Source organism: Bacillus sp. TE9106W, assembly GCF_054062215.1.
The window spans coordinates 283,329-615,530 of the sequence record NZ_JBSSFA010000001.1 but is presented as its reverse complement, the minus strand read 5'-3'; the positions used below and the strand labels follow the sequence as shown (position 1 = coordinate 615,530).

Annotated in this window: 349 protein-coding genes, 1 tRNA gene, 8 pseudogenes and 9 other annotated features (1 of these 367 cut by a window edge); of the genes and pseudogenes, 271 read left to right on the top strand and 87 right to left on the bottom strand. The window is 36.5% G+C overall.

Translation table 11 applies throughout. The annotated features are described in order from the left end of the window. The 3 genes from ACVWY7_RS03410 to ACVWY7_RS03400 form a co-directional block, all read left to right on the top strand. The coding region (locus ACVWY7_RS03410) for a BclA C-terminal domain-containing protein (protein ID WP_456523666.1) at positions 1–710 on the top strand (710 nt) is incomplete at its 5' end. 173 nt (positions 711–883) lie between these two features. Next, positions 884–1,897 (top strand): GTP 3',8-cyclase MoaA, encoded by a 1,014-nt coding sequence (gene moaA, locus ACVWY7_RS03405; RefSeq protein ID WP_001157145.1) that lies wholly within the window; start codon positions 884–886, stop codon positions 1,895–1,897. A gap of 16 nt (positions 1,898–1,913) precedes the next feature. Then, positions 1,914–2,927, top strand: a complete 1,014-nt coding sequence (locus ACVWY7_RS03400; protein WP_001158111.1) for a molybdopterin-synthase adenylyltransferase MoeB — start codon at positions 1,914–1,916, stop codon at positions 2,925–2,927. A gap of 38 nt (positions 2,928–2,965) precedes the next feature. Here ACVWY7_RS03400 and moaC read toward each other — a convergent pair whose 3' ends face one another. Then, entirely contained in the window at positions 2,966–3,451 is a 486-nt protein-coding gene (gene moaC / locus ACVWY7_RS03395) for a cyclic pyranopterin monophosphate synthase MoaC (protein ID WP_000094140.1), read from the bottom strand. Positions 3,452–3,534: 83 nt separating this feature from the next. Between moaC and moeA the strand changes: the two genes are divergently transcribed. The 9 genes from moeA (at position 3,535) to ACVWY7_RS03350 (ending at position 9,839) form a co-directional block, all read left to right on the top strand. Further along, positions 3,535–4,824 carry a molybdopterin molybdotransferase MoeA gene (gene moeA, locus ACVWY7_RS03390; protein WP_073522194.1) on the top strand — a complete coding sequence of 430 codons (1,290 nt, stop codon included), beginning with the start codon at positions 3,535–3,537 and terminating at the stop codon, positions 4,822–4,824. After that, entirely contained in the window at positions 4,794–5,312 is a 519-nt protein-coding gene (gene mobB / locus ACVWY7_RS03385; RefSeq protein WP_073522192.1) for a molybdopterin-guanine dinucleotide biosynthesis protein B, read from the top strand. Before moeA ends, mobB begins: the two co-directional genes overlap by 31 nt. Positions 5,313–5,356: 44 nt before the next feature. Then, positions 5,357–5,623 (top strand): MerR family transcriptional regulator, encoded by a 267-nt coding sequence (locus ACVWY7_RS03380; RefSeq protein ID WP_000816197.1) that lies wholly within the window; start codon positions 5,357–5,359, stop codon positions 5,621–5,623. Next, positions 5,620–6,777: an RNA-guided endonuclease InsQ/TnpB family protein gene (locus tag ACVWY7_RS03375; RefSeq protein ID WP_046947158.1), complete on the top strand. Its 1,158-nt coding sequence runs from the start codon at positions 5,620–5,622 to the stop codon at positions 6,775–6,777. The genes ACVWY7_RS03380 and ACVWY7_RS03375 overlap by 4 nt, the downstream gene beginning before the upstream one ends. 155 nt (positions 6,778–6,932) lie before the next feature. Continuing rightward, positions 6,933–7,397 (top strand): molybdopterin synthase catalytic subunit MoaE, encoded by a 465-nt coding sequence (gene moaE, locus ACVWY7_RS03370; RefSeq protein ID WP_000185934.1) that lies wholly within the window; start codon positions 6,933–6,935, stop codon positions 7,395–7,397. Between the two features lie 2 nt (positions 7,398–7,399). After that, positions 7,400–7,633 carry a molybdopterin converting factor subunit 1 gene (moaD, locus tag ACVWY7_RS03365; protein ID WP_000621794.1) on the top strand — a complete coding sequence of 78 codons (234 nt, stop codon included), beginning with the start codon at positions 7,400–7,402 and terminating at the stop codon, positions 7,631–7,633. A gap of 93 nt (positions 7,634–7,726) precedes the next feature. Then, positions 7,727–8,146 (top strand): DUF3888 domain-containing protein, encoded by a 420-nt coding sequence (locus tag ACVWY7_RS03360; protein WP_000732108.1) that lies wholly within the window; start codon positions 7,727–7,729, stop codon positions 8,144–8,146. Positions 8,147–8,182: 36 nt separating this feature from the next. Then, positions 8,183–9,040, top strand: a complete 858-nt coding sequence (gene glcU, locus ACVWY7_RS03355) for a glucose uptake protein GlcU (protein ID WP_000350858.1) — start codon at positions 8,183–8,185, stop codon at positions 9,038–9,040. A 13-nt stretch (positions 9,041–9,053) separates the two neighbouring features. Further along, positions 9,054–9,839, top strand: a complete 786-nt coding sequence (locus ACVWY7_RS03350; protein ID WP_212114050.1) for a glucose 1-dehydrogenase — start codon at positions 9,054–9,056, stop codon at positions 9,837–9,839. A gap of 71 nt (positions 9,840–9,910) precedes the next feature. On the opposite strand, the gene ACVWY7_RS03345 is transcribed toward ACVWY7_RS03350, so the two are convergent. Further along, a complete protein-coding gene (locus ACVWY7_RS03345; RefSeq protein ID WP_001982618.1) occupies positions 9,911–10,405 on the bottom strand; it encodes a CarD family transcriptional regulator in 495 nt (164 codons plus the stop codon). Positions 10,406–10,661: 256 nt separating this feature from the next. Between ACVWY7_RS03345 and ACVWY7_RS03340 the strand changes: the two genes are divergently transcribed. After that, positions 10,662–10,898, top strand: coding sequence for a DUF2553 family protein (locus ACVWY7_RS03340; protein WP_000533800.1), 237 nt, complete (start codon positions 10,662–10,664; stop codon positions 10,896–10,898). A gap of 1 nt (position 10,899) precedes the next feature. Then, positions 10,900–11,082, top strand: a complete 183-nt coding sequence (locus ACVWY7_RS03335; protein ID WP_000621751.1) for a sporulation protein Cse60 — start codon at positions 10,900–10,902, stop codon at positions 11,080–11,082. Positions 11,083–11,116: 34 nt separating this feature from the next. Here ACVWY7_RS03335 and ACVWY7_RS03330 read toward each other — a convergent pair whose 3' ends face one another. Further along, on the bottom strand, positions 11,117–11,344 hold the full coding sequence (locus ACVWY7_RS03330) for a DUF3973 domain-containing protein (protein ID WP_000498995.1): 228 nt from the start codon (positions 11,342–11,344) through the stop codon (positions 11,117–11,119). A 424-nt stretch (positions 11,345–11,768) separates the two neighbouring features. Between ACVWY7_RS03330 and ACVWY7_RS03325 the strand changes: the two genes are divergently transcribed. Then, complete coding sequence (locus ACVWY7_RS03325; RefSeq protein ID WP_000437779.1) at positions 11,769–12,200, top strand: SRPBCC family protein; 432 nt, start codon at positions 11,769–11,771, stop codon at positions 12,198–12,200. Further along, positions 12,201–12,524 carry an ArsR/SmtB family transcription factor gene (locus ACVWY7_RS03320; RefSeq protein WP_000098837.1) on the top strand — a complete coding sequence of 108 codons (324 nt, stop codon included), beginning with the start codon at positions 12,201–12,203 and terminating at the stop codon, positions 12,522–12,524. It begins immediately after the preceding gene. Positions 12,525–12,555: 31 nt separating this feature from the next. On the opposite strand, the gene ACVWY7_RS03315 is transcribed toward ACVWY7_RS03320, so the two are convergent. Further along, positions 12,556–13,992, bottom strand: coding sequence for an MDR family MFS transporter (locus ACVWY7_RS03315; protein WP_456523665.1), 1,437 nt, complete (start codon positions 13,990–13,992; stop codon positions 12,556–12,558). A 203-nt stretch (positions 13,993–14,195) separates the two neighbouring features. Further along, positions 14,196–15,467, bottom strand: coding sequence for a BaiN/RdsA family NAD(P)/FAD-dependent oxidoreductase (locus ACVWY7_RS03310; protein ID WP_000558883.1), 1,272 nt, complete (start codon positions 15,465–15,467; stop codon positions 14,196–14,198). Between the two features lie 253 nt (positions 15,468–15,720). Here ACVWY7_RS03310 and ACVWY7_RS03305 point away from each other — a divergent pair, with 253 nt between their 5' ends. Together ACVWY7_RS03305 and ACVWY7_RS03300 are read left to right on the top strand one after the other, a co-directional pair. Next, a complete protein-coding gene (locus ACVWY7_RS03305) occupies positions 15,721–17,373 on the top strand; it encodes a putative polysaccharide biosynthesis protein (RefSeq protein ID WP_001284045.1) in 1,653 nt (550 codons plus the stop codon). A 41-nt stretch (positions 17,374–17,414) separates the two neighbouring features. Further along, positions 17,415–18,143 carry a pseudouridine synthase gene (locus tag ACVWY7_RS03300; protein WP_001234935.1) on the top strand — a complete coding sequence of 243 codons (729 nt, stop codon included), beginning with the start codon at positions 17,415–17,417 and terminating at the stop codon, positions 18,141–18,143. Positions 18,144–18,224: 81 nt separating this feature from the next. Here the strand turns inward: ACVWY7_RS03300 and ACVWY7_RS03295 are convergent, their stop codons facing one another. Continuing rightward, the gene (locus ACVWY7_RS03295; RefSeq protein ID WP_000805512.1) at positions 18,225–18,446 is read right to left on the bottom strand and encodes a DeoR family transcriptional regulator; all 222 of its coding nucleotides are present in this window, start codon (positions 18,444–18,446) and stop codon (positions 18,225–18,227) included. A gap of 357 nt (positions 18,447–18,803) precedes the next feature. On the opposite strand from ACVWY7_RS03295, the gene pepV reads away from it, so the two are divergent. From pepV to ACVWY7_RS03275, 4 genes are all read left to right on the top strand, one after another. Continuing rightward, positions 18,804–20,210, top strand: coding sequence for a dipeptidase PepV (gene pepV, locus ACVWY7_RS03290; RefSeq protein WP_001274264.1), 1,407 nt, complete (start codon positions 18,804–18,806; stop codon positions 20,208–20,210). Positions 20,211–20,313: 103 nt separating this feature from the next. Next, positions 20,314–20,859 (top strand): RNA 2',3'-cyclic phosphodiesterase, encoded by a 546-nt coding sequence (thpR, locus tag ACVWY7_RS03285; RefSeq protein ID WP_000433234.1) that lies wholly within the window; start codon positions 20,314–20,316, stop codon positions 20,857–20,859. Between the two features lie 137 nt (positions 20,860–20,996). Beyond that, complete coding sequence (gene pulA / locus ACVWY7_RS03280) at positions 20,997–23,138, top strand: type I pullulanase (protein WP_260857883.1); 2,142 nt, start codon at positions 20,997–20,999, stop codon at positions 23,136–23,138. A 229-nt stretch (positions 23,139–23,367) separates the two neighbouring features. Further along, complete coding sequence (locus ACVWY7_RS03275; protein WP_001055736.1) at positions 23,368–24,165, top strand: phosphotransferase family protein; 798 nt, start codon at positions 23,368–23,370, stop codon at positions 24,163–24,165. A 3-nt stretch (positions 24,166–24,168) separates the two neighbouring features. Here the strand turns inward: ACVWY7_RS03275 and ACVWY7_RS03270 are convergent, their stop codons facing one another. Beyond that, positions 24,169–24,447, bottom strand: coding sequence for a YtzH-like family protein (locus ACVWY7_RS03270; RefSeq protein ID WP_001122234.1), 279 nt, complete (start codon positions 24,445–24,447; stop codon positions 24,169–24,171). A gap of 232 nt (positions 24,448–24,679) precedes the next feature. On the opposite strand from ACVWY7_RS03270, the gene trmB reads away from it, so the two are divergent. Together trmB and ACVWY7_RS03260 are read left to right on the top strand one after the other, a co-directional pair. Next, positions 24,680–25,333, top strand: coding sequence for a tRNA (guanosine(46)-N7)-methyltransferase TrmB (gene trmB, locus ACVWY7_RS03265; RefSeq protein WP_001239380.1), 654 nt, complete (start codon positions 24,680–24,682; stop codon positions 25,331–25,333). Between the two features lie 70 nt (positions 25,334–25,403). Then, entirely contained in the window at positions 25,404–26,258 is an 855-nt protein-coding gene (locus tag ACVWY7_RS03260) for a YtnP family quorum-quenching lactonase (RefSeq protein WP_144507873.1), read from the top strand. A 215-nt stretch (positions 26,259–26,473) separates the two neighbouring features. On the opposite strand, the gene ACVWY7_RS03255 is transcribed toward ACVWY7_RS03260, so the two are convergent. Continuing rightward, the gene (locus ACVWY7_RS03255) at positions 26,474–26,785 is read right to left on the bottom strand and encodes a PepSY domain-containing protein (RefSeq protein ID WP_000118537.1); all 312 of its coding nucleotides are present in this window, start codon (positions 26,783–26,785) and stop codon (positions 26,474–26,476) included. 148 nt (positions 26,786–26,933) lie between these two features. On the opposite strand from ACVWY7_RS03255, the gene ACVWY7_RS03250 reads away from it, so the two are divergent. From ACVWY7_RS03250 to murC, 9 genes are all read left to right on the top strand, one after another. Beyond that, positions 26,934–28,007: a M42 family metallopeptidase gene (locus tag ACVWY7_RS03250; RefSeq protein ID WP_033682685.1), complete on the top strand. Its 1,074-nt coding sequence runs from the start codon at positions 26,934–26,936 to the stop codon at positions 28,005–28,007. Between the two features lie 280 nt (positions 28,008–28,287). Beyond that, positions 28,288–28,797, top strand: coding sequence for a DUF84 family protein (locus ACVWY7_RS03245; RefSeq protein WP_105989346.1), 510 nt, complete (start codon positions 28,288–28,290; stop codon positions 28,795–28,797). 83 nt (positions 28,798–28,880) lie between these two features. After that, on the top strand, positions 28,881–29,195 hold the full coding sequence (locus ACVWY7_RS03240; protein ID WP_000838193.1) for a thioredoxin family protein: 315 nt from the start codon (positions 28,881–28,883) through the stop codon (positions 29,193–29,195). 78 nt (positions 29,196–29,273) lie between these two features. Beyond that, entirely contained in the window at positions 29,274–30,086 is an 813-nt protein-coding gene (locus tag ACVWY7_RS03235; RefSeq protein ID WP_000784593.1) for a DUF1444 domain-containing protein, read from the top strand. Then, positions 30,083–30,697, top strand: a complete 615-nt coding sequence (ytpR, locus tag ACVWY7_RS03230) for a YtpR family tRNA-binding protein (RefSeq protein ID WP_017562053.1) — start codon at positions 30,083–30,085, stop codon at positions 30,695–30,697. Before ACVWY7_RS03235 ends, ytpR begins: the two co-directional genes overlap by 4 nt. 195 nt (positions 30,698–30,892) lie before the next feature. After that, positions 30,893–31,237, top strand: coding sequence for a hypothetical protein (locus ACVWY7_RS03225; protein ID WP_000813339.1), 345 nt, complete (start codon positions 30,893–30,895; stop codon positions 31,235–31,237). Between the two features lie 221 nt (positions 31,238–31,458). Continuing rightward, on the top strand, positions 31,459–35,082 hold the full coding sequence (locus tag ACVWY7_RS03220) for a DNA translocase FtsK (RefSeq protein WP_456523664.1): 3,624 nt from the start codon (positions 31,459–31,461) through the stop codon (positions 35,080–35,082). Between the two features lie 61 nt (positions 35,083–35,143). Continuing rightward, the gene (locus ACVWY7_RS03215; RefSeq protein WP_000658375.1) at positions 35,144–36,262 is read left to right on the top strand and encodes a nicotinate phosphoribosyltransferase; all 1,119 of its coding nucleotides are present in this window, start codon (positions 35,144–35,146) and stop codon (positions 36,260–36,262) included. A gap of 252 nt (positions 36,263–36,514) precedes the next feature. Then, complete coding sequence (murC, locus tag ACVWY7_RS03210; RefSeq protein WP_000219465.1) at positions 36,515–37,825, top strand: UDP-N-acetylmuramate--L-alanine ligase; 1,311 nt, start codon at positions 36,515–36,517, stop codon at positions 37,823–37,825. Positions 37,826–37,879: 54 nt separating this feature from the next. On the opposite strand, the gene ACVWY7_RS03205 is transcribed toward murC, so the two are convergent. Next, positions 37,880–38,542 carry an HAAS signaling domain-containing protein gene (locus ACVWY7_RS03205; protein ID WP_105989344.1) on the bottom strand — a complete coding sequence of 221 codons (663 nt, stop codon included), beginning with the start codon at positions 38,540–38,542 and terminating at the stop codon, positions 37,880–37,882. Continuing rightward, positions 38,539–38,883 carry a PadR family transcriptional regulator gene (locus tag ACVWY7_RS03200; RefSeq protein WP_000414133.1) on the bottom strand — a complete coding sequence of 115 codons (345 nt, stop codon included), beginning with the start codon at positions 38,881–38,883 and terminating at the stop codon, positions 38,539–38,541. The genes ACVWY7_RS03205 and ACVWY7_RS03200 overlap by 4 nt, the downstream gene beginning before the upstream one ends. A 136-nt stretch (positions 38,884–39,019) precedes the next feature. Between ACVWY7_RS03200 and ACVWY7_RS03195 the strand changes: the two genes are divergently transcribed. From ACVWY7_RS03195 to ACVWY7_RS03180, 4 genes are all read left to right on the top strand, one after another. Beyond that, a complete protein-coding gene (locus tag ACVWY7_RS03195; RefSeq protein ID WP_456523663.1) occupies positions 39,020–39,574 on the top strand; it encodes a GNAT family N-acetyltransferase in 555 nt (184 codons plus the stop codon). 91 nt (positions 39,575–39,665) lie between these two features. After that, on the top strand, positions 39,666–40,070 hold the full coding sequence (locus tag ACVWY7_RS03190; RefSeq protein ID WP_105989343.1) for a PH domain-containing protein: 405 nt from the start codon (positions 39,666–39,668) through the stop codon (positions 40,068–40,070). Continuing rightward, a complete protein-coding gene (locus ACVWY7_RS03185; protein ID WP_105989342.1) occupies positions 40,067–40,249 on the top strand; it encodes a hypothetical protein in 183 nt (60 codons plus the stop codon). Before ACVWY7_RS03190 ends, ACVWY7_RS03185 begins: the two co-directional genes overlap by 4 nt. Before the next feature lie 15 nt (positions 40,250–40,264). Beyond that, positions 40,265–40,699, top strand: coding sequence for a hypothetical protein (locus ACVWY7_RS03180; RefSeq protein WP_088668406.1), 435 nt, complete (start codon positions 40,265–40,267; stop codon positions 40,697–40,699). Between the two features lie 33 nt (positions 40,700–40,732). Here the strand turns inward: ACVWY7_RS03180 and ACVWY7_RS03175 are convergent, their stop codons facing one another. Continuing rightward, positions 40,733–41,848 carry an aminopeptidase gene (locus tag ACVWY7_RS03175; protein ID WP_000654742.1) on the bottom strand — a complete coding sequence of 372 codons (1,116 nt, stop codon included), beginning with the start codon at positions 41,846–41,848 and terminating at the stop codon, positions 40,733–40,735. A 187-nt stretch (positions 41,849–42,035) separates the two neighbouring features. Here ACVWY7_RS03175 and ACVWY7_RS03170 point away from each other — a divergent pair, with 187 nt between their 5' ends. The 4 genes from ACVWY7_RS03170 (at position 42,036) to ccpA (ending at position 45,616) form a co-directional block, all read left to right on the top strand. After that, entirely contained in the window at positions 42,036–42,548 is a 513-nt protein-coding gene (locus tag ACVWY7_RS03170; protein ID WP_001197726.1) for a DUF948 domain-containing protein, read from the top strand. After that, complete coding sequence (gene ytxJ / locus ACVWY7_RS03165; protein ID WP_001057492.1) at positions 42,548–42,874, top strand: bacillithiol system redox-active protein YtxJ; 327 nt, start codon at positions 42,548–42,550, stop codon at positions 42,872–42,874. The genes ACVWY7_RS03170 and ytxJ overlap by 1 nt, the downstream gene beginning before the upstream one ends. A gap of 117 nt (positions 42,875–42,991) precedes the next feature. Continuing rightward, positions 42,992–44,008 carry a CamS family sex pheromone protein gene (locus ACVWY7_RS03160; protein WP_105989341.1) on the top strand — a complete coding sequence of 339 codons (1,017 nt, stop codon included), beginning with the start codon at positions 42,992–42,994 and terminating at the stop codon, positions 44,006–44,008. Positions 44,009–44,617: 609 nt separating this feature from the next. Next, a complete protein-coding gene (gene ccpA / locus ACVWY7_RS03155; RefSeq protein ID WP_001103292.1) occupies positions 44,618–45,616 on the top strand; it encodes a catabolite control protein A in 999 nt (332 codons plus the stop codon). Positions 45,617–45,650: 34 nt separating this feature from the next. On the opposite strand, the gene ACVWY7_RS03150 is transcribed toward ccpA, so the two are convergent. The 3 genes from ACVWY7_RS03150 to dhp61 form a co-directional block, all read right to left on the bottom strand. After that, a complete protein-coding gene (locus ACVWY7_RS03150; RefSeq protein WP_001991090.1) occupies positions 45,651–46,013 on the bottom strand; it encodes a DUF4288 domain-containing protein in 363 nt (120 codons plus the stop codon). Between the two features lies 1 nt (position 46,014). Then, positions 46,015–46,251, bottom strand: a complete 237-nt coding sequence (locus ACVWY7_RS03145) for a DUF3949 domain-containing protein (protein ID WP_000637894.1) — start codon at positions 46,249–46,251, stop codon at positions 46,015–46,017. Between the two features lie 80 nt (positions 46,252–46,331). Continuing rightward, entirely contained in the window at positions 46,332–46,628 is a 297-nt protein-coding gene (gene dhp61 / locus ACVWY7_RS03140) for a protein Dhp61 (protein WP_000389130.1), read from the bottom strand. A gap of 149 nt (positions 46,629–46,777) precedes the next feature. Here dhp61 and ACVWY7_RS03135 point away from each other — a divergent pair, with 149 nt between their 5' ends. Continuing rightward, positions 46,778–47,050, top strand: coding sequence for a DUF3917 domain-containing protein (locus tag ACVWY7_RS03135; protein WP_000636599.1), 273 nt, complete (start codon positions 46,778–46,780; stop codon positions 47,048–47,050). Positions 47,051–47,099: 49 nt separating this feature from the next. Here ACVWY7_RS03135 and mscL read toward each other — a convergent pair whose 3' ends face one another. The 3 genes from mscL to ACVWY7_RS03120 all read right to left on the bottom strand — a co-directional run bounded on the left by mscL (position 47,100) and on the right by ACVWY7_RS03120 (position 49,314). Beyond that, positions 47,100–47,498: a large-conductance mechanosensitive channel protein MscL gene (mscL, locus tag ACVWY7_RS03130; protein WP_000267001.1), complete on the bottom strand. Its 399-nt coding sequence runs from the start codon at positions 47,496–47,498 to the stop codon at positions 47,100–47,102. Between the two features lie 128 nt (positions 47,499–47,626). Beyond that, on the bottom strand, positions 47,627–48,553 hold the full coding sequence (locus ACVWY7_RS03125) for a Gfo/Idh/MocA family protein (RefSeq protein ID WP_456523662.1): 927 nt from the start codon (positions 48,551–48,553) through the stop codon (positions 47,627–47,629). 80 nt (positions 48,554–48,633) lie between these two features. Next, positions 48,634–49,314 carry an ankyrin repeat domain-containing protein gene (locus tag ACVWY7_RS03120; protein WP_456523661.1) on the bottom strand — a complete coding sequence of 227 codons (681 nt, stop codon included), beginning with the start codon at positions 49,312–49,314 and terminating at the stop codon, positions 48,634–48,636. A gap of 149 nt (positions 49,315–49,463) precedes the next feature. Between ACVWY7_RS03120 and ACVWY7_RS03115 the strand changes: the two genes are divergently transcribed. The 3 genes from ACVWY7_RS03115 to ACVWY7_RS03105 all read left to right on the top strand — a co-directional run bounded on the left by ACVWY7_RS03115 (position 49,464) and on the right by ACVWY7_RS03105 (position 52,001). Next, the gene (locus ACVWY7_RS03115) at positions 49,464–50,918 is read left to right on the top strand and encodes a sensor histidine kinase (RefSeq protein WP_105989338.1); all 1,455 of its coding nucleotides are present in this window, start codon (positions 49,464–49,466) and stop codon (positions 50,916–50,918) included. 1 nt (position 50,919) lies between these two features. Next, on the top strand, positions 50,920–51,609 hold the full coding sequence (locus ACVWY7_RS03110; RefSeq protein ID WP_002080258.1) for a response regulator transcription factor: 690 nt from the start codon (positions 50,920–50,922) through the stop codon (positions 51,607–51,609). Between the two features lie 122 nt (positions 51,610–51,731). Further along, positions 51,732–52,001, top strand: a complete 270-nt coding sequence (locus tag ACVWY7_RS03105; protein WP_456523660.1) for a hypothetical protein — start codon at positions 51,732–51,734, stop codon at positions 51,999–52,001. A 66-nt stretch (positions 52,002–52,067) separates the two neighbouring features. Here the strand turns inward: ACVWY7_RS03105 and ACVWY7_RS03100 are convergent, their stop codons facing one another. The 4 genes from ACVWY7_RS03100 to acuA all read right to left on the bottom strand — a co-directional run bounded on the left by ACVWY7_RS03100 (position 52,068) and on the right by acuA (position 55,591). Then, entirely contained in the window at positions 52,068–52,928 is an 861-nt protein-coding gene (locus ACVWY7_RS03100) for an alpha/beta fold hydrolase (RefSeq protein ID WP_456523671.1), read from the bottom strand. A gap of 205 nt (positions 52,929–53,133) precedes the next feature. Continuing rightward, positions 53,134–54,300, bottom strand: a complete 1,167-nt coding sequence (gene acuC, locus ACVWY7_RS03095) for an acetoin utilization protein AcuC (protein WP_456523670.1) — start codon at positions 54,298–54,300, stop codon at positions 53,134–53,136. Beyond that, on the bottom strand, positions 54,297–54,941 hold the full coding sequence (locus tag ACVWY7_RS03090; RefSeq protein ID WP_000634568.1) for an acetoin utilization AcuB family protein: 645 nt from the start codon (positions 54,939–54,941) through the stop codon (positions 54,297–54,299). Before ACVWY7_RS03090 ends, acuC begins: the two co-directional genes overlap by 4 nt. Before the next feature lie 17 nt (positions 54,942–54,958). Next, positions 54,959–55,591, bottom strand: coding sequence for an acetoin utilization protein acetyltransferase AcuA (gene acuA, locus ACVWY7_RS03085; protein ID WP_000581396.1), 633 nt, complete (start codon positions 55,589–55,591; stop codon positions 54,959–54,961). A gap of 176 nt (positions 55,592–55,767) precedes the next feature. Here acuA and acsA point away from each other — a divergent pair, with 176 nt between their 5' ends. From acsA to tyrS, 6 genes are all read left to right on the top strand, one after another. Further along, positions 55,768–57,486 carry an acetate--CoA ligase gene (acsA, locus tag ACVWY7_RS03080; protein WP_000862052.1) on the top strand — a complete coding sequence of 573 codons (1,719 nt, stop codon included), beginning with the start codon at positions 55,768–55,770 and terminating at the stop codon, positions 57,484–57,486. A gap of 86 nt (positions 57,487–57,572) precedes the next feature. Beyond that, positions 57,573–57,704: a hypothetical protein gene (locus tag ACVWY7_RS03075; protein ID WP_258177228.1), complete on the top strand. Its 132-nt coding sequence runs from the start codon at positions 57,573–57,575 to the stop codon at positions 57,702–57,704. Positions 57,705–57,770: 66 nt separating this feature from the next. Then, positions 57,771–58,226: a hypothetical protein gene (locus tag ACVWY7_RS03070; protein ID WP_073522136.1), complete on the top strand. Its 456-nt coding sequence runs from the start codon at positions 57,771–57,773 to the stop codon at positions 58,224–58,226. Further along, positions 58,207–58,752 carry an RNA polymerase sigma factor gene (locus ACVWY7_RS03065; protein WP_073522128.1) on the top strand — a complete coding sequence of 182 codons (546 nt, stop codon included), beginning with the start codon at positions 58,207–58,209 and terminating at the stop codon, positions 58,750–58,752. The genes ACVWY7_RS03070 and ACVWY7_RS03065 overlap by 20 nt, the downstream gene beginning before the upstream one ends. After that, the gene (locus tag ACVWY7_RS03060) at positions 58,733–58,978 is read left to right on the top strand and encodes a hypothetical protein (RefSeq protein ID WP_001293796.1); all 246 of its coding nucleotides are present in this window, start codon (positions 58,733–58,735) and stop codon (positions 58,976–58,978) included. Before ACVWY7_RS03065 ends, ACVWY7_RS03060 begins: the two co-directional genes overlap by 20 nt. Before the next feature lie 77 nt (positions 58,979–59,055). Then, positions 59,056–59,284: a binding site (T-box leader), on the top strand. Positions 59,285–59,354: 70 nt separating this feature from the next. Further along, complete coding sequence (gene tyrS / locus ACVWY7_RS03055; protein ID WP_000512078.1) at positions 59,355–60,611, top strand: tyrosine--tRNA ligase; 1,257 nt, start codon at positions 59,355–59,357, stop codon at positions 60,609–60,611. A gap of 77 nt (positions 60,612–60,688) precedes the next feature. Here the strand turns inward: tyrS and ACVWY7_RS03050 are convergent, their stop codons facing one another. Beyond that, the gene (locus ACVWY7_RS03050) at positions 60,689–60,991 is read right to left on the bottom strand and encodes a YjdJ family protein (protein WP_033691377.1); all 303 of its coding nucleotides are present in this window, start codon (positions 60,989–60,991) and stop codon (positions 60,689–60,691) included. Between the two features lie 149 nt (positions 60,992–61,140). Here ACVWY7_RS03050 and ACVWY7_RS03045 point away from each other — a divergent pair, with 149 nt between their 5' ends. Continuing rightward, the gene (locus ACVWY7_RS03045) at positions 61,141–61,269 is read left to right on the top strand and encodes a hypothetical protein (RefSeq protein ID WP_000050944.1); all 129 of its coding nucleotides are present in this window, start codon (positions 61,141–61,143) and stop codon (positions 61,267–61,269) included. Between the two features lie 301 nt (positions 61,270–61,570). Further along, a complete protein-coding gene (locus tag ACVWY7_RS03040) occupies positions 61,571–61,993 on the top strand; it encodes a DUF3775 domain-containing protein (RefSeq protein WP_000461363.1) in 423 nt (140 codons plus the stop codon). Positions 61,994–62,329: 336 nt separating this feature from the next. Here ACVWY7_RS03040 and ACVWY7_RS03035 read toward each other — a convergent pair whose 3' ends face one another. The 6 genes from ACVWY7_RS03035 to ACVWY7_RS03010 all read right to left on the bottom strand — a co-directional run bounded on the left by ACVWY7_RS03035 (position 62,330) and on the right by ACVWY7_RS03010 (position 67,202). Continuing rightward, complete coding sequence (locus ACVWY7_RS03035; protein ID WP_105989335.1) at positions 62,330–62,551, bottom strand: hypothetical protein; 222 nt, start codon at positions 62,549–62,551, stop codon at positions 62,330–62,332. Positions 62,552–62,876: 325 nt separating this feature from the next. After that, positions 62,877–63,314 carry an immunity 70 family protein gene (locus tag ACVWY7_RS03030; protein WP_000215744.1) on the bottom strand — a complete coding sequence of 146 codons (438 nt, stop codon included), beginning with the start codon at positions 63,312–63,314 and terminating at the stop codon, positions 62,877–62,879. A gap of 20 nt (positions 63,315–63,334) precedes the next feature. Further along, the gene (locus ACVWY7_RS03025) at positions 63,335–64,474 is read right to left on the bottom strand and encodes a WXG100 family type VII secretion target (RefSeq protein WP_000249929.1); all 1,140 of its coding nucleotides are present in this window, start codon (positions 64,472–64,474) and stop codon (positions 63,335–63,337) included. A 184-nt stretch (positions 64,475–64,658) separates the two neighbouring features. Continuing rightward, positions 64,659–65,099, bottom strand: coding sequence for a GNAT family protein (locus ACVWY7_RS03020; protein ID WP_212114023.1), 441 nt, complete (start codon positions 65,097–65,099; stop codon positions 64,659–64,661). Between the two features lie 286 nt (positions 65,100–65,385). Further along, positions 65,386–66,567, bottom strand: coding sequence for a tyrosine-type recombinase/integrase (locus ACVWY7_RS03015; RefSeq protein ID WP_456523669.1), 1,182 nt, complete (start codon positions 66,565–66,567; stop codon positions 65,386–65,388). 65 nt (positions 66,568–66,632) lie between these two features. Beyond that, positions 66,633–67,202: a helix-turn-helix domain-containing protein gene (locus ACVWY7_RS03010; RefSeq protein ID WP_086719942.1), complete on the bottom strand. Its 570-nt coding sequence runs from the start codon at positions 67,200–67,202 to the stop codon at positions 66,633–66,635. A 90-nt stretch (positions 67,203–67,292) separates the two neighbouring features. Here ACVWY7_RS03010 and ACVWY7_RS03005 point away from each other — a divergent pair, with 90 nt between their 5' ends. From ACVWY7_RS03005 to ACVWY7_RS02960, 10 genes are all read left to right on the top strand, one after another. Next, a complete protein-coding gene (locus tag ACVWY7_RS03005; RefSeq protein ID WP_456523659.1) occupies positions 67,293–67,598 on the top strand; it encodes a helix-turn-helix domain-containing protein in 306 nt (101 codons plus the stop codon). A gap of 30 nt (positions 67,599–67,628) precedes the next feature. Further along, a complete protein-coding gene (locus tag ACVWY7_RS03000) occupies positions 67,629–67,898 on the top strand; it encodes a hypothetical protein (protein WP_456523658.1) in 270 nt (89 codons plus the stop codon). Positions 67,899–68,018: 120 nt separating this feature from the next. Continuing rightward, complete coding sequence (locus tag ACVWY7_RS02995) at positions 68,019–68,150, top strand: hypothetical protein (RefSeq protein ID WP_254912566.1); 132 nt, start codon at positions 68,019–68,021, stop codon at positions 68,148–68,150. Between the two features lie 46 nt (positions 68,151–68,196). Further along, a complete protein-coding gene (locus ACVWY7_RS02990) occupies positions 68,197–70,623 on the top strand; it encodes a DUF927 domain-containing protein (RefSeq protein ID WP_456523657.1) in 2,427 nt (808 codons plus the stop codon). Positions 70,624–70,963: 340 nt separating this feature from the next. Beyond that, positions 70,964–71,182, top strand: coding sequence for a hypothetical protein (locus ACVWY7_RS02985; RefSeq protein ID WP_428888912.1), 219 nt, complete (start codon positions 70,964–70,966; stop codon positions 71,180–71,182). 48 nt (positions 71,183–71,230) lie between these two features. After that, entirely contained in the window at positions 71,231–71,596 is a 366-nt protein-coding gene (locus ACVWY7_RS02980; RefSeq protein ID WP_254912564.1) for a sigma-70 RNA polymerase sigma factor region 4 domain-containing protein, read from the top strand. Between the two features lie 310 nt (positions 71,597–71,906). After that, positions 71,907–72,509, top strand: coding sequence for a hypothetical protein (locus ACVWY7_RS02975; protein WP_142245076.1), 603 nt, complete (start codon positions 71,907–71,909; stop codon positions 72,507–72,509). A gap of 304 nt (positions 72,510–72,813) precedes the next feature. Beyond that, the gene (locus ACVWY7_RS02970) at positions 72,814–73,071 is read left to right on the top strand and encodes a MarR family transcriptional regulator (RefSeq protein WP_078386862.1); all 258 of its coding nucleotides are present in this window, start codon (positions 72,814–72,816) and stop codon (positions 73,069–73,071) included. A gap of 69 nt (positions 73,072–73,140) precedes the next feature. Then, positions 73,141–73,317: a hypothetical protein gene (locus ACVWY7_RS02965; protein WP_172107518.1), complete on the top strand. Its 177-nt coding sequence runs from the start codon at positions 73,141–73,143 to the stop codon at positions 73,315–73,317. 237 nt (positions 73,318–73,554) lie between these two features. After that, positions 73,555–73,794, top strand: a complete 240-nt coding sequence (locus ACVWY7_RS02960) for a hypothetical protein (protein ID WP_078386863.1) — start codon at positions 73,555–73,557, stop codon at positions 73,792–73,794. A 605-nt stretch (positions 73,795–74,399) separates the two neighbouring features. On the opposite strand, the gene ACVWY7_RS02955 is transcribed toward ACVWY7_RS02960, so the two are convergent. Together ACVWY7_RS02955 and ACVWY7_RS02950 are read right to left on the bottom strand one after the other, a co-directional pair. Next, complete coding sequence (locus tag ACVWY7_RS02955; RefSeq protein ID WP_456523656.1) at positions 74,400–74,801, bottom strand: hypothetical protein; 402 nt, start codon at positions 74,799–74,801, stop codon at positions 74,400–74,402. Between the two features lie 357 nt (positions 74,802–75,158). After that, positions 75,159–75,500: a cytoplasmic protein gene (locus ACVWY7_RS02950; protein ID WP_456523655.1), complete on the bottom strand. Its 342-nt coding sequence runs from the start codon at positions 75,498–75,500 to the stop codon at positions 75,159–75,161. Between the two features lie 190 nt (positions 75,501–75,690). On the opposite strand from ACVWY7_RS02950, the gene ACVWY7_RS02945 reads away from it, so the two are divergent. The 3 genes from ACVWY7_RS02945 to ACVWY7_RS02935 all read left to right on the top strand — a co-directional run bounded on the left by ACVWY7_RS02945 (position 75,691) and on the right by ACVWY7_RS02935 (position 77,072). Then, positions 75,691–76,368, top strand: coding sequence for a hypothetical protein (locus tag ACVWY7_RS02945; RefSeq protein WP_456523654.1), 678 nt, complete (start codon positions 75,691–75,693; stop codon positions 76,366–76,368). Between the two features lie 180 nt (positions 76,369–76,548). After that, positions 76,549–76,902, top strand: a complete 354-nt coding sequence (locus ACVWY7_RS02940) for an HNH endonuclease (protein ID WP_456523668.1) — start codon at positions 76,549–76,551, stop codon at positions 76,900–76,902. A gap of 11 nt (positions 76,903–76,913) precedes the next feature. Then, a complete protein-coding gene (locus tag ACVWY7_RS02935; protein WP_456523653.1) occupies positions 76,914–77,072 on the top strand; it encodes a hypothetical protein in 159 nt (52 codons plus the stop codon). A 416-nt stretch (positions 77,073–77,488) separates the two neighbouring features. Here ACVWY7_RS02935 and ACVWY7_RS02930 read toward each other — a convergent pair whose 3' ends face one another. Both ACVWY7_RS02930 and ACVWY7_RS02925 read right to left on the bottom strand, forming a co-directional pair. Continuing rightward, on the bottom strand, positions 77,489–78,313 hold the full coding sequence (locus tag ACVWY7_RS02930) for a DUF3037 domain-containing protein (protein WP_456523652.1): 825 nt from the start codon (positions 78,311–78,313) through the stop codon (positions 77,489–77,491). Then, entirely contained in the window at positions 78,303–79,127 is an 825-nt protein-coding gene (locus tag ACVWY7_RS02925) for a HipA family kinase (RefSeq protein ID WP_456523651.1), read from the bottom strand. Before ACVWY7_RS02925 ends, ACVWY7_RS02930 begins: the two co-directional genes overlap by 11 nt. 319 nt (positions 79,128–79,446) lie before the next feature. Here ACVWY7_RS02925 and ACVWY7_RS02920 point away from each other — a divergent pair, with 319 nt between their 5' ends. Then, positions 79,447–79,920 carry a hypothetical protein gene (locus ACVWY7_RS02920; protein ID WP_456523650.1) on the top strand — a complete coding sequence of 158 codons (474 nt, stop codon included), beginning with the start codon at positions 79,447–79,449 and terminating at the stop codon, positions 79,918–79,920. Between the two features lie 116 nt (positions 79,921–80,036). On the opposite strand, the gene ACVWY7_RS02915 is transcribed toward ACVWY7_RS02920, so the two are convergent. Both ACVWY7_RS02915 and rpsD read right to left on the bottom strand, forming a co-directional pair. Continuing rightward, a complete protein-coding gene (locus tag ACVWY7_RS02915) occupies positions 80,037–80,468 on the bottom strand; it encodes a GNAT family N-acetyltransferase (RefSeq protein ID WP_456523649.1) in 432 nt (143 codons plus the stop codon). A 210-nt stretch (positions 80,469–80,678) separates the two neighbouring features. After that, positions 80,679–81,281: a 30S ribosomal protein S4 gene (rpsD, locus tag ACVWY7_RS02910; protein WP_000135311.1), complete on the bottom strand. Its 603-nt coding sequence runs from the start codon at positions 81,279–81,281 to the stop codon at positions 80,679–80,681. Between the two features lie 398 nt (positions 81,282–81,679). Between rpsD and megL the strand changes: the two genes are divergently transcribed. Then, complete coding sequence (gene megL, locus ACVWY7_RS02905; RefSeq protein ID WP_073522123.1) at positions 81,680–82,858, top strand: methionine gamma-lyase; 1,179 nt, start codon at positions 81,680–81,682, stop codon at positions 82,856–82,858. A 61-nt stretch (positions 82,859–82,919) separates the two neighbouring features. Here the strand turns inward: megL and ACVWY7_RS02900 are convergent, their stop codons facing one another. Beyond that, positions 82,920–83,399 carry a GAF domain-containing protein gene (locus ACVWY7_RS02900; RefSeq protein ID WP_000494335.1) on the bottom strand — a complete coding sequence of 160 codons (480 nt, stop codon included), beginning with the start codon at positions 83,397–83,399 and terminating at the stop codon, positions 82,920–82,922. 147 nt (positions 83,400–83,546) lie between these two features. Between ACVWY7_RS02900 and refZ the strand changes: the two genes are divergently transcribed. Continuing rightward, the gene (refZ, locus tag ACVWY7_RS02895) at positions 83,547–84,185 is read left to right on the top strand and encodes a forespore capture DNA-binding protein RefZ (protein ID WP_000814927.1); all 639 of its coding nucleotides are present in this window, start codon (positions 83,547–83,549) and stop codon (positions 84,183–84,185) included. An 11-nt stretch (positions 84,186–84,196) separates the two neighbouring features. Here refZ and ACVWY7_RS02890 read toward each other — a convergent pair whose 3' ends face one another. Beyond that, entirely contained in the window at positions 84,197–85,141 is a 945-nt protein-coding gene (locus tag ACVWY7_RS02890; RefSeq protein ID WP_073522121.1) for a DMT family transporter, read from the bottom strand. Between the two features lie 124 nt (positions 85,142–85,265). On the opposite strand from ACVWY7_RS02890, the gene ACVWY7_RS02885 reads away from it, so the two are divergent. From ACVWY7_RS02885 to ACVWY7_RS02850, 8 genes are all read left to right on the top strand, one after another. After that, positions 85,266–86,108: a LysR family transcriptional regulator gene (locus tag ACVWY7_RS02885; RefSeq protein ID WP_456523667.1), complete on the top strand. Its 843-nt coding sequence runs from the start codon at positions 85,266–85,268 to the stop codon at positions 86,106–86,108. Between the two features lie 207 nt (positions 86,109–86,315). Then, positions 86,316–88,028: a septation ring formation regulator EzrA gene (gene ezrA, locus ACVWY7_RS02880; RefSeq protein WP_000377289.1), complete on the top strand. Its 1,713-nt coding sequence runs from the start codon at positions 86,316–86,318 to the stop codon at positions 88,026–88,028. 168 nt (positions 88,029–88,196) lie between these two features. Further along, on the top strand, positions 88,197–89,339 hold the full coding sequence (locus tag ACVWY7_RS02875) for a cysteine desulfurase family protein (protein WP_000638967.1): 1,143 nt from the start codon (positions 88,197–88,199) through the stop codon (positions 89,337–89,339). A gap of 6 nt (positions 89,340–89,345) precedes the next feature. Then, positions 89,346–90,560 (top strand): tRNA uracil 4-sulfurtransferase ThiI, encoded by a 1,215-nt coding sequence (gene thiI / locus ACVWY7_RS02870; protein WP_000989285.1) that lies wholly within the window; start codon positions 89,346–89,348, stop codon positions 90,558–90,560. Positions 90,561–90,640: 80 nt separating this feature from the next. Further along, positions 90,641–90,838, top strand: coding sequence for an alpha/beta-type small acid-soluble spore protein (locus ACVWY7_RS02865; RefSeq protein WP_000124488.1), 198 nt, complete (start codon positions 90,641–90,643; stop codon positions 90,836–90,838). Between the two features lie 222 nt (positions 90,839–91,060). Beyond that, positions 91,061–92,647, top strand: coding sequence for an acyl-CoA synthetase MbcS (gene mbcS / locus ACVWY7_RS02860; protein WP_000817748.1), 1,587 nt, complete (start codon positions 91,061–91,063; stop codon positions 92,645–92,647). A gap of 102 nt (positions 92,648–92,749) precedes the next feature. After that, positions 92,750–93,181 (top strand): VOC family protein, encoded by a 432-nt coding sequence (locus tag ACVWY7_RS02855; protein ID WP_000600363.1) that lies wholly within the window; start codon positions 92,750–92,752, stop codon positions 93,179–93,181. A 69-nt stretch (positions 93,182–93,250) separates the two neighbouring features. Further along, on the top strand, positions 93,251–94,819 hold the full coding sequence (locus ACVWY7_RS02850) for an amidohydrolase (RefSeq protein WP_456523648.1): 1,569 nt from the start codon (positions 93,251–93,253) through the stop codon (positions 94,817–94,819). Positions 94,820–95,002: 183 nt separating this feature from the next. Here ACVWY7_RS02850 and ACVWY7_RS02845 read toward each other — a convergent pair whose 3' ends face one another. Next, on the bottom strand, positions 95,003–95,806 hold the full coding sequence (locus tag ACVWY7_RS02845; protein WP_000785171.1) for an NAD kinase: 804 nt from the start codon (positions 95,804–95,806) through the stop codon (positions 95,003–95,005). A 205-nt stretch (positions 95,807–96,011) separates the two neighbouring features. On the opposite strand from ACVWY7_RS02845, the gene ACVWY7_RS02840 reads away from it, so the two are divergent. The 5 genes from ACVWY7_RS02840 (at position 96,012) to ackA (ending at position 100,372) form a co-directional block, all read left to right on the top strand. Further along, positions 96,012–96,650: a DUF2953 domain-containing protein gene (locus ACVWY7_RS02840; RefSeq protein ID WP_000620649.1), complete on the top strand. Its 639-nt coding sequence runs from the start codon at positions 96,012–96,014 to the stop codon at positions 96,648–96,650. Between the two features lie 12 nt (positions 96,651–96,662). Next, the gene (ytfJ, locus tag ACVWY7_RS02835) at positions 96,663–97,058 is read left to right on the top strand and encodes a GerW family sporulation protein (RefSeq protein ID WP_000350005.1); all 396 of its coding nucleotides are present in this window, start codon (positions 96,663–96,665) and stop codon (positions 97,056–97,058) included. A gap of 134 nt (positions 97,059–97,192) precedes the next feature. Next, positions 97,193–97,693, top strand: coding sequence for a thiol peroxidase (gene tpx / locus ACVWY7_RS02830; protein WP_000024529.1), 501 nt, complete (start codon positions 97,193–97,195; stop codon positions 97,691–97,693). A gap of 199 nt (positions 97,694–97,892) precedes the next feature. Next, entirely contained in the window at positions 97,893–98,879 is a 987-nt protein-coding gene (locus ACVWY7_RS02825; protein ID WP_000084347.1) for a class I SAM-dependent methyltransferase, read from the top strand. Between the two features lie 299 nt (positions 98,880–99,178). Further along, entirely contained in the window at positions 99,179–100,372 is a 1,194-nt protein-coding gene (gene ackA, locus ACVWY7_RS02820) for an acetate kinase (RefSeq protein WP_000034579.1), read from the top strand. A gap of 23 nt (positions 100,373–100,395) precedes the next feature. On the opposite strand, the gene ACVWY7_RS02815 is transcribed toward ackA, so the two are convergent. Beyond that, complete coding sequence (locus ACVWY7_RS02815; protein ID WP_326969436.1) at positions 100,396–100,830, bottom strand: NUDIX hydrolase; 435 nt, start codon at positions 100,828–100,830, stop codon at positions 100,396–100,398. A 167-nt stretch (positions 100,831–100,997) separates the two neighbouring features. On the opposite strand from ACVWY7_RS02815, the gene ACVWY7_RS02810 reads away from it, so the two are divergent. Then, entirely contained in the window at positions 100,998–101,831 is an 834-nt protein-coding gene (locus ACVWY7_RS02810; RefSeq protein WP_001256873.1) for an EcsC family protein, read from the top strand. 31 nt (positions 101,832–101,862) lie between these two features. Here ACVWY7_RS02810 and ACVWY7_RS02805 read toward each other — a convergent pair whose 3' ends face one another. Further along, positions 101,863–102,525 carry a YitT family protein gene (locus ACVWY7_RS02805; protein WP_001244510.1) on the bottom strand — a complete coding sequence of 221 codons (663 nt, stop codon included), beginning with the start codon at positions 102,523–102,525 and terminating at the stop codon, positions 101,863–101,865. Between the two features lie 855 nt (positions 102,526–103,380). Here ACVWY7_RS02805 and ACVWY7_RS02800 point away from each other — a divergent pair. After that, complete coding sequence (locus ACVWY7_RS02800) at positions 103,381–103,590, top strand: hypothetical protein (RefSeq protein WP_000910286.1); 210 nt, start codon at positions 103,381–103,383, stop codon at positions 103,588–103,590. A gap of 14 nt (positions 103,591–103,604) precedes the next feature. Here the strand turns inward: ACVWY7_RS02800 and ACVWY7_RS02795 are convergent, their stop codons facing one another. After that, positions 103,605–103,922, bottom strand: coding sequence for a hypothetical protein (locus ACVWY7_RS02795; protein ID WP_000759812.1), 318 nt, complete (start codon positions 103,920–103,922; stop codon positions 103,605–103,607). Positions 103,923–104,088: 166 nt separating this feature from the next. Here ACVWY7_RS02795 and ACVWY7_RS02790 point away from each other — a divergent pair, with 166 nt between their 5' ends. The 3 genes from ACVWY7_RS02790 to ACVWY7_RS02780 all read left to right on the top strand — a co-directional run bounded on the left by ACVWY7_RS02790 (position 104,089) and on the right by ACVWY7_RS02780 (position 107,131). Beyond that, complete coding sequence (locus ACVWY7_RS02790) at positions 104,089–105,294, top strand: argininosuccinate synthase (protein ID WP_456523647.1); 1,206 nt, start codon at positions 104,089–104,091, stop codon at positions 105,292–105,294. After that, positions 105,291–106,679 (top strand): argininosuccinate lyase, encoded by a 1,389-nt coding sequence (gene argH / locus ACVWY7_RS02785; protein WP_073522117.1) that lies wholly within the window; start codon positions 105,291–105,293, stop codon positions 106,677–106,679. Before ACVWY7_RS02790 ends, argH begins: the two co-directional genes overlap by 4 nt. 98 nt (positions 106,680–106,777) lie before the next feature. Next, the gene (locus tag ACVWY7_RS02780) at positions 106,778–107,131 is read left to right on the top strand and encodes a DUF3139 domain-containing protein (protein WP_000755598.1); all 354 of its coding nucleotides are present in this window, start codon (positions 106,778–106,780) and stop codon (positions 107,129–107,131) included. A gap of 45 nt (positions 107,132–107,176) precedes the next feature. Here the strand turns inward: ACVWY7_RS02780 and ACVWY7_RS02775 are convergent, their stop codons facing one another. Then, positions 107,177–107,356, bottom strand: a complete 180-nt coding sequence (locus ACVWY7_RS02775) for a hypothetical protein (RefSeq protein ID WP_000342755.1) — start codon at positions 107,354–107,356, stop codon at positions 107,177–107,179. 95 nt (positions 107,357–107,451) lie between these two features. Between ACVWY7_RS02775 and ACVWY7_RS02770 the strand changes: the two genes are divergently transcribed. Continuing rightward, on the top strand, positions 107,452–108,147 hold the full coding sequence (locus ACVWY7_RS02770; RefSeq protein WP_001252875.1) for a hypothetical protein: 696 nt from the start codon (positions 107,452–107,454) through the stop codon (positions 108,145–108,147). Positions 108,148–108,187: 40 nt separating this feature from the next. On the opposite strand, the gene ACVWY7_RS02765 is transcribed toward ACVWY7_RS02770, so the two are convergent. Next, a complete protein-coding gene (locus ACVWY7_RS02765; RefSeq protein WP_001066673.1) occupies positions 108,188–108,646 on the bottom strand; it encodes a universal stress protein in 459 nt (152 codons plus the stop codon). Between the two features lie 147 nt (positions 108,647–108,793). On the opposite strand from ACVWY7_RS02765, the gene ACVWY7_RS02760 reads away from it, so the two are divergent. The 12 genes and pseudogenes from ACVWY7_RS02760 (at position 108,794) to ACVWY7_RS02705 (ending at position 115,789) form a co-directional block, all read left to right on the top strand. Then, the gene (locus tag ACVWY7_RS02760; protein WP_456523646.1) at positions 108,794–109,585 is read left to right on the top strand and encodes an SDR family oxidoreductase; all 792 of its coding nucleotides are present in this window, start codon (positions 108,794–108,796) and stop codon (positions 109,583–109,585) included. Positions 109,586–109,798: 213 nt separating this feature from the next. Beyond that, on the top strand, positions 109,799–110,932 hold the full coding sequence (ald, locus tag ACVWY7_RS02755) for an alanine dehydrogenase (protein ID WP_001219405.1): 1,134 nt from the start codon (positions 109,799–109,801) through the stop codon (positions 110,930–110,932). 105 nt (positions 110,933–111,037) lie between these two features. After that, positions 111,038–111,247: a hypothetical protein gene (locus ACVWY7_RS02750; protein WP_000540687.1), complete on the top strand. Its 210-nt coding sequence runs from the start codon at positions 111,038–111,040 to the stop codon at positions 111,245–111,247. 147 nt (positions 111,248–111,394) lie between these two features. Then, complete coding sequence (locus tag ACVWY7_RS02745) at positions 111,395–111,727, top strand: cupin domain-containing protein (protein WP_456523645.1); 333 nt, start codon at positions 111,395–111,397, stop codon at positions 111,725–111,727. Next, a pseudogene (locus ACVWY7_RS02740) lies at positions 111,724–112,170 on the top strand (GNAT family N-acetyltransferase); the annotation flags it as partial. The gene ACVWY7_RS02745 and the pseudogene ACVWY7_RS02740, both read left to right, overlap by 4 nt. 162 nt (positions 112,171–112,332) lie before the next feature. Then, positions 112,333–112,734 carry an IS200/IS605 family transposase gene (gene tnpA / locus ACVWY7_RS02735; RefSeq protein ID WP_033682100.1) on the top strand — a complete coding sequence of 134 codons (402 nt, stop codon included), beginning with the start codon at positions 112,333–112,335 and terminating at the stop codon, positions 112,732–112,734. Between the two features lie 5 nt (positions 112,735–112,739). Beyond that, positions 112,740–113,819, top strand: coding sequence for an RNA-guided endonuclease TnpB family protein (locus ACVWY7_RS02730; RefSeq protein ID WP_033682102.1), 1,080 nt, complete (start codon positions 112,740–112,742; stop codon positions 113,817–113,819). 147 nt (positions 113,820–113,966) lie between these two features. Further along, positions 113,967–114,317: pseudogene (locus ACVWY7_RS02725) on the top strand (GNAT family N-acetyltransferase); the annotation flags it as partial. A 2-nt stretch (positions 114,318–114,319) separates the two neighbouring features. Then, a complete protein-coding gene (locus tag ACVWY7_RS02720; RefSeq protein WP_456523644.1) occupies positions 114,320–114,664 on the top strand; it encodes a DUF6176 family protein in 345 nt (114 codons plus the stop codon). A gap of 71 nt (positions 114,665–114,735) precedes the next feature. Continuing rightward, a complete protein-coding gene (locus ACVWY7_RS02715; protein ID WP_456523643.1) occupies positions 114,736–115,191 on the top strand; it encodes a GNAT family N-acetyltransferase in 456 nt (151 codons plus the stop codon). Between the two features lie 135 nt (positions 115,192–115,326). Continuing rightward, a pseudogene (locus ACVWY7_RS02710) lies at positions 115,327–115,519 on the top strand (hypothetical protein); the annotation flags it as partial. Positions 115,520–115,582: 63 nt separating this feature from the next. Continuing rightward, positions 115,583–115,789, top strand: coding sequence for a hypothetical protein (locus tag ACVWY7_RS02705; RefSeq protein WP_001248905.1), 207 nt, complete (start codon positions 115,583–115,585; stop codon positions 115,787–115,789). Between the two features lie 14 nt (positions 115,790–115,803). Here ACVWY7_RS02705 and ACVWY7_RS02700 read toward each other — a convergent pair whose 3' ends face one another. Then, the gene (locus ACVWY7_RS02700; RefSeq protein ID WP_456523642.1) at positions 115,804–116,631 is read right to left on the bottom strand and encodes a DUF2785 domain-containing protein; all 828 of its coding nucleotides are present in this window, start codon (positions 116,629–116,631) and stop codon (positions 115,804–115,806) included. 93 nt (positions 116,632–116,724) lie between these two features. On the opposite strand from ACVWY7_RS02700, the gene ACVWY7_RS02695 reads away from it, so the two are divergent. Both ACVWY7_RS02695 and ACVWY7_RS02690 read left to right on the top strand, forming a co-directional pair. Further along, positions 116,725–117,117: a hypothetical protein gene (locus ACVWY7_RS02695; protein WP_456523641.1), complete on the top strand. Its 393-nt coding sequence runs from the start codon at positions 116,725–116,727 to the stop codon at positions 117,115–117,117. Positions 117,118–117,119: 2 nt separating this feature from the next. Beyond that, positions 117,120–117,494: a DUF3221 domain-containing protein gene (locus ACVWY7_RS02690; protein ID WP_144508154.1), complete on the top strand. Its 375-nt coding sequence runs from the start codon at positions 117,120–117,122 to the stop codon at positions 117,492–117,494. A gap of 27 nt (positions 117,495–117,521) precedes the next feature. Here the strand turns inward: ACVWY7_RS02690 and pepQ are convergent, their stop codons facing one another. Beyond that, positions 117,522–118,619, bottom strand: a complete 1,098-nt coding sequence (gene pepQ / locus ACVWY7_RS02685; protein WP_456523640.1) for a Xaa-Pro dipeptidase — start codon at positions 118,617–118,619, stop codon at positions 117,522–117,524. Positions 118,620–118,768: 149 nt separating this feature from the next. Between pepQ and ACVWY7_RS02680 the strand changes: the two genes are divergently transcribed. Next, a complete protein-coding gene (locus ACVWY7_RS02680; RefSeq protein WP_000868940.1) occupies positions 118,769–119,452 on the top strand; it encodes a metal-dependent hydrolase in 684 nt (227 codons plus the stop codon). Positions 119,453–119,492: 40 nt separating this feature from the next. On the opposite strand, the gene ACVWY7_RS02675 is transcribed toward ACVWY7_RS02680, so the two are convergent. Next, positions 119,493–119,654: a hypothetical protein gene (locus ACVWY7_RS02675; RefSeq protein WP_073522097.1), complete on the bottom strand. Its 162-nt coding sequence runs from the start codon at positions 119,652–119,654 to the stop codon at positions 119,493–119,495. A gap of 244 nt (positions 119,655–119,898) precedes the next feature. On the opposite strand from ACVWY7_RS02675, the gene ACVWY7_RS02670 reads away from it, so the two are divergent. The 4 genes and pseudogenes from ACVWY7_RS02670 to ACVWY7_RS02655 all read left to right on the top strand — a co-directional run bounded on the left by ACVWY7_RS02670 (position 119,899) and on the right by ACVWY7_RS02655 (position 122,104). Continuing rightward, the gene (locus ACVWY7_RS02670) at positions 119,899–121,212 is read left to right on the top strand and encodes a CBS domain-containing protein (protein WP_000201568.1); all 1,314 of its coding nucleotides are present in this window, start codon (positions 119,899–119,901) and stop codon (positions 121,210–121,212) included. A 145-nt stretch (positions 121,213–121,357) separates the two neighbouring features. After that, a complete protein-coding gene (locus tag ACVWY7_RS02665; protein ID WP_000508804.1) occupies positions 121,358–121,660 on the top strand; it encodes a hypothetical protein in 303 nt (100 codons plus the stop codon). Then, positions 121,650–121,751: pseudogene (locus ACVWY7_RS02660) on the top strand (phosphotransferase enzyme family protein); the annotation flags it as partial. The gene ACVWY7_RS02665 and the pseudogene ACVWY7_RS02660, both read left to right, overlap by 11 nt. Positions 121,752–121,840: 89 nt before the next feature. Next, positions 121,841–122,104: pseudogene (locus ACVWY7_RS02655) on the top strand (DUF3949 domain-containing protein). A 7-nt stretch (positions 122,105–122,111) separates the two neighbouring features. Here the strand turns inward: ACVWY7_RS02655 and ACVWY7_RS02650 are convergent. After that, positions 122,112–122,417: a YtpI family protein gene (locus ACVWY7_RS02650; protein ID WP_001144777.1), complete on the bottom strand. Its 306-nt coding sequence runs from the start codon at positions 122,415–122,417 to the stop codon at positions 122,112–122,114. Between the two features lie 239 nt (positions 122,418–122,656). Here ACVWY7_RS02650 and ACVWY7_RS02645 point away from each other — a divergent pair, with 239 nt between their 5' ends. After that, positions 122,657–123,589 (top strand): DHH family phosphoesterase, encoded by a 933-nt coding sequence (locus ACVWY7_RS02645; protein ID WP_000545142.1) that lies wholly within the window; start codon positions 122,657–122,659, stop codon positions 123,587–123,589. A gap of 51 nt (positions 123,590–123,640) precedes the next feature. Here the strand turns inward: ACVWY7_RS02645 and ytrI are convergent, their stop codons facing one another. Together ytrI and ACVWY7_RS02635 are read right to left on the bottom strand one after the other, a co-directional pair. Beyond that, entirely contained in the window at positions 123,641–124,144 is a 504-nt protein-coding gene (gene ytrI / locus ACVWY7_RS02640) for a sporulation membrane protein YtrI (protein WP_001265737.1), read from the bottom strand. Then, the gene (locus ACVWY7_RS02635) at positions 124,141–124,554 is read right to left on the bottom strand and encodes a YtrH family sporulation protein (protein ID WP_002003648.1); all 414 of its coding nucleotides are present in this window, start codon (positions 124,552–124,554) and stop codon (positions 124,141–124,143) included. The genes ytrI and ACVWY7_RS02635 overlap by 4 nt, the downstream gene beginning before the upstream one ends. 42 nt (positions 124,555–124,596) lie before the next feature. Here ACVWY7_RS02635 and dnaE point away from each other — a divergent pair, with 42 nt between their 5' ends. The 8 genes from dnaE to ACVWY7_RS02595 all read left to right on the top strand — a co-directional run bounded on the left by dnaE (position 124,597) and on the right by ACVWY7_RS02595 (position 135,430). Then, positions 124,597–127,923: a DNA polymerase III subunit alpha gene (gene dnaE, locus ACVWY7_RS02630; RefSeq protein ID WP_073522094.1), complete on the top strand. Its 3,327-nt coding sequence runs from the start codon at positions 124,597–124,599 to the stop codon at positions 127,921–127,923. Positions 127,924–128,056: 133 nt separating this feature from the next. Further along, on the top strand, positions 128,057–129,265 hold the full coding sequence (locus ACVWY7_RS02625; protein ID WP_011199012.1) for an NAD(P)-dependent malic enzyme: 1,209 nt from the start codon (positions 128,057–128,059) through the stop codon (positions 129,263–129,265). A gap of 14 nt (positions 129,266–129,279) precedes the next feature. Continuing rightward, positions 129,280–129,924, top strand: a complete 645-nt coding sequence (locus ACVWY7_RS02620) for a FadR/GntR family transcriptional regulator (RefSeq protein ID WP_000204437.1) — start codon at positions 129,280–129,282, stop codon at positions 129,922–129,924. Positions 129,925–130,109: 185 nt separating this feature from the next. Beyond that, the gene (gene accD, locus ACVWY7_RS02615; RefSeq protein WP_000942869.1) at positions 130,110–130,979 is read left to right on the top strand and encodes an acetyl-CoA carboxylase, carboxyltransferase subunit beta; all 870 of its coding nucleotides are present in this window, start codon (positions 130,110–130,112) and stop codon (positions 130,977–130,979) included. Beyond that, on the top strand, positions 130,967–131,941 hold the full coding sequence (gene accA / locus ACVWY7_RS02610) for an acetyl-CoA carboxylase carboxyl transferase subunit alpha (RefSeq protein WP_000818798.1): 975 nt from the start codon (positions 130,967–130,969) through the stop codon (positions 131,939–131,941). The genes accD and accA overlap by 13 nt, the downstream gene beginning before the upstream one ends. A 128-nt stretch (positions 131,942–132,069) precedes the next feature. Continuing rightward, positions 132,070–133,029 (top strand): 6-phosphofructokinase, encoded by a 960-nt coding sequence (gene pfkA, locus ACVWY7_RS02605; RefSeq protein WP_000821163.1) that lies wholly within the window; start codon positions 132,070–132,072, stop codon positions 133,027–133,029. Positions 133,030–133,082: 53 nt separating this feature from the next. Next, a complete protein-coding gene (gene pyk, locus ACVWY7_RS02600) occupies positions 133,083–134,840 on the top strand; it encodes a pyruvate kinase (protein WP_001232664.1) in 1,758 nt (585 codons plus the stop codon). 200 nt (positions 134,841–135,040) lie between these two features. After that, positions 135,041–135,430, top strand: a complete 390-nt coding sequence (locus tag ACVWY7_RS02595; RefSeq protein WP_000871644.1) for an FxsA family protein — start codon at positions 135,041–135,043, stop codon at positions 135,428–135,430. 583 nt (positions 135,431–136,013) lie between these two features. Here ACVWY7_RS02595 and ytvI read toward each other — a convergent pair. After that, positions 136,014–137,132: a sporulation integral membrane protein YtvI gene (ytvI, locus tag ACVWY7_RS02590; protein WP_001081398.1), complete on the bottom strand. Its 1,119-nt coding sequence runs from the start codon at positions 137,130–137,132 to the stop codon at positions 136,014–136,016. Between the two features lie 565 nt (positions 137,133–137,697). Here ytvI and ACVWY7_RS02585 point away from each other — a divergent pair. The 5 genes from ACVWY7_RS02585 to ACVWY7_RS02565 all read left to right on the top strand — a co-directional run bounded on the left by ACVWY7_RS02585 (position 137,698) and on the right by ACVWY7_RS02565 (position 142,796). Continuing rightward, on the top strand, positions 137,698–138,159 hold the full coding sequence (locus tag ACVWY7_RS02585; RefSeq protein WP_000625507.1) for a DUF441 domain-containing protein: 462 nt from the start codon (positions 137,698–137,700) through the stop codon (positions 138,157–138,159). Between the two features lie 387 nt (positions 138,160–138,546). Continuing rightward, entirely contained in the window at positions 138,547–139,695 is a 1,149-nt protein-coding gene (gene citZ / locus ACVWY7_RS02580; RefSeq protein WP_000503658.1) for a citrate synthase, read from the top strand. 160 nt (positions 139,696–139,855) lie between these two features. Next, entirely contained in the window at positions 139,856–141,148 is a 1,293-nt protein-coding gene (gene icd, locus ACVWY7_RS02575; RefSeq protein WP_000206898.1) for an NADP-dependent isocitrate dehydrogenase, read from the top strand. Positions 141,149–141,167: 19 nt separating this feature from the next. Then, positions 141,168–142,106, top strand: coding sequence for a malate dehydrogenase (gene mdh, locus ACVWY7_RS02570; protein WP_000153240.1), 939 nt, complete (start codon positions 141,168–141,170; stop codon positions 142,104–142,106). A gap of 216 nt (positions 142,107–142,322) precedes the next feature. After that, positions 142,323–142,796, top strand: a complete 474-nt coding sequence (locus ACVWY7_RS02565; RefSeq protein WP_000914178.1) for a MaoC family dehydratase — start codon at positions 142,323–142,325, stop codon at positions 142,794–142,796. A gap of 56 nt (positions 142,797–142,852) precedes the next feature. Here ACVWY7_RS02565 and ACVWY7_RS02560 read toward each other — a convergent pair whose 3' ends face one another. After that, positions 142,853–142,984 (bottom strand): hypothetical protein, encoded by a 132-nt coding sequence (locus ACVWY7_RS02560; protein WP_001238015.1) that lies wholly within the window; start codon positions 142,982–142,984, stop codon positions 142,853–142,855. A 90-nt stretch (positions 142,985–143,074) separates the two neighbouring features. On the opposite strand from ACVWY7_RS02560, the gene ACVWY7_RS02555 reads away from it, so the two are divergent. From ACVWY7_RS02555 to ACVWY7_RS02465, 19 genes are all read left to right on the top strand, one after another. Beyond that, entirely contained in the window at positions 143,075–143,311 is a 237-nt protein-coding gene (locus tag ACVWY7_RS02555) for a hypothetical protein (protein ID WP_001267379.1), read from the top strand. A gap of 148 nt (positions 143,312–143,459) precedes the next feature. After that, entirely contained in the window at positions 143,460–144,179 is a 720-nt protein-coding gene (gene phoP, locus ACVWY7_RS02550) for a two-component system response regulator PhoP (protein ID WP_001065226.1), read from the top strand. Continuing rightward, positions 144,172–145,935 carry a sensory box histidine kinase PhoR gene (gene phoR / locus ACVWY7_RS02545; RefSeq protein WP_001032117.1) on the top strand — a complete coding sequence of 588 codons (1,764 nt, stop codon included), beginning with the start codon at positions 144,172–144,174 and terminating at the stop codon, positions 145,933–145,935. The genes phoP and phoR overlap by 8 nt, the downstream gene beginning before the upstream one ends. Before the next feature lie 285 nt (positions 145,936–146,220). After that, positions 146,221–148,854, top strand: coding sequence for a DNA polymerase I (gene polA, locus ACVWY7_RS02540; RefSeq protein ID WP_000412818.1), 2,634 nt, complete (start codon positions 146,221–146,223; stop codon positions 148,852–148,854). A 12-nt stretch (positions 148,855–148,866) separates the two neighbouring features. Continuing rightward, positions 148,867–149,697 (top strand): DNA-formamidopyrimidine glycosylase, encoded by an 831-nt coding sequence (gene mutM, locus ACVWY7_RS02535; protein WP_001114480.1) that lies wholly within the window; start codon positions 148,867–148,869, stop codon positions 149,695–149,697. A gap of 72 nt (positions 149,698–149,769) precedes the next feature. Then, positions 149,770–150,402 (top strand): sporulation membrane protein YtaF, encoded by a 633-nt coding sequence (gene ytaF / locus ACVWY7_RS02530; RefSeq protein ID WP_000281749.1) that lies wholly within the window; start codon positions 149,770–149,772, stop codon positions 150,400–150,402. A 51-nt stretch (positions 150,403–150,453) separates the two neighbouring features. Further along, positions 150,454–151,056, top strand: a complete 603-nt coding sequence (gene coaE / locus ACVWY7_RS02525) for a dephospho-CoA kinase (RefSeq protein WP_000219300.1) — start codon at positions 150,454–150,456, stop codon at positions 151,054–151,056. 109 nt (positions 151,057–151,165) lie between these two features. Further along, complete coding sequence (locus tag ACVWY7_RS02520; protein WP_000198972.1) at positions 151,166–152,194, top strand: glyceraldehyde-3-phosphate dehydrogenase; 1,029 nt, start codon at positions 151,166–151,168, stop codon at positions 152,192–152,194. Positions 152,195–152,583: 389 nt separating this feature from the next. Continuing rightward, positions 152,584–152,967 carry an adenosylmethionine decarboxylase gene (speD, locus tag ACVWY7_RS02515; RefSeq protein ID WP_002003660.1) on the top strand — a complete coding sequence of 128 codons (384 nt, stop codon included), beginning with the start codon at positions 152,584–152,586 and terminating at the stop codon, positions 152,965–152,967. Positions 152,968–153,244: 277 nt separating this feature from the next. Beyond that, the gene (gene nrdR, locus ACVWY7_RS02510; protein ID WP_001203687.1) at positions 153,245–153,706 is read left to right on the top strand and encodes a transcriptional regulator NrdR; all 462 of its coding nucleotides are present in this window, start codon (positions 153,245–153,247) and stop codon (positions 153,704–153,706) included. Between the two features lie 127 nt (positions 153,707–153,833). Beyond that, positions 153,834–155,240, top strand: a complete 1,407-nt coding sequence (locus ACVWY7_RS02505) for a replication initiation and membrane attachment family protein (RefSeq protein ID WP_000415046.1) — start codon at positions 153,834–153,836, stop codon at positions 155,238–155,240. Between the two features lie 33 nt (positions 155,241–155,273). Continuing rightward, positions 155,274–156,212, top strand: a complete 939-nt coding sequence (gene dnaI, locus ACVWY7_RS02500) for a primosomal protein DnaI (RefSeq protein ID WP_000400112.1) — start codon at positions 155,274–155,276, stop codon at positions 156,210–156,212. Positions 156,213–156,492: 280 nt separating this feature from the next. Next, the gene (gene ytxC / locus ACVWY7_RS02495) at positions 156,493–157,374 is read left to right on the top strand and encodes a putative sporulation protein YtxC (RefSeq protein WP_000569611.1); all 882 of its coding nucleotides are present in this window, start codon (positions 156,493–156,495) and stop codon (positions 157,372–157,374) included. A 31-nt stretch (positions 157,375–157,405) separates the two neighbouring features. Beyond that, positions 157,406–157,634: a binding site (T-box leader), on the top strand. Between the two features lie 47 nt (positions 157,635–157,681). Continuing rightward, complete coding sequence (thrS, locus tag ACVWY7_RS02490) at positions 157,682–159,619, top strand: threonine--tRNA ligase (RefSeq protein ID WP_000786086.1); 1,938 nt, start codon at positions 157,682–157,684, stop codon at positions 159,617–159,619. A 210-nt stretch (positions 159,620–159,829) separates the two neighbouring features. Further along, positions 159,830–159,950, top strand: a sequence feature (ribosomal protein L20 leader region). Between the two features lie 62 nt (positions 159,951–160,012). Next, positions 160,013–160,516, top strand: coding sequence for a translation initiation factor IF-3 (gene infC / locus ACVWY7_RS02485; RefSeq protein WP_000973214.1), 504 nt, complete (start codon positions 160,013–160,015; stop codon positions 160,514–160,516). 21 nt (positions 160,517–160,537) lie between these two features. Then, a complete protein-coding gene (gene rpmI / locus ACVWY7_RS02480; RefSeq protein WP_001125945.1) occupies positions 160,538–160,738 on the top strand; it encodes a 50S ribosomal protein L35 in 201 nt (66 codons plus the stop codon). A gap of 37 nt (positions 160,739–160,775) precedes the next feature. Then, a complete protein-coding gene (gene rplT / locus ACVWY7_RS02475; protein ID WP_001138362.1) occupies positions 160,776–161,132 on the top strand; it encodes a 50S ribosomal protein L20 in 357 nt (118 codons plus the stop codon). A gap of 470 nt (positions 161,133–161,602) precedes the next feature. Further along, positions 161,603–162,094 (top strand): dUTP diphosphatase, encoded by a 492-nt coding sequence (locus tag ACVWY7_RS02470; protein WP_073522084.1) that lies wholly within the window; start codon positions 161,603–161,605, stop codon positions 162,092–162,094. Positions 162,095–162,163: 69 nt separating this feature from the next. Further along, positions 162,164–163,249 carry a M42 family metallopeptidase gene (locus ACVWY7_RS02465; protein ID WP_000163566.1) on the top strand — a complete coding sequence of 362 codons (1,086 nt, stop codon included), beginning with the start codon at positions 162,164–162,166 and terminating at the stop codon, positions 163,247–163,249. Positions 163,250–163,289: 40 nt separating this feature from the next. Here the strand turns inward: ACVWY7_RS02465 and ACVWY7_RS02460 are convergent, their stop codons facing one another. Continuing rightward, a complete protein-coding gene (locus ACVWY7_RS02460) occupies positions 163,290–163,907 on the bottom strand; it encodes a TetR/AcrR family transcriptional regulator (RefSeq protein WP_000023665.1) in 618 nt (205 codons plus the stop codon). 297 nt (positions 163,908–164,204) lie between these two features. On the opposite strand from ACVWY7_RS02460, the gene ACVWY7_RS02455 reads away from it, so the two are divergent. Together ACVWY7_RS02455 and ACVWY7_RS02450 are read left to right on the top strand one after the other, a co-directional pair. Further along, on the top strand, positions 164,205–164,858 hold the full coding sequence (locus ACVWY7_RS02455) for an HlyD family secretion protein (protein WP_001071416.1): 654 nt from the start codon (positions 164,205–164,207) through the stop codon (positions 164,856–164,858). 12 nt (positions 164,859–164,870) lie between these two features. Then, a complete protein-coding gene (locus tag ACVWY7_RS02450) occupies positions 164,871–166,670 on the top strand; it encodes a DHA2 family efflux MFS transporter permease subunit (RefSeq protein WP_073522082.1) in 1,800 nt (599 codons plus the stop codon). Between the two features lie 96 nt (positions 166,671–166,766). Here the strand turns inward: ACVWY7_RS02450 and ACVWY7_RS02445 are convergent, their stop codons facing one another. The 5 genes from ACVWY7_RS02445 to sspI form a co-directional block, all read right to left on the bottom strand. Further along, complete coding sequence (locus ACVWY7_RS02445; protein WP_000479518.1) at positions 166,767–167,129, bottom strand: hypothetical protein; 363 nt, start codon at positions 167,127–167,129, stop codon at positions 166,767–166,769. A 187-nt stretch (positions 167,130–167,316) separates the two neighbouring features. Next, positions 167,317–168,024: a CPBP family intramembrane glutamic endopeptidase gene (locus tag ACVWY7_RS02440; RefSeq protein WP_001175961.1), complete on the bottom strand. Its 708-nt coding sequence runs from the start codon at positions 168,022–168,024 to the stop codon at positions 167,317–167,319. Between the two features lie 39 nt (positions 168,025–168,063). Beyond that, on the bottom strand, positions 168,064–168,774 hold the full coding sequence (locus tag ACVWY7_RS02435) for a CPBP family intramembrane glutamic endopeptidase (RefSeq protein WP_001190243.1): 711 nt from the start codon (positions 168,772–168,774) through the stop codon (positions 168,064–168,066). A 139-nt stretch (positions 168,775–168,913) separates the two neighbouring features. After that, a complete protein-coding gene (locus ACVWY7_RS02430) occupies positions 168,914–169,471 on the bottom strand; it encodes an HD domain-containing protein (RefSeq protein ID WP_000554799.1) in 558 nt (185 codons plus the stop codon). A 161-nt stretch (positions 169,472–169,632) separates the two neighbouring features. Further along, the gene (gene sspI, locus ACVWY7_RS02425) at positions 169,633–169,842 is read right to left on the bottom strand and encodes a small acid-soluble spore protein SspI (protein WP_000009513.1); all 210 of its coding nucleotides are present in this window, start codon (positions 169,840–169,842) and stop codon (positions 169,633–169,635) included. An 82-nt stretch (positions 169,843–169,924) separates the two neighbouring features. Here sspI and ACVWY7_RS02420 point away from each other — a divergent pair, with 82 nt between their 5' ends. The 5 genes from ACVWY7_RS02420 (at position 169,925) to ACVWY7_RS02400 (ending at position 176,632) form a co-directional block, all read left to right on the top strand. Next, a complete protein-coding gene (locus ACVWY7_RS02420) occupies positions 169,925–170,722 on the top strand; it encodes a TrmH family RNA methyltransferase (protein WP_033682110.1) in 798 nt (265 codons plus the stop codon). A gap of 48 nt (positions 170,723–170,770) precedes the next feature. Then, positions 170,771–170,999, top strand: a binding site (T-box leader). A gap of 43 nt (positions 171,000–171,042) precedes the next feature. Continuing rightward, the gene (gene pheS, locus ACVWY7_RS02415; protein ID WP_000388219.1) at positions 171,043–172,077 is read left to right on the top strand and encodes a phenylalanine--tRNA ligase subunit alpha; all 1,035 of its coding nucleotides are present in this window, start codon (positions 171,043–171,045) and stop codon (positions 172,075–172,077) included. An 18-nt stretch (positions 172,078–172,095) separates the two neighbouring features. Continuing rightward, positions 172,096–174,516 carry a phenylalanine--tRNA ligase subunit beta gene (gene pheT / locus ACVWY7_RS02410; protein WP_000498204.1) on the top strand — a complete coding sequence of 807 codons (2,421 nt, stop codon included), beginning with the start codon at positions 172,096–172,098 and terminating at the stop codon, positions 174,514–174,516. A gap of 194 nt (positions 174,517–174,710) precedes the next feature. Then, positions 174,711–174,962 (top strand) — a binding site (T-box leader). Between the two features lie 52 nt (positions 174,963–175,014). After that, positions 175,015–176,406, top strand: a complete 1,392-nt coding sequence (gene asnS / locus ACVWY7_RS02405) for an asparagine--tRNA ligase (RefSeq protein ID WP_000432163.1) — start codon at positions 175,015–175,017, stop codon at positions 176,404–176,406. Between the two features lie 91 nt (positions 176,407–176,497). Further along, positions 176,498–176,632 (top strand): YuzL family protein, encoded by a 135-nt coding sequence (locus ACVWY7_RS02400; protein WP_000039588.1) that lies wholly within the window; start codon positions 176,498–176,500, stop codon positions 176,630–176,632. Between the two features lie 40 nt (positions 176,633–176,672). On the opposite strand, the gene ACVWY7_RS02395 is transcribed toward ACVWY7_RS02400, so the two are convergent. The 3 genes from ACVWY7_RS02395 to rnhC form a co-directional block, all read right to left on the bottom strand. Next, the gene (locus tag ACVWY7_RS02395; protein ID WP_456523639.1) at positions 176,673–176,924 is read right to left on the bottom strand and encodes a hypothetical protein; all 252 of its coding nucleotides are present in this window, start codon (positions 176,922–176,924) and stop codon (positions 176,673–176,675) included. Next, entirely contained in the window at positions 176,921–177,190 is a 270-nt protein-coding gene (locus ACVWY7_RS02390) for a hypothetical protein (protein WP_456523638.1), read from the bottom strand. Before ACVWY7_RS02390 ends, ACVWY7_RS02395 begins: the two co-directional genes overlap by 4 nt. Before the next feature lie 116 nt (positions 177,191–177,306). Further along, on the bottom strand, positions 177,307–178,242 hold the full coding sequence (rnhC, locus tag ACVWY7_RS02385) for a ribonuclease HIII (RefSeq protein ID WP_073522077.1): 936 nt from the start codon (positions 178,240–178,242) through the stop codon (positions 177,307–177,309). 124 nt (positions 178,243–178,366) lie between these two features. Between rnhC and zapA the strand changes: the two genes are divergently transcribed. The 12 genes from zapA (at position 178,367) to srtB (ending at position 193,118) form a co-directional block, all read left to right on the top strand. Beyond that, entirely contained in the window at positions 178,367–178,636 is a 270-nt protein-coding gene (gene zapA, locus ACVWY7_RS02380) for a cell division protein ZapA (protein ID WP_000082701.1), read from the top strand. 1 nt (position 178,637) lies between these two features. After that, entirely contained in the window at positions 178,638–179,177 is a 540-nt protein-coding gene (locus ACVWY7_RS02375; protein ID WP_000565407.1) for a CvpA family protein, read from the top strand. A 55-nt stretch (positions 179,178–179,232) separates the two neighbouring features. Then, the gene (polX, locus tag ACVWY7_RS02370) at positions 179,233–180,951 is read left to right on the top strand and encodes a DNA polymerase/3'-5' exonuclease PolX (protein ID WP_456523637.1); all 1,719 of its coding nucleotides are present in this window, start codon (positions 179,233–179,235) and stop codon (positions 180,949–180,951) included. 19 nt (positions 180,952–180,970) lie between these two features. After that, positions 180,971–183,331, top strand: coding sequence for an endonuclease MutS2 (locus ACVWY7_RS02365; protein ID WP_105989306.1), 2,361 nt, complete (start codon positions 180,971–180,973; stop codon positions 183,329–183,331). Between the two features lie 195 nt (positions 183,332–183,526). Continuing rightward, positions 183,527–184,216 (top strand): 23S rRNA pseudouridine(2604) synthase RluF, encoded by a 690-nt coding sequence (locus tag ACVWY7_RS02360; RefSeq protein WP_000700723.1) that lies wholly within the window; start codon positions 183,527–183,529, stop codon positions 184,214–184,216. A 108-nt stretch (positions 184,217–184,324) separates the two neighbouring features. Next, positions 184,325–184,580: a binding site (T-box leader), on the top strand. A gap of 113 nt (positions 184,581–184,693) precedes the next feature. Further along, positions 184,694–186,019 carry a branched-chain amino acid transport system II carrier protein BrnQ6 gene (gene brnQ6, locus ACVWY7_RS02355; RefSeq protein ID WP_456523636.1) on the top strand — a complete coding sequence of 442 codons (1,326 nt, stop codon included), beginning with the start codon at positions 184,694–184,696 and terminating at the stop codon, positions 186,017–186,019. A gap of 497 nt (positions 186,020–186,516) precedes the next feature. After that, positions 186,517–187,242 carry a heme uptake protein IsdC gene (gene isdC, locus ACVWY7_RS02350; RefSeq protein WP_001226904.1) on the top strand — a complete coding sequence of 242 codons (726 nt, stop codon included), beginning with the start codon at positions 186,517–186,519 and terminating at the stop codon, positions 187,240–187,242. 21 nt (positions 187,243–187,263) lie between these two features. Beyond that, positions 187,264–189,600, top strand: coding sequence for an NEAT domain-containing protein (locus ACVWY7_RS02345; RefSeq protein WP_105989304.1), 2,337 nt, complete (start codon positions 187,264–187,266; stop codon positions 189,598–189,600). A gap of 69 nt (positions 189,601–189,669) precedes the next feature. After that, positions 189,670–190,551, top strand: a complete 882-nt coding sequence (gene isdE / locus ACVWY7_RS02340; RefSeq protein ID WP_142395528.1) for a heme ABC transporter substrate-binding protein IsdE — start codon at positions 189,670–189,672, stop codon at positions 190,549–190,551. Positions 190,552–190,578: 27 nt separating this feature from the next. Further along, complete coding sequence (locus tag ACVWY7_RS02335) at positions 190,579–191,562, top strand: FecCD family ABC transporter permease (RefSeq protein WP_001036821.1); 984 nt, start codon at positions 190,579–190,581, stop codon at positions 191,560–191,562. Continuing rightward, entirely contained in the window at positions 191,552–192,322 is a 771-nt protein-coding gene (locus tag ACVWY7_RS02330; protein ID WP_000403746.1) for an ABC transporter ATP-binding protein, read from the top strand. Before ACVWY7_RS02335 ends, ACVWY7_RS02330 begins: the two co-directional genes overlap by 11 nt. Before the next feature lie 31 nt (positions 192,323–192,353). Next, the gene (gene srtB / locus ACVWY7_RS02325) at positions 192,354–193,118 is read left to right on the top strand and encodes a class B sortase (protein ID WP_105989300.1); all 765 of its coding nucleotides are present in this window, start codon (positions 192,354–192,356) and stop codon (positions 193,116–193,118) included. Between the two features lie 65 nt (positions 193,119–193,183). On the opposite strand, the gene isdG is transcribed toward srtB, so the two are convergent. Then, complete coding sequence (gene isdG, locus ACVWY7_RS02320; protein WP_000587815.1) at positions 193,184–193,507, bottom strand: heme oxygenase; 324 nt, start codon at positions 193,505–193,507, stop codon at positions 193,184–193,186. Between the two features lie 370 nt (positions 193,508–193,877). On the opposite strand from isdG, the gene ACVWY7_RS02315 reads away from it, so the two are divergent. Both ACVWY7_RS02315 and ACVWY7_RS02310 read left to right on the top strand, forming a co-directional pair. After that, positions 193,878–195,668, top strand: coding sequence for a cation:proton antiporter (locus ACVWY7_RS02315; protein ID WP_000230338.1), 1,791 nt, complete (start codon positions 193,878–193,880; stop codon positions 195,666–195,668). An 89-nt stretch (positions 195,669–195,757) separates the two neighbouring features. Further along, entirely contained in the window at positions 195,758–196,957 is a 1,200-nt protein-coding gene (locus ACVWY7_RS02310) for a class I SAM-dependent rRNA methyltransferase (protein WP_001255954.1), read from the top strand. Between the two features lie 39 nt (positions 196,958–196,996). Here ACVWY7_RS02310 and ACVWY7_RS02305 read toward each other — a convergent pair whose 3' ends face one another. Further along, positions 196,997–197,191, bottom strand: a complete 195-nt coding sequence (locus ACVWY7_RS02305; RefSeq protein ID WP_001014310.1) for a YwbE family protein — start codon at positions 197,189–197,191, stop codon at positions 196,997–196,999. Beyond that, entirely contained in the window at positions 197,192–197,365 is a 174-nt protein-coding gene (locus ACVWY7_RS02300) for a hypothetical protein (RefSeq protein WP_001293575.1), read from the bottom strand. A gap of 168 nt (positions 197,366–197,533) precedes the next feature. Here ACVWY7_RS02300 and ACVWY7_RS02295 point away from each other — a divergent pair, with 168 nt between their 5' ends. From ACVWY7_RS02295 to ACVWY7_RS02265, 7 genes are all read left to right on the top strand, one after another. Further along, positions 197,534–198,226: a response regulator transcription factor gene (locus tag ACVWY7_RS02295; protein ID WP_000018056.1), complete on the top strand. Its 693-nt coding sequence runs from the start codon at positions 197,534–197,536 to the stop codon at positions 198,224–198,226. Between the two features lies 1 nt (position 198,227). After that, positions 198,228–199,163, top strand: a complete 936-nt coding sequence (locus tag ACVWY7_RS02290; protein WP_000247666.1) for a HAMP domain-containing histidine kinase — start codon at positions 198,228–198,230, stop codon at positions 199,161–199,163. Between the two features lie 125 nt (positions 199,164–199,288). Continuing rightward, a complete protein-coding gene (locus ACVWY7_RS02285) occupies positions 199,289–200,212 on the top strand; it encodes an ABC transporter ATP-binding protein (RefSeq protein ID WP_000221099.1) in 924 nt (307 codons plus the stop codon). A 4-nt stretch (positions 200,213–200,216) separates the two neighbouring features. After that, the gene (locus tag ACVWY7_RS02280) at positions 200,217–200,366 is read left to right on the top strand and encodes a hypothetical protein (protein WP_212114074.1); all 150 of its coding nucleotides are present in this window, start codon (positions 200,217–200,219) and stop codon (positions 200,364–200,366) included. A 34-nt stretch (positions 200,367–200,400) separates the two neighbouring features. After that, complete coding sequence (locus tag ACVWY7_RS02275) at positions 200,401–201,105, top strand: ABC transporter permease (RefSeq protein ID WP_000945213.1); 705 nt, start codon at positions 200,401–200,403, stop codon at positions 201,103–201,105. A gap of 34 nt (positions 201,106–201,139) precedes the next feature. Then, positions 201,140–202,012, top strand: coding sequence for a DUF4097 family beta strand repeat-containing protein (locus ACVWY7_RS02270; RefSeq protein ID WP_142395527.1), 873 nt, complete (start codon positions 201,140–201,142; stop codon positions 202,010–202,012). 24 nt (positions 202,013–202,036) lie between these two features. Next, positions 202,037–202,729: an ABC transporter permease gene (locus ACVWY7_RS02265; protein ID WP_000945177.1), complete on the top strand. Its 693-nt coding sequence runs from the start codon at positions 202,037–202,039 to the stop codon at positions 202,727–202,729. Positions 202,730–202,792: 63 nt separating this feature from the next. Here ACVWY7_RS02265 and ACVWY7_RS02260 read toward each other — a convergent pair whose 3' ends face one another. From ACVWY7_RS02260 to ACVWY7_RS02250, 3 genes are all read right to left on the bottom strand, one after another. Further along, on the bottom strand, positions 202,793–203,296 hold the full coding sequence (locus tag ACVWY7_RS02260; protein WP_000285027.1) for a DinB family protein: 504 nt from the start codon (positions 203,294–203,296) through the stop codon (positions 202,793–202,795). A gap of 113 nt (positions 203,297–203,409) precedes the next feature. Then, entirely contained in the window at positions 203,410–205,446 is a 2,037-nt protein-coding gene (gene fhuB, locus ACVWY7_RS02255; protein ID WP_105989296.1) for a Fe(3+)-hydroxamate ABC transporter permease FhuB, read from the bottom strand. 7 nt (positions 205,447–205,453) lie between these two features. Further along, complete coding sequence (locus tag ACVWY7_RS02250; protein WP_105989294.1) at positions 205,454–206,428, bottom strand: ABC transporter substrate-binding protein; 975 nt, start codon at positions 206,426–206,428, stop codon at positions 205,454–205,456. 378 nt (positions 206,429–206,806) lie between these two features. Here ACVWY7_RS02250 and ACVWY7_RS02245 point away from each other — a divergent pair, with 378 nt between their 5' ends. The 8 genes from ACVWY7_RS02245 (at position 206,807) to uvrC (ending at position 215,847) form a co-directional block, all read left to right on the top strand. Beyond that, positions 206,807–208,015, top strand: coding sequence for a BclA C-terminal domain-containing protein (locus ACVWY7_RS02245; protein WP_456523635.1), 1,209 nt, complete (start codon positions 206,807–206,809; stop codon positions 208,013–208,015). A 338-nt stretch (positions 208,016–208,353) separates the two neighbouring features. Next, positions 208,354–210,039: a long-chain-fatty-acid--CoA ligase gene (locus ACVWY7_RS02240; RefSeq protein WP_000414720.1), complete on the top strand. Its 1,686-nt coding sequence runs from the start codon at positions 208,354–208,356 to the stop codon at positions 210,037–210,039. Between the two features lie 106 nt (positions 210,040–210,145). After that, positions 210,146–210,733 carry a TetR/AcrR family transcriptional regulator gene (locus tag ACVWY7_RS02235; RefSeq protein WP_000742222.1) on the top strand — a complete coding sequence of 196 codons (588 nt, stop codon included), beginning with the start codon at positions 210,146–210,148 and terminating at the stop codon, positions 210,731–210,733. Between the two features lie 11 nt (positions 210,734–210,744). Next, the gene (locus ACVWY7_RS02230; protein WP_105989290.1) at positions 210,745–211,521 is read left to right on the top strand and encodes an enoyl-CoA hydratase; all 777 of its coding nucleotides are present in this window, start codon (positions 210,745–210,747) and stop codon (positions 211,519–211,521) included. Between the two features lie 79 nt (positions 211,522–211,600). Next, positions 211,601–212,374 (top strand): electron transfer flavoprotein subunit beta, encoded by a 774-nt coding sequence (gene etfB, locus ACVWY7_RS02225; protein ID WP_001029030.1) that lies wholly within the window; start codon positions 211,601–211,603, stop codon positions 212,372–212,374. 36 nt (positions 212,375–212,410) lie between these two features. After that, positions 212,411–213,388, top strand: coding sequence for an electron transfer flavoprotein subunit alpha (etfA, locus tag ACVWY7_RS02220; protein WP_000101963.1), 978 nt, complete (start codon positions 212,411–212,413; stop codon positions 213,386–213,388). Between the two features lie 211 nt (positions 213,389–213,599). After that, positions 213,600–213,914 carry a thioredoxin gene (gene trxA, locus ACVWY7_RS02215; RefSeq protein ID WP_001018943.1) on the top strand — a complete coding sequence of 105 codons (315 nt, stop codon included), beginning with the start codon at positions 213,600–213,602 and terminating at the stop codon, positions 213,912–213,914. Between the two features lie 148 nt (positions 213,915–214,062). Then, a complete protein-coding gene (gene uvrC, locus ACVWY7_RS02210) occupies positions 214,063–215,847 on the top strand; it encodes an excinuclease ABC subunit C (protein ID WP_000544275.1) in 1,785 nt (594 codons plus the stop codon). A 114-nt stretch (positions 215,848–215,961) separates the two neighbouring features. Here uvrC and ACVWY7_RS02205 read toward each other — a convergent pair whose 3' ends face one another. Further along, on the bottom strand, positions 215,962–216,411 hold the full coding sequence (locus ACVWY7_RS02205; protein WP_000042224.1) for a YslB family protein: 450 nt from the start codon (positions 216,409–216,411) through the stop codon (positions 215,962–215,964). 300 nt (positions 216,412–216,711) lie between these two features. On the opposite strand from ACVWY7_RS02205, the gene sdhC reads away from it, so the two are divergent. The 4 genes from sdhC to ACVWY7_RS02185 all read left to right on the top strand — a co-directional run bounded on the left by sdhC (position 216,712) and on the right by ACVWY7_RS02185 (position 220,438). Then, positions 216,712–217,338 (top strand): succinate dehydrogenase cytochrome B558, encoded by a 627-nt coding sequence (sdhC, locus tag ACVWY7_RS02200; RefSeq protein ID WP_000678351.1) that lies wholly within the window; start codon positions 216,712–216,714, stop codon positions 217,336–217,338. A gap of 13 nt (positions 217,339–217,351) precedes the next feature. Beyond that, entirely contained in the window at positions 217,352–219,145 is a 1,794-nt protein-coding gene (sdhA, locus tag ACVWY7_RS02195) for a succinate dehydrogenase flavoprotein subunit (protein WP_456523634.1), read from the top strand. Further along, the gene (gene sdhB, locus ACVWY7_RS02190) at positions 219,138–219,899 is read left to right on the top strand and encodes a succinate dehydrogenase iron-sulfur subunit (RefSeq protein ID WP_001291826.1); all 762 of its coding nucleotides are present in this window, start codon (positions 219,138–219,140) and stop codon (positions 219,897–219,899) included. Before sdhA ends, sdhB begins: the two co-directional genes overlap by 8 nt. Before the next feature lie 92 nt (positions 219,900–219,991). Next, positions 219,992–220,438 carry an acyl-CoA thioesterase gene (locus tag ACVWY7_RS02185; RefSeq protein WP_000822740.1) on the top strand — a complete coding sequence of 149 codons (447 nt, stop codon included), beginning with the start codon at positions 219,992–219,994 and terminating at the stop codon, positions 220,436–220,438. Positions 220,439–220,474: 36 nt separating this feature from the next. Here the strand turns inward: ACVWY7_RS02185 and ACVWY7_RS02180 are convergent, their stop codons facing one another. Next, positions 220,475–221,254, bottom strand: a complete 780-nt coding sequence (locus ACVWY7_RS02180; RefSeq protein WP_000720180.1) for a M15 family metallopeptidase — start codon at positions 221,252–221,254, stop codon at positions 220,475–220,477. A 264-nt stretch (positions 221,255–221,518) separates the two neighbouring features. Between ACVWY7_RS02180 and motA the strand changes: the two genes are divergently transcribed. Next, complete coding sequence (gene motA / locus ACVWY7_RS02175; protein ID WP_000344861.1) at positions 221,519–222,313, top strand: flagellar motor stator protein MotA; 795 nt, start codon at positions 221,519–221,521, stop codon at positions 222,311–222,313. After that, positions 222,303–223,091 (top strand): flagellar motor protein MotB, encoded by a 789-nt coding sequence (gene motB, locus ACVWY7_RS02170; RefSeq protein WP_001256750.1) that lies wholly within the window; start codon positions 222,303–222,305, stop codon positions 223,089–223,091. Before motA ends, motB begins: the two co-directional genes overlap by 11 nt. A gap of 24 nt (positions 223,092–223,115) precedes the next feature. Here motB and ACVWY7_RS02165 read toward each other — a convergent pair whose 3' ends face one another. Then, positions 223,116–223,943 carry a 5'-nucleotidase, lipoprotein e(P4) family gene (locus ACVWY7_RS02165; RefSeq protein WP_144507691.1) on the bottom strand — a complete coding sequence of 276 codons (828 nt, stop codon included), beginning with the start codon at positions 223,941–223,943 and terminating at the stop codon, positions 223,116–223,118. Positions 223,944–224,287: 344 nt separating this feature from the next. Between ACVWY7_RS02165 and ACVWY7_RS02160 the strand changes: the two genes are divergently transcribed. The 3 genes from ACVWY7_RS02160 (at position 224,288) to ACVWY7_RS02150 (ending at position 226,945) form a co-directional block, all read left to right on the top strand. After that, positions 224,288–225,172, top strand: coding sequence for an ABC transporter ATP-binding protein (locus ACVWY7_RS02160; RefSeq protein WP_000058137.1), 885 nt, complete (start codon positions 224,288–224,290; stop codon positions 225,170–225,172). Between the two features lie 2 nt (positions 225,173–225,174). Then, on the top strand, positions 225,175–226,395 hold the full coding sequence (locus tag ACVWY7_RS02155; RefSeq protein WP_001225000.1) for an ABC transporter permease: 1,221 nt from the start codon (positions 225,175–225,177) through the stop codon (positions 226,393–226,395). Between the two features lie 118 nt (positions 226,396–226,513). Next, complete coding sequence (locus ACVWY7_RS02150) at positions 226,514–226,945, top strand: Rrf2 family transcriptional regulator (RefSeq protein WP_000512998.1); 432 nt, start codon at positions 226,514–226,516, stop codon at positions 226,943–226,945. Positions 226,946–227,004: 59 nt separating this feature from the next. On the opposite strand, the gene ACVWY7_RS02145 is transcribed toward ACVWY7_RS02150, so the two are convergent. Further along, positions 227,005–227,670 (bottom strand): aquaporin, encoded by a 666-nt coding sequence (locus ACVWY7_RS02145; RefSeq protein WP_000913202.1) that lies wholly within the window; start codon positions 227,668–227,670, stop codon positions 227,005–227,007. A 143-nt stretch (positions 227,671–227,813) separates the two neighbouring features. After that, on the bottom strand, positions 227,814–228,779 hold the full coding sequence (locus ACVWY7_RS02140) for a DMT family transporter (protein ID WP_001201652.1): 966 nt from the start codon (positions 228,777–228,779) through the stop codon (positions 227,814–227,816). A 100-nt stretch (positions 228,780–228,879) separates the two neighbouring features. On the opposite strand from ACVWY7_RS02140, the gene ACVWY7_RS02135 reads away from it, so the two are divergent. Continuing rightward, the gene (locus ACVWY7_RS02135; RefSeq protein WP_000658049.1) at positions 228,880–229,452 is read left to right on the top strand and encodes a helix-turn-helix domain-containing protein; all 573 of its coding nucleotides are present in this window, start codon (positions 228,880–228,882) and stop codon (positions 229,450–229,452) included. Positions 229,453–229,500: 48 nt separating this feature from the next. Here the strand turns inward: ACVWY7_RS02135 and ACVWY7_RS02130 are convergent, their stop codons facing one another. Then, positions 229,501–229,686 carry a PspC domain-containing protein gene (locus ACVWY7_RS02130; RefSeq protein ID WP_000038792.1) on the bottom strand — a complete coding sequence of 62 codons (186 nt, stop codon included), beginning with the start codon at positions 229,684–229,686 and terminating at the stop codon, positions 229,501–229,503. A 181-nt stretch (positions 229,687–229,867) separates the two neighbouring features. Here ACVWY7_RS02130 and ACVWY7_RS02125 point away from each other — a divergent pair, with 181 nt between their 5' ends. From ACVWY7_RS02125 to ACVWY7_RS02105, 5 genes are all read left to right on the top strand, one after another. After that, on the top strand, positions 229,868–231,109 hold the full coding sequence (locus tag ACVWY7_RS02125; protein WP_000312230.1) for an amidohydrolase family protein: 1,242 nt from the start codon (positions 229,868–229,870) through the stop codon (positions 231,107–231,109). A gap of 97 nt (positions 231,110–231,206) precedes the next feature. After that, positions 231,207–232,502 carry a purine/pyrimidine permease gene (locus ACVWY7_RS02120; protein WP_073522061.1) on the top strand — a complete coding sequence of 432 codons (1,296 nt, stop codon included), beginning with the start codon at positions 231,207–231,209 and terminating at the stop codon, positions 232,500–232,502. A gap of 165 nt (positions 232,503–232,667) precedes the next feature. After that, the gene (gene gerE, locus ACVWY7_RS02115; protein WP_000659484.1) at positions 232,668–232,892 is read left to right on the top strand and encodes a spore germination transcription factor GerE; all 225 of its coding nucleotides are present in this window, start codon (positions 232,668–232,670) and stop codon (positions 232,890–232,892) included. 106 nt (positions 232,893–232,998) lie between these two features. Next, positions 232,999–233,661, top strand: coding sequence for a type 1 glutamine amidotransferase domain-containing protein (locus ACVWY7_RS02110; protein WP_105989284.1), 663 nt, complete (start codon positions 232,999–233,001; stop codon positions 233,659–233,661). A 155-nt stretch (positions 233,662–233,816) separates the two neighbouring features. Next, positions 233,817–234,455: a TetR/AcrR family transcriptional regulator gene (locus tag ACVWY7_RS02105; RefSeq protein ID WP_001233031.1), complete on the top strand. Its 639-nt coding sequence runs from the start codon at positions 233,817–233,819 to the stop codon at positions 234,453–234,455. 42 nt (positions 234,456–234,497) lie between these two features. Here ACVWY7_RS02105 and ACVWY7_RS02100 read toward each other — a convergent pair whose 3' ends face one another. Further along, positions 234,498–235,187 (bottom strand): type 1 glutamine amidotransferase domain-containing protein, encoded by a 690-nt coding sequence (locus tag ACVWY7_RS02100; RefSeq protein ID WP_000728527.1) that lies wholly within the window; start codon positions 235,185–235,187, stop codon positions 234,498–234,500. Positions 235,188–235,547: 360 nt separating this feature from the next. On the opposite strand from ACVWY7_RS02100, the gene ACVWY7_RS02095 reads away from it, so the two are divergent. The 7 genes from ACVWY7_RS02095 to ACVWY7_RS02065 all read left to right on the top strand — a co-directional run bounded on the left by ACVWY7_RS02095 (position 235,548) and on the right by ACVWY7_RS02065 (position 241,259). Continuing rightward, complete coding sequence (locus ACVWY7_RS02095; RefSeq protein ID WP_000513903.1) at positions 235,548–236,873, top strand: MFS transporter; 1,326 nt, start codon at positions 235,548–235,550, stop codon at positions 236,871–236,873. Positions 236,874–237,083: 210 nt separating this feature from the next. Next, positions 237,084–237,893, top strand: a complete 810-nt coding sequence (gene racE, locus ACVWY7_RS02090) for a glutamate racemase (RefSeq protein WP_000774002.1) — start codon at positions 237,084–237,086, stop codon at positions 237,891–237,893. A gap of 130 nt (positions 237,894–238,023) precedes the next feature. Beyond that, complete coding sequence (gene gerM / locus ACVWY7_RS02085) at positions 238,024–239,073, top strand: spore germination protein GerM (protein WP_001126758.1); 1,050 nt, start codon at positions 238,024–238,026, stop codon at positions 239,071–239,073. Between the two features lie 128 nt (positions 239,074–239,201). Continuing rightward, positions 239,202–239,939 (top strand): ribonuclease PH, encoded by a 738-nt coding sequence (gene rph / locus ACVWY7_RS02080; protein ID WP_088120984.1) that lies wholly within the window; start codon positions 239,202–239,204, stop codon positions 239,937–239,939. 11 nt (positions 239,940–239,950) lie between these two features. Continuing rightward, on the top strand, positions 239,951–240,559 hold the full coding sequence (locus ACVWY7_RS02075) for an XTP/dITP diphosphatase (protein WP_000815943.1): 609 nt from the start codon (positions 239,951–239,953) through the stop codon (positions 240,557–240,559). Positions 240,560–240,572: 13 nt separating this feature from the next. Then, on the top strand, positions 240,573–241,076 hold the full coding sequence (locus tag ACVWY7_RS02070) for a metallophosphoesterase (protein WP_000645497.1): 504 nt from the start codon (positions 240,573–240,575) through the stop codon (positions 241,074–241,076). Between the two features lie 109 nt (positions 241,077–241,185). Continuing rightward, a tRNA-Gly gene (locus ACVWY7_RS02065) sits at positions 241,186–241,259 on the top strand. 535 nt (positions 241,260–241,794) lie between these two features. On the opposite strand, the pseudogene ACVWY7_RS02060 reads toward ACVWY7_RS02065, so the two are convergent. After that, positions 241,795–241,881 (bottom strand): annotated as a pseudogene (locus tag ACVWY7_RS02060) (DUF6572 domain-containing protein); the annotation flags it as partial. 151 nt (positions 241,882–242,032) lie between these two features. On the opposite strand from ACVWY7_RS02060, the gene ACVWY7_RS02055 reads away from it, so the two are divergent. Next, positions 242,033–242,233, top strand: coding sequence for a hypothetical protein (locus tag ACVWY7_RS02055; protein ID WP_000124461.1), 201 nt, complete (start codon positions 242,033–242,035; stop codon positions 242,231–242,233). Between the two features lie 85 nt (positions 242,234–242,318). On the opposite strand, the gene ACVWY7_RS02050 is transcribed toward ACVWY7_RS02055, so the two are convergent. Next, positions 242,319–242,933 carry a PH domain-containing protein gene (locus ACVWY7_RS02050; protein ID WP_000475209.1) on the bottom strand — a complete coding sequence of 205 codons (615 nt, stop codon included), beginning with the start codon at positions 242,931–242,933 and terminating at the stop codon, positions 242,319–242,321. Positions 242,934–243,413: 480 nt separating this feature from the next. On the opposite strand from ACVWY7_RS02050, the gene ACVWY7_RS02045 reads away from it, so the two are divergent. From ACVWY7_RS02045 to ysxC, 7 genes are all read left to right on the top strand, one after another. After that, positions 243,414–243,662, top strand: coding sequence for a hypothetical protein (locus tag ACVWY7_RS02045; RefSeq protein WP_001983650.1), 249 nt, complete (start codon positions 243,414–243,416; stop codon positions 243,660–243,662). 197 nt (positions 243,663–243,859) lie between these two features. Then, positions 243,860–244,858: a hypothetical protein gene (locus ACVWY7_RS02040; RefSeq protein ID WP_000358264.1), complete on the top strand. Its 999-nt coding sequence runs from the start codon at positions 243,860–243,862 to the stop codon at positions 244,856–244,858. A 309-nt stretch (positions 244,859–245,167) separates the two neighbouring features. After that, on the top strand, positions 245,168–246,445 hold the full coding sequence (gene tig / locus ACVWY7_RS02035; RefSeq protein WP_000729253.1) for a trigger factor: 1,278 nt from the start codon (positions 245,168–245,170) through the stop codon (positions 246,443–246,445). A gap of 264 nt (positions 246,446–246,709) precedes the next feature. Continuing rightward, positions 246,710–247,969, top strand: a complete 1,260-nt coding sequence (clpX, locus tag ACVWY7_RS02030; protein WP_000472279.1) for an ATP-dependent protease ATP-binding subunit ClpX — start codon at positions 246,710–246,712, stop codon at positions 247,967–247,969. Positions 247,970–248,075: 106 nt separating this feature from the next. Continuing rightward, entirely contained in the window at positions 248,076–249,746 is a 1,671-nt protein-coding gene (gene lonB, locus ACVWY7_RS02025; RefSeq protein WP_033682138.1) for an ATP-dependent protease LonB, read from the top strand. A 183-nt stretch (positions 249,747–249,929) separates the two neighbouring features. Then, positions 249,930–252,260, top strand: coding sequence for an endopeptidase La (gene lon / locus ACVWY7_RS02020; RefSeq protein WP_000097306.1), 2,331 nt, complete (start codon positions 249,930–249,932; stop codon positions 252,258–252,260). Continuing rightward, positions 252,257–252,853 (top strand): ribosome biogenesis GTP-binding protein YsxC, encoded by a 597-nt coding sequence (ysxC, locus tag ACVWY7_RS02015; protein WP_000869113.1) that lies wholly within the window; start codon positions 252,257–252,259, stop codon positions 252,851–252,853. The genes lon and ysxC overlap by 4 nt, the downstream gene beginning before the upstream one ends. A 32-nt stretch (positions 252,854–252,885) precedes the next feature. On the opposite strand, the gene ACVWY7_RS02010 is transcribed toward ysxC, so the two are convergent. Beyond that, on the bottom strand, positions 252,886–253,302 hold the full coding sequence (locus ACVWY7_RS02010; protein ID WP_000359781.1) for an organic hydroperoxide resistance protein: 417 nt from the start codon (positions 253,300–253,302) through the stop codon (positions 252,886–252,888). A gap of 2 nt (positions 253,303–253,304) precedes the next feature. Beyond that, positions 253,305–253,757 carry a MarR family winged helix-turn-helix transcriptional regulator gene (locus ACVWY7_RS02005; protein ID WP_000133920.1) on the bottom strand — a complete coding sequence of 151 codons (453 nt, stop codon included), beginning with the start codon at positions 253,755–253,757 and terminating at the stop codon, positions 253,305–253,307. 415 nt (positions 253,758–254,172) lie between these two features. On the opposite strand from ACVWY7_RS02005, the gene hemA reads away from it, so the two are divergent. The 32 genes from hemA to pheA all read left to right on the top strand — a co-directional run bounded on the left by hemA (position 254,173) and on the right by pheA (position 287,591). Then, positions 254,173–255,507 carry a glutamyl-tRNA reductase gene (gene hemA, locus ACVWY7_RS02000; RefSeq protein ID WP_000547860.1) on the top strand — a complete coding sequence of 445 codons (1,335 nt, stop codon included), beginning with the start codon at positions 254,173–254,175 and terminating at the stop codon, positions 255,505–255,507. A 17-nt stretch (positions 255,508–255,524) separates the two neighbouring features. After that, positions 255,525–256,358 (top strand): cytochrome C assembly family protein, encoded by an 834-nt coding sequence (locus ACVWY7_RS01995; RefSeq protein WP_000008996.1) that lies wholly within the window; start codon positions 255,525–255,527, stop codon positions 256,356–256,358. A 15-nt stretch (positions 256,359–256,373) separates the two neighbouring features. Further along, positions 256,374–257,303: a hydroxymethylbilane synthase gene (gene hemC / locus ACVWY7_RS01990; RefSeq protein WP_001226401.1), complete on the top strand. Its 930-nt coding sequence runs from the start codon at positions 256,374–256,376 to the stop codon at positions 257,301–257,303. Between the two features lies 1 nt (position 257,304). Next, on the top strand, positions 257,305–258,057 hold the full coding sequence (hemD, locus tag ACVWY7_RS01985) for a uroporphyrinogen-III synthase (RefSeq protein WP_000992339.1): 753 nt from the start codon (positions 257,305–257,307) through the stop codon (positions 258,055–258,057). A 20-nt stretch (positions 258,058–258,077) separates the two neighbouring features. Next, positions 258,078–259,067, top strand: a complete 990-nt coding sequence (hemB, locus tag ACVWY7_RS01980; RefSeq protein ID WP_001087068.1) for a porphobilinogen synthase — start codon at positions 258,078–258,080, stop codon at positions 259,065–259,067. After that, positions 259,067–260,356, top strand: a complete 1,290-nt coding sequence (gene hemL, locus ACVWY7_RS01975; protein WP_000712929.1) for a glutamate-1-semialdehyde 2,1-aminomutase — start codon at positions 259,067–259,069, stop codon at positions 260,354–260,356. The genes hemB and hemL overlap by 1 nt, the downstream gene beginning before the upstream one ends. An 80-nt stretch (positions 260,357–260,436) precedes the next feature. Continuing rightward, positions 260,437–261,450 (top strand): stage VI sporulation protein D, encoded by a 1,014-nt coding sequence (gene spoVID, locus ACVWY7_RS01970; protein WP_139242350.1) that lies wholly within the window; start codon positions 260,437–260,439, stop codon positions 261,448–261,450. A gap of 62 nt (positions 261,451–261,512) precedes the next feature. Continuing rightward, positions 261,513–262,538 carry a spore coat protein YsxE gene (gene ysxE / locus ACVWY7_RS01965; protein WP_000367002.1) on the top strand — a complete coding sequence of 342 codons (1,026 nt, stop codon included), beginning with the start codon at positions 261,513–261,515 and terminating at the stop codon, positions 262,536–262,538. A gap of 124 nt (positions 262,539–262,662) precedes the next feature. Continuing rightward, positions 262,663–262,895: a binding site (T-box leader), on the top strand. A gap of 38 nt (positions 262,896–262,933) precedes the next feature. Next, positions 262,934–265,579, top strand: a complete 2,646-nt coding sequence (locus tag ACVWY7_RS01960; RefSeq protein WP_000072239.1) for a valine--tRNA ligase — start codon at positions 262,934–262,936, stop codon at positions 265,577–265,579. A gap of 93 nt (positions 265,580–265,672) precedes the next feature. Next, positions 265,673–266,974 carry a bifunctional folylpolyglutamate synthase/dihydrofolate synthase gene (locus tag ACVWY7_RS01955; protein WP_144507721.1) on the top strand — a complete coding sequence of 434 codons (1,302 nt, stop codon included), beginning with the start codon at positions 265,673–265,675 and terminating at the stop codon, positions 266,972–266,974. A 165-nt stretch (positions 266,975–267,139) separates the two neighbouring features. Next, positions 267,140–268,102 carry a stage II sporulation protein B gene (locus ACVWY7_RS01950; protein ID WP_073525598.1) on the top strand — a complete coding sequence of 321 codons (963 nt, stop codon included), beginning with the start codon at positions 267,140–267,142 and terminating at the stop codon, positions 268,100–268,102. A 221-nt stretch (positions 268,103–268,323) separates the two neighbouring features. Beyond that, entirely contained in the window at positions 268,324–268,899 is a 576-nt protein-coding gene (locus tag ACVWY7_RS01945; RefSeq protein ID WP_456523633.1) for a Maf family protein, read from the top strand. Between the two features lie 46 nt (positions 268,900–268,945). After that, on the top strand, positions 268,946–269,623 hold the full coding sequence (gene radC, locus ACVWY7_RS01940) for a DNA repair protein RadC (protein ID WP_456523632.1): 678 nt from the start codon (positions 268,946–268,948) through the stop codon (positions 269,621–269,623). A gap of 158 nt (positions 269,624–269,781) precedes the next feature. Beyond that, positions 269,782–270,801, top strand: coding sequence for a cell shape-determining protein MreB (gene mreB, locus ACVWY7_RS01935; protein ID WP_000466737.1), 1,020 nt, complete (start codon positions 269,782–269,784; stop codon positions 270,799–270,801). Positions 270,802–270,842: 41 nt separating this feature from the next. Continuing rightward, positions 270,843–271,694: a rod shape-determining protein MreC gene (gene mreC, locus ACVWY7_RS01930; RefSeq protein ID WP_001135493.1), complete on the top strand. Its 852-nt coding sequence runs from the start codon at positions 270,843–270,845 to the stop codon at positions 271,692–271,694. A 14-nt stretch (positions 271,695–271,708) separates the two neighbouring features. Further along, complete coding sequence (gene mreD, locus ACVWY7_RS01925) at positions 271,709–272,254, top strand: rod shape-determining protein MreD (protein WP_456523631.1); 546 nt, start codon at positions 271,709–271,711, stop codon at positions 272,252–272,254. 35 nt (positions 272,255–272,289) lie between these two features. Beyond that, a complete protein-coding gene (minC, locus tag ACVWY7_RS01920) occupies positions 272,290–272,976 on the top strand; it encodes a septum site-determining protein MinC (protein WP_000391517.1) in 687 nt (228 codons plus the stop codon). Between the two features lie 2 nt (positions 272,977–272,978). Then, entirely contained in the window at positions 272,979–273,776 is a 798-nt protein-coding gene (gene minD / locus ACVWY7_RS01915) for a septum site-determining protein MinD (protein WP_000503310.1), read from the top strand. A gap of 133 nt (positions 273,777–273,909) precedes the next feature. Further along, the gene (gene spoIVFA, locus ACVWY7_RS01910; protein WP_456523630.1) at positions 273,910–274,656 is read left to right on the top strand and encodes a stage IV sporulation protein SpoIVFA; all 747 of its coding nucleotides are present in this window, start codon (positions 273,910–273,912) and stop codon (positions 274,654–274,656) included. Continuing rightward, the gene (gene spoIVFB / locus ACVWY7_RS01905) at positions 274,649–275,509 is read left to right on the top strand and encodes a stage IV sporulation intramembrane metalloprotease SpoIVFB (RefSeq protein ID WP_000599079.1); all 861 of its coding nucleotides are present in this window, start codon (positions 274,649–274,651) and stop codon (positions 275,507–275,509) included. The genes spoIVFA and spoIVFB overlap by 8 nt, the downstream gene beginning before the upstream one ends. Before the next feature lie 67 nt (positions 275,510–275,576). After that, positions 275,577–276,965, top strand: coding sequence for an Rne/Rng family ribonuclease (locus ACVWY7_RS01900; protein ID WP_072192110.1), 1,389 nt, complete (start codon positions 275,577–275,579; stop codon positions 276,963–276,965). A gap of 77 nt (positions 276,966–277,042) precedes the next feature. Next, positions 277,043–277,120, top strand: a sequence feature (ribosomal protein L21 leader region). A 14-nt stretch (positions 277,121–277,134) separates the two neighbouring features. Continuing rightward, complete coding sequence (rplU, locus tag ACVWY7_RS01895) at positions 277,135–277,443, top strand: 50S ribosomal protein L21 (protein ID WP_000270907.1); 309 nt, start codon at positions 277,135–277,137, stop codon at positions 277,441–277,443. Between the two features lie 11 nt (positions 277,444–277,454). Continuing rightward, positions 277,455–277,799: a ribosomal-processing cysteine protease Prp gene (locus ACVWY7_RS01890; RefSeq protein WP_001973720.1), complete on the top strand. Its 345-nt coding sequence runs from the start codon at positions 277,455–277,457 to the stop codon at positions 277,797–277,799. A gap of 3 nt (positions 277,800–277,802) precedes the next feature. Continuing rightward, a complete protein-coding gene (gene rpmA, locus ACVWY7_RS01885; protein WP_000944957.1) occupies positions 277,803–278,093 on the top strand; it encodes a 50S ribosomal protein L27 in 291 nt (96 codons plus the stop codon). 63 nt (positions 278,094–278,156) lie between these two features. Further along, a complete protein-coding gene (locus ACVWY7_RS01880; RefSeq protein ID WP_001037006.1) occupies positions 278,157–278,705 on the top strand; it encodes a sporulation initiation phosphotransferase B in 549 nt (182 codons plus the stop codon). After that, positions 278,705–279,991 (top strand): GTPase ObgE, encoded by a 1,287-nt coding sequence (gene obgE / locus ACVWY7_RS01875; RefSeq protein WP_000496111.1) that lies wholly within the window; start codon positions 278,705–278,707, stop codon positions 279,989–279,991. The genes ACVWY7_RS01880 and obgE overlap by 1 nt, the downstream gene beginning before the upstream one ends. A 139-nt stretch (positions 279,992–280,130) precedes the next feature. Further along, entirely contained in the window at positions 280,131–280,838 is a 708-nt protein-coding gene (locus ACVWY7_RS01870) for a response regulator transcription factor (protein ID WP_000276720.1), read from the top strand. After that, positions 280,828–281,910, top strand: coding sequence for a HAMP domain-containing histidine kinase (locus ACVWY7_RS01865; protein ID WP_142395525.1), 1,083 nt, complete (start codon positions 280,828–280,830; stop codon positions 281,908–281,910). The genes ACVWY7_RS01870 and ACVWY7_RS01865 overlap by 11 nt, the downstream gene beginning before the upstream one ends. A gap of 93 nt (positions 281,911–282,003) precedes the next feature. After that, a complete protein-coding gene (locus ACVWY7_RS01860; protein WP_000114530.1) occupies positions 282,004–282,780 on the top strand; it encodes an ABC transporter ATP-binding protein in 777 nt (258 codons plus the stop codon). Continuing rightward, a complete protein-coding gene (locus ACVWY7_RS01855; RefSeq protein WP_105989275.1) occupies positions 282,755–284,677 on the top strand; it encodes an ABC transporter permease in 1,923 nt (640 codons plus the stop codon). Before ACVWY7_RS01860 ends, ACVWY7_RS01855 begins: the two co-directional genes overlap by 26 nt. Before the next feature lie 49 nt (positions 284,678–284,726). After that, entirely contained in the window at positions 284,727–286,643 is a 1,917-nt protein-coding gene (locus ACVWY7_RS01850; RefSeq protein ID WP_001989927.1) for an ABC transporter permease, read from the top strand. A 96-nt stretch (positions 286,644–286,739) separates the two neighbouring features. Beyond that, a complete protein-coding gene (gene pheA / locus ACVWY7_RS01845) occupies positions 286,740–287,591 on the top strand; it encodes a prephenate dehydratase (RefSeq protein ID WP_000621721.1) in 852 nt (283 codons plus the stop codon). An 81-nt stretch (positions 287,592–287,672) separates the two neighbouring features. Here pheA and ACVWY7_RS01840 read toward each other — a convergent pair whose 3' ends face one another. From ACVWY7_RS01840 to ACVWY7_RS01830, 3 genes are all read right to left on the bottom strand, one after another. Continuing rightward, the gene (locus ACVWY7_RS01840) at positions 287,673–288,320 is read right to left on the bottom strand and encodes an MOSC domain-containing protein (RefSeq protein ID WP_000510701.1); all 648 of its coding nucleotides are present in this window, start codon (positions 288,318–288,320) and stop codon (positions 287,673–287,675) included. An 81-nt stretch (positions 288,321–288,401) separates the two neighbouring features. Further along, positions 288,402–288,944 (bottom strand): transcription repressor NadR, encoded by a 543-nt coding sequence (locus ACVWY7_RS01835; RefSeq protein WP_000812272.1) that lies wholly within the window; start codon positions 288,942–288,944, stop codon positions 288,402–288,404. 2 nt (positions 288,945–288,946) lie between these two features. Beyond that, the gene (locus ACVWY7_RS01830) at positions 288,947–290,086 is read right to left on the bottom strand and encodes an IscS subfamily cysteine desulfurase (RefSeq protein WP_000973801.1); all 1,140 of its coding nucleotides are present in this window, start codon (positions 290,084–290,086) and stop codon (positions 288,947–288,949) included. A gap of 152 nt (positions 290,087–290,238) precedes the next feature. Between ACVWY7_RS01830 and nadB the strand changes: the two are divergent. The 5 genes and pseudogenes from nadB to ACVWY7_RS01805 all read left to right on the top strand — a co-directional run bounded on the left by nadB (position 290,239) and on the right by ACVWY7_RS01805 (position 296,665). Continuing rightward, positions 290,239–291,769: pseudogene (gene nadB, locus ACVWY7_RS01825) on the top strand (L-aspartate oxidase). Between the two features lie 19 nt (positions 291,770–291,788). Continuing rightward, positions 291,789–292,622, top strand: coding sequence for a carboxylating nicotinate-nucleotide diphosphorylase (gene nadC, locus ACVWY7_RS01820; RefSeq protein WP_001092237.1), 834 nt, complete (start codon positions 291,789–291,791; stop codon positions 292,620–292,622). A 30-nt stretch (positions 292,623–292,652) separates the two neighbouring features. Further along, the gene (gene nadA, locus ACVWY7_RS01815; RefSeq protein WP_000025285.1) at positions 292,653–293,759 is read left to right on the top strand and encodes a quinolinate synthase NadA; all 1,107 of its coding nucleotides are present in this window, start codon (positions 292,653–292,655) and stop codon (positions 293,757–293,759) included. Positions 293,760–293,985: 226 nt separating this feature from the next. Next, positions 293,986–294,148, top strand: a pseudogene (safA, locus tag ACVWY7_RS01810) (SafA/ExsA family spore coat assembly protein); the annotation flags it as partial. A 1,872-nt stretch (positions 294,149–296,020) separates the two neighbouring features. After that, the gene (locus ACVWY7_RS01805) at positions 296,021–296,665 is read left to right on the top strand and encodes a YhcN/YlaJ family sporulation lipoprotein (RefSeq protein ID WP_001093538.1); all 645 of its coding nucleotides are present in this window, start codon (positions 296,021–296,023) and stop codon (positions 296,663–296,665) included. Positions 296,666–296,698: 33 nt separating this feature from the next. On the opposite strand, the gene ACVWY7_RS01800 is transcribed toward ACVWY7_RS01805, so the two are convergent. After that, the gene (locus ACVWY7_RS01800) at positions 296,699–297,142 is read right to left on the bottom strand and encodes a branched-chain amino acid ABC transporter substrate-binding protein (RefSeq protein WP_105989272.1); all 444 of its coding nucleotides are present in this window, start codon (positions 297,140–297,142) and stop codon (positions 296,699–296,701) included. A gap of 432 nt (positions 297,143–297,574) precedes the next feature. On the opposite strand from ACVWY7_RS01800, the gene ACVWY7_RS01795 reads away from it, so the two are divergent. Beyond that, the gene (locus tag ACVWY7_RS01795; protein ID WP_000871171.1) at positions 297,575–298,105 is read left to right on the top strand and encodes a BofC C-terminal domain-containing protein; all 531 of its coding nucleotides are present in this window, start codon (positions 297,575–297,577) and stop codon (positions 298,103–298,105) included. Positions 298,106–298,117: 12 nt separating this feature from the next. Here ACVWY7_RS01795 and ACVWY7_RS01790 read toward each other — a convergent pair whose 3' ends face one another. Next, positions 298,118–299,062: an iron-hydroxamate ABC transporter substrate-binding protein gene (locus ACVWY7_RS01790; protein ID WP_105989270.1), complete on the bottom strand. Its 945-nt coding sequence runs from the start codon at positions 299,060–299,062 to the stop codon at positions 298,118–298,120. A 188-nt stretch (positions 299,063–299,250) separates the two neighbouring features. Here ACVWY7_RS01790 and ruvA point away from each other — a divergent pair, with 188 nt between their 5' ends. Genes ruvA through yajC form a run of 6 tightly spaced genes read left to right on the top strand, consistent with a single transcriptional unit; the run spans position 299,251 to position 303,584 of the window. After that, the gene (gene ruvA, locus ACVWY7_RS01785; RefSeq protein ID WP_000464508.1) at positions 299,251–299,868 is read left to right on the top strand and encodes a Holliday junction DNA helicase RuvA; all 618 of its coding nucleotides are present in this window, start codon (positions 299,251–299,253) and stop codon (positions 299,866–299,868) included. 5 nt (positions 299,869–299,873) lie between these two features. Beyond that, entirely contained in the window at positions 299,874–300,875 is a 1,002-nt protein-coding gene (gene ruvB, locus ACVWY7_RS01780) for a Holliday junction branch migration DNA helicase RuvB (protein WP_000344456.1), read from the top strand. Further along, positions 300,872–301,072, top strand: coding sequence for a DUF2905 domain-containing protein (locus ACVWY7_RS01775; RefSeq protein WP_000138162.1), 201 nt, complete (start codon positions 300,872–300,874; stop codon positions 301,070–301,072). The genes ruvB and ACVWY7_RS01775 overlap by 4 nt, the downstream gene beginning before the upstream one ends. A gap of 19 nt (positions 301,073–301,091) precedes the next feature. Further along, entirely contained in the window at positions 301,092–302,144 is a 1,053-nt protein-coding gene (gene queA, locus ACVWY7_RS01770; protein WP_105989268.1) for a tRNA preQ1(34) S-adenosylmethionine ribosyltransferase-isomerase QueA, read from the top strand. Between the two features lie 12 nt (positions 302,145–302,156). Further along, a complete protein-coding gene (tgt, locus tag ACVWY7_RS01765) occupies positions 302,157–303,296 on the top strand; it encodes a tRNA guanosine(34) transglycosylase Tgt (protein WP_000125362.1) in 1,140 nt (379 codons plus the stop codon). 27 nt (positions 303,297–303,323) lie between these two features. Further along, entirely contained in the window at positions 303,324–303,584 is a 261-nt protein-coding gene (yajC, locus tag ACVWY7_RS01760) for a preprotein translocase subunit YajC (protein WP_001068067.1), read from the top strand. 36 nt (positions 303,585–303,620) lie between these two features. On the opposite strand, the gene ACVWY7_RS01755 is transcribed toward yajC, so the two are convergent. Continuing rightward, positions 303,621–304,004: a TIGR04086 family membrane protein gene (locus ACVWY7_RS01755; RefSeq protein ID WP_000349133.1), complete on the bottom strand. Its 384-nt coding sequence runs from the start codon at positions 304,002–304,004 to the stop codon at positions 303,621–303,623. Positions 304,005–304,107: 103 nt separating this feature from the next. Here ACVWY7_RS01755 and ACVWY7_RS01750 point away from each other — a divergent pair, with 103 nt between their 5' ends. Further along, positions 304,108–304,758, top strand: coding sequence for a DUF421 domain-containing protein (locus ACVWY7_RS01750; protein ID WP_000455388.1), 651 nt, complete (start codon positions 304,108–304,110; stop codon positions 304,756–304,758). Positions 304,759–304,787: 29 nt separating this feature from the next. Here ACVWY7_RS01750 and spoVB read toward each other — a convergent pair whose 3' ends face one another. Beyond that, positions 304,788–306,347, bottom strand: coding sequence for a stage V sporulation protein B (spoVB, locus tag ACVWY7_RS01745; RefSeq protein WP_000198287.1), 1,560 nt, complete (start codon positions 306,345–306,347; stop codon positions 304,788–304,790). 174 nt (positions 306,348–306,521) lie between these two features. Here spoVB and ACVWY7_RS01740 point away from each other — a divergent pair, with 174 nt between their 5' ends. The 12 genes from ACVWY7_RS01740 to ACVWY7_RS01685 all read left to right on the top strand — a co-directional run bounded on the left by ACVWY7_RS01740 (position 306,522) and on the right by ACVWY7_RS01685 (position 321,643). Continuing rightward, the gene (locus ACVWY7_RS01740; RefSeq protein ID WP_000886980.1) at positions 306,522–306,806 is read left to right on the top strand and encodes a post-transcriptional regulator; all 285 of its coding nucleotides are present in this window, start codon (positions 306,522–306,524) and stop codon (positions 306,804–306,806) included. A gap of 270 nt (positions 306,807–307,076) precedes the next feature. Next, positions 307,077–309,341, top strand: a complete 2,265-nt coding sequence (gene secDF, locus ACVWY7_RS01735; protein ID WP_001119073.1) for a protein translocase subunit SecDF — start codon at positions 307,077–307,079, stop codon at positions 309,339–309,341. A gap of 153 nt (positions 309,342–309,494) precedes the next feature. Further along, entirely contained in the window at positions 309,495–310,388 is an 894-nt protein-coding gene (locus tag ACVWY7_RS01730) for a cation diffusion facilitator family transporter (RefSeq protein WP_000409725.1), read from the top strand. A gap of 101 nt (positions 310,389–310,489) precedes the next feature. Further along, entirely contained in the window at positions 310,490–312,829 is a 2,340-nt protein-coding gene (gene recJ, locus ACVWY7_RS01725) for a single-stranded-DNA-specific exonuclease RecJ (RefSeq protein ID WP_105989265.1), read from the top strand. Positions 312,830–312,876: 47 nt separating this feature from the next. Then, positions 312,877–313,389 carry an adenine phosphoribosyltransferase gene (locus ACVWY7_RS01720; RefSeq protein ID WP_000346214.1) on the top strand — a complete coding sequence of 171 codons (513 nt, stop codon included), beginning with the start codon at positions 312,877–312,879 and terminating at the stop codon, positions 313,387–313,389. A 210-nt stretch (positions 313,390–313,599) separates the two neighbouring features. Beyond that, positions 313,600–315,783, top strand: coding sequence for a GTP diphosphokinase (gene relA, locus ACVWY7_RS01715; RefSeq protein WP_001262809.1), 2,184 nt, complete (start codon positions 313,600–313,602; stop codon positions 315,781–315,783). A gap of 17 nt (positions 315,784–315,800) precedes the next feature. Next, positions 315,801–316,241, top strand: coding sequence for a D-tyrosyl-tRNA(Tyr) deacylase (locus ACVWY7_RS01710; protein WP_105989263.1), 441 nt, complete (start codon positions 315,801–315,803; stop codon positions 316,239–316,241). 268 nt (positions 316,242–316,509) lie between these two features. Continuing rightward, positions 316,510–316,701, top strand: coding sequence for a hypothetical protein (locus tag ACVWY7_RS01705; protein WP_001104597.1), 192 nt, complete (start codon positions 316,510–316,512; stop codon positions 316,699–316,701). Positions 316,702–316,786: 85 nt separating this feature from the next. Next, complete coding sequence (locus ACVWY7_RS01700) at positions 316,787–316,963, top strand: hypothetical protein (protein ID WP_001242605.1); 177 nt, start codon at positions 316,787–316,789, stop codon at positions 316,961–316,963. Positions 316,964–317,017: 54 nt separating this feature from the next. Then, positions 317,018–317,248: a binding site (T-box leader), on the top strand. A gap of 69 nt (positions 317,249–317,317) precedes the next feature. Then, positions 317,318–318,589, top strand: a complete 1,272-nt coding sequence (gene hisS / locus ACVWY7_RS01695) for a histidine--tRNA ligase (RefSeq protein ID WP_003161280.1) — start codon at positions 317,318–317,320, stop codon at positions 318,587–318,589. Between the two features lie 12 nt (positions 318,590–318,601). Further along, a complete protein-coding gene (aspS, locus tag ACVWY7_RS01690) occupies positions 318,602–320,377 on the top strand; it encodes an aspartate--tRNA ligase (protein WP_000840895.1) in 1,776 nt (591 codons plus the stop codon). A gap of 498 nt (positions 320,378–320,875) precedes the next feature. Next, a complete protein-coding gene (locus ACVWY7_RS01685; RefSeq protein ID WP_000903177.1) occupies positions 320,876–321,643 on the top strand; it encodes a tRNA threonylcarbamoyladenosine dehydratase in 768 nt (255 codons plus the stop codon). A gap of 47 nt (positions 321,644–321,690) precedes the next feature. Here the strand turns inward: ACVWY7_RS01685 and ACVWY7_RS01680 are convergent, their stop codons facing one another. From ACVWY7_RS01680 to ACVWY7_RS01670, 3 genes are all read right to left on the bottom strand, one after another. Continuing rightward, positions 321,691–321,897 (bottom strand): hypothetical protein, encoded by a 207-nt coding sequence (locus tag ACVWY7_RS01680; protein WP_240691104.1) that lies wholly within the window; start codon positions 321,895–321,897, stop codon positions 321,691–321,693. A gap of 232 nt (positions 321,898–322,129) precedes the next feature. Continuing rightward, the gene (locus tag ACVWY7_RS01675; protein WP_105989262.1) at positions 322,130–322,771 is read right to left on the bottom strand and encodes an RsfA family transcriptional regulator; all 642 of its coding nucleotides are present in this window, start codon (positions 322,769–322,771) and stop codon (positions 322,130–322,132) included. 37 nt (positions 322,772–322,808) lie between these two features. Further along, entirely contained in the window at positions 322,809–324,095 is a 1,287-nt protein-coding gene (locus tag ACVWY7_RS01670; RefSeq protein WP_072190830.1) for a replication-associated recombination protein A, read from the bottom strand. Between the two features lie 292 nt (positions 324,096–324,387). On the opposite strand from ACVWY7_RS01670, the gene cymR reads away from it, so the two are divergent. From cymR to ACVWY7_RS01635, 7 genes are all read left to right on the top strand, one after another. Beyond that, positions 324,388–324,804, top strand: a complete 417-nt coding sequence (gene cymR, locus ACVWY7_RS01665) for a cysteine metabolism transcriptional regulator CymR (RefSeq protein ID WP_000704116.1) — start codon at positions 324,388–324,390, stop codon at positions 324,802–324,804. A 35-nt stretch (positions 324,805–324,839) separates the two neighbouring features. Then, positions 324,840–325,985: a cysteine desulfurase family protein gene (locus ACVWY7_RS01660; RefSeq protein WP_456523629.1), complete on the top strand. Its 1,146-nt coding sequence runs from the start codon at positions 324,840–324,842 to the stop codon at positions 325,983–325,985. 16 nt (positions 325,986–326,001) lie between these two features. Beyond that, positions 326,002–327,117, top strand: a complete 1,116-nt coding sequence (gene mnmA, locus ACVWY7_RS01655; protein ID WP_001038006.1) for a tRNA 2-thiouridine(34) synthase MnmA — start codon at positions 326,002–326,004, stop codon at positions 327,115–327,117. A 110-nt stretch (positions 327,118–327,227) separates the two neighbouring features. Beyond that, complete coding sequence (locus ACVWY7_RS01650) at positions 327,228–327,887, top strand: tetratricopeptide repeat protein (RefSeq protein ID WP_000066395.1); 660 nt, start codon at positions 327,228–327,230, stop codon at positions 327,885–327,887. Between the two features lie 95 nt (positions 327,888–327,982). Then, entirely contained in the window at positions 327,983–330,319 is a 2,337-nt protein-coding gene (gene recD2 / locus ACVWY7_RS01645) for an SF1B family DNA helicase RecD2 (protein WP_073525564.1), read from the top strand. Positions 330,320–330,446: 127 nt separating this feature from the next. Further along, complete coding sequence (locus ACVWY7_RS01640; protein ID WP_000469281.1) at positions 330,447–330,635, top strand: hypothetical protein; 189 nt, start codon at positions 330,447–330,449, stop codon at positions 330,633–330,635. A gap of 18 nt (positions 330,636–330,653) precedes the next feature. After that, positions 330,654–330,782 (top strand): YrzQ family protein, encoded by a 129-nt coding sequence (locus tag ACVWY7_RS01635; RefSeq protein WP_001053553.1) that lies wholly within the window; start codon positions 330,654–330,656, stop codon positions 330,780–330,782. A gap of 35 nt (positions 330,783–330,817) precedes the next feature. Here ACVWY7_RS01635 and ACVWY7_RS01630 read toward each other — a convergent pair whose 3' ends face one another. Then, positions 330,818–331,030, bottom strand: coding sequence for a hypothetical protein (locus tag ACVWY7_RS01630; protein WP_000242545.1), 213 nt, complete (start codon positions 331,028–331,030; stop codon positions 330,818–330,820). A 176-nt stretch (positions 331,031–331,206) separates the two neighbouring features. Between ACVWY7_RS01630 and ACVWY7_RS01625 the strand changes: the two genes are divergently transcribed. Next, on the top strand, positions 331,207–332,202 hold the 5' portion of the coding sequence (locus ACVWY7_RS01625) for an AI-2E family transporter (protein WP_000793106.1). The gene runs 72 nt beyond the window's last position; only the first 996 of its 1,068 coding nucleotides appear in the window; the start codon lies at positions 331,207–331,209; its stop codon lies off the right edge, out of view.

Genomic DNA, 332,202 nt, shown 5'->3' with positions numbered 1-332,202 from the left:
CAACGGGAAATACCGGAGTAACCGGAGTCACAGGCTCGACCGGAAATACAGGAGTAACAGGGGATACAGGTCCAACAGGAAGTACTGGCCCGACCGGAAACACCGGCCCAACAGGAAACACCGGAGCAACAGGAAACACCGGAGCAACAGGAAACACCGGAGCAACAGGAAACACCGGTCCAACCGGAAGTACCGGAGCAACAGGAAATACCGGAGTAACAGGAACCACAGGTCCAACCGGAAATACCGGAGCAACAGGAAGCACCGGAGCAACAGGGGCAACCGGAGCGACCGGGGTTAGTACAACTGCAACGTATGCATTTGCGAATAATACATCAGGAACTGCTATTTCTGTTTTGTTAGGTGGTACTAATGTACCGTTACCGAACAATCAAAATATTGGACCAGGAATTACCGTTAGCGGAGGAAATACTGTATTTACAGTTGCGAATGCAGGGAATTATTATATAGCTTATACAATTAATTTAACGGCAGGATTACTTGTAAGTTCTCGTATAACTGTAAATGGCAGCCCGCTTGCAGGAACAATAAATTCACCAGCAGTAGCTACGGGTTCATTTAATGCGACAATAATTGCTAACTTGCCTGCTGGCGCAACTGTTAGCTTGCAATTATTTGGATTACTTGCGGTGGCTACATTATCGACGACAACACCAGGAGCTACTTTAACGATTATTAGATTGAGTTAATAAGAAGAAAACCTTGGGGCTTTTATGCTTCAAGGTTTTTTATCTCCTTATTTGTATGTAGTCTCATTGATTAGGAAAGTTTTACTTTATTCACTTGAGCAAAAACATCGCAGTTCGAAAATATATTATAATAGAATGAAAAGAGAGAAGTTTGGCAGAAAGGGAGGGTGGCGATGCAGGAGATGGTTACAGATTTTTTTGGACGCCCGCTTCAAGATTTGCGTATATCTGTCATTGATCGTTGCAATTTTAGATGTACATATTGTATGCCAGCGGAAGTGTTTGGGCCAGATTATGCTTTTTTAAAAGATGAGTTTTTACTGACGTTTGATGAAATTGAGCGTTTAGCAAAACTATTTGTTAGCATCGGTGTACGAAAAATTAGACTTACTGGTGGCGAGCCACTACTTCGTAAAGATTTAACAAAACTTATTGCAAGTCTCGTGAAAATTGACGGGCTATTAGATATAGGATTAACGACCAATGCAATTCATTTAACAAAGCAAGCAAAAGCATTAAAAGAAGCTGGATTACATAGAGTAAATGTTAGTTTGGATGCAATAGATGATGATGTATTCAAGGCTATTAATGGCCGAAATATTAATACGAAACCTGTTATAAAGGGAATTATGGCTGCAAAAGAGGCTGGGCTTGATGTAAAGGTAAACATGGTTGTGAAAAAAGGGATGAATGATCATCAAGTACTTCCGATGGCTGCGTATTTTAAAGAGCAAGGAATCCCGCTTAGGTTCATTGAGTTTATGGATGTTGGTAGTACAAATGGATGGAACTTTGATCAAGTCGTTACGAAGCGAGAGTTAATTGAGATGATTCATCGCGTGTATCCGCTTGAGCCAGCTGAAGCGCATTATTTTGGTGAAGTGGCGAAGCGATATCGTTACGTTGGAACAAACGTCGAGGTTGGTTTTATTACTTCTGTTTCTGAGTCATTTTGTTCCTCTTGTACGAGAGCGAGAATTTCGGCAGATGGAAAGTTTTATACTTGTTTGTTTGCGACAGAAGGCCTCGACATAAGGGAACTTCTTAGAGCAAAGCTTTCGGATGATGAGTTATTAAGCGTTATACAAGATGTATGGATGAATAGAAAAGATAGGTATTCGGATGAACGGACAGAAGAAAGTGCGAAAAATCGTCCGAAAATTGAAATGTCTTATATAGGAGGATAAGAAAGGAGGCTATCGTATGCAGGAGCGATATTCAAGGCAAATATTATTTTCCGGTGTTGGAGAAGAAGGACAGAGAAAAATTAGAGAGAAGCATGTGCTTATTATTGGTGCGGGAGCTCTTGGTGCAGCAAATGCAGAAGCGGTTGTTAGAGCAGGTGTTGGAAAAATAACAATTGCGGATCGTGATTATGTAGAGTGGAGTAATTTACAAAGACAACAATTATATACAGAAGAAGACGCAAAGCAGTATAAACCGAAGGCGGTAGCAGCGGCAGAGCATTTAAAAGCGATTAATTCTGAGGTGGAAATAAATCCGGTTGTAACTGATGTAACAGTGCAGGAAATGGAAGAGCTAGTGAAGGGTGTAGATTTAATATTAGATGCGACAGATAATTTTGAAACACGTCTTCTTATTAATGATATTTCACAAAAGTATAATATTCCGTGGATATATGGTGGTTGCGTTGGAAGCTACGGAGTAACGTATACAATTGTACCAGGAAAAACACCATGTTTCCGCTGTTTAATGGAGCATCCGGCGAGCGGAGCAACATGTGATACGGCTGGCATTATACAGCCGGCAGTGCAATTGGTAGTTGCGCATCAAATAACGGAAGCGCTGAAAATATTAGTAGAAGACTATGGGGCGCTTCGCGAAACGATGTTATCGTTTGATCTTTGGAATAATCAACAGATGGCATTTAAAGTGAATAGACAGAAAAAAGACACGTGTTTATCTTGCGGAAGATTACGTACATATCCGAGTTTAACATTTGAAGCGCAAACGAAAACAGAAGTGTTATGCGGACGAAATACAGTACAAATCCGTCCAGGTGTGCGGAATGAATTCAATTTAGAAGAAATTAAAAAGCGCTTACAAAGAAGTGTGGATGTAAAAGCTACTCCGTATTTAGTATCGTTTCTAGTAGAGGAATTTCGTTTTGTTTTATTTACAGATGGTAGGGCGTTTATTCATGGGACGAATGATATAAATGTGGCAAAACGTTTATATGCCAGATATATAGGTTGAACCTAAAGGGAAACCCTTTAGGTTCAACAGGGAGAAGATTAAGACTTTCTCGCATAATCTCCACTTTTTCCACCTGTTTTTTCAAGTAAGTACGTTTCACCAATAATCATACCTTTATCAACAGCTTTACACATATCGTACACGGTAAGAGCGGTAGCGGAAGCAGCTGTTAAAGCTTCCATTTCAACACCGGTGCTACCTTCTGTTTTAACTTTTACTTCAATAAGTAATCGATATTGTTCATCGGATTGTTTCCAATCGAAAGAAACGTCAACACCTTTTAATAATAAAGGATGACACATTGGGATAATATCAGAAGTGCGTTTCGCAGCCATAATACCAGCGATTTGTGCAACTGCTAATACGTCACCTTTCCCGATTTCATTATGAGAGATTTTATCGTAAATTTCTTTCGTAACGACAATGCTAGAGCACGCAATTGCTGTTCGAACGGTTGCTTTTTTGTCGCTTATATCAACCATCTTCGCGCGTCCTTGGTCATTAAAGTGTGTGAATGAAGACATGGAATTCCTCCTTGAAGTAATTTCTATTTAATATATAAAGTTTAATCGAGATAAAAAAAATTGCAAATATGGGGTGAGAAACGATGGTAGAAAAACGAATTCCGATTCAAGTTGCTGAGGCAGTAGAGAGAGTAATGGAATATGCGAAAATTGGTGAAGTAGAAGAGGTTTCTATTACGGAAAGTTACGGGAGAATTCTTGGGGAGGATGTTGTCTCTGATCATGACGTTCCTCATTTTGATCGTTCTCCTTACGATGGTTTCGCAATTCGAGCAGAAGATACGAAAGAAGCAAATCAAGAGAATGCAATTGAGTTTGAAGTAATAGGAGAAATCGGGGCTGGATCTGTTTTTCTAGAGGCAGTAGGATCTTTTCAGGCGGTTCGTATTATGACAGGAGCAGCTATTCCAGCGGATTGTAATGCCGTCGTAATGCTAGAACTGACGGAAGGTTTTGAGAAGAACGGAAAAACATATATGAAGTTAAAGCGTCCTTTTCATAGTGGCGACAATGTGTCATTTAAAGGGGAAGATATAAAACAAAATCAAGTTCTCGTTCAGAAAGGTGTTGCAATTAATCCAGGTGTTGCGGCCTTATTAGCGACGTTTGGATATAGTACTGTGAAAGTAGTAAAACAGCCTGTTATTGGTATTGTGACGACAGGAAGTGAATTATTAGAAGTACATGAGTCATTACAGCCGGGGAAAATTAGAAATAGTAATTCTTATATGATTGCCGCCCAAATTATGAAAGCTGGGGGTAAAGTCCGTTATTATGGCCAACTTGCCGACGAGTTAGATGCATGTTTTACAGCCGTTCAATCAGCAATGGATGAAGTTGATATTTTAATTACGACAGGCGGTGTGTCGGTAGGAGATTATGACTACTTGCCAGCTATTTATGAAAGATTACAAGCGAATGTACTCTTTAATAAAATAGCGATGAGACCAGGAAGTGTAACGACTGTAGCTGAAGTTGATGGAAAGTTACTTTTCGGTTTATCAGGGAATCCGTCAGCTTGTTATGTGGGATTTGAGTTATTTGTGGACCCGGTTATAAAAACTTATTTGTATGCGAAGGAACCACACGTATATAGAGCAGATGCTATTTTACAAAAAGATTTTCCAAAACCAAATCCGTTTACTCGTTTTGTAAGAGCAAAGGTGACAATCGTGGACGGGGCATTACACGCGATGCCGGTCGGTTTAGATAAATCGAGTGCGGTATCTTCACTTGCAGATGCGAATGCTTTTATTGTGTTGCCTGGAGGAACGAGAGGCTTTGAGGCAGGGATGAATGTGTCTGTATTATTGTTAGAGCACGCTGAGGGATGTGATTGGCCATGGGCAAAGCCCCTTCAATCTTACAAATAGTAGGGTATCAAAATAGCGGGAAAACAACACTTGTTGAGAAAATTGTACATGTATTAACTGAAAGCGAAATGAAAGTTGCTACCATTAAACATCACGGGCACGGTGGTTTTCCAGAAGTAGCACAAAAAGATAGTGAAAAGCATCGAAAGGCTGGTGCTGTTGTCAGTAGTGTGGAAGGTGCTGGATTACTTTCCCTTTCGTCATTAAGAGAGAAATGGTCGTTGCAAGAAATTATTCGCTTATATGAGTTTTTTGAAGTAGATACAATTTTAATTGAAGGTTATAAAAAAGAGAGCTATCCGAAAGTGGTGTTACTTCGTTCTGCGGAAGACATTGAACTTTTACATAAAGTAGAGAATATAGTAGCAGTTATTACGTGGTATGATGCTCCTACAAACTTACGAGAAGAATATAAAGTATTTCATATAACAGAAGAAGATTTGTATATAGATTGGTTTGTACAAACGGTAAGGAGAAAGAAACAGTAAACAAAAACATAGACAAAAGTAGGCATATATAATAAAAAGTACTTATGAAACAATATAAACCGAAAGAATTTTCAGAAATGCTTCTTAATGTTTCTGTTAAGACATTACGAAGGTGGGACAATCAAGGTGCTTTAACTGCTTACCGAAACCCAAAAGGAAGAAGATACTATACAGAAGAACAGTATAAGGAATATATGGGTATTCAAGAAGAACTTGTTCAGGATTTAATATCTATCATTCATGTATTTAGCTGTAGAATATATGGATTGAGAAAATACAAAAAGAAAATGTCGGAGGATGAAGACTTATGAAAAGAGCATATTTAATAGAAATCAAACCGACAACTGAACAAATTAGTAAAATCCGTCAAACTATTGGGGTGTGTCGATATGTATATAACCTGTATATCTCTAAAAATAAAGAGGCATATGAGTCGGAGGGGAAATTTCTTAGTGGCTATGACTTTTCTAAATGGCTAAACAACATTTATACAAAAGAGTGTGACCAGTGGATTAAAGAAGTGTCGAGCAAAGCGGTAAAACAAGCGATTATGAATGGAGATAAAGCTTTTAAGCGATTTTTTAAAGGGTTATCCAAATTTCCACGATATAAGAAAAAGAAGAAGCAAGATGTGAAATGTTATTTTCCTAAAAACAATAAAACAGATTGGACAGTAGAAAGACATAGAGTAAAAATCCCCACAATTGGTTGGACAAGGTTAAAAGAATATGGATATATCCCTAAAAATGCAACTGTAAAAAGTGGCACAGTATATCAAAGAGCAGGAAGATACTATGTTTCTATACTCTGTGAAGTGAAAGAGGTAAAACCAAATTCAATTCTCAATGCAGTAGGTATAGGAATTGATTTGGGAATTAAAGACTTCGCTGTACGTAGCGATGGAAAAACTCACAAAAATATAAATAAAACAGTACAAGTAAAAAAGATAGAAAAACGGTTAAAACGTGAACAACGCTCTTTATCACGCAAATTTGAAAATATAAGAAAGAGAGGTGAACAACCTGTTACTAATAAAAGAGCGAATATAAACAAAAATATTCTTAGGGTGCAAAAACTACATGCTAGGCTAGCAAATATTCGATTAGCGTATGTAAAGTCTATTGTAAATGATGTGGTGAAAACCAAGCCAACGTTTATTACAGTAGAAGATTTGAATGTGAAAGGTATGATGAAGAACAAACATCTATCTAAAGCTGTAGCGCAACAATGTTTTTATGCTTTTAAAACATGGTTATCAACGAAATGTAGGGAATATGGAATTGAACTACGGCAAGTGGACAGATTCTATCCATCTTCTAAAATATGTTCATGTTGCGGTCAAAAAAAGTCGGATTTAAAGCTGTCTGACCGAGTATATACATGTGATTGTGGAAATGTAATGGATAGAGATTTGAATGCGTCAATCAACCTTTTACAAGCAAAAAAATATACAATACTAACGTAAATAGATTGTATATATGTACGGTGGGCTACATCGGAATTTACGCCTGTGGAGTGTCACAGCAAACTGTAGTAGCAAGTGATTAGCGAGGCAGGGCACGTAGAAGCAGGAATACTCTAAGAATATACATTTGTCTATATTTTTAGTAGCAGTGCGAAATGACAAATACGTATTACGAAGTAATTGATACAGAAATCTCCATTGAAGAGGTAGCGAAGAGAGTAATTCGCCGCGAATGCGGTGCTGTTACAACATTTATTGGAACGGTTAGAGAGTTTACGAAAGGGCGTCGTACATTATACTTAGAATATGTCGCTTATAAAACGATGGCAGAAAAGATGCTAGAGAAAATCGGATCAGAAGTGAAAGAAAAATGGCCAGATACACACGTTGCAATTACACATCGCATCGGTACACTGCAAATTTCTGATATCGCGGTTGTTGTAGCTGTTTCAACGCCGCATCGTAAAGCGGCCTATGAAGCAAATGAATATATTATGGAACGCATAAAACAAATTGTTCCGATTTGGAAAAAGGAGTTTTGGGAAGATGGAGACTCTTGGATTGGCGATCAATTAGAAAAAACGCCATATCCGGCGGGAGAGCCTGGGAAGGAGCTATAAGTATGATTCGAGTATTGTTATTTGCTAACTTACAAGAAGAAGCAGGAAGAAGTGAATTACAAATAGAGAAAGAAAGTATTACGGTTGCAGAGTTAAAAGATGTTGTTGCAAAAGAATATAATGTACCAGTCACAGAACCAATTATGGTTGCGATTAATGAAGAATATGCAAATGAAGAAGATACGATTCAATCTGGTGATGTTGTTGCACTAATCCCGCCAGTGAGCGGTGGTTAATATTGGATTCATTAAAACGACTTTCCTATGTAGGGAAAGTCGTTTTTTTATGGCGTTTTTGAGAACACTAACGTATAGAACAAGGAGGGCGTTATGAAAAAATTATGTGTAATGCTAACAATGATATGCTCTATCTTTTCCTTTTTTCCAAGTTATTCTTTGGCAAAAGAATCGAATGAACAACTTTTAGAAAGTGCGCTATTAAATCGATATTATTCTGTGATAAGACAAGTGACAGAAGACCAATATGAATGTGCTTCAGTTATAAATATAAAGCGTCTCAGCAAGAATGGTGAGTTCGTTCCTAGATATGAAGTGACGCTACAATTTCTTACATTTCAAGGAGCACATAATCCGCCGAATGATAAAGTTACGCTTACTTTAGAAGATTATTTAGATCACGTAAGGATAAAGAAAGTGGAGCGAGAAAAGAATGTTTCTGGTGCTATTGCAGAAAAGGTTTGTGAAAGGGAAAAAGAAAAAATAAAAGCTCACTCTACTGATTCAGAGTAATAACCTATGACATTTAGTAAAGAAAGGTAATGAGCGATGGATATATTTTTAGCGATTTTACCAGCTATATTTTGGGGAAGTATTGTGCTATTTAACGTAAAACTGGGCGGGGGGCCTTATAGTCAAACGCTCGGTACAACGTTTGGCGCACTTATTTTCTCGATTGTTGTTTATATTTTTATGAAACCAGTGTTGACCCCAACTGTTATCGGAGTTGGAATTGTGTCAGGCTTATTTTGGGCGCTTGGTCAGGCGAATCAATTAAAAAGTATTGATTTAATGGGCGTTTCGAGAACGATGCCGATTTCAACGGGACTTCAATTAGTTTCGACGACTTTATTTGGAGTTATCGTATTTCATGAGTGGTCCACAACAATATCAGTCGTCCTTGGTGTATTGGCGCTTGTGTGTATTATTATCGGTGTTATTTTAACATCGCTTCAAAGTGAAGAAGAAAAGAATGCAGAGCAAGCGGGGAATTTTAAAAGGGGCATTATCATTTTATTAATTTCAACAGTCGGTTATTTAGTTTATGTAGTAGTGATTAGACTATTTAACGTAGATGGTTGGTCAGCTTTGTTACCACAAGCAGTTGGTATGGTGTTAGGAGGGATTTTGCTTACTTTTAAACATCATCCATTTAATAAATATGCAATACGAAATATTATTCCAGGATTAATTTGGGCAGCTGGAAATATGTTTTTATTCATTTCACAGCCGCGTGTTGGAGTGGCAACAAGTTTCTCGCTATCGCAAATGGGAATTATTATTTCGACACTTGGCGGGATTCTTATATTAGGTGAAAGAAAAACGAAACGCCAATTAACGGGTATTGTTGTCGGTATCGTTTTTATTATTGCAGCCGGAATTATGCTAGGTATAGCAAAAAGTTAAAGGAGGTATGGGAATGTATAACGATTTAGCAGGAAAGGTTGTCGTTATTACAGGATCAGCAACTGGTCTTGGGAGAGCGATGGGAATAAGGTTTGCCAAGGAGAAAGCGAAAGTGGTTATTAACTATCGCTCACGGGAGTCAGAAGCGCATGATGTATTAGAAGAAATTAAAAAAGTAGGCGGAGAAGCGATTGCTGTAAAAGGTGATGTGACGGTTGAATCTGATGTTGTGAACCTCATTCAATCTGCTGTGAAAGAGTTTGGTACGCTTGACGTTATGATTAATAATGCAGGGATAGAAAATGCGGTACCGTCGCATGAAATGCCACTTGAAGATTGGAATAAAGTAATTAATACAAATTTAACAGGCGCTTTTTTAGGAAGCCGTGAAGCGATTAAATATTTTGTAGAACACGATATTAAAGGATCTATCATTAACATGTCGAGTGTTCATGAGAAAATTCCGTGGCCGCTATTCGTGCATTATGCAGCCAGTAAGGGTGGTATGAAACTAATGACAGAAACGTTAGCGATGGAATATGCACCAAAAGGTATTCGAGTAAATAATATTGGACCAGGTGCAATTAATACGCCGATCAATGCAGAAAAGTTTGCTGATCCTAAAAAACGTGCTGACGTAGAAAGTATGATACCGATGGGCTACATTGGAAAACCAGAAGAAATTGCAGCAGTAGCAACTTGGCTCGCTTCGTCAGAGGCGAGTTATGTAACTGGAATTACGCTATTTGCAGATGGCGGAATGACATTATATCCATCGTTTCAAGCTGGACGTGGGTAATAGAAAAGGACGAAGAGATAAAACTCTTCGTCCTTTTTTTACCAAAAAAATAGCGGCCAGCTATTTTAAATTTAGTGATTCATTGTATCTTGAAGATATTCTGTTGCTTGATGTTCAGAAACATTTTGTACGAGTGCAACTTCACTAATCATCATTTTTCGGGCGTTATCTAGCATTTGTTTTTCGCTCGCATTTAAAGCTCTCTCTTTATTGCGGCGAAGTAAATCCCGAACAACTTCTGCACTATCTTGCAGATTGCCGTTTTTCATTTTTTCCATATTCATTGTATATCTTTGTTTCCAGGAAAGTGATGTATCTGATTCCCCGTTTTGAAATTCAAGAAGTATATCATCTAACGTACCTTTATCTACGATATAACGAATACCTGATTTTTGTAATTGATCCATCGGAAGCATTACTTGCATATCTTTACTAATGATACGTATTACACAATATTGACGTATTGTTCCTAATATTTCTTTCTCTTCAATGGCTTCGATGACTCCTGCGCCGTTCATTGGATAAACGATTTTATCACCAATTTGAAACAAATCATCCACCTCCATATGTGGTAACCATCTTTAATGATAGCATAAGTGGATGAAAATGTCAAATTTTATATAATACCATAATAATTATATTAGAGTCAATAAGTAGAAGCTCTTTATATATATATTTTTTTTTGCTTTTATTTATGGATGATTTTTTTAGAAAAATAGTACAGGTGGAGAAAGGAGGCATATCCACTTATTTTTAAGCATAAAATGTAAAATCGCTAATACAATATACCTAAATCCGTTCTTTGCAAAGGAGGGAGAGAAGGTGGGGCGCACAATAAAAATTGATATTACAAATAAAGTGGTAGCTAAATTTAGACCAGATTATTTGGAATTGTATACGAGTAAATTTATGATAGGTAAGTTTTATGTCTATACTGAAGGTAAACAATATGTGTTAGAAGACGGATATATATATGAAGACGGAAAATTTTATCGCATCATAGATACGCACCGTGGCAATAATCAAGCGGCGGAGGGCTGCGATCTAGGATGGTGTTAACATGATTCGTGTGAAAGTATTTGATGAAAGTCACGAGAAAGACTTAGAAGATGCTGTAAATGTGTTTTTGAAAAAGATTGATGATAGTAATTTTGTAGATATTAAGTACCAAGTCGGTGTTTCCATTAACGATGACGAAAACCAAATTTATTGTTTTTCAGCAATGATCGTTTATAAAGCATAAAAAAGAGCTGGATGAGCCAGCTCTTTTTTATGCTTTATGTTGGGACAACATGTGTCGGTAATACGTTCATAATGGATTGAGTTGTGCCTAATTTCTTTTTCGCTAAAAGAGGCTCCCCTGTTTCATGGTTTTGGGCATCTGTACACATACCAAGGTGATAGCGATCACCTAAAAATGGATCGATATAAAAACCGTTTTTGAATACTTTATCATTCGGATGTTTTTCATGGTGAATGTCAGAGCAATTAATGCAATAGAACATAGCTTTCATCCCCTTTTTATTTTTGTTTGAAAAAAGTGAGTTGGTAGTCATTTCGCTCCTAAGGAAATGTTGAGGAGAAGAGAAATAACTACCTACTCAAATGGTGGGCATATTCCTTCTGATTTTTCATATCTCGCGTAGTGTCCCTGAGGGAAGGAGGAGAGACGAAATACGCATGATATACGTAAGGCACTTCTTTCAAGATGAATGATGGAGTTTCATGTTGAGAGAAGTTTTTATTTTTTGTTGCCTTTGTGAGTATATTATGAGGGAATGCTCAGAGGGTGTTTGTCCTGTTGAAAAAATGTTGAGAATTTCTCAACAGTAAAAAATAACTAGCGTTGACATGAAACTAAAAGGTGTTATATTATCTAAATGTAACCAAAAGGTGTTGTATTTTATCGCTGAATAAAGGAGAAAGAAAATGGAACAACAAAATACATTAACTGATATTAAACAAACGATCGTTTTTAACGCGTCTATTCAAAAGGTATGGAATGTAGTATCAACTGCAGAAGGGATTGCGTCATGGTTTATGCCGAATGATTTTGTATTAGAGGTAGGACATGAATTTCATGTGCAATCGTCATTTGGGCCATCACCATGTAAAGTGCTAGAAATCGATGAGCCAAACCACCTATCTTTCTCATGGGATACAGATGGCTGGGTCGTTTCATTTCATTTAAAAGACCTAGGAGATAATAAAACAGAATTTACGTTAATTCACGGCGGCTGGAAACATCCTGATGAAATTCTTCCGAAAGCGAATGCGAAGAGCTCTATTATTCGCGATAGAATGAATGGTGGATGGGTAGCGATTGTAAATGAAAAACTGAAAAAGGTTGTCGAAGGATAAGTGTCCTCATCAGCAGCGAAATATGATGTATTTCAAGCAATTGCTGACCCAACCCGCCGAGAAGTAATACGGTTATTAAGTGATAAAGAGTTACCGATTTCCAAAATAACGGATCACTTTCCGATGAGTCGTACTGCTGTTGTAAAGCACCTTCATATTCTTTCAGAAGCGAATTTAGTAAGCGGAAGAAAGAGCGGAAGAGAGAAGATATATCGCTTGCATCCAGAGCCATTAGAGGAATTACAACAGTGGCTCTCATATTATGAACGTTTTTGGGATAATAAATTGTCCATGTTGAAACATATTGTGGAGAATGAAGAGTAAAAAAGGATGACCGAAATGGTCATCCTTTTTATTATTGCTCACTTGTTTGTGTAGCTGGCTTCAATAAAAGCCAAGCGATAATTAATGTACATACTGCTAATACGAAAGTGCTCATATAAATGACGTGTACACTTGCTGCTAGTGCGGATTGTGATTCAGTGGCTACACTTGCTGTAGTTCCGCCGTGTCCGCCAGATACAAGATCGAGGTTTTTAATGCCGCGTGCATGAATCATCGTATTAAAGATGGTTCCAAAGATTGCCGCGCCTAGTGTTTGACTAAATGTATTAATAAATGTGTTTAAACCAACGGCTGTTCCACGTGTATGAGCTGGTACGGCTGCTTGAATTGTTACCATGTAAATCGGTGTCACAAGCCCCATTCCTAAGCCGAATAATCCGACTGCTACATAAATAAGGAACGATGGTGAATTTGTTGATAATGTAAATAATAAGAACGTAGCGACTGATAAAATGCTAGCTCCAAGTAAAATGATTTGTTTCGTTTTTAATTTGCCTACTAAGTTACCGGAGAAAATAGCACCAAATGTCCACATAACAGGAATTGGCATTAAAATAAGTCCAGCTTCAGTCGCATTTTTTCCTAATACACCTTGGCTCCAAATTGGAAGGTACATTGTAATACTAATAATCATTGCGCCAGCGATAAGCGTTAATATATTTATCGTAGATAATGTACGGTTAGAGAAAAGTGCTAGCGGAATTAATGGTTCCGGAGATTTTTTCTCGATGAATAAGAAAATAATGAATGAAACGACGGCGAAAATTAATAGGCCGATAATTGTTACATCTCCCCAGTTTTGCTTACTGCTACCTGTTAATAATGCGTATAGTAGAGCAATCGTACTTAGTGAGAATACTGTTGCACCAAGATAGTCGATATGGTGCTTAGCAGGCTTAATAGATTCTTTGTAATAAATTGCAATCATTAAGCAAGCGATAATTCCAAATGGAACGTTTAAGAAGAAAATATAACGCCAAGAAAGAGAATCAACTAAAAATCCGCCGACTAATGGTCCGATAACACCTGAGACGCCCCAAACGGCACTCATCCAGCCTTGTGCTTTCGCGCGGTCTTTCGCTTCGCTATATAAGTCTCCAATAATCGTCATTGTGATTGGCATAACAGCACCAGCACCGATACCTTGAAGAGCGCGGAAGAAGATCAATTGTTCCATTGATGTAACGACACCGCAAAGTGCAGAACCGACTAAAAAGATTGTAGCTCCAATAAGTAAAACTTTTTTACGGCCAAATAAATCAGCTAGCTTTCCGTATATTGGAGTTGAAACCGCTGTGGCAAGCATGTAAATTGCGTAAACCCAGCTAACAAGTTCAACGCCTGACAAATCACTCGTTATACGAGGGATTGCTGTACTAACAATCGTTCCTTCTACTGCAGAAAGAAACGTCATTAGCATTAAAGACATCATGACTTTTTTTCTCATATGTTTTCCCCTTACCCTTTTTCAAATATTCAACAATATAAAATATAAAGGTACTAAGGTATATAAAGCAACAAAAAAGCAATGGGAAGTTACATGGAGCAGATATTTGTCGCTTCTTGTCGGTAAGTCGATATATTTGAGAAATCGCCGATAATAGTTTCATGTACCTATAAAAAAAGAAACAGGAATCCCTGTTTCTCAGTTTAATATTGCATTTTTGCATTTTCTCCAGCTGTTGTTCCGGCAATTCTACCAGTAACGAGAGCAGATGTAATGTTATAGCCACCAGTATAACCGTGAATATCAAGAACTTCCCCGCAGAAATATAAGCCGTTCGTGAATTTAGAAGACATTTCTTTTGGGTTAATTTCTTTAACAGATACACCGCCGCCAGTAACGAATGCTTTTTCAATTGACTGCGTACCATTTACATTTACAGTAAATTCTTTAAAGTCTTTCACAAGTGCACGAATTTTTTCATGAGAAACTTGTCCAGCTTGTTCGCTACCGTCAATTTCATTTTTTTCTAATAAGAATAGGAAGTAACGTTCAGGTACATAACCTTTTAACACGTTTTTAATTCCTTTTTTCGGATCTTCTTTCATTTGTTTCAGCATGCGCTGGAATAGTTGTTCACTATTTTCTTCTGGCAATGCATCGATGCTCATTTGCACTGTATTCGTTTTGAACTTCTTCAGTGCTTTTACAACGAATTGACTACAGCGAAGGGCAGCAGGACCAGATAAACCGAAGTGAGTGAAGAGCATGTCCATTTTGTGAGAAATGATAGCTTTTCCTTTCGGATTTAATACGCTTAAGTTTACGTCTCGTAAAGCAAGACCTTGCAGTGAACGGTCTTGAATAAATGGTTCGTTTGAAAGGATTGGTACTTCTGTTGGGAATAATTCTGTAATTGTATGTCCAGCTTTTTTAGCCCAAGCATATCCGTCGCCAGTAGAACCAGTTTGAGGAACAGATTTTCCGCCAACAGCGATAACGACGTGATTTGTTTCTAGCACTTCGCCAGTTTTTAGTACGACTGCTTTCGTTTGACCATTTTCATATTCAATCGTTTCAACAGGTGTATTCGTGCGGATCTTTACACCTAAATCTTTTAATCGTGTTAAAAGTGCGTCTACTACCGATTGCGCTTTATTTGAAACAGGGAACATGCGGCCATGATCCTCTTCTTTCAGTTTTACACCAAGATTTTCGAAGAATGTAATAATATCTTCATTATTAAAAATAGAAAAAGCGCTGTATAAGAAGCGGCCATTTCCTGGTATATGTTTAACAATCTCATCAAGTGGTAGACGGTTCGTTACGTTACAGCGACCGCCACCAGAAATTGCAAGTTTACGCCCTAGTTTATTTCCTTTATCAAGAAGTAAGACACTTGCGCCTTCTTCTGCAGCACCGATTGCAGCCATTAGCCCAGAAGGCCCGCCGCCGATGACAATAACATCATAATGCATAATATATCGACCTCATTTTCTACATTTCCTGCCTAAAAGAATAGCATGTTTTCCCTTAAAAGAAAAATAGAGTGAAGTACTGCTTAAGGAGAGAATTGTGGTACAATACAAAAGTTAGAGTTCAGCACTATCCTGCTATTTGTGGGCCATAGGACTAAAACCTTAAGAGTTAAGGGAAGTCTAATAGTTCTCGAATGCTCGAATAGTAAATTAATTATAGTTTCACTTTATGTAGATGTAGGAGGATTTTTGTATGTCCGATTCGAAATTTCTGCGCGGAACGCTCATCGTTACGTTAGGGACATTTTTAGTGAAGTTCTTAGGCATGATTTACGTCTTTCCGTTTCATGCATTAGTAGGGACAGAAGGCGGAACGCTCTATACATATGGATACATTCCATATACGATCTTTTTAAGTATTGCAACGGCAGGGGTGCCGCTTGCTGTTTCAAAATTCGTTTCCAAATATAATGCGCTTGGCGATTATAAAACGAGCCGGAGAATGTTCCGCTCGGGAATGGTTATGATGATAGTAACAGGAGTTCTTTCATTCCTAGTACTGTACATGACGGCGCCGTTGTTTGCAGAAGCAATGCTTGGTAAACAGAGTGTACACAGTAATATAGGAGAAGTTACGACGATTATTCGTCTTGTAAGTTTTGCGCTTATTGTTGTGCCGGCAGCAAGTTTAATTCGTGGTTATTTCCAAGGTCACCAATCGATGGGACCAACTACTGTTTCGCAAATTATTGAACAAATTATTCGTATCGTCTTTTTATTAGCGGGTAGTTTTATCGTTATTAAAGTACTTGGCGGTACAGTTGCAACAGCAGTTGGGGTAGCGACATTTGCTGCATTCGTTTCAGCAGTTGGAGCGCTCGGTGTACTCATTTGGTACTGGCTAAAACGTAAAAAACATTTGGATCAATATTTAATTGAACAAACTGTACCAGAATCGACAGTGAGTACTGTTCAATTATTTAAAGAATTATTTGCATATGCGATTCCTTACGTTGTAATTGGGTTAACAATTCCTTTATATCAACAAATTGATACATTGACATTTAACTCAATTATGCAAGCGATTGGTCAAGGTGATATTGCAGAGCGAGCGCTTGGGATTTTCACAATGTGGACGCATAAATTAATTATGATTCCTGTATCACTTGCGACAGCGTTTAGTTTGACGCTTGTACCAGCGATTACAAAATCATTTACTGAAAAGCAATACCGTTATTTAAAGTTACAAATTACACAAACATTCCAGGCAAATATGTTCTTAACATTGCCAGCGGTTGTCGGTATATCATCACTTGCATATCCGATTTATACTGCATTTTACGATTCAGATCCATTAGGTGGACAAGTATTAATGTGGTATGCACCGGTTGCGTTGTTATTTGCTTTATTTACGGTAACAGCGGCAATTCTGCAAGGTATTAACCAACAAAAGCATGCGATTATCGCACTTATAATGGGGGTTATTTTGAAATTTGTATGTAACGTAATCTTTATTCGTTATTTCGGTACAGTAGGGGCAATTCTAGCAACAGCTGTTGGTTTCTTAGCTTCTGTTTGGTACACAAATCAACAAATTAAAAAATACGCACACTATTCATTCGGTGTTGTATATAAGAGAACATTCCAAATTGCAGTATTAACATTTGTAATGGTTGTGGTCGTAAAACTATCACAATGGATTCTATCCTTCATGATTTCGCCGGATGGCCGAATTGGCGCTCTTATTACAGTTGCGATTTGTGCAGGTCTTGGCGGCCTTGTTTACGGATTGTTAGCGATTCGCACAGGAGTACTTGAAAGAGTATTTGGCGGGGAAGCGTTAGAGAAGATCCAACGTAAACTTGGCAATAGATTCAAAATAAAGTTGAAATCAAAAGGGGCGTAATTACGTCCCCTTTTCTATGATAAATAAAGAAGGTGAAAAACGTGAGATTAGATAAATTATTAGCAAATATGGGATATGGTAGTAGAAAAGAAGTAAAGAAATTATTGAAAGACGGCGTTGTGAAAATTGATGGAATATCGGTGAAAGATGCAAAGGTTCATGTAAATGTAGAAGAACAAGAAGTTATGATTCACGGTGAAGTTGTGGAATATAAAGAGTTTGTTTACTTAATGATGCATAAACCACAAGGCGTTATTTCAGCGACAGAAGATGATAATCATGAAACGGTAATAGATTTATTAGAGTTAGAAGATGCGATTTTTAATCCGTTCCCAGTGGGAAGACTTGATATTGATACAGAAGGTTTCTTATTAATAACAAATGACGGGAAGTTATCACATCAATTGTTATCTCCGAAAAAGCATGTGCCGAAAAAATATTATGCACACGTTGCAGGAGTAGTAACAGAAGAGGATGTAAAAGAGTTTGCTAAAGGTGTTATTTTAGATGATGGCTATGAGACAAAGCCAGGTGCGCTTACAATATTAAAAAGCGATGATATTTCTGAAATCGAGCTTGTCATTACAGAAGGAAAGTTCCATCAAGTGAAGCGTATGTTTGAAGCGGTAGGGAAAAAAGTAGTCTACTTAAAGAGAACAGAGATGGGCCCGTTAGTGTTAGATGAAGAGCTAGAACTTGGACAATACCGAGAGTTAACAGATGAAGAAGTAGAGATGTTAAAAACATATCAAGTAGATACTGAGAAATAGTGCTATTTTTAGGCGCAGAAAAGACCCCTTTCTAATGAGTTAGAAAGGGGTATGTATTTATTTACATACAATTATTTTTCGTTATGAGGTCATTCTCACTTTCTTTCCTGTTGTTGTCCACTTACCGCGGCAAGGGCTATACACGAGTTCATTAAACTGCAACACATTTAGATCACGTTGTATCGTTCGCGGTGTGATCCCGAACTCATCTACAAGGTCTTTCGTCGTTACCGTTCCGTTTTCATTGATGTACATATAAATTGATTTAATGCGTGTTAGCATACGAGTAGTTGTAGGTTTCAAGAGAAAACCACTCCTCTACTAGTTTTTTTGACCCCATTCAGGAAAGAAGGTCGTTACTACCATTGTACTCTACATGATAAAATTCATGCTTTAATCTACTTAAATTTTACAGAAATTTAACAAATATTCATATAGAAAAATATTGGTAGTTGACATTTTATATATGGTCAGTCAACTAACACATAAAATTCTACGTAAAACGCCAAATTCCTGCAAATTTTTTTGAAAAAATAAAAGAAAAACTAATGAGAAATATCTGAAATATTACAATTGTTCGGTATTTAGTTTTCGTGTATGGCATAAGAGATTTTGGTTTGTTATGATGAAAGAAACAATATAGTGAAGGATGGATGCGTGATGTCAGCAATTAATTGGACAGAAGAAGTTGCAAAACGAAAAGATGATTTAATTCGTGATACACAACAATTTTTACAAATTAAAAGTGTATGGGAAGAAGAGTCGGCAAAAGAGGGCGCACCGTTCGGTGAAGGTGTAGAAAAAGCTTTATCTTTCATGTTACATAAAGGAGAAACGGAAGGTTTTACTTCTAAAAATTTAGAAGGGTATGCAGGTCACCTTGAAATGGGACAAGGTGAAGAATTAGTAGGTATTCTTTGTCACGTTGACGTTGTACCAGAAGGAGATGGTTGGACGACTCCTGCATATAGTGCAGACATTCGCGATGGAAAGATTTTTGCACGTGGTGCAATTGACGATAAAGGCCCAACGATGGCAGCTTATTATGCGATGAAAATTGTGAAAGAATTAGGTTTACCTCTTTCAAAACGCGTTCGTATGATTTTAGGAACAGATGAGGAAAGCAATTGGAAATGTGTAGATCACTACTTTAAAAACGAAGAAATGCCAACAATCGGTTTTGCGCCAGACGCGGACTTTCCAATTATTAATGCAGAAAAAGGAATTTCTGATATACAAGTTGTGCAAAATGGTAGTGAAGAGAAGAAAGGTGCATATGAACTTGTTTCATTTGAGTCAGGTCGCCGTTTAAATATGGTTCCTGATTTTGCAGAAGCGGTTGTTACAGGAGAAGATGTAAATGCCCTTACTGTAGCATATGAAGAGTATTTACAAACTGCTAAAAAAATAGGTGAAGCAATTGTAGAAGGTAATACGGTGACATTGCAAATTAAAGGGATTTCAGCTCACGGATCTACTCCTGAAAAAGGAGAAAATGCAGGTTTATTATTGGCAAACTTTTTAACGAAAGTTGCTCTTGATGGAAAAGCAAATGCATTTGCAACGTTTGCAACAGAAACATTTACTGGTGATATTTTTGGAGAAAAGGCTACGATTGCTTATAAAGATGAAGTTAGCGGTCCATTGACAGTGAATGTTGGTCGCCTTTCTTATACGAAAGAGAATGGTGGCAATTTAGGATTAAACGTACGTTATCCAGTTACGACTAACTTTGAAGAAATGATTGCAAAGTTAAAAGAATATGTAGGTACTCATGGATTTGCAGTAGCGGATTATTCGAACTCTCGCCCGCATCACGTTGATAAAGATCACGTATTAATTCGTACGTTGCAGCGTGTATACGAAGAGCAAACAGGTGAAAAAGCAGAACTATTAGCAATCGGCGGCGGTACTTACGCTCGTTCATTAAAAGCTGGTGTTGCATTTGGCCCATTGTTCCCTGGAAAAGAAGAACTTGCACATCAAAAAGACGAGTATATTGAAATTGAGGACTTATTAAAAGCAACAGCAATTTATGCGCAAGCAATTCATGAATTAGCGAAATAATGGATATATAAATAATGACCGCTCTCTATTTTGGAGGGCGGCTTCTTTTTACCTGAATGAGATAAGAAAGAAAAGCAACAATAGAAAGAAGGAGAAGATGTACATGGAGCCACATTATTTTGTCGCGATTACGTTACCAAATCATATAAAAGAAGTGCTGTCTAACTATAGAGAGGAAATGCAGGAGGAATTACCATTTCGTTCGTGGGTACATAAAGAAGACTATCATATTACCCTTTCATTTTTAGGTAGTGCGACAGAGGAACAATTAGAAGGAATAAAGAATGGATTACAAACACTTATAGAAACGAAAGAACTATCGTTCACATTACAAGGGTTTTCAACGTTTGGTATGGAAGACAGACCGCGTATTTTTTGGGCAAAGGTAAGCGAGAATCAAGATTTGTTTCCATTACAAAAGCAAGTACACGCTATTTGTGAAGGGAATGGATTTTCTTTAGAAACGCGCCCGTATCATCCGCATATTACTGTTGCTCGTAAATGGGTAGGAGAAAAAAGGTTTGTTTTAGAACATATAAAGGAAGTGCCTGAAATATCATTTCAAGCGGATACGATTACTTTATACGAATCTCACGTGAAAGAAGCGCCGAAGTATAAAGCGATTGCTGAAATAAAATTACAAAAATAGAATGTATGAAAACGTTTTTTATACAGGTGAATATACTATAAAGAACAATGTGTTACTGTATAGGGCTTCGCTGATAAGAAAAGCCTTATCATTTGCAGCTCGTTTCATTTTAACTTTAAGAATGATGGTGATTTTTTATGTTGAAAGTAAAACGTCCATTTGATGCCTATTTAGATGAAATGAATAAAATTACAATTTTGCTCCCACATGCGTATGGAACAAGTCGGACATTTCGTTTGCAAGAAGGAAGTAACGTGAAAGATTTACCGATTGCTCATACAATTGCGCTTCCGGATGCAACGAAGTATGAGTGCTTTATAGAAGAGCCGCTAGATGTGGGGAAGTATTATACAGTACGAGATGAACGGAATGAAGAAACAGATTTACAAATAGGTGCTGTCATAAGAACAGAGATTTTCGATGAAAAGTATTATTACGAAGGTACAGATTTAGGGGCTGTATATCAAAAAGAAGCAACTACATTTAAAGTATGGGCTCCAACTGCGAGGCTTGCGAAAGTAAGAATTTATAAAAGTGATAAAGAATATACCGATCACGAAATGCACAGAGAAGAAAATGGGGTATGGGCTCATACATTACAAGGCGATTTAGCCGGGAAAAAGTATACATTTCTTGTTTGTATTAATTTAATATGGAATGAAGCTGTGGATCCTTACGCAAAGTCAGTGACTGTAAATGGGAAGTACGGTGTTATTATTGATTTGGAAAAAACAAATGTTACAAAGCGAGGGCAATTACCACTATTACAAGCAATGACAGATGCTATATTGTATGAACTGCATATTCGTGATGCTACTATTCATGAGGGCAGTGGAGTGAGTAAAAAAGGAACATATAAAGGGCTAATGGAAGAAGGAACAAAAGGACAAAATGGGACGTTAACAGGTTTGTCTCATATAAAAGATTTGGGTGTTACACATGTTGAATTATTGCCTTTATATTGTTTCGGTGGTGTAGATGAGGCGAATCCTTCTTCTGCATATAATTGGGGTTACAATCCATTATATTACAACGCGCCAACGGGGTTTTATGCTACAAATCCTTCTGACCCGCATAACAGAATCGTAGAGTGTAAGCAACTGATTGAAACATTTCATGAACACGGCATTAGGGTGATTATAGATGTTGTATATAATCATGTGTATGAAAGAGAGCTATCATCATTTGAAAAGCTCGTCCCAGGATATTATTTTCGTCATGGTGAAAATGGTATGCCTTCTAATGGGACGGGAGTCGGAAATGATATAGCATCTGAACGGAAAATGATGAGGAAATTCATTGTAGAGTCTATTTTATATTGGCTTACGGAATACAATGTTGATGGATTCCGGTTCGACTTAATGGGGATTTTAGATGTCGATACAATAAATATAATAGAAAAAGAAGTGCGAAACATAAAGCGAGATGCATTGCTATTAGGAGAAGGGTGGGATCTGCAAACACCACTTCCTCTAGAGAAAAAAGCAACGTTAAATAATGCAAACAAAATGCCGCATATTGCGCAATTTAATGATCAATTTCGTGATGGGATAAAGGGAAGTACCTTTCATATAAATAAACGTGGTTTTGCATTTGGTGGGCATGTAGACCGTAATCATTTGCAGTATATAGCATCAGGAAGCCTTTTGAGTATGAAAGAAACAGGTTTGTTTCTAGAGCCTGTGCAAAGCATTAACTATGTAGAATGTCATGACAATATGACGATGTGGGATAAACTAATGCGCAGTAATGAAGAGTCGGAAGAGATTTTGAAAAAACGTCACGTGCTAGCAACTGCAATGGTGATTCTGTCGCAAGGCATCCCTTTCTTACATGCTGGGCAAGAGTTTTATCGTACGAAGCAAGGGAATGAAAATAGTTATAATGCAAATGATGAAATTAATCAATTAGATTGGGATCGAAAAGAGAAAGAAATAGAGACTGTTAACTATATAAAAGGTTTAATTGCGATTCGTAAAGAGCACGGAGCATTCCGATTACAAAAAGCAGACTTAATAACAAAGTACATGACCTTTTTGCAAACATCTCCAGAAGTACTTGCATATCACTTAGAGCACGTAGAATCGTTTGGACCGTGGAAAGAGATTGTCGTTTTATTTAATAGCAGTTTAGAAGCGAAAACGGTGCAACTTCCGAAAGAAGAAACGTGGCATGTGTTAGTAAACGAAAAGCAAGCAAAAATAGAGGCAATTTCTTCATTTAGAGGAAAGGAACTTAGGCTCTCTCCAATTAGCACGTATATATTGACGATAATGTGACAAATCGCTACTTGACGGTGAGAATGTAATAAATGTAGAATTGACAAAGGTGACGATTTTGATAAGTTGTCATTCTATGGATGGTTTTGTAAAATAAAATAGAGAGTTTTTGGCTTATGCCAAATTTTCTTTTCATTTACAGTAAAATATATATGAATCCACAACATGTGTAGAAATGTTGCGGTTTTTCTTTTCATAACTATAAAAGATAAGGATTTGTTAACGGGTAATGAATATGGAATGGTTGGAACAATTATTAGGAAAAGAGTGGAGTCTTGTACCGGCTGGTGGAGTAACGGGCGATGCATATATTGCGCAAAACGGACAACAGAAGTTATTTTTAAAGCGGAATACATCGCCCTTTTTAGCGGTATTGTCAGCAGAAGGAATTGTTCCAAAATTACTTTGGACAAGAAGGGTAACGAACGGTGATGTAATTTCTGCTCAAAAATGGCTTCCGGGACAGAAGCTAGAGCCAGAGGATATGAAACTAGAACGTGTTGCGAAACTTTTGAAGAAAATACACTCCTCTAAAGCACTTGTGCAGATGATTCAGAGACTTGGGAAGCAGCCGCTTCACGCACAAGAGTTATTACAACAACTGCAACTTGTTTTAAGAGGAGATATAAGGGATGAGGAAACAATTCAGCAAGGTCTTCAATATTTAATGGATTCATTAAAAGACATTGAATACAACGAATTTGTTGTATGCCATTGTGATGTAAACCATAACAATTGGCTATTGTCGGATGAAGATGAGTTGTTTTTAATTGATTGGGATGGAGCTGTAATTGCTGACCCAGCTTTAGACCTCGGTATGTTATTATATTGGTACATTCCGCGCCAAGAATGGAGTGAGTGGCTCGGTTATTATGATATTGAAATGGATGAATCACTGCTTAAACGTATGAGATGGTATGTGATAGCGCAAACGATTTTATCTATTCAATGGCATACAACAAAAAAGCAGCAAGCAGAAGCTGAATATTGGCATCAATATTTACAGCAACTACTTGCTTCAGAGTAATACTTAAGAAAAATTGTCCATTCCAGCAATCCACTGAGTAAGTTGTTCTTGATTATTGGAAATGTGGTTGTCCAAATTAGAGGAAGATTTACCCGATTGACTATAAGAATATACATCGTTTAGCATTGCTTTAGCGTCACTACTTATATTATCGTTTGCGAGTAACGATTGAATGAGACGCTCTAATTGCTCGCATTCAGAAACTGTCCCGCAACAATCACTTTGGTGATTGACTAAAATATCTTTCAGCACTTCTAATTGATGTTGTTGATTAATTGGCATGAACGGATCATCCTTTCGATTGTTTTTCTCTTCTTAGAAAAGTAAGAGAAAAAGCTGTTTCGTCATGGAATGTTTAATGCTGTATGTAGTTTTTATCAAAATGGTACATCTTATACTTGAAAGAAACGGACCGAGTGCTCGTACGTACTTGGTTTTTTGTTTGGTAGATTGATTAAAACAGAAAGAAGGAATTATTCCTTTAAAATAGCTATGTAAAGAGAGGGAAACATCTATGCGTTTAAGACATAAACCATATGCAATGGATCGAATTAATGAGTATTCACATATCGTAATCGGAAACCCAGAGGAGCGCGCTGGTAACTGGAAAGAAGTATTTGGAAATGAACAACCAATTCACATTGAAGTAGGTACAGGTCGTGGCCGCTTTATGTATGATATGGCAAAAGCAAATCCTCATATTAATTATATTGGAATTGAAAAATTCACAAGTGTTGTTGTAGATGCACTTGATAAATTAATTGAAGAAGAATTACCGAACTTGAAATTAATTAATAAAGATGCTGAAGATTTAACAGTGTTCTTTGCAAAAGGTGAGATTGATCGCGTTTATTTAAACTTCTCAGATCCATGGCCAAAGAAACGTCATACGAAGCGTCGTTTAACGTATAAAACGTTTTTACGAAATTATGAAGAAGTGTTAGTAGAAGGCGGAGAAATTCATTTCAAAACAGATAACCAAGGTTTATTTGAATATTCTCTTATGAGTATGGCTGAGTATGGTATGTTACTAACTTACTTAAGCTTAGATCTTCATAACAGCGACTTTGAAGGTAACATTATGACTGAGTACGAAGAGAAATTCTCTAGTAAAGGTCATCGCATTTACCGAGTAGAAGCAAAATATCGTACAGAGCCTATGCAGTAATGCATAGGTTTTTTTATATCTAAAATAATCAGAATTTTATGTTAGTATTGTAAGGAAAGGGGGATGAAAAATGGAACAGTTACAAATTGGAGATATAAAAGTGACGTGGCTAAAAGGTGGGAACACACATTTAGATGGAGGAGCAATGTTTGGCGTTGTACCGAAAGTACTTTGGTCACGTAAATATAAACATAATGATACAAATCATATTTATTTACGAACAGATCCGTTACTTTTGCAAACGAAAGACGGTAATATGCTCATTGATTCTGGAATAGGAAACGGTAAATTGAATGAGAAGATGAAGCGAAATCAAGGTGTAACAGAAGAATCATCGGTTTATGAATCATTAGAAAAACTAGGATTAAAGCCTGAAGATATCCACTACGTTTTAATGACGCATCTTCATTTTGATCATGCATCTGGTTTAACAAAAGGGGAAAGTGATCACCTTGTACCAGCGTTTCCGAACGCGAAAGTTTACGTAAGTGAAACAGAGTGGAATGAAATGAGGAACCCAAATATTAGATCACGTAATACATATTGGAAGGAAAATTGGGAGCCGATTGTAGATCAAGTTGTTACATTCCAGCAAGAAATAGAAATTACAGATGAAATAAAAATGGCGCATACAGGTGGTCATAGTGATGGACATGCAGTTATTGCTTTAGAAAGCCAAGGGGAAACGATGCTTCATTTAGCAGACCTATTGCCGACGCACGCACATCAAAATGTACTATGGGTAATGGCATACGATGATTATCCAATGACATCGATTGAAAATAAGCAAAAGTGGATGAAGTATGGCGCTGAAAACGATGCTTGGTTTACGTTTTATCATGACGCGTATTACCGTGCAGTAAAGTGGAATGAGGAAGGGCATATTGTAGAAAAGATAGAGAGAAAAACGAGTATAGAAGCATAAAAAGAGCAGGTTGTTCCAGAATATTTGCTGGAGCGACCTCTTTTTTATTGTCGGCTTTTGTCGGTAAGTCGATATAAATGGAGTTGCGCCGATATAAATGAGGAATCGCTGATATAAAAGGAGTTGCGCCGATATATTCGAAAAATCGCCGATATAAATTCAATTACTACCCACAATTAAAAAATAAGAGGTTCACCTAATGGGAACCCTCCTGTTTATGCTGCTATAACCTCTAAAACAGTACCTGTTTTAGCATCAACTAAAAATTCAAATCGTTCTTGTATATCATCTAACATCGTTGTAAGACCGCCGCGATATACTTCATACGCGACATCATATTTTTCAAATGTCTCTGGTACCATATGTACCCAAGAGCCAGTAATTTCACCTTTATGACTTAATGCTTGTTTCACCATTTTCAATGCTTTTTCTGAAGAAATATGGGATTGTTCTTGTACTTTGTTTGCAACGAAATAACCAGCTGCGAACCCAACGCCAAGACCTGCTACTAAACCTTTCCAGCTCATATATTCACCTCAATTCTATAAAATAAAAATAGTGTACCGATAATAATTATAAAGCAAATACAGCTAAAAAAGAAGAAACTAGAAACATTTCGAAAATTTCGTTACAATAAAAGAGGTATTCTACTAAGGTTTGAAAGAAGGGGACTTCGTGAATAAAGAGACATTACAATTATTTCGTACGTTAACAGAATTACAAGGTGCATCAGGTTTTGAACATGATGTGCGCCGTTTTATGAAGCAAGAATTAAGCAAATATGCAGATGAAATTGTACAAGACGGTTTAGGTAGCGTATTTGGTCTGAAAAAAGGGGACGAAACTGGCCCGCGTGTTCTTGTAGCAGGTCATATGGATGAAGTAGGTTTCATGATTACGCAAATTACGAAAAACGGAATGCTTCGTTTTCAACCATTAGGCGGCTGGTGGAGCCAAGTTCTATTAGCGCAACGTGTACAAGTTATGACGAAGAATGGTCCTGTTATCGGGGTTGTTGGTTCTATTCCTCCTCATTTATTAAGTGACGCGCAACGTGCAAAACCGATGGATATAAAAAATATGTTAATTGATATAGGTGCAGATAGCTATGAAGATGCGATTGAGATTGGTGTAAAACCAGGACAACAAATCGTGCCAATCTGCCCGTTTACGCCGATGGCAAACGAAAAGAAAATTATGGCGAAAGCTTGGGACAACCGTTACGGATGTGGCCTTGCAATCGAATTACTAAAAGAATTAAAAGACGAAACATTACCAAACACATTATACTCTGGTGCGACTGTACAAGAAGAAGTTGGTCTTCGCGGTGCGCAAACTGCTGCAAATATGATTCAACCAGACATTTTCTATGCGCTTGATGCAAGTCCAGCCAACGATGCATCTGGTGACAAAACACAGTTCGGTCAATTAGGAAAAGGTGCTCTTCTTCGTATTTATGACCGTACGATGGTAACGCATAGAGGAATGCGTGAATTCATTTTAGATACAGCAGAAACAAACAACATTCCGTACCAATACTTTATTTCACAAGGTGGTACAGATGCGGGCCGTGTACATACAAGTAATTCAGGTATCCCATCAGCAGTAATTGGTGTTTGCGCACGTTACATTCATACACATGCTTCTATTTTACATGTTGATGATTATGCGGCAGCAAAAGAGCTAATTACGAAGCTTGTAAGAGTAACAGATAAAACGACGTTAGAGACAATTAAGAATAACGCGTAAGGAGGAAGGGCGAAAACCCCTTCTTTTTTTAGGTTGAATAGATGCTCGAGCGATGTATGGTAGCGGTTAGTGCCTAATTAGTGTTCGAATGATGTATTAAGATCCCGAGTATGAAGAGAGAGGTAGGCTGTTTTTGTGTAGAGGTCCGCAATGTTACTCGATCACCTCTTCTTTTTAGAGTGAAGAGGTAATCGAGTAATTGGTCATGGTGGCGGTGCTCCCATGTATAAAGAATAACTTGATTAAAGTAAGATGATGAATTTTTATAGAGGTGAACGAAATGAAAGTAGTAGTTGGATCAAAGAATAAAACGAAGGTTGGAGCTGTGGAGAAGGTTTGGAAAGATGCTACAATTACGTCCCTTTCTGTTCCTTCAGGAGTAGCAGCACAACCTTTTTCAGATGAAGAGACGATGCAAGGAGCGATCAATAGAGCGAAGCGAGCGCTAGAGGAAGGAGAAGCTCAAATTGGTATTGGACTAGAAGGCGGCGTGATGAAAACGGAGTACGGTTTATTTATGTGTAATTGGGGCGCGCTAGCAACAAGTGATGGTAAAATATTTGTTGCCGGCGGGGCACGTATTGCGTTACCAGATGATTTCTTAGCACCTCTTGAAGATGGCAAGGAGTTAAGTGAAGTGATGGAAGAATTTGTACAGAGAAAAGATATTCGTAGTCACGAAGGTGCAATCGGTATTTTTACAGATGATTATATCGACCGCACGGAATTATTTGTACACGTTGTTAAGTTACTTGTTGGGCAATATAAGTATGACGAAAAGCAAGCATAAACCTTGCACCGTGCGCGATGTATGGTAGTATAAAAGAAAGATTATAACATGAAAAAATGCACTCGTTAGAGGAGGAAATATAGATGAAATCATTAGAAAGCATGGAGCAATTCCAACAATTAAAAAATGAAGAGAATGTAGTCTTTATGTTCTCAGCAGAATGGTGTCCAGACTGCCGCTTTGTAGATCCATTTATGCCAGAAGTAGAAGAGAAATATAGTGATTTCTCATTTTACTATGTAGATCGTGATGAGTTTATTGATCTATGCGTAAAATTAGACGTATTTGGCATTCCGAGCTTTGTAGCGTACAATAAAGGTGAAGAAACAGGTCGCTATGTAAACAAAGATCGTAAAACACAAGAACAAATCGAAGAGTTCATTGAAGGTTTAAAATAAGGCAATTTGCCAATTGAATTGTAAAACAACCTCTACCTTCGCGGGGGAGGTTATTTTTTTGGAAGGGAGGAAAAAGAGATGAAGATGACAAGTAAAAAGATGAAAGATGAGTTAATGAAGAAATTATCTCGTCCGGAATGGGACTTTCACTATGATAGCGAGAAAGAGGTTCTACGTATAGAACAGAAAGACTCGAAAAAAGGTATTAACGTATCGCTTCCAGGAGTTGTGGCAAAATGGGAAGTGAATAAAGAAAAAGCAATCGAAGAGGTTGCCTATTACGTACAAGAAGCGTTAATTGCGATGCATAAGGAAGAAAATAGCGCGGCGAAAATTTTACCTGTTATTCGCTCTACTTCTTTCCCGAAACAAGCAGAAGAAGGAAATCCGTTCATTATGACGGATCATACGGCGGAAACACGTATTTACTACGCGTTAGATTCTAATAAAACATATCGTCTCATTGATGAGCGTCTATTACAAAAATTAGGGCTTACAGAGCAACAAGTGCGTGAAATGGCATTATTCAACGCTCGCTCATTAAGTTATGAATTTAAACAAGACACAGTAGCAGGTAATACATTCTACTTTTTAAACACAAATGATGGGTATGATGCGACTCGTATTTTAAACGAATCGTTACTACAATCGATGCGTGAAAAGATTTCTGGTGACATGGTTGTTGCTGTTCCTCACCAAGATGTGTTAATTATTGCTGATATCGTCAACGAAATCGGTTATGATATTATTGCACAAATGACAATGAAATTTTTTGCCGAAGGGCATGTTCCGATTACATCACTTTCATTCGTATATGAAGATGGGGACTTTGAACCAATCTTCATTTTAGCGAAGAATCGGAAGAAGACAGATGGAAAAGAGAAAGGATGAACGAAGTGAACGTTTTTTACAACCTTGAAGGAATTGGTGATACTCTAATTGTTGCCTTACAAGATATTACTTTAGAGAACCGTACTTTTGATCGCAAAGGAGATGTTGCTCGCGTATACGATCGTGAAAGCAACGAAACAGCAGGATTCAACATCTTTAATGCATCTTCTTACTTAGAAGTAAAAGAAACAGGTAACCTTACGTTAACGAAAGAACTTGTAGAAAAAATTAACGGAATTTTAGCGAAGAACGGCTTTGAAGAAACAGTAGAAGCAGATCTTTCTCCAAAATTTGTTGTAGGCTATGTAGCTGAAAAAGAGAAACATCCAAATGCTGATAAGTTAAACATCTGTAAAGTAGAAATTGGTACAGAAACATTACAAATCGTATGTGGCGCACCAAACGTTGATGCAGGACAAAAAGTTGTCGTTGCAAAAATCGGCGCTGTAATGCCAAGCGGTATGTTAATCAAGCCAGCTGAGCTTCGCGGAGTTCCTTCTGCTGGAATGATTTGTTCAGCACGTGAATTAGAGCTTCCAGATGCTCCACAAGAAAAAGGTATTCTTGTATTAGAAGATAGCTTTGAAGTTGGACAAGAGTTTAAATTTTAATTGATATAAGAAAAGAGAGGTTGTCCTTTTGGGCAGCCTCTCTTTTCTATTGAATCTTTGATATATTGTGAGTTGTGATAGATATATGTAGAAAATCGTTCATATTCATAAGGATGTCACCTTTTTTCTTAAAATCTATATTGTGTTTTATAAACAAAATAGTTAAAATTTAGAAAAATAGAAGGGGATAGACTTATGAAACAACAACCAAAAATCGCAGAACTTCTGAAACGAATTGAAACTTCAAAACAGCAAGATATCGAGTTAGGTACTTATGAGATATATTTGTTTAGTCAAAATGAATTAGAAAAAGGACAAATTGGTTATCGATATGATAAACATCAAAATTCATTAATAAGTGAAGAACACGGAAAATGGAAAGATGAATGGATTGTTATTGGATATGAAACAGATATGGGAGACCCAGTTTTCGTGAATATCGATGATGATGCGTATCCAGTGTATACGGCAGAGCGTGGTACAGAAGTGTGGCAACCCGTTCATATTGGAAATATAGATGAGATTATAAAACAATTATAAAAAACTTTGAGACCGGTGCAAAGTGGAACGGATAGTGTAGATGAATATCGGAAGAGTAAAGCGTAAACGCAGTCTTACATGTAAGGCTGCGTTTTTCTATATGAAAACAATCGTAAATTAGAATATTATGGATAAATATGACATGCTTAATTTTACCTGCACTTTTTGCCGAATGCTGATACAATAAAGGATGTTACTATTTAGTAGAAAGAGTGGTAAGCATGCTAGATTGGATGAAAAAGCTGTTTAACAAAGAGGAAGAACAAACAGCGATGAATAAAGAAGTACCAAAGCAAGTTGAAAGTCAGCCGAAAATTCCTCGTGTAAACCACTACACTGAAGCAAGAGAAGCACAAATGGCAAGTAGGAATGCAGGTAAATGCCGTTTTCCATTAGTACCGGATAATGGGTTCGACGAAGAGGATGTTATAGAAACAGGGCATTTTGAAGAACAACCTGTTCAAGCTGTAACATATGAAAATGAGCCTATTCAAAGAGGAATCAAAGTGGAAAGAAGCAGACGACAGTATGTGGAGAAGGTAGTTTCTACATATGAAGAACCGGAAATGCAATATGAACCGGAGCGAGAGTCTGTCGTAAAGAAAGCATCTGCACCAGCGCAAGAAAGTAACCGTAGACCATTTCGTCCAACAGAAATGATTTCGCCAATTTACGGATATAATCGTCCTTCAGTAGAGAAAAAGGAAGAGAAGCAGGAGGAAGTAAAGGAAAGAGAAGACCTTGAAATATCTGTAGAGGGCAAATCAGTCGTTGATGCATGGTTAGAGAAAAAAGGATATACATTATCTGATTTCTCAGATGGACAAGCACCGACTTCTTCTAGTCATAGAGCTGCTAACGAGCAAGGAGAGCAACAATATGAAGAGAGTAAAAAGGAAGAAAAGTCAGTTGTTGATCAATGGCTAGAGAAAAACGGTTATGAAATCGAACGCCAAGAGCCTATAGTGGAAGAAAAAGAAGTGGTTCAAGAAATGAGTGCACCGCAGGAAGTTCCAGCGGCTGAATTACTTCATGAAACAATTGCTGAGCGCATGGAAGGTGCGAAGCAAGAAAGTGATGTAGTGGACAAAAACATTCTACAAGAGGAATTAGTAGATTCTAAAGTAGAGCACGAGGATACGATATTATCAGAAGAAATTAAATGTAGTACAGAAATAGAACAACCTACTATTGAAGTAGAAAAACAAGCACCAGAAGAATCAGTGATTGTCAAAGCAGAAGAAAAACTTGCAGAAACAATTGTTGTAGAAATACCAGAAGAAGTGGAAGTAATTGCAGAAGCGGAAGAACCAGAAGAAGTAGAAGTAATTGCGGAAACAGAAGAGTTAGAAGAAGTGGAACCTGTAGCACTTGAGGAAATGCAACAAGAAATGGTGTTAAATGAAGCAATTGAACAAAAGAATGAATTCATACATGTTGCTGAGGCTGATGAACAAACGAAAAAAGATGTTCAAAGCTTTGCGGATGTTTTAATTGCGGAGGAACAATCAGTTGTAGAAGAAACACCGATTGTAGAAGAACAACCAGCTGCAGAAGAAGCACCGGTCGTAGAAGAACAATCAGTTGTAGAGGAAGCACCGGTCGTAGAAGAACAGCCAGTTGTAGAAGAAGCACCGATTGCAGAAGAACAACCAGTTGCAGAGGAAACATCGGTCGTAGAAGAACAACCAGTTGCAGAAGAAGCACCGGTCGTAGAAGAACAATCAGTTGCAGAAGAAGCACCGGTCGTAGAAGAACAATCAGTTGTAGAGGAAACACCGGTCGTAGAAGGACAATCAGTTGTAGAAGAAGCACCGGTCGTAGAAGAACAACGAGTTGTAGAAGAAGCACCGGTGGCAGAAGAACAATCAGTTGTAGAAGAAACACCGGTGGCAGAAGAACAATCAGTTGTAGAAGAAGCACCGATTGTAGAAGAACAACCAGTTGTACAAAAAGAAGAACCAAAACGTGAGAAAAAGCGTCACGTACCATTTAATGTTGTTATGTTGAAACAAGATAGAGCGCGATTAATGGAAAGACATGCGTCTAGAACGAATGCAATGCAACCTTCTATGAGTGAACGAGTAGAGAATAAGCCTGTACATCAAGTAGTGGAGCCACAAGTGGAAGAAAAACCAGTGCAGCAAGTAGTGGAACCACAAGTGGAAGAAAAGCCAATGCAGCAAGTAGTGGTAGAACCGCAAGTGGAAGAAAAGCCAATGCAACAAGTAGTGGTAGAACCGCAAGTGGAAGAAAAACCAGTGCAGCAAGTAGTAGAGCCACAAGTGGAAGAAGTGCAGCCAGTACAACAAGTAGTGGCAGAGCAAGTACAAAAGCCAATTTCAAGTACGGAAGTAGAAGAGAAAGCATATGTTGTAAATCAAAGAGAGAATGATGTGCGCAATGTATTGCAAACGCCACCGACGTATACGATTCCATCATTAACATTACTATCGATTCCGCAGCAAGCAGCGTTAGATAATACGGAATGGTTGGAAGAACAGAAAGAATTATTAGATACAACGTTTAATAATTTCCACGTTGGCGCACATGTTATTAATGTATCGCAAGGTCCAGCAGTAACTCGTTTTGAAGTACAGCCAGATCCAGGTGTGAAAGTAAATAAAATTACAAACTTAAGTGATGATATTAAGCTAAGTTTAGCTGCGAAAGATATTCGTATTGAAGCGCCGATTCCAGGAAAGAGTGCGATTGGAATTGAAGTTCCAAATAAAGAAAGTAAGCCAGTATTTCTTCGTGAAATTTTAAGAAGTCCTGTGTTTACAAAGAGTGAATCACCGCTTACAGTTGCACTTGGACTTGATATTTCAGGTGATCCAATTGTAACGGATATTCGAAAAATGCCACACGGACTTATTGCGGGGGCAACAGGTTCTGGTAAAAGTGTGTGTATTAACGCCATTTTAACGAGCATTTTATATAAAGCGAAACCACATGAAGTGAAGTTAATGTTAATTGATCCGAAGATGGTTGAGCTTGCACCATACAATTCTGTTCCGCATCTTGTAGCACCTGTTATTACGGATGTAAAAGCAGCGACAGCTGCATTAAAATGGGCAGTTGAGGAAATGGAGCGCCGTTATGAATTGTTTGCGCACGCAGGTGCTCGTGATTTAACTCGCTACAATACGATTGTAAGTGAGCGAGAAATTCCGGGAGAGACATTACCTTATATCGTTATCGTCATTGACGAGTTAGCCGACTTAATGATGGTAGCACCTGGTGATGTTGAGGAAGCGATTTGTCGTATTGCACAAAAAGCACGTGCTTGTGGTATTCATTTATTAGTAGCGACGCAGCGTCCATCTGTAGATGTTATTACAGGTTTAATTAAGTCAAACATTCCAACGCGTATTGCGTTTACTGTATCATCTCAAGTTGATTCGCGTACGATTATTGATATTGGGGGCGCGGAGAAATTACTTGGCCGTGGTGATATGTTATTCTTAGGGAACGGTACATCTAAGCCAGTTCGTGTACAAGGTGTATATGTATCGGATGATGAGATTGAAAAGACAGTTGATCATGTGAAAAAGCAAATGAAGCCGAATTATTTATTTAAGCAAGAGGATTTATTAGCGAAAACAGAACAGGCCGAGTCGGAAGACGAATTGTTCTTTGAAGCATGTCAATTTGTTGTAGAACAAGGGGGAGCGTCCACATCTTCTGTACAGCGAAAATTCCGCATCGGTTATAATCGCGCGGCACGTCTCATTGAAGAGATGGAATCGCAAGGGATTATTTCTGAAGCAAGAGGAACGAAGCCAAGAGATGTCCTTATTTCTGAGGATGAATTCGCTGCTATGCAGGAAACGAATGTATAGTAGACGGTTTTGCTGTATACTAAGAGGAAATGTTGGATAGTAAAGTAGGGAGTAAAGCGACATGAAAGAAATTGAATTAAAATTAAAAGGTGAAATAAATAGACTAACAAATAAAACATTTAAATTTGATGAACGTGTTGGAGAAGGTTGGTTTTCAGCCGTTTACTTTTTAAAGACTAGAGAAATCATTCAAGAATTTCGCCCGAAAAGTGTTGTAACGATGCAATTTTTCCAAAAGGAAAATGCAGTTCTTTGCGGAACGGATGAAGTAATTGCATTGCTACAAACATTCGCTAAAAATCCTGAGGAACTTGAAATTAACTCTTTAAAAGATGGCGATAAAATTAGTCCATTTGAAACAGTGTTAACAATTCATGGTCCTTATGAAAATTTCGGATTTTTAGAAGGTGTCATTGATGGGATTTTAGCTCGTCGTACATCGGTTGCGACAAACGTATATAACGTTGTCCAAGCTGCACGTAGTGTAGATAAAGAAAAACCAGTTATTTTCATGGGAGACCGTGATGATCATTATACACAACAAGCTGGTGACGGTTATGCAGCATACATCGGAGGCATGAGCGCACAAGCGACGCATGCGATGAATGAATGGTGGGGCAAAAGTGGTATGGGGACAATGCCTCACGCATTAATTCAAATGTTTAATGGTGATGTTGTGGAAGCAGCAAAAGCATATCATAAAAAATTCCCAGAAGATGAATTAGTTGTATTAATTGATTACAATAATGATGTCATTACAGACGCACTTCGCGTAGCGCGTGAATTTGGATCAACATTAAAAGGTGTACGTGTAGATACGTCTCGTACGATGATTGATCAATACTTCATTCGCCACCCAGAAGTACTTGGAACATTCGATCCACGTGGTGTAAACCCATCGCTCGTATTCGCACTTCGTAAAGCACTTGATGAAGAAGGATTCCAGCATGTAGACATCGTTGTAACTGGTGGATTTGATGAGAAACGTATTCGTGAATTTGAAGCTCAAAACGTACCTGTTGATATATACGGAGTAGGAAGTAGCTTATTAAAAATGAATATTGGCTTTACTGGTGATAACGTAGAATTAAATGGAAAACCAGAGGCGAAAGCTGGTCGCAAATATCGTCCAAACCCACGTCTAGAGCGTGTTCAATTAGAAAAAAGAGAAGATATGTAAAAGAGAGAAAAACTGATAGGTGATTGACCCTATCAGTTTTTCTGTTATCATAGTATAGCGGCTTCTTTTTTGCTATAATGGATTTGTTATGAACATAAAAAAGAAGTACGTACGAGTTTATCCTGATAAGTGAAGGGAAGAATAACTTCACTACATCAAAAATGTATGATGATTACCAAAATAAGAAAAGATTCATATACTGTCTTATAGATAGGCCGTTGTATTAGTTCGAAATGTTGGAGGTTCTTTAAGATGACAGTTTACCATTTTGTAGGAATTAAAGGAACAGGAATGAGTTCATTAGCGCAAATTCTTCATGACATGAAGCATACTGTTCAAGGGTCTGATTATGAAAAGCGTTTCTTTACACAAACAGCGTTGGAAAAGCGTAATATCTCGATTCTTCCTTTTGATAAAAGTAATGTAAAAGAAGGACAAGTGATTATTGCAGGAAATGCATTTCCTGATACGCATGAAGAAATCGTAGCAGCAAAAGAATTAAACATTCCAGTACATCGTTACCATCACTTCTTAGGCGACCTTATGAACCAATACACAAGTGTTGCTGTAACTGGTGCACATGGAAAAACATCAACAACTGGTTTGTTAGCCCATGTAATGCAAGGTGCACACCCTACATCTTACCTTATTGGAGATGGAACAGGGCATGGGGTAGAAAATAGTAAGTATTTTGTATTTGAAGCTTGTGAGTATCGTCGTCATTTCTTGTCTTACAATCCAGACTATGCAATTATGACAAACATTGATTTTGATCATCCAGATTATTTCACAGATATCAATGATGTATTCAGTGCATTCCAAGAGATGGCATTGCAAGTGAAAAAAGGCATTATTGCATGTGGAGATGATGAAGAACTTCAAAAAATTCAAGCGAAAGTACCTGTTATTTTCTATGGATTTGGAGAAGATAATGATTTCCAAGCACGTAACATTCAAAAGAGAACTGACGGTACTATTTTCGATGTATTCGTTCGTAATACGTACTATGACACGTTCAAAATTACAGGCTACGGCAACCACAGCGTATTAAATGCATTAGCAGTAATCGCGCTTTGCCATTATGAAAACGTTGATGTAGAAGCAGTTAAGCATCAGCTAACAACTTTTGAAGGCGTAAAACGTCGCTTTAATGAAAAGCCAATGGGAGAGCAAGTTATCATTGATGACTATGCACACCATCCGACAGAAATTAATGCAACGATTGAAGCAGCTCGTCAAAAACATCCAGAGCGTGAAATTGTCGCTGTATTCCAGCCACACACATTTTCACGTACAGAAAAGTTCTTAGATGAGTTCGCTGAAAGCCTAAGCAAAGCTGATCAAGTATACTTATGTGATATTTTCGGATCAGCGCGCGAAAACAAAGGTGAATTAACAATCGAAGATCTGCAAAAGCGTATTGACGGTGCAGAATTAATTACAGATACAACAACGGATGTATTAAAGAAACATAAAAACGGCGTTCTCATTTTCATGGGCGCAGGAGACATCCAAAAATTCGAAGCAGCTTACGTAAAAGAAGTTCAAGTTGCAGAGAAGTAATAGAAAAGACGCATAGCGGTGGTTGTGCGTCTTTTTTGTTGTGTTTGATATATGTTAAAAAACGTTGATATGTTGGTGCGTATTGTTCTTTTTGTAGTTTTGTTTTAAGAAAACGATATATAGTAAACTAAAAAGTACATATCCAATTAAATAATAGAGTGAAAACATATCGAATTGTTTTGTTATGATGATGCGAATTGCGAAAAATGCAAATGGAAGAGCGATTAAAACGCTAGTACTAAAGGAAATAACTGTTTTTAAAAATTTTAATTGACTTGTATTCCAATGATTTTCTCTACAGATGAACCAAATGTTGCTTGCGATAAAGGCTAATAAAAATGGCAAGCAGGCTGAAATATTGATAAAACCAAGTGCGATTGGTATTGATAGAGCACCAAGTGGAGCAATTGAAAACCCTGTAAAATATTTAATAAATGTATTGGTAGATTGCTGTGCGTCTTCCATAACATCTGTGTATTCTGCTGCAATTTCCTGTGCTAATTCTTTTGGAGGAAGAAATTCTTCAATCACTTGTGAAGGAATGACTCCTGATGGTATCCCTTCACTTTCTTTACGTAATGCATTTTCGTATAAATCGGATTTGATTTCTAGCACATGTTGTTCTCGTGCTGATGCAGGTAAGTTTATTAAACCTTTCTGAAAATCGTGTAAGAAAGAAATAATGAATTCATTTGCAAAGAATTGTTCCTTGTTCATTTTTTATCCTCTCCTTTAGCTAGTAACATTAGAGCTTGATACACTGCCTCATAATCATGTAAGCGACTATGTAAAATTTCTCTCCCCTCGTCTGTAATTCGATAGTATTTTCTTTTTGGTCCATCACCAGACTCTTCCCAATAGGAAACAGCCCAATGGTTTTTCGTGATTCGATTTAATATAGGATAAATCGAACCGTTCGGGATATGAAATACAGGGATAGCTTGTAATGCGCTTGTAATCTCGTATCCGTACATAGGCTGTTTGCTTATTAAAGACAATATAGCGAGATCAAAAACACCTTTACGTAATTGAATTATAAAATTATCATTTTTTTCCATACTTTAACTATATATGATACGTATCTATATATCAATCATATATAGTTATTTTTTATTTAAATGAAAATAAAATATTTAACATTTTTTACCTATAGATGTTAGAATAATAAGAAAAATAAGAAGAGGAGCTAAAAAAATGTTCACACTCCGAGTAGACGACGAAATTGAATTACAGTTATTAGAGAAGCATCATAAAGAGGAACTATATCAATTAATAAATCAAAATCGTAATCATTTAAGAAGATGGCTTCCTTGGGTAGATGGGACGAAATCAGCAGATGCTTATGATGAGATTTGTCCGATGTGGTTAAAGAAATTTGCAGAGGGAGACGGTTTTGAAAGTGGCATACGTTATAAAGGAAAGCTCGTTGGGATGGTAGGCATTCATCCGGTAAGCTGGGGGAAGAAAGCGGCGAGCCTTGGATATTATCTTGCAGAAGATGCTGGCGGGAAAGGCATTATGACGCGTAGCGTGAAGGCTGTACTTCACTATGCATTTGAGAATTTAAAATTAAATAAAATGGAAATTAGATGCGGTGTTGAAAATGTGAAAAGCCGCGCTATTCCAGAGCGTTTAGAGTTTAAGTTAGATGGTATTTTAAGAGATGAAGAATGGCTATATGATCATTTTCATGATATCGCAGTATATAGTTTACTAGCTTCAGAATGGAAAGAGATTCAAGATAAGTAAGGTATATGGTTTAAGGAGGTCATTTAGAAATGACCTTTTTTTATGAAGTAAAATGGAATTAATGGTATAATTTAGGGTGGGAGGTGTATGTATGAATTTTCCGATTCAAAGAAGTAAGTCAGTAATATTTTTCGTTTGTCTCACGTTAGCTTTTATGTTTGTATATCCACTCGTCATGATTATCGCAAATAAAGAACAGTGGATGTCAGCGTTAATTGGAATGGGGTTATGTTTCATTGTAAATGTCCCGCTCGTTTGGGAAGTATTTATTAAAAAGCATAAAGTAGAAAATGGTGTATTAAAGTACGGTATTTTAAATGACGATATCGTATTGAAAGAGATAAGAATCATTCGTCAAGTTGGGAAAAATCTTGAAATTACGACGAATGCATATAAAGTACATATGGTTGCGATGCCGCAACATATGGAGCAGTTTTTATCACTTGTAGAAAAAGAGAATCCACATGTGAAAATAGAAATGGTAGGTAAGAAATGAAATATGTAAAACCTTTATTTTGTTTGGGAATTTTGTTTGTAATTGTTGGCTGCACTAGAGTATATACGAAGTGGGATCTGCCTTTATATGTTCCGATAGTAATTGGTACTATCGCAGTGGCACTTTTATATTATTTTCACTTCCAGCAAACAAAAAGCGAGAAAAGCAGCTCTATGTAGTTAGGAGGATTAGAAATGAAAAAAGTCCTTATGTTATTTGTACTTCTGCTAACCGCATCTGTTCTTTTACTAGGATGTAGTATGAAGAAGGAAAAGGCAGATATGAACTTAGAAAAGGCGCAAAAAGTTGAAATTGAATCACTTACTGATTCAAGTGAGAAGAAAGTAATTACCGATAAGAAAGAAATTGAAAAGTTGTTTGAAGTCATGAAAATGGATAAGTGGGAAATGCAGTCGGCTCCTTTAGATACTCCGCAAGGGAAAACATTTAAAATGTACCAAGAGGATACAACAAAATTATCAGAGTCGAGTAAAGATAAAAAGGAGTTACATGAAATTGGTACGATGACAGTATATAAAGATGTCCCTTATGTTGAAGTTGAAATGAAAAATAAGAAAATGAGTTTTAAAGTGCCAGAAGATGTGGCGAAAGACTTATTAAAATATTAAAAAAACGCTCGGAGAAAACTCCGAGCGTTTTTATTATTTTAAGTTCTCTGGATTTAAAGCTTCTAATTCAGGTACAACGAAGCGTCCGTCTTTACGGATTAGTACGTCGTCGAAGTAAATTTCACCGCCGCCGTATTCAGGGCGTTGGATGCATACTAAATCCCAGTGAATGTTCGAGTTGTTACCGTTCCATGCATCGTCGTAAGCTTGTCCAGGAGTGAAGTGGAAGCTGCCATCGATTTTTTCATCGAATAGGATATCTCCCATTGGATGTAAGATATATGGGTTTACGCCGATTGCGAACTCACCAACGTAGCGTGCGCCTTCGTCTGTATCGAAGATTTTGTTAATGCGTTCTGTATCGTTTGCAGTTGCTTCAACGATTTGGCCGTTCTCGAACTTAAGTTGTACATTTTCAAATGTATAACCGTTGTAAGGAGATGGTGTATTGTAAGAAACTGTACCGTTAACAGAATCACGAACTGGTGCAGAGTATACTTCACCATCTGGAATGTTTAAATGACCAGAGCATTTAATTGCTGGAATGTCTTTAATAGAGAATGTTAAGTCAGTTCTAGGGCCAGTTAGGCGAACTTTATCAGTTTTATTCATTAATGTAACAAGGCTATCCATTGCCTTATCCATTTTACCGTAGTCTAAGTTACAAACTTCGAAGTAGAAGTCTTCGAAAGCTTCTGTGCTCATTTTTGCAAGTTGCGCCATAGAAGCATTTGGGTAGCGAAGAACAACCCAGCGTGTTTTTGGAACGCGAATGTCTCTGTGAACTTTCTTACCAACTGTTTGACCGTGAATTTGCATTCTTTCACTTGGTACGTCAGCTTGTTCGTTAATGTTATCACCAGAGCGAAGACCGATATAAGCGTCCATATCTTTCATTACGCTTGCTTCATACGCTGCGATTTGTTCGAAATGTTCTTCAGTAGCACCCATTAATAAAGAGCGATCTACTTGATGATCTTTTAAAGAAACGAATGGGAAACCGCCAGCTGCATATGCTTCTTTTACAAGTGCAGTTACAAGTTCTTTTTGTAAGCCAAAGTTTTCAATTAATACTTTTTCGCCTTTTTGTAAGCGAATAGAGTAGTTAATTAAATTGTATGCTAACTTTTCAATGCGTGGATCTTTCATATGTAAAGCCTCCCTACTAATTATGTATCCTTTCTTATTGTAACCTACTTAGTGGAATTTGTTGAATGATTTATGTTAAAGTTAACGAATAAGTATGAAAATTCTAATGAAAAGATAGGGATTACAACGAAACGGAAAATGATTGTATAATAGGGGAAAGTATGAAAAAGATAAAGGAAGTGATGAAATGCAAGTTCTTTTATATGTAAGTGCGGCTATTATCGCGGTTGCTTTCGCTGTATTAGTAGTGTATGTATGCAGAACGTTGTTATCGGTTCAGAAGACGTTAGAAAACGTTGCAAGCACGTTAGAAGGTTTAGAAAAGCAAATGCAAGGGATTAGCGTAGAGACGGAGCAATTATTACATAAAACAAATGCGTTAGCTGATGACATTCAACAGAAGTCACAATCATTAAATAAAGTAGTGTCGGGTGTAGATGGAATTGGAACGACAATCCATTCTTTAAACACGAAACTTCGTAATGTATCAGAGTCTGTTACGGACGAAATTGAAAATAATGCAGATAAAGTAGCGCAAGTTGTACAGTGGAGTAGCGCAGCAATTGAAGTATACAATCATTATCGTGCGACAAGACAAGAGAAAAAGGTTGAAAAAGAAGAGCGTAAATTAGAAAGACTTGAGAAAAAAGCTGAAAAGAAAGAGAAGCGCTCTAGACTTCGTATGAGAGGTGAATCGTGATGAATATGACAAAAGTTGAAACAATTGAAGAACTTGAAGTATTAGTAGAAAAAAACGAACCTTATGTTCTTTTTAAACATAGTACGACATGCCCGATTAGTCATGGTGCCTATACAGAATTTCAAGCGTATTGTAGTGAAGAAAGGGCAGTGCCAGCGTATTACTTATACGTACAAGATGCGAGAGATGTTTCGAATCGTGTTGCAGAACAGTACAGCATTAAACATGAATCTCCGCAAGTGTTATACATAAAAGATGGGATGGTAGTATGGAATACATCTCATTGGAATATTAAAAAAGGTGCTTTAGAAGAGAATATTAAATAAAAAGAAGCAAGCGAAAGGTGCTTGCTTCTTTTTTTTGTTTTTGTTGAAATATATTTAATGGTACACTGTTAATAGTTCAAACTAAATAACTAGATTGTTGAAAGTAGGTTTTAAGTAATGAAGAAAATGGCATTATCTTTCGCGGTCGTAAGTTTATTACTAGGAGCGTGTAGTAATGATACGATTAGTAAGAAGGATGAAGTTATACAAAAGGATACGAAAGAAAAAAGTATGATTCCAAGAACTGCGGTTTCTAAAGATTATTATAGAACTGTAATCCCTTTAAAAGAACAAAAGGTTATAAATACAGCTAATATAAAAACAAATTCTAAATTAGATTTAGCAGAGTATGAAAATGGTTTAATGAATATTGCAAAAGAGCAATTTGATACAGAAAATCATGTGCTTCAATTAAATCAGTATATTCCTGAGAAGTTAGTTGATGAACTAGTCGCAAAAGTAGAAGCCCCCGTTTTGACAAATATTATAGAACAAGATTATTTCGGGAAGCAGAATTCAAACGAACTAAGTTTATCTGGTGTTATGATCGGTTTAGCTATGTCTTCAAGTGTATCGAATGAAGAAGCAATGTCTAAGGGGACTGAAGTTGCCAATCAACTGATTGAAGCTATTCATAAAAATGACAAGTATAATAAATCCCCAATTACGTTTGCTATCTTTAAGCAAGAAAGTACAAGTTCTTTAAAAAATGGGACGTATATTGCGAGTGCTACCGTTCAAAAGAATGATACGAACCTTGGAAATTGGAATACAATTGAAGAAAAAGCGTATTCATATCCTTCTGATGAATTTACACAAGCACATGGAGAAGATAATAAAAAAATAGATGACTTTGCTAAGGAAATGAAAGGTTTTTCTCCTGGAGACTTTATCCCAGTAAATGCTAAGGTTTCTTATAAGAAAGATCAAATGGATACATTAAATATGAATATTGTTATTAAATATAACGGTAAAACAGAATTAATGGCTCTTACTCAATTGGCTGCTCAAATTATGTTAGAACAATTACCGAAAGATGCAAAAGTTCAATTACAGATAAAGTCCGAGAATAAAATCGAGGCAATTGTTATAAAAGAGAAAAACAGCGATAAACCGTTTGTTTCCTTCTTATAAAAAAGACAGTGTTTAAACTGTCTTTTTTTATTGTAAATAAAAGTGTAAGATAGGACAGAGCGCTGCGTAATACGCTCCATATTTCCGCTGTACCTTCCTTCCCTTGCATTGGCTATGTAACGCATTGTGATCTTCGCCAATTGCCGAGTACTTCTAGATCCAGCGCATCAAGTGGCCATCATTGTCGATTTTTGTTGGTAAGTCGATATATTAAAAAAATCGCTGATATATTTCGAGTTGTGGTCGATATATTAAAAAAATCGCTGATATATTTCGAGTTGCGGTTGATATATTCAAAAGATCGCCGATATAAATTTCATTTACTAGCTAGCGTACTACTTAAAATAAGGTTTCTACTTATGCAACACCTATATTTTTACAAAAAATGCCCTTTTTTCATAAAAAATACGAAAATACGAGAAAAGAAGCGAATTTTTTCGAAACTTTTGCGGGAAAATATTGTATGACCCTGCGTTTTTATCGTATCATTAGTAAAAGGAAGAACTCGGGACGATTGGTGGCATCTGCAAATAGAGTTGATGTCTTTTTTTCATTCAAGTAACCGATACATAAAAATAGATAGCAAAAATAGAAGGAGTGTGCGATGAGATGAACGTAACAATATATGATGTAGCGCGCGAAGCGAACGTTTCAATGGCTACCGTATCACGCGTTGTGAACGGTAACCCAAATGTAAAGCCTACAACAAGAAAGAAAGTATTAGAAGCAATTGATCGTTTAGGATACCGCCCAAATGCGGTAGCACGTGGATTAGCAAGTAAGAAGACAACTACAGTAGGTGTTATTATTCCTGATATCTCAAATACGTTTTATGCAGAACTTGCTCGTGGAATTGAAGATATCGCAACAATGTACAAATATAACATCATTTTAAGTAACTCTGACCAAAACAAAGAGAAAGAGTTCCATTTATTAAACACGATGCTTGGAAAACAAGTGGACGGAATTGTTTTCATGGGTGAAGATATTACAGACATTCACATTGAAGAATTTAAAAAGTCTCCAGTACCAATCGTATTAGCAGCGTCATTTGATGAGCAAAATGAAACGCCATCAGTAAACATTGATTATACACAAGCAGCTTACGACGCAATGAAGCACTTTATTGAACAAGGACATAAGCGTATCGGTTTCGTCTCTGGTCCTTTCATTGATAAAGCGGGAAGCGCGAAGAAATTACAAGGTTATAAAAAAGCTCTAGAAGAAGCAGGTATTTCATATGATGAAAATCTTGTAATCGATGGAGATTACACATATGATTCAGGTATCGAAGCATTCGAAAAGCTTTGGGGCCTTGATGAGAAGCCGTCAGCAATCTTCGTATCTTCTGACGAAATGGCACTAGGTGTAATCCACGCAGCACAAGACGCTGGATTAAACGTACCAACTGATGTAGAAGTACTTGGATTCGATAATACACGCCTTGCATTAATGGTTCGTCCGCAACTTTCAACAGTTGTACAACCGATGTATGATATCGGTGCAGTAGCAATGCGTCTGTTAACAAAGTATATGAACAAAGAAAAAGTGGAAGATCACACTGTTATCTTACCTCACCGTATCCAATTTAGAGATTCAACGAAGTAAGTATAAAAAAGCTCACAGCGATTGCTGTGAGCTTTTATTTATATTCAGGATAGTATGTTTGAACTATAGTATCCACCGTTTCATTTTTCTTAACGTGTAAAAATCTTGCGTATAATTCTTTTCCGGTTTCAAATGGGGCATTGTCTAATTCAAACACATGCAGCACTTTTCGAAACGTCCATGTTATTTGCTCATCGTACATATTAACGTACGTATGCTCAGATTGTATAGCGATTTGTTCACTTAGTGCATGAGCTTCTTCCAAACTGCTTGCTTTAACAAGAATAATACTTTCTTCAAAAAGTGTATCGTGATTTTCTTCATAACGCTCATCCATTTTCGTAGGATCAGGCTCACCAGAATGAACAGATTCAAACAATAATTTTACAGCGTACATATTATGCTGCATGTTTCACTCTATAAATAATACTTGCGACAAGTGAAGCAGATATTGTAAATACGTTACTTTGGTAATGGTAATGTACTTGCGATTCTTCATAAGACATGTTGTCATATAATTCGTTTTGTGACACATTTAGTTTCTTCTGTTTTTCTTTGAGTAGTTTAATGTAGTTATACTGTATTGGGACGAGAATGATGAAATAGGCTAATACGATTAGTGAAATCCAAATCATTATGAAACACTCCCTTATAAAGAATATTTATATATGGTAATTATATCAATATATATGAAAAATATCCATTTTTCTGGTGGTCAATTTCCGTTCCAAAATGCAAAAAGTTCTTCAGGACTTCGTAAATTATGTGCAAGACATGTTTGTGCAGTGTGTTTAAAACTTTGTATTAGCGGCTCTAACCGAGAAGGATCATATTGTTTTACATTGCCAGCAATAATGGTTTCATCTTTTTCTAAGTTAATGGATATTTTCAGCAAAGTTATATTTGTTTCTAATTGCACAACTTCAATATAAAAAAACTTTTTGTCTAAGTCGATTGTAATATAATCGAATCGCTCTACTTGTTTAAAGTATCCTACAATATCATCTTCCAATTGAAATCCTCCTCAGTATATGGCCTATTGGTGACTTCGCTGTAAAATAATATGATTCCTTGTTATATGTCACATAAGTGTAAAAATAACTATTATAGGGCAATGTCATGTATAATAGAAAGAAAAGGCTTGTGAGGGGGGGAGAAGAGATGATCGTTCTTTGGATAATTACGCTTTGTATGACTGCTATTTTTGCATATATGACGTTAAAACAAAATGGTTTAAAGCGATTTGTTCCAGGAAGTATTCTTGCAGGAATTGCCCTTATCACGTATGTAACTTCTATTTTTATTGAAAGTGTATCAGTGGATATGAGCACAAGTTTAATGTTTATGGGGATTACACTATTTGCAAGTAGTATCATGGTACTTATGGTTGCAGGTATTATTTTATTTATTCATATGAATTCGGAAACGTTATAGCATATAGAAAAGGCATGCCCCGATGGGACATGCCTTTTTATCCGTTCAATTATGCTCTATCTTTAGAAGAGTTTTGTTGTTTTAATAAGTCGCGAATTTCGCCAAGAAGTTCTTCTTCTTTTGTTGGTTCTGGAATTTCTTCCTCTTTTTCTTCTTCTCTTTTAGATGTTAGTTTGTTGAACACTTTAACGAACATAAAGATAGCAGCTGCGATAATTAAGAAATCAAAAATAGTTTGGATGAAGTTACCATACATAATAGATGATTTACCGAATGTAATTTTTAAATCTGTAAAGTCAACGCCACCTAATACCATACCAAGTAATGGTGTAATAATATCTTTTACTAAAGAACTAACGATTTTACCGAATGCAGCACCGATTACAACCCCGACAGCTAAATCGATTACATTCCCTTTGAACGCGAATTTCTTAAACTCGTTCCACATGTGTTAATCCCATCCTTTCCACGATTCATTATGAAATTTATAATTCCTATCAACATATTCTATAGAAATTTGCGTGAGAAATAAAGGGGAAATGGGAATGAAAGTAAATTCTGAAAAATGTATCCGTTTTAATTTTTGTTTACATCATTCAGTAGAGATTGGAGCATTTGCTGCGTTTTTAATCCTTCTAATCCATCTACTAACGGCTTTGTGTCTCCGTGTACACAGTCAATAAAATGATGAACAGCATCTTCAAAACCGCGTTGTTTTAACGTCGTTTCCCATGAGGGGGAACCACTTTGTGAAACAGAGTTTTCCTGTTCAACTTCAAATGTGTTCATGTTTTTTACACGAATGATTTTTCCCGCCGTTACAAGTTCAATTTGTTCTAAATTTGTACCGGCATTGCGGTGCATTGCGGTAGAAAGTAACAGTCCATTTGCAGTTGTATATGTATGATGTCCGTAAAGAAGTTCATTCTTTTCATTGATTTGCATCATATTATGAACGACGTTAAGCTCATCGTTAGCTAACCAACGAGCAGTATCTACAATATGTAAGTAATCATCTAACATCGTAAAGTCGTACGTATAGGGCCCGACTTTATTTGTACGATGCTTTTCAATTCGAATCCATGAAATATGATGAGCTTGCTCTTTTGCTGCAACATACATAGGAACGAAGCGGCGATTAAATCCGACCATTAACTTTCGGTTATACTTTTCGCTCAACTCGACTAGCTTCTCAGCTTGTTCTACTGTAGCAGCTAGCGGCTTATCAACATAAACGTCGATTCCTTTTTTCAGAAGTTCAGAAACGATTTCATAATGAGTAGCAGTTGAACTATGAACGAAGATTGCATCGCATTCTGAAGCTAACGTTTCAATAGAATGAAACTCTTGAATGCGGTATTGCTGGCAAACTTGTTTCCTTTTCTCCGCGTTAGGTGTAAACGCCCCTACAAAATTCCAATCTGTTTCTTTTGTAAGTGTTGGAAGATAGGCCTTTTGCGCAATACTTCCAAGTCCAATCATCCCAATTTTAGGTTTGTTCATGTGTATTCCCACCCTATTAATAGTAATGTAACGGGTTAAATGTAGCATAGGGCGGGGGAGGAAGGCAAAGATTAGCTTTTTTACTTACGCCCTTCTAACAAAATCTTCTCTATCTCTTCAAAGTTATGAGCGCGCGCATGCTCTAACGGGGTAACACCATCGTTGTCAGGAATAGTTACATCTGCACCGTGCTTGATAAGAAGGCGAATGACCTGTTGCTGTGTTTCGTTTCCGTTACTTAGTACGATCGCTTCCATTAAAGCAGTCCATCCGAGATTATTTACATGGTTAACATCAACAGATGTCCGGGTGAGGAGTTCTTTTATAACATCAATATAGCCATGTTCTGAGGCAGGGATAAGAGCTGTTCCACCGTAACGATTCGTAAGTGATGGATTTGCGCCAGCATCAATTGTTAGTTTTAAAATATCTAAGTAACCTTCTGCCCCAGCGTATAGAAAGGGATTGTTTTTCATATCATCTTGAATATTTACGTCAGCTCCAGCTTCGATAAGCGCTTTTGCGGTTTTTACATCATTTTTGTATGTAGCAATCATAAGAGGGGGGCGTCCTTTATTGTCTGTTATATTTATGTCAGCCCCTTTTTTGAGTAACGATATAACAGTATTCGTTTCTTGTTTCTCAGTAGCTGTTAGTAGCGCTGTCTCCATGTTTGTCATCTCCTTTTTAACTTCTTGTTCTTGCGAGCAACCTTGTAAAAAAATTACGCAACATATCATGCTTAATGTTTTTTTGAACATGGAATTTCAACCTCCTCATTTCAACTGTAAAAGAAGAACATTAAATTTTTATAAACTGACGCTAAAATTACTATAAAATCGCTTGAGTATTTGAACATATATTTTTATGCTTATGAGTAATAAGGTTTGATAAAGTGAGGATGTAACATATGTCTATTAAAACAAGGTTTTTATTTTCTTATATCGCTGTCATTCTCGTTTCCATTACGCTTATATTAATCGCGGGATTTTTAATCGTTTTTTCGATAACAGGTGATTTGGAAGCAGTGAAAAATTTCTATAAAAGCTCCTATATTCAAAAGCCGCTTACGTCAGAAGAAGAGAATGCGTATATTGAGTTAAAGACGGCAGCAAAGAAACATCAATCGCAACTATTAGATGAATCGTTCGTTTCATCACTTGAAAAAGAAGGGGTGAAAATTGTTGTAAGAAAGGGAGAAACCATTTCTTATGCTACAAAAGTATTTGAAAGTGTGGCTTTAAAGGAAGCCCTTCCGAAATTTGAATCAGCAAATATTAATAGTCGTGGTACAACGGAATTAGGCGATACATTTTATCGATATGTAAAGTTTGATTTTTATTTTCCTCAGGAAGAAGAGGGGAGTATATTTGTATTAAAGAAGCAAAGTTCATTTGTAGATCTTACACAAAAGTTATTTCCGATTTTGTTCGTATCACTTTTACTGTTAGCTATTTTACTTATTGGATTATTAAGTTACCTCGTCTCAAGAAGTGTTATAAAACCAATCTTTGTATTGAAAGATGCGACTGGAAAAATTAAAGAAGGAAATTTAGATTTTCAAATACCAGTTACATCGCACGATGAAATCGGGCAATTGAATCAAGGATTTGAGGAAATGAGGAAGAAATTAAAAGAATCGATAGAGATGCAAACGCAGTATGAAGAAAATCGAAAAGAGCTCATTTCAAACATCTCTCACGATTTAAAAACACCGATTACATCTATTATTGGATATGTAGAAGGAATAAAAGACGGAGTAGCAAATACACCAGAAAAAATGGATAAGTACTTAACGACTATCCATACGAAAGCAAGACATATGGATACACTCATTGATGAATTATTTTTATTCTCAAAGCTCGATTTGAATCGAGTTCCCTTTCAGTTTGAAACGGTTGAATTAAATATGTTTATGCAAGAATTAATAGAAGAGATGCAGATGGATTTAAGTAAAGAAGGTATAGAAGTTAACTTACAATTACATGCATCCCCACTTTATGTAACGGCTGATTGTGAAAAGATAAATAGAGTGATATCAAATTTAATTCATAATAGTGTGAAATACATGGATAAAGAAGAAAAGAAAATTACTGTAACAGTATCGAGTGATAACAATAAAGTGATTGTGAAAATAATGGACAACGGATCAGGTATAGAATCTGATACACTTCCTTATATTTTTGAACGTTTCTATCGTGCAGAGCAATCGCGAAATTCTAGTACAGGTGGAAGTGGACTTGGCTTAGCGATAGCGAAGCAAATTATTGAAGAACATGGCGGGAATATTTGGGCGGAAAGCGAGCTTGGGGAAGGCACAAGCATTTTCTTCTCATTGGAAAAAGTAGAGAAATGTGGTGAGTAAATTGAAAAGAATTTTACTAATAGAAGATGAAGTAAGCATTGCAGAATTACAGCGAGATTATTTAGAAATTAATGATTTTCAAGTTGATGTAGAACATTCAGGAGAAACAGGTTTACAAATGGCCCTGCAAGAAGACTACGATTTAATTATTTTAGATATTATGCTTCCGAAAATGAATGGATTTGAAATTTGTAAGCAAATTCGAGCTATAAAAGATATTCCGATTCTACTTGTTTCAGCAAAAAAAGAAGATATAGATAAAATTCGCGGGCTCGGATTAGGAGCGGATGATTATATAACGAAACCGTTTAGCCCGAGTGAGCTAGTAGCAAGAGTAAAAGCCCATATTTCTCGTTATGAAAGATTATTAGGAAATGTAAGTAAGCAACGCGATACGCTATATATTCACGGAATCTCTATTGATCAAAGGGCGAGGAAAGTTTTTATAAACAATGAAGAAATCGCCTTTACAACGAAAGAATTTGATTTATTAACATTCTTTGTAACGCATCCAAACCAAGTGTTAAATAAAGAACAGTTATTTGAACGCATTTGGGGATTAGGCTCCGCTGGTGATTTAGCAACTGTTGTCGTTCATATTAGAAAGTTACGTGAAAAAATTGAAAGAGACCCTGCTCATCCGCAATATATTGAAACAGTATGGGGAGCTGGTTATCGTTTTAATGTGTAGGGAACCTGTCAAAGTTTTGACAGGTTTTTTTTGTATGTGATCAAAAGGGAGGAATAGGTAATTTATGTTAAAATATAAAGAGAGATAAAAACATAGGAGAGTGTGAGAGGGCGTGCTACATTTTGGGGGATATATTAAAAGATAATAAATCAAACAAGATTTTAAAGGTTGGAACTAATATCATACTTGTTTTATTACTAATAGGTGCAATACAAATGTTTTATGATGACGATTATACGAATGATCATTTCGGTGGGTTATTTATGATGGGCTTTTTTGGAATTAAAATCATTTCTTCTTTTATAATGAGTATAAAAGAAGGAGATAAAAAGGCAGTATTCCTTGATGTAGGTTTAATGATTGTTTTGTTCTGCTTGCTGTTTTTAGTATGAAATATTTCTTTTGAAAAAAGCTCATAGTCTTATAGAGGCTGTGAGCTTTCTTTAATAATAACGGTACTAGTGTAACGATTTATAAAATTCTTGAGTAGTAGAAATAAATTGAGCAGCTTCTTCTAAAAAAGGATAATGATTACTCTCCTCAAATGTCACAAAGGTAGAATTACGTATACCCTTATGCATCTCGATAGAATACTGAAGCGGGCACTGTACATCGTGTCTTCCGCATATAATAAGTGTCTTTGTTTGGATAGAAGGTAAATGTTCTCGTAAATCAAATGCTGGATATTCATGAGCAAAAGCGTTCATCCGGATAGCGGACATTGTTTTTTTGATTGGTTTATCAAAATAAGAATTGTAGTTTTCGGGTTTATATAAAGATAATTTTGTTCGTTTGGTAGATAGTTCTTTTCGTTCCTCATTTGTAAGGTGAGGGCTTTTTAAATTTTCGATGAGCTGTTGCATATAATGAAACTGAGGATGTTCCGGATGATAAATACAAAATGGTGTTTCAGTATAGTTACTTGCTGCGGCTCCAACGACGACTAGTGATTGTAAGGATTTTGGATATGTGATTGCGTATAGAAGTCTAAGCATACCACCTGTTGAATGACCGGCGAAATGCCATGTTGGAAGTTGTAAAGTTTCTCGTATTGCTTCTAAGTCGTGAATTGTTTCAATCATACTTAATTCGTTTTCTACCTGGGCTTTTGCTGAGTTACCAGCGCCTCGTAAATTAATGAGCAATACACGATGCGTAGCAGTGAAAACATCCGCAAAGTAATCACCAGTCTCATTAAATTGGGAATAGTGATGTGTAATGCAAAGCGGTTCGCCACTGCCTTTAGTAAAAAGCTCGAATGTACCGCGTTTCGTGTTGATCATTTGTTGTTTCCACATAATATCACGACCTTTTCTTATAAAGTCCGTTAGTACATAAAAATATATCAGCGATTATTAGAATATATCGGCGCAACTCGGAATATATCAGCGATTATCAAAATATATCGGCGCAACTTGAAATATATCAGCGATTATTAAAATATATCGACTTACCGACAGAAATCGACAATAATAGCAGGCTTTAAATAAAAGGAGGCTATTCAAAAACGAGCCTCCTTTTCGTTTAGTACAAAAATTTTTTCATATTATTCCGAATAATTTCAAGGGATTTCGCTACAGTTAATGCATTCTTTTCTTCAATTTCTGGTTTGCGGGGGATAGGTTTATACATGTTGTCTGGATCTTCCCATGTGAGAGGAAGTTCTGTTTCAGCTTGTCCTTTCCAAGCGTCAATCCATTCTGGAGGGAGATAACCTGAGATGTTTTGGATGTTGTTCATTTCGAGCCAAATGAGTGCCCAAGCTCTTGGGACGACGCGCCAGTGGTCATAGCCACCGCCGCCGACAGCAATCCAGCGACCTTCGCAATATTCGTTAGCGATTTCGCGAGCGAGCTTCGGTATTTCACGGTAAATATTCATCGTTGCGCAAAGGTGTGTAAGTGGGTCGTAGTAATGTGCGTCAGCACCATTTTGCGTTAAAATAATATCCGGTTTAAAGTATGCGGCCACTTCTTTTACGACAGTTCGATAGGAATCTAAAAACGATTCGTCTTCTGTAAAAGCATCGAGTGGAACGTTAAAAGAATAACTATAGCCATTACCTTGTCCGCGTTCGTTTACAGCACCAGTTCCAGGGAATAAATATCGACCAGTTTCATGTAGTGAAATGGTGCATACGTTAGGATCGTCATAAAAGGACCACTGTACACCATCACCGTGATGAGCATCTGTATCAATATATAAAACGCGTAAACCGTATTTCTTTTGAATATATTTCATTGCGATAGAACTATCGTTATAAATGCAAAAGCCAGACGCTTTGCCGCGGAAGCCATGATGTAAGCCGCCTCCTAAGTTAAGTGCGTGTTTTACTTTCCCAGAAAGAACAGCATCGACAGCTGTTAACGTACCACCAACGAGTAATGCGCTTGCTTCGTGCATATTCGGAAACATCGGTGTATCTTCTGTTCCGAGTCCATATGTCATCGCAATTGATTTTTCTAACTTACCTTCTCCAGCACGTTTTACCGCATTTATGTACTCCTCTGTATGAATGTAGGCAATCTCTTCATCTGTAGCTATCCGTGGTGAGATGATTTGGGAAGGAGAGATGAAACCGCCCTTTTGTAATAAATCATACGTAAGTGTGACGCGCAGTTGGTTAAAGGGATGATCAGGGCTAAATGAATAGCCCCGAAAGTCATCCGAATAAATAAACGCGCTACTCATGCTTGCATCCCCATAATGTTTGGCCATAATACGCGGTAGCCTTCTGCTTCAAGTGCATCAATCACTTTTAGCGGATTCATCGTTTGAATGCGGAAAACGAGTACTTTATCATTCTCATCTTTTGCTGGGTAGACGAGAACGCTCACGATATTTATTTGTAACTCACTAAAAATAGCAACGACTTTTCCGAGAATACCAGGTTCATTTTTTACTTGAATTTCAATTTGTGAACTCGGTTGATGTGCTCCTGTTAATTTCACTAACGTGTGCAGTACAGTAGATTCAGAAATGATTCCAACTAACTTTCCAGCCTTTGTAACAGGGAGACAGCCAATTTTATTTTCAAAAAATAAAGTAGCAATTTCCTCAACGAAATCGAGAGGATGGCAAGTCATAACAGGGTGTTTCATAATAAGTTCAAGTGGTTGCTTCAGCATATCGAGTGAAACTTGTTCATCTAAAATAGACGGACTTGCATCTCTTACATCCCGATCAGAAATAATGCCTACGACATGATTATTTTGATCGACAATTGGAATGTGCCGAATGCCTTTCGTGCGTATCGTTCGGATTGCTGTTTCGATTGTATCGTTTGGATGTAGTGTCACCACATCTTGATTCATAATTTCTTCTACAATCATTCCAGTTGCCCCCTTTATTAATACATAAAACGATTGTGAAAACGTAGACGATCAAATGCTTGAATAGAATCCGTATCAACGCGTTTACCGATGCGGACCATTAAACAGTTAGCAGGATGTGAACAAATTTCAGGATCATCTGTAGCCATCCATTGTAACCCGCCAGCATTCATCATCTTTTCCATTACTTTTCGGTACTCCCAAACATTTAAGCCTGTTTGTTTTAAATCCCAGTGCCAATAATATTCAGTCGTCAATATAATGTAATCTTCCATATAATCGTCCATCATGGAAACTTCTAATAAGTTCTTTCCGACAGCGCAACCACGGAAGGCAGGGACAACTTCAATCGCCCCGAGTTCAATTAAGTTTTCCATCTTTCCTTCTGACCATCGTTCAAGTGGATCAGGATACAAGTATGTAACATATCCAACAATCGTTTGGTCATGTCTAGCAATAATGAGACGAGCTTCTGGCAATTTAGAAATTTCGACAATTGCTTTATATTGCTGCTCGGCAGGACGAAACGCAACTAAATCTGGATGAAATTCATACATTTCTAAGTTATGTGTAGAGACAGGCCCTTCAATAATTAAAGTGCCTTTCGCTGTTTTTAAGTTTCTAGCATTATATATTTTTTTATGAATCAATGTATTGCTCACCACCTTGAGGGTTTGTGAATCTATTCATATCGTACTTTATAATATATGCGATGTGAATCGAAATTTGTCATTAAAAATTTGTCTAAAAATCAACAAATATACTGAAAATTTTAAAAAATGTTATTATAATAGATAATAGAATACATAGGAGGGGGATGTAAAGTATGAAAGTAGAAACGCTTCCTGTCATTAAAGGAGAAAATAATTTGCCGAATTATGATGAGGCATACGCGAATTTTAACTGGGAAGAGGTTAATAAAAACTTTACTTGGAATGAAACGGGCCGAGTGAATATGGCGTATGAAGCAATTGATAAGCATGCGAAATCCGATCGAAAGAATAAAGTAGCCCTTTATTATCAAGATGGATCTCGAAAAGAGAAGTATACATTTAAGGAAATGAAGGATTTTTCTAATAAAGCAGGAAACGTCCTAAAAAACTATGGCGATGTAGAAAAAGGCGATCGCGTTTTTATTTTTATGCCACGTTCTCCAGAGTTATATTTCGCACTTTTAGGTGCAGTGAAATTAGGAGCAATTGTTGGTCCGCTATTTGAAGCATTTATGGAAGGCGCAGTTCGCGATCGTTTAGAAGATAGCGAAGCAAAAGTGTTAATTACAACACCTGAATTGTTAGAGCGCGTACCATTAAATGATTTACCTGCTTTAAAAACAGTCTTCCTTGTTGGAGATAATGTAGAAGAAGGCGGTAAAACGGTAGCATTCAATCCTTTATTTGAACAAGCTTCAAAAGAATTACATATTGAATGGTTAGGCCGTGAAGACGGTTTGATTTTACATTACACGTCTGGTTCTACTGGTAAGCCAAAAGGTGTGCTTCATGCGCAAAACGCAATGGTTCAGCACTATCAAACGGCGAAGTGGGTATTAGATTTAAAAGAAGACGATGTATATTGGTGCACAGCTGACCCGGGCTGGGTAACGGGAACTGCTTACGGTATTTTTGCACCGTGGTTAGTCGGGGCATCAAATGTTATTTTAGGCGGACGCTTTAGTCCAGAAGCGTGGTATGAAGCACTGCAAGATTACGGTGTAACAGTTTGGTACAGCGCACCAACAGCTTTCCGTATGTTAATGGGAGCTGGACAAGACGCAATTAAAAAATATGACTTATCACAAGTGCGTCACGTATTAAGCGTTGGTGAACCGTTAAATCCAGAAGTAATTCGCTGGGGTATGAACGCATTTGGACTTCGTATTCATGATACGTGGTGGATGACAGAAACAGGTGGACAAGTTATTTGTAACTACCCTTGTATGGAAATCCGTCCAGGTTCAATGGGTAAGCCAATTCCAGGTGTAAAAGCAGCGATTGTTGATAATGAAGGAAATGAAGTGCCACCATACACAATGGGTAACTTAGCAATTGGCAAAGGTTGGCCAGCTATGATGCGCGGAATTTGGAATAACAAGCAAAAGTATGAGTCTTACTTCATGCCAGGCGATTGGTACGTATCAGGTGACTCTGCATACATGGATGAAGATGGATACTTCTGGTTCCAAGGGCGTATTGACGATGTAATTATGACGTCAGGTGAGCGCGTTGGTCCGTTTGAAGTGGAAAGCAAATTAATCGAGCATGCTGCTGTTGCAGAAGCTGGTGTAATCGGTATTCCTGATCCGGTGCGCGGCGAAATCATTAAAGCATTTATCGCGCTTCGTGCAGGGTACGAACCATCTGAAGAATTAAAAGAAGAAATTCGTCAATTTGTAAAGAAAGGTCTAGCAGCTCATGCAGCGCCAAGACAAATTGAATTTAGAGATAAATTACCGAAAACGAGAAGCGGTAAAATTATGCGCCGCGTATTAAAAGCGTGGGAGTTAAACTTACCAACAGGTGACTTATCAACGATGGAAGATTAAGAGAGAAAGGTCTGAACAAGTAATATGTTCAGGCCTTTCTTTTTTATTCCCTCTTTATCCTACATAGAAGTTAAAGAGGGAATAAAATGAAAACAGAAAAAGAAAAAATGATACTAGGAGAAATGTATATACCGACTGATCCAGTTGTATCAAAAGGTATGCCAGATCATGTAGTAGTTTACGGGAATACTGCAAAGATTATAAAAAAACTAAAATAATATTTGAACGAAGTACCTTCCTCGTCTGTATACATTTATGAAACAATAGATGAGGGAGGCTTTTATATGTCTAATAAATTACTTCTTACTTTTGCTTTAATTGGAATTATAGCCGTATTTTCTTGTGGTCTGTTATTACCGATGCCGATTGGATTTAAAGTTTCAATGATCACAGCTGGAGTGATGATGATTGTGATGTTTTCCATCATTATTCCGTTTGATAGAAAACATATAGTACGGAAAAATGGATATAAAATTGATTTTACGAAAACAAAAGTGTACTTTCGTTGGAATGTATTTGATACGATCTCGGCTTGTCTTGCAGTGTATGCATGTATATGTGTGCAAGTATTAAATATTTTAGTTTCAACCGGCGAGACAATTCAAAATCCGTACGTTCAATTTTTTACGAATCAATCACAAGTATGGATTATTGTCGCAAGTTGCTATTTAATTTCCCGTATTTCATTAACGTTAAAAGGAATCAAGGAGATCAAAAACCATGGCGCAGATTGGGATTGAGGAGGAGCTTATGCTTGCGTATCAAAGTGGAGATAAGCAGGCTGGGGAAAAACTATATATTTTAATCAAACCAGCGCTATACACATTTTTATATCGATTTAATCGAGATGAACAATTAAGTATCGACCTTGTACAAGATACGTTTTTGACGTTAGAGCGTAAGAAACATATGTATGAACTTGAAAAAGGCAAAATAAAAACGTATTTATTTCAAATCGGTTATCGTCTTATGATTAATAAATTAAATAGGAGAAAAAAGTGGCGTACGCTTTTGCCGTTTTTAGTGCCGATTCCGGAAAAAGAATTTTCTCACGAAGATCGGCTCACAGTAAGGGACGCGATTTTGAAAGTTCCTGAAGAGCAAAGAGCGGTCCTGATCCTTTCTTATTATCATGATATGCAGCAAAAAGAGATTGCAGAGGTATTAGATATTCCAGTCGGAACGGTGAAATCAAGACTTCATAACGGGATAAAGAAATTGAAACAATTGCTGGAGGTGGATGAAATTGAGCGAAAATCCCTTTAAGAGTGAATATAAATTAAAACAACATTTAGATAGTGACCATGTAGAAGTACCGGACTTTCCAAAAACGGTAAGTCGCTTCGACCGATTAATCGGATTTCTTGGTTCTCCGGCGAAAGATCCTGTGGAAGCGACGATTGGGAATGATTTATCAGTTGTGTTTCATGTCTCGTTGCTAGTTGGAGTTCCAATTCTTTCTCTTATTACGATACTCTTTATGACGTTGTAAAGGATTGGCAAGGAGAGAAATCCGACCTCTATTTGACACGCCTATATAAATGATGGTATAAAGAAAAGTATATGAATAATTGAGCGTGGAAAGGGAGAAGTAGTGATCATTTCCCTGTTTTAGAGAGCTGATGGCCGGTGAAAATCAGCACATAGATGATCGCGAATTACGCCCCTAGAGCATCTTTTTTCGATTGAATTGTATTCAAAAGGGAAAAGACGGTGCTAAGCCGTTATGTAAATAAGGTGGTAGGCTTTTTTGGTCTGCAACTAGGGTGGTAACGCGATAATCAAAATCGTCCCTTATTTGAAGGGGCGTTTTTTTTATGTTTTCAACCTTCACGCCAGTAATGAACTTAAAGGAGAGTATGTAGGATATGGGTATTTTACAAGATCTTGAATTTCGCGGTCTAATTAATCAGCAAACAGATGCTGAGGGCCTTGAGCAATTATTAGAAAAAGAAAGCGTTAAATTATACTGTGGTTTCGATCCGACAGCGGATAGCTTACACATTGGTCATATGTTACCAGTATTAATGTTACGTCGTTTCCAATTAGCTGGTCACCAACCAATCGCACTTGTTGGCGGTGGTACTGGTATGATCGGTGATCCAAGTGGTAAAAAAGCAGAGCGTACATTAAATACGAAAGATACAGTTGCTTACTACACAGAAAGCATTAAAAACCAACTTTCAAACTTCTTAGAGTTTGAAAACGTGGACAACCCAGCAACAATGGCTAACAACTATGACTGGCTTGGTAACTTAGATGTCATTTCATTCTTACGCGATATCGGTAAAAACTTCGGTTTAAACTATATGTTAGCAAAAGATACAGTAGCATCTCGTTTAGAGACTGGTATTTCATTCACTGAGTTTAGTTACATGATTTTACAATCATACGACTTCTTAAACTTATACCAACACCATAATTGCCGCCTACAAATCGGTGGTAGTGACCAATGGGGTAACATTACAGCTGGTCTTGAGTTAATCCGTAAATCAGAAGAAGATGCGAAAGCATTCGGTTTAACAATTCCACTTGTTACAAAATCTGATGGTACGAAGTTTGGTAAAACAGAAGGCGGCGCAATTTGGTTAGACCCAGAGAAAACAACTCCTTACGAGTTCTACCAATTCTGGATTAACACAGATGACCGCGATGTTGTTAAATACTTAAAATACTTTACATTCTTATCTCATGAAGAAATTCTTGAACTTGAAAAGCAAGTAGCTGAAGCACCAGAAAAACGTGCAGCACAAAAAGCATTAGGTGCAGAAATGACAAAACTTGTTCATGGCGAAGAAGCATTAGAGCAAGCGATTAAAATTTCAGCTGCATTATTCAGCGGTTCTGTAGCAGAATTGACTGCAAGCGAAATCGAGCAAGGATTCAAAGACGTACCATCTGTAGAACGTACTGCAGAAGATACAGTATTAATCGACTTACTTGTAGAAAGCAAAATCTCTCCATCAAAACGTCAAGCACGTGAAGATGTAACGAACGGCGCAATCTACGTAAACGGTGAGCGTACACAAGCATTAGACTACGTTGTAACAGAAAAAGACCGCATCGAAGGTAAATTCACAATCATTCGCCGCGGTAAAAAGAAATATTTCTTAATTCGTTACTAATTAGAAACGAATATAAACAAATAGTACCCCGAATTGTAGGCTGAAAAGTTTATGATTCGGGGTTTTTATGTAAGGATTTAAATCGCCGGATCTTTTCTTTTAAATAGAATATAAAGAATTAATATGAGCATATAAAGTAAACTAACTAGCATAACGATAAATGCTGTCGGATAAAATTTTGCTGCATATATAAAGAAATCGATTTGATAAATATCTTCGTAATTTGAAACGGTGCCTTTGAAGTAATTCGTAAATTTAGCACTATATTTCCATTCATCAGGATTATCTATTAAATTACTCCCCTGATACCAACTCATCAGTGCTGAAGTAATAAACAACATAAATGAACTTCCGAGTTGAACCATTTGGTTTATTGTCAAAAAAATCCACCTCCTATTTAATGGTTATTATAGCGTGCATTCATATGCTTGTAACCATTTTGTTGTAATCTCCTTTTCGAGTTCATACGGAAATCACATGTAAGCGGTATGATAAATGTATAACAACTAGAAAGGAGTGGTAAAACGAAATGTCACTAGAAGCGCTCATTATTTTTTCTTTGCTAAACGCGGGTCAGCTTGCAGAGAATTCGAAGGTGGATGTACATAAAGAGCAGAAAGATGCTTATGTATATGTTCAGAAAGAGGAAAATAAATAATTTTATTTTATATAAATGAGAAACATATTAAATTTTAAAAAAGATAATTATCAGAAAATGAGGAAGACAAATGTTATATAGATAATATATAACCTAAATCATGACTTTAAATTGGTGGTAATTTACACAAAATGTGTTTAACGGTTTAATCATAGTGTTACTATAAGACTTTGATGAAAGAGCAACTAATGCATAGTTGCTCCTTTTTATGTCGAATATTAGTAAGTGTTTAAAAGAGGGAATTATTAATTTTTATATAATTATATATATATGTATATATTAAAAAACAGGAGATAAGGTAATGTTTGAAGAATTAAAATTTGTATTTAAGGTTGTAATCGATTTAGCAAATGATTATGAAAGTTATCATGATAAGTATGGAATGAAAAGTTTGACTGTATCGCCTAGTGGAATGCAAGAACTTAAAGAGTTTAAGAATTCATCCGAAGGAAAAGAGTTAGAGAAAAGAGAAAATGCATTATATTATTTTTTAAAAGCCCTAGATTATGAGGTAATAAAGGCAATTCAAGTCGTTATGTATCTTGGAAGAGATCAAGATTATGATAAGAATGATACCCCAGAAAAGATTTACTCGGAATATAGACATTACTTTGGATCAAAAGGATGGGATGAGAAAGATATTATTATTAATACGGTAACAGAGAAAATTTCTTTAGGTAAATACTTACAAGACGGTTTGGGAATTTTAGGTGTGAGAGTGTAGAGTAGAAATTATTGAGATAAAAAGCATTTCTTATGAAGTGCTTTTTATTATGTATGCCCGACTAATTTAGGAATGGTTTACTGATGGAATTTAAGTAATAAACAAGTCACTTATTAGTAGCCAAATCCAGTCTTTATTTCCCTATTTTTTATCCATTAATTATCGCCTCAAGAAAACATTATCCGACAATATGGAGAATTTATCTACAAAATATAAATGAAATATGCTGTTTTAGCTTTTGAAGGTTTTAATATGCTTCAAAGCGAATCTATCCATATTCAAAATGAAAAAGAAGAACGTTAATCCTTATGATAGGCGTTCTTCTTTGTATGATTTTTATCTCCATCGCCATGCAATCGTTGTATCTTCAATGTGGATTGCTGGAATGTCGATTCCTAAATATTTCCCTTCGTTCTCATCGAAAACGGACCAATTTTCATCGTCTAGAGATTCAGGATCAATACTTTCAAATTCAAAAGTACTGTCTTTGTCTACCATTTCACGAAAATATTCTTGATAGGGTTTACTATTATCATTTAAGTGTATTGTTCCATACATTCATGGTGTTTCTGCAAAAGCGTCTCTGATTTCACCTATTTCAGTATCTTTAAAGTATAATTTCATATTTGCATCTTCTTATTCATGGATTTTAAAATAGTCTTTTGGCATCTCGCCTTTTATCAAATACTCATTATCTCTTTTTATTCAGCTTCGAAGCATAAGTGATTAAAACTCCCAATGTAAGTTCAGCAATTACAACTTATTTGCAAGCAATGTAAATATTACATTTTTGATGTCTAATTACATAGACCAATAAAAAAGAAGAACAGTTACCCTCACTAACAGACGTTCTTCTTTTTTTGTATTGATTTAATAATAAAAGTTAAGATGTTTTATCCGCTATACTTTTTCGTATTACTACATCAATTTTTACCTCTTGTGCGTCATCTAGTGCATGAAATAATAAATCAAAGTAAGTAACTCCTCTAGGTGTAGCATAATATGTAGCTAAATTTATCACTTGTGGTGGAAGTGGTTGACTATCCCAAGGTGGACGTTTTGTTAAATCTTCAATATCCCAAACTACTTCATCAGGTTTCTTCTTTTGTAATATGTTTTGAATCTCTTTTAAATTTTCTCGTGCTTCTTTCACATCGTCCCAACTTAACTTGTCAAAATACAAATCCTTCATTAACAAGGGATACTTAGTTCCCCAACCTTCAGGTTCTGTATGATAAGACATCGTTGAAAAAAAACTGTGTAATAAATCTGGATGACCAACTTCATAAAAAATACAATCTACTCCAAATCCTACTGTCATTTTTAATCCCTCTCTTTATATTACTGTTTTTTAATTTCTATTGTTACTTGATCATTTGTCTTATCAAGAATTTTTTTCTTCAATTCTAAAGTCTCTGTGGCACTAATTTCTTGTCCTCTAATATCAACAATGATTGACTGTGTAGTTCCTTCAGGTAAGTTTTTTAATCTTGCTTCTACTTGTTTTCCTATAACATATGCCAATCTAGTTCTTTTGGCTGATGTAGATACATCGTAATTTTTTACTTCGATCGCATGTTTAACTGTATCAGAATATAAATCTGGAATAGAAGAACCTTTGGTTTTTTTCTCTAATTCTAGACCATCTTTAAAAATAACTTGTTCTCGATAATTGGGATTATCTTTTAAGGCATCAAGTTCTGACTGTCTCCAAGATGGTCTAGCAAACATAAGATAACCGCTTAAATAATTACTCCAATTTCCTGATGGTGGAAGTGTGCTTACTATTGCTTCACCAGTGAGACCAACACCTGCAAAAGCAGGTTGTAAACGTGGTGGAAAAGCTTCAGTTACTTTGTACATGTTTGCTCCTCTAGCAAGTTTAGAAGCCTTATCAAGACCTTTCCCACCAAGTAACCCTAGACCGACTGATGTTACTAAATAAGAACCCCAGCGGAATCCACTTTCGACATCGCCATGCCAAACGTCATTCATAAAAGAATCTGAGAAAGCGTTCCACATAGCAGGAAGAGTCTCATCATAATTGACAACAGTATCCCACATGTCTGACCATGTTTCACCGTCACCTAACGCTTTAAATCCTTTCCAAGCATCTCCAACACCTTTTCCTGCACCATCATAAAGACCGTCCCAAGCTTTTTCTAAATCAGATTTTTGTTTGCCACACATTGCACCTTCTTCTAGTGTAACATCTTGATTATCCGCATTGCGGAATTTTTCAGCAATCCTTTTCAATTCTTCTTCCACATTTGTGATTGCATTGATAGAGGTAAATGCTTTTGGTCTTGCATCATTGAACATTTGGACGAAATTTTGATTAGAAGCACCTATCCATTGATAACATAAATAATCAATTTGATTACATAAGTCGTTATGTATGGATTCTAACGCGTTTCTAGTGTTATTTGCACGGTTTGCAACTTCTTCTAGCATTTCGGGTGTTACTTTGATTTGAACCATATAGCCCTTATTCCCCTAATATTTACCAATATAATTATACCATATAGGCATTTTGCTGTTACAAAGATTTTGGGGAAAATCTAGTATGGCTCTTTATTATGTATTGGATGTAGAAGGAGCCGACGATATTAGATAATTCACTAAATAAAAAAAGTGAACGAGTATGAAAAATATTCGTTCACTTTTATTTTAACCTGTATAAATGTAATTCATAATTTCCGTCAGTACTATCAGGCTTTCTAAACATTTCCTCGAATGGACCAACCTTTTTTGAGAAACCATTTTTTAATGCAAAGTGGTAACCTTCTTCAGTTATAACTTCTTGTAATATTAATCGTTCAAAGCCTTTTTCTTTAGCGAATGTTTTAAACCATTCAAGAACAATACTGCCCTTACCTTGATTACTTGGGGTAATGTTTATAGCAGTAATTGCCAAGCATGGATCGGGGAAAAATTCGCTTCTAAGGTTAATGGTGACTTTAGATTTTTTAGAAGAAATATCTAAAGAATACTTAGAAAGACCTTCTATGAACATTATTTCATCTTGTACTAATTCGTCTAATAACATTTTTAATTTTTGAAAGTCTTGTACATGAAGAGGAATCTCGGTGAATTTTTCTTTCAAAACAATTAACTCCTTTTATCATTTGTTTTTTTGCACTTATCCATTCCTATACACACGCCAGCCATTATATTTTTTGCCCCAAACTAGCCTCACTTAGCCCCAGGTACATTCTTTTTTATGTGTTATTTTGCATTGTTAATGATAAATAAAAAAAGCCCAGGCCCCTTGATAAACAAGGTTCCTAAGGCTTTTAATAATACTCTTTTCAGAGTACCGAGATTAACGAGAGTAGAACTCGATAGTATTAAAAAGTCTTATTATATCAGTGTTTGAAGCGTGTTTATTATTAAGTGGCCCCAAATTTGGCCCCACTTTCTGATAAGCTTCGACTAAATAACTCTACAGACATGGACTCCATTTCTTTTAATACATGTCCATAAATTTCATAAATCATTTGTGGAGTATTTCCTAAACGTTCGGCAATTACTTTCACATTTAAACCTTGATTTAATAATATGGTGCAGTGTGTATGGCGTAAGCCATGTATTGTTATTGAAGGGAGATTTGTGTTATTTAATACTCTTCTAAATGCATACAGTACACTACTATCTGTTATAGGTTTCCCGGTTTGATATGATGTAAATACAAACGATTCATCTTGTAGTTTGTATCCAAAAGATAGCATTACTTCCATGCACCACTTACGATATGTTTTTAGTTGGCTTACAAGTACATCATCTATTAGAATTGTTCGATAGCTGTTTTTTGTCTTGGGTGATCGTATCCCTTTATTATCTCTGGTACGTTCAATAGTAATTGTTTTATTATCAAAATCGATGTTTTTCCATTGTAAACCACAGGCTTCTCCTCTACGAATTCCTGTGTATGCAACGGTTAATAAAAATGTGTAATTTGTGGTGTTCTCTTCACGTTTAGCTACTTTCAAAAATTCAACTAATTGCCCAGGGGTGAAGTAATTAGTGTTTTCTTCTTTAACAGTTTCTTGGTTTGAAAGTTTAATTTTGGTGAAACGATTACGAGATAGTATTTCATCTTCCACAGCTGCATTTATGGCAATTTTGAAAAGAGTGTGGAATAAATGAACTGTACTTGGTTTGTACTTCTTTTCAAGTACATTCAAAAATTCCCTCTTATATGTGGTTCTATCTAACGTTTGCAACTTGTAATGGCCAAGTAATGGTTTCATTTGTAAGCGAATAGCCATTTCACGTTGAGCCCGAGAGGTTGGTTTCCAACTATTTTTATGAGTGTTATACCAAGTATCCAACCATTCTCCAACGGTCATTTGATCGTGTTCTACTTGTTTAGACTCACCACGTATTGTTGCAACTTTCACTTCTAAAAGGGATTTGAGGGCTTCTTTTTCTGATTTAAATCCCCTTTTCTTTTTCTCTTTCCTTTTACCAGTACTGTCGTAATACTTGTGACGGTACATCCACGTTTTTTCATTACTTGCATTGAAATAATAGTATATTTCCGGATCTTTTGCCGATTTATGCAATTTCACTATTACCATTCCTTTCATTGCTTTGGCTGGCGTATGCATAGGAATGGGGAAGTGTTGAATTGGTGTTATTTATCTTTGTCACGATCAGATGAATCTTGGTTTAAAAATGTAAACTTAAAATTCTTCATATCGTCATATTCTTTTTCAATGTCTTCATCTGAGGGGCAATTTACTTCAAGTTTTTCAAATAAAACTTCTAATATTTTTGTAGCTGTTTGCCTCTGTTCATAATTTAGCGATTTGCCATCAAAAAAAACATTGCCCCCATTTAAAAGCACTTTTAAATCAGGATAGTGTAGTTGACGATAGTCATGTAGGAGAGAATGTTTCATGTCTCTTTCTATATATGCTTCTTCTTCTTCAGGTGTCATGGAATTATAAAATGCTTCCATTTCTCTTTTTTGTTGTATTTCTGCATCTGTATAAAAACCTGCTCTCCATGCTAATTCAGTGAAGTCAACTTCAAGAGCCTCAGACAACTTTCTAACAATATCCAATGATGGATTTCTTTTTCCTAACTCAATTTGTGATAAATAAGGATGTGATAGTTCTACTATTTCTCCTAAATCTGCTAAGGTTAAACCCTTTTCTTTCCTGTATTTTCTAACTAATGTTCCGAATTCTACTTTCTCCATGATATTCATCTCCTTCTTGTTATACATTATCCTATATAATTTTAGCAGATTGCAACAAAAAATATAAAATGTTACTAATGATTACAAAAAATGTTGCAAACAGAAACAAAAAGTGATAACGTTGCAATTAGCAACAAAATATTAGGAGCTATCTGTAATAAAAACTTTTGGAAAGTGTTAGATCACGAAAGGAGAGAAAAGATGCAAAAAATAACATTGACTGTCAAAGAAGTTGCAGAATTATTAGATGTTTCTTTAACTACCGTGTATTCCATGACCCGTATGAATGAAATCCCTTATGCGAGAGTCAGAGGGAAAATACTCTTTCACCGTCCAACAATTGAAACATGGTTAATTAATGGAGCAATGCACGACTATGAAAAATTAGAAGTGTAGTTAATTCATAGATTGAAAGAGGTGATAGTGGTGATTCCTGCAAATGTGCAAGTAAATATTGATGAAAAAGCCATCAAGAAGTACATAGAGCAGCAGATAGATCAACAACTTCATGAAACATTGTTAATGATTGATATTGAAAAATTAGTAACCATTACATCAATGAGCAAAAGATTTTTGGAAGATGAGATTTTATCTGATCCAAGAATGCGCATCATTGAACGACGTCGCAACAGAAAACGTTGGTGGTTCTATAAGCAAGCTCTTAAAGTAATAACAGAAATTGTAGATGAATGGTAAACAAAAACGCTTTGGCTGGCGTATGCAAGAAAACAAAGTTCATAAAAGATTAGGTGGATAATACTTATTAATTCAAATCGCTTGATATTTTGTAGCAACGTTGATTTAGAAGTAATTGAGGTGAATAGGTTAATGAAAACTGCTGAAATACGTGAAGACAAGTTACATATGATTTTAGAAAAAGCCAAGCAAGGTGATTCGAAAGCAATCAAAGTTTTAAAAGAAATTAATCGAATATTAAAGCAAGTGTGATATTTATTTTTGAAAACATTATTAAGAGAAAAGGGGGTGCTCATTTTTGAAAGTTACCATGCCGCACTATATAACAAGAATTGATGAAATGTTACCTGGAGCAAAAATAATCAAGCTAACTGGATATGCAAATGGAAATCAAGAGTATCAAAAAGCGAAAACGCCAGTGTGTAAGTGGAAAGATAGCCAGGGATTAGATAATTTAGAAATAAATAAATGGATAAAACAAGGCGGATGGATTGGAGCGGTTATTCCTCAGGAGCGGATTATCATAGATGTAGATGACCAGGTTCAAGGGGAACTTGTCAAAGATTTGCTTGAAGGAGAAAACAAGCATCACCATTCGATTAAAACACCAAACGGATGGCAGTTTGTTTTTGCAGCTAAAGAGAAAAGGACACAAGACATTAAACAGATTACTAAATTTTTCTCTCAAATAGGTGTGGTTATTGATACCCGTACAGCTGGAGCAGGATATATTGTTTTTCCTACAAACAACACAGAAGGACGCTACATAGCGACTAATAGCATAGATCAGCTGGACGAATTACCACACTATTTAAGGCCTGTTAGAAATACAGATAAATCTAAAGATTATATGTTTCCAGTACCTATAGAAAGTTCAGGGAGCAGAAATGACACACTGTATAAGTTTGCTACACATTTAAAAGCGTGGAATGTTCCTAACGAAGAAATAATGCAGGCAATGGAGCTTATATATGAGTATTTTCTTTTAGATAAAACTGATTTCCCTTATAACGAATTAAAGGCCCTTACACAGTCTGCTATTCAATGGAAACCAGACCAGTCTGAAATACAGCATATATCTGACAAAAATTTTGAAACGCATGCCGAAGGTGAAAATAGGATCATACCTAAGCCTTTTAAAGTAGGAAATAAAGGTACACTTTTTGAGACGAGAGAGGATAAGGATGGAAACGAGATAACAAAACTTGTATCTCGCAAAACACCATATATTACAAAGGAATTCCATAACATAGAGCGTGCACAAGTACTTTATGAAATTGAATGGAAGGAAAACAATAGAACGGTAAGAGAAGTTGTACCAGCTTCTACTATTGCTGTTAGAAAAGAATTACTAGAACTCAGTGATAAGGGTTTTTCTGTTAATGATAATAATGTTAAGAAAATCATTACTTATTTTGATCAATATCTACTGGTTAATAACATAGAACAACATTATGCAGTAGAACGTTTAGGGCATATAAAAGATACTTTTATCCATCCTTTAGTTACTAAAGATGTTGAAATTATGGCGATAGATCATGGTGAGAAACAATTACTTGAAGCCTTTGAAGTAAAAGGAACAAGTGATAATTGGAAAAAAGAAGTGTTTGAACGAATTAAGCCGCATCCCAAGGCAGTATTTTTTGTTCTTTCTAGTTTTGCGAGTGTCATTATAAAGGATTTACGTTTACAGCCTTTCATTGTTGATTTAAGTGGAACAACCTCACAGGGTAAGACTACGACATTAAAAGTGGCGGCAAGTGTTTGGGGTAATGAGAGCTTAATGAGTGAATGGAATGCTACAAAAGTATCTATTGAGAGAAAAGCAGCATATTTAAACAGTTTTCCTTTATTAATGGATGATACAAGAAAAGCTGATGAACGTATTTTAAAAGATGTTATTTATTCTTTTAGTGGAGGACGTTCAAAAGGAAGAGGAAGTTTAAAAGGAAGTCAGAGGGAGTTTACTTGGCACAATATTTTACTAAGTACAGGTGAAGTGACTTTAAACGAATATGCAAAAAATCAAGGTGGAGCTGCTGCTAGGATTATTCCGCTAGTTGACCAGCCTTTAAAGAAAGATCATAGCAATATTATGGCACTACATGAAGCATTGGAAAACAACTACGGAGCTATAGGAATAGATTTCTTAAAAGTTTGGTTGAAACATAAAAAGGAACTTATTACAGAGTATCACAAGTTTAGGCAACATTATGTAGATAAAGCCAAAGGTAATGAAGTGCTAAGCCGATTAGCTGGATATTATGCTGCAGTTCATTTTACAGGAAGTATACTAAAGAGCAAATTGGATTTTGATATTGATCTAAAAGCTATTTCCTCATTATTTGACGATATAGCAGAAGAAAATAAAGCAATAGACAAGCCTATGCAGTTTTTAGAAGAAATACTTTCAGATTTGGATAGTAGTAGACAGGATATATTTTATGATTATATGCCTAAAATTATTAAAGCAATTTATAAGGATAAACAAAGACAATTGTTTTTGACCCCAGCTTATGTAAAGGACTTTTTAGGTTTAGAAGAAAAGCCAACACGTAGAGAATGGCTAAAGCGAGGCATTACTTCTCCAATAGAAGATAAGGATAAAATCGTTGACTATAAACAAGTAAAACACAATGGTAAGAATGTCAGGGTGATATTTTTAAATATGGATATTGTCAATGAATTAGGATTTAACTTTCATGAGGAAACAAATGTGAATTGAAAAATGCAGTAGCAAAAGTAACAAAAATGATGATAAATTTTATCTTTTGTGTTACCGCATTAAACCTTAGAGCCACAAGGAATTGATAGTTAAAGGTAACAAAAGTAACAAAGGTAACAAGTAAATATAAGTTATGTTTTTTTACTAGAAAACTATTAAAGAATGAAAAGCTAATATACAGTACATGTTCAAAAAAAGTGTTACTCTTGTTACCTTTTCAAAAAAACAAAGTAAAACCGTTGGGAGAGTAAGGCCTAATACGGTAACGAAATCTTGGAGAAATACGTTACCGTAGGTGTTACCTTGTTACCAAAACATAAATAAACAAGGATGTGTAGAAATGGTTTCAAAGAAAACTCCAATCGTATTAGCAATTGAACGTGATGAAAAAGGAAATCTTAGTACATGGTGTCAATACTGTAGAAAGTTTCATCATCATGGAACAGGTGAAGGGCACAGAGATGCGCATTGTTTTGAGGAAGAAAGCCCGTATATTCGTACAGGATATATTTTGAAGAAAATGAGACTCTCAGGTAAAGAGATTGGTATAAAAAACTAATTCTAAGTAGGTGATGGATAATTGGTTTGTCTAAAAGATTATCGAAAATTGGAAGAAGAAATTGAGTACTTAGAATACAAATTAAAAAGAACCAACTCTCAATTGCAACGTCAGATCAGTATCGATTCATCTGAAGATAAAATCACTACTGATTCAGACAATGCAGAACTGGAAGAATCTATTAAGCAAGTCGAACAAGAGTTGTTTTTGAAAAAACAATCACAGAAAAAGATAGTAGCGTTAATCGGAAAATTTGAAAGGTTGGAAAATCAAATCCTTACAATGAAACACATTGATGGAATGACATTAGATGCAATAGCTGACGAACTACACTATCATCCGAATCATATCAAAAATAAACATGCTGAAATTATGAGAAGGATTAGGTTTGCCGATGTTGGAATAAGCGTGTAAATAGTATTTCCAAACATAAATTAAGGGTTGAAATTTGGTATTTAAAATCTCATAAAAAGTGTTTTGAGTAAAAAGCATTCAGGAAGTACCATGTGGGAGGAAAGCTTGTTATAGAGCCATTCGTGACGTCTAAGGAAGGTGAGAAAATAGCTTACCCACCCCTCGACGCGCTCACCTCCTATAACTGGTGAAACAGAACTGTAATTTGACCGGTGAAGTTGAGTATCACTTGCTGAAGTGGACAAGTTTTGCGGATAAGTAATAAAAGATGGAGCAAAAGAAATCAAATAAAAAAAGGGGATGTTTATAGATGGGTATTATTAATAATTTCTTCAATACAGGTAATGAGAGCAAGTTAGACAAATTAACAGTAGCACAAGGAGAATTGAACTCTAAAGTATCAGATTTAAACAACAAGCTATCTCAGGTAGCAAAGGTCCTGGAATTAGCAAAAACAGATCTTATGATTGAAGAGAACGCATCTACCAAGAAAGCTGTTGCCAAATATGAAAAGTCTCAAGAAAAATTCCAAGCAGAACTGACTTCAGCTCAAGAAGAACTTAGCAAAGTTTCCAATGAGATCTCGGTTATTATGCAAGAGGAATCACACGCAGAGCTGGTGGGTACTGCTAGACAAGATGCGAAAGCCCAGGAGCGTATTTTAAAACATGCGAAGATTAAAGAGTTCTTTAGAAAAAAAGTAGAAGACACTGGGGATTTCCAAATGGATCGCTATTATCATTTGAAAATATTAGCTGAAAAACGTGGAGACTTAATATTCACGAGCTCACTAGGAGATCTGAACGATAACTACAAAGAAGTATATCGCGAGGAAGAGCAGAAAGTTAAAGTTAAAGTGGATAAGGATTTCGAGGAGTTCATGAAGGCTTTCGATAAATACTTCGGGGAATAAGGTTTCTAAACGTAGGAACTACTGGGTTACCTACTTAATCATCCTATCAAACAGGAAAGTAAGTGGAATACAATAGAAGGCAAGCGTCATTAATATATCAAAAGTTAATAATCAAAATATATAAGTGATCTAAAGCGGCTTGTTTTTAGGAGTGAATGTTTCATGCGAGGATTAAGTTATTTGAAATTATATGTAGGGTTATAGTATTTTCATTTTTTATTTTTATCTTATTACATTTCTCTATACTCATAGTTATACCAGTAGGTATAAACAACATATTGATTTACAGGAGGTTATTAGCTTAATGACCAAATCACTATATCGTATCCTTGAATTAGATAGAGAAGAAGTTTCTGCTTCTGAAAAACTAATCTTGCTAACGATAGCGATCTATTCAGATAACAAATTTATTCCGTTCTCTATTACAGAGTTAGAGTATTATACGAATTTGAGTAGAGCTACAGTTACAAGGCTGGTAAAACAAATAGAAGAAAAAGGGTTCATTGAGGTTCAAAGGAATGGAACAGCAACAAATGCTTACAAAGTTACACTGTGCAAATAAAGAAAGAGCGGGAGATTGCGGCTCCTACTCTTTCAAACACATAATCCCTTATGGAAAGGATGTATTAGTATGTTAACACAAGAAGAGCAGTTAGGAAATCTTGCAGAGAAAACTGAATTAGTTAAGGATTTATCTTGGATTGCACATTATTTACTTTCGGATGAAGGTTACACCAAGGAGAATGCAGCAGAAGCAATAATTAAGGTTATTAATAGAGAGTTATCTTTCGTTTCAAAAATTCGTTAGCATTTGTTCGGATAAGGGTATTGAAGTAAACAAAAGTATCAGTTTTATTAAGTGGATTGGTAACACTTATCGAACAAAAATGATTTAATGGAAATATATATCAAGTGTTAAAGGGTAAAGCAATACTATAAATACAGTGAAAGAATGGATAAAGAATAACTAAGGCGTGGGGATCCACGTCTTTTTTATAATTCATTGGGGAATCCTACAGATATATTTTGAAAGTAGGTGGAATAAATGGCTGAAGAACATAGATATCATGTAACTTTTTATTTTTCTAATGGGAAAGAATATGACGGTAAGATAACAAATAAGCGTAATAAAGAGGAATATTTAAAAGCTCTAGAAGATCTATTCCTTAAAGAAAAAACATTATTAGTTGCGGATATAGGTATGCTAATACAAAGTAAGTATATTACACATGTGAAAGTTATCGAAGTTGAAGCTAAACGTGCAGCGGACAAAAAAGATACGTGAATTATTAAGGACACTTGAGTCGAAGCGATATGAAGACGTTATATAGCCTGGGCGAGGTGGTAGAGCGCTCATCTACATTATGTAAGTATGCTGATGTACTTATACATTCATAAAGAATGAGAGTGGCCGTAAGTTCAATGTGCGTAAGGATAAGGGCAAAGGAATTAGCCTTACTATGTTGTTTGATAGGGGATAACTCTGATGGATGAATGCATAAAATCCTGCATAAATGAGGGTAAATGGCGATGAGTAAGGTTTGGGTGAAATCTTATAAACGTTGATATAACAACGATGTATACTTATACATTAACTGCTTTTTGAGTATTTATTAAGAACGTTGATATATCAGTACTTATGGGAGGTTGGTAGTTTACATAACTAAAGTTATCGGCAGTCATTTTAGTTTTCGTATGCAAATCCTATACATTGTGGAGGTACCTCCTTGAAGGGCCCTTCATCACTACATGCATCCCATGTATTATGAGGGGAGGGGGGTGTATACATGTCGATAGTAGCCATTTACAGAAACTATAGAATTACTTAAAAAATTTTTTCACTTTGAAAATTTTTACTTTAGAAATTTTTGCTTTAAGAAATTTGAGCGATTATGAAAGTTCCGGATTGACTATGTACTTGGGTTGTTCTTCCGTGGAGTATTTTCGAATGGATGCAATTTGATCCACGAAATAGTCCTGGCCGTTTTTTCGGAATGTTCTACGTTTGGAAGTTGAATGGTATGTCTTAGTGCCTAAAAGAGATTTATGTCTAGTGCTTTTCGTGACACTAGTTGTTTTAGTATCGATGACAAACATTTCGATTTCTTCCATTTGTAGAACTGCACCGCTTTTCATAGTAATCTCTGAGCCACGGTAAAGTTTGTTGTACATGGCATTCTTAAACCCTGCTTTTTTATCTAGTTTATTCTGGAACTTTATTTGGTTTGCTTCTTTTATAGCCTGATACCTATCGGATTCTTTTCTTATCCAGTTTTTCAGTGAAGATAGCATGTTTTCAGCTCCTAAAAGGGATGTTTGATTTAACAGTATACTACTAAGAATTACTAGGTCAACATTTTTATTATGAATTTTTGAAGATTAAATATAAAATATTAATTAAAAAAAGCAACTTGTCGTACAAAATGGCCACGTTGCTTTTTTTTACATAGATTAGCTGGATGAAATAATGGTATATCAGTATCTGAGTTTATGCAAAATTAGGTGGATTAGCAATAGTACAAAAGCTGCTTACAGATTGTTTGCGAATTGGATAAAGGTAACGATAATATGTTAAAAAAGATAATAAACATACGTTAGGTTAATTTAAACAACTTGTCATGTCAGCATTTTAATAAGTTGCCCTTGTTATTATTGTTCTAAAAGTTCTTCTATAATTTCTTTTATATGTTTAGTGGGCTTATCAACATGATGTAAATGATAATTTTCAGTTCTAACAAGTCCAGGGCCAACTATTGAACGAAGAAACGGAGAGATCTTTCCGGCATAATCATTAATAGTTTTGCATTCAGTATCTTCGGCCATTAGAATGCTATATTTACAGGTTATTTCTAATACAGGTTTGCCTTCATAATTTATCATTTTTCTAGAGCTGATGGATTCTACAAGTGCATTATTGTGTTTGATTTGAAAATTGTTTTGTTTAGTGAAATCGTAAGAAAGAATGACAGCTATGCCTATTGCATTAATCATAGATTTCCTCCTTTAGTAGTGATGTTTTCTAAATTATACCAGGATATATTGAAAGTAAACAATATTAGGTAACTGATGCATGGTTGCTCTATTAACTTTTGTCATAAAAGTAAACTTTTTATGAAAGTGAATTAGGCGATATAATAAACCTTATAACTAACAAATATTGTGAGTAGAAGGTGAATGCAAAATGGATAATACAATTATAGTCAGTCTAATAACTGCAGGGGCGGCTCTTGGTGGTGTGTTTGTAACAGGCTATGTGAATAATAGGAATGCCAAGCTTAATAGTAAGGATGACAGAATAAAATGGTATAATAGTTCTTTACTTCAAAATAAAATTGATATCATGAGTAAGTGTCAATTAAACTTAGTGAAAACTATCCATGCCATTGATTTTTTTTGTGGGGATACAGGTAGATTTGAAATGAAAGAATCTTTAAATTTAAAATATACTAATCCGTATCAAGCTCCCGCAATATGGGAATTTAATTATGATGAGGTTACTGAGAAACATAAAGAGAATTATATTGAATTGACTACTTCTAAAGCTAGAGAAATGGAAATGCAGGTAATGGAATTACAAGATTCATTAGAATTAATAAAAGTATACTTAAATAATGAAGATGAAAAGGCTATAGATGAAATTTCTAGATTGATTAAAGATATTAATCACCAATTATCAAATACCATTAGAAAATTTAATGTAAGTATGGATGGGTATGATTTAGCGAGTATACTTAATGCTTATAGTCATTTCGATAGATTCTATGACAATATTATAAGTAAAAAGAAACAAACGTTAAAAATTATATCGAAACATTTATATCCTAAACAATTAAGAGAGATAGAGAATAGTAATATTTGATGAAAGCATTCCTTCTGGAGTGCTTTTTATTATGCCAAAATTCCATAGATGGTGCTTCGTATGTTAGGGATACTTAAACGGTTTAAAGGTACTAATCATAAACAAGTAATACCAACTTTAATTGCAGCACACGATTCAATAGACAAGATGGTTGAAAAGGAAATGGCACAATTGAAGGCAATGAAGGAAGAGGAGGAAAAAAAGAAAATGAATATATACAAGAAGTGTAACAAACCAAGGAAGAAGAAAGATAAGAAGAACATCTACCATCATGAAAACAAACCATTCTATCATACTGATGCATGGAAGTATGTAAGGTCTCGAGTATTGGAAAGAGAGAATGCCTGCTGTCAACGATGTGGACAGTCCTTCTTTGATAGGCGTTCTCATGTTCATTATGTAATACCAATCAAAGAAGATTCAACTCTTAAATTAGAAGGAAATAACCTCAGATTACTTTGTCCAGGTTGTCATGCGATCGAAGAAAATGAAGATAAACCGAAAGAAGTTTTTCCGAGTTACTTTAATAGATGAGGTGATTGTTAATGAAACAAAAGAAAACATTATACTATTGTATGAACAAGAAATACGGATGGACAGAAGCGACACATAAATTACGTGAAGGTTTGAATTGTCCAAAATGTAACGGACCAACGAATTGTAAATTTGTATTGAAATACAAAAGCCCACCTATCAAAAAATAAAATTTGTCCACTGGGGAGGATAGGTAGCGTAGGGCATTTTTATCGTTAGACAACATTGTTAAAAAAAAGGGGGGGTGAAATGTCTACGAAAAACTATAAATCATTACATAATAAAAGCCACAACTCATGTGAGTGTGACTTACATGTTTTATTCAACCTCGAAGCGTAAAGTGATTAAAATTCCTAGTGAGAGTTCGGTAATTGGTTTGAAATTATTGATAAAGTAGAAATGAATAGTTCTCCGCAATATAAAGTGAAGAACTAAAAAGGCAGCGTATTCTACATTACAGCAAGCGAGAAATATGTAGAAGTAAGATAAAATTAAAAGCCGATTCCATTGTGAAGTGCACATCACTAGAATTGGCTTTTTTATGGAAAATAATATTAAACCTCATTTTTCGAAACAGGATTAAATGTTATTTTACAATTTTTAAGCTTTTATGACGAGATTCAGCTTCATGAATGTAAAAAGCGAATTCTTCAAGGGTAAATACATCTATATAAGTTTTTAATTCTTGTAAAGCTTTTTGTTGGAATTCTTGATCAAGTTGTGTATTGTTAATAACCACTTTAATGTCTTTTGTGTTCATATGATTAGATTCGAAATCATTAATATCATATATAAAGCTTTTTATTTCAGTGAAAAGTTTATTTTGTTGTTTATAATCAAAACTTAGGGCTTTAACAAACATCTGAGTATCGTTTAAATTAACAGAAAAATCAAAGGTTTGTTGATTTAAACTGTTTTTATATTGTGGTTGTCGTTCCACCCGAGAATTAAGACTACTGTTTGTAAACATTTTTGAAACTAAACGTTTAACCCGTTCTCTGCTAATACGCTCTGACTTCTTATTGTCATAATATAAATACATATCGCATAAATCAGTGATATCGGAGTCGATGTCATCACTTGCAAGTGTTCTTATCTCACTAAATTGTATTTGGTTTACGAAGTATGAAATTTCTTCTTCTAAGAAATGACGATGTCCAATAAATTCGGAACCTTGGAAGTCGAAGTGATTTGTATTAAATTGATACTCTAATGATTCGAGAAGAACTGAAATAACATCATTATCTATTTCATCATCAAAGTGCTTAATACGAGCTAAATTTTTAGTTTTGTGAAAGTGACACCATTCATCTTCAGGGATATGCGTAAGCACACCAATATTTATGAATTCATCACGTAAAATATCTGGAACGTATCTACAAACTGTATAATATATTGTTTTAGCACCCACTTATAGCTCCTCCTTTCCAATTTGGACATTGATCTTTGATTAATGTTAAGAATGCATTAATATTTCGGATACGATGTAGAATGAAGTCTGATAAGGCTGATTTTTCACCAGCCGTTAAACCCCATTCATCGGGTATTCCATGAAGACACCATTCTATATCTTCAGCTTTTAATCCTTTAATTTTTTCTAAGATTTTATTAAATGGATTATGACCATTAACACATTTTAATAAAATTCTATAATTATGTCCATGAAATTCTTTTACTAAACAAAGTTGCTCTTTCATTATTCTGCGTAATTGAATCTCATCCCATAATGCACCGATTTTGAAAACGTGACTGTGATCGATTATTAATAGTTTTTTTTCTTTAAAATCGAATAGTAGGTTGCCTTTATTTACGGTCCTATCATCATTATACACAATATGGTCAAATAATATTATTGAGGGAATATCCTCTTTGTTAACCATGATATTTAACATGGGTGGTTGAATAGATGATTGTGATTTATTTACAAATTGGCTACCGAAATGGACACCTGGTTGGACTCCTAATTCTGTTAATTCAGGAGAAGATGCAATAAACGATTCATTTATTCTAACTAATGCGGCATTTGGAATAGGTAGACCTAAAAGTTTAGCTAATTTATAACATACAAATTCATTTATTAATACTTTAGGTTCTTCTTTTGCATCAATAGTTTTAACCACATAAAGGTCATGTGTAGTTCGCATTAATAATGGTTTTGTAATTCCTTTTGGGATTTCGCGTTCAAATGATATTATATCGTATGTTGGAAAATCGAATTTGTTCAAATTATCACCTGCATTTCAACGTTAATAAAAAAGCCCTGCTCATGGAGGGAGGGGCATCATACTTTTGGTCTGAAATAGTACATAGTATGATTTAATATTATTGTAACAAGATAGAAGTTTAAATGTTGTCGAAAAATGTCGAAAAATTCCTATGTGAAAGGTTGAATTCTTTATGAGAACATTGGTTCCTCAGATTTTAGTAGCTCGTAAGGCTGAGAAGGAAGCTAAACAAAATGTGAAGTAATGTGATAAAAGAGATTTACTATATGGTGATAACCTTATGTGGTAAGATTTATTTACAACGTAAGGGGGGAACAAAGTGAATATAGCATTAATTATTACATCAATTATTTCATTAGCTACATTAATTGTATCAATTTATAACGCCAGAACTTTAAATGAAAACAAAGAAAAAGATCGTAGGATAGCCGTAGAATTATCAGAAAAAAGAAGAATGCAAAATGCTTTATTCGAACACATCACAAAAGTTCTTGATTTGGGTAGAAGGTGTAGTGTAGAAACTGATGAAAAAGAAAAGCGAAAGATGAAGTTTGAATTGTTATATCTTCGGCCGTTCATTTTAATTAACTTAGATAGAAAAAATCGTTTCTCAAAAGATTTAATGATGAACTGTTTTGAGTATATCATTTGTTATGTCCGTTTTGTTGAATCATCAAATGAAGCAGAAAAAAATAATTTTATTAGGGCTTCTGATGAAAATAAGAAGGTTATATGGGATCTGATTAACAAATATATTGAAGAAGAAAATAAGTTAATAGATGAATTAGTGTAGTCGCATTCAAAGGAGTGTGGCTTTTTGTTTTACATCGGATTTGATTATATTAGATAATTCATCAAGCAAAAAAGTGAACGGTTATGAAGAAAAACGTCCACTTTGTATCGTATGTTTTACATTAAATGTAGTTCATAATCCCCGTCAATACTGCTTGGATCTCCGAATGTTTCCTCGTATAGATTACCCACTTTTGTAAACCTATTTTTTAATGCAAAGTGGTAACCTTCTTTGGTTATAACTTCTTGTAATACTAAACGCTCGAAGCCCTTTTCTTTTGCAAATGTTTTAAACCATTCAAGAATAATGCTTCCTTTTCCTTGATTACTTGGTGTAATGCTTATAGCCGCAATTACTAAGTATGGCTTTGGGAAATACTCACTTCTAAGGTTAATTGTGACCATAGATTTTTTGGATGAAATATGTAAAGTATATTTAGAAAAACCTTCAAACAATTCTATTTCGTCTTGTACTATTTCTTCTAATAACAATTTTAATGTTTGAAAGTCATGTATATGAAGAGGAATTTTGATGAAGTTTTCTTTCAAAATAAGTAGCTCCTTTTAGCATCTGCTTTTTTTGTACTTACCCATTTCTATACACACGCCAGCCATTTTTATTGTGGCCCCAAACTGGCCCCAATTACATTCTTTTTTATGCTTTATCTTGCATTATTAAATAAAATAAAAAAAGCCCAGAAACCTTGATTTAACAAGATTTCTAAGACTTTTAATACGACTCTTTTCAGAGTACCGAGATTAACGAGAGTAGAACTCTACGATTAATGCTTCGTTGATTTCAGCTGGTAACTCAGCACGCTCAGCGTGACGAGTGTAAGTAGCTTCTAATTTGTCAGCATCGAAAGTTAAGTATTCTGGTACGAAGTTGTTAACTTCGATCGCTTCTTTAACAACAACAAGGTTGTTAGATTTTTCGCGAACGCTGATAGTTTGACCAGGTTTTACACGGTAAGATGGGATATCTACGCGAGCGCCATCAACCATGATGTGACCGTGGTTTACTAATTGGCGAGCTGCACGACGAGTGCGAGCTAAGCCCATACGGTAAACTAAGTTGTCAAGACGAGCTTCAAGAAGGATCATGAAGTTTTCGCCGTGCTTACCAGGCATTTTACCTGCTTGGTCAAATGTGCGACGGAATTGACGCTCAGTCATGCCGTACATGTGACGAAGTTTTTGTTTCTCTTGTAATTGTAAACCGTATTCTGAAAGTTTCTTACGTTGGTTAGGACCGTGAGGACCTGGTGCGTAAGGGCGTTTTTCTAATTCTTTTCCTGTGCCGCTTAGAGAGATTCCAAGACGACGAGACAGTTTCCAAGCTGGACCTGTATAACGAGCCATAGTTGACTCCTCCTTTAAAAATGTTTTTATTTACGTAAAATAAAAACAGACGTAATCGATATTTACGGGCATTTTGTTTTCATGTACCTTCGCTCCAGCAGCAGGGAGTTACGAGATACACCTCCGTAGAGGAACAAAATACAAACGATAAACTCACATTACAAGGCTGCCTTTTTATTTTACACAAACGCTATTATATCTTTTACCTAGAGTTTCGTCAAGCGAGTACGTTTTTGTTTTATGCATATAAATTTTGGAAATGAACAAGAAGGAATTTAAAACGATATAAAAGAAGAGATAGAAACACAAATAAAACGCTTACATAAAATGAGATAAAACGTTCATCAAATTTTTAATGATGAATATGCGGCAATAAAAACATAAAAGGGGATGTTTTTATGAAAAAGAAGCATATGGAGACAGCGTTAATTCATCACGGTTATACATCAGAGGAACATAAAGGAAGTTTAACACCGCCTTTATTTCAAACGTCTACATTTACATTTGAGACTGCGCAGCAAGGAGAGGCGAGTTTTGCGGGAGTGGATCCATCTTATATTTACTCAAGACTTGGAAATCCAACTGTAAAATTATTTGAAGAACGTATGGCGGTGTTAGAAGGAGGAGAAGAAGCTCTTGCTTTCGGATCCGGTATGGCAGCTATTTCAGCAACGTTAATTGGCTTTCTAAAAGCTGGAGATCATATTATTTGTTCAAACGGATTATATGGGTGCACGTATGGATTTTTAGAAGTGTTAGAAGAGAAATTTATGATTACGCATTCGTTTTGTGATATGGAGACAGAGACTGATATTGAAAAAAAAATCCGTCCAAATACGAAGCTTGTTTTCGTTGAAACACCGATTAATCCGACAATGAAATTAATTGATTTAAAACAAGTGATTCGAGTTGCGAAGCGAAATGGATTACTTGTCATTGTTGACAATACGTTTTGTTCACCTTATTTACAAAGACCGCTTGAAATTGGCTGTGACGCCGTTGTTCATAGTGCGACAAAATATATTGGTGGTCACGGTGATGTTGTGGCGGGTGTAACAATTTGTAAAACGAAAGCGTTAGCTGAAAAAATCCGCCCGATGCGAAAAGATATCGGCGGTATTATGGCACCGTTTGATGCATGGTTATTGTTACGCGGATTAAAGACACTAGCGGTAAGAATGGACCGCCATTGTGATAATGCAGAAAAAATTGTATCGTTTCTAAAAAATCATGATGCGGTAGAAGGTGTTTGGTATCCAGAAGGGGAGTTAGCATCTCGCCAAATGAAACGGGGCGGCGGCGTTATATCTTTTTCAATTAAAGGCGGGAAAGAAGAGACGCAGGCGTTTATTAATGACCTTCACTTTATTACAATTGCGGTAAGTTTAGGAGATACAGAAACGTTAATTCAGCACCCGGCAACGATGACGCACGCTGCGATTCCAGCTGAGTTAAGACAAGAAATGGGTATTTATGATAATTTAATACGTTTATCTGTCGGTTTAGAATCGTGGGAGGATATCGTTTCTGATTTAGAGCAAGCATTAAAGAAAATATCTACTGTTAGTAATCAATAAAAAAAGAGCTAGCTATCGGTTTTGTACGTAATGTACTCAATCGATAACTAGCTCTTTTTTGTTACATATGTTTTAGGAGTGTTTCCACAAACTTTTCTAAATAGCGCTGATCTACTTCGTCGAAACGATTTTTTTCAGGACTATCAATATCAAGTACACCGATGACATTCCCATCTTTTATGATCGGTACGACGATTTCTGAATTTGAAGCACTGTCGCAAGCGATGTGTCCTGGGAATTGGTGAACGTCTGCTACAAGCTGCGTTGTTTTCGTTTCAGCTGCAACGCCGCAAACGCCACGTCCAAATGGAATGCGCACGCAAGCAGGCATTCCTTGGAATGGTCCAAGAACAAGCTGATTTCCTTCTGTTACGTAAAAGCCAACCCAATTAACGCGATCTAAAAATTGGTTTAATAATGCGGACGCATTTGATAAGTTTGCGACTACGTTTGATTCGCCAGTTAATAATGCATCCAGTTGTTTTATTACTGTCTCATATTGCTGCACGCGAGATCCTGCATAACTTTCTTTAGTAAACATGGAAACAGCTCCTTTTTTATCGAGATGTGTAAAATGTTAGCAAAATACGATGTATTTCACATGACTTTGTCGATAGAAAATTAAAGGAATTTGTCTTAAAAGTCAAGAAATTTAAACTATAGCTGTTCAGTGAGAGGAAGTGAGCGCATGAAACAGACGAAACAAAAAGTAATTGATGCGGCAATATCGTTGTTTAACACGAAAGGTTATGATGGAACATCGGTGCGAGACATTGCAAAGCGAGCGGATGTGAATGTAGCGAATATTTCATATTATTTTGCTGGAAAGCAAGGCCTATTAGAGCAGCTTATTACTGATTTTTTAGAAGGGTATATTCATGTGATTGAAACGTCGTTTGAACAGAGAGAATATTTGTCGGCTAAAGATGTGATGGTGCAAATGGTACGCGGGATTTTACGATATCAATTTGAAAATAGGGAACTGACACGTTTTTTTTACCGAGAGCTTTCGCTTGATACGACATTAATTCGCGAAGTGATGACCGTTTATTTTTCTAAAGAAAGATATTATATAGAGCAAATGATTAGACAGGGACAAATGAAACAAGAATTTAAAAAGGTATCTTTTACAATGTTTATGACGCAATTAAAAGGCATGATGAATATGCCGTTTTTATACCCGCAATATATATCAGAAGTGTTGCATTCTTTTCCATCTGAGACTTTTTTCTTAGAAATGTACACGAAAGAAATTGAACAATGGATGGAACAAACATTATGTATAACGAATATGTACTATGAATGGCCAAGAGCTGTTCATATGTAAAAAATCCCCACCTAACGAACGGAGGTGGGGATTTTTGTGCTTTCTTTTCTTTGCCATAAATTGTTGCATAATAGCGCGATAATTGTTAATGAGGCGCCCACAATTTCAATTTTGTCGACTGTATAACCTCGAAAGATGGAACCGATAAGTGCAAGTACAGGAACTAAATTCATAAATAATATGCCGTTAATAGATGAAATATAGCGATTTCCTGCGTTCCAGCAAAATACTGCGATAACGCCTGCAATAATAGACATATATAAGAGTTCAAAACGAACGTTCATAATTGTAGATAGTGAAGGTACAGTAACGACGTTTGTATAAGTTAAAAAGGTGACGATAACGATGAGTGAAATTGAGCCAAATAAACAAGTTAACGTCGTATATCTGAGTGGTGACCAAGATTGAAAACTAGCACCACCATTTGTATAAATGACCCAGCAAGTAACGCCGCATAGCATAAGTATATTTGTTGAGAGGTGACTGGCAGCTCCAAATAATAAGTGAATATTTCCTTTTGAAATGACAAGCATAACACCAATTAGTGCAACGAACATACAAAGGAATGTGTAGTTTTGTGGGCGTTTATTTTTTGTTATCCACTGCAATAATAAAGCGATGAGTGGCATAAGAGACTGAATCATCGCGGCATGGATGGCTCCGGAAGGTCCGGCAAGTTGTTGTCCGTAGAAAACGAGAAAACCATATCCTGCGAAACCGACTGTTCCGTAAAAGAGTAACGAAAGTGTTTTCTTTTCTAAGCGGAGTGACTTTGTCCCTTCGGTAAGTAATAACAGAATAAGAAAAATAATAGCTGCTGATCCATAGCGAATCGTTGTGAAGAAAAATGGATCGATAAACTGTAAGGCGTTTGCCATGACAGGAAACATAAATCCCCAAGCCGTTACGGCAAGTAAGCATAGGAAGGATCCGAGTAGCATTTGTTTTTTGTTCAAGAGTATCTTTCCCCTTTACATTTCGTTATAGTAAGTTGATGAAATAAGTATAAAGAGTAATTGTTTATAGAAGGAAATATCGATTTTTTATGGCAGTTATAACTTTTTGTTAGAGGTGTGTACGATGGATTTGGAAGCAGTACGATCGTTTATTGAAGTAAAGAATACGCGAAGTTTATCAAAGGCGAGTAAGATTTTACATATTTCACAGCCAGCGCTTAGTAAACAAATTCAAAGGTTAGAGGCCGATTTAGAAGTTACTTTACTGAAGCGTTCCGCGCAAGGAGTGGAATTAACAAGTGCCGGAGAGTTATTTATAACAAAAATGTTACCGATTTTGGAGCACATACATGAAGTGAAAGCCGAGATGAAGAAGTTTCAAGAGAAGAGGAACATTTCGATAGGCATATTGCCAAGTTTAGCAGCACATTACATAGCAAAATGTAAAGGTATATTAGGTGACGAGTTCGAAATAGAATGGAAAATTGAGCATACGAAAGTACTGATGGGACTGTTTAAAGAACGGAAGATTGAAGCAATCTTCATCGATTCAGTAGTAGAAGGCGCTACGTGTATAAAAGAAATACGAGAAGAAAAAATTGTTTGTGTCGTTTCAAATGATCATCTTTATAAAGAGAAAACAGTAATCCGAATGGAAGATTTGCAAAATGAAAAGTTAATCGTATACCCAGAAATCTGTGATGTTAGGAAAATGATTACGAATATGTTTCAAGGGATAGGTGCGAAACCGATCATTGCATTTGAAACGTCTTATGCAGAACCGATGCTTGCGATGGTCGGTGCTGGATTTGGCGTCACGTTACTTCCAGAAATATCAGTAGAGCAAGCGATAAGGCAAGGAAATGTGCATGCCATTTCTATTGAACCGCCACTTGTGCGCAAAATTTATTTCGCATCTCATATGGAAGAAGGCTTTTTATTACATTCATTTGATGATGAGAGATAATCCAAACAGAATATTAAGAAAGATTACAACTACATTGAAAGAAACATGAAATTTTAAAAAAAACTAGGTCAAAAACAAGCCATTACATGGTATGATTAGTACATTGTTAGTTGTTAAATATAGGGGAATTCCCTTTTTATACATAATGCCTTCCATTTCATAAACGGAACGGACAAAAAAAGAGATATAACTAGGAGGCTTTTTTGCATGGATTCTATCCTGACGATCGTTATCATTGTAGTAAGCTCTATTCTAGTGCTGCTCATGATAGAGCTTGTGATAAGAAATCGTTCATATAAAGATATTGAAGCACTTGAGCAGTGGAAACAAGAGATAAAAGATAAACCTGTGGCAGATGAGCTAAAACGGGTGAAAGATTTAAATATGACGGGTCAAACAGAAGAACTGTTTGGTAAATGGCGTGAAGAATGGGATGAAATTGTATCAACAACGATTCCGAAAGCTGACAAAGATTTAGCGCAAGCGCGAAAATTCGCCTCGCAATTCTCCTTCCGAAAAGCAAAGCATGCGATGAATGAATCCATAAGTGGTTTAGATGACGCTGATAATCGTATTACAGACATTTTAAATGAATTACAGCAATTGTTAGAAAGCCATGAAAAAAATAGCTCAGAAATTGAAGGGTTACGTGATACATATCGTAGTATGAAGAAGAGTGTTCTTGCTCATAGACATATGTATGGAGCAGCAGAGCAGAAAATCGAAGAGATGCTAGACGCTGAATCTGAGAAATTTAAAACCTTTGAAGAAGCAACAAACAATGGCGACTATTTAAAAGCGAGAGAAATTGTTATTAGTTTGGAAGAAGGTTTAGCAGATTTAGAAATCATTATTCACCAAATTCCAGATTTATTGGTAGAGTGTCAAGCGACGTTACCAGTTCAGCTGGAAGATTTATTACACGGACATAATGATATGGTAAGACAAGGTTATGTATTAGATTATTTGGAAGTCCCTAAAGAAGTTCGCGATATGACGAAACAACTACAAACATGTTTAATAGATATACAAGAGCTTCACATAACGGAAGCGGCTGAAAAAGTAGAAAACTTGAAAACACGTTTAGATGGTTTCTACGATCAACTGGAACAAGAAGTACATGCGAGACATTATGTGGAGCAAAAAACGCTTTCTGTTTATGAAGATTTAGAAGAAATTCGCACGGAAACGATTGAAACAAAAGCAGAAACACAACTTGTGAAACAAAGTTATCAGTTACAAGATAAGGACATTGAGTCTCAAAAAGTAATTGAAAAGCAAATGCACATTTTAACGAAACGTTTTGAAATGCTACAATTACGCGTTGCGGAACAAGATATTGCCTTCTCTATTATCCGTGAGGAACTAGAAGAGATTTATGAGCAATGTGAAACATTAAAAGTACTTCATGCAGAATATAAAGAAATGCTGCAAACGATGCGTAAAGAAGAATTTGAAGCGCGTGAGAAGTTACAAGAAATGCGAAATACTATTTTTGAAACGAAACGCTTTATGCAAAAGTCGAATTTGCCAGGTCTTCCAGAGAGTATTATGGAAGATTTAAAAAGAGGACAAATGGCAATGCAAGCTGTATATGAGCAATTAGAAGTGAAGCCGTTAAATATGAATGCTGTAAATAGCAGTTTAGAAGAAGCTTACACAACTGTTAATGGTGTAGCTGAAATGACAGAAGAGTTAATTGGACAAGCGTATTTAGTTGAAAAATTAATTCAATACGGTAATCGTTACCGCAGTCATGATGAGAACCTTGCAGAGAGCTTAAATTATGCGGAGAAATTATTCCGTGAATATCAATACGATGCAGCTTTAGAACAAGCGGCTTCTGTACTAGAGCAACTTGAGCCTGGCGTTGTTCAAAAAATAGCTGAATATGTAGACAATGAACAAACCCTTTCATAAGGGTTTGTTTTTTTGTGTAATTTTGCAGGCGATGTTGCTATAATGAATAGCGGAATACAGTAAGGTTATTCGTTTCAAAATATAACGGAACCTTTGAGTAGTCTTAGCGTAATGACACGTATTTGTGATATGATTATATGATGTGACAGCGCTGAAAGGGGAAGAACGATGATCTATTTTGATAATAGTGCGACGACAAAGCCATATCCAGAAGCTCTTCAATCGTACGTAACGGTTGCGGGGAAATATTTTGGGAATCCTTCTTCTATTCATTCGCTTGGAGGAGAGGCAGAGCGTCTATTAACACAATCAAGAACAATTGCAGCGCAGCTTCTTCACGTTAAACCTTCTGAAATTATTTTCACATCAGGTGGAACGGAAGGGAATAACCTTGCGATTAAAGGGATAGCGATGAGGAATCGTTCGCGCGGTAAACATATCATTACAACAAATATTGAACACGCGTCTGTGTTTGAAGCATATAAACAATTAGAAGATCTCGGTTTTGATGTAACATATTTACCGGTTAATGAGCATGGTGTTGTATCGGTAGAGGATGTAAAACGAGCGCTTCGTGAAGATACGATTCTTGTGTCAATTATTCACGTGAACAACGAGACTGGAGCAATTCAGCCCGTTGCTGAAATTGGAACGTTATTATCGAATTATCCGAAAATAAGATTCCATGTGGACCATGTACAAGGGATAGGAAAAGTACCGCTTAGTTTATACGCTTCTCATATTGATCTTTGCTCAATATCTGGACATAAATTCCACAGTGTAAAAGGAACAGGCCTTCTTTACGTACGTGATGGCGTAAGGTTAGATCCAATTTTATCAGGTGGCCAACAAGAGCTGAAGTATCGCTCTGGTACAGAGAACTTACCTGGCATTGTAGCGATGGTGAAAGCACTTCGCATGACGATGGAACAAGTGAAAGAAAAAGTAGCTCATTTGCAAAGTTTACAAGCAGAGCTTGTCCGTTTCTTTAAAGAAATGGATGATGTAACAATCAATACGTCGCTTGCATATGCAGCACCGCACATTTTAAATGTATCATTTGTTGGTTTAAAACCAGAAGTGGTCGTTCATGCTTTAGAAGAGCACGGTGTATATGTATCAACGAAATCTGCTTGTTCTTCAAAAGCAAATGAAGTGAGCAGAGTGTTAGTGTCAATGGGAGTACCGCATGCCGCTGCTGCAAGTGCTATTCGCATTAGTTTGGCGCCAGAAAATACGATGGAAGAAGTAAAGCAATTTGAAGGTATTGTGAAAGAGACGATGCCAAAATTATATGAAGTGATGAGGTAAAGGAATATGATGACATATGAATATATTTTAGTTCGTTATGGAGAGATGACGACTAAAGGTAAGAACCGTTCTAAATTTGTAAGCACATTAAAAGATAACGTGAAGTTCAAACTGAAAAAATTCCCAAATATTAAAATCGATGCAACACATGACCGTATGTACATCCAATTAAATGGCGAAGATCATGAAGCGGTATCTGAAAGATTGAAAGATGTATTTGGTATTCATAAGTTTAACTTAGCGATGAAAGTACCATCAGAATTAGAAGACATTAAAAAAGGTGCATTAGCAGCTTTCTTACAAGTAAAAGGTGATGTGAAAACATTTAAAATTACTGTACACCGTTCTTATAAGCATTTCCCAATGAGAACGATGGAATTATTACCTGAGATTGGTGGACATATTCTAGAAAATACAGAAGATATTACTGTAGATGTTCATAATCCAGATGTAAATGTACGTGTAGAAATCCGCAGTGGTTATAGCTACATTATGTGCGATGAGCGTATGGGAGCTGGCGGTTTACCAGTTGGCGTTGGCGGAAAAGTAATGGTGCTTCTTTCTGGCGGTATTGATAGCCCAGTAGCAGCGTACTTAACGATGAAACGCGGTGTATCTGTGGAAGCAGTTCACTTCCATAGTCCACCTTTCACAAGTGAGCGCGCGAAACAAAAAGTAATCGATTTAGCACAAGAATTAACGAAATACTGTAAACGTGTAACACTTCACCTTGTTCCATTTACAGAAGTGCAAAAAACGATTAATAAAGAAATCCCATCTAGCTATTCAATGACAGTTATGCGCCGTATGATGATGCGTATTACAGAGCGTATCGCAGAGGAGCGTAACGCACTAGCAATCACGACTGGTGAAAGTCTTGGACAGGTAGCAAGTCAAACGTTAGATAGTATGCATACAATTAACGAAGTAACAAACTATCCAGTTATTCGTCCGCTTATTACGATGGATAAATTAGAGATTATTAAAATCGCTGAAGAGATCGGCACATATGATATTTCAATTCGTCCGTACGAAGATTGCTGTACAGTATTCACACCAGCAAGTCCAGCGACGAAGCCGAAGCGTGAAAAAGCGAATCGTTTTGAGGCGAAATACGATTTCACACCATTAATTGAAGAAGCTGTAGCGAACAAAGAAACAATGGTATTACAAACAGTTGAAGTAGTGGCGGAAGAAGAAAAATTCGAAGAACTTTTCTAAAACCATAAATTACCATATATAAACCGTGTATGAAGTCATGTTATTTATCACACTCTATACTCACAAGGAGGTGATATAACATGGCACGTAGCACAAATAAATTAGCGGTTCCTGGTGCTGAATCAGCATTAGACCAAATGAAATACGAAATCGCTCAAGAGTTTGGTGTTCAACTTGGAGCTGATGCAACAGCTCGCGCTAACGGTTCTGTTGGTGGCGAAATCACTAAACGTCTAGTTTCACTAGCTGAGCAACAATTAGGCGGTTTCCAAAAATAATCCCATATGATGGCTTAGAAAGAGCGGGTTCTCCCGCTCTTTCTTTTTTGTGCTGCGACGCTATTTGTTGGTAAGTCGATATATTTAATTTTTCGTTGATATATTCTAAGTTGTGTTCGATATATTCGACAGAACTAAAAAATTTGTCAAAAGATGAGGGTTCAAAATTTACAGAAAATTCTTTATTATATAAGGGAGGCATAAAGAAAAAGGAGGATGTTTATGAAGAGAGAGGAATTGTTGGCACCACCGTCTTATAATTTAGTTTCTGAAATAGAGAAATATACAGGTGATAAAGAGAAGCTTGCTTTAATTTGGCAAGATGATAAAGGGAATCGACGAGAAGTTACATACGCTGAGTTAATGAAAGGTGCAAATAAAATTGGAAACGCTTTTATAAAGAGTGGTCTGCAAAAAGGGGACAAGCTCCTCATTATGATGCCGCGTTTAATTGAAGCGTACATGACGTATATCGCAGCGATTAAAGCAGGATTTGTCGTAATTCCGAGTTCGGAAATGTTACGCAAAAAGGATATCGAATATCGCATTGGGCACGGGGAAGTAAAAGCAATCGTAAGTTATGAGCCTTACATTGGACAGTTTGATGATATAGAAGCGATGGAATCCCTTCAAAAGTTCGTTCTGAGCGAGCAGTCAGTAGATGGATGGATCAATTTAAAAACAGCGTTAGAAACAGAAAGTGACATGTTAGAAATGGCGAAGACAGATAAAGAAGATATGGTCTTTTTATCTTACACGTCAGGAACGACAGGAAATCCAAAAGGTGTTGTTCATACGCATGCGTGGGCATACGCTCATTTACGTACAAGCGCTCCGAATTGGCTCGGAATTGAAGAGAATGATGTTGTATGGGCGACAGCTAGTCCAGGCTGGCAAAAGTGGATTTGGAGCCCGTTTTTAGCAACTCTAGGCTCGGGGGCAACAGGATTTGTATACCACGGTAAGTTTGAACCGAAAACGTATTTAAATTTATTAGACGATAATAAGGTGAATGTACTTTGTTGTACGCCAACTGAGTATAGATTAATGGCAAAAGTAGAAAATTTAAGCGAGTACAATTTAGAAGCGTTACATAGCGCTGTATCCGCAGGTGAGCCGTTAAATAGAGAAGTCATTGAAACGTTCCAAAAGCACTTTCATATTACAGTGAGAGACGGCTATGGGCAAACGGAAAATACATTGCTTGTTGGTGTAATGAAAGGGATGGATATTAGACCAGGATCAATGGGAAAACCGACGCCAGGCAACCACGTTGATATTGTAGATGAGGAAGGTATGCCGGTAAGGGTAGGCGAAGTTGGTGATATTGCGGTTCATATTGAAACACCAGCCCTCTTTAAACAATACTATAAAGACGATGAGCGCACAGCGATGCAATTCCGCGGTGATTATTATATTACCGGTGATAAAGCGAAGAAAGATGAAGACGGCTATTTCTGGTTTGAAGGGCGCGGTGATGATATTATTATTAGCTCTGGTTATACAATCGGGCCGTTTGAAGTAGAAGATGCGCTCGTAAAGCACCCTTACGTAAGAGAATGTGCGGTTGTTGCAAGCCCTGATGAAATTCGCGGAAGTGTCGTGAAGGCATTTATCGTATTAAGAGAGAATATAGAAAAGAACGAAGAAACATTAATTCCAATACTCCAACAACACGTCAAAGAACTTACTGCACCATATAAATACCCTCGTAAAATTGAATTTGTAGATGAACTACCAAAAACGATTTCTGGAAAAATCCGCCGTATTGAACTTAGAAAACAAGAGATGGAGATTCCGTCAAAATAAATTTGAAAACAGTGAAGGAAATAGTTGAATGAAATGGCAAACAATGATAATATAAAAACGAACACAAGTTCGCTTTTATAAATTGAAAAAAGAGGTGTCCGTATGATTTTAGGTATTAATCCGTACTTAGTTTTAGATGGTAGTGGGCAAGAAGCTGTACAGTTTTATAAAGAGGCGTTAGATGCAAAAGTAGAAGTCATGCAAACTTTTGGTGATATGCCTGAAAATCCAGAATACCCGGTTCCAGCTGAAGCGAAAGAGCGCGTTTTGCACGCTACTTTAAAAGTTGGTAATACGGATCTTATGATTTCTGATACATTCCCAGGTCAAGGGCATGCAATTGGATCTCAAGTAACAATCGCAATTCAAATTAGTAACGCGGAAAAAGCGAAAGAAGTATTCGATAAGTTACAAGAAGGTGGCGAAGTTATTATGCCACTTCAAGAAACGTTCTGGAGCCCAGCATACGGACAAGTAAAAGATAAATTTAATATTGAATGGCAAGTTACAACGTCTACTACTGAACAAAAGTAATGTTTAGAAAAGCACCATGTTTTGAAATGGTGCTTTTTTTTATACAATAAAACAAAGGAGATGAAATATATGGGGGAAATTTGGTATGGCGGCAACATTTACACGCTGAGGGAAGAAAATGAAAAAGTAGAAGCTATTTATGTTGAAAACGGTAGGATCATTGATAATGGAAGGAAAGAAGAGTTAGAAAACCGATATGCTGTGGCTAAATTGCACGATTTAAAAGGCAAAACGATGATTCCAGGCCTCGTTGATAGCCATATGCATCTTATTGGTCACGGGGAGAGATTACTTCGTTTAGATTTATCAAATTGCACATCTTATAGCGAAGTGCTGACTCTCGTTCGGAAGCGAGTAGAAGAAGCGCCGAAAGGTTCTTGGATTATCGGAGAGGGCTGGAATGAAAATAACTTTAAGGATACGAAAGATGTTCACGCAAAAGATTTAGATGCAATTTCAAAAGAACATCCCATTTTATTAAAGCGCGTTTGTCGCCATGTTACATGGGTGAACTCATACATACTGCAAGAAGCGAACATAACAGAAGCAACAAAAGATCCAAAAGGCGGGAAAGTTGGACGGGACTCATTCAATAAATTAACAGGACTTTTATATGAACAAGGCCAAGAGTTAATCAAACATGTCCAGCCTGAAATTGATGAAGCCTACTTACAAAGAGCTTTGCAAACAGCAATTAAAGACTGCTGGCAATATGGACTTGTTGGCGGGCATACGGAAGATTTAAATTATTACGGTGGATTTAGAAAAACGCATAATGCGTTTTCTCACGTTATAAAAGAAATGCCATTTAAAGCACATTTGCTCGTTCACCATGAAGTAGCACATGAACGAAAGGAATATGAAAATGAGCATTATATTGAGTTTGGGGCAATGAAAATTTTTTCTGACGGTTCTTTTGGCGGAAGAACAGCTTTATTAAGTGAACCGTATGAAGATGCGAGAGAAACAAATGGAGTTGCCATTTTCTCACGTGAAGAGCTTGCGGAGTTAGTGAAAAAAGCACGAGACTTACATATGCCAGTTGCCATTCATACAATTGGTGATTTGTCGCTCCAGTATGTGATTGATGCGCTTGAATTGTATCCGCCAGCAAAAGGATTACGCGACCGCATTATTCATTGCCAGCTTGCTCGTGAAGAGTTGATTGAAAGAATGAAAAACTTGCAAGTCATTATTGATATACAACCAGTCTTTGTTTCATCGGATTTTCCATCAGTCATTGAAAAACTAGGCGAGCACCGTCTTCGTTATGCGTATGCTTGGAAGACGTTACTGGAAGCGGGATTACACTGTAACGGGGGATCTGATGCTCCGATCGAGCAAGTAAATCCGTTTCTAGGTATATATAGCGCTGTTACACGTAGAAGTTTTATTGACGGTTTATGTTATATGCCAGAAGAAAGATTAACGGTATATGAGGCTGTTTCTTTATTTACAACAGGAAGTGCCTATGCAATCGGAAAAGAAGCGAAGCGAGGGCAAATTACAAAAGGATATGAGGCAGACTTTACAATATTAGACCGCGATATTTTTGAAATAGAGGCAGAAGAAATAAAAGAAGTACAGGCAGAAATGACCGTAATAGATGGCCAAGTCGTCTATAGAAAAGATTCGTAAAAATATATGAGCGATTATCGGAATATATCGACCGTAACTCGAAATATATGAGCGATTATTAAAATATATCGACTTACTTACAAAAATTGACAAGGATATTGCCCGGATAGTGAGAGATTGTTGTCGGGGTAAATAAATAACCGCAGAATTATGGACTACCATAATTCTGCGGTTATTTTAATCTTATAAAAACGTTCTCTGTACTTTTTCCCAGAAAGAGTTGTTTTTTAATTTAACTGTTTTAATTTGTTTATCGCTTAAGCGTACAACAGCTTTTTCCACTTGTTTAATGCTAAGCGCTTCGTTATCCATGCCGATAACAGGATAATCGTTACCGTCTGGTCTTAGTTTTAAAGTTAATGTACGTTCGTGATTTAAAATGAACGGTGAACCAAGTGTACGGTATGTGTTGTTATTTAAAGATGCCAATTCACTTACTTGGAAGCAAGGGATAAGCGGGTCAACAACCGCACCACGTAACGATTTATTGTAAGCTGTACTTCCTGTTGGAGTAGAAACAACTAAACCGTCACCTCTAAATGTTTCGAAATATAAATTATCAACGTGAACATCTACAACGAACGTTTTAATAATGCTAGAACGTAATGAGAACTCATTTAAACAATGGAAAGATGTGCTACCATCTACATCTACCTCAATTGTTGGATATTTTCGCACTTCAATTTCATTTTTTGTAATTTCTTGAAGGGCTGTATCAACGTGATCAATATGGAAATCGCAGTAGAATGAAATTTCATCTTTCGTAGAAATCCCTGCGTATAAGCAATCTTCCCTAAAACCAGTTTTACGAACGGCTTGTAAGAAAGTTGCATCATCTCCAACACTGACGATAGCGTTTGCATTTTTTGGATGATCTAATATGGTGAATCCATTCTCTTCTAAAATACGATAGATTGGTTTCATTTTTTCAACGAGCTTTGCTTTGTCATCACCATAAAAGAAAAATAAATTGCGACGATCTGCCATTATGTATCCCTCCACTGCAGTTAAATTTTCTATGCTTCGTGCTACATATCATTAGAGTCCGTTCTCTGACGATATGTTCAAATAATATATTTCGATATAAATTGTCAAAATACCTTTTTATTTTTAGAAAAATTTTTATATTCAATCTTATGAAACGCTGTTTAATGATGAATAAAGTTGTCGATAATGGGTACGGAGTGAAAGGATGATACGTATGAAGTGGCTCGTAATTGGAATAATAATTCTTCTCCTTTTTATTTTGTTTATACTATTGTCGAAAATAAAGCTTAAGGTGACATTTTTATATTCAGAAATGGAAAAGCAATGTTTGCTTCAAGTGAAAATATGGATGATTCGATATACATTTGATGTGTTGGAAAGAATTGAGAAACAGCAAAAGAAAACAGGGCAAAAAATCGAAAAAGCTGAAGAGGACGGCGGACTTGATAATAAAATTATGGCACAACTTGATAGTATAGGGGAACTGATAAAAAGGCTTCAAGAGGTTCATACTATTGTTAAAGATTTTCTCAAAAGAGTGAAAATCAATGGTTGGAAATGGCACACGCAAATTGGTGCAGGAGATGCAGCTAGTACTGGAATTGTCACCGGATATGCATGGGGGACAAAAGGAATGGCTGCTGGAGTTGTAGGACAATATATGCATATTGTTGACGTACCAGAATTTGAAATTACTCCTGTTTTTCAAGGGAAAGGATTTGCATCAAGATGTGAGTTAACAGCATCTTTTCGTATATTCCGTACTATAAAAACAGCAGTGAAATTACTCGTGTTTATGAGAAGACAAAGATCTGGTACGACAGAAAAATCTGTTCAAGCATAGGGGGGATATAGAATGGACCATCCAATTCAAGGTTTAATGACAACTGCAATGCAGCATTTAAAACAAATGACTGATGTAAATACAATTGTGGGCGATCCAATTAAAGCGGCAGATGGAAGTGTAATTCTTACCGTATCGAAAGTTAGCTTCGGATTTGCTGCTGGTGGAAGTGAATTTGGTAAAGTAGAACATTCAGGCCGCCATCCATTTGGTGGGGGAAGCGGTGGAGGAGTTTCTATTAATCCTGTTGCTTTTCTTGTTATAAATGGAGAAGGCGTAAAAGTGTTACACTTAGATAAGCAAACACACGTCATCGATAAAATAATTGAATTAGCGCCACAAGCTGTTGATAAAGTGAAAGAAATGATGGATAAACGAAAAGAAGATGATCCTGAATTTCAAATTTAACGAATAAAGAAGCTGATCAATGGATTAGCTTCTTTAATTTTTTTGTAAATAAAACGATTTTATTTGCATTATCGATAGGGACAAACTATCATTTACATTGTACATATTTTGTTTAAATAAGGGAGGATTTTCAAGTGGCAAACGTAACTTTTAAAGGTAACCCAATGACTTTAGTTGGAACAGAAGTTAAAGTTGGCGATCAAGCGCCAAACTTCCAAGTGTTAGCAAATGACTTATCTCCAGTAAGTTTAGAAACATACAAAGGCGAAGTAAAATTAATTAGTGTTGTACCTTCAATCGACACAGGTGTATGTGATGCACAAACACGTCGTTTTAACCAAGATGCAGCAGGTATTGAAAACGCGAAAGTATTAACAATTAGCGCTGACTTACCATTCGCTCAAAAACGTTGGTGTGCAGCAAACGGTTTAGAAAATGTTGTTACACTTTCTGACCACCGTGACCTTTCATTCGGTGAAGCTTACGGCTTAGTAATGAAAGAGCTTCGTTTACTTGCTCGTGCAGTATTCGTAGTAGATAGCAATGACAAAGTAGTTTACGTAGAATACGTAAGCGAAGGTACAAGCCATCCAAACTATGAAGCAGCATTAGAAGCAGCTAAATCGGCAAAATAATGTGAAGGAAGATGACCTCTTTGTAAGAAAGAGGTCATCTTCTCTCATGTATTGCTATGGAACCGATATATGAGAGAAGATGCTACATCATATATCACTTAAAAGGGAGCTCTTAAAAAGAGGTCGCTTTTTCTTTTGGGAAAAAATTAGATTATGGTATGATATAAGTTATGTGTAAAAGAGAGAAGGAGGAATGTACGTGAGTCAGACAGTAGAAACATTATTTTCTATTTTTGATTCTTCTGCGGTAGTTTTACGTAAAGAATTAGATGTAACATATTTAGAGGCGCTTGTAGAAACAGGTGATAACTTGTTTGAAGGAGCGATTTTACAAGAGGAATTATCCGAAGCAGCAATTGAAAGGCTGAATCGTGAATATAGTACGTTTAATGAAGAAACATATAAAGGTGAAGAAATTCGTAAAGCATTTCAGTTAGCCATCTTAAAAGGAATGAAAGAAGGCGTACAAGCGAATCACGAAATGACGCCTGATGCAGTTGGTATGTTCATGAGCTACTTATTCCATAAATTTATGCAAGGTCAAAATGAAATTACTGTGTTAGACCCTGCTATCGGAACAGGAAACTTAATGACTACAGTGTTTAACAGCGCTAAAGAAGGACTAACAATGAGTGGATTTGGTGTAGAAGTGGATGAAGTGCTAATTAAACTTGCTTTAGTAAATGCGAATTTACAAAAGCACGCAATCGAATTCTTCCATCAAGATGGACTAGCACCGCTTTATATCGATCCAGTTGATGCAGTTATTTCAGACTTACCGATTGGTTACTATCCAAATGAAATCGGTGCAAGTGAATATAAGTTAAAAGCAGATGAAGGAATGTCGTATGCCCATCACCTATTTATTGAACAAAGTGTGAAACATACGAAAGAAGGCGGATACTTATTCTTCCTAGTACCAAACTTCATTTTTGAAAGTGATGAAGCACCAAAATTACATGCGTTTATTAAAGAAACATGTTTTATCCAAGGCTTATTACAGCTACCTGTTTCCATGTTTAAAAACGAGAAAAATGCAAAAAGTATATTTGTTCTCCAAAAGAAAGGCCCTAGTGTAATGATGCCAAAACAGGCGTTATTAGTGGAGTTACCTAAATTCTCCAACATGAAGGCGATGGAGGACATTATGGACCAATTAAATACTTGGTTTGCAACGCATAAATAAGGTTAGGTATATGTAACAGGGTTAGTAATTCATGTAGTACAGTTTTATATGATATGTCATATTTTTAAATATATACAAGATTTAACTGAATTTTTTTGAAATCTGTAATATATTTTTTTTCTTGGTGTTACAATTTTTTCACTTGAAATATATGTCGTACGATGTTTAAATTAAAATCGTGAGTATAAAATTTGCTAATGATGAAACGTTTTCATATTTAGTAAATTTGATCAGATAAAATCGAGCGGTTTGTGGAAACATCCACACAACTACCAAGAGAAAAAGGGGCGAAAGACTAGATGTCAAAAATCATCGCGATTAACGCAGGAAGCTCTTCCTTAAAATTCCAATTATTTGAAATGCCAAGTGAAACAGTATTAACAAAAGGTTTAGTAGAACGTATCGGTTTAGAAGATAGTATCTTCACTATTACTGTAGATGGCGAAAAACAAAAAGAAATTACAAACATTCCAGATCACGCAGTAGCAGTTAATATGCTTCTTAAAAAATTAACTGAAAACGGAATCGTTAAATCTCTAGATGAGATTGGCGGTATCGGTCACCGTGTTGTTCACGGCGGCGAAAAATTTGCTGACTCTGTTCTAATTACTGATGAAGTATTAGCTGATATCGAAGAATTAAGCGATTTAGCACCACTTCATAACCCAGCAAACGTTGTTGGTATTAAAGCATTCCAAGAAGTATTACCAAACGTACCAGCAGTAGCAGTATTCGATACAGCATTCCACCAAACAATGCCGGAATCTGCATTCCTATACAGCTTACCGTATGAGTACTACGAAAAGTTCGGTATCCGTAAGTACGGTTTCCACGGAACTTCTCATAAATATGTAACTGAGCGTGCGGCTGAACTATTAGGTCGTCCACTTGAGAGCTTAAGCTTACTTTCTTGTCACTTAGGTAACGGTGCAAGTATCGCAGCAGTAGAAGGCGGTAAATCTATCGATACTTCTATGGGCTTCACTCCACTTGCTGGTGTAACAATGGGTACACGTTCTGGTAACATTGACCCTGCGTTAATTCCATACATCATGGAAAAAACAGGCCAAACAGTAGAAGAAGTAGTTAGCGTATTAAACAAGAAGAGTGGTATGTTAGGTCTTACTGGTTACTCTAGTGACCTACGTGACATCATTGCGAAAGAAGAAGAAGGCGACCACCGTGCGAAAGTAGCACTTGATGTATTCGTAAGCCGTATCCACAAATACATCGGTTCTTACACTGCTCGTATGAAAGGTGTAGACGCAATCATCTTCACAGCTGGTGTAGGTGAAAACAGTGCGATTATTCGTGAACGCGTATTAGAAGGCCTTGAGTACATGGGCGTATACTTCGATGCAAAACGCAATAACGTATTCGGTGAGGAAGCATTCATCAACTTCCCACATTCTCCAGTAAAAATTATTGTAATTCCAACTGACGAAGAAGTTATGATTGCTCGTGACGTACTACGTCTTGGAAACATCGGTTAATATATGAAAAGAAAGACGAAGTCCTATAGGATTTCGTCTTTTTTCTTTTTGATGTATGTTAAAATTCCATCTGGATATAGTACTTTTTTCTCCTGAATGAATGCTGTAATGGGAATCCATTTCGCATACGATACTGTTTGCTCATCTTGTATATTCAGTAATTCCATTTCATATAGTGACGTGTCTAATAAACGTAAAGAATATAGTTGAATGATTTCATGAGCAATTTCTCCATCAAGATGAAAAATGTTTTCTAAGCAACCTAAATAATCGGTAATTTCCACTTCTGTATGAAGCTCTTCTTGAAATTCACGAATAACAGTATGTGCTGATTTTTCACCAAGTTCAATTGAACCGCCAAGAGGCCGGTAATATGTTTCATCACTTGTATGATATTCTTGTACGAGAAGTCGATCATGATGTATAGCAATTCCAAAAGCTTTTACTTGTGGATACATATGTATAATCGCTCCTTATGTGTTTTATATAAGGATGATTATAATGTAGATAAGTAGAAATTGGTAACATGAACGCCGATATATGCTATAAATAAGGGAGACACGATATACAAGCGCATTTACAAATATGTTACAATAGAAAAAAATCGAACGAGGTGGTTGTTACGATGCGATCGAAGCGAGAACAAGCCATTTTAGACAATATAAAAGAATGGGAATCGCAATTAGTTGAGCAAGAAGCGACCGATTTTCAAAGAATGTTTGATAAATGGGTACATACTACAATTGCGAAATTACCTGAGAAAAAACGAAAAGATTTCTTTACGAAAGCAGATGGATGGCTCTTTCATTTGCATGCATTGATTCAAAGTTCACAATCACAGTTAGAGGCGCGTAATCGTATTTTAGGGACATCGAGATTATTTAATGAATCGATTGAGCAACTAGAAGATTTAAAAGCATTATCTATCGATCAATTAACATACATAGCAGAGCAGCAAACAGCTCGTCATCGTCTATATTCATTCGTACAAGGCGGAGCAACAGGTGCTGGAGGTTTATTATTATTAACGGCTGATTTTCCGGTTATGATTGCGTTAAATGTGAAGGCTGTTCAACTTATTGCAACATCATTTGGACATGATGTGAACAAGCCTTATGAAATGATGCTTGCGTTAAAGGTATTTCATGCGTCATTACTACCAGGAAGACTTCAGCAATACGCTTGGTACAATTTACTGCAAGAGCTAGAACAAGAAGATTCCTTCTTCTACGAAGGAGACGAAGCGGTGTTACAACCAGCTTCTACTGAAATCATCTTAAAACAAATTTTGAAAACATTCTCGATTTATGCTCTTCGTCGTAAATTATTCCAAGGTATTCCGGTAATTGGAATGGCGATCGGGTCTACAGTGAATTATCGTTTAACAAGAAACGTTACTGAATTTGCAAATAGATTTTATCAAGTGCGCCACATAGTCGAGAAGGAAAAAAGAGCATAAAAAAAGCGAGAGGCCGAGGCCTTTCGCTTTTTTAATTTGTTGCATGCTTTTTGGACATTGGAATAGATACTGGTTGCTTTTCTTCTGCTTTTTCTGTTTTTGGATAATAAATTAAATCCAATGTTTTTGCCTGTACGGCAATCGAAAGAATAGTAAAAGCAATTTCCGTCCAATTTAAATAATATAATGAAAGCGCAAGAACAATCGCGTCAAAGACGAAGAAAATTTGCCCAATTGTAAAACGTGTTTTTTTACTTAATACAATTGTTAAAATATCGTCTCCGCCGGTTGCACCGCCAAATCGCAATATAAAACCGAGTCCAATACCAGCTAACGCACCGCCAACTACTGCAGCTATAAATAAATTGTTTGATAAATCGACCGTAAATGGAGAATAATTTTCCATAAGAGAATAAAATACTCCGAATGAAATTGAACCTAAGAATGAATAGCCAACCATTTTTCTACCTAAAAATGAAGCACACAGTAAAATAATTGGGATATCCATAATTACAGTTGAAATAGATGGTGAAATATCATAAAAATTTTGGATGAATAGTGCAATACCTACAAAGCCACCTTCTGTTAAGTGGTTTTGGAAGTGAATGTGATATAGCGCTGCTGCTAAAATAAATGAACCGATTAAAACCATAAAAATTTCTTTAATAATTTGTCGACTTTGGATGTTCCTCATCGTTATTCCTTCTTTCCGTAGTTAGTAGTCCTTTTTGTGTTGTAAACTAACTACGAGCTCACATGTAGCTTTCAGTTAGTTTACGAAAAAACTAACTACGCTATATGTCGCTGAAGAAATAACGAATAATCCTCTCGTCCATCAATTCTCCCTACCTTCGTTTTAGTTTAAGTCTTAAAACGACTAAACAAAACGTGGAGTAGGATTCTTCATTTAGCAATCCTGCTCTTCTTTGTTTTGTTTAGCTAGTAACAATTAAGTCCTAAACAAAACACTATGTGTAAGAAGAGTCTTTTTTTTGCCAAATTATCCTTCGGGCAATCATAATTTCCCCACTCTCGTATTTTTTTCGCTAGACTAAAGTATCTGAGCTGGAAAATACGCTACGTGTATGATTCGTCAATACGATGCCACATGCTCCTTCGAGCGATCATGATATCAAAATCCCTTCCTTCAAGATTTATATTATTATATCATACTTTCAAAAAATGTATGCGGATGGAAACCGACAATAACCGGAGGAAATCTACAAAAATTGTTATGTTTAAATATTTTTGTAGAAAAGCCTAAGTTATTTTGGAGAATTGGACATTTTTTAACGGTTTGTCCAATAAGTAAGAAAAAATGGCTTTATTCAGTTGTATCTTTTTCATCACTAGTATCTTTAAAAAACGCATCCCAGCTAATCACACTTAAAAAAGTTAAAGCGATAATAACGAAAGCGCGCATAAGTTTTTAAGGCCTCCTTTTGTACATAGTATATGAATGATTCAATTCGGAATGTGTCATTTTTTTACAAGTCTTAACTATTATGAGAGTATATTAATATAGATAGATGAAAGGGGAAGTGAAGATATGCTAAAAGACATGTTCAAAAGAAAAGAATTAACATGTGTTATATGTCAGAAAAAGATTGAATATGAAGAAGAGCTAGTTGCTTTTGTAAAGTTACCGAAAGAAAGAAGTATATTAGTTGGCCCGTTTGATGTATGTTTAGCGAAAACAGCACAAGAGATATATTGTAAATCGTGTTACGACAAAAAAAGCATGACCCAAAATAATTGAGGGGCATGCTTTTTTTATTGGTGTGCTTTTCCCTCAGATACGTTTTGAGTGAGTCGATACCAAAGCCAAAGATCATTAATGATGGAGGCGAGATCGGCAATTTCTGAATTCAGTTTGCAAGAAATTTCGAAGTCTTCCTCGTTATTTAAATGATGCTGTTTTGCATTAATATAATGTTCGATTTCTTTTATACGATCAGGAATTTTTCCGCGAACTTGTTCCCATTTTAATAAAATTGCATGCTGCATTTTTTCGGGGATATCCTCCCAGTCTTCTTGTAAATGCGGAATTTCAATTCCTAGATGTTCATCGTATAAGAAATACTTTTTCATAAGTTCACCCCCGTTTTCCTGCTTATATTGTACAAAAAAACAGAAAGAAGTTCGACGAAATTGTTTGAAAAAATTTGAAAATGGCTCTTGATACATTTTGTAAAAGGTGTTAAAGTGTGAATTATTATAAAAGAAAATGAATATTTATTCTTTAGGGGGATGCAAAATGAAGAAGAAAAAAGTTGTATTAGCATATTCCGGAGGTCTTGATACTTCCGTTGCAATTAAATGGTTACAAGAGAAGAATTATGATATTATCGCGCTTTGTTTAGACTTGGGGGAAGGTAAAGACTTAGCATTTGTAAAAGAAAAGGCACTTTCAGTAGGTGCAATTAAATCATATATGATTGATGTTCAAGAAGAATTTGCGAACGAATATGCATTGATGGCGATGCAAGCACACACGTTATACGAAGGGAAATATCCTCTCGTTTCGGCGTTATCTCGTCCACTTATCGCAAAGAAATTAGTAGAAATTGCAGAACAAGAAGGAGCGACTGCAGTTGCACACGGATGTACAGGGAAAGGGAATGATCAAGTTCGTTTTGAAGTTTCTATTCAAGCATTAAATCCTTACTTAGAAGTAATTGCACCTGTACGTGAATGGAAATGGTCACGTGAAGAAGAAATTGCCTATGCAAAAGAAAATAATGTACCGATTCCAATTAATTTAGATAGCCCGTTTTCAATCGATCAAAATTTATGGGGACGCAGCAATGAATGCGGCATTTTAGAAGATCCATGGGCAGCGCCGCCAGAAGATGCATATGAGATGACATTGGCATTAGAAGACACACCGAATAAACCAGAATTTGTAGAAATTGGCTTTGAAGCAGGCGTACCGAATACTTTAAATGGCACTGCATATCCACTTTCAGAACTTATTAAAACGTTAAATGCACTTGCTGGAAAACATGGCGTTGGACGTATCGATCACGTAGAAAATCGTCTTGTTGGTATTAAATCGCGTGAAGTATACGAATGCCCAGCAGCAATGACATTAATTACGGCGCATAAAGAACTTGAAGATTTAACACTTGTAAAAGAAGTAGCACATTTTAAACCGATGATTGAGCAAAAAATAACAGAGCTTATTTATAACGGTTTATGGTTCTCGCCTTTAAAACAAGCGCTTCATGCTTTCTTACAAGAAACGCAAAAGAATGTAACAGGCACGGTGCGTGTGAAATTATTTAAAGGTCATGCAATTGTAGAAGGGCGTAAATCTGAGTACTCTTTATACGATGAAAAATTAGCAACATATACTGCTCAGGATGAATTTAATCATGATGCAGCAGTTGGGTTCATTTCATTATTCGGTTTACCGACGAAAGTATACAGTCAAGTGAATCAAAAGAAGGTGGAAGCGTGAGCAAACTTTGGGGCGGACGTTTTACAGAAGAAGCGGAAGCGTGGGTTGAAGAGTTCGGGGCATCCATCTCCTTCGATCAACAATTAGTAAATCAAGATATAAACGGGAGTATTGCGCACGTAACGATGCTAGCAAAGCAAGGCATCGTTACGAAAGAAGAAGCAGAGAAAATAAAGATAGGTCTTCAATATTTATTAGAAGAAGCGAAACAAAATAAATTGCATTTTTCCGTTGAAGCGGAAGACATTCATTTAAATATCGAAAAGATGTTAATTGAAAAAATCGGTGAAGTAGGAGGGAAACTTCATACTGGCCGAAGTCGTAATGATCAAGTAGCGACAGATATGCACTTATATTTAAAAGAAAAAGTAGAGCATATTATTAAAGCTACAAAACAATTGCAAACGGTTCTTGTTCATCAAGCAGAAAATAATATTGAGACAATTATGCCTGGCTATACACACTTACAGCGTGCTCAGCCAATTTCATTTGCACATCATATTCTCGCTTACTTTTGGATGTTAGAGCGCGATGTGAATCGTTATGAAGATTCGTTAAAGCGTATTAACATTTCGCCATTAGGAGCAGGAGCGTTAGCTGGGACAACATTCCCGATTGATCGAGAATATAGTGCGGAGCTTCTTGGATTGAATGGAATCTATGAAAATAGTTTAGATGCAGTAAGTGATCGTGATTTCATACTGGAGTTCCTCAGTAACTCATCTATGCTTATGATGCATTTATCGCGCTTTTGCGAAGAACTTATTTTATGGAGTAGCCAAGAGTTTCAATTTATTGAAATGAGCGATCAATATGCAACGGGAAGCAGCATTATGCCGCAAAAGAAAAATCCAGATATGGCGGAACTTATTCGTGGTAAAACAGGCAGAGTGTACGGTAATTTATTTAGTTTACTTACAGTCATGAAAGGATTGCCGCTCGCTTACAATAAAGATTTGCAAGAAGATAAAGAAGGAATGTTTGATACAGTGAAAACAGTAGAAGGCTGCCTTCATATTATGGCAGGCATGTTAGAGACGATGACTGTAAACAAAGAAAACATGGGGCAAGCTGTAACGCAAGATTTCTCTAACGCAACAGAAATTGCCGATTACTTAGCAAGTAAAGGACTACCATTCCGTCAAGCTCATGAAATTGTTGGGAAGCTAGTGCTACACTGTACACAAAAAGGAATTTATTTAGTAGATGTCCCACTTGCAACATATAAAGAAATGAGCTCGCTATTTGAAGAAGATTTGTATGAAGTGCTGTCACCATATGCAGCTGTAAAGCGTCGTAACAGTGCTGGCGGGACTGGGTTTGAGCAAATTGAAAAAGCTTTGGAGAAGGCGAAAGGATTAACGAAAGAAGCTATTAAGAATTGAGTTGAAAAGTACGCCAGTCTGTTAAAGTCTGGCGTACTTTCTTTTTTACTAGTATTTAAGTTATGATATAGTGAAAAATAACAATTTAGGGGAAGTCTATGAAAAAAGTAATATTTATCGTTTTACTGTTAATTAGCTTAAGTGCAAATGTTAAAGTATTTCTCTTGGACAAATATATCTTTGCTGGTGAACAAGTAAAACGAGAGGAAGCGATTATCGCAACGATGTGGCACTTGCAAGAAAAAGGATATAAAGAAAGTGATATTTCGTACATAAAACCGGCCTTTTATAGTAAAATCGGTTCTTACGGTATGAATGTACAGTTTAAAGATGAACCAAACGAATCATATACATATAGAGTTTCGAAAGATGCGAAAACAAATAAAGTAACTGTACACCAAGATAGCAATGAGCCAGGTGGTATGGGCGGGAAGCATCAAGAGCTTAAATAAAGAAAGAAAAACGACTGATGGCATTCGCCTGCAGTCGTTTTTCTTTTAATCATACTTATGTCGATCTTCCGTAATTCGAATATACTCAATATCCATTAAATCTCGCAGTAATGCACCATTACTTAGCTCAATTCCATGTGTTTCTCTAAAATGTGCGCGAATCGTATCTAACATTTCGATTTCTTTCCCATTCACATCTAAAATAATACGTTCAGAATCATCCATGTGGCACCCTCCTTTTTTAAACATATATATTTTGTCCGTCTATTTCTAAAAAATGTATGTTAATGTAATGTTAGGAAATAAGAAAGGGATGGAAAATGAGACGTATTTATTTTATAGCGCTAATTTTGTACACATTAATTGTATTACACGTTGCATTCCCAAATATCTTTTCATTTGAGGACGTAGAAACAGTACACGTTGGAATCTTTATCTTTATTTTATTTGTAGTAGATTGCTGTATTTCGATATGGCTTTCGAAAAGAAAACATGTACAAAATAAAAAAGAAATGGAACGAAAAAAGAGAAAACGTTCATTTTGGATAACAACGTATTGTTTTTCTTTAGTGATTACCGCTGCTTTTTTTAGTGAGAATATTCCATTAGAAAGAGTAAATATTGGATTTGGAGCGTTCGTATTTGCATACTATTTTTTCATGCATTTTCTTCCTTATATGAAGGAAAAGCGAGGAGAAGAGGAAGATCCGCTTGTAGAAGAAGCGAGAGAAAAAGAGCATAAGAGAATAGAAGAAGATATACAGAAACTTGGAGAACAAAAATGGTATTTGAAATCAAAAATCATATATGTTCTTTGCTTTATTACGCCGCCAATCGGTTATTTGTATGTATTCTGCCTGCGTAAAAAAATGACAGAAGATGCAAAGAAAGCGTACTTAACGATTGCGACAATTATGATGGCGTTATGGTCTTTGAAGTTCCTACCTCCTTATATATTGGCAATTACCGTTGCTGTTATAGCTTGTCTTGTATTTCTAGTAAAATATGTGAAATGAAAAACACCAAGCCCATGTGACTTGGTGTTTTATTTATAAATTAAAGCTCACCTTGCTCCTCATCACCACGAACAACAAGGACATCGCATTTCGCATAGCGAATAATATGTTCAGAGACGCTACCAATTAGGAAACGCTCAACAGCATTTAAACCAGTTGCACCACACATAATTAAATCTACTTTATGATTTGGAGCGATTTCTTTTGAGATTTTTGATTTAGGATTACCAAATTCTAATACAGTTTCAATTTTTTCAAGGCCAGCTTCAAGCGCAGTTTTTTTGTAGTCTTCTAATAAGTCTTCTGCAAATAGATTTGCACGTTCAGCAATTGCACGGCTATAAGCTTCTACTGCTGAGTATGCTTTTACATCAACGATATGAGCAATAGTTAATGTTGCATTGTTGCGTTTTGCGACTTGAATTGCTTTTTTAAAGGCTTTTTCTGCTTCTTTAGAACCATCCACCGCGATTAAAATATTTGTATATGTATTATTCATAGTAAATTCCTCCCAATCATTTTTATTACCGTTTACAACTTTATTATAAAACAAATTTTGGTAATGTGCTTGCCAGAAACGTTACAGAATTTCGAAAACTCTGTTTTGATTCATTTTAGTTGTAATTGGTGCGAGAACTTGTTACATATGAACTATAGCAATTTAAAAGGGGGCAGTTTTGTGAGACATGCGCTCATTACAGCCGGTACGAAAGGTTTAGGAAAGCAAGTAACAGAGAAGTTATTGGCTAAAGGCTATTCAGTAACAGTAACATATCATAGCGATATAACGGCTATGGAAAAGATGAAAGAAACATATAAAAATATGGAAGAGCGTCTACAATTCGTGCAAGCGGATGTCACGAAAAAGGAAGATTTACATAAAATAGTAGAAGAAGCGATAAGCCGTTTTGGCAAAATTGATTTCTTAATTAATAATGCTGGTCCATATGTATTTGAACGAAAAAAGTTAGTTGATTATGAAGAAGATGAATGGAATGAAATGATTCAGGGTAATTTAACAGCTGTATTTCATTTGTTGAAGCTTGTCGTTCCGATTATGAGAAAACAGAACTTTGGCCGTATTATTAATTACGGATTCCAAGGGGCAGATAGTGCACCGGGATGGATTTATCGTTCAGCTTTTGCAGCAGCGAAAGTAGGACTTGTTTCATTAACGAAAACTGTTGCTTACGAAGAAGCAGAATATGGTATTACTGCAAATATGGTATGTCCTGGTGATATTATTGGTGAAATGAAAGAAGCGACAATTCAAGAAGCACGTCAGTTGAAAGAACGTAAAACACCAATTGGTAGATCTGGAACAGGTGAAGATATCGCAAGAACGATTTCGTTTTTATGCGAGGAAGATTCCGATATGATTACCGGTACAATTATTGAAGTAACTGGTGCAGTAGATGTTATTCATAGACATCGATAGAGAAAAATAAAGTGAAGTTTCGAATAATTGGATAGTTTATCCTTTATGCTGATAGGTGCGGATAATACTGTCCTTTAATATAAAATTAAATCTATCGGAAAACTTGTATTATTTTTTGTCAAATATTGAGATATTATGTTAAAATATAAGAGCGTAGAAAGCGCTTTAAAAAATGATTCAGGGGTCATTTCATAACTCAAGGGGGAACTAATCATGCGTATCGGTATTCCAACAGAAATTAAAAACAATGAAAACCGCGTGGCAATGACGCCAGCGGGAGCAGTACATTTAGTACAAAATGGTCATGAAGTTTTTGTTCAAAAAGGAGCAGGTTTAGGATCTGGCTTTACGGATGAAGAATACGTACAAGCTGGTGCGAAACTTGTTGAAACTGCTGAAGAAGCATGGAATCAAGATATGGTTATGAAGGTAAAAGAGCCAGTAGCAAGTGAATACGGCTATTTCCGTGAAGGTTTAATTTTATTCACATACTTACACTTAGCTCCAGAACCAGAATTAACGAAAGCATTAATTGATAACAAAGTTGTATCAATTGCATACGAAACAGTACAATTAGACAATCGTTCATTACCATTACTTGCACCTATGAGTGAAGTAGCAGGTCGTATGTCTGCTCAAATCGGTGCACAATTCCTTGAGAAAAACAAAGGTGGTAAAGGTATTCTACTTGCAGGCGTTCCAGGGGTAAAACGCGGCAAAGTAACAATTATCGGCGGTGGTCAAGCTGGTACAAACGCAGCGAAGATTGCAGTAGGTTTAGGTGCAGATGTAACAATCATCGACTTAAGTGCAGAACGTCTTCGTCAACTAGATGACATTTTCGGTAACCAAGTAAAAACATTAATGTCTAATCCATACAACATTGCAGAAGCTGTAAAAGAATCTGACCTTGTCATTGGTGCAGTATTAATTCCAGGTGCAAAAGCGCCAAAACTTGTAACAGAAGAAATGATTCAATCAATGGAACCAGGTTCTGTCGTTGTAGATATCGCGATTGACCAAGGTGGTATTTTCGAAACAACTGACCGTATTACAACTCATGACAACCCAACTTACGAAAAACATGGCGTTGTTCATTATGCAGTTGCAAACATGCCAGGTGCGGTTCCACGTACATCAACTCTTGCATTAACAAACGTAACAGTACCATATGCAGTACAAATTGCGAACAAAGGCTATAAAGATGCTTGCCTAGGCAACACTGCATTATTAAAAGGTATTAACACATTAGATGGATATGTAACATTCGAAGCGGTTGCAGAAGCTCACGGTTTACAATACGCTGATGCAAAAGAGCTTCTTGAAAAAGCTCCTGCTTTATCATAATTAAAATATATGTAGCCTTCCTTTTTTTAGGAGGGCTTTTATTTAAAATAAAAACATCTTATAATATAGATAATAAGAAATTAGGATGAGAATGGGAGGCACGACATGGGGTATATTTATGATATTTTGTCATTTGTTTTGCTTATAGCAGGAATTATTACAATGATTTTAGGTAAAAAGAAGAATAATCCGAAACTAAGAGGTATTGGTATTGGAATTGTAACCGCAGTACTTATTATTGGATTGCCTGATTTTGCAAAAGGTTATATGAAAGGTGTACTTTCTGCTGGAGATAGTACATTTCCGATAAAATAAAAAAAAGATCTTTAATTTTTCTTATAGTTAGGAAAGATTAGGGATCTTTTTTGATTTCAGAATATGGGATTTTTTTCTTGTTAGTAAAATACCTCTTATGCTAATTTTAAGATAAGTATATAAAGGGTTGTAAAGGGGAGAGATTCTATGGAAAAAATAAATTTAATAGAGCTAACAAAAGACATTAAAGATCAACATAAAAACTTCGTCGTTTCAAATATAAATAGTCATTGCTTACGAATTGCTGTATTTACTGGTGAATATGATTGGCACTATCATTCTAATTCGGATGAATTATTTATTGTGCTAGAGGGAGAGTTACTTATTGATTTTGAAGATGGAGAAACAGCGGTATTAAAGCCAAATGATTCTATTTTAATTCCAGCATGTACGATTCATAGAACGAGAGCATTAAAGAGAACGGTAAATCTTTGTTTTGAACATATAGAGGCGGATACGATTAAAGTGGAGCAATTATGAAAAAATTATCTGTAGCTGAGTATAGAAAAATCCTTCCGATTTTAGAAAGCCATACAAAAACGACGACGTTTGCTTATGCGGTATGTGATCAAGTGATAGATGGTGATGTTTTTGTAAACGAGAAGTTAACAGCAGGACTAATTCGTACAGCGAATGGTATTTATTATGTATTTGGTCATACGGATGATCAAAATTACAACGAAGATTTATTTTCTTTTATAAAAAAGGCTATTGAAAAAACAGAGAAGAGATTTACATTGTTCTCTTCGAGTGACGAGTGGGAAATGATGATAGAAGAACGTTTTAGTCATGTACTTCGAAACATCCCGCGAATGAAGTTTCAAAGCGTAATCTTTGAAGAGAGAAAACGGGATTGTAACAAAAATACATATGAAGTGAAGCGTATTGATAGAAGATATATAGAACGAAGCAGTGAATTTACAGCCCTTTCCGAACGGGAAAGCCCATCGCCTTTAGGCATGGGATGAAAGTGAGGTTGGATACGGAGTACCACTAAAAATCGCTAAGTTTGTGGTACTTTAAGTATCCAAAATATTGGTATCTTTTGTGGTGTAGTTTAAAAGTAAAACTGATACAATGTGAATATGATAAATGATTATAGAAGAACCAAAACAACTGTGTCATTAATTAACTACCATTTTGTGTTTTGCCCGCGATACAGAAGAAAGATTTTTCTTAACACAAAAGTAGAAGAACGTTTCAAAGAGTTGGTTCAAGAAATATGCGGAGAAATGGATGTTGCTATTGTCGCAATGGAATGCGACAAAAACCACGTTCACTTGTTCTTAAATACACTACCAACACTTAGTCCTGCTGACACAATGGCGAAAATTAAAGGAGTGACATCGAAGCGTTTGAGAGGAGAGTTTCCTCATCTTCAACACTTGCCAAGTCTATGGACACGTTCCTATTTTGTTTCTACTGCTGGAAATGTATCGACTGAGACAATTAAACAGTATGTTGAAAATCAAAAGACGAGTGGGTGAAAATTGTGTCACAAACAATCACAGTCAAAGTTAAATTGCTTCCAACAAAAGAACAAATTCAGTTGTTGGAACAAAGTAGCTATGAGTATATCAAAGTCATTAATACACTTGTATCTGAAATGGCTGAAGCGAAGAAGAGCACTAAGAAAAGTACAAAAGATGTTGAAGCTAATCTTCCAAGCGCAGTGAAGAACCAAGCAATTAAAGACGCTAAAAGTGTGTTTTCTACAAAGGTGAAAAAAAGTAAATACAAAGTTATTCCGATTCTAAAGAGACCTGTTTGTGTATGGAACAATCAAAACTATTCGTTTGACTTCACGCACATTTCAGTTCCACTCATGGTAAATGGAAAATCAACTCGCTTAAAGGTTCGTGCTTTATTAACTGATAAATATAATCGCAATTTTAATTTGTTAACACACAAGTTAGGTACACTTCGTATCACGAAGAAATCTAATAAGTGGATTGCTCAAATATCTGTCACGATTCCTACAAATGAAAAAACAGGAACGAAGATTTTAGGGGTAGATTTAGGTCTTAAAGTCCCTGCGGTAGCCATCACAGACGATGATAAAGTTCGTTTCTTCGGCAATGGTAGACAAAACAAATATATGAAACGTAAGTTTCGTAGTGTTCGTAAGAAGTTAGGTGAAAATAAGAAATTAAATGCCATTCGACAACTTGATGATAAAGAACAAAGATGGATGCAAGACCAAGACCACAAAGTAAGTCGTGAAATCATTGACTTTGCAACCGATAATAACATTTCTGTTATTCGTTTAGAACAACTAACGAATATTAGACAGACGGCAAGAACAAGCCGTAAAAACGAGAAAAATCTACACACTTGGTCATTCTATCGTTTAGAACAATTCATTGAATACAAAGCGAATTTAGTTGGTATTAAGGTAGAATATGTGAACCCTGCTTATACAAGTCAAACATGTCCGAAATGTTCTGAAAAGAACAAAGCACCAGACAGAAAATACAAGTGCCGATGTGGATTTGAGAAACATCGTGATATTGTTGGGGCGATGAATATTCGCTACGCAACTGTGATTGATGGTAACAGTCAATCAGCCTAAGATGCTATACGCACTGTCTTAGGAGGGGCAATGAGATGCCCTCATCTTGAAGTCTGTTCAAAACAGAAATGGACTGCGAACGTTTAGTCATTCAAGAATCCCACCCGTCAATCCGTAAGGATTAGGGCTTGCGACTTTAGTCGTGGGAGTCTCAAAGAGGAGTACTACAAAGAATATTGGGGATCAAAAGAAACATTTTTAAACGATGGTTTTGGATTTTGTATAGAACTAGAGGGAATGATTGTAGCGGAATGTGTTTCAATATTTAGTGGAAACGGATTTGCTAAAATTGATATTGTGACGCATAAAGCATATCAAGGGAAAGGATTAGCCCAAGCTGTTGCAGCAAGGTTTATTGAACATTGCATGCAAAATGATATTACACCGTGCTGGGATTGTTATGTAGACAATACTTCTTCGCGAAAATTAGCTAGCAAATTAAGTTTTCATAATCCAATAGAATATAGATTATTTGTACGGAAGAAAACGGGGGAATAAAAATGAATGTGGAATTAACGAGATTTAAAGTGAAGCCTGATAAAAGTCATCGTGTAGATGAATGGATGCAGCTTCTGAATGACAATATGAGAGAAGTGCTTTTGACATTAAACGACGAAAAGATGTACGTTGAGACAATTTTCCGGGAAATAAGAGATGGAGAAGAGTACTTATATTGGTATTCTGTGCAAGGAGAAGGCGGGGCTCTTGTCGAAAATTCTCATCATGAAATTGATAAAAAGCATTTGGAATTTTGGTATGAATGTATTGATGAAGAAGTCTCCTCTGTTGATATGAAAACAGAAGTCGTTATGATTCAAGATATTGTGAAGGACGCGATGAAATAATAGATTGGTATTTTGTAACCGTAAAATGGTCATCTTTTTGGTTGAATATACATTATTGGAGATGCTGTAGGATGAGAATTAGTAATAAATATATCACTCTCGATGAAATAGAAGTAATAAGAGAACCTTTAAATAAATTGCATGAATATCATAATAATACATCAGAACATTTTTCTGGTGACTATCCAAGAATGTCATTTGAGGAACGTATTGAAAATTATAAACAAAATTCAAAGTACGGAGAGTATAGAATTGAATTATTAGTTGAGACGGAAACAGATAATATATTAGGATGTTGTATAGCATATAGCAAAAGTGTAAACGGAAAGATTGAAGTTTTATTCGTTGATGAAAAACACCGAGGAAACGGATTTGGTTTGAAATTAATGAATAGTGCAGTGGAATGGTTTAAAGCGAAGAAGATAGATGAAATTGAATTAACAGTAGTGTACGGAAATGAAGCTATATCGTTTTATGAAAAGCTGGGGTTTTATCCTCGTTCAATTATTATGGCAACTAAGTCATAGATAGTATGGAGAGAGATGAGTGAGAGTTTTTGTTTCAAAAAATGATTTATATGTTACTAAAGTATATGTGAAGGGCGCATCAAAATAGATGTGCTTTTTATTATGATAAAAATGTAGAAAAGCTGTATCTGGATATCTTTAAGTGAAAATAAAAGTGGGATATTAAGAATCTTTTAGGACAGACTATAAAGAAATAAAAAACAGAAAACCAAAAGACCTACCAATATAAGGTGTAGTTGTAACAGGTAAAACAGAGGATTTACAAAGTTTACAAGGAGCGCCATATATTAAAGCGGCTGTTAGAGGTGTAACAGTTGAGAAATATTAATTACAGTCTATTAATGTGAATAATCAGAAAATTTATGTTATACTATATGAAAAGGAGGTTTATATGAGGCAAATACATGGAGCAATTTATATTTACATAACAATGTTTTTCGTGGCGATATCTTATGGATTAGGGCACGTGTATTCGCATCCTATACTAACTTTTTTAAGCGGAGCATGTATGGCGTTTGCGCTTCTTGTCCACCTTTTCTCAGTTTGGATCGTGAAATTTCAATTAAATATTAGTGAAATAGAAGAAGGCACTTTCTAAGTGGCCTTCTTTTTTTAATAATATTTTGGAAGCTCTTGTAGCAATTTTTCAACTTCACATTCAGTTTCTTCACATATAGAAAGCTTGCGCAGTCTGAAAAATAAGCTGCGTAAGAAAGATTTTATATTTCCGTATAGAAACTCGTACGATTCAATATGTAATGTTTGTTTTTTGACGGGTAATTGAGCTACTAAGTCATGAAGGGCTAATAGGAGTACTTCTTCCTTTAGACCATTTTGTAGCATTGCCACAATCGGATAAACGAGACGCTCGTCTTCTTCATATTTGTAGTAAATAGAATGGACACAGACTTTGTTTAATAAAGTTTGTAATATTTCTTCGTAATATAAAGTTTCCAGTTTAGGACTACGAACAAGCGCTTCAAATGTATCGGAAGCATGAGCGATACTATGTGCCCAGCCGTGGTCTTGCACATATCCCCGGAAATCATGTTCGTTGTTCATATATAGAATTAGTTGATCTTTTACATTTGAAATATCAGTCTGTGATAAGAAATTATGATTTGTATCAGCATCAATAATGAGGGCAATTAATAATGTTATAAATGCTCGGGTAAATACCGCATCTTCATCAGCCGAATGAATCTTATACAATAAATATTTTTCACTGATGCTTTCTAATAGTAGTTTCTGTAATTGCGTGTGTGAAAGGTATTCCTTTTTGATGAGATGATAAAAAGTAGAGTAAATAAGTTTGTCTCTTAAATAGCTATCAGTAACACCGATATGTTCAAGCATATTGGAACTTAAAGAATCAATGTTAACTTTGTTATCCAGCATGTAATTATTATTACGAATTTCTTCTAACTGTTGTTGTAACATATAAACCTCCTGTTTTAGAAAATTCTGTATTTTAATAGTATAATAGAAGGAAGAAATAGACAATAAATAAGTGCATTTGAATGGAGGGGCATGATGAAGAGAGCATTATTCTTTTTCATTAGTATTTTCTTTTTAGGAAGCTGCTCGATTTGGTATTTTACTTTTTCTAGCGAGAGCAAAAGTTGGACGGGACAATATAAAGGCCATATTAAGGATGACAGTGAAGATGGAATGTTTACATTTCGGTATAAGGGCGGAGATGGAAATACAGAATTTAAAAATTTAGAGATTGCTATTAATGGAGCCTTTAGCACAATGACACAAACGTCAGAAAATCATAAAGGAGCAAAGATTGAAATGAAGTCTTCTTGTGTAAGTTGTGCGCCTCTATCTAAAGATGAACCGATAGAAGTTGTGATTAGATGGGATGATAAGTATGAGGAGAAGATGGTGTTAAATTTGAAACAGCCTAGAGTAAGGAGTTGAAAATGAATAGGTATACGAAAATTGTTATGTTTTTAAGTGTATTTCTAGTCATATTATCAGCGTGTACTACAAAACAAGCAGAGGTAAAAAAAGTACCTGAAGAAGGATATGTCATAGTAAGAAATGAAACGATATTTTTTGTCGGTGATAAAACGTTTCATACAAAAGTAGATTTGCAACATTATATGGAACAACAAATGAATAAAGAGCATCCATCAGATATAGTGTTGAGTTTTAAGGATAAAGACGCATATAATCAATTGAAAACAGGGGATAAAATAAAATTATGGTCTTCTCAAACGCTTGAGAGTTATCCAGCGAAAATGATAGTAGAGAAATTTGAAATAGTAGAGAAATTTGAAATAGTAGAGAAATAAAAAGGCAGCAATTAAGCTGCCTTTTTATTATTTTACAAATTGTAATTCTTTCGGGAATTTCGTTAAAATTTCTGATCCGTCTTTTGTGATATAAATATCATCTTCAATACGAACACCACCTACGTTTGGTACGTAAATACCTGGCTCGATTGTGAAGACTATACCTTCTTTTAATGGAGACTCGTTACCAGCTTTTACATCTGGATATTCATGTACGCTAATTCCAAGTCCGTGACCAAGGCGGTGCGGGAAGAAGTCGCCGTAACCTGCATCTGCGATAACAGAACGAGCAGCGTTGTCGATTGCACCAAGTGTAACACCTGGTTTACATGCTTCAACTGCTTGTAGTTGTCCAGCAAGTACAGTGTTGTAAATACGAGTTTGTTCTTCAGAAATCTCGCCGAATGCTACTGTACGTGTAATGTCAGAGCAATAACCGTCAATGATTACGCCTAAATCAAATAGTACGAAATCGCCGCGTTTCATTTTGTTTGCACCTGGAATACCGTGTGGAAGAGCAGAGTTTGCACCAGCTAATACCATCGTATCAAATGACATTTTATGTATGCCTTTTGTTTTTAATTCATGTTCAATAATTGCTAATACTTCTAGTTCGCTACGATCTTCTTTAATTGCATTTACACCAACTTCAACAGCATAGTCTGCCATTTTAGCTGCTTCGCGTAAAATAGAAAGTTCTTTTTCATCTTTAATTAAACGAAGTTCACGAACTTTTTCCTCAGCTGATGTGAAAGCTGCATTTGGGAATAGTTTTGTTAATTCTTCGTAGCGCTCTACGTTTAAATGTTCTTTTTCAATTGCAACTACATTTGCATTGATACCGCGGTCTTTAATTGCTTTTGCAATCATATCCCATGGTCTGTCAGTATCAGTAAATCCGATAATTTCATGTGCCCATCCAGCGTTACGCGCTTGACCTTCTTCCATTTTAGGACAAATTAAAATAGGCTCTTTTTCTTGGAATACAAACATACCAAGAAGTCTTTCGTGTGGTTCACAGTGGAAGTTTGTCATGTAGAAGACGTTTGGTGTAGAAGTTAAGAACGCAGCTTCTACATTTTTTTCTTTTAGCCATTGCATTAAATTTTCTAATCTAGCATTCATCGATTGGCACCCCCGAGATATTTAATTACAAATATAACTTTAACTCGGAAGAAAGCGTTATGACAAGTAAATAGATGTTAGAAAAGACAGGGAATTGAAAAATCATGTAGAATAAAAAGTGAGAATGTAATAAGGGGAGGAATGTAAGAATGAAAGTATCTTATCATGGACATTCAGTTGTGAAAATTGAGACGAATGGAAAAGTTATTTTAATTGATCCGTTTTTAACAGGAAATCCGAAAACAGATTTAAAGGCTGAAGATGTAAAAGTAGATGCGATTCTTTTATCGCATGGTCATGGTGATCATGTTGGAGATACAGTAGAACTTGCGAAGAAAAATAATGCGGTTGTTGTAGCACCATTTGAACTAGCGACATTTTTAAGTTGGCAAGGTGTAAATACACATCCGATGCATATTGGTGGTTCGCATGAATTTGATTTCGGAAAAGTGAAGTTTACACAAGCATTCCACGGTTCTAGTTATATTGATGAAGAAAATAAGACGATTACATATACTGGTATGCCAGCGGGTATTTTATTTACAGCAGAAGAGAAAACTTTGTACCATGCAGGGGATACTGCTCTATTCTCTGATATGAAATTAATTGGAGAACTAAATAACATTGATGTAGCATTTTTACCAATTGGTGATAATTTCACAATGGGACCAGAAGATGCTGTTTTAGCAGCAAAATGGGTTCAGGCTAAAACTGTTGTACCGATGCATTACAATACGTTTCCAGTAATTGAACAAGATCCATATCAATTTGTAGAAAAGCTACAAAATTGTACAGGGAAAGTATTAGAAGCTGGAGAAAGTATTACACTATAGAAAAGAAACCCTTCATTTGAAAAGACAAGTGAAGGGTTTTTTACGTGTGTAGGATAGCTTTTAAAGGTTGTATTTGTTTTGATGATTCTTCTCTTTTGGGAAGTGGCTGCTCAGATGTTTCATTCAATTCCATTGCAACTTTTTTCCCGTCTACGAAAGCTAAAAATACAGCACCTACAATTTCTAATAATTTTTTCATCATATATCCGCTCCTTTGTTTTATTTCTTGTCTTCATTGTATATGGAAGCGGCTGGACAAACTATCGAACGAGATGACAATACCATTACATTGTTGTAATGGAAGTAGTGGTGTAATGTAAGGCGTATTTTGTTATAAAAAAAATAGTACAGATATATAAAGAGAGAGTGTAACAGTTTTGAAAATATAGTATACTGAAAATACAACACATGAAGAATTTAGGGAAAAGAAAGTATGGTGAAACCATTTGGCTACCAAGCATAACCAAATTTTAGAACATATTAATAATCTGCCAGTAGGCCATAAAATTTCTGTAAGGCAAATTGCAAAAGATTTGAGTGTAAGTGAAGGGACAGCTTACCGTGCAATTAAAGATGCAGAAAATAAAGGGTATGTTAGTACGATTGAACGTGTCGGAACAATTCGAATTGAACAAAAGAAGAAAGAAAATATTGAAAAGCTGACATATGCAGAAGTCGTTAACATTGTTGATGGTCAAGTACTTGGAGGCAGAGAAGGACTACATAAAACGTTAAATAAATTCGTAATCGGGGCAATGAAATTAGAAGCGATGATGCGCTATACAGAAGCTGGAAACTTACTTATTGTCGGTAATCGTACGAACGCACATCAATTAGCGTTAGAAACTGGAGCTGCGGTGTTAATTACGGGCGGATTTGATACGGAAGATCATGTGAAGAAATTAGCAGATGAATTAAAACTGCCGATTATTTCAAGTAGTTACGATACATTTACAGTTGCAACGTTAATTAACCGTGCGATTTACGATCAGCTTATTAAGAAAGAAATTGTACTCGTTGAAGATATTTTAACGCCAATTGAAGAAACGTTATATTTAAAACCGAATGATACAGTGCAGCAATGGCATGCATATAACGAAGAGACGATGCATGGAAGGTATCCAATTGTTGATGAAAATAAAAAGGTATTAGGTATTGTGACTTCTAAGGATATGATTGGTGTTGCAAAAGAAACACCAATTGATAAGGTAATGACAAGGCATCCAATTACGGTAAATGGAAAAATGTCTGTCGCAGCTGCGGCACGTATGATGGTGTGGGAAGGTATTGAGTTACTTCCTGTTGTTGATGAAGGAAATAAGTTGCAAGGTATTATTAGCCGTCAAGATGTACTTCAGGCGTTGCAAATGATTCAGCGTCAACCGCAAGTAGGCGAAACAATCGATGATATTGTAACGAATCAATTTATGACGCCGAAAGAAGCGAAAAATGAGCATTTATATCAATTTTCAGTGACGCCGCAAATGACGAACTCAATCGGAACGCTATCTTACGGTGTATTCGCAACGATTGTGACAGAAGCAACGAATCGCGTTATTCGTGCGCAAAAGAAGAGTGATTTAATTGTTGAGAACTTAACAATTTATTTCGTAAAACCAGTTCAAATTGACAATGTTGTATCGGTTCATCCGAAAGTATTAGAAATTGGACGTAAATTTGGTAAGGTTGATGTAGAAGTGCATCATGAGGGTAATGTCGTTGGAAAAGCATTACTTATGGTGCAGTTAATTGATAAATAAAAAGATGGAGCAGACCGCTTTGGTTTGTTCCGTTTTTTGTTAAAGGGATAGAGATGAAAAATAAATAGCGTATCATTTCATATTTATAATAAAATACGAAAAAATTTAAAGGTGTGGAAATGCAATATCGATAAGGAGGAATTGAATGGGCGGGATAATCTTCTTTTTAGTGTTTGTATGTTTCATCATTATTCATGTGTTCACGCATAGAAGAATGGATGGTATGAAAAAGAGGTTGTATTTTGTAAGTTTGACTCTTGCTAGTATCGGTTCCTTTATTCCTATATCAGGAGAAAATGAGCTGGATTTTCTTTACTTTGGTATACCAGCTGAAACATTTGTTTATTATGGTGGATGGGAATTTTCGTTTCATCCATTAGGCTTTTTCTTTAACTTTATATTGTTTTATTGGATGTTGAAGTTATTGCTTAAGCTGCGTAAGACTTGATATTGAACCAATTAAAAAGAATCCAGGTAATTTCATTCGGCGATATATGCAGTATGTCGAAGAGGAATTATGCGGTGAGACAATTGTTTGATTAAAAAACATAATATTAATTTAATTAGATGTTAGGTTATGTTACAATTGGATTGTAAGAAAATGGATTACAGGAAGGTGGTATGCATTATGTCATCAACAGTACTCTTTTTTGGTAGTATCGCACTATTTTACTTTCTTATAATGATACCGATTCAATATTTATACTTACAAGGTTTACATGAAAAAAAGAAAAAAACAGGATTATCTCAGCGAGAGCTATATGAAAGAATGTCTTTTGGAGAAGAATAATTACATCTTCATGTGCAAGGCAACCCATTTAATATACCATCTGCGTTTGTCGCATATATGATTTTAAAAGTTAGAGGACGTAAAAAAGCATCACAGTGTTGATGCTTTTTTACGTTGTTTCATAGACTTCTGCTTCTTTAACTGCTAATGGTAAGAAATGTTTGTATTGGCGAAATCCATTAAATACACTTGCACTACCAAATAGAACGAATAAGACACCAACGATAATACGAGCGGTTGAAAGTTCTAAAAAGAATTGGTTTATTCCAAAGAATAAGACGAATGAACCGAGTGCCATTGCGGATTTTCCTGAGAGCCAACCTTTCTCCATTGGGCGGTTTGTACGAAAGTATTTTGTTTTGTAGAAGAGGTACAACATAAATGAGACGATAATACAGAAGACTAATACTGGCATAATGCACACTCCCATCGCTTTATGAAAATAATAGTGGAGAAAAAAGAAATATCTAAACTTTCTAATTTTTATTATAAAGCAATTGTTCGCATGTATGAAATACTTTCCGTTATAATGGAGGATAAAGTGAGACTTTCATTAGTGTGGGGATGTTTCCGCACGCTAATGATTAGCCCCCATCCATGGGGCTTTTACTGCACGTTGAAGTCAAGAAGTTGAATAAAAAGGAGATTATACATATGCATGAGCAAATTTTAGGAGCAATTAAAGAGTTTGATACAATTATTATTCATCGTCATGTGCGTCCGGATCCAGATGCATTAGGTTCACAGGGTGGTCTTAGTACCATTCTACAAGAATCGTTTCCAGAGAAAAATATTTATACGGTTGGGTACAATGAACCGTCATTAGCATACTTAAAAGTAATGGATGATATTGAAGATAGTGTATACGAAAATGCGCTTGTTATCGTTTGTGATACAGCAAACCAAGAACGTGTTGATGATCAACGCTATACAAAAGGGAAGATGTTAATCAAAATTGATCACCATCCAAATGAAGATCCATACGGAGATATTACGTGGGTAGATACGACAGCAAGTTCTACAAGTGAAATGATTTATGAGTTTTATAATTATGGAAAAGATAAAGGGTTACAAATAACAAAAGAAGCAGCTCGTCTTATTTTAGCGGGGATTGTTGGGGATACAGGTCGTTTCTTATTCCCGAATACAACAGCAAAAACACTTCGTTACGTAAGTGAGCTTGTTGATATGGATGTGAAATTCACGGATTTATACAATGAAATGTATAAGACGAAAGAAAAAATCGCTCGTTTAAACGGCTATATTTTACAAAACTTTACGATGGTAGAAGAAGGAGCAGCTTACATTAAATTAACGAAAGAAGTATTAGAAAAATTTGATGTACTTCCTTCTGAGGCATCCGGTGTTGTTGGAGCACTTGGTAACATTGATGGATTAAAGGCGTGGGTTCTATTTTTAGAGGAAGACGATGTGATTCGTGTTCGTCTTCGTTCAAAAGGACCAGTTATAAATAAATTAGCAATGCAATATAACGGCGGAGGACATCCGATGGCTTCTGGTGCAAAAGCATCTTCATGGGAAGAAGCGGATCGTCTATTTGCTGATTTACGTGAGATTTGTAAATAAGAAATTATATGTTAGAACGAAAAGAAGGAGTGGCGCTAAAGCCCTCCTTCTTTATTTTTCTTTCTCTATCGTAATGCTAATTTCAAGAACGGTATCAAAAGATATTGTATCGACTTTAAAACGGTATAGCCGATCGTAATGTTTGTACGTCTTGTTTTCGATTACCTTTTTGAGTAGGTCTTTATTTTTTGCGATACTTTGTATGTTTTTCGTTAAAAGATGCTGAAGGTCATTATGGATAGATGTAGTCATATTTTCGAGTGTAAGATTGTCTAAATCGTATTTTTCTCGATTTACAAGTTTTATTTTAATCTCTTGAATGGTTAAGAGCCGTTTATTTTCAGTATTCAATTTTTCTTGATCTTCGAGAAGGACGTGGAGCTTTGCTTCTTGTTTTTCTATAATTTCTCTTTGTTCTGCTATTTTACTAGCTTGTTCTTCTTGAAAAACACCGTATATGTACAAAAAAATAAACCAGCTCAACACGCCCCCAACAGCAGCGCCAGCTAAAACTAAATACCATCTTTTCGCTGTATTGGCACTTGGTACTCTCATACATGTTCCTGCGTTAGCCATTTAATAATAATAAGACCGGTTTGCATACCACCCGTTGCGAAAAAAATAAGGAGAATTTGTTTTACTATATCTTTCATATCTCCGCCAAAGAAACTTCTTTCAAAACTATAAAAAGTATCAAATGTTCCGCCAATCGCTGCAACGAGTGCCCAAATTCTTAAATTTTGGGCGAATTGATTAATGTAAGTTAGAGTTGGTTTTCCGATAAGAAATGCACCAAATCCACCAATTAATGAACCACCAAGTATAACCCCAAAGGCAATAAAATAACTAATAATAAGCAGAGAGAAAAAAGTGTGTTCTCTTACATCCATCGTCATTCCCCTTTCTTCTTCATATATATGGACAAAGTATAAGAAGTATGTTTTGATTTCCGCTTTCCTCTTCACCTATAATAAAAGTAGTCAAATAGGTAAAGAGAGGGTACAACAGTGAAGTTTGTGCATTTACAATGTCAAACCGTTTTTAGTTTATTAAAAAGTGCTTGTAAAATTGATGAGCTTGTAGTCAGGGCGAAAGAGCTCGGTTATTCATCGCTGGCTATTACGGATGAAAATGTTATGTATGGCGTTATTCCGTTTTATAAAGCATGTAAGAAACATGGTATACATCCTATTATCGGCTTAACAGCTTCTATTTTTAGTGAAGAAGAAGAAAAGTCTTATCCGCTTGTCTTACTTGCTGAAAATGAAATAGGTTATCAAAATTTATTAAAGATTTCTAGTAGCATTATGACGAAGTCAAAAGAAGGTATTCCTAAGAAATGGCTGGCGCATTATGCGAAAGGTCTAATTGCTATTTCACCAGGTAAAGATGGGGAAATTGAACAATTATTATTAGAAGACAAAGAGAGTCAGGCTGAAGAAGTAGCTCGTGCATATCAAAATATGTTCGGCAATTTTTATATGAGTTTACAGCATCATGCGATTCAAGATGAACTGCTTCTGCAAGAAAAATTACCTGTATTTATGAGTAGGATAAATATTCCAGTTGTAGCGACGAACGATGTACGCTACATCAATCAAAGTGACGCACTTGTTCATGAATGTTTATTATCTGTTGAAAGTGGAACGAAAATGACAGATCCCGATAGGCCAAGGCTGAAAACAGATCAATATTATTTAAAATCATCAGATGAAATGGAAGCCCTATTTTCTCACGTAGAAGAAGCGATTTATAACACAGTAGAAATTGCAGAACGTTGCAGAGTAGAAATACCGTTTCATGTAAATCAATTACCGAAATTCCCTGTTCCATCTAACGAGACGAATGATATGTATTTGCGCCGCGTTTGTGAAGAAGGATTACAGAAACGTTATGGTACGCCGAAAGAAGTACATATAAACCGTTTGAATCATGAATTAAACGTTATTTCTAGTATGGGGTTTAGTGATTATTTCCTCATCGTATGGGATTTTATGAAGTATGCGCATGAAAATCATATATTAACAGGACCAGGCCGTGGATCGGCGGCTGGCTCACTCGTTTCTTACGTATTAGAAATTACAGATATTGATCCAATTGAATACGATCTATTATTTGAAAGGTTTTTAAATCCCGAACGTGTCACACTTCCAGATATTGATATCGATTTTCCAGATATAAGACGTGATGAGATGATTCGATATGTGAAAGATAAATATGGTCAGCTTCGTGTTGCGCAAATTGTAACGTTTGGGACGCTTGCAGCGAAAGCGGCAATTAGAGATATTGCGCGTGTAATGGGGGTTCCACCGCGAGATATTGATATATTCTCAAAACTTATTCCATCAAAGCTTGGTATAACGTTAAAAGATGCATATGAGGAATCGCAATCACTCCGTGAATTTATACAAGGGAATCTTCTGCATGAGCGTGTGTTTGAAATTGCAAAACGTGTAGAAGGCTTACCACGTCATACGTCTATTCATGCAGCTGGCGTTATTATGAGCCAAGAGCCATTAACGGGAAGTGTTGCAATTCAAGAAGGACATAACGATGTGTATGTTACACAATATCCGGCCGATGCATTAGAAGAACTTGGGTTGCTCAAGATGGACTTTTTAGGATTACGTAATTTAACGTTACTTGAAAATATTATAAAGTTTATCGTGCAAAAAACAGGGAAAGAAATCGATATAAGAAATTTACCACTTCAAGATGAAAAGACATTCCAATTGTTAGGTAGAGGGGATACAACAGGTGTATTCCAGCTTGAATCAAGTGGTATGCGAAATGTACTTCGCGGGTTAAAGCCGAATGAATTTGAAGATATTGTTGCTGTTAACTCGTTATATAGACCAGGACCGATGGAACAAATTCCAACCTTTATTGAATCAAAACATGGAAAAAGAAAAATTGAATATTTACATCCGGACTTAAAGCCGATTTTAGAAAGAACATACGGTGTAATTGTATACCAAGAACAAATTATGCAAATTGCGTCGAAGTTGGCGGGCTTCTCGCTCGGAGAAGCCGATTTATTACGCCGTGCAGTGAGTAAAAAAAATCGTGATATTTTAGATCAGGAACGTAAGCATTTTGTGCAAGGGTGTTTACAAAATGGTTATGACGAGACATCTGCAGAGAAAATTTACGATTTAATTGTAAGATTCGCAAATTACGGTTTTAACCGAAGTCACGCTGTAGCCTACAGTATGATTGGGTATCAGCTTGCCTATTTAAAAGCGAATTATACGCTGGAATTTATGACGGCACTATTATCGAGTGCAATTGGAAATGAAGATAAGATTGTGCAATATATACGGGAAACGAAGCGAAAAGGTTTTCATGTTTTGCCGCCGTCTCTTCAGAGAAGTGGTTACAACTTCCAAATAGAAGGGAATGCGATACGTTACAGTTTACTTTCGATCCGAAATATTGGAATGGCTACAGTGACGGCATTATTAGAAGAACGAGAGAAAAAAATGTTTGAAGATTTATTTGAATTTTGTCTCCGTATGCCGTCAAAGTTCGTAACGGAGCGTAATTTAGAAGCTTTCGTCTGGTCGGGATGTTTTGACGATTTTGGTGTTTCGAGAACGAATTTATGGAAAAGTCTTAAAGGAGCGTTAGAGTATGCAAATCTTGCACGTGATTTAGGAGATGCTGTTCCGAAATCAAAATACGTACAAGGAGAAGAGCTCTCCTTTATTGAACAGTTAAATAAAGAGAAGGAAGTACTAGGTTTTTATTTATCAAGCTATCCGACAGCTCAGTATGTAAAGTTAGCGAAAGAATTAGAAATTCCATCTCTCGCTCAGGCGATGCGACATAAGAAAAAAGTACAAAGAGCTATCGTGTATATAACAAGCGTGAGAGTGATTCGTACGAAAAAGTTGCAAAAGATGGCGTTTATTACATTTTGTGATCAAAATGATGAAATGGAAGCGGTTCTTTTCCCCGAAACGTATATACATTTCTCAGATAAGTTACAAGAAGGAGCAATTGTTTTAGTTGACGGCACGATTGAGCTTAGAAATCATAAGTTGCAATGGATTGTAAATGGACTATATCCGTTAGAAGAAATGGATGCGTATGAGGAAAAGAAAGATGCGTCTGTTTACGTGAAATTGCCGTCTCAGTATGAGAAAAAGCTTTTAAATCAGGTTACTAAAATATTGTTTGACTATTCGGGTTTTGCGAAAGTACTAATTTATTATGAAAAGGAACATAAAATGGTACAATTATCTCGAAGTTTATCGATTCACCCAAGTGAAGAATGTTTAGGAGCACTTCGTGAAATTGTCGGGGAAGAAAATGTGGTTGTGAAAATATAATGGACAATTTCCCTACACTTCGATTATTATAGTAGTAGTGTTCGTGGTCAGACCACTTGGAGAAATTGATATCAGCAAGAATAATTTGAGGAGAGTGGATAGTTTGTCAACACTTCGTGAAGAAGCACTTCACATGCATAAAGTGCATCAAGGAAAATTAGAAACTGTATCAAAAGTAAAAGTAGAAAATGCAAAAGATTTAAGTCTTGCATATTCTCCAGGGGTTGCAGAACCTTGTAAGGAAATTTATGACGATAAAAGTAAGGTATATGAATATACGATGAAGGGAAATATGGTAGCAGTTGTGACAGATGGAACGGCTGTACTTGGTCTTGGTAACATTGGACCTGAAGCATCTCTTCCAGTAATGGAAGGTAAAGCTGTATTATTCAAGAGCTTTGCTGGTGTAGATGCATTCCCAATTGCCTTAAATACAAACGATGTAGATAAAATTGTTGAAACTGTAAAATTAATGGAGCCAACTTTTGGCGGCGTTAACTTAGAAGATATCGCAGCACCAAACTGCTTCATTATTGAAGAACGTTTGAAAAAAGAAACAAATATTCCTATCTTCCATGATGATCAACACGGAACAGCTATCGTAACAGTAGCAGGTCTTGTGAACGCGCTAAAACTAGTTGGAAAGAAAATGTCTGACATTAAAGTTGTCGCAAATGGCGCAGGTGCAGCAGGTATTGCAATTATTAAACTTTTATATCGCTATGGCGTACGCGACATTATTATGTGTGACCGTAAAGGCGCGATCTATGAAGGTCGTCCTACAGGTATGAATCCGGTGAAGGATGAAGTTGCAAAATATACAAATAAGAATCGTATCGAAGGTTCTTTAGCTGATGTTGTACAAGGTGCGGACGTATTCATTGGTGTATCTGCAGAAGGTGCATTAACAGAAGAGATGGTTCGTACAATGAATGACGATGCAATTATTTTTGCAATGGCGAATCCAGTTCCAGAAATTATGCCAGAATTGGCAAAAGCAGCGGGCGCAGCTGTTGTTGGAACAGGTCGTTCTGACTTTGCAAACCAAGTAAATAATGTACTAGCGTTCCCTGGTATTTTCCGCGGTGCACTTGACGTACATGCGACACAAATTAACGAAGAAATGAAGATGGCAGCTGTACAAGCCATTGCTGAGCTTGTAGCAGAAGATGAGTTGAATGCAGACTATATCATTCCAGCACCGTTTGATGCGCGTGTAGCGCCTCAAGTAGCAGCTTACGTTGCGAAAGCTGCAATGGAGACAGGAGTAGCTCGCCGTCAAGTGGATCCAAATGAAGTTGCTGAGAAAACAAAACAATTAGCGCTGATTGGTAAAGAATAAGCGAGGAATTTCCATTGACATCATCAAATACAAAAGTATATCTCGAAATTGTAAAAAAAATCCGTTCCATTATGGAAGAGGATGGATTGGTAGCAGGGGATCGTTTACCGTCTGAGCGTGAGTTAAGTTCACGTTTAAACGTAGGACGCTCCTCTGTAAGAGAAGCGTTGCGTGCTTTAGAACTTGTAGGGTTAATTGAAACGAGACGTGGTGAAGGGACGTTTATTCGAAACTTTTACGATAACGGTCTTGTACAATTGATTGCTCCGTTCTTGCTGCAAGATGAGAAAACAATTCGTGATTTATTACAAACAAAACGATTGCTTGAGAAAGATATGATTCGAATTGTATGTAATTTACCGAAAGAAACGTTTTCTAAAGTGCTAAGTAAATTACATCAAGTGCTTGAAGGAAATGAAAACTCAATTCCAATGCTTCACCAAACGTTCTTTAAAACACTTATTGAACAAGTCGATAATTATTTACTATATCGCATTTGGATGATCGTAAATGATTATGTATCAACTCTTTCTTGTAAAGTTTCAGGAGATTCTATCGATATGTATAGAAAGCTTTATGCTACTTTGGAAGAAAAACAAGAAAATGATGCACTAAAAATTTACGATGAATTAGTAGAGAATATACAGTTTCACTCGTAATGTATAAAATTTGTCGAAATGACCATGACACGTTATGACAAACATTCTATCGCGTAGCGGTTAAAGTTAAACGTAAAGAGTGAGGTTATTAGACAGATTGAGAAGATAAGGCTAACATCAAACTTTGGTGTTAGCCCAATTTTCTTCTTACGCTAACCTTAGCTCTCAACGAAGGGGGTCAAATTGTGCTAAGAGATTTATTCGTGAAAAAGAAAAAGTACGCTGCAATACCTTCAGAACAAGTACGAAAAGATGTACCAGATGGCGTTATGACAAAATGTCCGAAATGTAAAAAAATCATGTATACGAAAGAAGTTCTAAAAAATTTAAAAGTATGTGTGAATTGTGGATATCATCATCCTATGAATGCGTGGGAACGTCTTGATAGTATATTGGACGAAGGGTCATTCCGTGAGTATGACAAAGAAATGGTTTCATTAAATCCACTCGAGTTTCCAGATTATGAAGAGAAACTAGAGAGCGATCGTAAGAAGACTGACTTGAACGAAGCGGTTGTAACTGGTGAAGGAACAATTGATGACATGCTTGTTGTTGTTGCAGTAATGGATTCTCGTTTTCGAATGGGGAGCATGGGCTCTGTTGTAGGAGAAAAAATTGCCCGTGCGGTTGAAAAGGCATACGACTTACAAGTTCCATTTATTATCTTTACTGCTTCGGGTGGTGCCCGTATGCAAGAAGGGATATTAAGTTTAATGCAAATGGCAAAAACAAGCGTAGCTTTGAAAAAGCATAGTAATGCAGGAGGATTATTTATTTCTGTTATGACTCACCCAACGACGGGCGGGGTGTCAGCAAGTTTCGCTTCACTTGGTGATTATAATCTTGCAGAGCCAGGGGCACTGATCGGATTTGCTGGTAGACGTGTAATTGAACAAACCGTGCGTGAGAAACTACCGGAAGATTTTCAAACGGCAGAATTCTTACTAGAACATGGTCAATTAGATGCGGTAGTACATCGTGATGATATGAGAGAATCGCTTCGCAAGATTTTAGAAGTTCATCAAGGAGGGGAAATGGCTGTATGGCAGAGCTAGAATTTGAGAAACCAGTTGTTGAGCTAAGAAATAAGATTCGTGAACTGAAAGACTATACGAAAAACAGCCAGATGGACTTCAGTGAGGAGATTCGTATTTTGGAAGACAAGCTAGAAAATTTAGAGGAAGATATATACGGCAATATGAAAGTATGGGACCGTGTTCAAATTGCTCGTCATGCAGAACGACCGACAACGCTCGATTATATTGAGCACTTATTTACTGATTTTTTTGAATGTCATGGAGATCGTCTATTTGGCGATGATGCAGCGATTGTCGGCGGCATTGCGAAATATAAAGGGATGCCTGTAACTGTAATTGGGCACCAACGCGGAAAAGATACGAAAGAAAATATTCGCCGTAATTTTGGGATGCCTCATCCAGAAGGATATCGAAAAGCATTACGTTTAATGAAGCAGGCGGAAAAGTTCAATCGTCCAATTATTTGTTTTATTGATACGAAAGGAGCTTATCCTGGTAAAGCTGCTGAAGAACGTGGTCAAAGTGAAGCGATCGCCCGCAATTTATTTGAAATGGCAGGCTTAACGGTACCTGTTATTTGTATCGTTATCGGCGAAGGTGGTAGCGGTGGTGCGTTAGGTCTTGGAGTAGGAGATTACATTCATATGCTAGAAAATTCCACTTATTCTGTTATTACGCCAGAGGGTGCAGCGGCAATTCTTTGGAAAGATGCAGGAAAAGCAAAGGAAGCTGCAGAGGCGATGCGAATTACAGCGGCAGATTTGAAAGAATTAGGTGTAATTGACGAAATTATTCCAGAGACAAAAGGTGGAGCACACCGTAACATTTTGAAACAGTCAGAAAATATAGACTTAATGCTTAGAAAAACTTTTGAACAATTAAACGGAATTTCGAAAGATGAATTAATCGAAAAACGTTATGAAAAATATATGAAAATTGGGCAAGTTTCGTTTTCAAACGCTTCCATTTGGATAAAATAAGAAAAGCGTGCGTTCCACTTCGCGAATGCACGTTTTTATTATGAAAAGACACATCTTCTCCATTGTATTTTTATATTTTTTCGTGTTATTTTATTATAAGGCAAATAATCTTTATGAGGTGAGTACAAATGAAACGTATTGGTGTATTAACAAGTGGTGGAGATTCACCTGGTATGAATGCTGCCATTCGTGCAGTTGTTCGTAAAGCGATTTTCCATGATATTGAAGTATATGGTATTTACCATGGATACGCTGGATTAATTTCTGGTCACATTGAAAAATTAGAACTAGGTTCTGTTGGCGATATTATCCACCGCGGTGGTACGAAATTATATACAGCAAGATGTCCTGAGTTTAAAGACCCAGAAGTACGACTAAAAGGTATCGAGCAATTAAAGAAACACGGTATCGAAGGACTTGTTGTTATTGGTGGAGATGGTTCTTACCAAGGTGCTAAAAAATTAACTGAACAAGGATTCCCTTGTGTTGGTGTACCAGGTACAATTGACAATGATATCCCTGGAACAGACTTCACAATTGGTTTTGATACAGCTTTAAACACTGTTATTGATGCAATTGATAAAATTCGTGACACAGCTACATCTCATGAACGTACATATGTTATCGAAGTAATGGGACGTCACGCTGGTGATATCGCATTATGGGCTGGTTTAGCTGATGGTGCAGAAACAATCTTAATTCCAGAAGAAGAGTATGACATGGAAGATGTTATCGCTCGTCTGAAGCGCGGTAGTGAACGTGGTAAAAAACACAGTATTATCGTTGTAGCTGAAGGTGTTGGAAGTGCAATTGACATCGGTAAGCACATTGAAGAAGCAACAAACTTTGATACTCGCGTAACTGTATTAGGTCACGTACAACGTGGTGGATCACCAAGTGCACAAGACCGTGTATTAGCAAGCCGTCTTGGCGCAAGAGCAGTTGAACTATTAATTGCTGGTAAAGGTGGACGTTGTGTAGGTATTCAAGATAACAAACTTGTTGATCATGACATTATCGAAGCGTTAGCTCAAAAGCATACAATCGATAAAGATATGTATCAATTATCTAAAGAATTATCCATCTAATCGGCGTAATGTCGGATATTTGGGAACGGTTTCATAATTTTCGGAGGTGCAATATGCGTAAAACTAAAATTGTATGTACTATAGGTCCTGCTAGTGAAAGTATTGAAAAATTAGAGCAATTAATCGAAGCAGGTATGAACGTTGCTCGTTTAAACTTCTCTCATGGTAGCCATGAAGAGCACGGCGCTCGTATTAAAAACATTCGTGAAGCTTCAAAGAAAACTGGTAAAACAGTTGGTATCTTACTTGATACAAAAGGTCCAGAAATCCGTACTCATGACTTCGTAGACGGACAAGCTGAGCTTGTAACAGGTGCAGAAGTAGTTCTTTCTACTGAGCAAGTATTAGGTACTGCAGAGAAGTTCTCTGTATCTTATGCTGGTCTTTATGACGATGTAGATCCAGGTTCTCGCATTCTAATCGATGACGGTCTTATCGAGCTAGAAGTAATCGAAAAAGCTGACGGAAACATCCGTACAAAAGTTCTTAACAGCGGAACTGTAAAAAATAAAAAAGGTGTTAACGTACCAAACGTAAGCATTAAGCTTCCTGGTATCACTGAAAAAGACGTAAAAGATATCATCTTCGGTATCGAGCAAAAAGTTGATTTCATCGCAGCTTCATTCGTACGTAAAGCAGCTGACGTATTAGAAATCCGTGAATTATTAGAAGAGCATAATGCTCAGTACATCCAAATCGTACCAAAAATTGAAAACCAAGAGGGTATCGACAACATCGATTCAATCTTAGAAGTTTCTGACGGTTTAATGGTAGCTCGTGGTGACATGGGTGTAGAAATTCCGCCAGAAGAAGTACCATTAGTACAAAAGCGTCTAATCAAAAAATGTAACGTGTTAGGTAAACCAGTTATTACTGCAACACAAATGTTAGATTCTATGCAACGTAACCCACGTCCAACTCGTGCGGAAGCAAGTGACGTAGCTAACGCAATCTTCGATGGAACAGATGCAATCATGCTTTCAGGTGAAACGGCTGCTGGACAATACCCAGTAGAAGCAGTAACAATGATGGCTAACATTGCAGTACGTGTTGAAAAATCATTACAATATGAAGATATGTTCAAAAAACGTATTAAAGAGTTCACTCCAACAATTACAGATGCAATTAGCCAATCTGTTGCGCATACAGCACTTGCTCTTGATGTAGCTGCAATCGTAGCTCCAACAGAAAGTGGATATACTGCGAAAATGATCTCTAAATACCGTCCAAAATCTCCAATCGTAGCTGTAACATCTGACGAGCAAGTAGGACGTCGTCTTGCACTTGTTTGGGGTGTACAAGCATTTATGGCTGAGAAGCGTGCAGCTTCTACTGACGAAATGTTAGATACAGCGATTCAAACAGGTATGGATGCAGGTCTAATCGGACTTGGAGACACTGTAGTAATCACTGCTGGTGTTCCAGTTGCTGAAACTGGTACAACAAACTTAATGAAAATCCACGTTGTTGGTGAAGAAGTTGCTAAAGGACAAGGAATCGGTCGTAAAGCTGCAAAAGGTAAAGTAGTTGTAGCGAAAACAGCTGCTGAAGCTGTAGCGAACGTAAACGAAGGTGATATCCTTGTTACAACAAGCACTGATAAAGATATGATTCCTGCAATCGAAAAAGCTGCTGCTCTAGTTGTAGAAGAAGGCGGCCTAACAAGCCATGCGGCTGTTGTAGGTGTATCAATCGGCATTCCTGTTATCGTTGGTGTAAACGGCGTAACAGCAACTTTAAAAAATGGCCAAGAAGTAACAGTTGATGCAGCACGCGGAATTGTTTATAATGGACATGCGGAAGTGCTATAAGTAATACGGAGAGAAGGATCGGAGTCCTTCTCTTTTTTTTACACAAAAAAAGAGATAGAACTAGCTTGAGGTTCCTGAAATTGCTTCTAAAAGCTGTCTAGTATGAATTTTGATGGGAAATATGCATTTGGATTTCATAGGGTGTATATGAGCGTTTTGAGGGCGTTAAAAGCGATGGTATATGAGAGAGGTGTAGAATTGTGAAATGGTTACTATTCTTGTTAATATTAATACCGGCGATTGAGATTACAGTCTTAATTGGATCGAGTCATGTAATAGGTTTATGGTCTACGTTCGCTATGATCGTATTTACAGGCGTTGTAGGTGTATATTTGGCGAAAAGACAAGGGTTTAAAGTGCTTGGAGAGATTCAATCTAAGTTGAATAGAGGAGAAATGCCGGGATCGGCAGTACTGGATGGTATTTTTATCTTTGTAGGAGGTATTCTTTTAGTACTTCCTGGATATGTAACGGATATAATAGGTTTTATCTTTGTTATCCCGATGACGAGGGCTTTATTAAAGCCGTTTATTATGAAGTGGATGGAATGGAAGTTTAGAAAGAACTCAACTATTATTGTGCAGAAATAGTGCTTAGATTATAGCGATCTAAGCACTATTTTTTTTGCCTGTAATAGGATGAGAGGATGGTTAAAGCTTAGTTAATTCAAGATGTGCTTTATGCTGCCTTAACATGTGGTGAATGTAAAGGTTAATAATCAATAGGGGGCAAAATCTATACGGGTTAAAGTTTTGCTTTGTTATATTTGCTGTGTATTTTTCAATTGGATATGTAGTTTGAGGAGTTAGTAGTTCTGAATAAGTGTGTTTTAGGGGGGACTTGTTTTTGTGTATAAAAGAATGAATTGGCACAAAAAAATGAAATGAAAGCAGTAAAAAGCTTAATTTAAGTCTAATTTTATACCATTTTGTATATTTATTCATTTACATAAAAAGTAATAAATGTAAGTAATAAAAATAAAATAAATAGAATAAATATGTATAATCACCAAGAAATATGCGTTTTTTATGCAAAAAAACAAGAGAATTATCTTTTTGGAGTGCAATTCTCTTGTGTTATGTAATGAGTATGAAAAATAAGTACAAGGAATAATCAGTGGGAAATTCCCACTGATTACATGTAAGTTTTTCGTTGTGCATGAATTAGAAACTATTATTTTGAAGGTGAGCCTTTAATATATTTCCACAAATCATGGAATACACGAGCTTTGTGCAATGTATTAAGTAGTACTAAGGTGACTGGACCGATGATTAATCCTAAGAAGCCAAAGAGCTTAAAGCCGACAAATAGAGCAATAAGTGTTGCTAATGGATCAAGGCCGATATTAGATGAAAGTACCTTTGGCTCCATAATTTGTCTTTGGACAATCACGACGATGTATAAAATGAGAAGACCGATGGCGAAAGCAGTGTCGCCAGTGAAAAATACGTATATAACCCAAGGGACGAAGACAGCTCCTGTTCCTAAATATGGGAGTAAATCTACAACCCCTGTAATAATCGCGATAGTAATGGCGTATGGTACGCGTAATATTAAAAGTCCGATTAGTACAATAACAGTTGTCATAGATACGAGTGTAAGTTGCGCTTTAACAAAACCGAATAAAGCTTTTCTTAAATCCACAAAAATAGTTTTTCCATAGCCATGAACACGGTTAGGCAAAAACTTTCTTACTTTCTGAGCAAGACGATGCCAATCGTAACTAATGAAGAAAGTGGCTAATAAAACGAAAACAAGTACAGTTAAAGTAGTTGGTAGTGCACTAATGAAATTTGTTAACCCGCTTATAATAGCGGTTAAAAGTTCTTTCATTTGCGTCGTTGCTTCGGTTCCTAAGTTTTGAATGTTTTGTGTAATCGTATAGCGCTGTGGTTCCCCAAGATGATTAAATTTAGAAATTAAATCATCATAGAGAGGCATAATATGATTAAGTGCAAACTGCTGAGCGAATGTAACGATATCCGGAAATTTTACTGTAACAAGTTGTAGTAAGTATGTTGTGGCAGATATTGCTTCTGTTACAAGATATGTAACGAGTCCAACGATAGCTCCAAATACGAGAATTAAGCTAACGAGTACTGCGAGTGCGCGAGGAAATTGTAGTTTTTGATTCAGGAAATTGACGACAGGATTAATCAAATAAGCAAATGCGAAAGCGATAATAAAAGGATAGATAAGCCCTGACATATATAGTAATGCATAGAACCCGGCTACCGTCGCTACAATGACAAATACGAGTCGCAATATCATATATAGTAAGTTTCGATTCAAAGATGTATACCTCCCATTCCAATTTGGATTATCCTAATTCGTTCAACTTATAACGAGTGTGCCCCACTGATTAAAGTTTCACTTTACCCCGCTATTTGCGGGCAAGTAAATCTCCTACCCGAAGTGCAGCTGTATCAAAGGAGTTACATGGAGATAAACTGCCCGTAAATGCCCGATTGGTGAAGGCTAATAATCAGTGGAAAATGCCCCACTGATTAAAGTTTCACTTTATGTTATAGTGGAATGATGGAATTTTCCTGCTTTTTCAGTACGTGAGTGACTGTGAAAGCTTGGTGTTGATGCTTCTACTATATGGTAAAAACTTCATTTTCTCTTCTTTTTATTTTACCTGTTTCTAATTAGAAAAGAAAGGAGAGACGCCCGTTTTTTAAAATGTATACATGCTTACATTTGGATGGTGAAAGTCTCAGTTTGTCATTTTAAAATAAGTAAAAAAATGAAGTGATTCATGTTGAATAGGCATCGATATAGCATGTATAACGATAGGTTTAAAGGTATTTTTGTTTGGAAATGAGTTCATTATTTTCAGAAAGGAAGTGCAAACATGATTAGTCAGTCAACGTTATTTTTATTCATACTACTTATTATAGGACTTATTGCGAAAAACCAATCGCTTACTGTAGCTATTGGTGTGTTATTTCTATTGAAATTTACGTTTCTAGGAGACAAAGTCTTTCCTTATCTACAAACGAAAGGGATTAACCTCGGTGTTACGGTTATTACAATAGCAGTACTCGTACCGATTGCGACGGGGGAAATAGGGTTTAAGCAACTTGGAGAAGCAGCGAAATCGTATTATGCATGGATTGCTTTAGCTTCAGGGGTAGCAGTTGCTTTGTTAGCAAAAGGCGGCGTGCAATTATTAACGACAGATCCTCATATTACAACTGCGCTCGTTTTCGGGACAATTATAGCAGTTGCTTTATTTAATGGGGTCGCTGTAGGTCCATTAATTGGGGCTGGAATTGCCTATGCAGTAATGAGTATTATACAGATGTTTAAATAAGGAATTTTATAGTAATATAAAATTTTTGAATTCTTTCTGTTCACAAAAGTCAGATAATTGTTTATAATAGGATTAGAAACTTTGAAAAGTTACATAACAGCAGAGACTTTACACCAGATAAAATAAAAACAACATAAAACAATTTTATAATGATATTGTTTTATGTTGTTTTTATCATAAAACTCTTCGGAATTAATTTTCCTCACTAACTTGTTGTTTTGAGCGTGAGGATTCGGGGAGACATTCACGCTCATGCTTTCCATGTAGACAATGGACAATAAGAGGGGAACATCGCAACAAATTTGCATGATCGTGCATTTTGCTTGCCTAAAGAGTGAACGGGCGTTCATAATTCAAAAGGGGAGCAAATAGATATAAGGAGCAAGGTTGGGAGAATTTTCAGGAAAAGGAGAGAATGTCATGACTGTTATTCGAGGTTTAGAAGGGGTAGTAGCAACAACATCATCTGTGAGCTCTATTATTGATGATACATTAACTTATGTTGGGTATAATATTGATGATTTAGCTGAGAATGCTACATTTGAAGAAGTAGTGTACTTATTATGGCATCGCAAGCTTCCTAACGAGCAAGAACTAGCGGAATTTAATGAGATTGTATCGGAATACTATAAAGTTCCAGGTGAGATTTTAGCATATTTGAAACAAGTAGATTTAAAAATCGCACATCCGATGTCTGTTTTACGAACTGCAATTTCCATGCTATCATTATACGATGAGAGCGCTGAAATTATGGATGAAAAGTCCAATTATTTGAAAGCGGTTAAATTACAGGCTCAAGTGGGTACTTTAGTTGCTGCTTATGCAAGAATCCGTAAAGGTTTAGATGTTGTTGAGCCTAGAAATGATTTATCATTAGCTGCAAACTTCTTGTACATGTTAAATGATCGCGAGCCAAATGAAGTTGAAATTGAAGCTTTTGATAAGGCGCTTGTACTTCACGCAGATCATGAGTTAAACGCTTCTACATTTACTGCACGCGTTTGTGTAGCTACACTTTCAGATGTATATTCTGGTATTACAGCAGCAATCGGTGCGTTAAAAGGTCCTCTTCACGGCGGGGCAAATGAAAATGTAATGAAGATGTTAACTGAAATTGGCGAAGAAGAAAATGTAGAATCATATATTCATAATGCTCTTCAAAATAAAGTGAAAATCATGGGCTTTGGCCACCGTGTATATGAGCAGGGTGATCCGCGTGCAAAACATTTACGCGAAATGTCTAAGAGATTATGCGTGCTTTTAGGAGAAGAGAAATGGTATAATATGTCTATCAAAATTGAAGACATTGTAACAAAAGAAAAAGGTCTTCCACCAAATGTTGATTTCTATTCAGCTTCTGTATACCATTGTTTAGGAATTGACCATGACTTATTTACACCTATTTTTGCAATTAGCCGTATGTCAGGCTGGTTAGCTCATATTCTAGAACAATATGAAAATAACCGTTTAATCCGTCCGCGTGCTGATTATAATGGACCAACACATCAAGTGTATGTTCCAATTGCACAACGATAAGCGAATAACACTATTTTGATAGTGAAAATACGCTTTCAAAAGTCTGATTTTTTCGGAAAGATGTAATGATTAGAATATTTTAATTTGACTAACGGTTTGAACTGAGGGGTTATTCCCTCAGTTTCATACATATGAAATTTCAAACATGGGGGTTATCACATTGACGACAGGTGAAAAAATTACTGTAACTAATGGTGTTATGAATGTACCAAACAATCCGATTATTCCATTTATCGAAGGAGATGGAATTGGTCCTGATATTTGGGCAGCTGCATCTCGCGTACTAGAAGCAGCAGTTGAAAAAGCTTATGATGGTGAGAAGAAAATCGTTTGGAAAGAAGTGCTTGCAGGGGAAAAAGCATTCAACCAAACAGGCGAGTGGTTACCAGAAGAAACTTTAAATTTAATTCGTGAATATTTAATCGCGATTAAAGGTCCACTTACAACTCCAGTTGGCGGTGGTATCCGTTCTCTAAACGTAGCACTTCGTCAAGAATTAGATTTATATGTATGTCTACGTCCAGTTCGTTATTTTGAAGGTGTTCCTTCACCTGTAAAACGTCCGGAAGATACTGATATGGTTATTTTCCGTGAAAATACAGAAGACATTTATGCTGGAATTGAATATGCACAAGGATCTCCAGAAGCAGAAAAAGTTCTTGCTTTCTTAAAAGAAGCAATGGGTGTTAATAAAATCCGCTTCCCAGAAACATCTGGTATTGGTATTAAACCAATCTCAGAAGAAGGGACAAAGCGTCTTGTTCGTGCTGCAATTCAATATGCAATTAACGAAAAACGCTCTTCTGTTACATTAGTTCATAAAGGAAACATTATGAAATTTACAGAAGGTGCTTTCAAAAACTGGGGTTACGAAGTAGCGGAACAAGAATTCGGCGACAAAGTATTTACTTGGGCTGAATATGATCGTATCGTTGAGAAAGATGGTAAAGATGCAGCGAATAAAGCGATGGCAGACGCTGAAGTGGCTGGAAAAATCATCGTAAAAGATTCTATTGCAGACATCTTCTTACAACAAATTTTAACTCGTCCACGTGAGTTCGATGTTGTTGCAACAATGAACTTAAACGGAGACTACATCTCTGATGCACTTGCTGCACAAGTAGGTGGAATTGGTATTGCACCTGGTGCAAACATTAACTATGTAACTGGACATGCTATCTTTGAAGCTACGCACGGTACAGCTCCAAAATATGCAGGTTTAGATAAAGTAAACCCATCTTCAGTTCTTCTTTCTGGTGTATTATTATTAGAGCACTTAGGATGGAACGAAGCTGCGAAATTAGTAACTGCTTCAGTTGAGAAAACAATTGCTTCAAAAGTAGTAACTTATGATTTCGCACGCTTAATGGAAGGTGCAACAGAAGTGAAATGTTCTGAGTTCGCTAATGAACTTATTAAAAACATGGATGTAGCGATAATCAAAAACGCATAATTAAAGCGGGGGGTAAATTATGACAATCAAACGCAAGAAAGTTTCAGTCATCGGTGCAGGATTTACAGGAGCAACAACAGCATTCTTATTAGCACAAAAAGAACTTGCAGATGTTGTATTAGTGGACATTCCACAGCTGGAAAATCCAACAAAAGGGAAAGCGTTAGATATGTTAGAAGCGAGCCCAGTACAAGGTTTTGATGCTAACATTATTGGAACATCTGATTACGCAGATACTGCTGATTCTGACGTTGTTGTGATTACAGCAGGCATTGCGCGTAAGCCTGGTATGAGCCGTGATGATTTAGTAGCAACAAACTCCAAAATTATGAAAAGTATTACGCGCGACATTGCAAAACATTCACCAAATGCGATTGTTGTTGTATTAACAAATCCAGTTGATGCAATGACATATTCTGTATTTAAAGAAGCAGGATTCCCGAAAGAGCGTGTTATCGGTCAATCGGGCGTATTAGATACAGCTCGTTTCCGTACATTCATCGCACAAGAATTAAATCTTTCTGTGAAAGACATTACAGGATTTGTTCTTGGTGGACACGGTGACGATATGGTACCTCTTGTACGTTATTCATATGCAGGTGGCATTCCGTTAGAAACGTTAATTCCGAAAGAGCGTTTAGAAGCAATTGTAGAACGTACCCGTAAAGGTGGCGGCGAGATTGTAGGCTTGTTAGGAAACGGTAGTGCATATTACGCACCAGCTGCTTCTTTAGTTGAAATGACAGAAGCAATCTTAAAAGATCAACGCCGTGTATTACCGGCTATTGCGTACCTTGAAGGTGAATACGGTTATAGTGACCTTTACTTAGGGGTACCAGTAATTCTAGGTGGTAACGGAATTGAAAAAATTATTGAATTAGAACTTCTTGCAGATGAAAAAGAAGCGTTAGATCGCTCTGTAGAATCTGTACGTAATGTTATGAAGGTTCTTGTTTAATCATTAAATATAAGTAGAAAAAGATTCGGGGCCCCGAATCTTTTTCTACTATTTATACAAATGTTTTTTTGAAATAACATGAAAACGCTATCATTTGTAATATCCTATAATGAAACTGTAGATTTATACTATACATTGCCCTCATCATAGTAAATATCGGATCAAGTATCGCTTTTAGTAGGATAATAAGGTGAAAAAATCGGAGGGGGTTGTAACATGTTAAAGAAAAAAGTTCAAATTGGTCGTAAAATGGATGAAATTACAGTAGGAGAGAAATTATCTATCACTGAAAAAATTGAGGATAAAGATTTGTTATTGTACTTAGGGTTAACGAATGATGCCAATCCATTATATATTCAGCATGATTACGCATCCCAAACTCCGTATGAAAAGCCGATTGTACCAAGCATTATGCTAACTGGAATGATTACAACGGCAGTTACGAAATATTTACCAGGTCCAGGTAGTCATATTACTAGGAAGGACCTTACGTTCGTGAAGCATGTTCACCATTATGAAACGTTACAAATCCACTTTGAAGTTGTGGCTGTTTCTGAGGAGGAACATACAATTGATATGCTTGTATCTGCTCATGATGAAAAAGGAGATACTGTTGTGAAAGGCTCATTAACAGTAACGCCACCTTATAAATCAGTCTCTATTATGGAAAAAGCATTAGATAATTTTTAAAACATGAAAATGTGAATAGCGCTAGCATACCTTTCATAAGGGGGCTAGCGCTATTTTTAGTTGAAGAATCCCTCTTTGAACCCTTCGGCGAAATCTGAACAACCCGTTTTAATTGTATCCCAGCTCGGAGCGTTGAAAGTAAGAATACATGTTACTACTAAAGTTAGAATAGGTAGTAATAGTCGCATAATAGAACCTCCATATTATTTATATCTATATATTTAAAATTAGAATATATAAATTATTAATGTAAGTCAATGAAAGGAGTGATTTTTAAAGTGAGATGGAAAAGAGAAGACGTTATTTTTGAAACGATAAGAGAAGCTGAAGTATGGGCGGACGGGGTTGCGAATGAAATGTATGGAAGAGTGTTTGATGGATATGAAACGCTGGATTATAAAATAGCGTATGCTCTTTCGTTTTTTCTAGCGCAAAATCAAGAATTCAATATTCATACAGAAGTACAATTTAATGAAAATATAGATGTATATAAAGTATGGATAACAACATGTTAATTGGAGTGAATGAGTAATAACAATAGAACAATCCGAATCCGTGAATAGACAATTATATTGAGAGGGACCTTGTTTTCTAGTATGATGAGAATAACGGGGAAAATACTAGGATGAAGAAGGTTTCAAGTCTATAACTTGGAGGAAAAGAATGAACAATCGTATTTTAGTAGTTGATGATGAGGAGTTTATCTTAACTTTAATCGAATTTAATTTACAACAAGCTGGTTTTGAAGTGATAACAGCGATGGATGGTGAGATGGCGCTGCAAAAAGCGACAACAGAACGTCCAGATTTAATTATATTAGATTTAATGCTTCCAAAAATGGATGGTATGGAAGTATGTAAAGAATTACGATTGCAGCGCGTTATGACGCCAATTTTAATGTTAACAGCAAAAGATGATGAGTTTGATAAGGTGTTAGGTCTTGAACTTGGGGCGGATGATTATATGACGAAGCCATTTAGCCCAAGGGAAGTTGTTGCACGTGTGAAGGCAATTTTACGCCGTACGAAATTACAACAAGAAGAGCAAGTTACAGAAACGTCAGATGAAGAGAGCATCACAATTGCTGAACTCAAAATTTTACCAGAGTTTTATGAGGCTTATTTCCAAGGAAGAAAGCTTGAATTAACACCAAAAGAATTTGAATTACTTGTTTATCTTGCGAAAAATAAGAGCCGTGTGTTGACGCGTGATCAATTATTAAGTGCTGTATGGAATTATGATTTTGCTGGTGATACACGAATTGTTGACGTTCATATTAGCCATTTGCGCGATAAAATTGAACAAAATACGAAAAAACCGACGTACATTAAAACGATACGTGGTTTAGGATATAAATTAGAGGAGCCAAAAGGGGATGAATAAATTTCGTTCCAGGCTTCTTTTTACATTTGTTTCTCTTATTGTGTTTATTTTAGTGGGACTCGGTTTATTGCTAGAAACCGTGTTTGAAAACTACTATATAGATCATGCAAAAGAGAGAATGGTAAAAGAGACAGAGTATGTTGCGGTATTAGCAGAAGAACAAGGTTTTGATGATGTTTTAAAAAATCCATATATATTTAAAAAGTTAGAAGAAAAAATACAGGCTTCTATTGCCTTTGTAGATGAGAAAAAGAAAGTTCAATATAGCGGGGGAGAACAGTCTGCGTTTAGCCAAGGGATAATGAAAGAACTTTCCTCTGAAACAAAGAAACAAAGAAATAAAGTCATTACGAAAGAAGCAGATCAAAATAACGAATTTTACCATGCGGTGTTCGTGCAAGATGTAACAGGGAAACAAGGGTACATTTTGGTGAAAAGCATAATTGAGCCTTTGAAAGACGTTCATCAAAAAACGTGGGGATTATTAATTATTGGATTCGTTATTGCATGTCTCGTCGTCGTATTTTTAGGTATGAAAATTACAGGGCAATATATTAGGCCAATTGAATCCGTTACGAAAGTTGCCATCGAATTAGCGAAAGGTAATTATAAAGCGCGCGCTTATGAAAGTCATTCGGATGAAACGGGAATGTTAAGTAAAGCGATTAATATTTTAGCTCGTAATTTACAAGAGATGACGCTTGAACAAGAAATGCAACAAGATCGTCTGCATACGTTAATTGAAAATATGGGAAGTGGAATGATTTTAATTGATAGCCGCGGTTATATCAACCTTGTAAACCGTTCGTATAAGGAAACTTTCCACGTCACAGATGAAGAATATTTAGATCGCTTATATTATGAATCGTTTCATCATACGGAAATTATAGAGCTTGTGGAAGAAATCTTTATGACAGAAGTGAAAGTGCGCAAACAAATGTTATTGCCACTTGGAATTGAGCGAAAGCATTTCGAAGTATATGGAGCACCGATTATCGGGACGAACCATGAATGGAAGGGGATTGTCCTTGTATTCCATGACATTACTGAGCTGAAAAAGTTAGAACAAATGAGAAAAGACTTTTTAGCGAATGTTTCTCATGAATTAAAAACGCCGATTACTTCTATTAAAGGTTTTTCAGAAACGCTCTTAGACGGTGCTATGGATAATAAAAAATTCTGCGAACATTTCTTACACATTATTTTAAAAGAAAGTGAACGTATGCAAGGGTTAATTGAAGATTTATTAGATTTATCAAAGATTGAGCAACAAGGGTTTAAATTGAGTATGGGAACCGTTGATATGAAGGGGCTTCTTGAAGATATTCATATGGTGCTTGATAATAAAGCGGGAGAAAAAGAAATCTCTTTACAAGTAAATACGCTAAAACGTGTCTCTGTCATTGGAGATCCAAGTCGCTTGCAGCAAATCTTTATTAATTTAATGAATAACGCAATTGTATATACGCCGGCTGGAGGCGTTGTTTCTGTAGAATTAGCGGAAGATAAATATAATGCTTATATAAAAGTATCGGATACTGGAATTGGTATTAGTAAAGATGAAATTCCGCGTATTTTTGAACGCTTTTACCGAGTGGATAAAGCGAGAAGTAGAAATACTGGTGGTACAGGCCTTGGGTTATCGATTGTAAAGCATTTAGTTGAGGCGCATCACGGTACGATTACAGTGGATAGTGAAGTTGGGGAAGGGACAACGTTTACAGTTGTTTTACCAAAATCAGCAACTGAAAAATAGGATGAAGGATGTTTACAATATATTAACAATGGCTTAATTAAATATTAATAAAGCTCTGTTAATATAATACATGAAAACCCCTTCATCCAAGGAGTAATTTTGGACGAGAATAGTTAAGCTGTTCTCGTCACTTCCCTTTATGCCAATATAAGTCTGTTTTATATATGAAAGAAAATAACCGTTATTTTTCTTCTCTCTATTAGTCATGTTAATATAGAGAGAGGAAAGAAACGGTTTTTTTCTGTGAAAAAAATCATTTCAAATTTGTATGGGGAGGTTTCTGATTTGGAAAAAAAGGTCGTATTAGTAGATGGTAATAATATCGCGTATCGTGCTTTCTTTGCACTACCGCTTTTAAATAACGACAAAGGTATACATACGAACGCAATTTACGGTTTTACAATGATGTTAATGAGAATATTAGAGGAAGAAAAACCGACGCATATGTTAGTAGCATTTGATGCGGGGAAAACGACATTCCGTCATAAAACATATAGTGAGTACAAAGGAGGACGTCAAAAGACTCCGCCTGAGTTATCAGAGCAATTCCCGTTTATTCGTGAGATGCTTGATGCATTCAATGTACCACGTTATGAATTAGAAAATTATGAAGCGGATGACATTATGGGAACGCTAGCGAAAGAAGCGAGTGAACAAGGCGCAAGTGTAAAAGTTATTTCAGGAGATAAAGACTTACTTCAACTTGTTTCTGATAACACGCTAGTATGTATTCCTCGAAAAGGGATTACGGAAGTAGACGAATATACGAAAGAAGCTTTATTTGAGAAATACAGCTTATCACCAAAGCAAATTATCGATATGAAAGGTTTAATGGGAGACCAATCAGATAATATTCCAGGTGTACCAGGAGTTGGTGAAAAAACTGCGATTAAATTGTTAACACAGTTTGGAACGGTTGAAGAAGTGTATGAAAATATAGATCAAGTAAGCGGGAAGAAATTAAAAGAAAAGCTGGAAGCAAATAAAGACCAAGCTCTTATGAGTAAAGATCTTGCAACCATTATTACAGACGCACCGATTACTGTGAATGTGGATGATATGGAGTATAAAGGATATGAAGCAAGTGATGTCATTCCAATGTTCGAGAATTTAGGATTTACATCTCTTTTAAACAAATTAGGTGTTACGCCAGAAGAAACGGCTCCAGCTGAATTAGATGATATTACATTTGATATTGTAGAAGAAGTTACAGAAGAAATGCTTCAGCAAGATAGTGCGCTTATCGTTGAAGTACAAGAAGATAACTATCATAAAGCAGACATTCAAGGTTTCGGTATTCAAAATGAAAATGGATGTTACTTTATTCAGACAGATATTGCACTTAAATCAGATGCTTTTAAAGAGTGGCTTGCAGATGGAGAAATGAGAAAGTATACATTTGATGCGAAGCGTGCGATCGTTGCGCTGAAATGGAACGGTATAGATATGCAAGGGATTGACTTTGATCTATTAATCGCTGCTTACTTACTTGACCCGGCTGATACAGATAAAGATTTCCGTACTGTAGCGAAAATGAAAGAAACGCATGCTGTGAAATCTGATGAAGAAGTTTATGGAAAAGGTGCGAAGCGTGCTGTTCCAGAGTTAGAGATAGTAGCGGAGCATGTAGCTCGTAAAGTGCATGTATTATATGATGTAAAGCAAACATTCGTTGAAGAGTTAGAAAAGAATGAGCAATATGAACTGTTTACAGAGTTAGAATTACCACTTGCACGTGTATTAGCTGATATGGAAGTAAAAGGTGTAAAAGTTGATACAGAACGTCTTCGTAATATGGGAGAAGAACTTGCAGGTAGATTAAAGGAAATGGAACAGGAAATTTATAAGCTGGCGGGAACAGAATTTAATATTAATTCACCGAAGCAGCTTGGTGTGATTCTGTTTGAGAATTTAAACTTACCGGTTATTAAGAAGACAAAAACAGGTTATTCTACGTCAGCAGATGTACTAGACAAGCTGATGGATCACCATGAAATTATTCCAAACATTTTACATTACCGTCAATTAGGGAAACTAAATTCAACTTATATTGAAGGTTTATTAAAGGTTGTACATGAAGATTCATCTAAAATTCATACTCGCTTCAATCAAGTATTAACGCAAACAGGTCGATTAAGTTCAACGGATCCAAACTTGCAAAATATCCCGATTCGATTAGAAGAAGGAAGAAAGATTCGTCAGGCATTCGTTCCATCAGAAGAAGGATGGATTATGTACGCGGCCGATTATTCACAAATTGAACTTCGTGTATTAGCTCATATTGCCAATGATAAAGGGCTAGTTGAAGCGTTCCAACATGACATGGATATTCATACAAAAACAGCTATGGATGTATTTGGCGTTGAAAAAGATGAAGTAACTTCAAATATGAGACGACAAGCGAAAGCTGTTAACTTCGGAATTGTGTATGGTATTAGTGATTATGGTCTTTCACAAAACTTAGGAATTACAAGAAAAGCAGCCGCGGAATTTATTGAAAAGTATTTAGAAAGTTTCCCTGGTGTACAAGAATATATGGATGACATCGTAAAAGATGCGAAGCAAAAAGGATATGTGGCTACATTATTAAATCGTCGCCGTTACATTCCGGAAATTACGAGTCGTAATTTCAACTTGCGTAGCTTTGCTGAGCGTACAGCTATGAATACACCAATTCAAGGTACTGCAGCAGATATTATTAAAAAAGCGATGATTATTATGGCAGATCGTTTAGAAGAAGAAGGATTACAAGCGCGTCTTCTTCTGCAAGTACACGATGAATTAATATTTGAGGCACCAAAAGAAGAAATTGAAAAATTAGAGAAGCTTGTACCAGAAGTAATGGAGCATGCAATTGAACTGGCAGTTCCACTGAAAGTTGATTATTCTTACGGTCCAACTTGGTACGACGCAAAATAAGGAAGTGATGAAATGCCTGAATTACCAGAGGTTGAAAACGTCAGACGGACACTTGAAAATCTTGTAACAGGAAAAACAATTGAAGACGTCATTGTTACCTATCCCAAAATAGTAAAACGCCCAGATGATGCAGAAATCTTTAAAGAAATGCTAAAAGGCGAGACGATTGAAAATATAAAGCGAAGAGGAAAGTTTTTGCTTTTATATGTAACGAATTATGTCATTGTTTCACATTTGCGTATGGAAGGTAAGTTTTTACTGCATCAAGAGGATGAACCAATTGATAAGCATACGCACGTCCGTTTCTTATTTACAGATGGAACTGAATTACATTATAAAGATGTGAGAAAGTTCGGTACGATGCATCTCTTTAAAAAGGGTGAGGAAATGAATCAAATGCCTCTTGCTGACTTAGGTCCAGAGCCATTTGATGCTGAATTGACACCACAGTATTTACACGAGAGATTGCAAAAGACAAATCGGAAAATAAAAGTTGTATTGTTAGACCAGCGTCTTTTAGTAGGGCTTGGAAATATATATGTAGATGAAGTTTTATTCCGTTCTCAAATTCACCCAGAACGAGAAGCGTCTTCTTTAACAGCGGAAGAAATTGAGCGGATTTATGAGGCGACTGTTACAACGTTAGGCGAAGCAGTGAAACGTGGCGGAAGTACGATTCGAACGTATATCAACTCACAAGGGCAAATTGGCTCATTCCAAGAACTTCTAAATGTATATGGAAAAAAAGGAGAACCGTGTGTGACTTGCGGTACGATATTAGAAAAAACAGTTGTTGGCGGAAGAGGAACGCATTACTGCCCGATTTGTCAGCCTAGAATATAGAAAAGAGATAACATCGGATAGGCATTTGTCATATACATACAGCAGAGCTATGTATAAGGGAGGAGCTTACCGATGTACCTTTATTTATCTCTTATTTTATTAGCTTTTACATTAAGCTTAGATAGCTGTAGTGTAGGGCTAACATATGGTTTAAGAAGCGTAAGAATTCCACTAAGATCAATTGTAATTATCGGAATGTGTTCAGCCGCTGTTATGCTTGTTTCAATGGGAATTGGACATATGATCGCGAAAATATTTTCACCTGTTATCGCAACGCGTATCGGTGGGCTTGTTCTTATTGGAATAGGGATTTGGGTATTATATCAATTTTTTCGAAGTGAGAAAAAAGAAGAACCGAAGCAAGAGGAGAAGGTCTGGAAATTAGAGATTGCCTCGCTTGGGTTAGTAATTCAAATTTTACGGAAGCCGACTGTAGCAGATTTCGATAAATCAGGCACCATTTCTGCAGGAGAAGCATTGCTTCTTGGTATCGCTCTTTCTGTAGATTCATTCGGTGCTGGAATTGGTGCGTCTTTATTAGGGTATGCACCTGCTATGATGGCGATATTAGTTGCAGTGATGAGTTCTTTGTTTTTATTTATTGGAATGAAACTTGGAACGGTTTTATCAAATATGAAATGGTTGCAAAAATTTACATTCCTGCCTGGGGTATTACTCATTATTATTGGAATTTGGAAAATGTAAGTACAGGCGTGGAACATTAGTTTCGCGCCTTTTATTATGAGGAGGGTTATGATGACGGTAGTAATTGGATTAACGGGAGGTATTGCAAGCGGAAAAAGTACAGTATCTCAAATGTTTCGCGAGCTCAGTATACCAGTTATTGATGCAGATATTATCGCAAGAGAAGTTGTAGAAAAAGGAAAACCAGCATATAACAAAATTGTAGAAGTGTTTGGAACGGAAGTATTACAAGAAGATGGAGAACTGGATCGACCGAAATTAGGAAGTGTCGTTTTCTATAATGAAGAGAAACGATTGCAGTTAAACAAAATTGTTCATCCTGCAGTGCGTGAGGAAATGAATAAGCAAAAGGAAATGTACATAAAAGAAGGTATGCAAGCGGTTGTGTTAGATATTCCTCTCTTATTTGAAAGTAAATTAACAAGTCTCGTTGACCGCGTTTTAGTTGTAGCAGTTAAGCCACATACGCAATTAGAACGTTTAATGAAGCGAAATAATTTTTCAGAAGAAGAAGCAACAGCTCGTATTCAATCTCAAATGCCGTTAGAAGAAAAAGTGGAAAATGCAGATGAAGTGATAAATAATGATGGCACAATTATGGAAACGAAAACACAATTACAGGCGATTTTAAAGAAATGGAACATTATTGACTAAAAAATTGTGAAATTAATGAAAATGCTTAGTGACATATCCCCTTTTTGTGTTATACTATTATTGGGATTGGAGATAAATAGTATAACGCATTCAAGGGGGATAACATATTATGACTCGTGTGGCAATTAATGGATTTGGACGTATTGGGAGAATGGTATTTCGTCAGGCAATAAAAGAAAGCGCATTCGAAATTGTAGCAATCAATGCAAGCTATCCATCTGAAACGTTAGCACATTTAATTAAATATGATACAGTTCACGGCAAGTTTGACGGAACAGTAGAAGCATTTGAAGATCACTTATTAGTTGATGGGAAAATGATTCGCCTTTTAAACAACCGCGATCCAAAGGAATTGCCTTGGACAGATTTAGGTGTTGAAGTTGTAATTGAAGCAACTGGTAAATTTAATTCAAAAGAAAAAGCAATTCTTCACGTTGAAGCTGGAGCGAAAAAAGTTATTTTAACAGCGCCTGGTAAAAATGAAGATGTAACAATTGTAGTTGGTGTGAACGAAGACCAATTAGATATTACAAAACATACTGTTATTTCAAATGCATCTTGTACAACAAACTGTTTAGCACCTGTTGTGAAGGTGTTAGATGAGCAGTTTGGAATTGAAAACGGTTTAATGACAACAGTTCACGCTTATACAAATGACCAAAAAAATATTGATAACCCACATAAAGATTTAAGAAGAGCACGTGCTTGCGGACAATCAATTATTCCGACAACGACAGGTGCTGCGAAAGCGCTAGCAAAAGTTCTTCCGCATTTAAATGGAAAACTTCACGGTATGGCACTTCGTGTACCAACACCAAACGTGTCTCTTGTTGACTTAGTTGTAGATGTAAAACGTGATGTGACAGTTGAAGCTATTAACGATGCATTCAAAACTGTTGCAAACGGTGCGTTAAAAGGCATTGTAGAATTCAGCGAAGAGCCTTTAGTATCTATTGACTTTAATACAAATACACACTCAGCTATCATTGATGGTTTATCTACAATGGTAATGGGTGATCGTAAAGTAAAAGTGCTTGCTTGGTATGATAACGAGTGGGGCTACTCTCGTCGTGTTGTAGATCTTGTAACGTTAGTTGTTGACGAATTAGCGAAGCAAGAAAATGTGCAACATATTTAAGTGAATAAGGGAGAGGGCAAGTGGAATATTTGCCCTCTTTTTTTTATTTTTTTCTGAAAAGGGAAAAAATTATAGGAGTATATTTTTGAAAGTGGACATACCACGAAACGTTGGGATTACTGTATTTGTGAATCATTTATTTTTTTTAGGGAAAAGTAAAGAGGAAAATATGACAGGAAATCGAAAAAACTGTTGTTGCAAAATGAAAATAAACAAAGTATACTAACACTCGTAAACTTAAGAGCTGAGGTACGTAGTCACTACTTAAAGGGTTAGGACCTCTCTGGACTAACTTTCCCCCGTGGTAGTGGAGCAAGCCAAATTGCAAATTAGTTTTCAATTCGAACAGTTAGAATAAATTTACAAGGGGGAACTGTAGAATGGATACTATGGATACGATGGGTCGTCACGTGATCGCTGAACTTTGGGATTGCGATTTCGACAAGCTTAATGACATGCCGTATATTGAACAATTATTTGTGGATGCAGCACTAAGAGCTGGTGCTGAAGTGCGTGAGGTTGCTTTCCATAAATTTGCACCACAAGGTGTAAGTGGAGTAGTAATTATCTCGGAATCACATTTAACAATTCATAGCTTTCCGGAGCACGGTTACGCAAGTATTGATGTTTATACTTGTGGGGATCGTATTGATCCAAATGTTGCTGCAGAATATATTGCAGAAGGTTTAAACGCGAAAACGCGTGAGAGCATCGAGCTTCCTCGAGGCACTGGTAGCTTCGAAATTAAGCAGAGAGAAACAAAAGCTCTTTAAAAAAGAACATAATTGATTTAAAATGTAAAGAGGTGTATAATGCACCTCTTTTTTAGTTTATAAAAAAGGGAAAATATAACGTACTCGTTAGTTGAATAAATGGAGCTCTTACGAATAAGTTAACAACGCATCTATCATCTAAAACGAGATGATAAAATAATGCGCTTAAACTTAAAGTGGTAAGAGAGTTAAAATGAGTTATATAATAATGTATATATATTGTCAGATGAAGTAAGTAGAGAAAAAATAAAGAGTATAGTGTAAAGGAGTGAATATATTGCGTTGTCCATCCTGTTCTCATAATGGTACAAGAGTGTTAGATTCGCGTCCGGTAGACGAGGGGCGCTCTATTCGAAGAAGGAGAGAGTGTGAAAGCTGTTTAAGCCGCTTTACGACATTTGAAAGAGTGGAAGAGTCACCTCTTATCGTTGTAAAAAAAGAAGGAACACGAGAAGAGTTTAATAAAGAAAAGATTTTACGTGGCTTAATTAAAGCGTGCGAAAAAAGGCCAGTATCTTTAAGACAATTAGAAGAAGTAACTCAAAGCGTGGAACGTGAACTTCGTAATTTAGGTATATCAGAAGTGAAAAGTGATATGATTGGTGAAATTGTTATGGAAGAACTACGTGATATCGATGATGTTGCTTACGTGCGTTTTGCTTCTGTATATCGCCAATTTAAAGATTTAAATGTATTTATTGAAGAATTAAAAGATATACTGCAAAAAGAAAGAGAGTAGCATCTGTATTGTATTCTCTTTACATACCGTAAGTAATGAGATAAGAGAGCTAGAAGCGAAAGCTAATAGCTCTTTTTCGCTAAGAAATTATATAGTGAAGATTGGATGAGAGAAAGGAAAAGCAAGAATGGAAAAACAGTCATGGATGGAGCTATTGCCGATTGATCGTTATAAAGTAAGTGCGAAAGGGTTATTGCATAATTACGACCGAAAAGTGTTAACGATGTTATATCAGCCGTTAATAGGTAGTAGAGCTTTTAGCTTGTACATGACGCTATGGGGAGAGTTAGAGCAAGATCGTGTATTTGGAAAAGAGAATACGCATCATTCCCTTATGGTGACCATGCAAATGCAGCTTCCCGAAGTATATGAGGAACGAGTAAAGTTAGAGGCAATTGGACTTTTGAAAGTATATATTAAGAAAGAAAAAGATATTCGAATGTTTATATATGAGCTGCAACCACCTTTATCTCCAAAGCAGTTTTTTGATGATATTGTTTTAAGTATCTTTTTATACAATCGATTGAGTCGGACAAAATATAATCAAGTAAAGCATTATTTCTTAGAAGAAGAATTTGATTTTGCATCTTATGAAAATGTTACGCGTTCTTTTAATGATGTGTTTGGTTCGTTTAATCCAGGGCAGCTTGAGCATGCGCAAGAAGACCTTCGTATTCCAAAAACGACAGCTATGCCAAGTAACGAGAAGGGAGACGCTCCAAAAGTTTGGAATGATTTCTTTGATTTCTCCTTATTTGTAGATGGCTTGTCCGCTCTTGTCCCTAAAAAGGCGATTACAGATCAAGTGCGAGAATGTGTCATTACACTTGCTTACGTGTACGATGTAGATGTGTTATCGATGCAAAATATCGTTCTTGGTACGGTGACAGAGATGCAGACAATTGATATCGAAAGGCTTAGAAAAGGAGCACGTGATTGGTATCAGTTCGAAAACGGTCAAGCGTTACCTGTATTAAGTGAAAGAGTACAACCTCACGCTGCACGTATGATGGAAGGAAAAGAGCCTTCTACGCAAGAAGAGATGTTAATAAAACAGTTAGAGGAAATCTCACCAAAACAACTATTAAAAGAAATCTCTGGTGGTGCAGAGGCGACAAAGGCTGACTTGCAGATCGTTGAAGATGTAATGATCAATCAAAAATTAACGCCAGGTGTTGTGAATGTACTTATTTATTACGTTATGCTACGCTCAGATATGAAACTTGCGAAAACGTATGTGGAGAAGATTGCTGGACATTGGGCACGTAAAAAGGTCGGTACAGTAGCTGAAGCAATGGCGTTAGCGAAAGAAGAAAACCGTCAATATCAAGAATGGGCTGAGACGAAGAAGAAAGGCCGTACATCGAAGAAAACGGTACGAAAAGAAATGGTACCAGATTGGCTGAAAGAAGAGCCGAAAGAACAAGAGAAAGAAACTGTGAAAAAAGATGCAAGTGCTGAAAAAGGTGCAAGTACGTTAGAGGATGAACGGAAACGACTAGAAGAAGTGTTAAAAAAATATAAGCGTGATTAATAGAAGAGAATGAACGCTCTTTGAGGTGAGGAAATGGAGCATATTCAAAATTCATTTGCAAAATTAATGGAAAATGAAAATTTTAAAAATAGATATGAAGTATTAAAGGCGGAAGTAATGGCACATCCGCGTGTGAAAGAATTTATAGACGAACATCGAGGGGAAGTAACAACTTCTATGATCGAGCGCAGTCTTGTGAAATTATACGAATATATTGGACAAAGTGTAGGTTGTGCGGATTGTCCGGATCTAGGTTCGTGTAAAAACATGCTGCAAGGGTATGAGCCAAAGCTCGTTATCCAGGGGAAGATGATTGATATTCAATACGATCGTTGCGTGAGAAAAGTAGCCTATGACGAAAGAAAGAAATATGAAAAGCTCGTTCAGAGTGTATATATGCCGACTGACATTTTACAAGCAACGATGGAAAACTTAGACCCTTCAGATTTAGATGCTCGTATTGATGCAATTGGTGCAGCCAATGAATTTTTAAGTACATATGAACCTGGTAAAAAAGTACAAGGTTTATATTTGTACGGTAAATTTGGTGTAGGAAAAACGTATTTGTTAGGAGCAATTGCGAATGAGCTTGCTCGAAAGAAAATCAGTTCAATGCTCGTATATTTCCCTGAATTTCTACGTGAAATTAAAAGTTCAATTCAAGATAATTCGATTGGGGAAAAGATTGATGCGGTGAAACGCGTACAAGTTTTAATGCTAGATGATATTGGAGCAGAAGCGATGTCAAGCTTTGTGCGTGATGATGTACTCGGTGCAATTTTGCAATTCCGTATGTTAGAAAACTTACCGACGTTCTTTACGTCTAACTTTGATTTTAAACAACTAGAACATCATTTAACATATACGCAGCGCGGTGAAGCGGAAGAAATGAAAGCAGCTCGTATTATGGAACGAATTAAATATTTAGCGAAACCAATTCCTATTGGTGGGAAAAACCGTCGTCATAAGTAAAGAGTAAGCTGAGAAGCTTGCTCTTTTTTTCGTAGTTAAACGCTTTTTATAGTAGCCGAATTATAAAATGAAAAGTTCTTATTGAAAATTCCGAGTAGCTTGTATCATTTTTTTCTCCCTCCCTTAATATATATAAAATTAGCAAGCCATATCGAGTGGATTTTCTAACGATAAGAAATGTAATTCTACTAAGAGTGAACTTTCACGCGGGACGGACTCTTATAGGATTTGTAACGTATAGATACAGTCCTTTAGAGCAGGGATAAAAGGGGGGACAAAAGTGATTGAAATTTGCTTCGAAGAAAAAAATGATGCTATGCACGTATATAGACAACTACTGAAAAGAGCGGAACTGTTATATAAGGAAACGAGTGTGTATTTACAGGACCAAAAAGTGGTGATTCACATACCAGTATGTGAATCAAATTATATTGAAAAGATTTTATTACCAGTCATGGTATATTTCATTGTGAATGTGAAACAAAATGAGTGGATATATACAATCTTAAAAGAGAAGTTTTTTTATGAAGAAGAGGAAGAGTGTCATCAAATATTGCATATGGCACAAGAGATCTTAAAAGGAAGAAGAAAAGGAATTGCTCGTGAATTAACACGTCACACATTTGAATCATATATTAAATCCTCTTTAAATAACTGGCTTTGTGATCCGCTTTCATTCTCGTTTTCATCATATGTTCGTTTTCGTCTTCGTACATATAGGGAAATGGTAGCTAAGCTTGCTGAAGTTGCGATTGATGAGTATAAGTTAGAACAAGAATATCAAATGTTTATTGAGACGCTCCGGCAACAAGTCCGTAGCCGGAAATCACGTTTGTCATGTGTGCATCTTATTTTTGATGAAAGTTTTATTTTCTATGATGATAAAGGTAGACGTTTAAAACAAGAGAAATTGGTTCAATATATAGATGAAGACTTATTAAAACAAAAGGATGTATATATTGATACGAAAGTAATTGCACCACTTCTTTCTATTTCGCCGAAAAAAATTTATTTATATACGAAAGAACAAGACCATAATATGATTATTACTTTGCGAAATGTATTTCAAGAACGGGTACAATTACATGGATTACATGAGTTTGAGCGCAATGTGAAAAATTTAAAAAATAAAGGTAACGCCCTTGATTTTCTAAGTTTTTGAGCATATAATTACCTACATAAATGAAATATATTGAAATGTCATGATGAGGACATGAGTAGTTTTCTACGATTTTCAGAGAGGGAAGCCTTAGGGTGTGAGCTTCCTAGTACGGGATTATTACTTACCACCTCTAAACTTTAGCAGTGAACGGTTTTTCTAGTAATTGCTAACGGACAACACCGTTATGTTGAACTTGAGCAATTAACAATAAGGTTAATTGGAACAAGGGTGGAACCACGAATTCAACACTCGTCCCTTTTTACGGGATGAGTGTTTTTTATTTTGAGAAAAAGAGGAGTGACCAGTGATGGCAGATGTAGTTAAAATTACTTTCCCTGATGGAGCTGTGAAGGAGTTTCCAAAAGGCGTAACAACTGAAGAAATCGCAGCTTCTATTAGCCCAGGCTTAAAGAAAAAAGCTGTGGCTGGAAAATTAAATGATGAGATGATTGATCTTGTTACACCAATCGAAGAAGATGGTGCAGTTTCTATCATTACATTAGATTCTGAAGATGGCTTATATATTTTACGCCACTCAACAGCTCACCTTTTAGCGCAAGCGTTAAAACGTTTATATAAAGATGTTAAGGTTGAGCTTGGTATTGGTCCAGTAATTGAAAATGGCTTCTACTACGATATTGATATGGAAGAAGCAATTACAGTTGAAGACTTCAAGAAAATCGAAAAAGAAATGCAAAAGATTGTGAACGAGAACTTAGAAATCGTTCGTCATGAAGTACCACGTGCAGAAGCAATTCGTCGCTTTGAAGAAATCGGCGATGAGTTAAAATTAGATTTAATTAATGATCTTCCAGAAGATGCAGTTATTTCAATTTATGAGCAAGGCGAATTCTTCGACCTTTGCCGTGGTGTTCACCTTCCATCTACAGGAAAAATTAAAGTATTTAAATTATTAAGCGTTGCGGGTGCTTACTGGCGCGGCGATAGCAATAATAAAATGCTACAACGTATTTACGGTACTGCATTTGTTAAGAAAGCAGAATTAGATGAGCACTTACGTATGCTTGAAGAAGCGAAAGAGCGCGATCACCGTAAATTAGGTAAAGAATTAAAACTATTTACTAATAGCCAAAAAGTAGGACAAGGTTTACCACTTTGGTTACCAAAAGGTGCAACAATCCGCCGCATTATCGAGCGTTACATCGTTGATAAAGAAGCAAGCTTAGGCTATGATCACGTATACACTCCAGTACTAGGAAGCAGAGAGCTTTATGAAACTTCTGGTCACTGGAATCACTACCGTGATGGTATGTTCCCATCAATGGAAATGGATAATGAAGAGTTAGTTCTTCGTCCAATGAACTGCCCTCACCACATGATGGTTTATAAAAACGATATTCACAGCTACCGTGAATTACCAATCCGTATTGCGGAACTTGGAACAATGCACCGCTATGAAATGTCAGGTGCGTTATCTGGATTACAACGTGTACGCGGAATGACTTTAAACGATGCGCACATTTTCGTTCGCCCAGATCAAATTAAAGAAGAGTTAAAACGTGTTGTAAACTTAACTCTAGAAGTGTACAAAGATTTCGGTTTAGAGAACTACTCATTCCGTCTATCTTATCGCGACCCAGAAGATACTAAAAAGTACTATGCTGATGATGAGATGTGGGAAAAAGCACAAGGTATGTTAAAAGAAGCTATGGATGAAATGGGTCTTGATTACTACGAAGCTGAAGGTGAAGCGGCATTCTACGGTCCAAAACTTGACGTTCAAGTTCGTACTGCTCTTGGAAAAGACGAAACACTTTCAACTGTACAATTAGACTTCTTACTTCCAGAACGCTTTGAACTATCTTACGTTGGTGAAGACGGTAAACAACACCGTCCAGTTGTAATTCACCGTGGTGTTGTATCAACTATGGAACGATTCGTAGCATTCTTAATTGAAGAATATAAAGGTGCATTCCCAACTTGGTTAGCTCCAGTTCAAGTACAAGTAATTCCAGTTTCTCCGCAAGTACATTTAGACTATGCGAAGAAAGTACAAGACGAATTGCGCCGTGCTGGTATCCGTGTTGAATTAGATACTCGTGAAGAGAAAATTGGTTACAAAATCCGTGAAGCACAAATGCAAAAAATTCCGTACATGCTTGTAGTAGGTGACAATGAAGTAACTGAAAACGGCGTAAACGTACGTAAATACGGTGAACAAAAATCAGAAACAATCGCATTAGATGCTTTTGTTGATATGATTAAAGTAGAAGGAAAACGATAAGAAAAAGCCGCGGTATACCGCGGCTTTTCTGTGTAATATGAGTAAGAAAAATTAGAAAAAAAAACCATGTAACACTTATCGTAAAAAAGTATTGCAAGTATGTTAGTTGTTTGTTACAATATTTCTTGTTGTTAGTAAAACACATAACGTCTTCTTGACAGACGTCATGTCCTATGATAAACTCATCAAGGATAATAGAATATTGTTTTGTGGAACAAGTAGAAGCACCCGCTTCTCACCTGATGGACGCATTCGCAGTTTACAGGTAAATGTATTTCTTACTTAAGATTTTACAAGTGTGGGTGTCGTATGCCCGCACTTTTTTTGTCGGGTTCTATGACTACAAACTATGTTCTGAGAAAACCTTGGAGGTGGCTTACTATTAGCAAGGATATGATGATTAACGAGCAAATTCGTGCACGTGAAGTACGTTTAGTTGGCGCAAATGGCGATCAACTTGGAATCAAGTCTCGTAATGATGCTTTAGACTTAGCTGCAAATCTTAATCTTGATTTAGTATTAGTTGCTCCAAATGCGAAACCGCCAGTATGCCGCATTATGGACTACGGTAAATTCCGCTTTGAGCAACAGAAGAAAGAAAAAGAACAGCGCAAAAATCAAAAAGTAATTAGCATGAAAGAAGTTCGTTTAAGTCCAACAATTGATGAACACGACTTTAACACAAAACTTCGTAATGCTATCAAGTTTTTAGAGAAAGGCGACAAGGTTAAAGCGTCAATTCGCTTTAAAGGACGTGCCATTACTCATAAAGAAATCGGTCAACGTGTTTTAGATCGCTTCTCAGAAGCTTGTGCTGAAGTTAGTACAATCGAATCTAAGCCTAAAATGGAAGGACGCAGTATGTTCTTAGTTTTAGCACCGAAAAACGATAAGTAATAGATAGAGGAGGAAATACCTATGCCTAAACAAAAAACTCATCGCGGCGCTGCAAAGCGTTTCAAAAAGACTGGATCAGGTAAACTGAAACGTTCTCACGCTTACACAAGCCATTTATTCGCTAACAAATCTACAAAAGCTAAACGTAAACTACGTAAAGCTGGTGTAGTAAGCGCTGGTGACTTCAAACGCATTCGTCAAATGCTTGACAACTTAAAATAAGTTCGGCTGATATATAGAACAATTAGGAGGTAATATTATGCCAAGAGTAAAAGGTGGTACAGTTACTCGTCAACGTCGTAAAAAAGTAATTAAATTAGCAAAAGGTTACTACGGTTCAAAAAATACATTATTCAAGGTTGCTAACCAACAGGTTATGAAATCTCTAATGTATGCATTCCGTGACCGCCGTCAAAAGAAACGTGACTTCCGTAAATTATGGATTACACGTATCAACGCAGCAGCTCGTATGAATGGTCTTTCTTACAGCCGCTTAATGCACGGTCTTAAAAATGCTGGCATCGAAGTTAACCGCAAGATGCTTGCTGACTTAGCTGTTCATGACGAAAAAGCTTTCGCTGAATTAGCAACAGTTGCAAAAAACAACATTAACTAATTAATTAGTTGAAACCTTAGAAGATTTTTCTTCTAAGGTTTTTTTATTTGTATGCAAAGAGAAGTATGTCGTTATCGATATGACAAAATCAATATAAAAGTTATAGTAATATAGAAGAATATATATATGAAGCCAGGAGAATCCTCCTGGCTTCTTTTAATTATCACCCTTTGGAAAGAAGAGTATCTTTCCTACCTGAAACGACACTGCTATAATGGAAAGATGATATGGAACTTTCATCAGATAAAATAACATTTTTATTAGTGGGCAATTCCTGGATAAGTATTAACTATCACCAATCGGAGTGAACAATCTAATCGTGATGATTGAAACGTATTTGTAAATTAAGGACAAGCTATTTTGTAAAGAGGTAAATGGCTGACTTATTAATAAGAAACGAAAAATAATAATGAACTTTGAGATGAAACAACATTGTTGCGTAACATGCGATGTTGGAGGAGGACAATAGAATGGACTTACTACAACTATTTAAATTACAAAAAGAATTAGATGACCGTATTACGAAGGAGCATGACTTACAACCGAAAAAATTGTTAAAAGAAAAAATGTTAGCTCTTCTTGTTGAAATTGGAGAACTTGCAAATGAAACACGTTGTTTTAAATATTGGAGCAACAAACCAGCATCAGAACGGGAAGTAATATTAGAAGAATACGTAGATGGTTTGCATTTTATCTTATCAATCGGGATTGATTTAGGTATCGATAAAAACTTCTTATTCTATAAGTGTGCACAGACGAATAAAACACAAGTAGAAATTTTCTTAGACACATATGCGAAGGTGATTCGTTTTACAGATCAACCATCTATTACGAACTATATTGAATTATTTACAAGCTATCTTCGACTTGGACAAGCACTTGAGTTTGAACAAGAAGAGATTGAAAAGGCATATTTAGATAAAAACGAAGTAAATCATCAGCGTCAAACACAAGGATACTAAGTTAATTTTTGAATATTTCAATTTCCTTTTGTATAATGAAGTGACTGAAGAAAAAGGAGGGTGTTGGCAATGACAAAATTAGACGAGACATTGACAATGCTAAAAGAATTAACAGATGCACGCGGTATTGCGGGGAACGAGCGTGAGCCACGTGAAGTAATGAAGAAATATATTGAGCCGTTTGCGGACGAACTTTCTACTGATAATTTAGGAAGTTTAGTTGCGAAAAAAGTAGGGGAAGAAAACGGCCCGAAAATTATGGTTGCAGGTCATTTAGATGAAGTTGGCTTTATGATTACGCAAATTGATGACAAAGGTTTCCTTCGTTTCCAAACGGTTGGTGGCTGGTGGTCACAAGTTATGCTTGCGCAGCGCGTGACAATTGTAACGCGTAAAGGAGATGTAACAGGTGTAATCGGTTCAAAACCACCGCATATCTTACCTCCAGAAGCGCGTAAAAAGCCAGTTGAAATTAAAGACATGTTCATCGATATTGGTGCTTCTAGTCAAGAAGAAGCAATGGAGTGGGGCATACGACCAGGAGATCAAGTTGTACCTTACTTTGAATTCCAAGTGATGAAGAATGAAAAAATGTTACTTGCAAAAGCATGGGATAACCGAATTGGTTGTGCAATTGCAATTGACGTATTAAAACAATTAAAAGATGAAAAGCATCCAAACGTTGTATACGGCGTAGGGACTGTACAAGAAGAAGTCGGTCTTCGTGGTGCGAAAACATCTGCAAACTATATTAAACCAGATATCGCATTCGCAGTAGATGTTGGTATCGCTGGTGACACACCGGGGGTAACGTCAAAAGAAGCGCAAAGTAAAATGGGTGATGGACCACAGATCATTTTATATGATGCTTCTGTTATCGGTCATACCGGTTTACGTGACTTTGTAGTTGATGTTGCTGATGAATTACAAATTCCGTATCAATATGATTCAGTAGCGGGCGGCGGAACGGATGCAGGTGCAATTCATATTGCTGTAAATGGTATTCCGTCTATGGCAATTACGATCGCAACGCGTTACATTCATTCTCATGCGGCAATGTTACACCGTGATGACTATGAAAATGCAGTGAAGTTAATTGTAGAAGTTATTAAACGTCTTGATAAAGAGGCTGTACATAACATTACATTTAATTAATAGAAAAAGCGAAGGAGCCTCTCCTTCGCTTTTTTATGTTTTAAAAAGGTCGTTCTAATCCCGCTGCAGTATGAGCCCCTAAAATGATTAAACGAGTTAATTGCATGGCCATAAAATGCGGGGTATATATCATTCCTCTCTTTAGCCATGACATAATCATGCCGAGGTGAGCACCGGTAACATAACTAATGAGAATATCACGCGGAACCATTAATTTTTCATCGTTAGGTTGTGAAATAGAGAGGCTTAATGTTAAATGTGTTTGAATTGCTTTCATCATCTTATACGTATAGTTTCCGGCAGCTTTATCACCAAGCATGACGTTATAGAAATTCGCATTTTCTGCGATATGTTCAAACAATGCTAAGAAATTTGGGTGTGGTGAATCAAAGGCAAGTTGAAAATCTTCTTTATTTCTATTTTTCGGTTTAATAACTTCTGTTAGCTTCTCTAACATTTCTTCAATGCTTTTGTCTAATAAGTCATATTTATCGTGGTAATGGCTATAAAATGTAGCACGATTTACAGGAGCACGTTCTGCAATATGTTGAACAGTTACATTTTCAAACCCTTTTTCGCCTACTAAAGCGACAAAAGCATCCTGTATGAGTTGTCTCGTCCGTTTTACACGTGGATCATTTGTATTTTTAATAGACATTTTTACTTCCCCTCGTTTAATTTTCTGTACTTAAACAACATATTGGTATTATATTGTTGTTTAAGCGACATTTCATACGTAAATTGTCGGTTGTAGATTCGAAATAATTATTTATAATTATAAACGATAGTCCTTCAGAAATCAGCACCGCTCGCAGGTAGATAAATTTCGATTTACACCTCAGATGGTGTGATTTTTTTGTTTAAAAGTTAATATAATTAACAATTAAACAATCTAAACAATAAGGACGTAAATAGTTTAGAAAAAAATTATATGCGATATAAGGAGAGGAATGCAATGAATCAGTTTCGAAGAATGGTGATTATTAACATTATCACATTAATTGTACTAGTTGGCGGCGGTATTGGCGGTTATTACTATTACAACCAAACGGAAAATTACTTAAAAACAGACAATGCAAAAATTGATGGAAAGGTAATTCCGATTGCATCACCAGTAGCAGGTAAATTAACTGACTGGAAAGCTGAAGTAGGTAAGAACTACAATGAGAATGATAAATTAGGTGCTGTCACTGTAGCAGCAGCGAATGGAGAACAAACAGTAGATGTAACAATTCCACAAAATGCAACAGTTGTACAATCAAACGCAACAACAAATGCTTTCGTTGGAGCAGGTAGCCCGATTGCTTATGCATTTGATATGAACAATTTATGGGTAACAGCAAACATTGAAGAAACAGATGTTGACGATGTACAAAAAGGTCAAGACGTAGATGTGTATGTAGATGCATACCCAGATACAACGTTATCAGGAAAAGTAGAGCAAGTGGGCTTAACAACAGCGAACACATTCTCTATGTTACCATCAAGCAACGCAACAGCGAACTATACGAAAGTAACACAAGTAGTACCAGTTAAAATTTCTTTAGATCATAGCAAATCAGTAAATATTGTTCCTGGCATGAATGTGACAGTTCGTATTCATAAGTAAGGGGGAGATGAGATGTCCTCAATTGTAATTGCAGGATATGCACTATTTTGTATAATCGTCTTCTTCCTTGTAAATCGTCTTTTACGAAAGAAAAAAACGAAAATAGGAGAAGAACAAGTCCCAGCCGTAAGTAAAATAGAAGTAAGTAAAGTTGAAACAGATGAGAAAGACATTGAACGAAAGCAACAATCGGAAATTTCTAATGTAGTTGAGTTAGAAACAGGAAAGCAAGAAGAAGTAAAACAAGAAAAAGAAGTGCCGAAAAAACAAATGTCTACGCCTGCAGAGAACGTGAACGTAAAAGCAGTTGTAGCTGTATTAATTCTCGGCATGTTCGTTTCTATTTTAAACCAAACAATCATTAACGTTGCATTACCTCCGTTAATGAATGAATTTAACGTATCAACTTCAACAGCACAATGGTTAATTACAGGTTTCATGCTTGTAAATGGTATTTTAGTACCGATTAGTGCCTTTTTAGTTTCACGGTTTACGTATCGTAAATTATTCGTAGCAGCAATGTTATTCTTCACGGTAGGATCTATCATTTGTGCTACTTCAGGAAACTTTACAATGATGATGACAGGCCGCGTAATTCAAGCGGTTGGTGCGGGTATTTTAATGCCGGTTGGTATGAATATCTTCATGACGTTGTTCCCGCCTCATAAACGCGGAGCAGCGATGGGATTATTAGGTGTAGCGATGATTTTAGCTCCAGCTATCGGACCAACTGTAACAGGTTGGGTGATTGAAAACTATAGCTGGAACTTAATGTTCTATGCGATGTTTATTATTGGTTTAATTATTACGTTCCTATCTTTAAAATTCTTTACACTAGCTCAGCCAGTGTCTAACACGAAATTAGATATATTCGGTGTGGTTAGTTCAAGTATTGGACTAGGAAGCTTATTGTATGGATTTAGTGAGGCTGGAAACAATAGTTGGACTAGTGCAGAAGTCATTATTTCACTTGTGATCGGTGTAATTGGTTTAGCGTTATTTATTTGGAGAGAGTTAACAACGGACAATAAAATGCTTGATTTACAAGTGTTTAAATATCCAGTATTTACTTTTACTTTAGTAATTAACGCAATCGTTACGATGGCATTATTCGGAGGTATGTTATTGCTTCCGGTATATCTGCAAAACATTCGTGGCTTCACGCCAATTGAATCTGGTTTACTACTTCTTCCAGGATCATTAATTATGGGGATCATGGGACCAGTAGCGGGTAAATTATTCGATAAATATGGCATTCGTCCATTAGCTATAATTGGATTGGCAATTACGACGTATGCGACATATGAATTTACAAAATTATCGATGGATACACCGTATAGCGTTATTATGACGGATTATATTATACGTTCAATTGGTATGTCATTCATTATGATGCCAATTATGACAGCTGGTATGAACGCGCTACCGATGAAATTAATTTCTCACGGTACAGCAACGCAAAATACGTCAAGACAAGTAGCTGGTTCAATTGGAACAGCGATATTAATCACGCTTATGACGCAACAAACGACTGCTCACGTAGCAGATTATGGAAACATGTTAACAACGTCAAATCCGATTTTAGTTGATAAAGTGCATGGCATGGGGCAAAGCTTAGCCGCCTTAGCTGGCTCAGCGCAAGCAGGAGATGCGATGAGCACGCAGCTATTATTTGGACAAATTTCGAAGTTATCTGCAATTAACGGTATTAACGATGCTTTCTTAATTGCGACGATACTCGCAGGGATTGCTTGGGTGTTATCGTTCTTCTTACCATCAGGCAATAAAACAAATAGAAAAGCAGGGAATTAATTTCCCTGCTTTTTTACTTTTAACCATTGTAAGAGATAAAATCATCCAAGTTAATATTCCAAACACTTCTGTATTACCTCTGATAACATATTATATTTAGAATGAATCACCTACAGACATAAGTACCCAGAAGATAACCCCTAATATACCAACGATAAAAATAATGAATCCCATATTACGTATACTTTTAATTTTTGCTTGTAATCCACTTAATCCTGCCAATAATCCAGTTAAAGAAAACAGTATCCAATATAAAGTAGTTGAAATAGGGAGGATTGTATCGCTATTCACCCCCATACCCCAAAAAACAAAAGGTAGCGTGACAAAGGAGAAGCTAAGTAGCCCTATTAAACCAATAAGTAATTTCCGATGTTTAATGCTAGTAATAATTAAAAAGATACCACCGAAAAATCCGCATAAAACAAGAAGTGGCATATAAATAACCCAAAGTAAAAACATATACAATCTCCTTTTATGTAATGAGTTATATTTTACTACATGAAGTTTATTTTGGACATTATTAATAAATATGTATAAATTGATAGAAATGAGAAGTAATGCTATAAGCTATCGAAAAGTGCTAACGGAAGAAGAGTTTGAAGTTTTTATAAAAGAGTAAAGAGAGGCATTGTGATACCTCTCTCTCTTAAGGTAAAAAAGCAATTACATTGGTCAAAATATGTAATAGTATAGCTGGAACAATGGATTTCGTTTGTTTATACAATAAACAAGCGAAAATTCCAGTTACAAATGCACTAACCATAATTCCTAAAGAATACGTATGAGCAATACCGAAAAGTAAACTGGAGAGAATTACAGCTGGCCAAAAAGTAAACTTTTCTTCAAAAAAACGAAGGAAAATCCCTCTGCATATAAGTTCTTCAAAAATAGGTGCAAAAACTCCGCCAGATAGAATTAGGAGGAGAGGATAGTGCTCTAGTGTTGAAAGTTCTAATGCATCAGATTGTTCTTGTACGGCTAAAGGAAATAATTCATCTAATATAAACATATCTACAAAAAGGCTAATTGCATAATAAATGAGAACATATATGTACATTCGAAAAGATTTTAAAACTTGAAAATTAATAGCAGGTAATACTAGTGCTCTCATTGGTTTGTATTTCATAATATATAAGATTAATAATAGTAAGGATACTAAGTCATAACTACTATTGCTTATAGACTCGAGTAAAAGTTTATTTGTATTTGGATTAGCTTGTTCGTATAACCAAAAAGGCAATGCTAGAAAAATCCCAATTATTATTGGGAGGCATAGTAAAAGAAAGAATAAAACTCCAATGAATTGTAACCATGATGTGTTAGTACGGTAATCTAAATTTGTGTGTAATTGCAAAAGAATCCTCCTTTTTATTATATAGGTTAAAGGGCTAGCTTATAAGAAAGATAAGGTATTATTTATTATATGAAATAACATAGCTGGAATAATAGACTTTGTTTTTTTACATAAAATCGCCATTAATAATCCCATGAAGAAAGTAATGACCATGACTCCAAATGAGTATGTATGAGCGATACCGAAGAAGAAGCTTGTTAAGATCGCTGCAATCCAAAATGGAAAGCGTTCTGAGAAGAAGCGAAGTATAAAACCACGGAAAATAAGCTCTTCAAAAATGGGTGTGAGTATGGCGAAGCCGAGAAGTAATAATATTTGATACTGCTTAAAGACATCTAAGTTTAGTGCAGAAGATTGCTGCTTCGTTGCGTCTTGGAACACATAATTTAACAGTATGTAATTGAGTACGATATTTATCATGAAGAACAGGAGTAAGTATACATATGTGCGCCATTCTTTAAGTGCTGTAAAGTTAAAAGATTTTATTAGTAATTTTTTTGCGGGTTCGAATTTGAAAATGAAGAATAACAACAAGGCTAGTTGTAATACGATACTTGCGGTATTTACAATAGATTCATACAGGGCAATTTGTTTTTTATCTGTAAGACCTGCTGTATAAATTGTTAATGGCATTGCGAGGAACACAGTAATAAGTCCAGTTCCGAAAAAAGCGAATAAAACGGAGCTAATAAATTGTCCCCATGACATAGAGTATTTCTGTTCATTAGAAAGTTGTGTAGCAGATTGCATATGTAAAATCACCTCTTTATATTTGTATATTTAATTATAAAGTATTTGTTTTTTGAATGTAACATTTAAATATTACATATAAAGGTTCATTTTCCATAAAATAATAAAAGAGGTATCACCCTATAGTGATGCCTCTTTCTTATTGATAGCTATGTTCTGCTTTGTTATTCGATTTTGATTGCCCTATTTGTAATTCACGCTCTACCAATCGGTCTAACTGTTGAATTGCTTTTAGTGCTTTTTCATAAGAAATTGTTCGATAATGATGCGCTCCGCCCGGTTCTTCATCTGCTTCGTCTGCCCATTTAATAATGTTTTGCAGAGATGTTCTTTCGATTTCTTGCTGTACTAAGAAAGAATCTGTATGAAGAAGAATTGCGATAGAAATTTCTTTTGCTAGTTTAGGATGCTCTCCTAATCTAATAAGCAATTTATGAGCTCTTTCTGCTCCTTTAATTGCGTGTATATCATTCTTTTTATATAATTCATAGTCCCATTCGCCGCCTGTGTACCACGTATGATGTCCGATATCATGAAGGAAACCAGCTTTTGTCGCAGCATCGACTGAGGCGTGATGCTTTTTAGCTAAGTGAAACGCATGGTAAGCGACAGCGATCGCGTGGACCATCCCAGAACGATTTACGTATTTTTGTGTAATGTGGTGTTTAAAAATTTGTTCAAGCGTAATACGGTGCATAAAACATTCACTCCTTTTATCTAATGGTGTATATGAAGAAAAATCGATCGGTTTAAATGTATTTTGAACATTGTACTCCATCGAGTAGCGTTAGTAAAGTAGAAATGTTTAGGAGAAGAAAAAAATCACCTTAGCTTATGCAAAGGTGATTTTTAAATTGCTTATTTTTTTAATCCTTGCTCTAGTGTTTCTAACATTTCGTGCTTTTCATTTTCATCAGCATTTTTCCAAATGACTTCAAATAAAACACCAAGACCTGGAAGCATTTTTTCTTCACCGCTTTGAATTGCATCGACAATTGTTTCTTGTAATTGATCTTGTGTATTACCAGATACATTTGCTAATACAGCACCGCGTAAATTAAAACTCATTGTTTTCACCTCTTCTTCAGAATTGAAACTGACGTTAGTTTTTGTTCTTTTTTATGTAAATATGTATGAAAAATAGGCTATAATGATAAGACAAGAAGAGAGGGAAATACATATTATGAAAAACATTGATTCAGTACAAAATCCGCGTGTGAAGCAGTGGAAAAAGCTGCAAACGAAAAAAGAACGCGATAAAAAAGGCTTATTTTTTGTAGAAGGATTCCATTTAGTGGAGGAAGCTTTAAAAGCAGGAGTTGTAACAGAACTTATCGTTTCAGATCAGACAGACCTTCCGAAAGATTGGACAGTTAATGATGTAGAAATGTATATCGTACCGGAAGCAATTGTAAAAGTACTTCGTGAAACAGAAACGACACAAGGTGTATTTGCTGTTTGTGAAAAGCATGAGAAGGAAGTAGCTCTTGCTGATGGGAAGTTTCTTTTATTAGATGGCCTGCAAGACCCAGGTAACTTAGGGACAATTATTCGTACAGCTGATGCAGCTGGTATTCATGCCGTTGTGCTTGGAGAAGGTTGTGTTGATGCATATAATAGTAAAGTACTCCGCTCTACACAAGGTTCTATTTTCCACTTACCAGTTGTAAAAGGAAACTTAGAAGAATGGGTAGACAAACTAAAAGAAAATAACGTTCCTGTATATGGAACAGCTCTTGAAAATGGAGTTCCTTACGGTGAAGTAACACCAGCAGGAAGTTTTGCATTAATTGTAGGAAATGAAGGAAACGGCGTACGCCAAGAAATTCTTGCAAAAACAGATCAAAACTTGTATATTCCGATTTACGGCGGGGCAGAATCATTAAATGTTGCAGTTGCAGCAGGGATTTTAACGTATTATTTGCAAAGCCCGGTTGCGAACAAATAAAAAACTTCTTATAATAAGTTGAAGTACATTATATTAAAAGTTAAATAACGAAAAACGTTGATAGAGAAGAGTAGCTTACAAAATCGCCATATAGGGAGAGAATGCCGTAGACTGAAAGCATTCTTATGGTAGACGGAAGTGAATTCACCTCTGGAGTTGACGCCAGGACCATGTATGTGTAAAGGCGTTCCGGTCAGAATTGATCGTTATAACTAATGAGTGGGCAGACATGTTCTGTCAATTTAGGGTGGTACCGCGAATTTACCTCGTCCCTTTTTGGGAGCGAGGTTTTTTTATTTTTAAAATTAGGAGGGTTCCAAATGGAAGCACGTTTAAAAGAGCTAAAGCAAAAAGCGTTAGAGCTTATTGAAGAAGCGAAAGAGCTAAAAGGCTTAAACGACGTACGCGTAGCGTATTTAGGAAAAAAAGGTCCAATTACAGAAGTATTACGCGGCATGGGAAAATTATCAGCAGAAGAGCGTCCACGTATGGGAGCATTAGTAAATGAAGTACGTGAAGCGATTCAAACGCGTCTAGATGACAAAATCAGTAACTTAGAAAAAGCGGTAATTGAAGCGAAATTAGCTACTGAAACAATTGATGTTACATTGCCAGGTCGTCCTGTTGAAACAGGTTGTCACCATCCGTTAACAGCTGTTGTTGAACAAATTGAAGATGTATTCATCGGTATGGGTTATGAAGTAGCTGAAGGAACAGAAGTAGAAAAAGACTACTACAACTTCGAAGCATTAAACTTACCGAAAGATCACCCAGCACGTGATATGCAAGATACATTCTACATTACAGAAGAAACGTTACTACGTACACATACATCTTCTGTGCAAGCACGTACGATGGAAAATAATAAAGAAAAAGGCCCAATTAAAATTATTTGTCCTGGTAAAGTGTATCGCCGCGATGACGATGATGCGACGCATTCACACCAGTTTATGCAAATTGAAGGTCTTGTAATCGATAAAAACATTCGCATGAGTGACTTAAAAGGTACACTGCAAGTATTCGTGAAAAAGATGTTCGGTGAAGATCGTGAAATCCGTCTTCGTCCAAGTTTCTTCCCATTCACAGAGCCATCTGTAGAGATGGATATTTCTTGTATGATGTGTCACGGTAAAGGTTGCGGCACTTGTAAAGGAACTGGTTGGATTGAAATTTTAGGCGCAGGTATGGTTCACCCGAACGTACTTGAAATGGCTGGTTATGATTCAAAAGAATATCAAGGTTTCGCATTCGGTATGGGCGCAGAGCGTATCGCAATGTTGAAATACGGCGTAGATGACATTCGTCATTTCTATACAAATGATGTACGTTTCTTACAACAATTCAAACGAGCGTAAGGGAAGGAGAGGATAAGTATGTTCGTATCATATCGTTGGTTACAAGAGTATGTAGATATTAAAGATGTAACAGCACAAGAACTAGCAGACAAAATCACGAAGAGTGGTATTGAAGTAGAAGGTGTTGAAGTATTAAATAAAGGTGTAAAAGGTGTTGTAGTTGGTCGCGTATTAGAATGTGAAAAACACCCAGAAGCTGATAAATTAAGCAAATGCTTAATCGATATCGGTGAAGAAGAGCCAGTTCAGATTATTTGTGGTGCTGCTAACATTGCAAAAGGTTTAAAAGTACCAGTTGCAAAAGTTGGTGCTGTACTTCCTGGCAACTTCAAAATTAAAAAAGCAAAACTACGTGGTGAAGCTTCTCACGGTATGGTTTGTGCTCTTCAAGAGCTTGGTATTGATGGAAAGTTAGTTTCAAAAGAATACGCAGATGGTATCTTCATCTTCCCAAGTGACGCTGAAGTTGGTGCGGATGCACTTGAAATTTTAAACTTACATGATGAAGTACTTGAGCTTGGTTTAACACCAAACCGTGCAGATTGCTTAAATATGTTAGGTGTTGCATATGAAGTAGCTGCTATTTACGGCCGCGAAGTAAAACTTCCAGCTATCGACTTACAAGAAACAGCAGAAAAAACTTCTGATTACATTTCTGTAAGTGTAGAAGCGAAAGAAGAAAACCCATTATACATTGCAAAAATGGTGAAGAACGTAAAAATTGGTCCATCACCAATGTGGATGCAAACTCGCCTAATGGCAGCTGGCATTCGTCCGATTAGCAACGTAGTTGATATTACAAACTACATTTTAATGGAATACGGTCAACCGTTACATGCATTTGATTACGATAAATTAGGTTCAAAAGAAATCGTTGTTCGTCTTGCAAAAGAAGGCGAAAAAATTGAAACGTTAGATGATCAAGAACGTACGTTACAAAGCCACCACCTTGTTATTACAAACGGCACAAAAGCGTTAGCTGTTGCTGGTGTAATGGGCGGAGCGGATTCAGAAGTTACAAATGAGACAGTAAACGTTCTAATTGAGTCTGCATACTTTGCAGGTCAAACTGTGCGCCGTACATCAAAAGACTTAGGTCTTCGCAGTGAATCAAGTGCACGTTTCGAAAAAGGAATCGATCCAACGCGTACTTTCGAAGCAATTCAACACGCAGCTGCTTTAATGGCGAAATATGCTGGCGGTGAAGCACTTGAAGGTGTAGTAGAAGCTGATAACTTACAAGTACAAGAGCGTACAGTATCTGTTACTGCTGAAAAAGTAAACCGTGTATTAGGTACAAATATTTCTGCAAGTGAAATGGGTACAATGTTCACAAACTTGAAATTCCCATTTACAGAAGTAGAAGGAACATTCCACGTGAATGTACCAGCACGCCGTCCTGACATTACAATTTCAGAAGACTTAGTAGAAGAAGTGGGCCGTCTATACGGTTATGACCACATTCCAGTTACATTACCTTCTGGAACGATGACTCGTGGTAAATTAACAGCAGCACAAACGAAACGTCGTAAAGTACGTCGCTTCCTAGAGGGTGCTGGTTTATATGAAGCGATCACATATTCATTAACAAGCGCTGATAAAGCGAAACAATATATGGTTGAGCCAAATGAAAAAGCGCCTGTAAACCTTGCACTTCCAATGAGTGAAGAACGCAGCCAACTTCGTTTAAGCTTAGTACCGCAACTACTAGAAGCAGTTTCATACAATGTCGCTCGTAAAAACGACAGCGTTGCTTTATACGAAGTAGGTTCTATCTTCTTACCGACAGAAGCAGGAGAACTTCCGAAAGAAGAACAACATCTTGCAGGTGTTATGACAGGTCTTGCTCTTCACCATGCATGGCAAGGTGAGAAAAAAGTAGTAGACTTCTTCGTTGTGAAAGGTGTACTAGAAGGACTATTTGACGTGCTTGGCGTTTCAAACCAAATCACATATGCACCAGCAAAACGTGAAGGTATGCACCCAGGTCGTACAGCTGATATCGTATTAGATGGCGAAGTAATTGGTTTCATCGGTCAATTGCACCCAGAAGCAGAAAAACAATTAGATGTGAAAAATACATTCGTATTCGAACTATCTCTTGTAAAAGTATTCGGTACAGACGCAGAAGAAACTTACTACTCAGCAATTCCACGTTTCCCATCTATGACACGTGATATGGCTGTTGTCGTAACGAAAGAAACAAAAGCTGGCGAAATGAAGCAAGTTATTGCTGAAGCTGGCGGAGAACTGCTGAAAGACGTAACGCTATTTGACTTATACGAAGGTGAAAAAATGGAAGAAGGCAAGAAATCACTTGCATTCTCTATGAACTACTTCGATCCAGAGCGTACGTTAACAGATGAAGAAGTAACAGAAGCACATAACCGCGTGTTAACAGCGGTAGAAGAGAAATTTGGTGCGGAGTTACGTAAGTAATAAGAAATTGCCGGATTTATTCCGGCAATTTTTTTAGTGGATTGGTTGTCGGAAAATGTCGGTAAGTCGATATATTACAAAAATCGCCGATATATTTGGAGTTACGATCGATATATTATAAAAATCGCTGATATATTTTCTGGCACCTTGCATCTTTCTCACGAATGTAGTACATTAATTTTAGTTTAACAAAATGAAAGACGATGATAAGGAAAAGTAGTATATACTATAATCCAAAGCGAGTCAGGGACGGTGAGAGCCTGATGAGGCGGTATATGTGAAGAACACCTTGGAGTTGCTAACCGAAATTGAATCTTGTATTCAAGAGTAGACTTAGACGGGAATCCGGCCTGTTACAAACCGGGAAGTATGTATTACATACGAGTTAAAGTTGGTCTTTATGACAAATTGGGTGGTACCGCGAAGTTTAACCTTTCGTCCCTTTATGGATGAAAGGTTTTTTTGTATTTAAATATATCAGCAAAGGAGAATTTCACTATGGAAAACACATTAGTAAAAAGTCTGTATAGAGATACAGATAAATACGCAGGTCAAACAGTACAAGTATCAGGGTGGATTCGTAATTTACGTGATTCAAAAGCATTTGGTTTCATCGAATTAAACGACGGTAGCTTCTTCAAAAGCGTTCAAATCGTTTTCGATACAGAATTAGATAACTTCAAAGAAATTGCAAAACTTCCACTTAGCTCTTCAGTTAAAGTAGAAGGTAAAGTAATTGCAACGCCTGGAGCGAAGCAACCATTTGAAATTAAAGCAGAAAAAATTGATATCGAGGGCTTATCAGATTCTGATTACCCACTTCAAAAGAAACGTCATACGTTTGAATACTTACGTACAATCGCTCACTTACGTCCAAGAACAAATGCATTCTCTGCAACGTTCCGCGTACGTTCTATCGCAGCATTTGCGATTCACCAATTCTTCCAAGAGCGTGGATTCGTACATGTTCACACACCTATCATCACTGGTAGTGATACAGAAGGTGCGGGCGAAATGTTCCGCGTAACAACGCAAGATTTAAACAACGTACCAAAAGGCGAAGACGGACAAGTTGATGAATCAAAAGACTTCTTCGGCAAAGAAACAAACTTAACAGTAAGTGGACAGCTGAACGCTGAAGCTTATGCATTAGCATTCCGTGATGTATACACATTCGGACCTACATTCCGTGCAGAAAACTCAAACACAACTCGTCATGCTGCTGAGTTCTGGATGGTTGAGCCTGAGATTGCATTCGCTGAACTAGGTGACGTAATGAACCTTACAGAAGATATGCTGAAATATGCAATGAAATACGTATTAGAGCATGCACCAGAAGAAATGGAATTCTTCAACAGCTTCGTTGATAAAACAGTTCTAGAGCGCATGAACAACGTAATTAACTCGGACTTCGGTCGCATCACTTATACAGAAGCAATTAAAGTACTTCAAGAATCAGGTGCTGACTTCAAATACCCAGTAGAATGGGGTATTGACTTACAAACAGAGCATGAAAGATACTTATCAGAAGAAATCTTCAAACGCCCTGTATTCGTAACTGACTATCCGAAAGACATTAAAGCATTCTACATGCGCTTAAATGACGACGGTAAAACAGTAGCTGCTACTGACCTTCTAGTTCCTGGCATCGGCGAATTAATCGGCGGAAGCCAACGTGAAGAAAGAATGGACGTTTTAGTAGACAGAATTAAAGAATTAGGCATGAATGAAGAGGACTACTGGTGGTACTTAGAACTTAGAAAATATGGCGGTACAAAACACGCTGGATTCGGTCTAGGTTTCGAGCGCTTCCTAATGTACATCACTGGCATGGCTAACATCCGTGACGTAATTCCATTCCCAAGAACTCCAGGTTCTTCTGAATTCTAAAATGTGAAAAAGCGAGAGGTTTCCTCTCGCTTTTTTATTTTGCATAGTTTACTACCTCGTGGCAAAAAGTAACGCGAAGGGGTGAATATAAATGAGTAAAAAAGTAAAAAAAGATCATTCAAGATCGGGCCTAGGTTCTCCAGAAGTAGAAGGACAAGGAACGACGACACATGAAACAGGTTCCCATAAAGTACCTTCATCAAATAAGAAGCAGAAACGAAGCTAGCATAAAAAAGGAGAGTTTTGACGACTCTCCTTTTTATGCTTTACATCTTCTTATCGTTAATTTCTTTTGTAATGTTATCTACATCTTTGTCTAATCGATCGAAATAGAAAAACCACAGTAAACTCATGAACACGTAATAGATGGCCATAACGCCAAGATTATCAGATATATTTTCAAATGTAGATTTAGTAGTGAAAAAAGCTCCCCAAATGGTAGAAATAGTGAGATAAGAAAGTGGGCCTACGAGGTGTACGAAAACATATAATATCTTTTTAACTTTTACAGCGTTCATATGAAAACCCTCCTTTTTCTAATCATACATTCAAGTTCCTCACAGAAGTGTTGTAGTTTTGCTGGATTATGTATTAACAAGCGGGCATCGTGTTTCCCGATAAATCTTCGAATCCGAAAGTTTAATAAGAAAGATCGGCCATAACGCTCTATTAAATCGTTGAATGCTGGTTGTTCACTTAGTAGCTGAATGTTTTCTCTAATTTCAAACTGTCTTTCGTGTGGATTGCCTAGTAAAATATTTAGAATCATTTGTAGAAGTAGCAATGGGAATCTCCTCCTATGTTAGAATAATCTGTATATTGTAATTGTAACAAAACTATAAGGACAATAGTAGGATAAAACAAAAAACAGGAGTTTGTAGGCTCCTGTTTTTGTCGATACTATTTTAGTAAGCGAAACGCCTTTTCCGTATTAGCAAAATGAAGTTTCACAAACTCAGGTAATCGTTCTTTACCAAGCTTTTGAATTAATTTAGCGGCGGCGATATCAACTTGTTTACCTGCACCTTTTGGAAGCGGCATACCAGCTTTTTTGCTTAGTTCGTTAAATTGTTTTACGAATGAGTAACGGGCTAAAATGGAGGCGGCGGCAACAGCTAAATGGACGCTTTCTCCTTTTGTCGCGAAATAAACATTTTCACGCTGTACCTGTTTTTGTTTTGCTAAATATTTGTAGTATGTATCAGGCTGTGTGAATTGGTCGATTAAGACGCCTTCAGGTTTTGTAGGCGCAATTTTAGTTAATAAGTTTGTAATAGCTTTATTATGTAGCAAAGCTTTTAGTTTACCTTGGTTGTTTCCTTTATCGAATAGCTCGTTATATTTTTCGTTATGAAGGACAAGAGAGCTATAAGGAACAACGTGTAGAAGTTGTTTCGCAATGGCAGTAATTTGATCGTCATTTAAGTTTTTAGAGTCTTTTACACCAAGTTCTTTTAGTAGTGGAATTTGCTTCGCATCCACATATACAGCAACTACTGTCATCGGTCCGAAGAAATCACCAGTACCAACTTCATCTGATCCTACGATAGACATTGTACCGATGGAAGCAGGCGGTGCATAACGGTGTGAATCGACAGATTTTTTTACAGTTGTTTTCGGTGTTTGAGAGACAGATTGCCAACGAGAAGCTTCTGCTTCAGCTCGGCCTCCTTGGAACATTACTTTTCCTGATTTATAAGCTGTAATCGTGCAAGAGGGCACCTTTGCCATGAAGATCCCGCCTTGCGGAGTTTTCGGGCTAAGTGAATGTTTATATTGTTGTTTCATGTCTTCAATTACTGTAGAACTTGTTTGAATTACGATAGAATTTGACATAATGGTCGCCCCTTTTTTTATATTGTTATTTTTATCATATCGGATTGTTCTTTCTGTTTCCATATTATGAAGGTTCATGGTATGATAAACTTTAGGATTCTGTACGTGATTGGAGGCCGGTGAGTTGTCACAACAAAAGGGAAAGAAAAGTCGAATTAATGTAGAAATCTATGGTCAGCAATATTCAGTTGTTGGCGATGAAAGTACAAGTCATATCCGCATGGTAGCAGCGATTGTGGATGATAAAATGCGCGAACTCAATGCCAAGAATCCTTCGCTTGACACGAGTAGACTAGCGGTATTGACGGCGGTAAACGTCATACACGATTACATAAAATTAAAAGAAGAACATGAGAAATTGAAAGAAAGTATGACAAAAAAAGGAATGGAATAACATGATTGATATTATTATCATTTTACTGCTTGTTATGGGATTTTTCCTCGGCTTACGCAGAGGGTTTATTTTGCAACTTGTAAAGTTAACAAGCTTTATTATCGCATACCTTGTTGCATACTGGTACTGTAAAGATTTAGCGCCAGCACTTGCGAAATTTATTCCGTATCCATTTGATAAAAACGTATCTGTTCCAGAATGGATTGATGCAAATAATATTGAGACAGTATTTTATCAAGCGCTTGCGTTTATCATATTGTTTATTATTACAAAAATTGCACTTTCATTACTTGGTAATTTGTTAAATATGTTTGCAGAAATACCGGTTTTAAAGCAAGTAAATGCGTTCGCGGGGGCAATCCTCGGATTTTTAGAAGTATATATTATTTTGTTTGTTTTAATTATCATTGGAAACATTCTTCCGATTGAACAACTACAAACACCATTACAAAAATCATCAATTAGCAAAATAATTGTAGACGATACACCGATTCTCTCTGAAAAGGTGAAGGAACTATGGCAGACAGGTAGCAGAGTATAACTTCTCTTTTTTCGGAAAGAGAAGTTTTTTTCTATGAAAGAAAGGCGGGACAATGATGAAAGTAAATAAAAAACAAGTGATTAAATTATTAGAGACAATCGGCCTGTTTATGGAACTAAAGGGCGCGAATCCATTTAAAATATCTGCATTTCGTAAAGCGGCAGCAGCGCTAGAAAGTGATGATCGTAGTCTTTCTGAGATTGAAGATTTTACGAAGATTCCGGGCATTGGAAAAGGAACAGCAGCAGTTATTCAAGAATATATAGAATCGGGAACATCTGAAGTGTTACAAGAGCTTGAAAAAGAGGTTCCAAGTAGCTTATTACCGTTATTAAAATTGCCAGGCCTAGGTGGTAAAAAGGTAGCTAAGTTATATAAAGAACTTGGTGTTGTTGATATGGAGTCGCTAAAAGCGGTTTGTGAGGAAAATAAAGTACAAGCTTTAGCTGGTTTCGGCAAAAAAACAGAAGAGAAAATATTAGAAGCAATCGATCAAGTAGGATCTCGTCCGGAGCGTTTACCAATCGCAATGGTATTGCCTATTGCCAGGGAAATAGAGGAGAAATTGTCGAATATTGCTGAGGTAATTCGTTTCTCTCGAGCTGGTAGTTTGCGCCGTGTTCGTGAAACAGTGAAAGATTTAGATTTTATTATTGCAACGACAGAACCAGCTGCAGTACGTGAGCATTTACTACAATTTGATAATATGATTGAAGTAATCGCGAGTGGGGATACGAAAGTTTCTGTTCGTCTTCAATATGAATATGATATTTCGATTGATTTCCGCTTAGTAAAACCAGAAGAGTTTATTACAACTCTTCACCATTTCACAGGATCAAAAGACCACAACGTAAAAATGCGTCAAATCGCAAAAGATAAAGGCGAGAAAATTAGTGAGTACGGTGTAGAGAACTTGGAAACAGGTGAAGTGAAAACGTTCGAGACGGAAGAAGAATTCTTTGCTCATTTCGGTCTTCCATTTATCCCGCCAGAAGTTCGTGAAGATGGAAAAGAAATTGAATTAATTAAAGAGTATCCAAACTTAATTCAGTTCTCTGATATACAAGGTGATTTACATATGCATACAACATGGAGTGATGGTGCTTTTTCTATTGAAGAGATGGTACAAGCGTGCCGTGCTCGTGGATATAAGTTTATGGCAATTACGGATCACTCACAATACTTGAAAGTAGCGAACGGTTTAACGAAAGAGCGCCTTCGTGAACAAGCGAAAGAAATTGAACGTATGAACGAAAAGTATCCAGACATTACAATTTTACGCGGGATTGAAATGGACATTTTACCAGATGCCTCGCTTGATTTTGATGATGAAGTATTAGCAGAATTAGATTATGTCATTGGAGCGATTCACTCTAGCTTCTCACAAGACCGTGAAACGATTATGAAGCGTCTTCGCGCTGCATTAGAGAATAAGCATGTCACAATGATTGCTCATCCGACAGGACGTCTTCTTGGGCGCCGTGAGGGTTATGATGTAGATACAGATTTATTAATTGAACTCGCAAAAGAAACAAATACAGTTTTAGAATTAAATGCGAATCCAAACCGCCTAGATTTAAGCGCAAAATTATTAAAACAGGCACAAGATGCTGGTGTAAAAGTAGCGATTAATACGGATGCTCATACACTTGAAATGTTAGAAGATATGGAAACAGGCGTAGCGGCAGCACGTAAAGGTTGGATTCAAAAAGATAACGTGATTAACACGTGGGATATTGAACGTTTATTAGACTATATTAAACGTAATAAGTAACACAAGGGGGACCTGCAACATGTTAGAAAGAACGTTGCGTGTATTAGAATACAATAAAGTAAAAGAACAATTACTTGAACATACAGCCTCTTCACTTGGCCGTGACAAAGTGAAGCATTTAGTACCGAGCACTGATTTTGAAGAAATTGTAGAAATGCAAGATACAACGGATGAAGCAGCGACAGTCATTCGTTTAAAAGGTAGTGCACCATTAGGTGGTATTACAGATATTCGCTCAAATGTGAAGCGTGCAAAGATTGGAAGTATGTTAAGTCCGAATGAACTACTTGATATTGCGAATACAATGTATGGTAGTCGCAATATGAAACGTTTCATTGAAGATATGGTTGATAATGGTGTCGAGCTTCCCATTTTAGAAACTCATGTCGCCCAAATTGTATCTTTATATGATTTAGAAAAGAAAATTACAAATTGCATCGGTGACGGCGGTGAAGTAGTCGATAGCGCAAGTGATAAACTGCGTGGTATTCGTACTCAAATTCGTACTGCGGAAAGCCGTATTCGTGAAAAGTTAGAAAACATGACGCGTTCTTCAAACGCGCAAAAGATGCTGTCTGACTCGATTGTAACGATTCGTAATGAACGTTACGTAATCCCAGTAAAACAAGAATACCGCGGCGTATATGGCGGTATTGTTCATGATCAATCAGCTTCTGGACAAACGTTATTTATTGAACCGCAAGTCATTGTAGAATTAAATAACGCGCTCCAAGAAGCACGTGTGAAAGAAAAACAAGAAATCGAACGCATCTTATTGATGTTAACAGAAGAAGTGGCAGTAGAAGCCGATATCGTTTTATCAAACGTAGAAGTAGTTGCAAATCTTGACTTCATTTTTGCGAAAGCTTTCTATGCGAAGCGAATTAAAGCAACAAAACCAATCGTAAATAACGAGCGTTACATGGATTTAAAACAAGCACGTCATCCGCTTATCGATCCAGAAATTATTGTGCCAAATAACATTATGTTAGGGAAAGATTTCACGACAATTGTTATTACAGGACCGAATACAGGTGGTAAAACAGTTACGCTGAAAACAGTTGGTATTTGTGTATTAATGGCGCAATCTGGTCTTCACATTCCAGTAATGGATGAGTCAGAGATTTGTGTATTTAAAAATATATTTGCTGATATCGGTGATGAGCAATCAATTGAACAAAGTTTAAGTACGTTCTCCTCACATATGGTGAACATTGTTGATATTTTAGAAAAAGCTGATTTTGAAAGCTTAGTTTTATTCGATGAATTAGGTGCTGGAACAGATCCGCAAGAAGGGGCTGCACTTGCCATTTCAATTTTAGATGAAGTATGTAATCGCGGTGCTCGCGTTGTTGCAACGACGCATTACCCAGAATTAAAAGCATACGGATATAATCGTGAGCAAGTTATTAATGCGAGTGTTGAGTTCGACGTGAACACGCTAAGCCCGACGTATAAATTATTAATCGGTGTACCAGGACGTAGTAATGCCTTTGAAATTTCGAAACGCCTTGGATTATCTGATCGCGTCATTGAGCAAGCGCGCAATCACATTAGTACAGATACAAACAAAATTGAAAATATGATTGCGAAGTTAGAAGAAAGTCAAAAGAATGCAGAGCGTGACTGGAACGAAGCAGAAGCACTTCGCAAGCAATCTGAAAAACTGCATCGTGAATTACAACGTCAAATTATTGAATTTAACGAAGAGCGTGATGAACGATTATTAAAAGCGCAAAAAGAAGGGGAAGAAAAAGTCGAAGCTGCAAAGAAAGAAGCAGAAGGCATTATTCAAGAACTTCGTCAATTGCGTAAAGCGCAGCTTGCAAACGTGAAAGATCACGAGTTAATTGAAGCGAAGAGCCGTCTAGAAGGCGCAGCACCAGAACTTGTGAAGAAACAAAAAGTAAACGTGAAAAATACTGCGCCGAAACAACAGTTACGCGCAGGTGATGAAGTAAAAGTATTAACGTTCGGTCAAAAAGGTCAACTACTTGAAAAAGTAAGTGATACAGAGTGGAGCGTACAAATCGGTATTCTGAAGATGAAAGTAAAAGAGTCTAACATGGAATACATTAATACGCCGAAGCAAACAGAGAAAAAAGCAGTTGCAACAGTAAAAGGTAGAGACTACCACGTTTCATTAGAACTTGACCTTCGTGGTGAAAGATTTGAAAATGCAATGGTGCGCGTCGAGAAATATTTAGACGACGCCCAGCTTGCAAGCTATCCTCGTGTATCAATCATTCACGGTAAAGGAACAGGAGCACTTCGCCAAGGTGTTCAAGATTACTTGAAGAAGCACCGCGGTGTAAAAACATTCCGTTACGGTGACATGGGCGAGGGAGGCCTAGGCGTAACAGTTGTCGAATTAAAATAGAAAACAACGAAACAAAGGGGAAACCATTATATGTTTATGGACAAACTTGCAAAAGTATTGTTAGCTTGTTGTGGAATATTTTTGGTGATTGGGGTTATTTATTTAGTTGTTTTTGCGAAGTAAACGAGCGTCAATCGTGGCAGAGTAATATTGCCATAGATTGACGCTTTTAATATATATGAAAAGGAATAAGTTATGAAAATCAACCAATACATAAGCGAAGCAAAATCTTGCTCAAGACGCGAAACAGATCGCCTTATTAAAGCTGGGCGCGTAGCGATTAACGGCGAAATATGCACGCACGGTGCACTTGTTAATGAAGGAGATGTTGTAACGATTGATGGACAGGTTATTGCAAAAGAAGAGAAAGAAAAGGTGTATATTGCCTTTCATAAACCAGTTGGGATTACCTGCACAGCAGCTGAGCATATTGAAGGTAATATTATTGATTATATTAATTACCCAGAGCGTATCTTTCCTGTTGGACGATTAGATAAAGCATCAGAAGGACTTATTTTCTTAACGAATGACGGCGGGATTGCCAATCAAATTTTACACGGTGATCATGAGCACGAGAAAGAATATGTTGTTACAGTTGATAAACCTTTTACAGATTGGTTTATGAATGAGATGTCCAGCGGTGTAAAGATTAAAGATGGAATAACGAAGCCATGTAAAGTGACGAGAGTGGATCAGTCTACGTTTCGCATCGTTTTAACGCAAGGAATGAACAGACAAATTCGTAGAATGAGCCGAGCTTTCGGGTTTACTGTAACAAAGTTAAAGCGAGAACGCATTATGAATATAGAGCTAAATGATCTTGAAGTAGGAAAGTGGCGAGACATTACAGCTGAAGAATTAGAATTATTAATAGGACAGTTATAGGGAGGAAAAATTTTCTCCCTATATTTTTTTGTCAGAAAAAATAAAACTATTGATTTTTTAAAAAATAGCCCATATAATAAAAAACAACAAGTTTCGACAAGATATTTTATAAAAGTAATGATGAGGACATGAGTTGTTTTTTACGATTCTCAGAGAGGGAAGCCTTAGGCTGTGAGCTTCCTAATACGGAAAGACGAACTTACCACCTCTAAACTTCAAGAGTGAACTGCATGTATAATGCATTGTAATTCTTGGCGGATAAAACCGTTATCAATTTACACGAGCTATAAAATGAGCTTATTTCGTTATAAATTCATTTTATTAGAATAAGGGTGGAACCACGATTTCAACACTCGTCCCTTTGTTAGGGACGGGTGTTTTTTGCGTTCTTTTACGGGGAAGTATGCTTGAAAGAGGATATATGACGGATTTTAATTCAGAATATTTTGTTAAAATTAAATTAGGAGGTTAGTAGAAATGAAATCATCTTTAAAGTTTTCTGAGATGTTTGCAATAAGTTTAATGTTATTTGCACTATTTTTCGGTGCAGGTAATATGATTTTCCCACCAGCGTTAGGACAAGGCGCTGGAACAGATGTATGGATCGCATTGTTTGGTTTTATCGTAACAGGCGTTGGGTTGCCTTTATTAGGAGTTATCGTTATAGCTCTTAAGGGAGATATTAATGAGTTAGCAGGGCGTGTACACCCTATATTCGCACTAGTTTTTATTACTGCAATTTATTTATGTTTAGGTGTATTCGTAAGCGTGCCGCGTACAGGAACAGTTGCTTATGAAATGAGTGTTGCACCGTTCTTACCAAGTGAGATAGCTGGTCAATCGTACCCGCTTGTTATCTTTACATTTATTTTCTTTGCTGTAACTTTTTATTTAGCTTTAAACCCATCAAAATTAGTAGGCCGCATCGGTAAAGTATTAACTCCGATTTTATTAGCTGTTATTACAATTATTGTAGTGAAAGCACTTATTACACCGATTGGAGAATTTGGTGCACCGACAGAAGCATATAGTGCTCCGCTCTTTAAAGGTTTTATTGACGGATATTTAACTTTAGATGGACTTGCAGCACTTGTTTTCGGAAATGTTGTTATTCATGCTTTAAAAGGAAAAGGTATTACAAATAAAAATAGCATTGCAAAAGTAACGATTTTTGCAGGATTTATTGCAGCACTTGGTTTACTACTCGTTTACTTAGCGCTTGCTTATCTGGGAGCTTCTAGTGTCTCTCTTGGAATGGGAGCAAACGGAGGAATTATTTTAACAAACGTTGTAAATCATTTATTCGGTAGTTACGGAACTTTATTATTAGGAATCGCAATTTTAGCAGCATGTTTAACAACTTCAGTAGGGATTGTCGCAGCTTGCGGAGAATATTTCTCCTCTTTATTACCGAAGCTTTCTTATCAAAAAGTTGTTTTCATTTTCTGTGTATTAGCATTTATGGTAGCGAATCTTGGTTTAACTCAGTTAAATGCATTAGCATTACCAATCTTAATCGCAATTTACCCAATTGGTATCGTGCTGATTATATTATCACTTGTTGAAAACTATATTCGTCTTCCTTTAGTAATGTATGTAGGTGGTATTGTAGGAGCATTCATGATTAGCTTCTTTGATGGATTACACAATGCAAATCTTGAGATTGCAGCATTAACACCAATTTTAAATAAAATTCCATTATATAGTGTTGGGATTGGTTGGTTCGTTCCTGCTCTAGTAGGTATTGTAATTGGATATGTCATTTCATTGTTTCAAAAGCAAGAAGTTGCTGTAGAAAAATAGAGAAAAGAGGCTTTCTATTAAAGAAAGCCTCTTTTTTTGTAGAAAAAGCCGCATATAAGGAAATTCAGATATTTAAAGTTTTATACGTAATATAGTTGACAAAAAAATTATGAGTAGGCTAAGATTGACTTAGTTGTGGAAATATTGGAAGGAAAGTGAGGAGTGAAAGGTATAAGACTTTCTATAACGATATCATTTTGGTAGATAGAGGTGATAGAGTAGGAAAATGGTTAGTTTTATTTTTTTTGAGCTTCATTGAGAATGATAATCAACGAAAAAATAGGGACTTATGTTAAAATACGAATCGCTCTTTATAAAGAATAGGGAGGGGTATTATTTTTAACATACAGTGAGAATGATAATCAATAACATCTACATTACATAAATAAATTACAATTAAATAATGATAGAAGATTATTATTTTTTCTAATAAATTGAGAATAATTATCATTTTCAAAAAGTAGGGATGAAAGATAAACAAGGAGGAAGTAAGCCAAATGAGAAAGATTTCTGTATTACCCGCTTTTATTATAACGCTCGTATGTATGCTAGCTTTTCTTGTCATGCCATATGGAAAAGTTTCAGCACAACTAGCTGACGGTACGTATGATATTAACTATGTCATTCAAAAAGCGGAAAATGATTCAGCTTCAATGGCAAATGATTATTTTGAAAAACCAGCTAAGCTAGTTGTGAAAAATGGTGAGATGAAAGTTCAAGTTCCAATGAATCACAGTGCTTGGATTACAGAATTTAAAGCTCCTGAGAACGGGAATTTTGTTGATGCAAAAGTAGTTAACAAGGACGAGGCTGCTGATAAAAGAACGGTTGAATTTAAAATTGATGATTTATCAAAACCATTAGGAGTAAAAATTCATGTTGTCGTACCAAGTGCAAACTATGACCACCACTACACAATTCGTTTTGCTTTTGATGCAAATGTACAAGCTGTAGGTGGAGATAACGGCGCGGCTGCTATAACAAAAAACAATGATCAAACGAAAACAGGTACACAAGTCAAAGAAGAGAAAACAAAAGTAGAGAATAAAGAAACAACAAAAGAAGCGAACAAAGAAACAAATAAAGATACAAAAAATGAAAATGGTAAAGCTGAAAAAACAGATAATCCTAAAACAGGCGATGAAGCACGTATCGGATTATTTGCGGTGTTAATTCTTATTTCAGGTGTTTTCTTAATTCGTAACGTGAAGTTTAGTAAATAAATAAAAAGGAGCGTTATTTCATTGAACAGGTATCTTAAGATTGTTGTTGCTATGTTTTTAATGATATTTACATTCGTATCAACACTACAACCACTTGCAGTTCAAGCAGCTACTCAATTAGCTGACGGTGAATACTCAATCGGTTTTAAAGTTCTTAAAGACGCATCGGATGAAGTATCCATGATGAATGAATACTCTGTAAGTCCAGGAACTTTAAAAGTGAAGGATGGGAAAAAGAAAGTGTCCTTTACATTAAAAAATAGTTCATGGATTACGAAATTTGAAACAGACAAAGCAGGTCAACTTGTTGAGACAAATGTAATTAGTGAAGATAAAGAAAAAGATACAAGAGTAGTAGAATTCGATGTGGAAGATGTAGAGAAGATATTAAAAGCGAAAGTAAAAGTAGATATTGATTTTCTGAACTATCATCATGAATATGATGTTCGTATTGCATTTGATCAAAATAGCATTACACCAATTCATGTAGAAAAACCAGATGAAAAAGAGGACCCAGCTAATAAGCCAGATCCAAATGAAACTACGGATCCAGGTCAGAAGCCCGACCAAAAGCCTGACCCAGATCAACAACCAAATTCTAACACAATTGAAGATGGTGCGTACAGCATTCCTTTCAAAGTGTTAAAAGATAAAACAGATGAAGAATCTAAAATGAATAGTTACATGGAAAATCCAGGAGTATTGAAAGTAGAAAATGGTAAGAAAAAAGCGGTTGTAACGTTAAAAAGTAGCTCATTAATTAAAAATTTCCAAACGGAAAAAGATGGTGCATTTGTTGATGCAAAAGTAGTGAGTGAAGATAAAGAAAAAGATACAAGAGTAGTAGAGTTTGAAGTAGCTGATTTATCGAAAAAACTTAATACAAAAGTATTTATTGAGATGGCATCAAGAAATTATAAACAAACGCATGACGTACAACTTGTATTTGAACAAGACAAATTGGAACCTATTAAAAGTGAAGATAAACAACCAGACGGAGACAAACAACCAGACGGAGACAAACAACCAGACGGAGGTAAACAACCAGACGGAGACAAACAACCAGACGGAGACAAACAACCAGACGGAGATAAACAACCAGACGGAGGCAAACAACCAGACGGAGGCAAACAACCAGACGGAGGCAAACAACCAGACGGAGGCAAACAACCAGACGGAGGCAAACGACCAGACGGAGATAAACAATCAGACGTAGATACCATTAAAGATGGTGAATACAGTATTGGTTTTAAAGTATTGAAAGATAAAACAGAAGAAATTTCAATGATGAATACGTACACGAAGAGTCCAGGTGTATTAAAAGTGAAAGATGGAAAGAAATATGTATCCTTCACATTAACGAATAGCTCATGGATTACAAAGTTCGAATTTGAAAAGAATAATTCATTTGTTGATGTAAGTGTATTAAGTGAAGATAAGAAAACTGATACACGTGTAGTAGAAGTAGAAGTAGCTGATTTATCTAAGAAACTAAATGCAAAAGTGAAAGTAGATATTGATTCAATGAATTATCACCATTTCTATGATATTCAATTTGCATTTGATAATGATAGTATTCAACCGTTAGACAACCAAGGTGGAAACAACAATCAAGGCGAAAATGACAACCAAGGTGGAAACAACAATCAAGGCGGAAACGACAACCAAGGTGGAAGTAACAACCAAGATGGAACGAATAATCTAAATGAAAACCCAACAGTTGATCCGAAAAATTTAAAAGATGGTCAGTATGATATTGCCTTTAAAGTGTTAAAAGATAAGACAGAAGAAATTTCAATGATGAATCAATATGTTGTAAGTCCAGCAAGATTAACAGTGAAAGATGGCAAGAAGTATGTTGCAATGACACTGAAAAATAGTGACTGGATTACGAAATTCCAAACAGAAAATAATGGTGGATTTGCAGATGCAAAAGTAGTAAGTGAAGATAAGGCTGCCAATACAAGAGTCGTAGAATTTGAAGCTAATGATTTATTTGCAAAATTAAATGCAAAAGTAAAAGTAGATATCGATTCAATGAATTACCATCATTTCTACGACGTACAAATTCAATTTGATACGACGAAGATTGGCGCTGTAGGAACGGTAAAAGAAGAGCCAAAGAATGAACCGAAAAACCCAGTAACTACACCAAAAGTAGATAATGTAAAAACAGTAGGAACTCCTGATTTTAACCGAAATGCAGATGGTAAAAAGAAAAACGAAGCTACAAATAATGATTTGAAAAAAGAGAAAAACTCAAAAACTGCAGATACAGCACAACTTGGTTTATACATGGTGTTACTGCTAGGTTCACTTGCTTTACTAGTTCGTAAATATAGAGCAGGTAGATTGTAATTTTTGGAGTCTTGATGCATGTTTGCGTGCATCAAGACTTGTTTCATATTGTTTGGAAAGGAGTGGTGATTGAGAGTGAAGAAAATTGCAAGTGTACTAATGGCTATCATTTTATTAGTGAGTATAGCTGGGTGCTCGGCGCCCAAAAAAGAAGCAGCAAAACAGGTGAAGAGTGAGAGTAAAGAGAGAGTTGTTGCTACGACAGTTGCTGTTACTGAAATTATGGATGCGTTAGAAGTAGATTTAGTTGGTATTCCAACGAGTACGAAAGATTTACCGAAGAGATATAAAGGGTTACCTGAAGTCGGGAATCCGATGAGTCCTGATATGGAAAAGGTAAAGTCATTAAAGCCGTCAGAAGTATTATCTGTTACAACACTTGAATATGAATTAAAGCCAGTTTTCGATGGTGTAGGTATGAAAGCAAACTTTGTAGACTTAACTAGTTTGAAAAATATGCAAAACGCCATTAGTAATTTAGGTAAGCAATATGGGCGTGAAAAACAAGCTGAAGCAGTTGTAACGAAGTTAGATAAAAAGGTTGCTAGCATTCAAAAAGAAGTAAAGGGAAAGAAAGAACCGACAGTACTTATTTTATTAGGTGTGCCGGGGAGTTATTTAGTAGCAACAGAGAATTCCTATATTGGTGATTTAGTGAAACAACTAGGTGGTAAAAATATTGTACAAGGTGAACAAGTAGAATATTTAGCTTCTAATACAGAGTATTTAAAGAAAGCTGATCCGGATATTATTTTACGAGCAGCTCATGGTATGCCTGATGAAGTTGTAAAAATGTTTGATAAAGAATTTAAAACAAATGATATTTGGAAACACTTTGCTGCAGTTAAAAATAACCGCGTTTATGATTTAGAAGAGCGTTTATTTGGAACGACAGGAAATTTAGAAGCAATCGAAGCGTTAGATGAATTGAAGAAAATGATGTATCCGTGATGCATTTTCATATAAAGGAAGAGTGAAATGAATAAAAAAACTTGGAGTTTCTTCATTGTTACTGTATTGCTTATTGTTATGACGTCATTGTCAGCGATGAAAGGAAGTTTAGAGGTTGGTATCGTTGACCTTGTACAAGGGATATTTACAGGGGCAAATGAAGATGTTGAGGTCATTAAAGATTTACGTTTCCCGCGTATTATTATTGCACTGTTTACTGGGGCGGCTCTTGCTGTTTCTGGTGTGCTTTTTCAAGCTGTAATGAAAAATCCACTTGCCGATGCTGGGGTAATCGGGATATCTTCAGGAGCAAGTTTTATGACACTTGTTATTATAACGTTGTTCCCGCAATTCTTTTTCTGGACACCAGTATTTGCCTTTTTAGGTGGTGCGTTTGCGTGTTATCTTGTTTATGCATTTTCATGGAAGTCAGGGTTAAGTCCACTTCGTATTATTTTAGTTGGTATAGCTATTAATGCGATGTTTACTGGATTAAATGAATCGTTCATTACGATTTGTGGATATTTCATTAAGAGTATTAAGCAAACGACGACTTCTAATATAACGATGAAGACGTGGGGCGATGTAGAAATAATGGTTACGTATGGAACAATTGGTTTGGTTCTTGCTCTGTTTGTAGGAGCTTGGTGTAACTTATTATCGCTACAAGATAAGACTGCGAAAAACTTAGGTTTGCACGTGACGAGAGTTCGTCTTATTATTTCTGCTATTGCAGTACTTTTAGCTGCAGTATCAACAGCGATTGCAGGTGTTATTGCTTTTGTAGGATTACTCGTTCCGCACATTTCAAGGCAATTAGTCGGTTCAGATCATAAAGTATTAATTCCATTTTCTGCTCTTGCAGGAGCGTTATTAATTTTGACGGCTGATACGATTGGAAGGTTAATTGTGCCACCTAATGAAATTCCAGCAGCAACGATTATGGCAGTTATTGGTGGCCCATTCTTAATATTCTTGCTCAGAAAGAGTGATAAAGTTCATGGAAATTAAAAATGTAACCTTTTCGTATGATAATGTAACGGATCGATTAAAGTCTGTTAGTAGTGAAATAGAAATTGGTAAAGTTACAACAATTATTGGTCCAAATGGTTGCGGGAAATCGACATTACTTGGCGTGATGTCAAGAAATCATGATCCTCGTAGCGGAGAGGTCATACTAGATGGGAAGGCGATTAGCCAATATAAACCGAAAGAGTTTGCTAGAAAGTTAGCCGTTGTCCATCAACAAAATGAAGCACCAGCAGATATGACGGTAGAGAAATTAACAAGTTTTGGTCGTATGCCTCATAAAAATATTTTTTCCTCGCAAACGGATGAAGATAGAGAAGCGATCGAAAGGGCTTTAGCATGTACAAATTTGCTAAGTAAACGTGATAAGGAGATTCATGCTTTATCTGGTGGAGAAAGACAACGTGTTTGGATTGCCATGACGTTAGCTCAGAAAACACCAATGCTCTTTTTAGATGAACCGACAACCTATTTAGATATTTATTATCAACTTGAAATATTAGAGTTAGTAAAAGAGTTAAATGAAGTACATGGATTGACGATCGTTATGGTATTACACGATATTAATCAGGCAATTCGCTATAGTGATCATATCATCGTTATGAAAGATGGCGAGATTGTTACGAAAGGTAAGCCGGATGACGTTGTGACAGAAAGTATGATAAAGGCGATATACGGTGTAGATGTCGTTGTAAAGCAAGATGAAGATACAGGATTGTATATGGTCCCAATGGGTATTTAAATATGCGAACAATCCGTTTTGAGGTGATAATTTGAGTAGTAAAAAAGAACGGAAGAAGAATTCTTTTTTTCAACGAATACTTACAGTTGTTTTTTTAGGTACCTTTTTCTATTCAGTATATGAATTAGGTGATATTTTCATGGATTACTATGAAAATCGTAAAGTAATGGCCGAAGCACAAAATATTTATGAAAAAAGTCCGATGGAAGAGCAATCACAAGACGGGGAAGTACGTAAACAGTTCAAAGCTCTGCAGCAAATTAACCAAGAAATAGTTGGATGGGTTACGATGGATGATACACAAATTAATTATCCAATCGTTCAAGCGAAAGACAATGATTACTATTTATTTCGTAATTATAAAGGCGAAGATATGAGAGCAGGAAGCATCTTTATGGACTATCGTAATGATGTGAAATCTCAAAATCGAAATACTATTTTATATGGTCACCGTATGAAAGATGGTTCTATGTTTGGAAGTTTAAAGAAAATGTTAGATGAAGATTTCTTCATGTCACATCGTAAATTATATTACGATACATTATTTGAAGGATATAATCTTGAAGTGTTCTCGGTGTATACAACAACAACTGATTTTTATTACATTGAAACGGATTTTAGCGGTGATACGGAATACACATCATTTTTGGAGAAAATTCAAGAAAAATCGTTGTATAAAACGGATACAACAGTAACAGCAAGTGATCAAATTGTAACACTTTCGACGTGTGACTATGCACTCGATCCGGAAGCAGGAAGGTTAGTCGTACATGCGAAACTAGTAAAAAGACAGTAAAAAAAGTATAGAATAGGAGAAGTGGTAACGCTTCTCCTATTCTATACTTTAAAAAAGAAATATGATTACTGTGCTGCAGCCATTGGCATACGTACAACTTTTACATCATAGTAAGAGATTTTATTATCAAGAATATAATCTGGCATTCCGCCTTGATGGGAGTGAGCAGCTTTAAATGCTGGGCTCTTCGTCCAACCTTGGAAATCTTCTTTTGCATTCCAGCGTGTGCTAATTGTTACTTCATCATAATCAACTGTATTTTGCGTTAGAAGAACTTCTAATCCTAAAAATCCTGGCATTGTTTCCACTTGACCTACTTTATTAAAACGATCAATTAATTTATGTCCATTACCCTTTGTAATTTTAGCTGTATTTGTAACAATAATCATGTTTATTCCTCCTATAAGTGTAGCCTTTATTTTCGAGAATTCATATACATTAAATGATAATGAAAATCATTATCAATGTCAATGATAATCTTAAATTATGATAATATTTTTTATCCCGCTATTTGCCGGGCAGTAAGACCCCCACCTCAAAATTTAGCGAAAGCGAAGAAGTTAGGTGGGGGCAGGCTACCCGTAAAAGCCCGATTGGTGAGGGCTGATTAAAGTTTCACTTTATGTAAGTATAGTGTCCTCCTGTTGACTATATATTTAACTTGATTATATATTATGTAAATAGAATCAATTGAAAATATATAGAAGTAAAGTATGGTTTATACTTTGCTGTCGCAATACTATGAACAAGGAGGGCATTATGGTTGAATCACTTTTACTTAGTATCGTTATTATTATTACGTTAGGTATTGCTTCACAATGGACTGCATGGCGCTTCCAGCTCCCTGCGATTGTTGTTATGGCAGTTGCTGGATTATTAATTGGTCCGGTTTTCGGTATTATTAATCCAAAAGAGGTGCTTGGAGATGTTTTTAGTCCACTCGTATCACTCTCTGTTGCGATTATATTGTTTGAGGGTAGTTTAAGTTTAGATATACGTGAATTGAGGGGGCTATCGAAACCAGTATTTCGTATCGTTACGTTTGGAGCGTTTATCGCGTGGATTGCTGGCTCACTTGCAGCTCATTACGTCGCTGGATTAGATTGGGCGGTTGCATTTATTATTGGAGGACTTTTTATTGTGACAGGTCCAACGGTAATTATTCCGTTGTTACGCCAAGCGCGATTAAAACCAAGAACAGCAGCAATTTTAAAATGGGAAGGGATTATCGTTGATCCATTTGGCGCTTTGCTTGCTGTATTCGCCTTTCAAATTGTAAATTTCTTAACGAAAGAAAATGTACAATTACATACGTTGCTGTATTTCTTTGCAGGTTCATTATTTGCAATGGTACTCGGTTATATATTTAGTATTTTTATGAGCTATATGATTTTAAAGGGGAAAGTACCAGAATATTTAAAAGCACCAATTTTGTTAGTTACGGTACTGTTATGCTTTGGCATTGCGGATGAGGTGATGCATGAAACAGGTATGCTAGCTGTAACAGTAATGGGGATTACGCTTGCGCGGATGAAAAAATATATTTCTTCTATCGGTGATATTCGTCATTTTAACGAAAATATTTCTGTACTACTAACGTCGACTGTTTTTATTATATTAACAGCATCGCTTCCAAGAACAACTATTATGGAGATTTTCAGCTGGCCTATTATAAGCTTCGTACTTATGATGCTATTTGTTGTACGTCCTTTATCGATTTGGATATCGACAATTGGCACAGAGTTAACAAAAGCAGAACGGGCGCTAGTTGGTTGGATTGCGCCGCGAGGTATTGTTGCATTAACGGTTTCAAGTTACTTTGCGACGGAGTTATTACAAGAAGGTTATAAAGATGCTTCTATATTAACTGCACTTACATTTGCACTCGTTATTACGACCGTTTGTGCTCATGGATTTTCAATTGGATTTTTAGCGAAAAGATTAGGATTGGCGAATACGGAGCCACCAGGAATTTTAATTTCAGGTGCGAGTACATTCTCATCTGCTTTTGCATTGCACTGTAAAGAGATGGGTGTTCCGAGCTTAATTGTAGATGTATCAGAAGAGCATTTGCAATGTGCAAAGGTGAAAGGGCTTAATACATATAATGGTCAAGTACTCTCTGAACAGTTACAATTTGAAGTTGATATGAATCAGTATGAATACTTAATTGCAGTTACAGATACGGATTCTTATAATGTATTAGTCGCAAATACATATGTACCACAGTTTGGACATCATAATACATTTTTACTTCCAATCCATGATGTAGAAAAGATTGAACAAGAACGCATTTCCCTTTCGAAAAAAGCTCATTTACTGTTTGGTCAAAATGAAATTTATGAAGAATTAAATAGAAAAATTGAAGATGGTTATACGTTTAAAACGATACAAGTTGCAGAAGAACAAAAGATTAATAAAGAAGAAAGCGATTCAGAGGATTTAATATTATTTATTCGCCATCGAGATGGTAGTCTTACTTTTTCAACATTGTATAAATATATAGCTGTTATGCCAGGGGATGAGCTAGTTGTACTAGCAAAGCAATAATATGGTATAGTGAAACGAGGCTGTTTTTCAGTCTCGTTTTTTAAGTGCTTCCTATAAAGAAAGCATGCAAATGGAAAGGAAGTTTTTATATGCGATCAGAAGTAACTGTAAAAATAAAACCGAAATTTATAAAAGAAATTAAAAGTGGATATCCGCTTATTTTAAAAGATGCGATTCAAAATTTAAATGATGTTCAAGAAGAAGGAACAATCATTAAAGTGGTAGATGAGAAGAACCACTTTGTCGGAAAAGGTTATTATGGAAAACAAAATAAAGGATACGGTTGGATTTTAACGAGAAAAGAGAGTGAACAAATTAATCAATCTTTCTTTGAAAGTAAAATAAAATCTGCCTTACATAAACGAAAGCAATTTTACAAATCAAGTGATACGACAGCATTCCGCGCCCTAAACGGTGAAGGTGATGGTCTTGGCGGCTTAATCATCGATTATTATGACGGTTATTATGTAGTGAGCTGGTATAGTGAAGGGATTTATACTTTCAGAGATGAGATTATAGCTGCTCTTCAAAAAGTAGCAAACTTTAAAGGTATTTATGAGAAGAAGCGTTTTGATACGAAAGGGAAATACATTGAAGGCGATGATTTCGTAGCAGGAGAGCGCGGTGAGTTCCCGCTTATCGTAAAAGAGAATGATGTGAACTTCGCTGTTTATTTAAATGACGGAGCGATGGTTGGCGTATTTTTAGATCAACGTAACGTGCGAAAACAAATTCGTGATAAATATGCGAAGGGAAGAACTGTGTTAAATATGTTCTCTTATACAGGTGCTTTTTCTGTATTTGCAGCGCTTGGTGGAGCAAGCAAAACGACGAGTGTCGACCTTGCAAATCGTAGTTTAAGTAAAACGATTGAGCAGTTTAGTGTAAATGAAGTTGATTATGAAGCGCAAGATATTATTGTAGAAGATGTATTCCTTTACTTTAAATATGCAGCGAAGAAAAAGATGAAGTTCGATATGGTTGTATTAGACCCTCCAAGCTTTGCACGCTCGAAAAAATATACATTTAGTGCAGCAAAAGATTATAAAAATTTATTAAAAGAAACAATTGCCATTACAGAAAATAACGGTATTATCGTTGCTTCTACAAATTGTAGTGCATTCGATATGAAAAAGTTTAAAGGCTTTATTGATACAGCCTTTAAAGAAATGAATGGCAAATATAAAATATTAGAAGAACATTCTTTACCAGAAGATTTCCGTACAATCGATCAATTTAAAGAAGGAGACTATTTAAAAGTAGTTTTCATCGAGAAAATTAAAGGGTAATAAAGAAAAAGGAGCTCGAGTTTACTTGAGCTCCTTTACTTATTGAACGATATTTTGTACTCTACCGACTTGCCCGTCCTGCAATCGAACTTTAATGCCATGCGGATGAGAAGGGGAGTTCGTTAAAATATCTTTTACAATTCCACGTGTTAATTTGCCGGTGCGTTGATCTTGTTTTAATACAATATCAACTTCAAGGCCGGGTGCGATATTAGAACGTTTTTGTCCGTTCATTTATACACCTGTACGTCTACGTTGGTTGTTTGTCTTTTTCGTTTGTTGGTTTTGTAATTTTTTTGTTTCTTGGCTTTGGTTTTTGGCATTTTGACCATTACCGTTATCTTGCTTTTTCTTTGCAAGTTGTTCGCGCATTAAATCAGCTAAGCTTACTTTTTTGTTTTCTGACATGATAAGTCTCCTTTATATAAAGTTAATTATGAACAATCGTAGTGAATTTCATCATATCATTGTTAAGGAAGGAAGGGAAGTTGGTTTGAAAATTCATATATTTGTTTCAAGTCTGTAGTAGTTACGATACAATTGAATTGTTAACGTTTGTAAAAAGGGGATAGACATATGTCACATCATATTTTATTAGTTGAAGATGATCTCTCAATTCAAGAGATGGTGGAAAAGTATTTAATAAAAGAGGGCTTTCAAGTTACAATCGCATCTGATGGAGAAGAAGGGGTAAACACATATTTAAAAGGTTCATTTGATTTGATTATCCTCGACATTATGATGCCAAAGCTAGATGGCTTAGAGGTTGTACGCATCATTCGAGAAAAAAGTGCCGTTCCGATTTTAATGATGTCGGCAAAAGATACAGATGTTGATAAAGCTGTTGGATTAGGACTTGGAGCAGATGATTACATTTGTAAGCCATTTTCTATGATTGAATTAGCCGCGCGTGTAAAAGCAGGTATTCGGAGGTCTACGAAATATTCGGCTACAGAAACAACAGAAAAGATGATTCAAATTGGTGATTTAACGATTGATCCAATTAATTTTACTGTGGAAAAAAACGGAAAGCCTCTCAAACTTACTTTAAAAGAATTTGAGATTTTAAAACTGTTTGTAAAGAATCAAAATCGTGTATTTACAAAAGCACAAATATATACGCTAATTTGGAACGAAGAGTATTACGGTGACGATAACGTTATTAATGTTCATATGAGAAGATTGCGTGAGAAAATCGAAAGTGATCCATCTAATCCAGAATACATTAAAACGTTATGGGGTATCGGTTATAAGTTGGAAGTGATGTAATATGGTCAATTTGTTAATAGGTATTATTTTCATATTGTTATGTGTCATTTATATACAATATAAAATGAGGAAAAATAGTAGCAAAAATTTGCGATATACATATGAAAAGTTAGAAAGTATTGTAAATGAAAAAACAGGCGAGAAGTTACTCGTTATGACAGATGATCTAGAATTGCAAAAATTATTAGTGGCAATTAATCAATTGTTAGATGCAAAACAGAAAACGAATGCAGATCATGCGAAAGTAGAAATTTCGATGAGAAAAATGCTTTCAAATATTTCACATGATTTGAAAACACCGCTAACAGTTATTCTTGGATATACAGAAATGTTAAATAGTGATAAAACGATAAATGAAGAAGAACAACAAATATTACTTGAAAAGGTGCATGTAAAAACACTTGAAGTAATGGAACTAATTCATAAGTTTTTTGATTTAGCAAAATTAGAATCTGGTGACAAAGCAATCGAGATGACAAAAGTGAATATGAATGAAGTTTGTCGTGAGAAGATTTTATCTTTTTATGATTTAGTGACGTCGAAAGGTTTTCATGTTCATATTGATATACCAGAAAGAAATATATATGCACTTGGAAGTGTAGAAGTATTAGGTAGGGTATTGAACAATTTTATATCAAATGCGATTACATATGGAGACGATGGAAAGACACTTGGTATGACGTTAAGAGATGATGAAACGAATGTGTATATAGACGTATGGGATACAGGAAAAGGAATTGATGAATCGCATATTGATAAAGTGTTCGAGCGTATGTACACACTTGAAGATTCGAGAAATAGATTGTACCAAGGAAGCGGTTTAGGGTTAACGATTACGAAAAGACTGGTGGAAGCGATGGATGGAAAAATTCATCTTTCTAGTAAGCCGTATGAAAAAACAATTTTTACAGTTGCATTAAAAAAGATGCAGTTTTAGCTTGTAGAGAAGTAGATTCTACAAGCTTTTTTGCAGCGTAAGGAATTTGTAAGAAACGGGTAAGAAAAAAGAGATTTCCGTTGTCTATTATAGAAATATAAAGTAGTGCGAAAGGGGAAAGTGACATGACCTATATATTAAAAACGAATCAGTTAACGAAAGTGTTTAAAGGGAAAGAAGTTATTTCTAGCGTTAACATGCATGTGAAAAAAGGAGAGATATACGGTTTCTTAGGACCGAATGGTGCTGGTAAAACAACGATTATGAAAATGATTACAAATTTAATAAAACCGACGAGCGGTGAGATTGAAATTTTCGGTGAGAAGTTAACAGATACATCTTATGAAGTATTAAAAAGGATGGGGACAATTATTGAATATCCAATCTTTTATAATAAATTAACGGCGAAAGAAAACTTAGAATTACATTGTGAATATATGGGCTATTACGATAAAAATGAAATTGACCATGCTTTACATTTAGTGAAGCTGCAAGGTATAGATAATAAAAAAGTAAAAGATTTTTCATTAGGAATGAAACAACGACTCGGTATTGCAAGAGCAATCGTAACAAAGCCAGAATTACTCATTTTAGATGAACCCATTAACGGTTTAGATCCAATTGGCATTAAAGAATTAAGAGACTTATTTAAAATGCTTTGCAAAGAATACGGCATTACATTATTAGTTTCTAGTCATATTTTAGGTGAGATGGAACTAATGGCGGATACAATTGGTGTAATTCAAAATGGAAAACTCATAAAAGAAGTTTCAATGAAGAGTATTAACGGAAAACAAACAGAGTACATTGAAATTTCTGTTCCTGATGTGAAGCGTGCAGCTTACATTTTAGAAGATAAACTTGGTATAAAAAATTATAAAATAATGAGCGGAAATATGATTCGTGTGTATGATACGGTAGTGTCTCAGCAAGCTATTTCAAAAGCACTTATTATGAACGATGTGGAAATAGAAAGTATTAATAAGAAACATAGTTCCTTAGAGGAATATTTCTTAAATGTAATGGATGGAGAGGGCATTCATACTTAATGGATTGTTAGTAAATCTAGTAAGTGGATTGGTCGTAATGTTCATAAGTGGGATTTTATATTATAGGAAGCCAGAGCGGAAATGGTTGTTAATTCTACTAGTGATAGGAATGTTAAGCTTCGTTACTGCTGGAATTAGAATGTTAGCAGTGTAGAGACAGTTATATAAAGAATGGAGGCGTGGTTTGTATGCTTAGATTAATGAAGCTCGAGTGGAAAAAGCATAAATTATCTAGTTATTTTAAAGGAGTAGCGATTGGTATTATAGCAATTTTTGCTGCGGTAAGTCTTATGGCATGGGGATCTAAAGTAGAGGATGATTTGATGTTCTCTAGCTATATGGAATACATGTCTTTAGCAAATATTTTTATTAGAATTACATTTATTATTTTTGCATCGGTTATTTTATCACGTTTAGTGATTGATGAATACAAGAACAAAACAATACAGCTATTATTTATGTACCCACTGCAAAGGAAAATGCTAATGAGAGCGAAATTAGCAATTGTTTTTAGTTTTTGCTTTGTGAGCACGATAATCGCAACATTTATTATTAGTTTGCTCATATTCTGTATGAATCCAATAATAGGAATACTTGAAACGCCTGTTACGGTGGAGGAAATAATAGCTACCGTTCCAACTACTATTATAAGTGCATTTATGATATCTGGTATAAGTTTAATTCCTTTATTTTTTGGAATGAGAAAGAAATCGACACCGACAACGATTACTTCAGCAGTAATAATTGGTATGCTGATTAATGGTAACGTTGGTCCTGGAAACGGTCAAGTAAGTATATTTGATTTTATAGCTATCCCAATCGTGCTCTGTTTATTAGGAATTTTCATTAGTTATCTATCATTTCGTAAAATCGACAAGATCGATGTGGCGTGAAGCAAGCCTACAACAAAAACGAACTGGGGTATGAATGGTGAAAAAAATAATAGTAATTGCAATATTATTCATTACAATTGCTAGTGTAGTTTTTGGTTTTAAGGTATTTCAGGGGAAAGATTTTAAGAGAGAAAAGTCTTTTGAGATCAATAATATAAAAGAAATAGAAGTAGACAATGAAAATTGGAATATTGAGTTTAAAAGTACAGATGCTAATAAAATAGTGATTTCCGCTCAAGGTGAACAAGTAGATAAAGAGATAGATCCTGTCAAAATAGAAAATGACGAAAATAAAATTGTGATTAAACAAAAACAAAAGATGGACAGATTTTTTAATGGTTTCACGTTTAGGAAGAAAAATAGTATATGTATAGCTATTCCGAAGAAAGAAATAGATAAAATTGTAGTAGATAATAAATCGGGTGATGTGAAAATAAGAGATATAGTAGTAAAAAATATCGTGACAAAAGGCAAGTCTGGAGATGGAATGATTGTAGGACTATCAGCCGAGAAAGGTGAATTCATATCGCAAAGTGGAGAGTTAGTTGTAAAAGGTAGTTCAGTACAAGAATTAAATATAAAGTCTACGACTGGTGATAACTATATAACAAATGTAAGTAACTCAAATATGAACATCATTTCAACATCTGGGGAAGTATTACTGAAAGATATGACAGAAGGAAAATCATTATTTATAGCAACAAAATCAGGTGATATTGGCGTACGGTATAAAGGTGTCCCGGCATCATTGAAGCTTATGGCTAAAAGTAATTCAGCTGACGTAATAGTGGATTTAAAAGGACTTAAGAAAGATAAAAATACAGAAAAAATAAAAGTAGGAACGATTGGTGATGCAAAAAATGAAGCGAAGATTTTAAGTGAAACAGGAGTCATTTATATTGATTAAGTCCAAGGAGGAAGGAGGAATATCATGCTACGTCTTATGGAGTTAGAATTGAAGAAGTTTAAGTTTGGATGGTATGTGAGGGGAGCAGTTATTGCAAATATCATTATAATGGCATTATTAATCTTTGTTAGTTTCATTGCACAAATAGAAGGAGATCCAGAAATAAGAGATCCACAGACAATTTTGTTAATGGCTAGTGCGTTAGTAAGAGCAACGTTTATTATTTTTGGTAGTGTGTTAATCGCAAGGTTAATAATTGGTGAATATAAAGATAAAACAATACTACTTATGTTTTCGTATCCTATTCACCGAAAGAAAATGATGGCTAGTAAGTTGGCTATTACAGCGATAGTAACATTTATAACAGTTATTGTATCTAACATTTTAGTAGTAGGAATTTTCTTTGGGATAGATAGTTATTTTTCAATTCTTCCTAATTCATTCACAGTAGATCAATTGATGCAAGAAGGAATAAAACTAGTTCCTTTAGCCATTGCAACTGCGGGAATGAGTTTAATCCCATTATATTTCGGAATGCGTAAACGTTCCGTGCCAACTACAATTGTTTCATCTCTTATCGTTGTCTCAATTGCAATGAATAGCAACCCATCGTTTTCTACAGCAACTTTTCTTCCTCTTCAACTAGCATTGGCAGCAATTGGAGTAGTGATTGCATATTACGGCATTAAAAATATAGAGAGGGAAGATGCATTATAAAGTTTCACATGAAACAAGTTACAGAAAAAGACAAGATGGTAAACACCTTGTCTTTTTTTGTAGTTACATTTTAGGTGCTTCCATTCCAGCGGCAGCCCATTCTTCTTTTGCGGGTCCATATACGCCAGGAACTGTTAAGCCAGCTTGCCGCATTAAAACTGTCATTTGTCCACGGTGATGATTTTGATGATTAATAAGTGTCATTAAAAATATAGAATTTGGCATAGGACGACCAAAGAAGTCATTGATAGTAGCTAAGTCTTTATCCGTCCATTCGCTTTGAAGTGCTTCAACAAAAGCCGTATTCACTTTACGATACCCATCTGCAATTGTTTTTGCTGAAGTTGGTACAGGATAATCTTTCGTTTCTCCTTCAAATTTAAGTCCCGTACCAGATAGTATAACTGGAATTGCCGTCACGATATGCCAAGCAACTCTGCCTAACGTCCAATGCTCAGGTGCAATTTCTTGTGATAAAGATGCATCGGTTAATGAATCAAGCATTTTCTGAGTAGACTCAGCCTCGTATGTCCATGATTGCAAGAAGCCTTCAAGTGTTTGATACATTGTTATCCCCCCTAGTTATGTTCATAGGTTAAATTCGTGAAAAAAAGATAGTTTCCTTTAGGCTTATGAGAATGAATTAAAAAAGAGGCTTCTCACATAAGAAGCCTCTTTTTTTAATTAACCTTCTTCCCACTCTTCCTCATCAGCCATAAGAAATAAGGTGCGCCAAGTACAGCAACTACAAGACCTGAAGGGATTTCTTTCGGGTATGCAATTGTTCGTCCGAGTAAGTCAGCGATGGAAAGAAGGATTGCTCCAAACAGTGCAGAGCAAACGAATAGTCTTTGGTGATTCATTCCAACAACAATTCGCGCTAAGTGTGGTGCGACAAGGCCTAGAAAGGCAATTGTACCGACAGCTGCGATATTTACAGATGCAAGTAGCGTTGCTAACACAATGAGGGCAAGGCGCGTTTTATTTACTGGTTGCCCGAGTCCTGTTGCTAAATCATCCCCAAGTACGAGAACGTCAAGTTGTTTTATTAAGAAAAAGATAATGAATACAAGAACTAGCGATGGATATAGAATGATATTTTCTAAATGGTTCCATCCTCTTGCGTACGTACTACCTGATAACCATGTTAAAGCAGCGGCAACATTCAAATTTGCTCTAACGATAAAGATTTGAATAATCGCTGAGCCGAGAGCTGAAATACCGATTCCTATTAAAGCAAGAGCTGTTGGGCTAAATCCTGATTTCCATGAGAAGAAGAGGACAATTCCAACTGCAAGTAGTCCGCCGATAAATGCACCAATAGGTAGGAAGAAACCAGGAAGTGCAGGAAAGACATACATAATAGTTAAAGCACCAACACCAGCTCCTGATGAAATCCCGATAATAGAAGGATCTGCAAGTGGGTTTCGTAATATACCTTGGAAAACAAGCCCGCTTATTGCAAGGCATGCGCCAGCGATAGCAGCAACGAGCATTCTTGGTAAACGAAGGTTCATCATCATGTTTTTATCAAATTGTGTTAATTGGCCTGATATAACATTTGTAATGCTTTCGATATAAGCGTTACTACCGATTGTAACACCAAGAGCAATTGTCACAATACAGAATGTGATAGATATAATGATTACCTTTTTATAAGAGTAATAGCGGGAACTAGCTCCAGCTGCATTCGCACCGTTATCATTCATATATTGTTTTGACTTCATCATCCGATACACTAAGTAAATAAGCCAAGGCGATCCAATCATTGCCGTGACTGCCCCAACAGGAAGTTCGGCACCGGTTGGATCTATTAGTCTACCAACAACATCTGCTCCAAGTAATAATACTGCTCCCCATAAGAAAGAAGAGAGAAGAAGAGTAAAGTGTTGACGGTATCCGATCAGGCGCATTAAATGAGGTGCAACTAAGCCGACAAAACCAATTGGTCCAACGACAGTAACAATGACTGCTGTTAAAAAGATTGCAGCAATGAAGGCGATAAGACGTGTTACTGCTGTTTTTTCGCCAAGAGAAACCGCAACATCATCACCAAGTAAGAGAATGTTGAGTTTGCGAGATATGACAAGTAAAACTAGGAAAGAAATAATGATAAATGGAAAAGCAAATTGAACGCCATCCCAGTTATTTTGAATAAGAGAGCCAGCTCCCCATAAAAATAAACCAGCTGTTTCATTTTCATAGAAAAGCTGCATCGTTCCCGTAAAAGCAGAAAGCATTAATGTAACGACCATCCCAGCCAGTGCCATTCTAAGCGGGGTCCCCTTTTTTCCACCAGAAATACGGTATACAAATAAAGCAGTAATTGCACCACCGATAAATGTGAAAAGAAGTGAGTTAATTTGTAAACCTTTCGGTAAGAAAATTGTAGCCGCTACTAGAAAGAAATATGCACCAGAATGAATACCCATTGTACTGGATTCAGCAAGTGGGTTTTTTGTTAACGTTTGTAAAATGACCCCAGACGCAGCGAGAGCACCGCCAGCTAAAATGGCAATTACGGCTCTAGGTAATCGAAGCATAATTAAAGTTTGGTGTTCTAGCGATTGGTTCGGTGAGATAAGAGCCTCAATAATCATACTATAGGAAATGTTTGCTTGACCTTGTCCGATATGAATAAAGAAAAGGAGGAGCAAGAGAGCTGCTCCTCCTCCGAATACAAGACTTGCTCGAAGTGTATGTTGTAAGTTATTCATCGTGTAATCACTTCTTCGCTGTCATTACATCTGCTACTTGTGTTGCTAAAGATGTTGCAGACTCAGGACCACCGAAAATCCAAGTGTCGCCTTTTAATTTATACATTTTGTTTTCTTTTTTGAATTTTAATTCTTCCCAAGCAGGGTTGCCTTTTAGTTGCGTGTCAAAAATGTTATCTTCATCCGCTACAATGTAAATGAAGTTTGAATCTTGTACACTTTGTAATGATTCCACAGTTGTTTGTTTGAAACCATCAGGCTCAGATTTTCCTGCTTCAAAAGTATTTGTTAAACCTAATTTTTTTGTAACTTGTAAAGCTAAAGAATTGTCAGTTAAGATACGGAATATTGGTACGTTTTTAGCAGTAAATGCTTGTGCCATTGCGATGTTTTTATCTTTTAAGTCTGCTTTCTCAATTTTTGCTTTTGCATCAGCGAATGCTTTATCCATATCAGCTAATACCTTTTTACCTTCTTCTTCTTTTCCAACTGCTTTTGCAATTTGTTTAAATGTTTCTGTCATTTCAGCAAAGTGATCGTTATTGCTTGTTGATGGATCAAACATAACTGTTGGTGCAATTTGCTCTAATTCATTTTTTATTGCTTTACCACGGAATGAAGCTGTGATAATTAAGTCTGGTTTTAAACGGCTAATTTCTTCTAAGTTTGGTTGTTGACGTGTCCCGACATCTACAACATCTTTACTCGGTTTTGTTTTTGTATTTACCCATTTATTATAATTCTTAATGTCTGCCATCCCTACTGGCTGAACACCAAGTGCTAATAAGTCTTCTGAATATACCCACTCAAGTACAACTACTTTTTTCGCTGGTTTATCTAACTTCGTTTCCCCTTCAGCGTGTTTAATTGTTATAGCTTGCTTCTTATCATCTGTATTTGTTTCTTTTTTCTCCTCTTTTTGCTGTCCGCATCCAACAGCGAATAGAAGAATTACTATGAAAATACTGAGAATTTTCTTCATCTTCTGCCCCAAAATTAAGTATTTTTTGTAACTAGCACCATAAATGAAAATGGTTATCAATTACAACACCCAAATCATACTATGAGGATATTTTAAGTGTCAATATTTTTCTAAAATTTTGACGAAAAATAGCGAATATGGGAAGTTTCAATGGGAAATTGGCTGTGTACGAAAAACGGAATATGTAAGGTTAATAATCTGTGGAGATGAGGCGAAAGTACAAGCAAAAGGAAAGCAAATTGCATGTAATAATTACTAGAATATATGGAATAAATCTGCGTTTATCCCCACTAGACAAAGTATGTCTTTGTTATTTAGATAGTTGTTTTCTAACTCGTTGATTGTACTTAAAAGATCGAAGTAAAGGAAGTGATCAACATGTCTTCATGGAGAAATAATATAAATGGATATTGTAGTTGTAATAATCAAAATGGTGTACATGTTGATTCATGCTGTTTTAGTTGCGATGGAACAGTTCCTAAGCTGGGTCCAACAGGTCCGACGGGAGCAACAGGAGCAACAGGAGCAACAGGAGCAACAGGTCCGACGGGAGCAACAGGAGCAACAGGTCCGACGGGAATAACAGGAGTAACAGGAGTAACAGGAGTAACAGGAGCAACAGGAGCAACAGGAGCAACGGGAGCGACAGGAATAACGGGAGTAACAGGAGCAACGGGAGTAACAGGAGCAACAGGAGTAACGGGAGTAACAGGAGTAACAGGAGCAACGGGAGCGACAGGAATAACGGGAGTAACAGGAGCAACGGGAGTAACAGGAGCAACAGGAGCAACGGGAGCAACAGGAGCAACGGGAGCGACAGGAATAACGGGAGTAACAGGAGCAACGGGAGTAACAGGAGCAACAGGAGTAACGGGAGTAACAGGAGCAACGGGAGCAACGGGTCCAACGGGAGCGACAGGAATAACGGGAGCAACAGGAGCAACAGGAATAACGGGAGTAACGGGTCCAACGGGAGCGACAGGAATAACAGGAGCAACGGGTCCAACGGGAGCGACAGGAATAACGGGAGCGACAGGAATAACGGGAGCAACAGGAGCAACGGGAGCGACAGGAGCAACGGGAGTAACAGGAGCAACGGGTCCAACGGGAACAACAGGAATAACGGGAGCAACAGGTCCAACAGGAGAGATTGGTCCGACGGGAGTAACAGGTACAAGTATTACGGCGACGTATGCATTTGCAAATAATACGTCAGGGACAGCGATATCGGTACTTCTTGGGGGAACGAATGTCACGCTTCCAAATAATCAAAACATCGGTCCAGGAATTACTATTTCTGGTGGAAATACAGTATTTACGGTTGCAAATGCTGGGAATTATTATATTTCATATACAATTAATATAACGGCTTCGTTATTAGTTAGTTCGCGGATTACAATTAATGGAGCGCCACTTGCTGGGACGATTAATTCTCCTGCGTTAGCAACCACATCATTTAGTGCAACAATTATTACTACTCTTGCGGCTGGAAGTGCTATTAGTTTGCAACTATTTGGTTTGTTAGCTGTTGCAACATTATCAACAACTACACCAGGAGCTGTGTTAACGATAATAAGGTTAAGTTGAATAATAACTCTCTTACTCTTTTAAGATTAGGAGAGTTTCTACATATAATAAGAAGTTAATGAAGTAAAGCATAGTTATATAAAAGTCAGAATATTATGATTGTAACGTTATGGTGACTATAATATAATGAAAACAACCATCATGAATGAACATTCATTTATCTCGCTATTTGTGGGCAGTAAGATTCCACCTCAAAATTCAGCAAAATTAAAGAAGTTAGCTGGGTGATCAACTGCCCGTAAAAGCCCGATTGGTGTGGGCTAATAATCAGTGGGGGGAACACCTCCCACTAATTAAAGTTTCACTTTATTTTTTATGTATTTGAAGGGGGAATGAAGGTGGAAAAACCATGGTTGAAAAATTATCCAGAGGAAATTCCAAGTACGATTTCTTATGATATTCAGCCGCTTCATAAATATGTAGAACAGATGGCTTCTCGCTATCCAGAAAAGAAAGCGCTTCACTTTTTAGGGAAGGATATTACATTTTCACACTTCCATGATAAGGTGAAGAGGTTTGCAAATTATCTTCAAAAGCTCGGTGTGGAAAAGGGTGATCGAGTTGCTATTATGTTGCCGAATTGTCCGCAAGCTGTAATTGGTTATTACGGTACATTACTCGCGGGAGGTATCGTAGTTCAAACAAATCCATTATATACAGAAAGAGAATTAGAATATCAGCTTCATGACTCGGGAGCAAAAGTAATCCTTTGCCTCGATTTAGTGTTCCCAAGAGTAACGAATGTTCAATCTGCTACAAAAATTGAGCATGTTATCGTAACTCGTATTGCGGACTTTTTGCCCTTCCCTAAAAATCTATTGTATCCATTTGTGCAGAAAAAACAGTCGAATTTAGTTGTAAAAGTATCAGAGAGTGAAACGATTCACCTTTGGAACTCAGTAGAAAAAGAAGTGAATACAGGTGTTGAGGTGCCTTGTGATCCTGAAAATGATCTAGCTCTTTTACAGTACACAGGAGGAACAACTGGATTTCCGAAAGGCGTTATGTTAACGCATAAAAACCTCGTTTCTAACACTTTGATGGGAGTTCAATGGTTATATAATTGCAAAGAAGGAGAAGAAGTCGTTCTTGGGGTTCTTCCATTTTTCCACGTGTACGGCATGACGGCTGTTATGAATTTAAGTATTATGCAAGGATACAAAATGGTTCTTATTCCAAAATTTGACATGAAAATGGTTTTTGAAGCGATTAAGAAGCATAAAGTGACATTGTTTCCAGGAGCACCAACTATTTATATCGCTCTTTTAAATAGCCCGCTTTTAAAAGAATACGATATTTCTTCTATTCGTGCTTGTATTAGTGGATCAGCCCCACTGCCGGTAGAAGTACAGGAAAAGTTCGAAACAGTTACAGGTGGTAAATTAGTAGAGGGATATGGTTTAACAGAATCATCTCCAGTTACACATAGTAATTTTTTATGGGAAAAGCGAGTACCAGGTAGCATTGGAGTTCCGTGGCCAGATACAGAAGCAATGATTATGTCGCTTGAAACTGGTGAGGCATTACCACCGGGAGAAATCGGTGAAATTGTAGTAAAAGGTCCTCAGATTATGAAAGGGTATTGGAATAAGCCAGAAGAAACAGCAGCCGTACTGCAAGATGGATGGCTCCATACAGGGGATGTTGGCTACATGGATGAAGATGGCTTTTTCTATGTGAAAGATCGTAAGAAAGATATGATTGTTGCGAGCGGATTTAATGTGTATCCTCGTGAAGTAGAAGAGGTATTATATGAGCATGAGAAGGTACAAGAAGTAGTGACGATTGGAGTTCCTGATCCGTATAGGGGAGAGACAGTTAAAGCGTTTGTTGTGTTAAAAGAAGGTACGGAGTGTTCTGAGGAAGAATTAAATCAGTTTGCTCGTAAATATTTAGCGGCCTATAAAGTGCCGAAAGTATATGAGTTTAGAGATGAACTGCCGAAAACGACAGTTGGAAAAATTTTGCGCCGTGTCCTAATTGAGGAAGAGAAAAGAAAGAATGAGGATGAGCAAACGGGCTAAGGCCCTTTCTTTTTGAAAAAATGGGATTGACACTTTTCTAAATAGTCAGTATTATAAGAATATGAATGACTATTCATTCAGTCATCTTCTTGAAGGGGACAGTAAAGTGAAGAAAAATAGACCGAAGTACAATCAAATTATTGATGCGGCAGTCATTGTGATTGCGGAGAATGGGTACCATCAAGCGCAAGTTTCTAAAATAGCAAAGCAAGCTGGGGTAGCTGATGGCACGATTTATTTATATTTTAAAAATAAAGAAGATATATTAATATCCTTATTCCAAGAGAAGATGGGAGAATTTGTCGAAACAATTCGTCAAAAAACAGCAGGAATTGAAAGCGCTGTATCGAAGTTATTCATGTTGGTAGAAACGCACTTCTTGCTGTTGTCGCAAAATGATCCTCTTGCTATCGTTACGCAATTAGAGCTAAGACAGTCCAATCAAGACTTACGCCTGAAAATAAATGAAGTATTAAAAGGCTACTTACAAGTCATTGATGAGATTTTAGAGACAGGTATAAAGCAAGGTGAATTCCAAGCGGATTTAAATGTTCGCGTGGCAAGACAAATGATCTTTGGAACAGTAGATGAAGTTGTGACCAATTGGGTAATGAGCGATCATAAGTATGATCTGGTCGCACTTTCAAAAACGGTACATGGGCTACTTATTGCAGCTTGTGGTTATCGTCAATAATGGGAGGGATCATGTTGAAATTCCTATCTGTAAGAGTTGAAGATCATATCGCGGTGGCTACGTTAAATCATGCGCCAGCTAACGCGATGTCTTCACAAGTTATGCATGACGTTACTGAATTAATTGATCAAGTGGAGAAGGATGATAATATTCGTGTTGTTGTTATTCACGGTGAAGGGCGCTTCTTCTCGGCGGGAGCAGATATTAAAGAATTTACATCTGTTACTGAAGCGAAGCAAGCGACTGAATTAGCGCAGCTTGGACAAGTTACGTTTGAGCGCGTTGAAAAATGTTCAAGACCAGTTATCGCGGCAATTCATGGAGCGGCACTTGGCGGCGGTCTTGAGTTTGCTATGTCTTGCCACATGCGCTTTGCAACTGAAAGCGCAAAACTTGGTTTACCTGAATTAACACTTGGATTAATTCCTGGATTTGCAGGTACACAGCGATTACCACGTTATGTTGGGAAAGCGAAAGCTTGTGAAATGATGTTAACAAGTACACCGATTACTGGTGCAGAAGCATTAAAATGGGGACTAGTTAACGGAGTTTTTGCTGAAGAAACATTTTTAGATGATACGCTTAAAGTTGCAAAACAGATTGCTGGAAAAAGCCCAGCGACGACTCGTGCTGTACTAGAGTTATTGCAAACGACGAAATCGTCTCATTATTATGAAGGTGTACAACGCGAAGCTCAAATCTTTGGTGAAGTATTTACGAGTGAAGATGGAAGAGAAGGTGTCGCAGCATTTTTAGAAAAGCGTAAGCCTTCATTTAGTGGCAGGTAGTTCAATTATTTTTTTTAATATAAATTAACAGAAAATTAAAATTGATAGAATCTTTCTGAAAAACAAGGGGGTAAATGGAATGAACATCTACGTACTCATGAAACGAACATTTGATACAGAAGAAAAAATCGTAATTAAAAACGGTGCAATTTACGATGGCGAAGCGGAATTCATCATCAACCCTTACGATGAATATGCGATTGAAGAAGCAATTCAAGTAAGAGACGCACAAGGTGGAGAAGTTACTGTTGTAACAGTCGGTGGCGAAGATAGTGAGAAAGAACTTCGTACGGCATTAGCGATGGGCTGTGATAAAGCGGTATTAATTAATATTGAAGATGATGTAGAAAATGGTGACCAGTTTACAACAGCAAAAGTGCTTGCTGAATATTTAAAAGATAAAGATGCAGATTTAATTTTAGGCGGAAACGTTGCAATTGATGGTGCATCTGGACAAGTTGGTCCGCGTGTAGCTGAAGCATTAAATATTCCGTACGTAACGACAATTACAAAACTTGAAATTGACGGTACAAACGTGAAGATTGAGCGCGATGTTGAAGGTGATACAGAAGTGATTGAAACTTCATTACCAGTTTTAGTAACAGCACAGCAAGGTTTAAATGAACCGCGTTATCCATCGCTTCCAGGTATTATGAAAGCGAAGAAAAAGCCACTAGAAGAATTAGAATTAGATGATTTAGATTTAGAAGAAGATGATGTGGAAGCAAAGACAAAAACAATTGAAATCTATTTGCCTCCTAAGAAAGATGCAGGAAAAGTGTTACAAGGCGAGCTGCAAGATCAAGTAAAAGAACTTGTATCGTTGCTCCATACAGAAGCGAAAGTAATCTAATAAAATACGAAATTATATATGCAGGAGGGAAAATCTATGGCTCGTAAAGTATTAGTAATGGGTGAAGTTCGTGATGGATCGCTACGTAACGTTTCGTTTGAAGCGGTAGCAGCAGCAAAAACAATTGCAGAAGGCGGTGAAGTAGTAGGTCTTCTAGTTGGAGACAGCGTTGCTTCTTTTGCAAATGAATTGATTCATTACGGTGCAGATCGCGTTGTGACAGTTGAAAATGATAAATTAAAATCATATACATCTGATGGCTATGCACAAGCATTTTTAGCTGTATATGCTGAAGAAAATCCAGAAGGTATTGTATTTGGACATACAGCACTTGGGAAAGATTTATCACCAAAATTAGCAGCGAAGCTTGAAGCTGGTCTAGTTTCTGACGTAACTGCTTTAGAAGTTGAAGGTGGAAATGTTATCTTCACTCGTCCAATCTACTCTGGTAAAGCATTTGAGAAGAAGATTGTAACAGACGGCATTTTATTTGCGACAGTGCGTCCAAATAACATCGCAACGCTTGAAAAAGATGAGTCTCGCAGTGGTGACGTGTCTTCTATTACAGTAGATGTGAAAGACTTGCGTACAATCATACAAGATGTCGTCCGTAAGACGGCAGAAGGCGTTGACCTTTCAGAAGCGAAAGTGATTATCGCTGGCGGACGCGGTGTGAAGAGTGAAGACGGATTTAAACCATTAAAAGAGTTAGCTGACGTACTAGGCGGCGCTGTGGGAGCATCTCGTGGTGCTTGTGACGCTGAGTATTGCGATTATTCATTACAAATTGGTCAAACTGGTAAAGTTGTTACACCAGACCTATACATTGCGTGCGGTATTTCTGGTGCGATTCAGCATTTAGCTGGTATGTCTAACTCAAAAATAATCGTTGCGATTAACAAAGACCCAGAAGCAAGTATCTTCAAAGTAGCTGACTACGGTATTGTTGGCGATTTATTTGAAGTCGTACCACTTTTAACAGAAGAGTTTAAAAAGTTAAAAGTACATTCATGATTTGAGTACCCTTGAGTTCCAAGTGAAGTACCCCTATATATAGAAAAAGGTGAGAGATCCCCTGTCTCTCATCTTTTTAGTATTTAATCCGTATTTTTATATAGTATAAAGGAACACTTTTTTGTTACAATACATAACGATACATATTATTCGCCACGTATATAAGTTAATGATATACTCTTGGTAGAATATACTTGAAGGAGGAAATAAAATGGCAATTGTAAACGCAAATGACCAAAGCTTCGCAGCAGAAACTAGCGAAGGTGTTGTATTATTAGATTTCTGGGCACCTTGGTGTGGACCTTGTAAAATGATCGCTCCTGTATTAGAGGAAATTGATGCAGAACTAGGCGAAAAAGTAAAAGTAGTAAAAGTAGACGTGGATGAAAACCAAGAAACTGCTCGTCAATTCGAAGTAATGAGCATTCCAGCTCTTTTCGTATTAAAAGACGGTAAAGTAGTTGATCAAGCGTTAGGTTACAAACCGAAAGAAGCGTTAGTAGAATTAGTTTCTAAACACTTCTAAAATAAAGGAGCTACCATTTGGTAGCTTTTTTTATTTTCCTTTTTTACACCTTTCCGTTACAATAAAAGAACGTATGTTGGGTGTTTTGGCATAGTATGTTTTCATGTGAAAATAAAAATGCTAAGCATGTAGAAATGGAGGGTAACGAGTGCACGAACATTTAAAAGAAAAATTGGCTATTTTACCAGATCAACCTGGTTGTTATTTAATGAAAGATAAGCAAGGAACGGTTATATATGTCGGAAAGGCAAAAGTGCTTAAAAATCGTGTGCGCTCGTACTTTACTGGTTCGCATGACGGGAAAACACTTCGGCTAGTAGGAGAAATTGTAGATTTTGAATATATTGTAACCTCCTCAAATCTAGAGGCGCTCATTTTGGAGTTAAACTTAATAAAAAAACATGACCCAAAATATAATATTCAATTAAAAGATGATAAAACATATCCTTTTATTAAAATTACAGCTGAGAAACAACCGCGCTTACTTATTACGCGAAATGTAAAAAAGGATAAAGGAAAGTATTTTGGCCCTTATCCGAATGCACAATCAGCTCATGAAACGAAAAAACTGCTGGATCGTATGTATCCGCTTCGTAAGTGCTCAAATATGCCTGATAAAGTTTGTTTATATTATCATATGGGTCAATGTTTAGCACCTTGTGTGAAAGAAGTGACGGAAGAACAAAATAAAGAAATTGTAGATGAAATTATTAAGTTTTTAAATGGTGGGCATAAAGAAGTTCGTTCAGAATTAGAAACAAAAATGTATGAAGCTTCAGAGAAACTAGAGTTTGAACGTGCAAAAGAGTTACGTGATCAAATCGCTCATATCGATGCGATTATGGAAAAACAAAAGATGATTATGAGTGATTTAGTGGACCGTGATGTGTTTGGCTATGCAGTTGATAAAGGGTGGATGTGTGTGCAAGTTTTCTTCGTTCGAAAAGGAAAGCTAATTGAACGTGATGTTTCTATGTTTCCAATATATGATGAACCAGAAGAGGGATTCTTAACGTTTATCGGTCAATTTTATGAAAACAGCAGTCATTTTAAGCCGAAAGAAATAGTTGTTCCAGGAAGTATAGACTCAGAATTAGTAGAACGCTTTTTAGAAGTAGAAGCGACACAGCCGAAACGCGGTAAGAAAAAAGATCTTGTAGAACTGGCAAATAAAAATGCGAAGATTGCCTTGGAAGAGAAATTCTATTTAATTGAACGTGATGAAGAGCGAACGATTAAAGCTGTAGAGAATTTAGGGAAGCAGCTCGGAATTGAAACGCCTTATCGTATTGAAGCATTTGATAACTCAAATATTCAAGGGACAAATCCTGTTTCTGCAATGATTGCTTTTATTGATGGGAAACCAGCTAAGAAAGAATACAGGAAATATAAAATTAAAACAGTTCAAGGACCAGATGATTATGAGTCTATGAGAGAAGTTGTGAGACGCCGTTATACAAGGGCGCTGAAAGAGGGGTTACCTTTACCAGATTTAATCATTATTGATGGCGGAAAAGGTCATCTGGCGGCTGCAAGTGATGTTCTAGAAAATGAACTCGGTTTATATATTCCGATGGCAGGTCTTGTAAAAGATGACAAACATAAAACATCTCATTTAATTATTGGAGATCCACCTGAACCTGTGATGCTGGAGAGAAATAGCCAAGAATTTTATTTATTGCAGCGTGTTCAAGATGAAGTGCATCGATTTGCGATTACATTTCATCGTCAATTACACGGGAAATCTGTCATTCAATCAGCACTGGATGATATTCCTGGAATCGGTGATAAACGGAAAAAGGTATTGTTAAAACATTTTGGTTCATTAAAGAAGATGAAAGAAGCTTCTATAGAGGAATTTGTCGAAGCAGGTATGCCGAAAAATGTCGCAGAGACGATTTATACTTATTTAACAGATAAGAAGACGTTGTAGTTTACAATGTCTTCTATTTTTTGGTATAATTTCTGAAGATTTAAAATAAATTCAAATGAATGAAAATGCAAAAAAGTCAACTAAACTTATATGTCTAGTTGACCGCGGGTAATGCTACACTTCAATGAGATCTTTTATATCCCATTTCACAAGAAATGTAATAGAGTCTGAACGTTTTTTCTTTTCTTCGTAGGACTCTGCAACGACGTTTCGTTGCTTTTGAATTTGTTCAGCGATGAATCCAGCTTCTAATTGATAAGAAGAATGTCTTTTTTGTTTTTGACGTTCAGCAATGAGCGTGCCTTTAAGTTGGAACTGCATTTCACGACGCTTATGTTCAATAATGCTTAAAGTGCCCCAGCCAGCTTTTTCAAAGAACTGAATGACTTCTTCAATTGTTTCTAGTGGATATTTTCTTGCAAGGTTTCTACCGGACCAGTATAAAATACCATCTAAATCGTTACCGATTAAATCAGGTAGTAATTCTTCACGTAGCAATTCATAAGCGAAGGCGTTCAATGAAACATCTTCTAAAGATGTTGTATCGATTGTATTTTTACTCACAATATTCCCCTCTTTCTATAGGGATTATTATATAACATTTCTCATTTATAAAAACAGATTTTTCTTTAGGAAAATCTGAATATATAAGAAGAAAAAAAGAAATGGCAAATTATATGCAAATTATGTATACGTTTTCTTGACGCTTCGACAAAAATAGGAGTAAAATGAACTTGGTATCAAATTATGCTGAAATATTTCGAATAATTTTTTCAGTTTTTCTTATGCCAATAGTGAAAAAACATTATTGCCATAAACTAATCTGAAAACAGCAGTCAATCACTCAAGGGGGGTAATGGGGACATGAAAGGCCGCGAGTATACGTTTCGTAAGTGGCACTCATTAATGGGGGTCATCCCGGTTGGTGTCTTTTTGACGCAACATTTAATTGTAAACAACTTTGCAACACGAGGAGCAGAGGCTTTTAACAAAGCTGCAGGCTTTATGGAGCTCCTTCCATTCCGGTATGCGCTAGAAATTTTCATTATCTTTTTACCAATACTGTACCATGCTATATATGGCTTATATATTGCATTTACAGCTAAGAACAATGCGGTTTCTTACGGTTATTTCCGTAACTGGATGTTCGTCTTCCAAAGAATTTCAGGTATCGTTACGCTGATTTTCATTGCTTGGCACGTCTGGGAAACTCGTATTCAAGCAATGTTAGGTAAAGAGGTAAACTATGATATGATGGCTGATATTTTAAACAATCCAGCTATGTTCGCATTCTACTTAGTTGGTGTTGTTTCAACAATTTTCCACTTTGCAAATGGACTATGGACATTCTGCATTAGCTGGGGAATTACAGTATCACCACGTTCACAAAGAATCTCTACTTATGTAACATTAGCTATTTTCTTAGGTCTATCTTATGTAGGTGTGAGTGCATTATTAGCGTTCATCGATCCACAGCTAGCAAACCAGTAAGGAGTGGGAGAGCATGAAAGGGAAACTTATAGTAGTCGGCGGTGGCTTGGCTGGCTTAATGGCAACGATTAAAGCGGCGGAAGCAGGAGTAAATGTTGAACTGTTCTCTTTAGTACCAGTAAAACGTTCGCATTCTGTATGTGCCCAAGGTGGAATTAACGGTGCCGTAAATACGAAAGGTGAAGGGGATTCTCCATGGATCCACTTTGACGATACAATTTATGGTGGGGACTTCTTAGCGAACCAACCACCAGTTAAAGCAATGTGTGAAGCAGCACCTGGTATCATTCATTTAATGGACCGTATGGGTGTTATGTTCAACCGTACGGAAGAAGGACTTCTTGATTTCCGTCGTTTTGGTGGAACGCAACATCACCGTACAGCATTTGCTGGTGCAACAACTGGACAGCAATTACTATACGCATTAGATGAGCAAGTACGTCGTCACGAAGTAGCAGGACTTGTAACGAAATATGAAGGTTGGGATTTCTTACGAGCTGTTGTAGATGATGAAGGTGTGTGCCGAGGAATCGTTGCACAAGACTTACAAACTATGGAGATTAGAAGTTTCCGAGCTGATGCCGTGATTATGGCAACAGGGGGCCCTGGTATCATTTTCGGAAAATCAACTAACTCTATTATTAATACAGGTACAGCAGCTTCTGCTGTATATCAACAAGGCGCATATTATGCAAACGGTGAGTTCATTCAAATTCACCCAACGGCAATTCCTGGAGACGATAAATTACGTCTTATGAGTGAATCTGCACGTGGTGAAGGTGGACGTGTTTGGACATATAAAGATGGTAAACCATGGTATTTCTTAGAAGAAAAATATCCGGCTTACGGAAACCTTGTACCTCGTGATATCGCAACGCGTGAAATCTTTGATGTTTGCGTAGAGCAAAAACTAGGTATTAACGGTGAAAATATGGTGTACTTAGATCTTTCTCATAAAGATCCAAAAGAACTAGATATTAAACTTGGTGGAATTATTGAAATCTATGAGAAATTTACAGGTGACGATCCTCGTAAACTACCAATGAAAATCTTCCCAGCTGTTCACTATTCAATGGGCGGGCTATGGGTTGATTATAAGCAGATGACAAGCATTCCAGGTTTATTTGCAGCAGGTGAGTGTGATTATTCTATGCACGGTGGTAACCGTCTTGGTGCGAACTCACTATTATCAGCAATTTACGGTGGTATGGTAGCAGGACCAAATGCAATTGAATATATGAAAGGTCTTTCTAAATCATCAGATGCTGTTTCATCTACTGTGTATGAACAAAATGAATTAATCGAAACAGAGAAATTTAACAATATTTTAACGCTCGATGGTAACGAAAATGCGTATGTTCTTCATAAAGAGCTTGGAGAATGGATGACAGATAACGTTACAGTAGTTCGTGAAAATAAAAAGTTATTAGAAACAGATGCAAAAATTGAAGAGTTAATGGCTCGTTATAAACGTATTAACATTAACGATACAGCAAAATGGAGTAACCAAGGTGCTTCATTTACACGCCAACTTGCAAATATGTTTGAGCTAGCACGTGTTATTACAATTGGTGCATATAACCGTAATGAGAGCCGTGGGGCGCATTACAAACCTGAATTCCCAAATCGTGATGATGCAAACTTCTTAAAAACTACGATGGCAAAATTTGAAGGAGAAGGAAATGCACCAGCATTCCATTACGAAGATGTGGATATTTCATTAATTAAACCACGTAAACGTGATTATTCTTCAAAACACGATGTAGCTGCTAAGGGTGAAGAGAAGGGGGATAAACAACATGTCTGAGAAAACAATCCGCCTCATCATTACGAGACAAGACGGACCAGACGCGCAAGCGTTTGATCAAGAGTTTGAAATTCCGTATCGTCCGAATATGAATATTATTTCGGCGCTTATGGAAATTCGCCGTAATCCTGTTGATTCAAAAGGAAACAAAACAACTCCGATTGCGTGGGATATGAACTGTTTAGAGGAAGTATGTGGTGCATGTTCGATGGTGATTAACGGAAAACCACGTCAATCATGTACAGCACTTATCGATCAATTAGAGCAACCAATTCGCTTAAAACCGATGAAGACATTCCCGGTTGTTCGTGACTTACAAGTTGACCGTAGTCGCATGTTTAATGCTCTAAAACGTGTTAAAGCTTGGATTCCAATTGATGGTACGTATGACTTAGGACCAGGACCAAGAATGCCAGAGAAGAAACGTCAATGGGCTTATGAGCTTTCAAAATGTATGACATGTGGTGTTTGCTTAGAATCATGTCCAAACGTAAATAGTAAATCTGACTTTATTGGACCAGCACCGTTATCACAAGCTCGTTTATTCAACTCACATCCAACGGGTGAAATGCATAAAGCAGATCGCTTACGTGCAATTATGGGTGATGGAGGACTTGCAAACTGTGGTAACTCTCAAAACTGTGTGCAATCATGTCCAAAGGGTATTCCATTAACAACTTCAATTGCGGCGTTAAACCGTGATACAACAATTCAATCGTTCAAAGATTTCTTTGGTAGCGATAATAACTATTAATAAATATTGCCTCTTCATATCGAAGAGGCAATATTTATAACTTTATTTTTCTGTTTATTCTGTTTATTTGAGGGTGAAAAGGAGAGGGAACAATGAAGAGGATTTCTTATATTGAAGACTTTGAGCAATGGGAAAGTGGTTTTTCGTTTTACAACCCTGTAAAGGTTCGTTTTGGTGAAGTAGATATGTTTGGACATGTAAATAATGTCGTTGCCTTTACCTATTTTGAAGAAGCACGTATCGCATTGTTTAAAGAACTTGGATTTATGCAAGAATGGACGCATGAATCTTCAGAAACGATGATTGTTGTTGCGGATTTACAATGTAATTTTATTAAGCAAATATATTTTGATGAACAGTTGAAGGTGTATGTAAAGGCGGGATCAGTTGGGAATTCTTCATTAGATTTGCATTATATGGTGAAGAATGCAGAAGGAGAAGTTTGCTTAGTTGGTCGTGGAATGATGGTTCAAGCATCGAAAAAAACGGGAAGAGGCGAACCGTGGCCTGAAGAGTGGAAGAAAAAATTACTACAATAATAGAGTGAAAGAAAAATAAGAGAGCAAAACGCTCTCTTATTTTTTGTATTCCATCGCTTCTTCTAATGTTAAATGATGTTTATATATGTATGTAGCGTATGGATTTCCAACGTAGCGCAAATGCCACGGTTCATATGAATATTCGGTTGTTTCTGTTTTATCTTCTAAATAACGAATGACAAAGCCAAATTCATGAGCATGTTTTGCAACCCATTTACCTTCGGCTGTCTCTCCAAAAATAGGCTCTAATTGGAATTTAGCAGATTTTGAACTAATATCCATTGCTAAACCAGTTTGATGTTCACTCGTACCAGGAATGGCGCTTACTGAATCTGCCTCGGCTTTTCCTTGACGTCTAACGTATGTATCATGTAATGATTTTTGGCGTTTGTATGAACGATAACCAGATACAGCTGTAAGTTCAAGTCCTTCTTTCTTTGCTGCTTCAAACATATTTTCAAGCGCATCTGCAGCATCTTTGCGTAGCAATGTTTTTTCTTTATCTTTTGGACTAGTAAATGGTACATTTGGTCTTGTTAAGTCTTCAGGTGTGTATCCATCTGGTAGTTTTCGATGTTTATTAACTAATACAAGGTTAGAATCTGGATTTGTTACAACGGAAAAATCATTGTCTAGCTTCTTGGCGTTATGATCAGCTTTTGGAAAAGCAGGAATCTCTTCTTTTTGGTGATTACTATGTTGTTGACTTTCGACAGCTTTCGCCTCGTTTTGTAGTGGTGATTTGGAACCGAAATAAGCGAAAGATGTGATACCGATTACAATAGTAGCGGCAGAAATAATAATTATTTTTTTCATGATGCCTTGTAATCACAATCCTTTCTTAATAAAATATGTATTGTTTTTATTATAAGTCTAGTTTGTTGAAAAAGAAATATAAGAGTCGTAACGTAATAGAAATGCAAAGAAAATGTCAGAAAATGTGTGAAATTGTAGTATTTTTTCATTTAATTCATTTCTTATCTTTCATGAAATGAATTTTTTATGTAATATATATACATAAGAAGATGTAGCGATTATCGAGAATAAGGAACTTCTTGTATAGACTAGGAGTGAATGGGAATGGATTTTGCAACAATTATTGGACTTATTTTAGGATTTGTAGCAGTGGTAGTAGGGATGGTCGTCAAGGGCGCTGACGTAACATCCTTATTGAATCCTGCCGCGGCATTAATTATTTTTATCGGTACATTAGCTGCAGTATGTATAGCCTTTCCGATGAATCAACTAAAAAGAGTTCCAAAATTATTTAAAGTTCTTTTTGGTTCAAATAAAAAGGATTTAAGTTATGAACAGTTGCTAGAATTATTTGTTCATTGGACATCAGAAAGTAGAAAATACGGTATTTTGTCTTTAGAGCAACAATTAGACAAAATTCAAGATGAATTTCTTTTACGTGGTATGAAATTTGTAATTGATGGCGTATCTGCAGAAGATTTAGAACAGATTTTAGAAGCTGAATTAGAAGCAATTGAAGAAAGGCATGCAAAGGGAGCTGCAATTTTTTCTCAAGCTGGTACATATGCACCAACACTAGGGGTTTTAGGTGCTGTTATCGGTCTTGTAGCTGCACTTGGTAATTTAACTGATATTGAAAAGTTAGGACATGCTATTTCAGGTGCGTTTATTGCGACGATTTTTGGTATTTTTTCAGGTTATGTATTATGGCATCCATTTGCTAATAAGTTAAAACAAAAATCTGCAGCTGAAATCGAAAAAAAGCGTTTAATCATTGATTGTTTATTAATGTTACAAGAAGGTACATATCCGTTTATTATGAAGAACCGCATTTTAGGTTCACTATCTGCGACTGAGCGTAAAAAGCTAGAAAAAGGAGCAGAAAAAAATGCGGAGTAAGAAAAATAGAAGAGGCAAAAAGAAAAAACATGAGGAACATATCGATGAAACGTGGTTAATTCCATATTCTGATATGTTAACGTTGTTATTTGCACTGTTTATCGTTTTGTTCGCAATGAGTAGTATAGATGCAGCGAAGTTTAAACAGATGGCAGTAGCGTTTCGAAGCGAACTAGCAGGTGGAACAGGAAATAAAGAGTTTTTAAGTGATCAGAAGCCAAATGATGAAAAGGAATTATCAGCAAGTAGCCTTGAGACAGAACAAGCAAAAAAACAAGAAGAAGCTAGAGAAAAAGAAAAAAAAGAAATGGATGAATTGAAAGCATTACAAAAAAAGATTGATCAATATATTAATGAAAAGCAATTATCCTCTTCTTTTCAAACTAAATTAACTGAAAAGGGATTAATGGTAACGATATTAGAAAATGTACTATTTGATTCTGGGAAAGCCGACGTGAAATTAGAATCACTAGGTATTGCGAAAGAAATGTCTAGCTTACTTGTTTCAGCGTCACCTCGTGAAATCACAGTATCTGGTCATACGGATAATGTTCCTATTGCCAACGCACAGTTTGCATCGAATTGGGAATTAAGTACGCAGCGGGCAGTTAATTTTATGCAAGTATTGCTCCAAAATAAAGAATTACAACCAGAAAAATTTAGTGCGATTGGTTACGGCGAATACCGTTCAATTGCTCCAAACAATACGCAAGAAGGAAAGGCGAAAAATAGACGTGTAGAAGTGTTTATCTTGCCTTTAACAGAGAAAGTAAAATAAAGAGGATGGCGAATGCCATCCTCTTTATTTTGTATCAAATGATTTTAAGTTGTCACGACGGATTTTATCTTTTTCTGCATCTGATTTTTTGAAATCATAATCATATAAAGCGCCTTCCCAATCACCATACATCGGATTAGGGAAAATAATAAATTTCTCACCAAATTGTGCTTTTGAATCTGCTACTGCTTGATTGCGATCTTTTACAGACTTTCCATCAAAACCAGTGAAGTCAGATAAGTTATCACCGAAGAATAAGATGATATCATGTGTTTGAGAAACGAGTTCACGTCGTTTTTCTTTTCCTTTTTCTTTCGGGTCTTGTAGTAATATATGTTCTTTTGTTGCTTGAGGAGCACCTACATGCTCAAGATTTTTAATTGTTGCATCTAGTTGGTTCGTTTTACGATTTGAGATGTAGTAAATATCTACACCTTTAGACTCTGTATATTTTAAGAAATCAATTGCACCTGGGAGGGCTTCAGCTTCAGCTTTATTAATCCAGTCATCCCATTTATATGGATAGCCTTTGCCTGTTTTTACGCTCATTGCTTGATGAGGACTGTTGTCTAAAACAGTTTCATCTAAATCAAGTACGATAGCAGGTTTTTTCTCTGTTCCTTTTGCAAGAACTGCATCAAGCTTCAATTGACCGATATTGTATCCTTGGTAGTACAGTGCTTTCATTTCACCGGCTGTTTGATACCATAAATCAGCCATTAATTGCTGGTCTGTTAATTTTACTTTCTCTTCTTTCGCCACTGTTTTCTCTGTTATTCCTGAACATGCTACAAGCGATGTAGATAGAACCGCTACAGATAATAAAGTGGTAATGCCCCTCTTCATCTTCATATGTACCCTCCTTGATGTTAGAAAACCAGTTAATATTATATATCGAAAAATAATATTTTTTGTATGAACATTTGCATATTGTCTTTTGTATATATAGTAGTATGTCCTATATTAGAAAGATGAGAAAAAATGATGGGAATTATTTTGACAAGTTTAATTGTCGAAATGACAATTATAATTGACAAATCATGTGATTTTATTTACAATTTTAACTAAATGAAACAAATGATGGATTAGAGAGATGCTACATAATAAGAGGATGGAGTGTAGTGCTATATTTTATCCTGAATAAACATAGTCTTTGAAAGAGAGTATGAATGATACTAAAGGGGAGGCTTTATACTTTGAGTTTACAAATTCAAAACTTAACGAAACAATTTGGGGAATCAAAAGCTGTTAACAGCTTGCAAATTTCGTTGCCAAAAGGTGAAGTGTTAGGATTACTTGGACGAAATGGTGCAGGAAAGACAACGACAATCAAAATGCTTCTCGGATTATTAACGCCTAATGAAGGCTCTATTACATGGGATGGAAAACCATTTGGGACTAGTGGGGTAACGATAGGATACTTACCAGAAGAAAGAGGTTTATATACAAAAAGTAGAGTAATAGACCAGTTGCGATATTTTGGTAGATTAGAAGGAATGACGAAAAAAGAAGTAGATCTTGCTATTGATCACTGGTTAGATCGATTAGCGATACCAGAATATAAATTTAAAACAGCAGGAGAGCTTTCAAAAGGGAACCAGCAAAAAATTCAATTAATTGCTGCTCTTCTTCATAATCCAGAACTTCTCATTTTAGATGAGCCGTTTAGCGGACTGGATCCAGTTAACGCTGGGATGTTAGCTAGCATTATTGAAGAACAAGTACAGAGCGGAAAGACAATTATTTTATCTAGTCATCGTATGGAACAAGTAGAAGCTTTTTGCCAACATGTATGTATTTTGAAAAAAGGTGAAGCAGTCGTAAAAGGCCAGTTAAGTGATATTAAAAAAGAATATGGTTTCCGTAATTTAACGATTGAAGATACAGAAGAGAATGAGAAGGGGTTACAAGCTATACATGTATCGTATGAAAAACAACAAGGCCTTCTTTATGTAAAAGTACAAGATGATGCAGAAGCTCTCAACATTTTACAACAATTGCAAGAGCAGGGTGTTACCTTAAGACAATTTAAAATGTTAGAGCCGACGTTAAACGAAATCTTTGTAGAGAGGGCGAAATAACAATGCGTAAATTTTCACATGTATTTTCATTTTATTTTAGAGAAGCGTTTTTATCTAAAAAATCATTAATTACGAGTGCGATTTTATTTTTAGTTGTGTTTGGGCTTTTTGCTTTTAATCATTTCACAGCTGATAACGATAAAGGAAAAGATAAATTTGCTGTAGTAACAGAAAGCGATACGTATAAAGTGCAAGAAAGTGATGTAGCAAAGTTACTTCCGTCTGCTAAAGTAACGGTAGAAAATAAGGATAAGTTTAATGAGCTACGTAAGCAAGTAGAAGATGGGGATTTAGACGGTTTATTCCGTATTACAGAAAAGAATGGTATTCCAGAAGTGACGTATATGTATAGTGGTTTTCCAAGTCAATCAACTGCTACACTTATGGCGAGTTATTTGAAGGAACAGTATACAGCGGTAATGATTGAAAAAAATAACGTATCTGCAGAAGTAGCAAAGCAGTTACAGATGGAAATTCCGTTAAAGCAAGAGGCAGTAAAGGATCATGCATCTTCCTTTGGGATTGGCTATGTTTTCTCGTTTGCTTTATATATGTTTATTGTTATCTTTGGTGCTGCAATTGGAACAACTGTAGCATCTGAAAAATCATCCCGTGTTATGGAGTTAATGCTTCCGAAAGTAAAACCATTAACAATGCTACATGCCAAAATTTTAGCAATTGTTTCTAGTGCTTTACTATTACTTGTTATTGCTTCTTTCGGTTTTGTTGTACCAAATTTATTAGGATGGGTAGATTTAGAAAATGCATCTTTAATAGGACTCACACTAGATTTTTCTAAATTGGATGCTGTAGTAATTAGTATGTTCTTTGTGTATTTTGTTACGGGTTACTTACTATACGCAATGCTATATGCAGCGGTTGGTGCTGTTGTGTCAAAAATTGAGGATGTACAATCTCTTTCGTTCCCAATTACAATGTTAGGTATGGCAGCATTTTTTATTAGTCTTAAATCATTATTTGATCCAAATAGTACATTAGCTATAGTTAGTTCATATATTCCATTCTTTACACCTATGGTTACTTTTTCAAGGCTTGTATCTGGTGAAGCGGGCACTGTAGAAATTATTGTGACGTTAGTCATTTTATTGGTGACTATTGTTATCGTCAATATGCTTACAAGCCGCATTTACGTAAACGGTGTAATGAATTACTCAGACAAAGTGAAATTTAAAGATTTAGCGAAATTTATAAAGCGTCAATAATGAGAGAAAAGTATGATTTCCGATTGAAATCATGCTTTTTCTTTATGTATAAATTAAAAATAGTATATAATAATAAGAGTCGTCTTTTAATAGAATGAATAAAAAGGAGGGTGTGCAGATGGGGATTAGTAGTCGTTTTACAGTAGGTGTTCATATGCTGACATTACTTGCGATAGATCGAAACTCTCGCTGTACCTCTGAATGGATTGCCGGTAGTGTGAATACAAATCCAGTTGTGATTCGTCGCATTACAGGAATGTTGAAGAGAGCAGGACTTGTTGATGTACAAGCTGGTAAAGGTGGTACGACACTTGCTCGTGATTTAGAAGAAATTACATTACTTGATGTATATAAAGCAGTGGAAGTTGTAGAAGAAGGACAGCTATTTTCCTTCCATGAAAATCCCAACATTGAATGTCCAGTAGGAGCTAATATTCAATCAGTATTAGAAATTATTTTAATGCAAGCGCAAGAAGCGATGGAAAACGTACTTGCAAATGTAACGGTAGATCAATTAGTTACAAATTTAAAGTCTAAAATGAAAGAGTAAAAAAGCGAGCATCCTCATAATGAGGGCTCGCCTTTTTTTATTCAGAAATATTGAAAGTTCTATTTTTCAGTATTTAAAATAAATTTGCCTACGATAGCTGCTACGATACCGCCAAGAATTGGTGCAACGATGAATACCCATAGTTGAGAAAGTGCTTCTCCGCCAACGAATAAAGCTGGTGCGATACTACGAGCTGGGTTAACAGAAGTCCCAGTTAACGGAATACCTAATAAGTGGACTAAAACTAATGTGAAACCAATTACTAATCCTGCTAGAGAAGAACTTCCTTTTTTACCTGTTACAGCAACGATTACTAAAATGAATACGAAAGTTAAAATAAATTCAACTAGAAATGCTCCAGATAAACCAAGAGTTCCAAAACCGTTTTGTCCTAAATTATCTAAAGGTGTTTTAGCGGATTGTAAAATTGTTACCAATGTTGCAGTTCCTAATAAACCACCTAAAATTTGAGCTAATACATAATAACAAAGTTCCATAGCGTTCATTCTTTTATTGATGAACATAGCTACTGATACTGCGGGGTTAATGTGACATCCAGAAATTGTTCCGATGCTATATGCCATAGCCACAATAGATAGACCGAAAGCCATAGCGATTCCTAATGTCCCAATTCCCTCAATTCCGCCGCCAATGACAGCTACTCCAGTTCCGAATAATACTAGTACAAATGTACCAATAAATTCAGCGATTGCTTTTTTTAACATAATTTACCTCCTATTATTGCGCATGAAACGTATTATAACATAGGTTTTAGTATAAACTGCCAATGAAATACTATTCTGATAAGGCGAAATAGGGGGACAATAAAAGAAGAGTATGGTTCTTTGTTATAGAACCATACTCTTTTTTATGCTGTTTTTTTCTGTTTAACGACTGGAACAGAACGGTTTAAAATGCTATTTGCAACCATTCCTAACATAATAATAATCATTCCAAGTAGGGAAAGCCCGCCGGGAAATGAACCATTCAAGAAAACAATTTCGCCAAGCACGGTAAAGACCATCGTTCCAGCTTGTGTTGCTTCAACAGCTCCAAGCAGAGCGAGATTATCTTTTGCTAAGTCAGTAGCAAAGAAAAATGTCATTGTCGCTATAACGCCAGAACATAATGCTAACAAAAATCCTTGCAGCATTTGGCTCGATGTTGGAATACCCGTAGTAGAAAATCCGTATATACCAAGTAAAATGGTTATAGGAAGACTACCTATTGCCATTCCTAATACACGTTGGAATGTATCAAGACGCCCGCCAACAAGTTCCATCATTTTTCGGTTACCGAACGGATATAAGAAAGCAGCTAACACGACAGGTAAAAACCCTGAAATGAACTGAGTTATTGTAATGTGACCTGCAGCAGTTGCTTGCATACAAATTACACCAAGTAAAATAAATAATGCGACATATAAACTACGAAGTGGAATTTTTCCGCGTACAAGTTTTGTACCTGATTTCGTTTCTATTTTAACGAAAAATAGTGGTGATAGTAGTAAACCTGCTAATATCGTAACTTGCCAAGTTCCAGCAACGAGCCAAGCTGGAGAAAAGACAGCTGCAAAACTTAATAAAGAATAGAAACCAATACCAGCAACAGAACCCCACCCGATCCAAGCCAATGGATGTTTCTTTAATTCTTCCCATAACTCCCTTAAGTTTTTGCGAAATAAAACGATAAGGAATAAAATAGGGAGAGCAAATAAAAAACGGAAGGAAGCTGTCCAAGCCCAGCTCGTTCCAGATACATTCATCGCTCTATTAATAATAAAGGTTGCAGAAAAAAAGGCCGATGATAAAAGTCCTAATAATATTGCGCGCATGAAGTATAACACTCCTTTTGGAATTAAATGATTATGTATAGTATAATATACTTTAATGTTTTAAAAGTAAACTATTTTATGCTTTAAGGTGGTTTTATAGATGAAAGAACATGAAGATATGCAAACGAAAGAAGTCATTCAGCAAGTAGGTCAGCTATTAAGACAAATTCGAAATGAACAAAAATTAAGTTTAGAAGAATTAGCTCAAAAAACAGGGGTTAGTAAATTAACATTAGGAAAGATTGAAAGAGGCGAAACGAATCCGACGTTAGCTGTCATTTGGAAAATAACGAAAGGGTTATCGATTCCTTTATCGAGATTGATGGTTGTTGGAGAACCTGTAGCGGTTGCGCGCTGCGGAGAAGGATTTGCAGTAGATGTAGGACAAGCATGGCATCTAGAAACGATGTTCCGTTATACGAAAGAAACGGGGATGGAAATGCACCGTGCTTGTTTAAGGGCGAATAGTATATATGAACCAGAAGCCCATCATGAAGGTGCTATTGAGCTTGTAACGGTAATGAAAGGAAAAGTATCGATTCAAGTAGAAAGCGATGTATACGAATTAAATGAGTTTGACTCCATTCAATTTGAAGCGAATAAGAAACATAGTTATAAGAATGAAGAAGATGAAGTGGCAGTATTACATTTAACGATGAAATATTCTTCGTGAAAAAATCACCTATAGAATGCTATAGGTGATTTTTTATGCATAATGTCACTAGTACGAACGCGGCATAAGTAATAAACAAATGAAATAAACTAAAAAACCAGTCCCAAAACATAAAATAGCAATAACCCAAAGTATGCGAATAAGAGTAGAGCTAATATCAAAATATTCTCCTAAACCACCACATACACCAAATAACATTTTATCAGTTTCGGATTTATATAATTTTTTTGACATATTACGATCAACTCCTTTTTATAGCAAACTATATACTTCTATTCTATATGGAAATTTATGAGAAGACTATGAGGTTGTATGACATTTTTTTAGAGGTAGTCAAATTAATTGTCTTAATTTTCAGTTGATATTAAACTTATAGTAAGAGGAATAACTTTTAATAAGGGGTGAGGAAATAGAGATGGCAGTATATTGGTTGACTAATGTAATGCTTGAATCGGGATATACATATGAAGAGGGGATAATTTCCCGAACAGAAACAGAATTATGTAGTTTACTTATTGAGGATGGTCGAATTAAAAAAATTATAGCTGGGGCTGTTCAAGAGGAAGGAGTACTCATTCTTGATGCCAATCGCTTATTAATTTTACCGACTTTTGAAGAGATGCATATTCATATTGATAAAACTTATTATAGTGGCCCGTGGAAAGCTTGTATGCCAGCAGAAAGTATCTTTACACGTTTTAAAGAAGAAGAAAAGATTTTGCCAAAGCAACTAGCAACTGCTCAAGATAGAGCGGAAAATATGCTAGCGTTATTGCTTCGAAACGGTGCGACGAATATAAGAACGCATTGTAATGTTGATCCGATTATTGGACTTGGTAATTTGGAGGCGACGTTAGCGGCATTGAAAACATATAAAAATCAAGTTTCTGGTAGAATCGTTGCGTTTCCGCAACATGGATTATTGCGCAGTAATTCTGTGCAACTCGTGAAAGATGCGATGCGTATGGGTGCGCAACTAGTTGGTGGAGTGGATCCAGCTACAGTGGATAATGATATTGAAAAATCATTACATACCATTATGGATATCGCGGTAGAATTTAATGCGGATGTTGATATTCATCTGCATGATGCGAACAATCTTGGAACGTTTACGATGAAAAGATTGGCAAGTTTAACAGAGGAAGCGGGATGGCAAGGGCGCGTAACGATTAGTCATGCGCTTGGACTTGGTGGTGTTACGGATAAAGAAGCTGAAGAAGTGGCAGAAAGACTAGCTGCTTTAAACATTGATATTACTTCAACGGTTCCAATTGGGAAACAAGTAATTCCAATTCCGTTATTAGATAAAAAAGGTGTGAAAGTTTCATTAGGAAACGATAGTATTACAGATCATTGGTCACCGTTTGGAACGGGTGATATGCTGCAAAAGGCAAATCGATTAGCGGAACGTTTTGGATGGAGTGATGAAAGGTCTTTAGGAAAAGCTCTTCGCTTTATTACGGGAGGGAAAGAAACGTTAAACAATGAAGGGAAGCGAGCATGGCCGAATGTAGGAGATGAAGCGAGTTTTGTTTTGACAAATGCAACATGTACTGCTGAAGCGGTAGCGCGTCAAACAGAAAAGCGTTTAGTCGTGCATAAAGGGAATGTTGTTGTTGGGAGTTTAAATGAGGTGGAATTAAATAATCTTGTGTAAAGGAATCGTTTAAATGTTTTGGGAGGGTTCTAATTGTGAGTGTAGAACCCTTCTTTTTTATGCTTACAATATGTTTTTTATAAGGAAGCTAGAAGGGATGAAAAATTTGGGCAATCAACATAATCAAAATCATATTATGGGAACTTTGCAATGGTTTATATTTTTATTAGCGAATTCAATCGCACTACCAATTGTCGTTGGCGGATTATTTCATCTTACGACGGAAGAAATATTTTATTTAATGCAGCGTACGTTTTTTGTAGTTGGTATATCTTCTTTTTTACAAGGGTGGCTTGGACATAGACTCCCAATTGCGGACGGGCCAGCTGGATCTTGGGTTGGCGTATTTACCGTACTTGCTTACGCAACGGCCGGACAAGATCAATTACATAGTACGTTGCAAATTTTAGAATTAGGAATGATAATTTCCGGTGTTATTTTAATAGGATTAGGCGTAACAGGTTTTATCGGACGTATTTTATTTTTGTTTACGCCGCTTGTGACAGGGACGTTTTTACTTTTATTATGCTTACAATTAAGCGGTGTATTTTTAAAAGGGATGTTAGGAATTACTGCTACTGCTTCTCAAATTGATGGATTTACAACGATAATTGCGTTTAGTATATTTCTTTTCGTTATGATACTATCTAATTTTGGAAAAGGTTTTGTCAAAAGTTACGCGGTTTTAATAGGTTTAATTAGTGGGTGGATTCTTTTTCTAATTGCAGGAAAAGTTACGATTCCATCTCAAGTAACTCATTTTGTGCAACTTCCGCAAATATTTGCTTGGGGACTTCCAAAATGGAATACAGGTATGGCAGTATCAAGTTTCGTTATGGTATGTATTTTAGTTTCAAATACAGTGGCAGCTATTATAGCAATTAATCAAGCTACCATTCAAAAAGCGACTATTGAACAGAAGCAGTTGAAGGATGGAACGTGGATTGGAGGCATTTCGCATATCATTTCTTCCATATTTTCAACTGTAGGTGTCGTGCCATTACCGGCAACGGCAGGATTTATACGTTTAACGAAACAAAAATATATACGTTCGTTCTTACTAGCATGTATGTTACTAGTTGTAATGTCGCTGTTTCCAAGTATTATTCGTTATTTAGCATCTTTACCGTCCGCTGTTGCATCTGCGGTTTTAATGGCTTCTTTCGTACAGTTAATTGGAATTGGGTTAAATAATATAAAACAAGTGGAGCTTAATGAAAGGAATGTAACAATTTTAGGCATTGCAGTATTATTTGGCAGCGGCGTTATGTTTTTACCGTCTGGAGCGCTCCAGTCCTTGCCGTCTGTTATGCAATATATATTCGGGAATGGTTTATTTGTAGGTACTGTTGTAAGTATATTGCTAGAACAAATATGGCGCATCGGGAAATAAGTGGATACAAAGAGTGTACGCACTGTATAAAAGTCTAAAATAACATGTGAAATAAAGCCCATTTTCATTCACCACCCGCACATTTCGTTCATACAATATCTTGACTAAATAAACACCCAACTTACACATACACAGCTCTGGCTTAAGCAAGGAGGGTTATACCAGTTGAAGGAAAAAGCGTATCAATCTAAACCTTTACTCACAAAGAGAGAGAGAGAAGTATTTGAATTACTGGTTCAAGATAAAACAACGAAGGAAATTGCAGGTGAACTTTTTATCAGTGAAAAGACAGTTCGTAACCACATCTCAAACGCAATGCAAAAGCTAGGAGTTAAAGGACGTTCACAAGCAGTTGTTGAGCTTCTTCGCATGGGAGAGCTCGAACTATAAAAAGAAAGCCGACTTATATAAAGAGTCGGCTATTTTTTTGTTTGTTTCATACGCTATATGAATGATAAGAACACTCCATACATAAATAGGGTAGTAAGGAGGGGATATGTTGAAAAGGATATTGTTGGTTTCAACAAGCGCTCATGATATGAATGGACACTCGACTGGTTTGTGGTTGGAAGAGCTCGCAGCTCCTTATAATGTATTTAAAAAAGCTAAGTTCGATGTTGATATTGTGTCGATACAGGGTGGTAGAGTACCGATTGATAGAGTGTCTATTCCGAACGGGATACCTCGTGAGTTTAAGCATGTTGCATCTTTGTTGCAAAATACGAATCCGATCTCAACGGTTCATTTTTCGGATTATGATGCAGTTTTATTTGGTGGTGGGCACGGAGCGATTGTAGATTTTCCAGGTAATCCATATGTTGCAAATTTGATTGAGAATATGTACAACAATAACCGGATTGTGGCGGCTGTTTGTCACGGAGTAAGTTCTTTAGTCGGTGTGAAAAATAAAGATGGCTTGTTTTTTGTTGCCGGTAAGCGTATAACAGGTTATACAAATGATGAGGAAAAAGCTGTGCATTTAGAAAAGCGAGTGCCGTTTTTATTAGAGAGTAAATTGAAAGAAGAAGGAGCTTTGTTTTATGTGGCTCCAAATTTCACGCCGCATGTTGTAGTAGAGGGGCGTTTAATTACAGGGCAAAATCCACAGTCTAGCATGGAAATAGGGAAAGCGATAAGAAGAGCTGTAAATAAAGTATAGAAAAAGTGCTCGTTACTCATAAAGGTAGCGGGCATTTTGCTATAGTATAAATGACCCCTTAAACTAAAAAGATGTATTGAGTATAGTGACTTCATTTATAATTAATCGTGAATTTGCTATACTATTTTGTATGGACAAAAGGGGAGGCTCTTTTAATGAGAAAAGTTGCGTGTGCAAACACTTATATTAATAAAATAAAGCCTGTTATTAGAAAAACGAGTTTTAGTCAATTGAAAATAGATGAAATTGCGAAGTATATGGATATTAGTAAAGCTACTTTATATAAACGTTTTTCTTCAAAAGACGAGATTATTGAAGCCGTGGTAGAAGATTTTATGAACTACCTTCTTGAAGGGGATGCGTATAATCAAGATGAAAGTATGTCTTTTGCAGAACGTTTCCAAAAGACGTTTATTCACTCTTTAAAATGTGTGACATATATTTCTGATGTCTTTTTACAAGATTTGAAAGAAGCATATCCACACTTATCTGATCAACTAGTCGCTGCACAACAAAATCGTAATCATAATTTGCAAATGTTTTTTGAAGCTGGTATGGAACAAGGCTACTTTAATAAGATGAACGCACAATTATTTATGGTGCAAGATGATGTGATGTTAAGGCGTATTATAGATCATTCTTTTTGTATTCAGTACGATATTACGTTAAAGAAAGCGATACTTGATTTTTATCAACTAAAGAAGTATCAACTTTTTAAACCAGAGTATATAGCAGCAATTGATGATTCGGAAATTGAAAAAGAAGTTATTGCTATTTTGCAAATGATTTCGTAAAAAAGCAGGTTTTCCTATAGTAATGGAAAACCTGCTTTTTTATTACATGTTATTTTTTGCGTGTTGTAATACTAATTCAGCTACTGCACCACCTGAAGCTGGGTTTTGACCAGTGATAACACGATTATCTTCTACAGCGAAAGCTTCCCAAGGCTCTGCAGCTTTTTCGTAAAGTCCTCCATTTTTAATGAGTTCATCTTCTGTTAAAAATGGAACAAATTGATCTAATTCAGCTAGTTTCTCTTCTTCATTCGAGAATCCTGTTACTTTTTTACCACTAATTAAACGATCCCCATTGCTTAATGTGATATGAAATAAACCAGCAGCTCCGTGACAAACAGAGGAAACGATTCCGCCATTTTCATAAATGTTACGGCTAATCATTTGTAGTTCTTTATTTTCTGGGAAGTCCCAAATCACACCGTGACCACCTGCGTAATAAATAACAGCATAGTCTTCCGGATTCACCTCACTCGGTTTCATTGTAGAACCGAGACGATTCATAAATTCTTTCTTTTGATACCATTCCCAATCGATGCTCTCCGCCATTGCTAAGCTATGCGGATCAATCGGTGTATAACCACCTTGTGGGCTAACATAATCTACTTCGTAACCAGCTTCTTCAACTTTTTTAACGAAATGGACAACTTCGCCAAGCCAAAGGCCAGTAGCCCGATTTAAATTTGGATATTTTTCTACGCTCGTTAATACAACTAACATTTTTTTCTTCATCATAATCCTCCTGTAATGTTTCTTCTATATAAAAGTTTATTATTTTATTAAGTTAGAAATTGCAAATTTGAATAACCATGTCAGCCCTCCTTATATCGGATTCGAAATTAGTGTATAACAAATTTTAAACAAAGTAAACTAAAAACACCAAATTAGTTTACTTTGTATATTTTTCGTTGACAAACTGGAATGCTGAAACTATGATAGTTCCATGAATATCGAACAACGTACATGTTTCGTTTCAAATTCAATTTGTCGCGCGATAAATGTATACATTTGATGAAGTTGTTTAGCAGCGATAGAAGCGCTAAACAACTTTATTTTCATTTACAGTTACTACAATCAGGAGAGGTGTTACACATGGGGAAAGATAGAAGTAACCATTCAAAATGGTTTGTTTTCACATTATGTTTTATCGTTTTATTAGGACCGGTGAATGCGGTTTTATTTAATGTTGCGTTAGAGGATATGGCTCATGATTTATCCGTTAGCCAATCAAAAGTAAGTTGGGTTGTAGTAGGTTACTCCTTAGTTGTCGGTATTGGTTCGATGATATATGGGAAACTGGCTGATCGTTATAGTGTGAAAAAACTATTAATTATTTCAATCATCATATTTGTAGCGGGTTCGATTATTGGATTTGTAAATCAATCATATGCGATTGTCATTTTTGCAAGATTAGTGCAGGCGAGTGGGGGCGCGGCGTTTATTGCGCTTAGTATGATTGCGGTAGCAAAATTAGTTGCTCCTGCTAAGAAGCCTGGTGCTTTAGCGATGATTAGTTCTTCTATTGCGTTAGCGGTTGGTATTGGTCCTTTAGTTGGTGGGGCTATTACAAATACACTAGGGTGGCCATATTTATTTTTATTTATGATTATCTCAGTATTGGGGATTTTCTTGCTTATAAAATTTATGCCAGGAGAAGCGCATCATACGGATGAAGCGTTTTATTTTGATTACATTGGAGCGGCGTTACTATTTGTATTTATTACGACTGTTTTGGTAGGTGTTAATATGAATAGTTGGCTATTTGTGTTATCGATAATTTCCTTATTTTTATTCACGGTTCGTATGAAGAAAGCGGAGCACCCATTTATCGATATTGAGTTATTTTCGAACAAAGCATTTCTTCGTTTAATAACAGTCGGATTTATAATTAATGTTGCGTTATGTGCTAATTTATTATTATTGCCATTACTGTTAGGAAGAGTACACGGATTGTCGCCGTTTGTTATCGGAATTGTATTATTTGTTGCATCACTTTTCGGTATTGTGTCTAGTTTTATTACTGGAAAGATTATCCCTTCGTTTGGAAATGTGAATATGATTTATGTGGCGTCTGTCATTATGATTGTTGGCTTTTTAATTTTAGGGTTTATTCCGAATGGAAGTATAGTCGTTATTGTATTGGCGATTATTTTAACGTTTATGAGTTATTCTGCCATTCAAGTATCATTGAACACATTTATACCCAAAACATTACATGTAGCTAAAGTTGGAGTCGGTCTTGGTTTATATAATTTAATTAACTTTTTCGGTATGGCATTTGGACCAGCTGTAGCGAGCAAAATTATGGAATCCACAAATAGTTATCGTTTGAATTTTATTTCAATCGTCATGTTAATTTCTGCTCATTTCTTCTTATTAATAGGAATGTCTTCTTTCCGAAAAAAGATGGAGCATTAAATATGTGCTTTATATAGAAGAAGCCGACTTTCCTATAGAAGGTCGGTTATTTTTCTGTCTTGCAAATTATGAAAAAAAGGAGCAAAATAAAAAAGGTCCTAGTCTATACAGGTACAAATGAAAATTTTCATACAGAAGCAGTTTAAGTGCGCGAACTTAAAGTGTGTAAAATATAATGATAAAATAAGATGATGAATGAGAAAACGGGTGATGAAGTTGAATAGAGCAATCGGTGTTATCGATTCAGGAGTTGGCGGCTTAACAGTAGCGAAGGAATTAATTCGTCAGTTGCCGAAAGAGCGCATTATATATTTAGGTGATACAGCACGTTGCCCTTATGGTCCACGTTCTCGAGAAGAAGTGCGTCAATTTACGTGGGAAATGACGGAGCATTTACTAGATTTAAATATCAAAATGTTAGTTATTGCGTGTAATACAGCAACTGCGGTTGTATTAGAAGAGATGCAGAAACAATTACCAATTCCAGTGGTAGGAGTTATTCACCCAGGATCACGTACAGCTTTAAAAGTGACAAACACATACCATGTTGGGATTATTGGAACGATTGGAACGGTGAAAAGTGGTGCATACGAAGAGGCGTTAAAGTCTATTAATAACCGGGTTATGGTAGAAAGTTTAGCGTGTCCGCCTTTCGTTGAGCTTGTAGAGAGTGGCAATTTTGAAAGTGAAATGGCATATGAAGTTGTAAGAGAAACGTTGCAACCGCTGAAAAATACTGATATTGATACACTTATTTTAGGTTGTACACATTATCCGATTTTAGGTCCTGTTATTAAACAAGTAATGGGAGATAAAGTACAACTAATTAGTTCAGGTGATGAAACAGCGCGTGAAGTAAGTACAATTTTATACCATAGTAAAATGTTGAATGAGGGAGAGGAACAAAGCGACCATCTCTTCTTAACAACAGGGAAAATAGGCTTATTTAAAGAAATTGCATCAAAATGGTTCGGTCAACCGATTGAAAATGTGAAACATATTCATTTAGAAAAAGAATAATAGTAGAATCCGTATAAGTGAACTCCTGAGAAATCAGGAGTTTTTTGTTTATAGGGAGCACAGCTTGTTCTAAAAAGAGAAACAGCTCGTATACATAATAGTACAAACTTAGATTTTAGGGGGGAATGGCATGCCTAAATCCACTTTTAAATGGGTTGTTGGTGCTACTGTGAGCGCTGTTTTACTAACAGGGTGTGGCTTTATAAATCAGGAGAAAGCAACGGAACAAATTGATCCGCCAAAACAAGTTACGTACACGGAAGGTGGAAAGAAAGAAGTATCTAAAAAAGATAAGCAAGCACAAACGGTGAATAGAGAATTATACCTTGTTGATAAAAATGGTTATGTTGTCCCACAAACGTTAGCTATACCTACTCCGAAAGCAAATGAGGTTATTCAGCAAACGTTAGAGTATCTTGTGAAAGATGGGCCGGTAACGAATTTATTACCGAATGGTTTCCGTGCGATCATTCCAGCCAATACATCGATGACACTAGATTTAAAAAAAGATGGGACGGCAGTCATTGATTTCTCAAAAGAAATGAAAAACTATGCAAAAGAAGAAGAGCGTCAAATTGTTGAGTCGATAGCATGGACGTTGACGCAATTTAAAGAAGTAAAACAAGTGCAGTTCCAAATAAATGGTGAAAAATTAGCGAAGATGCCTGTTGGTGGTACACCGCTCGGTGACGGTGTCAGCCGTGCGAACGGTATCAATTTCGATGATGAACAAGTAGCGGATGTAACGAATACAAAACCGGTAACGCTGTATTTTATGGCGCAAAATAATAATAAACAGCAATATTACGTACCAGTAACACGCCGCGTTGTAGAAGGGAAAGAAAATGATTATGCAGCCATTGTAGATGAACTTGTAAAAGGACCGATTCATCAATCGCTCTTAAATGATTTTAATCCAGGAGTTAAGCTGATTACGAATCCGAAATTGCAAGACGGAAATCTTACATTAAACTTTAATGAAAATATATTTATCAACCCAGATAAAAATATGATTTCAAATTACGTATTGAAGTCGTTAGTTTTATCTTTAACAGAAAAGAAAGGTGTGAAAAGTGTTTCTATTGAAGTAAATGGCAAAGCAAATCTTATAGATGAAAAGGGCGGAAAGTTAATAAAACCTGTAGATCGTCCAGAAAACGTGAATACAGGTAGTTTTTAATCGCTAATAATTTGATATACTTAAGTAAGAAAGAGGAATTGCTTTTTGGGTTCCTCTTCTTTTATTGTATACATATCATACATTTAAATTTGGCTATACTAACAAGTAGTTATGAGGAGGTTATTTTTATGCGAGTAGATGGTAGAGAGAAAACAGAGTTACGCCATATACATATTCATACGAATTATTTAAAACATCCAGAAGGATCAGTATTAATTGAGGTTGGGGATACAAAGGTAATTTGCTCAGCGACAATTGAAGAGCGCGTCCCGCCATTTATGCGTGGAGAAGGAAAGGGATGGGTAACAGCTGAATATGCGATGATTCCACGTGCGACAGAACAACGTACAATTAGAGAGTCAAGTAAAGGAAAAGTAACAGGACGTACAATGGAAATCCAGCGCTTAATTGGACGAGCATTACGTGCGGTAGTTGACTTAGAAGCGCTTGGCGAGAGAACGGTTTGGATTGATTGTGATGTTATTCAAGCGGATGGTGGAACGCGAACGGCTTCTATTACAGGTGCATATGTAGCGATGGTATTAGCTTTCGAGAAATTATTACAAGCAGAAAAAGTATCTAAAATTCCAGTAAAAGATTATTTAGCAGCAACGTCAGTAGGAATTGTTGAAGAGCAAGGCGTTGTTTTAGATTTAAACTACGCAGAAGATTCTAAAGCAGACGTTGATATGAACGTGATTATGACTGGAAAAGGTCAGTTTGTTGAAGTGCAAGGAACTGGAGAAGAAGCGACGTTTAGCAGAGCACAGTTAAATGAATTACTTGATGCTGCGGAACAAGGCATTTTCCAACTGATTGATATTCAAAAATTAGCGTTAGGTGACATCGTATCTCATATAGAGTAGAGGTGGAAAATATGAAACAAGTTGTTGTAGCAACAAAAAATATGGGGAAAGTACGTGAATTTGCTGAGTTATTTGAGCGATTTGATTTAGAAGTAAAATCATTACACGATTTCCCTCATATTGAAGAAGTCGAAGAAACTGGTGAAACATTTGAAGAAAATGCGATTTTAAAAGCGGATAGTTTGAGTAGACAGTTGAATGCAATCGTAATTGCGGATGATTCAGGTCTTATTGTAGATGCTTTAAACGGAAAACCAGGTGTGTATTCAGCTCGTTTTGCTGGAGAGCCGAAAGATGATCAAGCGAATATCGATAAAGTTTTACAAGAATTAAATGAAGTAGCGTTTGAAAAGCGTAAAGCTCGTTTCTACTGTGCATTAGCAGTGGCTTTCCCTGAAGGGGATAAAAAGCCTGTCATTGTAAACGGGACATGTGAAGGATTTATTTTAGAACAACGCCGCGGGGAAAACGGCTTTGGATATGATCCAATCTTTTATGTGGAAGAATATAAAAAAGCGATGGCGGAACTAAGTTCAGATGAGAAAAATGCCATTAGCCACCGCGGACGTGCTCTACGTAAGCTAGAAGAAAAAATCCCTGAATGGTTTTTAGGAGAATAAGGGAGAGAGATTGATGAAAGCTTTAATCGTAAGCGATAGTCATAGCTCTGTGAAGGAATTACAGCAGTTAAAAGAGAAGTATGAAGGAAAAGTAGATATCATGATTCATTGCGGTGATTCAGAGCTAACGCCTGCTCATGAAGAGCTGCAAGGTTTCCATGTTGTAAAAGGGAATTGTGATTATGCTAACTTTCAAGACGAAATTGTAACGGATGTAGATGGTCTTCGTTTCGTAGTTGTGCACGGACATCGTCATAACGTGAAAATGACGTTACAAACATTAGCGTACCGTGCTGAAGAGGTAGGAGCGCAAGTTGCATGCTTCGGACACTCTCACGTATTAGGTGCGGAATTAATCGACGGCGTTTTATTTATTAATCCAGGTAGTATTTTATTACCGCGTCAGCGTGTAGAAAAGACATTTGCTATATTAGAAATGGATGAAAATCAAATGGAAGTTCGTTTTGAAACACTAGACGGACAGCTAGTTGAACAAGCAGTTTTTAAAAGAGGATAAGAAAAATTATCCTCTTTTAAAAAAGGTGTTGACTTTATGTATGGTTATACATATAATAAATATTGTCGATAGGGCAACAGCGCTAACGAATGAAAATGAAATAACATATGCGGGTGTAGTTTAGTGGTAAAACAAGAGCCTTCCAAGCTCTGGTCGAGAGTTCGATTCTCTTCACCCGCTCCATGTCCCAGTAGCTCAGCAGGATAGAGCAACGGCCTTCAAGAAAAATAGGAGCCTTTATAGGGAAACAAGAACCTATAAAGTGGACGACACTATATCGGTGAAGCCTTAACAGTTCGGCTGATGGTAATACCGAGGAAACTTACGATCTTGAAAAAGATTAAGGAGTTTTGAATGATTAAGTGAAACTTAATGGTAAAGACTCTGAAGTATGATGAAAATCATCGTGAGGTTCCGTAGAGACTACACGTGTCGCACCTGAAATGGTGAAGATATAGTCCAGACTACAAACAGTAATTGCTGGTAGCGAAAGCTATGGTGGTAAGCTAAGCCGTCGGTCGGGAGTTCGAATCTCTCCTGGGACGCTAAAAAAACCTTGTTATCTTTTGATAACAAGGTTTTTTGTTTGTCTACAAATTGATGTATGTGCAAAAGGTGTAAAAAATGTAACGTAATATATGGCAATTATTATGTGTAACGGATTAAAGTGCATGAAGAAAAGAGCGCCATTTATGCGCCCTATTCCTCTTATTTCATTTCAAGAATCAATAGGTTTATGATGGAACTCAAATTCATATCCAGATTCTCCTAACTGTTCACTTACAATATTATAAAACTTTTTACCATTCTAGTACGATTGAGCAGCCGTTATCGAAACTTATCCCTGTCAGTGTGTTACAATGAATAGAAGCGGAAAACGAGAATCTCCAATTGACTGGACCTGTGATTGGTTAGATGGCTTAAGAAGGTCGTATAAAAAGGGAGATGGCGCAAAGATGGCGAGATCAAATGAGAATGATTTAACGGAGAAATTGGCAGAAGGTCAACGGAAATATGGTGATGGCAACTTTACAGTACAGAACATCGGTGATGAAACTAACCCGAATTGGACTGTCGTAAAAAATGTGAGGAAGGGATCAGCAGGTATTCGCGAAGGAGAAGATATATTAAGACTGCGATCAAAATATATAAAATAGTACGGAAATGAGCGGGCTGAGAGTTCGAACATCTACTAGGACGCTGAAAAACCCTTGTTATCTTTTGATAACAAGGGTTTCTTGTTTAGTTATTAATAAACTTTTCAAAGACAAAACCATAATCTTTCACATTATATTGTTTCTTCGTATCAACAAGCCAGTTAAAGGCAATCTCGTTCATTTCTTTAAATTGTTCTGCCAAATTTACTTGTGCATTTGAAATACGGCTGAAAGCATTAGATGCCATATCTAAACTTTTATGTGCATATTGTAATGTAATGTCGTTGTCGTATGAAATTTCTTCGATTTTAAGTAAAGCTTTATATAAATCTTTTAATTCCTCGATATGTTTTTTATGAACATCAATTGAATAATGCTGATCTCCCATTTGAAACTTAATTTCTACATCTAAATCAATTGTTCCAGCAGTTTCAAGTGCTACGTTTTTAATTTGATATTTACTATAGCTAAAGCGGCGTAGTGTGCGTTTTTTACTTGTCGCACTTGTACCATCTAGGTGGAGTAATCCTTTGTTTGTGAAGCAATATTCATCTGATTTCGATTTAATTAGAAAGTAAATTTTCTCCCCATCTTCATGCATCACATAATCATCAGCATCAACTTTATCGTAATCTTTCGGTGTAATGACAGAACCTACATCACTTAACCCTAAAACATCAGCAGCTACTTTTTTGAACATTTATAATCCCCCTTGTAAATTAAATTCTTGATTGTATAAAAATATATTAACACGATTTTAATAAAGTGTTTTCTTATAATTAAAAATATTTGGAGGTAAGTTAGGAAAAAGAACGAATATTATTTTTAAAATATGTAAAAAGGTACTGAGAAAAAAGTTAATTTTACAAGTAATTATAGAAAAATTCCGTGAAAGCACCTCAAGCGATATGAGGTGTTTTTTCAATCTCTTTTTGAAATCTTACAATTCTGTAAGGTAACTGTAAGGTAGTTCGATGGTAACAAATTGCTAATCCTCTATAATGAAGGTAACAACGATAAAACGAGGAGGGAGAAATGATGAAAGGATTAATCGTAACGGGTTTAACGGTAGCTTTTGGATTTGTAGCGTATGAGAAATTAACGTATGTAGTTGATGTTGTAAAACATTTAATCGCTTAGTAAAAAACTACCATGAGAGGGAAAGGGAATGAGTGAATGAATGGAATGGTTATTTGGAATTATAGGTACTTGTAGTGTAGTGTTATTGTTCTTTGTCCCGAGCGGTATACTTAGTTCGACAACGAGTTTGTTCTTCTTAAGTTTGTTTGCTTGTACGATGCTTATCATTATGTTTTTAATGAAGCGAAGTAAACCAATCTTCTATTTTAGCATGATTGTTATGGCAATTATTGTTCTCCAAATTATTACCCTTGTTATATACCCCACTATTATAAAAGCTTTCCATTAATGATAAATCCTCTGCTTTCATCGCTGAGGGTTTTTATTTGTACATTTTAAATTTTAAGTAAGGATTTGTTTATATTGAAATATAAAAATTAAATATTTTCATATTTCAAACAAAGGGTTTTGAGATGTTGTGTTCTTATTACTCATTTGATATATTTACTTTAAAGATAATTAAAATCTAGAAAAAGAGGCGGACGTATGGATAAAAAAGAAAATACGGTCGTATTGTTTCCGCAGCTATCAGAGCGCTATATTGATGAAGGTTTTTTAGCACTGAAAGAGCGGAAATTCGAAGATGCATTGCGCTGCTTTGAAATATTACGTCAGTATAATGCAGAAACGGAACAAACAGAACTAGCTTCGGTTATTTGTTTGTTAGAATTAAAGCATATGGAAGAAGCGAAAGAGAAATGTGAACAGTTACTGGAGACAGGAGCTGTACTATTTGGTGATATTCTTGAAACGTATGTGACAATTTTAGTTCAAACAAATGATTATGAAGGCGTAATTGAAACCGTTGAAAAAGTTTTGCAAACGAAAGATATAATGCCGGAACAAAAGGAAAAATTAGCACAGCTCGCTTTATTTGCAGAAGGTATGTTAAATGAAGTAGATACGTCACTAGTCGATTCGAATTTTGAATTAGATGAATTTACTAATGAAATGTTTGGAGAAAACTTTGGGCAAAAGCTAAGAGCGATTCAGCAACTTTCGTTAAAAGACTTAGATCTTGCATTACCTGTTTTAAAGAAATTTTTAGTAGACGAAAAACAGCACCCTTATTTGAAAACTTCTATTTTATATAAAATGATAGAAAATCAAATAGAAGAAGAGATAGAGGTAGAAAAGTTTGGGAATACGATCAAGGTAATTCCGGCATTTACAGGTCATAATGAGGAGCAATCCGATAACATTATACATACATTATCAAGTCGATTAGAACAAAATTATCCTGATATATTTGATGCGATGGTTACATATTGGAAAGAGTTGCAAATTAGCGTTTTCCCATTCGCTCTATTAATGGATAAATTGGAGATTTGGGCTGCTGTTTTAGAGAGAATTGGTAGAAAGCGTTTCGGGTTGACTATTGATGAAGAAGAGCTTATGACAGCGTATAATATTGAATTAGAAGAGTTTCATATTGCCTATCAATGGTTATTACGTGTTGAAAGAGAAGGATATTTGCCCGTATAATTATGAAAAAGAATCGTTCAGTTCTTGAAACGAGCATATTCTATGTTATAATGTAAGGGTTGCAAAAGGCAGAAATCTGCCTGTTTGTAAGAGAAGAGAAGTGTAATTCTCTTACTTAATATGTTTCATATTATTCTCGAACAAAATATACCGTAGTTGTCTTTTAGGCAATTAGTAGATTGGAACATTATATCTGAAAGCTTTTGCTAGAGGATTATTTGTACTTTTGTTATTTCAAAAAAGAGATAATGAAGATCTTAATCTATAGAGGTATGTGCATACATTATTATAGTTGGAGGGAAAGAATAAATGGCTGCAAAATGGGAAAAATTAGAAGGTAACGTAGGCGTTTTAACAATCGAAGTTGATGCTAAAGAAGTAAACAACTCTATCGACGCTGCGTTCAAAAAAGTAGTAAAAACAATCAACGTACCAGGTTTCCGTAAAGGAAAAATGCCTCGTCCGTTATTCGAACAACGCTTTGGTATCGAATCTTTATACCAAGATGCTTTAGATATCATCTTACCAAAAGCATACGGTGAAGCGATCGATGAAGCTGGTATCTTCCCAGTTGCTCATCCTGAAATCGACATCGAGAAGTTCGAAAAAAATGCTAACCTTATCTTCACTGCAAAAGTTACAGTGAAACCTGAAGTTAAATTAGGTGAGTACAAAGGTTTAGCAGTAGAAAAAGTTGAAACAACTGTAACTGACGAAGATGTAGAGAACGAATTAAAATCTTTACAAGAGCGTCAAGCTGAACTAGTTGTTAAAGAAGAAGGAACTGTTGAAAACGGTGATACAGCTGTAATCGACTTCGAAGGTTTCGTTGATGGCGAAGCATTTGAAGGCGGAAAAGGCGAAAACTACTCTCTAGCAATCGGTTCTGGTACATTTATCCCAGGTTTCGAAGAGCAAGTAATTGGTCTTAAATCTGGTGAGTCTAAAGACGTTGAAGTATCATTCCCAGAAGAGTACCATGCTGCTGAATTAGCTGGCAAACCAGCAACATTCAAAGTAACAGTTCACGAAATCAAAACAAAAGAACTTCCTGAGTTAAACGACGAGTTCGCTAAAGAAGCTGACGAAGCGGTTGCAACTCTTGATGAATTAAAAGCAAAACTTCGCACAAACTTAGAAGAAGGCAAAAAGCACGAAGCTGAGCACAAAGTACGTGACGAAGTAGTAGAATTAGCTGCTGCTAACGCTGAAATCGACATTCCAGAAGCTATGATCGACACTGAGTTAGATCGTATGGTTCGTGAATTCGAGCAACGTTTAAGCCAACAAGGTATGAACCTTGAGCTTTACTACCAATTCACAGGTACTGATGCTGACAAGTTAAAAGAGCAAATGAAAGAAGACGCTCAAAAACGCGTAAGAATCAACCTTGTTCTTGAAGCTATCATTGAAGCTGAAAACATTGAAGTTACTGAAGAAGAAGTAACTGCAGAAGTTGAAAAAATGGCTGAAATGTACGGTATGCCAGTAGACGCTATCAAGCAAGCTCTTGGAAGCGTAGACGCTTTAGCTGAAGATCTTAAAGTTCGTAAAGCTGTAGACTTCTTAGTAGAAAACGCTGCATAATAAAATAACAAGGCGCGATTTTAATCGTGCCTTGTTTTATAAATATAGAAATATATTTATAAAACTTTTCGATGAAGAAGGAAAACTTCCTTAATAAGTCGAATATACATATTTCAAAAGTTTTAAAAACTTTTTATTTGTACATAACTAGTCATATTATTTGTATTTCTCGCCACGTAGTGACATAATATGTATTTACATACGATACATTTATCGTGTACATACGAAGGCAAGAGGTTAGCACTTTGTAAGGGGTGTGAAAATATGTTTAAATTTAATGATGAAAAAGGGCAATTAAAATGTTCTTTCTGTGGTAAAACACAAACGCAAGTCCGAAAGTTAGTTGCAGGTCCAGGTGTTTACATTTGTGACGAGTGTATCGAACTTTGTACTGAAATTGTACAAGAGGAGCTTGCGAAAGACGAAGAAGTAGAATTCAAAGATGTACCGAAACCGGTAGAAATTCGTGAAATTTTAGATGAGTATGTCATCGGACAAGATAACGCGAAAAAAGCACTAGCGGTAGCGGTATATAACCATTACAAACGCATTAATTCTAACAGCAAAATTGATGATGTAGAATTAGCGAAGAGTAATATCGCACTTATCGGGCCAACAGGTAGTGGTAAAACATTACTGGCACAAACGTTAGCGCGTATTTTAAATGTTCCATTTGCAATCGCGGACGCAACATCTTTAACTGAAGCTGGATACGTTGGGGAAGATGTAGAAAACATCTTACTTAAATTAATCCAAGCAGCTGATTATGATGTAGAAAAAGCGGAAAAAGGAATCATTTATATTGATGAGATTGATAAAGTGGCACGTAAGTCCGAAAATCCATCAATTACACGTGATGTATCTGGTGAAGGTGTGCAGCAGGCACTTCTGAAAATTTTAGAAGGTACTGTAGCAAGCGTTCCACCTCAAGGTGGCCGTAAGCATCCGCATCAAGAGTTTATTCAAATTGATACAACGAACATCTTATTCATCTGTGGTGGGGCGTTTGATGGCATCGAGCCAATTATTAAACGTCGTCTTGGTGAAAAAGTAATTGGATTTGGTTCGGAGAAGAAAAATGCTGATGTAAATGAGAAGCATGTTTTATCTCACGTATTACCAGAAGACCTTTTAAGATTTGGTTTAATTCCAGAGTTTATCGGTCGTCTTCCAGTTATTGCGAACCTAGAGCCGCTTGATGAAGATGCTCTTGTTGATATTTTAACGAAACCGAAAAATGCACTTGTTAAGCAATTCCAAAAACTATTGGAGCTTGACGATGTTGAGTTAGAGTTTGAAGAAGGCGCACTAATTGAAATTGCGAAAAAAGCAATTGAACGTAAAACAGGTGCTCGTGGACTTCGTTCTATTATTGAAGGTTTAATGCTGGATGTAATGTTCGAACTTCCATCTCGCAAAGATATTGAGAAGTGCATTCTTACAAAAGAAACAGTAGCTGATAATGCACCGCCAAAATTGGTGTTACAAGACGGTACTGTACTTGATACAAAAACATCTGCATAATGCGAAAGAGAAACAGCAATTTTTATAATTGCTGTTTTTCTTTATGTTTAGCTATGTTCCTCCGCGGAAATACTAAGAGATAAAACATTGCGGGAGGAAATAAATGATGAGCTGGACAAATATATTTTTACTTGTTCAACTTGTTTTTGGTGTAATTGTCGGATTGTATTTTTGGCATTTACTTCGAAATCAGCGAACACAAAAAGTTTCAATTGATCGAGAATCGAAAAAAGAATTAGAGCAGCTTCGTAAAATGCGTGAGATTTCTTTAACAGAGCCGCTTGCGGAAAAGGTGCGTCCTACATCCTTTTTAGATATTGTAGGGCAAGAGGACGGGATTAAGTCGTTAAAAGCGGCTCTTTGTGGCCCGAACCCGCAACATGTAATTATATATGGCCCACCAGGTGTCGGAAAGACAGCGGCAGCACGTCTCGTATTAGAAGAAGCGAAACGAAATCCAAAATCTCCATTTCGCACAAATGCAACATTTATTGAACTGGATGCGACGACAGCTCGGTTTGATGAACGTGGTATTGCAGACCCTTTAATCGGTTCGGTGCATGATCCAATTTATCAAGGTGCTGGTGCGATGGGGCAAGCAGGTATTCCGCAACCAAAAAAAGGTGCGGTAACAGATGCACACGGTGGTATTTTGTTTATTGATGAGATTGGTGAGCTACATCCGATTCAAATGAACAAAATGTTAAAGGTGCTAGAAGATCGAAAAGTGTTTTTGGAAAGTGCATACTACAGTGAAGAGAATACGATGATTCCAACGTATATACATGATATCTTTCAAAAAGGTTTACCAGCCGATTTTCGCTTAGTTGGGGCAACGACACGTTCGCCAGAGGAGATTCCTCCTGCTATTCGGTCGCGCTGTTTAGAAGTATTCTTCCGTGAGTTAGATACAGAAGAAATTCAAAAAGTAGCGAAGAATGCAGCTGACAAAGTAGAAATGCAAATTGGTGAAAATGGTATTGAAATGATTGGGATGTATGCAAGAAATGGAAGAGAAGCGATTAATCTTGTACAAATTTCTGCTGGAATGGCAATAAATGAAGAACGTTCTTTCATTAAAGATGAAGATATTGAGTGGGTTGTTCACTCTAGTCAGCTTACACCGAAGTATGAAAAACACATTTATCCTATTCCAAGAATCGGTCTTGTAAATGGACTTGCTGTATACGGACCAAATACAGGCGCGTTATTAGAAATTGAAGTAACAGCAATTAAGGCGAAAGATAAAGGATCGGTAAATGTTACCGGAATTGTTGAAGAGGAAAGTATTGGTAGTCAAACGAAATCAATTCGCCGTAAAAGTATGGCGAAAGGTTCTGTAGATAATGTATTAACAGTACTTCGATCTCTAGATGTGTTACCAGAAGGATACGATATACATATTAATTTTCCAGGTGGTATCCCGATTGATGGGCCTTCAGCAGGAATTGCAATGGCAACAGGTGTGTATTCAGCAGTGCATAGTACGTATGTGAATAATGAAGTGGCGATGACTGGTGAGATAAGTATACACGGGGAAGTGAAACCTATCGGTGGTGTGTACGCAAAAATAAAAGCTGCGAAAAAGGCGGGAGCTAAGAAAGTTATCATTCCTGCTGAAAACATGCAACCGTTTTTGTACACAATAAAAGGAATTGAAATCATCCCTGTTCGTAAGTTAAAGGAAGTATTTGAGCTAACATTTATGCAAGAAAATATGCAGCGAGAGCTTGATATACATACTACAATAGACGAAACAGATGCACAATCAATGTGAGAATGAACGATAATAGTATTTGCCAGACTTCGTTTAAGTTTGTATGCTTAAGCGGAGTCTTTTTTCTTTTCGTAAGAGAGAAAAAAAGCGGGATTTACAGTTGCGGAGAATCTCGGCAATTGCATCTAGATGTATTGTAATATAAAATAGTTGAACAGGAGTTTAATTTATTATGGAGGTGCTATGTCTAGTATGAATACGAATGAAAGAATCGTGCCCCTCCTACCATTAAGAGGCGTTCTCGTATATCCAACGATGGTTCTGCATCTTGATGTAGGACGTGATAAATCGATACAAGCACTAGAGCAGGCGGCAATGGATGAAAATATCATCTTTTTAGCAATGCAAAAAGAAATGAATATCGATGATCCGAAAGAAGATGACATATATAGTGTAGGTACAGTGGCGAAAGTGAAGCAAATGTTAAAATTGCCGAACGGTACGCTTCGTGTCCTTGTAGAAGGTTTACATAGAGCAGAAGTAGTAGAGTTTATCGAAGAAGAAAATGTAGTGCAAGTTTCTATTAAAACGGTAACTGAAGAAGTGGAAGCTGATTTAGAAGAGAAAGCTCTTATGCGTACATTACTGGAGCATTTCGAGCAATATATTAAAGTTTCGAAAAAAGTTTCAAATGAAACATTTGCAACGGTAGCTGATGTAGAAGAGCCAGGAAGATTAGCGGATTTAATTGCTTCTCACTTGCCAATTAAAACGAAGCAGAAACAAGAGATTTTAGAAATCATATCTGTGAAAGAACGATTACATACACTTATTTCAATTATTCAAGATGAACAAGAATTACTTAGTTTAGAAAAGAAAATTGGACAAAAAGTGAAACGTTCAATGGAGCGCACGCAAAAAGAATATTTCTTACGTGAGCAAATGAAGGCGATTCAAACTGAACTTGGCGATAAAGAAGGCAAGGGCGGGGAAGTTGAAGAACTTCGTGAGAAAATTGAACAGTCAGGAATGCCTGAAGAAACAATGAAGGCTGCGCTGAAAGAATTAGATCGTTATGAAAAGTTACCAGCAAGTTCTGCGGAGAGCGGTGTTATTCGCAATTATATGGATTGGTTATTAGCACTTCCGTGGACAGAAGCAACGGAAGATATGATTGATCTTGCTCATTCGGAAGAGATTTTAAACAAAGATCATTACGGTCTTGAGAAAGTGAAAGAGCGCGTACTGGAATATTTAGCGGTACAGAAGTTAACGAATTCATTAAAAGGGCCTATCCTTTGTTTAGTAGGGCCACCTGGGGTCGGAAAAACTTCGTTAGCGCGTTCTATTGCGACATCATTAAATCGTAATTTTGTCCGTGTATCCCTTGGTGGTGTGCGTGATGAATCTGAAATTCGTGGTCACCGTCGTACGTACGTTGGAGCAATGCCAGGACGCATTATTCAAGGTATGAAAAAGGCAAAATCAGTTAATCCAGTCTTCTTATTAGATGAGATTGATAAAATGTCTAACGATTTCCGTGGAGATCCTTCAGCAGCATTACTTGAAGTGTTAGATCCAGAACAAAACCATAACTTCAGTGATCATTATATTGAAGAACCATATGATCTATCGAAAGTTATGTTTGTAGCAACTGCGAATACACTTTCAAGTATTCCAGGCCCATTACTTGACCGTATGGAAATTATTTCGATTGCTGGCTATACAGAACTTGAAAAAGTTCATATTGCTCGTGAACATTTATTGCCGAAACAATTACAAGAGCATGGCTTACGAAAAGGTAATTTACAAGTACGTGATGAAGCGCTTCTTGAAATTATTCGCTATTATACACGTGAGGCTGGTGTTCGTACACTAGAGCGCCAAATTGCAAAGGTTTGTCGTAAAGCAGCAAAAATTATCGTTACAGCAGAACGTAAGCGTATTGTAGTAACAGAGAAAAACGTTGTTGATTTACTTGGTAAGCACATATTCCGTTATGGGCAAGCTGAAAAAACAGACCAAGTTGGTATGGCGACGGGTTTAGCGTATACGGCAGCAGGCGGCGATACACTGGCGATTGAAGTGTCCGTAGCGCCAGGTAAAGGGAAATTAATTTTAACAGGGAAACTTGGGGATGTTATGAAAGAATCCGCACAAGCAGCGTTTAGCTATATTCGTTCTCGTGCAGAAGAGCTTCAGATTGATCCGAATTTCCATGAGAAAAATGATATTCATATTCATGTTCCAGAAGGAGCAGTTCCAAAAGATGGACCGTCAGCAGGTATTACGATGGCAACGGCACTTATTTCTGCGCTAACAGGTATTCCTGTAAGTAAAGAAGTGGGGATGACAGGTGAAATTACACTTCGTGGTCGTGTATTACCGATTGGTGGTTTAAAAGAAAAAACATTAAGTGCTCACCGCGCAGGTTTAACAAAAATTATTTTACCGGCGGAAAATGAGAAAGATTTAGATGATATTCCAGAGAGCGTAAAAGAAAACCTTACGTTTGTGCTTGCATCTCATTTAGATGAAGTATTGGAGCACGCATTAGTAGGAGTGAAACAATGAAAGTAACAAAAGCAGACATTGTAATTAGTGCTGTTAAACCAGAACAATATCCAGACGGTGACTTACCAGAAATCGCATTAGCAGGTCGTTCAAATGTCGGGAAGTCTTCCTTTATTAATAAAATTTTAAATCGTAAAAAGTTAGTACGTATTTCTTCTAAACCAGGAAAAACACAAACGTTAAACTTCTTCTTAATTAATGAGATGATGCATTTTGTGGACGTTCCAGGTTATGGATATGCGAAAGTATCTAAAACGGAGCGCGCAGCTTGGGGTAAAATGATTGAAACGTATTTTACAACACGTGAGCAATTAGATGCAGCTGTATTAGTAGTTGATTTACGTCACAAACCAACAAATGATGATGTAATGATGTATGATTTCTTAAAGCATTATGACATTCCAACCATTATTATTGCAACGAAAGCCGATAAAATTCCGAAAGGGAAATGGCAAAAGCATTTAAAAGTTGTAAAAGAAACGCTTGATATTGAAAGTGGCGATGAAGTCGTTCTATTCTCTTCTGAAACAGGACTTGGGAAAGAAGAAGCATGGAAAGCAATTCATAAATTTACAAAAACAAAAAACGCGTGACGAATGTCGCGCGTTTTTTTCTTTATACACTTTTAGCGTACGTTTAATGTAACCTCAATATTTCCTCGTGTTGCTTTCGAATAAGGACATACGCCATGAGCGGCTTCTACAAGTTCTTGTGCTTCGCTATGTGAAACGCCAGCGACATGTACATCAAGTACAGCAGATAGGCCGAAACCACCATCTGTATCTTTTCCGATAGAAACGTGAGCAGTTACTTCTGTACTTTCTACTTTCACACGTTTCGTACGAATGACAAGTTGTAATGCACTATCAAAACAAGCAGCATAACCAGCAGCAAATAGTTGTTCTGGATTTGTTGCCTCTCCGCCTGCACCACCTAGTGCTTTCGGCATTTTTACATCAAGATTTAATATGCCATCATCTGATACTACTTTTCCATTTCTTCCACCTGTAGCAGTTACTGAAGCAGTATATAATTTATCCATGTTTATTCCCCTTTTCTATCATTAATTGTTTTCATTGTTTCAATTAGTTTATTTAATTGAATTAATAAAGAACGATATTCTTGTTCTGTAATTCCTAAATTTGTTGCCATCGTTGTCGGCAATGAACAAGCCTTATCTTGTAAATCTTTTCCTTGTTCTGTTAATTCAATACACACTTTTCGCTCATCTTCTTTGGAACGAACGCGTTTTACAAGGTTTAATGATTCCATTCGTTTTAACATAGGTGTTAACGTACCGGAATCTAAAAATAGACGTTCTCCAATTTCTTTTACTGTTAGCCCATCTTGCTCCCATAGTACGAGTAAAGTAATGTACTGTGGATACGTAATGCCCATTTCTTCTAAATACGGTCGGTAAAAGCGTGTAACCTCTCTAGAACAAGCATAAATAGAAAAACAAAGTTGATTATCTAGATGCAAAGAATCTTCTGTCATGAATGACTCCTTTCTAATTAAGTTGTGCGCAATTTAATTTTGTAAAATCAATATAACGAAAAATAAATACAATGTCAAATACATTGTATTGAGAAAGTTTGTGCTACAAATTGGAACAATCGTACATATTTTCCTTCATGATGAAAGAAGATAGGAAAGATGATGTTATAATTCATATGGAATAGTTTCCATCACTTGATTATGAGGGCTTTTTTTGGTAACGTACAAATAGAGTTATTAATTTATAATCATTATAAAGTAGAAAAATTTTATTCGTTTTACTGAATCTCCTTTATTACATACGGAGAATAAATAAAAAATAATCAGTTGTTCACACGATTGTCAGATTCATAAGAGGAAAGTTGTATTATGATAGTAGATAAAGTGATAAAACGGGTGAAGGGGGACATGCTGCGTGCATATTCTTGTTGTTAGTGTAAATTATCGAACAGCCCCTGTAGAATTTCGTGAGAAACTCACATTTCAGGCAGCAGAGCTAGAGCGAGCAATGACGACATTACAAAATCAAAAGAGCGTGTTAGAGAATGTCATTGTATCAACTTGTAATCGCACTGAGATTTACGCTGTTGTCGATCAATTACACACGGGACGGTATTATATTAAGAAGTTTTTAGCTGATTGGTTTCAGCTTGAAATAGAAGAAGTCGCACCATATTTAACTATTTTTGAACAAGATGGTGCAATAGATCATTTATTCCGCGTAACGTGCGGTTTAGATTCTATGGTAGTTGGAGAGACGCAAATTTTAGGTCAAATAAAAGATAGCTTTTTAGAAGCACAACAAGTAAAAGCAACAGGAACAATTTTTAATGAATTGTTTAAGCAAGTCATTACATTAGCGAAACGTGCGCACTCAGAAACGACAATTGGTGAAAGTGCGATGTCTGTTAGTTATGCTGCTGTTGAGTTAGGGAAGAAAATATTCGGCGAGTTAACAGATTGTCACGTGCTTATTCTCGGTGCTGGTAAAATGGGTGAACTTGCACTACAGAACTTATATGGAAGCGGTGCTCGTAAAGTAACAGTTATGAATAGGACGCTTTCAAAAGCAGAAATAATGGCTGAGAAATATATGGGACATGCAAAACCTTTAAGTGAATTACAATGTGCATTATTAGAAGCTGATATTTTAATTAGTTCAACTGGTGCATCGGATTATGTCATTACGAAAGAGATGATGACAAAGGTAGAGAAAATGCGCTCTGGTCGTCCATTATTTATGGTTGATATTGCAGTGCCGCGTGATATTGATCCAGCAATTGATGAGCTAGAAGGTTCTTTCTTATATGACATTGATGATTTGCAAGGAGTAGTGGAAGCGAACCGTGCTGAACGTTTGAAAGAAGCAGAGAAAATTCAATTTATGATTGAAGAGGAAATTGTTTTATTTAAAACGTGGTTAAGTACACTTGGTGTCGTTCCGTTAATATCAGCTCTTCGTGATAAGGCACTTGCTATCCAAAGCGAAACGATGGAAAGTCTGGAACGAAAAATACCGAATCTTAGTGATCGTGAGAGAAAAGTAATTAGTAAGCATACGAAAAGTATTATTAATCAATTATTAAAAGACCCAATTTTAGTAGCGAAAGAAATAGCTGCTGAAGAGGGAGCAGACGAAAAATTAGCGTTATTTGCAAAGATTTTCGATTTAGAAATGGAAGACGTAGAGAGTCGTGCGGAAGAAGTAGAACATAAAAGAGTGTGGACACCATCCGTTCCATCTTTATAATTTGGAAGGATGATCGGATGAGTTTTTTAAATAACAGTATTATTTATCATATTGCAATTATTTTATATGCTTGTAGCATTAGTTTATATTTTATAGATTATTTCCAAAGTAACCGAAAGGCGAACCGATTTGCTTTTTGGTTACTTTCGATTGTATGGGTTCTGCATTCTATTTTTATGTTGCTTAGAGCTACAGATTCAGAAACGAACCCTCTTTTAACCTTATTATCAGGGATTTATTTTTATGTTTGGCTATTGATTACGATGTCTTTAGTCATTAATCGATTTATGAGGATTGACTTTTTAGTCTTTTTTACAAATGTTGTCGCATTTGGCGTAAGCGCTTTTTCTATTTTTACACCGCTCGGAAAGATGTCGCCGGTACTTGCAGAGCAATTAGTTTCGGAGCTTGTATACGTACATGTCGGTATGGCTATTATTTCTTATGCAACTTTCACTGTATCGTTCATTTTTTCTATTATGTATTTATTGCAATATCGCCTTTTAAAAAAGAAGAAATGGAATGCGAGATTAAGAAGGTTAGGGAATTTACCGAAGCTAGAATCGATGTCTTATGGATTAAATTTATTTTCTGTTCCATTTTTCTTACTAGCTATTTTATTAGGATGCATATGGGGATATACAAAATTGGACAATTTCCATTGGTATGATACGAAAGTAATCGGGTCTTTTGTCGTTCTATTTGTATATTGTGCGGGCCTATATTTACGAGCTGCAGACGTGTTGCAAGGGAAGAAAATCGTGCAGTGGAACATTGGGGCATTTCTCGTAATGCTAATTAATATTTTTCTATTAAGCAGTTTATCCAACTTCCACTTTTGGTATTTATAATGAGGAGAGAAAATTATGCGCAAAATTATTGTAGGGTCACGAAAGAGTAAATTAGCATTAACGCAAACAAACTGGTTTATTGATCAGTTAAAAGCGCTAGGTTTACCATATGAATTTGAAGTGAAAGAAATCGTCACAAAAGGTGATGTTATTTTAGATGTTACTCTTTCAAAAGTAGGCGGAAAAGGTTTGTTTGTGAAAGAGATTGAACATGCGTTACTTACGAAAGAAATTGATATGGCTGTACATAGTATGAAAGATATGCCGGCCGTACTTCCAGAAGGATTAATGATCGGTTGTACACCAAAGCGTGTTGACCCTCGTGATGCTTTTATCTCAAAAAATGGAGCGTCGTTTAAAGAGTTAGCAGAAGGCGCTATTTTAGGTACGAGTAGTTTAAGACGTAGTGCACAGCTGCTCGCTGCAAGACCAGATTTACAAGTGAAGTGGATTCGCGGAAATATCGATACACGTTTACGCAAATTAAAAGAAGAAGATTACGATGCAATCATTTTAGCGACAGCTGGGTTACAAAGAATGGGCTGGGATGATGAAGTTATTACAGAACATTTAGATGAGACGTTATGTGTACCTGCTGTAGGACAAGGTGCATTAGCGATTGAGTGCCGTGAAGATGATAAAGATTTACTACAGTTGTTAGCGCATATAAATGATGCAGTAACAGAGAAAACAGTGGCAGCAGAACGAGTATTTCTTCATAAACTTGAAGGTGGATGCCAAGTGCCGATCGCTGGATATGCAACTCTTACAGAAAACGATGCAATCGAATTAACAGCTCTTGTCGGGTCTATGGACGGTTCTGTTTTATTGAAAGAGACAGTAGTAGGAACTGATCCAGAGAAAGTAGGATTAGAGGCTGCGGACCGTTTAATTAAACAAGGCGCAAAAGAACTCATTCTTGCTGCAAATAAGGGGCAACAATAATATGAACGCTCTCGCTGGCAAAACGGTATTGATTACACGTGCCCAGCACCAAGCAAAACAAATGAGTGTAGCGGTGAAAGAAAAGAGCGGAATTCCATTGGAAATTCCGCTTTTGCGTATGGAAGGTATGTCTCATAGGCAAATTCAACATATAGCAGGGCAGTTACATTCGTATGATTGGGTTATTTTCACAAGTAAAAATGGGGTAGATTTTTTTCTAGATCGTTTAGGAAAGAAGCTACCCGTAACGACTAAAATTGCTGCAGTAGGCGTGAAAACAAAGTTAGAGTTAGAAAAGCGAGGCTATCATGTAGACTTTGTTCCGACTTCATTTGTTGCAGAAGAATTTGCAGAAGAATTTGTAAAAGAATTAAGTGGAAACGAACGTATTTTATTTCCGAAAGGGAATTTAGCAAGAGAGGTAATTCCGGTTGCACTTCGGGAAATTGGTGTTTCTCTAGATGAGCTAATCGTATACGGTACGAAAGTGAATATAGAAAAAAAGCAAGAGCTTATAGCAGCATTGAAGTTAGGGAAAGTAGACATTATTACATTTACGAGCCCTTCAACTGTTACTAGTTTTGTTCGTTTACTTGAGGGTACAAACTGGAGAGAATGGACAAAAAAATGTACAATTGCTTGTATAGGGCCTATTACGGAAAAAGAGGCGAGCCTTTATTTTCCGCATGTTATTATGCCGAAAGAGTACACTGTAGAAGCATTACTACAATGCGTTTGTGAATCTATAAAATAAAAGAATGGGGATAGAAATCTATGAACTCTTTACAATTTAATCGTCATCGTCGCTTAAGACAAAGCGGGGGCATGCGTGCGCTTGTGCGTGAAACGTTTTTACATACGGAAGATTTTATTTACCCTATTTTTGTATTAGAAGGTGAAAATGTTCGTAATGAAGTACCTTCTATGCCAGGCGTATATCAAATGTCTTTAGATTTATTGCAAGCTGAAATGCAAGAAGTTGTTGATTTAGGTATTCGTTCTGTTATTGTATTTGGTTTACCTGCTGAAAAAGATGAAGTTGGATCATCAGCATATTGTGATCATGGAATTGTGCAACGCGCGATTCAGCAAATTAAAGGTGAATTCCCCGATCTAGTAGTAGTTGCGGATACATGTTTATGTCAATTTACAAGCCATGGTCATTGCGGTGTAATTGAAGATGGTATTATTTTAAATGACGAGTCTCTTGCAGTTCTTGCAAAAACAGCTGTAAGCCAAGCGAAAGCAGGAGCGGACATTATTGCGCCATCAAACATGATGGACGGATTCGTAACAGCAATTCGCCACGCATTAGATGAAAATGGTTTTGGACATGTACCAGTTATGTCGTACGCTGTGAAATATTCATCAGCATTTTACGGACCATTCCGTGATGCGGCACACGGTGCACCGCAATTTGGTGATCGTAAAACATATCAAATGGACCCGGCGAACCGTATGGAAGCATTCCGTGAAGCAGAATCAGATGTAATGGAAGGGGCAGATTTCTTAATTGTAAAACCAGCTCTTTCTTACTTAGATATCGTTCGTGATGTGAAAAATAACTTTAATTTACCAGTCGTTGCTTATAACGTAAGCGGTGAATATTCAATGATTAAAGCGGCAGCGCAAAATGGTTGGATTAATGAAAAAGAAGTTGTACTTGAAAAATTAATTAGTATGAAACGTGCAGGAGCAGATTTAATTATTACGTATCATGCAAAAGATGCAGCAAGATGGTTACAAGAAGGAGGCGCTAAATAATGAAAAAATTTGATAAGTCGATTGCAGCGTTTGAAGAGGCTCAAGATTTAATGCCTGGTGGCGTAAATAGCCCGGTTCGTGCATTTAAGTCTGTCGGTATGAACCCGTTGTTTATGGAGCGTGGAAAAGGCTCTAAAGTATATGATATCGATGGGAATGAATACATCGATTACGTATTATCATGGGGTCCTTTAATTCATGGTCATGCAAATGATCGTGTTGTTGAGGCTTTAAAAGCTGTTGCGGAAAGAGGTACAAGCTTCGGTGCCCCAACGGAAATTGAAAATAAATTAGCGAAACTTGTTATTGAGCGTGTACCATCAATTGAAATTGTGCGTATGGTTAACTCTGGAACAGAAGCAACAATGAGTGCGCTACGTTTAGCTCGTGGTTATACAGGCCGTAACAAAATTTTGAAATTTATCGGTTGTTATCACGGTCATGGTGACTCGTTATTAATTAAAGCGGGTTCTGGTGTAGCAACGCTAGGTTTACCAGATAGCCCTGGTGTACCAGAAGGTGTAGCGAAAAATACGATTACAGTAGCGTATAACGATTTAGAAAGTGTGAAATACGCTTTCGAACAATTCGGCGATGATATTGCTTGTGTCATTGTAGAACCAGTAGCAGGGAACATGGGTGTTGTTCCTCCGCAACCAGGATTTTTAGAAGGTCTTCGTGAAGTAACAGAGCAAAATGGAGCATTGCTTATTTTTGATGAAGTAATGACAGGATTCCGAGTTGCTTATAATTGTGGACAAGGTTATTACGGTGTAACACCTGATTTAACTTGTTTAGGTAAAGTAATCGGTGGTGGATTACCGGTAGGAGCATACGGTGGTAAAGCAGAAATTATGCGCCAAGTTGCACCGAGCGGACCGATTTACCAGGCAGGTACTTTATCAGGTAACCCACTTGCAATGGCAGCAGGTTATGAAACGTTAGTACAGTTAACGCCAGAATCATATGTAGAATTCGAACGTAAAGCTGAAATGTTAGAAGCTGGCTTACGTAAAGCGGCTGAAAAACATGGTATTCCGCATCATATTAACCGTGCTGGTTCTATGATTGGTATCTTCTTTACAGATGAACCAGTTATTAATTACGATGCAGCCAAATCTTCAAATTTACAATTCTTTGCGGCTTACTATCGTGAAATGGTAGAACAAGGTGTATTCTTGCCGCCATCTCAATTCGAAGGTTTATTCTTATCGACAGCACATAGTGATGCAGATATTGAGGCGACGATTGCAGCGGCTGAAATTGCCATGTCAAAGTTAAAAGCTTAATTGAATAAAGAAAATCGCTCTCCAAAAGGGGAGCGATTTTTTTTTATTCATAAAGTCAGCTTTCCGTACATAAATCTGTAATGACATATAGTTTGGGAGGGGGAAAAGAAGTGGCAACAGATCATTCATTACGTTTTTCATTAAAAGAATCTGTTTGGTTCCAAAAAGGACAGGAAGTCGAAGAACTTTTGTCAATTTCGTTAGATCCAGACGTTGAGATAGAAGAGCTTGATCATGAGGTTATTGTGAGAGGGCAATTAGATTTAACGGGAGAGTATGTTGCAAGGCAAGATGATTCAGCTTATTCATTAAGAGATCTATCGCCAGCCAAGTCAATAGATTATGTAGAAACAAGAGAAGATGGGGTTAATGAACTTGTTCATTCCTTTCCGCTTGAAATATCAATCCCAAGAAACCGTGTGAAAGTAATTGAAGAACTATATGTATCTATCGAGGAATTTGATTATGAACTAAAGGAAAATGGTTGCTTACAATTATTAGCGGATATATCTATTACAGGTTTATGTGATGAAGAACGCATCGAGGATGAAGAGGAAGAGGAAGAAACGGCGTATGCTGAGTTCGAAGTTGACTCAGCACAAGAGGAGGAAAATAGACCAACGCCGCACGTAGAAGAACCAGCTTATAAGGAATCAGATGAGTGGGAAGATTACGCATTTGAACCGTTCCAACTAGAAGAAAGAAAAGAGCAGGAAGTAGAGGAAGAGGAAATAGAAGAACATGAATTTGTAGAGCGTGAAGAGGAGAAAGAAACAACGCCGCAATTTGAATTGTTCGGACGAAAAGATTTCAAGAAAGAACAAGCGAAAAAACAAGAAGAACAAGAAGAGGAAACGTATTCACAGCGAGATGAAAATGCGCTGTATTTAACGAAATTATTTACGAAAGAACCGGAAGAAGAATTTACAAAGTTAAGAATGTATTTCGTGCAAGAAGGAGATACGATCGAATCGGTTGCAGAACGTTATGAAACATCTGTACAAAACTTATACCGTGTCAATCAAACAGAAGATATATATTTAACTACAGGACAAATTATTTATATTCCTGTTTCAAGAGCAAAAGCGAAATAAGTGAGTGTTTTCACTCACTTATTTTTCTAAAGGCTATGTTTTGAATAGAAAGGGTTATTCGTATGGATATGGAATTACGAAATCGCTATGAACCCATTGTAAGGCAATATAGATTGGATACGCAGCATATGGAAGAGCACGGAAGCGTAACAAAAATTTATACGAATCAAGGTCCATATGCGCTCAAGAAAATAGAAGGCAGGAAGTTAGAGCGGAATAATTTTCTGCATCATATTCAATATTTGAAAGAGAAAGGTTTTTCAAATTACGTACCTATATACCATGCGACGGACGGAAATTATATTTTAAGTGACGGTACGTATAATTATTATTTAATGCCTTGGTTAGAACGTGCAGAAGGAAACGGCGAGGATAATGATCAATACCATAAAATGTTTCAGACTCTCGGAACGTTGCATCAAAAGACGGTAAAAGAAGAAACGTATACAGAAGAGGATTTAGAAAAACATTATACAAATATATCCAATCGCTGGGAAAATGATGGAGAGATGTTAGAAGAGTTTCTTGTAGAATCGGAAGCGAAGTGGTATATGTCTCCATTTGAACTACAATATTGTACGTACTATCATCATGTAATGAGGGCACGTGAGTTTGCAACGAAGCAATTAAATGAGTGGAACGATGCGATGAAAGAAAAAGAGACAACACGCATTACATTTGTACATGGTAACGTATCATTGAATCATTTTTTATTTGATTATGAACGGAATGGCTATTTTATTAGTTTAGAAAAATCGAAGTTTGCAACACCGGTGCAAGATATTGTAGGATTTTATTCTCGGTCGTTAAACACATACCCAATTGCGCGAAGTGATCGGTTTGAATGGTATCAAATGTATCAAAAAAATTTCCCTTTTACGAAAGAAGAGCAACTACTCATGTTTGCGTATATGACGTATCCATCGCAATTTATTCGGCAAATCCAGTCTTATAAGAAAAGAAGAGAGCGTCGTAATGAGGAAAATGAACTTCTCGGGGTAAAGAGCTTGCAACAAGCGCATTGGCTCGTTAGTAATATAGAATATTTCCTTTCGCAATTACAAGCGGCCCAGCAAGGGAACGGATAAAGAAGATAAGTAGAGGATGCTACTTATCTTCTTTTTTATTAGCTCGAAATGTGATAGTCTTAAATTTATCTTGACGAATAAGGTTTCGTTTTTTACACTATTGTATATAATAATTAACAATCATATAAATGCCTTGAAGGGGAAGAGTATAACAAGAAACGTCTTCAGAGAGGAGAATCATTAGCTGGGAGATTCTCTAGATAGTTATGTTAGAAGGTAGCCCTGGAGCATCTTTTCTGAACGGAATAGTTCTCATTAGGAAAAGACGGATTTGTCCGTTATCAATTTAAGAGTATAAGCAAATTCCTGGATTTGTTTGTAAATAAAGGTGGTACCGCGATGTCCCTCGTCCTTTTTTGGATGAGGGGCATTTTTTATTTTAAGGAGGGAAAATAATGTCAAACACGGAAAAGAATTTACCAACTAAATATGATCATATGTCCGTTGAAGAAGGCCTTTATCAGTGGTGGCTAGAAGGCAAATATTTTGAAGCAACAGGAGACGAGAAGAAACAACCGTATACAATTGTAATCCCACCTCCGAACGTAACTGGTAAGTTACACTTAGGTCATGCTTGGGATACAACTCTTCAAGATATTTTAACTCGTACGAAGCGCATGCAAGGTTACGATGTATTATGGCTTCCAGGAATGGACCATGCGGGTATCGCAACACAAGCAAAAGTAGAAGGAAAACTTCGTGAAGAAGGTATTTCACGTTACGATCTTGGCCGTGAGAAATTCCTTGAAAAAGCTTGGGAATGGAAAGAAGAATACGCTTCTCACATTCGTCAGCAATGGGGGAAAGTTGGTTTAGGACTAGACTATTCTCGCGAACGCTTCACATTAGACAAAGGTTTATCTGATGCGGTTAATAAAGTATTCGTTCAATTATACGAAAAAGGCTTAATTTACCGCGGTGAATATATTATCAACTGGGATCCAGCAACACGCACAGCTCTTTCTGATATCGAAGTAATTCACAAAGAAGTTCAAGGTGCATTCTACCATATGAACTATCCGTTAACAGATGGTTCTGGACACATTCGTCTTGCAACAACTCGTCCAGAAACGATGCTTGGTGATACAGCAGTAGCGGTTCATCCAGAAGACGATCGTTACAAACATTTAATTGGAAAAACAGTTACACTTCCAATCGTAGGTCGTGAGATTCCGATTATTGCTGATGAGTACGTAGAAAAAGACTTTGGAACAGGTGTTGTAAAAATTACACCAGCACATGACCCGAATGACTTTGAAGTAGGTAACCGTCACGACTTACCACGCATCTTAGTAATGAACGAAGATGGATCGATGAACGAAAAAGCTGGTAAGTATAACGGCATGGATCGTTTCGAATGCCGTAAAGCGTTAGTAAAAGACTTACAAGAAGCGGGCGTATTAGTAGAAATCGAGCCTCATATGCATTCAGTAGGTCATAGTGAGCGTAGTGGTGCAGTTGTGGAACCTTACTTATCAACACAATGGTTCGTAAAAATGGCTCCACTTGCAGAAAAAGCAATTGAGCTTCAACAAAAAGAAGAAGAGAAAGTAACGTTCGTACCGGATCGTTTTGAAAACACATACTTACGCTGGATGGAAAATATCCACGACTGGTGTATTTCTCGTCAATTATGGTGGGGACACCGCATTCCAGCTTGGTATCATAAAGAAACTGGTGAAGTATACGTAGGTACAGAAGCACCAGCAGATATTGAAAACTGGAATCAAGATAACGACGTACTTGATACATGGTTCAGTTCAGCGTTATGGCCATTCTCAACACTTGGTTGGCCAAATGAAGATGCAGCAGACTTTAAACGTTACTATTCAACAGATGCGTTAGTAACTGGTTATGACATTATCTTCTTCTGGGTATCTCGTATGATTTTCCAAGGTTTAGAGTTTACAGGCGAGCGTCCATTTAAAGATGTATTAATTCACGGTTTAGTTCGTGATGAGCAAGGACGTAAGATGAGTAAATCTCTTGGTAACGGTATTGATCCAATGGATGTTATCGAGAAGTACGGTGCAGATGCAATGCGTTTCTTCTTATCAACAGGAAGTGCACCAGGTCAAGATTTACGTTTCAGCATGGAGAAAGTAGAATCTACTTGGAACTTTATTAACAAAATTTGGAATGCATCACGTTTCGTATTAATGAATATGGATGACATGAAGTATGAAGAAATCGATTTAACTGGTGAAAAATCAGTTGCGGATAAGTGGATTTTAACTCGTTTAAATGAAACAATCGAAAGCGTAACACGTAACATGGATAAATATGAGTTCGGTGAAGCTGGTCGTTCATTATACAACTTCATTTGGGACGATTTCTGTGACTGGTACATTGAAATGGCGAAACTTCCTCTATACGGTGAAGATGAAGCAGCTAAGAAAACAACTCGTTCTATTTTAGCTTACGTATTAGACCAAACAATGCGTCTATTACACCCATTCATGCCATTCGTAACAGAGAAAATTTGGCAACATTTACCGCACGAAGGCGAATCTATTACAGTAGCAGCGTGGCCAACAGTTCGCGAAGATTTACAAGATACAGAAGCTGCGGCAGAAATGCACCTTCTAGTTGATATCATTCGCTCTGTTCGTAACATCCGTGCAGAAGTTAATACGCCAATGAGCAAAAAAGTTCAAATGCAAATTAAAGCAAAAGATGAGGCTGTACTTGCTCAACTTACGAAAAACAGTTCTTACATTGAGCGTTTCTGTAACCCAAGTGAATTAACAATTCAAACGGATTTACAAGCGCCAGAAAAAGCGATGACTGCAATCGTAACAGGTGCAGAGTTATTCTTACCGTTAGCTGATCTTATCAATCTTGATGAAGAGAGAGCGCGTCTTGAGAAAGAACTTGAGAAGTTCGATAAAGAAGTAGAACGTGTACAGAAGAAACTTTCAAACCAAGGTTTCGTAGCGAAAGCTCCTGCAGCAGTTATTGAAGGAGAGCGTGCGAAAGAGCAAGATTACCTAGAAAAACGCGAAGCAGTTCGCCAACGTCTAGCGGATCTTGAGAAATAAAAATGTTTTTTAGAGACTCACTATATTGGTGAGTCTCTTTTCTTTGCGTATAATAGAAAGATGAAGGTTGTCTTTTGAAAGGGGAAAGCATACGTGATACATACATACGAAGAAGCGATAGGGTGGATTCATAGCCGATTGAAATTTGGTATTAAACCGGGATTAGAAAGAATGAGATGGATGCTAGAAGAGCTCGGAAATCCAGAGCGCCACATAAAATGTGTTCATCTTGCTGGTACAAATGGAAAAGGTTCAACGTTAACATATATGCGCTACATGTTAGAAGACGCAAAATATAAGGTAGGAACATTTACCTCCCCTTATATTGAAACATTTAACGAGCGTATTAGTGTGAATGGAACACCAATTACAGATGAAGAGATTACTGAACTTGTAAAGATGGTAAAGCCAGTCGTTGAAAAACTAGACGAGACGGATTTAGGGGAAGCGACTGAGTTTGAAATTATTACTGTTATGGCAATTTGTTATTTCGGTAAAGTTAATTTCTGTGATGTTGTTTTATTTGAAACAGGACTTGGAGGGCGTTTTGACTCTACAAATGTGATTCATCCTGTTCTCACGATTATTACGAATATCGGTCACGATCATATGCACATTTTAGGGAATACACTAGGAGAAATTGCATATGAAAAGGCGGGGATTATTAAGTCTGGTGTTCCGGTTATTACTGGTGTGCAAGATGAGGAAGCGTTGCAAGTCATTCAAAAAGTTGCAAAGGAAAATCGTGCAAACTTATATGAGATGGGCAACCATTTTACAGCGTTACATAAACAGTCTAGTGAAAATGGAGAACAGTTTGATTTCACTTGTCCTTTCGCCTCTTTTGAAGATGTGCGGATCGCAATGAAAGGCAGCCATCAAGTAGGAAACGCAGCACTTGCACTTATGGCAGTCATGTATGTAAAAACATACTTATCATTTTTAATTGAGGAAGAAGAAATAAGAACTGGATTACAGGAAGCGTATTGGGTAGGGCGCTTTGAAAAATTGCAAAGTAATCCAGATATTATTATAGATGGTGCTCATAACCCAGAAGGTATTGAAAGTCTTGTGAAAACGGTAAAATCACATTACAAAGATAAAAGTGTAATAGTTTTATTTACTGCTCTTGGTGATAAACAATTGCATAATATGGTAGGTCAATTAGAAACCATTGCCGATGAAATTATTTTTACAACATTCGCCTTTGATCGTGCTATTTCAGCAGGCGAGCTTGCATCGTATGCAAAGAAAGAGTCAAAATTAGTTTTTGAAAATTGGAAAGACGCAATTGATACGAAGGTTGAAATGATTGGAGAAAATGATGTTTTTATCATAACAGGTTCTCTTTATTTCATTTCGGAAGTTCGAAAATATATTCGCGAGAAAAACTAGATAGTCTTTGCTATCTAGTTTTTTTGTTCTACAAATGAAGTCAAATGCATACATATAAGATAAATATATAGGGTTATTTGGCGAATTTCTCTGACAAATATCTCGTTTTTTTGTGAAAAGAATATGATATGATGCGGACAACGATAAGAGGTGAGGTGTGAGTGTATGGACAAGCAATCACGAACGATCTCAGTGAAAGTGAATGGAACAGAAGCGAAGTATGAGGAGAAGAAGAAAGATGAATTTGACTGGATGGTAATAGAAAGTGAAAGACCGAAAAACGTTGTTCCGTTTCAAAAAGCGAAAGTGGCGTCTACGGAAAAAAAACGAAAGAAGTGGAGCAATACGTTAATTGCAATTGTTGCAACTGCGATTGTTATTGGTACGGCGTTTGGGATGGGAATGCTGCAGTTACTTACAGGACAAGGTGCGACAGGTGGAAGCGAAGTAACAGCTTCGAAGCAGATGCAAAATGAAGAATCAAAGGTGGGTGGAACGGCAGAACAAACACAAGCACCAAAAGAGGAAAAAACAAAAGCACAGACAGGAACATCATTAAATCCAATGAAATTCTTTTTTGTTCAAGGAGGAATGTATTCTTCTGAAGAAAAGGGACAGGCTGCTCTTGAAGAGTGGAAAGGTAATGGAGGCGTAGCAGCTTTAAAACCGAGCGGTGATAAGTATGCATTAGTTGTTGGCATTGCTAGCGATGAACAAGGAATAAACCAATTAATGACGCAGTATAAAAATGATAATGTCTCCGTATTGAAAAAGGACTGGGATATAACAGATAAAGCGTTACTGAAAGATGATAAAGAAGTCGGGGCGTTTTTAACAAAAGTACAGCCATTATATACTCATTTAGCAAAATATGCTTCTAGCGTACAAGCTAGTGGAAAAAGTAATGCAAAAGATATAGGTACAATCGAAAAAGAGTGGAAAGCGATTGAAAAAGAAGGGAAAAGTATGAAGCAGGAAGAAGCGAAGAAATTGTATATGTACACGTCAGTAGCTGTGCAAACAGTGAAGGACGGAAAAGGTGATAAGGAATCTTTGGCGAAATTAAATCAAGTTATCATTGATGGTATACTTTCATATGAAAAAATTGTTTCACAAAAGGTAAAATAATAGGATAATGAAATGACGAAGGAAGAAGTATAGGTACTTCTTTCTTTTCTTTTGTGTTTAGAGTAAAGTGCTTTCTCTATGACAGAAATATAATCGTGTTTTAGTAAGGAAGTATTATTTTGTTTAGAGAAAATAATATTCCTTTCATTTGTGGACAAACTATTCCTTTGATACGATTGATGTAAATGATTCTGCTTCATGTGAGAAAGGAAGGAGAAAATATGAGAAAAATTATTTTAGCTTCAGGATCACCTCGCAGGAAGGAATTGCTTGAGTTAGCGGGTGTGCCATTTGAAATTATTGTAAGTGAAGTAGAAGAAACGATTGGTGCGTATTCATCACCTTCTGATATTGTTATGTCTCTTGCCCTGCAAAAAGCATCTGCGGTAGCAGAAAATAACAGTGATCATATTGTGTTAGGTGCAGATACAATTGTTACATATGAATCGCGTATTCTTGGAAAGCCATCTAATGAGGCTGAGGCGAAAGAAATGTTGCAATTATTATCAGGGAAAACACATGAAGTGTATACTGGTGTTGCAATTATAGCAAAAGACAAAACAGTCACTTTTTATGAGCGTACAGAAGTTGCGTTTTGGGAATTAACAGAAGAGGAAATTGACGCATACGTTGCATCAAAAGAGCCTTTGGATAAAGCCGGAAGTTATGGAATTCAAGGTAAAGGATCTATTTTTGTTCAACATATTCAAGGGGACTACTATAGTGTAGTTGGATTACCAATTTCACGTCTTGTTCGGGAATTAAAACAATTTAATATTGATGTAACCCATGCGTAAAATTGCATGGGATTTTCTTTGAGAGAACAAATAAAGGGGTGGAGAAATGAACGGTATTCGTGATGTTGTCAAAGAAGAACAGCCACGGGAGCGTTTATTGTTAGAGGGAGCTGGAAGTTTATCAAATCGGGAGCTTCTTGCAGTGTTACTGAGAACAGGTTCTAAGAAAGAATCAGTTTTGAAGTTATCAGATAAAATTTTACATCACTTTGATGGTTTACGTATGCTGAAAGATGCAACGTTAGAAGAGCTTGTCAGTATACATGGTGTCGGGGTTGCAAAGGCAACTCAGCTTATAGCCGCTTTTGAACTCGGTAGAAGAATGGTGCGTTTAGAATATCAAAATAGATACAGCATTCGAAGCCCGGAAGATTGCGCCACATACATGATGGAAGAAATGCGCTTCTTGCAGCAGGAGCATTTTGTATGTTTATATTTGAACACAAAGAATCAAGTCATACATAGGCAAACGATTTTCATTGGAAGTTTAAACTCTTCAATTGTACATCCAAGGGAAGTTTTTAAAGAAGCGTTTCGCCGTGCAGCAGCCTCTATCATATGTCTTCATAACCATCCCTCAGGAGACCCCGCGCCGAGCCGAGAAGATATTGAAGTAACAAAACGCTTAGTAGAATGCGGTCGAATTATCGGAATTGAAGTGCTTGACCATATTATAATAGGTGACCATAAATTCGTGAGTTTAAAGGAAAAAGGTCATATTTAAGACTATGCTTTTTACTTATTTTGTTTTATAATGTGATTTATGAGTTTTTTGTAGAAAATTATCTACAAAAAGGATAAAGATATAAAAAACGTACTGTTTTTATAATATAAAGTAAGAAAAAAATGAGTCCGTGAAAACAAGAAAGGAAGATAAATAATATGTTTGGATTTGGTGGCTTTACTCGCGATCTTGGAATAGACTTAGGAACTGCGAACACGCTTGTATATGTAAAAGGAAAAGGTGTAGTGTTACGTGAACCTTCAGTAGTAGCGTTACAAACTGATACGAAACAAATCGTTGCTGTAGGTAGCGATGCAAAACAAATGATTGGTCGTACACCAGGAAACGTTGTGGCACTTCGCCCGATGAAAGACGGTGTAATTGCTGATTACGAAACGACAGCAACAATGATGAAATATTACATTCAACAAGCTCAAAAATCAAATGGATTCTTCTCACGTAAACCATACGTAATGGTATGTGTACCATCAGGTATTACAGCTGTAGAAAGACGTGCAGTAATCGATGCGACTCGTCAAGCTGGTGCTCGTGATGCTTATCCTATCGAAGAGCCATTTGCAGCAGCAATTGGTGCGAACTTACCTGTTTGGGAACCAACTGGTAGTATGGTTGTTGATATCGGTGGCGGTACAACAGAAGTTGCAATCATTTCTTTAGGTGGTATTGTAACAAGTCAATCAGTTCGTGTTGCTGGTGATGATATGGACGATTCAATCATTCAGTACATTAAGAAAAGCTACAACTTAATGATCGGTGAAAGAACAGCTGAAGCATTAAAATTAGAAATCGGTTCTGCAGGCGAGCCAGAAGGTATCGAACCTATGGAAATTCGCGGTCGTGATTTAGTAAGTGGTTTACCAAAAACAGTACTAATTCAGCCAGAAGAAATTGCAGATGCATTAAAAGATACAGTAGATGCAATTGTAGAATCTGTTAAAAATACGTTAGAGAAAACTCCACCTGAATTAGCGGCAGACATTATGGACCGTGGTATCGTATTAACAGGTGGCGGAGCATTACTACGTAACTTAGATAAAGTGATTAGTGAAGAAACAAATATGCCAGTTCTTGTTGCAGAAGACCCATTAGATTGCGTAGCAATTGGAACGGGTAAAGCATTAGACAATATCGATCTTTTCAAAACTGCTGCTCGATAATATTGCAAAATAAAAATCAATGAAATTAAGAGGGTGTGAACGTGCCACAGTTTTTCTTAAACAAAAGATTAATTGTTTTGTTAGTTAGTATTATTCTTCTCGTGGCATTGATTGGAATCTCATTGAAAGAACGGAACAGTTTAACATGGCCAGAGCAGTTTGTTAAAGACACTGTCGGTGTTGTAGAACGTGTATTCCAAAAGCCAGCGAAATACGTAGCTGGATTCTTCGAAAATGTAGAGGATGTAAAGCGCACGTATGAAGAGAATAAAGAATTAAAAGCAAAATTAGATAATTATGCAGGTCTATCAGGGAAAGTAAAACAATTAGAAGATGATAACAAGAAGTTACAAGAGTTAACGGGTAAAAAAGAGTTGAATAGCCAATATACTGAAATTCCAGCTACTGTCGTTTCTCGTAACCCGGATAAATGGTACGATCTAGTTGGAATTGATAAAGGGGCGCAGCAAGGAATTAAAAAAGATATGGCTGTAGTAACTTCACAAGGTTTAGTTGGACGAGTGAAAAGTGTATCTCAGTTTACATCATCAGTAGAATTGTTAAGCTCTATGAGCCGAACAAATCGTGTTTCTGCTATCGTACAAGGTGATGAGAAAATCTTTGGATTGATTGAAGGTTATGACAAAGAAAAGCACTTACTTCTTTTCACAAAGATTGGCTCTGATGCAAACGTAAAAGCAGATCAATTAGTTGTAACATCTGGACTTGGTGATATTTTCCCGAAAGGTCTTGTAATTGGAAAAATCGTTGATGTTCAGCCGGATCCATACGGTTTAACAAAAACAGCTTATGTAAAACCTGCCGCTGATTTAAATGACGTAGAGCATATTATGGTTGCGAAACGTGAAACGCCTTCAGCGCCATTAGAATAGGAGGGGGAGAAGAGATGATGAAGATTTTAAAAAGAGCAGCTCTTCCTCTTTTGCTCCTTTTTGTTTTTTTATTTGAAAATATGTTTGCTACTATTGTTCCAACAGCAGTTTTTTGGAAAGACAGTATAGCAGCACCTCATTTCTTTATCATTGTGTTATGTTTTGTTACTGTGTACTATAGTCCGGTCCAAGGGATTTATTACGGACTATTATTTGGTTTCTTATTTGATACCGTATACACAGAACTTGTCGGTATATATATTTTTGCTTATCCGATTTTAGCTTATTTAGTTTATAGTGTGATGAAAGTACTACAATTGAATTTATTTATTGTTGCTTCTATCGTACTAGCTAGCATTGTAGCATTAGAGTATTATGTGTATGGATTTTTAACTTTGTTAGGACGTACTCATATGTCGGCGTATGTCTTTTTCACAGATCGTCTCCTGTCTACTGTATTGCTAAATGCAATTTTCTTATTGATAGTTTGTTTCCCACTGAGACGATATTTAGTGCGTCTTTCAAAAGCGATGGAAGAAAAAGAAAAAAGGATTTTCTAATTTTATGTCGAATTGAATCGGTGGGGTGAACTTTAGTGGAAGAAAAAAAGCAACAAAATGTAACAATAAAAGGGACAAAAGACGGAATAACGCTTCATTTAGATGATTGTTGTTCATTCTCTGAATTACTGAAGGAATTGGATGAAAAGCTTTCTACTCATTACTATGATGGTGATGGACGCTCTTTAATTGAAGTGCATGTGAAAGTAGGAAATCGTTATTTAACAGAAGTCCAACAAGAAGAGATTCGTACGTTAATTCGTAATAAAAAGAATCTCGTTGTGGATTCGATTGAAAGTGATGTTATAACGAAAGAGGAAGCAATAGCTTGGAAAGAAGAAACAGAAATTGTCCCTATTTCCAAAATTGTTCGCTCTGGACAAGTTTTACATGTAAAAGGAAATTTATTGTTAATTGGTGATGTTAATCCAGGCGGAACGGTTATCGCTGGGGGGAATATTTTTGTCGTAGGATCATTAAGAGGAATTGCGCATGCTGGGTATTATGGGGATTCGGATGCTGTAATCGCTGCATCTGTTATGAACCCGATGCAACTTCGAATTAGTGATGTGGCAATGCGGGCTCCGGAAGAGAAAGAAGACGGAGCGGAGGCGGCAGAATGTGCGTATATTAATGAGAACAATCACATTGTTGTCGATCGACTGCAACTTCTCACTCATCTTAGACCTAATTTAACAAAGTTAGAAAGGGGAATTGTATAGCTGTGGGAGAGGCAATAGTAATTACATCTGGAAAAGGCGGTGTAGGTAAAACTACAACGTCTGCGAACATTGGGACAGCCCTAGCGTTATCTGGAAAGAAAGTGTGCTTAATTGACACAGATATCGGTCTTCGAAACTTAGACGTAGTAATGGGGCTGGAAAATCGTATTGTATTTGATCTTGTTGATGTCGTTGAAGGGCGTTGCCGTTTACCTCAGGCTCTTATTAAAGATAAACGTTTTGATGATCTTTATTTATTACCTGCAGCCCAAACGAGTGATAAATCAGCGGTAACACCTGAACAAATGGATGAATTAATACAAGTATTACGTCAAGATTATGATTACATATTAATTGATTGTCCTGCGGGGATTGAGCAGGGATTTAAAAACGCGGTAGCTGGTGCGGATAAAGCAATTGTTGTTACGACGCCAGAAGTATCCTCAATGCGCGATGCGGATCGTATTATCGGGCTTTTAGAAAAAGAGGATATTGAACCACCGAAACTTGTTATTAATCGTGTGCGTAGTCATATGCTTCATGAACAGGATATGTTAGATGTTGATGAAATCGTACGTACATTGTCAATCGAGCTTCTTGGTGTTGTCGAAGATGATGATGAAGTTATTCGTGCTACAAATACAGGTGAACCTGTAGCGTTGCAACCGAGCGGAAAGGCAGCGTTAGCTTATCGTAATATTGCAAGACGTTTGTTGGGTGAGAATGTCCCATTACAAGCATTTGAACAAGAAAAGGTATCGGTATTTACAAAGATGAAAAACTTCTTTGGAATCCGTTAAAAGCACTTCGCATATTTGCGGAGTGCTTTCTTTTTTCTTCACACGAATATCTTTCTTTCCTAGCTCATACATATGTACAAACTGTATACAACTGTTTCTATGTAAATTAGCTGAACGAAAGAAGGGAGACAGTATGAAGAATAGACGTGTAGAAGAAATTAAAAAACGGATTGCGAAAAGGAAGGCAGAGCAAGAAAGGATGGAGGAAGAGCAGTATTTTGCTGGGGAGAATTTTGATAGTGAAACAGTATTTATTGAAGATGGAGAAAAGGAATTTCATCCTTTATTTCGAAAAGAAGTGTTTTTCTTCAAAGTATTGTTATCAGCAATATTAGTTCTTTCTGTCGCTATTTTATATAAGAATGCACCTTCTTCTTTTGACGGTGCGAAAGCTGTTACAGAAAAAGTGATGAAAGAAGAATTTCAATTTGCTACTGTAGCGAAATGGTACGAAAAACAGTTTGGAAAACCTCTCGTGTTCTATTCGCCTAATGAGAAAAAAGAAGGGAATATTCAGCAAAAAGATTATGCAATTCCTGCTTCCGGAAAGGTGATGCAAGGGTTTCAAAAAAATGGCCAAGGTGTATTTGTACAAACAGCAACAAATGCAACTGTTGAGTCAGTGAATGAAGGTCTAGTTGTTTTTGCAGGCAAAAAAGAGGAACTTGGTAATACAGTTCAAATTCAGCATGCAGATGGTACGGAGTCATGGTATGCAAATTTAAATGATATGTCAGTGAAATTATATGATTACGTTTCAAAGAAACAAAAAATTGGAACAGTGAGTAATGATACAAACGATAAAAATGGTAAGTTTTATTTCGCAATAAAAAAGGATGAAAAATTTATTGACCCGATTCAGGTGATTTCATTTGATTAAATATAGAGAGGTTTTAACGAAGATTTCAGTGCATCCGTTGTTTTGGGTTATTATTGTCATTGGTATTTTTACGGCACGTTTTAAAGAGTTACTATTGTTATTTTGTATCGTTCTTATTCATGAACTCGGGCATGCTTTTGCAGCGGCACACTATAATTGGCGCATCAAAAAAATTCAACTTTTACCGTTTGGTGGTGTAGCTGAGCTTGAGGAGCATGGGAATAAGTCATTGAAAGAAGAGCTTGTTGTCGTAATTGCAGGGCCTATTCAACATATTTGGATGATGGCGGTAGGCTATACGTTGTTTGAAGCTGGTTGGCTTCATGCGGAATTATATTATTTCTTTATGTGGAATAATATAATTATTTTAGCATTTAATTTACTACCTATTTGGCCACTTGATGGCGGGAAAGTATTGTTTAACGTATTATCATATCGTTTTCCTTATTTACAAGCACATGAAAAGATGATGAAATTATCATGTGTTTTTTTTAGTGTCATACTAGGATGGCAGTTACTTTGGAATAGTAACAATATTATGATGTGGGTACTGCTCATATTTTTAGCGGTGTCGTTATATCAAGAATGGAAACAAAGACGGTATGCCTTTATGCGTTTTTTATTAGAACGTTATTATGGGAACAAAAGAGGAATTGAAAAGATTGCACCAATTGAGGTGAAAACAGAAGATCGTTTATATACAATCTTCACAAAATTTCGTAGAGGGTATAAGCACTCTATTATCGTTCATGGAAAATATAAAGAGCATTACACATTGGATGAAAATGAATTGCTTTATGCGTATTTTACTGAAAAACGAACAACTTCATCTGTTGAAGAATTAATCGGTTAGTGTTGACGTTAGCACTAACCTTTTATTATTGTAAAAGCAAAGAAGATTATAAAGTGAGGAAAGAATTTTGAAAACGTTATATATGAACTACGCTGGATCGGAAAAACGCGTTGCAATTGAAGAGAAGAAGAAAATTGTTGAGTTTTTATGGAAACGAAATGAAGAACAAGAGATTGTTGGGCATATTTATGTTGGACGTATCGTAAGAACGATTGCTGGAATGAACGCAGCTTTTGTAAATATCGGTTTAGAAAAACATGCGTATCTTTCGTACGATGATGTACCATCTTCTTATCGAATACATGAAGGACAAGCGGTACTCGTACAAGTTGTAAAAGAGGCAATTGATACGAAAGGGCCGAAATTGACAGCAAATATAGAATTTACCGGGAAATATGTCGTTTATATGCCATATGATGAAATGCGTGCGGTTTCTCGGAAAATAAAAAACAATAAAAGAAGGCAACAACTACTCCAAATTGAAGTAGAAGGGACAGGAGGTTATATTTTTCGCTCTGCTTCTGAAAAAGGAAAGATTGAAGAAATACAAGCTGAAATGCAAAGGTTACAGCAGTTATATGAAGAGTTAAAAAGAAAAGAGGAACAAGGAAAGGCCCCGTTACTACTTCATCGACCGGCAACCTTTTTAGATCGTGTATTTCAAGAAAATCCAATTGAAACAATTGAAAAAGTAATTGTAGATACAAGAAGTATAGTAAAAGAATTAGAAGAAAAGGTCGGTAAAGAGAAAGTATCTTTTTATAATGAAAAATCTTCAATGTTTAACCATTTTGGAATAGAGCGTGAAATTGAGAAAGCACTTCAAAAAATTGTGTGGCTCCCGAATGGCGCTTATTTAATTGTGGAGCAAATGGAGACGATGACTGTAATTGATGTGAATACGGGCAAGTTTACTGGCAAACAGAATTTACAAGATACAGTCCTTCGTACAAATGAAGTGGCAGCTGAAGAGATAGCGCGTCAATTAAGACTGCGTGATATCGGTGGTATGATATTAATTGATTTTATTAATATGAAAAGAAGAGAAGATAAAGAAAAGGTAAGAGAATGTCTCGTGGCTGCTATGCAAAATGATCGTACATATACAAGGGTACTCGGGTTTACAGAGTTAGGGATTTTAGAGATGACACGTAAACGTAAGAAACATTCTTTACGCGACGTATTACTAGAAGAGTGTGCACCGTGCAAAGCGACGGGGTATGTAATGTCATATGAAACAATTGCGTATGAGCTAGAGAGAGAGCTAATTACATATGGCAATATAGAAGATGAGGCAGTATTAATCTCTGCACCTAAAGAACTGCAAAAACAATTTTCGCAAAAAGAATTACAAAAAAATATTCCATTTGAAATTTATTTCAAAGATGATATGATCGAAAAGTATGCAATTATCCGTTTTGGAAGTAAAAAAGAAATTGTAGAACGGAAAAAATAGTTAGTAGAACTTTCATTGACAACCGTCTATGATTCATGATAACATCTTTATGTTATAGTTTATAGCACCTAAACGGCTATATGCTACAACCGCACAAGACAGGTTCCCTAAAGGCATGTATGTCTACCTCGTTTTTGGCGAGTCTTAGTAATTAAGAGGAGGTGCAAGTATGTACGCAATTATCGAAACAGGTGGAAAACAAATTAAAGTTGAAGCTGGTCAAGCAATCTACATTGAAAAATTAGATGTTGAAGCTGGTGAAACTGTTACTTTTGACAAAGTTCTTTTCGTTGGTGGCGAAAACGTTAAAGTTGGTAGCCCAGTTGTAGAAGGTGCAACAGTTACTGCGAAAGTTGAAAAACAAGGTCGCGCTAAGAAAATTATCGTTTTCAAATACAAAGCGAAAAAGAACAATCGTAAGAAACAAGGTCATCGTCAACCTTACACTAAGCTAGTTGTTGAAGCTATCAACGCTTAATCCAGGTTAACATGATTAAAATTACGATAAGTCGCACGAAATTAGGAAGTATCCAATCATTTAAAATGACTGGACATGCCGATTATGCGCCACATGGACAAGACCTTGTCTGTGCTGGAACTACAGCGGTTGTGTTTGGTTCTATAAATGCAGTGGAAGAACTTTGTAATGTGCAGGCAACTATTGAACTCGGAAGTGATGGCGGATTCTTAACGTATGAATTGCCTAATGATTTAGACGTTCATGCAGCAGAAAAAGCACAAACACTTTTAGAAGGATTGGTTGTTTCGCTTAAGACGATCGAACTTGATTACGGAAAGTATATCCGTTTAATAGAAAAAGTGCAGGAGGTGTAACGTATGTTAAGATTAGATCTTCAGTTTTTCGCATCTAAGAAAGGTGTAGGTAGTACAAAGAACGGTCGTGACTCTCAGTCAAAACGTCTTGGTGCTAAACGCGCAGATGGTCAAACGGTTTCAGGTGGTTCAATTCTTTACCGTCAACGCGGTACAAAAATTTATCCAGGTGTTAACGTTGGTCGTGGTGGCGATGACACTTTATACGCGAAAGTTGACGGCGTAGTACGCTTCGAGCGTCTTGGCCGTGACCGCAAACAAGTGAGCGTATATCCTGTTGCTCAAGAAGCATAAGAACTCACGGAAAACTCTAACCTGAGTGCAGGTTAGAGTTTTTCTATATTAAGGAGTATCTAAATGAATAAAAAATGGACAATTATAGATGCATTGCGCCATTCAAGACATGATTGGCTCAATCGTATGCAGATGGTGAAAGGAAACCTTTCCCTTGGAAAAGTGGAAGAAATTCATAGTCTCATCGATCGTTTTGTCCAAGAAGCGAGACAAGAATCCAATCTGATGGGGCTATCCATGCCTTTATTTTCAGAGTGGATTTTAACATATAATTGGAAACAGCAGCCGTGCTTATTGGAGTATGAAGTATTAGGGAATTTACATAACTTATCTCACTTAGATGAGACTGTATGTACATGGACGAATCAATTTTTCTCAATGCTTCAGCATAGTTTAGACGTATATGTTGAAAATTATGTTTGTATCACAATTGAATGTGACGCGGAGAATGCTCGTTTCTTTTTTGATTTTCGTGGTAAGCTAACGAGTGTAGAAGAACTACAGAATTGGCTTGCGAACCAAAACAATAAATGGTATTCCATTTCTTATACAGTACGAGACGAGGAAGTCTCAGTTATATTACAACCAATTGAAAAAAGTGTGGTGAAATAATGTTTGTAGATCAGGTCAAGATATATGTAAAAGGCGGCGACGGTGGTAACGGAATGGTTGCGTATCGTCGTGAGAAGTATGTACCAAAAGGTGGCCCAGCAGGTGGCGACGGTGGTAAAGGTGCAGATGTTGTTTTTATTGTTGAGGAAGGCTTACGTACATTAATGGACTTCCGCTACCAACGTCATTTCAAAGCTGATCGCGGTCAGCACGGAATGAGTAAAGGTCAGCACGGACGTAAATCTGAAGATTTACTTGTAAAGGTTCCGCCAGGAACAGTAGTAAAAGATGAAAAAACTGGTCAAATTCTTGCGGATTTAGTAACGCATGGACAAACGGCTGTAATTGCAAAAGGTGGCCGCGGTGGTCGTGGTAACTCACGTTTCGCAACAGCTACGAACCCAGCGCCAGAAATCGCTGAAAACGGGGAACCAGGTCAAGAGCGTGATGTCATTCTAGAACTGAAAGTACTGGCAGACGTTGGACTTGTTGGATTCCCAAGTGTAGGTAAATCTACATTATTATCTGTCGTATCATCAGCACGTCCGAAAATTGCAGAGTATCACTTCACAACAATCGTTCCAAACCTTGGTGTTGTTGAAACTGGTGATAACCGCAGCTTCGTTATGGCTGACCTTCCTGGACTAATTGAAGGCGCACATGCTGGCGTCGGACTTGGACACCAATTCTTACGTCATATTGAGCGTACACGTGTAATCGTGCATGTTATTGATATGTCTGGTTTAGAAGGCCGTGATCCATATGAAGATTACGTAACAATTAATAATGAATTAAAAGAATACAATCTTCGCTTAACGGAGCGTCCACAAGTTGTTGTTGCAAACAAAATGGATATGCCAGATGCAGAAGAAAACTTACAAGCATTTAAAGAGAAAGTGGGAGACGAAGTAAAAATCTTCCCAATCTCAGCTGTAACGAAACAAGGTGTTCGTGACTTACTGTTTGAAGTAGCGAACTTAATAGAAACAACACCTGAATTCCCAATACATGAAGTTGTTGATGAGTCTGACACAAGTGTAATGTACAAATTTGAGACTGAAGGTGTTAAATTTGATATTACACGTGAAAGTGATGGTACGTTTGTTATCTCTGGTTACGATATCGAGAAAACATTCAAGATGACAGACTTCTCACGTGATGAATCTGTACGTCGTTTCGCTCGCCAAATGCGCGGAATGGGTATTGATGAAGCGCTTCGTGCACGTGGTGCAAAAGACGGAGATATTGTAAAAATTCTTGAATATGAATTTGAATTTATCGACTAAGACTGCCGAAATACGGCAGTCTTTTTTTATATCGTAAAAGTCTGATTTATACAGGAAAAAATCCCCACTAATTAAATTTTCAATTTATAATAGAAAAAGAAGTGGTTTTATAAGAATTTTTTATGGGGAGAAAGCGAGTATGTATAAAATATTAATTGTAGAAGATGATGAGAAAATTGCGGGGATATTAGAGGAGCATTTAGAAAGGTATGGCTATCAGTCATTTAGAGCAAGTGATTTACGACATATAAAAGATGAGTTTGTAAAAGTAAATCCACATCTCGTGTTACTTGATATTAATTTACCGTATTTTGATGGGTTCTATTGGTGTCGTCAAATTCGCACTGTATCGAATGCACCAATTATTTTTGTTTCTGCAAGAACGGGGGAAATGGATCAAGTAATGGCAATTGAAAATGGCGGAGATGATTACATTACGAAGCCATTTCATTTAGACGTTGTAATGGCTAAGGTAAAAAGTGCACTTCGACGTGGGTATGGTGAGTACGCTTCTGCGGCAGAAAGCGATTGCTTAGGAGTAAATGGATTGTTGTTATTCCCGTCTCAGCACGTTGTTGAGTGGCAAGGACAACAAACAGAACTGACAAAAAATGAATTTTACTTATTAGAGTGTTTAATGAAACAAGCAAATCAATATGTAACGCGTGAAGAATTGTTAGAAGCCCTCTGGGATGAGGTAGCTTTCGTTGATGACAATACATTAACCGTGAATGTGAAACGTGTAAGGAAGAAACTAGAGGAGCTAGGCATTAAAAATGCAATTGTAACGAAACGTGGATATGGTTATGCACTTCTTACAGAGTGGGGCGAAGGGCATGAAGGTTAAAAATTACCTCATGGATCGCTTTTCTTTAATTCTTTCTTATATTGTTAGCCTTTGTTTATTTGGGCTTGTACTGCAGTTGCAAAGTCTTTTAGAAAAGCGATCCATTGATTGGAGTACGTGGTTATATGGACTTTTATTAGGAACAGTTGTATTTATCGTATACCTCATTTACGATTATCGAAAACGAAGTGTGTTTTTAAAAAGAATTGAAAAATATGTTGCCAGCGGAAATACATTACACGATTCTTTACTTATTGATACTTCTTATACGTCAGAGCAAGAGATGGTCGTTGAATCGTTTACGTTATTAAGACAGCAATATATGAATGAAGTTCATAAACAACATGCGAAAGAACAACAGCAAATGATATTTATGAATCAATGGATTCATCAAATGAAAACACCAGTATCGGTTATAGAATTGCTATTACAGAAGTTTGGTAAGGAGCATCGTGAAGCAAGAGCAACAGTTGAAAGTATTCGTGAAGAAAATAACCGTATACTAAATGGTTTAGATTTAGCGTTACATATGGCAAGGTTAGAGCAGTTTGCGAAAGATTATAAAGTAGAAGTAGTAAATGTGATAGATATCATTCGAGGTATTATTAATGAAAATCGAAAATCCTTTATTCAATCGTCTGTATTTCCGAAAGTAATGTTTGAGGAAGATATTTGTATGGTTGCATCTGATAGAAAATGGCTCAGTATTGCTATAGGTCAAATCGTTGTAAATGCAATTAAGTATACGAAAATTTCAGAAGCAGAGAAAAAGGAAATTCAATTTCAAATTGAAGAGAAAGATCAAAAAGTGTTATTACATATTAAGGACAATGGAATCGGTATTCCAGAGCAAGATGTAAAGCGTATATTTGATCCATTCTTTACGGGGATAAATGGCCGTAAAACGAGAGAAGCGACTGGGATGGGTTTATATATTACGAAGGAAATTTGCGATAATTTACAGCACGGTATTTATGTGCAATCGGTTGAAAGAGAAGGGACGACATTTACGTTCCAATTTGCAAAAGATGAAGAATATCATACATTAATGAGAAAAATGACAAAACTGTAAGATAACAAAACGTTTTGTAAGGGAAATCACTCGTTTCTTTTTCTTATTTTTCTTATAGTAAATGTAAGAAGAAAACACATAGGGGGATTAGAAATGAGTGTTCTTGAAGTAAAAGGGTTAACGAAGGTGTACCAATCAAAAGGTTCAGTAGCGACGACTGCTTTAAACGATATAAATTTTAAAATAGAAGAAGGCGAATTTGTAGGGATTATGGGTCCTTCAGGGAGCGGGAAAACAACGCTTTTAAATTTATTAGCAACAATTGATAAGCAAACTTCAGGTCATGTGCTTGTAAATGGAGAAGAAATTAATCAAATGCGTGCTGCAAAATTAGCGGAATTTCGCCGTACACATTTAGGTTTCATTTTCCAAGATTTTAACTTACTTGATACATTATCGATTAAAGAAAATATTATTTTACCGCTTGTAATGGCGAAGAAATCTGTAAATGAAATCGATGCGAAAGTACTGGAAATTGCGAAGTTTTTAAATATCGAAGAAATTTTAAATAAAAAGGTTTATGAAGTATCAGGCGGACAGCAACAACGTGCAGCAGCTGCGAGAGCAATCATTCATGAACCGACGTTAATTTTAGCGGATGAGCCAACAGGAAATTTAGATTCTAAGTCGGCAAAATCATTAATGAGCGCGTTGCAAGACTTACATGAACAAAAGAAAGTAACGATTGCAATGGTGACGCATGATCCAGTAGCGGCGAGTTATTGCGAACGCATTCTTTTCATTCGCGATGGAGAGATTTTTTCAGAAATTCATAAAGGAAGAACGAAGCAAGCCTTTTTCCAAGAAATTCTGGACGTACTTGCGATGCTAGGAGGAGAATATCATGAACTTTCGCCAGCTCGCGCTTAATAATGTAAAAGGAAATTGGCGTAATTATAAAGCGTTTCTTATAAGTAGTTGTTTATCGATAGTCGTATTTTTCATGTATGCTTCCTTCATTTATCATCCAGATGTTGTAGGCGGTAATATTAGTATGAGGGAGATGATTTCAAAAGGGTTAGAATCGATGAATTATATTGTAGTCATCTTCTCAGCACTCTTTATTTTATATGCAAATTCAACATTTTTACGAGCAAGGAAAAAAGAGTTTGGTTTATTAACATTAATAGGCGGAACGAAATCTCAACTTGGCCGAATGATTATATTAGAACAGCTTATGTTAGGTAGCATTGCAATTGTAGTAGGTATTGGACTTGGCATGCTTTGTTCAAAATTATTTTTCCAAGCATTAAGCGTAATATTGAAAATAGATAAAACACTACCACTCGTATGGAATAGTAAAGCAGTTTTGATTACAGCAGGTGTATACTTTATTCTATTTTTAATCTTATCATTGTTTAGCGTTTGGACAGTAGGACGCTTGCAAATTATTGATTTATTAAGAGAAGCAAGAAAACAAAAAGTAGAACCTTTTGCATTTACATGGTTATGTGTAGTTGGTATAGGATGTATTATTGTTGCATACGTACTTAGCTTCCAAGTAACATTTATGAATTTTATCATTCTCTTTTTACCAATTGTAGGGCTGACGATAGGCGGAACTTATTTGCTGTTTACACAAGGTAGTACAGTCGTATTAAAGGCATTACAAAAACGAAAAAAATCTTTTTATACATATCCAAATATGTTTGTACTTAGCAATCTTATTTATAAAATGAAAGATAATGCTCGTTTTCTATTTGTAATTTCTATCATTACGGCCGTTGTATCTTCAGCAGTTGGTACACTGTACGTATTTTTTGAGGATATGAGTTATAAGGCAGTAACTAGTACCCCGCATGCTATTTCGTATGAGGAAAAGGGAATACATACGCATAATGTCATCAAAGAAGGAAAAACAAAAGAATTAATAAAAAAACACGGATTTGAAGAAGCGCGAGAAGTAACGTATGTAAAACTTCCTGGAACGCAAAAAATCACGATGTTTAACAGTGAACATGAGATGCCAATGGCGATTGTTTCAGAAAAAGAATATAACGCTGAAGTACGTAAACAAAAAAGAGAGCAAGTTAGAGAAGTTCATAATGCTCCAGGTAGTGCAACAATGGTCATAACGGATATGGCGAACGATATGATGAAGATAGATCTTTCGAAACCGCATGAAATTAAAATTAACGGACAAACGCAGTCTGTTCAACTGAATAAGCCAACTTCATTTTCTGTTTTTAATGATAGTGAATATCTCATTGTGAATGATCAAGATTTTGAGACATACGCAAAACTCGTACCAGATGAAGAAAAGACGAAATATTACGGTTATTATATAGAAGACTGGAAAAGTACGGAAGACCTTGTGTTAGATTTGAAAAAGGAAATTGTACCAGATAAACAAGGGGAACTAAACAACTCAGTGCTCGTTTATAAAAATATAAGGGAATCAGGGGCAATTACAATGTTCATCGGTTTCTTCGTAGCAGTACTATTCTTCTTCTTCGCTTGTAGTATGACATACTTTAAATGGTTTAACGATAAAGAGCAAGATCGTATTCAATTTAAATCGTTAAAGAGAATTGGCATGACAGATAAAGAAATTCGTAAAATTGCAATTCGACAAATGGGCGTTATCTTCTTTATCCCAATTGTAATTGGTGCCATTCATAGTGGATTCGCTCTTCATACGTTAGGAAAAATGCTTTATCTCGATTTATGGAAATCAGGTGCGATTGTAATTGGATCGTACATTGTAGCTTCTGCGATTTACTTTATTATCGCGCAAAGAGGATATTTGAAACATGTGAAAAGCTAGAGAAATCTCTAGCTTTTTGCCTATGTAGTAAGTTATAGGGGGACGATAGATGAACATTCGACAACTAGCGCTACAAAATATAAAAGGAAATTGGCGTAATTATAAAGTCTTTTTCTTAAGTAGTTGTTTTGCAATATTTGCGTCTTTTGCATACATGTCTGTCATTGTACATCCGTATATGCAGGAGACGATGTGGTATCAAAACGTACGCTGGGGACTGATCATATGTAATGTTATTATCATTTCTTTTTTCGTCATATTTATTTTGTACTCTACTTCTATTTTCATAGAGGCACGTAAGAAAGAATTGGGATTATATATGTTAATGGGAGCGACGAAATCTAGCGTACTTGGCGTAATTATGACCGAGCAAATGTTGATCGGGGTATTTGCTAATATTTTTGGCATTGGGCTTGGCATGATCTTTTTAAAGCTCTTCTTTATGGTGTTTAGTATGTTGCTGGGGCTTCCGAAAGAACTCCCTGTCATATTTGACTTAAGAGCAATTGGAGGAACGTTTATTGCGTATATGGCCGTATTTGTTCTCTTATCATTTATAAGTGCTTTACGTATATGGAATATAAAAATCATTCGGTTATTGAAAGAATTTCGAACAGATAAAAAAGAGAAGAAAACATCAATGTGGCTTTGTATATTCGGCTTTATTTGTTTAGGGATAGGATATGCGTTAGCGTTACAAGCTACGATGCCAACGATAGCGTTATACTTCTTTTTGCCTGTGTCTATACTTGTCTTTTTCGGAACATATTTTTCATTTACACATGGTACTGCTCAAATATTAGAAATGATAAAACGAAATAAAAAGATTATGTATACATATCCGTATTTATTTATAGTGAATCAATTGTCACATCGAATGAAGGAAAATGGTCGTTTTTTCTTTTTAATGTCAATGGCAACGACGTTTGTAGTTACGGCAACAGGTACGGTGTTCTTATATTTTTCTGGTATGCAAGATATGTGGCGGGGCGGGGGCGTTCACTCATTTTCTTACATAGAAAAAGGTACTTCTTCTCATGAAGTCTTTGCGGAAGGAACGGTTGAACAATTATTGCACCAATATGGGTATGATGATTTTCAATATATGAGTTTTGTTGGAGTGTATGCATCTTTTCAGTCCAATAAGGGAGAAACAACAATAGTACCGCTTATAAAAGGAAGTGAATATAACCAAGAAGCGAGGAAACAAAAACAGAAAATGTATTATCCTAAAAAAGGTACAGTGACACTTGTTTATTATAATAAATACAATAATTCGAATGTATATAATCAAAAAGAGATTCAATTGCAAGTAATGAATCAACCATATCAATTCGTATTTAACGGCCAGAAAGAAGGGATTCAATTTAACTATCATCCTTCTTACATTAATGGTCTGTTCTTCGTTATGAATGATAAAGACTTTGACAGTATAGCAAATCAGGTTCCTGATTCTGAAAAAATGATATATAGAGGCTATACATTACCAAATATCGAAAATACGAAAGAATTAAATGAAGATTTACGGAAACATATGAAACAAGATAAAGATCATGCATTTCGAAGTAATATGGAGTTATATGTGAATATGAAATCGTTCGGTGATATTACTCTATTTCTAGGCTCATTCATTAGTATATTATTTTTCCTTACATCATGTAGCATCGTATATTTTAAATGGTTCCATAATATTGCATCGGACCGAAAGCAGTATGGTGCACTCTCTAAACTTGGAATGACGAAGGAAGAAGTATGGAAGATTTCTCGCTGGCAATTATGTATGCTATTTTTTGCGCCAATTATAGTAGGGAGTATGCATAGTGCAGTTGCGTTATATACGTTTCATAATACGATGTTTATGGATGGTTCATTACGAAAAGTAGGCTTGTTTATTCTATTTTATATCGCTGCATGCATCATGTATTTCTTTTTTGCTCAAAGAGAATATAGGAAACATTTAGACTAGCGAATGCTAGTCTTTTTTAAATATTCGAAATTTACATAGAAGAATATAAAAAAGTATGGTATAACAGTAAGAAAACGAAAAAGAGGGGAAAAGACGATGATTCGAGTAGGATATTTAGGACCAGAAGCAACATTTACAAATATGGCGGTGAGTCGTTTTTTTCCGGAAGCAGAGCATGTACCGTATCGAACGATTCCAGATTGTATGGATGCAGCTGCAAATGGAAATGTAGATTATGCGGTGGTACCATTAGAAAACGCCATAGAAGGTTCAGTGAATATAACAGTTGATTATCTTGTGCATGAGCAGCCGCTTTCTATTGTAGGAGAAATTACAGTACCAATTCAGCAACATTTACTTGTGCATCCGCAGTATGCAGAAGTGTGGGAAGAAGTATATGCAGTGCATTCTCATCCACACGCTATTGCCCAATGTCATAAGTTTTTAAATGAAGAATTAAAAGGGATAACTGCTCGAGATATGACATCAACAAGTGCCGCTGCACAATATGTGAAAGAACATCCTGAAGAAAAAATTGCTGCCATTGCAAATGAAGCAGCTGCAGAAAAATACGGATTAACGATTGTAAGATGTGGCATCCATACACATAAAAATAATCATACACGCTTCCTCGTGCTTCATAAGAAAAAGAAAGCAATACTCCCAAATAACGGAGAAAATCGCGGTGAGAAAACGACGCTTATGATAACGTTACCTGCTGATTATGCAGGGGCACTATATCAAGTATTATCAGCTTTCGCATGGAGAAAATTAAATTTATCAAAAATCGAATCTCGTCCGATGAAAACAGGACTTGGAAATTACTTTTTCTTAATCGATGTCGATAAAGCATACGATGACGTATTATTGCCAGGCGTAACGATGGAACTTGAAGCACTTGGTTTTTCTGTTACGGTGCTGGGGAGTTATTCTTCTTATTGGTTGTAAAGAGGAGTATTTGTAATTAAGTTGATATAAATTCAGTCGCTAGTATATAAATAAAATCCCACCTATAAATGGTGGGATTTTTTATTTTAACTTCGCAAGACGATCCTCTAACTGACCACGCCAAACATCAGCTAGTTCTGGAACAGAAAGAATCTTTTCAATAGCATCTTTATCTTTTCTATTATGAAAATAAATTTCGTTAGAGAATAAAACAGATACATTGTTTGATGGACGTTCTAGTAAAGTAATTTTAGAATCTTTACGTACAGTACCTTCTTGAAGAACGCGGCATAGATAGCCAGTAAAGCCAGTTGCTACAATGCGCGGCAAAATGCCAGGGATGCCAAGACGTTTTGAAATTGTGCTACAAGGTACTCTTGCTTGTGTTACTTGAATGATTGCTTCGCCTAGTTGATATGTATCTCCGATGCAAACATCACGCTCTAACATATTTGTTACGGTAATGTTTTCGCCAAATGCAGAAGCTGGGAGTGTTGTTTGAAATTCCTCTTCCCATAGTGCGTAATGCTCGTGTGGATACACGCAAACGGCGCGATCAGGTCCACCATGATGTTTCAAATCTGCTACGTCATCACCGAGGAATCCATCTTTTGAGAGGAAAGCTTTTTCTGTAAGTTCTTTACATATACCAGTAATCATTTCTTTATCTTCGCTATATTTCATTTGTTTCGGTTTGCCAATGCTAAAGTGAACGAGTTCAATTCCCATCTTTGATCTCCTTTACAATTGATTACAATATTATATCATTAAAAAAGCACAGAGAATGATAAAAAAACTCTGTGCTTTACATTAATAAACGAGAAATCCTGCTTTATCTAAAGCTTCGCAAGCAGCATCTAACTTCTCTTTAGAATCTGCTTCAATTGTATGTAAGTGAATACCATCTGTTAATTGCGATAGATAGGAAGCATTTGTGTTTTCTATTTTTTGTAAATATTGCTCTACATCAAAGCGATTACTTACCATGATGGATGCTGTTAAGTCACCGTATACAGGATGCTCAACTTTTACATCTTTAATCGTAACGCCGTGGTCAACAAGCATTGTAAGTTCTTGACGTACTTCTGCTGGTTTATGTTGGCATACAATTACGCGTTCGAAAGCTTGTTGTTTCTCTTGTGGTTTTAAATATAAATATCCTTGGGCAGTTGCGATAATTGGTTCGTTTCTTGCTTTAAGCAAGGAAATGTCTTGCACGATAACTTGTCTACTTACGTTCGTTTTTTTCGAGAGTTCATTCCCAGATAACGGTTCATTTGCAGCTAGAAGCCACTGAAGGATAAGCTGTCGTCTTTCTTCACCTAAAATCTTTTTTTGTTCATTTTGTTTCATTATCATTTAACACCTCTATAAAATTGATTTCCAATTGTGTGTAGTGCATGAATAGTAGTATCAATTTGATCTTTCGTTGTTTGTTGTCCGAAAGAGAAGCGGACATATTGTTTTGCCTCTTCATACGTTTTTCCAATTGCAAGCATTGTTTTCGAAGGTCCTTGTTTACCGACTTGGCAAGCACTTCCCGTGGAAATGGCAATACCGCGGCGATTACATTCTAGCATTGTATACTGACCTTCTATTCCTTTTATTGTAACCCCAATAATATGTGGTAAACAAGAAGTAGAATGACCTTCTACTTCAATTTCTAGCGGAAGTGTTTGTATTTGCTCTAAAAAGTAGGATCGTAACTCTTTAAAACGTAAACTTTCTTCTTGCTGATTTTTTAATATATTCTCAGCAGCTGTTAAAAAAGATGCGATGCCAGGGACGTTTACTGTGCCAGGGCGAAAACCTTTTTCGTGAGAAGTTTCCGGAAATACTTGTGTCCAACGAACTTGCGGATTTATATAGCAAGCGCCAACACCCTTTGGTCCGTATATTTTATGTGCTGAAACAGAAAGACTATCAACCCCCATCTCAAAAACATGTATAGGAAGTTTACCAAATGTTTGCACACAATCTGATTGAAATAAAACGTTATATTTTTTTAAAAGTGCCCCAATCTCTGCGATATTTTGAACGGTTCCGATTTCAGAGTTTCCGTGCTGTATACTTGCTAGAGCGGTATTTTCTGTAATAGCCGTTTCTAAATCTACTAAACGAATGAGTCCACTTTTATCAACAGGAATTTCAGTAATCGTATAGCCTTGTGATTTTAGAGATTGAAAATAACTTCGAATGGATGCATGTTCCATAGGTGTCGTAATAATATGCTTCTTATTTTGGGCATTGAGAAGGGATTGAATCGCAAGATAGTTCGATTCTGACCCGCCGCTCGTGAAGAATACCCCTTGTTCCTTTCCACCGATCATGTCAGCAAATGTTTTTCTGCAAACTTGTAATAAAGAAGAGGCTGTTCCTCCAATATCGTGTAAACTTTGTTCGTTTCCGAAGTATTGCGATGCTGCTTTCGTATATGTTTGTAATGCTTCTACGCTCATAGGTGTAGTAGCTGCATAGTCAAGATATATCATCATGTAAGTTCCTCTCTCTAGTAAGAGTTACATTTCTCGTATTTTTTAAATGGTGTTGAAAATAAGAATTATAAAAAAACTCTTGTCATTATTTTAAAACTATGTAAATATAGGTGTCAAGACAGTTGAAAAGTGTAAAGTAGGAGGCAACAATTATGCCAAGTGCAGATGTCTTAATTATTGGAAGTGGTGTTGCGGCACTTCGTGTTGCAAAAGAGATTTGTCACGAAAAGAATGTGATTGTTATCACAAAGGAAACGAATCGTAATAATAATACACATTTAGCGCAAGGTGGAATTGCCGCAGCGGTTGCTACATATGACGATCCGAATGATCATTTTGAAGATACATTAGTAGCAGGATGTCATTATAACAATGAAGATGTGGTCCGTTATTTAGTTGAAGAAGGACCGAAAGAAATGAAGAATCTCATTGAAAATGGAATGCAATTTGATGGAGATGAAACGGGTCCCCATCTTGGAAAAGAAGGTGCACATCGAAAGCGTCGTATTTTACATGCAGGTGGCGATGCAACAGGAAAGAATTTATTAGAGCATTTCGTTCAAGAAGTAGTTCCGCATGTTACGGTAGTGGAACAGGAAATGGTGCTTGATTTTATTATAGAAAGTGAAAAATGTGTTGGAGTTTTAACGCGAGATAGTGAAGGGAAGTTGAAGCGTTATGATGCAGATTATACTGTGCTAGCCTCAGGCGGGGTTGGTGGTTTATACGCCTTTACTTCTAATGATAAAACAATTACGGGTGATGGACTTGCGATGGTATACCGCGCAGGCGGCGAGCTCGTAGATTTAGAGTTTGTACAATTTCATCCAACAATGTTATATGCAGGCGGGCGATGCTGTGGCCTCGTTTCTGAAGCTGTCCGTGGTGAAGGAGCTGTCCTTATAAATGGAAAAGGGCAGCGTTTTATGATGGATATACACGATGATTACGATCTCGCACCGCGTGATGTGGTGGCAAGAGCGATTCATGAACAGCTTTTGTCGGGTGAAAAAGTGTATTTGAATATCGAGTCTATCCAAAATTTCCAAGAACGTTTTCCAACTGTATCAGCATTGTGTAAAAAGAATGGTGTTGATATTACTAAAAAACGCATTCCGGTCGTACCCGGAGCTCATTTTCATATGGGCGGTGTGAAAACAAACATTGATGGGGAGACGTCTATTCCAAATTTATATGCAGTCGGTGAAGTAGCTTGTAATGGTGTTCATGGAGCAAATAGATTAGCGAGTAATTCGTTATTAGAAGGTCTTGTGTTTGGAAAAAGAATAGGACAGCATATTTTAACGAAAGCGACACAAGACAGATTGAACGACTTCGCTGAGAAGGAAAAGAAATTTATCGTTCTAAATCATTTGCCGACGAAAGAAGAAATACAAGAATGCATGATGAAATATGTTGGGATTGTACGAACAGAGCAAAGTTTATCTTATGCGAAAAGATGGCTTAGTAAATACGGTGTTCGAAATATGATATTGCAACATGATGCTCTTACAAATGAAGAGATAACGCTTATTAATATGTTAACAGTTTGTGAGCTTATCGTTGTATCAGTTTTACAAAGAGAAGAGAGTATTGGTGGTCATTATCGAAGTGATTATCCACATAGAAATAGCGTAAAAAAAAGAGATCATTCGAGTGAAAAGAAAACTACAACTTGTGTAATGAGGGGAAGAGGGGCTTTATGAATACGATAAAAGTGAAAGAAGCATTAAATCGATTTTTTCTAGAAGATATAGGAGAAAGAGATGTAACATCCCAGCTTATTTTTCCAGACAATTTACTTTCAAAAGGAACATTTCTTGCGAAAGATACAGGGGTCTTTACGGGACGTTTAGTCATTGAAGAAGGGTTTAAATTAATTGATGAGAGAATTAAAGTGGAGCTTCATAAAAAAGATGGAAATCTTGTAGAAAAAGGCGAAATAATCGCAACAGTGCAAGGGCCAATTGCTTCGTTATTAACGGCAGAGCGCGTTATATTAAACGTTATCCAGCGTATGAGCGGAATAGCGACGATGACGCGTAAAGCGGTTCTCGCTTTAGATAGCAGCCATACACGTATTTGTGATACGAGAAAAACGATGCCAGGGCTACGTATGTTTGATAAGTATGCAGTTGTATGCGGAGGCGGATTTAATCACCGTTTCGGCTTATATGACGGTGTCATGATCAAAGACAATCATATTGCTTTTGCTGGTTCTATTACGAAAGCTGTTACGTCGGTGAAAGAAAAATTAGGACATATGGTGAAAGTAGAAGTGGAAACAGAAACGGAAGAACAAGTGAGAGAGGCTGTAGCTGCTGGTGCGGATATTATTATGTTTGATAACCGTACGCCAGATGAGATTCGAGAGTTTTCAAAGATTGTACCGAGTGCCATTGTTACGGAAGCATCGGGAGGCATTACAATTGAAGATTTATCGAAATACGGAAAAACAGGGGTAGATTACATTTCACTTGGAGCATTAACACACTCAGTGAAAGCACTTGATATTAGTTTCAATATTGAGGCATAAGGAAAGTGGCTTAGAGGGGGAGAAAGAAATATGAGTATTTTAGAAAAAGTACAACCGATTGAAACGATGTTACCAGAGCGTTATTACACGATGCCAACAGAAGATATGGAGAAGCGTGTTCGTGAAATTAAAGAAAAAATGGGGGAAACACTATTTATTCCAGGCCATCATTACCAAAAAGATGAAGTGGTACAATTTTCTGATGCAGCAGGAGATTCACTTCAGCTTGCGCAAGTTGCAGCGAGCAATAAAGAAGCAAAATATATTGTATTTTGCGGTGTACACTTTATGGCAGAAACAGCAGATATGTTAACAACAGATGAACAAGTTGTCATCTTACCAGATATGCGTGCAGGTTGTTCGATGGCAGATATGGCAGATATTGAACAAACAGAAAGAGCGTGGAAAGAGCTCACAAAATTATTTGGAGATACGATGATTCCGTTAACGTATGTGAACTCTACGGCTGCCATTAAAGCGTTTTGTGGTCGTAATGGCGGAGCAACAGTAACGTCTTCTAATGCTAAACAAATGGTATCTTGGGCGTTTACGCAAAAAGAGCGTCTCGTCTTTTTACCGGATCAACATTTAGGGAGAAATACAGCGTACGACTTAGGTATCCCGTTAGATAAAATGGCAGTCTGGGATCCACATACTGATTCATTAGAGTACGATGGAGATATAGAAGAAATTCAAGTGATTTTATGGAAAGGGCATTGTTCAGTTCACCAAAACTTTACAGTGAAAAATATAGAGAATGTACGGAAAAATCATCCGGATATGAATATTATTGTACATCCGGAATGTTGCTATGAAGTTGTAGCTGCTTCGGATTATGCAGGTTCAACGAAATACATTATTGATATGATTGAATCGGCTCCATCCGGAAGTAAATGGGCGATTGGTACAGAAATGAATTTAGTGAACCGAATTATTCAACAACACCCAGATAAAGAAATTGTTTCACTTAATCCGTTTATGTGTCCATGTTTAACGATGAACCGAATTGATTTGCCGCACTTATTATGGGCACTTGAAACGATAGAAAGAGGAGAAGAAATTAACGTTATTAGCGTAGATAAACAAGTAACTGAAGAAGCGGTTCTTGCATTAAATCGTATGTTAGAGCGTGTGTGAAGCAGCGGGATTCCCGTTGCTTTTTTTCATACATGTAATCATAACGAGAACGAAATGGGCATACATTGTTTTGAAGAAATCATTGTGATTTTTTTATGCTTATTCCACTTCAAATGATATTGAAAATCGAAGAAGTGATGAAAATGAAAAGAAGTTAACGTTATGTAGAAAGAGTTACTTCATGAGATTTGTTACTTATAGATAAGTTATACAGGAGGGGGAAAATTTGAAAATTCATATCGTGCAAAAAGGGGATACCCTTTGGAAAATTGCGAAAAAGTACGGAGTGGATTTTGATACGCTGAAACAAACAAATACACAACTTAGTAATCCGGATCTCATCATGCCAGGTATGAAAATTAAAGTACCATCAAACGGCGTTCAGGTGAAACAACATGCTGGTGCAGGCTCAGCACCTCCAAAACAATACGTAAAAGAAGTGCAACAAAAAGAATTTGCAGCAACTCCAACTCCACTTGGAATAGAAGATGAAGAAGAAGTTACGTATCAATCAGCGCCAATTACACAGCAGCCTGCTATGCAACAAACACAAAAAGAAGTGCAAGTAAAACCACAGAAGGAAATGCAAGTGACACCACAAAAAGAAGTACAGGTAAAACCACAGAAGGAAATGCAAGTGACACCACAAAAAGAAGTACAGGTAAAACCACAGAAGGAAATGCAAGTGACACCGCAAAAAGAAGTACAGGTAAAGCCTCAAAAAGAATTGCAAAAAGAAAAGCCAATTCAAATAGAAAAACCAGTTGAAAAACCGTCTGTTATCCCAAAACCACCTGTTATAGAAAAACAAAAACCAGCAGAGAAAGACAATACGAAGTTTTCGGTGAATGTGTTACCACAGCCACCGCAACCACCAATAAAAGCGAAAAAAGAATATAAAATTTCAGATGTAATTAAAAAAGGAAGCGAATTAATTGCTCCTCAAATTACTAAAATGAAACCTAATAACATCATTTCCCCGCAAACGAAAAAAGATAACATAGTATCACCGCAAGTAAAGAAAGAAAATGTAGGAAACATAGTATCACCGCAAGTGAAGAAAGAAAACGTAGGAAATATAGTATCACCGCAAGTAAAGAAAGAAAATGTAGGGAATATAGTATCACCGCAAGTAAAGAAAGAAAATGTAGGAAATATAGTATCACCGCAAGTAAAGAAAGAAAATGTAGGAAATATAGTATCACCGCAAGTAAAGAAAGAAAATGTAGGAAACATAGTGTCGCCAAATGTATCGAAAGAAAATGTAGTGATTCCGCAAGTAATACCGCCAAATATTCAAGTGCCAAATATCATGCCAATTATGGATAATAATCAGCCACCAAACATCATGCCGATCATGGATAACAATCAACCACCAAACATTATGCCAATCATGGACAATAATCAATCACCAAACATTATGCCAATCATGGACAATAATCAACCACCAAACATTATGCCAATCATGGACAATAATCAACCACCAAACATCATGCCAATTATGGATAATAATCAAATGCCAAATATGATGCCGATTATGGATAATAATCAAATGCCAAATATGATGCCAATTATGGATAATAATCAAATGCCAAATATGATGCCAATTATGGATAACAACCAAATGCCGAATATGATGCCGATTATGGATAACAACCAAATGCCGAATATGATGCCGATTATGGATAACAATCAACCACCGAATATGATGCCATATCAAATGCCGTATCAACAGCCTATGATGCCGCCGAATCCGTATTATCAACAACAAAATCCATATCAAATGCCATATCAGCAAGGAGCACCGTTTGGACCGCAATATACGTCTATGCCAAATCCAAATATGATGCCGATGGATAATAATATGCCACCGCTCGTGCAAGGTGAGGAAGATTGTGGGTGTGGTGGAGAAAGTAGACTATATAGTCCGCAGCCAGGTGGGCCGCAATATGCGAATCCTTTATATTATCAACCAACTCAGTCAGCATATGCACCACAGCCAGGAACGATGTACTATCAACCTGATCCGCCAAATGTATTTGGGGAGCCAGTTTCAGAAGAAGAGGATGAAGAAGAAGTTTAAAAAGGTGGGATGATTCCCACCTTTTTTGTATGTAGATTCGTTCTGGAAACGGAAGATTTACACCAAATGTTAGAAAATCCCCAGTGAAATATTAACAGTGTAAAAACCTTCTCTGTTACTCATCATAAGAGGGAGCTTTTTAGAAGAGAAGCTCATTCTAACAGAGGGGGTTTTTGTATTGAATACGAAAGTAAAAGTGATTGCTGCTTCTTTGTTAGTTACTAGTGCATTAGCTGCATGTGGTACACCAAAAGATAACAATGCAATGGATGGACGTAACTACAATTACGAGCGTACATCTTATAATGATACACACCAGTATCGTGATAATGTGACGCGTAACAATCGTTATACAGACTATGTAACATATAGAAATGGTCGTAATGATACAGGATACAACTATTACCGTGATGTAAATTACAACGGTCAAATTGCTAATCCGCATCCAACACGTAATATTACAATGAACAATTCATACATCAACAATGATGGTAAAACTGCAGAAAAAATTACAAATCGTGTGAAACGTATGAATAACGTAGACCGTGTGTCTACAGTTGTATATGGAAATGATGTAGCGATTGCGGTAAAACCACGTAACACAGTGACAAATGAAACGGCAATGGCGAACGAAATTCGTCAAGCTGTTGCAAATGAAGTTGGAAACAGAAATGTATATGTTTCTGTAAGAAATGACATGTTTACTCGTGTCGATGCAATGAGTACACGCTTACGTAACGGTACAGTTACAAACGATTTTAATCGTGACATAGTGAATATGTTCCGAGACATTCGTTACGGTTTAACTGGTACAGTGCGATAACAAAACAAAAGAGGAAGGGTGAGCCCTTCCTCTTTATTCATCGTCGTCTTGTAAACGACGCTTTTTAATAAAATAACTAATGGAATAAGAAACTAAAAAGCATATGAAGAGAATACTACCTGTTAAAATAGCTTCCAATAGAGGTCTTTCTGGACTGAAAATGATATAAATAATGGCCATAACGATTCCTACAATAAGAGAGCGTAAAACAAGTTTGTAATAAGGAGTTAACTTTATTTCCTTTTCGCCTTCTTCTACATCGATTGAAACACTTAACTGTAAATAAGCAAGTAAAATACTCGTAAGCATAAATAATAGCCACAATGGAGATTTCGTAATTTGATCCATTCCTTCAGTGAATCCAATATAGCCTAAAATTCCAACTATGCCAATGTATTGAAAAAGAAAGACAATACGTATATTTTTCAATGTTTGCAGAATGAGACGTTCGTCCTTTATTTTTTTCACAATATCCATCTCCTGTTTATTATGATTTCGCTGTTATATTAAATGTAATATATATGTTACATTTATCAATTTATAATTTACATAAAGTTCATTTAGGTGAAAGAGGAAATAAAATATTTTTATAAACATGTTGCACTTATACTTTATTAATGTTATATTAGCAAAGCGATGAGCTAATTTACGTAAGACGAGAGATATGCTTAAGTGCTAAACACGCGAATGTGGTCGCCTGGTCTCTCGCCGTAAACGCATCAAGACGCCTGCTTTGCAGGCGTCTTTCATTTTATATAAAACAAATGCTAATGCAGATAAGGATAAAACTTTATCTGCATTTTTTTATTTTTGAGAGAAATGTAATACGGTCATTTATATGGATAAAACCTCCATTTCCGGAAAAACTACTAATGAAAGTTTGATCTTGCCTAAAAGAGGTGAACGGAAATGAAATGGATACTGATTGCGATGCAAGCTTTCGTTATGATGTTTTGTTTCGTTTATGAAACGAATGTGAAGGCGGAAGGGCCAGTACCAGAAGTAACAGAAAAAGAACCGGAAGTTACAATTTTATTAGAGCGTATGTATGTTGATGGAGAAGTAAGTGAGGAAATCTTTACAGAAAAAGTGGCGGATTTAGAAAAGTTTTTACAGCAGTATAAAGAATGGCAACTCGTTGATCGTGATGATGTGCAAATTGTATTACAAAAGAAAGTTGATGATATTTCTCCGTTATTGAAAACGAGCGGTTATTTTGGAGTATCAGAGGAAGGGATATTACAAATTTTCAAAGGTGTACCGAAAAGTGATAATGCGATTCATTCCTTCTTTCAAATTGATATGAAAAAGCTTGAGAGTTATGAGCGTGCGAAATTGAAGCGCGGTATTCGGATTAAATCAAAAGAAGGTTTTGTGAAGACGATTGAAAAAATGAAACAATACGCAGTGCAAAATAAGAAAAAAAGCAGCTCATGGTGAGCTGCTTTTTTCTTATTTATTCTTAGCTAAAATTTCTTTTGCGATTTCATCAATTAGCATATCTTTTCCGATTGGATTGAAAGCTTTCGTATTGAAAATTTCGTTTGATACTTCATATACGTGATTGTTTTTTACAGCTTTATTGTCTTTCCAAACGGCACTGTTTTTGTAGTCTTTGTAAACTTTATCAGCTTCACCGCCAAAGTTTACAATAAACATTTGATCAGGTTGGAATGCAACAAGACCTTCTAGCGATACTTGTGCCATCGTTTGTTTTAAATCTGTACCTTTTGTTGCTGGAAGTTTTAAGTCGTTAAAGATGATGTCACCGTACCCGAAGCTACCGTACACACGGAAGTTTTGTGGTGTAACTGCGACGAACATAAAGCTGTCATCTTTTGTTTTCTCTTTAATTTTTTTAGATAAAGAGTCGGCTTTTTTATCGTAGTCTGCAATCCATTTGTTTGCTTTTTTCTCTTCGTCAAATAGTTTACCTACTTCTTTAAACTTACCGCGCCAGTCTTCTAAGTTTGTTTCTAGAACAACTGTCGGTGCAACCTTTTCTAGTTGATCATAAATTTTTAATTGACGATTGTTCAAAATAATTAAGTCTGGTTTCAAAGCAGTAACAGCTTCTAAATCAACTTTAGGTGCCCAGTACCAACCTACTGCCTTTACTCCATCTAGCTTTTCTGTCAAATGCTTTTGGATTTTATCTTTGTATGTATTTGCTGTACCAACAGGTTTGTGTCCAAGAAGTAATAATTCTTCTGTTGATCCAGATAAGTCAACAATTCTCTTTGGATTTACTGGAATTGTAGCTTCCCCTTTAGCGTGTTTTACAACTTTTGTTTTCGGTTGTTCTTTTGCTTTTGATTCTTCTTTTTGAGAAGAACAGCCAACGATAGAAAGAACAACTAGCATAATAGTAAATAAAATAAATAGCTTACGTTTCATCCTGATGTAACCCCTTTAATTAGTATTGATAATCATTATCGACTACTGTATATTAATGTGCTTTAACCTTTCTGTCAATGGAAAATAACAGAAGTTTCAAATAGAGAACATTTGTTGGGGTAGTCTCGCTTTTCTATCATTAAATATGTTAAAATGGAATACATGATTTAAGAGGGAGAGATCGTATTTTGTTTGAATATGTTACAGGTTACGTGGAGTATGTAGGACCGGAATATGTCGTAATTGATCATAATGGAATTGGTTATCAAATTTTCACACCGAATCCGTATGTATTTCAAAGAAGTAAGCAAGAAATCCGTGTCTATACATATCATTATGTGAGAGAAGATATTATGGCACTTTACGGGTTTAAAACACGTGAAGAGCGTTTATTATTTACAAAGTTGTTAGGTGTGTCTGGTATTGGACCGAAAGGCGCTCTTGCAATTTTAGCTTCTGGTCAAACAGGACAGGTCGTTCAAGCGATTGAACATGAAGACGAGAAGTTTTTAGTGAAGTTCCCGGGCGTCGGAAAGAAAACAGCACGCCAAATGATTTTAGATTTAAAAGGAAAACTAGCAGACGTTGTACCAGATGCATTTGTTGATTTATTCTCAGACGAAGAACGTTTTGATGAGAAGAAAGGTTCGTCAGCTGAGCTTGATGAGGCGCTGGAAGCTCTGCGCGCACTTGGATACGCAGAACGAGAAGTTTCTCGCGTTGTACCAGAGTTATTAAAAGAATCATTAACGACGGATCAGTATATTAAAAAGGCACTTAGTCTTTTACTAAATGGTAAGAGGTGAGTATAATGGACGAACGTCTCCTTTCAGGGGAATCTGCATATGAAGATGCGGATTTAGAATATTCATTACGGCCACAGACGCTCCGTCAGTATATTGGCCAAGATAAAGCGAAACATAATTTAGAAGTGTTTATTGAAGCGGCAAAAATGCGTGAAGAAACGTTAGATCACGTGCTTTTATATGGACCACCAGGACTTGGTAAAACGACGCTTGCGAATATTATTGCCAATGAAATGGGCGTAAATGTTAGAACAACTTCAGGTCCAGCAATCGAAAGGCCAGGAGATTTAGCAGCTGTATTAACATCGCTTCAACCAGGGGATGTATTATTTATTGATGAAATTCATCGTTTGCATAGATCAATTGAAGAAGTACTATATCCTGCAATGGAAGATTTTTGCCTTGATATTGTCATTGGAAAAGGACCGTCAGCGCGATCTGTACGTTTAGATTTACCGCCATTTACATTAGTTGGAGCAACGACGCGTGCGGGAGCATTATCAGCGCCATTACGTGACCGTTTCGGTGTACTTTCAAGATTAGAGTATTACACAGTAGATCAGCTTTCTGCGATTGTGGAACGTACAGCAGAAGTATTTGAAGTTGAAATTGATTCGTTAGCTGCACTAGAAATTGCAAGACGTGCTCGTGGTACACCTCGTATTGCGAATCGTTTATTACGACGTGTACGAGATTTCGCACAAGTTCGTGGTAACGGAACAGTTACGATGGAAATTACGCAAATGGCATTAGAATTGCTGCAAGTAGATAAATTAGGTCTAGATCATATTGACCATAAATTATTGCTTGGTATTATTGAGAAATTCCGCGGTGGCCCAGTTGGACTAGAAACGGTTTCGGCAACGATTGGAGAAGAATCTCATACGATTGAAGATGTGTATGAGCCATATTTATTACAAATTGGCTTTTTACAACGAACGCCAAGGGGCCGGATTGTAACGCCACTTGCATATGAGCATTTTGGAATGGAGATGCCAAAAGTATGACGGAGATGCCGAAATTGCTTATTACAGCAGGTATCTTACTTATCGTTGTTGGATTAGCTTGGAAGTTCATTGGAAGGCTTCCAGGCGATATTTTTGTGAAAAAAGGAAACGTTACCTTTTATTTTCCTATCATTACATGTATTGTGTTAAGTATTGTATTATCTTTTATTATGTATATAATAAATCGATTCAAATAAGAAATAGGTGGATATAGTTATGGATATTAATCTGTTTGATTTTCATTTACCAGAAGAACTTATTGCACAAGTCCCATTAGAAGAGCGTGAAACATCAAGATTAATGGTGTTAGACCGCGAAACAGGGGATATTGAGCATAAACATTTTACGGACATTCTTTCTTACTTACATGAGGGGGATTGCTTAGTTTTAAATGAAACGAAAGTAATGCCAGCTCGTTTGCACGGTGTGAAAGAAGATACAGGCGCACACATTGAAGTACTTCTTTTAAAACAGGAAGAAGGCGATAAGTGGGAGACGCTTGTTAAGCCAGCGAAACGTGTAAAAGAAGGAACTGTTATCTCTTTTGGCGAAGGGAAATTAAAAGCAACTTGCACAGGAACTGCAGATCAAGGTGGACGTCAGCTTGAATTTTCATATGACGGCATCTTCTATGAAATTTTAGATGAACTTGGAGAAATGCCACTTCCTCCATATATTAAAGAGACGCTAGAAGATCGCGATCGCTATCAAACAGTATATGCGAAAGAAATCGGTTCAGCAGCAGCGCCGACTGCAGGACTTCACTTTACAGAAGAGTTACTGGAGAAGTTAAAACAAAAAGGCGTTGAGTTAGCATTTATTACACTTCACGTAGGGCTTGGAACATTTAGACCAGTTTCTGCTGATACGATTGAAGAGCACCATATGCACGCAGAATATTACCATATGTCTGAAGAGACAGCGGCATTATTAAACCGTGTAAAAGAGAATGGTGGACGTATTATTACGGTAGGTACGACTTCAACTCGTACGTTAGAAACAATTGCGACAGATTATGACGGCAAGCTTTGTGCTGCTTCTGGCTGGACAGATATTTTTATGTACCCAGGTTATGAATTTAAAGCAATTGATGGTTTAATTACAAACTTCCATTTACCGAAATCAACATTAATTATGCTTGTAAGTGCATTTGCAAACAGAGATAATGTACTTCATGCCTATAATGAAGCAGTAAAAGAAAAATATCGTTTCTTTAGCTTCGGTGATGCAATGTTCGTTGCATCTCACGCTAAAATGGGAAACAAATAAAAGGAGTAAATTATGACAGCAATTCGTTATGAATTTATTAAAACTTGTAAACAAACAGGTGCTCGTTTAGGACGTGTACATACGCCGCACGGTTCATTTGATACACCAACATTTATGCCAGTTGGTACACTTGCAACAGTTAAGACAATGTCACCAGAAGAATTAAAAGCAATGGATTCTGGCATTATTTTAAGTAATACGTATCATTTATGGTTACGTCCAGGTCACGAAATCATCCGTGAAGCAGGTGGTTTGCATAAATTTATGAACTGGGATCGTGCAATCTTAACGGACTCTGGTGGTTTCCAAGTATTCAGTTTAAGTGACTTCCGTCGCATTGAAGAGGAAGGCGTTCACTTCCGTAACCACTTAAATGGAGATAAATTATTCTTATCACCAGAAAAAGCGATGGAAATTCAAAATGCATTAGGTTCAGATATTATGATGGCATTTGATGAGTGTCCACCATTCCCAGCTACTTTTGAATATATGAAGAAGTCTGTAGAGCGTACAAGTCGCTGGGCAGAGCGTTGCTTAAAAGCGCATGAACGTCCACAAGATCAAGGTTTATTCGGTATTGTACAGGGCGGAGAATTTGAAGAACTTCGCCGTCAAAGTGCAAAAGACCTTGTTTCAATGGACTTCCCTGGTTACGCGGTAGGTGGTTTATCTGTAGGTGAGCCGAAAGATATTATGAACCGTGTACTTGAGTTTACAACGCCACTTCTTCCAGATAATAAGCCACGTTACTTAATGGGAGTAGGTTCTCCTGACTCATTAATCGATGGTGCAATTCGTGGTATTGATATGTTTGACTGCGTACTGCCAACTCGTATCGCTCGAAATGGTACATGTATGACAAGTGAAGGCCGCCTTGTTGTCAAAAATGCGAAATTCGCAAGAGACTTCGGTCCGCTTGATCCAAATTGTGATTGCTACACATGTAAAAATTATTCTCGTGCGTATATTCGTCACTTAATGAAATGTGATGAAACGTTCGGAATTCGTTTAACGTCTTATCACAACCTTCATTTTCTGTTAAACTTAATGGAGCAGGTGAGACAAGCTATTCGTGAAGACCGTCTTGGCGATTTCCGCGAAGAATTCTTTGAACAGTATGGCTTTAATAAACCGAATGCTAAAAACTTCTAATACATAATTTAAAAGGAGGAACAAAAGATGAATCCAGGTATGATGAATATCGTTATGATCGTTGCGATGTTTGCGATTTTCTATTTCTTATTAATTCGCCCGCAACAAAAGCGTCAAAAAGCAGTTGCTCAAATGCAAAGTGAGTTAAAAAAAGGTGATGCTATCGTAACAATCGGTGGTTTACACGGTACAATTGAATCAGTAGATGAGACGAAAATCGTTGTTAAATCTGGCGGTTCACACTTAACTTTCGATCGTAATGCGATTCGTGAAGTTGTGAAAAACTAATGAAGAAGGCCCTGCATGGAATGTGCAGGGCCTTTTTTAGTTATTTTGTTTTGACATATTTACACCAAAAATACCACCGAGTGTACTCGCACCCATTAATGCTAATTGATAAAGTAACTGTGAGTTCGATAAAGTTTGAGAGAAGCCTAAATAGTTAACTAGAAAAACAAGTATGGTGAATGTAAGTCCTGTTGTGAAGCCTACTAGCCAACCTTTCCCTTGTGCTTTTTTACCGGCAGTAAACCCGGATATAAGCATTGATAAAAGAGCTAGTATAAAAATAGTAACGGCTAACGTCCCTTCAGTCATATCAGTAAACTTTAATAAAAGAGCCATAACCATGCTAGTAATTGATGCGAGAATTAATAAGGTAATGATACCGAAGCCGATTGCAGTTGATAACTTTTTCGTTCCATCCATTTATACATTCCCCCTTTTTAATACAAGCATATTTTCCTTTTGCTTAAGTTAGACTAGTTTCTTTTTTATAGGGGAGTCTATACGTAAAAAAGGAGCTGTAGAAATGGAATGGGTATCAGTAATTGGCCGGACGATGCTTTTGTATATTATCATCTTAATTATCTTTCGTCTTATGGGTAAACGTGAAATAGGAGAATTAAGTGTATTAGATTTAGTCGTATTCATTATGCTTGGTGAATTGGCTGTAGTCGCAATTGAAAATGCGGATAAATCACTTTGGCATCAATTAGTTCCGATGCTCTTCCTTATGTGTATACAGATCATGTTATCTGTCATTTCTTTAAAGTTTCAACGATTTCGGCATTTAATAGAAGGCGAACCAGCGATTATTATTAATGCTGGAAAAATTGATGAAAAAAAGATGAGAAACCAGCGATATAATATAGATGATTTAATGATGCAATTAAGGGAGCAAGGAGTGGGAGATATACGAGATGTAGAATACGCTATTTTAGAACCATCTGGGAAGTTATCTGTCTTTCAAAAACAAAAAGGCGGGCAGGATGATGCATTGCAGTTTACTCTTCCTCTTATTATTGATGGAGAAATTCAATCTAGTCATTTGCAAATGATTGAACATACAGATGAATGGCTCGTTGAAAAATTAAAAAACTTAGGTTATAAAGATGTAACACAAATTTTATACTGTAGCTTTCAAAATGGACAATTTTTTGTTGATTTGAAAGAAAACTAGAGGCTTACGATATGAAATAGTAAGCCCGTTCACTTCAAAAATGAAAGCTTTCGAATGATAGGTAGACGACTTAACTCTTCTTTTCGAATGAGTTTGAAAATGAAGAGGAGCACAATATAAACGAGTGTTGTTAAAGTGATTTCCCATAATGTTTGTATGCCAAGTGAATGAGAGAAAACTATATACTTATGAACGTAAAAACCAAAGGAGCCTGCGATACCGATGGCAAGTCCGCCAAAAATATAGTCTTTTGCGTAAATGGTAAATGTAATTTTCTTTAAAACAGTAGCGTAATGAAGGAATGTTACTGTTACGATATTTGCTGCAATTGCAAGGGCGACCCCCATCATTTGAAACTCTGGCCTTGAAGCTAGTACAAAAATAACGATTAATTTCACGATGGCACCAATAAATGTATTCATCATGGCCGCACGTGCTAAGTTTAAAGCTTGTAAAACAGAGGTAAGTGGACTTTGAAAATAGTGAAATAAAAAGCAAGGTGCAAGAAGCTGGATGAATGCTGTTGCACTATCCGATCCATACATAAGAGTTAAAACAGGAGAAGCAAATACGTATAATATAACGACTGACCATCCACCAGTAATTAATGAAATCCGAAGAGCTTGTTGTAAGCGATGTTCTACTAATTTATGCTGCCTCTTTGCCATTGCCTCGCTAATAGATGGAACGAGTGCTGTAGAGAGAGCGTATGTAATAAAGGCTGGCAGTGAAAGGAGCGGGAATGCATAACCGTTTAATATACCGTATTGCTGGGTTGCGACGGAGGCAGCAACGCCGGCAATCGCTAAGCTTTGCATAACGACGATAGGTTCAAAAAAATAGGAAACGGAACCGATTAAACGACTTCCTGTAGTTGGAAGTGCAATATCCATAAGAGAATAAAATGTCCCCTTGCTCTCCTTTACAGTAGTGAAAAATCCAGAGCGTATAGATAAATGTTTTTCGCGCTGGAATAAAGTGAGTAAAAATAATAATGATGCCACTTCACCGAGAACGGCTGATAACATAGCGCCAGCTGCAGCATATTCTACGCCGTAAGGTAAAAATAATTGAATACATATAGCGATAATTGTAATACGGACAATTTGTTCAATAACTTGGGCGTAAGCGCTAGGTTTCATATTTTGTTTCCCTTGAAAATAACCGCGTAAAACAGAAGAAACAGCAATAACAGGAACGACAGGTAAAATAGCCATTAATGGATAATACGTTCGTTCATCAGTTAATAATGTTTTTGCTAAAATAGGTGTGAGGAGCATAATTCCAATCGTTAAAATGATACTAATAACGGATGTAACAGCTAATGATACTGTTAATATTTTTTTAACTTTTTGTTTATCGTTCACAGCTTCCGCTTCTGCTACAAATTTTGCGATTGCGACAGGAAGACCGATTTGTGTTAATGTAATTGCTAGAATAAATGTAGGGACGGCCATCATATAAAGGCCAACGCCTTCTTCTCCTAAAATACGTGCCATTACAATACGGTTAATAAATCCTAGAATTTTGGTAATAAAGCCGGCGATCATTAAAATAAATGCGCCTTTTAAAAAGCTTTGTCTCGTCATGGTCTTCTCCTACCTTCTCAAAATCAGTGGAATGATTTACAATAATTTATATGCACGTACGAGACAAGAATGACAAGCATTTAAGAGAGTGTGCTCTTGAAAGTAGTTATTGCTGTCCATTAGAGCGGGATTAAAAGCGACTTTTCGTGCTGAAATAAGAAGGAGATGTTAAATATGTTAGATAGAGAGGCTTTGGTAGAATCATACCGCGGACAGTTACAAGTCGTTTTAGAAAGTAAAGTAGAAGAGTTCCAAATGTTCGGCTACGACCGAGTAACAGATGATGACATTTGGAAGTTTCTTAAAGTGAAAAAGTGGAAGAAGATAGACAGCGATGTTAGATTGTATGAATTAGTTAATGACGTATTAACAGTAACAGCTAATGAATATATGACGTATTTAACTGTTGAAGCATATCAAGCGCCACTTTGGTCATTTGATGAATATGAAAATAAATAACCGACTGCAATTGGTTTGTTCTTCCTTTTGCAGTATAATGATAGGTATTGATAAAGAGGAAATAATTATGTCTAAGATTATATAAAAAGGGGGTAGTGAAGAGAGAAAACAAATAATGGAAGTGTAGGTATTGTAAAAAACTTACCGACACAGCTAGTGAGGAACTAGCAAAATTATAGAAAGGAAGTCTACTAACTAGGCGTATGCACACGTGTAAAAGTGAATCGTAAGAGATTTATTTGAAGTGTTAGTAGCGGAAAGAGGGTACATATGGCAAAGCGTGGTACGAGAATTGCCGCCTTTTTCCTCATCGTTTTATTAATCGGTGGAGTAATTGGTGCGGCAGGAAAAGACATAGCAAAAGGAATTAGTCTAGGACTAGACCTTCGCGGTGGTTTTGAAATTCTGTATGAAGTAAAACCAGCCAAAAAAGGTGATAAAATCGATCGAGACGTACTTGTAAGTACAGTAGGTGCTCTTGAAAATCGTGTCAATGTTCTCGGTGTAAGTGAGCCGAACATTCAAATCGAAGGACAAGATCGAATTCGTGTACAGCTTGCTGGTGTACAAGATCAGCAAAAAGCTCGTGAAATGTTGTCAACACAAGCGAAATTAACATTCCGTGATGTAGATGACAATCTTCTTATGGATGGAACGGATTTAAAAGGTGGCGGAGCGAAGCAAACATTTGATGAGCAAGGCCGTGCGAGTGTAGGTCTTACACTAAAAAGCGCTGAAAAATTCCGTGAAGTAACTGAAAAAATTTCAAAAATGCCACCACCAACAAATTTAATGGTAATTTGGCTTGATTTTGAAGAAGGAAAAGATTCGTATAAAGCAGAATCTGCAAAACCGAATCCGAAATTCTTATCAGCAGCAACAGTAAACCAAGTGTTTAACCAAGCTGAAGTATCTATCGTAGGTGGAAACTTCACAGTTGAAAGTGCGAAACAACTTTCATCTTTATTAAATGCAGGTGCACTTCCGGTTGATTTAAAAGAAATGTATTCAACATCAGTTGGAGCGAAGTTTGGTCAACAAGCGTTAGAGCAAACAATTTTCGCTAGTGCGATTGGTATCGCTCTTATTTTTGTATTTATGCTTGTATTCTACCGTTTACCAGGAATTGTAGCGGTTATTATGTTAGGTTTATACATTTTCGTTACATTACTTGTCTTTAACTGGATGCATGCAGTTCTGACGTTGCCAGGTATTGCGGCGTTAGTGCTCGGGGTAGGTATCGCAGTTGATGCGAATATTATTACGTACGAGAGACTAAAAGAAGAACTGAAAATTGGTAAGTCAATGATGTCAGCATTCCGTGCTGGTAACCATCGTTCATTAGCAACAATTTTAGATGCGAACATTACAACACTTGCAGCAGCTGGTGTATTATTCGTTTACGGTAATAGCTCTGTAAAAGGATTCGCAACAAGTTTAATCGTAAGTATTTTAGTTGGTTTTATTACGAACGTATTCGGTACTCGTTTCTTACTAAGTTTACTTGTAAAGAGCCGTTACTTCGATAAAAAACCAGGATATTTTGGTGTGAAACAAAAGGATATTATTCCGTTAACAAAAGGTGTAGTACATCCACCAACGAAATTTGATCGTATTAACTTTGTAAATGTCGGTCATAAATTCCTTATCTTCTCGATTGTAGTTGTAATTGCAGGTGCGATTATTTTACCAATTTTCAAATTGAATCTTGGTATTGACTTTGCAAGTGGTACACGTATCGACTTACAGTCAAAACAATCAGTTACTGTATCTGATGTTCATAAAGATTTTAAAGAATTGAACATTGATGTGAAGGAAGAAAACATTGTACCGACTGGAGATGACAATAAAGGATTCGCAGTTCGTACATTAGGTGTTTTATCAAAAGATGAAATTGCGAAAACAAAAACATTCTTCCACGATAAATATGGTACAGATCCAAACGTAAGTACAGTTTCACCGACAATCGGTAAAGAAATTGCACGAAATGCATTTATCGCAGTATTAATTGCTTCTGCAGTTATCATTTTATACGTAAGTATTCGATTCCGATTTACGTACGCATTATCTGCAGTGCTTGCATTATTACATGATGCATTCGTTATGATTGTTATATTTAGTATTTTCCAATTGGAGGTAGACTTAACGTTTATCGCTGCCGTGTTAACAATCATCGGTTATTCTATTAATGACTCAATTGTTACGTTTGATAGAAACCGTGAATTATACAAACAGAAAAAACGAGTTCGCGATATAAAAGACTTAGAAGAAATCGTAAATGCAAGTATTCGCCAAACGCTTGGTCGTTCGATTAATACTGTATTAACAGTGTTATTCCCAGTAATTGCATTGCTTATCTTCGGTAGTGAGTCACTACGTAACTTCTCGTTTGCGTTACTAGTTGGATTAATTGTAGGTACGTATTCTTCTGTTTTCGTTGCCTCTCAAATTTGGTTAATGCTTGAAAACCGTCGTTTGAAAAAGGGAAAAAACAAGAAGAAGGTTGAGAAAGTAGAATCTGAACCGCAAGTATAAAAAAGATGATGTCTCTTTATGAGGCATCTCTTTTTTCGTTTGTGGATACAATAAGATAGCAACTTTGAAATGATAAAATGGAAGAAAGTGGTGATGTTATCACTGTTTTTGTTACAATAAAAAGATAGGTTAAGAAAAGAAGGGATTTTAATGATGGAAAAAGATGAACGTTTTAAACAGGCCGAGTTTGGTGCTATTGTCGGGATCGTTGGTAATATTATATTAGCGATTATAAAGGCGGTAATTGGTTATATTGGGAACAGTAAAGCGCTATTAGCGGATGCCGTGCATTCTGCATCGGATGTAATTGGTTCGTTAGCCGTACTGTTTGGATTGCGAGCAGCGAAGCAACCGCCCGATGAAGATCATCCGTATGGTCATGGTAAAGCGGAATCGATTTCAGCAATTATTGTTGCAGTATTATTATTTATTGTGGGAATTGAGATAGCAATTTCGTCTATAAAAGCTTTTTCGCAAGAACTAGAACCACCGAAAGGGATTACGATTTTTGCTGTCGTTCTGTCGATTGTTGTGAAAGAAGGAATGTTTCAATATAAATTTCGATTAGGGAAAAGGGTAAATAGTGATGCAATTATTGCAAATGCATATGAGCACCGTTCAGATGTATTTTCTTCAATTGCAGCTTTAATCGGTATTTGTGCAGCGATTATCGGTGGAAAGTTCGGGTTAGATTGGCTTGTATATGCCGATCCAATTGCGGGATTATTTGTTTCACTTCTTGTTGCGAAAATGGCATGGAGTATTGGGGCAGAAGCGATTCATGCAACGCTTGATCATGTTCTTCATGAGGAAGATGTTATTCCGCTTAGAGAAGCCGTACTTCAAATAGATGGTGTGAAAAAAATCGGCTCGTTATACGCAAGGGAACATGGTCATTACGTTATTGTTGATATTAAAGTTTCTGTAGATCCATATATTACTGTAGAAGAAGGACATCGCATTGGAAAGCATGTGAAAGAAACGCTTATGAAACAAGATAACGTACAAAATGTGTTTGTACATATAAATCCGTATTCTCCAAATTAAACATTATTAACATTTTAGTATATAGATATTGCATCGTAGTTTGCATTATATTGTCACCCCTTAATCTGTCTTGTATAATGAACAGGTTAAGGGGTGATTTCGTGTTACAACCGAAGACGCGTTGGAAAGAAAAAGAATATAATGGCGAGCGAGTGAGTGAATTAGCAAGTAAATTACAATTATCACCACTTGTCGTTTCGTTATTCCTCGGTAGAGGACTAGATACAGAAGATAAGATTTTAGATTTTTTAAATACAGAAAATCAAGAATTTCATGATCCATTTTTATTAGAAGGAATGGATAGAACGGTAGAACGTGTAAATAAGGCGATTCAAAATGGAGAGCAAATATTAATATTTGGTGACTACGATGCGGACGGAGTAAGTAGTACGACTGTATTATATGTTGCCTTACAAGAATTAGGTGCAGACGTAGAATTTTATATCCCAAACCGTTTTACAGAAGGTTATGGACCAAACGAAGAAGCATTCCGTTGGGCACATAGCGCGGGATTCTCACTTATTATTACTGTTGATACTGGTATCGCAGCTGTACATGAAGCGAAAGTAGCGAAGGAACTTGGGATAGATCTTATTATTACAGATCACCATGAGCCGCCACCAGAATTGCCAGAAGCACTTGCGATTATTCATCCGAAATTAGATGGCGGTGTGTATCCGTTTCACTATTTAGCGGGCGTTGGTGTTGCGTTTAAAGTTGCGCATGCACTACTGGGCCGTGTACCAGAGCATTTATTAGAAATTGCAGTAATTGGTACAGTAGCCGATTTAGTATCACTTCACGGTGAAAATAGATTGCTAGTGAAGCGCGGTTTAAAACATATGCGCATGACGAAAAATATTGGACTAAAGGCGCTATTTAAAGTAGCTAACGTTTCGCAAAGTGAAATTACAGAAGAGAGTATTGGCTTCTCAATCGCACCTCGTATTAATGCAGTTGGACGTTTAGAAGATGCTACGCCGGCTGTACATCTTTTATTATCAGAGGAGCCGGAAGAAGCGAAAGAGCTAGCTGAAGAAATTGATGAACTGAACAAACTGCGAAAAGATATTGTAAAGCAAATTACAGAAGAAGCTATCGCTGAGGTGGAAACGAATTTCCCGCCTGAAGACAATAAAGTATTAGTGCTTGCAAAAGAAGGATGGAATCCAGGTGTAATTGGAATTGTCGCTTCTAAATTAGTTGAACGTTTTTATCGTCCAACGATTGTATTATGCATTGATCCTGTAAAAGAAACTGCAAAAGGTTCAGCGCGTAGTATTGCAGGATTCGATCTGTTTGCAAACTTGTCAGATTGTAGAGAGTTATTGCCACACTTCGGGGGACATCCGATGGCAGCGGGAATGACGCTACATATGAATGATGTAGATGAATTACGCCGCCGTTTAAATGAGCAAGCAGAGGAAATTTTAACGGAAGAAGATTTTATCCCAATTACAGCTGTCGATGCTTTTTGTAAAGTGGAGGACGTAACACTTGCAGCAATCGAGGATATGCAAAAGTTGGCACCATTTGGTGTTGGAAATCCAAAGCCACGTATTGCGGTGAAGGATGCAGAGTTAGAAAGTATTCGTGCAATCGGATCAGACGGTTCTCATTTAAAAATGGCTCTTCGTGATGGACAGGCAACACTTGATACGATCGGGTTTGGATTTGGAGCGTACGCGAAAGAAATTTCTCCAGTTGCAAAGGTATCTGTAATCGGGGAAGCGTCTATCAATGAATGGAATAATTTTAAGAAACCGCAATTAATGGTACAAGATATTGCTGTAGAGGCATGGCAATTATTTGATTGGCGTAGTATGCGTAACGTAGAAGCAAATGTAGCAGAACTTCCGAAAGAAAAAATAACGATGGTGTATTTTTCTAAAGAGGTATTGCATAAATTTTCTTTAGAAGACTATAAAGAGCATATGATGCATGCATCAGAAGTAACCGAGTTAGATGAGCAATACATCGTGTTACTTGATTTACCAAAAGGAACAGATGAATTACGAGATCTATTTAAAGTTGGGTTCCCGTCGCGAATTTATACGCTATTTTATCAAGAGAATAATCATTTATTTAGTACTGTTCCAACGAGGGATCACTTTAAATGGTACTATTCATTCTTGAGCCAAAAATCACCATTTTCTTTAAGACAATATGGAGAACAACTATGTCAACATAAAGGTTGGTCAAAAGATACAGTAAATTTCATGACACAGGTGTTTTTTGAGTTAGAATTTGTTACAATAAAAGATGGCGTCATTTTTATGGCAGACAAAAAACAAAAGCGTGATTTAATTGAATCGAACACATATCGTGAGAAAATGAACCACTTACAATTAGAAAAAGAGTTGGTTTATAGCACATATCAGCAACTATATACATGGTTTGAAACGATTCGTAATCATAAAGAAGTAGAACAGCTAGGGTAAAGGATTTGTATTTACAAACCTTTTAGATCTGAGGAGGATTCAGAAATATGGATTTCAAGCAACATATCGCAATTGTACCGGACTATCCAAAAGAAGGTATTGTGTTTAAAGACATTACACCGTTAATGAACGACGGTAAAGCATACAAAGCAGCAACAGATGCAATCGTTGAGTATGCAAAAGAGAGAGACATCGACCTTGTAGTAGGACCAGAAGCTCGTGGCTTTATTATCGGTTGCCCAGTTTCTTACGCATTAGAAGTAGGATTTGCGCCAGTTCGTAAATTAGGAAAATTACCACGTGAAGTAATTACAGTTGACTACGGTAAAGAGTATGGTAAAGATGTTTTAACAATCCATAAAGATGCAATTAAGCCAGGCCAACGCGTATTAATTACAGATGATCTATTAGCTACAGGTGGAACAATCGAAGCGACAATTAAGCTAGTTGAAGAGCTAGGCGGAGTTGTAGCAGGAATTGCATTCTTAGTAGAACTTACTTACTTAGATGGTCGTAAAATGTTAGATGGTTACGATGTATTAGTATTAGAAAAATACTAATCGCTATATAGGTAAAACTACGGTGATAAGAAGTACCCGTGAATCTCTTGGAGAGGAGCGGGTACTTTTGTATAATTGAACAAAAAATTATGGTGAAATGTCAGTAAAATCTTTTCCTTTTCACAATTCACAATCATTGGGTTATAATGATAGAATATAATTTATTCTATTTAATAAAGATAAAGTCAATTTTCAATAAAAGGTGATTCGATGGCAAATGAGCAGGTACTAACAGCTGAACAGGTACTCGAGAAAGCAAGTCAATATTTAGTGGATGAAGATATTGAGCTAGTAGCACGTGCCTATGAATATGCACGCGATGCACATAGCGAACAATACAGAAAATCGGGTGAACCGTACATTATTCATCCAATTCAAGTTGCAGGTATTTTAGTTGATTTACACATGGATCCAGCTACAGTATCAGCAGGTTTCTTACATGATGTAGTAGAAGATACAGAGATTACATTAGAAGATATTGAACGGGAATTTAATAAAGAAATTGCTATGCTTGTCGATGGTGTAACAAAGCTCGGAAAGATTAAATATAAATCTCATGAGCAACAACAAGCAGAAAACCATCGCAAAATGTTTATTGCAATGGCTCAAGATATTCGAGTTATTTTAATTAAACTAGCTGATCGTCTTCATAACATGCGTACATTGAAACATTTGCCTCAAGAGAAGCAGCGTCGCATTGCGAATGAAACGTTAGAAATCTTTGCACCTTTAGCACATAGACTCGGAATTAGTACTATTAAATGGGAGCTAGAGGATACGTCACTTCGCTATTTAAATCCACAGCAATATTATCGTATTGTAAATTTAATGAAGCGTAAACGTGCAGAACGTGAAGAGTATTTAGACGAAGTAATGACTGGTATTCGTGAGAAATTAGACGAAGTTGCAATTCAACCGGAGATTTCTGGAAGACCAAAACATATTTACAGTATTTATCGTAAAATGGCACTGCAAAATAAACAGTTCAATGAAATTTACGATTTATTAGCTGTACGTGTCGTTGTAAATAGTATTAAAGATTGTTATGCAGTACTTGGAATTATTCATACGTGCTGGAAGCCGATGCCAGGTCGTTTTAAAGACTATATTGCAATGCCGAAAGCAAATCTATATCAATCTCTTCATACGACTGTAATTGGACCGAAAGGTGATCCGCTTGAAGTGCAAATTCGTACGAAAGAAATGCATGAGATTGCAGAATTCGGGATCGCGGCACACTGGGCGTATAAAGAAGGAAAAACAGCAGAAACAACAGGCACATTAGAGAAGAAACTTACATGGTTCCGTCAAATATTAGAATGGCAAAATGAAGCTTCTAATGCAGAAGAGTTTATGGAGTCGTTAAAAATTGATTTATTCTCTGACATGGTATTCGTCTTTACACCGAAAGGCGATGTAATGGAATTGCCACTTGGATCTGTTCCAATTGACTTTGCATATCGTGTGCATTCAGAGATTGGGAATAAAACAATTGGTGCAAAAGTAAACGGGAAAATGGTGACACTTGACTATAAATTAAAAACAGGTGACATCATTGAAATTTTAACATCGAAACATTCGTATGGACCAAGTCAAGATTGGGTGAAACTAGCTCAAACATCTCATGCAAAAAACAAAATACGTCAATTCTTTAAGAAGCAACGTAGAGATGAAAATATTGAAAAAGGCCGTGAACTTGTTGAGAAAGAAGTGCGTAGCCTAGAGTATGAGATGAAAGAAGTGTTAGCTCCTGACAATTTAAAACGTGTTGCTGAAAAATTCAACTTTGCAAATGAAGAAGATATGTTTGCAGCAGTTGGATATAATGGCATCACTGCATCACAAATTGTTACGCGACTAACGGACAAGTTCCGTAAGCAACGTGAAGAAGAAGAGATTGTTGAAGTTAAAGAAGTTCGTAAACCGATGAAAATTCGAAAATGGGATTCTGGCGTTAAAGTGAGCGGTGCGGATAATTTATTAATTCGTTTATCAAAATGCTGTAACCCAGTACCTGGTGATGATATCGTTGGATATATTACGAAAGGCCGAGGCGTATCAATTCACCGCCGTGATTGTGTAAATGTTCATACAGAAGAAGCGATAGAACGTTTATTAGAAGTAGAGTGGGAAGGTAGTCCTGAAAAAGAAATTGAGTATAACGTTGATATTGAAATTTCAGGTTACGATCGCCGTGGTTTATTAAACGAAGTATTACAAGCTGTTACAGAGACGAAAACGTACATTTCAGCAGTTTCTGGTAGAAGTGACCGTAATAAGATGGCGACAATTAATATGTCAATCTCTATTCGTAACTTACAGCACTTGAAAAAAGTAGTAGAACGCATTAAACGTGTTCCAGAAATTTATGCAGTACGACGCATGATGCATTAATAGGGAGTGTAGAAAAGATGAGAGTTGTTTTACAACGATCAAAAGAAGCGTCTGTCACAGTAGACGGTGAGATCGTAGGACAAATTCCGTTCGGTTTAACATTACTAGTTGGCATTACGCATGAAGATACAGAAAAAGATGCAACTTACATTGCAGAAAAAATTGCGAACTTACGTATTTTTGAAGATGAGAGCGGAAAGATGAACCATTCTGTACTTGATGTAGAAGGACAAGTTCTATCTATTTCGCAATTCACATTATACGGAGATTGCCGCAAGGGAAGACGTCCAAACTTTATGGATGCTGCCAAACCTGACTATGCAGAGCGTTTATATGATTTCTTTAATGAAGAAGTACGTAAGCAAGGATTGCATGTAGAAACAGGGAAGTTCGGAGCAATGATGGATGTTTTTTTAATCAATGATGGTCCGGTTACCTTAATTGTGGAAAGTAAATAGTGTTGCTTAAGAAGAGAGGATGATATCATCCTCTCTTTTTTATACATTGTTGTATGTTTTGTTCATTTAATATAGGATGAATTTGGAAGGGGATAAAAGGAAAAGAAGGTGTAGCATCCTATTTTGGCGAATGGACTTGCGATTATTATTGTTGTGAATCGAGTGTTAATGTTTATTTGGAATCAATAGATTAGGTCATTACTTATATAGTATAATGTAAAAAATGGTAAAAATATTCGAGTGTATGTGTGATAAGGGGAGATAGTATATGAATTGGTCAGTCTTTAAAGATTTAAAATTTTTATTGCGATTTAGCTTTGCTATTCTTTTCAATGCATTAGGAATTATTTTCGCAGTGTTAAGTTACGGTACTTGGGTAATATTTGTAATGGCAGCGATGGTTGCAACATTCTTTATGATTCAAAGAGGTAATTATTTATATAAGAGCGTTATGGAATAACGTTATTCGTTTGTATGTATAACCCTTTCATCAATATGGAACAATAAAAAGTAAAACATCCATATTGAATGTGAGGGATATACGTATGCGTATGAATGAAAAAGGGCATTCTGTTACAAATGGTGCAAATCAACTGTTTAACGTAAATTTTCATGATTTTATTTCAAAAGAGCAAAACAATACTTCGATGGAACTTGCTTCTGAGTTTGGCATTTCTCTTCAAGATGTAAAGCGTCTAAAGAAGCAGATTGAACGTTCTTAGAGCACTTGACAATCCTACTGAACAAACGTATAGTAATTTTATATTTACATATGAATATAACCGTTGATAGAGAAGAGTAAATGAGACACACATGGAAAGAGAAGAAATGTCTTAGGCTGAAAACATTTCTACATGATGACTGATTGAATGACACTCTAGAGGTTTCAACTTGAACGGCATATACGCTTAGTAGGGATGAACGCACATTTAAGCGTTATTAAAAAAGTGGAAGCATACGTGCTTCAATTAGGGTGGCACCACGGGTATAATACTCTCGTCCCTACTGTTCAAACAGTAGAGGCGGGAGTTTTTTTATTTTTATTAAGATTAAAACAATTTGAGGAGGAACTGAATATGTCTATTCAAATCCCACGCGGAACGCAAGATATTCTTCCAGGCACTGTTGAGTTATGGCAGTATATCGAAGGGCAAGCACGCGAAATTTGCCGTCGTTACAATTATAAAGAAATTCGTACACCGATTTTTGAACACACTGAGTTATTTTTACGTGGTGTTGGTGATACGACAGATATCGTGCAAAAAGAAATGTACTCATTCCAAGATCGTGGAGAGCGTAGTTTAACATTACGTCCAGAAGGCACTGCACCTGTTGTACGTTCTTACGTTGAAAACAAAATGTTCGGTGACGCAACACAACCAACGAAATTATATTATATTGGTCAAATGTTCCGTTACGAAAGACCACAAGCAGGTCGCTATCGTCAATTCGTACAATTCGGTATTGAAGCAATCGGTAGTAACGATCCTGCAATTGATGCAGAAGTAATTGCACTTGCTGTAGAGTTTTACCGAGGCATGGGCTTAAAAAATATTAAAGTTGTATTAAACAGCTTAGGTGATGCAGCGAGCCGTCAAGCGCACCGTGATGCATTAATCGCACACTTTGAGCCACGTATCGGTGAGTTCTGTTCTGACTGTCAATCTCGTTTAGAAAAGAACCCTCTTCGTATTTTAGATTGTAAGAAGGACCGTAACCATGAATTAATGGGAACAGCACCATCTATTACAGAATACTTAAACGAAGATTCAGCAGTATACTACGACAAAGTTCAAGAACTATTAACGATGATGGATGTTCCATTTGAAAAAGATCCGAACTTAGTACGTGGTTTAGACTACTACCAGCACACTGTTTTTGAAATTATGAGTGAAGCAGAAGGTTTCGGTGCGATCACTACACTAAGCGGTGGTGGCCGTTATAACGGACTTGTACAAGAAATCGGTGGACCAGAAATGCCAGGTATCGGTTTTGCGATGAGTATTGAACGTTTAATTATGGCGCTAAAAGCTGAAAATATTGAATTACCAATTGAACATAGTATTGATTGTTACGTTGTAGCGCTTGGTGAAAAAGCGAAAGACCATGCTGCAAAAGTTGCGTTTGATCTTCGTAAAGCTGGATTAGCAGTTGAAAAAGATTATTTAGATCGCAAAATGAAAGCACAATTTAAATCAGCAGATCGTCTAAAAGCGAAATTCGTAGCTGTACTAGGGGAAGATGAGCTAGATAAAGGCATCATTAACCTAAAAGATATGGCAACAGGCGAACAAGAAGAAGTAGCATTAGATGTGTTTGCTTCATACGTAGCAGAGAAATTAATATAGGGGGAACTTACAGTGGCTGAAAGAACACATGCATGTGGAAAAGTAACAGTAGAAGCAGTTGGACAAACAGTTCAATTAAAAGGTTGGGTACAAAAACGCCGTGATTTAGGTGGATTAATCTTTATCGACTTACGTGATCGTACAGGTATCGTACAAGTTGTATTTAACCCAGAAACATCAAAAGAAGCGCTAGAAGTAGCAGAAACAATTCGTAGCGAATACGTATTACACGTAGAAGGTACAGTTGTTGAGCGTGGTGAAGGCGCAATTAATGACAATATGGCAACAGGTCGTATTGAAGTACAAGCAACGAAAGTAAACGTATTAAATGCAGCGAAAACAACGCCAATCATTATTGCTGATGATACAGATGCATCAGAAGATGTGCGTTTAAAATATCGTTATTTAGACTTACGTCGTCCTGTAATGTTTAACACATTCAAAATGCGTCACGACGTAACGAAAACAATTCGTAACTTCTTAGATACAGAAGAGTTCTTAGAAGTGGAAACACCAATTTTAACGAAGAGCACACCAGAAGGCGCTCGTGACTATTTAGTACCAAGTCGTGTACATGACGGTGAATTCTATGCATTACCACAGTCTCCACAGCTATTTAAACAGCTTCTTATGGTCGGTGGATTTGAGCGTTACTATCAAGTAGCACGTTGTTTCCGTGACGAAGATTTACGTGCGGATCGTCAACCAGAATTCACGCAAATCGATATTGAGGCTTCATTCTTAACACAAGATGAAATTTTAGATATGATGGAGCGCATGATGACGAAAGTTATGAAGGATGCAAAAGGTGTAGAAGTTAGCGCACCATTCCCTCGTATGAAATATGCTGATGCAATGGCTCGCTACGGCTCTGATAAGCCAGATACACGCTTTGAAATGGAACTAACAGACTTATCTGAGTTTGCAGCAGGTTGTGGGTTTAAAGTATTTACAAGTGCTGTAGAAAGCGGCGGACAAGTAAAAGCAATTAATGCAAAAGGTGCTGCGAGCAAATACTCTCGTAAAGATATCGATGCATTAACTGAATTCGTAAAAGTATACGGTGCAAAAGGTTTAGCTTGGCTTAAAGTGGAAGAAGATGGCTTAAAAGGACCAATCGCGAAATTCTTCGGTGAAGAAGATGCGAACGTGTTAATGAATACATTAGAAGCTACTGCTGGTGACTTATTACTATTCGTAGCAGATAAGAAGAGCGTTGTTGCAGATAGCTTAGGCGCACTTCGTTTACGTCTAGGTAAAGAGCTTGAGTTAATTGACGAAAGTAAATTTAACTTCCTATGGGTAACGGATTGGCCACTTCTTGAGTACGACGAAGATGCAGATCGTTACTTCGCAGCTCACCACCCATTCACAATGCCTTTCCGTGAAGATGTTGAGTTATTAGAAACAGCACCAGAAAAAGCACGTGCACAAGCATATGACCTTGTATTAAACGGTTATGAGCTTGGCGGTGGATCACTTCGTATTTACGAGCGTGACGTACAAGAAAAAATGTTCAAAGCACTTGGATTCTCACAAGAAGAAGCACAAGAGCAATTCGGATTCTTATTAGAAGCATTCGAATACGGTACGCCACCACACGGCGGTATCGCATTAGGTTTAGACCGTCTTGTTATGTTACTTGCAGGTCGTACGAACCTTCGTGATACAATTGCGTTCCCGAAAACAGCAAGCGCAAGCTGCTTATTAACAGAAGCTCCAAGTCCAGTTGCAGAAGCACAGCTTGAAGAGCTGAACTTGAAGTTGAACGTGAAAGAAGAGAAGTAAGAAAAAAGTCTAGATGGTTATACTATAGCCGTCTAGACTTTTTTTGGGAGGTTGTTTAAAAAGTCCGGTTCAGATGGCTGTCGCATCTCGTCGTTACGTATGCTAGTCCGGTGCTCGAGTAGTAACGCTACACTGCGCTCCTCCTAGCATACGTGCCTCGATCTGCTCGGCCCCCTGAATCCTCCTTTTTAAACGTGTATTGGAAGGAAGTTTAAAAAGTCCGGTTCAGATAACTGTCGCATCTCGTCGTTACGTATGCCAGTCCGGTGCTCGAGTAGTAACGCTACACTGCGTTCCTCCTGGCTTCAGCGCCTCGATCTGCTCGGTTCTTTAAAACCTCCTTGTTAAACGTGTATTTAGGAAGAAATAAAATTCTGGTCTATGTTTTCATTCTCGAAATATGTATTTTTAGGAATTCTATAACTTTTTCTATACAAATAGTCGGAAAAACGCTAGAATACATGGTAGACCATTTTTGTAATAGGAGTGTAGAGCTGAATGTTACATCAATTTTCACGTAATGAATTAGCCTTCGGTAAAGAAGGACTTGAAATATTAAAAAATAGTACAGTCGGTATTTTAGGAATTGGCGGCGTAGGTTCTTTTGCAGCTGAAGCATTAGCGCGTTCTGGCGTAGGGCGTCTCGTATTAGTTGACAAAGACGTTGTAGATATTACAAACGTAAACCGTCAAATTCATGCTTTAGTATCTACTGTAGGACGTTCAAAAGTAGAATTAATGAAAGAGCGTATCGCAGATATTAACCCAGAGTGTGAAGTAATTGGACTAGAAATGTTTTATACAGATGAAACATATGAAGAGTTCTTTAAGCATGGTTTAGACTTCGTAGTGGATGCATCTGATACGATTACGTTCAAAATTCATTTAATTAAACAATGTTTACGCCGTAAAATTAAAATTATCTCAAGTATGGGTGCAGCAAATAAAATGGATCCAACTCGTTTTCGTATTGCGGACATCTCTAAAACACATACAGATCCAATTGCGAAGGTAATCCGTACGAAGCTTCGTAAAGAGGGCATTAAAAAAGGTGTGAAAGTTGTTTTCTCTGACGAAAATCCAATCGTAATTCGTGAAGAAGTACGTAAAGAAATTGTACCAGACGAAAATGCGAAAATTCGTAAAGCGAAATTACCGCCTTCATCAAATGCATTCGTACCATCTGTGGCAGGCTTAATTATGGCGAGTCACGTTGTGCGTGAACGCATTAAAAATGTCGAAGTGAAGCGTGTAGGGCAAGAATAAAAAGAAAGCATATATCCGTCTAGGGTATATGCTTTTTCTATTATATTTTAAAGAACTGCTGATATTTGCAATACTAATACTTCAAGTGTAAGTAATCCTAATAAAGAATAATCGTATTTATCCGACTTATAAGCTGAGGTCTTTTTTAAACTATGAATGGTAAAAAGACCTAATATTAGGACGAGAATGCCAAGCGTTATTTTGAAGAATATTAATGAAATAGCAATCATCTCCCTTCGATCGTATATGTTCATATTAACATTTTAGTGAAATATATCCAATTAATCCTAGATGTTTATTTTTATAACAAATCGACTTATTTTGTCAACATTTGTCGGTGAATCGATATTCCTTGTCGAATCGTCGATATAACTAAAAAATCGTTGATATATTTGAAAAATCGTCGATATAATTTCATTTACCAATACATTATTCACAGAAAAAAAACAGGGATGTCACTTAATCAAAAAAGTGACATCCCTATTTTTAATTCTCTGCAGAATAAATAATATCTAAATTACCATTTTGATCTGTCTTAAAAATCGGAGCGATCTGTTCTTCTTGTTCTTCAACTGAAACAAGTTTTCGAGCACGGTCCATAATTCTAACGAGCATTGCGTAATCTTCTTCGATTGCTTGTTGTTTTTTTGTGAGTACGGCTAATTTAGTTTCAAGCTCATCATTCGTTTTTTGCAAGGAAGTGAGCTGAGCTTGTAGTACATCATTTTCAGTTTGTAACTTTGCGAGTGAAGGGTTGGTATGCTCTAAGTTTTGCAAAAACGAGATGACATTTTGCATTGTAAGTTCTTGTTTACTTGGCGTAATATCTTCAGAAAACTTAGCATCGATTACGAGTTGTTTCGTTTTCGTGAAATGCTCTTTTTCTATTTTAGCTTCAGAGCGCTTTAATTCTTTCCGTTGTTTTTTCGCAAGCTGCACCGAATCTTCGTAATTCGGTCTTACTTCAGCATTCCATCTAAAGCCGCAAGCTGCTGAAGTGCGGTTCAATGCATCGCCGACTTCATCGAATGCTTTTATTTGTGTACTGCCGCTGCGAATATGCCGTAAAACAGTTTCGGCTAAAAGGAGATCGTCTTCTTTTGTCCATGCATCTTGACGTGTTTTCATAAGCGAAGCCTCCATAATGGTGACGTTTTCGCTTATGTTACCCTTTATTTTTTGTTTTATTCGAACTTTGTAATCTTTCATATACAGTAGAAAGTGCTTGTTCAAATTTCCCTGTTGTTTTTGGTTTATAATATTGTTTGTTTTTTATTTTATCAGGTAAGTATTGTTGTTGTACCCAGCCATTTGGTTGGTCGTGTGGGTATAAGTATCCAATGCCTCTTCCAAGTGCCTCTGCGCCTTTATAATGACTATCTTTTAAATGACTTGGAATGTCTCCTGTTTGACCGTTACGTAAATCGTGTAATGCAGCATCAAGTGCTTTATAAGCTGAGTTCGATTTAGGTGATAAGCAAAGCTCGATAACAGCATTTGCAAGTGGTATGCGTGCTTCTGGGAATCCAACTCGTTCCGCTGATTCTATAGCTGCTAGCGTACGCGGTCCAGCTTGCGGGCTAGCAAGTCCAATATCTTCATATGCCATAATAAGAAGACGTCTACTGATGCTTTGTAAATCACCAGCTTCAATAAGACGTGCTAAATAATGAAGTGCTGCATTTACATCGCTTCCGCGCACCGATTTTTGAAATGCCGATAATACGTCATAATGAGCATCCCCGCCCTTGTCATGAACGAAGCTCTTTTTTTGTAAACATTCTTCTGCGATTTCTAGCGTAATTTCCGCAGCTTTATCATCAGTTGTAAAGCTAGATAAAACAGCTAGTTCAAGTGCATTATAAGCGGAACGCATATCTCCGCCTGATGCATTTGCAAAGTGATGTAATGCCTCAGGTGTAACAGTTACATCATATTCTCCAAGACCTTTTTCTTTATCTTCAAGTGCTCGTTTTAAGCCAATTAAAAGATCATCTTCTGTTAATGCGTGTAATTCAAAGATTTGACAACGACTTCGAATAGCAGAATTAATAGCATGGAACGGATTACTCGTCGTTGCACCAATTAAAGTAAGGAGTCCACTTTCTAAATGGGGTAATAAAAAATCCTGTTTTGCTTTATCTAGACGGTGTACTTCATCTAAAATTAAAACGAGGTGTCGATGCATCTTTGCCTCTTGTACGACAACTTCCATATCTTTTTTATTATGAGTAACAGCGTTTAATAGGCGAAAAGGGGTTCCGGTACTTCCGGCAATTGCGCTCGCGATAGATGTTTTTCCAGTGCCTGGAGGGCCATATAAAATCATAGATTGAAAATGATTCGCTTGGACCATTCGCCATAAAATTTTTCCTTCGCCAACTAAATGTTGTTGTCCGATAATTTCTTGAATATTTGTAGGGCGCATTCGATGTGCGAGTGGTTGTTTCATTTTTACCGTCTCCCTTAATGTATAATCTCTTTCTATCGTATCATTTTTTTTAGTGGAATTTGAAATAGGATGCTGTTTTGTGGGAAAAATGAATATGAATATTTTCATTTTTCTTTCAATTGTAATAATTTCCGAGTTTTTCAATGTGATTTTATGTTATCATTTTGATACACAAGTTGAAATTTCTTATAATACTATATTATGCTATAATTTCATAGGATTTTAAATTGTGTTCTTTTATAAATAAGATATAACCAATAGAAGTGAAAATTTGAAAAGAGGTGCAAAATAGATGAAGATTTCAACGAAAGGCCGCTACGGCTTAACAATTATGATCGATCTTGCAAAAAAGTTTGGTGAAGGTCCGATTTCATTAAAATCAATTGCGCAGGCACATGACTTATCGGAACATTACTTAGAGCAATTAATTTCACCACTTCGTAACGCGCGACTAGTAAAGAGTACGCGCGGGGCATATGGCGGATATGTATTATCAGATCAGCCGGCTAACATTACAGCTGGGGATGTAATCCGTGTGTTAGAGGGTCCGATTAGTGTTGTAGAAATGATAGAAGAAGAAGAGCCAGCACAACGCCAATTATGGATGCGTGTTCGTGATGCGGTGCAAGAAGTGTTAGATAGTACAACGTTAGAAGATTTAGTACGTTATGAGGAAGAAAATCACGGGGGCTATATGTTTTACATTTAATTCCTTGTGAAACGATTTGGAAAGAAGGAGATTTAATGGAACGCATTTACTTAGATCATGCTGCGACATCTCCGACTCACCCAGAAGTGGTCGAAAAGATGATTCCATATATGACAGAAACATTCGGAAACCCGTCTAGTATTCACTTTTATGGACGTCAAACGCGCCATGCAGTAGATGAGGCGAGACGCGCGTGTGCACGTAGCATTCATGCGAATCCGAATGAAATTATATTTACGAGCGGTGGTACAGAAGCTGATAATTTAGCACTTATCGGTGTAGCACGTGCGAACCGTCATAAAGGTAACCACATTATAACGACGCAAATTGAACATCATGCAATTTTGCATACGTGTGAATTGTTAGAGCGTGAAGGGTTTGAAGTGACATATTTACCTGTTGATGAAACAGGACGCGTTCAAGTTTCTGACATACAGAAGACATTAACAGAAGAGACGATTCTTGTATCTGTTATGTTTGGGAATAATGAAGTTGGGACGATGCAACCAATTGCAGAAATAGGTAAGTTGCTAAAAGAGCATCAAGCTTATTTCCATACAGATGCGGTACAAGCTTACGGTCTAGTAGAAATTAATGTGAAAGAGTTCGGTATTGATTTATTATCGATCTCAGCTCATAAAATTAACGGACCAAAAGGTGTCGGGTTCTTATACGCTGGTGCAAATGTGAAATTTGAACCGTTATTAATAGGCGGAGAGCAGGAAAGAAAACGCCGTGCTGGTACTGAAAATGTGCCAAGTATTGTTGGTTTGCAACATGCAATTTTGCTAGCTGAAAAAACTCGTGAGCAAAAAAATGCCCAATATGAAGAGTTTAAAGATATAATGGTATCTGTCTTCCAAAATGAAGACATTACTTTCGAGGTAAACGGAAACTTAGAATGTCGCTTACCACATGTGCTTAATATTAGTTTTACAGGAATGAACATTGAACCGTTTCTTGTGAACTTAGACTTAGCTGGCATTGCAGTATCAAGTGGTTCGGCGTGTACAGCTGGTTCGATTGATCCATCACATGTATTAGTGGCGATGTTCGGAAAAGACTCCGATCAAATACGTTCATCCGTACGCTTTAGTTTCGGACTTGGAAATACGAAAGAGCAAATTGAGAAAGCGGCGTACGAAACAGTGAAAATCGTGAAGCGATTAACACAAAATTAGCATGGGAGGTGACATGATGAACAAACTACCTCACGAAACACGCGTTGTCATCGGGATGTCCGGTGGCGTCGATTCATCTGTAGCGGCTCTTTTATTAAAAGAGCAAGGTTATGATGTAATCGGAATTTTTATGAAAAACTGGGATGATACAGATGAGAATGGTGTCTGCACAGCAACAGAAGATTACAATGATGTAATTGAAGTGTGTAACCAAATTGGTATTCCGTATTATGCAGTAAACTTTGAAAAACAATACTGGGATAAAGTATTTACGTACTTCTTAGATGAGTACCGAGCTGGTCGTACACCAAACCCAGATGTAATGTGTAACAAAGAAATTAAATTTAAAGCATTTTTAGAGCATGCAATTGCACTTGGTGCTGATTATGTAGCGACAGGTCATTATGCACGCGTTGCTTATATGGACGGCGAATATAAAATGCTTCGCGGCGTTGACGACAATAAAGACCAAACGTATTTCTTAAATCAATTAAGCCAAGAGCAATTATCAAAAACAATGTTTCCGCTGGGTGAACTGAAGAAACCACAAATTCGTGAAATGGCGAAAGAAGCTGGTTTAGCGACAGCGGCGAAGAAAGATAGTACTGGTATTTGCTTCATTGGTGAGCGTAACTTTAAAGATTTCTTAAGTAACTATTTACCAGCACAACCAGGTGTGATGCAAACATTATCTGGCGAAGTGAAAGGGAAGCATGACGGTTTAATGTACTATACAATTGGACAACGTCATGGTCTTGGTATTGGCGGTAACGGTGATCCGTGGTTTGCTGTTGGGAAAAACTTGAAAGAAAACATTTTATATGTTGATCAAGGATTCCATAACGAACTTCTATATGGCGACGAAGTTATTGCTACCAATGTTGGCTGGGTAAGTAATGAAGCGAAAGAAAAAGAATTTAAGTGCACAGCGAAATTCCGTTATCGTCAAGAAGACAATAAAGTAACGGTTCAAATCGTTGATGAAAATACAGTTCGTATTCTTTGTGACGAGCCAATTCGTGCAATTACACCAGGACAAGCAGTTGTTTTCTATGATGGAGATGAGTGCTTAGGCGGTGCTACAATTGATGAAGTGTACCGTAGCGGTAAGAAACTGGATTATTTAGGATAAAACGAGAAGCCTCTGCCGATTCGCGGTTAGAGGTTTCTTTTACATAAGGCGAATTTTCGTTCGCTTGGAAAATACATTCTTTGTTATAATTTGTTGTAGAGGTGAAGGACATGTCAAACAAACTTGAAACAGGTATTCAATATATGCAAGAAGGAAACTGGGAAGAAGCTGCTAAAAATTTCACAGAAGCAATCGAAGAAAATCCGAAAGATGCGCTTGGGTATATTAATTTTGCAAACTTATTAGATGTATTAGGTGACAGTGAGAGAGCAATTTTATTTTATAAACGTGCATTAGAGTTAGATGATAAATCTGCGGCTGCTTATTATGGATTAGGGAACGTATATTACGGTCAAGAGCAATTTGCAGAGGCGAAAGCTGTATTTGAACAAGCGATGCAAGCTGGATTACAATCAGCTGATGTAACATTTATGCTAGGTATTACGCATGTGCAACTTGGAAATGATCGTCTTGCACTGCCGTTTTTACAAAGAGCAACAGAATTAGATGAAAACGATGTAGAAGCTGTGTTCCAGTGCGGACTTTGTTTTGCACGATTAGAACATATTCAAGAGGCGAAACCTTATTTTGAAAAGGTATTAGAAATGGATGAAGAGCATGCGGATGCGTATTATAATTTAGGTGTTGCGTACGTGTTTGAAGAAAATAACGAGAAGGCTCTTGCTTTATTTAAGAAAGCAACTGAAATTCAGCCAGATCACTTTTTAGCTGGTAATGGTGTTCGTTTATTAGAGCAAGAAGCTGAATAAGAAAAATATTGTTTAATGGGTAGTTATCCCTCATCTAAAGAGGTGGGGGATGTACTGCTCATTAAAGTGAAACGAAACCGGAAAGGAGAGGAAAGATGGGAAATCAACATGCAATGGATTTGTTTGAGGAAGAGAAAAAGTTTATAAAAGCGCAAGTTCTTCATACCATTTTCCACAACGAAGAAAACCTCTATTCCGTTGTCAGTATGAAAGTCATTGAAACGAATGAAACGTACGACGAAAAAAAAGTGATGATAAACGGTCATTTTCCCCGCATGCATGAAGATGAAGTGTTTACGTTGACAGGACATTTTAAAGACCATCCGAAGTATGGGAAACAATATTTAGTTGAAACGTTTAAGAAAGAATTGCCGCAAACAAAAGCAGGTATGGTGCAATATTTAGCGAGTGATTTATTTAAAGGGATAGGAAAACGCACAGCTGAAAAAATTGTGGACCATCTAGGGGAACATGCTATTTCTAAAATTATGGATGATTCTGAGGCTTTAAACGGTGTTGTTAACAAACAAAAAGCGCAAGAAATATATGAGACAATTGTTGAACATCAAGGATTAGAGAAAGTAATGAGTTTTTTAAATGGTTACGGTTTTGGAACGAAGCTTTCTATTAAGATTTATCAGCAGTATAAAGAGATGACATTAGAAGTGATTCGTAATAACCCATATCAGCTTATTGAAGAAGTGGATGGGATTGGATTTGGAAGAGCGGATGATATCGGACGTGCGTTAGGGATATCGGGTAATCATGATGATCGTGTACGTGCGGGATGTTTTTATACGTTAGAGAATGTATCATTACAACTTGGTCACGTTTATATGAGAAAAGATCAACTTGTAAGAGAAACGATGTCACTTTTAAATAATCAAGAAGGAAGAGTGACAGAGGAAGACATTATAAGCTGTATTGAAATGATGCAAAGTGAAGGGAAAGTCATCATCGAAGAAGAGCGAGTATATTTGGCATCGTTATTCTATTCTGAAAAAGGTGTTGTAAAGTCTATTCGCAGGCTCATGAATCAGGAAGAAACACCTTCATTTCCTGAAGCAGAAGTGTTAAAGACGTTAGGTGAAATTGAAGAACAATTGAACGTACAGTATGCGCCGCTTCAGCAAGAAGCAATTCAAACGGCACTTCATAAACCGATGATGTTATTGACAGGTGGACCAGGAACAGGAAAAACAACAGTTATTAAAGGAATTGTTGAAATGTATGCGTCACTTCACGGGCTATCGTTAAATCCGAATGAATACAGTGATGATAATCCATTTCCGATACTATTAACAGCTCCAACAGGAAGAGCAGCGAAGCGAATGAGTGAATCAACAGGGCTTCCAGCTTGCACAATTCACCGTTTACTTGGATGGACGCCAGAAGGGTCTTTCCAGCGTAATGAAACAGATCCGGTACAAGGGAAATTACTCATTATTGATGAATTTTCAATGGTTGATATTTGGCTTGCAAATCAGCTGTTTAAGTCATTGCCGACTAACATTCAAGTTATCGTTGTAGGCGATGAAGATCAATTACCATCTGTAGGACCTGGGCAAGTATTGAAAGATTTATTGAATGCAGGTGCAGTTCCAACAGTAAAGCTTACTGAAATTTATCGTCAAGCGGAAGGTTCATCAGTGATTCAACTTGCCCATGCGATAAAAAATGGAACGCTCCCACCAGATTTAGCGCAAAATCAAAAAGATCGTTCATTTATCGGCTGCACAGGAGCTCAAATTGTTGAGGTTGTTAAGAAGGTTTGCGAAAACGCTAAGACAAAAGGGTTTAGCGCAAGAGATGTACAAGTATTGGCCCCCATGTATCGTGGACCGGCTGGTATTAATGTACTAAACGAAGCGTTGCAAGAAGTGTTTAATCCGAAAAGAGAAAAGAGTAAAGAAATTGCTTACGGTGATGTTGTATACCGAAGAGGCGATAAAGTTTTGCAACTCGTTAATCAGCCGGAGAGCCAAGTGTTTAATGGTGATATCGGCGAAATTGTTTCGGTGTTTTATGCGAAAGAAAACGTTGAGCAACAAGATATGATTATCGTTTCATTTGATGGAATTGAGGTAACATATACAAAACCAGATTTAAATCAAATTACACATGCTTATTGCTGTTCCATTCATAAATCGCAAGGTAGTGAGTTTCCCATTGTGATTATGCCGATAGTGAAAAGTTATAATCGTATGTTACGTCGTAATTTAATTTATACTGGTATTACAAGAAGTAAGAAGTTCCTTATTATTTGCGGGGAGGAAGCTGCTTTTCAGTCTGGTGTAAATCGCCTTGATGATGCAATGCGTCAAACAACTTTAGCTAGCCGCTTGCAAGAATCACAAGGAGAAGTACAGATGGTAACGGTTAATGGCGAAGAAATGGACGTGGAAAACATTTCACCGTATGATTTCATGTAACAAGGTGAAATTATATAGTGAAACTTTCAAACGTATAACGTTGAAAGGCTCCAGCAATGTATAAATGAATGCAGTTTGGACATAATGGCGAATAGAATCCGGGAGACTGTAAGGAGATGAACGCCATATGTTTATTTGTCCAAATTGCAAAGGGAAAGACATTGGAAAAATAGGTGTCAACCAATTTTATTGCTGGAATTGTTATATCGAATTATCGGTTTCAAAGGGGAAAATCCATACGCATCAAGTAGAAGAAGATGGTTCACTAAGCTCTCTTGATGATTTATTTGATGAGAATGAAAGAACGATCGGATAACGAAAAGGGGGATTTACTTTGAATCTACGCAATTCATTAATCGCATTAGGTGTTGGAGCGGCAGCATATCAATATGCTCGCAAACAAGATGTATTTTCAAAACGCAATATGAAAAAAGCACGTAAGATGATTAAATCTTATTTATAAGCGTAAAAAACTCCCTTCATGATAAGGGAGTTTTTTTATGCGCTTGTATGCAAATATAAAAGTCCAATTTCAGAGAAGAGATAAGATAGGCCGTAACATCCAACGCCAAGCATTCCGTAATGAAATAATTGCTTCGCTTTTTCTTTTCGTGAGGAACGAACAAAGAATCCTTTCCAAATACCAAACCCGATACAAATCCATTCAAGAATCATAAAAAGTGCAGATAATATGAGCATAAATAAAACCATTTTGAGCCCTCCTGATTATATTGTTTCATGCTGCATTCTCACGGGTGGTTGTCCTTGTTACGTTATGTATATGTATGTCTTTACAAAACAGTATGGTCTGCACGAAAAGATTTTAAAACTTTTGCACATAACCTACCCTATTTATTTTCAAAATAAAGGTGGAGGAGGTTTTTCGTGTGAAGAATCTTAAAATCATTTGGATATATCGTTTAGGGTTATTGTTACTTGTCTTTCTTTGTTTGCTCGTCTTTTTAAAAATTAAGCCGTTATGGGCACCGATTATCTTTGTATGTAAAGTGGCCATTACACCGTTTCTTATTGCATGTTTTATTGCGTATTTATTGCATCCTTTAATTGAAAAAATTCATAAGGAAGGGATGCCGCGTACACTCGCTATTTTGCTTATTTACATCCTTTTCTTTGGTGGAATTGGTTATGGAATTTATAAAGGAACGCCAATTGTCATTAAGCAATTACAAGAAATCAATGAGCAATTTCCGCAGTTTACAAAGATGTATGATTCGTGGATGGATGGTGTTACAGAACAAACAGCGAATTTTCCATCATTTATTCATGAAAAGGTGAAACAAATTTTTATTGGTGTAGAAACGAAGATACAAGCACTTTTAAATAAAGTGATGAGCACAGCTCGTGGTGTACTAGATTCGTTACTCATTATTTTCTTAATTCCGTTCATTGTATTTTACATATTAAAAGATTACGGCGAGTTTTATCATATCTTTTGGAAACTAGTCCCGAGTAAGTGGCGTAGTACGGGGCAAATGCTGGCGAAAGAAATTGATAAGTCACTTGGAAGTTATATTCGAGGACAATTATTTGTTTGTTTAGTATTAGGAGGAGTATCCGTTCTTTCTTTTTGGTTTATTGGTATGAAATATCCATTATTGCTTGGCATTATTATTGGGGTAACGGATATAATCCCATACTTCGGCCCTATTTTAGGGGCGATTCCAGCGTTGATGATTGCAGCAACGGTATCAACAAGTTTACTCATTAAAGCGGGGATTACGATTGCTATTTTGCAATTTGTAGAAAGTAATATTTTATCCCCTTACATCGTTGGTAAGTCGCTTCGCATGCATCCTGTCATTATTATGCTTGCACTACTAGTTGGGGGAGAAGTGGCAGGAATTGTAGGGTTATTAATATCA

Coding starts and splice junctions, on each gene's coding strand:
- thiI (WP_000989285.1), top strand. CDS start 89,346: ATGATGACATATGAATATATTTTAGTTCGTTATGGAGAGATGACGACT.
- ACVWY7_RS01830 (WP_000973801.1), bottom strand. CDS start 290,086: ATGATGATATATCTTGACTATGCAGCTACTACACCTATGAGCGTAGAA.
- cymR (WP_000704116.1), top strand. CDS start 324,388: ATGAAGATTTCAACGAAAGGCCGCTACGGCTTAACAATTATGATCGAT.
- pheS (WP_000388219.1), top strand. CDS start 171,043: ATGGAAGCACGTTTAAAAGAGCTAAAGCAAAAAGCGTTAGAGCTTATT.
- asnS (WP_000432163.1), top strand. CDS start 175,015: ATGGAAAACACATTAGTAAAAAGTCTGTATAGAGATACAGATAAATAC.
- motA (WP_000344861.1), top strand. CDS start 221,519: ATGGATTTTGCAACAATTATTGGACTTATTTTAGGATTTGTAGCAGTG.
- ACVWY7_RS03070 (WP_073522136.1), top strand. CDS start 57,771: ATGTCTAATAAATTACTTCTTACTTTTGCTTTAATTGGAATTATAGCC.
- mutM (WP_001114480.1), top strand. CDS start 148,867: ATGCCTGAATTACCAGAGGTTGAAAACGTCAGACGGACACTTGAAAAT.
- megL (WP_073522123.1), top strand. CDS start 81,680: ATGAAAAAGAAGCATATGGAGACAGCGTTAATTCATCACGGTTATACA.
- ACVWY7_RS03205 (WP_105989344.1), bottom strand. CDS start 38,542: ATGAACAAGGAACAATTCTTTGCAAATGAATTCATTATTTCTTTCTTA.
- pulA (WP_260857883.1), top strand. CDS start 20,997: ATGTTGAAAGTAAAACGTCCATTTGATGCCTATTTAGATGAAATGAAT.
- etfA (WP_000101963.1), top strand. CDS start 212,411: ATGGCTCGTAAAGTATTAGTAATGGGTGAAGTTCGTGATGGATCGCTA.
- ACVWY7_RS02585 (WP_000625507.1), top strand. CDS start 137,698: ATGATTAGTCAGTCAACGTTATTTTTATTCATACTACTTATTATAGGA.
- rnhC (WP_073522077.1), bottom strand. CDS start 178,242: ATGTCAAATTCTATCGTAATTCAAACAAGTTCTACAGTAATTGAAGAC.
- ACVWY7_RS02040 (WP_000358264.1), top strand. CDS start 243,860: ATGGATAAAAAAGAAAATACGGTCGTATTGTTTCCGCAGCTATCAGAG.
- gerM (WP_001126758.1), top strand. CDS start 238,024: ATGCCTAAATCCACTTTTAAATGGGTTGTTGGTGCTACTGTGAGCGCT.
- ACVWY7_RS02765 (WP_001066673.1), bottom strand. CDS start 108,646: ATGAATAATACATATACAAATATTTTAATCGCGGTGGATGGTTCTAAA.
- ACVWY7_RS02935 (WP_456523653.1), top strand. CDS start 76,914: ATGAAACAAAAGAAAACATTATACTATTGTATGAACAAGAAATACGGA.
- ACVWY7_RS01870 (WP_000276720.1), top strand. CDS start 280,131: ATGTATAAAATATTAATTGTAGAAGATGATGAGAAAATTGCGGGGATA.
- ACVWY7_RS02290 (WP_000247666.1), top strand. CDS start 198,228: ATGGTCAATTTGTTAATAGGTATTATTTTCATATTGTTATGTGTCATT.
- rpmA (WP_000944957.1), top strand. CDS start 277,803: ATGTTAAGATTAGATCTTCAGTTTTTCGCATCTAAGAAAGGTGTAGGT.
- ACVWY7_RS03335 (WP_000621751.1), top strand. CDS start 10,900: ATGATTCGTGTGAAAGTATTTGATGAAAGTCACGAGAAAGACTTAGAA.
- queA (WP_105989268.1), top strand. CDS start 301,092: ATGGATATTAATCTGTTTGATTTTCATTTACCAGAAGAACTTATTGCA.
- ezrA (WP_000377289.1), top strand. CDS start 86,316: ATGGATTCTATCCTGACGATCGTTATCATTGTAGTAAGCTCTATTCTA.
- infC (WP_000973214.1), top strand. CDS start 160,013: ATGATGATTAACGAGCAAATTCGTGCACGTGAAGTACGTTTAGTTGGC.
- radC (WP_456523632.1), top strand. CDS start 268,946: ATGAACGGTATTCGTGATGTTGTCAAAGAAGAACAGCCACGGGAGCGT.
- ACVWY7_RS03090 (WP_000634568.1), bottom strand. CDS start 54,941: ATGATTGTAGAAGAAATTATGAATCAAGATGTGGTGACACTACATCCA.
- ACVWY7_RS02315 (WP_000230338.1), top strand. CDS start 193,878: ATGGTTGAATCACTTTTACTTAGTATCGTTATTATTATTACGTTAGGT.
- mscL (WP_000267001.1), bottom strand. CDS start 47,498: ATGTGGAACGAGTTTAAGAAATTCGCGTTCAAAGGGAATGTAATCGAT.
- ACVWY7_RS03235 (WP_000784593.1), top strand. CDS start 29,274: ATGAAGATGACAAGTAAAAAGATGAAAGATGAGTTAATGAAGAAATTA.
- ACVWY7_RS02150 (WP_000512998.1), top strand. CDS start 226,514: ATGGGGATTAGTAGTCGTTTTACAGTAGGTGTTCATATGCTGACATTA.
- ACVWY7_RS02245 (WP_456523635.1), top strand. CDS start 206,807: ATGTCTTCATGGAGAAATAATATAAATGGATATTGTAGTTGTAATAAT.
- ACVWY7_RS03010 (WP_086719942.1), bottom strand. CDS start 67,202: ATGGAGAAAGTAGAATTCGGAACATTAGTTAGAAAATACAGGAAAGAA.
- ACVWY7_RS02985 (WP_428888912.1), top strand. CDS start 70,964: ATGGTTTCAAAGAAAACTCCAATCGTATTAGCAATTGAACGTGATGAA.
- sdhA (WP_456523634.1), top strand. CDS start 217,352: ATGAAAGGGAAACTTATAGTAGTCGGCGGTGGCTTGGCTGGCTTAATG.
- hemC (WP_001226401.1), top strand. CDS start 256,374: ATGCGCAAAATTATTGTAGGGTCACGAAAGAGTAAATTAGCATTAACG.
- ACVWY7_RS02230 (WP_105989290.1), top strand. CDS start 210,745: ATGTTGAAATTCCTATCTGTAAGAGTTGAAGATCATATCGCGGTGGCT.
- ACVWY7_RS01855 (WP_105989275.1), top strand. CDS start 282,755: ATGAACTTTCGCCAGCTCGCGCTTAATAATGTAAAAGGAAATTGGCGT.
- moaA (WP_001157145.1), top strand. CDS start 884: ATGCAGGAGATGGTTACAGATTTTTTTGGACGCCCGCTTCAAGATTTG.
- ruvB (WP_000344456.1), top strand. CDS start 299,874: ATGGACGAACGTCTCCTTTCAGGGGAATCTGCATATGAAGATGCGGAT.
- yajC (WP_001068067.1), top strand. CDS start 303,324: ATGAATCCAGGTATGATGAATATCGTTATGATCGTTGCGATGTTTGCG.
- ytpR (WP_017562053.1), top strand. CDS start 30,083: ATGAACGAAGTGAACGTTTTTTACAACCTTGAAGGAATTGGTGATACT.
- ACVWY7_RS03215 (WP_000658375.1), top strand. CDS start 35,144: ATGAAAGAAATTGAATTAAAATTAAAAGGTGAAATAAATAGACTAACA.
- hemD (WP_000992339.1), top strand. CDS start 257,305: ATGAACGCTCTCGCTGGCAAAACGGTATTGATTACACGTGCCCAGCAC.
- ACVWY7_RS02565 (WP_000914178.1), top strand. CDS start 142,323: ATGTTAAAGAAAAAAGTTCAAATTGGTCGTAAAATGGATGAAATTACA.
- ACVWY7_RS03135 (WP_000636599.1), top strand. CDS start 46,778: ATGATCGTTCTTTGGATAATTACGCTTTGTATGACTGCTATTTTTGCA.
- ACVWY7_RS02420 (WP_033682110.1), top strand. CDS start 169,925: ATGATAAGACAAGAAGAGAGGGAAATACATATTATGAAAAACATTGAT.
- ACVWY7_RS02135 (WP_000658049.1), top strand. CDS start 228,880: ATGAAAGAACATGAAGATATGCAAACGAAAGAAGTCATTCAGCAAGTA.
- ACVWY7_RS02435 (WP_001190243.1), bottom strand. CDS start 168,774: ATGCAATCTGCTACACAACTTTCTAATGAACAGAAATACTCTATGTCA.
- ACVWY7_RS03120 (WP_456523661.1), bottom strand. CDS start 49,314: ATGTTCAAAAAAACATTAAGCATGATATGTTGCGTAATTTTTTTACAA.
- tyrS (WP_000512078.1), top strand. CDS start 59,355: ATGGGTATTTTACAAGATCTTGAATTTCGCGGTCTAATTAATCAGCAA.
- ACVWY7_RS02800 (WP_000910286.1), top strand. CDS start 103,381: ATGCTAAAAGACATGTTCAAAAGAAAAGAATTAACATGTGTTATATGT.
- ACVWY7_RS01630 (WP_000242545.1), bottom strand. CDS start 331,030: ATGGTTTTATTTATGCTCATATTATCTGCACTTTTTATGATTCTTGAA.
- ACVWY7_RS02285 (WP_000221099.1), top strand. CDS start 199,289: ATGACCTATATATTAAAAACGAATCAGTTAACGAAAGTGTTTAAAGGG.
- ACVWY7_RS02775 (WP_000342755.1), bottom strand. CDS start 107,356: ATGGATGATTCTGAACGTATTATTTTAGATGTGAATGGGAAAGAAATC.
- ccpA (WP_001103292.1), top strand. CDS start 44,618: ATGAACGTAACAATATATGATGTAGCGCGCGAAGCGAACGTTTCAATG.
- hisS (WP_003161280.1), top strand. CDS start 317,318: ATGTCTATTCAAATCCCACGCGGAACGCAAGATATTCTTCCAGGCACT.
- ACVWY7_RS03145 (WP_000637894.1), bottom strand. CDS start 46,251: ATGATTTGGATTTCACTAATCGTATTAGCCTATTTCATCATTCTCGTC.
- ACVWY7_RS02110 (WP_105989284.1), top strand. CDS start 232,999: ATGTTGAAAAGGATATTGTTGGTTTCAACAAGCGCTCATGATATGAAT.
- ACVWY7_RS02850 (WP_456523648.1), top strand. CDS start 93,251: ATGGGGGAAATTTGGTATGGCGGCAACATTTACACGCTGAGGGAAGAA.
- pyk (WP_001232664.1), top strand. CDS start 133,083: ATGCGTAAAACTAAAATTGTATGTACTATAGGTCCTGCTAGTGAAAGT.
- ACVWY7_RS02075 (WP_000815943.1), top strand. CDS start 239,951: ATGAAACAAGTTGTTGTAGCAACAAAAAATATGGGGAAAGTACGTGAA.
- ACVWY7_RS02965 (WP_172107518.1), top strand. CDS start 73,141: ATGTTAACACAAGAAGAGCAGTTAGGAAATCTTGCAGAGAAAACTGAA.
- ACVWY7_RS03025 (WP_000249929.1), bottom strand. CDS start 64,474: ATGGTTCAAATCAAAGTAACACCCGAAATGCTAGAAGAAGTTGCAAAC.
- mobB (WP_073522192.1), top strand. CDS start 4,794: ATGGGCAAAGCCCCTTCAATCTTACAAATAGTAGGGTATCAAAATAGC.
- ACVWY7_RS02180 (WP_000720180.1), bottom strand. CDS start 221,254: ATGAAAAAAATAATTATTATTTCTGCCGCTACTATTGTAATCGGTATC.
- ACVWY7_RS02665 (WP_000508804.1), top strand. CDS start 121,358: ATGGGCGGGATAATCTTCTTTTTAGTGTTTGTATGTTTCATCATTATT.
- ACVWY7_RS02460 (WP_000023665.1), bottom strand. CDS start 163,907: ATGTCTATTAAAAATACAAATGATCCACGTGTAAAACGGACGAGACAA.
- ACVWY7_RS01795 (WP_000871171.1), top strand. CDS start 297,575: ATGAAATGGATACTGATTGCGATGCAAGCTTTCGTTATGATGTTTTGT.
- ACVWY7_RS02875 (WP_000638967.1), top strand. CDS start 88,197: ATGATCTATTTTGATAATAGTGCGACGACAAAGCCATATCCAGAAGCT.
- mbcS (WP_000817748.1), top strand. CDS start 91,061: ATGAAGAGAGAGGAATTGTTGGCACCACCGTCTTATAATTTAGTTTCT.
- ACVWY7_RS02360 (WP_000700723.1), top strand. CDS start 183,527: ATGAAAATCAACCAATACATAAGCGAAGCAAAATCTTGCTCAAGACGC.
- ACVWY7_RS02185 (WP_000822740.1), top strand. CDS start 219,992: ATGAAGAGGATTTCTTATATTGAAGACTTTGAGCAATGGGAAAGTGGT.
- ACVWY7_RS03325 (WP_000437779.1), top strand. CDS start 11,769: ATGGAACAACAAAATACATTAACTGATATTAAACAAACGATCGTTTTT.
- rpsD (WP_000135311.1), bottom strand. CDS start 81,281: ATGGCTCGTTATACAGGTCCAGCTTGGAAACTGTCTCGTCGTCTTGGA.
- ACVWY7_RS01710 (WP_105989263.1), top strand. CDS start 315,801: ATGAGAGTTGTTTTACAACGATCAAAAGAAGCGTCTGTCACAGTAGAC.
- ACVWY7_RS01850 (WP_001989927.1), top strand. CDS start 284,727: ATGAACATTCGACAACTAGCGCTACAAAATATAAAAGGAAATTGGCGT.
- ACVWY7_RS02795 (WP_000759812.1), bottom strand. CDS start 103,922: ATGAAAAAGTATTTCTTATACGATGAACATCTAGGAATTGAAATTCCG.
- sdhC (WP_000678351.1), top strand. CDS start 216,712: ATGAAAGGCCGCGAGTATACGTTTCGTAAGTGGCACTCATTAATGGGG.
- ACVWY7_RS01680 (WP_240691104.1), bottom strand. CDS start 321,897: ATGAACATATACGATCGAAGGGAGATGATTGCTATTTCATTAATATTC.
- ACVWY7_RS03345 (WP_001982618.1), bottom strand. CDS start 10,405: ATGGAGGTGGATGATTTGTTTCAAATTGGTGATAAAATCGTTTATCCA.
- murC (WP_000219465.1), top strand. CDS start 36,515: ATGACAGTTTACCATTTTGTAGGAATTAAAGGAACAGGAATGAGTTCA.
- ACVWY7_RS03180 (WP_088668406.1), top strand. CDS start 40,265: ATGAAAAAAGTCCTTATGTTATTTGTACTTCTGCTAACCGCATCTGTT.
- ACVWY7_RS02770 (WP_001252875.1), top strand. CDS start 107,452: ATGAGACGTATTTATTTTATAGCGCTAATTTTGTACACATTAATTGTA.
- rpmI (WP_001125945.1), top strand. CDS start 160,538: ATGCCTAAACAAAAAACTCATCGCGGCGCTGCAAAGCGTTTCAAAAAG.
- ACVWY7_RS02155 (WP_001225000.1), top strand. CDS start 225,175: ATGCGTAAATTTTCACATGTATTTTCATTTTATTTTAGAGAAGCGTTT.
- ACVWY7_RS01835 (WP_000812272.1), bottom strand. CDS start 288,944: ATGAAACAAAATGAACAAAAAAAGATTTTAGGTGAAGAAAGACGACAG.
- ACVWY7_RS02745 (WP_456523645.1), top strand. CDS start 111,395: ATGGAAAAAATAAATTTAATAGAGCTAACAAAAGACATTAAAGATCAA.
- ACVWY7_RS02520 (WP_000198972.1), top strand. CDS start 151,166: ATGACTCGTGTGGCAATTAATGGATTTGGACGTATTGGGAGAATGGTA.
- fhuB (WP_105989296.1), bottom strand. CDS start 205,446: ATGAATAACTTACAACATACACTTCGAGCAAGTCTTGTATTCGGAGGA.
- lonB (WP_033682138.1), top strand. CDS start 248,076: ATGAGCTGGACAAATATATTTTTACTTGTTCAACTTGTTTTTGGTGTA.
- ACVWY7_RS02865 (WP_000124488.1), top strand. CDS start 90,641: ATGGCACGTAGCACAAATAAATTAGCGGTTCCTGGTGCTGAATCAGCA.
- etfB (WP_001029030.1), top strand. CDS start 211,601: ATGAACATCTACGTACTCATGAAACGAACATTTGATACAGAAGAAAAA.
- ACVWY7_RS02260 (WP_000285027.1), bottom strand. CDS start 203,296: ATGTATCAAACACTTGAAGGCTTCTTGCAATCATGGACATACGAGGCT.
- ACVWY7_RS02305 (WP_001014310.1), bottom strand. CDS start 197,191: ATGAACGGACAAAAACGTTCTAATATCGCACCCGGCCTTGAAGTTGAT.
- ACVWY7_RS03195 (WP_456523663.1), top strand. CDS start 39,020: ATGTTCACACTCCGAGTAGACGACGAAATTGAATTACAGTTATTAGAG.
- polX (WP_456523637.1), top strand. CDS start 179,233: ATGAAAGTAAATAAAAAACAAGTGATTAAATTATTAGAGACAATCGGC.
- ACVWY7_RS02945 (WP_456523654.1), top strand. CDS start 75,691: ATGGATAATACAATTATAGTCAGTCTAATAACTGCAGGGGCGGCTCTT.
- ACVWY7_RS01705 (WP_001104597.1), top strand. CDS start 316,510: ATGAATTGGTCAGTCTTTAAAGATTTAAAATTTTTATTGCGATTTAGC.
- ACVWY7_RS01650 (WP_000066395.1), top strand. CDS start 327,228: ATGTCAAACAAACTTGAAACAGGTATTCAATATATGCAAGAAGGAAAC.
- ACVWY7_RS01950 (WP_073525598.1), top strand. CDS start 267,140: ATGGACAAGCAATCACGAACGATCTCAGTGAAAGTGAATGGAACAGAA.
- ACVWY7_RS02940 (WP_456523668.1), top strand. CDS start 76,549: ATGAAGGAAGAGGAGGAAAAAAAGAAAATGAATATATACAAGAAGTGT.
- pheA (WP_000621721.1), top strand. CDS start 286,740: ATGATTCGAGTAGGATATTTAGGACCAGAAGCAACATTTACAAATATG.
- rph (WP_088120984.1), top strand. CDS start 239,202: ATGCGAGTAGATGGTAGAGAGAAAACAGAGTTACGCCATATACATATT.
- phoP (WP_001065226.1), top strand. CDS start 143,460: ATGAACAATCGTATTTTAGTAGTTGATGATGAGGAGTTTATCTTAACT.
- ACVWY7_RS02625 (WP_011199012.1), top strand. CDS start 128,057: ATGCATAAAGTGCATCAAGGAAAATTAGAAACTGTATCAAAAGTAAAA.
- ACVWY7_RS02055 (WP_000124461.1), top strand. CDS start 242,033: ATGGCGAGATCAAATGAGAATGATTTAACGGAGAAATTGGCAGAAGGT.
- recD2 (WP_073525564.1), top strand. CDS start 327,983: ATGGGAAATCAACATGCAATGGATTTGTTTGAGGAAGAGAAAAAGTTT.
- ACVWY7_RS01890 (WP_001973720.1), top strand. CDS start 277,455: ATGATTAAAATTACGATAAGTCGCACGAAATTAGGAAGTATCCAATCA.
- ACVWY7_RS02295 (WP_000018056.1), top strand. CDS start 197,534: ATGTCACATCATATTTTATTAGTTGAAGATGATCTCTCAATTCAAGAG.
- ysxE (WP_000367002.1), top strand. CDS start 261,513: ATGGATATGGAATTACGAAATCGCTATGAACCCATTGTAAGGCAATAT.
- ACVWY7_RS02975 (WP_142245076.1), top strand. CDS start 71,907: ATGGGTATTATTAATAATTTCTTCAATACAGGTAATGAGAGCAAGTTA.
- ACVWY7_RS02005 (WP_000133920.1), bottom strand. CDS start 253,757: ATGACAGAAGATTCTTTGCATCTAGATAATCAACTTTGTTTTTCTATT.
- ACVWY7_RS01750 (WP_000455388.1), top strand. CDS start 304,108: ATGGAATGGGTATCAGTAATTGGCCGGACGATGCTTTTGTATATTATC.
- ACVWY7_RS03170 (WP_001197726.1), top strand. CDS start 42,036: ATGCAAGTTCTTTTATATGTAAGTGCGGCTATTATCGCGGTTGCTTTC.
- clpX (WP_000472279.1), top strand. CDS start 246,710: ATGTTTAAATTTAATGATGAAAAAGGGCAATTAAAATGTTCTTTCTGT.
- speD (WP_002003660.1), top strand. CDS start 152,584: ATGGATACGATGGGTCGTCACGTGATCGCTGAACTTTGGGATTGCGAT.
- ACVWY7_RS01755 (WP_000349133.1), bottom strand. CDS start 304,004: ATGGATGGAACGAAAAAGTTATCAACTGCAATCGGCTTCGGTATCATT.
- sspI (WP_000009513.1), bottom strand. CDS start 169,842: ATGAGTTTTAATTTACGCGGTGCTGTATTAGCAAATGTATCTGGTAAT.
- hemB (WP_001087068.1), top strand. CDS start 258,078: ATGAACTCTTTACAATTTAATCGTCATCGTCGCTTAAGACAAAGCGGG.
- rplT (WP_001138362.1), top strand. CDS start 160,776: ATGCCAAGAGTAAAAGGTGGTACAGTTACTCGTCAACGTCGTAAAAAA.
- pepQ (WP_456523640.1), bottom strand. CDS start 118,619: ATGAATGCTAGATTAGAAAATTTAATGCAATGGCTAAAAGAAAAAAAT.
- thrS (WP_000786086.1), top strand. CDS start 157,682: ATGGCAGATGTAGTTAAAATTACTTTCCCTGATGGAGCTGTGAAGGAG.
- ACVWY7_RS02130 (WP_000038792.1), bottom strand. CDS start 229,686: ATGTCAAAAAAATTATATAAATCCGAAACTGATAAAATGTTATTTGGT.
- ACVWY7_RS02505 (WP_000415046.1), top strand. CDS start 153,834: ATGGAAAAACAGTCATGGATGGAGCTATTGCCGATTGATCGTTATAAA.
- thpR (WP_000433234.1), top strand. CDS start 20,314: ATGGAGCCACATTATTTTGTCGCGATTACGTTACCAAATCATATAAAA.
- ACVWY7_RS03315 (WP_456523665.1), bottom strand. CDS start 13,992: ATGAGAAAAAAAGTCATGATGTCTTTAATGCTAATGACGTTTCTTTCT.
- ACVWY7_RS03310 (WP_000558883.1), bottom strand. CDS start 15,467: ATGCATTATGATGTTATTGTCATCGGCGGCGGGCCTTCTGGGCTAATG.
- sdhB (WP_001291826.1), top strand. CDS start 219,138: ATGTCTGAGAAAACAATCCGCCTCATCATTACGAGACAAGACGGACCA.
- ACVWY7_RS02705 (WP_001248905.1), top strand. CDS start 115,583: ATGAGGCAAATACATGGAGCAATTTATATTTACATAACAATGTTTTTC.
- ACVWY7_RS02675 (WP_073522097.1), bottom strand. CDS start 119,654: ATGATGAAAAAATTATTAGAAATTGTAGGTGCTGTATTTTTAGCTTTC.
- lon (WP_000097306.1), top strand. CDS start 249,930: ATGTCTAGTATGAATACGAATGAAAGAATCGTGCCCCTCCTACCATTA.
- ACVWY7_RS02375 (WP_000565407.1), top strand. CDS start 178,638: ATGATTGATATTATTATCATTTTACTGCTTGTTATGGGATTTTTCCTC.
- ACVWY7_RS03040 (WP_000461363.1), top strand. CDS start 61,571: ATGTTTGAAGAATTAAAATTTGTATTTAAGGTTGTAATCGATTTAGCA.
- ACVWY7_RS02695 (WP_456523641.1), top strand. CDS start 116,725: ATGAAGAGAGCATTATTCTTTTTCATTAGTATTTTCTTTTTAGGAAGC.
- ACVWY7_RS01675 (WP_105989262.1), bottom strand. CDS start 322,771: ATGAAAACACGTCAAGATGCATGGACAAAAGAAGACGATCTCCTTTTA.
- ACVWY7_RS02450 (WP_073522082.1), top strand. CDS start 164,871: ATGTCCTCAATTGTAATTGCAGGATATGCACTATTTTGTATAATCGTC.
- accA (WP_000818798.1), top strand. CDS start 130,967: ATGGCAGAGCTAGAATTTGAGAAACCAGTTGTTGAGCTAAGAAATAAG.
- ACVWY7_RS02250 (WP_105989294.1), bottom strand. CDS start 206,428: ATGAAGAAAATTCTCAGTATTTTCATAGTAATTCTTCTATTCGCTGTT.
- tig (WP_000729253.1), top strand. CDS start 245,168: ATGGCTGCAAAATGGGAAAAATTAGAAGGTAACGTAGGCGTTTTAACA.
- ACVWY7_RS02045 (WP_001983650.1), top strand. CDS start 243,414: ATGGAATGGTTATTTGGAATTATAGGTACTTGTAGTGTAGTGTTATTG.
- ACVWY7_RS02275 (WP_000945213.1), top strand. CDS start 200,401: ATGCTTAGATTAATGAAGCTCGAGTGGAAAAAGCATAAATTATCTAGT.
- ACVWY7_RS03185 (WP_105989342.1), top strand. CDS start 40,067: ATGAAATATGTAAAACCTTTATTTTGTTTGGGAATTTTGTTTGTAATT.
- moaC (WP_000094140.1), bottom strand. CDS start 3,451: ATGTCTTCATTCACACACTTTAATGACCAAGGACGCGCGAAGATGGTT.
- ACVWY7_RS02885 (WP_456523667.1), top strand. CDS start 85,266: ATGGATTTGGAAGCAGTACGATCGTTTATTGAAGTAAAGAATACGCGA.
- ACVWY7_RS02265 (WP_000945177.1), top strand. CDS start 202,037: ATGCTACGTCTTATGGAGTTAGAATTGAAGAAGTTTAAGTTTGGATGG.
- ACVWY7_RS02680 (WP_000868940.1), top strand. CDS start 118,769: ATGAAAGTATCTTATCATGGACATTCAGTTGTGAAAATTGAGACGAAT.
- ACVWY7_RS01670 (WP_072190830.1), bottom strand. CDS start 324,095: ATGAAACAACCACTCGCACATCGAATGCGCCCTACAAATATTCAAGAA.
- ACVWY7_RS02070 (WP_000645497.1), top strand. CDS start 240,573: ATGAAAGCTTTAATCGTAAGCGATAGTCATAGCTCTGTGAAGGAATTA.
- ACVWY7_RS02010 (WP_000359781.1), bottom strand. CDS start 253,302: ATGGATAAATTATATACTGCTTCAGTAACTGCTACAGGTGGAAGAAAT.
- ACVWY7_RS03270 (WP_001122234.1), bottom strand. CDS start 24,447: ATGCCAATTAATCAACAACATCAATTAGAAGTGCTGAAAGATATTTTA.
- ACVWY7_RS02815 (WP_326969436.1), bottom strand. CDS start 100,830: ATGTATCCACAAGTAAAAGCTTTTGGAATTGCTATACATCATGATCGA.
- ACVWY7_RS01800 (WP_105989272.1), bottom strand. CDS start 297,142: ATGGATATTGTGAAAAAAATAAAGGACGAACGTCTCATTCTGCAAACA.
- trxA (WP_001018943.1), top strand. CDS start 213,600: ATGGCAATTGTAAACGCAAATGACCAAAGCTTCGCAGCAGAAACTAGC.
- ACVWY7_RS02805 (WP_001244510.1), bottom strand. CDS start 102,525: ATGAGGAACATCCAAAGTCGACAAATTATTAAAGAAATTTTTATGGTT.
- isdG (WP_000587815.1), bottom strand. CDS start 193,507: ATGATTATTGTTACAAATACAGCTAAAATTACAAAGGGTAATGGACAT.
- obgE (WP_000496111.1), top strand. CDS start 278,705: ATGTTTGTAGATCAGGTCAAGATATATGTAAAAGGCGGCGACGGTGGT.
- mdh (WP_000153240.1), top strand. CDS start 141,168: ATGACAATCAAACGCAAGAAAGTTTCAGTCATCGGTGCAGGATTTACA.
- isdC (WP_001226904.1), top strand. CDS start 186,517: ATGAGAAAGATTTCTGTATTACCCGCTTTTATTATAACGCTCGTATGT.
- ACVWY7_RS02105 (WP_001233031.1), top strand. CDS start 233,817: ATGAGAAAAGTTGCGTGTGCAAACACTTATATTAATAAAATAAAGCCT.
- dnaI (WP_000400112.1), top strand. CDS start 155,274: ATGGAGCATATTCAAAATTCATTTGCAAAATTAATGGAAAATGAAAAT.
- refZ (WP_000814927.1), top strand. CDS start 83,547: ATGAAACAGACGAAACAAAAAGTAATTGATGCGGCAATATCGTTGTTT.
- ACVWY7_RS02650 (WP_001144777.1), bottom strand. CDS start 122,417: ATGCCAGTATTAGTCTTCTGTATTATCGTCTCATTTATGTTGTACCTC.
- ACVWY7_RS01860 (WP_000114530.1), top strand. CDS start 282,004: ATGAGTGTTCTTGAAGTAAAAGGGTTAACGAAGGTGTACCAATCAAAA.
- ACVWY7_RS02335 (WP_001036821.1), top strand. CDS start 190,579: ATGAATAAAAAAACTTGGAGTTTCTTCATTGTTACTGTATTGCTTATT.
- ACVWY7_RS02750 (WP_000540687.1), top strand. CDS start 111,038: ATGGGGTATATTTATGATATTTTGTCATTTGTTTTGCTTATAGCAGGA.
- ACVWY7_RS03005 (WP_456523659.1), top strand. CDS start 67,293: ATGTTGCAAACAGAAACAAAAAGTGATAACGTTGCAATTAGCAACAAA.
- relA (WP_001262809.1), top strand. CDS start 313,600: ATGGCAAATGAGCAGGTACTAACAGCTGAACAGGTACTCGAGAAAGCA.
- ACVWY7_RS03305 (WP_001284045.1), top strand. CDS start 15,721: ATGTCCGATTCGAAATTTCTGCGCGGAACGCTCATCGTTACGTTAGGG.
- ysxC (WP_000869113.1), top strand. CDS start 252,257: ATGAAAGTAACAAAAGCAGACATTGTAATTAGTGCTGTTAAACCAGAA.
- pepV (WP_001274264.1), top strand. CDS start 18,804: ATGTCAGCAATTAATTGGACAGAAGAAGTTGCAAAACGAAAAGATGAT.
- acuC (WP_456523670.1), bottom strand. CDS start 54,300: ATGAGTAGCGCGTTTATTTATTCGGATGACTTTCGGGGCTATTCATTT.
- ACVWY7_RS02900 (WP_000494335.1), bottom strand. CDS start 83,399: ATGTTTACTAAAGAAAGTTATGCAGGATCTCGCGTGCAGCAATATGAG.
- ACVWY7_RS02780 (WP_000755598.1), top strand. CDS start 106,778: ATGAAAAAAGTAATATTTATCGTTTTACTGTTAATTAGCTTAAGTGCA.
- acsA (WP_000862052.1), top strand. CDS start 55,768: ATGAAAGTAGAAACGCTTCCTGTCATTAAAGGAGAAAATAATTTGCCG.
- ACVWY7_RS02400 (WP_000039588.1), top strand. CDS start 176,498: ATGAGTAAAAAAGTAAAAAAAGATCATTCAAGATCGGGCCTAGGTTCT.
- ACVWY7_RS01730 (WP_000409725.1), top strand. CDS start 309,495: ATGGAAAAAGATGAACGTTTTAAACAGGCCGAGTTTGGTGCTATTGTC.
- ACVWY7_RS02395 (WP_456523639.1), bottom strand. CDS start 176,924: ATGAACGCTGTAAAAGTTAAAAAGATATTATATGTTTTCGTACACCTC.
- spoIVFA (WP_456523630.1), top strand. CDS start 273,910: ATGAAGAATAGACGTGTAGAAGAAATTAAAAAACGGATTGCGAAAAGG.
- spoVID (WP_139242350.1), top strand. CDS start 260,437: ATGACATATAGTTTGGGAGGGGGAAAAGAAGTGGCAACAGATCATTCA.
- ACVWY7_RS02430 (WP_000554799.1), bottom strand. CDS start 169,471: ATGCACCGTATTACGCTTGAACAAATTTTTAAACACCACATTACACAA.
- ACVWY7_RS02760 (WP_456523646.1), top strand. CDS start 108,794: ATGAACTATAGCAATTTAAAAGGGGGCAGTTTTGTGAGACATGCGCTC.
- ACVWY7_RS03400 (WP_001158111.1), top strand. CDS start 1,914: ATGCAGGAGCGATATTCAAGGCAAATATTATTTTCCGGTGTTGGAGAA.
- ACVWY7_RS03190 (WP_105989343.1), top strand. CDS start 39,666: ATGAATTTTCCGATTCAAAGAAGTAAGTCAGTAATATTTTTCGTTTGT.
- ACVWY7_RS02955 (WP_456523656.1), bottom strand. CDS start 74,801: ATGCTATCTTCACTGAAAAACTGGATAAGAAAAGAATCCGATAGGTAT.
- ACVWY7_RS03260 (WP_144507873.1), top strand. CDS start 25,404: ATGGAACAGTTACAAATTGGAGATATAAAAGTGACGTGGCTAAAAGGT.
- pheT (WP_000498204.1), top strand. CDS start 172,096: ATGTTCGTATCATATCGTTGGTTACAAGAGTATGTAGATATTAAAGAT.
- moaE (WP_000185934.1), top strand. CDS start 6,933: ATGACAAATACGTATTACGAAGTAATTGATACAGAAATCTCCATTGAA.
- ACVWY7_RS02120 (WP_073522061.1), top strand. CDS start 231,207: ATGAAAAATTTGGGCAATCAACATAATCAAAATCATATTATGGGAACT.
- ACVWY7_RS02950 (WP_456523655.1), bottom strand. CDS start 75,500: ATGATTAATGCAATAGGCATAGCTGTCATTCTTTCTTACGATTTCACT.
- ACVWY7_RS03225 (WP_000813339.1), top strand. CDS start 30,893: ATGAAACAACAACCAAAAATCGCAGAACTTCTGAAACGAATTGAAACT.
- secDF (WP_001119073.1), top strand. CDS start 307,077: ATGGCAAAGCGTGGTACGAGAATTGCCGCCTTTTTCCTCATCGTTTTA.
- ACVWY7_RS02470 (WP_073522084.1), top strand. CDS start 161,603: ATGGACTTACTACAACTATTTAAATTACAAAAAGAATTAGATGACCGT.
- rplU (WP_000270907.1), top strand. CDS start 277,135: ATGTACGCAATTATCGAAACAGGTGGAAAACAAATTAAAGTTGAAGCT.
- ACVWY7_RS01880 (WP_001037006.1), top strand. CDS start 278,157: ATGAATAAAAAATGGACAATTATAGATGCATTGCGCCATTCAAGACAT.
- ACVWY7_RS02165 (WP_144507691.1), bottom strand. CDS start 223,943: ATGAAGATGAAGAGGGGCATTACCACTTTATTATCTGTAGCGGTTCTA.
- tgt (WP_000125362.1), top strand. CDS start 302,157: ATGACAGCAATTCGTTATGAATTTATTAAAACTTGTAAACAAACAGGT.
- ACVWY7_RS03200 (WP_000414133.1), bottom strand. CDS start 38,883: ATGGAAAAAAATGATAATTTTATAATTCAATTACGTAAAGGTGTTTTT.
- ACVWY7_RS02720 (WP_456523644.1), top strand. CDS start 114,320: ATGAATGTGGAATTAACGAGATTTAAAGTGAAGCCTGATAAAAGTCAT.
- ald (WP_001219405.1), top strand. CDS start 109,799: ATGCGTATCGGTATTCCAACAGAAATTAAAAACAATGAAAACCGCGTG.
- racE (WP_000774002.1), top strand. CDS start 237,084: ATGAAGTTGAATAGAGCAATCGGTGTTATCGATTCAGGAGTTGGCGGC.
- ACVWY7_RS01740 (WP_000886980.1), top strand. CDS start 306,522: ATGTTAGATAGAGAGGCTTTGGTAGAATCATACCGCGGACAGTTACAA.
- ACVWY7_RS03030 (WP_000215744.1), bottom strand. CDS start 63,314: ATGACAGTAGGATTTGGAGTAGATTGTATTTTTTATGAAGTTGGTCAT.
- ACVWY7_RS03240 (WP_000838193.1), top strand. CDS start 28,881: ATGAAATCATTAGAAAGCATGGAGCAATTCCAACAATTAAAAAATGAA.
- brnQ6 (WP_456523636.1), top strand. CDS start 184,694: ATGAAATCATCTTTAAAGTTTTCTGAGATGTTTGCAATAAGTTTAATG.
- ACVWY7_RS02645 (WP_000545142.1), top strand. CDS start 122,657: ATGCATGAGCAAATTTTAGGAGCAATTAAAGAGTTTGATACAATTATT.
- ACVWY7_RS03255 (WP_000118537.1), bottom strand. CDS start 26,785: ATGAGCTGGAAAGGTTTAGTAGCAGGTCTTGGCGTTGGGTTCGCAGCT.
- ACVWY7_RS02560 (WP_001238015.1), bottom strand. CDS start 142,984: ATGCGACTATTACTACCTATTCTAACTTTAGTAGTAACATGTATTCTT.
- ytxJ (WP_001057492.1), top strand. CDS start 42,548: ATGAATATGACAAAAGTTGAAACAATTGAAGAACTTGAAGTATTAGTA.
- ACVWY7_RS01685 (WP_000903177.1), top strand. CDS start 320,876: ATGTTACATCAATTTTCACGTAATGAATTAGCCTTCGGTAAAGAAGGA.
- ACVWY7_RS03330 (WP_000498995.1), bottom strand. CDS start 11,344: ATGTTCTATTGCATTAATTGCTCTGACATTCACCATGAAAAACATCCG.
- ACVWY7_RS02845 (WP_000785171.1), bottom strand. CDS start 95,806: ATGGCAGATCGTCGCAATTTATTTTTCTTTTATGGTGATGACAAAGCA.
- ytaF (WP_000281749.1), top strand. CDS start 149,770: ATGTACCTTTATTTATCTCTTATTTTATTAGCTTTTACATTAAGCTTA.
- mreB (WP_000466737.1), top strand. CDS start 269,782: ATGTTTGGATTTGGTGGCTTTACTCGCGATCTTGGAATAGACTTAGGA.
- ACVWY7_RS03160 (WP_105989341.1), top strand. CDS start 42,992: ATGAAGAAAATGGCATTATCTTTCGCGGTCGTAAGTTTATTACTAGGA.
- ACVWY7_RS02300 (WP_001293575.1), bottom strand. CDS start 197,365: ATGTCAGAAAACAAAAAAGTAAGCTTAGCTGATTTAATGCGCGAACAA.
- ACVWY7_RS01775 (WP_000138162.1), top strand. CDS start 300,872: ATGACGGAGATGCCGAAATTGCTTATTACAGCAGGTATCTTACTTATC.
- ACVWY7_RS02790 (WP_456523647.1), top strand. CDS start 104,089: ATGAAGAAGAAAAAAGTTGTATTAGCATATTCCGGAGGTCTTGATACT.
- tnpA (WP_033682100.1), top strand. CDS start 112,333: ATGATAAATGATTATAGAAGAACCAAAACAACTGTGTCATTAATTAAC.
- ACVWY7_RS01865 (WP_142395525.1), top strand. CDS start 280,828: ATGAAGGTTAAAAATTACCTCATGGATCGCTTTTCTTTAATTCTTTCT.
- motB (WP_001256750.1), top strand. CDS start 222,303: ATGCGGAGTAAGAAAAATAGAAGAGGCAAAAAGAAAAAACATGAGGAA.
- ACVWY7_RS01700 (WP_001242605.1), top strand. CDS start 316,787: ATGCGTATGAATGAAAAAGGGCATTCTGTTACAAATGGTGCAAATCAA.
- ACVWY7_RS02455 (WP_001071416.1), top strand. CDS start 164,205: ATGAATCAGTTTCGAAGAATGGTGATTATTAACATTATCACATTAATT.
- ACVWY7_RS03275 (WP_001055736.1), top strand. CDS start 23,368: ATGAATATGGAATGGTTGGAACAATTATTAGGAAAAGAGTGGAGTCTT.
- mreD (WP_456523631.1), top strand. CDS start 271,709: ATGATGAAGATTTTAAAAAGAGCAGCTCTTCCTCTTTTGCTCCTTTTT.
- ACVWY7_RS02330 (WP_000403746.1), top strand. CDS start 191,552: ATGGAAATTAAAAATGTAACCTTTTCGTATGATAATGTAACGGATCGA.
- ACVWY7_RS03175 (WP_000654742.1), bottom strand. CDS start 41,848: ATGAAAGATCCACGCATTGAAAAGTTAGCATACAATTTAATTAACTAC.
- ACVWY7_RS02465 (WP_000163566.1), top strand. CDS start 162,164: ATGACAAAATTAGACGAGACATTGACAATGCTAAAAGAATTAACAGAT.
- ACVWY7_RS02310 (WP_001255954.1), top strand. CDS start 195,758: ATGCGATCAGAAGTAACTGTAAAAATAAAACCGAAATTTATAAAAGAA.
- ACVWY7_RS03115 (WP_105989338.1), top strand. CDS start 49,464: ATGTCTATTAAAACAAGGTTTTTATTTTCTTATATCGCTGTCATTCTC.
- mnmA (WP_001038006.1), top strand. CDS start 326,002: ATGAACAAACTACCTCACGAAACACGCGTTGTCATCGGGATGTCCGGT.
- ACVWY7_RS01840 (WP_000510701.1), bottom strand. CDS start 288,320: ATGGGAATTGAACTCGTTCACTTTAGCATTGGCAAACCGAAACAAATG.
- ACVWY7_RS02970 (WP_078386862.1), top strand. CDS start 72,814: ATGACCAAATCACTATATCGTATCCTTGAATTAGATAGAGAAGAAGTT.
- glcU (WP_000350858.1), top strand. CDS start 8,183: ATGGATATATTTTTAGCGATTTTACCAGCTATATTTTGGGGAAGTATT.
- ACVWY7_RS02125 (WP_000312230.1), top strand. CDS start 229,868: ATGGCAGTATATTGGTTGACTAATGTAATGCTTGAATCGGGATATACA.
- ACVWY7_RS03150 (WP_001991090.1), bottom strand. CDS start 46,013: ATGTACGCTGTAAAATTATTGTTTGAATCTGTTCATTCTGGTGAGCCT.
- ACVWY7_RS02140 (WP_001201652.1), bottom strand. CDS start 228,779: ATGCGCGCAATATTATTAGGACTTTTATCATCGGCCTTTTTTTCTGCA.
- ACVWY7_RS02960 (WP_078386863.1), top strand. CDS start 73,555: ATGGCTGAAGAACATAGATATCATGTAACTTTTTATTTTTCTAATGGG.
- ACVWY7_RS02050 (WP_000475209.1), bottom strand. CDS start 242,933: ATGTTCAAAAAAGTAGCTGCTGATGTTTTAGGGTTAAGTGATGTAGGT.
- ACVWY7_RS01945 (WP_456523633.1), top strand. CDS start 268,324: ATGAGAAAAATTATTTTAGCTTCAGGATCACCTCGCAGGAAGGAATTG.
- nadC (WP_001092237.1), top strand. CDS start 291,789: ATGAATACGATAAAAGTGAAAGAAGCATTAAATCGATTTTTTCTAGAA.
- ACVWY7_RS02095 (WP_000513903.1), top strand. CDS start 235,548: ATGGGGAAAGATAGAAGTAACCATTCAAAATGGTTTGTTTTCACATTA.
- ACVWY7_RS01660 (WP_456523629.1), top strand. CDS start 324,840: ATGGAACGCATTTACTTAGATCATGCTGCGACATCTCCGACTCACCCA.
- hemL (WP_000712929.1), top strand. CDS start 259,067: ATGAAAAAATTTGATAAGTCGATTGCAGCGTTTGAAGAGGCTCAAGAT.
- ACVWY7_RS02100 (WP_000728527.1), bottom strand. CDS start 235,187: ATGAAGAAAAAAATGTTAGTTGTATTAACGAGCGTAGAAAAATATCCA.
- ACVWY7_RS03350 (WP_212114050.1), top strand. CDS start 9,054: ATGTATAACGATTTAGCAGGAAAGGTTGTCGTTATTACAGGATCAGCA.
- ACVWY7_RS01640 (WP_000469281.1), top strand. CDS start 330,447: ATGTTTATTTGTCCAAATTGCAAAGGGAAAGACATTGGAAAAATAGGT.
- ACVWY7_RS03035 (WP_105989335.1), bottom strand. CDS start 62,551: ATGTATGGAACAATACACTTAAATGATAATAGTAAACCCTATCAAGAA.
- ACVWY7_RS02690 (WP_144508154.1), top strand. CDS start 117,120: ATGAATAGGTATACGAAAATTGTTATGTTTTTAAGTGTATTTCTAGTC.
- ytfJ (WP_000350005.1), top strand. CDS start 96,663: ATGGACCATCCAATTCAAGGTTTAATGACAACTGCAATGCAGCATTTA.
- ACVWY7_RS02840 (WP_000620649.1), top strand. CDS start 96,012: ATGATACGTATGAAGTGGCTCGTAATTGGAATAATAATTCTTCTCCTT.
- ACVWY7_RS03220 (WP_456523664.1), top strand. CDS start 31,459: ATGCTAGATTGGATGAAAAAGCTGTTTAACAAAGAGGAAGAACAAACA.
- ACVWY7_RS03380 (WP_000816197.1), top strand. CDS start 5,357: ATGAAACAATATAAACCGAAAGAATTTTCAGAAATGCTTCTTAATGTT.
- ACVWY7_RS03045 (WP_000050944.1), top strand. CDS start 61,141: ATGTCACTAGAAGCGCTCATTATTTTTTCTTTGCTAAACGCGGGTCAG.
- ACVWY7_RS01720 (WP_000346214.1), top strand. CDS start 312,877: ATGGATTTCAAGCAACATATCGCAATTGTACCGGACTATCCAAAAGAA.
- ACVWY7_RS02145 (WP_000913202.1), bottom strand. CDS start 227,670: ATGTTAAAAAAAGCAATCGCTGAATTTATTGGTACATTTGTACTAGTA.
- ACVWY7_RS01960 (WP_000072239.1), top strand. CDS start 262,934: ATGTCAAACACGGAAAAGAATTTACCAACTAAATATGATCATATGTCC.
- ACVWY7_RS03125 (WP_456523662.1), bottom strand. CDS start 48,553: ATGAACAAACCTAAAATTGGGATGATTGGACTTGGAAGTATTGCGCAA.
- ACVWY7_RS02715 (WP_456523643.1), top strand. CDS start 114,736: ATGAGAATTAGTAATAAATATATCACTCTCGATGAAATAGAAGTAATA.
- ACVWY7_RS03245 (WP_105989346.1), top strand. CDS start 28,288: ATGAAAGTAGTAGTTGGATCAAAGAATAAAACGAAGGTTGGAGCTGTG.
- ACVWY7_RS03375 (WP_046947158.1), top strand. CDS start 5,620: ATGAAAAGAGCATATTTAATAGAAATCAAACCGACAACTGAACAAATT.
- ACVWY7_RS02855 (WP_000600363.1), top strand. CDS start 92,750: ATGATTTTAGGTATTAATCCGTACTTAGTTTTAGATGGTAGTGGGCAA.
- moeA (WP_073522194.1), top strand. CDS start 3,535: ATGGTAGAAAAACGAATTCCGATTCAAGTTGCTGAGGCAGTAGAGAGA.
- ACVWY7_RS02270 (WP_142395527.1), top strand. CDS start 201,140: ATGGTGAAAAAAATAATAGTAATTGCAATATTATTCATTACAATTGCT.
- ytrI (WP_001265737.1), bottom strand. CDS start 124,144: ATGAGAGTACCAAGTGCCAATACAGCGAAAAGATGGTATTTAGTTTTA.
- ACVWY7_RS02445 (WP_000479518.1), bottom strand. CDS start 167,129: ATGTTTTTACTTTGGGTTATTTATATGCCACTTCTTGTTTTATGCGGA.
- ACVWY7_RS02810 (WP_001256873.1), top strand. CDS start 100,998: ATGCGATCGAAGCGAGAACAAGCCATTTTAGACAATATAAAAGAATGG.
- ACVWY7_RS03075 (WP_258177228.1), top strand. CDS start 57,573: ATGAAAACAGAAAAAGAAAAAATGATACTAGGAGAAATGTATATACCG.
- phoR (WP_001032117.1), top strand. CDS start 144,172: ATGAATAAATTTCGTTCCAGGCTTCTTTTTACATTTGTTTCTCTTATT.
- pfkA (WP_000821163.1), top strand. CDS start 132,070: ATGAAACGTATTGGTGTATTAACAAGTGGTGGAGATTCACCTGGTATG.
- moaD (WP_000621794.1), top strand. CDS start 7,400: ATGATTCGAGTATTGTTATTTGCTAACTTACAAGAAGAAGCAGGAAGA.
- ACVWY7_RS02700 (WP_456523642.1), bottom strand. CDS start 116,631: ATGTTACAACAACAGTTAGAAGAAATTCGTAATAATAATTACATGCTG.
- ACVWY7_RS01995 (WP_000008996.1), top strand. CDS start 255,525: ATGAGTTTTTTAAATAACAGTATTATTTATCATATTGCAATTATTTTA.
- ACVWY7_RS02365 (WP_105989306.1), top strand. CDS start 180,971: ATGTTAGAAAGAACGTTGCGTGTATTAGAATACAATAAAGTAAAAGAA.
- trmB (WP_001239380.1), top strand. CDS start 24,680: ATGCGTTTAAGACATAAACCATATGCAATGGATCGAATTAATGAGTAT.
- coaE (WP_000219300.1), top strand. CDS start 150,454: ATGACGGTAGTAATTGGATTAACGGGAGGTATTGCAAGCGGAAAAAGT.
- ACVWY7_RS03065 (WP_073522128.1), top strand. CDS start 58,207: ATGGCGCAGATTGGGATTGAGGAGGAGCTTATGCTTGCGTATCAAAGT.
- ACVWY7_RS03360 (WP_000732108.1), top strand. CDS start 7,727: ATGAAAAAATTATGTGTAATGCTAACAATGATATGCTCTATCTTTTCC.
- spoVB (WP_000198287.1), bottom strand. CDS start 306,347: ATGACGAGACAAAGCTTTTTAAAAGGCGCATTTATTTTAATGATCGCC.
- ACVWY7_RS01790 (WP_105989270.1), bottom strand. CDS start 299,062: ATGAAACGTAAGCTATTTATTTTATTTACTATTATGCTAGTTGTTCTT.
- nadA (WP_000025285.1), top strand. CDS start 292,653: ATGAGTATTTTAGAAAAAGTACAACCGATTGAAACGATGTTACCAGAG.
- ackA (WP_000034579.1), top strand. CDS start 99,179: ATGTCAAAAATCATCGCGATTAACGCAGGAAGCTCTTCCTTAAAATTC.